This window comes from Bradyrhizobium sp. USDA 336, from assembly GCF_044908355.1.
GTDB lineage: Bacteria > Pseudomonadota > Alphaproteobacteria > Rhizobiales > Xanthobacteraceae > Bradyrhizobium > Bradyrhizobium yuanmingense.
Genome location: NZ_JBIYDC010000002.1, coordinates 3,043,088 through 3,496,802, shown reverse-complemented (window position 1 = coordinate 3,496,802; position 453,715 = coordinate 3,043,088). Strand labels below are relative to the sequence as shown.

Genomic DNA, 453,715 nt, shown 5'->3' with positions numbered 1-453,715 from the left:
GCCTCGCGTTGCATGGCGGCTTCATCCCCTATGGCGGCACGTTCTTGGCGTTCTCCGATTACAGCCGGCCGGCGATCCGCCTGGCGGCCTTGATGCGGCTGCGCGTCATCCATGTCATGACCCACGACTCCATCGGGCTCGGCGAGGACGGCCCGACGCATCAGCCGGTCGAGCATCTCGCGGCGTTGCGCGTCCTTCCCAACCTGCTCGTGTTCCGCCCCGCCGATGCGGTGGAGACGCTGGAAGCCTGGGATTGCGCGCTCGCGGCGGAGCATCGCCCCTCAGTGCTATGCCTGTCGCGGCAGGCCCTGCCGACCTTCCGCAGCGATGCGCGCGGCAGAAACCACGTAGCGAACGGAGCCTATCTCGTCATCTCGCCGGATGGTGGCCGCGACGTGACGCTCATCGCAACCGGCTCGGAAGTCTCGATGGCGCTGGAAGCCGCACGCTTGCTCGCGACCGAACACGTTCGCGCCGCAGTGGTCTCGGCGCCGTGTTTCGCACTGTTCGAGGAGCAGCCGGAGGATTACCGCGCCTCGGTGCTCGGCACCGCGCCGCGTGTCGGTGTCGAGGCCGCTGTCGCCGGCGACTGGCATCGCTGGATCGGCACCGACGGTGAGTTCGTCGGCATGCGCGGCTTCGGCGCCTCGGCCCCGGCGTCGGTGCTGTACCGCGAATTCGGCATCACGCCGCAAAGCATTGCGGAAGCGGCCCGCCGGGCGATCGCCCGCAAGAGCCAATAAGGAGGACGCCCCTTGGCCCGTATTACTCTCCGCCAATTGCTCGATCACGCTGCCAGCCACGGCTACGCCGTGCCGGCGTTCAACATCAACAACATGGAGCAGGGCATCGCCATCATGCAGGCGGCGGCTGCGGTCGATGCGCCGGTCATCATCCAGGCCTCGCGCGGCGCGCGCAGCTATGCCGGCGATCTCATGCTTTCGCACATGATCGATGCGCTGGAGCGGACTTATCCGGACATTCCGCTCTGCATGCACCAGGACCACGGCAATGACGAAGCGACCTGCGCCTCGGCCATCGCCCACGGCTTCACCTCGGTGATGATGGATGGCTCGCTGAAGGCCGACGCCAAGACGGCGGCCGATTATGATTACAACGTTGCGATCACGCGCCGCGTCGTCGATCTCGCCCATTGGGTCGGCGCTTCCGTCGAAGGCGAGCTCGGCGTGCTCGGCTCGCTCGAGCACGGCGGCGGCGAGCAAGAGGATGGTCACGGCGTCGAGGGCAAGGTCGGCCACGACCAGCTGTTGACCGATCCGGACCAGGCCGTCGACTTCGTGCGCGCCACAAAGGTCGATGCGCTCGCGATCGCAATGGGCACTTCACACGGCGCCTACAAGTTCAGTCGCAAGCCGGACGGCGATATCCTGGCGATGCGCGTGGTCGAGGAGATCCACCGCCGGCTGCCGAACACGCATCTGGTCATGCACGGCTCCTCCTCGGTGCCGCAGCCGCTGCAGGACAAGTTCAACCAGTTCGGCGGCGAGATGCCGCAGACCTGGGGCGTGCCGGTCGAGGAGATCGTTCGCGGCATCCGCAGCGGCGTGCGCAAGGTCAATATCGACACCGATTGCCGGCTGGCGATGACCGCGGTGTTCCGCAAGGTGGCGGCGGAAACGCGCTCCGAATTCGATCCGCGCAAGTTCCTCAAGCCGGCGATGGACGCAATGCGCGAATTGTGCCGCGAGCGGTTCGAGCAGTTCGGTACCGCAGGCCACGCCAGCAAGATCAAGGTCATTCCGATGAGCGAGATGGCGCGGCGCTATCGCGCCGGCGAGCTCGACCCGCGCATCGATGCCCGCGAGCCGGTTGCCGCCTAGCCAATCAGAAAGAGCAGAGAAAAGAGCAGGAGAGAGACATGAACGCACATGCAGGCACGGTCCGCGGCAAAGAGCGCTATCGCTCCGGCGTGATGGAATACAAGCGCATGGGCTATTGGGAGCCCGACTACATGCCGAAGGACACCGACGTCATCGCGCTGTTCCGCGTCACGCCGCAAGACGGCGTCGACCCGATCGAGGCCTCAGCCGCTGTGGCAGGCGAATCCTCGACCGCGACCTGGACGGTGGTGTGGACCGATCGCCTGACCGCGGCCGAGAAGTATCGCGCCAAGTGCTATCGCGTCGATCCCGTTCCGGGCTCGCCGGGCTCGTATTTCGCCTACATCGCCTATGATCTCGACCTGTTCGAGCCGGGCTCGATCGCCAACCTCTCGGCCTCGATCATCGGCAACGTGTTCGGCTTCAAGCCGCTGAAGGCGCTGCGGCTCGAGGACATGCGCTTTCCCGTCGCCTATGTGAAGACCTTCCAGGGACCGGCGACCGGCATCGTGGTGGAGCGCGAGCGGCTCGATAAGTTCGGCCGGCCGCTGCTCGGCGCGACCGTGAAGCCGAAGCTCGGTCTGTCCGGCCGCAATTACGGCCGCGTGGTCTATGAGGCGCTGAAGGGCGGGCTCGATTTCACCAAGGACGACGAGAACATCAACTCGCAGCCCTTCATGCATTGGCGCGATCGCTTCCTTTATTGCATGGAGGCGGTGAACCGCGCGCAGGCCGCTTCCGGCGAGGTGAAAGGGACCTACCTCAACGTCACCGCGGCCACCATGGAGGACATGTACGAGCGTGCGGAGTTCGCCAAGGAGCTTGGCTCGGTGATCGTGATGATCGACCTCGTGATCGGCTACACTGCGATCCAGTCGATGGCCAAGTGGGCGCGGCGCAACGACATGATCCTGCATCTGCATCGCGCCGGCCACTCCACCTATACGCGGCAGAAGAGCCATGGCGTGTCGTTCCGCGTCATCGCGAAATGGATGCGGCTTGCCGGTGTCGACCACATCCACGCCGGCACGGTGGTGGGCAAGCTCGAAGGCGATCCCAACACCACGCGCGGCTATTACGACGTCTGCCGCGAGGACTTCAATCCGACCAAGCTCGAGCATGGCCTGTTCTTCGACCAGTCCTGGGCGAGCCTCAACAAGATGATGCCGGTAGCCTCCGGCGGCATCCATGCCGGGCAGATGCACCAGCTGCTCGACCTGTTAGGCGAGGACGTCGTGCTGCAGTTCGGCGGTGGCACCATCGGCCATCCCATGGGCATTGCGGCCGGCGCGACCGCCAACCGGGTGGCGCTGGAAGCGATGATCCTCGCCCGCAACGAGGGCCGCGACTATGTCCACGAGGGCCCGGAGATCCTGGCCAAGGCGGCCCAGACCTGCACGCCGCTGAAGGCTGCGCTCGAGGTCTGGAAGGACGTCACCTTCAACTATCAATCCACCGACACGCCGGACTTCGTGCCGACGGCGCTGGAAACCGTCTGAGGAGATTTGAGATGAAGATCACCCAGGGCTGCTTCTCGTACCTGCCGGATCTGACCAACGAGCAGATCACCAGCCAGGTGCAGTATTGCCTAGCCAATGGCTGGGCGGTGAACATCGAGTTCACCGACGATCCGCATCCCCGCAACACCTATTGGGAGATGTGGGGCCTGCCGATGTTCGATCTCCAGGACGCCGCCGGCGTAATGATGGAGCTCGCCGAGTGCCGCAGGGTCTATAGCGACCGCTACATCCGCATCAGCGGCTTCGATTCCAGCCACGGCTGGGAATCGGTGCGGATCTCCTTCCTCGTCAACCGGCCGAAGCAAGAGACGGAGTTCGAGCTGGTGCGGCAGGAGGTCGGCGGCCGTGCGGTCCGCTACACCACGGTTCGAAAGTCGGCGGCGCACGCGCCAGCTTGAGTCATCCGCTTCCGCGCGGAGCTCTCCCTGCTCCGCATCCTTGGCGGACAACTGCTTCGCCGCCTTGCTCGCGGCGAAGCTCTTTTCTTCGAGGGTAGTCATGCTTGATGTCCCCCACGCAACCACGACCGAACACAGCGAGACCCATTTCGATCTCCGCAAGGAGGCTGAAGCGGCCGGGATCACCGAGACGCTGCAACAGCTCGATCAGGAGCTGATCGGGCTCAAGCCGGTCAAGAACCGCGTGCGCCAGATCGCCTCGCTGTTGCTGATCGAGCGCATCCGGCAGCGTGCGGGCCTGGCTTCCGCGCCGCCGACGCTGCACATGTCGTTCACCGGCAATCCTGGAACAGGCAAGACCACCGTCGCTCTGCGCATGGCCAGGATCCTGCACGGCCTCGGCTTCGTGCGTCGCGGGCAGGTGATCTCGGTGACGCGCGACGATCTGGTCGGCCAGTACATCGGCCACACCGCGCCGAAGACCAAGGAGATCCTGAAGAAGGCAATGGGCGGCGTGCTGTTCATCGACGAGGCCTATTACCTGCATCGTCCCGACAACGAACGCGACTATGGTCAGGAATCGATCGAGATCCTGCTCCAGGTGATGGAGAACCAGCGCGAGGACCTCGTCGTGATCCTCGCCGGCTACGGCGAGCGGATGACGAGTTTCTTTGGCTCAAACCCCGGCTTCCGCTCGCGCATCGCCCACCACATCGAATTCCCTGACTATGCAGAGGCCGAGCTGCTCGTCATCGCCGAGCTGATGCTGAAGGAGCGTGGCTATCGCTTCTCGGCTGCGGCGCGAGAGGCGTTCGAGAAGTACATCGCGCTGCGTCGGACCCAGCCGTTCTTCTCCAACGCGCGCTCGATCCGCAACGCCGTCGACCGCATCCGCCTGCGGCAGGCCGATCGGCTGGTGTCCGATCTCAATCGCATGCTCGATGTCGCCGACCTCGAAACCATCGATGCCATGGACGTGCTCGCGAGCCGGGTGTTCAGCGGCGGTGCGGATGCGCGGAGTGCAGTGCCATGACGAAGGAGATCATGATCGCTCCCTCGATCCTCGCCGCGGATTTCGCGCGTCTCGGCGAGGAGGTCGCCGCGATCGACGCCGCTGGGGCCGACTGGATCCATTGCGACGTCATGGACGGACACTTCGTGCCGAACATCAGTTTCGGTTCCGACGTCATCAAGGCGATCCGCCCCTATTCGAAGAAGCCGTTCGACGTGCATTTGATGACCGCGCCGACAGATCCCTATCTCGAGGCGTTCGCAAAGGCCGGAGCGGACATCATCACGGTGCACGCCGAAGCGGGGGCGCATCTCGACCGCTCGCTGCAGGCGATCCGTTCGCTCGGCAGCAAGGCTGGCGTCAGCCTTTGTCCGTCGACCCCGGAAGCGGAGATCGAGTATGTGCTCGATCGTATCGATCTCGTGCTGGTGATGACGGTCAATCCGGGCTTTGGCGGCCAATCCTTGATCGCATCGCAGATCGACAAGATCAGGCGGATCAGGACCATGATCGGCGGGCGGCCGATCCGGCTCGAGGTCGACGGCGGTGTCACGCGCGACAATGCCGCGGCCGTGGCTGCAGCGGGCGCCGACACGCTGGTCGCGGGCTCCGCCGTGTTTCGCGGCAAGAGCGCTGGCGAATATGCCGCCAATATCGCGGCCATTCGCATCGCCGCGGAGACCGGCCGGGTTCCGAAGCTGCAAGATAGTTCCGCGCCCGCGAAGCGGGCCGAAGAAAGTGCGCTCATCCGGTAGATTACGGAGCAGCCCGCCGCCGTGGCTCCGGTGTGTCAAGGCGCGCCACTTTCTCCGGATCTCTACGGAGCATGCCGTCCAAATCGATCGGCTCATTCAGTCCGGGGTAACCAACGCACCGGAGAAGGACAATCTATTAACGACCGCGCAATGCCAAGCGTCTCAATCTGTGGTTTAGGGACGTTATGAGAGCGCGGATGCGCGAGGCCGGTGATCGCGAGCGTCAGCGGATGATCGAAGTACGCGCGCAAACGCGCGACGAGGTCGAGCAGGATCTGCTGCGGACCCGCGAGTTCCTCGACACAATCATCGAAAACATTCCGATCGCCGTCTTCGCGAAATGTGCGGAGAGTTCGCGCTACATCCTGCTGAACCGCGCCGGAGAAGACTATTACGGCATGCCGCGCGAACAGATGCTGGGCCGAACGCCCGAGCAGATCTTCCCGGCTGACGTGGCCCGCGAGGTCAACGAGCAGGATAGACGCGTCGTGGCCAGCGGCATGCCGATGGTTCTGGAGGAGCATCTGCTCGAAGTCGGCGTCAAGGGCCGCGACCGGGTCGTCAATTCACGCAAGATGCTGATCACGGATGGCAACGGGGATCCGCAATATCTGGTCGGCGTGATCGAGGATGTCACGGAGCGTGTCACCACCCGGCAGCGGATCAGCCATCTTGCGCATCATGATGCGCTCACGGACCTGCCGAACCGCAGCGCCTTCAACGCGGCGCTCGACGAACGGCTGGAGCGGGCGCAGGAGGCATCGACCAGTTTCGCCGTGCTGAGCCTCGATCTCGACCGCTTCAAGGAGGTCAACGACGTGTTCGGTCACCCCGTCGGCGACATGCTGATGCGGGCGGCCGCCGACCGGCTTGCCGCGGAAGCCGAAGGGGCCTTCGTCGCCCGCATCGGCGGCGACGAGTTCATGATCCTGATGCCCGACAATGCCAGCCGTGAGGACGTTCTGGCGCTGGCCGAACGCCTGGTCGAGACAATCGGCAAGGAGCTCGAGGTCGACGACTATCTCTCCCACGTGGGCCTTAGCGTCGGCATCGCGTTCTATCCCGACGATGGCTTGAACGCGGCGACGCTGCTCGCCAACGCCGACTCGGCTCTCTACCGCGCCAAGCGCGAGGGCAGGAGCCGGGTCCGCTGCTTCGAATCCGAGATGGACCAGGAGCTGCGCGACCGCAGGCTGTTGCAGCACGACCTGCGGCAGGCGCTGGAGCAGAACCAGCTCCTGGTCTATTTCCAGCCGCAGGCGCGGGTGGATGGCGAGGTCATCGGCTTCGAGGCGCTGCTGCGATGGAATCACCCGACGCGCGGCTTCGTGCCGCCGGATCAGTTCATTCCGCTCGCCGAGGAGAACGGGCTGATCGTCGAGATCGGTGAATGGGTGCTGCGCGAGGCGTGCGCCGCGAGGCGGCATCCTGGCCGCGGCCGTTGCAGGTCGCGGTCGATCTGTCGCCGGTCCAGTTCCAGGCGGGCGATCTCGAGCGCTCGATCCACCAGATTCTGTTGGAGACGGGGCTGACGCCGACGCGGCTCGAGGTCGAGATCACGGAGGGCGTGCTGATCGGCGATTTCACCCGCGCGCTCAACCTGCTGCGGCGGCTGAAGGCGCTCGGCATCCGCATCGCCATGGACGATTTCGGCACCGGCTATTCCTCGCTGTCCTATCTGCAGTCGTTCCCGTTCGACAAGATCAAGATCGACCGCAGTTTCATCTCCAACCTGGAGGCGACGCCGAAATCGGCCGAGATTGTCCGCGCCGTCCTGAGCCTGGCGCACGCGCTGAAGATCCCGGTCATTGCCGAGGGAGTGGAGACGGAAGCCCAGCGTGCTTTCCTGGCGCGCGAGGCCTGCGAGGAGATGCAAGGCTATCTCGTCGGCCGGCCTGACCTGATCGAACGCTATCTCGACTTGGTCAGCGTCGCCGTGGAGCGCCGCCTCTCCGCCTAGCGTTGGGCACACAGTTCCAAACGGACGTTTGGAACTAAAATCCTTACCGGCACTTCTCGAAAATTAACTTGGTTCAGGCGCGTTGTGTGCGCAGCAAATGTTTTGCATAAACGCCATCGGCCTGACGCAAATCAGGGCAATAAGCCCGTGAACGCGAGGGAGGGTCTCATGGAGAACGTACGTCGCTACCGGGCGCTGGCGTCCCTCTGCCGTCAGCAGGCGGCCTACCGGCCGCTCCAGAACTGGGAACTCCTCGGCCAGGCCGAACATTTCGAACATCTCGCCGAAATCGAGCTCAAGGCGCATTTCGACGCGTGCAATGCGCATCGCGAGAAGGACGCCGCCGCGCCGGCGCCGTGGGAGGCTCCCGTCGCGGCGTGACGGCGCCAAGGCGGCTCATCAATGCGACATCAGCGTCGGGACCGTCATGGCTTCCAGCATGGCGCGGGTGACACCCCCGAGAACGCGTTCCTGCAACCGCGAATGGCCGTAGCCGCCCATCACCAGGAGATCGAGACTCTCGTCGGCCGCCAGCGACAGAATGATCGGCTGAATGTCGGCGCGCGTGGCGGTCAGGCTGACCGTGCGGGTGGACAATCCGCGCCGCCCGAGATGTCTGGCCAAGCCGCTCGCTGAAGCTTCGCCGGAGACGTCGTCGGTCTCGTTGACGGTGATGATCACGATCTCTTCGGCGCGCGCCAGGAACGGAGCTGCGTCGCGCATGGCGCGGGCGGCAACGCGACTGCCGTCCCAGCAGATGCCGATCCGCTTCGCCTTGAAGGCTCCCCGGAAGGTGTAGGGCAGGAACAGCACCGGGCCGCCCGCCCGGAACAGGATCTCGCTCGGCACGTCGTTGTCGAACGAGCCCTGCGCCGGATCGGGCTGGAGCACCACGTTGAGATCGTGCAGCCGTGCCATCTCGCCGAGCGAGCCGGCGGCATCTGCCGGGATCGCGCCGAGTGCGTGGCAGGTATAGGAGATGCCGGCGTTCGCCGCCTCGCTCGTGAATACCGCGAGCGCCGCCTCGGCCCGCTCCACGGCGCGCTCGCGCTCCAGCTCGAACACGGCCGCCACCGCCGCGCCGCCTTCCATGACGTAAGCCGTACTGGTGGCGACATAGCCGACCGCGACCGCGTCGAGGTGCGCGTTGAGCTTCGCCGCGAGCGAGACCGAGCCCTCGATCGCGGGACGCATGGGACGTTCGGTGGGAATGTGGACGAGAATGTCTTTGTACATGGCGCGCCTCCGCTGAGCATCATCCGATGGTCGCAGTTTCTCCCTGCGCGAAGGCGACGCGTTGAGCTGTATCAAACGTCCGGATTGCCTGCTACGCCCGCTCATCCATTCTTTGCCGAGATTTAATCGGACGGACGGGACGTCGTAAGGTGGCAGCGACCATGTTGAGGGCAAGGCGACACCTGCTCAACATGGACATTTCGACATGAACGATCGCGTCAATTCCGACATCAACACTTCTCGCAAGATCTTGCGGCCGCGGCGGCTCGCGCTGCTCGGCACCGTGGCCGCGCTGGGCGTGGCCGCCCTGGCCGTTGCGCCAGGCGCCACGCCGTACGGCATCAACTCCTTGATTGCGCCGGCTCAGGCGGCCGAAGCTGCCGCGACGCCGCCCGGCTTCGGCGATCTCGTCAGCAGGGTCAAACCCGCTGTGATCTCGGTGCGGGTCAAAATCGATCAGGACAACGACAAGAGCGCGATGCTGCAGCAGAACCGGATGGATTCGGACGAGGACACGCCGTTCGACCAGTTCTCGCGACAGTTCGGTTTCCGCTTTCCGGGCGGCGCGAACGGCATGCCACGCCAGCGCCACCAGATGATCACGGGCGAAGGCTCCGGCTTTTTCATCTCCGCCGACGGCTATGCCGTGACCAACAATCACGTCGTCGATCGCGCCGAGTCCGTGCAGGTGACGATGGACGACGGCACGACCTACACCGCGAAAGTGGTCGGCACCGATCCGAAGACCGATCTCGCGCTGATCAAGGTCGACGGCAAGAAGGACTTTCCGTTCGTCAAGTTCTCCGACCAGAAGCCGCGCATCGGCGACTGGGTGGTCGCGGTCGGCAATCCCTTCGGTCTTGGCGGCACCGTGACCGCCGGCATCGTCTCGGCCAGCGGCCGCGACATCGGCAACGGTCCCTATGACGACTTCATCCAGATCGACGCGCCGATCAACAAGGGTAATTCCGGCGGCCCGGCCTTCGACATGAACGGCAACGTGATCGGCGTGAACACTGCGATCTTCTCGCCCTCGGGCGGCTCGGTCGGCATCGGCTTCGATATCCCGGCTTCGACCGCCAAGCTCGTCGTCGCGCAATTGAAAGACAAGGGCGCGGTCACCCGGGGCTGGCTCGGCGTGCAGGTGCAGCCGGTGACGTCGGATATTGCCGACAGCCTCGGGCTCAAGGAGGCGCGCGGCGCGATCGTCGACAATCCGCAGGATGGCAGCCCGGCGGCGAAGGCCGGCATCCAGGCGGGCGATGTCATCACCGCCGTCAACGGCACCACGATCAAGGACTCCCGCGACCTCGCCCGCACCATCGCCGGCTTGGCGCCGGGCACGTCCGTGAAGCTCGATGTCTTCCGCAAGGGCGACAGCAAGACGATGACCCTGGTGCTTGGCGAACTGCCGAATGAGCGCCAGGCTAAAGGCAATGGCAATGCCGACGAGGGCAGGGGACAGTCGGGTGCCGGCACGCCGCGCCTCGGCCTCAGCCTGGCGCCCGCAGGTGACGTCCAGGGCGCAGGCCAGAACGGCGTCGTCGTCACCGAGGTTGATCCGCAAGGCCCGGCCGCGCAACGGGGCATCCGGACCGGCGACGTCATCCTCAATGTCGGCGGCAAGGCTGTCAGCAATGTCGGCGAGGTCCGCTCCGAGCTGGCGCAGGCCAAATCGTCGGGCAAGCGCAGCGTGCTGCTTCAGGTCAGAAGCGCGGAGGCCACCCGCTTCGTTGCGGTGCCACTCGCATAGCGCGAACTCGACCCTCACAAATCCAGGAAGGCGGCCTTCGGGCCGCCTTTTGCACACACGTCACGTCCGCACCAGGCCGGTCACATTCTCGTTAACGGCAGGGATGATGACCTGGTGCGTCCGAAAAAGCCGTGTTCGCTGATCACACTCGCAAGACGCCTCAGTGCTCTGCGGCAACGCCGCCGCCGACCGGGTTGCAAGCGTGGAACTTCGAGCCTCCCGGCGCTTTGTGGAACTCGCCGGTGGTTCACAAGTGATCGGTGCCATCATGGATCGACTGAAGCTCTCGCTCAGGAGTGCGCTGCTCGTGGTGCCATTGGTGCTCTCGGGTGAAAACGCGCTCGGGCGCGACGACGGCCGCTACGCGAATTCTCCTCTGAAGCCATGGTTCGACAGTTTGCGCAGCCATCTCGGTCCGTGCTGCTCGGATGCCGACGGTTTCGCCCTCGCCGATCTCGACTGGGAGTCGCACAACGGGCGCTACCGTGTCCGCATCGACGGGCAGTGGATCGACGTGCCGGACGAGGCCGTCATCACCGAGCCGAACCGCGCCGGCCGCACCATGGTGTGGCCGGTCAAGACTGCGTTCGGGATTTCGATCCGCTGCTTTATGCCGGGGAGCATGATCTGAGACCGGTCAGCGCGACCGCTTGGATGATTTGCGCTTCGATGATTTCTTGTTGGATGATTTCTTGGACGACGTCCTCGACGATTTCTTGGACGTCGTCTTGGCGCTCTTGCGCTTTGAAGCCTTCTTCGGGACCTTCTTGCCCTTCTTGCGTGCCTTCGACAGTCCGATCGCGATGGCCTGCTTGCGGTTCTTGACGCGGCCGCCGCGCCCGCCACGGCCGCTCTTCGCGGTGCCCTTCTTGTAACGCCGCATCTCGGTGGCGACATCGCTGCCCGAGCTGCGTGAGTAGCGGCGCTTTTTTGCCTTGCGTGCCATGCATATTCTCCCTCGGCGGGGAGAACCATTCTGCACAGCCATGGTTCCGGGAGCGTGGAACGGCGCAGGCCTAAAGCGCGATGCGATGCTCTAGAAGGAGTTTGCCAGCTCGATCTCCGCTTCCAGCACCTGGATGCGCCGGGCGGCCTCGCTGAAGGACAGATCCCGCGCATATTGGCCGGGCTGGTAGGCCTCTTCGCTGAGCCGCTTCAGCTTGAGGCCCTGCGCCCGCGTCATCTGCTCGCCCAGGAAAAATCTGGCGTCGTATTTACCTTGAACCTGCATCTGGCGTCTCCGTCCTGAAATCGTGACTTGACTATATGTTCTTATTTTGTTCTAACAAGGCATGGACAACAGAATTAATGAAATTCGACGTAAAATCAGAGCCTTGAGGTTTGAGATGGCCGACGTCGAGGCGTCGGTGCGCGACCTCGTCGAGCGCGATCACGACTGCACGGAAAAGGCCCTGGCGCAGATGGACCTGCGCCGGAAGATCAATCTCTTGATCGCCGAATGGAAGGCGGCCGGCGGCAGCGACGTACTGCCGAACGTCCGCGACCGAGTGCGACTTCGTGCCGTGAAGACAGGCGGCAATTCCGCGCGCGCAGTCGAGCGCCGCTGAGATCCTTGGCGCCGGATACTGAAGGCCGAGTGCCGAGCCCAAAGATAGAAGACAAAGGGCTCCGCAATGCGGAGCCCTTCATGATTCCAGGGCGCGCCTATTTGGTGGTGGTCATGCCGCCCTTGTTGGTCATGGTGCCGCCCTGATCGGAGCCGGGACCGGCGCCGCCTTGGCCGGATGGATCAGCGCCCTTGGAGGACTTGGTGTTGGCGCCGGTGGTCTGTGCCGACGATTCATGCTTGGCCTTATGCGATTTGGCCTGGGCGGCAAACGGCGCGGCGGCAAGGCCCGTTGCCAATATTGCGGCGAGAGCGAGCTTGGTCGTCTTCATGCGGGGGAACTCCCTGAGTTAAATTGACGCAGGCAGCAAACCGCGCGTCGCGGCAGGAGTCCCGGCGAAGTATCTTCCGTGCGTCACGCACGCTTCAAGTTTGCTTGTCCTCGACCAGGATGAACACGGCGCCGGTGAGCGTCGCGCCGATCGCGAAGGTCGTCACCAAGGTGAGGGCGAAGACCATCGCGGCCTGGCTTCCGCCATTGTTCAGCAGGTTGGCGACGGCTGGATTGGACAGGACGAGCGTGAGGCTGAAAATGAGGCCAAGCGCTGCGCCCATCATTGCATGTGTCATCAGCTTGATAAGGCCGCTGGCAGAGATCAGCTCAGACGACTTTTTGGTGCGCATGGGACGGCATCCCGAACTGCCACGCCAACGCGCATGTGATCGCCGGGTTTCCGCTCCGCTGAAGGAATTGTTACCGCCCGTTTCATCCGGCGTTCATGCCGGGCTTGCCAAGATGGGCGCCAGCAAAACGGGAACATCGATATGGGTAAGGTGGTCTTTCTTTACCGCTCGCTAGCCTATCGCAACGCAGCCGCGGACATCCTGCGCAAGGCGCGCAAGCTCCCGATTGGCGCGGAGCGGAGCGCAGCTCGCCGCTACGCGAGGGCGCTGCGCGATCTCGCCCGAACGGAAGCCTGGCTCGAAGGGCGCGTCGCGCGCGAACCGCGCACGGCGGAGCGCATGAGCAGCGCAGCGTCAGGTTAACCGGATGCGCGTTGCAATTCGGCGGCGCCGGCGGTGTCGAACTTGCTTGGTGCAGCCGCCGCGGTCTTGCGTGTCAACGGCACCTCAAGACGGCACAGCAGGCCCTCGGCGCGCCAATCGAACTGCGCCTGTCCGCCAAGCTGGGACTCGATGCTCGCAAGCAGGCTTCGCGTGCCGAAGCCGCGCGATTTCGGGGTCTTGACCAGGGGACCGCCAGATTCCTCCCAGCTCAGCGTGAGCAGCTCCTCGTCGACCTGCCAATCGATCGCGAGCCGCCCCGATCGGGTGGATAGCGCGCCGTACTTGGCCGAGTTGGTGAAGAGCTCGTGCAGCGCGAGCGCGAGCGTCTGGGCCGTCGCCGGCAGCAACTGAACTTCGGGCCCTGCCAATTTGATCTGGTCACCCAGCGAATAGGGCGCAAGCTCCTCGTCGATCAGCCTGGAGAGCTCGGCGCCCTGCCAGCTCGACAGCGACAGGATGGTGTGCACGCGCGCCAGCGCATTGATGCGCCCCTCGACGGCGTTGACATAGGCCTTGACCTCGTCGGCCCGGGTGAGGCGCACGATCGATTGCGCCAGCGCCAGCGCGTTCTTCGCGCGATGATCGACTTCCCGCGCCAGCAGGTTCTGCCGCTCCTCGGCGCGCTTGCGCTCGGTGATGTCGACGGTCACGCCGCTGACGCGCACCACGCGCCCGCTCTCGTCCGTGGTTGCGGCCGCCGTGCCGACGCACCAGCGCACCTCGCCGTCGGGCCGCAGGATGCGGAACTCCGTCTCGTACGCGCGCGTACCCTTGTTGAACTCGGCGATCGCCTTGCGCAACTGATCGACGTCATCGGGATGCAGCAGGCCCTGAACGCTGGCCGGAGTGACCTCGAAATCCTCGGGGCTGACGCCGAAGATGCGGTATTGCCCCTCGTCCCACATCCAATCGCCGCTGATCCAGTCCCAGTCCCATGACCCCATCTTGCCGGCCGCGATCGCCATGCTGCGCCGCTGCTCGCTCTCGCGCAGCTTCGCCGTGGACGCCTCCAGTTCCGCGGTGCGGGCGCGGACGCGATCCTCGAGCTCGTGGTTCAGCCGTTCGAGCTCGCGCGTCTTGCGGTAGAGCTCGGCAAACACCTTGATCTTGGCGCGAAGCACCTCCGGCACGACCGGCACTGGCACGTAATCGACCGCGCCCATCTCGTAGCCGCGCAGCCGGTCGATGTCGCTGACCTGGATGGCCGAAATGAAGATCATGGCGGTCTTCTGAAAGCGCGGATGCTCGCGGATCATCGCGGCGAGCTCGAAGCCGTCGAGCTCGGGCATGCAGACGTCGACCAGGATCACCGCGATCTCGGTCTTGAGCAGCACCTCCAGCGCCTCGCGGCCCGAGGAGGCGATCACGAGGTTCTCGCCGAGATCCTTCAGGATCACCTCATAGGCGAGCAGCTTGGCCGGCTGATCGTCGACGAGCAGGATGTTGACCTTTTCCTGGTCCATGCGCGGGTCCAACTCAGCGATGCAGCCACATGCGGATCGCAAGCAGCAATTGGTCGGTGTTGACCGGCTTGGCGAGGTAGTCAGACGCGCCGGCTTCGAGGCACTTCTCGCGGTCGCCCTTCATCGCCTTGGCGGTCAACGCGATGATCGGCAGACGGGCGAAGGCCGGGTTCTCGCGGATCACGCCGATGGTCTGATAGCCATCCATCTGCGGCATCATGATGTCCATCAGCACGATCGCGATCTCCGGATTGGATTCGACCAGCGTCACCGCCTCACTGCCGGTCGTGGCCGTCAGCACCTTCATGCCGCGTCGTTCCAGCACGCTTGAGAGCGCGAAGATATTGCGGGCATCGTCGTCGACGAGCAGGGCGGTCTTGCCGATCAGGTCCTCGTCGGAACTGTTCAGCTTCTCCAGCATGCGCTGCTTCTCGATCGGCAGCTCCGTGATCACGCGGTGCAGGAACAACGCGGTCTCGTCGAGCAGGCGCTCGGGCGATTCCACGCCCTTGACCACGATGCTGCGTGCCATGGTGTGAAGCTCGGCATCCTCCTCGGCGGAAAGCTCGCGGCCGGTGAACACCACGACGGGGATGTTCGACAGCGCCTCGTCGTTGCGGATCTGATCGAGCACCTCGAAGCCGCTCATGTCGGGCAGCCTAAGGTCGAGCACCACGCAATCGCAGGGTTGCTCGCGCAACGTCGTGAGCGCGCCGGCCCCGGTATCCGTGGCCAGGATCTCGATGTCGTCGTGGTGCAGCAGCTCGCGGATCGAGAGCCGCTCGGCCTCGTTGTCCTCGACGATCAAGAGCCGCTTGCGCCGCGGCCGCGCATATTCCTTGATTTGCGTCAGCGCGGCCGAGACGCCCTCGGTCGTCGTCGGCTTGTTGACGAAGGAGAAGGCGCCGCGCGCCAGCGCATGCTGGCGGTCCTCGTCGAGCGTGATGATCTGGACCGGGATGTGGCGGGTGAGCGGATTGTGCTTGAGCTGGCTCAACACGGTCCAGCCCAGCATGTCGGGCAGGAACACGTCGAGGGAGACGGCCGTCGGCTGGTATTGCTTGGCGAGCTCGAGGGCCTCGGCGCCGCGCGCGGCGACCAGGACCTTGAAGCCCTTGTCGCGGGCCAGATCGACCAGCACGCGGGCATAATGCGGGTCGTCCTCGACGATCAGGAGAATGGTGTCGCCGGGCTCGAGGTTGAGGCGGTCGTCGGGCAGCTGCTCGATAACGCGCTGCTGGTCGGGCGCAGCAGGCTGCAGCGCCGGCGGCTGGCCGTATTGGTGTGACGCCGGCGCCCGCGGCGCGAGGGTCGGGCCGGAATATTTCAAGGGCAGATAGAGCGTGAAGGTCGAGCCCTTGCCCGGCGCGCTGCGCAGGTGGATCTCGCCGCCGAGCAGGCTGGCAAGCTCGCGGCTGATCGCAAGGCCGAGGCCGGTGCCGCCATATTTGCGGCTGGTGCCGGCATCGGCCTGCTGGAACGCCTCGAAGATCAGCTTCTGCTTCTCCAGGGGAATGCCGATGCCGGTGTCGGACACTTCGAAGGCGATCACGGCCGGCGCCGAGTTCAGCACCGGATGATCCGTCCCCCAGCCGCCGATTGCGCCGGCGACCTTCAGGCGCACTTCGCCGTCGGCGGTGAACTTGAAGGCGTTGGAGAGCAGATTCTTCAGAACCTGTTGCAGCCGCTTGGAGTCGGTCACGATGCTGCGCGGCAGGTTCGGATCGACGTCGATCTTGAACGACAGGTTGCGGTTGTCCGCCTCGTGCCGGAACGGCCGGCCGACGGTCTCGAGCAGGTTCGCGGTCAGGATTTCCTCGGCGTCGACCGTCACCGTGCCGGACTCGATCTTGGAGAGATCGAGAATGTCGCTGATGAGGTTGAGCAGGTCGGTGCCGGCACCATGGATGGTGCGGGCGAACTCGACCTGCTTGGCCGAGAGGTTGCCATCGGGGTTGTCGCTGAGCTGCTGTCCGAGGATCAGGATCGAGTTCAGCGGCGTACGCAGCTCGTGGCTCATATTGGCGAGGAACTCGGACTTGTACTTCGACGTCAGCGCGAGCTCGGTCGCCTTCTCCTCGAGCGCGCGGCGGGCCTGCTCGATCTCCTGGTTCTTGCGCTCGACCTCGACGTTGCGTTCGGCGAGCTGCTGCGCCTTCTGCTCGAGCTGGTCATTGGTCTGCTGCAATTCGCGTTGCTGGGTCTGCAGCTCGCCGGCGAGCTGCTGCGACTGCTTGAGCAGGCCTTCGGTCTGCATCGTGGCCTCGATCGAATTGAGCACGATGCCGATGGAGTCGGTGAGCTGCTCCAGGAACGTCATCTGCGACGTCGTGAAGGAGATGAGCGAGGCGAGCTCGATCACGGCCTTGACTTGGCCCTCGAACAGCACCGGCAGCACGACGAGGTTTTTCGGCGCGACGCGGAACAGCGCCGAGTTGATCGGCACCACGTCCGACGGAATGTCGGAGACGACGCGCGGCCGCTTGTCGAAGGCGCATTGGCCGATCAGGCCTTCGCCGAACTGCAGCACCGGCTGATAGGGGTAGACGCCGTCGCTGGCGTAGGAGGCGAGCAGCAGGAGCTGCGGATCGTTCTCGTTTTCGACCTGGTAGATCACGCCGGTATGGGCGTTCACCAGCGGCGACAATTCGGTGAGCAGCAGGCGGCCGACGGTGGTGAGGTCGCGCTGGCCCTGGAGCATGTTGGTGAACTTGGCGAGGTTGGTCTTCAGCCAGTCCTGCTCGGTGTTCAGCTCCGTCGTGAGACGGAGGTTGGTGATCATCGTGTTGATGTTGTCCTTCAGCTCCGCCACTTCGCCGCGGGCGTCGACCTGGATCGACCGCGTCAGGTCGCCCTTGGTCACCGCAGTTGCGACTTCCGCGATCGCGCGCACCTGCGAGGTCAGGTTGGCCGCGAGCAGGTTGACGTTGCCGGTGAGATCCTTCCAGGTGCCGGCAGCGCCGGGCACGTTGGCCTGACCGCCGAGCCGGCCTTCGACGCCGACCTCGCGCGCCACCGAGGTCACCTGGTCGGCGAAGGTCGCGAGCGTCTCGGTCATGTTGTTGATGGTGTCGGCGAGCGCCGCGACTTCGCCCTTCGATTTCACCGTGAGGTTCTGCTTCAGATCGCCGTTGGCGACCGCGGTCACCACCTTGACGATGCCGCGCACCTGCTCGGTCAGGTTCGCCGCCATGAAGTTGACGGTGTCGGTGAGGTCCTTCCACGTGCCGGCGACGCCGGGCACTTGGGCCTGGCCGCCCAGCTTTCCTTCCGTGCCCACCTCGCGTGCGACGCGCGTCACTTCGCCGGCGAATGCGTTGAGCTGGTCCACCATGGTGTTGATGGTGTTCTTCAGCTCCAGGATTTCGCCCTTCACATCCACAGTGATCTTGCGCGAGAGGTCGCCGCGCGCGACCGCCGTGGTGACTTCGGCGATGTTGCGGACCTGGGTGGTGAGGTTCGCAGCCAAGAGGTTGACGTTGTCCGTGAGATCCTTCCAGGTGCCGCCGACGCCGGGCACCACGGCCTGACCGCCGAGCCGTCCCTCGGTGCCGACCTCGCGCGCCACGCGCGTGACTTCGGCGGCGAAGGAGCGGAGCTGCTCGACCATGGTGTTCAGCGTGTCCTTCAGGAGAAGGATCTCGCCGCGTACGTCCACCGTGATCTTCTTCGACAGGTCGCCGCCGGCGATGGCGGTTGCGACCTCGGCGATGTTGCGGACCTGCGCTGTCAGGTTGGAGGCCATGAAGTTGACGTTGTCGGTGAGGTCCTTCCAGGTGCCGGCGACGCCGGGCACCTCGGCCTGGCCGCCGAGCTTGCCTTCGGTGCCGACCTCGCGCGCCACGCGCGTGACTTCGCCGGCAAAGCCGTTGAGCTGGTCCACCATGGTGTTGATGGTGTTCTTCAGCTCGAGGATTTCGCCCTTCACGTCGACGGTGATCTTGCGCGAGAGGTCGCCGCGCGCCACCGCGGTCGTCACCTCGGCGATGTTGCGGACCTGGGCGGTGAGGTTACCCGCCATCGAGTTGACGGAGTCCGTCAAGTCCTTCCAGGTGCCGGCGACGCCGGGCACGTTGGCCTGACCGCCGAGGCGGCCTTCGGTGCCGACCTCGCGCGCCACGCGCGTCACCTCGCCCGCGAAGCGGTTGAGCTGGTCGACCATCGTGTTCAGCGTGTCCTTGAGCTGAAGGATCTCGCCGCGCACGTCCACGGTGATCTTGCGCGACAGGTCGCCGCCGGCGATGGCGGTGGCAACTTCCGCGATGTTGCGGACCTGGGCGGTGAGGTTGCCCGCCATCGAGTTCACGGAGTCGGTCAGGTCCTTCCAGGTGCCGGCGACGCCGGGCACGTCGGCCTGGCCGCCGAGCTTGCCGTCGGTGCCGACCTCGCGCGCCACGCGCGTGACTTCGCCGGCGAAGGCGTTGAGCTGGTCGACCATGGTGTTGAGCGTTTCCTTCAGCTGAAGGATCTCGCCCGAGACGTTCACCGTGATCTTCTTGGACAAGTCGCCCTTCGCCACCGCGGTTGCGACCTCGGCGATGTTGCGGACCTGGCCGGTGAGGTTCGAGGCCATCGAGTTGACGCTGTCGGTGAGGTCCTTCCACGTGCCGCCGACGCCGCGCACCACCGCCTGACCGCCAAGCTTGCCTTCGGTGCCGACCTCGCGCGCCACGCGCGTGACTTCGCCGGCGAAGGCGTTGAGCTGGTCCACCATCGTGTTGATGGTGTCCTTCAACTCGAGGATCTCGCCGCGCACGTCCACGGTGATCTTCTTCGAGAGGTCGCCGCCGGCGACTGCGGTGGTCACCTCGGCGATGTTGCGGACCTGCGCGGTCAGGTTCGAGGCCATCGAGTTGACGCTCTCGGTGAGGTCCTTCCAGGTGCCGGCGACGCCGAGCACGTTGGCCTGGCCGCCGAGCCGGCCCTCGGTGCCGACCTCGCGGGCGACGCGCGTGACTTCGCCGGCGAAGGCGTTGAGCTGGTCGACCATGGTGTTGAGCGTCTCCTTCAGCTGAAGGATCTCGCCCGAGACGTTCACCGTGATCTTCTTCGACAAGTCGCCGCTCGCGATGGCGGTCGCGACGTCGGCGATGTTGCGGACCTGCGCGGTCAGGTTGGAGGCCATGAAGTTGACGTTGTCGGTGAGGTCCTTCCAGGTGCCGGCGACGCCGGGCACCTGGGCCTGGCCGCCGAGCTTGCCCTCGGTGCCGACCTCGCGCGCCACGCGCGTGACTTCCGAGGCGAACGAGTTGAGCTGGTCCACCATGGTGTTGATGGTGTCCTTCAGCTCCAGGATCTCGCCGCGCACGTCCACGGTGATCTTGCGCGAGAGGTCGCCGCGCGCCACGGCGGTCGTGACGTTGGCGATGTTGCGGACCTGTGCGGTCAGGTTGCCGCACATCGCGTTGACGGAGTCGGTCAGGTCCTTCCAGGTGCCGGCGACGCCGGGCACGATGGCCTGGCCGCCCAGCTTGCCGTCGGTGCCGACCTCGCGCGCCACGCGCGTCACTTCGGAGGCGAAGGAGCGCAGCTGGTCCACCATCGTATTGATGGCTTCCTTGAGCTGGAGGATCTCGCCGCGGACGTCGACCGTGATCTTCTTGGAGAGGTCGCCGTTGGCGACCGCGATCGTCACCTCGGCGATGTTGCGAACCTGGTTGGTCAGGTTGTTCGCCATCGAGTTGACGCTCTCGGTGAGGTCCTTCCAGACGCCGGTCACCTCCGGCACCTGGGCCTGGCCGCCGAGCTTGCCTTCGGTGCCGACCTCGCGCGCCACGCGTGTCACCTCCGAGGTGAACACGCCGAGCTGCTTGATCATGGTGTTGACGATCGTCGCCGACTGCAAGAACTCGCCGCGGAGCGGACGGCCGTCGACGTCGAGCTTGACGGTCTGCAGCAGGTCGCCTTGGGCGACAGCGGCAACCGCGCGTGTCACCTCGCGCGTCGGCCACAACAAGTCGTCAATCAGCGTGTTGACCGAACCTTCCATGTCGGCCCAGGAGCCCGACGCAAGGCCGAATTTCACGCGCTGGCGGGTCTTGCCTTCGCGTCCCACCACCTGGCCCACCAGCTCGAGCTGCTGTGCCATGCGCTGGTTGGCGGCGATAATTTCGTTAAAAGTGTCGGCGATCTTGCCGTCGATACCGAGATAGTCGCCGCTCATGCGCACCGAAAAGTCACCGCTGCGCATCGCCTGGAGGGCGAGCAGCAGTTCCGCTCGGGAATCTGACTCGGACGTACCGTTGATTTTTGGCTTTGGGACGCGACGACCGGAGCGTGATGCAGTTCCGGAATCGAGGTCGCTCATACTGTTTCCCCCGCAGGCGTCGGCCGAATCTGAGGCAAGACGCGTTCGACGAAATAAGAGCGTCAGGCAAATTCGAAATCAAGCGCCAACGTACGGCGCAAGGAAATGGAACCCGCTTTGCTCAGCCCGACCGAGTTAACGACGGACCGGCCGGTTTGTTCCACACCCCCTCGAAAGGAAAAAGGCCGCAGGGGCGGGTCGTCAACGCGTCCGTCGTCCGCAGCCCTGCTTCGGAACGGAGCGCCGAGCCTGACGGTTAGCCAGCGCAGACAGGGAGAACGGACATGAAGGCAGCAATTTTCGCCATCGCCATCGCGGCGCTTGCCGCGGGGTCGGCTCTGGCGCAGGGCGGTGCGCCAAGCGGGCGCGGCTCCGTGACGGGCGACCCCGCCGCAAGCTCCGCCAACCCGCAGGCGGACACGCCGACCACCGGAGCGGCCACCCGCTCGAATCCAAGCGGAAGCGGCACGTCCTCGTCCGGCGGCAAGGACGACAACGGCGATGCGGGTCGCGATAAGATGCCGGAGAGCGACCGCACCGTGCGGCCGCAGAGCCAGCAACACCGGAACGACAAGTAGAGTTATTTGTCCGCCATGGTGCGCTCGGCGTCCCTGACCTGCGCACGCAGCAGCGGAAGCTGTTCGCGCGCGAACGCTGCGAGCGCCGCATTGTCGGGCGCCGCCAGATAGCGCTCGAGCAGGCCGATGATCGATTCATACTCGGGAATCTGCGCGGCGTAGAAACTTCTGACGTAGGCCGGACCATCCGACATTTCGGGCTCGACGAGGCTCGCGCTCGAGGATGTAGCCCTGCCAACATGCAGTTCCGCGCCGATGGCCTCCTGGACCTCTTTTAGTCGCTTGTCGCGCTTAGCCGCTTCCTCGGCGCGCAGGGCGGCGAGGTTCTTGACCTCGGCGTTGCCCTTGAGGTCGGTGTTCTCGAGCAGCCCCTGTTGAAACCGGCTGAAATTGTAGGCACCGCTGATCACCTCGATCGCGGAGGGCGCCCGTGCGCCGGGCTTTCGTTCGCCAAGGCTGTCGGCAAGCGCCGAGGTGCTGATCAATGCCAGAATGATTGCGGCGACAACTCGCATTGATCTTCAATGACGAACCGCGTGCGAAAGTTCCCCGACCATTACGATCCGGTAAGCGGGTTGCGGCGCAAGAGTTCCGTCCCCACGTCCTTTATATGAAACAGTCTGACGTCTTCAGAGACAACGCCGACAATTGTCTTCAGCTTGCCGAGCGCGCTGACGGACAGCCCGCCCATAAGCGCTATTCGCGCATGGCCGACGCCTGGACGGCACTCGCCAACGAGCAGGATTGGCTCGACGGCGAAATTTCGCCCGTTCCCGTCCATGCAGCTCCAAAGCGGAACGGGTGAGCTCGTCTTCAAAGATCTGCATGTGAGACCGCTCACGGAAGGCGCACAACCGATTTGGGATCATCCGGGAAGGTCGATCGCGGAGGTTTCCAATTGCAGAAGGAGGTTTGACGATGGCTCCACGTCTGGCTCTTCTCTCCCTCATTCTCGCCTTTGGCGTCTCCGTCGCGTTCGCGACGGTGACGACGGTGCGACAGGTGCATCTCGAGAGCGCATCTGCCGTCCATGCCGTGCGCAGCTGATTGCGGCAGCGGAACATTCGACGCCGCAATGCGTAAGCGCTCCGACACATCAGCAGAAGCAAGAGCGCATCATGGCCCATTCCGACCAAGGCATCGTCAAGGACAAGCGTGGGGAGGAGCAGCCCCGCGACAAGGAACGTGCGCAATCCGTGCACAAGGCGGATCCGAAAGGCTCGCCGTCGCGTGAAGCGACGCGCGATCCCAAGCTGAACGACAACATCAAGACGCCGGGTTCCGGCGCCATGCCGGACGGCTCGAGCGACGCCACGGGCTAAGCGCTCACCAGGAACGAATTCGCGCAGGAAGAGTCGCCGGGTTGCTTCCGGTAGTCATGCCCCCGGTGCGCCGGAAGCAATCTCCAAGGACGGCCCTGGCACTCACCGTGCCGGGGTCGTTTTCTTTTGGAGAGGCTTCGGTGTGTTATCCGCCGCCGCTCTCCGGATCCCCCTGAGTATGTCCTTCAGGCCCGCGGCCGAATACGCCGAAGCTGCTTGACTTCACGCCGGCAGCGGCATCGACGCCCACAGCGGCCAGTCCGCACTTCAGGAGTTCGCGGACTGCTGCCGCCCGCGTCGGCATGCGGTGCTTGAACCGGAAATCGTCAATGGCGGCCAACTCTTCCGGCGAGAGCATAACCTGAAGGCGCTCGGCGCGAAGGTCGTTCATGGCGATCACGCAAATTGAGTAGGTTGAGTAGCTTACTCAACGAACCAACTTGATGAGAGTTCCGCGAAAGCCGACGAAGTCTGCAAGTGAGTAGGAAATCAAATAAAATCAATAATTTATTGAGCGCGTGCAGCCGTGAGGCATTGTTCCCGGAGGGAGGAGAGACCATGACGGACGAAGTCAGGTTACCCCGCAAGCTTTCCGAGGAATCGGCAGCGCCTGAGCCGGTGCGGCCAAGCCAGCAGAAGATCATCGATGAGGTCGAGCGCTGGGCCAACAGCCCGGGCCTCCAGCCGCCGCAATCGCAGCCTTCGACGGGAGCGAAAGCGAGCTAGGGCATGATCCGGAAAAGTGCGAAGCGGTTTTCCGCAAAGATCATGCGTAAACAACAATCTAAAGCGCGATGACGATTCATCCGAATCTCATCGCGCTTTAAGGCTTTGCGAAGCGAGAGCCCGTTGCCGACGGCGAATGGCCTGATCGACGCGATTTGTGGGAGACACTGCGAAGCTTGCGTCTGAGCCACCAGGCCGACACGGACACGATGGCCCAAACCGTCAGCGCGGCTAAAAAAGCGAGCGCGACGCTTGCCCCGACAATTAAATGGAAGATAGCGGCGAACGCGGCGAGGCCGATGCTGCCGAGCGCGGCGCCGACAGCATCGAGGGCCGCGGCCTTCTGTCCGCGACGCCGCCCGCTCAGGCCGGCCTTCTCCTTGGCGTGACGCTCGTGACTTTCGATCAGCGTCGCGCTGGCGCAGAAGATGGCCGGAAGAGCAAGAAAGAGCCCGCCGACGGACAGGCCGAACTTCGAACCGATAACGCCCGCGAGCACCGTCGCACCGCCGCCGAGCACGAAGCGAATGGCGTACTCGTACCACCGCGTCTGTTTCAGCGCCGATGTCGATAGCTTCACCAGCATCAGGCGGCACCTCCCAGGCCGGCGAGCAGGCCGAAGGCGACAACGAGCCATGCGGCAAAGGCGAGGATCGTGGCTGGAAGCGCGCCGAAACGGAACCTCATCAGGAGGTGGCAGACGACGACGCTGTAGCAGGCGAGCGCGATGGCGCCATAGATCATCGTCCAGCTCTGGGCCGCAGCATATTGCGGGCCGTGCTGGACCATTGCGATGCCGAGTGTGGCCAGCGCCACCGACGGTGCGGCGCCGAGCAGCCCGGCAAAGCTCTTCGGCCGCAGCATGTCACCGAGGATCGCGAAGACGGATACGATCAGGCCGCCGGCGACGAAGCGCACGAGATATTCAGTCATGGCTGTCCCCCCGAGCCCTTGCGCTGCCGCTGCCGTGACTTCGCCATCGTGAACGGCCGGAACAGGCGCTCAATGATGATGCCGAGCGTGAAACCTGCCACGACGTCGCTGGCCCAGTGCGCGAGCAGCGCGACGCGCGTCAGGGACAGCGCTACCGCAAAGGAGCGCGCCAGGCTGCGCGGGGCCGGCGGCAACAGGCCTGCGGCCGAGGCAAGGGCGCCCATATGCACGGCGTGACCTGAGGGAAATGCATCGCGCGCTCGCCCCGAAAAGGGAACGCCGCGCCTATGGCCGCTCACCGTCAGCCGGTCCGGCCTCGTCTGATCGAACACGGATTTCAAGACATGTGGCAACACGGCCGTCACCAGCGACACGATCAGGACGTGATCGGCAACGGGACGCTGCTGCGGATGCCGAAGGCGGGTGTAGAGCCATCCCACTGCCGCGAGCGCAACCAGGACATGCTCGTCGGCGCCCCAGGTCATGGCCTGGGCGGCATGCTCGAGCCCCGAGTTGGTATTGTGCGCGATCTCGTTGGCGATCGCCGTATCGATCCGGGTGGGTTTGACTGTTACAAGGGCCATCGGTCCGTCGGCGACTGTTCCTCCATGACAGTTTTGTAAAGCCCTGGAACAAAGAAGGTTCCTGGCTCAACCGGCAGGCACCGCACAGCGGCAGCGCGATGACGTTCTCATCGCGCGCCAGGAAAGGACGCCGGAGGGCCGGCGTCCTTTCAGCAATGCGTTACTTGCTGGATTGGCCGACGCTCGGCGCCCTGCCGAGGTTCTTGGCCATGTCGAGGTGGTGCTTCAACGCCGGGAGCGTCTTGCCGGCCCAATCCTTGAGCTCGGCATTGTCGCCGCCCTTGGCGTAGCGCTCGAACAGCGACACGGCATCTTCATGCGCGCTGACCTGATAGGAATTGTAGTCCGAGCTGAAATCCTTGCCACTCGCATTCTTGAGCTTGTCGATCTTGCTCTGATGCGAGCTGTCGAGCGCCGTCGGCAGCTTGGCCTGCACCTTGCCATTGCCGACCAGTCCCTTGAGCTCGTTGCTCGTCTTGGTGTGATCGGTGATCATCTGCTGCGCGAAGGCTTTCTCTTCCGCGTTGCCCTTCTGCTGGGCGAGCTTGCTCGATTCGATCTCGAACATGTCGCTGATCGCGACCTGCGTCACGAAGTCCGCGGTCGCAGGCGCAACGCCGAGCGCCGAATTCACGCCGGTCTTTTCGCCCAGCGACTGGGCGAGGGCAGGGCCTGCGAGAACCATGCAGGCAAGAGCGATGATTGTGCGTTTCATGGTCAAATCCTTCCGAAAAGGTCGCGTGGGCGCTTGCCGGCGACGTGCGGCGACCAACACGCCGCCGCGGCCGAGGTTCCTAACGGCTAATCCGCGCGATTCCGTCCGGTGCGCGGATTGATGGGATCTGTCGGCTTGCGTCGAAGCCGTTCGGGCAGGAACGGTTCGGCCGCCGTGGCGGTCGCGTCGGCCCGTACGTCCGCGTGGTGCTGCGCCTGCTCGTGGGAGGTGCGGTTGTCATTGATCCGGCGCTTGACGTCGAGACCGTCGACCGGATCGTTGACGCCGTGCCTGATGTCGCGGAAATCACTCATGGCTCGCCTCATTGCTTTCCTGGCAGGATCGATTCCAGCACCTGCCGCGCTGCTCCCTTGATCATCCCGCTCTCGTTCGGGTCGCCCTTCATCAGGGCGAGCGAGAAGTTCTTCGCCTGCTGCAAGGTGATGTGTGGCGGCAGCGGCGGCACCTCGGGATCGGTTTTCACTTCCAGCACGACGGGCATCTCGCTTGTTAGCGCCTGCTCCCAGGCCGAGCCGAGCAGCTGTGGGCTGTCGACGAAGATGCCGCGCAGGCCTATCAGTTCGGCGAAGCGCGAATAGGAGACGTCGGGAATGCGCTGTGACGCCTCGAACTTGGGATCACCGTTGATGATGCGTTGCTCCCAGGTGACCTGGTTGAGGTCCTCGTTGTTGAAGACGCAGACGACGAAACGTGGGTCCTTCCAGTCGCGCCAATACTTCGCAGCGGTGATCAGCTCGGCCATGTTGTTCATCTGCATGGCGCCGTCCCCGACGAGTGCGATCACGGGGCGGTCCGGATGGGCGTATTTGGCCGCGAGGGCGTAAGGCACAGCAGCACCCATCGAGGCGAGCCCGCCGGAAAGCGAGGCCGTCATGCCGCGCCGCATCTTCAGGTCGCGGGCGAACCAGTTGGCGCATGAGCCGGAATCGCTGGTGATGATGGTGCGGTCCGGCAGGCGCGGTGACAATTCCCAGGCGACGAGCTGCGGATTGACGGGCGCGGCGGGCTGATGCGCGCGGCCATCCAATGTCTTCCACCATGTTGCAACGTCGTCCTGGATGCCCTGGCGCCAGGCCCCGTCGCTCTTGGGTTTCAGCCGCGGCAACAATGCCCGCAGCGTCTCGGCCGCATCTCCGACGAGGCCGACTTCCATGGGAAAGCGGATCGACATCATGCTGGCGTCGATGTCGATCTGCACGCCGCGCGCGCTGCCTTCCTTCGGCAGGAATTCTGCGTAAGGAAAGGCCGAGCCCACCATCAGCAGCGTGTCGCATTCCATCATCATGTTGTAGCTGGGCTCGGTGCCGAGCAGGCCGATCGAGCCGGTGACCCATGGCAGGTCGTCGGGCAGCGCGGCCTTGCCGAGCAGCGCCTTGGCGCAGCCGGCCGACAGGCGGTCGGCGACCGCAATGATCTCGTCGGTGGCGTGAAGCGCGCCGGCGCCGACGAGCATTGCGACCTTCTTGCCGGCATTGAGGATATCAGCGGCGCGGTCGAGATCGACGTCGTGTGGGATGATTCTAGGGGCGCTGTATCCGACGCCCGAGTGCAGCGTGCCGTGCGCGCGGGGCGGGTCCTCGTAAGCCTCCTCCTGCAGGTCGTTGGGCAAGATGATGACGGTAGGAGTCCGCCGCGCCAGTGCGATCCGCACCGACCGATCAATCAGGTGTCGCACCTGCGCGGGCGAGGAGGCCTGCATGACGTAGGCGCCCGCGACGTCCTTGAACATGGAGAGGAGGTCGAGTTCCTGCTGATATTGGCCGCCGAGGGCGTTGCGCGACTGCTGGCCGACAATCGCCAGCACCGGCTGGTGATCGAGTAGCGCGTCGTACAGCCCGGTGACGAGATGCGATGCGCCGGGACCGGAGGTCGCAATGCAAACGCCGAGCTGACCTGAGAATTTTGCGTAAGCGGTTGCCATGAAGGCCGCCATTTCCTCGTGCCGCGCCTGCACGAAGCCGATCTTGCCGCCCGCCCGGTTCATCGCACCGAACACGCCGTTGATGCCGTCGCCGGGATAGCCAAAGATGTGGCGCACGCCCCATTGGTACAGGCGCCCAATGATGAAGTCGGAGACGGTCTGGGACATCGCGGGCGGCTCTCTCTGTTGCGGCCTCGGTAGCCTCAGAGAACCGGCTCTTGGTGGTGATGTTCCCAAAGCTTTTGCGGAATACCCGCCGGAACGATCACTCACCCCTTCCGGTTGATTCATAAATGGCTGAGTGGAGAATGACGATGCTGAATCAGGGCGAACTGGACCGCAACGAGATGGGCCGGCTGATCGGAAGCGACAAGGTCGAGGGAACCGCGGTCTACGGTGCTGATCGCAACAAGATCGGTTCAATCGAACGGGTCATGATCGACAAGATCAGCGGCAAGGTCTCATATGCGGTGCTTGGTTTCGGCGGCTTTCTCGGCCTCGGCAATGATCACTATCCGTTGCCCTGGCAGTCGCTGAAGTACGACACCGAGCTCGGCGGTTACGTGACTGCGATCACCGCCAAGGATCTGGAAGGCGCGCCGAAATACGGTGAGAAGACCGACTGGAACTGGAGTGACGACGCCGCCGTGCGCGGCATCAACTCCTATTACGGTGTTCCCTTCGCTTGAGCTTTGAGGCGCGCCGCCTCGCTCACCCGGCCGCTTCTCTCCGCCCCGGGCCCGCATGCACATGCACCTGCTTGGCATGCAGCACCTCGCCGCATTCCGAGCACACCATTACGGGATCGAACAGCTTGCCGCAGCTCTTGTGCTCGTGCAGCAGCGGGCGGCCGCGCTCGTCGCCCATATGGGCGTCGCCCCAATGCACCATCGCCATGATGATCGGGTAGAGGTCGAGCCCCTTCTGAGTGAGGATGTATTCGTAGCGCTTCGGCGCCTCGGAATAGGGGACGCGGCGCAGGATGCCGAAGCGGACCAGCTTCTTCAGCCGCTCTGAGAGCAGATGGCGTGTGATCTGGAGCGAGGACTGAAACGCCTCGAACCGCCTGACTCGCAAGAAGCACTCGCGCAGGATCAGCAGCGTCCAGCGGTCGCCAATCGCGGCGACGGTGCGCGCAAGCGAGCAGGGCTCTTCCTCCAGCGTGTCCCATTTCATGATGCGGTTCCTCAAGTCGTCAGTCTGAAAAAGGAACTAAGTTGATCGATCAGAGAGATTTTCGCTAGATGCTAACATTCAGCCGCTCAGTTTGACAGTTCTATTTTTGAACTATAGCCTCCGGCACACAAACGCCGCGCGCTCAGCGCGGCCCATGGGAGGAGGCGGTCTTGTCCAAGCGAAACGCCACTGCGGCCGTCATCGGGGCCGGCGATTTCATCGGCGCCGAGATCGCCAAGAAGTTTGCCGCCGAAGGGTTCTCGATTTTCGCCGGCCGCCGCAATGGCGATAAGCTCGCGCCCCTGGTGCAAGAGATCGAAGCCGCCGGTGGTGACATCCACGCCCGCTCGCTCGACGCGCGGAAGGAGGATGAGGTCATCGCCTTCCTCAACGACGCCGACAAGCATGCACCGCTCGAAGTCTGCATCTTCAACGTCGGCGCCAACGTCAATTTCCCGATCCTCGACACCACCGAGCGCGTGTTTCGCAAGGTGTGGGAGATGGCCTGCTATTCCGGCTTCCTCGCGGGCCGTGAGGCCGCGCGGCTGATGCTGCCGCGCGGCGGCGGCAACATCTTCTTCACGGGTGCGACCGCGAGCTTGCGCGGCGGCAGCGGCTATGCCGCCTTCGCCAGCGCCAAGTTCGGCCTGCGCGCGGTCGCGCAGGCGATGGCGCGCGAGCTCGGGCCGAAGAACATCCACGTCGCCCATCTCATCATCGATTCCGGCGTCGACACCGAATGGGTGCGCCAGCGCCGGCTCGAGGTGCTCGGGCCGAATGCGCTCGATAATCCCGACCTCCTGATGCCGCCGTCCTCGGTCGCGAACGCCTATTGGCAGCTTTACCAGCAGCCGAAGAGCGCCTGGACTTTCGAGATGGAGATCCGCCCCTTCGGAGAGAAATGGTGACCGCGGCGAGAAAGTCCGGCTAGACTGAGCTCAACATCAAGCAAATTCCGGGAGGATTTTCAGTGAAGACCGCGATCACCGAACTGTTCGGCATCGAGCACCCGATCATCCAGGGCGGCATGCATTTCGTCGGCTTCGCCGAGCTGGCCGCTGCCGTCTCCAATGCCGGCGGGCTCGGCATCATCACCGGTCTCACGCAGAAGACGCCCGAGCTGCTCGCCAAGGAGATCGCGCGCTGCCGCGACATGACGGACAAGCCGTTCGGCGTCAACCTCACCTTCCTGCCGGCCTTCTCGGCGCCGCCTTATCCAGAATACATCGCGGCCATCGTCGAGGGCGGCATCAAGGCCGTGGAGACCGCGGGCCGCAGCCCGGAAGCCTACATGCCGGCGCTGAAGGCCGCCGGCATCAAGGTCATCCACAAATGCACATCGGTGCGCCACTCGCTGAAGGCCGAGCGCATCGGCTGCGACGCCGTCAGCGTCGACGGCTTCGAGTGCGGCGGCCATCCCGGCGAGGACGACATTCCCAACATGATCCTGCTGCCGCGTGCGGCGGAGGAGTTGAAAATCCCATTCGTCGCCTCCGGCGGCATGGCCGATGGTCGCAGCCTGGTCGCGGCGCTCTCGCTGGGCGCGGCGGGCATGAACATGGGCACGCGCTTCATCGCCACCAAGGAAGCGCCGGTGCACCAGAACGTGAAGGACGCGCTGGTCGCGGCCACCGAGCTCGACACCCGCCTGATCATGCGGGCGTTGCGCAATACCGAGCGCGTCCTGAAGAACGCCAATGTCGACCGCCTGCTCGAGATCGAGCGCGAAAAGGGCGCCAAGCTCACGATCGACGACATCCACGACCAGGTCGCGGGCGTCTATCCCAGGATCATGCTGGACGGCCAGATGGATGCCGGCGCCTGGAGCTGCGGCATGGTCGCGGGCCTGATCCACGACATCCCGTCCTGCAAGGAGCTGATCGATCGCATCATGGCCGAGGCTGAAACCATCATCCGCAGCCGCCTGATGGGGTTCCTGGACGGGACGGACGCTGCGCGAAAGGTCGCCTGACACCGCCAAACTTCTTAACCACGGCGGCATCTGACCGCTGGAATTACGCGCGGCGCCTCCTAGATAGGGATAAATTGCCCCTTTTATAAATCGATTTCAGGAGGCGTCCGTGGTCCTGAAAAGCGTTCCCTTCGCAATTGCCTTTGCCCTCGTGGTCGCAGGGGCCGGTGTTGCGCGCGCCGACGACTACAAGCCGGGCGAATATCTCGGCCTCGATCTATCCAAGGCGGTGCTGTCGCCGAAACGTCTCGGGCCGGAGACGCACTTCGCGCCGGTCGCGCTCGAAGCGCGCGGTGGGAACGAGGCACAGGCACGCGCTGAGCCCGTCGACGTGCCGAAGAAGGTTGCCGCCGAACGCGTTCGTGTGGCCGAGCCGAAGGGCACGCATGCGGCGAGCAGCCAGCCGCGGGGCGCGGCCCGCGCCAAGCTCGCGCACCGCCGCGGCAATCCGCTCGATGCGCAGGCACTGGACACCCGCATCCAGACCTGGCCATGCCGCTCCGGCGGCATCTGCAACTGGAAGCGGTGATCACAGGCGTCATCCCCGCGTCGCAAAACCGTAGGCGCGGAGTCAAGAATCCGTAAGCCGGGAGTCAAGGAGCGCAGGCACCTTCCGTCGAGATTCGACGAAGGTCTCCTGAATGGCAACGCTCCGCGCCTCGCGCGCATGGACCCGGCGGCAGTTTCTGGTCCGCTCCGCTTCCAGTCTCGCCATCGCCGCGCTCGCGAAGCCTCATTTGAGCCGCGCCGCCGATCGGCCGCAGATCGCAGGCGGCATCCAGTCCGGCGATGTCTCCGGCGGCTCCGCGGTGATCTGGGCGCGCGCCGATCGGCCCGCGCGGATGCAGGTGGAATGCTCCACGGTCGAGAGCTTCAAGACCATCATCGCCTCGGCCTCCGGCGATGCGCGGCCCGCCGCCGATCTCACTGCAAAACTCCTGCTGGCGGATCTGCCGCCCGGGCAGGACATCTTCTACCGCGTCCGCTTCGACGACATCGCCACCGGTCTCCTCGGTGAAAGCCGCATCGGCCATTTCCGCACCGCGCCGGCAGCGCGTCAGTCGATCTCGTTTCTGTGGTCCGGCGACACCGCCGGGCAGGGCTGGGGCATCGACGTCTCCCGCGGCGGCTATCGCAGCTATCGCACCATGCTCGACAACAATCCGGATTTCTTCATTCACTGTGGCGATCACATCTACGCGGACTGCACGATCCCTTCCGAGCAGAAGCTGCCGAACGGCGAGACCTGGCGCAACATCGTCACCGAAGAGAAATCGGAGGTGGCGCACACCCTGGCGCAGTTCCGCGGCAACTACAAATACAACCATCTCGACGAGCACTTCCGCGCCTTCCATGCGCAGGTACCGATGTTTGCGCAATGGGACGATCACGAGGTGACCAACGACTGGTCGCCGATCGGGACCTATGACGAGTCCGGACACGAGGACGACGGCACCCCGCGCCTGGTCGCGCGCGCCCGTCGGGCCTTCTTCGACTTCATGCCGATCCGCGACATCGGCGCGCGGCATGGCCGCGTCTATCGCAAGATCGCCTACGGCCCGCTGCTCGACGTCTTCATGATCGACATGCGCAGCTACCGCGACGAGAGCTGGAACAAGGGCGATGATCACCGCGGCTGGATCCTGGGCGCCGAGCAGCTCGCCTGGCTGAAGCGCGAGCTCGCCGCTTCGCGCGCGACTTGGAAGGTGATCGCGGCCGATTTGCCGATCGGCTTGATCAGCCTGGATGCCGTTGCGCTCGGCGATGGGCCGCCCGACCGGCGCGAGCACGAGATCGCGGATCTGCTCGCCTCGATTAAACGTGCCGGCATCCGCAACATCGTCTGGCTCACCGCCGACATGCACTACACCGCCGCGCACTATTACGATCCGAGCAAGGCGCAATTTAGGGATTTCGAGCCGTTCTGGGAGTTCGTCTCCGGCCCGTTGCATGCCGGCAGCTGGGGACCGGGCGAGCTCGACGACACCTTCGGCCCGGTCGCGATGTACCAGCATGGCTGCAGCGCTGCGCAAGGCGAGAATCTCGCGCCCTGCTTCGGCCTGCAATTCTTCGGCAAGGTCGATATCGATGGCCGGACCGGCGTGATGACCGTGACCCTGAAGGACGTCGACAATCGCGACCTCTGGTCGGTCGACATCGTACCGCAGCCGCAGGTGCATCCTTCGCTGGTGGCGCAGCATTGGTGAGGTTGCGGCGCGCCAGTCGTCATGCCCGGGCTTGTCCCGGGCATCCACGTTCTTCGTGCCGCGTGGCAATGCGTGGATGGCCGGGACAAGCCCGGCCATGACGATGGAGAGGCATTGCTAACCCGATCTTGATTGGCCGCCGTGCTCCTCCCGCGCTAGGGTGGGGGTCCCGCCACTTCTTCTCCATCACTCGAAAAGTCTGCTCACGCGACATCGCCGCGCGCATCCGGTGGGCTGAATTGCTCAGGAGCCTGTTAGCATGGATCATCTGAAAACACAGGGCATCAGCATGCCCAAGCTCGGCCTCGGCACCTTTCGCATGCAGGGCGATGCCTGCCGTGTCGCGGTCGAGAGCGCGCTTTCGATCGGCTATCGCCACATCGACACGGCCGAGATGTACGCCAACGAGGAGGCGATCGGTGCGGCCATCGCCGCGTCCGGCGTGCCGCGCGGCGAGCTGCACGTCACCACGAAAGTCTGGCACGAGAACCTCAGCCCCGATGCGATCCGCCGCGCTTTCGACGCCAGCCTTAGGAAGCTCCGGCTCGACCATGTCGACCTCTATCTCGTGCATTGGCCGTCGAAAGCCGCGAACTGGGGCGCGGTGTTCAAGACCCTGATGAAGCTTAAGGAGGAGGGGCGCACGCGCGCCATCGGCGTTGCCAATTTCACCACCGCGCTGCTCAAGGTCGCGGTGGAGGAGATCAAGGCGCCGATCGTCTGCAACCAGGTCGAATATCACGCCATGCTCGATCAATCGAAGTTGCTGGCCTATCTCCAAGCGAGGTCGATTCCGCTGGTTGCCTATTGTCCGCTGGCGCAAGGGCGTTTCGCGAGCGATCCGGTGCTGGCCGACATCGGCGCCCGGCACAATGCCACCGCCGCGCAGGTCGCGTTGAAATGGCTGCTCGACCAGGACGGCGTCGCCGCGATCCCGAAGGCCTCGCGTCGCGAGAGCCAGCAGGCCAATCTCGACGCGCTGAAGATCACGCTCGACGATGCCGACCGCATAAAAATCGCCGCGCTGGCGAAGGACAGACGTTGCGTCAATCCCGGCTTCGCACCGGCATGGGATTAGCTGCAATGACCAAGCAATAGAAATGGCCCCGTGAGGGGCCATTTCCATGTTGCGTTGCGCATTAGTCCCAGTGGTGGTGATGGCGATGGCTGCGCTTGATGACGACGACCTTGTCGCCGCGATGGTGGCGATGCCAGCCATGGCGATGTCCGCGGAATTCGGCGCGGGCGCCGTACGGGCCGTGGTGATGATGATGATAGCCGCCGCTGCGCTTGATCACCACCGTCTCCGCACTTGCGAGTGTCGGCGCCGCGATCACGAGCGCACCGAGAGCCGCAACCACATAACCAAGCTTTTTCATGATGTCCTCCTCCAAACGAATGCACATCTAAACCGCAGATTTGCGCGAACGTTCCGGAGGAGCGGGAAGAGAATTCTGAACGGATGTTCAGACGAAGGCGTGCTAATCGCAGCGCTGCTGCGCGGGCGTCGGCGCACCGCTGGCGACGTATTTGCCGTTCCTGATCGTGTACTCGCCGCGCTCGCTGCGATTGTAGATCGCGCGCAGGCTGCCGTCCTTCTGCAACAGCAACCCGAACTCGCGGGCCTGATGCAACGAGGGGAAGTACACCATGACATTGAGCAGGCCCTCGGCATTGACCGTGGCGGACACCACCTCGTTCTCGTCCCTGGCCTCGCCGAAATTGCGCCGGTACATCACCCGGCCGTCTTTCCGGATTTCGTAAGTCAAGCGCGCGCCCTGGTCGCGGTCGGGCCTACCCGAGCAATCGACCGCCCACGAGCCGAGCAGGCCCCATTGCTCCACGGTCACGGCCAGCGTCTCGGCACCAGCCGTGGAGGTGAACGCGACCCACAGCACCGCAGCCGCGATCCAGCGGCTCGAACAACGCATCATGTCCTGAAAAACCCCGCCTCGAACAATTCCAAAGTCTAGCATCCCGCGCGCGACCCCGCCACGGAAGCCGCCGATCGCCCGCGAATTTGATCCGCGTCAATGAGGTAGGGCGTTTGGAAGGTAAGATGGCGTTTCCCGAAGGCGAACGTGGATAGAGCAATGCTGAATCAAGTCATGGATTTTGCGGGCGAAGTGCTGCCGGGGAGCTGTGCCGTACCGCCTTATTCCGAGGCCGCATTTCTGAGCGAGTTGGGCGATCGGTTGCGGTCCTCACGCATGCGCTGCGATCTGTCGCGCCGGGAGCTCGCCCGCCGCTCGGGGATTTCCGAGCGCTACATCGCCCAGATCGAGGCCGGCAAAGGCAACGTCTCCATCGTCCTGTTGCTGCGGCTGGCTTCCGCGATTCACGGCAGTCAGCCACAGGCGGCGTGAGAAGACGTCCGGACCGGGCCTCAGGCTCGCTTCTCCACATTGGCGCTGCGGGCGGGCACGCCGAACTCCTTGCGGCAGACCTCAGCTAGCACGGCGACGCCATCGCGGATCTGCTGATGCGTGGGGCTGGCAAAGCACAGCCGCAGCCGCGAGGCGGAATGGCCCTTGCTGGTCGACCATTCCGGCCCCGGATTGATCGAGACGCCGGCGGCGAGCGCGGCCTGATACAGCTTCAGCGTATCGACCTGGTCGGGCAGCTTGACCCAGAGGAAGATGCCGCCCTTGGGCTCCTCGAACTCAGCGGCGGTCCCGAACTGCTCGTTGAGCGCTTCCATCAGCGTGTCGAGCTTGCTGCGCAACGCCTTGGTCAGGGCCGGTACGTGGGTTGAAAAATGCGGCTTGCAATAGGTGGCGAGCACCATCTGCTCCAGCGCGCCGGAGCCAGCATCCGTCTTCAGCGCGAGCATCCGTGACATCACCTCCCAGGGCGCCACGACGAAGCCGACGCGCAGCGCCGGCGCGATCGACTTGGAAAACGAGCCGATATGAATCACGCCGCCGCTCTCGCTCATCGCGTAGATCGCGGGCGGCCGCTGCCCCGACCAGATGAGGTCGGCATAGCAATCGTCCTTGAAGATGGGCACGCCATATTCGGTCGCGAGCCGCACCAGCTCGGTGCGGCGGCTCTCGGGCATGATGCTGCCGGTCGGGTTCTGCACCGTCGGAATGGTGTAGATGTATTTCGGCCGGATGCCGCGGCGCTTCAGGTCGGCCAGCGTGGAGGCCAGCAGGTCCATGCGCATGCCGTCCTGGTCGAGCGGAATGCCGACGACGTTGACGCCGAGCCGCGCCAGGCGTGTCAGGGAGCCCTGATAGCTCTCCTGCTCGAAAATCACGGTGTCGCCGCGCGACAGCAGGGTGGCGTTGACGAGGTCGAGCGCCTGGAGCGAGCCGGAGACGATCAGGAGGTCGTCGACCGTGCAGCTGATGCCGGCGTCGCGCTTGAGTTTCGTCACCAGGAATTCGCGCAACGGCAGGTAGCCCTGCGGACCATGCGCCAGACCGTAGGTGGCGAGCGAGCGGCCCTCGCGCCGCAGCACCGTGTCGGCCGCTTCGATCAGCTCATCGAGCGGCACCTGTTCGGAATCGTTGTTGCCGCCGACGAAGCTGTATTTGGCAAGGCCCGTCCAGCGCGCAGACGGGGCCGGCAGCCCTGCTGGAAACAGGGGCGCGAAATCGAAGCTGGACGTCATGGGAGCGTTCCTCGTTTTGTTCTTGTTGAGCGTCGGCTTTGCACCGGGCGCCTTACTTCTTGCCGGCCGTCCTGGTCGGACGGCCCTGACTGATGAAAGCGTAATGCGCGTTGGCGATGCCGCCAACCATTAAGGCTTCGACCACGGATTCTGCGATCTCGCCCGTGGCGGCCCAGTCGACCAGAAAATTGGCGCCGGTCCCGCTGCGCACGTCGTCGGTCGGAATGAAGATCGAGACGGTGGCGAGCGGCCTCAACGCCACCGGCGTCTTCAGATAGCTCTCGACCTGCTTGCCTGCGGTGTCGAAATAGGCGATGCGTTTGATGACCAGCGGCTGGGTCTCGGAGGCGTTGTGTACGCTCAGCGTCACCGAGAAGTCGACACGCAGCTTGCCTTGGCTCATCGCGACGCTGGAATAGGCGGGCACGTAGAAACCGCCGGAGACGGCGAGGTCCTCCTTCGGCGGCGTGGTGAGCGAATCGGCAAAGTTTTGTTCGATACTGATCTTGGATTGCGCGGCGGCGGGCACGGCAAAGGCGAAGGGAGCGAGCAGCATGGCTGCGAAGAGCCCATTCCGCATGTGACGAATTGCTCGCTTGCCGCACCGCAACCCGCCACTAGGGTGCGGCAAAACGGACCAATTTGGCATGCATGAGCTCATTCGCGATATCACACTCTCTATTCTGTTCGCCTGGATGCTGGGGCTTCTCGCCCATTTCTCCCGGCAACCGCTGATCCTGGCCTACCTTATCGCCGGCTTCTGCATAGGTCCATTCGGTGCCGGCTGGGTCCATTCGCAGGAATCGATCAGCGTCATCTCCGAGCTCGGCCTGATCTTCATGCTGTTCATGATCGGGCTCGAGATCGACCTGAAGAAGATCGTTCGGGCGGGGCGGGTGATCCTGTTCGCGGCGGGCAGCCAGCTGCTGGGCGGCTGTCTGCTCGGGCTTTTGTTCTTCGTCGGTATCGGCCTGTCGCTCGGCGGCGGGCATTTCGATGCGGTCTATCTCTGCGTCGCCTGCGCGCTGTCGAGCACGGTCATCATCGTCAAGGTGCTCTACGAGAAGCGCGAGCTCGATACGCTGCCGGGCCGCATCACCCTCGGCATCCTCGTGCTCCAGGACATCTTCGCCATCCTGTTCCTGGCGGTGCAGCCGAGTCTGGCCAATCTGCAGGTCAGCGTCATCCTGCTCTCGATCGGCCGCGTCGCGGTGCTGGTCACGGCCGCGCTGCTGGTCAGCCGCTACGTGCTGCCGCGCCTGTTCCACCAGATCGCCCGGCGGCCCGAGCTGATCCTGCTCGGCGCGCTCGCCTGGTGCTTTCTCGTCGCCGAGACCGCGTATCAACTGTCGCTGTCGCGCGAGATGGGTGCGCTGATCGCCGGCGTCTCGCTCTCGACCTTCCCCTATGCGCTCGATGTCACCGCCAAGGTCACCACGCTGCGCGACTTCTTCATCACGCTGTTCTTCGTCGCGCTCGGCATGACCATTCCCGTGCCCGGCCTCTCGGTGATCAGCCTCGCCTTGATGATCGCGGCGTTCACGGTGGTGAGCCGCCTCGTCACCACCTTCATTCCGCTCTACCTGATGAAGCAGGGCCTCCGCGCCAGCCTGTTGCCGGCGCTCAACCTCGCGCAAATCTCCGAATTCTCGCTGGTGGTGATCCAGACCGGCGTCGCGGACCGCCACATCGCTGCCGAGACGGCGAATGCGGCTTCGTTCGCCTTCGTGGTGCTGGCGGTGCTCTCGACCTTCGTGATGACCCGCAGCGACGAGATCACCCGTTGGGCGATCGGCCCCTTGAAGCGGATCGGCCTGCGCGATCTCGACCATGGCAACGGCCATGCCGAGGAGGGCCACGAGGGCGGCCATGGCGAGGCCCGCCGCATTGTCATCCTCGGCTTTTTCCGTGCGGCGAGCGCGCTGCTGGCCGAGATCGAACGGCAGGCACCGGTGCTGCTCGAGCAGATCACCGTGGTCGATTTCAACCCCAATGTGTACCAGACCCTGCTTTCACGTGGTCTGCACGTGATCTATGGCGACATCAGCAGCGCCGACACGCTGCTCCATGCCGGCGTCGGCAAGTCCGAGATGATCATCCTCAGCGTGCCGGATTCGCTGCTGAAGGGCGCCACCAACGAGAAGCTGGTCCGTCACGTCCGCGCGCTCAATCCGACCGCCCTGATCGTCGCCACGGCCGACCTGTTGGCCGACGTCGGCGCGCTCTACGAGGCCGGCGCCAGCTACGTCACCGTGACCCGACTCAGCGATGCACATGAGCTGTTTACCGTGATCGAAGCCGCCCAGGCCGGCCTGCTCGCGGACAAGCGCGCCGAGCTCGATCAGCGCCTCGGCGAGCGCCGCGAGGTGCTGCCCTGACGGCGTAGGGCCGCCTTCCTTGCAGCCTTCCTTGCGGGCAATCTGCGCCTATATCGCTGGTATGCCCGGTGCAAGCCTGAAACCCATCGGCAGGCCCGCCCTCGGGCATATGTGGTTGCGCTGGGGAGACTAGCGCCCCGACCCAAGTCCGGCTAAGCCTCCCGGCCATAACCGATAGAGATTGGGAAATGCCCGATAGCGTTCAGGAAGTCTTGCAGGCCTTTGCCCGGGGTGAGCTCGTGGTCGTCACCGACGACGAGGACCGCGAGGGCGAGGGCGATCTGATCGTCGCCGCCTCGCTCTGCACCGCCGAGAAGATGGCCTTCATCATCCGCCATACCTCCGGCATCGTCTGCGCGCCCGTGACGACCGAGGACGCGCGCCGGCTGCGGCTCGATCCGATGGTCGCCCACAACGATTCCGCGCACACCACCGCGTTCACGGTCTCGATCGACTACAAGCCCGACGGCGGCACCGGCATCTCCGCCGAGGAGCGCGCCTCGTGCTGCCGCGCGCTCGCCAATCCCAATGTCGGCGCTAACGACTTCGCCCGGCCCGGCCACATCTTCCCGCTGATCGCCAAGGACGGCGGCGTGCTGCTTCGCTCCGGCCACACCGAGGCCGCCGTCGACCTCTGCAAGCTGTCCGGCCTGCCGCCGGTCGGCGTCATCAGCGAACTCATGAACGACGACGGCAGCGTGATGAAGGGCGAGCAGGTCGCGCAATTCGCGGTCAGGCACAAGCTCAAGCACGTCACCATCGCGGACATGATCGCCTACCGCCAGGCGCGCGAGAAGCTGATCGAGCGGGTCTCGACCTTCGTCACGGACAGCCCGATCGGTCCCTTGCAGGGCTATGCCTACCGCTCGCCGTTCGATTCCATCGCTCACGTCGCCTTCGTCTATAACGGGGTCGGCGACGGCAAGAACGTGCTGACGCGCTTCCACAAGCCGAACATCGTCAAGGACACCTTCACCGGCCACAAGCGCATGGCCGCCGTGCTCGAGCATTTCAAGAAGACCGGCCGCGGCGTGCTGGTCTATCTGCGCGACGGCGCGGCCGGCGTGCCCGTTTCGCCGCTGCCGGACGAGACGTCGACGGAGGCCGACCGCAACCGCCAGTGGCGCGAGGTCGGCGTCGGCGCGCAGATCCTGCGCGACCTCGGCGTGACTTCGATCCGGCATCTCACCTCGTCGGTGCACGACTACAAGGGCCTGTCGGGCTTCGGCATCGAGATCGTCGCCAACGAGCAGCTCGAAAGCTGACACGCATTGTCTTTCCCGGTCGCGCTGAAAGCGCCACCCCGGAACGACCGAAGCCAGGATGCAATTGAACTTGTTGCCGCGGCGCTTTACTTTGTCGGGCAATTATCGACGGAACCAGACGCGAAAGGACGTTTCATGAGCGTGCGCCCTCAGGCCAAGGACAAGCCGGCTGCGGCTTCTTTCCAGTGGGACGATCCGTTCCTGCTCGACGAGCAGCTCACCGAAGACGAGCGCATGGTGCGCGACACCGCCCGCGCCTATGCGCAGGACAAGCTGCTGCCGCGCGTCTCCAAGGCCTATCTCGAGGAGAAGACCGACCGTGAGATCTTCAACGAGATGGGCGAGCTCGGCCTGATCGGCATCACGCTGCCGGAAGAATATGGCTGCGCCAATGCGAGCTACGTCGCCTATGGCCTCGTCGCGCGCGAGATCGAGCGGGTCGATTCCGGCTATCGCTCGATGAACTCGGTGCAGTCCTCGCTGGTGATGTACCCGATCTACGCCTATGGCGACGAGAACCAGCGCAAGAAGTACCTGCCCAAGCTCGCCAGCGGCGAGTGGGTCGGCTGCTTCGGCCTGACCGAGCCCGACGCCGGCTCCGATCCGGCCGGCATGAAGACCCGTGCCGAGAAGGTGTCGGACGGCTATCGCCTCACCGGCAGCAAGATGTGGATCTCGAACGCGCCGATCGCCGATGTCTTCGTGGTCTGGGCCAAGTCGGCCGCGCACGACAACCAGATCCGCGGCTTCGTGCTGGAGAAGGGCATGAAGGGCCTGTCCGCGCCGAAGATCGGCGGCAAGCTCTCGCTTCGCGCCTCCATCACCGGTGAGGTCGTGATGGACGGCGTCGTGGTCCCGGAGGACGCCCTGCTGCCCAACGTCTCCGGCCTCAAGGGCCCGTTCGGCTGCCTCAACCGCGCCCGCTACGGCATCTCCTGGGGTGCGCTTGGCGCCGCTGAGGACTGCATGCACCGCGCCCCGTCAATACACGCTCGATCGCAAGCAGTTCGGCAAGCCGCTCGCCGCGACCCAGCTGGTGCAGAAGAAGCTCGCCGACATGGAGACCGAGATCGCCCTCGGCCTGCAGGGCTCGCTTCGCGTCGGCCGCCTGATGGACGAGGGCAAGTTCGCGCCCGAGATGATTTCGATCATGAAGCGCAACAATTGCGGTAAGGCCCTCGACATCGCCCGCACCGCCCGCGACATGCACGGCGGCAACGGCATCTCGATCGAGTATCACGTGATGCGCCACGTCCATAATCTCGAGACGGTCAACACCTACGAGGGCACCCACGACGTCCACGCCCTGATCCTGGGCCGCGCGATCACGGGCATTCAGGCGTTCTTCTAGTCACTGTGTTTTTCCGCCGCGGCTAGCTTGCTCAACTGTCATCGCCCGCGCAGGCGGGCGATCCAGTATCCCAGAGACTTCGCTTTTGTCACTGGCGCTGCGGCGTACTGGATACCCCGCCTTCGCGGGGTATGACGGCGAAGAGTGTGGCACAGGAAGTCCCATGTCCGACAACGACGACGTCCCGTTCAACCGCAACTTTCCGCTGAAGCCCGGCATCGTCGAGGAGGTCCGCCCCGGCGTGCGGCGCGTGCTCTGCAACAATCCGAGCCCGTTCACCTTCACGGGCACGGTCAGCTACATCGTCGGCAAGGGCAATGTCGCGATCATCGATCCCGGTCCAGACGATGCGGCGCATGCGGCGGCGCTGCTCGATGCCGTGCGCGGCGAGACCGTGACGCACATCTTCGTCACCCACACCCATCGCGACCATTCGCCGAACACCGCGCGGATCAAGCAGGCGACGGCTGCGCCGGTCTATGCCGAAGGCCCGCATCGCGCCTCGCGGCCGCGATTCGAGAGCGAGAAGCACAATCCGGAATCCGGCGCCGACCGCGATTTTGCGCCCGACGTCAAGCTGGCGCACGGCGACGTCGTGGAAGGCAACGGCTGGCGGCTCGAGACCGTCGCGACGCCCGGCCACACGGCCAACCATCTGGCATTCGCCTGGCCGGAGCGGAAGTTCAACTTCGTCGGCGATCACGTGATGGGCTGGTCGACCTCGATCGTGGCGCCGCCCGACGGCTCGATGATCGACTACATGGACTCGCTTGACCGGCTCGCCGCCCGCGAGGAGGATCTCTATTTCTCTGGCCATGGCCCCGAGATTCCCGAGGGCCAGCGCTTCGTGCGCTTCCTGATCCGCCACCGCAAGGCACGCGAGGCCTCGATCCTGCACCGCCTCGCCAAGGGCGAGACCGACATCCCGACCATGGTCCGCGCGATCTATATCGGTATCGATCCGCGCCTGACGACAGCTGCCGGCTATTCCGTGCTGGCGCATTTGGAAGATCTGGTCGCCCGCGGCGTGGTGGCGACGGATGGCGATCCCGTGATCGGCGGCACCTATCGGATGGCCTAGGGGCGAATAGCGAATGGGGAATAGCGAATGGGCGGCTCCATTCGCTATTCGCTACTCCCCATTCGCCAAGTCACTTCTTCACCGTCTTCGCCGGCGCCTTGGGCGGCGTCACCGGCGTCTTCTTCACCGGCTTGAGTGCATCGGCGTCGGCGGCGGTGTTGAGGTCGTCGATGAATGTCTTGACGCGTGCGGCGTTGCTGCCGAGGTCGCTGTCGAAATTTCGCGACGCAGAGCGGATATCGACGCGGGAATCATCGCCATCCGGCACGACCCTGATCGAAACGTCCTCGCGGAAACCCATGATCGGCGTGCGCGCCACCGCCTCGATGCGACCGATGCGGCGCGGCGGCTGCGGTGCGCGCTCGTCGATCACGATCCATTTGCGCTTGTGGACGAGCTGAAGCGCGATCGCATAGGCGCGGTCGGCCGAGATCTCGAGCTCGACGGGCTCGATCTCGGGATAGAAATGGCGCTGCTGCTCCGCCGAATAGAGGCCGGCATAGACCGCGGTGTTGGTGCCCTCGCCGGTGCGCAGGCGCGCCAGCGCATCGAAGCGCGGCGGATCGATCGGGTCGGTGGTGATGTCGTAGATCGACGGCAGCTTGCGATATTGAAAGGCCAGATAGGCGGGATAGGCGAGGATCGCCCCGTCGATCAGGAAGGCGAGCAGGATGCGCGCCATGCCGCGCGAGCCGTTCTGCCAGATTGCGGCAAAGCCGGCGAGCCCGAACAGGATCGAGAGGCCGGCGATCGCGAGCCCGCCGATGAACGTCGCCAGCGCCGGCTTGGGCTCCAGGAAATCGAAACGGACGACGATGATCGACACCACCACCGCCAGAACCGCGAATACGGCCAGATTGCGCGCCCAGCTCGCGAGGCTGGACACGGGCTCCGACTGGTAGGGAGCGGAAAACCTGCGGGCCATCGGGTGAGCTCTGCCGGGGTTGGCGATGCCGGCCGATCTGGCGCGACAATGCGCCGTTGAGACCACGGCCGAGGGGCAAATTCAAGGGTCGATCACCCTCTTACCCTGCGCTGGAGGGGGAGGGTCGGCTCACATGGAGCGCAGCGAAGTGTGAGACGGGGTGGGGTGACGGTCTCTCCACATCCGACACTGCCCGAGCGGAGAGATCACCCCACCCCGCTCGCGCTGCGCGCGATCGACCCTCCCCCTCCAGGACCCCTCCAGGGGAGGGTGAGCACCACTGCCTACGCCGCCGCGTTCGGGAACCGGTAATCCCTAAACTGGTCGCGCAGCGCCGTCTTCAGGATCTTGCCGGTGGCGGTGTGCGGAATGCCGTCGACGAAAGCGACGTCGTCGGGCATCCACCATTTGGCGATCTTGCCCTCCATGAACTTCAGGATGTCCTCGCGCGTGGCCTGCTGGCCCTGCTTGAGCTGCACGATCAGCAGCGGCCGCTCGTCCCATTTCGGGTGGAAAACGCCGATCACGGCGGCTTCCGCCACGGCGGGGTGGCCGACCGCGAGGTTTTCGAGGTCGATCGAGGAGATCCACTCGCCGCCGGACTTGATCACGTCCTTGGAGCGGTCGGTGATCCGCATATAGCCGTCCTCGTCGATGGTCGAGACGTCGCCGGTGTCGAAGAAGCCGTCCTCGTCGAGGATGTTGCTGTCGACGCGGTAATAGGCCTTGGCGACGGCGGGACCGGAGACCTTGAGGCGGCCGAAGGTCTTGCCGTCCCAGGGCAGTTCCTTGCCGGCATCGTCGGTGATCTTCATCTGCACGGCGAACGGCGCATAACCCTGCATCTGCAGCACGTCGAGCCTGGCATCGCCGGTCGCATTCTGGAACGGCGGCTTCAGCGCCGCGACGGTGCCGATCGGGCTCATCTCGGTCATGCCCCAGGCATGGCGGACGTTCGAGCCCATGTCGAGGAAGGCCTTGATCATCGAGCGCGGCATTGCCGAGCCGCCGCAGATCACCATCTTCAGATCCGGCAGTTTGAGATTGTTGGCGGTCATGTGCTGGAGCAGCATCAGCCACACCGTCGGCACGCCGGCGGTGTGCGTCACCTTCTCGGTCGAGAGCAGTTCGTAGACCGAGGCGCCGTCGAGCTTGGCGCCCGGCATCACCAGCTTGGTGCCCTGCGAGGGCGCGGAGAAGGCGATGCCCCAGCTGTTGGCATGGAACAGCGGAACGACCGGCAGCATTGTCTCGGACGCACTGGTGCCGAGCGCGTCGACGTTGTTGGCCATCAGCGCGTGCAGCACGTTGGAGCGATGCGAATACAGCACACCCTTGGGATCGCCGGTCGTGCCGGAGGTGTAGCACATCGCCGCCGCCGTGTTCTCGTCAAAGTCCTTCCATTTGAATTTGCCGTCGGCCTGCGCAATCCAGTCCTCGTAGGCGACCGCGTTCTTCAGCGTGGTCTCCGGCATGTGAGCCTTGTCGGTGAGCACGATGTAGCGCTCCACGCTGGGCAGCTTGTCCGCGATCTTCTCCAGGATCGGAATGAACGTGAGATCGGTCATTACGACGCGATCCTGCGCATGATTGATGATCCAGGCGATCTGTTCGGGGAAAAGGCGCGGATTGACGGTATGGCAGATGGCGCCGATCCCCATGATGCCGTACCAGACCTCCAGATGGCGCCAGGTGTTCCAGGCGATCGTTGCGACACGATCGCCGAGCTTGATGCCGTCGCGCTCCAGCATCTGCGAGACCTTGAGCGCGCGCTTGTGGATCTCGGCGTAGTTGGTGCGATGGATCGGTCCCTCGACCGAGCGTGTGACCACCTCCTGCTTGCCATGAATCCTGGCGGCGTGTTCGATGATCCGGTGGCAGAGCAGGGGCCAATCTTGCATCAAACCAAGCATTCCGACGTTCCTCCGAGAAGTCGCTGGGCGCGTTATCGCTCTCAGCGTTGGGCCAAAGAATTGCCATGAGTTTTAGCCTGCCGGACTTTCGTCGCAAATGGTCTTGTCGCGGCTATATGTCCGCCGGGGCGGCAATGGTTACCGCTGCGGCGGGGCTATTGCTGCTCGCCGAAAGGGCAGAGGCGCGGAAATATCCTGCGCCGCTCGATATCTTCAACCTTGGAGCACCGAAGCCCCGCGCAACCGTTCGCGCCGCGAGGATTCCGCTGCCGAAGCCGCGTCCCGAGGAGGCCCCCAAAGCGTCGGATGAGCGGGCGGCGCAGGCAGACGGCAAGCCGTCCCCCGACAAGCCAAGCGCGGACAAGCCCGCCGAGGCCGCGCCGCCGCCCGAGAAGCAGGCCTCGGCCTGCCGGCTGGCGCTGACCGAGGAGATCGCGATCGCGCCGTCCATTCCGGATATCCGCGGCCCCGGCGCCTGCGGCGGCGAGGATCTGGTGCGGCTGGAGGCCATCGTGCTGCCGGACAAGCGCAAGGTGACGGTCAAGCCGGCGGCGATCCTCCGCTGCACCATGGCGTCCGCGCTTGCCGATTGGGTGCGCAAGGACATGGCGCCGCTGGCCACCAGCCTCGGCTCCTCCGTCAGCGAGCTAGACAATTTCGACAGCTTCGAGTGCCGCGGCCGCAACCGCGTGGCCGGCGCGATGCTGTCCGAGCACGGCAAGGCCAATGCCATCGACATCCGCGCCGTCAAGCTCGCCAATGGGCAGTCGATCGGCCTGACCGACCGCACCACCTCGCGCGAGGTGCGCGAGCGCGTGCTGCACTCGGTCTGCACTCGCTTTTCCACCGTGCTCGGCCCGGGTTCGGACTGGTACCACGAGGACCACATCCATCTCGATCTCGTGCAACGGCGCAACGATTACCGGATTTGCCAGTGGAACGTCTGGGATCCGCTGCCTCAGGTCGCACCGCTGCTGCCGGCGGAACGTCCCGAGGAGGCACCGCCGCGCGAGGTCGCGGCCAAGCCCGAGGCAAAGGAGGGCGCCGACGACGGTGGGGCGGAGACGCCTCCTGCGCCTGCCAACAAGCCGGCGGCGGATGGCAACAAAGCCAGATCACACCAGCCGGCAACAAAAAAGCGCCGGTGAAACCGGCGCCTTTGAAAAGCCTCGGGCATGGCCTGCTTAGTAGGGTGAGCTGGAACCGCCCTGGAGCGCGAGGCGCGGCTTGTAGGGCGAATCGCCGTGCTTGGGCTCGAGCACCACGACGAGGGTGCCGAGCTTGACGCGATCATAGAGATCGATCGCGTCCTCGTTGGTCAGGCGGATGCAGCCTGACGAGATCGAGGCGCCGATATATTCCGGCTGGTTGGTGCCGTGGATGCGGAACAGCGTGTCCTTGCCCCCAGAATGAAGGTACAGGGCGCGGGAGCCCATCGGATTGTCCGGTCCGGGTGCGACATAGGTCGGCACGCCCAAGCGCGAGATTTCGCCGGGGGTGGGGTGCCAGGCCGGCCACTCGGTCTTGCTGGCCACCTTGGCGATGCCCGACCAGGCCATAGCTTCTTCGCCGACGGTGATGCCGTAGCGGATCGCCTTGCCGCCCTCCAGCACGTAATAGAGGTAATGGTTGTCGGAATCGACCACGATCGAGCCCGGCGCTTCCTTGCGGTGGAATTCGACAATGGCGCGGCGGAACGGTTCTGCGACCGCGGTATTCTCGTATTTCACCTTGGCAAGGAGCTCTTTATCCTTAGGCTTGAACGCCTTGGTGTCCGTCGCCTCGTAGCGCGTGGTGGCCTGCATGCAGCCCGACAGCAGCAGGCCAGCGGCCAAAATCCCAAAAATAATTCTCAGCGACGACATGGTTTGGTTCCAATCAAAACAATACCGTGCGGAAGGGACCTGAGCGTAGCGCTCAAGTTCCTCGACTCCGTTAAGCCCATTATGGTTGAAATCTGCCACAATTCCAGCGCTGAAGCCGTTTTCCAGGGCTGTAAGACCGCAGCTGTGGCTTTTCTGCCGCAAATTTGGGGGTGTCGTGCGGGTTTTTTTGGTAAGACGCGCCAGACTGTTCCTCCGGCGCCACAGTTAAGCCTTGGGGCCGCCGCGGATCTAAACGCTCCGTTAATGTTGTTGTCATCGTGAACCTGTCAGAATCGCGCTAAGGGCTGTCGTTCTGTCGCAGGATCTCTGGAGCTTTTGATGTTTTCGGTGTTCGTTCCCTCCGAGACCTCCCTCAAGAAGGCGGTTGTCGAGGATCTCACAGCGCTGCCGGAGAACGCAGTCTGGATCGACCTCGTCAACCCCTCGGCTGCCGAGGACAAGGCGGTCGAGCGGCTGGCGGGCATCGCCATCCCGACCCGGGAAGACATGCAGGAGATCGAGATCTCCAGTCGCCTCTATATGGAGAACGGCGCGCGCTACATGACCGCGACGCTGATGTGCCACTCCGATACCGACATGCCACGAACCACGGCGGTGACCTTCATCCTCGGCGATCACCGCCTGGTGACGGTCCGCTACGACCTGCCCAAGCCCTTTGCGCTGGTCGAGGCCAAGCTCGCCCGCTTCTGCACGCCCTCGATCACCGGCGAGATGGTGCTGATGGAGCTCCTGGACGCCGTGATCGACCGCTGCGCCGACATTCTGGAGCGCTGCGGCGCCGAGATCGACCAGGTCTCGCACGAGATCTTCGAGCCGGAGAGCGAGCGCCACGGCCACGCCAAGCGATATTCCCAGATCCTGATCTCGATCGGCCGCAAGGGCGATTTGACCTCGAAGGTTCGCGAGAGCCTGGTGTCGATCGGCCGCGTCGTGACGTTCCTGTCCGCCGTGGTCGAGGGCGTGAAGTGGTCGAAGGACATGCGCGAGCAGCTCAAGACCATGCAGCGCGACGTCGCCTCGCTGACCGATCACGCCTCCTATCTCTCCAGCAAGATCACCTTCGTGCTCGACGCCATGCTCGGCGTCGTCAATCTCGAGCAGAACAACATCATCAAGCTGTTTTCGGTCATGGCCGTTGTCCTGATGCCGCCGACCCTGATCGCCTCGATCTACGGCATGAACTTCAAGGTGATGCCGGAACTCGAATGGGTGCACGGCTACCCGATGGCGCTGGTGATGATGCTGATCGCGGCCATCGTCCCGTACTGGATCTTCAAGTGGAAGAAGTGGCTGTAGGAATCGTGCGCGAGCAAAGATACCTACCGAGACCTTACGCCGCTCGCATAGACACGATGAATCGTGTCGCAGAATCGATCGGGATTGCGGCGACGCGGTGACGCGTGTGTCATGCCGCAATTCCTCCGGTAAAATTTGAGCGGTGGGCTGAACGTTTGCGCGAAACTTGTCTGCGATAAGCAGGGCGTAGCCGCGAGGAACAGCCATGGTTGAGAAACACATAACGTCGCCCCGCAACGTCATCGATCTGGCGAACTACCGTCAGGCGATGACGAGCGGCAAGGCGCCGTCGATGTCGGCACGCATGTGCCGGCACTGTGGTGCTCCGCTGCTCGATGGTGAGAACGACGACGACTGCTCGACTGCATTCAGCACGGCCGCTCCGCGGCCGCGCAAGCGGTCACGTCGGATTCGACTCGATTGAGGAACGGAAGGTAAGGGCGATCCAGGCCTTGCGGCGGCGTTGTCTGGATCGCCTTGCTTCCCTGAGCGGCCATTTCCACTTCCGTCATTGCGAGGAGCGAAGCGACGAAGCAATCCGGACTGTCTCTGCGGAGGCAGTCTGGATTGCTTCGCTTTCGCTCGCAATGACAGTGCCCGTCTACACGTGCTGGCCGCCGTTGATGTGGATCTCGGCGCCGTTGACGTAGGAGCTGGTGTCCGTGCACAGCACGTAGATGATCTTTGCCACTTCGTCGGGCGTGCCGAGGCGGTGCATCGGGATCTGCTGCTCCACGATTTTGTCGGTGCCCGGCGACAGGATCGAGGTGTCGATCTCGCCCGGCGCGATCGCGTTGACGCGCACGCCGACGCGGCCGAAGTCCGAGGCCATTTCGCGTGTCAGCGAAGCCAATGCGGCCTTCGAGGTGGCATAGGCGGCGCCGGCGAAGGGGTGCACGCGCGAGCCCGCGATCGAGGTGACGTTCACCACCGAGCCCTTTGCCGCCTTCAATTCCTCGATCAGCCCGCGCGCCATCATGATCGGCGCGAAGAAGTTGACGTGGAAGACGTGCGTCCAGGTCTCGAGGTCGGTGTCGACCGAGCCGAGCCGGGAGCCGCCCGGGCCCTTTGGCGAGATCGCGGCGTTGTTGACCAGGGCATGCAGCATGCCGCCCTCGAGCCGGTTGCGGATCTCCGAGATCGCGCGCGCGGTGTCCTGGGGATCGCCGAGGTCGACCTGGATGTGGTCCTCCGGCCCGGCGTCCCAGGGGCAGTCCTCGGGGAAAGGGTGCCGCGAGCAGGTGATGACGCGCCAGCCGGCCGAGGAGAAACGGATCACGGTGGCGTGGCCGATGCCGCGGCTGGCTCCGGTCAGGAGCAGCGTACGGCGCGGCGCATTGGACGAATGCGGCATGGACATCTTTCAGGTCGGCCCAAAGCTTACGGATACATTCGCGTCTTGGACCACGGTTGGCCCGCGGCGTCACGGCGAAATTCGATGCGGTCGTGCAGGCGGAACGGGCGGTCGTGCCAGAACTCGATCCGCAACGGCGTGATGCGCCAGCCACTCCAGCCCGGCGGCCGCGGCACTTCGCCGATGACGTATTTGGCCGCGACCTTGGCGATGGCCTGCTCGAACGCGAAGCGGCTCTCCAGCTCTTGCGATTGCTTGCTCGCCCAGGCGCCGATCTGGGCCTGCTTCGGTCGGGTCGCGAAATAAGCGTCGGCCTCGGCGTCGGTCACCGGCGTCACGTTGCCGCGGATGCGGACCTGACGGCGCAGCGACTTCCAGTGAAAAAGTAACGCTGCCTTAGGATTTGCGGCGAGTTCGCGGCCCTTCTGGCTGGCGATATGGCTGTAGAAGACGAAACCCTCGGTATCGAAGCCCTTCATCAGCACCATGCGCACATCAGGCAGCCCGTCGGGATCGACCGTTGCGAGCGCCATGGCGTTCGGATCGTTCGGCTCGCTCTTGACCGCTTCGTTCAGCCAGGCCTCGAACAACGCAAATGGCTCGTCGGCGGCGGTGAAATCACCGGATGTTAAGGGTGTCTGGTGTTTCATCGAGGTCGTGTCGGTCATGTCCGGAGTCCGAGTTGCGTCCCGCGGCCCAAAACGCGTTGTTGTCCGCTACCGCCCTATATAGGGCATGGGGACGCGTTGGCCTATCGGCGATCCGGCCGTCCGGCTTCGTCATGACGATGATTCTGATCGGGCTTGGTGCCGGCGGCTGCAGCTTTTCCCGCAACGACGGCAGCGCCTATGCCAAGGCCGAGGACAGCGACCTCACCGGCTCGATCGCGCGGCCGGCGAAGGACGCTCCCCCGACCGAGACCGATCTCGCCTTCACCCGCAATGCCGCCTCCGACGTCCTCAGCAAGGGCGACAAGGATTCCAGCCAGCATTGGGAGAATCCGGAGACCGGGGCGCGCGGCTCGGTGACGCCCATCGCCCAGTCCTACGCCGCCGAGGACGGGCGCAAATGCCGCGACTTCCTGGCGAGCTACGTCAACGGCAATACCGAAAGCTGGCTCCAGGGCGCCGGCTGCCAAAGCGGCCGTGGCCGTTGGGAGATTCATACGCTAAAGCCGTGGCGGAGCTGAGCATGATCCGGAAACGTGGGAACCGGTTTTCCGATCAGACCATGCTCCAAAGATAGAGCTTCAGCTCGCGTTCCTAGTTGCAAAAATGCCACTCTCTTCCCACATCACCCGCAGGTGGGGCGGGGAGCCCTTTGAACAATTCGATTTCTTGAAGGAGACGTGACGAATGCGCGACCCCTATGAGGTCTTGGGGGTGCCGCGGAGCGCCAGCGCTGCCGCGATCAAGAGCGCCTATCGCAAGCTGGCCAAGAAGCACCATCCTGACAGCAACAAGGGTGATCCGAAGGCTGCCGAACGCTTCGCCGAGATCAACTCGGCCAACGAGATCCTCGGCGACGAGGACAAGCGCAAGCAGTTTGACCGCGGCGAGATCGACGCCGAGGGCAAGCCGCGCTTCCAGGGTTTTCCGGGCGGCGGCGGTCCTCGCGGCCGCGCGGGCCCTGGCGGATTCGAAAGCTATACGTTCCGAAGCGGCGGTGCGGGCGGCCCGGGCGGCGGCGCGTTCGAGGACATCCTCAACAGCATGTTCGGCGGCGGGATGCGCGGCGCGCGGCCCGGAGCCGGCGCCCAGTTCGAGTTCGACACTGGCGGCATCGGGCTCGATCTCGACGTCAACGTCGCTATGAGCGTCTCGCTGGAAGAGGCGGTCAAGGGCGGCGAGAAGCGTGTCCGGCTGCCGACGGGCAAGGAGCTCAACGTCAAGATTCCGGCCGGGGTCACCGAGGGCCAGCAGATCAGGCTGCGGGGGCAGGGAGAAAGTGCGCAGGGCCATCCGCCCGGCGATCTCCTGATCACCATCAACATTGCACCGCACCCGTTCTTCAAGGTCGAAGGCGCAGACCTCAGGATCGACCTGCCGGTCACGCTCTACGAGGCGGTGCTCGGCGGCAAGGTCCGCGTGCCGACCCTCGGCAATGCCGTGGAGCTCTCGGTCCCCAAGAACACCTCCAGCGGTCGGACCTTCCGCCTCAAGGGCAAGGGCCTTCCGAAAGCCGGCGGAATCGGGGATCTCTTCGTCATCATCAGGATTATGCTACCGGACGGGAACGACGCCGAGCTTGAAGCATTGATGGAGAAGTGGCGGGACCAACACCCCTACAATCCACGTAGCGGTGTCGGTTAGGGCGAGAGCGAACTGAAGGGGTTCTCCTAAAGGACCACGGCATCGTCCTGGAGATGATGCCCATCATACGCCTGAGGCGTGGTAGCGCTTCATGGTTTCGACGTGTCGGCTGTCCGGCGGGGCAGCCGATAAAAAGGTGCGGCCTCGAGAGGGGGACCAGCGCGGTACCAAAAACCCCAATCGAGGCCGCCCGCGTCGATCGGCGGATCGAACGCCACTCATAATCGCGTGAACACCCGGTGCGATAATGAGACGCGTCGATGTCCTGATTCCAAATTTTCGATGACGGAATCTAGGCACAGCGCTTGTGCGGTTGTCTAGGTGCCATTTTTCTCTGCTTGGTCGTAGACGGCCTGCGCCACCTTGGTCAGCCGCTCGCGATCGCTGCTGCCGCTGACGACGTAGCCGACGCCGCGCTCGGACCAGAACAACGCGCCGTCCTTGTCCGTCTTGGCGTAGCGCATTTGCGTCGCACCATTCTCGGTCTTGGCGCTGTAGATCGTGTACCGCTCGCCCGAAGCGCCCTCGTACATCAGGAACGACGCCGGGCCGTTCGGTCCCGGCAGAAGCCGGCCGCCGACCAGCTTCAGCCCGCTCGCCTCCAGGTTCGGCGCGAACACGGTCCAGCCGCAGCGCCGGGTCAGCCAGGCCTGCAAGTGATCGCGCTCGTTGCCGCCGACCTCAACGGGGTGGCGGACCTCGACGACATAGAGGCGGTGGGCATCGAGTGCGTCCGCCGTAAAGCTCCGGAAGGTCGAGGGTGCGTTGGCGGCGCCATGCGCCACCCAGCCGGCGGTGCCGCCGGCGACGAAGGCGACCAGCACGGCCGCGGCGGCGCCATAAAACCATTGCCGCGGGCGGCGCTCCAGCCTCTCGAGCTCGAGCCGTGCGGGCACCCGTTCATGGGCAATCGAATCGTAACGCGCGTGCAGCATCTCGGCCATGGTCCGCCAGGACTGCACCCGCTCGGCGTCCTCGGGGTGGGCGGCAAGAAAGGCCTCGACGTCGGCGCGTCGCTCGGCCGGCAGCTCGCCGTCGACATAGGCGTGCAGTTCGTCCTCGGTCACTGGGATGTTGCGGTCGTTCATATCGGTCGTCTCTGGCTCTGCGGCCCAAAATGTCTTCTGCGAGTTAGCTTCGCGCAGCTCACTATCCGGCTGCGGGCGGAGATCGTTCGATGCATCGACCCGGCCATCATTTCACCCGCCTGAGCGCCGTACGCTCGCCCTCCAGCGAGGCTTTGACGTGGGCTCTTGCGCGCGCCAGGCGCGACATCACGGTGCCGATCGGCACGCCCTGGATGTCGGCAACCTCGCGGTAGCTCATGCCTTCCAGCATCACCAGCAGCAGCACCGAACGTTGCTCCTCGACGAGGGTGGTCAGCGCCTTCTCGATGTCGCGTCCTTCGGCCTCGGTCCCGCTTGCATCGGGGTTGTTATCCGTCAGCGGCATGAATTGCGGCCGCCTTGCCAGCGAGCGCCGTCGGTTTTTGTTGAGGTTGGTCAGGATCGTATAGAGCCAGCTCCTGACGTCGCCTCCGAGAAACAGCCGCTCCGAACGCAGCGCGCGTACCAACGTATCCTGGACCAGATCGTCGGCCGCATCGGCATCGCGTGTGAGCGCGCGGGCGTAGCGGCGCAACGCCGGGATCATGGCTTCCACACTCTGGCGAAACGCACTCATTGCGGTCCTGACATCCCTGGCGTTAGGCGCGCGCCTATAGCGATCATAACACCCAAGCGGAACGGCTATTCCGGCACTCGAAACAGCGTTAATGCGGATTAGGGCTGTACCGCGGGGGAGGGCTGGTGTACCTCCAGACCTCAACGAGAGTTCGACGGGACGTGCAAAAAATGGCGCAGAATTCGGGTCTGATGCAAGGAAAGCGCGGGGTCATCCTCGGCGTCGCCAACAACCGCTCGATCGCCTGGGGCATCGCCAAGGCATGCCACGCCGCGGGCGCCGAGCTCGCCTTCACCTATCAGGGCGATGCGCTGAAGAAGCGCGTCGAGCCGCTCGCCGCCGAGATCGGCGGCCTCGTGCTCGGCCATTGCGACGTCACCGATGCCGCGACCATCGATGCCGTCTTCGCTGTGCTGAAGGAGAAATGGGGCAAGATCGACTTCCTGGTGCATGCGATCGCCTATGGCGAGCAGCTCGACGGCCGCTACGTCGACACCACGCAGGAGAATTTTTCGAAGTCGATGCTGATCTCCTGCTATTCGTTCACGGCGGTGGCGCAGCGCGCCGAGAAGCTGATGACGGATGGCGGCTCGCTGATCACGCTCTCCTATTACGGCGCCGAGAAGTGGATGCCGCACTACAACGTCATGGGCGTGGCCAAGGCGGCGCTGGAAGCCAGCGTGCGCTATCTCGCTGCCGATCTCGGCGAGAAGAACATTCGCGTCAACGCGATCTCGGCAGGTCCCATCAAGACGCTGGCGGCGTCCGGCATCGGCGACTTCCGCTATATCCTGAAGTGGAACGAGACCAACGCGCCGATGCGGCGCAACGTCTCCACCGAAGACGTCGGCGGCAGCGCGCTGTATTTCCTCTCCGACCTCTCGCGCGGCGTCACCGGCGAGGTGCACCACGTCGATTCCGGCTATCACGTGCTCGGCATGAAGCGGCCGGATGCGCCTGATATCTCGCTTGGCGGGAAGGACTAGCCTCTAACTGAAATGCCCAAGCCTACGATCTACTATCTTCGCCACGGCGAGACCGAGTGGAATGCGCTCGGCAGGCTTCAGGGCACCAGGGACATTCCGCTGAACGCGCGCGGCCTCAGCCAGGCCGTGCAGGCTGGCGGCATTCTCGCCGACCTGTTCAAGCGCGACGGGCACGACAAGGCCGCGCTGGCTTACGTGTCGAGCCCGCTCGGCCGTGCGCGCCAGACCATGGAGCTCGCGCGCGGCAAGCTCGAATTGCCGCCTGCCGATTACGCGCTCGATGATCGTCTGCGCGAGATCGGCTACGGCACCTGGGAGGGGCTGACGCTAGCCGAGAGCGAGGCGAGGGATCCGGACATCTATGCCAGGCGTCTCGCCGACAAATGGACCGTGGGGCCTGCGGGTGGGGAGACCTACGCCGACGTGCAGGTCCGCGTGCGCGCTTGGTACGACCAACTCCTGACCGACACCGTCGCGGTGGCCCATGGCGGGACCTGCCGGGCCCTGATGGTGTCCCTGGGGCTGGAGACACCGGCAAGCGCCGCCGATCTCTATATCGAGCAGGGCGCCGTCTACGTGTTCCGCGACGGGCGGTTGGAGAAGTGTAGTTAGGGGCCGCCCCATCCCTACCGTCATGCCCGGGCTTGTCCCGGGCATCCACGGACTTTTTCGGTTTTGGTGTGCGCAAGAACGTGGATGGCCGGGACAAGCCCGGCCATGACGCTGTGGCAGGCATTTGACCGCCCCTTCAGATCGCGTTAGGTCACGGTGACATTCATCATAAACGTTGCAAGTCAACGTTACGCGGCAGTTCGGGATGTCCTTCAATACCTTCGGCCACATGTTCCGCGTCACCACCTTCGGCGAGAGCCATGGGGTGGCGATCGGCTGCGTGGTCGACGGCTGCCCGCCGATGATCCCGCTCACCGAGGCCGACATCCAGCGGGATCTCGACCGCCGCCGTCCCGGCCAGTCGCGCTTCACCACCCAGCGCCAGGAGCCGGACCAGGTGAAGATCCTGTCTGGCGTGATGGCCCATCCCGAGACTGGCGTTCAGGTGACGACGGGCACGCCGATCGGCCTTCTGATCGAGAACACCGACCAGCGCTCGAAGGACTATTCCGAGATCAAGGACAAGTTTCGTCCCGGTCACGCCGACTTCACCTATGAGGCGAAATACGGCCTGCGCGACTATCGCGGCGGCGGGCGCTCCTCGGCGCGCGAGACCGCGATGCGCGTTGCGGCCGGCGCCATCGCCCGGAAAGTGCTGCCCGACGTCAAGGTGCGGGGCGCCCTGGTGCAGATCGGCCCGCACAAGATCGACCGCGACAAGTGGGACTGGGACGAGGTCGCCAACAATTCGTTCTTCTGCCCGGACAAGGACAAGGCCGCGTTCTTCGAGACCTATCTCGACGGCATCCGCAAGAGCGGCTCCTCGATCGGTGCCGTGATCGAGGTCGTCGCCGAAGGCGTGCCGGCAGGTCTTGGTGCGCCGATCTACGCCAAGCTCGATTCCGATCTGGCGGGCGCGATGATGACCATCAACGCCGTGAAGGGCGTCGAGATCGGCGCCGGTTTTGGTGCGGCAGAACTGACTGGTGAGGAGAACGCCGACGAGATGCGTTCCGGCAATGACGGCACGCGCTTCCTCTCCAACCACGCCGGCGGCGTGCTGGGCGGCATCTCCACCGGACAGCCCGTGGTGGTGCGTTTCGCGGTGAAGCCGACCTCGTCGATCCTGCAGCCGCGTCTCACCGTCGATCGGCAAGGTACCGAGACCGAGATATTCACCAAGGGCCGCCACGACCCCTGCGTCGGCATCCGCGCCGTCCCCGTCGGCGAGGCCATGATGGCCTGCGTGCTGGCCGATCACTTCCTGCGCGATCGCGGGCAGGTGGGACGCTGAACTTGCGGTACTAGTCCACCGCGCAGCTTGACGGCTCCACAACTTCGTCCGCAAATGCGGCCATGAACAGCTCCGAGCTTCAGCGCATCTCCAACTGGCTGATTGACGGCACTTGGGCGGCTCAGGAGCCGGCCGTAGGGATTGCCGATTTCTGCGAACGTCTGGTCGCGGCCGGCCTGCCGCTGTGGCGGTTCGGCATCTTCATCCGTACGCTGCATCCCGAAGTTTTCGGCCGCAACTTCATCTGGCAGCAGGGCCAGGGAGTCGAAGTCGGCAGCGTCGATTTCGAGATCCTGGACACGCCCGAATTCGCCCGCAGCCCGCTGCGCGTCGTGTTCGAGCAGGGGATCGAGGTCAGGGGCCGCGCAAGCGATCCCGACAGCAAGCGATTTCCGTTCCTTGAGGACATGCGCGCCGAAGGCGCGACCGACTATGTCGCGGTGCCGGTGCCTTTTCTCGACGGCTCCATTCACGCGACGAGCTGGATTACGAAGCAGTCCGGCGGCTTCAGCGACGACGACATCGCGACGATTCGCTCCCTCGTGACGCCGCTCGCGCGCATCAGCGAGATCATCAGCCAGCGGCGCACCGCCGAGATGCTGCTCGACACCTATGTCGGCAACCGCGCCGGCGCGCGCGTTCTCGGCGGCCAGATCCGCCGCGGCCACCACGACACCATGCAGGCCGCGATCTGGTTGTCGGACCTGCGCGGCTTCACCGCGCTGTCGGACCGGCTGCCGCCCGAGACGGTTGTCCAGATCCTCAATCATTATTTCGACTGCCAGGTCACGGCGATCCGAAACCATGGCGGCGAGGTGCTGAAGTTCATGGGCGACGGCCTGCTCGCCGTGTTCCCGATCGACGAATATGTCGGCGATGCCGCCCATGTCTGCGCGCACGTGCTGGAGGCGGCGCGCGAATCCCGCGCCAGCGTCGAGGCGCTCGCCTTTCCGGTCGGCGACGTCGTCGAGCGCTTCCGCTTTGGCGTCGCGCTGCATGTCGGCAACATCCTTTACGGCAATATCGGCGGCGGCAACCGCCTCGACTTCACCTGCATCGGCCCGGCGGTCAATCTCGCCGCAAGGCTGGAGAAGATCACGGGGCGCCTGGGGCGGACCGTCGTCGCCTCGGAAGGTTTTGCCAATGTCTGCCGCCATGATTGGCACCAGCTCGGCGAGTTTCCGATCGCGGGATTCTCCAAGGCGCAGCGTGTGTACGGGCTGGCGGATGAGACGTCGGTGGTGATGGCGTGAAAGTCGATCCGTGCTCTCGCATGTGAGACCATGGGCATCCTTGGCGCTCTCCCTGTGCCTGACTGGCTGCGGGTTCGTTCAAGACGAAGCGGTTGATGGGCCTTATCGTCTCGTCGCCCTCGACGTCGATGAAGATATGATGCTTTGCCGATCCATCGGCACCGATGCAGATTGTGTAGGCGATGGTCTGCCGGGGCCTACGGTGTTTCAGGCCGGCGCGAATGCCCGGTACATCGTGTTCGCTCGCCACCCGCGCAAGCGGGGAGAGCAACCGAACCGTTCGGTCACGGAGTTCTACTATATCGCACGAGAGGCGAATGAGCGGGACGTTTTGGTGCAGGTATCCGTGAGTGGCCCTTTCAATGAAGCTGAATGGCAGGAGGAGAAGCGAAGGCTGCAGCTTCCGGAGTTCAGCAAGGTCTTTGCCAAATTGAAGTAGCACGCGGCCAGATCATCTTGGCGCGCCTTGACCGCACTTCTAGGCTGTATGCCTCACTCCTCCGGCTCTGTCGTGAACAGCAGCGGATAGCCCTTGGCACGGCCGGCGTCGGTGGCGCGCGTTGCCTTGGTTTCGGCGACGTCCTTGGTGAATACGGCCACCACGCAGGCGCCCAGCTTGTGCGCGGTGATCATCACCTTATAGGCCTGATCCTCGGTCATGCGGAATTCGGCTTTCAGCACCATGGTGACGAATTCACGCGGCGTGTAGTCGTCGTTGATCAGGATGACCTTGTGGAGCTTCGGCCGCTCGACCTTGGTCCTGGTCCTGGTTTTCGGTTTGGTGACGGTATCGTTCATCGTGTCCCGAAACGCTCTGGCTCGGATGAGCCACCAGCCAACGCATCATACCGCAGGAGCGGGCAGCGCTCCAAGATACGCGGCCGCTCGCCACTATGCCGTCGCGGCTGGGCAGGAATGCACGACTTGCGCCTGCTCGAGTTACGGAAGCGCGCGAACGAGCTGTAATGCGGCGATCAGAGCGCCCACCGACAGCACGACCGACGCAATCATGTAGGCGGCGGATGCCCATGTCTGGCCGCGCTCGATCAGAAACCAGGCATCCAGCGAGAACGTCGAGAACGTCGTGTATCCGCCACAAATCCCGACCGTCAGAAACATCCGCGCGGCCTGCGGCAGGTTCCATTTGGTCGCGAACAGCGCGGTGAAAATGCCGATCAGGAACGATCCGGTGACGTTGACGATCAGCGTGCCCCACGGAAAATCCGTACCGAACGCGCGGCCCGACCCGATCGCAACGAGATAGCGTATGACCGCGCCGAGCGCTCCGCCGCCGGCGACAGCGAGAATGTATTGAATGTTCAATGTCTCGGTCCCCACTTCGCCATTTGCTTCACTTGCCCTCCGTGGCCAGACCCTTGCCGACGGCGAGCAGCCCCACCAGCGAAACCAGCGCGAATCCAAGCCCGGCAAGAAACGTTCCCGCCGGTCCATAGGCGTCCCACAGCGCACCCGCGATCACGCTCGCAGCCAGCAAGGCAAGCCCGGTGAACAGGTTGAAATAGCCGAAGGCGGTGCCGCGCAGGCTTGGCGGGGCGGCATCGGCGACCATGGCCGAGAGCAGGCCCTGCGTCAGTCCCATATGGAGTCCCCACAGCACGACTCCGAGCGCGAGGCCCGCAAGGCTCGGGAGCAGCGCCAGCGCGAGGTCGGCCGCGGCGAGGAAGACCAGGCCGAACGCGAGCAGGCCGGTCCGGTTGATCCGGTCCGACAGCACGCCGGCCGGATAGGCCGACAGTGCATAGGCGACGTTCATCAGCACCAGTACAGCCGGCACCCACATCACGTCGAGCCCGATGTTCTGTGCGCGCAAGATTAGGAAAGCCTCGCTGAAGCGCGCGAGCGTGAACACGACGCCCACGGCGACGACGCGCCAATAGACCGCTCCGAGCTGGCGCATTGCGGCGAGATTGAGCGGATTTTCGGCACGTTTCCGGCTCGGATCGGGATCCGGCTCCTTCACCGCGAACGCGATCAGCCCGAAGGACAGGAAGGCCGGCAGCACCGCCACCCAGAACACGAGGGTAAAATTGTCTGCCGTCCACCACATCAGGCCGATTGCCACGAGCGGCCCGACGAAGGCGCCGATTGTGTCGAGCGATTGCCGCAGGCCAAAACTCGCGCCGCGCAGGCCGACGGGGGCGATATCGGCGATCAGCGCATCGCGCGGCGCGCCGCGAATGCCCTTGCCGACGCGATCGATGAAGCGCGCCGCCACCAGCCATCCGACGCTGGGCGCGAGCGGGAACAGCGGCTTGGTGAAGGCGGCCAGCCCATAGCCGAGCGCGGCGAGCAGCTTGCGGCGGCCGAGCCAGTCCGACAGCGCACCGGAGAAGATCTTGGTGATCGAGGCGGTCGCCTCAGCAACACCCTCGATGAAGCCGACGGTGAGGGTGGAGGCGCCGAGCACGGTGACGAGATAGACCGGCAGCAGCGCGTGGATCATCTCGGAGGAGATGTCCATGAACATCGAGACGAAGCCGAGCACCCAGATCCCTCTGGGCAGCGTGGTCCGTACGGCATTCGGTGTCGTCATCGTCACGTCTTCGTGGTCCCCTCGCATTCGCCTGCCGGCCGCCAGCAGGCAACAAAAAACCCGCCATCGGCGGGTACGTCCATGCTCCCGCCAAAGGCAGAGGCCCAAGATTGCCTCTCCTCGAGCAGGAGTCATCAGCCCATGAGGTCATCGACCGCCGGGCGGTTGTCGGGGGACTCCATCCCCATCTGTGCGACCAACCTAGCATGGAAATCGTGCCGGACAAGTGGGCGGGGGGCGCGGGCCTCCGCCGTCAGCTGTCATTCCGGAAATGCGCAGCATCGAACCCGGGAACATGGCGGCAGACTCGCACAACGTGTGAATTCCTAACTCGAATGTGAAGCACAAGCGATCTTCGGCCTTTGCGGCAAGCCGATTGCATGTCACCATCGCGTCATACGACGGGAGACTGCGATGCGTTTGCTGTTCTCGATCGGGGCTGTGCTGGTGGCCGGCATGCTTGCCGGAGGGGATGTCGCGGGCATCGCGGCACCAGGACCCAAATTCGAATCGCCCAGAGCTCAACCGCAGCGGCTTGCGGCCGACAAGGACGCGCAGAGCGTCGATGTCGAGCTGATCCTCGCGGTCGACGTGTCCTACTCGATGGACATGGACGAGCTCGCGATCCAGCGCGAGGGCTATGCGCAGGCGATCCAGTCGAAGGAGTTCCTGCAGGCGCTGAAGCTCGGCCCGAACGGCCGCATCGCAGTGACCTATTTCGAGTGGGCCGCCTCCAGCGACCAGAAGATCATCATTCCCTGGCGGCTGATCGATGGTCCGGAGACGGCGGACGCGGTTGCCGCCGAGATCATGAAGACGCCGATCCGGCGCGCTTCGCGCACCTCGATATCAGGCGCGATCAACTTCGCGATGCCGCTGTTCGACGAGGATCCCTATCGCGGCCTGCGCCGTGTCATCGACATTTCCGGCGACGGTCCGAACAACAATGGTGGCCCGGTCACGATGGCGCGTGACGCTGCGCTGGAGAAAGGCATCGTCATCAACGGCCTGCCGATCATGGTCAAGGAGCCGTCCTATTCGACCATGGATATCGACAATCTCGATCTTTATTACGAGGACTGCGTCATCGGAGGGCCGGGGTCCTTCGTCATCACGATCAAGGAGCGCGACAAGTTCAAGGAAGCGATCCGCACCAAGCTGCTGATGGAAATCGCCGGCCGCACGCCGGAGCGCCCGGTGATGCGCGTTGCCGACAAGGAGCCGCGCGTCAATTGCCTCATCGGCGAGAAGATCTGGTCCGACCGCTGGGGACGGTGAGGGGGCGGTTTTTTCCGGCGGCATCACGCCCACCAGTTCCGGCTGAGACCTTTTGCCCGCCCGAACCATGCGCGCGCTTAACGGCTCGTTAACGGCTGCGTGGCCCTAATCGCATCGTTACTGTTCGTTCCCGCCGGCATCCTGACCTGCCCAAACCAGCGAAAGCGGGTTTGTCAGGCCCGTCCGAGCAATCCAATGGCCATCGTCACATCGAGCACCAGCCAGATTTCGCCCGCCAACGAGCGGCTGTATCGCCAGAGCGCTCTGCTCGGTGACTGGAAGGGCAATTGGGTGGGCAACAACCAGCCCGTCGGCTTCAAGGTCGTCAACATCCGCGGGGCCCGGGCGCAGGTCGAGTACACCAACAACGGGCGCACCGAGCGCGGGTTTGCCGAGGTTAAGGGCACGCTCATCACCTTCGGCGGCGTCACGGTCGGCACCAAGGACGGCAAGAACATGGTGATGCTGTTCTCGTTCGGGGGCGTTGGCAAGCAGACCGCCAATCTGCAAAAGCAGGACCCGCCCGCGTCCGACAACCGCCTGATGGGAAGCTGGGGCGGCTATTCCAGCGAGAACGGCAAGAGCGCGAGCTTCAAGGTGCTGTCGGTCAATGGCAAGGAGGCCGAGGTCAGCGTCACCACCGACGGCGTCACCCGCAAGGGCACCGGCTTCGTCTACAAGAACGTCATCATGTTCGGACAGACGCAGATCGCAAGCGACGACGGGCAGAACGGCAAGATCATCTACCAGGTGGGCACCAAATCCTTCATGGTGCCGGTGACGAAATATCCGCCGGCGGATTCGTCGTCGTCGGTCGATAGGACGGCATAACACTTTACGGCGCTGTTCCGCCGGGGTGAGCCAGCGCCTTCAATTCTCGGTCGACCTGCCGCAGCATTGCGCAGGCCTGCGCGAAACCGCCATCAGCGACGAGTCGCCAGATTTCGTCGGCCTGCTCCACCAGGTGCGGAATCGTCAGCGGCAGGCCGGCTGCCTCCTGTAGCGCCCCCTTCTCGTTGATCAGATAGCGCTCGTTCACTGCGAACAGCACCTGCGCAATGCAGGCGAGCGACCTGTAGAGGCATCCCGCGACATGGGTCCGCTCGTTGCGTGCCGCCGCGAGCTCGGCATTCTCGATGCTGAACAGGACCTCCCATTGGAAGCGCCGGATCAGGGCGCTGCGCAGATCCTCCGGATAGGGAAGTGCGATCGATTTGAGCCGGGCGATCACGCCGCTCGGATCGTGCAGCGGCTGACAATATGCGATCTCGCCCATCCAGATGGTCGAGCAGAAGCCGTGCGGATGGCCGGGTTGGTAGTCCATGGTAACCACGCCGGCGCGGCAGGATTCCATGACGGCCTCGACCGCGTCGGCGTCGCGGTAGAGCAGGTCGACCTTGCGGCCTCCCACCGAAAGCCAGGCGCCGCCAACGATCCACGGGCCCCATTCTCCGACGGGCGTCACCGTCGTGGCGGCGGGATCGTCCGCGATCGCCCGCGCGGCGGCCAGCAACCGTTCGGTGCCGAGCGCTGACTTGAAATAGAGTCCGATGTCGTAGTCCGAGGCCGCGTGCGCGCGGCCTCGCGCGCGAGACCCGCCGAGCACGACAGCTTGAACGCCGGGTACATCGGCAAGAACGGATGTCAGGCGGGTGAGCAGCGGATCGTGAGGCATCAGGTGCGGTTCCCCGAAAGACCTGCGGCCGCGAGGGCCGGTGCAGTCGCTCCGCTGGCATTGATGATGGTCGCGGAGTATAGTTTTGCAGGGTTTTAGACGGTAGCTGGAATGTTCGACCTTGCACGCTCATGCTCTCTTGCAGCTCTCGCATTGCTCTGCCTCGGCGGAGCGCCGGTTCATGCCCAAGTGGCGCCGCTGCGATACTGGATTCCCGGCGGGCCTTTCGGCCTTGGGGGCGCTGCCGGCCTGAGCTCCGACACCTATGGCAACTTTGCGGGCTTCAACGCCGGAGAGGCCGATTGGCGCACGAGCTCTGCAAACGGGTTCTTCGTCGGTCGCGAACGCGGCAATCTCGGATTGAACGGCTTCAACCAGGCGGGCTCGCTCGGCAATTTCAGCGCGCTCTCTTATGACAGCACGCAGTTCGGCTATCAGATGAAGACCGCGGGCGGCATGCCCGTCACTTTCTTTGCCGGCTTCGACACGCTGAAATACGGCAACGGCATCGGCAGCTCATTGGCGCCGCTCACCCCCGGCGCCGGGCCCGGCTATGGCGGGTTTGCGGGTGTCGAATTCAAGCCGACCTCAAATCTCAGCCTGTCGTTCGGCGTCGGCTACAGCCAGCAGGATTCGGGGCGCATGGACAGCGATATCAGATCGAACATGCTGCCCGGCGAATCGCCGGCGCTGAGCGGCCTGCGGCGCTAGGATCGCATCACCAGCTCCGGCGGACGCCGCAGCGATTTCGGCAGGATCGGGCCGGTGCCGAAGCGCATCACGATGTCGGGGCGCCGTTCGCCGAGACCGAGCCGGGTCGCGAATTGCTGCCTCAGGGCTGCGACCTCGACCGGCTGGTTGACGAAGGAATATTTCAGTCCCAGCGCGGTCGCCTGCAAGCCGAAGCGCTGGCAGGCGCGGCCGACCGCGATCCAGTGCGAGGTGTCGCTGCGATCGGCAGCAAGCACCACGACACCGGCGGAGCTGCCGAGCTGCTCGCGGTATTTCTTGTTTTCTCCGCTCTCGGTGAAGAACAGCTTCAGAAGCGGCCGTGCCATCCAGGACGGCAACGCTGGATTTCCCGATGCGGGCGCGAACAATCCGTCCATCGTCGCGACCGCCTCGGCCTCGTTGAAGCGGATCCAGCTGGCGAGCTCGCGCATGAACGCCTGGTCGCGCATCTGCGCCGAATTGCCGTCGAGCACATAGTCGGCGACCTCAGCCATTCTCGCCCGCTCGGTGATCAGGATCGCCGCGACGCCAGGCTCGCGGCAGGCGTTTTCGAGCTGGCGCAGGATCTCGGGCGCGGCAGGCTTGCCGGCGAAGGTCGCGCGGGTGCATTGCCTGACGGGAATTGCTTCAGTGAGGGCCGAAGCGGCAGGAGCGGCCTCGTCGAGCGTGATCACGATGCGATCGCCGTCGACGACCGGATCGGCGCGCCAGCCCAGCGTGGCCGCGGCGAGGATGAGGTTTTCGGCGGCACAGCCGAGACTGACGAAGAGATGATGATCGTCGGGATCGACGGCCGGGCAGCGCCGCGCGACATCAGGCGCAATCGTGATGACATTGCCGCGGACGGAGAAGATCCACGGCTGAGTGTTGTGGCTGTTGGCCGCAAGCGTCGCAAAGCGAACGAGCTCGCGATCCCTCGGTGTGGCTCGCAGCGGAGCCCGTGACGAGCTGACGGCTTCGTCATAGGTCATCGCCGCCAGCGCGGCAGAAGGGCCGCCGATCGCCGCCGCAGAAAGCCCGAGCGCGGCCGTGATGAATTGTCGCCGGTTGGCCACCCCTGTCCGCTCCGCTTCGATTGCGCGAAGGCATTGTTAGCCCCGGCCGAGGGCGGAGCGATTGACCAGTATCAAGGTTGCCGGCTTTGCAGCCTACCGCGCGAACCGCGCCACCAGCTCGACATGCGGCGTGTGGCGGAACTGGTCGACCGGCACCACGGACTCCAGCCGATAGCCGCCGTCGATCAAGAGCCGCGCGTCGCGGGCAAAGGTCGCGGCGTTGCAGGACACCGCGATGACGACCGGCACCTTGCTCGCCGCAAGCTTCAGCGCCTGCGCCTGCGCGCCCTGGCGCGGCGGGTCGAACACCACGGCGTCGAAGTCCCGCAGCTCCTGCGGCACCAGCGGGCGGCGGAACAGGTCGCGCGGTTCGCACTTGATCGGCTTCAGGCTAGGTGTGCGCGCAGCTTTGGCCAGCGCCGCGATGGCGCCGGCGTCACTGTCATAGGCGGTGACGCGCGCCTTCTCCGCGAGCCTGAGCGCAAACGGACCGACGCCGCAGAAGAGGTCGAGCACCTCCTTGGCCTTGCCGATGCGGTCCGTGACGAGTGCCGCGAGCGTCTCCTCGCCTGCCACCGTCGCCTGCAGGAACGAGCCCGGCGGCAGCGTCACCTCGGCGCGGCCCATCCTCACCGTCGGCGGCAGGCGTTGCAGCACCAGCTCGCCATGCCGGGTCAGCCGCGCCAGGCGGTGCTGCTCGGCGACGCGCGACAGCGCGGTGACCAGCGCCGTCGGCAGCGGGCCGGAGCCGCGCACGTCGACATCGAGGCCATTGGCGGTCGCGGTGACCTGGATATCCAATGGCTTGGTCACCGGCATCTTGGACGTCAGCGGCTCGGCGAGCGCCCAGGCGGCATCGAGTGCGCCCTCGAGCGCGGGATCGAGGATCGGACAACGATGGATCGGGATGACGTCGTGAGAGCTCGCAGCCGAGAAGCCGACCTTGAGGATATCGTGTGTGCCGAACCGGCCGTGCAGCGTGATGCGTCGGCGCCCGGCGCCGTGGGCGTCGACCAGCGGCGCCACCTCGCAATCGATGCCGGCCTGCGCCAGCGTTTCGATCACGATATTGCGCTTCCAGGCTCGATACGGCTCGGTCGCCCAATGCTGGATGGCGCAGCCGCCACACACGCCGAAATGCGGGCAGAATGGCTCGACGCGTTCCGGGCTTGCGACCTCCACCGCCAGCAGCTTGCGCCGGTCGGGATGATGGCCTGCGACGTGATCGACCTCGACGGTCTCGCCGCCGAGCGTATAGGGCACATAGATTGCTTCGCCGGCGTCGAGGCAGACGCCGTCGCCGCGATGGCCGACATGATCGATCGTGATGCGCTCAACCACGGCGCGCGCCCAGGAAGAATTCGATATTGCCGTCGCCGCCCGTGATCGGCGAGGGAAATATGTCGATCTCGGTGCAGCCGAGCGACGCCGCAAAGGCCGCGATGTCGTCGCAGATCTCCCGGTGTATGGCGGCATCGCGGATGATGCCCTTCTTGTTGTGCTTCCTGTCAGCCTCGAATTGCGGCTTGATCAGCGCCAGCAGGCTCATCGGCGCGGCCGCCAGCGACAGCGCCACCGGCAGCACTGATTTCAGCGAGATGAAGCTGACGTCGATGACGACGACATCGGGGCGCGCCGGCAGGCGCTTGCCCTCATAGCTGCGGATGTCGGTCTCCTCCATCGATACGATCTTCGGATGATCGCGCAGCGAGGGATGCAGCTGGCTTGTGCCGACATCGATGGCGAACACCAGGCTCGCGCCGTTCGCCAGCAGCACCTCGGTGAAGCCGCCGGTGGAGGCGCCGACGTCAAGGCAGACATGGTCCTCGATCTCGATCGGGTACCGCTCCAGCGCCCCGGCGAGCTTGACGCCGCCGCGGGAGACGTAAGGGTGCGCCGGCTCGGCCTGGATCACCGCATCCTCGGCGATCGTCTCCGACGGCTTTGCGACCTGCTTGTCGTCGGCCGTGACGAGGCCGGCTTCGATGGCCGCGCGAGCTCGCGCCCGGCTCTCGAACAGGCCGCGCTCGACCAGCAATACATCCGCGCGCTTGCGGGCAGGGGGCATCGGATCTCCGACGGACGACTAAAAAGCTTATGTAGCGATCAATCGCGCGGCCGCCATCCGGACGCAAGTCTCGAACGCGGTGAGATCGTGCCAGACGTCGATCGGCATAGTGGCCGGTGTCACCAGCGGGCAGCCGTGCAGCTCCAGCGCATGGATCATCATGAGGTTGTCGACGAGGCCGAAATCTTCGACCGCCAGCCCCTGTGCATCGACCAGCCGACCATCCTCGGACACGACGTCCATGAAGCGACTGAGGCGGTCGGCATAGACGGCGCCGTCGTTGGAATAAGCCAGGCAGAATTTGCGGCGGCCGGCCATGTAGCCGAGCTCGTAGACGGTGCCGGGATCGGCGCCGGCGCCCCGGAACGGGGTGAGGTTGGCGATGATCGCGTCGGCATCGTCCATCATCGCCTCGTTGCCGCAAAAGATTTGCCGCGAGGCGTCACGCGCGGTGAGGTCGATCGCATTGTCGAGGGGATAAAGGCCGGTAAGTCCGTGCGCGGCGCAGATTTCGACCTTGCGCCGGCCGATCTCGACCGCATCCGGCAGGAACACGTCGGGGCCTGCCAGATAGATTTTCATCGCGCGACCGATTGAGAAGGCATCGGAGTTGCCGCGACGTCGGCGGTGCAAAACCTCTCCAAGGGGAGAGGTCGCGCCGAAGGCGCAGGTGAGGGGTTACGCTCTCACGTGGGACCTGAGCCCCTCAGCCGGATTGCACTGGACGACGCTTCGCATCGCCAGGAGCAATCCGACCTCTCCCTACGGGAGAGGTGGGGTTCAGCGTCTGCCGCGACAATCAAGCCAGCTTGACCGTCTCGGTTTTCACGTCCTTGCCGAGCGCCTCGAACACCTTGGCGACGATGCCCTTGGCGTCGAGGCCGGCGCGGGCGTACATCGCGGCCGGGGTGTCGTGGTCCTGGAACACGTCGGGCAGCACCATCGAGCGGAACTTGACCATGCCGCTGTCGAGCACGCCCTGGTCGGTCAGGTACTGCGCGACATGCGAGCCGAAGCCGCCGATCGAGCCTTCCTCGATCGTGATCAGGATCTCATGATCGCGCGCGAGCTTGAGCACCAGCTCGGTATCCAGAGGCTTCATGAAGCGCGCATCGGCGATCGTGGTCGACAGGCCGTGGGCGGCGAGCTCGTCGGCGGCCTTCTCGCATTCGGCGAGGCGCGTGCCGAAGGAGAGCAGGGCGATCTTGCTGCCCTGGCGGATCATGCGGCCCTTGCCGATCTCGAGCGGAATGCCGACCTCGGGCATCTCGATACCGCGGCCTTCGCCGCGCGGATAGCGCAGCGAGCTCGGACGGTCGTCGATCGCGACCTGGGTCGCCACCATGTGCACCAGCTCGGCTTCGTCCGCCGCCGCCATGATCACCATGTTGGGCAGGCAGCCGAGATAGGCGTTGTCGAACGAGCCGGCATGGGTCGCACCGTCGGCGCCGACGAGGCCGGCGCGATCGATGGCGAAGCGGACGGGCAGGCTCTGGATCGCGACGTCGTGGACGATCTGGTCGTAGCCGCGCTGCAGGAAAGTCGAGTAGATCGCGCAGAACGGCTTGTAGCCTTCGGTCGCAAGGCCCGCGGCAAAGGTCACCGCGTGCTGCTCGGCGATGCCGACGTCGAAGGTGCGGTCGGGGAAGGCCTTGTTGAAGATGTCGACGCCGGTGCCCGAGGGCATCGCCGCGGTGATGGCGACGATCTTGTCGTCCTTCTGCGCTTCCTTGACGAGGCTCTGGCCGAACACGTTCTGATAGGCCGGCGCGTTCGGCTTGGCCTTGGCTTGCGTGCCGGTCGCGACGTCGAACTTGACGACGGCGTGGTACTTGTCGGCGGAGGCTTCCGCGGGGCCGTAGCCCTTGCCCTTCTGCGTCACGACGTGGACCAGGATCGGGCCGGTCTCCATGTCGCGGACGTTCTTCAGCACGGGCAGCAGATGGTCGAGGTTGTGGCCGTCGATCGGGCCGACATAGTAGAAGCCGAGCTCCTCGAACAGCGTGCCGCCGTCCATCATGAAGCCGCGGGAATATTCCTCGACGCGATTGGCGCGGTTGGCGAGGATCTTGGGCAGGCGCTTGTTGATCTGCTTGGCTGCATCGCGCAGCGTGCGATAGGTCTTGCCGGAGTAGAGGCGCGACAGATAGGCGCTCATGGCGCCGACCGGCGGCGCGATCGACATGTCGTTGTCGTTGAGAATGACGATCAGGCGCGAGTTCATCGCACCGGCATTGTTCATGGCTTCATAGGCCATGCCGGCCGACATCGCGCCGTCACCGATCACGGCGATAACGTTGTTCTTGCCGCCGGAGAGGTCGCGCGCCACGGCCATGCCGAGGCCGGCGGAGATCGAGGTCGAGGAATGCGCCGCGCCGAACGGATCGTAGTCGCTCTCGCTGCGCTTGGTGAAGCCGGACAGGCCGCCGCCGGTGCGCAGCGTGCGGATGCGGTCGCGCCGGCCGGTGAGGATCTTGTGCGGATAGGCTTGGTGGCCGACATCCCAGATCAGCCGGTCGCGCGGCGTATCGAAGACGTAATGGATCGCGGTGGTGAGCTCGACCACGCCGAGGCCCGCGCCGAAGTGACCGCCGGTCACCGAGACGGCATCGATGGTCTCCTGCCGCAGCTCGTCGGCAACCTGGCGAATCTGCTCGACCTTGAGCTTGCGCAGATCTTCCGGCGTCCGGATGGTGTCGAGAAGCGGCGTCTTACTGTATGCGTTCACGGCGATTTCCAATTTGTCAGCACCGGAAGGTCATTCCGGTGCGCGATGGGTTTGCACAATATCGGCGCAGCGCGAGTCCTATAACCGTCGGAGCCACCTGCACGGGGCAAGGCCCCGCCTTCAAGCTTAGGTAAGCTTAAGTGTGCTCCGGTTCAGTCTCTGTGATCCCTGTCACTTAGATCGGCTTCGTCCGTCCCAAGCCAATTTCATTAGCAGTTTGAAGCGCTTGTCGTCGGTAATCGGTGCCCACGCAAGGCTTACAAAAAGCCACACTCCGCGCAGCTTTACACCAAAGCTTGGGCCAAAGCCAACCCGCTGGGCCGATTAGGGGTATGCAGGTGCAACTCGCGGACCAGAAGTGGTTAACCTCGGTGCGGGGTAAGGGGTTCCGGCCTTGCTCGGTTCTTGGCAGCTTTTTGGCCCGAGTATGGGCTTTTCTCGCTCTCAACGACCCGATTCGAAGGCGGGGACGTATCGATCCACCGCCAGGGAACCGCATGCCGGTCGGGAACTGCGCACTGCGATAAGGACGCAGCGGCCACGCTCACCGCGAAGACATTCTATGCGGACCTGCGTCGCGCTCTTGCACGGCCCTGGGGAGTCAGAAGGCTGAGCGGGAGAGCACTCTTTTTACTGGACGTCGAGCGGCGCCGTGCCGGTGGCCTGGCCGCTGGCATCGGTGGTGATCTTGTCGACGCGCGCCTCGGCTTGGCGCAGCAATTCCTCGCAACGCCGCTTCAGGGCCTCGCCGCGCTCGTAGATCGTCACGGATTCCTCGAGCGGCACCTTGCCATCCTCGAGCCGCTTCACGATCGTTTCGAGTTCCTCGATCGCGCGCTCGAAGGTGAGCCTGGAGACGTCGACTTGAGTATTTTCGGCCATATCCGTTTCCGATTGCCCGATTCGCTTCACCTTGGAGAAAGCAGAGTTTTGCGGGCGTAATGTGGCGGGTGGGTCAAGCGCCCATCAGGGCGCCGACATGCGCCGTAACAGATTCTTTCAGTCCCTGCAGGTCATAGCCGCCCTCGAGCACCGAAACAACGCGGCCGCCAGCGGTCTTGTCGGCGAGATCCATCAGCTTGCGCGTCACCCAGGCATAGTCCTCCGCGCGCAGGTTGAGCGAAGCCAGGGGATCGCGATAATGCGCATCGAAGCCGGCCGAGATGATCAAGAGCTCGGGGCTGAATTTCTCGAGCTGCGGCAGGATCAGATTCTCGAACGCGACGCGGAATTCCGGGCCGCCGTCCTCGGAGGCGAGCGGCGCATTGACGATGGTGTCGTGATCGCCGCGCTCGCTTTTAGCGCCGGTGCCCGGAAACAGCGGCATCTGGTGCGTCGAGCAGTACATCACGGTCGGGTCTGACCAGAAGATGTCCTGCGTGCCGTTGCCGTGATGCACGTCGAAGTCGACGATGGCCGCCCGCTTGATGCCGTATTTGCGCTGCGCGTGGCGCGCGGCGATCGCGACGTTGTCGAAGAAGCAGAAGCCCATCGGCTTGCCGATCTCGGCGTGATGTCCGGGCGGGCGGACCGCGACGAAGGCGTTGCGATGCTCGCCGGCCATCACCGCTTCGGTCGCCGCAACCGCGCCGCCGACGCCCCGCATCACCGCCTCCCACGTGCCGGGGGACATCGAGGTGTCGCCGTCGATGTAGACCTGACCGCTGGTCGGCGCGATGTGGCGCAGCTCGGTGACGTAATGCTCGTTGTGGCAGAGCGTGACGAGATCGAGATCGCCCTCCGGCGCTTCCTCGCGCGCCAGGAACTGGAAGCGCTCATGCGACAAGGCTTCTTCCACCGCGCGCAGGCGATCCGGCCTTTCAGGGTGTCCCGGCGGCGTGACATGGTCGAGGCAGGCCTTGTGGGAAAGGAGAAGCGTGCTCATCAGGTCGGCCTCACGGAAAACGGGCTTTTGGCGTCGTTGGCCCATTCGGCGCCAAAACGCAATGCAAAACCCAATCTAGGCGCTTGGCCGGGAATGGCAAAGGGCTGCCCGCTTGATCCGGATCAATTCACACGCAGGATGCGCCTGGGCGGCAGCGGACCGACCGGCCCGTGCGCCCGGAAGAACGCGAACAGCGCGTCCGCATCGTAACCGCCGTATTGTGGCGCGGTGCCCTGTTTGGCGACGGTAAACCCGTCTCCGCCGACGGCGAGATAATCGTTGAGCGTGACGCGGTAGCCGCTTCCCGGCTCGATCGGCCTGCCGTTGAGTGTCATCCGCTCGAGGCTGACGCGCTCGCCGAACGGCTTTGAAGCATCCCAGGTATAGGCGAAGCCGTTCGACACCTGGAGAATCCGCGGCCGCTTCGGGTCCAGCCATTGCTGCTCGAGCAAGTCCTTGAGCTGGCTGCCCGTCAGCGTCATGGTGACGAGGCGGTTGCGGAACGGCTGGCTGGCGAAGACGTCGCCGAACGTGATCGCGCCATTCTCCTTCGGAACGATGTCGGTGCGGATGCCGCCGGGATTGGTGAGCGCGATGACGGCGCTGCCATCCTTGGCATCGCGGGTTGCGAGCAATTGCGCGTCGGCGATGATATCGCCGAGCGCGCTTTCGCCGGCCTCGTTCGGCACGCGCGACAATGTCTGCGTCACCGAGCCGGCGGGCCGGTTGGCGATCGGCGCGGAGAGCTTGTCGTAGGCCTCGATCAATGCGGTCTGCTCGGGATCCCTGGCCAGCGAGGCATTGGCGACGATCACGTTCTCGGCTTTCGCGCCGACGATGTCGCGCGTTGCGGGATCGAGCTTGAGGTCGATCGCAGTGACGAGCGTGCCGTATTTGTCGCCGCTGGTGACGAGCCGCCCGTCGATATCGCAGATGTAGGCGCGGTGGGTGTGGCCGCTGACGACGACGTCGACGGCAGGATCGAACTTCCTGACGATGTCGACGATCGGTCCCGTGATGGCAGGGCATTCATTGTAGTCGCCGGCGGGCTCGCCGCCCTGGTGGATCAGCACCACGATCGCTTCGACGCCGCGCGCCTTCAGCTGCGGCACCAGCGCGTTCACCGTCTCGGCCTCGTCGCGGAATTCGAGCCCGGCGATGCCCGCTGGCGAGACGATGCCGGCGGTCTCCTTCAAGGTCAGGCCGATGAAGCCGACGGGGATGCCGTCGAACTCCCTGATCTCGTAGGGCGGCAGCACGCTCTTGCCGGTCGCGGTCTCGACGGTGGAGGCCGCGAGATAACGGAATTTGGCGCCCGTGAAGGGATGCGGCCCCTGGCAGCCGTCGACGGGATGACAGCCGCCGTTCTGCATGCGCAGAAGCTCGGTGTTGCCCTCGTCGAATTCGTGATTGCCGACCGAGCTGATCGCAAGGCCCATCATCGAGAGCGCCTCGATCGAGGGCTCGTCGTGAAACATCGCCGACAGAAACGGGCTCGCGCCTATCAGGTCGCCCGCGGCGACGAAGATGGCGTTCTTGTGCCCGTCGCGCAGCTGCTTCAGCAGCGTCGCCATGTACTCGGCGCCGCCGGCCGCCACCGTCACCTTCTTGGACTTGTCCTCGGGGTCGTTGATGCGGATGCCGCCCGGCGGCGGCCGCAGATGGCCATGGAAATCGTTGATGGCGAGAATGCGCAGCTCGACGGGGGCTGCGCTCTGGGCCGCAGCGGGGAGGGTGCCGGTGAGAGCGAGGACGAAGCAAGCCAGGCGGAGAGGATGTCGCATGGAGTTAGACTATTCGTTCGGCGCAAAGATTTCACGAAGGTTGTTGTCGTCATTTTTGGGGCACGTGCAGCGTCGTTCCCCGAGAATCCCATCATCGCACGAGCCGTGCCGCTCGATGAATGCCATGCCCGTTACGTGCCGCAACAATTAGCTACAATGTTTCATTTGAAAAACCGTTGGTTGTGGGGCACGATCCGGCCCCGTTCCCTTCAGGCAGACCGTCAGATTGATGATTGCCGCCCCCCGGATCGACGAATCCTCGCCGTATTATCGCGGCTGGCGGGTCGTGCTGGCGTGCTTCCTGATGGCCTTCTTCATGTTCGGCTTCGGCCTCTACGGCCAGGGCGTCTATCTCGCCGAGTTGCAGCGCGCTCACGGCTGGCCGGGCACGCTGATCTCCGCGGCCAGCACCTTCTCGTTTCTCCTGACCTCCGTGCTCGTCATCTTCACCGATGACCTGCTCGAGCGCATCGGGCTGCGCGCGTTGATCCTGTGCGGCCTGACGGCGCTCGGCGCTTCGACCGTGCTGCTGGCGCTGATGCAGACGCCCTGGCAGCTTTATCTCGCCTATGCGCTGATGTCGGTCGGCTGGACCGGCATGGGCACGGTGGTGATCGCGACCGTGCTGAATTCCTGGTTCGAGCAGCGGCGCGGCCTCGCGCTCAGCCTTGCCTTCAACGGCGCGACTTGCGGCGGCATCATCCTCGTCCCGCTGCTGCTGTCGCTGACCGGCAGCATCGGTTTCCGGTCTGCGATGCTGACGGCGACGCTCGCGATGATGGTGCTGGTGCTGCCGGCGGTCGTGACCTTCGTCGGCTGGCCCGCAGGGACAGCGCCTGCAGCGGGCGGACGTTCCTCCGGCTCAGCGCCGGTTCGCTCGCGCAAGGCGGTGCTCGCCAACGCGGCGTTCTGGACCATGGTGCTGCCGATCGCGCTCGCGCTGCTGGCGCAGATGGGTTTCATCGTCCACCAGGTGGCGTTTCTCGAGCCGCTGATCGGCCGCGCCGCCGCAGGGCTTGCCGTCACCATCATGGCGGCGATGGCGATCGTCGGGCGCCTCTCCCTCGGCCTGTTCGTCGACCGGCTCGATGCCCGGCTCGCCTGTTCTGTTTCGATGACGAGCCAGGCGGCTGCGCTGTTCGTGGCTCTGCAAAGCACGAGCCCGACCGTGCTGCTGGCCTGCTGCGCCGTCTACGGCTTCTCGATGGGGAACATGATCACGTTCCCGCCCTTGATCATCCAGCGCGAGATCGGTGCTTCGGCCTTTGCGACCGCGGTGGGCCTGGGCACCTCGATCAGCGGCATCGTTAGCGCCTTCGGCCCCGGTGTCGTCGGGCTCGTGCGCAGCTTGACCGGCAACTACACGACCGCATTCGCACTGTGCGTGGTGCTCAATCTCGTGGCCGCCGGAATCGTGTTGTGGCGGCCGAGGAGAAGGCTGCAAGATTCGCACACTCTATCACCGTCGCCCTGAGGCGGTCGCTTCTTCAGCGGCCCTCGAAGGATGACGGGAGCGACAGACAACTAGCTACCCAGCAACGCCGCATCCGCCGCTGCGACCGATTCCGCGCTCTCCGTCACGGTGCGCTCGAGCGCGCCGGCCTGCACCGCGATGTTCTCGGCGAAGAAGCGCGCCAGCGCGACGTAGCGCGGCGCATCGCCAAGGCCTTCGGCCTTGGCGGCGAGCGCCTCGGAGGCGAGCAGGCAGCCGCCGAGCGTCGCGCCGAATTGCTGCAGATAGGGCGTCGCCCCCGCAAGCGCGTCGTTCGGAGCGGAGGCAACGCGCTCCAGCAGCCATTTGCTGGTGCGCGTGAGCGCCTCCAGGGCCTCGCGCAGCTTGGTGCCGGTGGTGCCGAAAGCGGGATCGTTGGAGGCCTCCACCTGCTTGACCGTTGCCGAGAGCTCGTCGAGCAGCGCCCACACCGATGCGCCGCCATTGGCAGCTAACTTGCGCGTGACGAGATCGATCGCCTGAATGCCGTTGGTGCCTTCGTAGATCGCGGTGATGCGGGCATCGCGGTAGTGCTGGGCCGCGCCGGTCTCCTCGATGAAGCCCATGCCGCCATGCACCTGCACGCCAAGATAGGCGACCTCGTTGCCGATATCGGTGGAGTAGGCCTTGGCCATCGGCGTCAGCAACGCCGCGCGCGCGGCGGCTTCAGTGCGCACCTTCGGATCCTTGGCACGGGTCGAGACGTCGATCGCGACGGCCGTCGCATAGCAGATGGTGCGCGCGGCCGCGGTCTGCGCCCGCATCCGCATCAGCATGCGCTTGACGTCGGGATGCACGAAGATCGCATCCGAGCCGTCGCCTTTCTTGCCGACCGCGCGGCCTTGGCGGCGCTCCTGCGCATACGACAGGGCCTGCTGGTAGGCCCGGTCGGCAACGCCGACACCCTCCAGGCCGACGCCGAGGCGGGCCTGGTTCATCATCGTGAACATGCAGCGCATGCCCTGGTTCTCTTCACCGATCAGATAGCCGATCGCGCCGCCATGATCGCCCATGGTCATGGTGCAGGTCGGCGAAGCATGCATGCCGAGCTTGTGCTCGACGCCGCTCGCATAGATGTCGTTGCGCGGCCCCAGCGAGCCGTCCGCATTGACCATGAACTTGGGAACGAGGAACAGCGAAATTCCTTTGGTGCCGGCGGGCGCATCGGGCAGACGCGCCAGCACGAAATGCACGATGTTGTCGGTCATGTCGTGCTCGCCATAGGTGATGAAGATCTTCGTCCCCTTGATGCGATAGGTGCCGTCCGCCTGCTTTTCGGCGCGGGTGCGCAGCGCGCCGACGTCGGAGCCGGCCTGCGGCTCGGTCAGCTGCATCGTGCCGGTCCATTCGCCGGAGACGAGCTTTTCGAGATAGATCTGCTTCAGCTCGTCGCTGCCGTGGGCGTCCAGCGCCTCGATCGCCGACGCCGTCAGCAGCGGGCAGAGGCCGAAGGCGACGTTGGCCGCGCTCCAGATCTCGGTGCAGGCGGCGTTGATCGCGAGCGGCAGGCCCTGGCCGCCGAAATCTTCCGGGCCGGACACCGCGTTCCAGCCGCCCTCGGTCCAGCGCTTGTAGGCGTCAGGCCAGCCCGGCGCGGTCGTGACCTTGCCACCCTCGAGCTTGATGCCGTGTTCATCGCCGACCTTGTTGAGCGGCGCCAGCACGTCGGATGCGAACTTGCCGGCTTCCTCCAGCACGGCGGCCGCGAGGTCGGCGTCGAAATCGCCGTAATGGCCGGCCTCCAGGGCGGCCTTGAGGCCCGCGCCATGGTTGAGCGACAGCAGCATGTCAGAAATCGGCGCGCGGTAGGTCATGGCTCACTCCCCGAGAACAGATATTGGCGCCGTATTCCCATGAAACGGGAGCGGTCTCAACTGCCGGGACGCCGGATGCCTAGCCGGAACGGGCAGGGCCGTTGGGGCCCAGAATAGAGTGTCAGCCGCGGGCCCTTTTTGCCCCTCCAGGCGGTTGAAATGCTGCGCCGCTCCCTATAGACCGGGCTACGACCGACGGGAATCTGCGGTGGCCGGTTCTGCCCGTTCCGTTCGTCGTCTGTTGGGGCGTAGCCAAGCGGTAAGGCAGCGGATTTTGATTCCGCCATTCGGAGGTTCGATCCCTCCCGCCCCAGCCAGCATACAAGCTGTTGAGTTCGTTGGGTAAGCAGCTCCATTCCCGCCAAATTTTTGGCGCGTTTGGAAATTGAGCTTCTAATGCTTGGTCCAGAATCGAACTAAGCGACGTTCTGCATCACATGGACACTATTGGGTCTTTCCGTGGCTTTGATCGCAATATAAACCGCATAGGCTACTCGGGGAGACCTCTTACGCGCTGTCGTAGAACAGAGAGTTATGGCGAGCAAATCGGATAGTCAGTTGAGCTGATGCGCTTCTGCACCAGAGGGGCGTCAAGCTGTAGTTCGCCCAGCCGATGGCGCAGAGTTAGCCGCAGTGGCGCTGCGGCCGTTGTGGGGGAAACGCGGCTAGTCGCCGTTACGCCGCTTTCCTGCGGGGCTTCGGCTTTGCTTTTTTGTCAAGCAAGACCCTCTCTGGAGCCGGGCGCGCGCCTGGACCAGGGTGGACATGAACTTCCTTGGCTGAAAGCGGCTCGCCGCATTCCGAGCACACCATCACGGGGTCGAACATCTTTCCGCAGTTGCGGTGCTCATGCAGCAGGGGACGTCCGCGTTCGTCGACCATGTGCGTGTCGCCCCAATGTACGAGCGCCATCATGATCGGATAGAGGTCGAGGCCCTTTTGCGTCAGGATATACTCGTGGCGTTTAGGCGACTCCTGATAGGGAATGCGGCGCAGGACGCCCTGCCGCACCAGCTTCTTCAACCGCTCGGCGAGCAAATGCCGTGTGATTCCAAGCGCTGACTGAAAACCCTCGAAGCGGCGCGTGCGCAGGAAGCATTCGCGGAGAATCAGAAGAGTCCAGCGGTCGCCAATCACACCGATGGTGCGAGCCATCGAACACGGCTCTTCCTCAAGTTCATCCCATTTCATTCTGCTCTCCGGTCGACCGGCGCCTGTTCCGCTCGAATCAGGGGGAAGCGGCAGCACGCTTACACCATTCTAGATAGGTACTAAAGGGGATACAATCCCCCGCCGGTCGTCCGAAACCTCGTGATTTCATAGCAGATTTGACAGTTCAATTTTAGAACTATAGAAATGAGTGACAGCCTGCGTTCGGCCTAGAAGATCACTCAAATCTGACCAACATCGCGCCCTGCGGGAGGAGCTGACATGTCCCTCAAAGTTGAATTCCTGTTCGATTTCGGCAGTCCGAATGCTTACCTCGCGGAACTGGCGCTTCCGGGAATCGAACGGCGCACCGGCGTGAAATTCGAATATGTCCCGATCCTGCTCGGCGGCATCTTCAAGGCGACCGGCAACATGTCCCCGTTCGATTCCCTTCGTGGCATCAAGAACAAGCCGGAATACCAGGCTCTAGAGACCCAGCGCTTCATTCGCCGCTACGATGCAACGAAGTTCAGGTCCAATCCTTTTTTTCCGGTCAATACGCTGATGTTGATGCGCGGTGCCGTCGCGGCGCAATTCGAAGGCGTGTTCGAACCCTATTTCCGCGCGGCCTACCACCACATGTGGGAGGAGCCAAAGAAGATGGATGACCTCGAAACCTTCCGAGCGGCATTCATCTCCTCAGGCCTCGATATCGATCGGTTGCTTGCGCGTGCGCAGCAGGACGACGTCAAGAAGGGGCTGATTGATCGAACCACCGACGCCGTCAACCGCGGCGCATTCGGCTCGCCGACCTTCTTCGTTGGAAAGGAGATGTTTTTCGGCAAGGACCAGCTTCGCGATGTGGAGGAGTCGATCGTCGAGCAGATCGGCCAGCCCGTTTCGAAGACGGCCTGAGGCCAGAAGCTGGAGCTTTTGCAGAGCCGGGCAGACGTCCGCGCGCCTGCATGACGAAAGCTCAGTCGGCCTTATAACGAAACCAATTCAGGGAGAATGTCATGCCCGGTCCCCTCAACGGCGTTCGCGTCCTCGATTTGACAGGCGTCGTGTCGGGCCCGTTCGCGACCATGTTCCTGGCGGATCAGGGCGCGGACGTCCTGAAGATCGAGCCGATCGGCGGTGACATTACGCGGCGCAGCCGCGCCACCATCGACAAGGAAGGCGAGTTCTCGGCACTGTTCATTTCGTCAAATCGCGGCAAGCGCTCGCTCGCCATCGACGTCAAGAGCGAGGCCGGCCGTGAGGTTCTGGCCAAATTGGTCGCGAAGGCGGATGTGCTGGTGCAGAATTTCCGGCCCGGCACCATGGAGCGCCTCGGTCTCGGCGTCGAAGAGTTGCGCCAGCGCCATCCGCGCCTGATCTATGTCTCGATCAGCGGTGTTGGCGACTCCGGACCTTATGTGAAGAAGCGTGTTTACGACCCGATCATTCAGGGCCTGTCGGGCTTTGCCGATATCCAGTCGCAGCCGGTTACGAACCGTCCGCAGATGATCCGGACTATCGTCTGCGACAAGACAACCGCCGTGTTCACCGCCCAGGCGGTGGCGGCAGCCCTCTACGCGCGCGAGAAGACAGGGCAGGGTGATCACATCCAGGTCGCCATGCTGGACGCGATGATCTCCTATTTGTGGCCGGAAGGCATGATGCAATACACGGTGGTGGGGGCCGAGGCCACTGCTGCAGATCCCAACGATCGGCCGGATCTCGTGTTCAAGACCAGCGACGGCTACATCACCGCCGGTACCATTTCCGATTCCGAATGGCAGGGTTTTTGCCAGGCGTCCGGCGATCCGGAGCTTGCCAGGGATCCCCGTTTCTCGACGCCGGCGGCGCGCTCCGTCAACGCCACGGCACGTATCAACAAGATGGCGGAGTATATCAGCCAGCACACCACCGCCGAATGGCTGGAGCGTCTGGACGCCGCCGACGTCCCCTGTTCGCCGATCCTGCGACGGGGCGAGATCATTCACAATGAACAGGTGGTCGCCCGCGATATCATTGCCGAGTTCGACCAGCCGAAGGTGGGGCGGGTGCGGCAGCCGAAGCCAGCGGCGCGTTTTTCGGTCAACGAGGCCACGATCGGCGGGCCTGCTCCCAGGGTCGGCGAGCACTCCCGCGACGTGTTGCACGAACTTGGGTACGACGATGGCGCCATCGACAAGATGATCGCCGAGCGCAGCGTGCGCGTCGCGGTCTAACCGCGAAACCCGTTGGCGATGTCTTCTAGGCCTTCGTCGGCGCCGGCGTGATCGGCGCCATGGGAACATTCGCTGCAACGGCTCGCTGGAACGCTTCGCGTTTCCGGATGCTCTCGAGATAAGGCTGAGCGTTGTCGCAAATGCCGACGCCATAGGCGATAGCCCACTCGAGGCACGTCGTGAGCAGGATGTCTGCGCTCGTAAAACGGTCACCCATCAGGAATTTCCGGCCGTCTCCGAGCGCGACTTCAACATGGCGCAACTGCTGGCGGAAATACTCGCCGGCCTGGGCAACGACCTCGGGTGCGATGCCGTAGATCGGTCCGAGCGCGTCAGCCCGATGGCGGCGCATCACGTAAAGGCTCGTGGAATCCAGCTCCGCGACGATGAAGAAGCACCATTCCAGCCACGCGGCATACTCGCGCGGGGCGTCCGGAATCAGCGATCGATCCGGCGTGGAATACATGCGCGACAGGTAGGCAACGATCGCTGCGCTCTCGCCGATGCAGAAATCGCCATCTTGAAGCAGCGGGATCTTCTGGCGCGGATTGAGCTTCGAGTATTCTGCGGTCTTGGTTTCGCCGGTTCGTGGGCCAATGGGCCTTGTGTTGTAGGCCAAGCCCAGTTCGTGCATGGCCCAGTGCGGACGAATGGTGCGACTCGTTCCAACGCCCCACAGGGTCAGGTCTGGTGTCGCATTCATATTACCATTTCTCCACGGACGGACGGAGATCGAGTTCGTGGGTCCAGCCATCTTTGCTCTGCTGGTGGGTGAACCAATAGGCTTCGGCTATGGAAGACGTCTTGGTCAGGCTATCGGGCGGAATGTCGCTTGCTTCGATGCCCTTCGCCGCCTTCATGCGCTGGTGAATCGCCTCGCTATCCACGCCGGCGTCGATCAGGAGATGCACGACGTGGATGTTCTTCGGTCCAAGCTCGCGCGCCATCGCCTGGGCCACTGCACGAAGGCCGAACTTCGCTGATGAAAATGCTGCAAATCCCGGGCCGCCACGCACGCTTGCCGTCGCACCCGTAAAGAAGATGGTGCCGCGTCCGCGCGACAGCATCACGCGGGCCGCCTCACGTCCAACCAGGAAACCACCATAGCAGGCGAGTTCCCAGGCCTTGAAGAACAGCTTCTCCGTGGTCTCGAGCAGGGGCTTGTTGACGTTCGAGCCGGCATTGTAGAGACAAACCTCGACAGGCCCGTGCTCTTTCTCGACTCGCGCGAAAATGCCTTGGACGTCTGCTTCCTGACGCGCATCCACGCTGAATGCGTGAACATCATGCCCCGCATCCCTCAGCTCGGCCACGAGTCCCTGTGATTTGGACGCATCGCGCCTGCAGATGCAAACCGTATAGCCGCCTTGGGCAAAACGCCGGGCGACCGCCGCGCCAATGGCATCGCCTGCGCCAACAAGTATCGCTACACCGCGGCTCGCTGCCATCCTCGATCCTCCCTTTAAGTTCTTATTTGATACTATAGACTAGCTGCCGGATGATGCGTTGTAAACGGAGGTTCTTAGGAGCCGCGCAGAAAAAAAAGCTACTCGCGGATGGATCTTCCGTTCGACTCCGGGAAAGACCGACGACGATTTATCGATTGACGAGTTCTAAAAAAGAACTATAAGTCGAAGACAAGTGTGCCGCATTGCAACGTCGGCATGGTCGGTCGGGAGGTCAGTCGTGGCGGAGCTTTCAGAGACGATCAGTGTCGACGAGATCGCTGCCGGCTTGCCGAGCCGAATCGATAAAGTCACGGCAGGACCGGTTGCCAGAGCGCCCGACCGGATTGCGCTCGTCGAAGACGGGGCCTCCTGGAGCTATCGAGATCTGGAGCAGCGCGTTGGCGAGATCGCCACCGTTCTCTCCTCGCTGGGGATCAGGGCCGGCGATCGGATGATCATCGTCAGCGAGAACTGTATTGCGCTTGCTGCTTTGCTGCTGGGGGCGAGCCGGCTCGACGCCTGGGCGATCGTCGCCAACCCGCGCTTGGCGGCGCGCGAACTGGACCAGATCCGCGATCACAGCGGCGCCCGACGGATGTTGTTTACGTCGGGTATTTCGAAGGAGGCCGCTGCTCACGCCTCTCGCTATGGCGCCGAGAGCCGGCGAATTGGCCCGCTGCCGGATATTGGTGTTGGCCCGCTCAACGAAAGCGCGTCAGTCCAGCCCGTGGAGACCGATCCAGCAAGGCAAGTCGCGGTTTTGATCTACACGTCAGGGACGACCGGAACTCCCAAGGGCGTGATGCTCTCGCATGACAACCTGCTGATCAGCGCAAAGACCACCGCGTACTTCCGCAGGATGAACGAGAACGACAAGATCTATCTTGTGTTGCCGATCTCGCATATCGTCGGCATCTCGCTCCTGATCATGACGCTGATGGTTGGCGGCACGGTGCGGATGGTCAGCAAATACGATCCGGCCGCGACTGCAAAGGCCATCGCGGAGGAGGGCGTCACCATTCTCAATGGCGTGCCTGCCACCTATCAGCGCCTGCTGGAGTACAAGAGCGTATCAGGCGTGGAACAACTCCCCCGAGGCTCGTTGCGCTTGATCGCCGTCGCCGGCGCGCCGCTGGATTTGAACCTGAAGGTGCGCGTGGAAAAGGAGTTCGGGCTTCCCTTGCTCAACGGCTACGGGATCACTGAATGTTCGCCGGGAATATCAGGGGTACGTTTCGATAGGCCACGTTCCGATCAGGCGGTTGGCACGCTGCTGCCAGGCGTGGAGGCGCGGGTGCGAACCATCGAAGGATTTCCGACGGCAGTAGGCGAAGTCGGCGAGCTGCATGTTCGCGGGCGCAACGTGATGCTGGGCTACTATCGTGCCCCCGAGCTTACCGCGAAGGTGGTTGATAGCGAGGGCTGGTTCAATACCGGCGATCTCGCGCGTTTCGACGGCGACTGTCTGTACATCGTCGGCCGCACCAAGGAAATGATCATTCGTTCCGGTTTCAACGTCTATCCCGCCGAGGTCGAAGCAGTCCTCAACTCACATAAAGACGTCGTGCAATCCGCTGTGGTTGGTCGTGCCGCGGACGGCAATGAGGAGATCGTGGCCTTTGTGCAATTGCTGCCGGGATCCCGCACGACACCAGAGACGCTGATGCATTTCGTCAGATCTCAGCTTACGTCTTACAAGCGGCCGTCCGAAATCGTCATCCTCGAGGCCTTGCCGGCGACATCGACTGGCAAGATACTCAAACACAGGCTCGCGGAGTCCTTGCGCGAAGGCGCAACCCCTGCGATGCAGGCGCCCGAATTCCGCAGGCAACATATCTAACTTTACCGGGAGGACATCTTGCAAAAGAGAAACGCAACGGCGGCCGTGATAGGCGCGGGTGACTTCATCGGCGGCGAGATCGCCAAGAAATTCGCAGCAGAAGGCTTTACGGTCTTCGCCGGTCGTCGTAACGGCGACAAGCTGGCTCCGCTCGTCAGGGATATCGAGGCTGCCGGCGGAGAGATCCAGGCCCGTTCGCTCGATGCTCGCAAGGAAGACGAGATCATCTCCTTTCTCAACGATGCAGACAAGCATGCGCCGCTGGAAGTCTGCATCTTCAACATCGGGGCGAACGTGAACTTCCCGATTCTGGACACCACAGAACGCGTCTTCCGCAAGGTCTGGGAAATGGCATGCTATTCCGGTTTCTTGGCCGGTCGCGAGGCCGCCCGCCTCATGCTGCCGCGCGGGGGCGGCAACATCTTCTTTACGGGGGCGACCGCCTCGCTCCGCGGCGGCAGCGGGTACGCCGCTTTCGCAAGCGCCAAGTTTGGCCTTCGCGCGGTCGCGCAGGCCATGGCCCGCGAGCTTGGCCCGAAAAATATTCACGTCGCGCATCTCATCATCGATTCCGGCGTGGACACCGAGTGGGTTCGGCAACGCCGGCTGGAGGCTCTCGGGCCCACCGCGCTGGATGATCCGGACGCCTTGATGCCTCCGGCCTCCGTCGCGACATCCTATTGGCAGCTCTACCAGCAACCGAGAAGCGCATGGACGTTCGAGCTGGAGATCCGTCCCTTCGGCGAGAAGTGGTAGCGGAGCCTGCTGCGATGGAGCTCAAGCTTTCCCGCGAGGATGCCGCGTTTCGTGACGAGGTGCGCAGTTTCATTGCGCAGAACTATCCGCCGGAAATGCGCGTTCCCAATCCGGAGACCGACCTGACCAAGGAGCAGTCGCTGCTCTGGCACCGGATCCTGCACAAGAAGGGCTGGATCGCGCCGCTCTGGCCCAAGGAGTATGGCGGCCCAGGCTGGTCGGTCACGCAGCGCTTCCTGTTCGAGCAGGAGACGTCTCGCGCAGGCACGCTGCCGCCGCTCGCCTTCAGCGTGACCATGGTCGGGCCGGTGATCTACACCTTCGGCAACGAGGCGCAGAAGAAGAAGTTTCTGCCGCGGATCCTGTCCGGCGAGGATTGGTGGTGCCAGGGCTATTCGGAGCCGGGTTCGGGCTCGGACCTCGCGACCGTCAGGACCAAGGCCGTGCGTGACGGCGACCACTACATCGTCAACGGTCACAAGACCTGGACGACGCTGGCGCAGCATGCCGACTGGATCTTCTGCCTGGTGCGGACCGATCCGAGCGCCAAGCCGCAATCCGGCATCTCCTTCCTGCTGATCGACATGAAGTCGCCCGGCGTCACCGTGCGGCCGATCATCACGATCGATGGCAGCCACGAGGTTAACGACGTCTTCCTCGAAAATGTCCGCGTGCCCGTCGAGAACCTGGTTGGCGAGGAGAACAAGGGTTGGACCTACGCCAAGTTCCTGCTCGGCAATGAGCGCACCAGCATGGCCGGCATCGGCCGGTCCACCCGCTACATCAACAAACTGAAACAGATCGTGAGGGCCGAGATACCGGTCGACGATCCCGCGCATCTCGAATTCCTGCGCGACATTGCCCGCATCGAGCTCGACGTGCTGGCGCTGGAAGCGACGGAGTTGCGCGTTGTCGCCCAGATGGCGCGCGGCATAGATCCAGGACCTGCGGCCTCGCTGTTCAAGATCCGCGGCACCGAGATATTTCAGAATATCACCGAGCTCACCCATCGCGCGATCGGCAATTACGGCCTGGCCATCCGCGAGCATCCGGTCAGCGCCAACCGCTTCATGCCCGGCCCCGACTACGGTCACACCGCGTCGGAAAAATATCTGAACGCGCGCAAGCTCAGCATCTACGGCGGATCCAACGAGATCCAGCGAAACATCATCGCCAAGGCCGTGCTTGGGCTCTAGCCACGACGGATCGAGAGGATCGGATGGATATTCAGTTCACGGAAGAGCAGGAATTGCTGCGATCCAGCGTCCAACGCTTGCTGCGAGACCAGTATGATTTCGAGGCGCGGCGCAAGATCGTGGCGAGCGAGGAAGGCTTCAGCCGGAAGCAGTGGGAGGGTTTCGCCGAGCTCGGCCTGCTCGCCGCACCGCTCTCGGAAGGCGCGGGCGGTCTCGGCGGGGGTCCGCTGTCGACCATGATCGTCATGCATGAGTTCGGCCGTCACCTCGTGGTCGAGCCTTTCGTCGAGACGGTGGTGCTGGCCGGCGGATTGATCGAGCATGTGGGCACGCCGGAGCAGCAGCAAAGCTTCATCCCTGAAATCATCGACGGCTCGAAGATCTGGACCTTGGCCCGGACGGAGAAGGGATCGCGCTTCGATCTGGCCAATGTCACGACCAGAGCGCGGCGCGGGGGGAGCGACTACGTCCTGACCGGCGCGAAGACCATGGTGATCGCCGCGCCCTGGGCCGACCATCTGATCGTCTCGGCGCGGACCTCCGGCGACGATCGTGACCGCGGCGGCGTCAGCCTGTTCGTGGTGGATCGCCGCGCGACGGGCGTCGATCTTCAGGGTTTCAGAACCATCGACGGTCGGCGGGCAGCGGAGGTCAGCCTGCGCGGCGTCCGCGGGCAATTGCTGGGAGAGGAAGGCGAGGGCCTTGCCGCGCTGGAAGCCTGCCGCGACCGCGCCATCGGCGCGCTCTGCGCGGAAGCCGTCGGCGCCATCGGTGAGTTGAACTCGGCGACGCTGGATTATTCGAAGACGCGCAAGCAGTTCGGCACCACCATCGGCTCGTTCCAGGTGCTGCAGCATCGGATGGTCGACATGTTCATCGCCCACCAGGAGGCGCTCTCTCTGATGCAGCATCTGAGCCTCAGCCTCGGCGGCGGCGATGCCGGCCTGTCGCGGCTCGCCTCCGGTGCCAAGTCGAAGATCGGCTATGCCGGCAGGTTCGTTGCCGACCAGGCGGTGCAGCTTCATGGCGGCATGGGAATGACCGACGAGCTCAATGTCGGGCACTATTTCAAGCGTATCTCCTCCATCAACATTCAGTTCGGCGACCCTGCGTTCCACGTGCTGCGTTACGCGCAGCTGGACGCGGCCGCGTAGGCAGAGAGGCCAGCATGACGACAGAAGCAGTCATCGTTTCCACCGCCCGAACGGCCGTCGGGAAGGCCTATCGCGGTGCGCTCAACAACACGGACGGCCCGACCATGGCCGGGCACGTAATGGCCGAAGCGGTGAAGCGCGCCGGCATCGCGCCCGGAGAAGTAGAAGACGTGGTCATGGGCTGCGCGATGCAGCAAGGCACCATGGTGATGAACGTGGCGCGCAAGGGCGCCATTCGCGCCGGCCTGCCCGTCACGGTGGCGGGCACCACCATCGACCGGCAATGCGCGTCCGGCCTGCAGGCCATCGCGGTTGCCGCGCGCTCGATCATGCTCGACGGGGTCGAGGTCGCGATCGGTGGAGGCATCGAGTCGATTAGCCTCGTGCAGAACGAGCATATGAACAAATTCCACGCCGTTGACGAAGAGCTGATGGCGATGAAGCCTGAAATGTACATGTCGATGCTCGATACCGCCGAGGTCGTTGCCGAGCGCTACAAGATCGGCCGCGACAAGCAGGACGAATACAGTCTCGAGTGCCAACGCCGCGTCGGCGCTGCGTTGCAGGCCGGCCGCTTCAACGACGAGATCGTGCCGTTCACGACCAGGATGGCGCTGGTCAACAAGGACACCAAGGAGGTCACCTACCAGCAGGTGACGCTCGCCAAGGACGAAGGGCCACGGCCGGAAACCACCGCCGAGGGCCTGGCCAAGATCAAGCCGGTGTTCGAGGGCAAAACCATCAGCGCAGGAAATGCCAGCCAGCTTTCGGACGGTGCCTCGGCCTGCGTGATCATGAGCGACAGGATTGCTGCCAGGAAGGGGCTGAAGCCACTCGGCATCTTCCGCGGCTTCGTTGCCGCCGGCGTCGAGCCCGACGAGATGGGCGTCGGCCCGGTCGCCGCGATCCCGCGCCTGCTCAAGCGCCATAACCTGAAGATCGACGACATCGACCTCTGGGAGCTGAATGAGGCTTACGCGGTGCAGGTGATCTATTGCCGCGACAAGCTCGGCATCGACCCCGACAAGCTCAACGTCAATGGCGGCTCGATCGCGATCGGCCATCCCTACGGCATGACTGGTTCGCGGCTCACCGGCCACCTGCTGATCGAGGGGCGTCGGCGCAAGGCGAAATACGGCGTGGTGACCATGTGCATCGGTGGCGGCATGGGCGCAGCCGGTCTGTTCGAAATCATCCACTGAGCGGCAACGCGGGAGATCATTCGTGAAGACAGCAATTACCGAACTGTTCGGCATCGAGCACCCGATCATCCAGGGCGGAATGCACTATGTCGGCTTCGCCGAGCTCGCAGCTGCGGTGTCGAACGCCGGCGGGCTCGGCATCATCACTGGGCTGACCCAAAGGACGCCCGAGCTGCTGGCAAAGGAAATCGCGCGCTGCCGCGACATGACCGACAAGCCGTTCGGCGTGAACCTCACCTTCCTGCCGACCTTCAGCGCCCCACCTTATCCGGAATATATCGCCGCGATTAGGGAGGGCGGAGTAAAAGCGGTGGAGACCGCCGGCCGCAGCCCGGAACAGTACATGCCGGCACTGAAGGCCGCCGGCATCAAGGTGATCCACAAATGCACCTCGGTCCGTCATTCGCTGAAGGCCGAGAAGATCGGCTGCGACGCGGTCAGCGTCGACGGCTTCGAGTGCGGCGGTCATCCGGGCGAGGATGACATTCCGAACATGATCCTGCTGCCGCGCGCCGCAGACGAGCTCAGCATCCCCTTTGTCGCGTCCGGCGGCATGGCAGATGGCCGCAGCCTCGTCGCGGTGCTGTCGATGGGCGCGGCGGGCATGAACATGGGGACGCGTTTCGTCGCCACCAAGGAGGCGCCGGTCCATGACAACGTCAAGCAGGCGCTGGTCAAGGCCACGGAGCTGGACACCGTTCTCGTCATGCGCGCGCTGCGCAACACCGAGCGCGTGCTCAAGAACAAGGGCGTCAACGAACTGCTCGAGATCGAACGCGAGAAGGGGGCAAGCCTGAAGATCGAGGACATCCATGATCAAGTCGCCGGCGTATACCCGCGCGTGATGGTCAACGGTGAGATGGATGCCGGCGCCTGGAGCTGCGGCATGGTGGTCGGCCTGATCCACGACATCCCGACCGTGAAGGAACTGATCGACCGTATCATGGCCGACGCCGAACGCATCATCCGGGAGCGCCTGACTGGTTTTCTCGACGGCGCCGGGCAACGGCCGGCTGCGGTTAGGGCAATCGCCTGAACCCTTCCGGAAGGGCGTTGCGGACGTTCTGACGAGGTTATGCGCAGCGCATGGTCATGCGTGCGTCGATCGTTGTTGAGGCCGATGGGCTGATGGACGGCCTTCGGTAGCCTCGGAGGCACTTATGAGCCAAGCCGACTTCCACTACTACGAGCCTTCGAAAGGCCACGGACTCCGGCATAATCCCTTCAATGCAATCGTCGCGCCGCGTCCGATTGGCTGGATTTCATCGCGCAATGCGGCCGGTCAATTGAACCTCGCGCCGTATAGTTTTTTCAACGCGTTCCTGTACGATCCTCCGATCATCGGATTTTCCTCGATTTCGTGGAAAGACACCGTCAAGAACGTCAGCGAGACCCGCGAGTTCGTCTGGAACCTGGTCACCATGGATCTCGGCGAGCGCATGAACGTGACAGCGACGCCGCTCGATTACGGCGTGAGCGAGTTCGAAGCAGCCGGTTTGACGCCGATACCCGGACGCCACGTTGCTGTGCCGCGGGTGGGCGAGAGCAGGGCCGCCATGGAATGCAAGGTCGTCGAGGTCTCTCAGCTGGCCAATGCACGCGGAGAAAAGGTCGAAGGATGGTTCGTGCTTGGTGAGGTCGTCGCGGTCTACATCGACAAAACGTTGATCGAGGACGGCGTCTACAACACGGCACTTGCGCGTCCCATTCTGCGCGCCGGCCGGGGTGGAGATTATCTCGAGGTCAGGACCGAGAACATGTTCGAGATGAAGCGCCCAGCGGGCAGCAGCAAACCAGAATTCCACGGGAGGACCTGATTAAGCTGGAAACAGGCTCGATTGTCGGGCCAGCCAAGCTTTGCCGCGTTCTGCCCGACAGGCCTAAGCCCGACTTCGCAAAGCCGATGAGTGTCTGAACGGAAACGCGTCCGGGGTCATACGCCATCAAGAACGCGGGCCCCGCGCGTACAAGCCAAGAGCCAGCAGGGAAAACGCGCTCATCGCGACGCCCAACGCAAACATGGCTTGATGGGACACGGTGGCAGCAAGCCATACGCCGATTGCCGCGATCATCATCTGCAAGAAACCCAGCAGCGCCGAGGCCGCGCCAGCCTTCTCGCCGAATGGAGACAACGCGCGCGCCGTGGCCAACGGACTGACAACACCCATGCCGAGAAGAAAAACGCACATCGCGCCCAGAAACGGCAGGAAAGTCGGGCTGATGATCGAAATGAGCAGGATCGCAAGGCTGCTGCCGGCCGTCGCGCACAAACCCGCCCGGATCGGGCCATCGAGCCCGTAGCGTGGTGCCAATCTCGTTGCTAGCATGCCCGCAGCGAATACGATGAAGACGGTGCCGGCAAAGAAGAGTCCGAGCTGGATCGGCGTGAAGTGCAACGCTTCGATGAACAGGCGCGGCGCCGCGGAAAACATCGAGAACAAGCCGCCCATAATGAGGCTCGAAGCGGCCGCGGGGGTGGCGAAGCGACGGTCGCCAATCAGACCGGCATAGGTCCTGCCGACGACAATCGGATTGAACGGCGTGCGGATCGAGTTGTGGGTTTCGCCAAGAACGATGGCGTAGGCGACGGCGCCGACGGCGGCAAAGGCCGCGACCAGCGCGAATTCGGCGCGCCAGCCCAGGCTGTGGTCAAGGGCGCCGCCGAGCAGCGGCGAGAACCCGGGAGCTGCGGACATCACGATCATGATGAGCGCCATTGCGCGCGCCAATGCTGCGCCACTGAACATGTCGCGAGCGATAGCGCGAGACAGCACTGACGTCGCGCAAGCACCTGTTGCCTGCACGACGCGGCCGATGAGGAGATTGGGCAGGTCGGTTGCCAGACCGCACCAAGCGCTGCCGACGAAGAACACAGCAAATCCGATCAGGACCGGCCAACGTCTTCCGTAGCGATCCGAAAGCGGCCCGACCAGCAGCTGGCCCAACCCGAACACCGCAAGAAAGACGGTGATGGCGGACGTGACCGCCGCAGTCGTGACATTTAACGAGATCGCAATCTGCGGCAGAGACGGCAACAGAATGTTGGTCGCGAGCGTTCCCATCGCGGCCAGCACGGAAAGGATCGCGATCGGCAGGACGCCGGAGTTCGGAATGTCCCGCGACGCGGCGTTCGTCATATCAGCCATGGATATTCCTCGTCGCGGGGAAGAGCAGATCAGGTGGCGAGTGACGCGGTTCGCACCGCTCGCCGAGTCCGTCGTCCGTCAGCGGTGATATCAGCGGACGACGCGCTCGATCGCGATGGCGGTAGCTTCGCCGCCGCCGATGCAGAGCGACGCGACGCCGCGCTTGAGGTTTTGTGCTTCGAGCGCGTGCAGCAGCGTCACGATCAGCCGCGCGCCGGTGGCGCCAATGGGATGACCTAGCGCGCAAGCGCCGCCGTTGACGTTCAACTTTTCTCTGGGGATGCCGAGATCCTTCTGTGCCGCCATCGCGACGACGGCAAATGCCTCATTGATTTCGAACAGATCCACGTCGCCAGCGCTCCAGCCGACCTTGTCCAATAGCTTGCGAATAGCGGGGATCGGGGCCGTCGTGAACCATTGTGGCTCCTGACTGTGGGTGGCATGGCCCTTGATCTCGGCGAGCACCGGAAGGCCGTCGCGATCGGCGAGCGAGCGTTTCGCCAAGATGAGCGCCGCAGCGCCGTCAGCATTGGCGGAGGAGGCGGCGGGCGTGATGGTGCCGTTGGCGCGGAACGCTGGCTTAAGCCCTGGGATCTTGGCGGGATCGACTTTGAGCGGATGCTCGTCGTTGGAGATGATCCGGGGCCCGGCCTTCTCGGTCAACGTAATCGGAGCGATCTCCGCTTTGAAGGCGCCGCCTTCGACCGCCTTCCGTGCGCGGGTCAACGTCTCGATTGCATAGTCGTCCTGGTCCTTGCGGGTGAATTGATAGGCTTCGGCGGTGGCCTCGCCGAAATCGCCCATCGAGCGTCCTGTCTCGTAAGCGTCTTCCAGCCCGTCCATCAGCATGTGGTCGATGATGCGGTCGTGGCCGGCGCGATAGCCGCCGCGCGCCTTGGCCAGCAAATACGGCGCATTGCTCATGCTCTCCATGCCGCCGGATAGAACGATCTCGGCGGAGCCAGCATTGATGATGTCGTGAGCGATCATGGTGGCCTTCATGCCGGAGCCGCAGACCTTGTTGACGGTGGTGGCGCCGGTGGCATCCGGCAATTTGGCGCCGCGCGCGGCTTGGCGCGCCGGCGCCTGGCCTTGTCCGGCCGGCAGCACGTTGCCCATGAAGACCTCGTCGATCCGTTCGGGTGCCAGCTTGGCCCGTTCCAAAGCCGATCCGATCACATGGGAACCGAGCTTGTGGGCACTGAGTGGCGAGAGCTCGCCCATGAAGCGGCCGAGCGGCGTACGGGCCGCGGAGAGGATGACGACGGGATCGGAAGCGGCTGCCATGGTGAATTCTCCTGTTGATCACTTCGTTATATGACGATAGTCATATAACGCCGGCGACAATGCAATGAAATATTGCCGCTTCCGAAGCGGCTCGGAGGCGCTGGTGGATGGAAACGGTTGGAACAGGCGGTCACCCAGCAACCCGCAGGGAGGGGAGATGCGTTACGTAGGAGACCATAGGCGCCAGACCCACAGCCGGATCGTTGAAAATGCCTCCTACGGCTTGCGTCAAAACGGTGCCGAAGGACTTAGCGTCGTCGAGTTGATGAAGCTCGCGGGTCTTACGCATGGCGGGTTCTATAACCATTTCGAGTCACGTGCCGCACTTGTTGGCGAGGCGATCGCGTTTGCAATGGACCAAATGGTCGAGCGGTGGAAAAAGCTGGCGAACCGGAAGGCCGGCGGGGATCGCTTCGAGACGCTGATCGCCGATTATCTCAGTTCCCGTCACCGCGACAATCCCAGACAAGGTTGCGCGCTTCCAGCCCTGGCCGCTGATGTCGCTCGATCGAGCCCGAGCGAGCAACGGGCGCTTGCTTCCAAGCTGGAGGAGATGATCGACATCCTGGTCGAAGTGCTTCCCGCCGAGCGTCACCAACAGGCGCGCCAAATCGCGACGAGCGCCATTGCGACCATGGTTGGATCGATCGTGCTCTCGCGTGCTGTCGGCGCCGGGAAGCTTTCCGACGATATTCTCGACGCCGGACGGACGACTGTCTGCGGCCGGACTCACAAGCGGCAGCGCAGAACGGCAAAGGCTATGAGCTGCGACAAACCATAATTTGGGAGGTGCCCATGACGGCCGGCAAGTGGCTCAAGACAGCCTGCAACCTGTGTTATGTGAATTGCGGCATCGAGGTGTGGGTGAATGAGGGGCGCCTCGAGAAGGTACGAGGCGACCGTTCAAACCCGAAGTCGCAAGGCTATCTGTGCAACAAGGCTGCGCGCATTCCCTATTATGCGCATCACAGGGATCGGCTCACGACCCCGCTGCGTCGTCGTGCCGATGGCGGCTTTGATGAGATCGAATGGGACGTGGCGATCTCCGAGATCGCGGAGCGGCTTCGAGACATCGTCGACAAGTATGGCGGCAAGAGCATTGCCCTTTATGGCGGCGGCGGGCAGGGCAACCACGCCGGCGGCGCCTATGCCAGTGGACTGTTGCGCGCGCTGGGTTCGCGCAGCGTCTTCAACGCTCTTTCGCAGGAGAAAACCGGCGATTTCTGGGTCAATGGCCACATGTTCGGCAGCCAAACCTGCCACACCGCCGAGGATGTGCATCATTGCGATCTCTTGCTTGTCATCGGTGCAAATCCCTGGATCGCGCACGGATTCCCCAATGCGCGCGATCACCTCAATCAGATCCGCAAGGATCCCGCACGCAAGCTGATCGTGATCGACCCCCGCCGGACTGAAACCGCCGAAATGGCGGATCTGCATCTCGCAGTTCGTCCCGGTGCCGACGCGTTTCTTCTCGGCGCGCTGCTGGCCACGCTCATCCGCTCCGACCGGATCGACCACGCATTCATTCAGGAGCACACGATCGGCTTCGCGGAAGTGAGCCAAGCGCTATTGAATATCCCCGTTGCGGAATGGGCGGCCGCCGCCGATATTTCGATCTCGGATCTGGAGCGCTGCGCGGCGATGATCGCGGCGGCGAAGGCCATGGTGGTTCGGGTTGAACTCGGGATCCAGCAAGGCATCAACTCGACGCTGAACTCCTATCTCGAAAAGCTCTTAATCATGCTTTCCGGCAGCTTCGGCCGTAAAGGTACCAACCAATTGCATAGCTGGCTTCAGCCGCTATGGGGAAATTCTCCGAACCAGACCTACGCTCCGACCGGCGACGCGATCATCGGGGGCCTGTTGCCTCCCAATATCTTCCCGGAAGCCGTGCTCAAGGATCATCCAGACCGGCTGCGCTGCGCCTGGATCGACAGTTCCAATCCTGCCAACACCGCAGCAAACACCGAGGCGGTGGAAGGAGCGCTGCGCTCGCTCGAGCTATGCGTCGTCGTCGACGTTGCGATGACCGAAACCGCGCAGCTCGCGCATTACGTTCTCCCGGCGTCCACACAATACGAGAAGACCGAATTTACGCTATTCAACTTCGAATTCCCGACAAACTATTTTCACGTGCGCGCTGGCGTCTTGCCGCCGCTCGCCGGTACCTTGCCGGAGCCCGAGATCTACACGCGGCTCGCCATCGCCATGGGGCTTCTGCCGGGTGACAATGTGCTCGCGCCGCTACGCGAAATAGCGCGGCGCTCGCGATCTGAATTCGCCGCGGCCTTTCGTGCTTTCATCGGGGAAAACCCTGCGGCAGTGCCTGCCTTGGTGCTCTACCATACGCTGGGGCAGACGCTTCCGGATGGCACGGCGGCCGCGGCTCCCTTGTGGAGCGCGGCACTGGCTTGCGCGAAGCGATCGCCGCAAGCGGTGCGGCGGGCGATCGGTGCATCCGATCAGGTGACGGATCAGCAACTCGGAGATCTCCTGTTCGATACGATCGTGGCCGCCCGGCAGGGCACGGCGGTGACGCGGCACGACTATGAGGAGGTCTGGTCATTAATCGGCCATTCGGATCGCAGGGTTCGGCTGGTGGTGCCACAGATGTTGGAATGGCTCGCTCGTCTCGATCCCCAAACCGCGGGCGCGCCAAAAGAGTTCCCGTTCATGCTGGCAGCTGGTGGCCGCCGCATGTTCAACGCTAACCAGATCTTTCGCGATCCCGCGTGGCGTCGAGAGGACCCGGACGGCGCCCTGTTGATCAATTCGAGCGATCTGAGCGAGCTGGGTGCGAAGGATGGCGACTGGATCGCCGTCGAGTCGGCAGTCGGGCGGCTCGTTGTCCGCTCTAAAGTCGATAATGCCATGCGCAAGGGCCAACTGGCGCTGCCGCACGGTTACGGCCAGGCTTATCCCTCGCCGGACGGAGAACGCCTGATCAACGGACCGCGCATCAATCTGCTCACCGAGAGCGGCAACCGCGATCCCATTGCGGGCACGCCCTACCACAAGAACGTTGCGGTCCGTCTTGCCCTGGTGTCCGCGCACGAAGCTGCCACTTATCAATCGCAGTCCGAGCGAATTCATAAGAGGGCGGCCGGACAATAGCCCGAAGGAAGCGTCAAATGACCGAGAAGCCAATCGCGATCGTGACCGGGGTGGGCCCGGGCACGGGAGCTGCCATCGTCAAGCGCTTCTCCGCCGGTGGTTTCCGAATCATCGCGCTTGCTCGCTCTGCGGAGCTCATCGATCGCCTTGCGCAAGAGCTTCCCGACGTGCACGCGATGACCTGCGACGTGTCGGACGAGTGCCAGGTGCGGACCGTCGTCACTGAGGTAAAGCGTCGCTTCGGCCCCGCTGAAGTTCTCATCCACAACGCGGTAGGAGGAGGCTGGGGGAATTTTCGCGAGATCGATCCGAAGATGCTGAAGGGCAACTTCGAAGTCAACGTGATGGGCCTATTGTACCTGGCACGCGAAGTAGCTCCTGACATGATCGATCGGGGCAAGGGGGCGATCCTGGTGACCGGAAACACCTCTTCGATCCGAGGTAAAGCCAATTTCGCCGGCTTTGCGCCGACGAAGGCGGCGCAGCGTATTTTGGCCGAGTCGATCGCACGTGACTTGGGACCTCTCGGCGTGCACGTCTCCTATGTTCTCATCGACGCCGTGATCGATACGCCCCGGATGCGCGCGCGGATGAGCGACAAACCGGATGAATTCTTCATCAAGCCTGCCGCGATCGCCGACGAACTTTACCACCTCTACGGTCAGGACCGATCGGCCTGGTCATTCCTTACAGAGCTGCGGCCATTCAACGAGAATTGGTGAGACTTGCCCTCCGCAGGACTTGAAAGGTCAGAACCATGACTGATGGATCAATCTCAATTGATACGGGGACGGACGAACTGCTGTGTGTGATTCGGGATCGCGTTGCCGTGATCACCTTGAACCGACCCGAAGCCCGAAATTCATTGTCCGATCATCTTACGCCGGCGTTGCGCCGGATGATCAAACAGAATGGAGATGATCCTGAGGTCGGAGCCCTCCTGATAACAGGTGCAGGCACGGCCTTTTGTTCGGGTGGCGATGTCAAGGGCATGGGCGGCAACTCTGCCGCGCCGGCCATGTCAGTCAGCGACAAGGTTGCGCGATTGCGGGAACGTCAGCGAACCCTGACCGGCGTACTTGTTTCGGTGCGGAAGCCCACCATCGCTGCCTTGCCGGGACCGGCGGCCGGTGCCGGGCTTGCGATCGCACTCGCTTGCGACATTCGTATTGCAGCTGAATCCGTCATCATGACGACCGGCTACGCCAGGATCGCGCTCACCGGCGATTACGGCATTTCGTGGCTGTTGACCCGGCTGGCCGGGACGGCGCGTGCCCGCGAACTCATGTTTTTGTCCGAGCGGATCAGTGCACGGCGCTGCGAAGCGTTGGGCCTCGTAAATCGCGTGGTGCCTGACTCCGACCTGCAAGGCGAAGCATTCGAAATGGCGAGAGCATTGGCGAATGGCCCGGCGACCGCCTATGCCTCCATGAAGGATAATCTCGACCTCGCGCTGTCGGCCGACTTCCTGACGTCACTGGATCACGAGGCCGAGAGGATGGTCCTCGCGGCGGGCACGGCGCAGCATGCCGAAGCCGTCCGGGCTTTCATTGAGAGGCGTCCGCCGACTTACAGGTGAAACTCTTTCAGGTCATTGCTTCGAAGGCCTGGCGGGCCGCACCCGCAACCGCACAAGCTGGAGCTGCCAAGCCAATTGCTCATTCGACTGCGGCGATACGAATGGGACGCGTTCCGATCGGAGCGCCGGTCGCGCGGTCGATGGTGAGGGGATCGATTTCCGTTCCGTTCTCGGCATCGAAGAACCGGGTGACCTTGCCTCCGCTGCGATGCTTACGTCCCCACGCGCCAATCGCGAAGAGCACCGGCAAGAAGTCGCGCCCGGCTTCCGTCAGCACATATTCGTCCCGTGGCGGACGGTCTGAATAGCGGCGCTTCTCCAGCAATCCCTCGTCAACCAGTGCTGAAAGCCGACCCGTCAGCATCGTCGGCGCGATACCGAGACTCCTGCGAAAATCGTCGAAGCGGGTCAGCCCCGCATGGGCATCGCGCATGATCAGCATGCTCCATGCGTCCCCGACAATCGCCAGGCTTCGGGCGATCAGACAAGGTTGGGCCGAAGGTTTTTTCATGTCAGTTTCATTTTAGTAGTGACTTGGTACTAAATTGATAGTAACAGGTTGCTCGTCGATGTTCCAGAACAAAATTGAGAAGGCCGGAATGAGCAAGACAGAACAGGGAATTGCGCTGATTCCGGGTGCTTCCGGTGCCAGCCGAACGATGGAGCAAGTGATGTCAAACTATATCAGCCACCCGAGATCGGTCGTGCGTTATGTCGATGCACCGAATCTCTCGATCAGTGCTGCGGGAACGACCTTTGCCTATCGCGACATCGGTCCGCGCACCGGCGTGCCATTGATCCTTCTCAACCATTGGGGCGCGGTTCTCGACAATTTCGATCCGCCGATCGTCGATGGGCTCGCCACCAGGCATCGCGTGATCGCGATCGACTACCGGGGCATCGGCGCTTCAGGCGGGAAAGCGCCCGTTAGCGTTGGCGAAACGGCGCAGGATACGATTGCCCTGATCGCCGCGCTCGGCTTCGAAAAAGTCGATCTGCTGGGCTTTTCCCTCGGGGGCTTCGTGGCCCAGGACATCGCGTTGAAGGCCCCTGGTCTCGTGCGAAAGCTGATTCTGACCGGCACAGGCCCAGCAGGCGGCAAAGGCATCGAGAAGGTTGGGCCGGTGTCCTGGCCGTTAATGATCAAGGGCCTGCTGACACTGCGAGACCCGAAATTCTACCTGTTCTTCACCTCCACGGCCAATGGCCGCCGGGCCGCAAAGGCGTTCCTGGCAAGGTTGAAGGAGCGCAAGGCAGATCGGGACAAAGCAGCCACACCGGCGGCCCTGTTGCGGCAACTCAAGGCGATCAAGGGCTGGGGCCAGCAGGCACCTCAGGATCTCGGCAGCCTCCGCATCCCCGTCCTGATCGCGAATGGCGATAACGACATCATGGTGCCGACCGCAAACAGCACCGACATGGCACGGCGTATTCCGGGCGCACAACTGGTCATCTACGAAGATGCCGGGCATGGCGGGATTTTCCAGTACCACGCCGATTTCTTGCCGAAGGCGCTGTCGTTCCTCGACGCCTGACGCCGCAACCAGATTCCAGATTGGAGATGACATCATGAAGGCAGTCGTCGTCGACAAATACCAGAAGAAAGGCGCTGTTCGCCTGGCAACCATGCCGGAGCCGGGGGTGCGGGACGACGATGTCCTGGTTCGGATCCACGCAACAGCCGTGAACGTTCTCGACTCCAAGATCAGGGGTGGGGAATTCAAGCTCATCCTGCCGTATCGTCCGCCTTTCATTCTGGGTCATGACGTTGCCGGAACGGTCGTCAGGGTCGGCCGCAATGTCAGACGGTTCAAGGCGGGCGACGAGGTCTACGCACGGCCGCGCGATCATCGCATCGGAACATTCGCCGAATTCATTGCGATGAACGAAGCCGACGTGGCGCCGAAGCCTGCGAACATCAGCATGGAAGAGGCCGCCTCCATCCCGCTGGTGGGACTGACCGCCTGGCAGGCGCTGGTCGAGGTAGGCAAGCTGAAGCCTGGCCAGAAGGTCTTCATCCAGGCCGGCTCTGGCGGCGTGGGGACTTTCGCCATCCAGCTCGCCAAGCATCTCGGTGCGGTCGTGGCGACGACGACGAGCGCGAAGAATGTCGAGCTGGTCAAAAGTCTCGGCGCGGACCTGGTCATCGACTACAAGACGCAGGATTTCGAGAAGGTCTTGTCGGGCTACGATCTGGTCCTGCACAGCCAGGACGCCAAGACGCTTGAAAAATCTCTGCGCGTGCTTAAGCCGGGCGGCTTGCTCATCTCGATCTCCGGGCCGCCTGACCCGGAATTCGCCAGGGAGCAGGGCATGAACCTCTTCCTGAAACTGGTGATGCGCTTGCTGAGCCGCAGTGTGCGGAAGAAGGCCAGAAAATTCGGTGTGCGCTTCTCATTCCTGTTCATGCGTGCGCAGGGACAGCAACTGAGCGAAATCACGTCCCTGATCGAAACTGGGGTGATCCGTCCGGTCGTGGACAAGGTTTTCCCGTTCGAAAAAACCGGCGACGCGCTCGCCTATGTCGAGACCGGGCGCGCAAAGGGCAAGGTCGTGATTGCCGTGACGCACTAGGTCCCGCAATGACGCTGCTCGCGTTGTGAAGCCCTGACTTGTGACCAACAAGGTAAACACATTGGAGGAAGCAACATGACTGAGTCCCCCCGCGACACTCACACTTCCACACCTGACGTTGCACTCATTGTCGGCGGCGGCCCTGGTATCAGCTCGAGTTGCGCCAGGCTGTTCGCGGAAAACGGGATGCGTGTCGCCGTCGCAGCCAGGAATCCGGAAAAAGCCGTCCTTGAGACACTCGAAAAGATGCACGGCGTGCGTCGGTACGCCTGCGATGCAAGCGAACCGGCGGCCGTGGCGCAGCTATTCAAAGACGTCGCTCAAGAGGTCGGGACGCCAAGGCTTGTCGTGCACAACATCGACGGTCGCGTTTCCGGCATTTTCCGCAAGACGGTGGTCGAGGCCGACCCGGTCATGACGTTCGAGACGCTTCGCAACGCCGCGTTCTCTGCGTTTCTGGTGGGCCAACAGGCCGCTCGGCTGATGCTCGGAAACGAGCCTGATGCCAACGGCGCGCGAGGAACGATCATCTTCACGAACGCCAGCGCGGCGCTCAAGGGCTTTCCATCAGGTGGGCCATTTGCAATGGCATGCCATGCCAAGTCCGGACTCGCGCAAAGCATGGCGAGAGAATTGATGCCGCGTGGAATCCACGTGGCAAATGTGCCGATCGACGCCGCGATCGGCTGGACTCAGGAGGACGGCACCCGGGCGCACCGGCTGGCGGGAACGACTGTCGACGACAACATGGCCGACCCCGCTCATATTGCCGAGACCTATCTGCAACTGCACCGCCAACATCGCTCGACCTGGGCCTTTGAAGTCGTGCTGCGGCCGTGGGTCGAGAAATGGTAGGCGCGCCTAGCTGATCCCTTCGAACGATTCTGAGGAGGTGGACAATTCCAAATTGGAATTCTGTGCATCTATTGGCGACTCCATAGAATATGGCCCGACCGGCCATACAGTCGCCTTGACAGTTCTATTTTAGAACGGTTTACTCCATCTGCCGATAGCAATGAGCGTGCGGACCTCCCGGTCGAAGGGGGCTGCAACGCTGCCGAAAACAAGGCACAGGGGAGGATGGCATGAGGAGCGTGGACGAGCTCACCGCAGCCGAACTGCTGGACGGCCTGCCGTCCAGGGTGCACGAGGTCTACGCGCCGTTCGTGCGGGATATTCCAGATCATCCGGCCTTTATGGAAGGCGGTCGTGCCTGGAGCTACCGGCAGTTCTCGGACGCAGTCGACGCAGCGGCAAAGGATCTCGTCGGTTTGGGCATCAGGTCTGGTGATCGCCTGATCGTTGCCAGCGAGAACAGCGTGGCCCTGGGAGCGATGCTCTTCGCGGCAAGCAAGCTCGATGCCTGGGGCATTCCAGTCAATCCTCGCCTTTCGCCCAGGGAAATCGATCTCATCGGAACGCACAGTGGCGCCAGACGCGTGCTGTTCAACTCGGCGCTGTCGAAGGAAGCGGCCGACCATGCCAGCCGCATCGGTGCGGAAATCGGCGCCGTGGGGCCGTTCGGCGGCATCGGCATCGGTCCTCTCAATGCGGATGCCGAAGCGGAGCCCGTCGAGAAGGATGGCGCCCGCCAGGTCGCAGGCCTTTTATACACCTCGGGCACGACCGGTGCGCCGAAGGGCGTCATGCTGAGCCACCGCAACCTCCTCTTCACCGCAAGGACGTCGGGAATCCTTCGCCGAAGCAGTCCAGGCGACCGCATTTACGGCGTGCTGCCGATGTCGCACATCGTCGGGTATTCGATCCTGCTGATTTCGACGCTGATGCACGGCGGCACGTTGCATGTCGTGGCCAAGGCTGATCCCGCTGCGCTGGCTCATGCCATCGCCGAGGAGGGGATTACGAGCCTGTTCGGCGTGCCTGCCACATATCAGCGGCTGCTTGAGCACAAGGCGGTCAAGGGCATCCAACGGCTCGAACGGGGCAGGATGCGGATCATGGCGGTCGCTGGCGCTCCGCTCGACCTCGATCTCAAGAAGCGGGTCGAGGACGAGTTTGGAATCCCGCTGCTGAACAATTACGGCATAACGGAATGCTCACCAGGCCTCACCGGGGTCCGTTCGGAACAGCCTGTTCCGGACGAGTCGGTCGGCCCGTTTCTTCCCGGCATCGAGCACCGGATCGTGGACGGACAAGGAAAAGAGGTGGCGACCGGTGAGGTGGGCGAATTACACGTTCGAGGTCCGAACATCATGCTGGGCTACTATCGTGCGCCCGACCTGACGGCGGCGGCGATCGATGAGCAGGGATGGTTCAACACGGGAGATCTCGCGCGGGTGAACGGCAAGGGGCATCTCTATATCGCCGGCCGCACCAAGGAGCTTATCATCCGCTCCGGCTTCAACGTTTATCCCGCCGAGGTGGAAGCGGTCCTGAACGCGCACGACCAGGTCGTTCAGTCGGCCGTCGTCGGACGAAAGGTCGAGGGCAACGAGGAGGTCGTCGCGTTCGTTCAGCTTCTCCCCGGTGCGAGCATCAGCGCGGAAGACCTCATGGCGTACACGGCCCAATTGCTCACGTCCTACAAGCGTCCGACCGAATTGATTGTGCTTGACGCTCTGCCCTCGGCCTCCACCGGCAAGATACTGAAACACAAGCTGCGGGAGATGGCGAACGATCAGGCTGCCCCGAAGGCGTCGCGTGCGGCAGCCGCTGGCTGACGGGCGTCAGGTGTGATTTGCACGGCAATATGCCGGTTTAAGAAAGAACGTTAGCGACGGACTTGTCGCCAAAGGGAGATGACAATGTTGAGAAACGCCATGATTGTAGCCGCGCTCGCGGCATCCATAGCCGGCGCGCATGCGCAGACGCCGGGCGTCACCGAATCCGAGATAAAGATAGGAGCGACGTTCCCTTTCAGCGGCCCCGCTTCGCCGCTCAGCAATACCGGAAAGGGCATGATCGCCTACGTCAATTCGATCAATGAGCGTGGCGGCATCAACGGGCGGAAGATAAACCTCGTCACCTACGACGATGCCTACAGTCCCCCCAAGACGGTGGAGCAGACCAGGAAACTCGTGGAAAGTGACGAGGTGGCGTTCCTGTTCGGCCCGCTGGGTACGCCCGGCATCAGCGCTACTATCAAGTACGTCAACGCGAAGAAAGTCCCGCATCTGTTTGTCGTGAGCGGAGTCACAAAATTCACGAACTTCGCTGAATTCCCCATGACCACGACGGGATTGCCGAGCTACGACACCGAGGGACGAATCTACGCGAAATACATCACCCAGACCCGGCCGGACGCGAAGATTGCCATCCTCTACCAGAACGACGATCTGGGTAAGGACTTCGTCAATGCATTCAAGGGCTATTTGAAGGACGATTTCGACAAGAAAGTCGTCGCGTCGTCCTACGAAGTGACGGAGCCGACCATTGATTCCCACGTCGTTTCGCTGAAATCGTCTGGCGCATCGGCGTTTTTGGTGGCCGGCACGCCGAAATTCGCAGCGCAGGCCATCAAGAAGGCCGATGAGATAGCGTGGAAGCCGCTGTTCCTGATCAACTTTGTTTCGAGCTCGGTGTCCTCGACCATCGTCCCCGCAGGACCGGAAAAGGCCGTAGGCATAGTCGCCGCGACAATCACGAAGGATCCGAATGACAAGAAGTGGGCCGACGATCCCGGCATCAAATGGTACCGCGAGTTCTTTACCAAATACCTGCCGGGCGCAGATATCGGAGACAACAATTATCTGTTCGGGACGCAGCAGGGACAGCTCCTGGAGCAGGTACTCAAGCAATGTGGCAACGATCTCTCGCGGGAGAATATCGTCAGGCAATCGCGCAGCATCCGCGGGCTGTCGCTTCCCACTGTTATACCAGGCGTCATCATCAACACGGGCCCCGAAAACAGTATGGCGTATACGCAGCTGCAGCTGCAGCGCTGGAATGGGACCACGTGGGAGCAATTTGGTAGCGTACTCAGCGCCGACGGAAAGTGAATGCACCTTCTGAATGCAGCGCGGGTGATTTGAGCCCGTAACACGACCAGCTTACTCGTGGAGTATGGATGTCCAGCGACGTTCTTTTCCGACCTTTCAAGCTGAAAGGGCTGAACCTGCCGAACCGGGTCGTGATGGCGCCGATGACGCGCTCATTCTCTCCGGGCGGAATCCCGACCGAAGACGTCGCGCGGTATTACCGCCGGCGTGCCGAAGGAGCGGTCGGATTCATCATATCGGAGGGTACGGGCGTGGATCGTCCGGCATCCCTGAACGATCCGAACGTTCCCCGTTTTCACGGGGAGAAGGAGCTGGCGGGGTGGCGGCGTGTGGTCGACGAGGTGCATGCCGCGGGTGGTCTGATGGCACCGCAGTTATGGCACGTCGGAGCCGTTCGCACCCGCGCCCAGGATTGGTCTCCTCCTGGCGCCTACGACAGTCCGTCGGGTCTGTCGCGGCCGGAGAAGAAATTCGGCGAGCCGATGAGCGAAGCGGACATCGCAGACGCGATCCGCGCTTTCGCCGATGCGGCGCTTGCTGCGAAGCGCCTGGGGTTCGAGGCCGTCGAATTGCACGGCGCCCACGGCTATCTAATCGATCAATTCTTCTGGGAAGGCACCAATCGTCGCGAGGATGCCTACGGAGGCAAGGACCTGCCGGGCCGGGCCCGGTTTGCCGCTGATATCGTCCACGCGGTGCGCAAGTCGGTCGGACCGGACTTTCCGATATTGCTCCGCATCAGCCAGTGGAAGCAGCAGGATTACGAAGTGAAGCTGGCCGATACGCCTCGCGCGTTGGAAGCCTGGCTCAAACCTCTGGTCGAGGCGGGGGTCGATATTCTGCACTGCTCGCAACGGCGCTTCTGGGAGCCGGAGTTCGATGGCTCCGATCTGAACTTCGCCGGATGGGCCAAGAAGGTGACGGGCGTGCCGACGATTTCGGTCGGGTCGGTCGGCCTGACCGGCGAGTTCATCGCCGCATATGGCGGGGAGAGCTCCCGTCCGGCGTCCCTCGACGAGCTGATCCGCCGCCTCGATCGCGAGGAGTTCGATCTTGTCGCGGTCGGGCGGGCGCTGCTTCAGGATCCGCAATGGCTCCTGAAGATACGCGAGGGCCGGACGGAGGAATTGATGGCCTTCGAACGGACTGCATTCGCTGCGCTGAGCTAAGGCTGAAAGGGGTGCCTGCAGTCGGCTGGAAGCAATTCGGAGACGAGCAATGAGCGACGCCAAGACCCAAGTCGGCCAGATACGCACCGAAGTGCACGGGCATGTGTTCAAGATCATCATCGACAACGTGGCGAAGAAAAACTCCTTCAGCCCGCAGATGATGGCGCAGATGTCGGATGCGATGACGCTTCTCGATCGCACCGACGATTATTGGGTCGGGGTACTGTGCGCCGAGGGGCCGGATTTCACGGCCGGGCTGGATATGCCGAAATTCTTCGGACCCAAGGCCGAGAATACCGAGCTAAAGCCCGGCAACATCGATGCGTTCGCCTTGAAGAGCCGGTGCCGCAAGCCGATTGTGACGGCCGTGCAGGGGATCTGCTTCACGATCGGAATCGAAATGATGCTGGCTGGCGACATCGTCGTGGCGGCCGACGACGCCAGGTTCTGTCAGATGGAATCCAAGCGCGGGATCGCGCCTCTTGGTGGTGCCCATTTCCGGTATTTGACGCGGGCGGGCTGGGGAGACGCGATGTATCACCTTTTCCTATGTGACGAGTTCGGCGCAGCCCGAGCTCACAAGATCGGGTTCGTTCAGGAAGTCGTTGCACCCGGCCAGCAGATTGCGCGCGCGATGGAGATTGCGAATCTGATCGCCAAGAACGCGCCGATCGGCATTCAGGTGACGAAAGAGGCCGCGTTGAAATACATCGAGGCCGCCGAGAAAGCCGCGATCGATTACATTCCCAAGATCAAGGATCGCGTCTTCAGCAGCGAAGACATGAAAGAAGGCATCCAGTCCTTCGTGGAACGTCGCTCGGCCGTGTTCCGCGGGAAATAGAAATCCGGCGGACCTTGTCCAGACCATAGTTGAAGACGGCAGATGCGTCGACTGGAGCGAGCCCCAGGTCCATGCCAAGCGGTGCAATCAACGACAGGCTCAGGAAGCCGTGGGCAATGGTGCCGCCTGCAGGACTTTCTTTGCTCGCACGCTCTGCGTCGACGTGGATCCACTGGCTGTCTCCGGTGCAGGCGGCGAACTGGTCGATCATGGACTGGTCGATGGTGACCCAATCGGACTTTCCGAGATCCTGGCCCACGAAATCCCTGATCGCTCCAAGTGTGATTTTTGCCATCGCTGGCGTCCGTTGTTTCGACTTTTGGCATATTCCCTTGTACTGCAGGGAAGGCCATGTCGATTTTGTTCAACGGGGACCGTAATCTTGAATAACGACCGCGCTCTGACAGTGTTTTCGTTGCGCAAGGGACGAGAGCATGACCGAGGCAAGCTGGGATTTGTTTCGCTTGTTTTCCGTGGTGGCGCGCACCGGAAGCGTCAACCGTGCCGCGCACGAACTGGGTATGAGTCAGCCGACATTGAGCAGGCGTCTGAAGGAGCTGGAGCGCTACGTGGCCGCTCCCCTGTTCTTTCGCGCATCGTCCGGCGTGAAGCTGACGCGGGAAGGCGAGGACCTGCAACGCTCGGCCGGCGATATGATGCTTGCATTCGAGTCGTTTCATCGTGATCTGCGTTCGCGGGTCGGGCAGCGATCGTCCGTGGTCAGGATATCGGCGACCGAAGGCATGACCAAGCACTGGCTCCTCCCGCGGGTTGCGGAGCTGCGGCGGCGCGATAGCCGAATCTATCTGGAAATAATCTCCACGGTGAACCAGCAGAGCTTGGCAACGAGCGATTTGGATTACGTCATCAGGATGGGAGATCCGGGTGAGAACGATCTCATTGGAAAGCGGGTCGCCGATGTGCCGATGGGGATATTCGCCTCCGAGCAGTACCTTGCCGGACGCTCTGCGCCCCGATCATTGCCTGAGCTGAGGGATCACGACATCATCGGCCATACTGCCGATTTTGTCTCATTTCGCAGTATTCGGCCCAATCAAAGGCATCTATTGGAGTATTTCTCGGAAGCGGCGGGTACTCGCAGCGTCGTTCGGGTCAACCCGGTGGCTAACCATTTTGCCGCCGCCGGTTGCGGCCTCGGGCTTGCGCTTCTTGCCGTCCTGTTCGCGCAGGCCGAGGGGCTGGTTCAGGATTGCCGCAAGAGACAGTCACGATGAACGCATGGTTGCTCCGCAGGCGCGAGAGCGCCGCAATTGAAGTTGCGCGGCTTGAAATTCGCGACGCCATTGGGCGCCGCATGCTGACGGCACAGCGCGGCCTATCGGCAAACGCCGCGTCAGTGCTGACGCAACTTTGCGTTAGCTTGATTTCCTCGCTCGCAGTCGAGGCACGCGCGGGCGCTTCGCGTGCCTCGTTGGATAATGCAGCTGATGCATTGCCACCTTCATCGCCGGGTGCGCCGAATCGTCGACAAATCTAATTGAGAGGGCAGGGCGTTCAGTATAGCTACAGAGTTGTAGTGGGCGCATGGGACAGTCGGGTCGCAGTAATGGCAGATCACTCGCCAGGTGACACCAACGACCGTCGACGAAATCTCGGACGCGATGGAAAAGGTGTTCGGCCGGCACCGCGCCGAGATCAAGTCCATCACCGGCGTCTACAAGCGGGAGGCGTCCACCATGGGTAACCGGGTCGAGAAGGTTCAGGCGATGATCGACGCCTTCGTTCAATCCGCCCTGATGCTGCTTCTCGGCTTCGCGATGTTACGAGGCGCTGCGATCGACGGGCTTAGTCTTGTCAGCCAACAGGTCGTTAATCTCTGGTTTGTACGGCGCCGGGGCATTGCGGCGGCTGCCAGTCTCGGCCTTGCGGCCGATTCCTTCGTCTTTCCCAAGCTGATCGATGGTCTCATCACGCTCACACGAGCAGGTCGGTGCCGGTCGGATCCCTTACCGGGAAAGGCGCTTCCTCATTTGGAAACGTCTGCTAAGCAATTGATTTTTCTAGAGGCGAATGCGGCTATTTTTTCCAAACGCTCATTGGAATCATTGAATAATCAAACAGGTTTTGATTCCGCCATTCGGAGGTTCGATCCCTCCCGCCCCAGCCAGCACTCAAAGCTGCTGAGTTCACTTATATAAACAGCGCTATTTCCGCCAATTTTCTTGGGTGCGTTTGGAAATTGAGTTTCTGGTGCTCGGTCTGGACTCGAACTAAACGACCGTTGGCTTATCTCCGTGGGTCTCATCTCCCAACATATACTGCGGAAGCTGCTCGGGCAGGTCCGTTAAGCCCTCATCGTAGGATGGCGCATTGCGGCGAACAAATCGGACATGGCGGGCGCCTCTCCTGCGCGCGGGTGTGATGGGCTTTGACGGCGTGAAGTAGTTCACGAGCCGCAAGCATCGCCAGGGGTAGCGTTCCTCGGGGGTCGTGTCCCCTGTGGTGGTGTAGCTCGGTAGAGCAAAGCCGCCCGTACGCGCGCCGCAGATAGCGCCGTAGCGGGCGGGCGGCTTTGCGGTGGTCACCGGCGGTTCGCCGATAGGGTCGGGTTGCTGACACCAACCTGATTCGAGGAACCACCGATGACCGATGAGATGATGAACCTCCGCACGCTCGTGGAGAAGACCCCCGATGCGGATCTGCTGCGCGAGATGATCGGCTTTGCGGCCCAGCGATTGATGGAGCTGGAAGTTGAAGGCCAGGCCGGGGCCGCCTACGGCGAGAAGAACCCCGAGCGTCTGGCACAGCGCAACGGCTACCGCGACCGGACCTGGGAGACCCATGCCGGCACGGTCGAGCTTCGCATCCCCAAGCTGCGCAAGGGCTCCTACTTTCCAGGCTTTCTGGAGCCGCGCCGGATGGCCGAGAAGGCGCTCACCGCCGTAGTGCAGGAAGCCTATGTGCCAGGCGTCTCGACCCGCTCGGTCGACGATCTGGTGCAGGCCATGGGGATGAGCGGCATCTCCAAGAGCCAGGTCTCACGGCTGTGCGCGGAGATCGACGCACGGTGTCGGCCCGGTCCGCAAATACTCGATCGGTGCGGCGCTGCTCGACAAGCGCGACCCATCCAAGGTGCTGGCACGTTCGCGCGAGCCGCTATTGCGGCCTGAATCATCCGAGCGCGAAGGATACGTCCCTAACGTCGCTTATACTTGTGGCGGGATGCGGCACAACAACCAGATCATTCTGCCATATGCCGTGTCGGACACATTCTCGAATTTCGCAACGATCGAGATTTCCGAGCTCATGGACGCGATGAAATGCTAGGCGCGGCCTTCGTGGTCGTTGGCGTCAACCGTGTTTCTCAACAACTCGTAGGAACCTAATAGCCAGCTAATGCGAGCAAGGGCGGAAGCACCACTCTCCTGACGTGTTCGTAGCCATCGAGAGGATAATAACAGAGGAATCCAGATGCGTTACATCCAGCTGGCCTTCGATTGTGCTCACTTCCTATTCGAAACGCCACTCGTCTAGCACCCTCCGTGGACTTGACTCGATCCGCGCATCTTAAGCTGATCTCAGGAGCATACATCCAATTCAATAGCTCCTTTTTTTCCCGAGCTACTCCTGCGCCGTGACAGCGGGCCGCACGCTAATTCTTGCGAGCTCGCGACGCTCGTCGTCTGTCAGTTGCCAATTCGCGCACTGGCTGCAAAGCTGCGCGAAAACGTCGTGCAATTGGCTTCGGGCGACCCTGACGATCTCGGTATCGTCGAATTCGCAAGACTTCAGGAAAATTGGCAAGGTAAAACTGGTCTGACGGCTATCGAACTGAAACGTCAGGCGAATGTCCTCGCCACGTTCATTCGGCAGAATCATCTCGATGCGTGCGATCGTAATCTCGAACATATTGGTCGTGTCCCCGGAGGTGATGTAGCTCGGTAGAGCAAAGCCGCCCGGACGCGCGCCTCACCTAGCGCCGTAGCGGGCGGGCGGCTTTGCAGTGGTCACCGGCAGTTCTCCGGTAGGATCGGGTTGCGACACGCCAACCCAACCGAGGAAAGCCGACGACCAACGACATGATGAACCTGCGCACGCTCGTAGAGAAGACCCCAGGCGCCGATCTGCTGCGCGAGCTGATCGGCTTTGCTGCCCAGCGTCTGATGGAGATGGAATTCGAAAGCCAGACCGGGGGCGGGCTACGGCGAGAAGGCCCCGAGCGTCTGGCCCAGCGCATGGCTACCGCGACTGGATCTGGGACCCGGGCCGGCGCGATTGAGCTGCGCATTCCCAAGCTGCGCAAGCGGTCCTAATTCCCGGGCTTCCTGGAGCCGCGGCGGATGGCCAAGAAGGCGCTCACCGCCGTGGAGCAGGAAGCCCATGTGCAGGGCGTCTCGACCCGCTCGGTGGACGATCTGGTGCAGGCGATGGGTATGACCGGGATCTCCAAAAGCCAGGTGAGCCGGCTCTGCGGCGAGATCGACGACAGGGTGAATGTGAATAAGCCGAAGTTCGCCCCCCATCGGCTTACAACATTGACCCCATACGTGATGAACATTCCCGTGATCGTTCAATGAATTCGGCTGTGTTGGCGGGGGTCAACCTTCGGCGCCGATCGGGGTCAAACCGCGCGCCGAATAACAGCGGATCTCTGAAAAGGCCGTGCAACTCAAAGCAGAGAAGAGCATAAGATTGCAGAACTCACACCTTTGCATCCCGGCTCCCTAGCCGCCGCGGCCTTGGCAGTTGTGATGCTCTCGGAATATCGATTCAGCACGGTCTTGTACGTCCCCTGCGGCGGCTTATGTGCTGATTAGCACTTGCTGGCCACGACTGCTATTTCATCCAAAGCAACAACAACCAGAAAACAGGAGGACAGCATGAAGTTCCGTCCGCTTCACGACCGCGTTGTGGTCAAGCGCATCGAAGCCGAAGACAAGACCACTGGCGGCATCATCATTCCGGACACTGCCAAGGAAAAACCCTCGCAGGGCGAGATCACGGCGGTTGGTCCAGGCGGCCGCGACGAAGCCGGCAAGCTGATTCCGATAGACCTCCAGGTCGGCGACCGCGTGCTGTTCGGCAAGTGGTCCGGTACTGAGGTCAAGCTCGATGGTCAGGAACTGCTGATCATGAAGGAAAGCGACATTATGGGCGTTCTCGTCGATCTGCCTGCCGCGAAGAAGAAGGTTGCCTAAGCACCAGTCAGTTTTCCTCATCCTGAGCCGTCGGCGCAGCCGGCGTCTCGCAGGATGAGGCCCGCAAGTTCAAATCCCGCTCCTTAAGAGCTCGCCTAGGCGCGATCATTGGGATCTGACCAGTCGAAAACGGAGATCATGATGTCGGCCAAAGAAGTCAAGTTCGGCGTAGATGCCCGCGACAAGATGCTGCGCGGTGTCGAAATTCTCAACAACGCAGTCAAGGTCACGCTCGGTCCCAAAGGCCGCAACGTCGTTCTCGACAAGTCGTTCGGCGCTCCCCGCATCACCAAGGACGGCGTCACCGTCGCCAAGGAGATCGAGCTCGAGGACAAGTTCGAGAACATGGGCGCCCAGATGGTGCGCGAAGTCGCCTCCAAGTCCGCTGATGCCGCCGGCGACGGCACCACGACCGCCACCGTGCTCGCGGCTGCGATCGTCCGTGAAGGCGCCAAGGCGGTTGCCGCCGGCATGAACCCGATGGACCTGAAGCGCGGTATCGACCTCGCCGTGGAAGCCGTCGTTGCGGACCTCGTCAAGAACTCCAAGAAGGTCACCTCGAACGACGAGATCGCCCAGGTGGGCACCATCTCGGCCAACGGCGATGCCGAGATTGGTAAGTTCCTCTCCGACGCCATGAAGAAGGTGGGCAACGAGGGCGTTATCACGGTTGAAGAAGCGAAGTCGCTCGAGACTGAACTCGAGGTCGTCGAAGGTATGCAGTTCGACCGCGGCTATATCTCGCCTTACTTTGTTACCAACGCAGACAAGATGCGCGTTGAGATGGACGACGCCTACGTCCTCATCAATGAGAAGAAGCTGTCTCACCTGAATGAATTGCTTCCGCTGCTCGAAGCCGTGGTGCAGAGCGGCAAGCCGCTTGTGATTATCGCGGAAGACGTCGAAGGCGAAGCGCTCGCCACTCTCGTCGTGAACCGCCTGCGTGGTGGCCTGAAGGTCGCGGCCGTCAAGGCTCCAGGCTTCGGCGATCGCCGCAAGGCCATGCTGCAGGACATCGCGATCCTGACCGGCGGCCAGGCGATCTCGGAAGATCTCGGCATCAAGCTCGAGAACGTCACGCTCAACATGCTCGGTCGCGCCAAGAAGGTGATGATCGACAAGGAGAACACCACCATCGTCAGCGGCGCGGGCAAGAAGGCCGACATCGAGGCGCGCGTCAATCAGCTCAAGGCGCAGATCGAGGAGACCACCTCGGACTACGACCGTGAGAAGCTGCAGGAGCGTCTGGCCAAGCTCGCCGGCGGCGTCGCGGTCATCCGCGTCGGCGGCGCGACCGAGGTCGAGGTGAAGGAGCGCAAGGATCGCGTTGATGACGCGATGCATGCGACCCGCGCGGCGGTCGAGGAAGGCATCCTGCCGGGCGGCGGCGTCGCCCTGCTGCGCGCTTCCGAGCATCTCAAGGGGCTGCGCACCAAGAACGATGACCAGAAGACCGGTGTCGAGATCGTGCGCAAGGCTCTATCGTATCCGGCTCGCCAGATCGCGATCAACGCTGGCGAGGATGGCTCGGTGATCGTCGGGAAGATCCTGGAGAAGGATCAGTACGGCTACGGCTTTGACTCCCAGTCCGGCGAATACGTCAACCTGGTCACCAAAGGCATCATCGACCCGACCAAGGTGGTTCGGGTGGCGATCCAGAACGCGGCCTCAGTCGCGGCTCTCTTGATCACCACCGAAGCCATGGTCGCCGAGGTGCCGAAGAGGAATGCAGGCACCGGCGTGCCTGCGGGCGGCGGCATGGGTGGTATGGATTTCTAAGCGGGCCGGCTCATGACGAAGAATGGCAGAGAAGGAAACGGATGAGCCGAATCCTACAGAGATGCCGAGGTGCCGAGGTGAGCCTTGCTGTCCTATCGGCATCGACCGCGAAGTCCTCAAGCGAAAAGCCCGGCCACGAGAGCCGGGCTGATCGGTAATAATTCCAAGTCAGGCAATGCACGGAAGAAATCGGGGAAAGATGTCGCGTCTGTTCAAAAAGGAACACTCGAACCGATTATTGGCAAGACCGCGCAGTGTAGAGATTTCACAAGGGCGCGACATTTCGGGGAGTCCCGCTCCTGGCCCTTGGCGCAGATACTCGCTGTGAGCATAGGGCGCTGCCGCCAGGCTACGGCGACAAGGCGCATCGTGCCCTCGTAAGAGTGTCCGTATGCGATTGCGTGAGCAATTTGGTACAGACGCCGATCGCTTGACGTGTCTAGCCTCCTTAACGGGTGAGATTCGACTTACCTCTAGGTCAAGGCGAAAACGATGGAAATCTCCAGGGAGACAAAAGCTGCCGTGCGGCCGGCACTGTGGGGAGCCGTGGCCGGAGCAATCGCTCTGGCAATCGTGGGTTTCAGCTGGGGCGGCTGGGTGACGGGTGGGACCGCCGAGGCGCTCGCAAGGAATGGAGCTGCGACGGCTGTCGTCGCAGCTCTCACACCCATCTGCGTTGAGAAGTTTCGACAAGCCGCAGACGCGTCGGCAAACCTGGTCGAAATGAAGAAAGCGACCTATGCATGGGACCAGAGCAAGTTCGTTGAAAAAGGCGGTTGGGCCACCATGCCGGGAAGCACCGAGCCAAACTCGGCCGTTGCAAAAGCTTGTGCCGAATCGCTTGGTAGCAAGAATGCCGCGGAGCTGCGCGGATAGTCAGGAAACTCGTGCGGCGGAAAGACCGCTGCCATTGATGGTTCCCGGCCTCTTCTTGCAGGCACAGGCGGCTTATACCGTCGATTCGATGTGACCATCGCCACTTCCCGGGTGAGAGTCTTTTCTTTCCACGCAACCGTTCCGTGAGCCAGAACGCGAAGAGGAAAATTCCTACACACGACGGAAGTTAATTCGCGCGCAGTGTCGGTTGGGATCTTCCGGCACACGGGTGTCGGCCCAGCGCTATTGTCCAGGTGGGCAGATCAAAGAGTCGACGTTTAGCTGTTCGCCGCGCAATTTCGCTGATGGAGCCCAGCTTGCGCGAGCAGGACCGTTTCAAAAGTTTGCGGCGACCAAATCGTAAGAGCCCCTGCTGCCGCGGCTGTAGATCTTGGCAGCGGCGGCACAGATCAAGTCACGATTGCAATCAAACGCGTTCAGAAAGCCTGGTTCATCGTAGCTGGCATCTGGTTTAAGTCGCTTCAGCGCACCTTCGTTTATGAAGAACGACGCCTCAATAGCGCTGTCGTATCCCCAAAATCGCACGGCGCGCCGCGTGCGATCATAAGAGCGACTGTGATTTGGAAACTCAATCATGGTTGAGCCGATCAGTTGCCGATACACGAGACTCGCGCCTAGCACGATTTGCATCGGAGGTTGGAGCGATTCAGTTGCGCGAACTCTCAAGTGGTTATCTTGGAAGCGTATTACAATGTCGCTCGATGATAACGACAGCAAGAAAGTTGCGCTTGGCCCTCGTCATTCTGCGAATAGGCACTACATCTTAGTCATCACCGCGCGCTCCTCGGCTGTTATCGGTGACTGAGAGCATTGTGCTCCCGCCGCGGCCAAGAGGCGGTCAAATGTCGAATATCTCCAAGTTCAGTGTTCGCGAGTGGATGGTACCTCCCGTATTGCTGCCGATCTTTTTCGTGCTGCTGATCGCTGCTGCAGTGCTGATTCAGTGGTAGTTCCCTCCGGCAGGCGAGCGTCATCAGTTCCAGCCAATGATCCATTCGCCAAGGAAGGGAGCCAAATCGTTTGTTGGCTTCTGAACTGAGCATCAGGGCGGCAAACGCCTCGGATAGAGCTCGCAAGATGCCGCCGGACATCAGAGCGCGGAGGCACTGCAAAAGGTAACAATCCTGGAGAACGCTGCCGAGATGCTCAAGCATCTCGGCTGCAAGGTCGGCGTGTCATCAGAATGACAGGTGAGAGTTGATCCTGTCCGCTCCACCGTTCACGCACGCCGATGGGGTCGGATATTATGAGGAAAGAGCACCTGGGTATGGATCATAGGGGCACCGAGATGCTTGTCCCAGATCGATCGCTCGTACCAGTCTACAGCCGTTTCCCGTAGATGGCCCATCCAATGATGCTGGTCCAGCGCTGATCTTGCACGGCCGTCCGTAGCGCGATCGAAGCCTTCGACAATCCCGATGAGTCGAAATTCTCTCCTCGGGACCCGATAGCCGAATGACGTCGGCTGCCGTCATCGCTGTCGCGATGACGCTTAAGGAGCTTTGCACGAACTCCACGAAGTTTGGCGGCCGGTCGGTCCCGGAGGGCGGGTCGACCTCGTCTGGACAGTGGAAGGCATGTGATACGTCTTGCGGATCGTGGCAGCGGAAAGAATCGGACGACGAAGAATCAAGCTTGCCGCACCGGATGACCAGCTGCTGATCAATATTGCTCACGTTCCAAGAGAATGGGCGCCAGGTGCGGTCAAGGAGTTCGACCCGCATCCGGTGCATCCGGAGCCTGCAGCCTTGTTCAGTCCGCCGTATGAAGTGCTGTCTTTGTAGACTGAGCAATATTGCTCAGCAAAACATCCCGACCTGGATCAATATGCTGGTTCGCAGGGGCGAACTCGGCGGAAGGAGCCAACTATGAATCCGATCACCGCATTTCTTGCGATAGCCTGCGTCGCTATCGGCGCGGTGCTTGGCCTGATGGGTTACTTCGCGCTCGGCACCGCTTCGCTGATCGCCGCGATCGTCATCGCCTCCGCGCTGAAGATGGCAAACACCTGGCAGAAGTTCGTTATCCTCCGCGCCGGCAAATTGCGCGGCGTGAAAGGGCCCGGACTTTTCGTGATCATTCCGGTTGTCGATAGTGTCGTTGCCGTCATTGACGAGCGTATCCAGACTACCGCTTTCAGCGCCCAGGAGGCCCTGACGAAGGACACCGTCCCAGTGAACGTGGACGCCATCATTTTTTGGTTCGTCCATGACGCACAGAAGGCGGCCTTGAACATTACGAACTACCGGGAAGCCATCGATCGTGTCGCCCAGACTTCGCTGCGCGAAATGATCGGCTCCTCGATGCTAGCGGCGCTCTTGTCGGAGCGGACCGCCGCTGACCAGCTGTTGCGAAGCGAAATCGGACGCAAAACGGCCGACTGGGGCATCTCAGTGAGGTCAGTCGAGATCCGCGACGTCGCGATCCCGGTGGCTTTGCAGGATGCGATGTCTCGGCAAGCGCAGGCCGAGCGGGAAAAGCAGGCCCGTGTAATCCTCGGATCGGCCGAAGCCGCCATAGCCGGCAAATTCGTCGAGGCGGCCGTGATCTATGCGGGGCGGCCGGCGGCATTGCAGCTCCGCGCCATGAACATCATCTATGAGACAACCAAGGAGCGCGGCACCACGATCCTGATGCCGACATCGATGGTCGACAGCATGAACCCCGTCGTGGCCTTGGCTTTGGCGAGCCAGGACAAGACCGTGTCGGCCGAGAAAACCGGCTCGCTGCCGCTGAGCACCCCGTTCACACAACAGAAAAACGCTTCCAAGGTTGACGAGACTTCGCTTGCTCTCGAGCCAACTTGACACACCCAACGCGGTTTTGGAGCTGTTACTAAGGGACCGTCGGTGGATACGCTCGAACGCACATGTCCGAAAGCAGTCTAGACATGGTTCAAGGCCCCTCAGAAACCCGCGCGTTGGCGCAGTTGCTTGCCCACTATCGCCAACCCAATAACGCGCGCGGTATTTTCGAGCTTTTGATCACAGCAGTACCCTTTTTTGTCATCTGGGCTCTAATGTTGGCCGTTGTTGTCCGCGGCCATTGGATTGGTCTGCTGCTGGCAGCGCCCGCGGCGGGCCTGCTCGTTCGTCTCTTCATGATCCAGCATGACTGCGGCCATGGGTCGTTCTTCCGCGGCCGTCTTGCGAACGATTGGGTCGGCCGAGCCATCGGCGTTATTACCCTAACTCCGTACGATTACTGGCGACGCAACCATGCGCGCCATCACGCGAGTTCGGGTAATCTCGATCATAGGGGCTCCGGCGACATTGATACATTGACCGTGAGAGAGTTTGCCGCACGGCCTCGATGGCGACAGATCCTCTATCGTCTGTACCGGCATCCGATCGTAATGTTCGGCGCAGGTCCCACATATCTCTTCATTTTGCGGCATCGCTTGCCGATAGGGTCGACGCGCAGCGGCTGGCGGCCCTGGCTGAGTACAATGGGTACGAACGTCACCATCGCGGTTCTGATCGCCGGCATGATTGGGCTGGTTGGCCTTGGGCCATTCCTGCTGGTGCATCTGCCGATCGTGGTTCTGGCTGCGTCAATCGGTGTCTGGCTGTTCTATGTTCAACACCAATTCGAGGAAACATCGTGGTCCCGTGATAAGGCGTGGAGCTTTCACGAAGCTGCGCTGCATGGCAGTTCGCACTATCACTTGCCGGCTGTCTTGCGCTGGTTTACGGCGAACATCGGCGTCCATCACGTCCATCATCTATGCAGTCGAATTCCCTGCTATCGGTTGCCCGACGTACTCCAGGATCATCCGGAACTCGCTGCCGTGGGACGGAATCACGCTTTTGCAAAGCCTGCAGTGTGTGCCGAGGGCCTTGTGGGATGAGAAAGGGCGGCGGCTCGTTTCGTTTCGAGAGGCCCGTCTCCGGCAAAATTTCCAATGTGAGCAATATTGACCAGTGAGCGCGGCATTTTTGAAAGCATACTACCGCTCTGATCGCCAGAGATTGGCCGCCGTTGTCTAACATTCCGTTATTGGCTTGAGGTCTCAAACAGGTTCCCGTAAGCGGCGCATTGAAGCCGTCCTCGAAACGCGCGTTTCAGTCCCGCAGCGATGTGCGATGCGGTCAGGAAAGCGGGCGCGGTTCATTTTCTAGGAGTCGCCTAATGGTTGAAAATGCGCCGCAGAGTAGATTTTTCGTTCGCGCGGGAGGTGTCGGCTGGATGGTCTACGATCGAGAACGCAGGGGGCCGGCTCTGATTGGAACCGATGTGGCGGATCGTTTATCGAAGGAACAAGCAGGACGGGCGTCCGCGATCCTACTTGCTTCAGCACAGAAGACCTGGAGCTGAAAGCTTAAGAGCGGGGCCGCCTCACTTCGCGGACTGACAAGGCTAGCCTCGGGTTTCGCACCATTTGCCGTGCGGGCACAGGCCGCTGAAGTTGGGCCGAGTCATCGGCCCTCTCAGACAATTGTCTCGTTCACGTTAGCACACGTCAAACCACGATGTGCGATTTGATCGCCGCTCGGTCAGCATTTTCTGGCATTTTCTACGTATGAGAGTTATCTTCAGCGTTTCTATCTATGGGAGTTCGCTAGAGACCAGAGAAGATCGGTGTCTCGCAAAATTGTGTGACGCGCCGCCGCCACGATCGGAAAACCGATGCTTAAATTGCTGGCACGATGCGCGGTGGTCTCTATTGTGCTGACTTCGGCGCTCGCCGCCGAACCGGTCAAGCTCAAATTGGCGTTCTTCAGCTCCGACCGCTCGACGAGCTATCTCGCGGCGGTCAAGCCGTTCGTCGACGCGGTCAACGCCGAGGCCAGAGGCCAGATCGAAATTGAAACCTATTTCAGCGGCGCGCTTGGCAAGGACCCGGCTGAGCAGCCCCAGCTCGTGCTCGATGGTAGGGCGGACATCGCCTACGTCGTCACAGGCCTGACGCGCAATCGATTTGCCGACAATGCAATCCTCGAATTGCCCGGCTTGTTTGCGAGCATGCGGGAGTCCGTTGCGGTGCTCACCCGGCTGATGGCAGCCAACGCGCTGCAAGGTTACGATGACTACATCGTGATCGGCGCTTATGTCAGCGAACCCGAGACGATCCACAGCAATATCCCGATCACGTCGCTGAATGATCTGAAAGGCAAGCGACTTCGCGTCAACAATCCTGGCGAAGCCGCCGCGCTCGAAAAACTGGGGGCGCGGCCTGTGCTCTTGCCGGTCAACAAGATCTCCGAAGCTATCGGCAACGGCAGCATCGACGGCGCCCTCGTGAACCCTGCTTCAGTGGTCGATTACGGCGTCAAACGCGTTGCGACTTATCACTACCTTCTTGGCATCAGCGGCGCGCCGCTGATGGTCTTGATGAACCGGAAGACATTCAACCGGCTCCCGAAATCGGCGCAGTCAATCATCCTCAAATACAGTGGTGCGTGGTCTGCCGGACGCTTCGTAGATACCTACGAAGCTGTGGAAAGCAGCATTATGAGGGAGCTAAAGTCAGATCCCAACCGTCACGTGATCGTGCCCACGCCGTCGGACCTGGATGCGGCAAATGCCGTATTCGCGACCATTGCCGATGATTGGGCTTCGAAAAGTCAGCGCAATGCCGAGCTACTGAAAACGGTCCGGGCCGAGCTCACGAAAATGCGATCGAACCGGTAGCCGCGGATGCCATCATTCGCCAGCATCCGGCCTCAGCGAAACATCGTCATCATCTGCGTCGCGCTTGCCATATTGTTGCTGGGTACCGGGGCGACCCTGAAGATCACGACTGATTATCTTCTCCGTCAAGACGCGACGTCGACCGCTCGCAGCTGGGCCCGGTTCCTGGCAGCCAGTGTCGCCGATCTCGAGCAGATTGCCGGCGGCGAGCAGCCGGCCGCCGCAAGCCTAGCGTTCTTCTTGTCGGCCCGAAATTCCGGTGAGGTCTTTCAATACGAGATCTTCAACCGCAATGGTTATTCGCAGCTCGTGTCGACCCAAGCAAAGATCGCACTCCTCGATTTGTCGGTATACAGCCCCGATGCAGCGCGATCGGTCGCCGAGGCTCAACCTATCGTCGATGTCAGGGAGGGCAATTCGGTCGACCGACCGGCATTCTTCGCGCGCGCCTATGTCCCGGTCCAGGCCGACGGTCGTCACATTGCGGTCGTTGCGGCCTACGTGGATCAAACGGAGCAACGCAGGAGTTTTCACAATACATTCCTGACCGCGGCCGCATTCCTTTGCCTGCTGTCGGGCCTCGCCTTCTCCATTCCCGCAGTTGCGTGGTATCGTGAAACAAAGGTGAAGCAGGTTGACCGACGCATCCGCTTCCTCGCCCACCATGACGCGTTGACCGGGCTGGCCAATCGTCCCCAGTTGATCGAAAAGCTGGAAAGAGCCCTCGCTCACTTGCCGACGCGGGGCGGCAGCCTTGCCGTGCACTTCATCGATGTCGACCGCTTCAAGGAGGTCAACGATACGCTTGGTCATGACGGCGGCGACTTTCTACTCAAGTCCATCGCCGAGCGTCTGCGCGCTGCGGTCCGGATCGACGACGTGGTGGCCAGGCTCGGCGGCGACGAGTTCGTCGTCGTGCAGAACGACGTCGGCGGCAGGATGCAGGCCGAGACCTTTGCGCGCCATCTTGCCACCGCCGCAAATGCTGCGGTGAAGTTCAAGCAGCACGAGATACACACCACCGCTAGCATCGGCGTGGCGCTGGCGATGGAGGAGGGCACCAGCCCGGAACGATTGCTCAAGAGTGCCGACCTCGCGCTCTACGCGGCCAAGGCCGCCGGCCGCAACTGCATCCGGTTCTTCGTGCCCGAGATGGATACCGAGCTACAAGCGCGCATCGAGCTCGAAAGAGCGATTCGCGAGGCGGTGCTGAATGATCGCTTCGAACTGCATTACCAGCCGCTCTTCGAAGTATCTCAGCGCCGTCTTGCCGGCTTCGAAGCGCTGATCCGGATGCACGCAGCGGACGGGACCCTCGTTCCGCCACTGGCCTTCATCCCGGTCGCCGAGGACTTGCGACTTATCGACAAGATCGGGGCGTGGGTGTTGCGGGAGGCATGCCGCACCGCCGCAACCTGGCCGGCGCACCTGACCGTTGCAGTAAACCTGTCACCCCAGCAGTTCGTGGCGGGCACCATCAGCGACATCGTCGCTGCCGTACTGAGGGAGGCGGAACTCGCGCCGCACCGGCTCGAACTGGAGATTACCGAAGGCTTGCTGCTCGGCAACACCGAAACGATCATGGCGCAGCTCCTGACTCTCAAGGCGATGGGCGTGGCCATCGTAATGGACGATTTCGGTGCAGGCTATTCGAGCTTCAGCTATCTGTGGCGCTTTCCGTTCGACAAGATCAAGATCGATCGAACCTTCATGCAGGGCCTCGACGGCCCCCATCGCCAGGTCGGAGCGGTGGTCAAAGCGATCATCGCGCTTGGACGCGAGTTGCACATGCGCGTAACGGTCGAAGGCGTCGAGACCGCCAGCCAGGCGGCATTTCTCGATACGGCCGACGGTGATCAGGTCCAAGGGTTTTTCTTCGGCCGGCCGGTCCCGGCCTCGGAGCTCGGCGCCAGCATTCTGGCGGGCTTCGCGAGGCCAATGTCGCCGGCTTTACCCGTGCCCAAGCTGCAGGTCGTCAACGCCACCGCTGAACGGTAGCACGAACCTGCACCTCCGTGGGCGGAGCGGCTCCCCGGCCCTCCGCCATTGTAGACCATTCTCGCGTTTCGGTTAGCGCTTGTCTCACCAACATGACATTTTTCTTCCGTAGCCTGCATCTCTCGCCGAGGTTGCGAATTGGTGATCATGCCTACCATGGAAAATCAATCGCGTTGCACCTCCGCGCCGGAACGCGGCAGCCCACACACAGGTGGCCCCCTCACGACGCCGATCGACGGCGCAACAAATGGCGGGTCCGGTCCACGGCACGCGTTGGACGTGCATCTTGATCCCGGCAAGACCGAGGTCTCGGAGACTGACGCTCCGAGTGCAAATGTGGCGCCGAGCCGGACACCACTGCGATTTGTGAAGGCAGCCGTGGGCATCGCCATCGTCGCAGTATTCGGCTGGCTCCCCCTGAGAGCGGTTTTCCAGACGTCAAGCGTCGAAGCAGTCGTCAACGCGAGGCTGGTGACATTGAGGTCGCCGATTGACGGCAAGATTTCATCCGGCGCCGGTCTGTCGGGCGATCCAGGCATCGTCGCCGAGGGCACGTTCATCCTTCGTGTCGTCAACGCGCGCGGTGACCGCGTGCGGCTCGACGATCTGCGCAGCCAGATGTCTCGCCTGGAAAACGAGAGGCCAAGCCTCGTTTCGAAGATAGCATCGGCTCGCGCGGCGCAGAAGGATCTGGCGCGTCAGGCGGCCCTGTTCACGAAGGGGCGTATTCGTCAGCTCGAGGCGCGCATCGCGGAAATCCAGGCCTCAATCGAAGCGGCCGCGGCGCGTCGCGAGGAGGCGACGGCCGCGGTGGAGAGAGCCTCTTCGCTTGTAAAATCGGGCAGCGTTTCCTCCGTCGAGCTTGGGCGCTTGACGAGAGATCAAACCATCGCCCAACAGACTGAGATCGGCGCGCGACGCCGCCTGGATGCAACCCAGGTTGAGCTCACCGCCGCCCGCGAAGGCACCTTTCTCGGCGACAGTTACAACGATCGTCCGAGTTCGGTGCAACGTGAGGAGGAAATGCGGCAGCGGGCGGAGGGGCTCACCGCGGACGTCGCGCATGCGGATGCGCAGATCGCGTGGCTCGAGGGTGAGATTGAATCCGAGCGATCTCGCTACAGCAGCCGCTCCGAAGCGGAGCTCAAATTCCCCGTCGCCGGCCGAGTCTGGGAAATCCTGACTGCGCCAGGTGAGGACGTCCGGGCCGGTCAACCGCTCGTTCGCCTGCTCGATTGTTCCGGCGCGGTGGTGACGGCGAACGTCAGGGAGAGTGTGTATAACAGCCTGCAACTTGGATCGGTCGCGCAATTCCGACCGAGCGCCGAAGGGCCCGAGTTGGCCGGCACCGTGGTCAATCTTACGGGCTCCGCAGGGGCCGCGGCCAACCTCGCCATCAATCCCGATGCCCTGAGCAAGGAACCATATCGTGCCACAATTTCGGTCCCCGCCCTTAACGATGGCTCCAACGATTGTCCGGTCGGGCGAACCGGACGCGTCATCTTCTCGGCAGATAGTGCGAGAATGCCATGATCGCCGCGCTGACACCGGGCCTTCTTGCGCTCGGGTTCTGCCTTGCCATCCTGCCCTGGCTGCGGCCTGGGAACTCTGCGCCGCGTTCGCTGATGATCGCGATTCTATTGCTGCTCATGATCCGCTACTTTGGATGGCGCCTTACGTCCACGATCCCGCCCGTCGGCTGGACCGCCGATTTCGTCGTGGGAGTCGTGTTCCTCCTCGTGGAGGCTGCATCACTCGCGGCGAGTGCACTGTCGCTACTGTTTCTCAGTCGTACGATCGATCGAACGCCGCAAGTCGAAGCCAATAGGCGGTGGCTTGCCGGACGGGACACTCCCCTCATCGACGTGTTCATTTGCACCTACAACGAGGAAGTTTCGATTCTCGAGCGCACGATCGTCGGCACAACTGGAATGAACTATCCTAACTATCGAGTTTGGGTGCTGGACGACGGGCGGCGCCGCTGGCTCGAAAAGCTTTCAGGCGAGCTCGGCTGCCGCTATCTGGCTCGGCCCGACAACAAGGACGCCAAGGCCGGCAACATCAACCACGCTCTTCGTCATGTGACAGGGCTCGTCGATCCTCCCGACTTCATTTCGATCCTCGATGCCGATTTCGTTCCCATGCCCGAATTTCTCGCTCGCGCGATGTGCCTGCTCCGCGATCCTGGCGTAGGCGTGGTGCAGACGCCTCAGCATTTCATCAATGCGGATCCGATTCAAACCAACCTGGCCGCGACCAAGGTCTGGCCGGACGAGCAGCGCTTCTTCTTCGATATTCTGATGCCAGCGAAGGACGCGTGGGGCGTGGCTTTCTGTTGCGGCACGTCGTCGGTCATCAGACACTCGTCACTGGTGAAAATTGGCGGCTTTCCGACCGATTCCGTGACGGAGGATTATCTACTGACACTGCGGCTGAAGGAGATTGGCGCGCGCACGGTGTACCTGAACGAGCGGCTGACCTTGGGGTTGGCCCCCGAAGGACTGAAGGAGTACATCACTCAGCGCAGCCGATGGTGTCTTGGCTTCATGCAGATAATTCGGGGGCGCAGCGGCCCCTTTTCGCGAAGATCGCGGCTGGAACTTGTCGACAGGCTATCCCTGGTCGAAGCATTCATGAGTTGGACCTCGACCTATGTCATCAAGGTATTCGGTCTTGTCATTCCGAGCCTTTATCTTCTGTTCGGCATCAAAGCCGTTCAGGCGGATCTTTCCATACTCCTCGGATATTTCCTGCCGTTTTATATCTGGTATTCGCTCACCATCGCCTGGATTTCTCGTGGACGGTCAATGGCGGTGATGTCCGACGTCTCCCAATACATTGCTTTGCCAGCGGTTCTCAAAGCAGTCGCGAGGGGACTGCTCAAGCCGCTGGGGCACAAATTCGAGGTCACCGCAAAGGGCGGGGATCGCGATCAAGGTTTCATCGAATGGCCGCTGCTCAGGATCTACGGCTCCGCGTTGGCGATTACGCTCGCCGGAATTACCTATGCCTTCGTGCTTCATGCGCAAGGCGACATTATCGCTTATGGCGGCCTGGCGCTGGCCTGGAGTTTATACAATGCAGTCGTCCTGACGATCGTCTGCCTGGTGTCCGTCGAGCAGCCGCGGCGGCGAAAGGCCGAGCGGTTCGAGCGAACTGAGCCAGTTCTTTTCAATATCGGTGGGCGGTCCGGCATCTACCGTTTGGCCGACATGTCGATCACGGGTGCCCGCTTCGTGAGCAACAATCCTCCACCGGTTGGCACCGTCGTCCATTGCACACTTCGTGAGAGAACTCTCGCCGCTCTGGTCGTGCGGCGTACAGCGGATGGATTTGCAATCCGATTCGATGAGACCCTCAACACGCGCGTTGATCTCATTCGAGCTTTCTATTCCGGCGACTACGTCACCGCATTCACCGGCATACGCGCCGCCCCCCTCGGCAAAGCAATCATGATGCGGATTTTCGGGTGACTACGTCTACCGGCGGTATTGTTGGGTCAGGCTTCGGGCGCTTCCATCGAAGGCGTTGGGCAGCATGGCTGTCCTAGCATGATAGTCGTGCTAGTGGGCGGCAAGAGCAGCCATAACCGAGAGCGTCGCGGCAGATCGGGGCCATTTGATAACCAACGCGCTCGCCGTGGAGACTGAGCAAAATTGACCAGCGAATCGGTGTCTCTAAGAGCATGTATCCTTGGGGGGCGGGCTGTTGGGAGGAAGGAATGATCGCCGAGCGAAAGCCACCCAGCTTTTGGCCTCAGAGTCCGGACGACGAGATGCGAATGAGGGGCACCCTTCGCTCTCTCGAAAAAGAGAATATGGAGCTGAAGGAGCTGGTCGTCCGCCTTTCGGAGACTATCCTTCGATACGTCGAAGGGCGACGCTGAGTTCGCGAAACGAGGCGCTGAGCTAGATGTCCGTTGAGCGGGTCACGGCCGTAGCGAAGCTAGGCTCGCCCCACGGCTTCGTCGCCGCAAGGCCTACATCGATGGTTTCGGCGCCTGATCGCTTCGGTTGCGCGCGTGCTATGTCGGCGCCCGCAGCTCGCCCCGAAACCAAGCTAAAGTATTTGCGCATTTCATCGGGTCGACTGCTTCGTCGAGGAGCTGGTGGATGAGATCACAAGCGGGACATTCGAAGGTTTGAATGCGAAAGCCGGCGGGACCGGGCGTAATGCGCGCCAGCATCATGCTTATCTGGCATTCGGGACACATCGGTCGCTGGATGGTCATTGAGCTAGCCTTGATCAGGGCGGGAGCGCGAAACTCCCAGTCACCGGTGGATGCCGTTGGGCGCGGTGATGCACCATCGTTGAGCAATGCATGCTGCTGCCGCTGGCCAATATTGATCATCTTCCGAACTAGCGTTGGTTATCCCAAACACGCGCTTTCACGATTCGACTCCTTTTTAGAATATGCAGTTGTCCGGTCGCTCCCATGAACGGCATCTACCGGCCTGGCTGTCCTGTCTGCGCCGACGCGTCGCCGGCGGAACGCTTAGCTCACCGGTCGATGAGATATTCAAGCGTAGACACAGCGGGCTGCTGCTCGTCCTACGAACACACGCCCCGGAACGGACCAGCGATAAGTGAGGGTCCTGAAGCAACCATCGGTGGCGAGCAACGTTGATCCACCACCAAGCGAAACAAGGAGACACAAATGTCAGATCACATCCAGACAGAGCAGAATGTGCCGCACCAACCGAATGGCAATGATCAGCTCAATACAAGAGCTTCGTCCAGCGCCTTGCCCGGGGCCTTCCTTGCGATTGCCAATGCTTACGGGGACTACACGAAGAAGTCGCTCGAGCATACGAGACTGTTTGTTGAGAAGCTCTCGGGCGTAAAGTCGCTCGACAAGGCGATTGAAGTTCAGGCCGACTTCGCCAAGGCAACCTATGGCACGTTCGTTGTGGAGTCGCAGAAGATCGGCACGCTTTACGGCGATCTTGCCAAGGAGTCGTACAAGCCATTCGCTGAGGTTGTTGCAAAGATGACCCCGACAAATCGGTAACATGGCTTAGAACTCTGTCCCGCGGTGCCGGAGCAAAGCGGCTCTGGTTCATCGCGAGGCATTGCCGGGAGGAGCATTATGGCCAGTATCAATCAGATCTTCGAAAGCTTATCCATTAACCCAGAGCAGGTAACCGCCGTGAACGCAGCGTACGACCTGGCATGTCGAACGCTTCAACACATCGGCCAGCTGGAGGTAGATCGGGAAATCATTGCCAGGAGAATTGTGCAGGCAGCAGGCGACGGCGAGCGCGATGCCGACAAGCTGTGCGCGCGTGCCATCCGTGGACTGACTGCGCTCGACTACCGGCAGCATAGCACCTAACGGCCCGAACGATCCACTGACTGGCAGAGCCACAAGTCAAATACCATTTGGGTAGTCGCCTCAGCGAATTGCGCCGCTCGCCTTGCGAGATGAGAGCTTCGAGCGAAGATCCGAATGTCATCCCGTCATTGACTGCGTCTCGTTCGCAACCGAGCACTGCAGGGAACTAAAGCTTGTTAGGGCCGTTCCATCCTATGGCCGATCTTCGTCGGCTTGAATGCAGTTTGATTGGAAAATATTAGCTGACGAAGTCCTTAATAGTTTCTGCAGCTGTCGCGGCGCTATTGGCCACGACAGGGCTGGCGACAGCGCAAGGCGTCAATCAGGGAGCAGCGAAGGAGTCTCCGGCTGCCGCCTCGCCTAAAGGCGATAGCGCGGTGCCGATGAATGCACCAGCGGCAAAGGGAGCCGAGACATTACCCCCCGGCGCTACGTCAAAAGAGGGTAAGCCTCAACATGTACAGGTCAAGCCGGAGGCAACAACGACGGGCGACAAGAAAGCTGACGGCCGGTCGAAGGCTCCGGACTCAACTGCTCCGACCGCCGCTTCGAAGGACATGAAGAATCCGACAGCTGACTCGAAATCACTTCCTGACACCAAGCCGGCAAGCGAGCTGAAAGCCGACAGCAAGGCAAAGGCAGTTGATTCGACAACCACCTCAAAGGACTTGAAAACGCCGTCTGCCGACACAAAGCCATCGACCTCCGACAGTAGGACGACGGGAAATGCGGCAAACTCGGCGACGGCAGCTCCTCCCGCCGAGAAGCGCACCCAGATAACCTCGGCGATGAAGCAAGAGAAAGTCGAGGAAGTAACGAACGTGAATTTCAATCTCTCAATCGGAACGGCTGTGCCCGCCGGTATCCGCTATTACCCGATGCCGTCACGTATCGTGGAAATCTATCCGGAATGGCGTGGATACGATTTCATCCTGGTGCACGGCAAGTATTTTGTCCTTCGCCCGCGTACGCATGAGATCGTTTACATCATTGAGGGGTAGGCGAGCTCCCGAACCACATGACAAGCAGCTGAACGCAAGAGGGCGGCTCAAGAGCCGCCCTCAATATATGAACCGGGCGCCGCGCGCGTGGTGTTGTTATCTCCTCCGCAAGTTTGTTGCGGAAAGCGAGCAATATTGACCAGCGCACAGGGAACTCCAAAAGGTAGGTTGTTTGATCACCGCCCTACGATAGGCATCCATCGGTGACTGAGAGTGTCGCGCTCCCGCCTGGTTCTCAAGGGGAGTATCATGCCGTCTAGTCGATCCAATCCAAGGCTTAGTGCCGCAGACTTCAGAATTCATGGCTGCTCGAGATGCCGCACGCCGATGACGTTGGTCTGCATCGAACCGGACAAGCCCGGTTTTGATGTGCGCACCTTTAAATGCGCAAGGTGCGGACACGACGAAGTCGTCATCGTTGCAATTTAGGCTGGCTTCGTAATCCGCTACTTTGCCTGCCCGAAGAGCGGAGCAAGAACTTCACGCCTGTGCTCTTGCGAAGCCTGACGCCGAAAAGGGGGGCGATTGGCACCGAGGAGATGATCCGCTCATCTCCAGAGGGAAAACCATGGTTGCCGTCATACCGCCGTTGCATAGTCCTTCGGTCCCGCTTGATGTTGATCTGCCAGATCCACACGCTGCGGCAGTCGATGCTCGCAATGAGACGGAGATGCCGCTTCCGTCTGATCCGCGGACGTTTTTTCTCGGTGGCTTGTTCGGATTAGGTGTCCTGGCGGCGCTCTACGTCGCAAGCTCGATCATTCTTCCGGTCATGGTTGCCCTCGTGCTGAATCTCCTGCTTCAACCCGCTGTCCCCCTCTTGGGACGCTTGCATCTGCCGCGGGCTGTGGGAGCGCTCTTCACCGTTCTTCTGGTGATTGGAGCGCTTGTCGGTCTGGTGGCGGCGTTATCGGTGCCGGCCACGACCTGGGCAGAGCGGCTGCCCGAGGGCATTCCCCGCCTGGAGGCACACCTACGGCTTGTCAGCGGGCCGATTCAGGCGTTGCAAAAAGTCATTCAACAGGCCGAGCAGGCTGCAGATGCTCCGCCCGGCAAGGGATCAATTGTTTCGGTTCGCCGCGATCTGGGCATAACAGGCGTCCTTTTCGCCGGCACGCGCTCCGTACTCGATGGCCTGTTTACGACGGTCCTGGTGCTTTATTTTCTTCTAGTCGCGGGCAACATATTCCTCCGGCGGGTCGTTGAAATTCTGCCGACGTTCAGCAACAAGCGACAAGCCGTCGATATCTCTCAGCAGATCCAGGAGGACATATCGGGGTATCTGCTTACAATTACGGCCATGAATGCCGGGGTAGGCGTCACGACGGCGGCAGCGATGTATCTTTGCGGCCTGGGAGATCCGCTGTTGTGGGGTACCACGGCCTTCCTTCTGAACTACATTCCGATTCTGGGGCCGCTTTTCGGCGTCGGCATCTTTGTGCTGGTCGGAATGCTGAGCTTCGAGAGCTTGTGGTGGGCCTTGCTGCCGCCGGTGCTCTACTTTGGCATTCATCTCGTCGAGGGCGAAATCTTGACGCCCCTGCTGCTTGCGCGGCGCTTCACGCTAAACCCGGTGCTGATTATCCTGTCGCTGGTGTTCTGGTTCTGGATGTGGGGCGTGCTGGGTGCGATCTTGGCTGTGCCGATGCTGGCTATTCTGAAGATCGTTTGCGACAGGTTGCGCCCCCTTAAGGCGTTGGGACATTTCCTAGAAGGGGAATAGTGACGTCGGCCGGCATTTCACCTGCCTTTCGGTGTACCGAATCTCGACCTCGAATCCCTGCGGAACGAACGCCGGCGGCGCGACTTGGTGAGGGGCGACCGGATGCATATGCCCCCCAAAGCATCCGATGAAATGACGGCCTCAGCGCGCCCCCACGCCCTGGGGTCGTTTTTTTCCGACCGCCCTACTGATCTCGCTCTCTCAGCAGGGGCTTCTCATGCAAAACCGCGCTCAACAGTGAATTGTGGACCTCGATGTGCCCATTATAGCTGATGAAGCCCAGCCTGCGAAACTTGTTCATGAAATAGCTGACGCGGGATCGCGTGGTCCCGATCATCTCAGCCAATGTCTCCTGACTAATGTTCGCGCTGATCGGCTGCGGGCTGCCTTCCTTGCCGAAATTGGCGAGCAGCAACAGCAGTCGAGCAAGCCGCCGCTCGCTCGAATTGAAGAGCTGGTCGATCAAGTCCTCCTCAATCCGACTGTTCCGGGTCAGGAGATACGACATGAAGAGCTGTGAAAATTTCGGCTCGTCACGAATAGCCTTCATCATCGCGTCTTTGCTGATCGACGTGATAACGCAATCTTCCATCGTCGTTGTCGTCGCGATGCGTAACTGATGACCGTTCATGCATCCCTCGCCGAAGAATTGGCCGGGCTCCAGAATTGCGACAACCGCCTCCTTACCCTGCTCGGATACGACCGTTAGCTTGACTTTACCTTTCTGAATGTAAAACACCGAGTCTGCGACATCGCCTTGCTGGAACACATGCCGGTTCTTGGGAAGCTCGAGAATCGTTTTCCCCGCACCCACTTTGGCGAGGAATTTCTTGGGGTCAAAGATGCCCTTGGTTGGCTTTGTCACGGAGCCTCCTGTGCCTCACAAACCTGCCCGATCTCGGTTAACTGCCAAGCGCCCTGGCGTTTTTGAACGAGCGGCGAGAGCGTTTTTAGCCAGCTTACCTGCCGATTTTCACCAGTTCTACAAGAAAGCAGACTGTTGAGCGCGTCAGCTCGCTGCCCACCGAGGGCGACACCGCCTGCGCTTCCCCGAGCGCGTCGCGCATCGGCTACGGCTGCGGCTGTTAATCACCGGATTGCGATCGCTACGACGTGGGAATGAGCGCAGTTGACGTGTTCAGAATGCGGATGTCGACGCAGATGATCGGGCGGTGATGAGGCAGTATGCTGGCTCGGTACCCCAGCCCGCTGGTCAATATTGCTCACTCTTGTGCCATCTTATTGTACGGCCGAGGCTCGTTATTCAAACCGTTGATCCCCATATCTTTCTAAGTCTCACCATCCAGGGTGGGGAGATGGGCTGAGACTTCGAACGAAAGAGCCCAGCATGTTTAAATCTCAGCAATACCGCGCAGTGGCGGAACAGGGCCGATCGGACGGCGTAGCCCTTGCGGCTGAAGAAGAGCTTGTTCTGCGGTATCTTGGCGCAGCCATCATCATGCAATGGAACGCTCTACCGACCACGCTGCAACGCGATATCTTCGACACTGCCGGGTCGATTGGCGAGTTGCTGGAGACGGCGGCGCTCCGCGGCCAGATCGCCCGATTTCTTCATAACCACAAGGATGACGCCGGTCACGGCAAATTGCCTCTAACAGAAGACATGCCTAGCGATGCGAGATCGTGCACTTTGGCTCTCTCACGGTGGGACAACGAGGGAGGCGCAGTGCGCGACGGGCTGTCGATCTAACCGGATGCCGATAACAGGAGATTTCCATGTCACTTACACAATTTCGGGTCGATGACGGACCACATACCATGGACGGGTTGCGGCTTCTTGCTCAGGACGGAAATGAACAGATCGAGGCGTTCATGGGCCGGAAGGTGATGGACGTTTGGGCGGAGTCTGTCGAGCACCGTGGAGGACGACAAAGTCTGTTCCGCGATCAATACAATGCGCTTGGCCGGTTGAACCTTGCCGCACTTCAGCGGATTGTGAGCGCGAAGTACCAGCGAGGCGCCGCATTCAACCGCCAGCATCCCTTTGTCGAGGTTCTATTCTCTGACATTACGGAAAGCGGCGAGGCTTTAGATCTAAGTCAACTCGTTCGGGAGGTGTTGCCGCCAGCGTTTCATAGACTGGCCTGAGACCTGGACCACGAGAAATCTCGCGACTGGAGTCATGTGCGCTCAGTATCACAATCGTAGTAGAATGACCCGCGCTTGGCGATAAGCAGAGCTGCGAAACCACAGCTCGGTCGTGGCGGCAAGATCCTGGAGGATCCAATACGGTTTCGACGCGCAGTACATTCAACAACATTCGGAGAACAAGATCGATATCGACCGGACAAAAGTGCCCAATGTGATCCGGAATGCCTGCTCGGTGGCAGCTCTCTTGATCAGCAGGATGGCCATCGTCGCCGAGCCGAAGCTTCGGCCGCCGGCGGACACATGGCGCCCGAGAATGCGGATGGCGACGCCCGGCCTTTTGCTTCTTTGATATAGTTCGTTGCCCGTAGGCCTCTACCATCTTCACGAAAGAGCTGGTCCGTCATTCTCTGGGACCAGCGAGGACCAACCGCTGGCGAGTCCAGCTCAACCTGATTCGCGCTTGGCTCAATGCGCAAGAGCGACTCGGCCTGTTTAGAAGTTGGAGGAGCGAGCGTCGACCGATATGGGTAAGTTCTGCAAAGCGTAGAAAAGGAAGATTGCCGTTAAATTCTCTCTCTCGCGCGTCGTCGCCTCCTGCGCCAGCCCCGATAGGCGATCCTTCTGTGGGCCTCGTTGGTGCTCTCTCGCAAAGCGATCAAAGTGAGCAGCTGTGTATTGAGATCCTTTGAAATGGAGCGGAGGTAAAAAAGCTTATCGTCGAGTGACTGCATTGATCTGCCAACCCCCATTTTGGCGAAATATGACCTGAAACTCTGACAGCCGCTGGTCAATATTGACCACCCCCGGATCAATGGTTAGCCGCTCTGATCGAGGGAAGGTCAATTGGTTTCATCTTCCGCAACGAGGTGACCCAAGGGGGAGTTATTCATCAGGTGCAAAATCGGCGTAGTGCTTTGGCATGCTCGAGCGGATTGCTTGTCCTAGCGCTACCCCAAAACGGCGACTCATCGAAGTCATCGCTTCCATCAAATGGCAAGTCAGTGCCGCCGGTGAGCCCCCGGGGGAGGAGGGGCACGTCCTGAGTCTTTCGAATATTGCCCAAGTTAGGACGAGCAATATTCTCAAGCGGCTGGAACGATTGATCTTGGGAGTTCTTGGTCCTCAGCAATCGGAGATTTATCTCCGAGAGCCAAGCCCACTGACCGGTCGACATTTTGCCCCAATGCCCGGCGGAAGGCTTAGCGGCCTCAGATGCCCCCGCACTGAGGCCGTTGCCTTTGGTCGAGGTGAAGGTGTTCGGCGCCGCTGGGAGGCACTTGGGAATTACTCCCAGTTGCGGATCAGTCCCGGCGAAGGGCTCGCCGCCGGAAGCAAAAACGCCGCCCGCTTGAAATGAAGCGCAGACGGCGGTCGATCAGCCCCGGGAGGGTGAGAGTAAAATCCCGATACCAGTTGGTCTCTACGGAGCGGACGTAGGTTCAGCCTGTTGGAGATGAAGTCCTAAAGCGGCGCCAATAGTCCCGGCGAGGTCAACCACTTGTTGACCTCTCCGGCAACATCGATCTGCCGGGCTTTTCGCAAAAGCTCCGAGCGGCGGATACCAGCGGGCATCCCTTTGGCCTGCTGGCGAAGGTTGAGCGCTTCTTGCGTCAGGCGATATTCGAACGTCGATGATGGTTCTGGGATCGTCGAGCCAAGATTTTCATGTTCCGCTGCGGGGTAAGCGGGAGCGCAACTCGCGTTCACGCCACCGATAGCATTAGCTACTTCTGCGGAGCAGTTTCTTCTTGCTCTCCCGGAACCATTGTTTCGCGATTCTATTGGCTCACTGACACAAACTTCTTTTGGGAGATACTTCATGAGAATTCTCACAGTTTTAGCAGCCGCAGCCAGTACGCTTATCGTGACCGCGGCATCGGCAGCCCCGCTTTCCCTCAGCACATCGCCCACGCCGGAGAGCAGCCTTCAAAAGATTCGCATGGTCTGCAATGAAGACGGACGGTGCTGGCGCGAACGTAGCGAAAGGCGCGTCATCATCCGCGAAGGGCGCGATGCGTACGGATATGCACCACGTGAGCGCTACATCGAGCGACGTGGCTATGAAGACCGCGGCGGCGTTGGCTTCCGCGCTCCCGGCGTGAGCGTCGGGATCGGCACCTACTGAGAGACGAAGCAAGCCGATGCAAGAGGTCGCGGTGCAATCCGCGGCCTTTTTGTTGGATTCTCAGGCGATCGGCAAGCCAAACGGCGCCGGCCCAGCTGGGAAGCTAAGGTATCGGACCCTTTCGACAGAGCTCGCTCAGGGCTTGAACAAAAGCCAGATCACGCGACCACGGCGATCGAGCCGAGTGGCACGTCCAGCGTGTAGACTAATCCGCCCCGTTCATATGCGAGGCTCACCTGCCCGGTCAGTTGCTGGCCCAGAGACCCCATCATCCGGGTGCCGAAACTCCGGCGTGTGGGCGGCTCGACGGGGGGACCGCCCCTTTCAGTCCAGACTAGGCGAAGCCTCTGCTTCAACTCATCGATCGCCCACGAAATCTCGACGCGGCCCGTCGGGACGGACAGGGCGCCGAACTTGGTGGTGTTGGTGCACAGTTCGTTCAACGTCATCGCAAGCGCAATGACGGCGACCGACGTAATCCTGATATCCGGTCCATTGAAGTGGAAGCGTCTGTCGCCCTGACTGTCGTAGGGCTCCGTTGCGCTGCTCAGCGTGTGGGTCAGGCTCGCATCGGCCCAACTCACCTGCATCAGCAGATCATGGGCTCGCCCCAATGCGAGCAGCCTGCCCTCCATGGCCTTCTGTCCATGCTCGATACTCGGCGCTCCGCGGAAGCTCTGGGACGCGATTGCACTCACCATGGCAAGCGTATTCTTGACGCGATGATGAAGCTCACCGAGGATCAGCTTCTGCAATTTGTCGGCGGCACTTCGCTGCTCGGCATCGATGCCGGCCTGAATGATCAAAGCTTGCGCGTCGATCTTGGCCTGTTCGAGCAGCAAGCGAAGGCTGTCGTTCTCGGCGGACAGGGAAGCCTCCTGCTCCGACCGGGAGGGGGAGGCGCGCGCGGCGTCAAACGCGCCACCGAGCGTCCAGTCGCCTGCCGTCGGAACGATCTGCAAAGCACCTGCGCCCACCATCGCCTTAAGCTCGGTGATCATTTGCTCGACACCGAGCGGTTTACCGAAAAATCTGCTGTTCGCCGGCCGTTCCGCCTCGGACGGCTTTACCTGGCCGGACACCAGAATGATCTTGATCGAGGGCCAGCGCTCGTGCACCGCATGGGCGAGCTTGAGGCCATCGATAGTTCCCGGCATTTGAATATCGGTCAGCAGCAGCGAGATGTCCGATCGGGACTCCAGAACCGAGATTGCCTCGTCGGCATTAATCGCCTCGATGGGACAGAACCCGGCATCCTCCACGATGTCGACCGCACGCATCCGCAGGATCATCTCGTCCTCCACGATGAGAACTTTCGGCACCTGGATTGGCTCTATTGACATGGTGATCTCGCTCTCTCTCGGCGGGCCGAGGGAGTCTCGGCACCCGCGAATGCTCGTAAACCGATTGCCCTGGACCGACGCCGCGCCCATTGCTGCGCCTTTCGAGGGAAGAAAGGCCAGCCAATTCGCCGCGTCCGCGGTGTCTCGTCTCGGCGTGACGGTCTGATGCTGCCAGGCTGGTTTGGACGGGAAGAACTGGGGGGCTGATCCCTGAGGCTAGCTGATTGAACGAGGACCGAACTATCGCCGGGCAGTCACGAGACGAGCTTCCTGGATCTTCGTTCCAGAGCCAGCGTGTCGCAAACAGGACGTGGGAAAGTCCGGCCAGACCTGTGCCGAGCAATCTAGGAAAGCGGCTCGGATTTTGAGCCGGTCGCCTTTGGCCAGCGCCACGAGCTCATCCGCCTGCACTTTTGGAGCAAAGGTCGGCAAAGCGATCACCGCCGCTCCGAGGAGCATGAAGATCGCGAGGGATGACAGAGATCTCACCATTTTGTTCTGCTGACTTTCGGTCTTCGATCCCGCCACGTTCGAGGATCCGCCAGGGCAACAACCATAACGAGATATCGTTCCTCCTGTTCAACTCGGCTGTTTGGCCTGGTTCGTTCCTATGCCTGGTGCGGCACTGTTGCAATCGAGCGGAGCGCCGCGCGCCGGCACAATAGATTTGAACCATTGGCCCTGCCAATCGTCTTCCTCCCTGGAGGAAAGCAAATGATGGAAGACCAACTCGCCCGCCAAGAGCAGGTTGCTTTTCGTTTAGAACAATCCAAGCGCCTGCTGCGTGGAGCGAAAGATCCCACGACCGCGCAGCGCATTGGCAAGCTGATCGGCGACCTGGAGCGAGAGCAAACGGAAGAAAACGAAAAGTAAGCCGCCGCTGGCGCGAACGCGCCCCCGATCGCGCTTGCGCTTCTTATGAGCCTCGCAACCGCATCGAGTGCGACGGTCTATGATGAAGACCGTCGCACTCGAGCAGCGTGGCTCGTGCGCTCAATACGGGGTGTAGTATTGGCGGCGATAGGGATACGGGCCGCCGTAGTAGCCTGGCGCGTAGTAGCTCTGCGGATAGCCCGGCCCGTAATAGCCGCCACCGTAGGCTCCATAGGCGGCGGCTCCAGCCGCAGCGCCAAGGATGCCAAGACCAATCGCGGCCCCCGGAGCGCGGTAGTAGCGGCCACGATAGTGGCGTCGGTAGTAGACCTCGGTCACTCCGGATGAAGAAGCCGCTTGTGTCAGAAGAGTCGTACTCGCCGAGATCGGGGCTGCCGCCGAAGGGAGCACCGAGCCAAGCATCGCCGCACCGAAGAGCGCGACGGCGACCGTGCCTTTTATTGTCTGGTGGTTCATAGTCGTATCCTCTCGAATTGGAGTACGCCGCTCCTTGATGCGGTTCAGCGCGGCAAGAGAACGCCTCTTTTCGGCTGAGGCTCTCTCGCCTCCTCCTCCGCCAGCAACTTCAAGAGCACTTCCCGCTCCGCTTCACTGTGCGGCTATGCAAGATGTTCCTTGGATAGGATGAGGTCCTGCAGGTGAATGTACTTCTCCATGGCTGACCTCGCTGATTGGATCGAAAGACGACGTTCTTGCGCGGGACGCACGTTCGAGCCATCCGCGCAACGCCTCGAGAATGTCGGGCATGATGCTCCTTCTAAGATCAGACGGGAGCAACACGCTCCCACTCACCGATGGATGCCGAGAATGGACCGGTGATGAAGGATATCGTGCCGCAGTGCAGCTCGAGCTGATGGTCAAATTTGCTCGTTCACGACAATTTAATGGGCGAGATTTTGCCATCCTGAAGCTCCATTGCGTCGCACTAGGATGTGACGAGAACTTGTACGGACATCCCGGCGAAGGCACCGGTGCTGCCGACGAAACTGCCGGACACCGGGATCGTCTGCCGGATGTCGCGCGCGACCGCGACCGGGATCAGATTGAAGCCCCCGAGGCTGCGATTGGTCGGGTCGAAAGTGATCCAGCCGGCTCCCGGTACGAAGACCTCCGCCCACGCATGGGTTGATCCCGCGCAGGTCGATCCGACGCTGCCTTGTTCCGGATTGTAAAGGTAGCCGGAGACGATCCTGGCTCCGAAGCCGAGCATGCGTGCTGCTTCGGCGAACAGCACCGCGAAGTCCCGGCATGACCCCCAGCCGCGATCTAGTGTTTCCAGTGGCGTTTGGGTCCCCTCATCCTCACGGCTCTGGTACCGAGCGGCTTCAGAAACACCGACGCTCAGGTCCTTTAGCAGCGACAGCGTATCAGTCCGACTTCCTCGAACGAACCTTTGTGCCCAATTTCTCAGGAGTCCTGCCGCATCCGAGAACTGGGGGGAGGCCAGGGCGCCGAGATCGATCCAATCGTCGTCAGAATAGCGGAATGGGTAAGACATGGCCGAAACAGCGATATCGAATACCGGCCATGCAACCGCGTCGAGCTGGAGCTCCGCGACGCCGACGATCACCAGGTTCGAGGCCGCCATCTGAAACGTGGCCGTCGCGATCGTATTGCCGAACACATCGTGCGCCCAGGTCAGGTCCGCGTCCGGCGTCACCTTGATGTTGCTCGAAATCAAACGAAGCTCGCGGCTTTCGCGCGGACGAAGCATCAAGCGATGCGGCAACAGGCGCACATGTTCGTTGAATCGATAGGTCGTCGTGTGAAGAACCTTCAGCGTCGTCAACGAATGCTCCCATCGCTGCAGCCTCCGGCCAGGCCCCTTATCCGGTGGTCCCCTTCGGGAAGTGTGGCCGAGTTGACGAGGCTATGCAAATGTCGCTCCAGATGACCGAAGCCTGAGGCGAGGCCGGATCCGGCGGTCGTTCTTCCTTACGATGAAGCCTGTTATGAGCTGGCTTGATCGATGCGTAGATGGAGTCCCGTGATGCTCCAGTTCACATCACTCTTGGGACATAAGCCGTCTCCGACGACTGCCGGACGCCTTCACCAATTCTCTGAAACGACGTGCCGTTGAGCTGGGGCGGACGCCAGCACTGCGAAGATCGGCCAAGTGCCTCATGGGCACGCCACATTTGTCGCAGGGCCGCGACGGTATCTCCGATCGCTCCAACAGGAGAGTGGGCGGCATCTCCGTCACTTCTCAATGCCTGAGATTCCGTTGATCCGGCCTAGCCAGATGACTGACCGGATTGGGTCTTCCAGAGCACCAGCTTGGTCGATTTCCAACTTTGGACCTTCAGAGGAAGGGAACTCAAAGCCCTCCAAAAAAAGTCGTCGCGAACAAGTCCTTGGCTATTGGGGATGGTTGGGAAGCGACTCGTTGAGAGTGGGGAGATCTGGGATATCCTCAACAATGGACTGACCAGGGTTCCGCCGCTGTACCGTTATGCTCATTCGCCAAGAAGTCCGAAGCCAAATCTGAAATGGTGGAGAATCCTCCAAGGTGGCCGTGTCATGCATGCCGCAGTCGGTGCTCCGCACAGATCGCCCGTTGTCAGTGCCGGAACCCAGGGGACGCCGGCGTATACGTCGTTGGGCCAGTCATCCGGCTTCGTATGCTCGGCTTCTTATTCGGCTAGAAGATCTCGATGCGGGTCACCTTCGCTGATGGCGATGAGCTTCTTTTAGCGCCGGATATTGTCGTGATTGACATAATCATTCATTGCGCCCTCCCAACGGACTTAGCAGCGTGGTGCGCGAGATTCACTATTGGCCGCCTCTTGCGCAGGAAACGCAAAGCCTCATTGTAGGATATGAGAACAGCGATGTAGGCGTCGCCATTCAGATTCGACGAGATGCCTTAAGCGAAGGATAGGATGAGATGATCGCAGGTTCGGTTGGCGTTGGGAAAGGCGGTAGCCCTCCACTGACTCGAACCCGCGACGTCTTGCTCAGCCGCCGGCACGCTCTTTTGCGGTTGGATGTTTCGCTACAAGCTATGATCTGCAGTGATCGGATTTTGACTTGGTTGGAAGAATTCCCTTGTGAAACCAATGGTAGCAGCGTGTCTCTTAATCAGCTGCTCGATCAGCACGCAAAGTCCTATCACGCGTTGGTCCGCACGACTTCCGGAGCAGATCACCGGATGAGAATGGCTGAGACCTTACAAACTGTCTTGCTCGAAAAACGATAGCGCTTCAGCGAGACGACCCAGGATGCCCTCGCACGTATCGATACTGACGGTGTCCGCTTTCACGCGAGCAGCATGTGGTTGGCTAAGCTCCGAGAGGCGCTTCCTTATTTGGAAATGCCTGACAAGCAATTGATATTCCTAGAGGCGAATTGGCTCGATTTTTCCAAATGCACCTTGAAATCACTGAATAATCAAACTGATTTTGATTCCGCCATTCGGAGGTTCGATCCCTCCCGCCCCAGCCAGATCTCCCGCCCCGCCTGAAATCACCCACGAAACCGGCCCGGCTGGGGAGCTGCTGCACAGCTCTGCGCTGCACAGGGTGTTTCTCGGCAAAGATTCCGCAGACCGGGCCTTCCCCATGCGAACCATGACCCGCCGCGACAAAAGATGGGCGACGTTGAGGGGCGAACGGTCTACGACGGTGAGGTCGTCTCATGAACGCCACCCAAAAACGAGAACAACGTCATGCCGCACTTGGTGATCGAATATTCGGAAGGGACGCTCGCTCGCGACGACGTAACAGGCTTGATGGAAGCGCTCTTTGAAGCCGCTTGGCGAACGGGCATCATGAAGGCGGAGGACGTCAAGGTGCGGGCGTGCGTCTACAACGATTTCCTGGTTGCCGGGAAGCGTGACAGCTTCGTGCATCTGTCTGTCTATTTGCTCGAAGGTCGATCGCCCGACCAGAAGGTCGAGCTGAGTACGAGCCTTCGACGGACGATGACAGAGCGATGCCCGGATGTGGTCAGCATAAGCGTGGATGTCCGTGACATGGATCCGGTCGCCTACAAGAAATGGCTAAAATGACGGGTGCTCGCCAAAAGGCGGCAGCTTCTCAGACGAGCAGGGGCTGCGCGGCGAGGGACATCTCCTTGAGGAGAGGCAGGAAGCGATCGATCATCTCACCGGTCGTGATGCGATCGACATGAGCGCCGATATTTGCGGCTGCGATGACGGCGCCATCGTAGCGGCGAATTGGCACCGATATCGACCGAAAGCCCTCTTCGGCTTCCTGATCGACAAGGCTATACCCTTTGGTGCGGTCGGCAATGATCGTCGCAATCACTGCCGATTTGTCGACCAGCGTCGACTGGGTCTGAGCCGCCAGCTTCATGCCGTCGACCGTTCTTGTCAGCTCGTCGTTTGCCAATCTGCCCAGCAGAACGCGTCCCACCGACGTGCAGAAAGCCGGCAGCCGATATCCTATGTCCAGTCCGGTCGAAAATACCCGCGCCGGACTCGAGCGGGCGATAAAAACGACCTCTTCGCCATCCAGGATCGCAAGGGAGCAGACCTCCTTGGCCTTGCCGGCGACCTCGTCCATCAACGGCTGCATCACGGTGCTGATTTGGTTCGACGTCAAATAGGCCGAAGCCAAAAGCAGCACTCTGGGCGTTAGCGAAAACAACCGCTCGTTGCCCGCGACGAATCCGGATTTTACGAGGGTCATCAGAATCCGGCGCACCGTCGCCCGCGGAAGATGCGCGCTCTTGGAGAGGTCGCTGAGGGTCATTGGACGGCGATCGATACCGAACGACTGTATCACGCGAAGACCCCGATCCAGGGTCTCGATGAACTCGCTGCCCTCCCGCGCCTTTTCCTCTTCTTCCGTACGCTTCAGCCTCGGCATTCTCTTGGGCGGTCCCTCTCAGTGGCCTCTCGAAAGCGAGAACCATCACAAATCCGCGGACTAGGCGCCAGCCTTGTCTCCGGCTGTCACCAGGGATTTGAGGTCAAAGGAAGGTCTGCGGCTTGCTCCGGTGCAGGGGAGATCGACACCAGCCCGCAAACGCGTATCGAGAAGGAAGTCCTTGGATAGCGGCGGCCACTGATAGGGCAGCCACTCTTCGTCGCACACGATGGTGATGGGCTGAGAATAGCCGGCGTCACGAGCGGTGAGAGCGGCTTGAACCCCGGCATATGATGCGCCGATGATGACCAGTCCCGTCATGATTGCCTCGCCGGCACATGGACCACCAGCTCGTCGAGAGGGGCGGGCACCTTCAGCTGGCAACTCAGCCGACTATTCGGCTTTCGCTCTCCCGAGACGGCGGACAGCAACTCGAGCTCTTCTTCGCTCGGCTGAGGGACAGAGCTTGCTTGTTCTTCATCGACGTAGACGTGACAGGTCGCGCAATCGAGGCAGCCGCCGCATTCGCCGTCGAGGCCGTGTGCCGCGAGCATCACGCTCACGTCGCGTCCGACCTCGATGGATTTTCCGCTGCCGTCCTGCTGGACAAATCTCACTCGCGGCACCCGACCTCCGTGTCGTTTGTTCGATCTAAGAACATAAGTTCGATAGACGGTTAAAGCAATTCTGGCGGCCCCTCAATCCCGGCTTGTTTGCCGCCGCTGCGGTTCCATTAGGCAGATCCTGCGGAAATATTTTGCTTGCTTGCGCCTCACACTGGAGTCATTCTGAAGAATATCGAACGATTGTTCGTCTACCGAACTTGCGGGGAGGACGCAATGAAGCTGACGACAGCGATCGTGGGAGTGGTGCTGACATCAAGCGCGGCGTTTGCCCAGCAGCAGGAGGCCAATGCTCCCTCGCTTGCCTTGATCAACGGCAAGATTCTCACCATGGACAGTCAGTCAAAGGTTGCGGAAGCGCTTGCCGTTCGCGACGGACGAATCTTGGCCGTAGGAGACGCGGCGACGATCAAGGCGTTGGCCGGAAATCGCACCCGCACGATCGACTTGCAGGGCAAGACTGTCGTTCCCGGGCTGATCGACACGCACGCGCATTTCAAGGCTGCCGGTCTGTCCGACTACGTCGTCAACATGAGCGGCGCCAAGACTGTTGCGGATGCCCTCGCAAGCATCAAGCAGTTCGTGGCGAAGAAAAGGCCCGGCGAGTGGATCATCGGAAGCGCCTGGCATCCCCCGTCACAGCTCGCGGAAAAGCGTTACCTGACACGCCAGGAAATCGACGGCGTCGCGCCGAACAATCCGGTCTATCTCCGGACCGTTGGCCACTTCTCGATGGCCAATTCGATGGCGCTCGAGAAGGCCGGCGTAACCAAGGCCACGCCAAACCCAAGCGGCGGATCGTTTGAGCGCGACAGTGCCGGTGACCTGACCGGCGTTCTGGTCGAGACGGCGATCGATAAGGTCGAAAAGATCGTTCCGGAGTGGACGGCGGACGACGAGTTTCGCCAATTCAAGCTCGCGGAAGGTGTGCTGAACTCGTTCGGGATCACCAGCGCCGTAGAAGGGGCCACCTCGCCCAGGGACATCGCAGCCCTGCAGCGCGTGGCGCAGGCCGGTGAAGCAACGCTACGGGTCGGTCTCATGTGGCGCCCGGAACCCCCCGCCGAGAACGCGGCCTGGGAGGCCATCATGCGAGGCAACGGCGCCTCCTCGGGCTTTGGCGATGACTGGCTGAAGTTCGCCGGAATCAAGATCCTTTACGATGGCGGCATGACGCTCAAGACGGCGCTCATGCGCGAGGCCTATCCAGACTCGCATGATGGCTACCACGGCATTGCCCAGCAATCGCCGCAACGCCTCAAGGAGCTGGTGTCCATTTGCAATCGCCACAATTGGCGCGTGGGTGTCCATGCCGTCGGCGACAAGGGCATCGACCAAGTCCTTGATGCATTCGAGGCGGCCGACAAGGAGAAATCGATCAAGGATCGGCGTTTCGTCCTGATCCATGGAAGCTTGATAGTGCCCGAGCAAATGGAGCGCGCAAAGCGCCTCGGTGTCAGAGTCGACTTCCAGAACGTGTTCATGTGGGACAAGGCGGCCACCGTCGAGCGCTTCCTGGGTGCGGCGGTCGCCAATCGGGCCGTGCCCACGAAAACTCTCATCGAGAAGGTGGGGCTGAACAGCCTCGGCGCAGGCACCGACTTCCCGGTGAACACGATCAATCCCTTCATCAACATCTACGTCATGGTAACCCGCAAGGATCTCGCCGGACGCGTTTATGGAGCGAACGAAGCCGTCAGCCGCGAGCAGGCGCTGCGCCTCTACACCAGCGCGGCATCGCACTATATGTTCGAAGAGAACGAGAAGGGGACGATCGAGGCCGGAAAACTCGCGGACCTGACCGTGTTGTCGGCAGACCTCATGACGGTCCCCGAGGAGCAGATCAAAGACATCAAAGCCGACCTGACGATCGTCGGCGGCAAGATCGTGTTTCAGCGTTAGTCTGCGTCCGATAGCATGAGGACGCATCTCGAAGCCGAGAGAGGAGATCCAAGTCATGATGAGCCAAGAGCAGAACGACCTCATTACCCGCGTCGGACCGAAGGCGCCTGCGGGAAAGCTGATGCGGATGTATTGGCAGCCTGCTGCGCTCGTCGACGAACTCGCGGAGGGGCGCCCCATCAAGGCCGTCAAGCTTCTCGGCGAGAACTTCGTTCTGTTCAAGGACGAAACGGGGCGCTATGGCCTGCTCGATCGCGACTGCCCGCATCGGGGCGCCGACCTTGCCTTCGGCCGGCTCGAGAACGGTGGCCTGCGCTGCGCCTTCCACGGGTGGCTGTTCGACGCCACGGGACAGTGTCTCGAGACGCCCGCCGAGCCTGCAAACTCCTCGCTCTGCAAAAACATCAAGCAGCGGTCCTACCCCGTCGTGGAGAAGGGTGGAATCCTGTGGGCGTATTTGGGTGAAGGCGAGCCGCCCGCGTTTCCGGAGATCGACTGCTTCGCGGCGCCGGACGAATACACCTTCGCCTTCAAGGGCCTGATCGAATGCAATTGGCTGCAGGCCCTGGAAGTCGGCATTGACCCGGCCCACGCATCGTTCCTTCACCGGTTCTTCGAGGATGAGGATACATCGGCGGCCTATGGCAAGCAGTTTCGCGGTGCGTCGGCCGACTCGGAAATGCCCATGACGAAGGTCCTGCGCGAGTACGACCGGCCGATCATCAACGTCGAGCACACCGAATACGGCCTGCGGCTCATCGCCTTGCGAGAAATCGACGAGCAGCGCACCCACGTTCGCGTCACCAACCAGCTATTCCCGCATGCGTTCGTCATTCCGATGAGCACGGAGATGACGATTACCCAGTGGCATGTGCCCGTCGACGACGTGAATTGCTATTGGTATGCGATTTTCACCAGCTACGCCGCGCCCGTCGACAAGGCAAAAATGCGCGCGCAGCGCCTCGAGCTTTACGAGTTGCCGGAATACCGCTCGCGGAAGAACAAGTCGAACGACTACGGCTTCGACCCGCACGAGCAGGCGACCGAGACTTACACCGGCATGGGCGCGGACATCAACGTCCACGATCAGTGGGCCGTCGAGTCGATGGGCGCTATTCAGGACCGGACGCGTGAACATCTCGGCCAATCCGACAAGGCGATCATTCAGTACCGCCGGCTGCTTCGCCAGGAGATCGAGAAGGTGGCTTCCGGGGGCAAGCCGCTGTTGTTCCTCGACGCTGCCAGCGCGCGCAGCATCCAGGGGCCAGCCACAATGGATGGCATCGGTCCGACGAAGGGCTGGGAAACCTACTGGATGGAAGTGGACGTCAAGCGTCGTCGGGGCGCTCCCTGGGCCGCGCCGGTGCCCGCCGAGCTCGCCAAGAAGGTGCCTCACCTGACCGCCGCCGAATAAGCCAGGCCGCCCAGCTCAGCAAAGGAGATGTCGTTGAGTTTCGTCGAAAAGCACGGTCTCTGGTCGGCCGAACAGAAGGAGGCTGCCATCCGCATGCGGCGGATGGCGGAGGAGCAGGAGTTGCATACGATCCGGCTCTCCTTTCCGGACCAGCACGGCATCTTGCGCGGCAAGGCGCTGGTCGCTTCCGAGGCGCTCTCGTCGATCGAGAGCGGCTGCTCGATAACGACGACATTGCTCGCGAAAGATACCTCTCACCGCACGGTGTTTCCCGTATTCACCGCCGGCGGCGGGTTCGGGATGCACGAGATGCAGGGGGGAGGCGACATCTTGATGGTCGCTGATCCCACCACCTTCAAGGTTCTCCCCTGGGCATCAAAAACCGGGTGGGTGCTTTGCGACCTCTACTTCTCCGATGGACGACCCGTGCCCTTCGCCTCCAGGGGCCTGTACCAATCCGTGCTGGGGCAGCTCAAAGACCGGGGCTATGATTTCAAAGCGGGCCTCGAGGTCGAATGCCACATCTTCAGAGTCGAGAATCCCCGCCTGGCGCCTTGGGACGCCGGCAGTCCCGGCCAACCGGGCGAGCCTCCGGAGGTCAGCCTGCTTTCGCAGGGCTATCAGTACCTGACGGAGCAACGTTACGACCAGATGGAGCCTGCGCTCGAGCTGATCAGGCAAAACATCGTGGCGCTGGGCTTGCCGCTTCGGTCGATCGAGTTGGAATACGGGCCGAGCCAGTGCGAGTTCGTGTTCCAGCCCACCGTCGGCATTGAGCCGGCGGACACCATGGTGCTGTTTCGTACGGCAGTGAAGCAGATCTGCAACCGCCACGGCTATCACGCGACCTTCATGTGCCGGCCGCGGATACCGAACGTGATGTCATCGGGGTGGCACCTTCACCAATCGCTGGTCTCCCGAACAGAGGGCGTCAACGCGTTCATGACGAGCGAACCGGCCGGCCTGTCGAACCTTGGCAAGCACTATATGGCCGGGCTGCTGGAGCATGCCAGGGCATCCGCGGTCTTCTCGACGCCGACGATCAATGGCTACAAGCGCTACCGTTCCTATTCGCTGGCTCCGGATCGGGCGATCTGGGGACGCGACAACAGGGGCGTCATGATCCGCGTGCTGGGCGGTCCCGACGATAAAGCCACCCGGCTCGAAAACAGGATCGGCGAGCCGGCCGCAAACCCCTATCTTTACATGGCGTCGCAGATTCTGGCCGGCCTCAACGGCATTGATCGCCAGCTCGATCCCGGTCCGTCGGCGGACACTCCATACGAGACCAAGGCGAACCTCCTGCCGACCTCCTTGCGCGAGGCGGTGTTCGCGTTGCGCGATGACCCCTTCTTCCGCGAGGCTCTCGGAGAGAAATTCGTCGACTACTACGTTTTCATCAAGAACGCGGAAATCGAGCGCTTCCAATCGACGGTCACCGAGTGGGAGCAGCGAGAATATTTCGAAATGTTTTGAAACGGCATCACCGAAGCGGGAGAAGAGAGATATGAGCTTGAGGTTTGGACTTGTTGGTGCCGTCGCGATTGCCACTGCCTGGATGTCGCCGGCGCAGTGCGACACGATCAAGGTGGGGATCATCGGCACCATGTCCGGTCCGTATGCCTTGTTCGGCCAGAACTTCAAGTACGGCATTGACGCCTGGGTGGCCAAGCATGGATCGAAAGTCGGCGATCATCAGATCGAGTTTGTCTATCGCGACGAAGAATCGCCGAACCCCGCCAAGTCGAAATCATTGGCTCAGGAGTTGATCGTCAAGGAGAAGGTTCAGTACATCGCGGGACTGTACTTCACTCCGGACGCCCTGGCCGTCGCTCCACTTCTCGAGGAAGCGAAGGTGCCGATGATCGTCATGAACGCCGCGACGTCCGCGATCGTCGAGAAGAGCCCCTACATCGTGCGGACGTCCTTTACGATGTGGCAGAATACGGTCCCCGCGGCAAAGATCAGTTCAGCCTTCCAAGCAGCCTTCGGATGATCTTCCGCAGGTTTTCGGCGTACTCATCGACGACCTGACGCCTCTCGGCCGATGGCGGCAGCTGACTGTCGTCGTCCCCGTCCGGCGACGGAGGATCCGTCTTGGATCTCCCGCGCATGATCGAGGCGATCGGCTTTGTCACTTTCACGGGAAGTCTGACCTCTGATGCACGACGCGTGTCGTTCAGGCTAGGTGCCAGTTCCATCTGCCACCTTCACACACGTTAAGTCACCGGAGCGGGTCGTCTGCATTGGCTTCGGGGCGCGCTAGGGGCACGAGGCGGTCGGATCGCGCTTCGGGCAGCGGCCATCGGCGGCTGCGCCGAGCTGACGGCCGAGCTCGGCCCTGAGAGCCTCCTTGTCCCATTCGGCGCCGTCGCATCTGACGATTCGCTTGGCGCGCTCGAAGGCGTGACTCTCGGCGGCGTCATCGCCGATGCGGACGACCACGTCCCGATGGAACGGGCAGGCCGTCGTCGCGCGGGTCGTCTCCAGGGCGTAGCGCACGACCTCGGTGAGATCGTCGGTGTCAATGTCGGCAAGCATGTCGGTTCTCCTGATCGGCGTCCTCCCTTGTCCAGACCATGCACTGGCTTCGACGAAAACCGGCCTCGGGCTCGATGGGAGCGCCGAGGCCGATTGTTCGCGTGGCTCTTCCATCCAGGGTCTGAACTCGTCCAGCAAACCCGCGCTGCCGATCTTCGTTCCATCGAACTCTTCGGCGGAGCCGCTCTCCGGCCTGCTCCATGTTCGCGGTCTTCTGCACTCTCCGTGAAAGCGGCGCCGGGAGGGCCTCGAAATCCAAACGTCGCTCGCTCCGGCAAAGGGGACCTCGAAAAAGCGTTCCCGATGCCGACACAAGACTATCGTCGGCGTCGCAAACATGACTTGATCCAGCTCAAAGGAGGCGGCGGTATTCGACCGAACGCTTCTCGATCGGCAACCTGCTTACAAGCGCTGCGCGATGTCTTCACCGCTGCCCACGTCAATCCGTTCAGGACATCTGCGTAAGTATTGGCCCGCAATTTCCAGGTCGCCGCGCCGGGCCCTTATCTACAGCATGGAGCGCAACGTCATCTTCAAATGCCCCCGCACGGGCATGAACGTGCAGCACTGGATTCCCGGCACAGCCTCCGACGCCGCGGACACGCACGTCCCGGTCCGGTGTCCCGCTTGCGCCTCGCTGCACTTCGTGGGTGTCGCCAGCGGCAAGACCTTGAGCGAGGGCATCGGTCGGCCTCGCGCGATCACGCACCAGCCGGTCTCGGCGACCGGCTCGATCCATCGCGTCCTTGACCCCGTGAGCTCCGCCGGGCCGCGTCCGGATCGGATCTTCCAACTGGATCCTCAAGGCATCTCAGACCCAGCCGCCATCGACGATATAGTGCTGGGCGGTGCAGGCGGAAGCCTCGTCGGAGGCGAGGAAGACGGTGAACTTTGCAACCTCGTCCGGCATGAGCCGGCGCTTTAGGCATTGTCGCTGCTGCAGCTCGATCTCGCCGGCCGGCGTCATCCATTTCTCGAGCTGGCGCTCGGTCATGATCCAGCCCGGCGCGATCGCATTGACTCGGATGTTGTAGGGGCCGTAATCGCGCGCCAGCGAGCGCGTCAACCCGATCACGCCCGACTTGCTGGCGGTGTAGGCGGCCATGCCGCCTTGTCCTGCGATCCACGATACCGAGCCGAAATTGACGATGGCGCCGGCATTCGCCGCCTTCATGTCCGGCAACACGGCCTGCGATGCGAAGAACTGGTGCTTCAGGTTCACCGCGATGCGGTCGTCCCAATAGTCCGGCGTCATCTCCTCGGTGTTGTGCCGCTCGTCATGCGCGGCATTGTTGATCAGGATGTTGATCGGGCCATGAGCCTTGCGTGCCTCGGCGACGCCGGCACGCAGCGCGGGTATGTCGGTGAGATCGACGTGCTGGAAATGCGCAGCCAGTCCCTGCTCGGACAGCTCGCGCGCCAGGCGCTGTCCCTCGTCGATCTTGATGTCGAAGAACACGACCTTGGATTTCTGCTCCGCAAAGCGCCGCACGATCGCAGCGCCGATTCCGGCTGCGCCGCCGGTGACGAGCACGACCTTGCCGGCGAGGTCGGAATAGATCGCAGCCATGGGCACCTCGTTTGTTGCGGCCGGCGCGGCAGGCCGCGTCGACTCTTTCGCAAACCATAGCCATTCCATTGGTGAGGTGCATAGATCAGAAATTGTGTTGCGCACCTCAAAAATTGAGGGCAGGATTGCGTCAAAGAATAAAAGACGGTCGGGAGGATGTGATGAGATTGCTCGGGAAACTGGGACTCGCCGCTGCCGCATGCCTGCTTTGGGCCAGTTCCGCGTCAGCCGACACCACGGTCAAATGGCTGCACATCGAGGTCAACCCGGCCCAGGTGAAGATCTGGGAGGAGGTCGCACGCAGCTATGAGGCGTCGCACCCCGGTGTGAAGGTCGAGATGCAGTTCCTCGAGAACGAGGCCTACAAGGCCAAGCTGCCGACCATCCTGCAATCGAAGGATCGGCCGCACATCATCTATAGCTGGGCCGGCGGGGTGCTGAAGACCCAGATCGAGGCCGGCGTGCTGGCAGACATCACCGATTCCGTGAAGAGCGGCGGCTACAGCGACACGATCGCGCCGGCAGCGCTCGCGGCTTTCACCAGCAACGGCAAGGTCTATGGCCTGCCGACCGCGCTCTCGCAGGTCGGCTTCCTCTACAACAAGGATTTGATGGCCAAGGGGAATGTCGACGCGACCAAGATCAAGACATGGGACGATCTGCTCGGCGCAGTGAAAGCGCTGAGGGCCGCGGGCGTGACGCCGATCGTGGTTGGCGGTGCCGACAAATGGCCGCTGCATTTTTACTGGACGCATCTCGCAGTGCGCATCGGCGGCAAGCCGGCCTTCGATGCCGCACTGAAGGGTGAGAATGGCGGGTTTGCCGGCGAGACCTTTCAGAAATCCGGCGAGTTGTTCAAGCAGCTCGTCGATCTCCAGCCCTTCCAGAACGGCTTCCTCGGGTTCAAGAATCCGCAGGCCGTCGGCTATTTCGGCGACGGCAAGGCTGCGATGATCCTGGCCATCTCGTCCTTCTATCACACCCAGCGCGCGCTTGCCGCCGACAAGGTCGGTCTCAGCGACGACAAGCTTGGCTGGTTCGATTTTCCGGTCGTACCCGGCGGTAAGGGCGAGCCGTCAGACACGCTCGGCGGCATCACCGGCTGGTTGATCACCAAGGGGGCGCCCAAGGAAGCTACCGACTTCCTCAAGTTCTTCATCTCCAAGGACGTGCAGGCGCGGCTTGCAGCCGGCAACTTCATCGTTCCCGTCGTCAAGGGCGGCGAGGCCGGTCTCAACAGCGCCTTCATGAAGCAGATCGCGGCCAATCTGGCGAAGTCCAACTATCACCAGAACTTCTATGACCAGAGCCTCGGCCCGTCGGTCGGTCGCGTCGTCAACGACGTCACAGCGGAGATCGCCGGCGGCAGCATGAGCCCGCAGAACGCTGCGAAAGCCATCGAAGCGGCCTACAAACAGGGTAACTGATTGTGGCGCGTCGGATCGCGATCGCCTCGCCGATGAACGTTGCTGGCGAGGCGGCTCCTCAGACGCTGCGTGGCCCAGGCTGGGACGGACGCTTCACCGTCCTGATCCTGTTCCTGCCGCCCGCGCTGCTGCTGTTCACGCTGTTCGTGGTGCTGCCGATCGGCGAGGCCGCCTGGTACTCGGGCTTCAACTGGAACGGTTTCGGCAGGCCGACGAACTGGATCGGCTTCGACAATTACCGCTTCGTGCTGGAGACGCGGGCCTTCTGGCTCGCGCTGCGCAACAACGGGCTGATCATCGCCGTTTCGCTCGCCATCCAGCTGCCGCTTGCGCTGACGCTCGCCCTCATGCTGGCCGAACGCTTTCGCGGCGCCGTGGCGCTGCGCATGCTGTTCTTCATGCCCTATATCCTCGCCGAGATTGCGACGGGCCTGATCTTCAGCTTCGTCTATGACGGCGACTACGGCCTCGTCGCCTCGATCTGGCGCACCTTCGGCGCCGAGCCTCCGCATTTGCTGGCCTCGACCGACACGGCGATGCTGGCGGTGCTGATCGTGGTGGTCTGGAAGTATTTCGGCTTCCACATGATGCTGTTCATCGCGGCGCTCCAGAGCCTCGACAAGAACCTGGTCGAGGCCGCCCGTATCGACGGCGCGACGCGGACGCAGACGCTGCGCCACGTCGTGATCCCCTTGCTCTATCCGACCATCCGCCTGTCGGTGTTCTTCGCCATCATCGGATCCCTGCAGCTGTTCGATCTCGTCATGCCGCTGACGCGCGGCGGACCGGCCGATTCCTCGAACACGTTGGTGAGCTTTCTCTACAACAACGGCATCTCGCGCATGCGGGTCGGCTATGGCAGCGCCATCGGCGTCATCCTGTTCGCGATCTGCGTGACCTTTGCCTTCACCTACAAGCGATGGTTCATGCGCGATGAATAGTGCCGGGGCTAGAAACGCATTCGATCCCGCCGTGCTGTTCAAGGCGCTGTTCCTCGGCCTGGTCGCGATCTTCGTCCTGGTGCCGCCTGCTCGCGACCCTGCTCGGCGGCTTCAAGTCGCTCGGCGAGCTCCGTGTCAATCCATTCGGCCTGCCTGCACAATGGGAGTGGCAGAACTACGCCGACATCCTGTTCTCGGCGCGCTACTGGGAGCTCCTGCGCAACTCGTTGATCATCTCGACGCTGGCGGTGACGCTGACCCTGATCACGGCTTCGATGGCCGCGTTCACCTTCGCCCATGTCAGGTTCTTCGGCTCATCGATGCTGCTCAGCTATTTAACGCTGGGCCTGCTGTTTCCCGCCGCGACCGCCGTGCTGCCTCTGTTCATCAAGGTACGCGATCTCGGCCTGCTCGATACCTATTTCGGCGTCGCGCTGCCGCAGGTGGCGTTCAGCCTCGCCATGAGCGTGCTGCTGCTACGCCGCTTCTTCAAGGACATTCCATACGAGCTGCTCGAGGCCGCTCTCGTCGACGGCTGCAGCTACATCAAGTTCTTCCGCTATGTGACGCTGCCCTTATCGCGGCCGATCCTGGCGACCGTCGGCACCATCACCTTCGTCAACAGCTGGAATGCCTATCTGCTGCCGCTGGTGATGCTGAATACGGATGCGCTGTATCCCTGGCCACTCGGCATCATGGTCTACCAGGGCGAATACTCGTCCGAATGGCACCTGATCCTGGCCTTCATCACACTCACCATCCTGCCCACGATCATTCTGTTCCTGCTGGCCCAGAAGCACATCGTGGCCGGCCTCACCGCAGGCGCGGTCAAGGGATGAGCCGTATTCTGAGGAGATAACATGAGAAAAGTCGGCATCGGAATCATCGGTTGCGGGGTGATCAGCACCGCCTATCTCAAGGCGGCCCAGCGCTTTCCGGTCATGGAGGTCAGGGCGCTCGCCGACATGCGCAGCGAGATTGCGGAGCGCCAGGGCGCGGCATTTGGCTTGCCGGGAATGCGGGTCGACCAATTGTTGAAGCGCGACGATGTCGAAATCATCGTCAATCTCACGGTGCCGCTCGCCCACACCGATGTCAGCCTGGCGGTGCTGAACGCCGGCAAGCACGTCCATTCGGAGAAGCCGCTCGGCATCAATGTCGCCGAGGCGCGCAAGGTCATGGAGCTTGCCGCGCAGAAGAACCTGCGCGTCGGCTGCGCGCCCGACACGTTCCTTGGCGGCGGCCATCAGACCGCGCGCAAGCTTATCGACGACGGCGCGATCGGCACGCCCGTCGCGGGCAGCGTTTTCTTCGGCTGCCCCGGTCACGAGCGCTGGCATCCGGCGCCCGGCTTCTACTATCTGCGCGGCGGCGGGCCGATGCTCGACATGGGGCCGTATTACATCACCGATCTCGTGCAATTGCTCGGTCCGGTCGCCAGCGTGATGGGCTCGACCGCGCGCCCCAAAACCGAGCGCCTCGTCACCAGCCAGCCGATGAACGGCGCGCTGATTCCGGTCGAGGTCCCGACCCATGTCGCGGGGACGCTGGAGTTCGAGAGCGGGGCAGTCGTGTCGATCACGATGAGCTTCGACGTGCCGAAACATCGGCATGCGCCGATCGAGATCTACGGCGACAAGGGCAGCATGCTGGTGCCCGACCCGAATCGCTTTGGCGGCGAGGTGCAGGTGGCCAAAGCCGGCGGCGAATGGGAAGCGATGCCGCTGACGCACGGTCACGTCGAGGGCGAGTTCCGCTCGATCGGCGTCGCCGACATGGCTGGCGCGATCCTGAACGACCGGCCGCATCGCGCCAGCGGCGCGCTCGCCCTCCACGTGCTGGAGGTGATGGAGGCGTTCCAGACCTCCGCCGACGAGGGCCGCCGCGTCAGGATCGAGAGCCGCGTCGAGCGGCCGGCGATGCTGCCGGCGGGACGCGAAACCGGACAGATCGATTGAGGGAATGACCATGCGCAAGGCAATGATTGTATGGGGTGGCTGGCCGGGACACGATCCCGATCTCTGCGCGTCGATGATCCGTGGCTGGCTGAAGGCCGAAGGCTTCGAGGTGCGGATCGAAACCTCGACGGCCGCCTTTGCCGATCCCGCGATCCACGATCTCTCGCTGATCATACCGATCTACACGATGTCGAAGATCGAGAAGGCGGAAGCGCTCAACCTCTGCGACGCGGTGCGCAGCGGCGTCGGGCTTGCCGGCCATCATGGCGGCATGTGCGATGCTTTCCGCGAATCGGTCGATTACCAATTCCTGTGCGGCGGGCAGTGGGTCGCCCATCCCGGCAACATCATCGACTACAAGGTCGACTTGACGAAGCCGGACGATCCGATCATGACGGGTCTGAAGAGCTTCGAGCATCGGTCCGAGCAATATTACATGCATGTCGATCCCGCCATCGAGGTCCTGGCAACGACGACCTTCACCGGGGAGCACGCGCCCTGGATCGAGGGCGTGGTGATGCCGGTGGTGTGGAAGAAGCGCTATGGCGCGGGGAGGGTGTTCTATTCCTCGCTGGGCCACCGCGCCTACGAGCTCGACGTGCCGGAGATCCGGACGTTGATGACCCGCGGCATGCTGTGGGCCGCGCGCGAATGACTGAAGGCGCGACCCAGCCGGTGCTTCGGGCCACGCTCGAGGACGTCGCGCGCGCGGCGGGCGTTTCGCTCGCCACCGTCGATCGCGTCGTCAACCGGCGCGAGGGTGTCCGCGCCAAGACCGTCGCGCGCGTCGAGGCCGCCGTGGCAAAGCTCGGCTATCGCGCCGATCTTGCCGCGGCGCGGCTCGCCCGCGGGCAGACCTTCCGCTTCGCCTTCGTGCTGCCGATCGGCAGCAACAGCTTCATGACCAATCTCAGCGAGCAGGTCGCGCGCACCGCGGACTGGCTCGCCGGCCATCGCGGCTTCATCGACATCCACCATGTCGACGTGTTCGACCCCGATGTCCTTGCCGGTGCGCTGGAGAACCTCTCGCCGGCCTATCAGGGCGTCGCCGTCATCGCGCTCGATCATCCCCGGGTTCGCGCCGCGATCGACGAGCTCGTCGCGCGCGGGGTTGCCGTGGTCACCCTGGTGTCGGACGCGCCGAGCTCGTCCCGGGTGCATTATGTCGGGATCGACAATCCGGCCGCGGGCCGCACAGCCGCCACGCTGATGGGACGCTTCCTCGCCGGGCGCGAGGGCACCGTGGCCGTGATTGCGGGATCGTTGTCGCTGCGCGACCACACCGAACGGCAGTTCGGCTTCCACCAGATCCTGTCCAGCGAGTATGCGAACCTGTCCGCACTACCTGTCATCGAGGGGCGCGACGACAGCGACCGCACGCGGGACCTTACGGCCGCGCTGCTCGCGCGCCACGCCGACCTCCGCGGCATCTATTGCTGCGGCGCCGGAAACCGCGGCATCGCCGATGCGCTCGAGGCCTCGGGCCGCGCGCGCGAGGTGGTCTGGATCACCCATGAGCTGACCGAGCACACCAGACGGTTCCTGGTGCGCGGCACGCTCGATGCCGTCATCAACCAGGATGCCGGCCATGAGGCGCGGTCTGCGGCGCGAGTCCTGCTCGCGCATTGTTCGGGCGAGCCGATCAGCCCCGACCAGGAGCGCATCCGCATCGACATCTTTTTGCGGGACAATCTGCCGTAGAATTATCCCTCGTACTGATCCGGCCCCATCGCCCAGGACGACTCGTCGTGGCCGAAGGCATAATTGCGATTGTTGAGCGCCGGATTGCGGTTGACCATCGGCCGCATGAACATCGGATGGGTCGCCGAGCGCACCTCGTGCTCGACCGTGAACAGCTTCTTGCCGCTGTCGAGATCGACGATGTCGCAGAACCGGTACTGGTATTGATTGTCCTCGCGCGAGATCAGCTTGCGTGCAAGCAGCTTGCGGTAGGGGCCGGAGAAGTCCGTGATGTACATCTGCACGTGGTGGCCGTCATAATCGGCTTGCGGCCGGTCGGTCTCGCGAAACAACAGATGCTGGTTGCGGCCCGTCTTCACGGCGGCCACAGTGCCATCGCCGTTCCGCAAGCTCGCGGGCATGCCCATGACTTCAGGGTAGAAGGCGCAGATGCCGGCCGCCGTTCCCTTGGGCACGTCGAACTCGACATAGGGAATGCCGAGCGCGATCCGGCCGAACCGCGCGGCGTCGGGCTCAAAGCAGCGCACGCGGTTGCCCCAGGGGCAAACCGCCTCGACATGGTCGTTGTGCTCCCTGAATGCGAATGCGGTGCCCTCGAGCTTCTTCGCAACCGACGCAAGCCGCGCCAGCAGGGCCTCGCGGCCTTCGATGACGAGGCCGACGTGTCCGCGCAGCACCTGCGGCCGGCCGCTCGGCAGATGAAACTGGCTCCGCCCGGCGTTGATCCACATGTTGGTGTCGGAGACCATCAGGTAGGGATCGCGGGTGAGCCCGAGCCCGGCGACGTAGAACAGCGTGGCGAGGCGCTGGTCCGGGACCTGGATGTTGACGTGCTCGAAATGGATGGCGTTGCCGAGATCTTCTGCGGACCGGTCGAATTGCTGCGGCATGGGTGTGCACTTCTCGCTGGGGACGAACCGGTGCATCTTAAAGCATAGTTTCCGGCCGTCGAATTTTTCCGCCGGGCACGTCCTGCCGGCGCGGACGACATGCCGATTGCCGTCTCGCCAGCCGCCGCTGCTTCCGCGGAGGCGCCCTGCGACAATTTTTTCTCTGCTGTGACCCTTGAACGGAATTCGACCCGTTCCTAGGTCGTTTGCCGCCCGGGGGCCGGTTCCGGACCCGGATTTTGGACATCGCTGAACCTACCCAAGGAGGATGTGCATGCATTTCCGCCCGTTGCACGACCGTGTGCTCGTGCGCCGCATCGATGCCGAGGAGAAGACCGCCGGCGGCATCATCATTCCCGACACCGCCAAGGAGAAGCCGCAGCAGGGCGAGGTCATCGCCGTGGGACCGGGCGGGCGAAACGAGCAGGGCCAGCTCGTGCCGCTCGACGTCAAGGTCGGCGACCGGGTGCTGTTCGGCAAGTGGTCGGGCACCGAGGTCAAGATCGACGGCGAGGAGCTGTTGATCATGAAGGAAAGCGATCTTCTCGGCGTGGCCGAGCAGGCCGGCACGCTGAAGAAGGCGGCGTAACGCTGACAGTCATCGAACGGAAAGGAGTTTAACAACATGGCTGCCAAGGACGTGAAGTTCGCGACCGAGGCCCGCGAGCGCATGCTGCGGGGCGTCGACACACTGGCTAATGCGGTGAAGGTCACGCTCGGTCCAAAGGGACGCAACGTGGTTATCGAGAAATCGTTCGGCGCTCCCCGCATCACCAAGGACGGCGTCACCGTCGCCAAGGAGATCGAGCTGGAGGACAAGTTCGAGAACATGGGCGCCCAGATGGTGCGCGAGGTCGCCTCCAAGACCAGTGATCTCGCCGGAGACGGCACCACCACGGCGACCGTGCTGGCGCAGGCCATCGTCAAGGAGGGCGCCAAGGCGGTCGCTGCCGGCATGAATCCGATGGACCTCAAGCGCGGCGTCGACCTTGGCGTGGACGCGATCGTCGCCGACCTCAAGTCGCACGCCAAGAAGATCACCTCTAACGACGAGATCGCCCAGGTCGGCACCATCTCGGCCAACGGCGACACCGAGATCGGCCGTTTCCTTGCGGATGCGATGCAGAAGGTCGGCAACGAGGGCGTGATCACGGTCGAGGAAGCGAAGAGCCTGCACACCGAGCTCGAAGTGGTCGAGGGCATGCAGTTCGACCGCGGCTACATCTCGCCCTATTTCGTCACCAACGCCGAGAAGATGAAGGCCGAGCTCGAAGATCCCTATGTGCTGATCCACGAGAAGAAGCTGTCGGGCCTGCAGACCGTGCTGCCGCTGCTGGAGCAGGTCGTGCAATCCGGCAAGCCGCTCCTGATCATCGCGGAGGAGGTCGAGGGTGAGGCGCTGGCGACGCTGGTCGTCAACCGCCTGCGCGGCGGCCTGAAGGTGGCAGCCGTCAAGGCGCCGGGCTTCGGCGACCGCCGCAAGGCGATGCTGGAGGATATCGCGATCCTCACCGGCGGCACCGTGATCTCCGAAGATCTCGGCATCAAGCTCGAGAACGTCACCGTGAAGATGCTAGGCCGCGCCAAGAAGGTCGTGATCGAGAAGGAGAACACCACGATCGTCGACGGCGCCGGAGCCAGGAAGGATATCGAGGCGCGCAGCCAGCAGATCAGGGCGCAGATCGAGGAAACCACCTCGGATTACGACCGCGAGAAGCTGCAGGAGCGCCTCGCCAAGCTCGCCGGCGGCGTCGCGGTGATCCGGGTTGGCGGCGCGACCGAGGTCGAGGTCAAGGAGCGCAAGGATCGCGTCGACGACGCTCTGCATGCGACCCGGGCCGCGGTCGAGGAAGGCATCCTGCCGGGCGGCGGCGTGGCACTGCTGCGCGCGCTCAAGGCGCTCGACGGCGTCAAGACCGCCAATGCCGACCAGAAGGCGGGCGTGGACATCGTGCGCCGCGCCATCCAGGTCCCGGCGCGGCAGATCGTGCAGAATGCGGGTGAGGACGGCTCCGTCGTGGTCGGCAAGCTGCTCGAGAACCAGACCTACACCTGGGGCTTCAATGCCGCGACTGGCGAGTACCAGGATCTGGTGCAGGCCGGCGTGATCGATCCTGCCAAGGTCGTCCGCACCGCCTTGCAGGATGCGGCCTCGGTGGCCTCGCTGCTCATCACGACCGAAGCGCTGGTGGCCGAGAAGCCGAAGAAGACGGAAGCGCCGAGCGCTCCCGCGATGGACTTCTAAGGACGGGCGAGCCCTGCCGAACGGCCGGGCTCGTTTGCCATGGATCTGTGACTGTGTTCTCGAACGAAAGGAGGATGAAATGATCAAGGATCGTGCTTTCTCCGCTCGCGGGGAAACCACTCGGAAAACGTTGCGGCGGCTCGCCGCCTTGGCCGTTGGGGCTGGCCTCTCGCTGGTGCCCTTTGCGGCCTTTGGCGCCGAAAGCGCCGGCCCTGCCGCCAAGACGGCGGACAGTTTCGAGCGGCTCGCCTTGCCGCCGATCCCGTACCTGGACACGATGCCGTGGTCGAGCTGGGACCGGGGCGGCCCGACCATGAAGGTGGACACATTGCTGCCGGTCCTCGGGCCATCCGGGATCCGGCTCGACCTCACGCCGCCTGATCGGGACAGGCCGGAGCCTGCCACCAGCTGATACGGGGGGGCGGCCGGCGAGGCCGCTCCTCGTCCTTGTCAACCGCTCACCGCGCGCGAAAGGAGAATCATCAGATGAGAGGCATTGTCCTCGCCGTCGCTTTGTTGGGCATGGCCAATGTGCTCCAGGCCAAAGAGGCCGACACTCCCCGCGGAGAGGCGCGGATTTAGGCCGGGCCCGCCCGGCAGCTCGCGACCAGTTCCGCTGGGGCGTCTCGGAGCAATCCTGAGCAGTCCGGCCAGACTGAGCGCAGGAGCCGGGAGTTTTCGCCCGAACGCCTCATCCCGGATATCTGCAGAGGATGCTGATCGGCCTTGGCCGATCAGCATCCTCTTTCCGCTCACCTAATGTCACGTCACGAGGCGCGCCTCATCGAGACGCGCGAACATCTTCGCCTTGAGCCGCTGCAGCGCGCGCTGCTCGATCTGCCGGACGCGCTCGCGCGAGATGGCGAACTTGCCGGCGAGCGCATCCAGCGTCTGCTGCGGCTCGCCGAGATATCGCGCCTCGACGATGCTGCGCTCCCGCGGTGTCAGCGCAGCGAGTGCATCGGCGAGGGCAGTCTTGGTGCGTTCACGGTCGGCCGCGTCCAGCAGCAGGCTCTCCGGATCGGGAGAGGGATCCACCAGCCGGTCCTGCCATTGGTCGCCTTCCGCCTCGACGCTGATCGGCGCGTTGAGTGAGATGTCGCCGCGCAGCCGGCCGTTCATCTCGGCGACGTCGGCTTCCCTCACGTCGAGATGTTTGGCGATAGTTGTCAGCTGATCCGTCCGGAGATCGCCATCCTCCGCGACCCCAAGTCTGCTCTTCAGCTTGCGCAGGTTGAAGAACAGCTTCTTCTGCGCAGCAGTGGTGCCCAGCTTGACGAGCGACCATGATCGCAGGATGTATTCCTGAACCGAGGCCTTGATCCACCAGGAGGCGTAGGTCGCAAGCCGGAAGCCTTTCTCGGGATCGAACCGCTTGACGGCCAGCATCAGCCCGACATTGGCCTCCGAGATGAGGTCGGCGATGGCGAGGCCATAGCGGCGATATTGCAGCGCGATCTTCGCCGCGAGCCGCAAATGGCTCGTCACCAGCCGATAGGCGGCGTCACGATCGCCGCAATCGCGCAATCGCCTCGCATAGTCGGCTTCCTCCGATGCCTCGAGCAGCGGAAAACGATGGATCTCCTTAAGATAGCGGGATAGCCCGCTTTCCCCGTGAAGGGCAGGAAGTGAGGCAACCAACATCGCGCCCTCCCTCACGAGCACCGTTCGCCCCGATCAGGGGCGCCTTGCCGATCCAAGCGATAATCTGAGTGAAGCGCCGAGAGCGGCGCGGTCCGAGCGCAGTCAGGTTTCATGGCCAAATCCTCGTTAGAGCAAGATGGTTGGACCACCGCGAACCTGATCCGCTGAGCCCGATCATGGCACCCAGACGCCTCAGGCCGGTGGGCGCCACTAGAATTTGGAAATGGCCGGAATGTTCCAGCGTGAACGGTCGTGACGGAAATTGCGATTGCCGTATGCCTTTGCCGCTGCAGACAGGCTCTTGAAACGCGGAGCCTTCATTCCAATCTGGTCCACGCAGGCGCCGATGAGGCTGCACGCATGCTTGGTTCGTGGGATGGATGACTATCGTGATCTCGTGAGCGCAGCTCTTGCGCTGTTCTGCGCCGGCTTGATGTTGGTGGCCGGCCATCTCCTGATCGAATGGCACGCCAGAAGCACCGATCCCGGCATCGGGATCGAGGCGCCGAAGCGCGAGGGCGCGCCCGCGCCGCTCATCTCGAACGGTTCGCCGCCGGACAGGCGGATGATCGAGCTTCCCGCCGAGATCAGGCGCAAGCGCGCCGCGTGAGTGGCCCTAGATCGCCCGCAGCCCTTCCTTGGGCATCTCCCGGATCAGCACATCGATGTCGCTCTGCTCCAGCGTTTCCTTCTCGAGCAGCTTCTTTGCGGCGCGGTCCAGGATCGGCCGCCGCGTGGTCAGGATGCCCTGGGTGCGCTGGAACACCTGGTCGACGATGGTTTTCACCTCGTGGTCGACCGCGGCGGCGGTCTCCTCGGCATAGTCGCGCTCGCGCGTCGGATAGGGGCGGTCAGGGCCGGCCAGGAAGTTGCCGAGATCACGCTCATAGGCGACGCTGCCCAGACGCTCCGACATGCCGTAACGCGTCACCATGCTGCGGGCGATGTCGGTGACGCGGCGCAGATCGTCCGCCGCACCGGTCGACAAGTGCCCGAACACGATCAGCTCCGCGGCGCGGCCGCCGAGCAGCACCGCCATCTTGTTCTCCAGCTCCTCCTTGGTCATCAGGAAGCGGTCCTCGATCGGCCGTTGGATGGTGTAGCCGAGCGCGCCGACGCCGCGCGGGATGATCGAGACCTTGTGCACGGGATCGGTCCCCGGCAGTGAGAGCGCGACGAGGGCGTGCCCCATCTCGTGATAGGCGACGATCTCGCGTTCCCTGGCATTGAGCAGGCGGTTGCGCTTTTCCAGCCCGGCGACCATGCGCTCGACCGCATTGTTGAAATCGCTCATGGTCACCGCTTCGGCGGCGCGGCGCGTCGCCAGCAGCGCGGCTTCGTTGACGAGATTGGCGAGATCCGCGCCCGTGAAGCCCGGCGTCAGCGCGGCAACGGCGTCTGCGTCGACATTGTCGGCGAGGCGCACCTTCTTCATGTGCACCTTGAGGATCTCGATGCGGCCCTTCTTGTCGGGGCGGTCGACCAGCACCTGGCGGTCAAAGCGGCCGGCGCGGAGCAGGGCGGGGTCGAGGATTTCGGGCCGGTTGGTGGCGGCGAGGATGACGAGGCCAGAGCGCGAATCGAAGCCGTCGAGCTCGACCAGCAGCTGGTTGAGCGTCTGCTCCTTCTCGTCATGGCCGCCGGCGAACGGGCCGATGCCGCGGGCGCGGCCCAGTGCATCGAGCTCATCGATGAAGATGATCGCCGGCGCCTTGTCGTGCGCCTGCTGGAAGAGGTCCCGCACCCGCGCGGCGCCCACGCCGACGAACATCTCGACGAACTCCGAGCCGGAGATCGAGAAGAACGGCACTCTCGCCTCGCCGGCCACGGCCTTGGCGAGCAAGGTCTTGCCCGTGCCTGGCGGGCCCACCAGCAGCACGCCTTTCGGCATGCGGCCGCCGAGGCGACCATAGTCGGTCGGGTTCTTCAGGAAATCGACAACCTCGCGCAGCTCGTCCTTGGCCTCGTCCACGCCGGCGACGTCGGCAAACGTGACGCCGGTGTTGGATTCAACGTAGACCTTGGCCTTGCTCTTGCCGATCGCCATCAGCCCGCCGCCGATCCCGCCGCCCTCGGCCATGCGGCGGCCGATGTACCACCAGACGCCGAAGAACAGCAGAACCGGCATGACCCAGGACAACAGGTCGCGCAGAAACGTGCTCTCGATCTGCCCGGTGAAACGAACGTTGTGCTTCTCGAGCTCCTGGGCGACGTCCTGGTCGACGCGCGTGGTGACGAATTGCTTCTGGCCGCCGGACAGCGGCTCCTTCAGCGTGCCCTGCAAGGTGCGGTCGGAGATGCCGACCGTCTCGACTTTCCCCTGGCGCAGCAATTGCTGATATTCGCTGTAGGGGATCACCGCGATCTGGTTCGCCGCCGAGATCAGATACTGAATCAGGAAGACCGCGAAAATTGCGGCGATGGCGTATCCGATATTGAAACGGGCATTCTTGTTCATGGGGAGGCCAGATCCGATCGTGTTACGCGGGCCGGGCTAACGTCGAGGCGCATTTTGGCGCGCTCGCTCGGGCCCGGTGCGCCTCCGGACCTGCATCTTAGCGACAGAACTTCTCCTGCTGCCATCGGTTCCAGTCATCCCAAACGCGGGCTCGGCAGCGCCGTACGCAGGCGATCGAGATGCCGGGCAGCGATAAGGCCCGGTTGCAGGCCGGGCCTTTGCATCAGCTCACCAGGGATACCAGTAAGGATATGCCGCCGGATAATACCGGACGGTCCGGTAATAGCGGGGGCCATAATAGTATCGCGGCGGACCATAGACCGGCGCATAATAGACCGGAGGTGCGGCCGCGGCGGCCAGCGCTCCGGTGAACAGGCCGAGCGCGATGGCCGGACCGATGCCTGGACCGCCCCAATGATGATGATGGCCCCGCCAATGGGCCGAGGCCGGCGCAACGGTTCCGATGAGGAGCGTTGCTGCCGCGGCGATTGCAAGAGCAAGCTTTCTCATGTGACTTCCCTCGACTTATGCCCGCGCAAGCGGGCTTCTCAATCCTTTGCATGAGTTTCGTCTCGCCGAACACGGGGCCCGGCTGCATTCGAACTTAGGATCGGCCGTGACGACTTCAAGTCTCGTGCTGCGGCTCCGACGTTTGGTCGCGGCGCGCAGGGGCGTCACTCGCGGAGGAGAGAGGCGTTGGCCGCCATCGTCACCGCCGGGTGTGCCGTCCAATTCCGCCGGTCGAAATGTCCGCGGCTCATTCCTGGGCCAGCATGGATGTCGTGCCTTGCGGTGACAGCCGGCCGCTGTAATTTGAGCAAAACATCAAAGGAAGGAATCCATGGGAGGAGTCTTGGAGGGCGTGCGCGTGCTCGATTTCGGGCGCTATATCGCCGGGCCCTATTGCGCCACCTTGCTGGCCGAGTTCGGGGCCGAGGTCATCCGCGTCGAGAAGCGCGACGGCAGCGAGGACCGGTTCGTCGCGCCGGTGGGTGAAGGCGGCGAGGGCGCGCTGTTCCTCCAGATCAATCGCAACAAGAAGGGCATCACGCTCGATCCGATGAAGGCGGAAGGCCAGGAGGTGATGCGCCGCCTGATCGCGACCGCGGACGTCGTGGTCGCCAACCTGCCGCCGCAGACCCTGCGCGCGATGAAGCTCGATTACGACTCGCTGAAGGCGATCAAGCCGGACATCATCCTGACCACGGCGACCGCGTTCGGCGGGCCGGGCCCGTGGTCCGACCGCGTCGGTTTCGACGGCGTCGGCCAGGTGATGTCGGGCTCGGTGTACATGACGGGCGCGGGCGATCCGCCGTACCGCGCCGCGGTGAACTGGGTCGATTTCGGCACCGCGCTGCACTGCGCCTTCGGCACGCTCGCCGCGCTGATCGAGCGCGGCAAGTCCGGGCGCGGGCAGATCGTCGAAGGCGCGCTGCTCGCAACCGCTCTGTCCTTCACCAATGCCACGCTGATCGAGCAGGCTGTCATTAACGTCAACCGCGTGCCGACGGGCAATCTCGGCCAGACCGCCGCGCCCGCCGACATCTACCGCACCAAGGACGGCTGGGTGCTGTGCCAGGTCACCGGCCATCCGCTGTTCAAGCGCTGGGCGCGGCTGATGGGTGAGGAAGATGTGTGGCTGAACGATCCGCGCTTTGCCGACGACATCAGCCGCGGCAACAACGGCCCGCTCATCAGCGAGCGGATGGCGCGCTGGTGCGCCGAGCGGACCACGCAGGAGGCCGTCGATACGCTCGGCCAGGCGATGATCCCGACCGGCCCTGTGCTCTCGCCGCAGCAGGCACTGGATCATCCGCACATCCGCGCCGCCGGCTTCATGCAGGATGTCGACTATCCCGGCCTGCCGAAGCAGGCACCGGTTGCCCGCGCCGCGGTGCGGCTGTCGGAAACGCCGGGCGAGATCGCGCACCGCCCGCCGACCCTCGGCGAGCACACCGACCGCGTCCTCGCCGACCTCGGCTATGGTGCGGACGAGATCGCGGCGCTCCGGCAGAGCGGCGTCATCTAGCGGCATATCATTCGGTTCCGCAGACTGCCGTGCTTCACCTCTCCCCGACGGGGAGAGGTCGGATTGCTAGGACGCGCAATTGCGCGGCGTAGCAATCCGGGTGAGGGGCCCGCGGCATTCAGAGAGACCTTGACCCCTCACCCGGACCGCATCTTCGATGCGCTCCGACCTCTCCCTTCGGGAGAGGTGAAAGCCCTGCGCGTCACAGCAATTGCTTCAACGCCTTGGCATCGGCGGGCGCTGCGCTCTTCTGGTCGTTGTCGAAATAGACGTAGACGTCGCAGCCCTGCCGCTTCCACGACTTGATGCGCTTGGCCCATTGCGCCAGCGTGGCCTTCGTATAATGCCCGTGATAGCGCCCGCTTGGGCCGTGTCCGCGCACATAGACAAAATCCGCCGTACGCTTCCACGGCGCCGGCGCATCGTGGTGGTCGGACAGGCACAGCGAGATGTTCTCCTCCGCCAGCATGCGCAGGATGCGCGGCTGATACCAGCTCGGATGGCGGAATTCGAAACTGTAACGCCGCTTGCGCGACAGCAGCTTGAAGAACGAGGCGAGCCGGTCCGCATTCGCCTCGAATTGCGGCGGCAGCTGGAACAGGATCGGGCCGGCCTTGCCGCCGAGCCTGGAGATGCGATCCTCCAGCAGCTCGAGGCTGTTGACGGAGCGCTCCGACAGGCGCTTCCAGTGCGTGATGAACTTGGACGCTTTCCACGCGAACACGAAATCGCGGCCGGTCTGCTCCCGCCATCCCTTCACCGCCTCCGGCGTCGGCGTGCGGTAGAACACCCCGTTCAGCTCCGTGGTGTCGAACTGTCCGGCATAGTAGCTGAGCTGCTGCTTCAGCGTCACGCCCTCGGGGAAGAACGGGCCGCGCCAGGAGGCGTAGTGCCAGCCCGAAGTTCCGATCAGAACGCGCGCCATGTTTCACGTATCATCCGTTGCCATTTGCCGGAGGGAACGTCCGTACGGCCGATACGTTTCTCGTGAGCATCAACGGTGAGGACCGGAACCGATGTACGCGCTGTTCGAAGGCAACAAGCAGATCGGCAATCCCTTTCCGACCGAGAAGGAAGTGTGGGAAGCCGCCTTGATCGAAGGCCTCGTCACCGACGTCCCCGTTGCCGACGAGGAGGGTGGCCACCTTCTGCCCGCCGGCTATCACGTCGAGCGCGTGGACGAGACATTCGCGCCGCGGCCGGACTGGAAGCTGCCGCGCGAGATAAGTTAATTCGTCGCCAGCGCCGCCTTGGCGACTTCGGCCATCCAGCGTGAGGCCACGGGCAGGATCGCGTCGTTGAAGTCGTAGCGCGGGCCGTGCAGCTCGGCGCCCTCGCGCAACTCGCCATTGCCGATCCAGACGAAGGCGCCGGGCCGCTGCTGCAGATAATGGGCAAAATCCTCGCCGGCCATGCTGGGCGCGAGATCGCGCCGCACCGGCGCCTGCACGTTCTCCGCGGCGATGCGGGCGAGGTCGGCCTCGTCAGGCGTGTTGATCACAACGCCGACACCCCAGACGATCTCGGGCGTGACCTTGACGCCGAAGCTGGTCGCAATTCCGGCGCAGGTGCGCGTGATGCCGTCGAGGATGACGTCCTTGACCGCCTCGCGGTGGTAGCGCAGCGTGCCGCGGATGGTGACGCGTCCGGCGATCTGGTTCGGCGCGGTGCCGCCTTCGATCGTGCACAGCGACAGCACGGCGGTGTCGAGCGGGTCGACGCCGCGCGAGGTGACCGATTGCAGCGCGACGATGAAGTGCCCGGCCGCCACCACGGGATCGCGCGTCAGATGCGGCATGCCGGCGTGCCCGGCGTGGCCCTCGATCGTGATGGTGATGCGCCCGCCGGAGGCCATGACGACGCCGTCATGCACGGCGATGGTGCCGGCGGCAAGGCCCGGCCAGTTGTGGAAGCCGAATATCCGCTCCATCGGAAAGCGATCGAACAAGCCGGCCGCGACCATCGCCCGCGAGCCGCCAAAGCCTTCCTCGGCGGGCTGGAAGATGAAATCGACCGTGCCGCTCCAATCGGTATCAGTGGCGAGCAGCGCTGCGGCGCCCAGCAGCGAGGCGGTGTGGCCGTCATGGCCGCACGCATGCATCACGCCGGACGTCGTCGAAGCGTAGGGCAGGCCGGTGTCCTCGGTGATCGGCAGCGCATCCATGTCGGCGCGCAGGCCAACCCGCCTCTGCGCGTGGCCGCGCGTCAAGGTCGCGACGACGCCGTGCCCGCCGATATTGGCCTCGAAGGGAATGCCGAGCTCGGTGAGCTTGTCCTGCACGAAGGCAGAGGTCTCTTTCTCCTGGAGCGACAATTCAGGATGCGCATGCAGGTGCCGGCGCCAATCGGTCAGTTTCTGGTGGAGTTCGGGGGACAAGGCAGGGATCTTTCGCGAGGAGGATCGACTTGTCAGCATAGCCGATTATTGGACCGCTGCATCAAGCGCCAGCAAATGGCTCGCGTGCAAAGCACGCCGCTCTTTCCCCGTCATTCCGGGGCGCGCCCTCTTGGCGCGAACCCGGAATGACGAGCATGGGTGTTATGCCAGCTTCGCCAGCCCCTTCCAGTCGAACCCGATCCCATGCCCCGGCCTGTCCGGCGCCAGCGCAAGCCCGTCCTTCAGCACCAGGGGATGCTCGATATACTTGTCGAGCCCGAAACCGTGCGCCTCCAGATAGGATCGGTTCGGGCAGGCCGCGAGCAGATGCACGGTGATGTCGTGCGCGCCATGGCTGGTGACGGGCAGGTTGAACGCTTCCGCCAGCCGCGCGATCTTCATGAACGCGCTGACGCCGCCGCAATTGGTGACGTCGGGCTCCGGATAGGACACCGCTCCACTGGCGATGTAGTTCTTGAACTCCCACAGCGAGCGCAGATTCTCGCCCGCCGCGATCGGCACGCCGCCGGCCTGCATGATGCGCACATGGCCGGCGACGTCGTCGGGGATGATCGGCTCCTCCAGCCAGGTGAGGTCGAAAGGAACGAAAGCACGCGCGGCGCGGATCGCCTCCTCGACCGTCCATTTCATGTTGGCGTCCGCCATCAACGGAAAGCCGTCGCCGAGATGTTGCCGCATCGCGGAGATGCGCGCGACATCGGACTTGAGGTCGGGCCGGCCGACCTTCATCTTGATGGCGCGAAAGCCCTTGGCGAGATTGCCGTCGGTCTGCTTGAGCAGCGCATCGACGGAGAGATCGAGGTCGATGCCGCCGGCATAGCACGGCACGTGCGCATCGAAGCCGCCGAGCAGGCGGTACAGCGGCAGCTTGGCGCGACGCGCCTTCAGATCCCACAGCGCGATGTCGAGCGCCGAGAGCGCCAGCACCGCGGGCCCGCCGCGCCCGCCATAATGCAGCCCCCACCAGACATGATGCCAGATCGCCTCGGTATCGTCGGCCTCGCGTCCTTCGACCAGCGGCGGGATCTCGCGCTTGAGAATGTCGGCCACAGCTCCGCCGTTGCGCCCGACCGTATAGGTGTAGCCGACCCCTTCGGCACCGTCGGCATCGCGGATGCGGCAGGTGATCAGCTCGAACGCCGTCATGTCGCCATGCGTGGAGTCCGACAGCGTGATGGGGAGGGGAATCCGGTAGAGCCCGGTCTCGATGTGTGCGATGCGCGGCATGTGGCCTCCCTGTTTTTTTGTTCTTCGTAGGGTGGGTTAGCTAGCGGCTGCGCGAAGCGCAAACGCTGGCGTAACCCACCTCTTCTGTCACCGCGGATACGAACAGTGGTGGGTTACGCCCCGCGGTTTGCACTGCGCGCAATCCGCGGAGCTAACCCACCCTACGATCTACCGCATCGTCGCGAGTTGCACCGCCAGCGCGCAGGCGCGGTCGTATTCGTCGAGATTAATCCATTCGTCGACCGTGTGCGCCTCGTTCTGTCCCGCGCCGAAGGTCACCGTCGGAACGCCGTGGCGGACCATCCAGTTGGCGTCTAAGCCGCCATTGGCGGCGCGCACGTTCGCCGTTCCGCCCACGGCAGACACCGCCTCGATCGCGCGCTTGATCACGGGCAGGTTCTCCTTCATGCGGAACGGATAATAATCGGTCTCCGCCTTGAACTTGACCTTGCCGGACTTGCCTTGCGCGTTCGTCACCTTCTTTGCCGCCTTCTCGAACGCGGCCTTGTAGGCCTTGGTGATCTCCTTGAAGAACTTTCCGTCGTGGCTGCGGCTCTCGCCGCGCACATGGACGTAATCGGTGACGACGTTGGTGGCATCGCCCGCGGGGCGGCCTTCGCCGCCGGTGACGGGGCCGACATTGCTGGTGCCTTGCTTCTTGCCCTTCACCACCTTGCCGAACCAGCCGCCGGCCTTCACGTCGGCAAGCGCCAGCGCCATGATCATGGTCGAGGAGATACCGCGCTCGGGGGCGACGCCGGCATGCGAGGCGCGGCCGAAGATCTCGACGGTCCAGCGATCGGCGCCGACGGCTCCGATCACGACGTTGGAGGCCGAGCCGCCGTCATAGTTGAACGCCATCACCGGCTTGCCGAGCTCGTCCAGCTTGACGTGCCGCGCGCCGTAGAGCCCGCTCTCCTCGCGCACGCAGAACAAGAGCGTAATCGGCGGATGATCGAGCTTCTGCTTTGCGAGCTCGGCGGCCAGCGTCACCAGCACGCCGCAGCCGCAGCGATTGTCGCCGCCGAGCGCGGTCCTGGCCTCGTTGACGATCTTGCGCCCCGACAGCTTCGGCTTGGCACCGGCGCACAGCGGCACCGTGTCCATGTGGGTCATGAACATGATCCGCGGCTGGTTGTGCAGCGCGCCGCGGCCGGGCAGGTCGACGATGAGGTTGCCGGTCTCGGTCGGCACCGGAATGCGGGTGTTAGCGTCGTCGAGCCGGATCGCCTCCGCCGGCACGCCGCTCTCTTTCAGCGCAGCCGTGAGCTCCCGCCCGATCGCCGCCTCCTGTCCGGTGACGCCTTCCACGGCGAGGAAGCGCATGAGACGATCGGTGGCGGCTTTGGTGTCGACAGGCATGGACTCGAATTCCCTTGATGCGGATGGCGGCGCAGCATCTCCTGCGCTTCCGCATTTCGCAAGGGGCTCAGACGCGCTGCGTGTAGATCAAGAAAATCAGCACGCCGAGCGCCAGTGCCGCCGCCATGAACAGCAGCACTGCCGGCAGCCCCGCGAGCGCGGCCACAGCGCCGGTGACGGATTGCATCAGCGCGGTGCCGAGAAAGAACGCGAGATTGACGGCCGCAAGCGCCTTGCCTGCCACCTGCGCATCGACCAGTTGCCTGGACATGCCGAACAGCAGCGGCTGCGCGGAGGTGAAGAGCCCGATGAGCACGAACAATGCCAGATCGTAGGACGGCGGCATGACGTTCACGCCGAACAGCCATGCAACGGCAAAGTGCGGCGCTCCCAGCGCCATCAGCGCGAGCAGCAGCGCCGCGATCGCATGCGTTCCGGCGACCAGCTCGCGGCGGCGGCCAAGCCTGCGGTCGATCATGCCGACCAGCAGCGGGCCTGCGATCATCGCCAGCGTGAACGCGCCGAGCTGGTTGCCGGCCTCGATCCGCGTCAGGCCCTTGATCTCCATCAGCCAGGGCCCGCCCCACAGGCCGCGCAGCACCAGCGTGCTCGCCAGCGACACCATCGCCAGCGCGATCACGCCGCGCAGCGGCCGCGACAGGCCGAGCCTGACCACATCGATCATCTGCGACAGCGGCGAGGAATCGTCCTTGTGCTCGGCCGGCTGGTGCGGCACCAGCGCGAACACCGCGAGCGCCACCACGACGCCGCCGATCGCGGAGATCCAGAACCCCGCGCGCCAGCCGTAAGTGTCGATCACGAAGGCGAGCGGGCTCGCCGACAGCAGCATGCCGATATTGCCGATCGAGAGGATGGCACCCGACCACAATCCGAACCGCTCCGCCGACAATTGCTTGGCTGCGAGCGTCATCGGGCACATCAGCATGCCCGAAGTCGCGACGCCGAGCAGCAGCTGCCCGACGGCGAAGCTCTCGGGTCCCGTCGCAAACCCCGAGGCCATCGCGCCGAACACGGTTCCCGCCAGCAGGGCGAGCGACACCGGCCGCACGCCGAACCGGTCCATCGCCGCCCCGACCGGGATCTGCGAGGCGGCAAAGGCGAAGTGATAGACCGAGGTGAGGCTCGCCAGCGCCTGCGGCTCGATGTGGAAATCCGCCGCCATCAGGTCGAGGCTCACCGCCGGAATGGTGCGCAGCAAGGTCGACAGCATGTGGCCGCAGGCGAGCGCGACCAGCGCGAAGATCAGCGCGCGGGTGGCGGTGCCCGCGTCGTCGGCGGCGGTGGTCATGAGCGTCCCGTCCCGAGAAGGTTTTGGGGTGGGTTACATGATCGACGGGGTGGGTGCCAATGGCGGCAGCGCGCCCCCCTCATGCCGGAATGTGACCTCGGACTGGTACTCGAGCTCTCGAGCAATGCCATTGCCGAGAGCTAGCTGCATTGCAACGCACCACTTTCGAGACGGCGCTCACCCCGGTACGGAGTCATGGCGTTGCGCCCGGGGATGAAGTGTTGTGGGCGTCTCCGCGGTGCGCGCGACGGTTGCATCATCTTCGCTCTTGGGAGCTTCCGTTGGCGGACGCAGGAACAAAGGAGACATCGTCTCTCTTACCTAGGCTAAGGAGACTTGATCATGCTGTCCTCGAGACCACCACGGCCCATTCGCACAACGCTCGATCTTGCGAACGCTGAGCAGGTCAAGTCGGTACGCAGGCGGCTTCGCATCTCCAATGCCGATCTGGTCAGGATCGTCGACAAGATCGGCAACTCTCTGGCGGCCATCGAGAAGGAAGTGGAGCTCGAAAAACTGGCCGTTCAGCAGGGTAGTGCCAGGGACGCGGCGACGACCCTCGAATGAATCCAACCCATCACGTGGGAAAGGAGAATTGCGATGAACGGTCTGATCTACCTCATAGGGCTAATCGTTGTGATCGCCGTCATTCTTTCGTTCTTCGGCTTGCGATGACCCGCCACGGCCCGGCAGGTGACCGCCGCGCCGGTGGAGTCATTCTTAATGTCGCGTGCAGCAAATGATTGATCCGCACCAGGTCAATACCATCATAGCGACGACGGTTTGCGCGTTCTTCAAGGGCCTTCCGGACGCTGAAATCGGACCTGAAGAAGCCAAGCTGCTGGCCAAGCAGATCACTGAAGCGCTGAACGCTGCCGGACTGCAGATTGTCCCTGTGGAACCGGCGATCACAAGGCCCTAGCTCTATGGTTGCGGCACCGGGCTTTCTGGCTCAAAGGTCCGTCAGGTGGGGGGACGGCGCTAGACCCGTTCGAAAGTATCGACGTTGGTTGTGACGGCGCGCCACCAGTTCGATGGCCTGAGCTTTGCGGGGTCGCCCTCGCTGGCGGCACTCAGCGCCTGGTCGGCAACCACGAACCAAGCGGTCTCCATTTTCCCGTGACGCAACAATCCCGTGTACGAAACGACGCTGTCGCCCGTGGCGGACGAGCCCACGGCGACGAAGCCGATGCAATTGCCCCGATGAAATCCGGTGACCTGCACCGTTTGTCCATAGAAGCCGCTGTCTTCAAGCGCGGTCTCGAACGTGCCTTCGACGCGCTCCTCCGTCTCGCTGATGATGCGCAGGATGGAGCCGAACTGATTTCGCCAACTGCCGACCCATGACATCCCGGTTCTCCCATGGTCATTTGCCCGGTGTGATGTGCAGCCGGTGCAATCGATGCAGCTCCCCGGCGGCGGTCTTCATCAGGCCGCGCGCCGCCTCACGGTCCCGGCCGACGATGAACCCCGATGCAAAAGCCACGGCGCGCCGGTTCGCCGGCGGCGCCGCCAACGCTGTCTCCGTCGCCAGCTCTCGATGCGTCATGAAGTCGTTGAGCGATCCTAGCGCGGATTGGATCTGCTTCAGCTGATCGGAGAGATTTGCGAGCTGTTTCTGGTCGCGATCGCTATACAGGCTCTTGAAGAAGTCGACGGCGTAACGGATCTTCTTGATCTTGATCCGCAGCCTGTGACGCTGCATCGGGTCGAGATCGTCCAGATGCTTGCCCTGCTTGCGCGCCTTCCTGATCCGGCGGTCCAGCACCGCCGCGGCGTAACCGGCAATCGACCGGTCGTCATCGGGGCGGGGCTGTCCGGTTTCGATCCACTCGATCACGTCGATCAGCAGGCGGCGGTAGCGGGGCGATTCGACGGCCTCGCGGGCGCGCGCGAAGGCTGCGCCTCGCTCCGTGGAAAATTTCTCGGCGATCGCGCGTGCGCCGCGATTCGGCACGCCTTGGTCCGCGATCGGCAGAATGCTTTCCGTGAGAAAGACGTCGATCTCGCGCGCCGGCGCCAGCTCGCCCGTGAGCCATTTGAGCTCGGCCTTGATCCGCTCCGTGCTGGCGCGCGGGAGGATGTCGGAGAACAGCGAGATCGCCGCCCGCAGGCGCCGCAGGCCGACGCGCATCTGGTGGACACCTTCCGAATCCATGTCCCGCACGGGATCGGCATTCGCCGTGATCTGGCGAAGCGTCGAATGTGCGATCACGCCGAAGGCATTGCGCGGCGAGAGCTCTCGTTTCAGCTCGACCCGTTCGGCGTATTGCGCGCCTGCGCCGTTTCCCGTCACGAGTTGAAAGCCTCGCTCGGCTTTCGAGCGCAGATCGAGCTCGGCGCCCGTTTTGCGTTCGACATTGCGTGCCAGTCGAAACAGATCGGCGATTTGCCCGGATTTCAATTCCAGCTCGAGCTCGGCGACCAGCCGCGAGCGCCGCCCGGCGCCGATGCGGCCACGGTCGACGGCGAGCTCGATCTGGCTCCGTCGCACCCGCCTTGCTTCAGTCGTGCGATGAACCTCGGTCCGAAACACCGGCCGCAGCTTGCGCGGAAGTTTTTTAGACGCGAGATCCGCAAGAGGCGTGTTCTTGACCTTCGTCAAGTCGGGCCTTGCGCCTGCGACCTCATGCTCCCATTCGCCGCGCGTCGCGGCTCCGGAGCCGTCGGCCTTTACGGTCTGCACATAGCGATCGCCAACCTTGCGGACGCGGAGCGTGAGGCCATGGCGCCTGAGCTTCTGCTTGCTGGTGTCGTAGTAGGTCGACACGAGTGCCTGCTCCGACCGGTCGCTGTGTCGTCCGTTCAAAGCGCCGTCGCGCAAGATGGATGACAGCTTTCGCGGCGCAAGGCGGAATTTGAGTTCCGTTTCGGCATTCATCGGACTGTGCTTCCGTTGCCGATTCAAGTCGGCGCCGGTGCGGGAAGTTCCGTGTGCACGGGGTTTTCGAATCTCCATTCGTCCGTCCGTCATCCGCGTCCGGCCGGACGCCATCACGTCAAGTTCCGTAGCACCTTCAGTGCATCATCCAGCAAACAATCGATCTGTCTCCGCTCGCTGATTGTTTCCCTCGTGAACCATCCATGCTTCCGCGCATTCCGGTTTCGGAACGGCGCGTCGGCAAGACGCTTCTTGTTGTAGGCAACCTGCGTGGTGAGCCCACTGACATTCGCCGTTGCCAGTTCGCAATTCGATTTCAGGATCTCGACCGGCTGCTTTGCGCCGGCAAGCGAAGCCTGCAACTGCGTGACCTTGTACTGGGTCGATTTGAAACACGTCGTTGGCCTTTACCGGCACGTTCGGCTTGATCGGGATCGCCACAATTTGTCCTGCACATTCGATAATTAAAAAGAGCGAGAAATGTCGCGAGGATAGGTCCGCCTGTTAACAGCGAGATAGACCCAAACAACCCGCCCCCATCGCACCAGTTTGAATTTCGAGACACAAGCGACAGCGGAACGACCATATAGGCCAGAATAGTGATCATGGCTGGCCCTCACTGTTAGGTTGTGCTATCGTGATGCGGTGGAGGTAGCCGAAGCCGCACGTCGAAGTGCCCTTCAACGACAAGCTTTATCGCCCAGCAATCCTGTTTCGATTATGCAGACGCCATGCGGCGTCGACGTCGCACGTTCATTTGCACGCTCCCTCGCTCACCAGCGATTCAAGTGGCTCCGTCGTTTTCTGTACAAGGAATGATGTATGCGTATCACAGCACTGAATCAGATTTCGGAACGCTCGGCGTGACCGCGACGTTGTGCGGGACCGAAATAGCGCCTGCCCAGCACACGGCAGCCCTGCCATCCATGAAAAACAATCGGCACCGCCCGCGGCACCCGCCGAGCGCGCGACGCCGAATTCCGAACGAACCGACGATGGAGACCGTATTACATCACTGAAGAGGAGGACCCGATATGTTTCGAGGATTTCTGCCCCTGACGTTGTCTCTCTGCCTCGGCGCGGCAGCCGCGCCCGCGGCGCTCGCCCAGGCGGCCATCACCGAACAGGAGGCGCACGCCATCGCGGTTGACGCCTACGTCTACTTCTACCCGCTGCTGTCGATGGACGTATCCCGCAAGCAGTTCACCAACGGCACCACCGATTTCAAGGGCCCGATGAATACGTTCGTCAACGTGGCCGAATACCCGCCGGCGGATTTCAAGGGCGTGGTGCGTTCCAACTTCGACACGCTGTATTCCGTATCGTGGCTGGACATGACCAAGGAGCCTGTCGTCATCTCGGCGCCGGATACCGATGGACGCTATTATCTGCTGCCGATGCTCGACATGTGGACCGATGTTTTTGCGTCGCCAGGCTGGCGCACGACGGGCACCAAGGCCGGGACGTTTCTGGTGACACCCCCAGGCTGGCGGCCGGATCTGCGCGACAAGTTTGCCGAGGAGTTCAAGCTTCCGAAAGACACCCAGCGCATCAACGCGCCGACGCCTTACGTCTGGCTGATCGGCCGGACCAAGACCGACGGCCCGCCGGACTATGACGCGGTTCGCAAAATCCAGGCCGGCTACAAGGTCACGCTTCTTTCCGAATATGGCAAGGCGCCCAGACCGCTTGATTTCAAGCCCGACCCAAGCGTCGATATGAAGACACCGCCAAAAACCCAGGTCGATACCATGTCGGCGGGCGTCTATTTCGCCAACGCCGCCGAGTTGCTCAAGCTGCATCCGCCACATATCACCGACGAGCCGATCCTCGCGCAGATGAAGAAAATCGGCATCGAAGTTGGCAAGAGCTTTGACATCGGCAAGCTCGATCCCACCGTGCAGCGGGCGGTGGAAGCCGCACCGAAGGATGCGCAAAAGCTGATGGCCTGGAAGCTGCCGACGCTGGCGCGGGTTGCCAACGGCTGGTCGATGAATACCGACACCGTGGGCGTTTATGGCAACTATTACCTGAAGCGGGCCATTCTCTCGCAGCAGGGGCTGGGCGCGAACGTGGTCGAGGACGCCATCTATCCGCTCAATCTCGCCGATGAATCCGGCAAGCCGCTCGATGGCGCGAACAAGTACACCATCACCTTCGAGAAGGGCGCCACCCCTCCGGTCAATGCGTTCTGGTCGATCACGCTCTACGATCAGGACGGATTCCAGGTCGGCAACACACTGAACCGCTTCGCGGTGAGTAGCTGGATGCCGTTCAAGTACAATGCGGATGGTTCGCTCGATCTCTATTTCCAGAACGCGAGCCCCGGCAAGGAGCTCGAAGCCAACTGGCTTCCAGCGCCGAAGGCGCCATTCAACCTGACGATGCGCCTGTACGCGCCGAAGTCTGAGGCGCTGACCGGAAAATGGAATCCGCCGCCGGTCGTGAGGTCGCAAACAACGGTGGGGATCTCGGCCCAATGAAAGTTGACGGCACGCCGGCGCTTCGGCGCCGGCGTTTGACCGCGCGAAAACAATCATCCCTGAAGAGGAGCCGGCACCATGTTGACGAAACGCGACCTTCTCCGTTCCGCGGCGCTTGCTGCAATCACTGTCACGACGACCAAGGCTATCCCGGCCAACGCGCAGGCCAAGACGGAATGGCCGGACATCCGCGAGGCCAAGGCCATCGCCGAGGAAGGCTTCATCTACGGGCTCCCGATCGTGATGAACTACGCTGTGATGTACGAGTATTCTGTCGACAAGAATTCGGGACAATACAAGGCGCCGTTCAATCAGATCAAGAATGAGCCACGGGTCTTCACCTACAAGGACACCGCGGTTATCACCCCCAACAGCGACACACCGTATTCGTTTGCCTGGATGGACCTGCGAGCGGAGCCGGTTGTCCTCTCGGTGCCGGCGGTGGATCCCAAGCGCTACTACTCGATCATGCTGTGCGACGGCAACACGTTCAATTATGGATATATCGGTAGCCGCGCGACCGGCAGCGATGCCGGGGACTATATGGTTGCTGGACCAGACTGGCAGGGCGCAACGCCTGCCGGTATCAAGAAGGTGTTCCGGTCCACGACGCAGTTTTCCATCGCTGGCTATCGGACGCAGCTTTTCAATCCGGCGGACATGCCTAATGTCGAGAAGATACAGGCCGGATTTAAGGTGCAGCCGCTCTCAGCCTATTTAAAGCAACCAGTCACAGTCGGTACGGCCGCCGTGGACTTTCCCAAGATCGACAAGGAGTTGGTGAAGAAGAACTTCTTCGAGTATCTCGACTTCTCCTTGCAGTTCGCACCTGCGGGGCCGGAGGAAAAGGAAATCCGCGCAAGGCTCGCGCGCATTGGCGTCGGCCCCGGCAAGACCTTCGATTTCAAGGAACTTCCGATTGCTCACAAGCTCGAAATCGGCTTTGGCATGAAGGACGGCGAGGAGAAGGTTGAGAAGTATCTTGCTGGCGGGCAAAAGGAGGTCAATGGATGGAAAATCGGGTCGCTGTTCGGAGACCGGGCATTCTTCAGCGGCGACTGGCTGAAGCGAGCCGCCGCAGCCAAGGGCGGCATCTATGGCAACGATGCGGAAGAGGCAACGTACCCCTTTACCAAAGCTCTCGCCAATGGTGAGGCGCTCGACGGCAGCAAGCACAATTACACGCTGACCTTCCCGGCAGGACAAGCTCCACCCGTAAATGCATTCTGGTCGGTGACGATGTATGATGGCAAGACGCAGTTGCTGATCGAAAATCCGATCAACCGATACCTGATCAACTCGCCGATGCTGCCCGACATGAAGAAGAATGCCGACGGCTCAGTGACGTTGTACATCCAGCACAAATCGCCAGGCGCTGACAAGGAATCCAACTGGCTGCCAGCGCCTAACGGGGACATTTACCTCGTCATGCGGCTGTACTGGCCGAAGACCGAGGCCCCGTCGATCCTGCCGCCCGGCAACGGCACCTGGAAGCCGCCGGCGATCGTCGTGGCGAGCTAGCATTCGGGTCGGTCCGCCATCGCCGGAAGGTGATGGCGGCCGCAGCCTGGTTGTCGACGTGTGCCCGATCCGAAGCAGGGACAATGGAAAACAAGAGAGGATCCGAACATGGCTTCGGCCAACGGGTTTCCGTTATGAACCGCCGCGCGGTGCTGTCTGCGTTTGCAGCGTTCACCGCGTTTCCTGTCGTGTCCGCCCTGGCGCAAACGCCCGCGGCCGATCCGCTGCCGTCGTGGAATGATACGGCGACCAAAAATTCTATCGTCACCTTCGTCGAGCGCGTGACGAAGCCAGGCTCGCCCGACCTGGTGCCGCCTGCCGAGCGGATTGCCACCTTCGACAATGACGGCACCTTGTGGGCGGAGCAGCCGATCTATTTCCAGGCTGCCTTCGCATTCGACCGCGTGAAGGCGCTCGCCCCGCTGCATCCGGAGTGGAAGGACAAGGAGCCGTTTGCCTCGCTGCTCAAGGGCGACATCAAAGGCGCGCTCGCCGGCGGCGAGGCCGCCATCTTCCAGATCGTGACGGCCACCCATTCCGGCATGACCACGGTGGAATTCGACCAGATCGTGCGCGACTGGATCGCCACAGCCAAACACCCGGTGACCGGGCGCCTCTATACCGAGATGGTCTATCAGCCGATGCTGGAGTTGCTCGCCTATCTGCGCGGCAACGGCTTCAAGACGTTCATCGTCTCCGGCGGCGGCATCGACTTCATGCGCGTCTTTGCCGAGCGGGTCTATGGCGTCCCGCCCGAGCAGGTGGTGGGCAGCAGCGGCAAGCTGAACTTCGAGCTGCGCGACGGCAAACCCGTTCTCATGAAACTGCCCGAACTCGATTTCATTGACGACAAGGCCGGCAAGCCCGTCGGCATCCAGATGCACATCGGCCGCCATCCGATCGCGGCTTTCGGCAACTCCGACGGTGACCTGCAAATGCTCGAATGGGCCAAGGGAGGCGGCGGTGTCCGCTTCGCCCTTATCGTGCACCATACCGACGCCGAACGGGAATGGGCCTACGATCGCCATTCCTCCATTGGCCGCCTCGACAAAGCGCTCGACGCGGCCCAGGCGATGGGCTGGACCGTTGTCGACATGAAGAACGACTGGAGGAAGATATTTCCATTTGGAAGCAAATGAACATCAAGTGGACGGGGCCGTTTTCGCAATGCCCGATGGAGGAATAGCAGGCGATGTTCTCGCGACTTTAGCGCAACAGTTGCGAAGGATTTTTGATCTGGACCGTTTTCAGAGCGATAGCCTACGACGAGCTATTATATCTATGGCAATCTCGGGTAGAGCACTGTGGTCTCCAGCCATTGGGAGTAGGTATATGGCGCACCACCTTCCCAAGCGAAGTTCCAACCGTCAGCGCACGTGCCGCGGCCTCGGCGCGGCTCTGCTAATGTTGGGATCGATGTCCGGGGCGGCCTACGCCGACGAAAGCGGCGTTTCCTACTGGCTTCCCGGACGCTTCGGCAGCCTTGCAGCGACACCTCAGGTGCCGGGCTGGTCCATGGCCGCGGTGTACTATCACACCTCGGTCGAAGCATCGGGCGCCGTCGCCGCGGCAAGGCAGATCCAGATCGGCAGATTCCCGGCAACGGTGAACGTCAATCTTAATGCCAGTCTGAACGCGCAGGCCGATCTGATTCTTTTGAATCCCACTTACACTTTCGGCACACCGGTGCTTGGCGGACAACTGGCCATCGGCATCACTGGCCTGTTCGGCCGAGCAAGTACCGGCATTGACGGAACGCTCACCGCGGCACTCGGACCGCTGGTGATAACCCGCGAGGGAAGCATCTCGGATTCCCTCACCTCCGTCGGCGACCTCTATCCGCAGGCCACATTGAAGTGGAACGCCGGCGTGCACAATTTCATGACCTATGTGACGGGCGACATTCCGGTGGGCGCCTACGATCCCGCGCGCCTCAGCAACCTCGGCATCGGCCACGCCGCGATCGACGCCGGCGGCGGCTACACCTACTTCAACCCGGCCGCGGGACACGAATTCTCCGCCGTCGCGGGCTTCACCTACAACTTCAAGAATCCCGACACGCAATACCAGAACGGGATCGACTTCCATGTCGATTGGGGTATCTCGCAGTTCCTCTCCAAGCAGTTTTTCGTCGGCTTCGTCGGCTACGGATATCAGCAGATCACCGACGACTTCGGCCAGCATCCGCAGCTCGGCGGTTTCCGGTCCCGCGTCTTCGGCATCGGCCCGCAGTTCGGATATCTCTTTCCGATCGGCGACATGCAGGGATATCTCAATCTGAAAGGCTATGGCGAATTTGCCGCCGAGAACCGGCCGTCGGGATGGAATGTCTGGCTGACGTTCGCGATCTCGCCGACGGCCCCCACCAGCACGCTGACACCGGCGCGCCGGGTGGTGACGAAGTAAGGCACATCGCGCGGAAAGCGGCAACCGATGCTACCCGATACGCTGACTGTCAGTCAGCTATCCCACGTTATCTCGCAGGCTGCGGCGCCCGCGTTTCTTCTGGGCGCGCTGGCAGCCCTCATTGCGGTCCTGATCTCCCGTCAAAATCGTATCGTTGACAGAACGATTGTCCTGAACGGGATACCCGAGGACGATGTGAGATGCCGGCTGAAGGCTGATCTGCCACGTTTGATGCGACGTGCGGCCATGCTGAACCGGGCAATCTTCTGGGCCGTGATCGGCAGTATTTCGGTAGCGGTTCTTGTCGTCGTCGCGTTTGCAAGCGCGTTTCTTCAGATTCAGCATGAGCGCGGGGTGGCCATCCTGTTCATGGTTGCCCTTGGTGCGTTCACTGCATCGCTTGTTGATTTTGCCCGCGAGGTGCGAATCGCACTGAGCGAGTTCGATCATTACGCCTGACGCAGTGTTCAACCCACCCATCAGCCGGAAGGGACCAGCACCAATCGCCTGAGTGAATAACCAGCCCAGAGCAGCTCTTTATCGACTGATCAACAGAGAGGCCGGCGGTGACGGCGACGTCGAGCTTGCAACTCCGGGCAATGTCGAATTTCGGCACTCCGTCTGCCACCGGCACAACCAACTGACGTCCCCATCATAGAAACGGTGATAGGCATTTCGGCCTCCCGATCGGTCCGACGCCGTCCCGCACGGCTCAGGCTCTCACTCAATTGCTAATCGAGCTTCGTAGCTTCGTACATATGGCCCCCTAGATCCATCAGAGTCTTCGTCTTCTAGGTCAGGTCTCGCGCCGGAAATGACGCGCTCCAATTCGCCCGTGCCACGACCGGCGCCGGAGGTCGCGCCGCAATCTACTTCAGCTCATTCAGAAGCTTCCGAGCGTCCTCCAGCAAAGTCTTCATCCTGTGTCGCTCGGCGCGGCCATCCGGTGTGCACATTCCATGTCGATATGCATTCCGGTTGCCCTTCGGGGCGCCCGATCTCGGCGCGCCGCCATGCATGCGGCAGCGGCACTTGCCGTGTACCGCGGGCGCGCGGCAGGCGGTGCCGTCGCGCGTCCGCGCCCCGCAGCGCGGGCTCGTCACCATCGCGCGCGTGCTGCGGACGTGACCGCCGCTCATGCGCTGGCGCCTTGCCTTGCGTCCGCCCATTCGGCTTCGCCGGCCGCGCCCGACGCAATGCCCGGATCGGCACTGATCAGATGCGCATGCTGCGTGACATTGCCCACGATCGCCCGTCCGCCGTCCTGCACCGACAGGTTTTGCACCGTGATCGCGCGCTCGTCGCTGTTGCGATGACGGTTCAGCGCTTCGACCTGGGCGGCGAAGGTGCGGGAGAGCCGGGTCAACGCGCGGGCGATGCCCTCCTGCTGCGCGAGATCGTCGGTGCAGGCGAGCCGGCATGCACAGCGCATCGCCGCCATGTGCACCGACACCATCTGCGACACCAGCATCGCCTCGACGGAATCCTTGGGCGCGATGCTCCTGATCGTCGAGATCATGAAGGCGAGATTGGCTTCATCCGGCTTCTGCCCGACCACACTGGCCTTGACCAATTGCCTCAATATTCCGTGCATCGCGTCACGGTCGGCGGCGCCGAGCGCCTCGACCAGCAGCTGCTCGCCGGCATGCGGGTCGGGATGGCGGATCGCAATGCGCCGCTTGTAGAGTTTTACGCGCGGGTTCGTTGTGGAGGCGCTGCGATCGGATGCCGCGAGCGGCGAAGTGATGGGACGTGAGAGAGCTGTCGTCATGTGCTGTGTCCTACTGACCGCGCAGGCGCGAACGGCCGTTCGCTGCTGCGCGCGAATGCGAATTTCGAGATGTCGATGAAGGGTTTAGGCGCAACCGGGTCGGCGCGGCTACGGCTTGGCAGGCCGTGACGCTCGCGACTGTTGCGATGATGCCAGTATGCCACTGTTTTGCCCGACGCGCCAGAATTTATTTCGCAAATCCGAAAAGATCTGTCCGCCGCCCGCAAAGTCCTTGTTCTGGCAGGGGCGGTCTACTGTGCATGGGGTTGTTTTCGCACTTTTGTTTTGGAAGCGGCGCGCACGTGCCGTGCCGCGGAATGCCGGCAGCCAAACCCGATTGCGAAATCCGACACGGCCGCTATTCATGACTCAAAGGCGCCGCACCAACAAACATGCACAAGCGGCGCCAAGAGGTCCGGGAGAGAACGAATGCAACGAACCGCCCGCCTGCTGGCAGTCATCGCAGGACTATGCGCCTCGGCGCTGGCGACAGAGGCTCTCGCGCAGAAATATCCGTCGCGGCCGGTCAAGATCATGGTCGGCTTCAGTGCGGGCGGCCCGGTCGACGTCGTCGCGCGCATCATCGGCGATCGCTTGAGCAACAAGCTCGGCCAGCCCTTCGTGGTCGAGAACCGCGCCGGCGCCAACGGCATGATCGCCGCCGAAGCCGTCGCGCGTGCGGACGCGGACGGCTACACCATGCTCGCCTGCAACTCGTCGACGATCACGCTGAACAAGACACTGTTTAGGGATATCCGCTACGACCCCGAGAAGGATTTCGCGCCGCTCACCACCGTGGTGTCCGCGCCGCTCGTCCTCGTCGTCAACCCCGAGAATCCCAAGACGGCGAACGTCAAATCGGTGGCCGATCTCGTCGCTGCGGCGAAGGCCGCGCCCGGCGCGCTCGCCTACGGCTCGGGCGGCAACGGCAATCTCGCCCATCTCGCCATGGAGCTGCTCAGCCAGAAGGCCGGCATCAAGCTGATCCACGTGCCCTATCGCGGCGGCTCGGCCGCCGAGGTCGGTATTCTCGCGCAGGAGGTGCTGGCGGTGTTCGATCCGCTCTCCGCCGTGCCGCTGGTCAAGGCCGGCAAGCTGCGCGCGCTGGCAGTGTCCTCGGCCGAGCGGCTGCCGGCGCTGCCCGACGTGCCGACCGTGGCGGAAGCCGGCTATCCCGGATTCGACATCTCGTTCTGGGTCGGCTTCTTCATGCCCAAGGCAACACCCGCGCCGATCCTGGAAACCCTGCACCGGGAGATCGTCGCCGCCGCCAAGGATCCCTCGGCCGAGGAGAAGCTTGGCGCGCAGGGCGTCGTCAGCGTGCTCAGCCCGGCCGATTACGCCGCGAAAATCGCCAAGGAGACCAAGGAGCTCGCAGAGGTGGTCGCGGCGGCGAACATCAAGGCGGAATAGGGCGCGACGCGCTATCTGCCGATCAGCAGCGTAAGCCGGTCGAGCAGCGGACGCTGTCCTGCATTGATCTTGTCCTGCGCCGCGTCGAGCGTGAACCATTCGGCGCGGTCGACTTCCGGAAAGGCCTGCCGCTTGCCGCTGCGCGGCGGCCATTCCATCTCGAACGTGTTGCTGCGAATGCTGCGCACGTCGAAATCGAGCTCGGCCGCGAAGGCGGTGACGAGTTTGCCCCCGCGCTGCCTGACCTGACCTAGCGGGGTCAGCGGCATGGAAAGCTCCTGTCCCAGCTCCTCGGCGAACTCACGTCGCGCAGCGGTCTCTGCGTCATCTCCGTCCGCGTACTCGCCTTTCGGGATCGACCAGGCGCCGAGATCCTTGTTGCGCCAGAACGGCCCTCCGGGATGGACCAGGAGCACCTCGATGTTCCCACGCTTGCGATAAGCGATGATCCCGGCACTCTTCGATGGCATTGCAGGTTCCGGCACGGGAAAAAGTGGAACTGAGCGTCTTAGCGCAGGTTAGTAGCGCAGTTTCATTTGTTGAAAGGGAGTGAACCATGATCCGCCTGTTGGCAACCACCGCATTGGGGGTGGTGCTGGCGAGCGCCGCGTATGCGCAATCGCCCAGCACGAATCCGCCGTCTCAGCAGACGACGCAGTCCCAGTCGAACTCCACCGCGCCATCCACGACCTCGCCGTCGAGCGCGACCGACACGCAGCAGACCACATCGCAACCGCAGCAATCCCCGCCGTCGGGAACGTCGACCCAGACCACGCAGACCAATCCACCATCGTCCGGCTCCGGCACCGCCAATACGGGCTCGACTGCGCAGTCGCAAAGCGGGACGGCAAATTCCAATGCAGCCGGCAACCAGCCTGCAACGCAGCAGAGCGCCAACCCGCCACCTGCGAACACCAACCAGGCGCAGGACCGGTCCAATCCGCCGCCGGCCAGCAATCAAGCCCAGCAGGCACCGGCCGCATCTGGAACCAACCAGGCCCAGCAGGCACCGACTGCGCCGACGAGCAACCAGGCGGCCGCCCAGACCGACGTCAACCTCAACAAGCAGCAGGAGACCAAGATCAGCGCGTCGATCTCGCACCTCAACGTGCGGCCGCTGACCAACGTCAATTTCTCGCTGAACGTCGGCACGGTGGTGCCGCGCGACGTGCACCTCTCGACGCTGCCGCCCGACGTCGTTGAGATCGTGCCGCAATATCGCGGCTACAGCTTTGCGCTGGTGAAAGATCAGATCGTCGTGGTCGATCCGGCGACCTACAAGATCGTGACGGTGCTGCCGTATTCAGGCCAGTCCACGGCGACAACGACGACCACGCGCGAGCGTAGCGCCAGCAAGTTCTCGGATCGCGATCGCGAGGTGATCCGCAAGCATGCGAAAACCCGTACCGAGGGGCGCAAGGAAGTACGGACCACCGGCAGCACAGCGCGCAGTGAGATCCGCGTCGGTGACCGTCTTCCCGAGAGCGTCGAGGTCGAGGAGTTCCCGACCACGGTCTACCGCGATGCGCCGGGCTTGCGTGAATATCGCTACATCCACCGCGACACCCGGACCTATGTCATCGAGCCGCGCGAGCGGAGGGTGATCGAGGAGATCGACTAGGTCGATGGCGATTGGAGCCGCGCAAGGGAGCGGCTCCGATCGTTAGCCTGATGTCCGTTCGCGCGATGCGAGACGAACGGCGCGCGCCTTCGCGCTCTTTCCGGCCGCGCGTGCCGCGATCATGCTGCGGGCCTTGCCGGGAGCCGTGACATTCTTCCGCAACAGTGTGGCGAGCCGCTTGCGGGCGAGATTCGTCGTCACGCGCGCCGCGAGTTGCTCACCCTTGCGAATGATGTTCGCAACCGAAGGCGTCAGGTTCACCGGAACCCAGGCGACGTCCTTGGCCGTCGAAAGACTGCCGATGCCTTCGCATGGCGCTTCGCGCGGCAGGTCGATGCGGATCGCGAGCGCCTCCGACCGTTCGGTCCAGTCTTCGGCCTTGGTGCCGGTGATGATCCGGACATAGTCACGCGTTTCGCGCGGCAGCTCGCTCTGCCTGGCAAGCCATTTCTGGATGCGGCCGGGACCGGCATTGTAGGCGGCGGCAGCAAGGCCGAGATTGCCGAAATCGTCGCGCAGCTTGCGCAGGAATTTTGCCGACGCCGGCAGCGCCTTCATCGGATCGAAGGGATCGTCGAGCCCGACCTCGGCGGCCGTCCCCGGCATGAACTGCGCGACGCCCTGCGCGCCAGCATGGCTGACCTCGTCGGACTTGAAGCGGCTCTCCTGCCAGATCAGGCGCGCGAAGAACGGCACCGGAATGCCGCTGGACTCTGCGGCCTCGCGCAGCGCGTGACAAAATCGTTCGGTTGGCGAGGGCTCCGCCTGCACGACCGGCTCAACCGCGCGCGGTGGCTCGATCACCTGCTCGTACGCCGCGTGCGCATTGGCAAGCTCGATCGCCTGCACGCTGGCGACGAAGAGCTCGACCACCGGAACAAGTGGCGAGGCATGATTGTTCTTGAGAACAGTGGTGTCGAAACGTGATGCTTGGCGGGATGCCGACGGATCGAGATCGCACATCAGAAGCAGAAACGCGGCGCAAGCCGCGACGACAAATCGCATTTGCTGGGAGAACCTCGAACTGTGGGATGAACGGGCCAGCGATGCGCCGGCAATAGGAAGTTCTTAACCGTCCGATTGCGGCAAAGCTGCGATCTCGTCGGTTCCTTCGGTGTTACTACGGTGTTCCCGAAGCGAAACCATCCGCGGTTTTGCGGGCCGTTTGCGAGTGGGATGCGCGATGACGATGCGATGGATGCTTGGCGCGGTGATTGTGCTGTGGCTCGCCGGCCCGGCGCTCGCAGGCAATCTCGATCCGGCCGCGGTGAACGAGGCTGCGCGTCCTGCGAAGCCGCCGGCCACCGACAAGCTGAATGCAGCCGTGGTGAAGCTTCAGGTGCTGCTCGATCGCGCGCAGTTTTCGCCCGGCGAGATCGACGGCAAGCTCGGCGTGAACGCGCAGAAGGCGCTCAAGGCGTTCGCGGAGCAGAACGGCATCGCATCCGACAAGGTTGTGGCGCCGGAGCTCTGGGACAGGCTGACCGCAGCGAGCGAGGGCCCGATTCTCGTCGACTACAAGATCACCGACGCCGACGTGAAGGGACCGTTCTTAAAGAAGCTGCCGGCCAGGCTCGATGACATGAAGTCGCTGGACGCGCTGAGCTACACCAGCCCGCTCGAAGGACTTGCCGAGAAATTCCATATGAGCGCGGATCTGCTCAAGGCGCTCAATCCGGGCAAGGCGTTCGACAAGGCCGGAGAGACGATCGTGGTTGCCAATGTTCCGGCGCGGCGCGAGCTGCCGCGCATTGCCCGGCTCGAAGTCGATAAGACCAACGGGACCTTGAAAGCGTTCGACGCAAGCGGCGCTCTGCTGGCGTTCTATCCGGCGTCAGTCGGCAGTCCGGATCGCCCGACGCCAACGGGAACGCTGAAGGTCACCGCCAGCCACGAGCTGCCGACCTACCGCTACAATCCCGAGTACAAGTTCAAGAGCGTCAAGTCCAAGAGACCGTTCGACATCAAGCCGGGACCGAACAATCCGGTGGGCGCATATTGGATCGGCCTGTCGGCGCAGGGCTACGGCATCCACGGAACGGCAGAGCCCGACAAGGTCAGCAAGTCGGCGTCGCACGGCTGCGTTCGGCTCACCAATTGGGACGCGCGGGTGCTTGGCGAGAACGTGAAGCGCGGCATGCCCGTCGTCTTCCTCGATGCGCCGACGGAATCTTCATCGAAGCGGCAGGGCACGCCCGCTGCGAAGCGTGCCGCGAACTAGTCCTTGGGAAAATCCTTGCGCATCGCGATCTCCGCGGCGTCGCCGGGCGACAGCACGTTTTGATCGAAGGCGGCCTGCGGCGTCGTCATGATGTCGTAGAGCGAGATGCCCTTGATCGGCTTGCCCGCGGACGCATTCGGCGAGCGTGCCGTTGTAGACGAGATAGGGCGAACCGCGATCCTTCAGCCGCTCGCCCTTCAGCGACGGCCATTTCTTCAACTCGGCCGGCGCGTCATAGGCGATCGGCGATCCCTCTTTGAACATGCGTTTGGCCCCGGTGGCTTGATGGCCGGGAAGTCTACAGCCGCCGGGTAAACGCCCGTTAAAGAATTGGTTCAAATCAGCCGGCAATGAAGGCGAGCAGGGTGCCGTTGGCCTTGGCCGGCGGCACGCAGATCGCAGCTCCGCTCCGCACGGCGGCCGGCCCCAGCGCCTTCTCGGTCGCGGCGAGATCGCCGCTGACCAGCACCAGCGCGGCGCCACCGCGTTCGGAGAGGCCGGTCAGCGACACGCCGGGATAGCGCTTGGCGAGCTGGTCCAGCGTCAGATAGACGAAGTCGGCGCGATCGCCGCCGGAGGGCACGATGACGGCGCCGTCCGCGTCGGTCTTCGCCTCGCGGTCGATCAGGCGGGCGAGATGCGCGGCCTCCTTGGCGGGCTCTGGCGTTGCGATCAGCGTCTGCTTGATCCGCTTGGCCGCATTGGCGTGGGTCATCAGCTCGGGGATCCACACGGTCTCGCGGGTCTTGTGCTGGCAGGCGAAGATGCGCACGCCGCCCGGCGCTTCAGCCGTCGGCCACATGAAGGTGCGGAATTTCGCCGCCGAGATCGTGCCGTCTGGCAGCGTGACGGGGCGTTCGAAATCGGTCGGGCCGATCGGCTCCAGGCCCCGTGCACGGATCTCCTCGGCGCCGGCGGCGCTATCGACTGCAGTGAAAGCGATGCGCTCGATGCCCTCGCCATGGCGCTCGACGAAGGCGCGGGCCGGCGCATTGTGCTCGGTTGCCACGAGCACGCCGAGCAGCTCCATGTAATCGGGGTCGAACATGATGGTGTAATTGCCGGTGCCCATATGCGCGCTGTGGGTGCCGCGCGGCGAGACCGTGAAGCCGAGTTGCCGATAATTCTCGGCAGCCTTGTCGAGATCCTTCACCATGACGACTGCGTGGTCGATACCGATGACGTTCTTGAGGGCCACTGTTGTTATTCCCCGATTGCAAGCTGATTTTGCGCCGCGCCGGCGGCTGCCGGCCATGTCTACGCCGGATGGGCCGTCAAGTCATTTTCAATTCGGCGAGAGATGCGGAATTTCATTCCGCGCGATGCATCCTCGTCCGGCGTGCGTCAGCGCGCCTGTTCGATATAGGCCGCGAGGACGGCGCGCTCCTCGCCGGTCATCTCGGTGATGTTGCCGGGCGGCATAGAATTGGACCAGGCCGCGACCCGTCCGATCAGGCGGATGTTGCGATGGATGTGCTCGGGCGTGTCTAGCACAATGCCCTTCGGCGCGGTGACGATGCCGGCCCAGACCGGCTCGGCCGCGTGACACATGCTGCAGCGGGACATCACGATCTCCTCGACATTGGCGGCCGTGACGGGCGCCGACAATGCGCCCGTCTTCACCTCGCGCGGTCCGGCGGCGGAGAGGAGGAGGATCGCAATCACGCCGGCCGCGGCCACGCCCCACACCCACCAGGGCGATTTGCGCCCGGCATGACGCTCGTTGAAGAAGTGGCGGATCACCGGCCCGAGCGCCAGGACGATCGCGACGATGATCCAGTTGAAGCGCGTGGCGTAGAGCAGGGGATAGTGGTTGCTGATCATCAGCACGACGACGGGAAGCGTCAGGTAATTGTTGTGGACCGAGCGTTCCTTGCTGGCCTTGCCGAGGTTGGGATCAGGCGCCTGTCCGGCGATCAGGCTGGCCACGATCTTCTTCTGGTTCGGGATGATTAGCGTGAAGACGTTGGCCACCATGATGGTGCCGATGATCGCGCCGATCTGGTTGAAGGCGCCGCGTCCGCTCAGCACATGGGTGAAGGCGTAAGTGAGTGCGACCAGGAACAGATAGCCGCCGATGGCGAAAGGCAGTTCGCGCTGGCCGAGCCCGGTGCGGCAGGCGGCCTCATAGAGCAGCCACGCCAGCGCCAGGCTGCAGAAGCTGAACAGTCCAGCCTGGAATGATGTGAGGTCGAGGATCGACTTGTCGACCAGGAACAAGTCGGCCTCGAGATAATACACCACCACCATCAGCGCGAAGCCGGACAGCCAGGTGGTGTAGGCCTCCCATTTGAACCAGGTCAGCTCGTCCGGCATCTGGCTGGGCGCGACCAGGTATTTCATGATCCGGTAGAAGCCGCCGCCATGGACCTGCCAAGCCTCGCCCTGCACGCCGCCCGGCAGGTCGGCCTTCGGCTTCAGGCTGAGGTCGAGGGCGATGAAATAGAAGGAACTGCCGATCCAGGCGATTGCGGCCACCACGTGCAGCCAGCGCAGCAGCAGGCTCGCCCATTCCGATATAACGGATCCCCACATGAACTCCTCATCCGGCGCGACCTGGATGCCGCAGCCTCCATGACCGTAACCGGCGATCGCCGCCCTCACAATGTGTCGCACCGTTCAACCGCATTTTCCAGTATGATGGACTGCGGCTGATGCACATCGTGCGGGCATGAACTGACGTGGGATTCGGCAGGCGCCAAACCCGCCGAGACCTTTTGCGGGTGATCGGCGTTGACGCACGACACGAGCAAGGCGGAGGACGACGAATTGAGCGACAGGATAACGTTCGTGGCGATGCTCGCAGCGCTGCTGGCTGCTGCGGCGGCCGGTGCACACGCCGAGCCCGTGTTGCAGGGCAAGGACGCCTATGGCGATTGGCGCGCCGACAAGCCCGGCACGGTCAGGCTGATCCGGCCGCAGGATCTGGTCAGGCCCGGCGCCACGCGATCGGTTGCGAGCTCGTCGCGCGTGGTGCCGCGTCCGCCGGAAGCCCAGCTCCAGGTGCCTTCCGGCTTCAAGATCGAGCTGTTCGCCGAAGGCCTGCGCGCGCCGCGCATCATCCGCGTGGCGCCGAATGGCGACGTGTTCGTTGCGGAAACACGCGCCGGCACCGTTCGGGTGCTGCGCGCGGGCGAGGGCGGCAAGGTCGCCACCAACGAGATCTTCGCCAGCGGCCTGCGGCAGCCGTTCGGCATCGCTTTCTTTCCGAACGGCGACAATCCGCAATGGGTCTATGTCGCCAACACCGACAGCGTCGTTCGCTTTCCGTACAAGGCCGGCGATGTGAAGGCGCGCGGCAAGGCGGAGACGGTTGTTGCAAGCCTGCCGGATGGGGGCCATTCCACCCGCGATATCGTCTTCACGCCCGACAACACGCGTATGCTGGTGTCGGTGGGTTCGCTCAGCAACGTCGCCGAAGGCATGGGCACGCCGCCCGGCGGGATGGAGGCGTGGGCGAAGACGCAGCCGCTCGGCGCCACATGGGCCAGCGAGCTCGAGCGCGGCGCGGTGCTGGCCTTCAACCCTGACGGCAAGGAGCGAAAGATCCATGCCACCGGTATCCGCAACTGCGTCGGCCTCGCAATCCAGCCGCAGACCGGTCTGCCCTGGTGCTCGACCAATGAGCGCGACGGCCTCGGCGACGACCTCGTGCCCGACTACGTCACGAGCGTGAAGGAAGGCGCGTTCTACGGCTGGCCGTGGTTCTATATCGGTGGCAATGAAGACCCGCGCCATGCCGGCGCGCGGCCGGATCTCAAGGACAAGGTGACGGTGCCCGATGTGCTGATCCAGCCGCACTCGGCCTCACTCGGCATGACCTTCTACCAGGGCGCGCAGTTTCCGCCCGAATACCAGGGCGACGCCTTCGCCGCCCAGCACGGCTCCTGGAACAGGTCGAAACGCACCGGCTACAAGGTGATCCGCATCCGCATGAAGGACGGCAAGCCGACCGGCGAGTACGAGGATTTCGTCACGGGGTTCGTCGTGAACGACACGGAGGTGTGGGGACGTCCGGTGGGCGTAGCGGTCGCGAAGGATGGATCGCTGCTGGTGTCGGAAGATGGCAACGGCACGATCTGGCGGGTGACGCACTGATCTTACCCTCCAGGGGAGGGTAAGAGCAGCATGCTTGCCTCGACCTAGCCCCGTCTCACGCTCGCACCACCATCCACCGGCAGCGTCACTCCGGTGATGAAATTCGCCTCATCGCTCGCCAGGAACAGCGCGGCGTTGGCGACGTCCCAGCCCGTGCCCATCTTTCTGCGCAGCGGCACCTTGCTGTCGCGTTCGGCTTCGACCTCGGCGCGGGTCTTGTGCCATTCGCGGGCGCGGGTGTCGACGGCCATCGGCGTGTTCATCAGGCCGGGCAGGATGACGTTGGCGCGGATGCCGTATTCGGCGTTCTGGTAGGCGAGCTGTTCGGTGAAGGCGATCATCGCCGACTTCGTCGCTTTGTAGGCGACGTAAGGATAGGTGGTGATCGCGGCCATCGACGAGATGTTGATGATGGCGCCGCTTCTCTGCGCGCGCATGATCGGGATCACTTCCTTCGCCGCGAGAATGCAGCTCTTCAGATTGATGGCGACGACGCGATCGAAGGCCTCCTCGGTCAATTGCAGCAGCTCGGCATCGCCACCGGCGAGGCTGACGCCGACATTGTTGTGCAGCACGTCGATACGTTCCCAGCGCGATTGCGCGTCCGCAACCATCGCCTTGATGTCCGCAGCCTTGGTCACGTCCGCCTTGAAGGCCGCCGCCGTGCCACCTTTCGCGGTGATCATCGTGACCGTCTCCTGCGCCGATTCCAGATGGTGGTCGACACACAAGACCTTGGCGCCCTCGCGCGCGAAGGTAAGCGCGGTCGCGCGGCCGTTGCCCATGCCTTCGCCGGGGCTTTGCCCGGCCCCGACGACGATCGCGACCTTGTCCTTCAAGCGCATCTCGGTTCACTCCCATCCTTGTCATTATTTTCGTGCAGACTAGCAATCGCGCTCCTGGGAGAGAAGAGCGCGCTTTCCGCGTTCATGTCATTGACATCACACGGAATTGCATGTGGCGGCCGGTCCATCGCGCATGGCTGGCCGTTGCGCTCCAGGAACCGTTCCGGCCTCGCTGCGTTTGTCGCGGAGCCTTTCCCGCGCTAGGCTCAGTCCCGGGGCTTCCCAACCACCAGTGGCTTGCCGATGAATCTGCTCGATCCGCAAGGGCCCGTGGCTGCTGGCAACAGCACCATCCTGGTCGATTCCGTCTTCATCATGCTGGTGATCGTGGTGCCGACCATTGTCGCGATTCTAGCTTTTGCGTTCTGGTTTCGCGCCTCGAATCCGAGGGCGCGCTACCAGCCGGAGTTCGTCTATTCCGGCCGTGTCGAGATGGTGGTGTGGTCGATTCCGGCGCTCACCGTGATCCTGCTCGGCGGCGTCGCCTGGATCGGCTCGCACCAGCTCGATCCCGCCGCGCCCGTGCCGGGCACCGGCAGCCCGGTGCGGATCCAGGCGGTCTCGCTCGACTGGAAATGGCTGTTCATCTATCCGGACCAGCGCATCGCCACCGTCAACACGCTGACGGTGCCGGCCGGCGCCGAGCTGAATTTCCAGCTGACGTCATCGAGCGTGATGAACACGTTCTTCATCCCGCAGCTCGGCAGCATGATCTACACCATGAACGGCATGGTGACGAAGCTGAACCTGCGCGCCGACAACGAAGGCAAGCTTCAGGGCCTGTCCGCGCATTTCTCCGGCGACGGTTTCCCGGACATGATGTTCGACGTCAACGTGATCTCGCCGCTCGCCTTCCCGGACTGGGTGGCGAATACGGCGAAGACGGACGCGGTGCTGAACGAGGACAGCTACAAGAAGCTAATGCAGCAGGGCATTGAGAAGGGCAGGCCGGTCTACCGCCTCGACGATCCGCGCCTGTTCGATTTGATCGCGACCCAGCACATTCCGCCGGGACCCGGGCCGGCCCTCGCGTCCGAAGCAGGCCGGTCGCACAGTGGAGGCCATGATGCTCGGTAAGCTCGATTGGTCGGCCATCCCGCTGGACCAGCCGATTCCGCTCGTCGCCGGCGCGATGGTGCTTGTCGCGATCCTCGGCGTGCTGGGCTGGGTCGTGGTGAAGGGACATCTGCCCTATCTCTGGCACGAATGGATCACCAGCGTCGACCACAAGCGCATCGGCGTCATGTACATCCTGCTCGCTTCAGTGATGCTGCTGCGCGGCGGCAGCGACGCCATCATGATGCGGATCCAGCAGGCTGTGGCGTATCAGTCGCAGGGATATCTGCCGCCGGAACACTACAACCAGATCTTCTCCGCGCACGGCACGATCATGATCTTCTTCGTGGCGATGCCGTTCGTGATCGGGCTGATGAACCTCATCGTACCGCTCCAGCTCGGCGTGCGCGACGTCGCCTTCCCGACGCTCAATTCGGTCGGCTTCTGGCTGACGGCGACGGGTGCGCTCTTGGTCAATATCTCACTCGTGGTCGGCGAATTCGCGCGCACCGGCTGGCTCGCCTTTCCGCCGCTGTCGGAACTGTCCTATTCGCCCGGCGTCGGCGTCGACTATTACGCCTGGTCGCTGCAGATTTCCGGCGTCGGCACGCTGGTGGCCGGCATCAACCTCGTCACCACCGTGCTGAAGCTGCGCACCAAGGGCATGAATTACCTGCGCATGCCGATGTTCTGCTGGACCACGCTGGCCTCGAACCTCCTCATCGTCGCGGCGTTCCCGATCCTTACCGCGACGCTGGCGATGCTGCTGCTCGACCGCTATCTCGGCTTCCACTTCTTCACCAACGAGGCCGGCGGCAACGTCATGATGTTCATGAACCTGATCTGGGCCTGGGGTCATCCCGAGGTCTACATCCTGGTGCTGCCCGCCTTCGGCATCTTCTCTGAGGTGGTCTCGACCTTCTCCGGCAAGGCGCTGTTCGGCTATCGCTCCATGGTGCTCGCGACCATGGCGATCTGTGTCGTCTCCTTCATGGTCTGGCTGCACCACTTCTTCACGATGGGCGCAGGTCCCAACGTCAATGCCATCTTCGGCATCGCCAGCATGATCATTGCGATACCGACCGGCGTGAAGATTTACAATTGGCTGTTCACGATGTATGGCGGCCGCATCCGTTTTGCGACCCCGATGTTGTGGTCGGTCGGCTTCATGGTGACGTTCCTCATCGGCGGACTGACCGGCGTGCTGCTCGCGGTGCCGCCGGCCGACTTCATGCTCCACAACAGCATGTTCCTGGTGGCGCACTTCCACAACGTGATCATCGGCGGCGTGCTGTTCGGCGTTTTTGCCGGCTTCGAGTACTGGTTCCCGAAGGCGTTCGGCTTCCGTCTCGACGAACGCTGGGGCAAGGCCGCGTTCTGGTTCACCTTCATCGGTTTCTTCATAACATTCATGCCGCTCTACATTGCCGGCATGCTCGGCATGACCCGGCGCATGCAGCACTACGACGTGGCGGCCTGGCGGCCCTGGATGATCGTTGCGGCGGTCGGCGTGGCGGTGCTGACGATCGGGGTGATCTGCCAGATCGTGCAGCTCGTCGTCAGCATCCGCAATCGCGAGGCGTTGCGCGACCGCACCGGCGATCCCTGGGACGGGCGCTCGCTGGAATGGGCAACCTCGTCGCCGCCGCCGGCGTTCAACTTCGCCTTCAACCCCGATGTGCGCGGCGAGGACGCCTATTGGGATATGAAGGCGCGCGCGAAGCAGCAATCGCTCGCGCATGAGACGCCGGATTATCAGGATATCGAGATGCCCCGGAATTCCCCGACCGGATTCGTCTGTGCCTTCTTCGCCACCATCATGGGATTCGCGCTAATCTGGCACATCTGGTGGATGGTGATCCTGGGCGGCTTGGGCGCTTGGGCGACCTTCGTCGTGTTCGCCTGGCGCGACCATGACGAATACGTCATTCCGGCCGAGGAGGTCGCCCGCATCGACCGCAGCAACATCCAGGAACGGCGCAATCTCGTCAGCATGGCGGGAGCAGTCTGATGGCGATGACCGCGACCGCAGGCCACGCGCACGCCGATCCCCATCATATCGGCCTCGTCATCGAGCATCCTGGCCCCGCTCCGAAGCGGATCGTGACCGCCTACGGCTTCTGGATCTTCCTGCTCTCTGACATCGTGATGTTCTCCTGCTTCTTTGCTGCCTATGCGGTGCTGTCAGGCCAGACCGCCGGCGGCCCCAAGGGCGCGGAGATCTTCGAGCAGAGGAACGTGGCGATCGAGACGGTCTGCCTGCTGCTGTCGAGCTTCACCTGCGGCATGGCCAGCATCGCCGCCGACGTGCGCAACCGGTTCTGGTTTTATCTTAGCATGACCGTGACCTGCGTGCTCGGGCTGATATTCCTCGTGCTGGAGTTTCGCGAATTTGCCGACCTCATCGCGCGTGGCTATGGCCCGTCACGAAGTGCGTTCCTGACCGCGTTCTTCTCGCTGGTCGGCTGCCATGGTCTGCACGTCTCGGCCGGCGTGCTGTGGCTGCTCACCATGATGGCCCAGGTGTTCGCAAAGGGCTTTCGCGCCGACATCTTGCGCCGGATGACGTGCTTTGCGCTGTTCTGGCACGCGCTCGACATCGTCTGGGTCGCAGTGTTCTCCGTCGTTTACCTGCTCGGGAGCGCGCCATGAGTGAGCAGACGCTTGGGATGGTCAAACGCGACCTCGCGCCGGGCGAGGAAGAAGAGCATAGCGTCGGCGCAAGGATCCTCGGTTACGTCGTCGGGCTCGTGCTCGCGCTGCTGCTCACGGCGACGTCGTTCTTCATCGCCGGCACGGACCTGGTCTGGCAGCCCTCGATTCCCGTCGCGCTGATCGTGCTCGCGATCGCACAGATGGGCGTGCATCTGGTGTTCTTCCTGCACATCACCACCGGCCCCGACAACACCAACAACGTGCTGGCGCTCGCCTTCGGGCTGCTGGTGGTGTTCCTGGTGGTCGGCGGCACGGTCTGGATCATGGCAAATCTCAACGCCAACATGCCGCCGATGGACCAGATCATGCGGATGCAGTGATGGCGCTCTTTCGTGCAATGAGATTGGAATCGGTCGCTGTTCGGGTTCACCTCTCCCCAGCGGGGAGAGGTCGGATTGCGAAGCAATCCGGGTGAGGGGCCGCAATACGCGGTGGGACCGTAACCCCTCACCCGGATCGCATCTGTCGATGCGATCCGACCTCTCCCTTCGGGAGAGGTGAACCCCGGAGCTCGCATCGATTCAAAGGGTCGCCTTGCTTTAGCGACGCACAAAAAGAAAGAGCCGCTTGTGACAAGCGGCCCAAGTCTAGGGAGGAAACGCCCAAGCAAAGACAATCGGCCGAAGCCGGATTGCTGCCAAGGAACGCTCGCGCAAGGCGCTTGCGTAGGCTTACAAATGCAGCAACCGCCGATGAAGTTCAATTCCGGATCAATACGGCCTCGGATTACCACTCACGGGTGCGTGAGGGAGCTTGCTCACCTTGGCCGGCGGCAATTGTAGGCCTTGCGGAAGCCGGCCGCCTGGGCGTCCTCCTCCGAGCAGAACCAGCGATCCGGTGTCGTGGTCGCGGGATAGCTCGGGCATCCCCGCAGATGGTAGATGCCGATATTGCCGGTGACGCGGGCGCGCACCGCGAGCTTGCCCTTGATGCTGCAGTTGGGGGGCATCGTCAGCTCCTCCGGAAACAGCACGGCGCGGATTTCCTTGTCGCGGTCCGGGCGGCAGGCGGTGCCCAGCAGCGCGCCGTCCTTCTTGCCGCTGCGGAAATCTTGCGGTGCAACAAAACAGCCCTTCCAGATCCCCGCCGCCGTCGTCTTGGCCTCGGTGGCTGCCGGCTTGACGTTGGCCTTCATCGGCTCGCGTGCGAGGGCAAAGCCGAGCTTGATCAGCTGCTCGTTCAAGCTGGCCTTGTCGCCTTCGGCCGTGCAGATGGCGCGGTGCCGCTTGCCAAAGCTCTTCTCGGGTCCGACATCGTCGCAGCGCACCGTTCGTTTGTTGATGAGCTTCGTGAGCTGGTCGCGGGCCTCGATGCCGCAGGTCCAGGCATCGGCTTTATTGTCGATGCAGACCTGGTCGAGCTCCGGCGCGTCGACGCCGTCGAGCCGGTAGGTGACGTCGCCGAGCTGGACCGAGTTGCCGTCACGGGCCGTCGCGGCGCCGGTGAGCGCGGAAACTGGTCCGGACGAGGCCAGAAATCCGGACCAGGCGAGAAACGAAACGAGCGCAAAAGCGCGGGCGGCGGCAAAGAATTTCTGGAAGGACATACGGTCTCGCTATCGATGGCTCGTGCGCCCCGTTCCTAGCATCCGGATGGGGCGAGACCAATGGTCTGCGCCTCGCGAAGTGCAACATTCCGGCCCCGCGGCTTTACTCCGCCGTCGCTCTGCCCGTATCGTTTGCCGGCCTTGCGAGGCGCGAAAGGCCGAATCGCCCGGTAAGCGGCGAGGGGGGAGGACAAGGTTGCGATGAAAGACCCTGTGGATGTCCTGATCATCGGCGCCGGCGCTTCGGGCGCGGCGGTGGCGTGGTCGCTGGCCGAGACCAAGATGCACATCCTCTGCCTGGAGCAAGGCGGCTGGATGAACCCGGCGGAATATCCCAGCACGGGCCGCGACTGGGAGGCTAAGTTCTACGGCGAATGGTCGTCGAGCCCGAACGTGCGCGCCCGGCCCGAGGACTACCCGATCAACGACGACAACTCTCCGATCAAGGTCGTGAACTACAACGCGGTCGGCGGCTCGACGGTGATGTACACCGCGCACTGGCCGCGGCTGCATCCCTCCGATTTCAAGGTGAAGACGCTCGACGGCGTCGCCGACGACTGGCCGATCGACTACGAGGCATTGACTCCGTTCTTCGAAGAGAACGACCGCATGATGGGCACGTCGGGGCTGTCAGGCGATCCGCTGTCGCCGCTGACGCATCCGCCGATGCCGCAGCAGCCGATGGGCCTGTCCGGCGCCATCATCGGCAAGGCCATGAACAAGCTCGGCTGGCACTGGTGGCCGTCGGACACCACGGTCGCGACGATGGACTACGAGGGCCGGGCGCGCTGCATCAATCTCGGCCATTGCACGCCGGCCTGCGCGCAAGGCGCAAAATCCTCCACCGACATCACCTATTGGCCGCATGCGATCCGCGCCGGCGTCGAGCTGCGCACGCATTGCCGGGTGCGCGAGATCACCACCGACGAGAACGGCATGGCCTCGGGCGTGGTCTATTACGACAAGGACGGCATCGAGCAGTTTCAGCCCGCGCATGTCGTCGTCATCGCCTGCAACGGCGTCGGCACGCCGCGGCTGCTGCTCAACTCGGCATCGGGCCGCTTCCCCAACGGTCTCGCCAATTCGTCGGGCCTCGTCGGCAAGAACCTGATGTTCCATCCCTATGCGCAGATCTACGGCTATGTGAAGGAGCCGACCGACTCCAACCGCGCGCCGCCGACCTGCCTGTGGAGCAAGCAATGGTACGACACCGACCTGTCGCGCGGTTTCGTGCGCGGCTATGGCGTTCAGTTCGTGCGCGGGGCCGGGCCGGTGTTCGAAGCGGTCGTGAGCGAGCAGAAGGGCATCTTGCCGTGGGGCGAGGATCACCACCGCGTGTTCCGCAGGCTCAACGGCCATCGCTTAGGTTTCTCCGCGATTTGCGAGGACCTGCCCGAGGAGCACAATCGCGTCACGCTCGATCCGGTGCTGAAGGACAGCCACGGCATTCCCGCGCCGAAGGTCGACTACACCATCAGCGAGAACAGCCGAAAGATGATGGAGCACGCGCTGGCGCGCGGCCGCGAGTTTCTCGAGACGGCCGGCGCGACCGACATCTGCGTCAACTCGCCGATCCCCTGGGGCGGCTGGCACCTGCTCGGCACCGCGCGCATGGGCACCGACCCCGAGCGCTCCGTCGTCAACGAATGGGGCCGCTCGCACGACGTGAAGAACCTCTTCATCGTCGACGGCAGCATCTTCGTCACCTCGGGCGGCGTGAACCCGACTTCCACCATCCAGGCCCTCGCGCTCTACATTGCCGACCAGATGAAGCAGCGCCTCGCCAATTTGTTCGATTGAGGCTGTAATGTCCGCAGACAACCAACTGACACGCAGGCAGCGCGACGATCTCCGCGCCATCGCCGCGATGATCATCCCGGCCAGTGACGAGTACAAGGTGCCGGGCGCCGATGATCCCGCGATCCAGGCGGACATGCTAGCAACGCTCGGTCGCGATACCAAATTGGTCGCGGCGGCGCTGGATCATTTGGCGCGGCTCGCCGGCGCCCCGCTCGCCGAGCTCGATGCCGCCAGACGCGATGCGGTGGTGCACGAGTTTCGGAAGAGCGGCGGCGTTGCCGCCGCAACCCTCGTCCGTGTCGTGCTGCAATGCTATTACCGCGACGACCGCGTGCTGGGCTCGTTGGGGCTCGAGCTGCGCGCGCCATTCCCCAAGGGCCATGTGCTCCCAGAGGGGGACTGGTCGCTGCTCGATCCGGTCAAGGCGAGAGGTGGTTCGCTGCGGCGCCCGCCCTAGCCATCTGGGCAGTCCGGCCCAGCGCTCCAGGCGGGCCACTTGCATCGGCGGGAGCAGGCCACCATCTGTGTGAGCCTCAAGGACTCTTGCCATGTTGGACTTCACCTCAGATATCGCCGATGACGCACCGTCATCGCGGACGAATGCGGCCGCCCCGGTCGATGACCGGGCGCTGCTGGACGCCTATTCCCATGCCGTGATCGACGTCACCGATCGCGTCGGCCCTGCGGTCGTGCGCGTCGAGACCGGCCCCAAGGTGCCGAACGGCCGGAAGCGCGGCGGGCTCGGCTCCGGCATCGTGATCTCGCCGGACGGACTCGTGCTCACCAACAGCCATGTCGTCGGCACGTCGAAGGAGATCCGGCTGCGCGACGTCGAAGGCCATGTCGGCGACGCCCAGGTGCTCGGCGTCGATCCCGACACGGATCTGGCGCTGTTGCGCGCCAATGGCGTGCGGCACTTGCCCTATGCCGCGCTCGGCAATTCCAAGAATCTGCGGCGCGGCCAGCTTGTGATCGCGATCGGCAATCCGCTCGGCTTCGAATCGACGGTGACGGCCGGCGTGGTCTCCGCGCTCGGCCGCTCGATCCGCTCGGTGAGCGGGCGCACCATCGAGGACGTGATCCAGACCGACGCCGCGCTCAATCCCGGCAATTCCGGCGGGCCGCTGGTGTCGTCGCATGCCGAGGTGATCGGCATCAACACCGCGATCATCAATGGCGCGCAAGGAATCTGTTTTGCGGTGGCCAGCAACACCGCGCAATTCGTGCTGTCGGAGATCATCCGCCACGGCTATGTCCGCCGCGCCTATATCGGTGTCGCCGGGCAGACCGCGCCGGTCCCACGGCGGCACGCGGTGCTGGCCGGCGTCGAGAACAAGATGGGCGCGCTTCTGATGCAGATCGAGCCGGATGGACCGGCGGCGAAGGCAGGCCTGTTGCCCGGCGACGTCGTGATCAGGCTCGACGGCGTCGAGATCAACGGCGTCGACGATCTGATCCGCGTGCTGGACCGCGACCGGATCGGCCGCCGGCTACCCATGGACGTGCTGCGCCTCGGCCGCCTCCGGGCGATCGACATCGATCCCGTAGAGCGCAAGCCGGTGCGCTAGCGCAGAGCGGTAGCGAGCACGTCTCCACGATCTCGTCATTGCGAGCGAAGCGAAGCAATCCAGACTGTCTCGGCGGAAAGACTCTGGATTGCTTCGTCGCAAGGGCTCCTCGCAATGACGCGGAGAGAGCATGGGCCTTCCCCCGCTACTCCGCAGCCGCGGCGAAGCGGCTGTTCTCGAGCTCCGCTTCCAGCCGCGCCGTCTCGGTCGCCGCCAGCTTGACGTTGGCCTCCTTGACGTGGCCGAAGCCGCGGATGGTCTCCGGCACGCGCGCAAGCCGCGTCAGCAGCGAGATCTGCTCCGGCTTCAGCCCTGTGATCCGCTGATCGATCATCGCCAGATAATCCGCGATCAACTTCCGCTCGGTCCGGCGCTCCTCGGTGCGGCCGAACGGATCGAACACGCTGCCGCGCAGGACCTTGAGCCTGGCGAGCAGGCGGAAGCCGTGGATCATCCAGCTGCCGAATTCCTGTTTCTGCAGGTGCCCGGTCGTCTTGTCGCGCTTGGCGAAGATCGGCGGTGCCAGATGGTACTTCAGCGTAAAGTCACCATCGAATTTTTCGGACACCTTTTTTGCAAAACTGCCGTCGGTATAAAGTCGGGCGACCTCATATTCGTCCTTGTAGGACATCAGCTTGAACAGGTTCTTTGCGACCGCTTCTGTGAGCTCGGTTGACCCGGGCGAAGCCGCGCTCTCCGCCTTGCGCACCTTCGCGACGGCTGCGATGTAGCGGTCGGCATAGGCCTTGTCCTGATAGGAGTTCAGGAATTCCGCGCGCGTCGCGATGGTGTCGTCGAGCGATTTCGCCGGCGCGGACGCTCTCGCCTTGAACTGAAGCACGCTGCGCACGCGCGACATGTCGTGGGCTGCGAGACGGCCCCAGGTGAAGGCGAGCTTGTTCATCTCGATCGCAGCGCCGTTGATCTCGATGGCACGGAGCAGGGCCTCCAGCGACAGCGGGATCGCGCCCTTCTGGAACGCAAAGCCCAGCATGAACGGGTTGGTTGCGATGGAATCGCCCATCAGGGCCGCGGCAATGCCTGTCGCGTCGATGATGTCGAGGTTGTTGTCGCCGATAGCGTCGCGGAGCACGGTCTGCATCGCGCCCATCTCGAAATCGAGATCGGGGTTTTGCACGAAGCTCGCGGTCGGCTGCAGATCGGCGTTGATGTAGGCCTTGGTCAAGCCGCGCTCGGCGCGGCTCAGCGCCGTCGGGCCCGCGGAGACGATCATGTCGCAGCCGAGGATGACATCGGCGCCGCCGGTGGTGATGCGGACGGCGGAGATGTCTTCCGGCCTCCGTGCGATGCGGACATGGCTCATCACCGCGCCGTTCTTCTGCGACAGGCCGGTGAAGTCGAGCGCCGAGCAGCCGCGGCCGTCGACATGGGCGGCCATGCCGAGCAGGGCTCCGATGGTGATGACGCCGGTGCCGCCGATGCCGGTGACGAGGATGTTGTAGGGCCCGTCCAGCTCACGCGCCGGCGGCAGCGGCAGATCCGCGAACAGCTGGCCGGAATCCACAGCCGAGGTCTTCAGCCGCTTCAGCGAGCCGCCATGGACGGTGACGAAGCTCGGGCAAAAGCCCTCGACGCAGGAAAAGTCCTTGTTGCAGTTCGACTGGTCGATCTGGCGCTTGCGGCCGAATTCGGTCTCCAGCGGCTGCACCGAGACGCAGTTCGAGGCCTGCGAGCAATCGCCGCAACCTTCGCAAACGAGCTCGTTGATGAAGGCGCGCTTGGCGGGATCGGGATAGAGCCCGCGCTTACGGCGGCGGCGCTTCTCGGCGGCGCAGGTCTGGTCGTAGATGATGACCGTGAGGCCCTTGATATCGCGCAGCTCGCGCTGCACGGCGTCGAGCTCGCGGCGGTGGTGGATGGTCGCGCCTTGCGGGAAGTAATTGCCTTGCGGGTACTTGCTCGGATCGTCGGAGACGATCGCAAGCCGCTTGACGCCTTCGGCCCAGACTTGATGGGCGATCTGCGCGACGTTGAAGGCGCCTTCGGCGGGCTGGCCGCCGGTCATTGCGACGGCGTCGTTGTAGAGGATCTTGTAGGTGATGTTGATGCCGGCGGCCGAAGCCGCACGAAGGGCGAGCAGGCCGGAATGGGTGTATGTGCCGTCGCCGAGATTCTGGAAGATGTGCTGCTCGCTTGTGAAGGGCGACTGGCCGATCCAGTTCACGCCCTCAGCGCCCATATGCGAGATCAAGTCCGTGCGGCGGGTCGGCATGCTCAGGGCCATGCCGTGGCAGCCGATGCCGGCCATGGCGCGGCTGCCATCGGGCACCCGCGTCGACGTGTTGTGCGGGCAGCCCGAGCAGAAGAACGGCGTGCGCGCGAGCTTGATCGGCGTGCTGGTCGTCACCGGGTTGTCGAAGGCCTCGAGCCTGGCGAGGCGCTGCTCCAGCACGGGACTGTGATGGCCGAGCTTGCGCAAGCGCGCCACCAGCGCGCCAGCGACAATGGTCGGCGTCAGCTCACCCTCGCTCGGCAACAGCGGTGCGCCGCGCTCATCGCGCTTGCCGGTGACGGTCGGGCGCTTTGAGGCATCGACGTTGTAGAGGATCCGCATCAGCTGGTCTTCGATGAAGCCGCGCTTCTCCTCGACCACCAGCACGTCCTGAAGGCTTTCGGCGAAACGCCTGGCGCCGCTTTCCTCAAGAGGCCAGGTCATCGCGACCTTGTAGATGCGAAGGCCGAGATCCTGCGCGTCCTTGTCGGTGATGCCGAGGTCGGCCAGCGCCTGCCGCAGATCGAGATAGGCCTTGCCGGTGGCGACGATGCCGAGCCGCGCGGGCTTGGAATCCAGCACGATACGGTCGAGCTGATTGGCGCAGGCGAAGGCCTGCACGGCGGCCATCTTGGGGCCGAACAGGCGCTTCTCAGCCTCGAGCGGCGGGTCGGGCCAGCGGATGTTGAGGCCGCCGGGCGGCATCTCGAAATCGTCGGGGAGCTTGATCTGGATACGTTCAGGATCGCTGTAGATGGACGCCGAGCTCTCCACGGTTTCGCTGATCGCCTTGAAGCCGACCCAGCAGCCGGAGAAGCGCGACAGCGCAAAGCCGTAGAGACCGAGATCGAGATAGTCCTGCAGCGTTGCCGGGTTGATCACGGGAACCAGCGCCGCCGCGAAAACCTGCTCGCTCTGATGCGCCAGCGTGGAGGACTGGCAGCCATGGTCGTCGCCGGCGAGCGCCAGCACACCGCCGTTGCGCGAGGTGCCGGCGGCATTGGCGTGCTTGAGCGCATCGACCGAGCGGTCGACGCCCGGTCCCTTGCCGTACCAGATGCCGAACACGCCATCGACCTTGGCGCCGGGAAACAGGCCGACCTGCTGGCTGCCCCAGACCGCGGTTGCGGCGAGGTCCTCGTTCAAGCCAGGGACGAAAGCGATGTCGTGCTGCTGGAGGTGTGACTTCGCCCGCCACAACGCGTGGTCGTACATGCCGAGCGGGGAGCCGCGATAGCCCGAGATGAAGCCGCCGGTCTTGAGGCCCTGAAGCCGGTCGCGTTCGCGCTGCAACATGGGCAGACGGACGAGGGCCTGCGTCCCGGACAGGAAGATCCGCTTCGATTCGAGCCGGTATTTGTCGTCCAGCTCGACCTGCAACAGCGTCATTCGGGAGTCCTCGTCTTTCGTTCGGCGGGAGGTTTGCGCTGCGGGAGGGATCGCGGCTGCGCGACGCGAATTGTGACAGTGAAAAGGACGGGCCAGCGAAGTCAATATCGCTGGCCGCATCCGTGGCGCTCCTGCTAGTCATGGCTTGCACGCGGAGGAAAATATGATGGCGTTCGAGACCGAGATCACTCAGACCGGAGGCGCCTTGGTCGGGCCGTGGCGCCGGCCACGCCAGATGCTGCAGGCGCAGACCTACGACGCGCACGCCTCGATCCATGACGACGCCACCGCGCAGAAGCTCGGCTTCAAGGGCGGCACCATCGAAGGCCCGACGCATTTCAGCCAGTTCGCACCGCTTTGCGAGCGGCAATGGGGGCAGGTCTGGTTCGAAAGAGGTTGCCTTTCTGCCCACTATCGCAGCGTCTGCTACGAGGGCGAAGAGGTGCAGGCGATCCTAATGGCCTCTGAGGCTGAGCAACCGGAGTGTCAAATTCTAATGGTCAAGCGGGACGGCACCGAGGTGCTGCGCGGCACGGCCTCCATCATCGACAGCCCAACAGCCCTTGGTCTGCGTCTGCGTGAGCTTAAGCCGCTCGCCGACCCGGTGATCCTTCGCGACGTGCAAGTCGGCGTGACCGGCAAGCGCCAATCGGTGCGCATGGCGTTCGACCAGAACATGGGCGATCTCTATCCGTTCTCGCTGAGGCAGAAGCTCGCCGTCATCACCGAAAGCTCGCCGTACTATTCGGGCGCGGATAACCCGTGGGGCAAGCCCATCATCCCGATGGAGATGCTGAGCGTGCTGTTCCAGTACCGCTCCAAGGACGATCCGCTGCCGGCCAAGGGCCCGGCAGTCGGCCTGTTCGCCGACCAGGAGATCCGCCTGCTGAAGGGGCCGCTCTTCGAGGGCGAGGAATACGAGGTCGAGCGCGAAGTCGTCGCGCTCTCGGGCAGCCGCCGCACCGAAAGCGCCTGGGTCAAGACGCGCGTGTTCGACAAGGCGGGCACGATGGTCGCAACCATGTTGCTCAACGCGGCAACGCTGAAGGAGTCTTACGCCCCGTATGAGGAAGAGCATCGGCGGTTGTATGGGGCGGGGCGGTAGCCTCTGCTCGTCATTCCGGGGCGCGCGTAGCGCGAACTATGATGCGCAATTGCGCATCAGAGAATCCATCTCACCTCGCGCACTGCCGCCCGATGGATTCCGGGCTCGACGCTTCGCGTCGCCCCGGAATGACGAGCGGAGGCCGCTCATCCTTTAAGCAGATGCACGGTGCGAAGCCGTCGCACAGGGAATAAGCAGGCGCCGATCGCCGGCGTAACCTTCTGACTGCGCAACTAATTCCCTCGCGGCTCTCGTCCCATCGCAATTGTACACAATGGCACGGCGCTTGCAGAACTCCCGCTCAGGAGAGTTCTCGCGGGGCCGTCATGTTGAACTCAGCCAAGCCGACAAGGGGCGTCGTCAGCGCCGAGCCCGAGCCGATCACGCTCGACTGGCCCGCCACCGCGCTCCTCATCATCGACATGCAGCGCGACTTCATGGAGCCCGGCGGTTTCGGCGAAACGCTAGGCAACGACGTCAGCCAGCTCGCGCGCGCGGTGAAGCCGATCGGCGCGGTGCTGACGGCGGCGCGCGACACCGGCATGCTGGTCATTCACACGCGCGAGGGGCATCTGCCCGATCTCTCCGACGCGCCGCCGGCCAAGGTCGAGCGCGGCGCGCCGAGCCTTCGCATCGGCGATCCCGGTCCGATGGGGCGCATCCTCATTCGCGGCGAGGCCGGCCACGACATCATTCCCGAGCTCTATCCGCTCGACAGCGAAATCGTGATCGACAAGCCCGGCAAGGGGGCGTTCTACGCGACCGAGCTCGGCGAGGTCCTGGAGAAATACGGCATCGAGAATTTGCTGGTGTGCGGCGTCACCACCGAAGTGTGCGTCAACACCACCGTGCGCGAGGCCAACGACCGCGGCTATCGCTGCGTCGTCATCGCCGACGGCTGCGCGTCCTACTTCCCCGAGTTTCACGAGATGGGCCTGAAGATGATCAAGGCCCAGGGCGGGATCTTCGGCTGGGTCGCGGATTCAGCCGCAGTTCTGGAGGCAATGAAGGTTTCGACCACATAGGGGGTATTGTCATGAGCACATTGACGGGGGCGGCCGGCAGTTCTGATCTGAACAACTCCGACTTCAAGCCGGCGCTCTGGACGTCGGGCGACTGGAACGCGTTGTTCGGCTTCGGCACCAACATCCTCGTCAACATGTTGGTGCTCACGGGCCTGTTGCGCTTCGTGCTGAAGATGCCCGACAGCCTCGTGTTCGGCCGCATCCTGCCCGCGCTGGGGCTGATGATGTGTCTCTCCACTTTCTACTACGCCTATCTCGCCTACCGCCTCGCCCAGAAGACCGGCCGCAACGATGTCTGCGCGCTGCCGTCGGGCGTCAGCGTGCCGCACATGTTCATCGTGACCTTCGTGATCATGCTGCCGATCACGCTCAAGACCGGCGATCCGCTCAAGGGCTGGTCGGCGGGTCTCGTCTGGGTATTCTTCCAGAGTTTTATTTTAATGATCGGCGGCTTCATCGCGCCGTTCATCCGCAAGATCACGCCGCGCGCGGCGCTGCTCGGCACGCTCGCGGGCGTCTCCGTCACCTTCATCTCGATGCGGCCGGCGCTCGAGATGTACATGACGCCGCAGATCGGTCTCGTCTGCTTCGCCATCATCCTGGTGAGCTGGTTCGGCGGCGTGAAATATTGGCGCGGCATTCCCGCGGGCCTCGTCGCGATCGCGGCCGGCATGATCATCGCCTGGGGCTCGAACCTGTTCGGGCTCGGCCTCGGCGGCCTGAGCATCGCGGGTGTTGGCGCGGCCTTTGCCAATTTCGGGTTCTCGGTGCCGATCCCGGCGCTGGGCTATGTCTTCTCCGGCTTCGAATTCCTCGGCATCATCCTGGTCACGGCCATTCCGTTCGGCGTCTACGACCTCGTCGAGGCCATGGACAATGTCGAGAGCGCGGAAGCGGCCGGAGACGACTATCCGACCAGGCGCGTGCTCACCGCCGACGGCGTCGTCAGCCTGATCGGCTGCCTGATGGGCAATCCCTTCATCAACGCCGTCTATATCGGTCATCCCGGCTGGAAGGCGATGGGCGGCCGGATCGGCTATTCGGCTGCGACCGGCGTCATGGTGGTGGTGCTGTCCTGGTTCGGCATCATTTCGGTGCTGCTGGCGCTGGTGCCCGTCGTCGCAATCTCGCCGATCCTGCTCTACATCGGCATGCTGATCGGCGCGCAGGCGTTCCAGACCACGCCGGTCAAGCACGCGCCTGCGATCGTGCTGGCACTGACCCCGCACCTTGCCGCCTGGGCCAAGCTGCAGATCGATACGATGCTGGCCTCGACCATGACTGCGGCGGCAACCGTCGGCGGCATGGCCGCGGAAAAGGCCGACGCGGTCAAAACGGCTGCGATTGCCGCGCTGCCGCAGCAAGGCGTGTTCTATCACGGCCTCGAGGTGATGGGCGGCGGCTCCATCCTCGGCGGCCTCATCCTCGGCGCTATTGGTGTCTTCATCATCGAGCGCGATTTCGAGAAGGCCTCCGCCTTTGCGCTGGTCGGGGCAATCCTGACCTATTTCGGCTTCATGCATGGCGAGGCCGTCGGCATCGGCGGCGGCTTTGGCGTGACCCCCGCGGTCGCGCTGGCCTACGCCGTGATGGCCGCCGGCCTGTTCGCCGCCAGCAAGCTCGGCGCTAGCGAGCACTATGCCGCGCATCCGGAGATGTCGGCCGCGCCGGCGGAGTAGGCCTGGCTTTCACTTGAGGAAGCGGCCGGGCGATCGCCCGGCCGCTTCTGTTTCAGGGGCGTACCGCCGGCGTTTCCATCGGCAGGCCGCGCGCCCGCGACATCAGGTACAGTTCGAGCGCAACCAGCTCGGGTGAGCCGTAATCATAGGCCTGGGCGCGGACGCCGCTCATGCAGCTGCGCAGCCGCCGCTCCAGCGACCCCAGCGTCTGCCATTCCAGTCGATACAGCGGATAGCCGGTCGGCTGTCCTTGCGTGATCGGGGCGCCGGCGAGGCGCTTGTCGAAATTGTCGTCATGGCAGTTGGTGCAGGCAAGGTTGAGCTGGCCTTCGCGCTGCATGAAGAGGTCGCGGCCCTGGTCGACAAACGGCTTGAGCTGCGGATCGTCGCCGGCGGTGATCGGAATGCTGCGTGACTGGTGGCCGACGAGGGCGGACAATGCGAGCAGGTCGCGGCTCTCGTAAGGTAGCGGCGTTGCCTGCTGATGATTGGCCCGGCAGAGATTGATGCGCTGGTCGAGCGTGACGGGGCGCGCAAGTGCTTTGTCGAAGGCGGGATAACGCGCCGCGACGCCCTTCATGCTGGTGCGCGCATCGCCATGACAATCGGCGCATGCCCTGTCGGCGCTGCCGGTCTTCTTCTTCCACAGCTGCTCGCCGTCGAGCACGAACAGCATGCCGGGATTGGCGGTGTCGTCATCCTGCATCGCGCGGGTGTCCGGACCCATGAAGGCATAGCCGGAGCGGCGCGCATCGGACGGGATCTCTCCGGCGAGCAGGGCGGGGGCCGTGACGAGCAATATCGCCGCCGCTATCGCGCGCCAAGAGATCATCCGACCGTGATCGATGCCGATGCGGTGGACGAATAGCCGTTGTCGCCAATCCACTCGAACTCGAACTTGCCGCTCTCCTTGGCCACCGTGAAGAACGACAGATATGGGTTCGCCGCAATCGCCGGAAACAGGTCGGCACGAAAGATCTCGGCGCCGTTGTAGCGGCAGATGAAGCTCGTGATGATGTCGCGCGGCACGAGCTTGCCGTCCGCGGTGTGGCGGAATCCCGTTTCCATGATGTGCGAGGTCAGCGTGCGGATCTCGATGATCTCGCCGCGTCTGGCTTTCGAGGGAACGTTGATGAGGGCGGCCATCAGTTCATCTCCTCGGTGCAGGCCGCCAGCGTCACGACGACATCGGCGGCAACCTGCCAGAACGTGTCGTCGGACAGGCGCGCGATCGCGACCACCTTCTGGGTGTCGGCGAGCCGGATCCGGGTCGAGACCTGGGCTCGGCCGGCGGAAGGACCAAGATAGAAATTGCCGATGTTCGGCTGCGGGTTCTTCTCGTTGAAGACGTGGATGCTCTTGACGTGGTCATCCGCCGTCATCGGGCTCGCAACGCTGACTGTCACCGGCACCGTGTTGCCGTTCTCGACCAGCGGCGGAATGTCGAGCCTGATCCTGCCGTTGCGAAGCTGGGCTTCGCCGACGAGGTTACGGATCGCAGCGTTGAGCATCGCCGGCGTCGCTTGAAGCGGCCGCAGCGTCACGATCGGGACCGTGCCGGCGACTGTCACGCCTCCGGCAAGGTTCAAGAATTGTCGTCGCGTCGTTGGCATGAACCTAGTCCCGAAGCGTTGCAAGAAAGGCCACGATGTCCTCGATCTCCGCAGCCGACAGGATCGGCTTGCCGGCGAAGTTGCGTCCGACGCGGACGAGGCCATCGTTGCGATAATAGAACGGCATGATGGTGTCCGGATTGAAGCGCGAGGCATCGACCAGTCGAAGCCGCAACTGGCTCGCGGACCACCGGTTCCCGGCACCGGCAAGATCAGGCGCGAGGTCGCCCTGGAACCGCGTTTCCGGAAATGGGCCCGAATGGCAGAGGATGCACGTCGTCGTGCGAGTGAGCACCAGCGCGCGCCCGCGCGCGGCATCGCCGGGTGAGCCGGTGAGCGAGGCGGGAATGCCGTCGCCGACGATCTTGTAGGGTACGAGCTCTTCGGCTCTCGCCCCAGCGGCAAGTGCAAGGCTTAGCGTAATCACCGCAGCGACGACCGATGGAATGTGAGACGAGAGATCCAGCCGCAAGCTCCTCTTACCTCTCCCGCTTGCGGGAGAGGTCGGCGCGCAGCGCCGGGTGAGGGCTCTTTCCTCTTGGGGGGTCTCGCGAGCGGAGACACCCTCTCCCCAACCCTCCCCCGCAGACGGGGGAGGGGGCGCACTGTGGTCGTGGCGGCGGGCTCGTTCCATCATTGCCCTAGCCAAAGGTGTCCGCCGTGATGGCTTCAAACCAGCGCTCCGCCTCTGCCGCTTCGCGCGCCCGCAGTTCGGGCGGCGCGTCGACCGGGCTGGTGGTGCCGCCCTCGATCTCGGCGAAGATGTCGCCCCTGGGCTCGTAATTGCCGGCCAGCGAGAAGCCGTAACCGGGCGCGACGACGTTGTAGCAGACGCCTGTCAGGCGCGGCGTCTCCGGCCCGCGGCCTGCAAAGAGATTCACGATCGCGCCAGCACAGGCCATGCCTTGCGCACTCGCAGCGGATGCCGATTTTGGAATGCCGCCGCCGAGGCAGGCATCGCCAACGACGTGGACGTTCGGAACGAGTTTCGACTCGAACGTGACGGGATCGATCGGGCACCAGCCCGTCGCGTCCGCAGCGCCCGCGATGGCGGCGATGCGCCCCGCGCGCTGCGGCGGGATGACGTTGGCGACATCAGGGGTGTAGTTGCCGAACTCCGTGACGATGGTTCGCGTCGTCGGATCGATCGAGGTGACGCGGCCGCCTTGCGACAGTGCGACGCGCTCGATCATGTCGCCATAGAGCTCCTTCCACGCCTTCTCGAACAGCCGCTGTTGCGAGAAGGCGTCCTTGGCATCGAGGATCAGAACTTTCGACCGCGGCTTTCTCGACTTCAGGTAATGCGCGATCAGGCTCGCGCGCTCGTAGGGCGCTGGCGGGCACCGGGAAGGATTGGCCGGGATTGCAATGGCGACCGTGCCGCCGTCCGCCATCGCCTCCAATTGCCGGCGCAGCAAAAGCGTTTGCGCGCCAGCCTTCCAGCCATGCGGCATCGTCTCCGACGCGGCACCGTCGTAGCCGGGCAGGGCCTCGAGATGGAAGTCGATGCCGGGCGAAAGCACGAGGCGGTCATAGCCAAACGTGGTGCCATCGCCCGTCGTCACACGACGCGTCTGCGTGTCGATGCCCGTCGCAGCTTGTGTGACGATGCCGATGCCCCCGGCGGCAAGCTTGTCATAGCCGAACTGCTGCGCCTCTATCTCGCGCAGGCCCGCGATCACCTCGTTGCTGAAGGGACAGGAGATGTAGGTCTGGTTCGGCTCGATCAGGGTGACCTGTAATTTAGCATCGGCGCGCGCGAGCGCGCGGGCGCAAGCCGCGCCGCCAAAGCCGCCGCCGACCACGACGACGCGGCCCGCCGATTGCGCGCGCAGGATCGAAGGTGCGGCGAGCGATGTAGCCGCGACGGCGATGCCGAGGACGGCATTCCGCCGCGTCACCGGCGCATTCATGAGACTTGTCCGGAAAATGCTGCGGCGGCCGATACGGCCGCCGCGATTTGACGTTTGAGCATGATCTTTTCGGACAACCGCTCCACACTTCTCCGGATCATGCTTTACGCGAAGGTGATGTTCTGGTCGCGCAGCGGCACATGGCGGATGCGCTTGCCGGTCGCGGCGAAATACGCGTTCAGCACCGCCGGCGCCGCGATGCCGATGGTCGGCTCGCCGACGCCGCCCCAGAACCCGCCGCTCGGCACCATCACCGTCTCCACCTTCGGCATCTCGTTGATGCGCATCGAATTGTAGGTGTCGAAGTTGGTCTGCTCGATCTTGCCGCCCTTCACCGTGCAGCCGCCGTAGAACAGCGCGGAGAGGCCATAGACGAAGGAGCCGGCGACCTGCCGTTCCACCTGCGCCGGATTGACGACGTAGCCGGGGTCGGTGGAGGCGACGATGCGATGCACCTTGATCTTGCTGCCCTCTGTCACCGAGATCTCGGCGGCGCCGGCGACATAGCTGCCATAGCCCATCACCTGCGCGATGCCGCGATAGACGCCTTGCGGCGCCGGCGTGTTCCAGCCGATCTTCTCGGCCACCGCATCGAGTACCGCGAGGTGCTTGGGGTGGTTGCCCATCAGCTTGCGGCGGAATTCGAGCGGGTCCTGGCCTGCGGCATGGGCGAGCTCGTCCATGAAGCATTCCATGTAGATCGCGTTGTGATTGACGTTGACGCCGCGCCAGAAGCCGGGTGGGACGTGCGGGTTGCGCATCGCATGCTCGACCAGAAGGTTCGGCACCGAATAGCCGAATGCGGCTTCGCCGGATTGGGCGACGCCCTGGAATGCCGCGGGATCCATGCCGTTCTGCAACGCTTCGGGGCGGAGCGAGAACAGGATCGATTGCCCGGACAGGCGGTAGTGCAGCGCGATCAGGTTGTTGTTGGCATCGAACGCGCCGGTCATCTTGCACTGGGTGATCGGGTGATACCTGCCGTGCGCCATGTCCTCTTCGCGCGACCACAGCAGCTTGACCGGCGTGCCCGGCATCTGCTTGGCGATCATGACGGCCTGGCGGACATAGTCGGTCTGGCCGCGCCGGCCGAAGCCGCCGCCTAACATCACCTTGTGCACGTCGCACTTCTCGGCCGGCAGGCCGGACGCTTCCAGCACCGCTGCAAACGCCGCCTCGCCGTTCTGCGTGCCGCACCAGACCTCGCATCGGTCCGCCGTGTAGAGCGCGGTGGCATTCATCGGCTCCATCGTGGCGTGGTTCTGGTAGGGATAGGAGTAGACGGCCTCGACCTTCTTGGCGGCGCCGGCAATCGCGGCCTTCGCGTCGCCGTTCTTGTTGCCGACATAGGCCGGCTGCGCATTGTCGAGGCCCTCGGCCAGCCATTTCGCAATCGACTCGCTGGAGACTTTTGCGTTGTCGCCTTCGTCCCAGACGATCGGCAGTGCTTCCAGCGCGGTCTTGGCGTGCCACCAGGTGTCGGCGACGACGGCGACGGCGGTGTCGCCGACCTTGACCACCTTCTTGACACCTTTCATGTTGGCGATCTTGGCTTCGTCAAAGCTCTTCAGCTTGCCGCCGAACACCGGGCAGTCCTTGATCGCGGCGTTCAGCATGCCCGGCAGCCTGACGTCGGCGCCGTAGATCATGGCGCCGGTGGTCTTGTCGACCGTGTCGAGCCGATTGACGCCCTTGCCGATCAGCTTCCAGTCCTTCGGATCCTTCAGCTTGACGTCAGCCGGCGGCGTCAGTTTCGCCGCGGCCTCGGCGACCTTGCCGTAGGTCGTGGTCCGGCCCGAGGGCGTATGGGTGATGACGCTGTTCGCGGCCCTGCATTCGGACGCCGGCACTTTCCATGCGTCGGCTGCGGCCTGGATCAGCATCACGCGCGCGGTGGCGCCGCCCTTGCGGACATAGTCCTGCGAGGAGCGGATGCCGCGGCTGCCGCCGGTCGAGAAATCACCCCAGACGCGCTTGCGGGCGACGCTCTGGCCGGGGGTCGGATATTCGGTCGTGACCTTGGTCCAGTCGCATTCGAGCTCCTCGGCAACGAGCTGGGCGAGGCCGGTCAGCGAGCCCTGGCCCATCTCCGAGCGGGCGATGCGGATCACCACGGTGTCGTCGGGCCTGACCACGACCCAGGCGCCGATCTCCGGCGAGCCGTCGGCGGCGCGGACCACGGCGGGGCCGCCGAAGGGCAGGTCGAGGCCGATGGCAAGGCCGGCACCGACCGCAGCGGTGCCGATGACGAAGGCGCGGCGGTTGAGCCGCGGCGATATATGCTTGTTCATGTGGGGATTTCCTTACGCGCTCGCGATCGTGTGGATCGCCTCGCGCACCTGCTGGAAGGTGCCGCAGCGGCAGATATTGGTGATGGCCTCGTCGATGTCGGCGTCGGTCGGCTTCGGCTTCTCGTTCAAGAGCGCGGCCACCGCCATGATCATGCCGCTCTGGCAATAGCCGCATTGCGGCACGTCCTGGGCGATCCAGGCCTCCTGCACCTTGTGCAGCGTATTGCCCGAGGCGAGCCCCTCGATGGTGGTGATCTGCTTGCCCTCGGCCTCGCTGACCGAGATGCCGCAGGAGCGCATCGCAACGCCGTCGAGGTGAACTGTGCAGGCACCGCATTGTGCAATGCCGCAACCGTATTTGGTGCCGGTCAGGCCGGCATTCTCGCGGATCGCCCAGAGCAGCGGCGTATCCGGCTCGACGTCGAGCGTGAAGGTTTTTCCGTTGATTGTTAGGTTTGCCATCGCAAGTCCCCTGATTGGCCCAATCCACCGATTGAACTCAGGCGCGCAATGTGTCCGGCAAACTGGAACGGTTCAAATCAACAGTCCGAGGTTCAAATCAACAAACCGAGCGCGGCCAGGGCGCATGGGCCCCGCTCTGGGGTATGGACCGGGAGGGCGTTTTGGCTCATCCCTTCGCAATCGATTCGGGTTGAGGCCTTGTTCCGAGGGCGCCAATCCCCGGCTTGAGGCGACGTCCGGCTGTGAATGCCGGTTCCAGGTCCCCGCGCCGCTTGCCCAGCGGCGACAGTTTGTCCCTATTGCCGGGGTGCAAGTCGCGGGCGCTTTGGTACACTGCGCCGACGCAAAAGGAGTTCCATGAACGTGCCGAGTCCCTGCAACGTACTGATGCTCTACCCGCTGTTCTCGGCAGAGTCCTTCTGGACCTTCGGCGAATCCTGCAAAGTGATGGGCGTCAAGCGCCCGGCCGCCCCCCTGGGCCTGATCACCGTCGCCGCGATGCTGCCCGAGAGCTGGACCGTCCGGCTGATCGATTGCAACACGGCACCCTTCGGCGAGGAGGATCTCGCCTGGGCCGACGTCGTCTTCACCGGCGGAATGTTGCCCCAGCAGGCCGACACCTTGCGTCTGATCGAGCTCTGCCGCGCCGCCGGCAAGCCGGTCGTGGTCGGCGGTCCCGACCCCACCTCGAGCCCCCACATCTACGAGCGGGCCGACTTCCGGGTGCTCGGCGAGGCCGAGAGCGTCATGAACGAATTCATCGCGGCCTGGGAGAGCGGCGCGCGTTCCGGCCTCTTCACCGCACCGAAGTTCCAGGCCGACGTCACCAAGACGCCGGTGCCGCGTTTCGACCTGCTCAAGTTCGAGGACTATCTCTATCTCGGTGTGCAATATTCGCGCGGCTGTCCCTTCACCTGCGAATTCTGCGACATTATCGAGCTCTACGGGCGCGTGCCGCGGACCAAGACGATCGAGCAGATGTTCGTCGAGCTCGAGACGCTCTACAAGATGGGCTATCGCGGCCATCTCGACTTCGTCGACGACAATTTCATCGGCAACAAGAAGTCGCTGCGGCAGTTCCTGCCGAAGCTCGCCGAATGGCAGCGCACGCACGGCTATCCCTTCGAATTCTCCACGGAAGCCTCGGTCAATCTCGCCGACGACCCGGAGCTGTTGGAGCTGATGGGTGCGGCCAATTTCTTCGGCATCTTCGTCGGCATCGAAAGTCCGGACCCGGCGACGCTGGTCGCGATGCGCAAGAAGCAGAATACGCGGCGCAACATCGCCGAGAGCATCCACAAGATCTACGCCGCCGGCATGCTCGTCACCGCGGGCTTCATCGTTGGCTTCGACAACGAAAAGGTCTCGATGGCGGAGGCGATGATCGACTTCATCGAGGAGGCGGCAATCCCCGTCGCCATGGTCGGCCTGCTCTATGCCTTGCCCAACACGCAGCTCACGCGCCGGCTGGAGCGCGAAGGCCGGCTGCATTCCGGGCACGACGTGGCGCCGACGATTGGCGCCGATCAGTGCACGGCGGGCATCAATTTCGATCCGGTCCGCCCGTTGCGTGACATCCTGACGGACTACAAGCGGGTGCTGGAACACATCTACAGCCCGGCGGCCTATGCAGCACGTGTCGACCGCCTGATGACGCTGCTCGACCGCTCCCGGCAGCGCTCCGAACTTGCCGAAGGTGACATCCGCTCCAAGCTCGGGGCCATGGAGACCGTGCACAAGGTGGTGTCCGCGCTTCCCGAGGCGCGGGGGCCGCTCTGGCAGACCTTCATGAACTGCGCCAAGCGCGACACGTCGTCCGCACGCATCGCCGTGCAGATGATCGCGGCCTATGCGCATCTCGGACCGTACTCGCGCAAGGTCATCGCGGCGATCGACCAGCGCCTGGCCGCGCTGGACAGCGAGGCCGTCGCTCCTGTGGCTGTCGGCGTGACGGCGGCCTGAGGCCTTACTTCACCGCGAGCCGCAGGAAGCTCATCACGCTGCCGAGCGCGGCAAAGCCCGCGCCGAGCGCCAGCGCCAGCGTCGCGCCCTCGTGGCCAGCGAGTGCGAAGCAGGCGGCGGCGAGCGCCGCGCCGGTGGTCTGCCCGGTCAGGCGCGCGGTGGCGACGATGCCGGAGGCGCTGCCGCTGCGGTGCGGCGGCGCGCTTGCCATCACCGCCTTCATGTTCGGCGCCTGGAAGAAGCCGAACCCCATGCCGCAGATCACCATCCGCCAGATGATGTCGGCAATGGCGGGATTGGCCGGCAGCGTCGCCAGCAGCGCCATGCCGAGACCGAGCAGCACGAGCCCGATGCCGCCGAGCAGGCCGACGGCATGGCGGTCGGAGAGGCGGCCTGCGATCGGCGCCATGATGCCGACCACCAGCGGCCAGGGCGTCATGAAGAAGCCGGTCTCGACCTGCGAGCGGCCGAGCACATCCTCGAAATAGAACGGCAGCGAGACGAAGGCGAGGCCCTGGACGGCGAAGGAGCACACCGCCGTTGCCGCCGACAGCGCGAACATCGGCCTGGCGAACAGGTCGATCGGCAGCATTGGCGCGGGATGATCGGCGTGGCGGCGGGTCAGGATCACGCCAAGCACGAGGGCGGTGACCAGCTCGATGCCGACCACGAATGGCGACAGATTGTGCGCGGCGCTGCCGATGCCGGTGATGAACAGGCCGAGGCAGGCGGTGGCCAGGATCGCGCCGAGCAAGTCGAAGCCGTGATCGGCGCGCGGAGTCTTCGGCAGCATGGCAAAGCCAATGCCGATCGCGATGAGGCCGAACGGGATGTTGACGGCGAACAGCCACGGCCACGGTCCGAGCGCGAGGATGGCAGAGGCGATCGAGGGCCCGATGGTGAAGGCGGTCGCGACCACCAGCGCGTTGTGGCCGAAACCGCGGCCGAGCATGCGGCCGGGATAGACGAAGCGCACCAGCGCGGTGTTGACGCTCATGATGCCGCTCGCTCCCAACCCTTGGAGGGACCGCGCCAGCAACAGGCTGTCGAGCGACCATGCCACCGCGCAGAACAGCGAGGCAATGGTGAACAGGATCAGGCCGCCGAGATAGATGCGCTGGTGCCCGACGATTTCGCCGAGCGCCCCGAGCGGCAAGAGCGTCGCCACCAGCGCGATCTGGTAGACGTTGACGACCCAGACCGATTGCTCCGGCGTGACGTGCAGGTCGGCTGCGATGGCGGGCAGGGCTATGTTGGCGATCGCCGTGTCGAGCGAGGCCATCGCGAGCGCAGTGAAGATCGCCGCGACCGCCCAACGCCGCTGCGCGGCCGGCAGGCCGTCGGCGGTGGGAGGAGCGGGCTCGCGCGCGGCGGCAGGTAGCGTGATTGTCATTTTCCTTGGCGCGCTGCTCCGGCGGCGGGACGTTCGGCATGTACTACGGAGGCGCCGGCTTCCACAGGCGCAAGCTTGCATGCTGTGTATGCGCGAAGGTCAGGCAATGCGGCTGCGCTGCGAGCGCAGGGCCAAAACAAAAGTCGAAAAACAACCCCATGCACAGTAGGAGGCCCTTTGATCGAAAAGGCATTTTCTCGCCGTGTCGAAAACGGCGGTCGCAGCCGCCATCAAGTTGACCCGTCGGGCAAAACACTGGCAGGATGCCAGCGTGCCAGCGATCAGGCCGGGAGCAGGCCGCATGCGCGTCCTGCGCGCCGTCTCCGCCACGCCGACGTTGAGGCAGATCAACACTCCGCCCGCGCGGCCGCTCGACCTTTCCATCAGCGCATCGATGGAAGGGCGGCCACATGCAGACTTTGCTCAGGGAAATCCGGAATACCCCTTTGCTCTGGATGCTGGCCTTCGTGCCCATCGTGCTGGTGGCAGAGGCGGTGGCGCCGCATTCCCATACGCTGCTGTTCGTGCTCGCGGTGCTGGCCATCGTTCCGCTGGCGGCGCTGCTCAGCCACGCCACCGAGGCGGTTGCCGCGAAGACCGGCGATGCCGTGGGCGGATTGCTCAATGCAACGCTCGGTAATCTGACCGAGTTGATCATCGCCATCACGGCACTGCGGGCCGGCCAGTACATGCTGGTGAAGGCCTCGATCGCGGGCGCGATCGTCACCAACGCGGTGTTCATGCTGGGCGCCTGCCTGCTGCTCGGCGGCCTGCGCTATCACGTGCAGGAATACAACCGCGCCGGTGCGCGGCTTTCGTCCGGCCTGCTGCTGATGGCGACCGTCGCCCTGCTTGCGCCTTCGGCGGTCGCCGATCTCGACCACCTGCCGCAGGGCGGGGGCATCCTCAACAAGCTCAGCCTCGGCATTTCGGTCCTGCTCATCATCGCTTACGGGCTCGGCCTGTTGTTCTCGCTTCGAACGCACAAGGAATTGTTCGCAAGCGCCGGTCACGGCCACGACGACAAGGAGGCGCACTGGCCGATCGGAACGGCCGTCGGCACGCTGCTGGTCGTCACCGTGCTGGTCGCGTTGGTCAGCGAGATCTTCGTCGAATCGGTGCAGAAGGCGGCGGAAACCTTCGGAATGAGCCCGGCCTTCGTCGGCTTCATCGTCGTCTCGCTGGTCGGCGCCGCCGCGGAATTCGCGGTGGCCTTCGCCGCGGCGCGCAAGGACCGGCTCGACATGGCCGTCAGCATCGCGCTCGGCAGCGCCTCGCAGATTGCGCTGTTCGTCGCACCCGCTTTGGTGCTGCTCAGCTATGTCGTGGGGCCGAAGCCGATGGACCTGCAGTTCTGGCCGGGCGCCGTCACCATGATGATGATCGCGACGGTGACGTCGGCCTTCATCACGTCCAGCGGGCGCTCGGCCTGGTTCGTCGGCGCCCTGCTGATCTTCATCTATGCGGTGTTCGCGCTGACGCTGTACGTGGTGCCGCCGGCGGGACAGGGGTGAGATTCGGTGCCCTTCGATCTCGCGCCGGCAGGCTATTGGTCGCGCGAGATCATGCCAGCCCCAGGCCGCCATCGACGGCGATGACCTGACCGGTTACCCACGCCGAGGCCGGACCGGCGAGTTGGACGACCCATTCAGCAACATCCTCGGGCACGCCGCGGCGGCCGAGCGGTATGCTGCCGCGCTCCTGTTCCTCGACCGCTGCGGCCTGCTCCGCCGACAATCCCATCATGCCCGTCAGCGCGCCCGTCTCCGTTGGGCCCGGTGCAACGGCGTTCACCCTGATCCCGAACGGGGCCAGTTCCAAGGCCCAGCATCGCGTCAAATGCTCCACGGCGGCTTTGCTGGCTGCGTAGTGAGATAGTCCCGGCGCCGCTTTGTGTCCGAAGGTGCTGGAGACGTTGACGATCGCGCCGCGCCTGGCCTTGAGATGGGGAAGCGCTGCCGACGCGAGCAGACTTGGGCCGAGCACGTTGACAGCGAAGATGTCTGTGATGCGATCGGCAGTGACATCGGCGAGCGACAGGATTGCGCCCGCGCCGGCATTGTTGACCAGCGCGTCGAGGCGGCCCCATTTGTCGAGCGCCTTCGCAATGGTTCGCTTGGCGTCCTCGGCGGACGCTGCATCCGCCGTCATTCCCGCGATGTTCTCGTGTTGCAGCGTGGTCTCCTGGATCAGGCTCGCCCGGCGGCCGGTGATCAGCACCTGATAACCTTGTTTCGCGAAGCGGAGCGCCGCTGCGCGGCCGATGCCTGACGTGCCGCCGGTGACGACAACGACCTTTTGATCTTGCATGTTCTCATCTCTCGTGCGGTCAGCCGCACCAATTGGTCGGAGTTTGCACGCCGCGGCGGCCGATTCCCGGTGTACCGGCCGCCGTGACGGGTGTGATCTGAAGAGCGCGCGCTCGATCATCCGTGGACGCGCGCTCCCGTTCAGCCGGTTCTTGCCGGTCAGTAGTCCCAGAACACCGGGACCCAGCGGAAGGCATCGCCGGCGGCCGCGACATGGCCGACCGATGGGAACGGCATGTGCGTGGCCACCAGCAGCTCGCCGCTCTGCGCAAGCTCCCGCAACAGCTGGATACGAACGCGCGCCGCCTCCTCAGGGTCGTGCTCGAAGCCGTTGTGCCATTCGGGTTGGTCGAACCCGACCGCAAACACGGCATCGCCGGCAAAGGTCAGCGCTTCGCCGCCGGACGCCACGCGGACCACGCTATGTCCGGGCGTGTGACCGCCGGTGCGGCGGACGACGACACCGGGTGCAACCTCGTGCTGCTCCTCGAACGGCCGGATCTGGCTGCCGTACATCTTCACGAACTGCTTGGCGGCGGCCCGAAGTGCATCGGGAAATCCCTGCGGCATGTTGGTATGCGTGAAATCGGGCGACTCCCAGAACTTGACCTCGGCGGCGGCCACGTGAATCCGCAGGTCCTTGCGCAGCCGCTCCTTCACGCCGTCGACCAGCAAGCCACCGACGTGATCCATGTGCATGTGGGTCAACACGAGATCGGTCACGGACGAGAGGTCGATTCCGGCGGCCTCCAGGCGCTTGATCAACTGTCCGGCGCGCGGCAGATGCAGATCGGGATCGGACCCAAGTCCGGCGTCGATGAGAATGGTCTTGTCGCCACTTCGCACCATCACCGCATTCAGTGCCCAGTCGAACGCATCCTGAGGCAGGAACATCTCGCTCAACCAGTTGGCCCGTACGGCGGGGTCTGCGTTGTGCGCCAGCATGGTGGTCGGGAGCGGCAGCACGCCGTCGCTGACCACCAGCACGTCAATGTCGCCAATGCGCACCGCGTAGCGCGACGGCACGAGCTCTTCGGGTTTCGCGGCGATGGAGGCGTTGTGCAGATTCATGTTGGTCTCCTTTTCAAGGTTGGGGGCAGTTGCTAGAGCGCCGTGACGCGCTCGGGATCGGCGGAGGCGAGCGCTGCGGCGCGTTCGGCTTTGGGCGGATAGATCCAGACCGTGTTGATCTCCTGCTTGGTCTTCTTGGCGACGTCGCCGACCATCTCGACCGTGCGCTCCCAGCCGCGGGTGAACAGCGCGCCGGCTTCGCCGAGGTCGAGGCAGGTGACGTAGGCTTTCTGGTGATAGGGTCTGGTCGGAACGCCCAGCAGCTCGGCGGCGGCGTTGTTGCCGGCGAACGCGCCCATCCGGGTCGCGTGTTGACATGACATCAACGCGTAATTGCCGACATCGTCACACGCCGCCCGTGCGGCATCGCCAGTGGCGAAGACGCCGCTGACCGATGGGACGCGTAATTCGCGGTCGACGAGCAGCCGGCCAAACTGGTCGCGTTCGGCCGGGATCTGCGCCGTCAACGGCGCTGCACGGATGCCGGCGGCCCAGATCACCGTCTCGCACTCGATCTGCTGGCCATTGGAAAGCGTGACGCCGGACTTGTCGAGCGAGGCCACGCCGACACCGAGCCTGGTTTCGATGCCGAGCTTCTGCAGCGCCTCCTCGATGATAGGGCGGGGGCCTGCGCCCATATCCGGGGCGATCGCCTCGTTGCGGTCGACTATGACCACGCGCAGCCGGGCGTCCTTGCCGAGAATCTTGCGCAGGCGCGACGGCACCTCGGTTGCCGCCTCGATGCCGGTGAATCCGCCGCCGGCGACGAGGACGGTATTGCGTGCCTTCGAGGCCGGGCGACTCGACAGCCCGTGCAGGTGACGATCGAGCGCAATGGCATCATCGAGCTGGTCGACGCTGAAACCGTATTCGGCAAGGCCAGGAACGTTCGGCCGGAACAGCCGGCTGCCGGTGGCGACCACCAGCCGGTCGTAGGACAGCTTTCTCCGCGTGCCTTGCGCAGCAGCGATCTCGACCACCTTGGACTTGGTATCGATTGCCTCGGCATGGCCACGGACATAAACGACGTCGATCGCCTTGAAGACGTCCTGCAGCGGTGCGGTAAGGGTCTCGGGCTTTGGTTCGTAGAGTCGCGGGCGAACCACGAGCGTCGGTTCGGGCGCGACGAGCGCGATCTCGAGCTTGTCGGGCGAAGCGCCCTGAATGTCGCGCAGGCGGGCGGCTGAAAGGGCGGCATACATGCCGGCGAAGCCGGCGCCGATGATGGCGATGCGCATGTTGATTTTTCCTCGAGTGATGTGATTGGGATGAAGGCCGGGCTATGCCGTCACGAACCTGAGCAAGTCGGCATTGACGATGTCCGGATGGGTCGTGCAGACGCCGTGTGGCAGCAGATCGTAGATTTTGAGGGTGCTGTGCTTCAAAAGCCGGGCGGACAGCGGCGCGGAGTCGGCGACGGGGACGATCTGGTCGTCGCTGCCGTGCAGGACGAGCGTCGGCACGGCGATGCTCTTCAGGTCTTCGCTGAAATCGGTCTCCGAGAAGGCCTTGATGCCGTCGTAATGGGCCTTGGCGCTGCCCATCATGCCTTGACGCCACCAGTTCCAGATGGCCGCCTGCGAGGGCTCGGCGCCCGGACGGTTGTAGCCGTAGAAGGGGCCGCTCGCGAATTCGAAATAGAACTGCGACCTGTTGGCCGCGAGCTGCCGGCGCAGGCCGTCGAAGACCTCCAGGCGCAATCCACCGGGATTCGACTCGGTCTTCAGCATCAGGGGTGGCACGGCACCGATGAGCACAAGCTTGGCCACGCGGTCACGGCCGTGACGCGCAACGTATCGCGTCGCCTCGCCGCCGCCGGTGGAGTGGCCGACGTGAATGGCATTGCGAAGATCGAGGTGCTGGGCGAGGGCGGCGACATCGGCGGCATAATGATCCATGTCGTGGCCGTCGCTGACCTGGCTGGAGCGGCCGTGGCCGCGGCGGTCATGGGCGATCACGCGAAAACCCTTGCCGAGGAAGAACAGCATCTGGGCGTCCCAGTCGTCGGCGCTGAGCGGCCAGCCGTGATGGAAAACGATCGGCTGCGCGGACTTCGGTCCCCAGTCCTTGTAGAAGATTTGGACACCGTCGCTGGTGGTGACGAAGGCTGCACCGTCGTTCTTGCCGACCGAAAGCGCGGCGCTCTCGGCATCGCGGCCTACCGCCGAGGTGGAGCGGACGGTCAATGACGCCGCGTACAGAAGTGTGGTTGCCAGGATATTTCGCCGCGAGGTGCTCGCGAGCCGACTGACGGATGTGATCAAGGGCATTTGCTGCTTCCATTGCAGGTGGGGGGCACCATGAATGTCTAGCGAACCGGGCTTGCCCGTGCCCCAGCGCGATTGCCGCGATTGCATCGCGATTGCTGCTATCGACCGCGCCGCCGCCAATCGCTCGGCGATTCCCCCGTCAGCTTTCGAAACGCGGCGGCAAAGGCGGTCTGGGAGGAGTAGCCGAGCGCGACGGCGATCGAGACGACGGAGGCGTCGGTGTCGCGCAGCATGTTCATGGCTTGCTCGAGCCGGTGCTGGCGCAGCCAGGCATGCGGAGAAAGCCCGGTACTGTCCTTGAATGCGCGGCAGAAGTGAAAGCGCGATAAGCCGGCCTCGGCGGCAAGCGCTGCGAGCGAGACGTCGGCATCACTGTCGGAGCGCAACCGCTCGATCGCCCGCAGCAACGTCTTCGGCGCCAACCCGCCCCTCGCCGGCGCGATCGTACTTGGCGAGCCGGTGTGCGCAGCCAGAAGGCGCGTCGCAAGCAAATCCATGAGTTGCTGTCTGAACAGCGTGTCGAGAGCCTCGTTTCCATCGAGCACGTCCGCCGCGCTCAGGAGCAGGCGGGACGTGACGGGATCGGGGTGCGCGGTTCGCTCCAGGAGCTCGGACGGTGCGCCGGCTTCGGCTTCATCCGCAACGCGCTTCAGCGTTGTCTGCGGAAGGTAGAGCTGTACGACGTCGACCGGTTTTGGAATGTCCCACCGGGAGCTCGACCCCTCCGGAATAATAATGACGACGCCCGGGCGAAACGTCCCGATTGCGACGGATTGCCCGGACCGCCGCTCCATGCGTTGCACCGCGCCGTTGTAAGCCATGATGACGTGATGGCTCATGGGCGCAACGACGTCGTGCAACGGCTCGTGCTTCCAGTGGGCAATCCCGGCGCCGGAGGAGTCCAGCGCCATGCGGAAAGGCATCGTGCCCAGCACCCGTGCCATCTCCACATCGGCGGCGGGTCGATCGCCCGCTTGATCGCGCCGCATTTGAGACGCGGCGGGGATGTCGTTCGGAGATTCGTGCAATACGACTTTGCTCATGGCTTTGCCCGGGTGGCGGCGCGTCGCTGGGGCGCGACAAATCGACCATCGTTTCAGCCGCGCAGAGCGGGGCCGAACAGCCGGTCTTGGCGATCTGCTCAAAGGATGGATCAGGTCCGAAGGCGATCCATCGAGATTCCGATGCCGTTGATTTACAGGTTCTAGGCAGCGCGAAGATCTGTGTCTTTCCTGATACTGCCGCGCATTGCCTGATCCTGCTGCGCGCGTCGGGCGCCCGCTAGTCGCGCGCGCTTGTGAAAAGTCGTGATGTCGACGCTGCGGTTCGGCGGCCCCTCACGTCGCCAAAAGCAAGCACCGAACAATTTGAAATGTTTGACAAATTTGGATGGGATTAGATCGGGGAGGGGTGCGACTTCGTCAATCGTGGACAGCGGTGGGGGATACCGATAAAGGTTCCTGCAAATGGCAGGTTGCTGTGGCCTGCTCTACGACGGCACAGACGAGACACAGGATGATCAGGACAGGCGCGTACGGTGAGCGGATCGGAGCATTCCTCCGCCTCGATGATGTGCCGCCCACGCTGATGACGCGGTCGCTGCGCAACGCCGAGATCGCAGTCACGGAAACGCGAAACGACAATCCGGTGCCGGGTCTGTCCGGTTCGTTTGCTGCGGAAGACGCCTATCTCGTCAGCTTGAAATTGCGCGACTATCCGGAGTGCGAGCTCTGGGAGCAGGGTCGTCACCTCACAAAGGCAGACGTCCATGCCGGGACGACTTATCTATACGATCTCAAGGCCGACCCCCGCTACGTGATCGACAAGCCGTTTCACTCTCTGCATTTCTACGTGCCGCGCTCGGCGCTCGATGGTCTCGCCGATCAGTCGGGGGCGCGGCGCATCGATGCGCTCGACTGCGGCCCCGTCGGGCACGATGATGCCATCATCCGTCATATCGGCGCTTCCTTGCGCGACGGACTGCGCCGGCCGGGCGAGGCCAACCAACTCTTCGTCGACCACATGATGCTGGCGCTCACGGCTCATGTCGCCGAGACCTATGGAGGCTTTCGGCACAAGGCCGAGACCACCCGCGGCGCGCTTGCGCCATGGCAGCTCGCGCGCGCATGCGACAAACTTGAAGCGGATCTCGGCGGCAAGCTGCCGTTGCAGGCGATCGCTGCGGAGCTCGACCTCTCCGTCAGCCACTTCTCTCGTGCGTTTCGCACTGCGACCGGCCTGCCTCCTCATCGCTGGCTTCTGCATCATCGCGTGAGAACCGCCAAGCGCCTGATGCGTGAGCACGGTCTCTCACTGTCCGAGGTTGCTATTTCGGCCGGTTTTGCCAACCAGAGCCACTTCACGAGGGTGTTCTCCGCGATCGTCGGCGTCAGCCCGGGTGCATGGCGGCGCGATGCGCAGGGAGCAGCAAACCACGAAGGTTAGGCGTGCTTCGGCGAACCCACCTTACGGCACAAGCGTGATGAGCTCGTAGACGACGACCGCAGCGCCGAGACAGCGCCGCCAGGGGTTCACGCCGCGGATGATCTCGTCGGCGCCCCAAATCATCAGTCCGCCTTTGAAGACGATTGTCAGGACGACGCTGGCTCTTCCCGCGGAAGGCCAGATCCAAAGCAGAAGGCCGGCGACGATCACGATCCATAGGATGAGGTTGGGCCATTGCGCGATGGTGATGGCGCCGGTTTCGCGGCTCCTGAAGAACCAATCGAGGAATCGGCGCACGATCACCGCGTCGGTCAGATCACGACCTCGCCCTCTTCGCGGCCCTTCCAATACGTGATGCGGTTGGCTTTGACCTTGATCAGGACAATTCCCGGCGTATCGATGCCGTTGTCGAACCACTTGTCGAGGTCGCTGGTCCAATGCTGCTGGAAGGCGGCCTTGTCGCGGATCAGCTCGGCAGTCCCTTCGACCGCGACGTAGATTCCCTTCGAGAATAGGCCCGCCTCCGATGAGAATCCGAGCGCTACCTTGGGATTTCGTTGGATGTCCGACACCGTCCGCGCCTGTTCGTAGGTGAAGTAGTACGAGGTGCCGTCGTAGGCGACGTCGCCATTGTTGCTCATCGGACGGTTGGCAATTTCGCCGTTCTCGGTGTGCGTCGAGAGAATGGCGATGTCGATGCCGGCCATTTGCTTTGAGATTTCGGCGAGCGACTTCTTGGGCATGAACTTTCCTCCAGTGGAGCGGAGGCAACGACTGGATTGGGCCCCATGTTCCCTGAAGCCGGGGACGAAGTACGCGCCCGCGGTTGAGCAATGACTCGCTTATTACCGGCGGCGGTCTGACGGTTGGGCGGTCATGCTCGCCGAGAATGGCCGCAGGTGCGGCCTTGCGCTAGTTGTCGCGCTGGCCGGCTCGTCACGATCCGATGTTACGACCATCTTGACCTCGTCCTCACCGCACGATCATCGACTCCGGCCAATTCGGTGCTTGCCACACCGTCGACCACGGCTGGTCACCCCCACAGCCGCGCGCAGTGACATCCACGCGGACGAGCACGAAGCTGCTGGCGCTGGTGGTAAAGCCTTCGGTCGTTCCGAGGCGGTAGACGTGACGAAGGCGAGAACTCGGACACATGTCTGTTCCGGTTACGGCCTCGAACACGCCGGCTTCCTTTCGCCAGGTGATGAGGCCCGGGCGCGGCGTGGTGCCGAACCCGGTGTTCTGTGCGAGGAACGGAAACGCGACGAGCTTCGGATGGCGCACGTCCTTAAGGTCGAAGACGAGATGACTTCCCGTGATCCACTGACAATATACGAGGACGAGACGGCGCTTACTCTCGACCAAGAAGCGAAGCGGAATCTCTTTTATGCCTCTTTCGACGTCGCAGCTTTCGCGCTGTGCCGCGCGCGCCACCTGCCGCGGGACTTCGGCGAGGGCTGAGACCTGGAAATCCGTTCTGCCTCCAAACGGGATGGGATCGAAGGCGGCGGTCTCATCTCGACTGCCGGCGCTCTGCTTGTCCTCGCCAAACGCGGCGGAGGTCAAGTGAACTGCGGCGAGGAGCATCAAGAGACCAATCGCAACACTCACGCTCTTCAATGCCGAACGCATCGCATGACTTCCTAGAACTGATACCGCCGCAGTCCCCATCCACGGGGATCACCGTGCCCATGATTGTACTGCGCCCGCGAGGCGAAAAACACCACGAGCGCACGCACCCATGCGGTCAAGCCAGGCCGTTTTCGGCGATTTCGAGCCAGCTGTGGTGGCACGAGAAGAACCGAAGGACACGCCTGAGTGTGTATCGGGCATGGGCCCGATGAGGCAAGTGAAGGACCCGCATCTGGGAGTTACGATCCCAAAATTTGAGGCGCTCCCGACGCGGGCTTGGGCTGTCGACTCGCCTACTGCCAAGATCGGCGCCGCATCGCCAAGGTACCAGTGACTTTTGAACGCTTGCGCATTCGTCGTTCCTCAGCCTTTTCCAGGCGGGTACGAAGGTTCTGAAGCTCCGTCAGTTGAGAGCTGAGCGACAAAACACGTTGACGCAGAATCGCAATACGGTCGCACTGACCACGAGTACTCATGACGCGCCCTAAACTATGACCGTCAGGAAATGAACAGCTGGGCCAAGAAACAGAATGGACTTAAACCTATGAGTGTTGATGACCATAGCAAAGGTTCATGAAATTTGGTTGACACGCGCGGTAGGGACGCCGCCGACCGCGATCGGGACACGCCAAGGGTCAAAGCGCCGTTGGATCGGTGATTTTGCGCGACCGCCCCACGGGTCGATTCCGAGTTCCTTTACGGAAAACCGCTGCTAGAGCACAAGCCCGAGCACCAACCAGCTGGCAACAGACAAACAGACGCCAATTCCCAAATACGGCAATGCAATGCGCATGGTCATTCCTCCATGCCTAGACGCGACGAGAACATGGTCAGATACGCAGATTCGGGGCGCCAGCCCTATATTCCATGCGATGTATGAGCTGTTTAACGGCATCCGAGGAGTATATTTAATTTGACTTTTGAATATGGTCAAAATTATATGTATTTGAGTTAATTGTTATATTTAATTTGGGCGTGTCGCCGCGCCGCAACACATTATCTACGCGTGTTCTGATCGGGTGCCGAAACCATGCGAACAGGCTGGGCGATCGCTCCATTGGAGTTGCTCTTGAGAGAGGCGTGATGCATGCGCCAATCAATCGATACTGCACCCAAGGGTCGAGACAACACCCGAATAGATGATGCGGCGGGGGCCGTTGAGCTCGGTCACGGGTTGCCCGAGACGGGCAGATGGGGCGCAAAGGACGGCTCAGCGCTCTGCTCTTCACGGACCCATTGGTTCGGTGAGACCGAGGATATCGATCCCGAGGAGACGGGTAGTTCGCTCATTGCAGCTGTCGTTCTGGTCCCCCTTATCTTCGCTGGGGTAGCCCTGCTCGGTGCTTTCGACCCGTTCAAGGCACAACCGACTGCCGAAATGACTCGAATCGACGGCGCCGCCGGCCTAGACCAGCGGCGTGACTTCGCGACCGGCTCGCCAGCACTCCTTCAGAGCGAAACGTCCGAGGCCCCGATTCAGGCAGTCTCTGCAAGCGCGGCGGGCCCGCCACAACGGCTCGACGCCGACGGGCGCAGTGACGCGCTCTCCGGTGAACTGGCCGGCGCGCGCAGGGAGCTTGACGAGGCGGTCCAGCGCATGCACACGGCGGAAATTGCCGCGGAGGAGCTGCGGCAGTCTCTTCAAAACGAGCGAGCCCGCAGCGCCGCGTTCGCGGACGAACTTGCCGGAACCCGCCGCGAAGTAGAGGCTGGTATTGCGCAGGCGCGCGAGGCGGACGAGGTGGCCGCACAGCAGAGGGATGCGGCGGCGTGGGAGATCGCTGAACTGCGGCAGTCCCTGCAGCAGGAGCGGGAAAAGAGCGCCGTCCTGGCGACGCGAGTGAGCGCCGCGCAGGCGATAGCGGCAAGCGCTGAGCAAGAACGCTACGAGGCGCAGTCACGCGCCGCCGCCCTCGCGAGCGAGCTTGCCGGCATGACTCGCGGATCGGCTACGGCCGACGGTGCGACGGCGGAGCAAAGCGAGGCGGCGGGCGGGGAGATCGCGGAATTGCGGCAGTCCTTGCAGCAGGAGCGCGAAAGGAACGCAGCCCTCGCGCAACAGGAGGACGCCGCGCGGTCGGCAACGGCGAACGCCGAGCAACAACGCCGTGCCCTCGAAGAGGCACAGGCTCATGCTGCCGCGCTGGAGAGCAAGCTTGCGCAAACGCGCGGCGTCATCGAATCGCTGAACGGGCATCTGCGCGAGGCGAACGATGCAGCCTCGCAGCAGAGACAGGCAGCGAACCGGGAAATCGCCGAACTGCGACAGTCGCTGGAGCAGGAGCGGAGCAGGACTGAAGCCAGGGAGAGAGAGATCGCCTCGGTATCGCGCCTTACCGATCAGCATGCCCCGGCGGCGCAAAGAAACGACGGCCCGATCTTGTCGACGGCGCAGAACGTGACCGCAACGGAGCCGCCGACGAATCCAGGCCAGGACGAGGTGGAGGCCCGATTGATCCCGCGTGCCAGAGCGTTGCTCGATCAGGGCAATATCGGTGCAGCGCGGATCGTGCTCGAGCTCGCTGCCGAGAAGAACATTGCGCAGGCGACCTTCATGCTCGCGGAGACATATGATCCAGCGGTTCTGGCCGCTTGGGGCGCCTATGGAACGCGCGGCGAGGCGGCCAAGGCGCGCGAGCTCTACGCGAAGGCGCAGAGGAGCGGCATTCGCGGAGCCAAGGAACGACTGGATGCATTGCATCACTGAGAGTGGGCTTTGCATTCATGCTGGGACGAGTGGTTGCAGTGGGCATCCGGAAAGGAACGACATGAACAAGCTGCCAAGGTCGCTCTCGTCGCTCCTGCTCGCCGCGCTGGTGCCGATGGCCGTGCTGCTTCAACCGACTTGCCTGGAAGCACAAACCGCAAGATCCGCCAAGGCGGATGCACAAATCGTCCGACGGCCGCTTCCTCAGGAGAGAGAAAAGGACCGGATGAACGCCTGGACCGTCGGGCTCGCCGGCGGCCTGCTCGAGGGCGCGCCGATCCGCCTCGCGGCCGAAATGGCCCGTGTCGTCGACGACGGAGCACAGCTGCATCTTTTGCCGATCGTCACCCGGGGCGCCACCGACAATCTGAATGCGCTACTCTATCTGCGTGGTGTCGACACCGCGATCATCAATTCCGACGCGCTCGACGAGTACAAGCTTCAGGTTCCGCAGATCCAAAGCCGCATCACCTACCTGCTCAATCTGTTTCCGTCCGAATTGCACATCTTCGTGCGGCCGGAGATCACGAGCCTGCAGGACCTTGCCGGCAAGAAAGTGAACTTCAATACCCAGGGCACCGCAGCCGCCTATTCCGGACCGCTGATCTTCAGCCGCCTCGGCATCGACGTCGACAAGACGTTCATTCCGCATCAGCTTGCCCTGGAACAGATGCGCAAGGGTGAGATGTCGGCCGTGGTGTTCATCACATCGAAGCCCGTCGACGCCTTCGTACGCGGTCGTTGGGAAGCGGGATTCAAGTTTCTCCCGGTCCACTACGACAGGAGATTCGAGGACTATTATCTGCCCGCGACGTTGGACGCGATCGAGTATCCCAATCTGATCAAGCAGGGCGATCGGGTCTCGACCATCGCGGTGCCGACAGCGCTCGTTGCGTTCAACTGGCGGCCAGGCTCGAATCGCTATCAACGCGTGGCGCGCCTCGTCGATTACCTGTTCTCGCGGATCGACCGCCTGCAGGCACCAGGCTTTGATCCGAAATGGCGGTCGATCAATCTCGCCGCAACCATCCCGGGACTCACCCGCTTCCAGGCAGCGCAGGAATGGCTGGATCGCCAGGCACGCAGCGCCCAGGCGAAGCCATGAACGCTGCCGTTGCTCCGCTCGCCGTCGCCTTCAACGTTGCCTGCGGAATCGCTTACGCGCAAAGCACCGGCGATTCCACGGAAGCACTTCGGGCTTGTTCGGGCATGGACGGATCGGCCCGGCAGGAATGTCTTCAAGATTCATCACGTAAGTTGTCACGGCCTGCCCGGCGGGTGTCGGACGATAATTGGCTAGTCAGCGAGACCACCTCGCCGGTCGACTATTCGCCGATCGTCACCGCCACCACATACTCTGTCAGCGGCTCCGATGGAGCCGCGATGCAGCTCGCAATCCACTGCCGCAAAGGCCGCACCGAAGTCACGGTCGCCGGATCGGCGCTGTCACGGAGCGCCAACGAATACGTCATCTCCTTTCGGCTGAATGCGGACACGCCGATGCAACTCGCGGCAGCATCGCCGTCATTCGGCTCCGGCGTCGCTTTCGGGGGCGACGTCGTAAAGTTGCTGAACGCGCTACCCGACGAGGGTCACATCGTCGTGCGCCTTTTCGCCCGCACGGGTCAGGTGCAAGACGGACAATTCCTGCTCAGCGGATTCGAGAAGGTGCGTAGGAGAATGGCGGCTGCATGCAAATGGCCACATAGCGTCGCCAGACCAGGAAGGTGATGGTCAGGGAACGGGAGACACGAGATGATCAATCTGAAGTTGGCGATGGCAGCGATGGCGATGCTGCTCCTGGTCGGATCAGACGCGCAGGCGGAGCTGGACAACCAGTTCAACCCGCACTCGAGCGCGACGAATCAAGTAAGCAATCCGAAGCAACCGGGTAGACAGGCGCAGGCGAGCAAGCCGGGACAGACTCGCACGAGCAAGCAATCCCCTGCGACCAGGGCGGCGATGGCCCAGGCGACAAAGCCCGAGATCGCCAAAAAGCCGCATCAGCTGATATTGCAGGTCAATTCCAATGACCCCGCGATGATGAACCTCACGCTCAACAATGCGAGCAATGTCGCGCAATATTACCGCGATCTCGGTGAACCAGTGTCAATCGAGATCGTCACCTTCGGTCCGGGTCTTCATATGCTGCGCGATGATACCTCGCCGGTAAAGCCACGCATCGAGGTGCTCGCGATGAGCAATCCCGAAATCTCCTTCAAAGCCTGCGGCAACACCCAGGAAAATATGCGGAAGGCGGAGAGCAAGGACGTCAATCTGATTCCGCAGGCGACGGTGGTCAAATCGGGTGTCGTCCGCGTTATGGAGTTGCAGGAACAAGGCTGGAGCTACGTCAAACCGTGAGGTCCGGCGACAATGAGGCCGTCGGATGCGCAGTTGGAACGGAATGGCTTTAGGTTGAATCGATTGCCACGGGCTCGGTGCAACCTCTCCCGCTCTTGTCCGCCGAAGCCTTGGCGAAGACGGATGCCGGAGAGGTCACGCCACCTGGCCGCGCCGACGGCGCGCCCGACGACAGGCTCCGGCGCGGGTCAGGGCTTTCTCCTGTCGGGGCTATCCCATAGCGGAAACATCTCCCCAGTCCTCTCCCGCAAGCGGGAGAGGGAGTGCACTTACCTTGTAGCAATCAAACTGTCGGCGGCGTGCCACAAGGCGGCTACGAAGTCCCGCCTTAGAACTGATGCCGCCGCAGTCCTCCATCCACCGGGATCACAGTGCCCGTGATGTACCGGGCCACGGGTGAGGCCAGGAACACCGCGAGTGCAGCGAGATCTTCCGGTTCACCCCAATAGCTGACCGGGATCTCCTCGGCAAAACGCTCGCGATAGTCCGGCGGGTATGGTCGCACGCTCCCTTGGTCTTCTGCTTTTTGTTGTTCGTTTTCTGCCCTATCCCGTGGGCTTTGCGAATTGCCCGACCGAGACGAGCAGTGGTAACCAAGAGCCTTGCCGAAGGACAAGAGCCTTGGCGAGGGAAATACGAAGAACAAAGGCGTCGAAGGATGGTCTGGGATCCGCAGCAATATCTGAAGTTCTCCGGCCATCGGCTCCGGCCGGCCGTCGACCTGTTGATGCGGATTCCGGATGTTGCCCCCCGTGCGATCGCCGATCTCGGCGCCGGCGCCGGCAACGTCACCAAATTGATCAGGGAGCGCTGGCCGGAGGCACGCGTGACCGGTGTCGAGGGCTCGGCGGAGATGGTCGCGGCAGGACGCAAGGCCGCCCCTGACGTGGAATGGTCACATGAGGATCTCGGCCATTGGAGTCCCGTCGGGCAGTACGACCTGATCTATTCCAATGCCGCACTGCATTGGCTGCCCAATCATGCGGCGCTGTTTCCGTCGCTGATGGAGAAGGTGACGCCTGGGGGCATGTTCGCGGTGCAGATGCCGCGCAATTTCCTCGCGCCGTCGCATGTGCTGATCGGCGAGACTGCGCTCGATGGCCCATGGCGGTCCAAGGTGGAGCATCTCGTCACCCCGCCGCCGGTGGAAGGGCCGGCCTTCTATCACGATCTGCTCGCGCCGATGTCGGCCAACATCGACATCTGGGAGACCGAATATCTGCAGGTGCTCGAAGGCGACAATCCCGTGAAGGAATGGACCAAGGGCACCTGGCTGACGCGCTATCTCGACGTTCTCCAAGGCGAAGAGAAGGCCGCGTTCGAAGCCGCCTACGGGATGCGCGTCGCAAGGGCCTATCCGAAGAATGCGGCGGGGCAGACGCTGTTCCCATTCCGGCGCCTCTTCATGGTCGCGCAACGCAAAGGCTGATGGCGCTGCCGCAATGCGGCATAGCATGCGTTGCCTTGGACTCGCGCGGATGCCGGCTTGCGCATCCGGCGGTCATCACGTTAGCTTGGCAGCGCTTAGCTCTCGTTGTTACCGACGGCTGCGGCCCAATAGCAACAATACCAACGGTCGGGGGCAATTGCGCTCCCGGCCGTTGCGCTTGAACGATCCAATGGGGGGACCAAGTTGCTGCGTGTGCTGAATCGTTCTCTCGATCATCTCGAGGAATGGCTGATCGCGACGATGATCGCGGCTGCGACGTCGCTCATCTTCGTCGCGGTGCTGCACCGTTACGGCGCCGGGCTGTCGATCGACATCGCCAAGTGGGCGGAAGCCCGCAACCTCGCCTTCCTCGCCGTGCCCGCGCGCGCGACGTTCGCCTGGCTCGCTGCGCTCGATTTGTCGTGGGCGCAGGAGCTCTGCATCTACATGTTCATCTGGATGGCGAAGTTCGGCGCCGCCTATGGCGTGCGGACCGGCATCCATGTCGGCGTCGACGTGCTGGTCAACATCCTGCCCGGCGGCTCGCGCCGCCGCATCATCACCTTCGGCCTGCTGTGCGGCGCGCTGTTCACCGCCATCGTCGGCTATTTCGGAGCCGCCTTCGTCACCCACATGTGGCACAGCGGCCAACAGTCCAACGACCTCGAAGCGCCGATGTGGTTCGTGTATCTCACCATCCCGCTCGGCTCCGCCCTGATGTGCTTCCGCTTCCTGCAGGTCGCCTGGTCGTTCTACCGCACCGGCGAGCTGCCGCATCACGATATGGCGGGCGTCGAGGGTGTCGAGGCGGATCCGGTGCATCCGGCGCCGGTCACGCCGACCCAGGTGGTCCGGGACGAGCGCAGCCCGCTCGGCTGGATCCTGATGCTGCTGCCGGTCCTGATCGTCGCGCTGTGCTTCGCGCATGCCGGCCACGTCATCACGCTGCCGCAGGGCCTGCGCGTCTTCATCGTGTTCGCGCTGCTGATCTCGCTGATGCTGACGGGCATGCCGATCTCGATCGCGCTGGGTCTGACCGTGCTCAGCTTCATGTTCACGCTGACTGACGTGCGAACCGAATCGGTGGCGCTGAAGCTGTTCACCGGCATCGAGAATTTCGAGATCATGGCGATCCCGTTCTTCATCCTGGCCGGCAACTTCCTGACCCATGGCGGCGTGGCGCGGCGGATGATCACCTTCGCGACCTCGCTGGTCGGCCATTGGTACGGCGGCCTTGCGCTGTCGGGCGTGGTCGCCTGCGCGCTGTTCGCCGCGATCTCAGGCTCCTCGCCGGCGACCGTGGTGGCGATCGGCTCGGTGATCCTGCCCGCGATGGTCGCGCAAGGCTTTCCCAAGCGGTTCGGCGCCGGCGTGATCACGACGTCGGGCTCGCTCGGCATTCTGATTCCGCCATCGATCCCGATGGTGCTCTACGCCGTCTCCACCAACAGCTCGGTGGGCAAGCTCTTCATCGCCGGCATCGTGCCGGGGCTTGCGCTCGCCACGCTGCTCGGCATGACGACGTTCTATCGCGCCTGGCGCAACGACTATCCGCGGATGCCGAAGGCGACCTTCATGGAGCGTCTCGATGCGTTCCGCAAGTCGATCTGGGGCATCCTCCTGATCGTGATCGTGATCGGCGGCATCTACAGCGGCCTGTTCACGCCGACTGAAGCGGCCGCCGTCAGCGCGGTCTACGCCTTCATCGTCGCGGTGTTCATCTACAAGGACCTGAAGCTGCGCGATGTGCCGCGCGTGCTGCTGTCGTCGGCCAACCTTTCGGCGATGCTGCTCTACATCATTACCAATGCCGTGCTGTTCTCGTTCCTGATGACCTACGAGAACGTGCCGCAGGCGCTGGCGCAATGGATGATCGACCAGGGCCTGGGCTGGATCGGCTTCCTGCTGCTTGTCAATCTGCTGCTGCTGCTCGCGGGCAACGTGATGGAGCCGTCATCGATCATCCTGATCATGGCGCCGATCCTGTTTCCGGTCGCGGTCAAGCTCGGCATCGACCCGATTCATTTCGGCATCCTGATGACGGTCAACATGGAGGTCGGCCTGTGCCATCCGCCCGTCGGCCTCAATCTCTACGTCGCCTCGGGCATCGCCAAGATGGGGATCACCGAGCTCACGGTCGCAGTGTGGCCGTGGCTGCTGACGATGCTGGGCTTCCTCGTGGTGGTGACCTATTGGCCCGGCCTGTCGCTGTGGCTGCCGCGGCTATTGGGGATGTAGCGGTGCGACAGGCACGAGCGGTGGGCGCAACTCTTTCCCCTGGAGGGGGAGGGTCGATCGCGCGGAGCGCGAGCGGGGTGGGGTGATCTCTCCACTCGGGCACTGTTGGATGTGGAGAGACCGTCACCCCACCCCGTCTCACATATCGCTGCGCTCCATGTGAGCCGACCCTCCCCCTCCAGGGCAGGGGAATCGCATGTAATCCTAAGGCATTGCGATTTGGAGAGAAATCGATTCTGAAGGTGACTCCCGGAGTTGGAAGGAGCGACCGATGGATCGATTTTCGGAGTGCTTCGAAGAGCTGCCCGACCCGCGTGCGGACAATGCGCTGCACGACCTGACGGAGCTTTTGTTCATCGCCCTGATGGCTACGTTGTCCGGAGCGACAAGTTGCACCGACATGGCGCTGTTTGCGCGGCTGAAGGCTTACCTTTGGCAGGACGTGCTGGTGCTTAAGCATGGATTGCCGAGCCATGATACGTTCAGCCGTGTGTTCCGCATGCTCGATCCAAAAGCGTTCGAAGCGGCATTCCGACGCTTTATGGAGGCTTTCGCTCAAGGTGCGAAGATTGCACAGCCACAAGGCGTGATCGCGTTAGACGGCAAGGCGCTGCGGCGTGGCTACGAGAGCGGCAAAAGCCACATGCCGCCGGTCATGGTGACGGCCTGGGCGGCGCAGACGCGTATGGCGTTGGCCAATGTTCTGGCGCCAAACAACAACGAAGCTCTCGGCGCTTTGCAACTCCTCGAACTCTTGCAACTCAAAGGCTGCGTAGTGACGGCGGATGCACTGCATTGCCACCGCGGCATGGCCGAAAAGATCGTGACGCGGGGCGGCGATTACGTGCTGGCTGTGAAGGAGAATCAGCCCGCGCTGTTGGCTGACGCCAAGGCAGCGATTGCCGCAGCCACGCGCAAGGGTCAGAAGCCGGTCGCCACCACGGATGCAGACCATGGGCGAAAAGAAAAGCGCAGCGCGCTTGTCGTGCCCGTCAAAGACATGGCCCAAAAGCATAACTTTCCTGGCCTCAAGGCAGTCGCGCGGATCAGGAGCAAGCGGGGGAACGACAAAACCGTCGAACGCTACTTCCTGATGAGCCATAACTACAGTCGAACGCAGGTTTTGCGCATTGTTCGCACCCATTGGACCATCGAAAACGGCCTGCACTGGCCGCTCGATGTCATCCTCGACGAGGATCTGGCCCGCAATCGCAAGGACAACGGTCCGGCCAACCTTGCCGTGCTCAGACGACTCGCCCTCAACGTCGCCAGAGCTCACCCCGATACAAAAATCTCCTTGCGCCTCAAGCTCAAGCGCGCCGGCTGGAACGATACCTTCTTCTTCGAACTCCTAGGCCACATGCGATAGCCCTGCCCTCCAGGGGAGAGGGTAAGAGCCGCCGCATCGTCTCGTACTTTCTGTCATCGCTCTCCGCACGCTCGCTGTCATCGCCCGGCTTGACCGGGCGATCCTCTATTCCAGAGGCCGCCGTGCTTGAGCCGAGACGCCGCGGCGTACTGGATGCCCCGGTCGAGCCGGGGCATGACAGTGTGCCTTGAGGTGAGAGAGTTGCCTTCCTACTCCGCGCTGCTCACCAGCTTGATCCGCGGTGCCTGCGCCTCGGTCAGGCTGCGATAGGCGGCGAGGTAGTCCAGGGCCATGCGCCGCGCGGTGAAGCGCGTCTCGAACTGCTTGCGGATCGCGGTGCGGTCGAGTTGCGGAAGCCGGTTCACCACGCCCGCGGCGCTGATGACGTCCTCGACGATGAAGCCGGTGAGGCCCTCGTCGATGATCTCCGGCACCGAGCCGCGGTTGAAGGCGACGACCGGCGTTCCGCACGCCATGGCCTCGATCATGACGAGGCCGAACGGCTCCGGCCAGTCGATCGGCAGCAAGAGGCCGAGCGCGCTGCTGAGGAAATCCGATTTCTCGTGATCGCTGATCTCGCCGATGAAATCGACCAACGGATTGTTCTCGATCATCGGCCGGATCAGCTCGTCGTAATAATCCTGGTCGGCACGGTCGACCTTGGCCGCGATCTTGAGCGGAATGCCGCAATGGGTCGCGATCTTGATGGCGCGATCGACGCCCTTCTCGGGCGCGATGCGGCCGAGCACGGCGAGGTATTCCTGTTTCGCCGGCTTCGGCGTCAGCAGATTCTCCGGCAGGCCGTGGTGGATCGTCGTCACCCAGTTCGCCTGCGGCACCGGCCGCCGCTGTGCATTGGAGATCGAGATGACCGGCATCTTGGTGAAGGTATTGAAGACCGGCTGATGCTCGGGAAGATCGAGCCGGCCGTGCAAGGTCGTCACGAACGGGGTCGGCTGGCGGTGGAACAACGACCAGGGATAATAGTCGAGATGGAAGTGGAGGAAATCGAACTCCTCGTCGTCACATTTTTGCCGCACCCGCTCCAGCAGCACCATGTGCAGCGCGTTGGGATCGCGCACGGAACCGTCGAGCCGAAGCGCCCGCGGCCATAATGCATCGAGCTTGGCCGATGTCCGCGAGTCGCCGCTGGCGAAAAGCGTCACGTCATGGCCCAGGGCCACCAGCTCTTCCGTCAACCAATGCACCACCCGCTCGGTGCCGCCATACAGCTTGGGTGGAACAGCCTCCGTCAACGGAGCTACCTGCGCGATGCGCATCTCACCATCTCCTCTGCGATCATGAATGTTGAAACCCCCGCCTTTACGGCACCGGCAATGCCAGACGAGGGAACGTTCCCGCACCTGCGAAGTTCCTTCCCGCGAACGTTACATATTCGACACGTCGGGGAAGCGTCGCGATGCTGCCACTACATCTTCGCAGATCGTCCGCATCCGCATGTCGTGATGGGATTGCCCGGGAACCGAGGCGAAGCGGTCGATGTTCACTCGACCAGTAACGAAACGAAAAACCAGCATAACGGGGCGACAGCCATATGGATCAGCTTTCTGGGTACGCGCGTAGGCCATTTGCCTTTGTCCTGCGCTATCTCCGGCGTCGTCTCGCGTCGCATTTGGTGATCCTGGCCGCGGTCGTGGGCGCCGTTGCCTGCTCCGTAGGCACCCAGTATGGCGTGAAAGCCCTGGTCGACGCCTTATCCGCCGGTCCCTCGTATGGCGGTGGCGTATGGCTGGCATTCATTCTGCTCATGTCACTGATTGCCGCCGACAACTTCCTGTGGCGGATCGCGAGCTGGACAGCGAGCTTCACCTTCGTCCGGGTCACGGGCGATTTACGGCGTGACATATTTCGTCATCTGACCGGTCACGCGCCGAGCTACTTCTCGGACCGGATGCCCGGCATGCTGACGAGCCGCATCACCGCGACCTCGAACGCGGTGTTCACCGTCGAGAACATGTTCGTCTGGAATGTGTTGCCGCCGTGCATTGCCACAATTGCGGCAATCATCCTGATTGGAACCGTCAGTCCCTATATGGCGCTCGGCCTGATCGCGATCGCGGGCGGCATGGTGGTTGCGATGTTTCGTCTCGCCGCGGCAGGCAAGCCGCTGCATGACGATTTCGCCGACAAGGCCGCGCTGGTCGACGGCGAGATGATCGACGTCATCAGCAACATGCCGCTGGTGCGCGCCTTTTGCGGCATCACCCACGAGCATGAGCGGTTCGACGCGACGGTGAACCAGGAGCTGACCGCGCGCAGCCGCAGCCTGCGTTATCTGGAGAAGCTGCGGCTGTTGCATGCCGTGATCACCGTGCTTCTGACCATTGCGCTGATGGCCTGGGCGATCTCGCTCTGGCAAAAGGGCCAGGCGACGACCGGCGACGTCGTGCTGGTCTGTACGCTCGGCATCTCGATCCTGAGCGCGACGCGCGATCTCGCGGTGGCGCTGGTCGACGTCACCCAGCACGTCGCGCGTTTGACCGAGGCGATCGCCACGCTGCTGGTGCCGCACGAGCTCCGCGATCACCCCGAGGCCGAGCCCCTGGTGAAGAGCGGCGCGGCCATCGCGTACAACAACGTCACTTTCGGCTATCCCGGCAGCGACAAGATCTTCGAGCGCTTCAGCCTGCGCCTTCAGCCCGGCCAGCGCGTCGGACTGGTCGGCCAGTCCGGCGGCGGCAAGTCGACGCTGTTCACGTTGCTGCAGCGCTTCTACGACGTCGACGAGGGCAACATCACCATCGACGGCCAGGACATCTCTAAGGTGACGCAGCTGAGCCTGCGCGAGGCGATTTCCGTCGTGCCGCAGGACATTTCCTTGTTCCATCGCTCCATTCGCGAGAACATCCGCTACGGCCGGCCGAACGCGACCGACGACGAGGTGCTGCGCGCGGCGATCGCGGCGCGCTGCGACTTCGTCGAGAGCCTGCCCGAGGGCCTCGACACCATGGTCGGCGACCGCGGCGTCAAGATGTCGGGCGGCCAGCGCCAGCGCATCGCCATCGCGCGCGCCTTCCTGAAGGACGCGCCGATCCTGCTGCTGGACGAGGCGACCGCCGCGCTCGACAGCGAATCCGAGGAGGCGATCCGCGAGGCGCTGTCGCGCCTGATGCGTGGCCGCACCGTGATCGCGATCGCCCATCGCCTCGCGACGCTGCGCAATTTCGATCGCGTCGTGGTGTTGAGGAATGGTAAGATCATCGAGGACGGCTCGCCCGAGCGCCTGATGCAGGGCCACGGGCCGTATCGTGAGCTGGTCACGCAGGAAATGAGCCGGCTCGCGCAAGCCGCCGCGTAGACCAACAGTCGCGTTCTCGAGTCGGTCGCGTTTCGAATCAAGCGCAGGGGAGCAGCTCATGTCGGCAGAAGCCGTAACCCAGTTCGTCTCCGTGACGCGGACCTCGGAACAGGTCGCGGAACAGCCTTTCTACATTCCGATGACCGGGCCCTCGGCCCGGCCGCGGCGTTCGCTCAAGCACGACGACACCTTCATCGTGCTCGACAGCCACGGCGACATCGGCGCCTCGGCCGGCGGGCCAGACGGGCTGTTCCATCATGACACGCGCTATCTGGCGCGGCTGGAGCTCGTGCTCGACGATCTCCAGCCGCTGCTGCTCGGCTCGAATCTGCGCGACGACAATTCGGCGTTGACCGTCGATCTCACCAATCCCGACATCTACCGGCAGGGCAGCCTCGTGCTGCAGAAGGACCTGCTGCACATCGTGCGTACGATCTTCCTGTGGCGCGGCACGGCCTATCAGCGTATCGGCGTGCAGAACCATGGCGACCGGCGCACCAGCTTCGAGCTGACGCTGCTGTTCGGCAACGACTTCGCCGATCTGTTCGAGGTCCGCGGCGAGCGGCGGCCGCGCCGCGGCGTCGGAACCGGCCGGCTGCTCGGGCCGACCGACGTCCTGTTCGAGTATCGCGGCCTTGACGACGCCGAGCGGACCACCGGCCTGCATTTCGATCCGCGTCCGACGCGGCTCTCGGTCAACGCTGCGACCTGGGAGCTCGACCTGGAGCCGCACCAGGCCAAATCGCTGTTCGTCGCCGTGTCCTGCAACCGGCCGGTCACGGAGAAGCCGGCGCGGTTCTTCCCGGGTCTGCTGGCGCACCGCCGCGAGATGCGGCAGTCGACCATGGGCGCGGCCAGCATCGAGACCTCCAACAACATCTTCAACGAGGTGCTGTGCCAGGCCATGGCCGACCTCAACATGCTGATGACCGAGACGCCGCAGGGGCGCTATCCCTATGCCGGCATTCCCTGGTACTCGACCACGTTCGGCCGCGACGGCCTCATCACCGCGCTGCAGATGCTCTGGGTTGATCCGCGCATTGCCAAGGGCGTCCTGCGCCGGCTCGCGCATTTCCAGGCCGCGGCGGTCGATCCGCTCGCGGACGCCGCGCCCGGCAAGATCCTGCACGAGATGCGCGGCGGCGAGATGGCCGCGCTCGGGGAGGTGCCGTTCGCGCATTACTACGGCAGCGTCGATTCCACCGCGCTGTTCGTGCTGCTGGCGGGAAGCTATTTCGAGCGCACCGGCGACGAGGCCACGCTGATCGAGCTGTGGCCGGCGATCGAGGCGGGGCTGGCCTGGATCGACGGCCCTGGTGATCCCGACCAGGACGGTTTCGTCGAATACCAGCGCGCGACCGAGAAGGGTCTGGCCAACCAGGGCTGGAAGGATTCCTATGACGCGATCTTCCATGCCGACGGCCGGCTTGCCGAGGGCAATATCGCGCTCGCGGAGGTCCAGGGCTACGTCTTCGCCGCCAAGCAGCTCGCGGCGCGTTGCGCGCTGCGGCTCGGCAAGCCGGACCGCGTGCGCAAGCTCGAGGCCGAAGCCAGGGCGCTCGCCGAGCGCTTCGAGCAGGCGTTCTGGTGCGAGGAGCTCGGCACCTATGCGCTCGCGCTCGACGGCAAGAAGCGGCCCTGCAAGGTGAGGACCTCGAATGCCGGGCAGATCCTGTTCAGCGGCATGGTCCGCGAGGACCGCGCGCGTCTCGTCGCCGCCGATCTGATGCGGCCGCATTTCTTCTCGGGCTGGGGCATCCGCACCGTCGCGCAAGGCGAGGTGCGCTACAACCCGATGTCCTACCATGACGGATCGATCTGGCCGCACGACAACGCGCTGATCGCGCTGGGCCTGGCGCGCTACGGCCTCAAGCATTCGGTGGCGCATGTCTTCAAGGGTCTGTTTGATGCCGCGACCTACATGGATCTGCGCCGGTTGCCCGAATTGTTCTGCGGCTTCCGGCGCGAGAAGCGGCGCGGGCCGACGTTGTACCCGGTCGCCTGCGCACCGCAGGCCTGGGCCAGCGCCACGCCGTTCACGCTCCTGGAAGCGGCGCTCGGCCTCGAGTTCGACGTGGCGCGGGGCGAAATTCGCCTGCGCAACCCGCATCTGCCGGCGTTCCTCAACGAGGTGATCCTGCACGATCTGCGCCTCGGCGAATCCAGCGTCGATCTTCGCGTCAGCCGTCACGGCGACGACGTGGCGCTGGAAGTGTTGCGCACGCGCGGTCAGATCCAGGTCTCGATCGTGCTGGCGCGCTAGAGGCGCGAGGAGGAGTTCATGCGTGCGACCGGATGGTTGATCCTGAGCGTGGCGATCGTCGCGGGCTTGACGGTCGCCGGATCGCGCGCGGCCGAGGAGCCGCCTGCATCCCCGAGCGAAGCAAAGGCACCGGCAAATGTGCAACCGCCAGCTTCCACGGTGCCCGTCACGCCCAAGGACGCCGCGCCGCCGCCATCGGTGACCATCATCGGCGCGAGCGAGGCCCACGGTGTTCTCGGCCGCGACGTTCGCAGCGCCGCCGGCGAGGACATGGGGCGCATCGTCGACGTCATCGTCGATCGCACCGGTCATGTCCGCGCTGCGGCGATCGATTTCGGCGGCTTCCTCGGCGTCGGCAGCCGCAAGATCGTCGTCGACTGGAACGCGCTGCGCTTCGGCAAGATCGCCAACAAGAAGGACAGCATCACGCTGGAATTGACCAAGGCGCAGGTCGCGGCCGCACCGGAATACAAGGAGGACACGCCGATCGTCGTGCTCGGCGCGTCCGGCAGCCTTCAGCCGCTGCAAGCGATCCAGTGAGGTGCAGGGAGGGCTGACCGCCCGTGCTGTTATCGAGGAAGCCGAACCATGCAGATCGCGGCGGCGTCGTCGAGCAGGACAACGTCGTGGAGCCGGCGGCTGCGGGCATTCCGGCCCCGTCGCGGCAGAGCCTCCGCGGCCTCGACTGGTTCATCTTCTTCCTCGCCGACGTGCAGACCGGATTCGGTCCCTTCATCGCGGTCTATCTGACGACGCAGAAATGGACCCAGGTCGAGATCGGGTTCGTGCTGTCGATCGGCGGCATCGTCGCCCTGATCGGCCAGATGCCGGGCGGCGCGATCATCGATGCCGCGAAATCGGAGCGCCTCGTCGCCGCCCTCGCGATCGCGACCATCGGCGCCTGCGCGCTGGCCTATGCGGCGATGCCGATCTTCGCCGTCGTGGTGACCGCCGCCACGCTGCATGCGATGGCGAGCTGCGTGCTCGGGCCGGCGATCGCCGCGATCAGCCTCGGCCTCGTCGGCCCGCTCGCGATCGGCGAGCGGCTCGGGCGCAACGCGCGCTTCGCCTCGCTCGGCAACGGCGTCGCGGCGGCGGTGATGGGCACCGCGGGCTACCTGTTATCGAGCCGCTCGGTCTTCCTGGTCACTTTCCTGCTCGTGATTCCAACCCTGATCGCTCTGTCGCGCATCCGCGAGAACGAGGTCGACATCAGGCGCTGTCACGGCGAGCTGCCGCCTGAAGCCGCCGAGCGCGGCGACCCCAATATCTGGCACCTGATCCGGCAGCGCCCTCTCATCGTGTTCGCGCTCAGCGTGCTGCTGCTGCAGCTGGCGAATGCCGCGATGATGCCGCTGATGGCGAGCGCGGTGACGGCGCGATCGAGCCAATGGGCGACCGTGCTCGTCGCCTTTTGCATCGTCGTTCCGCAAGCGATCGTGGCGCTGCTGTCGCCGACGGTCGGGCGCAAGGCGCAAGCCTGGGGCCGGCGGCCCTTGCTGCTGATCGGATTCGGCGCTCTGGCGATTCGCGGCCTGTTGTTTGCGACCGTGCGCGATCCGTATCTCTTGGTGCTGGTCCAGGTGTTCGACGGCATCACCGCGGCGGTCTTCGCGGTGATGATCCCGCTGATCGTCGCCGACGTGGCCTTCGGCAGCGGGCATTTCAATCTGGCGCAGGGGATCGTCGGCACCGCGACGGGTATCGGCGCGTCGCTGAGCACGGTGCTTGGCGGCTATGTCAGCGACAAGTTCGGCAATGCCACCGCATTCATCGGGCTGTCCGGCGTTGCGGCAGCGGGACTCCTGCTGATCCTGTTTGTGATGCCGGAGACGCGGCGCACGGGTCTGACCGCCACCAAAGAAATGGCCGGCTGAACGAATTCAGCCGGCCAAAGTGGGTGGGGAGGAAGATTGAGGATCAGGCGTCGAGATTGTGCAGGCGCTGGCGGTTGCGCAGCACGATCTGGCGGGCACCGGAGAAACCGAGGATGCCCTGAGCGTGAAGCTGCGACAGCGCGCGCGACACGGTCTCCAAGGTGAGGCCGAGATAGTCGCCGATGTCGCGGCGGCACATCGGCAGCGCCATCATGCCGGCGACGGCGAGGCGGCGGTCCATTTCGAGCAGGAAGGTCGCGACGCGCTCCATCGCAGTCTTGCGGCCCAGCAGCAGCATGTGGTCCTCGGCATGGCGCAGCTCGCCGGCGGTCATGGCCCAGAGCTTGCGGGCGACCTGCACGTCGGTGCCGGCGGCCTTTTCCAGGCTTGCGCGCTTCACGAGGCGAACGGTGGTGTCGATGATGGCTTCAGCGGCGAGGCGGTGAGTGGGACCGGATTCGAGGCCGAACACGTCGCCGGGAAGATGGAAGGCGCCGATCTGGCGGCGGCCGTCGGAGAGAAGCTTGTAGCTGCGCACCGCGCCGGTGACGACCTGATAGACATATTCGGCCGCCTCGTCCTCGCCATAGATCTCCTCGTCCTTGCTGTAGGAGAACTCGGTGGCGACCAGGCCGACATGGCCCGCGATGGCGCCGAACTGGTCGGTAACGGGGTGGGCAGGAGCAATCTTGCCACCGACTTGGGTGTTGATCGCCTGGGTGTTGAGCGTCTGGGTCAGCATCTGCGCCATCTCCGTTGTGATGGAGCACTGCTACGATGAAACACGCAATCCGGAAATTTCGCGCGTTATCTTAGGGATGTTTACTTACGTAGAGTCCCGTAGGTCACGCCCCGGGGCGGTCCTGGATGGCGTGGCGGATGCATTTGACCAGGTTTTCGTCGAGAAGCGGCTTCAAAACCACGTCCTTGATGCCCGCTGTCGCGGCCCGGGCCGAGATGTTCTCGTCGGGGTAGCCGGTGATCAGGATCACCGGCGCGTCGCGGTGCGATTTCCGCAGCCGGCCGGTCAGATCGATGCCGTTGATGTCGGGCATCTTGTAGTCGATGACGTAGCAGTCCGGCCCGGGCGCGGCGCCGAGATTGAGCAGCGCCGTGCCACTCCTGAAGGTCCGCACGGCGAAGCCGTCGATCTCCAGCAGGAACCGCAGGGATCCGAGGACTGCGGCATCATCGTCGACCACAAAGACGGTGGGTTGTGGGGAGGACGACGGCCGCGCACGATATGGGCTGACCTCAACCATGCTGTCTGGTTAGCACGGCGCCGTGAAGCCGCCTTGACCTGCCTCAATCCTCGAGCATGCCGGCGCGCATCGCGAGGCGAACCAGTTCCGAAAGGCTGCTCGCCTGCATCTTGGTCATGACGTTGGCCCGGTAGACCTCGATGGTCCGCGGGCTGATGTCGTATTCGCGGGCGATCAGCTTGTTGGAGAGGCCCGCGACCAGCCCCTCCATGACCTGGCGCTCCCGCGGGCTCAAGGATGCGACGCGGGCGGCGATGTCTTGTGCGAGGGCCTCGTTCCTGGCGGCGGGCTCGGCCTGGCGGAGCGCCGACTCGATCATGGCGGTGAGCCGGTCATCGTCGAACGGCTTCTCCAGGAAGTCGACGGCCCCGAGCTTCATCGCCTCGACCGCCAGCGGCACGTCGCCATGACCGGTCATGATCAGGATCGGGAACGGGCTTTGCTGCGCCTTCATCCGCTTCAAGAGCTCGATGCCGTCGAGGCCGGGCATGCGCACGTCGGAGATGACGCAGCCGAAACCGAGGCCGGGCAGGGCTTCGAGAAAGGCGAGCGCGTCGTCGAACAAAGTGACGGCGAAGCCGGCGGAATCCAGCAGGAAGTTCAGCGAGTCCCGCATCGCCGCGTCGTCGTCGATGACGTAAACATGTCCCTTGGTCGTCATGGATCAGCTCTCGTCGGTTGCCGGCAGAGTGAAGCGGAACGTCGCTCCGCCCGCTGCGTTGCTCTCGGCCCACATGCGGCCGCCATGGGCCTCGATGATCGAGCGGCTGATGGAGAGTCCCACGCCCATGCCGGTGTCCTTGGTGGTGAAGAAGGTCTGGAACAGGTTTGGAATGATGTCTTCCCGGAAGCCGATGCCGGTGTCGGAGACCTCCACCTCGATCATGCCGTCGGCGACACGGGTGTTGGCGACAACGAGCTCGCGCCGCTGCGACTGCGCCATCGCCTCGAGCGCGTTGCGGAACAGGTTGACCAGCACCTGCTGTATCTGCACCCGGTCGGCGAGAACGAGGTCGGCGTCGGGATCGAGGCTGAAGCGGAGCTGCACGTTCTGCTCGCGCGCGCCGGCGAGCCCGAGCGCGCCGGCTTCCTCGATCAGCTTGGACAGGCTCTCGACCCGCTTCTCGGACTCGCCGCGGGAGACGAAGTCGCGCAGGCGGCGGATGATCTGGCCGGCGCGCTGTGCCTGCTCCGCCGCCCGGTCCAGCGCGCTTTCGACCTTCGGCATGTTGGGATCGGTGCTGCCGGCGAGGAGGCGCCGCGATCCCTTCATGTAATTGCTGATCGCCGCCAGCGGCGTGGTTGAGCTCGTGGGCGAGCGCGGAAGCCATCTCGCCCATCGCGGTCAGCCGCGACACGTGCACGAGCTCGGATTGCAGCTCCTGGAGCCGCGCCTGGGTCTGCTGGTGCTCGGTGAGGTCGCGCACGAAGCCGGTGAAATAGGGCTCGCCCGCGCGTTGCGTCTTCCCGACGGACAAGTGCATCGGGAACGTCGTGCCGTCGCGGCGTTTGCCGGTCACGATGCGGCCGATGCCGATGATGTGCGCATCATTGGTCCTGAGATAGCGCGCGAGATAGCTGTCGTGACGCGACTGATCGGGTTCCGGCATGAGAATGCTCACGTTTCGGCCGATCGCTTCCTGCCTGCTGTAGCCGAACAGCCGCTCCGCGGCGCTGCTGAAGAGCTGCATGATGCCGCGTGAATCGATGACGATCATGGCATCGGGCACGGTTTCGAGAATCGAGCGAAGATGATTCTCTTGGGATCGCAGAGCTTCCTCGAGCTGTTTCTCCTCGTTGATGTCGAGGAATATCCCGCTGAGGTGACGCGGCGTGCCCGTATCGTCGCGGATCACGCCGGCCCTGGCCCGGATCCATTGACCCTTCCCGGATGCGCCCCCGATCTTGAAGGACAGGTCGAGACCCCCGCCGCCTTCCGACGTGCGCTCGATCGCCTTCAGGAGGTGGTCCCGATCGCCCGGCTGCAAGACCGACAGAAAGAGATCGTAGCTCACCTCCTGGTCCGGCTGCAGGCCAAACAGCCGCCTGGCCATGTCCGACCATTCGAGTTCGCGGGTCTGCAGGTCGAGGTCCCAGGTGCCGACGCCGAATCCCTCGATGCGGACTCGGAAATGCTCGCCCCGACCATCGTCTGCCTGATGGGTTACGCGGGTCGGCGCCAAGCTCTGCTCCTCTTCTCGGCGGGTCGGCAGGACGCCTTTACCGCTCCGGGAATGTCGCCCAAGGCCTGCCCGGAGGCAAGCGCGGACGTTGAATCCGCTGGCGAATTCCCCATTGCCGGGAGAGCGGGCCACCAGAGGCGTCGGATTTGATCTATCTCAGCCTGTTGCGTGGCAACAGGTCTAGGATTCGAAAGAAATTCTGTAATGCTGGAGATCCCCGATGACATACGCGACCGTCATGGTCAGCCTGGCGCTCGATCAGCCCAACGAAGCACGTCTCCAGGTCGCAGGCGAACTCGCCGAACGATTCGAAGCGGCCATCGTCGGGGTGGCTGCGGCGCAGTTCACCCCGCCGCTCTATTTCACCGACGGCGCAGAAGCGCAAGCGCTGATCGACGAGGGCGAAGCTTCGATCAAACGGCGGCTCGCCGGCCTCGAAGCGCAATTCCGCGCGGCCATGAAAAATCGCGGTGGGCATGCGGAGTGGCGCAGCGCGATGGATTATCCGGCCCGCTTCGTCACGGCGCAGGCGCGTTGCGCCGACATCGTCGTTAGTGGTGGGCAGAGCCCGGCCTTCTCCGATGCTTTCTCGCTGGCGAGCCCCAAGGACCTGGTGATGCAGGCCGGCCGCCCGCTGCTCGTCGTTCCCCACCGGGCCAACTGGCTCGACCTGCGCAGCGTGCTGGTGGCGTGGAAGGACACGCCAGAAGCGCGGCGGGCGGTGGCGGGCGCGCTGCCGATGCTGCACAAGGCGAAGGACGTCACCATCGTGGAAATCCCGGAGCGGGGCGACGACCGTTCGGCCGTGATGGCCGGTGTCAGCGACGTTGCCGCCTGGCTCGGCCGCCACGGCATCACCGCGACTGCGCGGGTCCTCGAGGCCGCAGGAAGCGAAACCGCTGCCGCGCGGTTGGAGAAAGTCGCCGGCGACACCGGCGCGGGCCTGATCGTCGCGGGCGCCTATGGTCATTCGAGATTTCGCGAACTGATCCTCGGAGGCGTCACCCAATATCTGGTGACGCAAACCGTCCGCAGCGTGCTGCTGTCGCACTGACCATCGGCCGGCCAGTTTGAGGAAATCGAGGAGGACGCGCCGTGTACCAATTTCTTGAACAGACCGTCGACGGCTACATGACGCGCAACGTCAAGACGGTGCAGCGCGGCCTCGACTTGTTCCAGCTCAGTGAGATGTTCGAGACCGACGATTTCAATTCCTATCCGGTCGAAGACGACGGGCAGGTGGTCGGCATCGTCACCAAGTTCGACATCCTGAAGTGCTTCGCCTTCACGCCGAGCCAGATGTTGCCGCGCTACGACGACCTGATGAGCCGCAAGATCGGCGACGTGATGACGCCCGAGTTCATCTACGTCAGCCCCGACACGCGGCTGACACGCGTGCTCCAGATCATGGTGGAGCATCGCATCAGGAGCATCATCGTGCTCGACGGCACACAGAAGCTGGTCGGCATCATCGCGCGCGAGGACGTCATCGCGGCGCTCAAGGCGACGGCGCGGGAGTGAGGACGGATCCTTTGGTTCCAATCCGTGATTTCACGGAGGTGTCTGCGTGCGATGGCCCTGCGCGCGGGGAGGGAAGGCACCTCAGCTGGCGGCACATCGGCTCACATTAACAGAAATCCATCCAGCTTGATTTCAATCAATTCGCCGCGAGGGTGGATGTGGTTTCTGGCAGCGTGTTCTTTCAGAGAGAATCCGCATGAGCCAGCCCTCCATCTCAAAATCCATGACCATCGGTGAAAGCGGCTTGGCTGTCGTATTCGCAGTCACCGCTTTCCTCTGCGTGATCGCCTCGGCCAAGGCGCTCGATGCGCCCTTCGCGTTCCACGCTGCGCTCAGCGCGGCGGCCAGCCTCGCTGCGGTGTTCTTCATCGTTAACCGCTACTTCGAGCGGCCGGCGGCGCTGCCGGCCCAGGAGATCAACGGCCGCCCGAACTACAGCATGGGACCGATCAAGTTCTCGGCCTTCATGGCGATGTTCTGGGGCATTGCCGGATTCCTCGTCGGCCTCATCATCGCCTCGCAGCTGGCCTGGCCCGCGCTGAACTTCGATCTGCCCTGGATCAGCTTCGGCCGCCTGCGTCCGCTGCACACCTCCGCGGTGATCTTCGCCTTCGGCGGCAACGTGTTGATCGCGACCTCTTTCTACGTGGTGCAGAAGTCCTGCCGCGCGCGCCTTGCCGGCGACCTCGCGCCGTGGTTCGTCGTGCTCGGCTACAACTTCTTCATCCTGATCGCCGGCACCGGCTATCTGCTCGGCGTCACCCAGTCAAAGGAATATGCCGAGCCGGAATGGTACGCCGATCTGTGGCTGACCATCGTCTGGGTCGTCTATCTGCTTGTCTTCCTTGCCACCATCTTCAAGCGCAAGGAGCCGCACATCTTCGTTGCGAACTGGTTCTATCTCGCCTTCATCGTGACGATCGCGGTGCTGCATCTCGGCAACAACCCGGCGCTGCCCGTTTCGGTGTTCGGCTCGAAGTCCTACGTCGCCTGGGGCGGCATCCAGGACGCCATGTTCCAATGGTGGTACGGCCACAATGCGGTCGGCTTCTTCCTGACCGCCGGCTTCCTCGCCATCATGTACTACTTCATTCCGAAGCGCGCCGAGCGGCCGATCTATTCCTACCGGTTGTCGATCATCCACTTCTGGGCGCTGATCTTCCTCTACATCTGGGCCGGTCCCCACCATCTGCACTACACGGCGCTGCCGGACTGGACGCAGACGCTCGGCATGACCTTCTCGATCATGCTGTGGATGCCCTCCTGGGGCGGCATGATCAACGGCCTGATGACGCTGTCGGGGGCCTGGGACAAGCTGCGTACCGATCCCGTGCTGCGCATGCTCGTCGTCTCCGTCGCCTTCTACGGCATGTCGACCTTCGAAGGCCCGATGATGTCGATCAAGGTGGTCAACTCGCTCAGCCACTACACCGACTGGACCATCGGCCACGTGCATTCCGGCGCGCTCGGCTGGGTCGGCTTCGTCTCCTTCGGCGCGCTGTACTGCTTGGTGCCGTGGGCCTGGAATCGCAAGGGCCTCTACAGCCTCAAGCTCGTCAACTGGCACTTCTGGGTCGCCACGCTCGGCATCGTTCTCTACATCTCGGCGATGTGGGTCTCCGGCATCCTGCAAGGCCTGATGTGGCGCGCCTACACCTCGCTCGGCTTCCTCGAATATTCCTTCATCGAGACCGTCGAGGCCATGCATCCCTTCTACATCATCCGCGCCGCAGGCGGCGGCCTGTTCCTGATCGGCTCGCTGATCATGGCCTACAATCTCTGGATGACGGTTCGCGTCGGCGAGCAGGAAGTCCAGATGCCCGTCGCCCTTCAGCCGGCGGAGTGAGGAGCTCAAGCAATGTCGTTCTGGACACGTCACCAAATCTTCGAAAAGAACTCGATCATCCTGATTGTCGGCATCCTGCTGGTGGTCGCGGTCGGTGGTCTCGTCGAGATCACCCCGCTGTTCTACCTCAAGAGTACGATCGAGAAGGTCGATGGGGTCAGGCCCTACACGCCGCTCGAGCTGGCGGGGCGCAACGTCTATGTCCGCGAGGGCTGCTATCTCTGCCACTCGCAGATGGTTCGCCCCCTGCGCGACGAGGTCGAGCGCTACGGCCACTTCTCGCTCGCGGCCGAGAGCATGTACGATCACCCGTTCCAGTGGGGCTCCAAGCGCACCGGCCCGGACCTCGCCCGCGTCGGCGCCAAATATTCCGACGAATGGCACGTCACCCATCTGGCCAACCCGCGCGCGATCGTGCCGCAGTCCGTGATGCCCGGCTATCCGTTCCTCGGCAAGGCCGAGATCGACCCGGATGCGATCGCCGGCGACATGCGCGCGCTCAGGACCGTAGGGGTGCCCTATAGCGACGAGCAACTCGCCAATGCCGCCGCCGACCTGAAGGCCCAGGCCGATCCGGACAATGCCGGCACCGACGCATTCACCAAGCGCTACGCCAAGGCCGTCGTGCGCAATTTCGACGGCAAGACCGGCACGCCGACCGAGATGGACGCGCTGGTTGCGTACCTGCAGATGCTGGGCACGCTGGTCGACTTCAAGATCTACAACGAGAAAGCCAATCTTCGCTGAGAAGGCATGAACGATGAAAGCCATCCTGACCGTCCATAATCTTGCGTCCGACCTCGTGACCACGATCTGGACACCGGTGTTCGTCGCGATCTTTCTCGCGATCATCGCCTACGCATTTTGGCCCCGTAACAAGGCTGCGTTCGACAAGGCAGCGCACCTGCCCTTGCGGGAGGAGTGAGAAACCATGACCGATCATTCTAGCGACATCGATTCCGTCTCCGGCAAGTCCACGACCGGACACGAGTGGGACGGCATCAAGGAGCTCAACACGCCGCTGCCGCGGTGGTGGGTGATCAGCTTTTATCTCACCATCCTCTGGTCGATCGGCTACTGGATCGTCTATCCGGCCTGGCCGCTGATCCAAAGCAACACCACCGGCCTGTTCGGCTATTCCTCGCGCGCCGACGTCGCGGTCGAGCTCGCCAACCTCGAGAAGATCCGGGGTGACAAGATGGCGGCGCTGGGCACGGCCTCGCTCACCGACATCCAGAAGGATCCGGCTCTGCTCGCGCTTGCGCGCGCCAAGGGCAAGACGGTGTTCGGCGACAATTGCGCGCCGTGCCACGGCACGGGTGCGACGGGGTCCAAGGGCTATCCCAACCTGAACGACGACGAATGGCTGTGGGGCGGCTCGCTCGACCAGATCATGCAGACTATCCAGTTCGGCGTGCGGTCGGGCCATGCCAAGACCCATGAGGGGCAGATGCTCGCCTTCGGCAAGGATGGCGTGTTGAAGTCGGACGAGATCGTCACCGCCGCCAATTACGTGCGGTCGCTGTCGGGCCTTTCGACCCGCAACGGCTATGACGCCGCCAAGGGCCAGAAGATCTTCGCGGAGAATTGCGCCGCCTGCCATGGCGACGCCGGCAAGGGCAACCAGGAGATGGGCGCACCTGATCTGACCGACAAGATCTGGCTCTACGGTTCCGAGGAGGCGAGCTTGGTCGAGACCATCGCCCAAGGCCGCGCCGGCGTGATGCCGGCCTGGGAAGGCCGGCTCGATCCCGCCACCATCAAGGCGATGGCGGTCTACGTCCACTCGCTGGGCGGCGGAAAATAGCAGAATAGGCACCAAACGGGGGGCAACAAAAGCGCCCCCGTTTGCGCTGGATCAACTGACGCGGCGATGTCGGGTCTAGGTTTAATCGCACCTCTTGAAAAGATTTGGCGATGAACAAGACCGTGAACCCGAAAGACCTCACATCGGACGATGATTACGGGCCACTCTACGCGGCCCGCAAGAAGGTCTATCCCCAGAGCGTCTCCGGTACTTTCCGCCGCATCAAATGGGGCCTGATGGCATTCTGCCTCGGCGTCTATTATCTCCTGCCCTTCGTACGTTGGAATCGCGGTCTCGGCGCGCCGAGCCAGGCGGTGCTGATCGATCTTCCCAACAGCCGCTTCTATTTCTTCTTCATCGAGCTGTGGCCGCAGGAGGTCTATTACTTCACCGGTCTGTTGATCGTCGCCGCGGTGGCGCTGTTCCTGATGAACTCCATCGGCGGCCGGATCTGGTGCGGCTATCTCTGTCCGCAGACGGTGTGGACCGACCTGTTCTACGCCGTCGAGCGTCTGATCGAGGGCGACCGGCGCGAACGGATGAAGAAGGACAAATCGTCCGATCCGATGAAGCTGGAGCGCATCTCCGAGATCGTGCTCAAGCACTCGATCTGGCTCATGATCGCCTGGTGGACCGGCGGCGCCTGGGTGCTCTACTTCAACGACGCGCCGACCCTGGTGAAGGAACTCATCACCTTCCAGGCGCCGATGATCGCCTATATCTGGATCGGGATCCTCACCGCGACGACCTATCTGCTCGCCGGCTTCATGCGCGAGCAGGTCTGCACCTATATGTGCCCGTGGCCACGCATCCAGGCCGCGCTCACTGACGAATGGGCGCTCAACGTCACCTATCGCTACGACCGCGGCGAGAAGCGCACCTCGGTGAAGAAGGCCGCCGAGCTGCGCGCGCTCGGCCAGCAGGTCGGCGATTGCGTCGACTGCTACCAGTGCGTCGCGGTCTGCCCGACCGGCATCGACATCCGCAACGGACCGCAGATGGAATGCATCCAGTGCGGGCTCTGCATCGACGCGTGCGACAACGTGATGACGAAGATCGGTCGGCCGAAGCGGCTGATCGGCTACGACAACGACATCAACATCCACCGCCGCCAGGAAGGCAAGGCGCCGATCTATCGGATCGTGCGGCCTCGCACCGTCGTCTATAGTGCGATCATCGCGGCCATCGGCGGCTTCATGGTCTACACGCTGGCGACCCGCAGCCTGCTCGACGTCAACGTGCTGCACGACCGCAATCCGGTCGCGGTCAAGCTCAGCGACGGCTCGATCCGCAACGCCTATACGGTCCGGCTCCTGAACAAGAGCGGCTACGACCGCGCCATCGCCATCGACGTCGAGGGGCCCGTGAACCCAACGATGCACGTCGTCGGCGTCGATTCGGTCACGCCGGACCGTCCGATCATTGTGATCCCGCGCGATGCGACCAGCGAGCTGCGGCTGCTGGTCACCGCGCCGGCCGAAAACAATCCGGAGAAGTCGATTCCGGTCCGCTTCCACGTCATGGACATCGGGCTCGGCGTCGCCGCGAGCGCCACCGACAATTTCGTCGCGCCGTAAATCCAGGAGACCGTCATGTCATCCAAGCCGCTGACCGGAACCAAAGTCTTCCTGATGCTGGTCGCCTTTTTCGGTCTCGTGATCGGCGTCAACGCGACCATGATGAAGCTCGCGATCGCGACGCTGCCCGGCACCGACGTCGACAGCCCCTATGCCGCGGGCCTCGTCTACGATCGCGAGATCTCGGCGGCGCAGGACCAGGCGGCGCGGAAGTGGAAGGTCAACGCCCATGTCGAGCGCCGCAACGACGGCGGCGCTTCGGTCCAGGTCGAAGCCCGCGATGCTGGCGGCCAGCCGATCTCCGGGCTGAAGTTCGGTGGCCGGCTGGAGCGGCCGACCGACAAGCGCTCCGACCTCGCCGTCGAGCTCAGCGAATCCGGCATCGGCCTCTATCGCGGCAATGCGGCGTCCGTCGCGCCGGGCCAATGGGATCTGGTGATCGAGGGCGAGGCGCGGGGGACGCGCGTGTTCATGTCGCGCAACCGCGTGATCCTGAACTGAAGGATTCCGTCATGCAGGTCACGCGCGATTTCTCTCACTATGTCCGCGATGCGGGCGAGGGCCTCCGGCACATCGATCTCGCCGTCGAGGGCGTCCACTGCGCCGGCTGCATGGCCAAGATCGAGCGCGGGCTCTCGGCCATCCCCGACGTCACGCTGGCCCGCGTCAACCTCACCGACCGCCGCGTTGCGCTGGAATGGAAGGCGGGCACGCTCGACCCCGGCCGCTTCATCGACCGCCTCGAGGAACTCGGCTACAAGGCCTATCCGTTCGAGACCGAGAGCGCGGAGGTGGCCGAGGTCGCCGAATCCCGCTTCCTGCTGCGCTGCCTCGGCGTTGCGGCCTTCGCCACCATGAACGTGATGATGCTGTCGATCCCGGTATGGTCGGGCAACGCCTCGGACATGCTGCCGGAGCAGCGCGATTTCTTCCACTGGCTGTCGGCGCTGATCGCGCTGCCGGCGGCAGCCTATGCCGGCCAGCCGTTCTTCCACTCGGCCTGGCGCGCGCTGTCGGCCAAGACCACCAACATGGACGTGCCGATCTCGATCGGCGTGATCCTGGCGCTCGGCATGTCCGTGGTCGAGACCATCCACCACGCCGAGCATGCCTATTTCGACGCGGCGATCATGCTGCTGACCTTCCTCCTGGTTGGCCGCTTCCTCGATCAGAACATGCGGCGGCGGACCCGCGCGGTCGCCGGCAATCTCGCCGCGCTGAAGGCTGAGACGGCGGCGAAGTTCATCGGCCCCGACGAGATTTCGCAGGTGCCGGTTGCGGCGATCCATCCCGGCGACATCGTGCTGCTCCGGCCGGGCGAGCGCTGCGCGGTCGACGGCACCGTGATCGAAGGGCGTTCCGAGATCGACCAGAGCCTGATCACCGGCGAGACGCTCTATGTCACGGCCGAGCAGGGCACGCCGGTTTATGCGGGATCGATGAACATCTCCGGCAGCTTGCGGGTGCGGGTCTCGGCCGCCTCTGAGGCGACGCTGCTCGCCGAGATCACGCAGCTGCTCGACAACGCGCTCCAGGCGCGCTCGCGCTACATGCGCCTCGCCGATAGGGCCTCGCGGCTCTATGCGCCGGTGGTGCATGCGACCGCACTCCTGACAATTCTCGGCTGGGTCATCGCCGGTGCGAGCTGGCACGATGCGATCGTGACCGGCGTCGCCGTGCTGATCATCACCTGTCCCTGTGCGCTCGGGCTTGCGATCCCGACGGTGCAGACGGTAGCCTCGGGCGCGATGTTCAAGGCCGGTGTTCTGCTCAATGCGGGCGATGCGATCGAGCGGCTGGCTGAAGCCGATCATGTGATCTTCGACAAGACCGGCACGCTGACGCTGCCCGAGCTCGAAGTCATGAATGCCGCCGACATCCCCGCCGATGTCTTCGAGCTCGCCGGCCGGCTCGCGCTGTCGAGCCATCACCCCGTGGCTGCCGCCGTCGCTCAAGCTGCCGTTGCGAAGTCTCCGATCCTCAGTGCGGTGGAGGAAGCCGGGCAGGGTGTCCGCGCGACCGTCGATGGCGTCGAGCTTCGCCTCGGCCGTCCCTCCTTCTGCGGCGCCGAGGGGCTGGTGGGCAGCGTCATGGTCGATCCCGAGGCCTCCATCGTCGCGTTCAGCAAGGGCAGCGACGGGTTCATCCTCTCGGTTCGCCAGGGCCTGCGGCCCGATGCCAAGGCGGTGATCGCGCCGCTGAAGGCGCGCAACATCGGCATCGAGATCCTATCAGGCGATCGCGAGCCTGCAGTGACGGCGGCGGCGCATGCGCTCGGCATTCCCGAATGGCGCGCCGGCGTCACCCCGGCCGACAAGATTGCGCGGATTGAGGAGCTGAAACGGCGCGGCGCGAAAGTGCTGATGGTCGGCGACGGCATGAACGATGCGCCCTCGCTCGCGGCGGCCCATGTCTCGATGTCGCCGATTTCGGCCGCGCATCTCAGCCAGGCCACCGCCGATCTCGTCTTCCTCGGCCGGCCATTGGCTCCGGTCGTCGCCGCCATCGACGGTTCGCGCAAGGCGCTGCATTTGATGCGGCAGAACCTCTGGCTTGCGATCGGGTACAATGTGCTCGCGGTGCCGGTTGCGATCAGCGGCGTCGTGACGCCCCTGATCGCCGCTGCCGCCATGAGCGGATCGTCGATCCTGGTGATGCTGAACTCGCTGCGCGCCCGCAGCGCCTCGCGGGAGATCGTGTAATGGAGATCCTGGTCATCCTGGTCCCGCTGGCCTTGATGCTCGGAGGTGCCGGTCTCGTCGCTTTCCTGTGGTCGCTCAGGAGCTGCCAGTACGACGATCTCGACGGCGCCGCCTGGCGCGCGATCGCCGATGACGAGCCGCCGCAGGAAGCGCCGGCCAAGCGCTAGCGTTTCAGGGCGAATGTAAGCAGGGCTGCGGCCGCGAGCGCCGCGCCCACGCCGAATATGCACGCCTGCCATCCGAAAGCGTCGAACAGGCGCCCGAGCACGGCGGTGCCGACCAGTCCGCCGCAGAAGTAACACGCAAGATAGCTCCCGCTGGCGATGCCGCGATTGTCGGCTGCGGCCTGTCCGACGAAACTCGTCGCGGCGGCCTGTGCGAAGAATGTGCCGACCCCGACCAGGACCATGCCGGCGAGCACTTCGCCCAGACGCGGCGACAGCATCAAGGGCAGGCCGAGTCCGGCGACAGCGAGCGCGCTCCAGATCGTGGGCCTTGTTCCCAGCCGTACAGTCACCTTGCCGGCGAGAAGCGTCGTGACGATAGAGGGCAGGAACACGAAATAGACGAGGCCGAGATCCATCATGCCGAGCGACAGCGGCGGCCGCACCAGCACGAAATTGACGTAGGTGAAGGTGCCGATGAAGGCGAACAGGATGCAGAAGCCGATGCCGAACGCGGCGCGCAGCTGCGGATTGCGCCAGTGCGCGATGGTGGCGGCAAGCGGCGACGCCGCCGGCATCGTCGCATGCATCGGCCGCACGCGTCGAATCGTGAAATAGACCAGCGCCGCGCCGGCCAGATTGAGCGCTGCGAACAGATAGAAATTCCAGGCGAGGCCGAACCCGTCGGCAATTGCGGCCGAGATCAGCCGGCCGACGAGGTTGCTCGCGACATTGCCGGTGATATAGGCGGCAAACGCGCCGCCGGCGTCCATGGCGCTGCATTGCTCGCCGAGATAGGCGAGGGTGAGCGCGAAGGCGGACGCCATGCACAGGCCCTGCGCGACCCGTAGGGCGGTAAAGACGGCAAGATTGGGCGCGACGGCAAGCAGGCTGGTGGGGACCGCAAGCAGGACGAGGCTCAGCAGGATGCCGGTTCGCCGTTCGATACGCGGACTCAAGAAACCGACCACGAGGCTGGCTGCGGCCATGCCGAAGGTGCTGGCATTGACGGCAAAACCCATTGCCGCGGGTGTGACGCCGTAGTGCCGTGTCAGCGAGGGCAGGATCGCCTGCGTGGCGAACAGATCGACGACGGTCAGGAAGGCGGTGAGGCCAATCACGAGCGAGCGAAGCGCGAGGCCAGGGGATTGCGCATCCATCGTGATCGCGGTCGGTTTGATCGACGCGGAAAGATCGGTCATGGCGTGCATTCCCTTCTGTCATTCCGGGCTGGTGCGCGATCACCAGACCCGGACTCTCGAGATTCCGGGTTCGCTTCGCGCCCCGGAATGACGGACATCAAAGGCCGTCACATATGATTATCGTTAGGATCCCTACGGACGTCGCCGACATAGAGAATGACGGTCTCCTTGCCGAGGTTCTTCCACCAGTGCGAGGTGCCGTGGACTTCGGGGCGGATGTCGCCGGCCTTGTGCACGATCGGGTCGACGCAGTTGGAGGCGTATTCGACGATCTCGCCCTGCTGCACGAAGATCAGGGCAGGACGGTCGTCATGGCTGTGCCAGGGCACGATGCCGCCGGGTGCGATGGTCAGCTTGCGGAAGCGCAGCTCGCGGCCCTCGATACGGGCGGGCTGCTTGCCGAGATCGATCGTGCCGAGCGTCACGTCGGTGACGCCGACCGGCTTGTAGTCGACCATCGGCTGCGCATTCGGCTTGGTCTTGCCGGCCGGACATTCGCCGGCGAGGACCGGCGTCGCAAACGTCAGGGCGCCGAGAACGGCGACGCCTGTCCACACCGCCCGCGGAAATGTGAGATGCCTGGACATGGAAGGTCTCCTCTGCTGGCCGCGACCCCTGATGGTCGCGGGTGTGGCAGGAGCTTCGTCGAGACGCTCTTCATCTTGAAATGCCGGCTTGCTTTCGATGCGATAGCCCGACGCTATGCCGATAGGCGGCAGCTATCGAACCGATTGGGCATCGGCATTTCCGCTTTCGCAGCATCCGGCGTCCGATGCCAGCACGCCCGATTGCGGTCGCCCCTTGCGGGCGGGCAAACCGGGAAACTAATATTCGCCCGCAAGGAAGCCGGAGCAGGAAGATGACGTCTCTCTCGCCAGCCGATGCCGAACAGCTCAGGCTCGCGTTCCAGCGCTGCCGCGACATGGACAGCACGCTGAACGAACAGCTTCGCGCCTATGCCGATGCCAGCCGCGAGGTCTTTCCGGCCTATGGCGAGGCGGTCGATCGCCTGGTCGCGCGATTGAGCGACAACGGCGGCGGCGAGACCGCGCCGCGGCCGGGCGATCCGATGCCGCCGTTCATGCTGCCCGACGAGGGTGTGCGTCTCGTGTCGCTGCCCTCGCTGCTGGAGGGCGGCCCCGTCGCGGTGATGTTCTTCCGCGGCCATTGGTGTCCCTATTGCCGGCTCAATGTCCGCGCCGTGGTCCAGGCGCTGGACCGCATCAAGGCGATGGGGGCGCAGGTCGTCGCGATCGTGCCGGAGACGCAGGAATATACCGGACAGCTCAAGGCTGAATCCGGTGCGCCGTTTCCGATCCTGACGGATCTCGACAACGGCTATGCGCTGTCGCTCAACCTCGCGATCTGGCTCGGCGCCGAGATTCAGCAATTGCTGTCCTATCAGGACATGGCGAAATTCCACGGCAATGACGGCTGGATGCTGCCGATCCCGGCCGTGTTCGTGGTCGGACGCGACGGCATTGTGAAAGCCCGCTTCGTCGATCCGGATTTCCGCAAGCGCATGGAGATCGACGATCTGATCGAAGCGCTGGAGCGTGCCAGTCGCGAGAATTGAGCGTCGGCGCTACCCCGCGATCTCGCGCCAGTCCGCGCCGCGCAGCATGCGCATCACGGCGTTGCCCACGGCGGTGCGTTGCCGGCCGGCGACCCCATAGAGATTGACGGTGCGGCGGGCGTCGAGCCCAGTGACAGAGGCGCGGGTCAGCCGCTCCGGCACGGGCGAGGTGTGCGGCACCATGGCGATGCCCATCTCGGCCTCGACCAGCTCTATCAAGTCGCGCTCGTTCGAGACCTCATGACCCTGTTCGATCTCGATGCCGTGCTCGCGCAGGCTCGCGGAGATGCGGCGCGCGTGCTCGCAGAAGGTTCGGCTCAGCAGCAGCTCCGATCGCAGATCGTCCATCTCGACCGAGCTGCGTCCGGCCAGCCGGTGCCCATCGCCGACGACGAGCTCAAAGCTCTCGGTGAACAGCGGCCAGACATCCAGCCGGTCCCAGGCCTCGTCGATCTCGGCCGCAATGCCGAGCTCGGCTTCGCCCTTCTTCAAGAAGTCGCCGACCTCCCGGCCCGAGCCGCGCAGGAAGCGGAATTCGAGCCGGTTGAACTGCCGCTTGATCTCGTTGAGATGCGGAATCAGCAAAGCGAGATCGATCGAATGCGTCAGCGCAATGCGGAGCGCACCGATCTCTCCGCTCCTGAACGAGGAGGCGAGCGAGCGCGCGCCGATGGCCGCGTCATAGCACTGCTTCAGCAGCGGATGCATGCGCTGGCCGAGCTCGGTCAATTGCGCGGCGGGCCGCTCGCGGCGGAACAGGTCGCCGCCAAGCTCGGCCTCGAGCTGCTTGATCGCGCGCGTCAGCGAGGGCTGCGTCACGTTGCATTCCTCGGCCGCGCGCGTGAAGTTCAAGAGCTGCGCCACCGCGAGGAAATAGCGGACCTGGTGCATTTCCATGGATCGGCTCCCAGCAAAAAATCGACCGGAATCTAGCCGATCAGGACGGGAAATGACATCCCGCCTGCGATAGCGCGGATGTATGGACTCGGAAGCCAACCGGCATTTCCCCAAGTCCAGGAGATCCCGCAGATTTCGCTCCAGCCTGGCGCGGTGTTGCGCCGAGAAGAGGTCTGGACCATGAATATCCCCATCAAGACGCAGACGTCCGCTTCGTCACGCGTGCTGGCCGGCAAGGTGGCGCTCGTCACCGGGTCGACCAGCGGCATCGGTCTCGGCATCGCACGGGCACTCGCTGCCTCTGGCGCCGACATCGCGCTCAACGGCCTTGGCGTCGCCAGCGAGATCGGCCGGACGCGCGAACAGATCGCCGCCGAGTTCGGCGTCAAGGCCAGCTATTCGCCGGCGGACATGACGAGGCCGAAATCGATCGCCGAGATGATCGCGGCGACGGTGGCCCAATCCGGCCGGCTGGACATCCTGGTCAACAACGCTGGCATCCAGCATGTCGCGCCGCTCGACCAGTTTCCGGTCGAGAAGTGGGACCAGATCCTCGCGATCAACCTGTCCTCGGCCTTCCACACCACGCGGCTCGCGTTGCCCGCAATGCGGCAGAACGGTTTCGGCCGGATCATCAACATTGCCTCCACGCACGGCCTGGTCGGTTCGCCGTTCAAGGCAGCCTATGTCACCGCCAAGCATGGCATCGTCGGCCTCACCAAGGTGACGGCGCTGGAGACGGCGGAGCAGGGCATCACCTGCAACGCGATCTGCCCTGGTTATGTCCATACGCCGCTGGTCGAGGCGCAGATCGACGGCCAGGCCAAGGCCCATGGCATCTCCCGCGATCAGGTGATCCGCGACGTGCTGCTGGCGCAACAGCCGAACAAGCGCTTTGTTACGGTCGAGGAGCTCGGCGCACTCGCGGTGTTCCTGTCGACGGATGTGGCGGCCTCGATCACCGGCGTTGCGCTGCCGGTCGACGGCGGTTGGACCGCGCATTGACATGGGCCGGCGCAGCAAGTCGAATGTTCCAACGGTGCAAGCTCACCAGGAGCGAGACATGGGCACGCAGGACAATTCTCAGCATAAGCAGCACGACCTGCCGGGTCAGGTCGTGCTCGTGCTTCAGGGCGGCGGCGCGCTCGGCTCGTACCAGGCCGGGGTCTACCAGGCCTTGCACGAAGCCGGCATCGAGCCGGACTGGATCATCGGCACGTCGATCGGCGCCATCAATGCGAGCCTCATCGCCGGCAACGCGCCCGAGCACCGCCTCGCGCGCTTGCGTGAGTTCTGGAAGCGGATGGAGCAGCAGCCGGTCTGGAACTGGCGCACCGCGTTTCCCGGCTTCAACGAGAAGCTGACCTATTGGTCGACCGTGACCCACGGCATTGCCGGTTTCTTCCGGCCCAATCCGCTGGCCCATGCCGGCGATTCCTATCCGCTGGGCGCCGATCACGCCGGCTATTATTCGACCGCGCCGCTGGAGAAGACGCTGAGCGAGCTCGTCGATTTTGATCTCGCCAACCGTTGCGCGCCGCGTCTGACGGTCGGTGCGGCTCATGTCGGCACCAGCGAAATGCGCTATTTCGACAGCCGCGACGGCGAGCTGACGGTGAAGCATGTGATGGCCTCGGGCGCGCTGCCGCCGGCTTTCCCCGCCGTGCGCATCGACGGCGAGCTCTATTGGGACGGCGGCATCCTGTCGAACACGCCGACCGAAGCCGTGTTCGACGACAATCCGCGCAGGAACTCGCTGATCTTCTCCGTGCATCTGTGGAATCCGGTCGGGCCGGAGCCGACCACGATGGCGGAGGTGCTGAACCGGCACAAGGACGTGCAATATTCCAGCCGCATCGCCAGCCAGATCGTGCGACAGCAGCAGGCCCATCGTCTGCGCCATGTCATCAATCAGCTCGCGGCGCGGCTGCCCGAGAGCGAGCGCAACGATCCCGCGGTGAGGGAACTGACGAGCTACGGCTGTCCAACCCGCATGCATGTGGTGCGGCTGCTGGCGCCGCAGCTCGAGCACGAGACCCATACCAAGGATATCGACTTCAGTCCGTCCGGGATCACGCGGCGCTGGCACGCCGGCTATGCGCACACGAAATCGGTGCTGGCGCGCAAGCCCTGGATCGGCGAATTCGATCCGCTCGCTGGCGTCGTGCTGCACGAGCATATGGACGAGATGCCGATGGCTGCGGAATGAGGGTCCTGTTCGTCATTGCTTTGCACGACGACGATTTCGCAGGCGCGCGGTCCGGAGTATGGTCGCCGTATCTTCGTCGCGAGGCTTGCAATTGGTCGCTGAGAAAGATCTGGAGGAGTCGCTCGTTACGCTGCGTGTCAACGCGGCGGGATCGGTCGCGGGCGTGTTCGGTCCGGCCTCACTGACCTGGCAGATCGACCGGGAGGCCGTGCTCTTTCTCGGCGCCGGCCGTGCGCTGCTGCTGCAACTGGCCCATCCCTGGGTGGCGGCGGCGATCGCCGAGCATTCGCGCACCCTTGCCGATCCGATCGGCCGCTTCCATCGCACCTTCGACATCGTCTTTACGATGGTGTTCGGCTCGCTGGACCGGGCGCTGCTGTCATCCCGGCAGCTGCATCGGCGTCACAGCATGATCGTCGGCGAGATGCCCGAGACCGTGGGGCCGTTCGCGGCCGGTTCGCGCTACTGCGCCAACGACATCCCCGCGCTACGCTGGGTCCACGCCACGCTGGTCGAGACCGCGCTCATGGCACATGATCTGGTGCTGCCGCCACTCTCGGCGGAGGAGCGCGATCGCTATTGGAGCGAGGCCAGGCTGTACGGCGCCCTCTTCGGATTGAAGGGGGATGATTTGCCGGCGGACTGGTCCGGCTTCGTCGCCTACACCAAGGCAATGGCGCAGTCGGAGACGCTAACCGTTGGCCCTGCGGCGCGCGAGATCGCCGCGCAGATATTCAGCGGCGCGCGCCCGTGGCTGCGGCCGCCGCGCTGGTATTGCGCGCTCACCGCGAGCATGCTGCCCGAGCGCTTGCGCGCGGGCTTCGGCTTTGAGCTCGACGAGCGCGGGATCCGATCTGCCGACAACGCGCTGCGATGGATCAGGCTCGTCTATCCGAAATTGCCTGGCCGGCTGCGCTATGTCGGTCCCTACCAGGAAGCGCAGGCGCGGCTGCGGGGCGAAGCGCAGCCTGATTGGATGACGCGGTGTCTTAATCGCGCCTGGATCGGCCGTCCGCAGATGGATGTGCGCGGGAAGGGGTGACGGCCGATCGCTCGTGTCCCGGACAAGCCGCAACGCATGAGCGTTGCGGCGCAGAGCCGGGACCCAGAGGCCACGAACTCCTGTGCAGCGTGGGCCCCGGCTCAGCAGCGCACCACGTCGCAAGGGCGACGCGCTGCGCTGCGTCCGGGGCACGAGAGCGGAGTGGGGCGCGCGAGTTTCTCCGCATCGTCATTGCGAGCGCAGCGAAGCAATCCAGACTGTCACCGCTGAGGGATTCTGGATTGCTTCGTCGCTTCGCTCCTCGCAATGACGGAGAATGAGTACGCTCCTCGGGGCGCCTCATCCTCACACCGATGCCAGCTTGCGGTACAGCGCGCTGTAGCTGCCGGCCGAGACGCTCCAGGAGAACGAGCGCCCCATGGCGCTGCGGCGCATGGTGTCGAGCTGGTCGTGGGCCATGAAGGCCGAGAAGGCGCGCCGCACGCCGCCGAGGAAGGACTCGCGCGAGGGCTTCGAGAACAGGAATCCGGTCTCGCCGTCGCTGATGGTCTCGGCGAGGCCGCCGGTCTGGTGACCGATCGGCAGCGAGCCGAAGCGCTGCGCGTACATCTGGCTGAGCCCGCACGGCTCGAACCGCGACGGCATCAGGGTGAAGTCGCTGCCGGCAAAGATGCGCCGCGCCTGGGCGTCGTTGAAGCCGATCGCAACCCCGATCGCGTCGGGGCGGCGGCGGTGCGCGTCGATCAAGGCCTGCTCGAGCGCCGGCTCGCCGGAGCCGGTGACCACGATCTGCCCGCCGGCGTCGACGATCTCGTCCGCCGCTGACAGAACGAGGTCGATGCCCTTCTGGTGCACGAGGCGCGCGACGATGCCGAACATCGGTCCGCGCGAGACCGCCAGCCCGAACTGCTTGCGGACGTAATCCGCATTGGCCTTCTTGCCGACCCAGTCGCCGGCACCGAATTGCTGGGCGAGCTGGGCGCAGGAGCGCGGGTCCCAGCTCTCGTCGATGCCGTTGAGGATGCCGGTGAGCTCGGCGGCGTCCGAGCGCAGGCGGAGCAGGCCCTCCAGGCCACAGCCGAATTCGGCCGTGGTGATCTCCCGCGCATAGGTGCCGCTCACCGTGGTGAGGTGGGAGGCGTAGACGAGGCCCGCCTTGAGGAAGGAGACCTGGTCGTAGAACTCGACGCCGTCGATGTGGAAGGAGCTCTCCGGTGCGCCGATCCGCCGCAGCGAGTCCTTCGGGAAGAGGCCCTGATAGGCGAGGTTATGGATGGTCAGGATGGATGGGAGCTTGGCGCCCTGCCAGGCCAGGTAGGCCGGCACGAGCGAGGCCTGCCAGTCGTTGGCATGGATCAGGTCTGCTGCCCAATTCTTGTCCAGCTTGCCCATGGCGAGCTCAGCCGCGGCCGAGGCGAAGCGCGCGAAGCGGATGTCGTTGTCGGGCCAATCGCGCCCGAGCTCGTCGCCATAGGGGTTGCCGGGCCGGTCGTAGAGCTGCGAGCACAACAGCACATAGACCGGCAGCCCGTCCTTGGTCGCGGCACGGCCAAGCGAGCAGGCCGGCATCTCCGCGAATGCCGGACAGCGGCCAACGATCTGGATATGGGTGAGTTGCTCGATGATGTCGCGATAGCCGGGCAGCATGATCCGGATATCGGCGAAGGAGCGAAGTGCGCGGGGAAGGGCGGCGGAAACGGCGCCCAGTCCGCCGACGCGAACGAAGTCGTCCATCTCAGTGGTGACGAACAAGACCCTCAAGAACAGCCGCCCTTTTCCGATCCCGCTCGCTGCTATGCAAGAACGGGTCCAGTTGTGCTGGAATTCCAAAGCCCGCCCACGCGGCACGTCTGTTCGGTAAACACTTTCCTACTCAGCCGCCGCCCTCTAGGGTCGCCGCATCAACAACAAAGAACTTCGATGGTTCCCACGAGATCCGAGGGCGCAGGCAGGCATGCAGCTAGCAGATAAGCATGAGGGGACGACGACAAAGGCCTTCGCGGGCCTGCGGGTGCTGGATTTTTCGACCACGATCGCCGGGCCCCATTGCACACGGATGCTCGCCGACATGGGCGCCGAGGTCATCAAGATCGAGACCGACGGCGGCGAGACGATGCGGACCCGGCCGCCGCTGCGCAACGGCTGCAGCACCGCGTTCGGCCAGCTCAATGTCGGCAAGAAGAGCGTGGTCCTCGACCTCAAGTCCGAGGACGGCAAGGAGGCGGTGCGCCGGCTGGCCGCGACGTCAGACATCCTGGTCGAGAACTTTCGTCCCGGCGTGATGCGCCGCCTTCGGCTCGACTACGACAGCCTGCGCCAGGTCAACCCGAGGCTGATCTACTGCTCGATCTCGGGCTATGGCCAGACCGGCCCTTCGGCCGAGCTGCCGGCCTACGCCCCGGTGATCCACGCGGCCTCGGGCTATGACATGGCCCATCTCGCCTACCAGCCGGGCCGCAACCGTCCCGACTATTGCGGTATCTACCACGCCGACGTCGTCACCGGGACCTATGGTTTTGGCGCGATCGCGTCGGCGCTCTATCAACGCAGCGTGACGGGCGCCGGCCAGCACATCGACGTCTCCATGCTGGAAACCATGCTGTCGCTGACGCTGACCGAGCTGCAGAGCTCGCAATTCGCGGTGCCGCCGCCGCCGCGCCCCATGTTCGGGCCGACCGAGACGGCAAGCGGCTACGTCATGATCACGATCGCCAGCGAGAAGACGTTCCAGGCCCTGATGGGGGTGATCGGCCGCCCGGACTGGGTTTCCGATCCACGCTTCGCCACCTATGCCGCGCGCCGCGAGAACTGGGCCGAGCTGATGGACGGCGTCGAAATCTGGTCGCGGCAGCTTTCGACCGAGGCGTGCCTGCGCGCACTCGGGGCTGCCGGCGTGCCGGCCTCGGCCTATCGCAGCGTGTCCGAGGCCTTGGCTGATCCGCAGCTTGCGCATCGCCGTGCGCTCTCAGAGGTGCGGGACGAGGGCGGCTCATTCCAGGTGCTCAACCTGCCGTTCCGGATGTCGGGCGCTGACACGGCGCCGGCCAAGACCGTGTCCGTGCTCGGCGAGCACACCGCCGCCTTGCGCCAGGAGATCGGGCTTGCCGACGGCTCGGCAATTCCGCCAGGCAAAACGGCCGCGACATCCTGAGTCTTATCGCCGCCACATGCGGCGTTTGAACTCTCGTTCGTTCCCCTTGCCGAGGCGAGCATTTGTCGCCAAGCTCGCCTCCGAGTCATTCAACGATCCGAAACATCGGACGACGGATCCCGGGAGGAACCATGACGAACGCGGCGGCCTTGGCACGCAGGCGCGTGCCTATTTTCCTCGTTGCGGCATTTGCACTGGCAACGCCGGTACAGGCGCAGAAATCGGGCGGCAGCATCACCGTCGGCCAGGAGCTGGATATTCCGGGCTTCGATCCACTCAAGGTCGGTGTCTACGACACGTCGACCAATACGGCTGCGGCCGCGATCTTCGACACGCTCACAACGCTGAATGACAAGGGCGAGCCCGCGCCGAAGCTCGCGGTGTCCTGGACCCATTCCGAGGATTACAAGACCTGGACCTTCAAGCTCCGCGAAGGCGTGACATTTCATGACGGCACGCCATTCAACGCGCAGGCCATGAAGGAGAACTTCGACCGGCAGAAGAATCCCGCCAACAAGTGTCGCTGCGCCTTTTACATCACCAACGTGAAAGAGGTGCTGGCCCCCGACGACTACACCCTCATCTACAATCTTACCGACCCTTCGATCAACTGGCCGGCGGTTATTACCATTCAGAGTTCCAACAACGTCATCCACTCTCCAACCGCCTGGAAGACCAAGGGTGACGATTACAATCGCAACCCCGTCGGCACCGGCCCCTACATCCTGAAATCATGGACCGCTGGCGACCGCATGGTGCTGGAGAAGAACCCGAACTATTGGGACAAAGGCCGTCCCTATCTCGACCGCATCGTCCTGAAGCCGCTACCCGACGCGCAGTCGCGCTTCGCCTCCCTGCAATCGGGCGAGGCCGACATCATCTGGGACGACGAGAACGACGCCGACAACATCACGAAGGCGCAGAAGGACCCCAAGCTCACCGTTCACACCTACAAGGGCTCGGGCGCTGCGGTCTATGCCTTCAACACCAAGGTGGCGCCGTTCGACGACGTGCGGGTGCGCCAGGCGCTGGTGATGGCGATCGACCGTCCCAAGATGTCGCAGGCGATCAGCAACGGCCTGAGCCGGCCGGCGAGCAATCCTTACGGCGACGGCTCCTGGGTCAAGTGCAAGGACGACGGGGCGCTGCCGTTCGACGTCGAGAAGGCCAAGGCGCTGATCAAGGATTATGGCAAGCCGGTCGAGTTCAAGATGCTGGTGACGGCAACGCCGCGCGGCCGCATCATCGGCCAGGTGCTGCAGCAGTTCTGGAAGCGCGTCGGCGCCAACATGGAGATCGAGCAGGTCGACCAGGCCACGATTCCGACGCGAGCCTTCACGCGGCAATTCCAGCTTACGCCGTGGCGCATCGTCGATCTCGCCGATCCCGATCCGCAGATGTACGCGAATTTCCGCAGCGGCAGTCCGCTGTCGCTCTCCGGATATTCGAACCCCGAGCTCGACAGGCTGCTGGATCATGCACGCGTGACCGCAGATATGGGCCAACGCAGCGAGGATTACTGCGCCATCAGCCGCCTGATCAACAAGGAGGCGATCTGGTTCTGGACCTTCCAGAACACCTATTACGCGCTGTCGAGTGCCAAGCTGAAAGGCTTTCCGAAGATGTACAACGGCGTGATGGACGTCTCCAGAACCTGGCTGGAATGATGGCGCGATGCTGAACTTCATCGTTCGGCGGCTGCTTGCCATGCTGCCGGTGCTGCTCGCCGTCTCGTTGCTGACGTTCCTGATCGCCTCGCTGCTGCCGGGCGATCTCGCGCTCGTCATCCTCGGCGACCAGGCAACGCCGGAGAACGTCGCGGCGTTGCGCCGCGACATGGGGCTCGACCAGCCGCTGTGGTGGCGCTACCTGAGCTGGCTCGGCCACGTGGTGCAGGGCGATCTCGGCCGCTCGTTTCGCACCGGGCAGACGGTGCTGCAGGCGGTGGCCGAGCGCATTCCGGTCTCGCTGCAGTTGATGCTGATGGCAGAGTTCATCGGGCTCCTGATCGGTGTTCCCGTCGCGATCGCCTGTGCCGCGCGCGCCGGCGGTGCGTTCGACCGCTTCATGACCGGCAGCGCTTTCGCGATGCTGTCGATGCCGTCGTTCCTGACTGCGATCCTGCTGATCTATCTGTTCGCGGTCGAGCTGCGCTGGCTGCCGGCGACCGGCTATGTGCCGTTCACCGAGGCGCCGCTGGCCAATTTGCGCTTCTTCGTGCTGCCGGCGCTGACGTTGGCGCTGGCGGAATGGCCGGGCATCATGCGCGTGCTGCGCTCCGACATGATCGCGACGTTGCAGGAGGACTATATCGCGCTGGCGAAAGCAAAGGGTCTCAAGCCATCGCGTATCCTGTTCGTGCATGCGCTGAAGCCGTCGTCGCTGACCCTGGTGACGGTAACCGGCATCAATATCGGCCGCCTGCTCGGCGGCACGCTGATCGTGGAATCGATCTTCGCGCTGCCCGGCATCGGCCGGCTGCTGGTCGGGGCGATCTACACCCGCGACCTCGTCATTCTCCAGGGCGTCGTGCTGCTGGTCGCCTGCGGCTTCGTCATCGTGAACTTCATCGTCGACATGCTCTACGCCGTGCTCGACCCCAGGATCCGCCATGGCCACGCTTGAGCTGTCGATCCAGGACGAGGACGTGGCTGCGCCGGTCGGCCGCAAGCCCAAGCTCGGCCTGTTGTTCTGGATCGCAAGCGCCTGGGTTGCGATCATCCTTTCGCTTGCGATCCTGGCGCCGGTGCTGCCGCTGCAGAACCCGATCGACATGGACATGCTGGAACGGCGCGCCGCCTTCTCCAGCGAACATTGGCTCGGCACCGACGGGCTCGGCCGCGACGAGCTCGCCCGGCTGATCTTTGGCGCGCGGGTGTCGCTGACGGTCGGGCTGATCGCGCCCATGATCGGCCTCGTCATCGGCGGCGCGCTCGGCCTGCTGGCCGGCTACTTCCGCGGCCGGTTCGAGACGCTGGTGGTCGGCAGCATGGATGTGCTGCTCGCGTTTCCGCCGCTGATCTTCGCGCTCGCGGTGGTCGCCTATCTCGGGCAGTCGGTCCCCAACCTCACTGTCGTCCTCGGCGTGCTCGGCATTCCCGCCTTCATGCGCGTGGCGCGCGCGGCGACGCTGACGCTGGCGCGGCGAGAATTCGTGATCGCGGCCGAGGCGCTAGGGGCGAGCCATGCGCGCATCCTGCTGCGCGAGCTGCTGCCGAACGTCATCCTGCCGCTGCTCGCCTTCTTCCTGCTCGGCGTCGCCGTCACCATCGTGGTCGAGGGCGCGCTGTCCTTCCTCGGCCTCGGCGTGCCGCCGCCGATGCCGAGCTGGGGCAGCATGATCGGGGAGGGACGTGACAGTCTGGACGTCGCGCCGCGCCTCGCCTTCCTGCCGGCGGCGGCACTGTTCGCGACCGTGCTGGCGTTCAACCTCGTCGGCGACACATTGCGGGCCCTCACCGACCCACGTCAGGGGGCGCTGTGAGCGCGCCGCTCTTGGCCATCGAGGATGTCGCGGTCGAGCTGCCGACCCCGCGCGGAAATTTGCGTGCGGTCGATCACGTCGACCTTTTGCTGGAGGCCGGCCGCACGCTCGGGATCGTCGGTGAATCCGGCTGCGGCAAGACCATGCTCTCGCGCGCCGTGCTGCAGCTGCTGCCGAAGAAGGCGAAGCTGACGGGCCGGGTGATGTTCGACGGCGAGGATCTGGTGCGGCTCGAGCCTGAAAGCCTGCGGCGCCTGCGCGGACGCGATCTCGCGGTCGTATTCCAGGACCCGATGACCTCGCTCAACCCGGTGCTCACCATCGGCACGCAGCTGATGGAAACGATCCAGGAGCACCTCGAGCTTGACGCTCCCGCCGCGAAGGCCCGCAGCATCGAGCTGCTCGCCGCCGTCGGCATTCCGGCGCCGGAGCAGCGGCTCACACAATATCCCCATCAATGCTCCGGCGGCATGCGCCAGCGCATCGCGATTGCGATCGCACTGTCCTGCGAGCCGAAGCTGTTGATCGCGGACGAGCCGACCACCGCGCTCGACGTCACCATCCAGGCACAGATCCTCGATCTGCTCGCGCGCGAGCAGCGCCGCCGCCACATGGCGATGATCATCATCACCCACGATCTCGGCGTCGTCGCCGGCCGCGCCGACGAGGTCGCGGTAATGTATGCCGGCCGGGTGGTGGAGCGCGCGCCGACGCAAGCCTTGTTCAAGCGCATGCACATGCCCTACACCGAGGCGTTGCTGGCGGCGATCCCGAAGCTCGAGACCGCGCCGCATACGCCGCTGCCGGCGATCTCGGGCCGTCCACCCGATCCGACGCGGCCTCTGAAAGGCTGCTCCTTCGCGCCGCGCTGCAATTATGCCACGGCGCGCTGTCATGAGGCCAAGCCGGTCCTGACGAGTGCCGAGATGCCGGGACATCTCTATGCCTGCTTCCATCCGATCCGGATGGCGGAGGGGATCGAGGCATGATGCAGCTTGCCGTGCGCCCCGCGCCGCTTCTGAGCGTCGACAATCTCGTCGTCGAATATGGTCTGGGTAACAAGATTGTTCATGCCGTCTCCGGTGTCAGCCTCGAGGTCGCGCGCGGCGAGACGCTGGGACTGGTCGGCGAATCCGGCTGCGGCAAGTCGACGCTCGGCCGCGCGGTGCTGCAACTGCGCCGCGCTAAGTCCGGCCGCGTGATGTTCGACGGCGAGGACCTCACCGCCATGGAGGGCGAGGCGCTGCGCAGGATGCGCCGGCGCGTGCAGCTGATCTTCCAGGATCCGATTGCTTCCCTCAATCCGCGCCGGCGCATCGGCGACATCGTCGCCGAGCCGCTGATCATCGCCGGGATCAAGGATGCCGCCGAGCGCAAACGGCGCGTTCACGAGGTGCTCTCCGCGGTCGGGCTCGACCCCGATCTCGTGGCGAACCGCCTGCCGCACGAATTCTCCGGCGGCCAGTGCCAGCGCATCTGCATCGCGCGCTCGCTGGTGCTCAAACCCGAATTCATCGTCTGCGACGAGCCGGTGTCGGCCCTCGACGTCTCCATTCGCGCGCAGATCCTCAACCTTCTGGAGGAGATGAAGGCGCGCTTCGGTCTGACGCTGCTGTTCATCGCGCACGACCTCGCCGTGGTCAAAGCAGTCAGCGATCGCGTCGCGGTGATGTATCTCGGCCGGCTCTGCGAGGTCGCTCCCTCCCAGCAATTGTTCGCGCGGCCTGCGCATCCCTACACCGCGCTGCTGTTGCAGGCGATCCCGGTGCCGGATCCGGACGTGCGTCCCGTCGAAAGTGTGGCGGCCGGCGAGCCGCCATCGCCGATTGCGCCGCCATCCGGCTGCCGCTTCCGCACCCGCTGCCCGCGCGCAGATCAGCGTTGCAGCGCGGAGATACCGGAGTTGCGCCAGATCGCACCCGGCCAGTTCGCGGCTTGCCACCATCCGCTGGCCTGAACTAAGACCGGTTTGTCTGGTCGCGCCGACCATGGCATGGTGGCGCGACAACAAGAAGCATGCGGGAGGACGCCGATGAAGAGTTTCAAGGTTGCCGATTTCAAGGCACCGCTGTTGGAGGTCGACGAGGCGACGCCGCAGCCCTCGGGCACACAGGTGCTGATCAAGGTGAAGGCCGCCGGCGTCTGCCACAGCGACCTCCACATCTGGGAAGGCGGCTATGATCTCGGCCATGGCCGCAAGCCGCTCTCGTTGAAGGACCGCGGCATCAATCTGCCGCTGACCATGGGCCACGAGACGGTCGGCGAAGTCCTCGCCTTCGGACCCGACGTGAAGCCGACCGATCAGGGCGACCTGAAGGTCGGCGATGTCGGGCTGGTCTATCCCTGGATCGGCTGCGGCAAATGTGCCACGTGCCTCGCCGGTGACGAGAACATGTGCCTGACGCCGCGCTCGCTCGGGGTCTATTGCGACGGCGGCTATTCCGATCACATGCTGGTGCCGCATCCGCGCTACCTGCTCAATCTGAAAGGCCTCGATCCTGCGACGACCGCGCCCTATGCCTGCTCGGGCGTCACCACCTACAGTGCGCTGAAGAAGGTCGAGCAGCATTTCGACACGCCGATCGTGATGTTCGGCGCCGGCGGCCTCGGGCTGATGGCGCTGTCGCTGCTCAAGGCGATGGGCGGCAAGGGCGCGATCATGGTCGATATCGACGCGAGGAAGCGCGAGGCGGCAGAGAAGGCCGGTGCGCTCGCGACCGTCGATCCCAAGGCGCCGGACGCGCTGGAGCAACTTGCCAAGAAGGCCGGCGGGCCGATCCGCGCCGTGATCGATCTCGTCGGCAATGCCGCCACGACGCAGCTCGGCTTCGACTGCCTGACCAAGGGCGGCAAGCTCGTCATCGTTGGCCTGTTCGGCGGCGGCGCGACCTGGGCGCTGCCGCTGATTCCGATTAAGGCGGTGACGATCCAGGGCAGCTATGTCGGCAATTTGCGCGAGACGCAGGAGCTGCTCGACCTCGTGCGGTCGAAGAAGGTGCCGCCGATCCCGGTGACGCAACAACCGCTCGCCAAGGCCAACGACGCCCTGCTGCAATTGCAGCAGGGCGCGGTGGTCGGCCGTACGGTGCTGACGCCGTAACGAACGCTCTCTCCGTCGTCATTGCGAGGAGCGAAGCGACGAAGCAATCCAGAATGTCTCCGTGGATGCAGTTCTGGATTGCTTCGCTTCGCTCGCAATGACGACCTGGTTGACACCTTCCTTGAGGCCTTAAATGTCCGCAAACAACGCCTTCCACATTGCCGTGCTCGCTGGTGACGGCATCGGCCCTGAAGTCATGGCGCCGGCGCTGGAGGTGCTGCGCAAGGTCGGCGAGAAGTCCGGCCTCGGCTTCCGCTTCACCGAGGCGCCGGCCGGCGCCAACCATTATCTCGCGACCGGCAAGTCGATGCCGGATAGCACCATCAAGCTATGCGAGGAGGCGGACGCGATCCTGCTCGGGGCCTGCGGCCTGCCGTCGGTGCGCTACCCCGACAACACCGAGATCGCGCCGCAGATCGAGCTGCGCTTCATCTTCGATCTCTATGCCGGCGTGCGTCCGGCGCGCCTCATTCCGGGCGTGCCGAGCCCGATCGTCGGCGCGGACCAGCGCGGCATCGATCTCGTCGTGATCCGGGAGTCCACCGAGGGCCTGTTCGCCTCGATGGGGAAGGGCATCGTTACCCATGAGGACGCGCGCGAGACCCTGGTGATCACGCGCAAAACCTCGGAGCGTCTGTTCGAGTTCTCGTTTCGCCTCGCCGAGCGGCGCAAGGCGCGCGGCAAGCCGGGGTCGCTTGCCTGTGTCGACAAGGCAAATGTGTTCAAGGCGTTCGCCTTCTTCCGCCGGATCTTTGACGAGGCCGCTAAACGTCATCCGGACGTGAAGACGGATCATCTCTATGTCGATGCCTGTTCGGCGATGCTGGTCAAGCGTCCCTGGGATTTCGACGTGATGGTGATGGAGAACATGTTCGGCGACATCGTCTCCGACATCACCGCGAGCCTGATCGGCGGCCTCGGCATGGCGCCGTCCGCCGACATCGGCGACAAATACGCGGTGTTCCAGCCATGCCACGGCACGGCGCCTGATATCATGGGGCAGGGCAAGGCCAACCCCACCGGCATGATCCTGTCCGCCGCGATGATGCTGGATTGGCTCGCCGACAAGCACGGCATCGAGAGCGCTGCGGAGGCCGGCGAGACAATCGAGCGTGCGGTGGACCAGGTCTATGCCGGCGGCGTCAAGCCGATGGAGTTCGGCGGCGGCAATGGCACGGCTGACATCACGAAAGCGGTGCTGGGAGCGCTGTAGGGGCTGTGCTCCTCGCCTCTCTCCACGACGAAATTACTTTCCCCTAAACTGCGGCTTGCGCTTTTCCATGAAGGCCTGCCGGCCCTCGCGGAAATCCGCGCTGTCCATGCAGGCATTGCCGATCACCTTGATCGCCTCCATGTCGCGCCGGCTCTCGTCCTTCAGCACCTGCGCGATGGTGATTTTGGCCGCCTTGATCGCGAGCGGGGCGTTCTGCGCGATCGTCTCGGCCATCGCCATGGTCTCGCCCCAGAGCTCGCCTTGCGGAAACACGCGCTCGACGAGGCCGATGCGCAGCGCTTCGGCGGAATCGATGCGCATGCCCGTATACATCAGCAGCCGCGCCCAGGACGGCCCGACCAGCGACACCAGATGCCGCAGGCCGTCATAGCCATAGGCGATGCCGAGCTTGGCGGCGGGAATGCCGAACTGGCTTTCATGCGAGGCGAGGCGGATGTCGGCGAGCATCGCGACCTGCATGCCGCCGCCGAGGCAATAGCCGTCGATGCAGGCGATGGTCGGCTTGGGATAATCGGCGAGCAGCGCGCGCTGGGCGGCGCTGCGCTTGGCGTATTGCTCGGACGCCGCCGCATTGTGCCTCACCTTCTCGAACTGGCTGATGTCGGCACCCGAGACGAACGCCTTGCCGCCGGCGCCGCGCAGGATCACGACGCGCACCGTGTCGTCGTCGCGCAAGGCCGTCAGCGCCTCGCCGAATCCCTCCCACATCTCCAGCGACATCGCGTTGCGCTTGTCGGGATTGTTGAAGGTGATCACGCCGACGCCATCGGCCGTGTGCGTCAGAATCTTGCCGTCGGCGTAAGGTGTTCCGGTCGTGCTGATAACGTCTGGCATCGCGCGCTCGCTGCTCGGTGGCGAGGCGCAATGTGCGGCGCAGGCACCGCCGCGGTCAACCGGCGCGGGAGAGCAGAGTCTGCATCCGCCTGTGCTGCGATTGCATGGCGCGCGGCCGGAAACTTCGAAGGAAGACCGGCAAGAAAAAGGGGCGGCCAGGCCGCCCCGAGACAGGCCGCGCGCAGTTGCGCGCAGACATCTTTCGGCCGATCTCGTGCAATCCGGCCGCGCCCCCGTGACGCGGCGGATTGAACGTCGGCCGTGAAGGCCGGGCCGTCGACCGGCCTCAGCTCTCGTTCGCCGCGATCGATTCCATCAGCGAGACGAGCTGACGCTGCACCGTCTGGTCCTTGATCTTGCTGTAGGCGCGCAGCAGGCGGAGGCTGAAGGCCGAGTCGAGGAAGAGCAGGCTCTCGACTTCGCGGGCCTTGTTGTCGCCGTCGTAGAAGAAGGTCACGGGCACATCGAGGGCGGAGGCGATCTGCTGAAGCCGAGCCGCGCCGACGCGATTGACGCCCTTCTCGTATTTCTGCACCTGCTGGAAGCTGACGCCGAGCTTCTCGCCGAGCTCGGCCTGCGAGATCTTCATCTCGACGCGCCGCAGACGGATCCGCTTGCCAAGCTCGATGTCCGGCTTGCCCGCGCTGCGCTGCTTCATTCTTTTCGCCGCTGCTTTCATCTCTGTTTTCACCTTTGTTCTTCGGTTGAAAATCCCCCGAAGAGCTGGGTCAGGGGTTCGCCCATATACGAGTCCTTGAATTCATGCGGGTGCACGAACTCTTCCTTAAACCACGGGAAGCGGGCCGGATTGAAAGCCTCGATCAGCCAGTCAATCATGTGCCGCACGCGGGGGATACGGCCGCTACCGGGGTGGTAGGACAACCAGATATCCAGCGGCCGGTCCAGCTCGACCTCCAGTGGAATTAGTTTCCCGCCGAGCGCAATGGCGTAGCTCGGGAAGACACCGATGCCGGCGCCGTTCGCGACCGCCCAATAATTGGCGCTCGAGACGTTCGTCTTCATGACCAGAAGGTCACGTTCGGACACGCCCGGGAAGAAGCTCTCGAAGGATTCCTTGGCGGCGAGCTGGTCGGCGAATTGCAGCACCAGACGATGCTTGATCAATTCCGCCGCCGAGCGCGGCGCGCCATGCTTTGCGATGTATTTCTCGGAGGCCCAGAACATCAGATGCATGCGGCCGAGCCGCACCAGCTTGATGTCCAGCGCCGAGGGACGGGACAGATGAATGGCGACGTCGGCCTCGTGGCGCGAGACGTCGGCCGAGCGCATCGCGCAATGCAGGTCCACCAGGATTTTCGGATAGGCCTGCTGGAATTCGACCAGGCGGGGGGCAAGCCAGAATGTGCCGAGCCCTTCGGTGACGGCCACGCGGACCTCGCCCGACAGCGCGTTGGCCATCGAATCGCTGGCGCGCAGCACGTCGAAGGTGGCCGCCTCCATGCGTTCGACAGCGGAGACTACCAAGGCGCCCTCATCGGTCAGATGGGTGCCGTGGACGTCGCGCGTGAATAACGTGGTGCCGGTCTGGCGTTCGAAGTCGTCGATCCGACGCCGCACGGCGTTGATCGACAGAGACAGGCGCTCGGCCGCCGAGCGAAAACTTCCGCATCGGACGACTTCCAAGAATATGCGGGCGGCGTCCCAATCGGAGAGGCCGCTGATATTTGTCTTTGGGCGTTCCGCCAGAGGAACGCCCCTTTCCGCCAAGGAGTGCATACAATTCCCTTTGGAACGCTAAACTGGCAGAATCTGGCGCAAACCACAACCACGACGGGTTGGGGAACGACGAGTTTTGAACGTCATCCTTACTACCTTAGGGCGGTATTTGGATGCTCCCATGGGCTGGGAATTCGGGCGAGGCTAATCGGCTCGAGTGAGGGGTATGACGTGAGTTCCGTTGCGAGCCGCGAGATGGCTGCGGGAGTGCCGGCGCTGACTGCAATGAACGGTCTTGCGCAGGAGTCGGTGCTCTTCGCCGTTGCTGGATCAATCGCACCGCGTCAGGCGTTCGCTCCCGGAGCATTGCTGCGGTCGCCAAAGGCGTCGCATGGCGATCGAGCGGGAACCCGGTTCCGCAGCAGAAACACACTGAAATCAGGTTCGAAGGCGCAGTCGCCTCGTGCTATCTATCGTCTTCCATGGGGGCCGAAGGGGGCGTGACAGATACGTCTCGCAGGCCGAATTAACGGAAAGAACGCCGGTGTCGCATTCAGACGAACAGTTGCAGTCGGTGCTGGAAACGCTCGAGGAGTGCCGCAGGGTTCTCAATGCCTGCAACAGCCGCGAGTCGGCCGAGATGCTGTCCATCGTCATCCTCGACGTCAGGATGAAACTGAAAGGAATCGACAGTGCCGATCTCAAGGCGCTGTGCGACGAAATGCTGCGGAGCGCTGCCAGCGAGCCGCCGGCCCCTTCCAAGCAGACGCAGGACCAGCCCCGGCGTCCGCTGCTCCGCGTGGTGAAGTAGCCGCGCCGCCCAATCTCGCTTTCCGGCGAGGTTTGTGCGCGTCCCGATGCCGCATCTGTGATCACGGAGGGCATCGGGCGGAGCCCTGGCTTTGTGCGCCTCTGTTGCGCATTCTCCGGCATGGGCTACACCAGAGCCGGTTCGGCTCCGGGTCGGGCGCGATCCCTGCGCGCCTTGACGGGGCCTGAGATGGCTCCGATTGCATCATGCAAAATGTTTCGATTCCGGCCGCACTGATTGCCGGCCTCGTCAGCTTCCTCTCGCCTTGCGTCCTGCCTCTGGTTCCGCCCTATCTGGTCTACCTCACGGGCGCCACGATCGAGCATGTCGAGAGCGACGAGCCGGTCGCGGCCTCCAAGCGCGCGATCATGATGTCGGCGCTCCTGTTCGTGCTCGGCTTCTCCACCATCTTCGTGGCGCTCGGCGCCAGCGCTTCGCTGATCGGCGGGCTGATCCGTGCCTGGTCGGCGGAGCTGTCGATCCTCGCCGGCATCGTCATCATCATCATGGGCCTGCACTTCCTCGGCCTGACGCGGATCGGCTTTCTGATGCGGGAAGGACGCCTGCCGATCCCCAAACCGGTCGGCCTGTGGGGCGCCTATATCATGGGCCTCGCATTTGCGTTCGGCTGGACGCCCTGCATCGGCCCGATCCTCGCCGCGATCCTCTCGGTCGCCGCGGCGGAAGCCACGGTGACGAGGGGCGCCGGCCTGCTCGCGGTCTATTCCGCGGGCCTCGGCATCCCATTCCTGATCGCCGCGCTGATGATCGAACAGTTCTCCGCGCTGTTCGCGCGCATGAAGGGCCAACTCGTCAACGTCGAGCGCGCCATGGGCGTCCTGATGGTGCTCACCGGCATCGGCTTTCTCACCGGCGCGGTCTCGAATGTGAGCATCTGGCTGTTGGAGACGTTTCCGGTGCTGCAGACGATCGGTTAGGGCGCGCGGGGACCGGGTTCTCACGGACGAAAAAGTAGAGGAACCGTTGAAATCGGTCAGGCATGCTGCCACGGAACGACGATTCCAAACCTTTCCGGTCCCGAGGCGTTGCATCGGGGGACAACTCGCATGGTGGAGATCACGTGACCAAGACACTGCGCTTAGAACCGCTGTCGGACAACGCGGCGTTGGTTGCCTGGCAATTTTTGGGGCAGCCGTTGCAGGAGTGGCCGAGCTGGGTTCAGTCGAATTGCTCGCTGCAGAAGGATGCCGACGGAAAATTCGAGCTTCGGCACGAGCGGCGCAGCGGCACACAGATCGTCTATCTCGGCGAGTGGCTGGTGAGAGATCTCGATGGCGGCGTGGACTTCTACACGGACGCTGAGATCTGGTCGCGGTTCGCTGCCAAGCGCTGACGCGCTGAGAGATTCAGCCGACGCGTCGATCGCGCCTTAGTCTTTCCTGCCCGAGCTTCGGACGATCAAAAGCCTGTGTGGCTGGTGGGGCAAAAGGCCTCGCGGTAGGACACATCCACAGAATGCAATCTGTGGTAATATTCCTTCGTACTGCACCCTGAGGGGCAATTCTTCTGAACGTATACTGAAACGAGAATTTCAGACAATCGACATCTTCGGCGCCCCTCTCCCTTACAGCATATTGAGCAGGAGCAAGCGATGGGAACCGACGTGAATGTTCATCCCGGTCATGGCAAGGCCGGACGTCAACCGACGCGACAATTTCTGGATACGCTTTCCGGACACGACGATCCGGGCATGTTTGGCCGGATGTTTCCGACCCTGGAGCCGCTCGCTGTCGACGACGGTCCGCTGCGCGAACTCGCCGACGCGATGAAGGATCCCGCCCCCGGCGATGCCGCGGGAAACAACGCCAACGTCCCGGCGGGTTTCACCTATCTCGGCCAATTCGTCGATCATGACATCACGCTCGATCTGACCTCCTTCGGCGAGAAGGAAGCCGATCCGATGGCGGTCACGAATTTTCGCACGCCCGCACTCGATCTCGACAGCATCTATGGTCTCGGTCCCGACGGGAGCCGTCATCTGTACGCGCGCAATTCGGCGGGCGACAACGGCAAGACTCCGGGTCCCAAGCTCCTGATCGGCAAGACCGTCAACGTCGACACCATCACCGGAGATCATCGCAACGACCTCCCGCGCAATCCCGAGGGGTTCGCCCTGATCGGCGATCATCGTAACGACGAGAACCTGGTCGTCGCGCAAACTCACCTTGCGATGCTGAAGTTTCACAACAAGGTCTGCGATCAGCTCGCGGCGTCAGGCAAGCCGGCGGGCGAGATCTTCGAGGAGGCGCGCCGGATCGTGACCTGGCACTATCAATGGATGGTCCTGCACGATTTCGTGGAGCGGATCACCGAGAAGGGTATCGTTGCGAAGATCCTCGAGCAGGGTCGGCGCTTCTACCGCTTCAAGAAGATCCCCTACATGCCCGTCGAGTTTTCGGGGGCGGTCTATCGTCTCGGCCACAGCATGGTGCGCCAGGCCTATAGCCACAACCGGATCTTCACGTTCGGCCCCGGCGGTATTCCTGCAACTCTCGATTTGCTGTTCAGGTTCACCGGCCTTTCGGGAGGAATCATCGGAGACCTCGCACCCAATCCGATTCAGCCGCCGCTCCCGCTTCCGTTGCTTTCGAGCAACTGGATCATCGACTGGCGGCGCTACTTTCAGGTGCTGCCGAACAACCCTGCGGGCGTGACGCTCAATCCCTCCCGCAAGATCGACCCCTTCATCGTGCCGCAACTCCATACCCTGCCTGGCGACGGCGGCAGCCTGCCGTTCCGCAACCTCAAGCGCGGCGTGTTGCTGGGATTGCCGTCCGGGCAGGACGTCGCCAAGGCCATGAAGATCAAGAATCCGCTGACGCCGGAAGAAATCTCGAAGGGGAGCGACGGCGCCGTGGCGAAAAAGCATGGCCTGCACCAAAACACCCCGCTCTGGTACTACATCCTCAAGGAGGCGGAGCAGCGGGGCAGCGGCGAAAGGCTCGGCCCGGTCGGCGCGACCCTGCTTGCCGAGGTCTTCGTCGGCCTCGTCCATGGCGACCACCAGTCGTATCTCTGGCTCAAGGGCAAGAGCTGGAAGCCGACGCTGCCGTCGCAAGTGCCGGGCGAATTCACGATGGCCGACCTGCTGCGTTTCGTCGGGGATATCAGCCCGATCGACGGCATCTCGACGGTCTAGACCAGACGCCCGCCAGCGTTGCAGACGATGGGCCGGACCGGCGTGCATGGCGCGCCGGTCTGGACGTTTGCAACAATGCTCAGGGCTTGAACACGTAGCCCGGCGTGATCGCCGCCGTCTCCGGGATCGGCGGCAGGTCGGCGAACAGCTCAGGACGGTCTTTCATGACCTTGAGAATGTGCTTCGGCTCAATATGCGCATTGACATCGAAGGTCGATTTGAGGATGCCGAGCCGGGTGAGCCGGTCCTGGGCGCTCCACAGCGCGCGGTAGTTGTTCGCCGACAGCCGGCGGTCCGCCTGCTGGATGTTGAACTGCATCGCGGCCTCCGCGACCTCCTGCTTCAGGCCTGGAATCCAGCGCGTCGCGACTTGTGCCGCCAGCTTCGGGTTCTTGCGCATCCATTGGTCGGCCTCGGAGACGGCGGCGAGGAATTTCTCGATGGTCTCGCCGTTGGCCTGCACCCATGGGCGCAGCGCGACGTTGAAGCCGATATAGGAGATCACGTCGCCGCCCCGAATGATCTCGACGGCGCCCGGCACGTCCTTGCCCGCGACGATCGGCCAGGGGTCCCAGCCCGAGAACGCGTCGATGCCCTTGGCGAGCAGGGCGACGGTCATGTCCGGGGGCGGGGTGTTGACCAATGTTACGTCGTCGGGTTTCAGTCCGGCCTTCTCCAGCGTCGCCAGGATGTAGAGATGGTTGATCGTGCCGAACGACGCCGCGATCTTCTTGCCCTTCAACGTCGAAAGGTCGCCCTTGACGATGCCCGAGCCTTCGCGCGCGATGATCGCCATCGTGGCATCGGAGCCGGCCTTGGTGGCGTTGCCGCTGTAATTGCCCAGCGCGACGAGGTCCATGCCGCGCAGCACCGCGCCGATCATGGGTACGCCGACCTGCACGATCTCGCTCTCGCCGGCCTGCAACGCGTTCAGCGCGTCGACGCCGGTGGCGTAGGGGCGTGCGATCGTGACGTCGAGCCCGTACTTCTCGAAGAAGCCGCGCTCGAGCGCGATGGGCAGGCCAATCTGGTCGATGCCAGTGACCATGCCGGCCTTGAGTTTCGTCAGGGTTTGGGCGCTTGCCGGCACCATGCCGGCCAGAAGCGCCAATCCAAGCAGCAAGAGTCGTTTCATAGTCTCAGCCTCCCTCTTTTATCGGCCCCACCGACGTCACCCAATAGGGCCGGGCCACGGCATTGAGGTCCGTTCTTTTGACACCGCGCAGCTCGATCGAATGCTCGTCCGTGCCCGAGACGCGTCCGTATTGCTGGAAGGCGAGCACGTGGAAACGCTCCGGCCTGAACGGCAGCTCGATCTGCACGTTCACCTTGTCCGATGTGCCCGCGAGCTGCGGCGAGATCTTTCCAGGCGCTGCCACCGTCAGCCAGACCTGAAACAGTGCCCATGCGGCCACCGCGCCGAGAACGATACGGCTCTTGGGCGAGCGAAGAACGTCGGCGGCGATGCTCATGCTGCGCGCACCATCTGCAGCACGCGCGCCGAAAGCTGCTTGAACTGGTCGTCCCGGACGAGATCGTCCCAGATGCGGGGACGCGGCAGGTCGACCGCGACCTGGTCGAGCACGCGTCCCTTCGACAGCACGACGACGCGGTTGGCGAGAAACACCGCTTCCGACACGTCATGGGTGATGAAGATCACCGTCGGCTTGCGCTCCTGCCAGATGCGGGTCAGTTCCTCCTGGAGCGTCATGCGCGTCTGCGCGTCGACGCTGGCGAACGGCTCGTCCATCAAGAGGACGTCGGGGTTGTTGGCGAGTGCGCGCACCACGCCGACGCGCTGCTGCATGCCCCCGGAGAGCTCGTTGGGATAGCGGTGCGCCGCATGCGAGAGCCCGGCAAGCGCGAGATATTCATGCGCGATGCGGTCGCGCTCGGCCTTCGGCACGCCGCGCATCTTCGGCCCGAAGCCGACATTGTCGAGCACGGTCTTCCAGGGAAACAGCGCGAACGACTGGAACACGACGCCGCGCTCGGGGCCGGGCCCGTGCACCGGCTTGCCGTCGAGCAGGATGTCCCCCTTCGAATAGGGAATGAAGCCGGCGATCATGTTCAGGATCGTCGTCTTGCCGCAGCCGGAGGGGCCGACTACCGAGATGAACTCGCCGGGCTCGACGTCGAGTGAGACGTCGTGGACGGCGGTGACATGCGCGCCTGCATAAGGGTCGAAATAGGTCTTGCCGAGATTGCGCAGCGAGAGCGTCTTCATGATGTCACCAATCCCCAACGCTGGCCGGTCGCACGCTCGAGCGGGGCGAGAATCCAGGCGTCCACGATGTACCAGAGCAGTCCGAGAATGATCATGCCGAGGATGATCTCGACGGTCGAGCCGGCGCGGCGCGCATCGAACATCATGAAGCCGATCCCTGAGGTGCCGACGATCATCTCGACGGCAATCAGCGCGCGCCAGCCGTAGCCGAGTCCGTTGCGCAGGCCGGTGATGATGTTGGGCAGCGCGCCCGGCAGCGTCACCTCCCAGAGCACGCGCGCCCGCGAAGCCCCGAGGCTCAAGGCGGCGCGTGACAGATCGCGCGGTACCGATTCGACGCCGAGCACGGTGTTGAGCACGACGGGGAACAGCACGGTGTAGACGATGACGAAGGTCATCGTCGTCAGACCGAAGCCGAACCAGATCAGAAGGATCGGCAGCCAGGCGATGTCGCCGATGGCCTGGAAGAACAGCAGCACCGGCCAGCAGATGCGATGCGCCCAGCGGCTGGTGCCGATCAGGATGCCCAAGGGTATGCCGAGCGCCATGCCGACCGCGGCGCCGGTCGCGAGCCGGATCAGGCTGTCCTGGAGATAGTCGGGCAGGATACCCTTGTAGGTCAGCGTGAAGAATGCGCGGATGACGTCGGCCGGGCCGGGGAAGAACGCGCGTGGAAACAGCCCGGCCTCGCTGACCGCGGTCCAGAGCGCCAGCACCGGGATGAAGGGAATGATCGCGGCGATGCCCGGCCAGCGCCGGGTCAGGCGGGCATAGCCGGCCCAGATTTGCAGCAGGACGTTCATGCGCGCCTCACCATGCCCCAGCGCTCGATGGTCGCGCGTTCCAGCGGGACCAGCAACAGACGGTCGATCAGAAGCCAGAGCACGCCGATCACGATCATGCCGAACACGATCACCTCGGTGCGGTAGAAATCGCGCGCGACGAACAGCATGTAGCCGAGTCCGACATTGGTCGCGATCATCTCCGCGGCGATCAGGCCGCGCCAGGCAAAGCCCAGGCCGGTGCGAATGCCCGTGACGATATTGGGCAGCGCGCCCGGCAGCAGCACTTCGGTCAGCAGCGCCCAGCGGCCGGCGCCGAGCGAGGCGGCAGCGTTGCGCAGCGTGTGCGGGATGGTCCTGACGCCGAGAAGCGTGTTGTAGGCGACGACGAAGAATACGGCGTTGAAGATCACGAAGACGATCGCGCCGAAACCGTAACCGAACCACAGTGTCGCGATCGGGATCCAGGCGATGCCGGCGAGCACCGAGAAGAACCGGAACAGCGGCGTGAGAAAGGCCGCGACTGTCGGGCTGACGCCCATGGCGATGCCGAGCGGCACCGCGGTGGCGATGCCGATCAGTGTCCCCAGGCCGACCCGCAAAAGACTGGCGCCGACATGCGCGAACAACGTGCCGTCCCGGATCGAGTCAAGCGCGGCGGTGCCGACCGCGCCGACCGAGGGAAATACGCGCGGATTGACGTTGAACAGCGGGATCACGGCGGCCCAGACCGCGACCAGCGCAAGCAGCGGCGCGACGAACATTGCAGCGCCGGCCAGCGAGTTGACGCTGCGCATCAGCCGCGACGATCGGCCTTTCAGACTGCCCGTCAGCTGCATTCGACCTCCCTGACGCTCAGCTATGCCTGTACCGGCATTTCCCACTGATCATTGCTGGTATCGTAGCCGCGTCTTGCGCAATCGCATATCTGTATCGGTTGCGACCCTCCTCGCGATCCGCGCCGAGCGGGGATCCGGGCCGAGCCCCCTTATGTCACGGTGCATGGCGCTTTCTCTTGCGGTTGAGGCTCGGCTTCCTGACGGCGCGCAGGGTCGATCCGTCCGCCTTGCGAGCCGCCGCGGCGATAATGGTCTTTCGGTTCGACAGCTTCGATCGGGTGTAGCCCAGCAGCCGTTCCATCGCGGCGCGCGCCTTCTCCGGGTTGCCGCTCTCGATGGCCCGCGCCGCCATGACGTGGTTCGGCAGATTGTCCTTGAACCAGCCGCCGGGGCCGCCGACGGCAACGGTGAAGACGGTGCCCAGAATGGTATCGATCGCGCCGCGAAAACCCTGGAGGACCGGATTGTGGGTCGCGTCCAGGATGGCGAGATGGAAAGCCTTGTCGGCAGCGAGGGCGCTGGCCTGGTCCTTTGCAGTCTGCATCGCCGCCAGGGCCGTGCCGATCCGCCAGCGGTCGTTCCTTGTTGCACGCTCGGCCGCAAGCGCTGCGGCAGCGGGCTCGATGATCGAGCGCACCTCCTGGATTGCCAGCAGAAGGTCCCGATCCGGCTCGTCCTGGCCGACCAGCCAGCTCAGCACGTCGCGGTCGAGCAGGCTCCATTCGTGGCGCGGCAACACGTGCGTGCCGTGGCGGGGCCGCACGCTGACCAGACCTTTGGCGGCGAGCGTCTTGATGGCTTCGCGCACCACGCCACGCCCGACTCCGAAGCGGGCTTCGAGCTCAGGCTCCGGCGGCAGGGCTGTCCCGACCGGAATGAGATCCTGCGCGATCTCCCGGCCGAGCGTCGTCAGCACGGCGCGAATGCGGCCGGGCTTGATCGGCTTGTCGACGGGGCTCGGGCGCGTTCTTGCCACTCGTACGTTTCTCCCGTCCGGCCTGTCGCGGCTGGTTCGTTTGTATTTGGCTGCCACGCCCGGCAGCCGCAATCATCGGATGTTTAACATCGGATGATTGGATGAGGGCAAGCGCAATTGTCGCAGCACCCCGTGTTGCGCTGCGATATGCGCGTGGACCGCGGATCAAAGCGTCTCCTCCAGCGCGCAGGTCACAGTGCAGACGACGCCGCGCGGCAGGGGCAAGCCCCCGTGATCCGCTGCACCTCGGCATCGAGCACCATGCGCATGCTACGCACCGTTTCCAGCACACGGCGCGCAGCCTCGCTGCGATCCTGACGGTAGTTGTAATTGGCAAGGCCCACCGCGAAAACGATCAGCGGCAGCGTCGTTCCGGCCCCCGTCCAGCGCGCTCCTGATCGCCGGAGACCTCGCGCCTCCGCCGTACACCGAAGTGGCGAGTTGCAGTGCAGCAGGCGTTTACGTGCAGTCCTGCGACGAAGGGGTAGCTCCAGCGCACGCGAAATGACTTCCGTCCCGCCGAGGTTTTTCATACGCTTGCCTCTCGCAAGCCGCATAACGGCTGCGCTCACGGCCGGGCGACAGGGCCGGAGCATCAAAGGGAGGGGAGACGATGAAGCGAAGATCATTTCTCGCAGGTATCGGTGCAACCACTGCGGCAGCTGCCATCGGCATGCCGTCGATCCTGAGGGCGCAAGCCCCGATCACGCTGAACGGTGCCGTGCAGTTCAATGACGACCATGCCTTCAATCGGGCCCTGCTGCGGTTCGAGGAGCTGGTGAAGAAGTATTACGGCAAGCCCGTCAACTTCACCCTGCACAGGAACTCCTCGCTCGGCCTCGAGAAGCAGTATTTCGAGTACATGTCGCAAGGCAAGGCAGTCGATTACGGCATCGTCTCGCCGGCTCACATGTCGACCTTCGCCAAGGCCGCCCCGTTCATCGATGCGCCCTTCGTGTTCAAGGGCATCGAGCACATGAACAAGGTGGTCGAAGCCAATATCCTGGCGCCGGTCGCCGACGAGGTCGCGGCCAAGGCGGACGTGGTTCTGATCGGTTATGCCGGCGGCGGCATCCGCAACATCTTCGCCAACAAGCCGCTCAAGAACCTCGCCGATCTCAAAGGCCTCAAGGTGCGCGTGCAGGGCGCGCCGATCTGGTCGAAGACCTTTGCGGCCGTCGGCATGAGCCCCACCGTGATCGCCTATAACGAAGTCTACAATGCGATCCAGAACGGTGTCATCTCGGCCGGCGAGAACGAGGCGGCCGGTGTCGAGGCGATGAAGTTCTATGAAGTGGCGCCGCATCTCAACCTGACCCAGCACGCCGTGTCGATCCGGCCGATCTGCTTCTCGGTGAAGACGCTGAAGACCCTGCCGAAGGATCTGCAGGACGCGATCATGAAGGCGGGCAAGGAGGCCGGCGATTACGGCCGCCAGCTCGAGTCGAGCGAGGAGGTCGTCAAGCTCGACACGCTGGAGAAGGCCGGCAAGCTCAAGCGCGTTCCGTTCGAGGAGCGGGACGCCATGAAGAAGCTCGCCGACCCCGTGATGGCCACCTACGCCAAGGAGATCGGCGCGGAGGGCATCTTCGAGAAGATCAACGTCGTCTGAGGCCGCCCTGTCCGCCGATAGCATTCCGGGCAGGCCTCGCTTCCTGTCCGGACATGGCGGATGAGCGCCGTACGGAGCTCCAATGTCCGAAATGCACGTCCCGTCCACACCGTCGCTGTGGCGCCGCGTCACCGCGGCCTATGCGAAATTGCTGGAATTCCTGCTCGCCGCATGCGTCGGCATCCTGGTCATCCCCGTCACGTTGCAGATCGTCTCGCGCTACACGCCATTCATTCCCTCCTACATCTGGACCGAGGAGATGGCGCGATTCCTGTTCATCTGGACGATCATGATCGGCGCCATGGTCGGTATCCGCGAGGCTCAGCATTTCGAGGTCGACGTGTGGCCCGATTTGTCGCGGCGGTCGGAGGCTGCGGTGCGGATCCTCGCGCGGCTCGGCGTGCTGGCACTGGCCATCGTGTTCGTGTCCGCCGGAATCGAATTCACACGCTTCGCCTGGAACAGAACGTCGGAGCTGGCCGATCTGCCGCTCTGGCTGATCCACGTTGCCTGGCCGGTGGCCGGCGTGACCTGGATCGTGTTTGCGGGCGAACAGATGCTCGATGAACTGCGCGTTCTGGTCGGGGCACAGCAATGAACGGCACTGTACTTTCTGCCGGACAGGCCGCCATGGTGCTGTTCGGGGTCTTCATCGGGCTGCTGATCGTGCGCGTGCCGGTCGCCTTCGCGCTCGGCCTTGCCTGCGTGCCGATCCTTCTGATCGAGCCGCGCCTGTCGTTGATGACGCTCGCGCAGGAGACCTTCAACGCCTACAATTCGTTCATTCTGCTCGCGGTGCCGTTCTTCCTCTTGACGGCGAACCTGATGAGCATCGGTGGCATCACCGACCGCCTCGTGGCGCTGTCGCGCTCGATGGTCGGGCACTGGCCGGGATCGCTGGCGCAGATCAACGTGGTGCTGTCGGTGTTCTTTGCCGGCATCTCGGGCTCCTCGACCGCAGATGCCGCCAGCCAGTCCAAGATCTTCATCGATGCGCAGAACAAGGAGGGCTACGACCTTTCGTTCTCCATTGCCATCACCGCGGTGTCGGCGGTGCTTGCCGTCATCATCCCGCCGTCGATCCTGATGATCGTCTGGGGCGGGCTGATCTCGACCTCGATCGCGGCGATGTATCTGGCCGGCATCGTGCCGGGCCTTTTGATCGCGGGCGCGCAGATGGTGACGGTGCACATCTATGCCGTGCGCCGCGGCTACCCCACCTATCCGAAATCGACCTGGGTCGAGATGGGATCCGCTATCTGGCGATCGATCCCGGCGCTGATGACGCCGTTCATCATCGTCGGCGGCATTCTGCTCGGCTGGTTCACGGCGACCGAGTCCGCCTGCGTCGCCGTGCTTTATTCCGTGGTGCTCTCCGCGTTCTTCTACCGCGAGACGGGCTTGCGGGAATTGTACAAGGCGCTGCTCGACACCGGGCGCCTTGCCGGCGTGGCGCTGTTTTGCGTCGGCACCGCAAGTGCATTCGGGTGGCTGCTGGCCTACTACAAGATCCCGCAGGAGCTTTTGGCGAATGTCTCGACCTGGGGCATGGGCACGGTCACGGCGGGCTTCTTCATCGCCTTCTGCTTTCTGGTTGTGGGCTGCTTCCTCGACGCGATCCCGGCGATCGTCATTGTCGGCACCGTGCTGGAGCCGCTCGCCAGGTCGGTCGATCTCCATCCAGTCCAGTTCGCGATCATCTCCATCGTGTCGCTGGCCTTCGGACTGGTGACGCCACCCTACGGCCTCTGTCTAATGATCGCCTGTTCGATCGCGGGCGTGCGGCTGCGCTATGCCCTGAAGGACACGGTGATCATGCTGATCCCGATGCTGCTCGTGCTGGCGGCGGTGATCATTTGGCCCAGCGTGTCGTTGTTCCTGCCGCGCCTGCTTGTGCCGGAAATGCTGAAATGAGCGTTTGATCGTGCGATCCCGCGGTCGTGGACCGCGGGACCGTTCCGGTGGGCTACAGATTGCTTTCAGTGATCGCGGCGTAGACCATGCTGCGCAGCTCGCGGCGGATCGGATAGGCGCTCGACGGCAGCACCTGGGTCATGAAGATCGCGATCAGGTCCTCTGCCGGATCGATCCAGAACGAGGTCGTGGCGGCGCCGCCCCAATTGTATTCGCCGGGGCTGCCGGCGATCAACGTTTCGGCCGGGCGCATGGTGACGGCGAAGCCGAGACCGAAGCCGATGCCGTTATAGGTCGCTTCCGAGAACAGCGAGCGCGAGACTTCCGGCAGCGCACGGCCGCCCGGAATGTGGTTGGTCGTCATCAGGGCCAGCGTCTTCGGGCCGATCAGCCTGACGCCGCCGAGCTCGCCGCCATTGAGCAGCGTGCGGCAGAAGGTGAGATAGTCGGCGACCGTCGAGCACAGGCCTCCGCCGCCGGAGATGAACGAGGGGGGCGACAGGAACGAGCTCGTTGCCGGGTCGTCCTGCAGCGTCAGGCCTTCGCGTCGCTGGCCGGCATGGAAGGTCATGCCGCCGCCGGGATCGGCGGAATAGCAGGCTGCGAAGCGATGTGCCTTCGAGGCCGGCACGTGGAAGTCGGTGTCGATCATGCCGAAGGGATCGAGGATGCGCTGTTTCAAGAACTGCTCGAACGGCACGCCGGAGATCTTGCCGACGAGATAGCCGATCACGTCGGTCGCAACGGAGTAATTCCAGGACTCGCCCGGCGAAAACTCCAGCGGGATCTTGGCCAGGCCTTCGATCATGGTTTGGAGTGTGCCTGACTTCTCGACCTCGCCGATCTTTTCAGTTCGATAGGCGGCATCGACGTTGGAGCGTTGCTGGAAGCCATAGGTGAGCCCAGACGTGTGGCGCAAGAGGTCGACGATCAGCATCGGCCGGGACGGCCGCCGGGTCAGGAACGCCGGGTAGGTGCCGGCGACGAACACGCCGAGGTCCTTCCACTCCGGAATGTATTTGGCGACGGGCTCGTCGATGGCGACGAGGCCTTCCTCGACCAGCATCATGAAGGCGACGCTGGTGAGCGGCTTGGTCATGGAATAGATGCGATAGATCGTATCGTCCTTCACCGGCACCTTGCGCTCGACATCGGCAAAGCCCTGCACTGAGCTGTGTGCGACCTTGCCGCGGCGGTAGACCAGAAGATGCGTGCCCGGAAAACGGCCGGCATCGATGTACCGGCGCTTGAGATGTGCATCGACGCGGTCGAGCGCGGCCTTGGACATGCCGACGGATTCGGGCGAGGCGGGGGTGGGGGCGAGCATCGGTTCCTCCGGGCGTTTTGTCGTTGATACCGAAATGGCGGCCGCATTCCAAGTCGGTTGCGCTTAACGGGGCCGGGCCGGCTGGTGTAGACTCGGCCTCGGAACGCAAGGAGCCCGCCAGGGCCAACGAGAAGAACGCGAGGGCAAACGCACCATGACTCAGTTCACCGAGACCGAACTCACCGAAGCCGTCGTCAGGAGCTTCGACCACACGCCCGATACGCGCGCGAAATTCCTGCTGCAGGAATTGGTGAAGTCGCTGCACGATTACGTGAGCAAGACCGGTCTCACCTTCGAGGAATGGGAATACGCGATCGATTTCCTGACCCGGACCGGGCAGAAATGCACCGACACCCGCCAGGAATTCATCCTTCTGTCCGATGTGCTCGGCGTCTCCATGCTGGTCGACGCCGTCAATCACAGGGATCGCGACGGTGCCACGGAGACCACGGTGCTCGGCCCGTTCTATGTCGGCGAGCACAAGGTGACTGCGCACGGCACTGACATCTCGCCGAACAACCAGACGGGCGAGCGGATGTTCGTGGAGAGCCGCGTCACCGATCTCGAGGGCAAGCCGCTCGCCGGCGTTCCCGTCGACGTCTGGCACGCCGATGACGACGGCTTCTACGATTCCCAGAAGCCGAACTACGACGAGGTCGGCGCCTCGGCGCGGGCGCGCTTCATCACCGACGACGATGGCCGCTTCTTCTTCCGCACCATCTTGCCGTGCAGCTATCCGATCCCGACCGATGGTCCGGTCGGCGAGATGATCGTGCAGACCGGCCGCCACCCGATGCGCCCGGCGCACGTGCACTTCCTGGTCAATGCCAAGGGCCATGAGCCGCTGATCACCCACGTCTTCATGGACGGTGACAAATATCTCGATTCCGACGTGGTGTTCGGCGTGAAGGACGATCTCGTCGCCAAGGTCGAGCCGCGCAATGATCCCACAATGCCCGACGGCACCAAGGCGAACGGGCAGTGGCATTTGATGACTTACGAATTCCACCTCAAGCCCGGCGGCGGCATGGCGCCGAAGCCGCTCGGGGTGAAGGCGACCGAGCCGGCGTGAGGATGCGAAATCTCAGTCATCCCCCGAGATAGGCTGCCAACTCGTCGGGCGTACCCTTTGGAAAGGCGTCTTTCAGATAATCGAGGAAAGCGGAGACGCGCGCACTGAGCAATCGCCGCGAGGGATAGAGCGTCCACAGGGCGATGTCGGCTCCCTCGACGTCGCCCCAGCGAACGAGCGTGCCGGCGGCAAGATCGTGGCTGACGAGCGACAGCGGCAGCCTTGCAGCGCCGATACCGGCTCTCACGGCATCGCGAACCATCATCAGGGATGACAGTCGAAGCACAGGATCGATCGCGATGCGCGATGGGCCGCTTGGCCGTCTGATGTCCCAAACCGCAGCTTTGTCATCGCCGCGCACGATGGCCGGAACGGCGAGGTTTCCTCTCGGGTGCTTCAGAGCGGGGCTGGCGACGACCAGCATTCGGTCGCGCAAGAAGATGCGGCCGACCAGGCTTTCATCCGGATCGGGATTGACCCGGATCACGAGATCAAAGCCTTCCTCGATCATGTCGACGTAACGGTCATCGGTCGTAACTTCGAGCCGGACTTGCGGATGCCGAACGGCGAAGCCGGCCGCGAGACGGCCCATCGCGGTTTGCGAGAAGAGCAGGGGTGCGCTGATCCGCAACCTGCCCTTTGGCTTGTCCCCACCCGAGGCGATCGCGGCCGCGGTCTCGTCGAGCTCGGTGAGGAGTGCGCCCGTCCGCTCATAGAGCGTGCGCCCTTCCTGGGTGAGCTTGAGCGTGCGCCCGCCGCGCTCGAACAGACGCAGATCAAGACTGCTCTCCAGTTCAGACACACGTCGAGACAAGGTCGCTTTCGGACGTCCCGCTGCCCGCGCGGCCTTTCCGAACCCTCCGTGACGGGCGACGAGATTGAAATCGGCAAGCGCAAGCAAATCCATCTGTTCCACCAATGAGACGGTCTGTCCAAATATAACGTCTATCGGCTCGCATGTGGATCATTAGTTTCCGGGTGTCTTCCAAAACCCAACCGGAGTGATCCCATGACCATCCTCGTTACCGGCGCCACCGGCACCATCGGCCGCAACGTCGTTGAGCAACTCGTCAAGCGCGGCGCCGATGTGCGCGCACTCGTCCGAAATCCCGAGAAGGCCAACCTTCCGGCAGGTGTCGCGGTCGCCCAAGCCGACTTGCTGGACGTCGATTCCGTGCGCGCTGCGTTTTCGGGCGTCTCGACGCTGTTCCTGCTCAACGCCGTGGTGCCCGACGAATTCACTCAGGCGCTGACTGCGCTCAACCTTGCCCGCGAAGCCGGCATCGAGCGGTTCGTCTATCTGTCGGTCATTCACAGCGACCTCTACGTGAATGTGCCGCACTTCGCCGGCAAGTTCGGGGTCGAGCGCATGATCGAGCAGATGGGCTTCAAGGCGACCATCCTGCGGCCCGCCTATTTCATGAACAACGAGCTCATGATCAAGGATGCCGTGACCGGATATGGCGTCTACCCGATGCCGATCGGCAGCAAGGGCCTTGCGATGATCGACGCGCGCGACATCGGCGAGATCGCTGCGATCGAACTGATCCGCCGCGAGACATCCGCAGCGCCGCTTCCGCTCGAACGCATCAATCTTGTTGGCCCTGAGACACTCACTGGCGCGAGGGCCGCCGCGATCTGGTCGGAGGTGCTCGGCCGCGCGATCGCCTACGGCGGAGACGATACCGCGGGGTTCGAGAAGAACCTCAGGCAGTTCATGCCGCCCTGGATGGCTTTCGACATGCGGGTGATGGGCGAGCGCTTCCTCACCGAGGGGATGATCCCTGAGCCCGGCGACGTCGAGCGTCTGACCGGCATGCTGGGCCGTCCCTTGCGCTCCTATCGCGACTTCGTCGCCGAGATCGCGGCCTCCGTTTGAGGCTTGCCAGAGCAGAAGCGCAGGCGGGCTGGCTGCGCCGCTCGCTATTGATCATGTGGCGAGCGGCAATCTCGATCAGCGCGCATGCAGCAAGGCCAGCAGCACGACGACGGCGCAGGCGAGCGCCGCCGTTGTCAGCTTCCAGAACATCAGCGGGCTGCGCTCCAGGAGCGGTGTGATGCGCGTGTCGAGATAGGCCGGGTTGGGCGTGCGAAGCTCGAAGATGAATTCCGAGAGATCCTCGTGCCGCTTGTAGGGATCGGGATGGAGCGCGCGCCGGAGCGCGCCGTCGACCCAGGCGGGAACGTTGCGGTCATCGTCGGCGGCGCGATATTTAAGCTTTCGCACATCCGCCTTGCGCCGGATTTTGGCGATTTGGGTGCCGTAGGGCAGCTTTCCCGTCAGCATCTGGTAGCAGATCACGGCCAGCGAAAACATGTCGGAGCGCGGCGAGCCGCCTTGCCCCAGGAAATATTCCGGCGCCGTGTATTGGACGGTGCCCAGGATTTCGTCGGCCTCCCCCGGCGGCGCCGCCTCGGCCACGCCGGCGACCCTGACCGATCCGAAGTCGATGATCTTGGCGGTGCCGGTCTTGTCGATCAGGATGTTGTCGGGCCTGAGGTCTTGATGCAGCATCTCCATGCGATGGAAGGCGCGCAGGCCCGCGGCGATCTGCTCGATGAGGCCGCGCACGGTTTCGAGATCGGGCCGCGGATTGTCGGTCATCCACTGCTTCAAGGTCTGCCCCTCGACGAACTCGGTCGCGACGTAGAGATAGCCGCGTCGCCGCGACTGCGACAGCGGTTTGAGCACATGCGGGCTGTCGATCCGGCGCGCGATCCACTCCTCCATCAGGAAGCGCTTGAGATAGGCGGCGTTGTCGCGTAGGTCGACCGACGGCAGCTTGAGCGCGACCGGCTGCTCGGTCTCGGTGTCGACGGCGAGGTAGATATGGCTGCGGCTGCTGCCGTGGATCTCGCGGACGATCCGGTAGCCGTCGAAGATCGCCCGCGGCTCCGGCAGCGCCGGCAGCGGCAATTCCGAGCTCTGATTGAAGATGCCGGCCGGATCGCGCTGCGGCACCGCATCGATCCGCAGGATCTGCACGGTGATGTTGTCGTCGCTGCCGCGGCGATAGGCTTCCTCCACGATCGCCTTCGCCGCCCCGTCCAGCTCGGCTGCATGCTCGCTTAGCGCGCTCGTGATGAAACGGGAGTCGACGAATTCATAGGCGCCATCGGTCGCCAGCAGGAAGGTGTCGCCGGCCTCGATTTCGATCGCCTGATAGTCGATCTCGAGCTGCGGATTAATGCCGAGCGCGCGGCCGAGATATGTCTGCTCGGACGAGACGATGATGCGGTGATCGTCGGTCAGTTGCTCCAGCGCCTTGCCGGCGACGCGATAGACGCGGCAATCGCCGACATGGAAGATGTGCGCGGTGGTTGCCTTGATGACCATGGCGCTGAGGGTGCAGACATAACCCTTGTCGCGGTCATAGGCATATTGGCTCTTGCGCGTCTGCGCATGCAGCCAGGAATTGGTCGCCTCCAGCACGCGGCGGGCGGAGGTCTTCACCGTCCACGATTCCGACGTGCAGTAATAATCCATCAGGAAGCTCTTGACCGCCGACTCGCTGGCGATCTGGCTTACCGTGCTCGAGGAAATTCCGTCGGCGAGAACCGCCGCGATGCCCTTCAGGCTGAGCAGCGGCTCTTCCGGAATCAGGACGCCGTGAAAGTCCTGGTTGATGGGCTTGCGGCCCTTGTCGGAATGCTGGCCGACTGAAATCAGGAGTCCGCGGGTCATCGCCATCCCCGGCAAGGAGGAGCCTCACCCTGATCGGGCGAGGCTCCCCTGTCGAGACGTTTTCGATCAGGCCGCAACGCGGGGCTTCACGGCCTTCTCCGCCTGACGCTTCGGCAGGGTCATGACGTGCGTGGCATAGAGGGTCATGCCGGTGAAGGCGAGGCCGCCGACGAGGTTGCCGAGCACGGTCGGGATCTCGTTCCAGATCAGATAGTCCATGATCGAGAACTTGGCGCCGAGCAGCAGGCCCGACGGGAACAGGAACATGTTCACGACGGAATGCTCGAACACCATGTAGAAGAACACCAGGATCGGCATCCACATCGCGATCACCTTGCCGGGCACGGAGGTCGAGATCATGGCGCCGACGACGCCGGTCGAGACCATCCAGTTGCAGAGCATGCCGCGTAGGAACAGCGTCGCCATGCCGGCCGCGCCGTGCGCGGCATAGCCAAGGGTTCGGCCCTCGCCAATATTGCCGATGGCGGCGCCGACCTTGTCGGGCGCCTGCGTGAAGCCGAAGGTCGTGACGAAGGCCATCATGAAGGCGACGGTGAAGGCGCCGGCGAAATTGCCGACGAAGACGAGACCCCAATTGCGCAGCACGCCGTTGAGCGTGACGCCCGGGCGCTTGTCGATCAGCGCGAGCGGCGAGAGCACGAACACGCCGGTCAGGAGGTCGAAGCCCAGGAGATAGAGCATGACGAAGCCGACCGGGAACAAGAGCGCGCCGACCAGCGGCTGGCCGGTGTTCACGGTGATCGTGACGGCAAACCAGGCTGCGAGGGCCAGGATCGCGCCGGCCATATAGGCGCGGATGATGGTATCCCGGGTGGACATGAAGATCTTGGACTCGCCCGCATCCACCATCTTGGTGACGAATTCCGAAGGCGCGAGATACGACATCAATGGTTCCTTTTGCTCGTAAGTGAGATCGACACGCCCCCCGACGAGGGCGCGGCTGAACGTCATCGGCCGTGCGGGCAGCCTGCCGCGCACGAGGGCTATGGAAAGTCTGGAAGCCTTGGGAATCGCGTCACGAGGACTCTGAAGCCGGAGACCGCGAAGCAGGTGAGCTTCCGGGATGCAGCCGCCAGAGGCTGCATCAATGCGGCCAAGCCGCAGTCGTCGTTGACGCAACCTCAGAAGCAATTTGTGTGCCGTGGTGCGTCGATCGAAAAAGCGAGCAAATTCAGCTGGATGTCAGCTGCAGGGGGATGATTGGCAAAACTGCGCCGCCTCTTGCTTGAGCGGCTGCACAACTTTTGTGCGGCGCACAAGGATTGAGCAGATCGCAAACTTCGCGTGCGGAACAGGGCTGCGTTGGTCAGACGCGAAATTACCAAGCATCTGATTATCCATCATTTTTGACGGTGGCAGGCTTGGCATGAAGCTTGAATAGTTCCAGGCCGACGCCATTGAAGCCGTCCCGCGAGACTTCTCATCCGAATTGCTGACGCACCCAAACGGGGTCTCCCCGTCGCGCGTTCGCATGCGCCTTTTTCTGGCGTCACGGACGGACGGGCTGCTCGTGCGCACTGACGCAATCATTCCGCAACGACGCAAAAGGACGACACGACCTATGACCAAGCGCATTCGCCGGCCCTCCGAGACTGGCCTCAGCCGCCGTCAATTGTTGAAAGCCACCGGCTCGACCGCCGCACTGCTCGCCGCCGCCAAGCTGAATTTCCCCGCCGGCGCCTTCGCGCAGGACGGAGGCCCCGAGGTCAAGGGCGCCAAGCTCGGCTTCATTGCGCTCTCCGACGCCGGCCCGCTGTTCGTCGCCAAGGACAAGGGCCTCTTCGCAAAGCACGGGGTGCCCGACACCGACGTGCAGAAGCAGGCATCCTGGGGCACCACGCGCGACAACCTCGTGCTCGGCTCCGAAGGCAACGGCATCGACGGCGCGCACATCCTCACCCCGATGCCGTACCTGATCTCGGCCGGCAAGGTGACGCAGAACAACCAGCCGACGCCGATGTACATCCTGGCGCGGCTCAATCTCGATGCGCAGTGCATCTCGGTCGCCAAGGAATATGCCGACCTCAAGGTTGGCGCGGACGCCTCGGTGCTCAAGGCCGCATTCGAGAAGAAGAAGGCCGAAGGCAAGTCGGCCAAGGTCGCGATGACCTTCCCGGGCGGCACGCATGACCTCTGGATCCGCTACTGGCTCGCCGCCGGCGGCATCGACCCCGACAAGGACGTCGAGACCATCACCGTGCCGCCGCCCCAGATGGTGGCGAACATGAAGGTCGGCACCATGGACGCCTTCTGCGTCGGCGAGCCCTGGCCCGGGCAGTTGGTCCACCAGAAGATCGGCTATACCGCCGTCAACACCGGCGAGATCTGGAGCAAGCATCCCGAAAAGTCGTTCGGCATGCGAGCGGCCTGGGTCGACAAGAACCCCAAGGCTGCAAAGGCGATCCTGATGGCCGTGATGGAGGCCCAGCAATGGGCCGACAAGATGGAGAACAAGGAAGAGCTCGCCACCATCATGGCGAAGCGCCAGTGGATCAACTGCCCGGTCGAGGACATCGCCGATCGTGCCAAGGGCAAGTTCGACTACGGCATTCCCGGCAAGGTGGTCGAGAACTCGCCGCACATCATGAAGTACTGGCGCGATCATGCCTCCTATCCGTTCCGGAGCCACGATCTCTGGTTCATGACCGAGGACATCCGCTGGGGCAAATACGAGGCCGGCTTCGACAGCAAGGCGCTTATCGCCAAGGTCAACCGCGAGGACCTCTGGAAGGATGCGGCCAAGACCCTGGGCGTTGCCGCCGCCGACATTCCGGCCTCCACCTCGCGCGGCAAGGAGACCTTCTTCGACGGCAAGGTGTTCGATCCGGAAAATCCGGCCGCCTATCTGAAGTCGCTCGCGATCAAGCGCGTCGAAGTCTGATGGAGCCCTGCGGCCGCCTTTAGGGGGCGGCCGCATCGTCCTTGCCACGCCGGAGAGAGATAGCGATGAACATGACCGCCACCAAGATCGAGGTTGAGACTGCGACGCCTGCCGCAACGATTGCGCCGGTCGTCGCGCTGACGCCCAAGCGTCCCCCGCGCGCTGAAACTTACGCACGCATGGCGCGCGAGACAGCCGTGCGCGTGATCCCGCCGCTGGTCGTGATCGCGCTGCTGACGCTGGTGTGGGAGCTGGTCTGCAGGAGAGCCGGTTCGGCGCTGCCGCCGCCCTCAAAAGTATTTGCGGATACCAAGGAGCTGATCTTCGATCCGTTCTTCGATCATGGCGGCATCGACAAAGGCCTGTTCTGGCACCTGTCCGCCAGTCTCCAGCGCGTCGCCTTCGGCTACTCGCTCTCGGCCATCGCCGGCATCGCGCTCGGCGTGCTGGTCGGACAGTCGGTCTGGGCGATGCGCGGGCTCGATCCGCTGTTCCAGGTGCTGCGCACCATTCCGCCGCTGGCCTGGCTGCCGCTCTCGCTCGCGGCCTTCCGCGACGGCCAGCCTAGCGCGATCTTCGTCATCTTCATCACGTCGATCTGGCCGATCATCATCAACACCGCGGTCGGCATCCGCAACATCCCGCAGGACTATCGCAACGTCGCCGCGGTGGTGCAGCTCAATCCGCTGGAATTCTTCGCAAAGATCATGATCCCGGCGGCGGCGCCCTACATCTTCACGGGCCTGCGCATCGGCATCGGCCTGTCCTGGCTCGCGATCGTCGCCGCCGAAATGCTGATCGGCGGCGTCGGCATCGGCTTCTTCATCTGGGACGCCTGGAACTCCTCGCATATCAGCGAGATCGTCCTGGCGCTGTTCTATGTCGGCATCGTCGGCTTCGTGCTGGACCGCCTGATCGCGGGGCTCGGCAAGATCGTCACCCGCGGCACCGCGCAGAACTGAGAGGGGAGGGCACATGACCGCCTATCTGAAGCTCGACCACATCGACAAGGTCTTCACCCGCGGCGCCGCCAGCACGGAGGTGCTGAAGGACATCAACCTGACCATCGAGAAGGGCGAATACGTCTCGATCATCGGCCATTCCGGCTGCGGCAAGTCGACCCTGCTCAACATCATCGCAGGGCTGACCGGCGCCACCACGGGCGGCGTGCTGCTGGAAAACCGCGAGGTGAACTCGCCGGGGCCCGATCGCGCCGTGGTGTTCCAGAACCACAGCCTGCTGCCATGGCTGACCGTCTACGAAAACGTCAGGCTCGGCGTCGACAAGGTCTTTGCCAAGACCAAGTCCCGTGCCGAGCGCGACGCCTGGGTGATGCACAATCTCAACCTCGTGCAGATGGCCCATGCCAGGGACAAGCGTCCTTCGGAGATCTCCGGCGGCATGAAGCAGCGCGTCGGCATCGCCCGGGCGCTGGCGATGGAGCCGAAGGTGCTGCTGCTCGACGAGCCGTTCGGCGCGCTCGACGCGCTGACCCGCGCCCACTTGCAGGACTCGGTGATGGCGCTGCATCAGAAGCTCGGCAATACCATCCTGATGATCACCCACGACGTCGACGAAGCCGTGCTCCTATCTGATCGCATCGTGATGATGACCAACGGACCGAGCGCGCGCATCGGCGAGGTGCTGGAGGTGCCGCTGGCGCGGCCGCGCAAGCGGCTCGACCTCGCCACCAACGCCACTTATCTGAAGTGCCGCCAGCGCGTGCTCGAATTCCTCTACGAGCGTCATCGCTTCGTCGAAGCCGCGTAAGTCACGCGTTCACGCGAGATCTGCCCGCGCCCAATTAATCGACATCAAGCTCAATCCTTGTGCGTCGCACAGGGATTGAGCGAAACGCAAATTTAGCGTGCGGAAAAGCCCTGCAAACAATTCGGGCAATACGAATAACATCCTGAAATCCCTGTGTTTCCTGCGTGCGCGCAACTGGCACGGAAATTGAAACGTCTTTGCGCGACGCCAACGACGACGTCCCTCAACATCATCAATCAGCATCGTGATCTCGCCACCGGGGGTGAAGCCTCGGAGCGCGCCTCCGTGACCGGAGGCAGAGCCTGCAACGACGCAGCGGTGAGCCTGGAAGGGATACGCAATGACGAAGAATCCGACCCTGAACTCCAGCTGGATTTCAGACTGGCGCCCCGAGGATGAGGCGTTCTGGAACACGACCGGCAAGTCGATCGCGCGGCGCAATCTGATCTGGTCGATCGTCGCCGAACATATCGGCTTCTCCGTCTGGCTGATCTGGAGCATCGTCACCACCAAGCTGCCGCAGGCCGGCTTCCACTACACCACCGACCAGCTGTTCCAGCTCGTCGCCGTGCCGGGCCTGATCGGCGCCTTCATGCGCTTTCCCTACACCTTCGCGGTGACGACGTTCGGCGGCCGCAACTGGACCATCTTCAGCGCGGCGATCCTGTTCATCCCGACCTTGTCGCTTGCCTATTTCGTCAGCCAGCCCGACACGCCGTTCTGGCTCATGCTGCTGGTCGCCTCGACCGCAGGTCTCGGCGGCGGCAATTTCGCCTCCAGCATGACCAACATCTCCTTCTTCTTTCCCGACCGGATGAAGGGATGGGCGCTGGGCCTCAACGCGGCCGGCGGCAATATCGGTGTCTCCAGCGTGCAGCTCCTGACCCCGATCCTGATGACGCTCGCCGTCTTCAACCTGTATCAGGCGACGCCTGTTGACGGCATCTTCCTGCAGAATGCCGGCCTGATGTGGGTGCTGCCGATCGCAATCGCGGTGTTCGGCGCGGTGTTCTTCATGAACAACCTCACCACGGCGAAATCGTCGGTGAAGAACCAGCTCGCGATCGTCAAGCGCAAGCACACCTGGATCATGGCTTATCTCTATATCGGCACGTTCGGGTCCTTCATCGGCTATTCGGCGGCGTTTCCGCTGCTGCTCAAGACGCAGTTCCCCACCGTGACAATCTCGATCGCCTTCCTCGGCCCGCTGGTCGGCTCGCTGTCGCGTCCGCTCGGCGGCTGGCTCGCAGACCGGGTCGGCGGCTCCATCATCACGTTCTGGAATTTCATCGTGATGGCGGGCGCCACGGTCGGCGCGCTCTATTTCGTCGGACACAAGGATTTCATCGGCTTCCTGTCGATGTTCCTGATTCTGTTCGTGACGACGGGCATCGGCAACGGCTCGACCTACCGCATGATCCCCTCGATCTTCCGCGAGGAGAACCTTTTCAAGGTGCGCGGCAAGGGCGATGCGGCACGCAGCGCTGCCCTGAAGACCGCGAGCATCGAGAGCGGCGCGGCCGTCGGCTTCATCGGCGCAGTCGGTGCCGTCGGCGGCTATCTGATCCCGAGCGGCTTCGGCAAGTCGATCGCCATGACCGGCGGGCCGCAGCTCGCGCTCGTGGTCTATCTCGGCTTCTACGCCTCCTGCCTCGCTCTGACCTGGTGGTTCTACCTGCGTCGCAGCCCGCAGGGTGAGGGCGCGCCAAGCCTCGCCGAGGCGCGTGTGTGAGCACGACAAATTGGCACGAATGTCGCTTCTCCCCGTACGCGGGGAGAAATCTCTCTGATGACGTTTGACCCATGAACTTTGTCCGCAATGGCGCGGACGAAGGCAGACCGAAACAGACAGGAGAACATCATGACGCCCGAGCAGATCACCCTCGTTCAGCAGAGCTTCGCCAAGGTCGCCCCGATTTCGGAAGCCGCTGCGGTGCTGTTCTACGACCGCTTGTTCGAGGTGGCGCCGTCCGTGCGGGGGATGTTTCCCGAGGACATGACCGAGCAGCGCAAGAAGCTGATGGGCATGCTCGCCGCCGTGATCAGCGGCCTGTCGAATCTGGAGTCGATTCTTCCCGCGGCCTCCGCGCTCGCCAAGCGTCACGTCGACTATGGCGCCAAGGCCGAGCACTACCCCGTGGTCGGCGCGAGCTTGCTTTGGACCCTCGAGAAGGGCCTTGGCGAAGCCTGGACGCCCGAACTCGCCGCAGCGTGGACCGACGCCTATGGCGTGCTGTCCGGCTACATGATTTCCGAGGCCTACGGCGCGCAAGCGCAGGCCGCCGAATAGGAGATGCGTTGTGAGTGAACCGCTGGTCATCGTCGGCAACGGTATGGCGGCCGCGCGTCTGGTCGACGAGCTCGCCAAGACCGCGCTCGGCCGCTACGCGGTCGCCGTGATCGGCGAAGAGCCGCGGCTCGCTTACAATCGCGTGCTCCTCTCCTCCGTGCTGGCGGGCGAGACCGGCTCGCACGAGATCGAGCTGCGGCCGGCCGGTTGGTGGCGAGACCGCGGCGTCACGGTGCGCTACGGCTATCGCGTCAGCGAGATCGATGTCGGCCGCCGTGAGCTCAAGATCGCGGGCGAGGAGAGCATGGAATATTCCAAGCTCGTGCTCGCCACGGGATCGACGCCGCTGCGGCTCAACGTGCCGGGCGCCGATCTTGCCGGCGTGCACACGTTTCGCGACACCCGCGACGTCGACCTGCTGCTGACGCTGGCCGCGGCCAGGAAGCGCGTCGTCGTGGTCGGCGGCGGCCTGCTCGGGTTAGAGGCGGCCTACGGTCTCGCCAAGGCCGGCGCACCGGTGACGCTGCTGCATCTGATGGACCGGCTGATGGAGCGTCAGCTCGACGCGCCCGCGGCCGACCTGCTCAAGACGCTGGTCGAGCGCAAGGGTATCCGCATCCTGCTCAATGCCGCGACGGCCCGCATCCACGGCGACGGCCACGTCCAGGCGGTCGAGCTCGCCGATGGCAGTCGCATCGCGGCCGATGCGGTGATCTTCGCCGCGGGCATCAAGCCGAACGTCGCGCTGGCGAAAGAGGCGGGGATCGCGGTCAACCGCGGCGTCGTCGTCAACGACGTGATGCAGACCTCCGCGTCCGACATCTTTGCGCTCGGCGAATGCGCCGAGCATCGCGGCACCTGCTATGGCCTGGTCGAGCCCGCCTACGAGCAGGCGCGCGTGCTGGCGCGGCATCTGGCCGGCCGGCCCGCCGCCTATCAGGGCAGCGTGGTCTCGACCAATCTGAAGGTCTCCGGCGTCAGCGTGTTCTCCGCCGGCGACTTCATGGGCGGGGAGGGCAGCGAGAGCCTCGTGCTGTCGGATCGCAGGCGCGGCACTTATAAGAAGCTCGTCATCGCCGACGGTCGGCTCACCGGCGCGGTGCTGATCGGCGATACGATCGATGCGCTCTGGTATCTCGAGCTGATCCGCAATCGCGACAAGGTCGCTTCGATCCGCACCGACATGATGTTCGGCCGCGCGCTGGCGCAGCCTTCGAAAGCGGCGTGATATGACGGCGATCGATCCAAATCTCCGCACCACCAAGACCACCTGTCCCTATTGCGGCGTCGGCTGCGGCGTCCTGGCGACGCCCGACGGCAAGGGCGGCGCGGCGATCGCGGGCGACCCCGATCATCCCGCCAATTTCGGCCGGCTGTGCTCAAAGGGCTCCGCGCTCGGCGAGACCGTCGGCCTGGAAGGGCGGCTGCTCTATCCGATGATCCGCTGCAAGGGCGTGCTGGAGCGGGTCGCCTGGAGCGATGCGCTGGACCACGTCGCCCACCGCATGCAGCACATCGTGGCGCGCGATGGGGCCAACGCGGTCGCGTTCTATCTCTCCGGCCAGCTCCTCACCGAAGACTATTACGTCGCCAACAAGCTGATGAAGGGGTTTGTCGGCACCGCCAATGTCGACACCAATTCCCGCCTCTGCATGTCGTCCTCGGTTGCGGGCCATCGCCGCGCTTTCGGCGCCGACACGGTGCCTGGCTGCTATGAGGATCTCGACCAGGCCGATCTGCTCGTCTTCGTCGGCTCGAACGCGGCTTGGTGCCATCCGGTGCTGTTCCAGCGCATGCTGAAGAACAGGCAGGAGCGCGGCGCCCGCATGATCGTGATCGATCCGCGCCGCACCGATACCGCCAGCGATGTCGACCTGTTCCTCGGCCTCAAGCCCGGCACCGACACCGCGCTGTTCTCCGGCCTGTTCGTGCATCTCGCCGACAATGGCGTGCTGGACCAGGATTACATCGCGCAGAACACGTCGGGCTTCGATGATGCGCTGGCGCGCGCGCGCAACATCGCCGGCAGCGTCACTGCGACCGCGCTCGCCACGGGCCTCTCCGAGCAGGACGTCGCCGCCTTCTTCAGGATGTTCCGTGACACCGAGAAGGTCGTCACGCTCTATTCGCAAGGGGTCAACCAGTCGGCGCAAGGCACCGACAAGGTCAACGCCATCCTAAACTGCCATCTCGCCACGGGGCGGATCGGCAAGCCGGGCGCCTCGCCGTTCTCGCTGACCGGCCAGCCCAACGCGATGGGCGGCCGCGAGGTCGGCGGCCTCGCCAACATGCTCGCCGCCCATATGGGCTTCACGCCGCCCGACATCGACCGCGTCAGGCGGTTCTGGAAGGCGCCGCGCATCGCCACCCATGAGGGGCTGAAAGCGGTGCAGCTGTTCGAGGCGATCAACCGCGGCGAGGTCAAGGCGCTCTGGGTGATGGGCACCAACCCCGCGGTGTCGCTGCCCGATGCCGACATGGTGCGCGACGCTCTGAAGAAGCTCGAGCTGTTCGTGGTGTCCGAGAACGTGCTCTCCAACGACACCGTCGCGGCCGGCCCGCACGTGCTGCTGCCGGCGCTGGCCTGGGGCGAGAAGTCGGGCACGGTGACCAATTCGGAGCGGCGCATCTCGCGCCAGCGCGCGTTCCTGCCGGCGCCGGGGGAAGCGCGTCCTGACTGGTGGATCCTGAGCGAGACTGCAAAACGTCTCGGCTTCGGCGACAGCTTCAATTACAAATCGGCCGCCGATATCTTCCGTGAGCATGCCGCGCTCTCGGCGTTCGAGAACAATGGCAGCCGCGATTTCGACATCGGCGCGCTGACCTCGCTGTCGGACGAAGCCTTCGATGGTTTGAAGCCGGTGCAATGGCCGGTGCGCGAGGGCGGGACGCCCGGCGAGCGCTTCTTCGCGCAAGGCGGCTTCTTCACCAATGACGGCAAGGGCCGCTTCATAGCACCGGAGGTGCCGGCGCTGCGCGGCGAGACCGGTCCGTCGCGCCCCTTAAGGCTCAACACCGGGCGCATCCGCGACCAGTGGCACACCATGACGCGCACCGGCCTGAGCCAGCGCCTGGGCGCGCATCTGCCCGAGCCTTTCGTCGAGATCCATCCCGACGACGCCGGCAAATACGGCATCGCCCATGACGGCTATGCCCGTATCACCACCGATTACGGCCAGTGCATCCTCAAGGTCGTCGTCAGTGAGCGGCAGCAGCGCGGCACGCTGTTCGTGCCGATCCACTGGAGCGCGACGAACGCCTCGCACGGCCGCATCGGCGCGCTTGTGCAGTCCTTCACCGATCCATTCTCGGGGCAGCCGGAAGCCAAGGCGACGCCGGCCGCGATCGCGCCTTACGAATTCGTCTTCCGCGGCTTTGCATTGTCGCGCAAGCCGCTCGATCTGCCGCAGAACCTGTTGTGGACGCGCGTGACCGTCAGCGGCGGCTTCGGCTATCTGTTCGCCGACAATGCCGATCTCGCCCGCTGGCCCGCCTGGCTCGAGAGCGTCGCCGGAGAGGACGTTGCCGAATATCGCGATTTCGGCGGCGGGGTTTTTCGCGCGGCTTCGTTTGTTGGGGATCGAATCGAGACCTGCCTGTTCGTCGGCCCCGCGCACGATGCCGGCGACTGGGAGGTGGTGAAGAGCCTGTTCGCGGCCGATCAGGTCACGGATGAGCAGCGCCGCATGCTGCTGTCGGGCAGGTCCAGCGAAGGCGCGGCCTCGACCGGCCCGATCGTCTGCGCCTGCTTCGGCGTCGGCCGCGGTACCATCTGCGACAGCATCGCTGGCGGCGCGCGCACGGCCGCCGACATCGGCGCCAAGCTCAAGGCCGGCACCAATTGCGGCTCCTGCATCCCCGAGCTGAAACGCCTGATCGCCACGACGGAAGTGCCTGCACAGCAGGCGAAGGTCGCAAGCGCGGCGGGGTAGGGCTGGCTCTCTCAACCGTCATTGCGAGCGAAGCAATCCAGAGTCTTTCAGCAGAGGGATTCTGGATTGCGTCGCTGCGCTCGCAATGACGGTGTTGATGCAGGTGCGCACCAAATCGATCATCTCGTGCCCCGGACGCAGCGCAGCGCATAGCGATGCGCTGCAGAGCCGGGGCCCATGTTGCACCGAGTTGCGTGGCTTCCTGGGTCCCGGCTCTGCGCAGCAGCGTTTCACGCTGCAGCGCGTCCGGGACACGAGAGCGGCGTGGACGCGGCCATGCCCTCGCCCCAATCGACGCGCCCTCGATTGTGCCCTATGCTGCCGCGCTCCTTTCAACATCCACAACAACCATGATGTACCTGGAAACGCCGCCGCGCCTGATCGAGACCAGGCTGTTCACCGCCATGCCCGACAAGTTTCGCCGCAAGGGCGTGCGAACCGATTGGGCCGATGCCAACCGGCCGAACATGCCAACCGAGAGCTTCATCGAGGGGCCGTCATTCGACAAGGACGGCAATCTCTACATCGTCGACATTCCGTTCGGCCGCATCTTCCGGATTGCGCCCGACGGCGAATGGTCGCTCGTGGTCGAATATGAGGGCTGGCCGAACGGGCTGAAGATCGCATCCGACGGACGCATCCTGGTCGCCGACTACAGGCATGGCATCATGGAGCTCGATGCCGAAGCCGGCCGCGTCAAGCCGGTCGTGACCGGGCGCAATTCGGAATCGTTCCGCGGCTGCAACGATCTGCATCTTGCCTCCAACGGCGATATCTATTTCACCGATCAGGGCCAGACCGGCCTGCACGATCCAAGTGGCCGGGTCTATCGGCTGGGTTCGAACGGCCGGCTCGATTGCCTGCTCGACACCGGCATCAGTCCGAACGGCCTGGTGCTCGACCCAGCCGAAACCGTGCTGTTCGTCGCGATGACGCGCGACAACGCGGTGTGGCGGCTGCCGTTCATGAAGGACGGCAGCGTGTCCAAGGTCGGCCGCTTCTGCTCGCTGTTCGGCACCAGCGGCCCTGACGGCTTGACCATGGATGCCAAGGGCCGCCTGTTCGTCGGCCACCCCTCGCTCGGCCACGTCTTCGTGTTCGCGCCGAACGGGGAACTGATCGCGCGCATCAAATCGTGCGCGGGGCCGAACTGCACCAATGTCGCGATCGGTGGCGAGAACAAGGATCGGCTCTATATCACGGAGTCCGCGACCGGCAGCGTGCTGGTGGCGGATATCGGGGGATTGTAGCGCTGACTCTTCGCCTCTCCCCGCTTGCGGGGAGAGGCCGACGCGCAAAGCGCGGCGGGTGAGGGGGGCCTCCGCGAGTCCAACTGTCAGCGAATCTGCGGAAGCAGCCCCTCACCCCGACCCTCTCCCCGTAAGAACGGGGAGAGGGAGAAATAACAGCGGAGATCGGAGCGACCATGAACACAAAACCCTTCGGTAAGACCGGCGCAAACGTCTCTGTCATCGGGCAGGGCACCTGGTATCTCGACCACGGCGACCGCAAGCGCGCGATTGCGGCGCTGCAGCGCGGACTCGATCTCGGCATGACCCACATCGACACCGCCGAGATGTACGGCGATGCCGAGCTCGTCATTGCGGATGCGATCGCAGGCCGGCGCGACGAGGTGTTCCTCGTTTCGAAAGTGCTGCCCAGCAACGCCTCGCGCCGCGGCACCATCACCGCCTGCGAGCGCTCGCTGAAGCGACTGAAGACCGACCGGCTCGACTGTTATCTGTTGCACTGGCGCGGCTCCTATCCGCTGGAGGACACCGTTGCTGCGTTCGAGGAGCTGGTGCAATCAGGCAAGATCAAATCCTGGGGCGTCTCCAATTTCGATGCCGACGATCTCGACGAGATTCTCGAAGTCTCCGGCGAGGGCCGGATCGCCTGCAATCAGGTGCTCTATCATCTGAAGGAGCGCGCGATCGAGCATGCGGTGGTCCCGTGGTGCGAACGGCACAATGTTGCCGTCGTCGCCTACTCGCCGTTCGGCCACGACGATTTCCCCGCAAGCAGCAGCAAGGGCGGTGCCGTGCTGGCGCGCATCGCGGAAGCGCATCGTGCGACGCCGCGTCAGGTCGCGCTGAGCTTCCTCACCCGTGCGACTACGGTGTTCGCGATTCCGAAGGCCTCGTCTGCGGAACATGCCGGCGAGAATGCGGCGGCAGGCGATATCGTGCTGACGAAAGACGAGGTTGCCGCGCTCGATGCGGTGTTTCCGCGCGGGCCGAAGCCGCTCGGACTGCCCATGCTGTAGTGCACAACGGGCAAGATTAACGGAGCATTGACGCGCGCGGCGGCTCGCGCATATCGGCATCCTGTTTTCGGAAGTTGTGAACGCGGAGCATTTGTCGTTTTTTACGGCTGTTCTCGATTCGCATTTTGCCCGGGTTCCAGCCGTGACACCGCCGCCCGCCGTAGCCGCAAGGCTCGACAGTATACCCATGCCTGTGCCGGAGAAGAAGCAGCAGGCTCGCCGCGCGCCTGCGCGCGTCGATCATCCCTTCAAGGGCATCGCGCTGATCCTGCTCTCGACGGTGTTTCTCGGCTGCTCCGACGTCACCGCGAAATATCTATCGACCAGCCTGCCCTCGATCGAGATCACCTGGATCCGCTTCCTCACCTTCACGCTGCTGTTCACGCCCGTGATGCTGCCCGCCTCGCCGTTCTATGCGATGCGGACCAAGCGTCCCGGCCTGCACGTGATGCGCGGGGCGGCCCTGCTCGGCTCCTCGCTGTTCTTCATCACGGGCCTCGGCTTCCTGCCGATCGCGGAAGCGTCCGCCACCGGTTTCGTCGCGCCGCTATTCGTCACGGCGCTCTCGATCGTGTTCCTCGGCGAGAAGGTCGGCATGCGCCGCTGGCTCGCCACCGCGCTCGGCCTCATCGGCGTGCTGATCATCCTGCGCCCGGGCACCAGTGCGTTTCACCCCGCCGCCTTCTTTCCGTTGGTCTCGGCGGCGTGCTGGGCCGGCACGCTGATCCTGACGCGCATGATGAGCGGACGCGAAGCCGTCGTCACCACCATGGCCTATTCCTCGCTCACCGGCCTTGTCATCCTCACCGCGATCGTGCCGTTTGTCTGGGTGACGCCGTCCTGGACCGCAATCGCGCTCGGCATCTTCATCGGCGTCGCTTCGACCGCGGGCCAGTGGATCGTCGTGCTCGCCTATCGCTACGGCGATGCCTCGGTGCTGGCGCCGTTCTCCTACTCCCAATTGTTGTGGGTCAGCATTCTCGGCTTCTTCATCTTCGGCGAGATCCCGAGCATCTGGACCGTCGTCGGTGCAGCCTTCATCGTCGCCAGCGGTCTCTACATCGCCCATCGCGAGCGCGTCCGCCGCGCTCAGCTGCTGGTGCTGGAAGAGCGTTCGCCGAACGCCTGACGCAAGTTCGCAGCTTTCGCGTCGTGCTATCAACGGCTCCAACGATCAGGGAGGAGCCGGATGCGCGCCGCGATTTTCAGGAACGGTGAAATTGTCGTAGGCCGGATGGCCGAACCGACGCCGGGCCCAGGTCAGGTTCTGGTCAAGACGCTCGCCTGCGGCATCTGCGGCTCCGATCTGCACGCGCGCCAGCACGCCCATCGCATGGTGGAGATGGCGCGGAAGACCGGGCGCAAGCCGATGGACCTCAGCCGCGACGTCGTGTTCGGCCACGAATTCTGCTGTGAGATCGTCGACTACGGCCCCGGCACATCGCGCAAGCTGAAGCCGGGAACCCAGGTCTGCTCGCTCCCAGCGCTGGTGACGCCGCAGGGCATCGAAGGGATCGGCTATTCCAACGATAATATCGGCGGCTATGCCGAGGCGATGCTGCTGAGCGAAGCGCTGCTGCTCGAAGTACCCAACGGCCTCGCGCCGGAGCATGCCGCGCTGACCGAGCCGCTCGCCGTCGGCGTTCATGCCGTCGCCAAAGCCAATATCCGTGGCGGCGAGGTGCCGCTCGTGATCGGCTGCGGCCCGGTCGGACTTGCGGTGATCGCCGCGCTGAAGCTCAAACGGCTGCATCCGATCGTCGCGGCCGACTATTCGCCGGCGCGGCGTGCGCTCGCCGCAAAACTCGGTGCCGACATCGTCGTCGATCCCCGAGAGTCGCAGCCTTACGCGACTTGGGCCGAGCACGCGCAGATGTCGGAGGCCGAGAAGGCGGCGCGGCCGCCGTTCCAGGCCATGCTGCCCGCGCTGAAGCCCGCCATCATCTTCGAGTGCGTCGGCGTGCCCGGCCTGTTGCAGCAGGTATTCGAGGGTGCCCCGCGCGATGCGCGTATCGTCGTGGTCGGCGTCTGCATGGAGAGCGACAGAAGCGAGCCCATGCTCGGCATCATGAAGGAGCTCAACGTCCAATACGTGCTCGGCTACACCCCGGAGGAGTTTGCTGCGTCGCTGCGCCTGATCGCCGAAGGGCAGGTGGACGCGGCCGCGATGGTCACCGCCGAAGTCGGCCTCGACGGCGTCGCCAAGGCCTTCGCCGATCTCGCCAACCCCGAAGCCCACACCAAGATCATCGTGCAGCCGTGGCGGTAGGAGTGTCAATATTTCGCCGGCACGTACATCTCCGGCGGGACCGGGCCTCGCTGATAGTCGGGATGTCGCACGCGCGGCGGCAGCGTCACCGGAGCCCGCACGACCTCCTGGTACGGTATCTGAGTCAATAGATGTGCGATGCAGTTGAGCCGGGCGCGCTTCTTGTCCACGGCATCGACGATCCACCACGGGCTATCCGGCAGATGCGTGTGCTCCAGCATCGTCTCCTTGGCCTTGGTGTACGCCTCCCAGCGACTGCGGGACTCGACGTCCATCGGGCTCAGCTTCCACTGCTTGAGCGGATCCTTGATCCGCATGGTGAAGCGGAACTGCTGCTCGTCGTCGGTGATCGAGAACCAGTATTTGACCAGGATGATGCCGGAGCGGATCAGCATGCGCTCGAACTCCGGCACGGTCTTGAAGAACTCCTGATATTCGTTCTCCGAGCAGAAGCCCATGACGCGCTCGACGCCGGCGCGGTTGTACCAGCTGCGGTCGAACAGCACGATCTCGCCGCCGGCCGGCAGGTGCGCGACGTAGCGCTGGAAATACCATTGCGTGCGCTCGCGCTCGTTCGGCGCGGGGAGCGCCGCGACGCGGCAGATACGCGGATTGAGCCGTTGCGTGATGCGCTTGATCACGCCGCCCTTGCCGGCGGCGTCGCGGCCCTCGAACAGCACCACGACCTTCTTCCTCTCGCTCTGCACCCAGTCCTGGAGCTTGATCAACTCGCCCTGGAGGCGAAGCAGTTCCCGGAAATAGAGCCTGCGATCGACCGTCGGTTTCAGGGTTCCGGGTCTCGTCGAGGAGCTCGTCGAGACGGGCATCATCCAGCTCCATCTCAAGTTCCTCGTCGAGATCATCGGCCATTTCCTGGATGATGCGCGCGCGCTTGGAGATCTCGGATTTGCGATCGGCTGCGGTCATGGGTCCTTCTCTCCGCTAGGATGCCAGTTACCAACGACCATCGGCGGGCTTTGTTGCGCCCAATGTGACAACCCGCCAATCCCCCTGAGCCAGGTCACACCGGCAGCGCGATCGAATATTTTACCTGGCTCAGCGCAAAGCTGGACTCGATTGAGGCAATGCCGTCGAGGCGGGTCAGCTTGGTCTTGAGGAACGTCTCGTAGGAGGCGAGGTCGGCGGCGACGACACGCAAGAGATAGTCGCGGTTGCCGGTCATCAGATAGCACTCCAGCACCTCGTCCCATTTCGAGATGGCGCGGGCGAAGCGGTTGAGATCCTCCTCCTTCTGCCGTGCCAGCTTGATCGAAATGAAGACGCTGACGTGCAGTCCCAGCGCCTTCTGGTCGACGGTCGCGACATAGCGCGAGATGACGCCGCGCTCCTCCAGGAGCTTGACGCGCCGATGGCAGGGCGAGACCGAGAGCCCGACCTTGTCGGCGAGCTCCTGCATGGTTAGGCGGCTGTCGTTCTGAAGGTGGCTGAGGATCTTGCGGTCGATGGCATCGAGCTCGGGCATTGGGATGAAACCTGCAATCTATCCGCTACGTTGGTAAAGTATCCCAATATCGGCGGGTATGGCGCGAAAAATTGAGAAGTTTGATGCCGCGCGCAGGCGTATGATCGGTGCATATTTTCCGGAGCATCGCCATGCCCGTTGACCCCGCCCGTCTCGACATCCTGACCGCCCTCAGCCGCAAGGCGCTGTGGCTGTCGTCCTGGACCATCCACCACGCCAACCACATCCGCTCCAATGCGGATGGCCTCAAGGTCGGCGGCCACCAGGCCTCGTCCGCCTCGCTCGCCACCATCATGTCGGCGCTGTACTTCCACGTGCTGCGCCCTGAGGACCGCGTCGCGGTGAAGCCGCATGCGAGCCCGGTGTTCCACGCCATCCAGTATCTGTTCGGCCGGCAGAGCCGCGAGAAGCTGGAGAATTTTCGCGGCTTCAAGGGCGCACAGTCCTATCCCTCGCGCACCAAGGACGTCGATGACGTCGATTTCTCCACCGGCTCGGTCGGCCTCGGCGTCGCGCAGACGCTGTTCTCCTCGCTGGTGCAGGACTACGTCAAGGCGCACGGCTGGATGAAGGACCGCCGCGAGGGGCGGATGATCGCCCTCGTCGGCGATGCCGAGATGGACGAAGGCAACATCTTCGAAGCGCTCGCGGAGGGCTGGAAGCACGGCCTGCGCAACACCTGGTGGGTGGTCGACTACAACAGGCAGTCGCTCGATGCCGTCGTGCGCGAAGGTCTCTGGGAAAAGTTCGAGACCATGTTCCGCAATTTCGGCTGGGACGTCGTCATCGTGAAATACGGCCGACTGATGCGCGAGGCCTTCGCCGAGCCCGGCGGCGAGGCGCTGAAGCGCTGGATCGACAATTGCCCGAACGCGCTCTATGCGGCGCTGTGCTTCCAGGGCGGCGCAGCCTTCCGCAAGCACCTCCATGATGAGATCGGCGACCAGGGCCCGATCACAAGACTGATCGACAAGCGCAGCGACGAGGAGCTCTTGGCGCTGATGTCGAATCTCGGCGGCCACGACATGGCGAGCATGCTGGAGGCGTTCGACGCGATCGATCACGACCGCCCGGTCTGCTTCATCGCCTACACCATCAAGGGCGTCGGCCTGCCGTTCCAGGGCCACAAGGACAACCACGCCGGTCTGATGACTGTTGCGCAGATGGAGAAGTATCGCGAGAGCCAGAACATCCGGCCCGGCCAAGAATGGGACAAGTTCGAAGGTCTGCCGCAGGATGCAGCCGAGCTCGAGGCCTTCCTCGCGCGGGTGCCGTTCAATCAGGATGGTCGCCGGCTCACGGCGCCCGTCATCGAGGTGCCGCAGCAGCTCGCGTTCAAGCCGTCGCCGCAGATGTCGACCCAGCAGGGCTTTGGCCTCGTGCTGAACGAGATCGCGCGCAGCGACAGCGAGCTCGCCAGGCGCATCGTCACGACCTCGCCGGACGTCACCGTCTCCACCAATCTCGGCCCCTGGGTCAATCGCCGCGGCCTGTTCGCGCGGGCCGAGAAGGCGGACTTATTCCGCAGCGAGAAAATTCCTTCGACCTACAATTGGGACGCTTCGCCAAAGGGCCAGCATCTGGAGCTCGGCATCGCCGAGATGAACCTGTTCATCATGCTCTCGGCGCTCGGCCTGTCGCACCAGATCAACGGCGAGCGGCTCTTGCCGGTCGGCACGCTCTACGATCCCTTCATCGAGCGCGGCCTCGATGCGCTGAACTACGCCTGCTACCAGGACGCCCGCTTCATGGTGGCGGCGACGCCGTCGGGTATCACGCTCGCGCCCGAAGGCGGCGCGCATCAGTCGATCGCAACGCCCTTGATCGGCATGGCGCAAGACGGCCTCGCCTCGTTCGAGCCGGCCTTCGTCGACGAGCTCGCCGTGATCATGGCTTTCGGCTTCGAGCACATGCAGCGCGATCCAGGCGAGGGCGGCTCGGTCTATTTGCGGCTCTCGACGCGCTCAATCGAGCAGGCGCAGCGGATCATGACACCGGAGCTGCGACAGGGCATCACCGACGGCGCCTATTGGCTGCGCAAGCCGGGGCCGAATGCCGAGGTCGTGATCGCCTATACCGGCGCGGTCGCGCCTGAGGCGATCGAGGCGACCGGCTTCATCGGCGAGAGCCGCCGCGACGTCGGGCTGCTCGCGATCACCTCGGCCGATCGTCTCCATGCGGGGTGGACCGCCGCGCGGAAATTGCGGCGCGACCGCCGCGGCGTGCAGCATCTCAGCCACATCGAAAAGCTCCTGGCGCCGCTGCCGCGCGACTGCGGCATCGTGACCGTGATCGACGGCCATCCGTCTGCGCTCGGTTGGCTCGGCAGCGTCCGCGGCCACCGTGCCGAGGCGCTCGGCGTCGAGCAGTTCGGCCAGACCGGCAGCATCGCGGACCTTTATCGGCACTACGGCATCGATGCGAACGCGATCATCGATGCGGCCGAAAGCCTCACCACCGGCGCGCCGGTGCTGCACCGGAAGATGGCGGTGTAGTGGAGGTAACTCCCTCGTCATTCCGGGGCGACGCGCAGCGTCGAGCCCGGAATCCATAACCACGATCGGGAGTATGGATTCCGGGCTCGCGCTCCGCGCGCCCCGGAATGACGGCTGAGAGTGCCTTGCCACGTTCCCGCCACCGGCTCATATAACCTCCGTCCGCCGCAACGCTGGCCCCGCATATGGCGGGTTCAATTGCCGGCGCTTTCGTGCAAGGATGCCTGCCGAAACGCCCCCTCCAAGCCCCCAAGAAGAGGTTAACGATGGTCAATCGCATGCAATTCTACATCGACGGCGCCTGGGTCGATCCCGCCGTCAAGAAGTCCACCGCCGTGATCAATCCGGCGACGGAAGAGGCGATGTACGAGGTTGCGCTCGGCTCCAAGGCCGATGTCGACAAGGCGGTCGCCGCCGCCAAGCGCGCTTTCGAGACCTTCTCCCAGACCAGCCGCGAGGAGCGCGTCGCGCTGCTCGGCAAGATCATCGAGATCTACAAGGGCCGCCTCAAGGAGATCGGCGCCGCCGTCTCCGACGAGATGGGCGCGCCGCTGCCGATGGCGGAGAAGCTGCAGGCCGGCGCCGGCCTCGGCCATCTCATGACCACGCTCGACGTGCTCAAGAACTACCATTTCGAGGAGCCGGTCGGCACCGCCATGGTGCTGCGCGAGCCGATCGGCGTGGTCGGCATGATCACGCCCTGGAACTGGCCGCTGAACCAGATCGCCTGCAAGGTCGCGCCCGCGCTCGCCGCCGGCTGCACCATGATCCTGAAGCCCAGCGAGTTCACGCCGACCTCTGCGCTGATCTTCGCGGAGATCCTGCATGAAGCTGGCGTGCCCAAGGGCGTGTTCAACCTCGTCAACGGCCTCGGCCCCGAGGTCGGCGCCGCCATGAGCGAGCACCCCGACATCGACATGATCTCATTCACCGGCTCGACCCGCGCCGGCATCGACGTTGCGAAGCGCGCAGCGCCGACCGTCAAGCGCGTCAGCCAGGAGCTTGGCGGCAAGTCGCCGAACGTCATCCTCGAAGGCGCCGACCTCACGAAGGCGGTGACCGGCGGCGTGATGCACATGTTCAACAATTCCGGTCAGTCCTGCAACGCGCCCTCGCGCATGATCGTGCCGCTGTCGAAGATGAAGGAAGTCGCCGCGATCGCGAAGGCCGTCGCCGACAAGACCAAGGCCGGTGATCCCCGCGCCGAAGGCACCACCATCGGCCCGGTGGTCAATCGCGGTCAGTGGGACAAGATCCAGGGGCTGATCAAGAAGGGCATCGACGAGGGCGCAACGCTCGTCGCCGGCGGCCCGGGCCTGCCCGAAGGCGTCAACAAGGGCTTCTATGTCCGCCCGACCATCTTCGCCGACGTCACCCCTGACATGACGATCGCGCGCGAGGAGATCTTCGGGCCGGTGCTGACCATCATCGGCGCCAAGGACGAAGCCGACGCGGTCAAGATCGCCAACGATACGCCGTATGGCCTCGCCGGTTACGTCACCGGCCCGACGGTCGAGGACGCCAAGCGCGTCGGCCGCCAGATCCGCGCCGGCAATGTCAACCTGCAGGGCGTACCCAACGACCGCACCGCGCCGTTCGGCGGCTACAAGCAGTCCGGTAACGGCCGCGAGTGGGGCAAGTTCGGCCTCGAGGACTTCCTCGAAGTGAAGGCGGTCGCCGGCTTCAACGCGGCGTAGTTCATACGGCGCTTGCGCCGCGAGGGGATGCCGGCTTCCAGGGAAGCCGGCATCTTTGCTGTGAGACCAGCCGCTTCACGGCGACAACAGCCCGTCAAATCAATAAAAGCAAAGGGACGGAACGTGAGAAAACTGATCATCGCATTCGTTGCGCTGCTGACGCTGTCAGGCGCTGCGCAGGCCCAGACGGTGAAGGATCTGCTCAACACGCTCAGGGCGAAATGGAACGAACCGACCGAGCCGTTCAAGATCGTCGACAACGTCTACTATGTCGGCACTAACGGCCTCGCGTCCTACCTGATCACGTCGCCACAGGGGCATATTCTGGTCGATACCGTGATGCCGGAATCGACGTCGCAGATCAGGACGAGCATCGAGAAGCTCGGCTTCAAGATCAGCGACATCAAATATCTCCTCAACACCCACGCCCATATCGACCACACCGGCGGCTTCGCCGAGTTGAAGCAGGCGAGCGGCGCGCAGATGGTCGCGGGCGAGGCCGACAAGCCGTTGCTCGAAGGCGGCTATTATCCGGGTGCGCAGGAGGAGAAGGCGCTCGACTTTCCGCCGGTGAAAGTCGACCGCACGGTGCGTGAGGGCGACACCGTCGCGGTCGGCAGCGTCACGCTAACGGCGCGCGAGACGCCCGGCCATTCGCCGGGCTGCACCAGCTGGGCCTTCTCGGTGAAGGATGGCGATGCAACACGCTCGGTGTTGATCTTCTGCAGCGGCACCGTCGCGCTGAACCGGCTTGTCGGCAGCCCGACCTATGCCGGCATCGTCGACGACTATCGCAAGACCTTTGCGCGTGCCAAGGACATGAAGGTCGACATCCTGCTGGCTCCCCATCCCGAGATGTACAAGATGGCCGAGAAGCGCGCCAAGCTCGCCGGCGGCGGGCCCAGTCCGTTTGTCGACCCGGGCGAGTTCAAGGTCTATGCGGCATCGCTGGAAAAGGCGTTCGAAGAGGCGCTCGTCAAGCAGACCGCGGCGGCACAGGAGAAGAAGGGGTAGAGACGGTCGGTGGTTGGGCGCGCTGTGGAGCCTATCCCCCTACCGCACCCTGCGTGTTCACATACAGCGCGTAGATCGACTGGCTCGCGGCCATGAACAGGCGGTTGCGCTTGACGCCGCCGAAGCAGACATTGGCGCAGCGCTCGGGCAGGGCGATGCGGCCGATCATGACGCCGTCGGGTGCGAACACCACCACGCCGTCGAGCTCGGGATCGCCCATGCCCCAGCCGCACCAGAGATTGCCGTCGATGTCGCAGCGCATGCCGTCGGGCGTGCCCGGGCCGGCATCGATATGGACGCGCTTGTTCGAGATCGTGGTGCCCTCGGGCGAAACGTCATAGGCGAGGATTTTTCGGTTCGGCACGCCCCGCGATTCCACGACATACAGAATTTTCTCGTCCGGCGAGAAGCACAACCCGTTCGGTCCGAGCACGCCTTCGGCGACGATGGTCGCCTTGCCGGTCTCGGGATCGAGTCGATAGACGTTGGGCTCGATCTCGGGCTCGGCCTTGTAGCCCTCGTAATTGCCGAGCAGGCCGAAGGTCGGATCGGTGAACCAGATCGAGCCGTCCGATTTAACAACGACATCGTTCGGCGAGTTCAACCGCTTGCCGTTGAATTGATCCATCAGCACGGTGATGCTGCCGTCATACTCGGTGCGCACCACGCGCCGGCCGCCGTGCTCGCAGGTGATCAGCCGGCCCTGCCGGTCACGCGTGTTGCCGTTGGCGAAATTTGAGGGCTTGCGGAACACGCTGACCGCACCGGTCTCTTCCTCCCATTTGAGGATGCGCTGGTTCGGGATGTCGCTGCACAGGAGATAACGCCCATCGCCGAACCACACCGGCCCCTCGGCCCAGCGCAGGCCGGTCGCCAGCCGCTCCACCGCCGAAAGCTTCAGCCAGTATTTTTCGAAGCGAGGATCGAGTGCCCTAATCGCGGGATCGGGGTAATAGGTCGCCGGCTGCCAGCCTGGCCGTTCCTCCGTGTGGGACGATGCCTCATTCATGCCGGTTCTCTCGTTTCGTTCCCTCTGGACAATCCTGCTATCATTAGAGACACGTGATCGCAAATTCGGTCACCAACGGCGAGGGACGACATGCCGCGTATTCTGATGACGGGAGCTTCGGGCGGGATCGGCACCAGCCTGCGGAAGCTGTTGCCGCCGATCTACTCGGATCTCCTACTGTCCGATATCAAGCCGCCGGCTGATCTCGGCTCCGATGAAAAATTCAAGGCCGCAGACCTCGCCGATCTCGCGCAATGCGAGGCGATCTGCGAGGGCGTCGACGGCATCCTGCATTTCGGCGGCTATTCGGTCGAAGGCACCTGGGATCAGATCCTCCAGGCCAACATCATCGGCGGTTACAATCTGTTCGAGGCGGCCTACCGCAAGGGCGTCAAGCGCGTGGTGTTCGCCTCGTCGAACCACGCCGTCGGCTTCTATCCGCGCCATCACAAGATCGGCACCGACGTCACCCCGCGCCCCGACGGCCGCTATGGCGTCAGCAAGGTGTTCGGCGAGGCCGTCGGCGCGCTCTACGCCGACAAGCATGGGATGAAGGTGACGTGCCTGCGCATCGGCAATTTCGGCGACATGCCGCTCGACAAGCGCCGGCTCTCGATCTGGCTCAAGCCCGATGACCTCGTGCAGCTCTGCCGCATCGGGCTCGAGCATCCCGACATCCATTTCGAGATCTTCTACGGCGCCTCCTTCAACGAGCGCGCCTGGTGGGACAACCACCGCGCCTACGAATTCGGCTATCGCCCGACGGGCCGCGCCGAAGATTTCCGCGAGCACGCCATGGCCGAGCAGGCCAAGCTGAAGCCGGATCCGGTTGGCGATTATTTCCAGGGCGGCACGTTCTGCAGCATGGAGTTCGATGCTGATCCGAGCCGGATCATCGACTGGAATAAGCGGTAGTGATCGTTCACCGGCCGAGCGTCAACAGCGGCTTGCCCGTCTCGACGATGTAGGTCGCAAGCTCCGCGGCGTTGCCGCTGCCGACATTCTTCACTGCATGATGCACTCCGTGAGGAATGAGCAGCACGTCGCCGGCCTTCAGGATCAGCGGCGGCCTGCCGTCGAGCCGATATTCCAGCTCGCCTTCGATCAGATAGACGAGCTCTTCGCCCGGGTGACTGTGCCTGGCGGCAACGACGCCCGGAGGAAAGTCGACGCGAACCTGGACGACCTCGCGCCCGGGCGCGCTCAGTGCTTCCTTCATGAGATGTGTGCGCTTGATGTCTCCCAGTCGTGGCTCTTCGGATCGTGCCGAGAGCGAAGCTAGGCTGGTTGCGACGATCAGCGCCGCCGCAACCACGATCCAACGTTTAGTCATGTGAATGTCCTTTCGAGTTATGCAGGATGTTGTGGGGGAGCATCAGCCGGCGGCAGCCGCCGGGGTTGCGCGAAAGCTGATGGCCATGCGGTTGTAGGCGTTCATCAGGCTGATCGCGATCGTGAGGTCGACGAGCTCGCGCTCCTCGAACACGACCCTTGCGGCCTGGTATGCCTCGTCCGGCACGCCCGTCTCGGCAACCCGCGTCACCGTCTCTGCCCAGGCCAGCGCAGCCCGTTCGCGTTCGTCGAAGAGATTGCCGGCCTCGCGCCATGCCTGCAGCAGCGCGATCTTCTCGACCTTCTCTCCCTTCTTGAGCAGGTCGCGGGTGTGCATGTCCAGGCAGTAGGCGCAATTGTTGATCTGGGAGATCCGCAGATAGACCAGCTCGATCAGCGTGGCAGAAAGCCGGCTTTGCAGGACGTAGCCGTAGACGCCGCCGAGCGCCTTGATGCCGGCCGGCGCGATCTGGTTGTAGTCGAGACGCTTACTCATGTTTCTCTCCTTGATGGTGTTTCTGCTGGACGGCAGTGGTCAGTTCCTTCTCGCCGCTGTCGACGACGAATACTGCGAGCAGGCTTGCGGGCTCGGACCGGCTCGCATTGCGGCTGACAGGATGCTTGGAGCCCGGCGGCTCGTAAAAGCTCTCGCCGGCGCGATAGACCCGCCTAGGTCCATCGTTCACCTGTGACTCGATTGCGCCTGACAGCACGTAACCAAAGATGAAGGCCGACTTTGCGTGGATGTGCGAAGGCGATCTTCCGCCGGGTTCATAGTTCACAACCAGGGCCACAAGTGACTTGCCCGGGATGTTGGGGATCGATTGCTCGAAATGGGGCGTGACCGTTTCGCCGATGCCGTGGGCGGCGCTGGGCGCCGCACTCGCAATGGAAATGGCAACGCAAGCCGCAGCGAGAATGGATGGCACTTTCATGGAGGGTCTCCTGTCTAGAGTTCGTGTCTGTTGTGCTGTGGTGCCTTTGTTCACCTGCGGATGGCGGCCTTCAGCGAGTCCGTGAACACCCAGAAGGAAGCGGCGAGCAGGCCGACGTCCTTCAGCAGGAACTGTCCCGGAGCGACCGTGATCGCGGGGGCCCCGAGCTCCGGCACGACGACGCCGGGCGTCGAGATCATGAAGCTCAGCGTGGTGACGAACAGCCCGGCCGACAACAGGCCGCCGGCCGCGGAGTAGATCGGGCTGGACAGGCGGAGCGCGATCAGAACCCCGATGCTGAGTTCGACGAAACCGAGAAAGGTCGAGAAGCCGCGGACCGAGAACAGCGTGTAGAACCATCGCAGCAGCGGGCTGTTCTCGACCAGGGGCACCAGCCCCTGTGCTTCGTAATCGGTGAATTTCATGCCGCCGAACCAGGCGTAGATGATTGCGAGCGACGCGTAGAGACCGATTCGGCTGATCGGTTCGGCGTAAGCGAGCAGGCGTTCAGACTGTTCGCGCCAACTGATCGTGCGGCGCAGGGCGATGGTTGAAGTGGACGCATGGCTGATGATGCGTGACATGGTGATCTCCGTTTGATGCCGGTCGTTCGCTCACGCACTCACGTGCGTGTGCAGGTTGTAGCGAGGGGCGGGAATGGTGCTCGAGAGCTTGTTCGTCATGGCAAGCCGCGCGCTCTCGTGGCGATCCCACTCCGACTTGTCGGCCAGCGCCGGGATCGTCACGACTTCGCCGAGGTCGAGACCGGCGAGGGCGGCGTCGACCAGGTCGTCGGCCGACATGACGATCTCTGCCGGCAGCTGGTGAACCGGCGTGCCCGCGATGTCCCAAAACTCCGTCGCAGTGGCGCCCGGCAGCACGGCCTGAATGCGGATGCCCTTCCCGGCGAGCTCGTGAACGAGTGACTGGGTGAATGCGAGCACGAAAGCTTTCGAGCCGCCGTAGACGCCGTTGAGCAGCTCCGGCGCGATCGCGACGATGGAAGCGATGTTGATGATCGTGCCGTGGCCGCGGGCGATGAATCCGGGCACCGCTGCGTAAGTCAGGCGCGTCAGTGCACCGACGTTGAGACGGATCATGTCCTCCATCTTGTCGATGTCGGAATCGATCAGCGGGGCCGAGGCGCCGACGCCGGCGTTGTTGACCAGCACCGAAATGTCGCCGTTGGTTCTGATGAGTTGCTCGACGCGGCGGAGGTCGGCAGGGGATGTGAGATCGGCTTCCACCGTTTCCACCTTGCGGCCAGTTTCGTTGCCGAGCCTGCGCGCGAGCGATGCGAGCCGCTGCCTGTTGCGCGCAACGAGGATGAGGTCGTGGCCGCGCTTCGCCAGGCGATCGGCGTAGATCGCGCCGATTCCGGTCGAAGCTCCGGTGATGAGGGCAGTGCCTTTTCTGGTCTGGGTCATTTTCGTCTCTCCTTCGGTTTGGGTGCGGAGAGGAATAGGCACTTCCGGAAATGGTGGGTATCTGGCAAAATCGGGATCTTTCCTTCCAGAATATGGAAGTGTCCCATGGATCGTCTCGAAAGCATGTCGGTGGTCTTGGCGGTGGCGGAGGCGGGCAGCCTGTCTGCTGCCGCGCGCCGTCAGAAAATGCCGTTGGCAACGGTGAGCCGGAAGGTTTCGGAGCTCGAGGAGCACCTCCAGACCAAGCTGTTTCATCGCTCGAGCCGCGCGCTCGTCCCAACGGACGCCGGTCGCTCTTACATCGCCGCGGCCAAGCGAATTCTCGCCGATCTCACCGAAGCCGAGCGCGTTGCCTCCGGCGAATACACCACGCCGCGTGGCGATCTCAGCATCACGACGCTGGTCGCGCTCGGTCGGCTATGCTTGCAGCCGATCCTTGCCGAGTTCCTTGCGGCATTTCCGGAAGTGGATGTTCAGCTCATCTTGCAGGACCGGACGCTCAACCTTCTGGACGAGAACATTGACGTCGCGCTTCGTGTCGGCGATCTCGCCGACAGCGGCCTGATCGCCGTGCGCGTGGGGGAAATTCACCGCGTCGCCTGCGCCAGCCCGTCCTATCTGAAGCTGCGGGGAACGCCGAAGGCTCCCGATGATGTCTCCGCCCACGACTGCATCAGCTATCCTCCGCTTCAATCGCCGGGCACGTGGAGATTCAAACGAGGGCAGACCGAGTATGCAGTGCCGGTTCGGTCGCGCTTCATTGCGAGCAATCTGGAATCGGCCATCGATGCCGCGCGCGCAGGCATCGGGATCACCGTCGTGTTCTCCTATCTGGCGTCGGATGCGCTGAGGTCTGGAGAGCTCGTTGCGCTCCTGCAGGACTTTCAACCGCCGCCGCAGCCGGTCAGCTTCGTCTACTCGCCCAACCGCTTCATGCCGGCGAAGCTGCGCGCGTTTCTCGACTTCGCAGGGCCGCGCCTGAGGGCGCGCTTGGCCGACAGTCCCGGAAACGTTGCGCCGCGGAGGCCGCGGGCGTAGCTGCGGGCGCGCACATCAGAAATGCAGGTTGAGCCGCAACAGCGCCTGGTGCCGCTCGAACTGATCGAGGTTGAGGCTGCGAACGTCGCCGATCGCCTGGCCGGCAACCTGCATCTGCCAGGTGCCGGAGATGCCGACCTCCTTCGAGATGTTGTAGGAGAAGGTTGGGCCAGCAAAGACTGCGTCTCCCAAAAAGCGGTCGAGGCCGCCGCCGTCATAGGCCCGCGCGTAGCGTACGCCGAGGCCAAACACGAGGTCGGGCTGCACTGCGTACGAGATCGCGGCCTGTAGCTGCATCTCGGAATCGTGTCGCCAAAGATTGGTCGAGATCTCGCGGGTTCCGCCGGTCCCGTACCAGACGTTGAAGGCGGCGAACAGCCTGTCCTTGACGAGCTCGCTGTCGAACAGCGCGGCAAACTCTGCGCCATATTGCGCGATATGCATGCCGCTGGCGTCGTCGATCCGGCTCCAGCCGGGCTGGGCATGGAGTGTCAACCCGAAGGGCGCGACGGCACGATCGACCAGCTTGTAGCGCAGTTCGAGCGCGACACCGCCGAAAGCGACGTCGCGATGATCGGCAAGACCCGGAACGCCACTGATGTGCTGTCCGGTCAGTGCAAATCCGGGTGCTATCCGGAAGTTGTCCGAGACCGTGTATTTGACCTGATTGAGATTGGCCCAGGCTGCGTAAGTGCCGGAGCGCTTGCCGAACGCGCCGACATTCTCGAACTCGATCTCCATTTCGCCGGGCTTGCCGATGTCGGAGCCCATGCTGAAACCGAAGATGTGCTCGGTGTCGATCTCCGAATGAGCCGACGGCAAACCTCCCGTCAGCTTGCTGACGCCGGGGGCCGGTGCGGAGCCAGCCCAGGCATAGGCGAGGCCGCGTGGACCGTCGTCGGCAGAGGCGGAGACGCAACTCGCCAGATGACCGGCGACGACAATTGCGGCCGCTATTGCGCCCCGGAAGCTCGACTTTCTCAGCACGACATCCCACCAACCCGCGCGAACCAGGGAGATACTGATCGACGCAAGGAGCTTGGTTCACGCGCAGCCCCTGCGATTGCAAGTCATTCGCAAGAACAATTCCACAGAATGGCCGGGCGTGCAACTACTTGCTAATCATTCTTAGTTGCGTTCAATGGAGCTACGGCGGGCTGGCGGGCCGGAGACGTCCGCGCCGCAGAGCTGGAAGCGGGAGATTCCGTGCGCGTCGGGCGCCGTCGCGTGCGGCAAGGCCGTGCGATTCTCGGGACCGCCCCGAAAACCAAGCGTCAGGCCTGCAAGTCGAGTTATTGACAATCAGGGGGCTGGCCTTACCACCACGACAAAAGCTGAAGGGAGCGCCCTGATGACGAGTGGCTTGCGCAAGGGTCTGACGAGCTATGGCGATGCCGGCTTCTCGCTGTTCCTGCGCAAGGCGTTCATCAAGGCCATGGGCTATTCCGACGACGCGCTGGAGCGCCCGATCGTCGGCATCACCAACACCTATAGCGATTACAATCCCTGCCACGGCAACGTCCCGCAGATCATCGAAGCCGCCAAGCGCGGTGTGATGCTGTCGGGCGCGATGCCGTTCGTGTTCCCGACCATCTCGATCGCCGAGAGCTTTGCGCATCCGACCTCGATGTACCTGCGCAATCTGATGGCGATGGACACCGAGGAGATGATCCGCGCCCAGCCGATGGATGCGGTGATCGTGATCGGCGGCTGCGACAAGACGCTGCCGGCGCAGGTGATGGCCGCGATCAGCGCCGACCTGCCGACTGTGGTCATCCCCGTCGGGCCGATGGTGGTCGGTCATCACAAGGGCGAGGTGCTGGGGGCCTGCACCGATTGCCGCCGTCTCTGGGCGAAATATCGCGCCGGCGACATGGATGATGCCGAGATCGAAGCGGTGAATGGCCGCCTCGCGCCATCGGTCGGCACCTGCATGGTGATGGGCACGGCCTCGACCATGGCCTGCATGATCGAGGCGATGGGCCTGTCGCTCCCGATGAGCGCGACGATTCCGGCGCCTCATGCCGAGCGCTTCCGTCTCGCCGAGGCCAGCGGCAAGGTTGCCGCGGAGATGGCCAAGGCCAAGGGCCCGAAGCCGAGCGACGTGTTGACGCCGGCCTCGTTTAGGAACGCGCAAGTCGTGCTGCAGGCGATCGGCGGTTCGACCAACGGCTTGATCCATCTGACCGCGATGGCGCATCGCTCGCCGCACCGGCTCGACCTCGCAGCGTTCGACCAGATCGGCCGCGAGGTGCCGGTGCTGGTCGATCTCAAGCCGTCCGGCGAGCACTATATGGAGCACTTCCACCACGCCGGCGGGGTGCCGAAATTGCTGGCGCAGCTCGGCGATCTCGTCGATCTCGATGCCAGGACCATCAGCGGCCAGACGCTGCGTGAGATCGCGGCGAATGCGGAGGACGTGCCCGGCCAGGATGCCATCCGCCCGCGCGACAATCCGATCAAGAAGGAGGGCGGCCTCGCCATCCTGCACGGCAATCTCGCCCCGCGCGGCGCGGTCATCAAGCAATCGGCCGCGAGCCCGAAGCTGCTGCAGCACACCGGGCGCGCCGTCGTGTTCGAATCCGTCGAGGACATGACCTTGCGGGTCGACGATCCCGATCTCGACGTCAACGCCGACGACGTGCTGGTGCTGCGCAATGCCGGCCCGAAAGGCGCGCCGGGCATGCCGGAAGCGGGTTATCTGCCGATCCCGAAGAAGCTCGCGCGCGGTGGCATCAAGGACATGGTGCGTATCTCGGATGCGCGCATGAGCGGCACCGCGTTCGGCACCATCGTGCTGCACATCACCCCGGAATCCGCCGTCGGCGGGCCGCTGGCGCTGGTTGAGAATGGCGACATGATCCGCCTCGACGTGGCCAAGCGCAGCATCGAGCTCTTGGTTGACGCCGCCGAGCTGGAGCGGCGCCGCGCTGCGTTGAAGCCGGTGGCCGCGCCGGAGGAGGCACGGCGGGGCTACGCCTGGCTGTTCAACGAGACGATCCTGCAGGCCGACGAGGGCTGCGATTTTGACTTCATGCAGAGGACGGGCCCGGCGAAGGGCTGAGCCGCCGACCGCAGGGGTATCGCATTTGAGAGCTTTCCCTGCGGCCATCCTTCGAGACGCCCGCTTTAGGCGGGCACCTCAGGATGAGGACGGAGCGCGCGGCTACAGTTTCAACGGGCACTGACGCTGATGAGCCTCATCCTGAGGAGGCGCGTCAGCGCCGTCTCGAAGGACGAGGCGTGCGCACCGGCGCCGCCCTGCCACTGATCGTGGGGCCGCTACTTGCTCTTGCTCGTGAACTTCTTCACGGCGGTGCGGAACGCTTCCGTGTTCATCGCCATGATGATCTTGTGCTCCTCGGCATCGAGCTGCTGCTTCACCGGCGTGGTCGCCGCCTGATAGACCAGCTGCTTGGTGCCGGCGATCGAAGCCGGCGGGTTCTGCGCGAGACGCTCGGCAAGTTTTCGCGTCGCGGTCTTCAGCTCGGCGGCAGGAGCGACCTTCGCGACCAGGCCCCATTCATAGGCCTGCTGCGCGGTAAAATTGTCCTCGGACAGAAAGATCTGCAGCGCCCGGCGCGAGCCGACCGTGCCGACGATGCCAACCGTCGAGCCACCGTCCGGCGACACCCCGATCTTGGCATAGGCCGGCGTGAACTTGGCGTCGTCAGCGGCGATGCAGAGGTCGGTGACGAAGGCGAGGCCCATGCCGGCGCCGGCGGCCGAGCCGTGCACGCTCGACAGCGAGATCTTCGGCATGCGCCTGATGATCTCGATGAAGGCGTGATAGTGCTTCAATAGCTCGCCGACGACGGGCGTCACTGTGGCAGCTTCGGCGGCGGCCCCGATCGTCTGCAGATCACCGCCGGCGCAGAACGCGCGGCCTTCACCCTCGAGCACGACGACGCGGATGTCGTCGGCGCCTTCGAGATAGGCCGCGAGCTGCTCGAGCTTCTGCGCAATCGCAAGGTCGATTGCGTTGAACGCGGCAGGGCGGTTCAGCGTGATGGTCGCGATCGGGCCGTCGATCCGCAGCAGGGCGGGATCGTCGGGCTTTGAGACGGGAGCGGTCATCTGGATTTCTCCGGCAGGAGGTCGAGGCTCGAACTAAATCGCAGAAGGGCAGGGGTGACAATCCCCGAACCACCGCTCTTGCGCCGGGCGGAATGATAGGCTCAAATGGAGCCGCTTTCGCCAAGGGACGGACACGAGCGCCGGCTCCTCGCAAGGCCAGCAAGCAAAATCAGCGAGAGAGGAGGCGGCATGGGTCACGCTCGTGTCTTCCGGAAATGGGCTGTCCGATGACTGGCCCGGTGATCATCGTCGGTGCCGGCCATGGCGGCTACCAGATCGCGGCATCGCTGCGCCAGGCCGGCTTTGCCGAGCGCATCTGCCTGATCAATGACGAGCCGCATCTGCCCTATCAGCGGCCGCCGCTGTCCAAGGCCTACATCAAGGGCTCCGCGGGTCCGGAGAGCCTGATGTTCCGGCCTGAGAAGTTTTACCAGGACCAGACCATCGAGCTGATCGCGGGCCGCGCCGCCTCGATCGACCGCTCCGCGCGTAAGGTGCATCTCGCATCCGGCGAGACGCTGGACTATTGGCACCTCGTGCTGGCGACCGGCGCGCGCAATCGCCTGCTCGATCTGCCCAATGCCAATCTGCCCGACGTGAAATATTTGCGTATCCTCGACGACAGCGAGGCGCTGCGCGCGATCATGCCGTCGAAGACGCGCGCCGTGATCATCGGCGCCGGCTTCATCGGCCTCGAATTCGCCGCGACCGCCCGCATCAAGGGCCTCGAGGTCGACGTGCTCGAACTCGCCCCGCGCGTGATGGCGCGCGCGGTGACGGCGGAGGTCTCGGAGTATTTCCAGGACCGCCACCGCGAGGCCGGCATCCGTATCCATCTCGGTGTGCAGGCCACCGCGATCGAGGCGGAGGGCGGCAAGGTCACGGGCGTGTCCTTGAGCGACGGGCGGCATCTGCCGGCCGACCTCGTCGTGGTCGGCGTCGGCGTGCTGCCGAACATCGAACTCGCGGCCGAGGCAGGGCTGCCGGTCGCGGCCGGCATCATCGTCGATGAATATCTGTCGACGGCTGATCCCAACATTTCGGCCATCGGCGATTGCGCGCTGTTCGCAAGCCCGCGCTTCGGCGGATCGCTGCGGCTGGAATCGGTGCAGAACGCCACCGATCAGGCCCGCTGCCTCGCGGCAAAGCTGACCGGGGATAAGAAATCGTACGACAGTCATCCCTGGTTCTGGAGCGACCAGGGCGACGACAAGCTCCAGATCGCGGGGCTGACGACCGGCTACGACCGCGTCGTGCTGCGCGGCGATCCCGCCAAGAAGGCGTTTTCGGCGTTCTGCTATCACGGCGACAAGCTGCTCGGCATCGAATCGATCAACCGCGCCGGCGATCACATGTTCGGCCGCCGCTTGCAGAGCATGGACCGCACGATCACGCCGGAGCAGGCCGCGGACGAGAGCTTCGACCTCAAGAGCGCGCTGGCGTGAAGTTCTTCTCCCTCTCCCCGTTCTTACGGGGAGAGGGTCGGGGTGAGGGGCTTTCTCCGCGCATACGATGGCAGTCGGACTCGCGGAGAGTCCCCCTCACCCGGAATTTGCTCTCGCAAAATTCCGACCTCTCCCCGCAAGCGGGGAGAGGCGAAGAGGCCTCTACAGCACCGCCGTCACTTCGGCCGCCGTCGGCATCGACGGTCCGGCGCCCATCCGCTGCACGCTGATCGAGGCGGCGGCGTTGGCGAATCTCAGCGCGTCGCGCAAGGCTGCGCCGTCCGCGAGTTGCGCGGCGAGCGCGCCGACGAAGCAGTCGCCGGCGCCGGTGGTGTCGAGTGCCTTCACCACACGGCCGGCAACCGAGATCTCCTCGCGCCCGGCGAGCGCGAGCACGCCGCGCTTGCCGAGCGTGACGCAGATGGTTTGGTCCTGCCGCGCCTGAAGTTTTCGCGCGACGTCGATGATCTTCGCGGCCTCATCGTAGTCCGACAGCTCACTGCCTGCGAGAAAGCCGAGCTCGGTCTCGTTCAGGACGAGGATGTCAACCAGCGCCAGCAGCTCGCCCGGCATCTTCTGCGCGGGCGCCGGGTTCAGCACCGTCACCGCCCCCGCCGCGCGGGCGCGGTGGAAGAAGGCAGCGATCGTCGGCAGCGGAATCTCGAACTGGCTGACGGCGACGTCTCCCTTCAGCAGCGGCACGACGCTAACGTCGTCAGCGCCGACCAGCCCGTTCGCCCCGGGAACGACGACAATGGTGTTGTCGGCCTCGGCCACCGTGATAATGGCCGTCCCGGTGTGGGTCTCGGCCGTCTCCACGACGTAGCCGAGATCGATGCACTGCTCGCCGAGAAAGGCCTTCAGTTCAGTGCCGAACGAATCCCGGCCCAGCCGTCCGATCAGCGTGGTGCGCGCCCCTAACCGCGAGGCCGCGACAGCCTGGTTCGCGCCTTTGCCGCCCGGGAAATACAGCACCTGGCGGCCGGCGACGGTCTCGCCGACGCGCGGATGGCGATCGGCCGTGGCCACCACATCCATGTTGATGCTGCCGGCAACGAAGACCCGCCCCATCTTTTTCTAGACCCTGACCTCGAACTCGTGCCTGACCTTGGCGATATCGACCAGCGTCGGCAATCCGGCCTCGTTGCCGAGGCGCTGGATCTTGAAGGTCGAGGCGGCGCGGGCGAAATCAAAATGCTCGCGCCAGCTTTTGCCGGGATGGGCGAGGTAGGAATAGACATAGGCGCCATGGAAGACGTCGCCGGCGCCGTTGGTGTCGATGACGCGCTCGCGCGGGATCGGCATCGCCGGCATCACCTGCACCGTGCCGGTTTCGTCGTACCAGAACAGGCCCTTCTCGCCCATGGTGACGCCGCCGATCTTGCAGCCGCGGCTCTTGAGATAGTCGAGCATCTTCTCCGGCGTCAGATCCATCTGCTCGCACAGGCGCTCGGCGACGATGGCGACGTCGATGAATTCCAGCAGCTCATGGGTGTTGGTGCGCAGGCCGCCGCCGTCGAGCGAGGTCAGGATGCCGGCCTCGCGGCACACCTTGGCGTAGTGGATGGCGGCATCCGGCTGGTGGCCGTCGACATGCAGCGCGCGGCAGCCGCCGAGATTGAGCATCGGAAAGGGGTGGATGTGCTCGTCGTCGCGGCAGCGGACGATGGCGCGCTTGCCGTCCTTGGGCATGATGAAGGAGAGCGAGGACTGGTTGACCTTGCGCCCATGCAGCGAGATGCCGTACTTCGCGCACATGTCCTGGAACATGCGCCCCAGCCAGTCATTGGCTGCGGTCGCGATCAGGTCCGGCACGATGCCGAGCTTGGCGCAGCAGAACGCCGCCGTCACCGCATTGCCGCCGAAGGAGACCGCGTAGTCACGCGCCACGTGCTTCTCGTCGCCGGTCGGCATGTGGTCGGTGATGAAGACGACGTCGATATAGGTCTGTCCGATGAAGAGAGCCTGCATTGCTTGTCCGTGATGCGCTTGTGGTCCCGGCCGGCGAGATTACTCTAGCACCGGTTCCGCTCCGGAGGGACGCTGAAATTATTCGCAAAACTGCCGCCCGAAGCGCTTGAGGTCAGCATGGTCCGAGAATACGACCATCACTGGCCCATGCCAAGCCCGGACAAACGCCGTCTTCCGCTCCCGGGGTTCCCGGTCCACAAAAAGGGTGCAGAATGATCACCGGCCTCGATCACATCGTCGTTCTCGTAGGCGATATCGGCGCGGCCAAGGCGGCCTATCAGACGCTGCTCGCCCGCGCGCCGGCCTGGCAGAACTCGGGCGAGGGCGCCGACCGGGTGCTGTTCACCCTCGACAATATGACCATCGAGCTGATGGCCCCTCACGGCTTCAGCGTCACCGCCGACCGCATGCGCGCACTGCTCGGCGACCAGGAGGGCGTGCTTGCCAGCCTGTGCTTTCGCGTCGCCGACATCGGCAAGATGCACCGCCGGCTGGAGCGGGTGGCCCTGAGGCCGGACCCGGTCGCGGAGGTCGAGAGCAGCGACGCCGGCACGGACGCCGTGCTGCACTGGAAGCGCACGCGGGCCACCACCGAGCTGACGCGCGGCGTGCGCATGTTCTTCCTGGAGCTGGCCGACGAGCGTCCGAAGTCCGCCGTGACCGACATCGCGCCGATCGAGGGGCTCGACCACGTCGTCGTCACCACCGAGGATTCCGAGCGCGCCGCCGCGCTCTACGGCGCCCGGCTCGGCCTTGATCTCGCGCTCGACCGCTCGCACCAGGACTGGGGCCAGCTGATGTTCTTCCGCTGCGGCGACCTCATCGTCGAGGTGGTGCGCCGCCCGGTCGCGGGCGGCGATGCCGCGCATGACCGGCTCTGGGGTCTGAGCTGGCGGGTCAGCGACATCGACGCCACCCGCGCCCGCCTGATCGCGAGCGGACTCGACGTCTCAGAGGTGCGCACCGGCCGCAAGCCGGGCACGCGCATCATGACCGTGCGGAGCGGCACCTGCGGAATCCAGACCGTGCTGCTGGAGCGCTCGCCGAGGCCGGTGGATTGATTCTGTCATTCCGGGGCGATGCGTAGCATCGAACCCGGAATCCATTTCGCGACTGACTCTGCCGCCAAATGGATTCCGGGCTCGCGCCAAGAGGCGCACCCCGGAATGACGAGACGTTCTCAAACGCACGCTCGCGTGCTACACGCGTCTTGTCGGCACCCAGCGAGCACCCGGTTTGGCGAAGGCAAAGCGAACTCTGAAATGGCAGCGCGACCCCGAGGGGATGCGGCTGCGCATTCTCGAAGCCGCCAAGCAGGAGTTTTCCGCCCATGGTCTTGCCGGCGCACGCGTCGACCGCATCGCGGCCAAGGCCGGCGCCAACAAGCGCATGCTCTACTATCACGTCGGCAACAAGGACGAGCTCTATCTCGCCGTCCTCGAAGGCGCCTATGACAAGATTCGCAGCGAGGAGCGGGGGCTCGATCTCGAACATCTCGATCCCCCCGAGGCGATCCGCCGCCTGATCGAGTTCACCTGGAACTACTTCCTGCGCAATCCCGAATTCCTCTCGCTGCTGCAGACCGAGAACCTCGCGCGCGCAAAGCACCTGAAGAAATCGACCAAGGTCAAGTCGATGCACTCGCCCTTCGTCGAGATGATCCGCACCGTGGTGCGCCGCGGTGTCGAGAGCGGCGATTTCCAGGTCGCGGTCGATCCGGTGCAGCTCTACATCTCCATCGCGGCGCTCAGCTTCTTCTATCTCTCCAATTCGGCAACGCTCAGCGTGATCTTCGGCCGCGACTTGCTGGACAAGAAAGCCAAGGACGAGCGGCTGGCGCATATGGTGGGCCTTGTGCTGGCCGCGCTGACGGGGCAATCCGCGGCGCTGTTCGAGATCGCGAAGACGCCGAAGTCGCGCGCCGCGATCGTGCAGGCGGTGTAGCTCGTAGCCATGATGGGGCGCCTTGCTCCGTCATTGCGAGCGCAGCGAAGCAATCCAGACTGTCTCCGCGGAAAGTTTCTGGATTGCTTCGCTGCGCTCGCAATGACCACGTGGAAGCGGCGTGCACCTCACTCCGCCCCCGTGCCCCGGACGCAGCGCAGCAACGCTTACATTGCAGCGCGTCCGGGACACGGAAGGCGATAGTCCGGTCCCCAAAAGCTCCCGGAACCTCGAGCACAAAACGTCACAGGGAAGCTCTGGACAGTATTTATCCAACGGGTTAATTTCTCCCCATAACGAAGAAGACTGCCGGGAGTGAAAATTGGCCGAGCCGAAGCCGCAAAACGCTGTTTCCAAGCTGCTGAATGCAGCCTGGGTTCGGCCGTTCTTGTTCCTGGTCTTCATCGTCGTCGCCTGGGATCTCGCGATCCGGCTGTTCAGAATCCCCGCGTACCAGATCCCGGCGCCGCTCGACGTCGTCGCCGTGCTGCGCACCGAATGGCCGGAGCTGCTGCGCCAGTCCTGGCCGACCACCTATGCGACCGTCTGCGGCTTCCTGCTGTCGGCGCTGTTCGGCATTCCCGTCGCGATGCTGATCGCGGGCTCGAAGACGGTGGAGAGCTATATCTATCCACTGCTGGTGTTCTCGCAATCGGTGCCGAAGATCGCGATCGCACCGCTGTTCGTGGTCTGGTTCGGTTTCGGCATCATTCCGAAGGTGATCTCGGCGTTCCTGCTCGGCTTCTTCCCGGTGGTGGTCTCCGCGGTGCAGGGCTTCAAGTCGGTGGACCCCGATATGGTCGATCTCGCCCGCGCCATGCAGGGCAGCCGCTTGCAGGTGTTCCGCGCGGTGAACCTGCCGCATGCGCTGCCGGCGATCTTCTCCGGCCTCAAAGTGTCGGTGACGCTGGCCGTGGTCGGCGCGGTGGTCGGCGAGTTCGTCGGCTCCAATTCCGGCATCGGCTACGTGATGCAGCGCTCGATCGGCACCTTCGACCTGCCGACGATGTTCGCGGCGCTGGTGATCCTGGCGCTGCTCGGCGTGGTCCTGTTCTGGATCGTCGACCGCATCGAGAAGCTGGTCATTCCCTGGCATGTCAGCCAGCGCGAGGACGTGATCTTTGCATCCTGACTAAAGCAACGAGCGGCCGCCAACGGCCGACGCAACAACGGCAAGGGAGAGAAACGATGAAGCGGTTGATTGGAGCTGCATCCGTAGCACTGATGGCGTTCGCAGCCATGCCGGCGCAGGCAGCCGACAAGGTCGTGCTGATGCTGAACTGGTACGTCTATGGCGAGCACGCGCCGTTCTATTACGGCAAGGCCAAGGGCATCTACGCCGCCGAAGGCATCGAGCTCGAGATCCAGGAAGGCCGCGGCTCGGCTGCGACCACGCAGGCGGTTGCCGCCAAGACCGCCGACTTCGGCTATGTCGACGTCCCCACCATGATGCGCGCCGCGATCAAGGGCGCGCCCGTGGTTGCAACCGGCGTGCTGCTGCAGACCTCCCCGATGTCCGCGATGGGCTTCGCCGACAAGAACATCAGGAAGCCCGAGGACATCAAGGGCAAGACGGTGGCGATCACGCCCGCGGACTCCATGACCCAGATCTGGCCGCTGTTCCTGAAGAAGACGGGCCTGAAGGAGAGCGACTTCAAGACCGTCGCCGGCGACGGTCAGACCAAGCTCAACGCCGTCATCAACGGCCAGGCCGATCTGTTGCTCGGCTACGTCATGGACCAGTCGATGAAGATCAAGGACGCGACGGGCAAGGAGGTCTACCCGATCAAGTTCGCCGACTACGGCATCAACATGGTCTCCTCGGGCGTCATCGCCAATACCGACTATGTGAAGGGCAATGCCGATTTGGTCCGCCGCTTCATGTCGGCGACGACCAAGGCGGTCGAGGCTGCCGAGAAGGAGCCGAAGGCGGCCGCGGCGCAATCGATCCTCGATGCCAACCCCAAGGGCGGCAAGATCGACACGCTGACGCAGGGTTTTGAGCTGACCATCCCGCTGTACCGGACCGCGGAGACCAAGGGCAAGCGGCCGTTCCAGGTCACCGACCAGAACATGACCGAGACCGTCAATCTGCTGGTCGAATATGGCGGCCTTGACGCCAAGGCCAAGGAGAACCCGAAGGCTTTCTACACCAGCGATTACCTGCCGAAGAGCGGCTCGTGAAACCTGCGACTGTCATGAGTGAAACCGCGCAGTCGGCCGCTCATCTGAGACTGGTGAGCGACCGAGCTGCCGGCGATGCGTCGGGCATCAAGCTGTCGGGCGTGTCGAAGACCTACCGGACGCGCGACGGCGATGTGCCGTCGCTGCGGCCGCTCGACTTCCACATCAATGACGGCGAGTTCTTCGTCGTGGTCGGACCAAGCGGCTGCGGCAAGTCCACGCTGCTCAAATTGATCTCGGGCCTGCTGGCGCCGACCACGGGCGAGATCCTGGTTGAGGGCCAGAAGGTGACGACGCCGCACGGCAATGTCGGCATCGTGTTCCAGAACGCGCTGCTGCTGCCCTGGCGCAACATCCTGGGCAACGTGATGCTGCCGATCGACATGAAGCGGCTGCCGCGGCAGGACTATCTCGACCGCGCCAAGTCGCTGCTGAAGCTGGTCGGCCTCGAAGGTTTCGAGAAGAAGCTGCCTTGGCAGCTCTCCGGCGGCATGCAGCAGCGCGCCTCGATCTGCCGCGCGCTGGTGCACGACCCGAAAATCATGCTGATGGACGAGCCGTTCGGCGCGCTCGACGCGCTGACACGCGAGCGCATGAATGTCGAATTGATGCGGATCCAGCGTGAGACGAAGAAGACCGTGCTCCTGATCACGCATTCGATTCCGGAAGCCGTGTTCCTCGCCGACCGCGTGCTGGTCATGACCGAGCGCCCCGGCGCGATCGCCGCGATCTACGACGTGCCGCTGCCGCGTCCGCGCTCGCTCGACGCGATGGCAGATCCGGTTTTCACCGAGCTCGTGCAGCGCATCCGCAAGCATTTCTTCTCGCAAGGTACGTTGGACTAGGGCATGCGATCGGTTTGGGCTGCAACCGCGACGACGGTGCGCTCCCTCCCCCGCTTGCGGGGGAGGGTTGGGGAGAGGGTGTCTCCGCTGGCAAGACTCCCCAAGAGGAGAAAACCCTCACCCGGCACTTCGTGCCGACCTCTCCCGCAAGCGGGAGAGGTGTACCGCCGACTTGGCCAAATGTTCGGGACCAACTAACACCATGTCCCCCCGCCTGAAGCTGCGAGACATCGCCTTCTTCGAACGTCCCGTGCAGTTCGCGCGGCCGTTCCGCTTCGGCGCTGTTACCATCAGCGCAGCGCCGCAGCTGTTCGTGCGGGCCGAGATCGAGGTCGAGGGCAGGGGAACCGCGGTCGGTGCCAGCGCCGAACTGCTGGTGCCAAAATGGTTCGACAAGCGGCCGGAGCTGTCGCCGGCGCAGACGGTGGACGGTCTGCGACGCTCGCTGGAGATCGCGCGCGGGCTCTATCTGGCGCAGACCGGATTCCAGACGGCGTTCGGTCTGCATGCAGCTTGTATTGGCGACCAAGTTGCTGCTTGTGCAAAAGAGAACATTCCGCCGCTTGCCGCGGCTTACGGTCCGGCGGAGATCGACAAGGCGGTCCTCGACGCGCTGCTGCGCGGCGTGGCGACCAACTTTTTTGACGGCATGGCCGGCAATGCCGCCGGCATCGACGCACGGCTGTCGCCCGACTTGAGTGACGGCGATATCACGCGATTCCTCGTTCTCGCCAATCAGCACCGATCGGAACGCGTTGCGATCCGCCACACCGTCGGCCTCGATGATAAGATCGAAGGCGATGGCGGAGTTGCCGATCCACGTGAAAACTTCGGTGCGCGTTATTTCAAGCTCAAGCTTGGTGGCGATCCGGAAGCGGACACTGCGCGACTGGTCCAGATCGGTGGCCAGCTTGCGACGCTGCCTTACGGTTACAGCGTCACACTCGACGGCAATGAGCAATATGGTGACTTGAGCGCACTTGAAGTGCTGGTCGACCGACTGGAGCGCGACAGCGCGCTCCGACCTATCACGGGCAGGTTGCAATATATCGAGCAGCCGCTGCCGCGTGATATCACCCAACGGACGCCGCTCGGCGCTCTCTGTCGCCGCGATTTCATCATCGACGAAGCGGACGATTCCTATGATGCTTGGCCGACCGCATACAAGCTGGGCTACAGCGGCGTGTCCTCGAAATCCTGCAAGGGGCTCTACAAGTCGATCGTGAATGCGGCCCGGATGATCGCGCGGGATATGGACGGAGCCGAGTGCTTTGTGACCGGTGAAGATCTGACCTGTCAGCCGGGGCTCGCCTTGCAGCAGGATCTGGCACTCGGAGCGCTGCTTTGCCTCGATCATGCCGAGCGCAACGGTCATCATTATGTCGACGGTTTTGGCGAGACGCCGGCCTCCGAAGCACGCGCCTTCGCGGTCGCGCATACCGATATCTATGCCGATGCCGGGCAGGGCATCCGCCTCAACATCCACAACGGCGATCTCCTGACGGGATCGCTCAACACTCTGGGCTTTGCGACCGCGGTCCATCCGGATTGGTCGGCATTGCACCCGCTCGCCCAGCCAAGATCTCAGGAGCAATTGGCATGACCACCCAACGCCTCGGCCTCATCATGAACGGCGTCACCGGCCGCATGGGGCTCAACCAGCATCTGATCCGGTCGATCGTCGCGATCCGCGACCAGGGCGGCGTGCGCCTGAAGAACGGCGACCGCGTCATGCCCGACCCGATCCTGGTCGGCCGCAATGCCGAGAAGGTCGAGGCGCTCGCCAAGCGCTACAACATCACGCGCTGGACCACCGATCTCGATGCCGCGCTCGCCGACAAGAACGACACCATGTTCTTCGACGCCGCGACCACGCAGGCGCGGCCCGGCCTGTTGACCCAGGCCATCAACGCCGGCAAGCATGTCTATTGCGAGAAGCCGATCGCGACCAATTTCGAGGAAGCCGTCGAGGTCGTGAAGCTCGCCAATGCCAAGGGCGTCAAGCACGGCACGGTGCAGGACAAGCTGTTTCTGCCGGGGTTGAAGAAGATCGCTTTCCTGCGCGATTCCGGCTTCTTCGGCCGCATCCTCTCGGTGCGCGGCGAGTTCGGCTATTGGGTATTCGAGGGCGGCTGGCAGGAGGCGCAGCGGCCGTCCTGGAATTACCGCAGCGAGGACGGCGGCGGCATCATCCTCGACATGGTCTGCCATTGGCGCTACGTGCTGGACAACCTCTTCGGCAACGTCCAGAGCGTGAGCTGCATCGGCAACACCGATATCCCCGAGCGCTATGACGAGCAGGGCCAGAAGTACAAGGCGACCGCGGACGATTCCGCCTACGCCACGTTCCAGCTTGAAGGCGGCATCATCGCCCACATCAACATGTCCTGGGTCACGCGCGTCTATCGCGACGATCTCGTCACCTTCCAGGTCGACGGCACGCTCGGCTCGGCGGTCGCGGGCCTCACCGACTGCATGATCCAGGCGCGGCAGGCGACACCGCGCCCGGTGTGGAATCCCGACGAGAAGCGGCTGCACGATTTCTACGGCGACTGGCAGAAGCTGCCCGATAACGTCACCTACGACAACGGCTTCAAAGAGCAGTGGGAAATGTTCATCCGCCACGTCTACGAGGACGCTCCTTACAAGTTCACGCTGCTCGAAGGCGCCAAGGGCGTGCAGCTCGCCGAATGCGCGCTGAAGAGCTGGAAGGAGCGGCGCTGGATCGACGTCGCCCCCATCAAGGTTTGAGGTCAGTCGGATAATCCCGATGTCTACTGAGCCGTCATTGCGAGCGAAGCGAAGCAATCCAGAATCTTTCCGCAGAGGCAGTCTGGATTGCTTCGCTTCGCTCGCAATGACGGGGAGAGGTTCGAAATCATGAACAAGCCAGTCCAACCGATGTCGTCTTTGTCGCTGAAGCTCCCCAAGCCCGATCGCTCGATCGAGACCTATCGGCTCGCGGCCTCGCGCACCTTTCCCGCAAAGCTCGAAGGGCCGCTGAACCGCATCGCCTTCTCGGCCGTGCACACCGTTGCCGATCCCTTCGCCGACAACGATCCCTGGCTGTCGGCCGCGGTCGACTGGGACAGGACCATCGCCTTCCGCGAGCACGTCTGGGACCTCGGTCTCGGCGTTGCCGAAGCCATGGACACCGCGCAGCGCGGCATGGGGCTGGACTGGCCGACCTCGCTGGAGCTGATCACGCGCTCCGTCGCCGCCGCCAAGCGCCGCAACGCGCTGGTGTTCTCCGGTGCAGGCACGGATCATCTCGCAGTGGAGGACGCGAGAAACCTCGACGACGTCATCCGCGCCTATGAAGAGCAGATCTCGGCGGTGGAGAAAGTCGGCGGCCGCATCATCCTGATGGCCTCGCGGGCCCTCGCAAAACTCGGTCGCAATGCCGACGACTACGCCAAAGTCTATGATCGCGTGCTTTCGCAGGTCCGTGAGCCCGTCATCATCCACTGGCTCGGCGACATGTTCGATCCGGCGCTGGCGGGATATTGGGGCACGAGGGATCTCGACAAGGCCATGGACATTGCCGTCGCCATCATCAACGGCAACGCCGCCAAGGTCGACGGCGTCAAGGTTTCGCTGCTCGACAAGCAGCGCGAGATTGACATGCGTCGCCGGCTCGACAAGCGCATCAAGATGTACACCGGCGACGATTTCAACTACGCGGAGCTGATCGCCGGCGACAGCGAAGGCTTTTCGCACGCGCTGCTCGGCATCTTCGATGCCATCGCGCCGGCGGCGTCCTACGCGCTGTCGCGGCTGGCGGCCGGCGACGAGGCTGGCTTCCATGACGTGCTGGGCCCGACGGTGCCGCTGTCGCGTCATATCTTCAAGGCGCCGACGCGGTTCTACAAGACCGGCGTCGTCTTCATGGCCTACCTCAACGGCCACCAGGATCATTTCACCATGGTCGGCGGACAGGAGAGCACCCGCTCCACGCTGCATCTGGCCGAGCTGTTCCGTCTCGCCGACAAGGCCGGCCTGCTCGCCAATCGTGAACTCGCGACGCAACGGATGAAGACCGTGCTCGCCACCCACGGTATCGAATCCTGATGCGCGCTTTTTCGTCCGATCACCGCTGGCTGTCGCTGAACACGGCGACGGTCCGCAAGCAGGGTGACCTCATCGAGATTATCGATGCCTGCGCACGTCACGGCATCCGAGCCATCGATCCCTGGCGTGACCAGGTCGCGAACGTCGGTCTCGACCGCGCCGCGCGCGCGGTGCGCGAGACTGGCCTTGATCTCTCAGGCTATTGCCGCGGCGGCATGTTCACCTCGGATGTCTCGCGCCGGGGCGAAGTGCGCGACGATAACAGGCGCTGTGTCGATGAAGCCAAGACACTAGGCGCGCCCTGCATCGTCCTCGTCGTCGGCGGCCTGCCGCAATATTCGCGGCCGGGCAGTGAGGCTTCGAAGGATCTGGTGGCAGCGCGCGGGCAGGTCGAGGAAGCGCTCGCTGACATGCTCGACTACGCGAGGCAAGCCAAGCTGCCGCTGGCGATCGAGCCGTTGCATCCGGCCTATGCGGCCGACCGCGCCTGCGTGAACACAACCAAGCAGGCGCTCGATATCTGCGACCGGCTCGATCCCGGCCGCACCGGCATGCTCGGCGTCGCGCTCGATGTCTATCACATCTGGTGGGATCCGGAGCTGATGGACCAGATCGCACGCGCCGGCCGGGACCGCCTGCTGGCGTTCCATGTCTGCGACTGGCTGGTGCCGACAAAGGACATCCTCAACGACCGCGGCATGATGGGCGACGGCGTCATCGACATCAAATCGGTGCGTGCGGCGGTCGAAGCGCAGGGCTTTGCCGGCTATTCCGAGATCGAGATTTTCTCCAACGACTGGTGGGGCAAGCCGATGGACGAGGTGCTTCGCACCTGCATCACGCGGCACAGGACGGTGGTGTAGTTGCCTCGAGTGTCTCGTGAAAAGTCAGACGATTGCGCTATCATCGATTTTTCCGTTGAATCCCGGACTATCACTCGTCAATTCGATCTGCGAAGCTCTGACGACACAAATGCGCTTGCAACCAAGCAGGCGCGGAGGGAGGTTCGCAGTGGAGAAAGTGCGACGCTTGCGTGCGATGAGCTCACTGTGCCGTCAACAGGCCGCATACAACAGCATGAACAAATGGAAGCTGCTCGCAGAGGCAGAATACTGGGATCATCTGGCTGACCTCGAGCTATCTTCCCATTTCCAACAATGCAACGCCATCGTCTTGGTAGAGCAGCCTCAAGCGATCACAGATGCGAAGTGCTGAGCGGAAGACGATTTCCGCCGCGTGAGGAAAGGCCGTGTACTCATAAAATCACGCAAGTAGAGGGTTGCCGTATCACCCGTGTGCTCGCTGTACGGCAACGTCTGAAGCTTGAAAAGGCGCGCGATCATAATTGGGAAAGCTCCTCCATGAGCGCCTTGGCGGAACGAAGGTCCGGCGTTTCGAAGCCTTCCGTAAACCAGCCGTAAACCGAGCCAAGAAGGCACCGTGCGTCGGCTATCCTACCCTGGTCGCGCCAAAGCCGAGCCAAATGCATTGCGGCACGTAATTCAAAGGACTTTGCGCTCTGGCTTTGGGCGACCTTGAGTGCAGTTTGCAAATACCCCTCGACCTCGTCAGCTGGAGCACCACGAATCCGATGCAGTTCGCCATCGATGCATGCAAGTTCTGCCTCCCACATACGCTCGTCGCTGCGCGCGGCAAGGACCTTTGCTTCGGCAAGGGCAGCGACGCCGTTGTCGTGGTCACCTAAGTGGAGGTAGGTGGCCGCGAGCATCCATAAGTACCGAACCTGGTACCAACTGGCTCCGAGCCTGTTCCGCTCGTTGAGACTGAGGCGCATGAGCGCCAGGCCGCCCTCCACGTTGCCCTCTTGGGCCATGGCCCAGCCCCGCAGGATGAGGCCGCTCTCGCGCCAATAGTTCAAGCTGTTCTGATCGGCGAGATCGATGATGGCCTCGGCGTGCGCTTTGACGGCCGCCACGTCACCCATTAGCTCCGCAGTGGCCGCCCCGCCATAGACCTGCACATGCGCGGTAAGGTTCGTCTGATTCAACTCAATAGCGTATTGAGATGCGGCACGGCTAGTCCGCTGAGCCTGTTCGGGGTAACCCAGAACCCAAAGCACAATCGCCAAGTAGGGTAGCGCCGAGGCCTTTGGGTCATGTACGTAGTGCACAGGTGGCGGCCGATGCGCCTCCGGCTGATAGCGACTCAAGATCGTTTCGAACTCCGAGCGTGCGGTCAGAAAATCACCGGCATGCATGGCGGTGAGCGCGGCCAGACGATGCACAGCTAGTTCCAGCGCTGTGTCACTGGTGCGCTCGGCGGCGCGCTGCGCCTCGGCAACGAGGCTCTGCATGGCAGCAAAGTCGCCGCGCACGAAGTGGAAGATGAATTTGCCGCTAAGGGTGGAAAACAAGGCGCCCGTGTCGTCGAGTTCATAGCAGAGCGCATGAGCCCTGCTGAAGGCTGTGCCAAGCTGCGGAGCCGTGTATCCGTGAATGGCAATCAGTGGACCTCCGATTGCTGTTTGCAGAGCGAGCTCCTGGCGATCGCGCTCCGGCCCTTGTGGATTGGACCTGAGTGCCTCCAGCCCCCTTGTGAGATGAGTGATCGCTTCGAGATTTGCGGAACGCCCGGCCGCAATGCGGCCGGCCCGCAGCCAATAGTCCACCGCCTTTCCTGCCAGTCCACCCTCGGTGAGATGCAGAGCGATCGTCTCCGGCTCTGCCTCAGCACGGGCAGGGTAATGTTGTTCGAGAGCTGCAGCTATGCGGGCATGGATCTGCTGCCGCTTGCTCTTTAGAAGACTCTCGTGCGCGATGTCCTGCACCAGCGCATGTTTGAAGCTGTAGCCAACATTCGGAGGTACGCCACGACGGAATATCAGTTCCGCGGCCAATAGGTCATTGAGAGCATGCTGGAGCGCGTGCTCGTCGAGCGCCGTTACAAGGCGCAGAAGATCGTGTCCGAATTCGCGTCCGATGCAAGCTGCAATCTGGGCAACTTCCTTGACCGGCGCCAATCGATCAAGCCGGGCCATCAAGGAGTCCTGCAGCGTCGTCGGGATCGCCAGCGGCGGTAATGGGCCGATCAGCTCATAACGGCTGCCGTGGTCTTTGAGCAGACCGGATTCGACGACGGCTTTGGTGAGCTCCTCGACGAACAACGGCACGCCGTCGGTCTTGGCCAGAATCTGCTCAAGCACCTCCTGAGGGAGTGTTTTGCCGCCCGTGATCCGGTCAACGACTGCCGCCCCTTGCCGACGTCCCAGCCGGCTTAGAAAGAGCGCTGTCACATGTCCATGACCCGTCCAGCGCGGAATGAACTCGGGCCGGAAGGTAACGATCATCAAAATCGGAAGTCGCTGCACCTCGTCGACAAGCCGATCGAGGAATTCGAGCATAGTAGGGTCCGCCCAATGGACGTCCTCGTAGACGGCAAGCACTGGCTGTTTTGTCGCTAAGCCTTGTATCTGTTCCAGAAGGGCCTGGAAGGTTCGCTCCTTCTTCTGGTGCGGACTGAGTGCGAGGGGCGGGTATCTCTCCCCGGTCGGGATTGCCAAGAGATCCGCGAGAACCGGCGCGCTCTCATGCACATCGTCCGCACCAAGCGCGAGCATGGCCTCGAGTTTATCGAGCTGTTCGTCGGAAGCGTCCTCCCGCCGTATTGCCGCTGCCCGTTCAAGGAGGCCAACGACGGGATACAGAGCGGTGTTGGTATGAAATGGTGAACAGAAATGGCTCAGCGGCGTGTGCGGCACACGGGCGACCTGGTCGCGTAAGGCTCGCACGAGCCGCGACTTGCCAATGCCGGCTTCGCCGCCGAGCAGGACGATCTGTCCTTCCCGCTCTTTCGCCCGCTCCCAGCGATCCAGGAGCAATGCAAGTTCTTCATTCCGTCCGACCAGTGCGGTCGTTGCCAAGCCATGCCGGGCCTCGAACCTGCTCTCTGCCGCGCCTTCACCAATGACAAGCCACGCCTGCACCAGTTCCGGGAAACCTTTGAGAGGCACCGTGCCGAGGTCGTGGTACGTGAAAGCTTCGCCGAGTAGGCGGCGGGTCGATTCCGCAATCACCACATCACTTGGGTTGGCCAGATCTTGCAGTCGGGCGGCTAGGTTTGGTGTTTCGCCGATGACTGCGCGCTCGCGAGCCTCTCCCTCGCCAATCAGCTCGCCGACCACGACCAGACCGGTTGCGATGCCGACGCGAGCGGCGAGCGCTGCACCACCCGGTTCGGTAAGGGAGGCGACCGCCTTGGTCACTCGAAGCCCGGCGCGAACGGCGCGCTCCGCCTCATCTTCGTGCGCCCGCGGCCAGCCGAAATAAGCGAGAACGCCATCGCCCAGGAATTTGGCTATGTGGCCTTCGAATCGGTCGATCTCGCCCACCACGGTGTTATGGTAGGCCTGCAAGAGGTCACGCAACTCCTCGGGATCCCGCCCTGAAGCAAGTGCCGTCGAGCCGACCAGGTCGACGAACATGACTGTGAGCTGTCGACGCTCCGCGTCCGAAGGGATCGATGGCTTCGCGTAGTCGGCAGGTCCATTGGCGTTGACAGCCACCGGGGTGATCGGCGGAGCGAGTGCATGGATTGCCTTTAGCACAGCCTTGCGTGGGCCGAGTGGCAAGCCAAGCTCCCGCAGGTCGGCTTCGGTCAGTTCTGGCAAAATTTCGGACGTGATTTCAGCGTCACAAAAGGTCTTTATGTAGCGCTCCAGCCCGAGACCGCAAAGCCATTGCGCGATATCCACGACAAGCCTCCTCGTGCCGCATCAGGCAACGGTCAGCTCAATTGAACGTATGCAACTTCAGCTTCAGCGAACCATCTGCCTGACGCTCAAACACGTGGGTTGCGATCCCGCCTGCAGGTTGGCTGGCGCCATCCTCTGTCTTACCGTTGGCGCTCCAATGGGCCGTGCCGTAGACGATCTTCTCATCTCCGCCGGCGTCGATGAGGACCAACCTGTGATCGGTGAATCCGCTTGAAAACAGCCCAGCAAAGAAGCTCTCGATCTCTGTCGGACCGGATATCACTTGATGCGTTGGCGGCAACAATTTGGCGTCTGGCACGTAAGTCGCCGCGATAGCCCTGGCATCTGCTTTGTTGAATGCTGAATCCCACGCGGCGTACGCCGCAGCAATGTCGTGTTTTATGGAGGAAGCTAAGGCTGTCATGATCCCTCCCTCAATCGCGGGCTTGCTTTCGTTGGAGAACGATTGCGTCACCCCGCTTGGTCGACCGCTGCGTAAATTGCAACGAGAGAAAGCGACGCCCTCATTGGCCTGCGACCTGTTGCAGCCTGTTGAAGCGCGCCTTCTGCTCGCTGCTCAGCGTGGCATAGAACTCGTCCAGGGCGGGTTCGACCAGCTTGGCGGCGGTCAACATGGCCTCGAGCCGATGCTGCATCGTCTCCAGCCGTCCGACAGGTGTCAGCGGCGCATCGTTCGGACAGGCTGCCTGTAGGCTTTCAACGCCCTTCGCCGTCGCTTCACTGAGGCGGTCGAGCGCCTCCTTCTGCTTGCCGGCCGGGTGGAGCACAGCCTCGATCCTCTGGATCGGCAACTGCGTGAGCCCGGACTTCGGATCGCCACAGCCCTCGCTACTCGCCTCCTGCTGCTGCGGCGAGCGCTCGCCGACATTGGGGCCAAGCGCGTTGAAGCGGGCCTGCTGCTCGTCACTGAGCGAGTTGTAGAAATTCTCCAGTGCCGGACGAACGATCTTGACGGCTTCAAGCGTCGCGCTGATGCGGTTCATCATCGCGCGCAAGCGGCCAGGGGGAGTCAGTGCATAAGTCTCCGCGCAGGAATCCTTGAACACACCGGCAGCGTTGGCCGCCGCCGTCTTCAGCTCATCCAACAATGCGCGTTGCTCCGGCGTCGGCCGCACCGCCTGTGCGATATCCGCAAGCGGCCAGGCGGTCACGCCCTTGTCCGGCGTGGCACACAATTGCTGAAGCGTCTGCGGGCTCACGCTGGCACGCTGGCGCGCGCGGTAGCCGCCGGCTTGCGGAGTGTCATACGGGTTGGTGCTAGCATAAGCGGAGTAAGGGCCGTCACCGCCCCAGAACACGGTGTCGACGAAGTCGTCATAGGCGTACGCCCAATATCCGGGCTCGTAGCCATAGGACCAGAACGTGTAGTTGAAGATGTCGGAATAGGCGTAAGGCCAGAACACGGGCCCAAGCCAAGCCACGAACACCGCGGGATGACGGTGACGCCAGGCCTGCCGGGGTGCCCAGCCGCTTTGGCGCGTGACGAGAGCCGCTTGGGTCAGGGCAGTGGACTGCTCGCGGAAGCGTTCCGCAAACCGTCCGCGCTCGGCGGCCTGCGCAGCGGCTGCAAGTGCCGGAGCGCGCTCCGCCGGAGCCTGCAGCCCAAGCCGCTGCTGGCGCGCCAGGTCAATTTGCTGCGCGCGCTGCTCTCGGCCAAGCAAGCGGTTTTGCGCCTGGAGCATTCGCTGCTGCGCCCGTTGCGCTTGCACGCCTTCCGGCTTTTGCGACTGCAATTGCTGCACCCGCTGCTGCAGGCGTTCGATGCGGGCCTGGCGCTCCGTTGTTTGGCGCGACAGCATGTCGCGCTGCCGTTGCTCCACCTGCTGCGAACGCTGTTGCACGCGTTGCTCGCGCTCCAGAAGACGGCTCTGCGACTGCAGCAACCGTTGCTGCTGTTGCTGCGCCCTTGCGCCTTCCGGCTTCTGCGATTGCAATTGCTGCACGCGCTGCTGCAAGCGGTCGATGCGGTCTTGGCGTTCCGCGGATTGGCGCGAAAGCATCTCACGCGGCGGTCCCGATCGCTCGCTCACGGCCGGGGGGGCACTTGGGCGCGAAGGGGCGGCGATATGCGGCGCCGGCCGCGGCGCCATCGCCGGACGTTGCGGCGCTGCCGGCGGGCGCTGGAATTCGCGCCGGGGCGCTGCCACCTGCGGGGCGGCTCGGGGGGCACTGATTTGTGGGGTCGGACGCGGTGGCGGTGAGGCGATGTGCGGCGCCGGACGTGGCGCCATCGCCGGTCGCTGCGGCATGGCTGGCGGCGCGGCGGGACGCGCCATGGCTGGCGGAGCGGCCGGACGTGCCATCGCTGGCGGTGCTGCTGGCGGTGCGGCTGGACGAGCCATAGCCGGTGGTGCTGCCGGGCGTGCCATGGCCGGTGGTGCTGATGGCGGCGCTGCGGCTGGTCCTGGTGGTCCTCCACCCCGTCCGTGTCCGTGAGGTCCCTGAGCCGACGCGCTCGTCGTCAGCATCGAGACGCCAACCAAAACAGCCGTCAGGCAAACGCCACGCGGAAGCATGATCCTAGCTCCCAACTCGTAATGGCCCACGACTTTCAACGCACAGACCGTGGAATCGTTCGTCCTTGGCCACGGCTGGCATTGCGATCTTCCGACGCAGCCAGTCTCAAGAGAAATCCTGCGTCAGGATCGCGGCGAACCGCTCCAGCGCCCAGTCGACCTGGTCGCCGGTGATCACCAGCGGCGGGGCGATGCGGATGGTATGCTCATGGGTATCCTTGGCGAGGATGCCCTTGGCCTGGAGCGCCTCGCAATAGCGGCGTGCCCGTCCGGCCTCGGGATGCAGCTCGACCGCCAGCATCAGGCCGCGCCCGCGCACGTCGCGGATCGTATTGGCGCGAATGTCCTTCAAGCCCTCCAGAAAGCGCGCGCCTTGCCTCGCCGCGTTCTCGATCATGCCTTCCTCGACCAGCACGCGCATCGCCGCGCGGGCCACGGCGCAGGCAAGCGGGTTGCCGCCGAAGGTCGAGCCGTGCTGCCCGGGCCTCAATGTCCCGAGCACGTCGTTGTTCGAGAGCACGGCCGACACCGGATAGAAGCCGCCGGACAGGGCCTTGCCGAGCAGCGTCACGTCCGCCTCAATTCCCTCGTGCTGTTCGGCGAGCAGCTTGCCGGTGCGGCCGAGCCCTGTCTGGATCTCGTCGAGCACCAGCATCACATTGTTGGCGGTGCAGAGCTCCCGGACCTCAGTGAAATAGCCGGCCGGAGGAATCACGACACCGGCTTCGCCCTGGATCGGCTCGACCAGAAAGGCGACCGTGTTTGGGTTGATTGCTTCCGCAAGCGCCGCGGCGTCGCCGAACGGGATGACTTTGAAGCCCGGCGCGAACGGCCCAAAGTGTCCGCGTGTCTCGGGGTCCGTTGAAAAGCCGACGACGCCCAGCGTGCGTCCGTGGAAATTGTTGGCACAGACGATGATCTCGGCCTGGCCGTCCGGCACGCCTTTCACCTCGTAGCCCCATTTGCGGACCGACTTGATCGCGCTTTCCACCGCCTCGGCGCCGCTGTTCATCGGCAGCACTTTGTGGGAACCGGTGAGCGCGGCGATCTCCTCGTAGAACAAGGCGAGTTGGTCGTTGTGGAAAGCCCTCGAGGTGAGCGTCAACCTGTGCGCCTGTTCGACCATCGCCGCCAGGATCTTGGGGTGGCAGTGGCCCTGGCTGACCGCCGAATAGGCGGACAGACAATCGAGGTACCGGTTGCCTTCAGTATCCCAGACCCAGACACCTTCGCCACGCGACAGGACGACCCCGATCGGCTCGTAATTACGGGCCCCGAAGCGTGCTTCTGTCGCGATGAAATCAACGACCGGCGAGCTCATCTGCCGTCACTCCGTTGCTGCGCGCGGGGGCGTCAATCGACTGCACCGGCGGGTCGCGCCCAAATGAATGTGGGTATCAGTTTGTCAGCTCGGAAGCCTTGATGCGCCGATGGCGCGGCGCGGCCTGATAGTCCCGAAATGTCAGGTGGTTCTGCCGGGCCACAGGGCACCGTTCCGCGACCCAGGCTCTACTGTGCATGGGGTTGTTTTCGCAGTTTGGTTGCCGGCCCTCAGCCAAGCGCGCAGGGCACGCTCAAGAAGCCGCGGAACCGGACCCGTCCGCCGCGCACTGGCGGGCCGCTCACGGCATAGTTCGGAAAGCGCGCCAGGAAGCGCGAGATCGCAATCGCCCCTTCCAGCCGCGCCAGGGCCATGCCTGCGCATTGGTGCGCGCCGGTGGCGAAGGCGAGGTGCCGGTTCGGCGTGCGCGCGATATCGAAACGCTCAGGGTCGGGAAACTGCGCGGGGTCGCGGTTGGCTGCGCCAATGCACAGCGTCACCGACGTGCCGGCCTCGAGCATGACGCCGCCGAGCTCGACCTTCTCGGTGGTCATGCGGTTGCCGAGCTGGTTCGAGCTCTCGTAGCGCAGCACCTCCTCGATCGTGGTCTTGATCATGTCCGGGTTCTCGATCAGGCGCTGTTTCTGATCGGGATGCCGGTCGAGCGCCACGAGGCCGTTGCCGATCAAATTGGTGGTGGTCTCGTGGCCGGCATTGAGCAGGAAGATGCAATTGTGCAGCAGCTCCTTCTCGGTCAGCCGCTCGCCGTTCTCTTCCCCCTGGATCAAACGCGTCAGCACGTCGCGCTCGGGATTGCCCGGCTTTGCGCGCCGCCGCGACACCAGCGTCTGCAGATAAGCGAGAAAGTCCGCCACCGCCTTGTTGCCGCGCGCAGCCACTTCGGGCGACACCACGGGTTCGAGAGCACCCAGGATCGCCAGCGACCAGTCGCGCAGCGGCCCGCGCTCCCCGTGAGGCACGTCGAGCAGATTGCCGATCACCTCGATGGGAATCGAAGCGGCAAAATCCTCGATCAGTTCGCAAGCGCCCTTGGTTTCGATGGCATCGAGCAGGCCGTCGACCAGCTTGATGAGGTCCCCCTCCATGCTGGCGATCGCGCGCGGCGACAGCGCGCCCATGATGAGGCGGCGCACGCGAGTGTGCGACGGCGGGTCGTTGAAGACGAGGCTGGTGGTGTGGTGCTCGTAGAGCGGGGTGTCGCCGTATTTCGGCGCGAACTCGCGCTTCTTGTCCGAGCTGAACGACTTCGTGTTCTTGTAGGTGGTGACGAGATCGTCGTAGCGGGTCAGGAACACGGTGCCGCTGCGCAGGCGCTTGACCGGCTCGTTCTCCCGCAGTGCACGATAGGTCGGATAGGGGTCGTCGTAGAACTCCGGCGTCAGCTTCTCGAGGTCGAAGCTTGACGCCAGCGCCTTCGCATCTGCGTTCATCCCGTTATACTCGCCGGTTAAAGCCGATATGCCGTTTTTGTTGTTCTGGTTGGCGCATGCCTGCGTCTACAGTCTTTGCAGCTTTAGTCTTGGCACCTTGCTAGCCGACCGGACAGGAAAATGCACGCACGCGCTGACGCTGCCGACACGGCGCCGAACTGGCCCGACGATATTTTCGCGACCTTGCAGCGCTTCGACGTTCGGCAGGTGCCTTATGTGCCGGACGCCGGTCATTCCACGCTGATCCAGCGCGTGCTGGGCTCCTCCACCATGCGTGGCATCGCGCTGACGACGGAGGAGGAGGGCGTGGCGCTGCTCGCCGGCGCCTGGGCCGGCGGACAGCGCGGCGTGCTGCTGATGCAGTCGAGCGGCGTCGGCAATTGCATCAACATGCTGTCGCTGATCCCGATCCTGCGCTTTCCGTTCCTCACGCTGGTGACGATGCGTGGCGAGTGGGGCGAGTTCAATCCATGGCAGGTGCCGATGGGCTCGACCACGCAAGGCGTGTTCGAGCTCTCCGGCGTCAAGGTGCTGCGCGCATCGCACGCAGCCGAGGTGCCGGCCGTGCTGGAGGCCGCCGCAGCCCAGGCCTACAACGCGCTGACGCCCACCGCCGTCCTTCTGTCGCAGCGCCTGATCGGCGCCAAGGTTTTCACCAAATGAGCAAGGCCAATCTCCTCGACCGCCGGAAGGTGGTGTCCACGCTGCTGGCGAACCGCAAGGACGTCGTCGCGATCGGCGGCCTCGGTGCGTCCACCAACGACATGTGCGCCGCCGGCGACCACGCCCGGAACTTCTACCTCTGGGGCGGCATGGGCGGTGCCGCGATGATCGGGCTGGGTCTGGCGCTGGCGCAGCCGAAGCTGCCGGTATTGGTCATTACCGGCGACGGTGAGATGCTGATGGGCATGGGCAGCCTTGCCACCATCGGCCTGCAGAAGCCGGCCAACCTCTCGATCGCAGTGCTCGACAACGAGGCCTATGGCGAGACCGGCGGCCAGACCAGCCACACCTCCGCCGCCGCCGACCTCGTCGGCATCGCCAAGGCTTGCGGCATTAACGACAGCCGGGCCGTCACGACCATGGCCGAGGTCGAGGCCTTCGCCAAAGTCGTCCATGACGTCTCCGCGGGTCCGCGCTTTGCCAATGTGAAGATCGACAGCGCCGGCCTGGAGCGGATTCTGCCGACGCGGGACGGGACCTACATCGTCAACCGGATCCGTGCTGACCTCGGCTTCCAGCCGATCTAGTCGGTCCGTCCATCCCCGAACGCCTGCACGCGGGCCGTGCAGGCTCGACCAATTTCCATTGATTCTAGGTCGCATGCAGGTTGCGATGCAACATAGTGCTTGACTCCTGCGTGGGTGAGTGCTTACTCACCCAGCATGAGCTCATTGCGTATGACGAGCGACCTGAGGCGTCAATTGATCCTCGGCGCCGCAAAGCGCTGCTTTGCCCGACACGGCTATAACGGCACCACGACCAAGAGCGTGGCGGCCGCCGCTGCCATTTCTGAAGCGCTGCTGTTCAAGCATTTCCCGTCCAAGGCGGCGCTCTACGCCGAGATCCTCAGCGACGAATGCGAGGCGGATCCCGCTCTGATGGAGCTGCTCGAGCGCGAGCCGTCGACGGCTACGCTGGTCGAGGTGATCCGCGGCATGGTCGAACACTTCCTCCAGATCGCCGACGGTCCCGATCAGGAAGAGGCCCAGCGCCTGCGGCTAATGGCCACGAGCCATTTGGATGACGGCGAATTCGCCCGATTGCTGTATGCCAAGATCGAGACGCTGATCGGCGCTGTCTTCGTCGCCTCGCTCGAGCGTGCGGTTGCGAGCGGTGACGCGCGGCCCTGCTCTGGCGATCCGCTCAACCTGTTCTGGTTCGCGCATCATGCGGTGATGACCGCGGCGCTGACCAGGCTGCCGGCCACGCCCTGTCTTGCTTATGGCAGGGCGACCGACCTGGAGCGGCAGCTCTGTGAGTTTCTCCTGAGGGGTATCGGACTTAACGACGCCGCAATTGCTTCGCATCTGGGCCGCAATCAGGCCGCGGATGCGAACCGGGCGGCGATTGCAGAAAGTGCATGACATGAACATCGTGGCCGAAAACAAGATTTCGGGGCAACCGATCGACAACAAGGCTCCCAAGCGTCCGGTCCGGCCAGTGCGCTGGTTCATCATCGTTGGCACGCTTCTGGCCGTGCTCGTCGGAGGGCTCGTCTGGTTCAATTACTTCCGCGGCCAGATGATCAAGCAATTCTTCGCCAACAACAAGCCGCCGCCGACCGCCGTCAGCGCGGCCGAGGCGAAGTCCGAGGTGGTGCCGAACCTGCTCACCGCGGTCGGCAGCCTCGTCGCCGTGCATCAGGTCGACGTCAGCGCCGACGTCAACGGCCGTGTCACCGCGATCAAGTTCGAGCCGGGCACGCGCGTCGAGGCCGGCACGCCGCTGGTGCAACTGTTCGACGCGCCCGAGCAGGGCGATCTCGCCAATTACAAGGCGCAAGCGACCGTCGCGCAGCTGTCGCTTGAACGCGCCAAGCAGCTGGCCTCGCGCCAGTTCGGTCCGCAGGCGACCGTCGATACCGCGCAGGCTGCCTATGACCAGGCGCAGGCGGGCATCGCCAAGACCGAGGCGTTGATCTCGCAGAAGCTGGTGCGCGCGCCGTTCGCCGGCGATCTCGGCATGCGCAAGGTCGAGGTCGGCCAGTATCTGACCGCCGGCACGGCGATCGTGTCGCTGACCGATCTGTCCGAGCTGTGGGCCAACTTCACGGTGACGGAAAAGGATTCCGGCAGCCTCAAGGTCGGCCAGGTCGTGCGGTTGAAGGTCGACGCCTATCCGGGCCGCACCTTCGAGGGCAAGATCACCACGATCGAGCCCCAGATCTCGACCGATACTCGCAACATCCGCGTGCAGGCCACGATTGCCAATCCGGAGAAGATCCTGAAGCCCGGCATGTTTGTCACCACGACCGTGGTGCTGCCGGAGAAGCCGGCCGTGATCACGGTGCCTGAAACGGCAGTCGATTACACGCTGTACGGCGACTCGGTGTTCGTGATCACCGAGAAGAAGGAAGAAGACGGCAAGACCAGCCTGTCGGCGGTGCGCACCTTCGTGCAGACCGGCAACCGGGTCGAGGGTCGCGTCGAAATCGTCAAGGGCCTGAAGGTAGGCGACAAGGTCGTCGCTCTCGGCCAGCTCAAGCTGCAATCAGGCGCGCCGGTATCGATCTCGACCGATCCGGCCCCGCAGATCCCGGCGCAGCCGCCGCGCTACTGACAATATCCTCGCGTGATCCGGCCGGGCCGGATCACGCGTCTTGAAAAAAGAAATCGAGATCGCCCGCGATGGCCTTTACCGACATTTTCATCAAACGACCGGTCTTGTCCGTCGTCGTCAGCCTGCTGATCCTGCTGATCGGCCTGCGCGCGGCAATGGTGCTGCCGATCCGGCAATATCCGAAGCTGTCGAATACGGTCATCAACATCACGACCGTCTATCCCGGCGCGTCCGCAGACCTGATCCAGGGCTTCATCACCACGCCGATCGAGCAGGCGGTCGCGTCCGCCGAAGGCGTCGACTACATCACCTCGTCCTCGGTGCTCGGCACCTCGACGATCCAGGTCTACATCAAGCTGAATTTCGATCCGAACCAGGCGCTCACCGAGGTGCTGGCGAAGACGAATTCGGTGAAGTACCTGATTCCGAAGGAATCCAACGACCCGATCGTCACCAAGACCACCGGCCAGACCACGGCCGTGATGTATCTCGGCTTCTCCTCGGACGAGCTGTCGGGCTCGGCCATCTCCGACTATCTGACGCGCGTGGTGCAGCCGGTGCTGTCGACCGTCGACGGCGTCGCCTCGGCCGACATTCTGGGCGGCCAGACCTTTGCCATGCGGCTGTGGCTCGATCCGGTGAAGATGGCGGGCCGCAACGTATCGCCGGCTGACGTTGCGGCGGCGATCCAGGCCAACAACTTCCAGTCCGCGGCGGGTCAGACCAAGGGCTATCTGATCGTCTCGAACGTCTCGACCAACACGGGCCTGACCAACGTCGATCAGTTCAAGAAGATGATCGTCAAGGCCAAGGACGGCGGCTTCGTGCGGATGGAGGACATCGCCACCGTCGAGCTTGCAGCCCAGAGCACGGATGCCAGCGTCGCCTTTAACGGCGAGCGCGCGATCTTCATTGGCGTGCAGGCGACGCCACAGGGTAATCCGCTGACGCTGGTCAAGGGTGTGCGCGCGCTGTTCCCCGAGCTCGAACGCAACCTCCCGCCCTCGATGAAGATGAAGGTCGCCTACGACTCGACCAAGTTCATCCAATCTTCGATCGACGAGGTGCGGAATACATTGGGCGAAGCCGTCATCATCGTGATCGTGGTCATTTTCCTGTTCCTGGCCTCGCTGCGCTCCGTCATCATTCCCGTCGTCACCATTCCGTTGTCGATGATCGGCGTCTGCACGATGATGTTGGCGCTGGGCTTCAGCTTCAACCTGCTGACCCTGCTCGCGATGGTCCTGGCGATCGGCCTCGTCGTCGATGATGCCATCGTCGTGGTGGAGAACATCCATCGCCATCTGGAGGAGGGCAAGACGCCGGTCCAGGCCTCGCTACAAGGCGCGCGCGAAATCGTCGGGCCGGTCATCTCCATGACCATCACGCTCGCCGCCGTGTACGCGCCGATCGGGTTCCTCGGTGGCCTCACCGGGTCGCTGTTCCGCGAATTTGCCTTTACCCTCGCAGGCTCGGTCATCGTATCAGGCGTGATCGCGCTGACGCTGTCGCCCATGATGTGCTCGGTGCTGCTGAAGAACACCGAAGAGGGCCGCTTCGCCAAGTTGGTGAACCGGGTGTTCGGCGCCATGACGCGGTGGTATGGCCGCAAGCTCGACCGCTCGCTCGACTACAAGGCCATCACCGGCCTGTTCGCAGTGACGATCCTGGGACTCGTCGGCTTCCTCTACATGAACACTTCGAAGGAGCTGGCGCCCGAGGAAGATCAGGGCATCGTGTTCGCGGTGACCAAGGCGCCGAAATACGCCAACATCGACTATGTCGATTTCTACGGCGAGAAGCTCGACAAGGAATTCCAGAAATTCCCCGAGACCGATCTGCGTTTCGTGCTGAACGGCATCAACGGCCCGCAAGGCGGCATTGCCGGCATGCTCTTGAAGCCCTGGGACGAGCGCACACGCTCGTCGATCGCCTTGAAGCCGCTGGTGCAGGCCGAGCTCTCCAAGATCGAGGGCGTGCAGGCGTTCGCGTTCAACCTGCCGCCATTGCCGGGCGGACCCGGCGGTCTGCCGATCCAGATGGTGATCAATTCCACGGCCAGCTTCCAGACCGTCTATGAGCAGATGGAGAAGCTGAAGGAGGCTGCACGCAAGAGCGGCATGTTCATCGTCTCCGATAGCGACCTCGCCTACAACCAGCCGAACGTCGAGGTGACGATCGACCGCACCAAGGCTCAGGACCTCGGCGTCAACATGCAGAACCTCGGCTCGACGCTCGCGGTGCTGCTCGGCGGCAATTACATCAACCGGTTCAACCTCGAGGGCCGCTCCTATCAGGTGATTCCGCAGGTGCCGCGCGGCAAGCGGCTGTCCCCGGAATCGCTCGGTGGCTACTATGTGACGACCAACACCGGGCAGCAGCTTCCGTTGTCGACCGTGGTCTCGATCAGGACCAAGACCGATCCGAATTCGCTGACGCACTACAACCAGCTCAATTCGGCGACGTTCTCCGCCGTGCCGATGCCCGGCGTGACCGTCGGCGCTGCGGTCGACTTCCTCGAAGGCGAGGCCAAGAAGCTGCCGCAAGGCTTCAGCCACGACTATCTGGCTGACTCCCGGCAATACGTGCAGGAAGGCAATCAGCTTGCCATCACCTTCGGCTTCGCGCTGATCATCATCTTCCTGGTGCTGGCGGCCCAGTTCGAGAGCTTGCGCGACCCGCTGGTCATCATGATCTCGGTGCCGATGGCGATCGTCGGTGCGCTGATCCCGCTGTTCTTCGGCATGGCGACCATAAACATCTACACCCAGGTCGGTCTGCTCACCCTGGTCGGCCTGATCACCAAGCACGGCATCCTGATGGTGGAGTTCGCCAACGAGCTCCAGGTTAACGAGCGGCTCGACCGCCGCTCGGCCATCGAGATGTCGGCCCGCATCCGTCTGCGGCCGATCCTGATGACCACGGCCGCGATGGTGACCGGCCTGATCCCGCTCCTGACCGCGACCGGCGCGGGCGCGGCCAGCCGCTTCTCGATCGGTCTCGTTGTCGTCGCCGGCATGTCGATCGGCACGCTGTTCACGCTGTTCGTGCTGCCGGCAGTCTATGTGGTGCTGGCGACCGACCATCGCGCGGCGGCCGATTCGGAGCGGAACAAGCAGATCGGCGAGCTGGACCTCGATTCAAAGGCGCTACGGCCGACCTGAGGCCGTTGGCAGGCTAGTCCCGAAAGGGCGGCAGCGGTGATCCGCTGCCGCCCTTTTCGTTGGGTCTCGGGCGAGCTCCTTGCCGCGCTTGCGAGAGACAAGGTCCGGTCTTCTTGCTAGGTTCCGTGGAATGAGCCTGTCCCTCCACCCCGATACACCTCGAGCCGGGACATTGCCGAGCGCGGCCCCAGGCGAGGTCGCCTCCGGCGACACGGCGGGGCGCGGAATCCGGACCCGGCTCTTCGCCAAATACGTCGCGCTTTTCGTGGCGGTCGTCGCCATTGCGCTGCTCGCCAATGGCCTGTTCGAGGTCTACTTCTATTATCGCGAGCACAAGGCCTCTCTGATCCGGGTCCAGCACGAGCAGGCCGAGGCGGCCGCTGCCAAGATCGGCCGGTTCGTCAAGGAGATCGAGAGCCAGCTCGGCTGGACCACGCAGCTGCCCTGGTCGGGCGGCTCGATCGAGCAGCGCCGGTTCGACGCGCTGCGCCTGTTGCGCCAGGTCCCTGCGATCACCGAGCTGGCCCAGGTGGATTCGACCGGCAAGGAGCGGCTGCGGGTCTCGCGGCTGGCGATGGACGTGCTCGACAGCGGGATCGACCTGTCGAGCGATCCGAAGTTCACCGAAGCGGTCGCGCGCAAGGTCTATTACGGGCCGGTCTATTTTCGCCGGGAGTCCGAGCCCTACATGACGCTGGGGCTGGCGGGCGCACGCAAGGATGCCGGCGTCAGCATCGCCGAGGTCAATCTCAAGCTGATCTGGGACGTCGTGTCCCAGATCAAGGTCGGCGAGCGCGGTAACGCCTACGTGGTCGGCCCGGAGGGCCGCTTGATCGCGCATCCCGACATCAGTCTCGTGCTGCGCAACACCGACATGTCCGGCCTTGCGCAGGTACGCGCCGTGCAGGCCGGCGGCGCCATGCCTGACGTGCTTTCCGAGGCCCACAACGTCCAGGGGCAGAAGGTGCTGACCGCATCGGCCCCGATCGAGCCGCTGCGCTGGACCATGTTCGTCGAGCTGCCGGTCGAGGAAGCCTATGCCGCGCTCTATGCTTCGCTGCAGCGCCTTGCAATCGTGCTGCTCGCGGCATCCATCTTCGCGGTGCTGGCCGGGATCTTCCTGGCGCGTCGCATGGTCGGGCCGATTCAGGCGCTGCGGAGCGGCGCGGAACGAATGGGCGGTGGTGATTTCTCCCAGCGCATCTCGATCAAGACCGGCGACGAGCTCGAAGGTCTCGCCGACCAGTTCAACGACATGAGCGCGCGCCTGCAGGAATCCTATGCGGACCTCGAGAACAAGGTCGAGCAGCGGACAGCCGAATTGCGGGAGTCGCTCGAGCAACAAACGGCGACGTCGGAGGTGCTCGAAGTCATTAGCTCCTCTCCGGGAGAGTTAGAGCCGGTGTTTCAGAAGATGTTGGAGAATGCTACCCGCGTCTGCGGTGCGAATTTCGGCACGATGAATCTGTGGGACGGCCAGAAATTCAACATCGTCACCGACTACAACATTCCGCCCGATTTCTCCGCCTTCCGTAAGCGGACTCCGATCTTCCCACATCCAGGAACGACGCTGGCTGCAATCATCGCGACGCATCAGCCCGCGCAGATCAATGACTTGAGGGAAAGTCCCGGGTACAAGGCCGGTGTTCCCTTTGTCGTCGGAATGGCCGACGTTGCCGGCGCCCGAACCCTTCTCTCCGTACCCATGCTGAAAGAGGATGATCTGATCGGCGCGATGACGATTTTTCGACAAGAGATTCGCGGCTTCACGGACAAACAAGTCGCACTGGTGGAGAACTTTACCAAGCAAGCCGTCATCGCGATCGAGAATACGCGCCTGCTGAAGCAATTGCGCGAGCGTACGACCGAGCTATCGCAATCGCTCGACAATCTGCGCACCGCGCAGGACCGCCTGATTCAGACCGAGAAGCTCGCTTCCCTCGGCCAGCTCACCGCCGGCATCGCCCACGAGATCAAGAACCCGCTCAACTTCGTCAACAACTTCTCCGCGGTCTCGACCGAGCTGATCGACGAGCTCAACGAGATCCTGCAATCGGCCGCGCTCGACGGCAAGACGAAGGAGGAGGTCGACGAGCTGACCGGCATGCTCAGGGCCAATCTCGAGAAGGTGGTGCAGCACGGCAAGCGCGCCGATTCCATCGTCAGGAACATGCTGCTGCATTCGCGTCAGGGTTCCGGCGAGCATCGCGCCGTCGACATCAATGCGGTGGTCGAGGAGAGCCTCAATCTCGCCTATCATGGCGCGCGCGCCGAAAGGCCTGCCTTCAACGTCACGCTCCAGCGCGATTTCGACCCGGCTGCCGGCATGATCGACGTCTATCCGCAGGAGATTACGCGCGTCTTGCTGAACCTGATCTCGAACGGCTTCTATGCCGCGGCCAAGCGCAAGGAGAGCGAGGGCGATGCGTTCGAGCCCACCTTGCGCGCGGCAACGAAGAATCTCGGAGACAGGGTCCAGATCCGGATTCGCGACAACGGCACCGGGATTCCAGCCGAGGTGAAGGAAAAGATGTTCAATCCCTTCTTCACCACCAAGCCGGCCGGCGAGGGCACAGGACTCGGCCTTTCCATGAGCCACGACATCGTGGTGAAACAACACGGCGGCACGATCGACGTGAATACCACACAAGGTGTATTCACCGAGTTCATCATCACGCTGCCGCGGACGATGGCAGCGGGCGACACTTCCGGAGGAAAGTCTTGAACGTTTACATCCTGGTCGTCGATGACGAGCCCGACGTCGAGGCACTGTTTCGGCAGCAGTTCCGGCGCGACCTGCGCGCCGGCCGGTTTCAGATGGAGTTTGCGCTCTCGGCCCCCGAGGCGCTCGAGCGCGCTGCCGAGGTTCGTGATCCCTCGCTGATCCTGATCCTGTCCGACATCAACATGCCCGGCATGAGCGGGCTCGACATGCTGCCGAAGGTGCGTGCCGCGCATCCCGATGTTCCCGTCATCATGATCACGGCCTATGGCGATGCCGAGACGCGCCGCAAGGCGATCGAACGCGGCGCCGTCGGGCTCCTCACCAAGCCGATCGACTTTGCGCTGCTGCGCCAGGAGATCGATACGAGGCTCGAGCAAGCCGCATGACTGCGACCATCCTCTTCGTCGACGACGAGCCGGACCTCGAGGCGCTGATCCTGCAGAAATTCCGCAGGCAGATCCGCGATGGACGGCTCGCGCTTATCTTCGCGCGCGACGGCCTGGAGGCGCTGGAAGCGCTGGAGCAGAATCCGCATGTCGACATGGTGGTCTCCGACATCAACATGCCGCGGATGGACGGCCTGTCGCTGCTCGCGAAGCTCCAGGAGGCCGAGGAGAAGAAGTCGACCATCATCGTCTCGGCGTACGGCGACATGAGCAACATCCGCACCGCCATGAACCGCGGTGCGTTCGACTTCCTGACCAAGCCGATCGACTTCGCCGACCTCGAAGCCACGATCGAGAAGACCGTCCGCCACGTGGAGATGCTGCGCGAGGTGCGGCGGCGCCAGATGGAAGCCGAGCGCGCCCATGCCTCGCTATCGCGCTTCTTCTCGCCGGAGATCGCAAGGCGGCTGGCCGCGAACGTCGATGGCGACGGCATCGAGGTGCAGTGGCGCGATGTCGCCACCCTGTTCACCGACATTACCGGATTCACCTCGCTGGTCGAGACCGCGCCTCCGCAGACGCTGGGCGAGCTCCTCAACGAATATGTCGGCGGCATGACCGAGATCGTCTTCGCCCATGAGGGGACGGTGGCCAAGATCATCGGCGATGCGATCCAGGTGCTGTTCAACGCCCCCGGCGACCAGCCGGACTATGCAACGCGTGCGGTCGCCTGTGCCCATGCCCTCGACGCCTGGGCAGAGGATTTTTCGGCGCGCTGGAAGGCAAGAGGCGTGAACTTCGGAGCCACCCGCATCGGTGCCCATGCCGGTCCGGCACTGGTCGGCAATTTCGGCGGCAACCGCTTCTTCGATTACACCGCCTATGGCGACACCATCAATATTGCGGCCCGGCTTGAGGCGGCGAACAAGCATCTGGGGACGCGCATTTGCGTCAGTGTCAGCGTGGCAGAAGCCGCTGCAAACTTCCACGGCCGCCCCGTAGGCGACCTGATGCTGCGCGGACGCAGCGAGCCGCTGCGTGCGTTCGAACCGCTACCGCAGGCGAGGTTCGAAGCGCCGGCGACCGCGCAATATGCCGAGGCCTTTGCCAAGATGGAGGCCGGCGACGCCGCCGCCATGCCGTCGTTCGCCGCGCTGGTCGGCATGCACGCCGACGATCCGCTGGCCGGTTTTCACCTGAAGCGCCTGCTCAACGGCGCCAAGGGCACTCGCATGCAACTGGAATAGGAGTCCGTCATGACGCGCGAATTCTCGGCCGGCAATTATCGTTTCATTCCGTCCGTGTTCCAATATTCCGCCGGTGCTGCCGCGGATGAGGGCTACGAGATCGAGCGGGTCCGGTTCGACCGCCTGGTGCCGCTCGCGGAAGGGTTTGCGCTGGCGGCAAAGTTCATCCAGGAGGCGGGCCGCCCGCTGACGGCGTTCTGCGCCTGCGAGCTGCGCTCGCCCGCGGCCTTCAGCGAGGAAGGCTTTCGCGCGTTCAATCTGCACTATGTGAAGACGCTGTCCGAATGGGGCATCTTCGACGGCACCACCAATCCGGTGGCGCGCAGCAATGTCTGTCCGGAGATCGATCCGCCGTCGGAGCCGTCGTTCTATGCGTTCTCCTTCACGCGTCCGACGCGGTCAAATTTGCCGAGCTTCGTCATCGCCGGCGGCGCCGAGGCGCGCGAGGGCAGCGGCACCTATGTCGAGCGCACGGTGCGCTACCGCGACCTCAGCCCGGAGGGGCTGCGCGAGAAGGTGCGCTTCACCACCACGTCGCAGATGGAAAACCGGATGGCGGCCTTCGGCTTCGGCTGGAAGGATACGACCGGCGTGCAGGCCTATTCCGTGCACGACTTTCACCACGCGCTGGTGGACGAGCTGGTCCGCCACGGCGCGCTCCGTTCCGGGCTGACCTGGCATTTCGCCCGCCCGCCGGTGGTCGATCTGGAATTCGAGATGGATTGCCGCCGCGTGCTGCGGGAAGTGGTGATCTGAGGCTCGACGCTCGTCCTTCGGCTATTGTTATCGCCTCAGCGCTGCCTAGGGTCGAGCGCGTCGCGCAGGCCGTCACCGAGCAGGTTCAGCGACAGCACGACGAGGAAGATCGCAAGGCCCGGCCAGATTGCCATCCAGGGCGCCTGGGTCAGGAAGCGTTGTGCCGCGTTGAGCATGCTGCCCCACGACGGCGCCGGCGGCTGCTGGCCGAGGCCGAGGAAGGAGAGGGCGGCTTCGGCGATGATGGCCGCAGCGATCGAGAGCGTCGCCTGCACCAGAAGTGCCGGCAGGATGTTCGGCAGGATGTGCGAGAGCGCGATCCGCCACGGCGGATTGCCGAGTGCGCGCGCGGCCTCGACATAGTCTTCGGCTTTGACGACGAGCACCTGGCCGCGGGTCAGGCGGATGAAGATCGGCGTCGCCGAGATGCCGATCGCGATCATGGCATTGCCGAGGCTCGGGCCGAGGAACGCGGCGAGTGCGATCGCCAGGATCAGGAACGGGCAGGCCAGCATCGCATCTGTAATGCGGCTGATCAGCGCGTCGGTGAAGCCGCCGCGGTAGCCGGCAAGGAGACCGAGCGGCACACCGATGCCGAGCGCGATCGCGACCGAGATCAGGCCTGCGAGCAGCGAGGCGCGCGCGCCGTAGACGACGCGGCTGAGGATGTCGCGGCCGAGCTCGTCGGTGCCGAACCAGTGGGCCGAGGTCGGCGGTTTGCGCACCAGGCTCCAGCTCGTCGCGATGGGATCATAGGGCACGATGAGCGGAGCGAGCACGGCAAGGACGATGAATATCGTGAGCACGACGAGCCCGAACACCGCCGCCTTGCGCTTGAACAGCCGCCGACGCGCGCGGCGGGCCGGGCTATCCAGCTCGTCGGCTCGCGTGAGAGGGCTCGGCAGCGCGGCGTCGGTCATGGATCAGCCCCGGAGCCGCGGATTGACGAGGATGTATGCGATGTCGGCCACCAGATTCAGCGTGATGTAGACCGTGGCCGTGACCAGGACGACGCCCTGAACCACGGCATAATCGCGGTTGAATACGGCATCCACGATCAGCTTGCCGAAGCCGGGAATGGAGAAGATCTGCTCGGTCAGGACCGCGCCGGAGAGAAGCGTACCGAGCTCGAGCGCGCCGAGCGTGATGACGGGGGTCAGCGCATTGCGCATGGCATGCTTGAGGATCACCGTGCGCTCCAACAGCCCTTTGGCGCGCGCGGTGCGCACGTAGTCGCTTTCCAGCACCTGAAGCATGGCGCTTCGCGTATGCCGCATCAGGATCGCGGCGATCGCATTGCCGAGCACGAAAGCCGGCATGATGGTGACGGCCAGGCTTGCGCGCCAGTTCTCGGTGAGCGGCACGTAGCCGGAAGCCGGCAGCCATCCAAGCTCGATCGAGAACAGGAAGATCAGCATGATCCCGAGCCAGAAGTTCGGCGTCGAGATGCCCCACAGCGCAAAGAGATTGGCGCCATAGTCCCAGGCGGAACCCTTCTTCACGGCCGCGACGATGCCCGCGGGAATGCCGATCAGCAGCGCGATCAGGATCGCCATCGAGCCGAGCTGCAGCGTCACCGGCAGCTTCTGCGCGATCAGCTCGCGCACCGGCATCTTGTTGCGCAGCGACTCGCCGAAATCGCCCGAGAGCACGCCCTTGATCCAGTAGGCGTACTGCACCGGGACGGGCTGATCGAGCCGGTACTGGCGGCGGATCTGCTCGATCACGGCGGGATCGCGCTCCTCGCCCGCCATCACCAGCGCGGGGTCACCCGGCAGCAATTGCTGCAGCGAGAAGATCAGCACCGAGACGAAGAACAGCGTCGGCACGATCTGCACAAGGCGGCGGGCGAGGAAGTTCAGCATGGTCCCACTCGTGTCCCGGGCGAAGCGCAACATGCAATGTTGCGCTGCTGAACCGGGACCCAGTCACGGTTCGTTGTTGCCATGGGTCCCGGCTCTGCGGAGCAGCGCTTGCGCGCTGCACCGCGTCCGGGACACGGACTGAATGTCGGGCCGATCACTTCAGCTTGAGGCCGACAACGCGGACGAGGCCGTCCGGCATTTGCCTATAGCCTTCGAGCTTGGTCGTGTGCGCGATGATGATGCGGCGGTGGTAGAGGTAGAGGATGGCGTGATCTTCCAGCTCCAGCTTCGCAAGTCTCTCGTAGGCGGCCTTGCGCTGAGCCATGTCCGACGTACGGCGGGCATCGTCGAGCGCCTTGTCCGCGTCGGCATTGGCCCAGGCGCTGTAGTTCTGCGGCGCATCCTTGCGCAGGAACACGTAGGAATTCCCATCGGGATCGATGCGTCCGCTCCATGCGAGCATGAAGGCCTGGTATTCGCCGGACTCGGCCTGCTTCAGCGACGTCGCAAACTCGGTGACGCGGATCTTCATATCGAAGCCCGCCTCGCTCGCCATGGATTGCACCACCTGAGCCACCGCTTCGGTCTCGGCACCCTTTGGTACCAGGAAGTCAACGCTGACTGGCCCAGTGACGCCGGCTTCCTTCAGGAGCGCCTTGGCTTTGGCGATGTCGCGGCCGTGGATCGGAAATGCGCCCTGATAATAGGGGTGATCGGGATTGACCCATTGGTTGCCCGGCTTGAATTCGCCGTTGAACACCACCTGGTTGATCGCCTCGCGATCGATCGACCAGTCGAGTGCCTGCCGCACCTTGGCGGATTGGCTGAGCGGGCCCTTGGCCTTGTCCTTGCCGATGTTGAGCGTGATGCCCTGATAGCCCAGCTCGATGGCGGTCGCGACCTTCAACCGCGAGTCGGCGCGCACCTCCTTGAGGTCGGTGGCGAGCACGCGCTCGATCAGATCGAGGCCGCCGGATTTCAGGTTTGCGAGCCGCACGGTGGCGTCGACAATCGGCTGGAACACGATCTTGTCGATGAAGACGTTGTCCTTGTTCCAGTAGTCGGCGAATTTCTCGAACACGATGCGGTCCTGCTGCACGCGCTCGACGAACTTGTAGGGGCCGGCGCAGATCGGGCGGAGGCCGAACTTGTCGCCGGCCTCCTTGGCCGCCTTCGGCGACATCATCATGCCGGCGCGGTCGGTGAGTTGAGCGAGCAGCGGCGAGAACGGCGACTTCAACACAAGCTTGATCGTGAGGGGATCGACGATTTCGACGTGATCGACCGAGGCGAGCTCCGGCTTGCGGAACGAGCCGGGGAACGTCAGATGCCGCTCCAGCGAGAATTTTGCGGCCTCGGCATCGAACGGCTCACCGTCGTGGAATTTCACGCCGGGCCGCAGCTTGATGACCAGCGCCTTGCCGTCGTCGGCGGTTTCGCTCGAGAGCGCCAGCTGCGGCACGATGTTGAGCTTCTCGTCGATGTCGAACAGCTTGTCGCAGAAGGAGGAGAACACGATGCGGCCGACATAGGTGCGCGCCATCGTGGGGTCGAGGATATCGGGGTCTTCGGCGAGGCCGATGCGCAACGTGGTCTGGGCCTGCGCGGCCCCGATCGACACCAGCACAGCGGCGGCTGTTGCGGCCAGGCGAAACATCTTCATCGGTCAATCCCCATTGCTTCGGCTAGTTCGTTGCGGACGCGGCGTACTGTATACCAGCCCCGGCGGGGCTGCTGCCCTCCGCCTTTCGGCTGAAGGCCGCGACCAGTTTTGTAAGCGCCGGCGAAAACCCGCCGGCGGTGGGTAGAATGGCGTCTCCAGACGGCAGCTCCGCGGTGCGGTGACAGGCGGTGGCGTGGCCCGTGCGGTCGGCTAGAAGCGCAGGCGCCTCGCTGCGGCAGCGCTCGATCACGAACGGGCAGCGGGTGTGAAAGCGGCAGCCGGCGGGCGGATTGAGGGCGCTCGGGATTTCGCCCTCCAGCAGCACCGTCGTTCGTTTCGCCTTCGGCTGTGGCAGCGGGATCGCCGACAGCAGTGCGCGGCTGTAGGGGTGGCGCGGCGCGGCGAACAGCGCGTCGGCTTCCGCGGTCTCGACGATCTGGCCAAGATTCATCACCGCGACGTGGTCGGCGATGTGCTTGACCACCGCGAGGTCGTGCGAGACGAAAATGTAGGCGAGCCCGAGCCGGTCCTGCAGCTCGCGCAGCAGGTTCAGGATCTGGGAGCGGATCGAGACGTCGAGCGCCGAGACCGGCTCGTCGCAGATGATGAGCTTCGGCTCGACCGCGAGTGCGCGGGCGATGGCGATGCGTTGGCGCTGGCCGCCGGAGAATTCATGCGGATAGCGGCGGGCGAGGCGCGGCTCCAGCCCGACCAGCCGCAGCAGTTCGGCAACGCGCTCGGCCCGCCGCGCCGGCGGCACCAGATCGTGCAACGCCAGCGGCTCGGTCAGGATCTGGCCGACCGTCATGCGCGGATTGAGCGAGGCGTAGGGGTCTTGGAAGATGATCTGCGCCTCGCGGCGGAAGGCGCGCAAGGTCCCGGCGTCGAGCGCGAGCAGGTCGCGGCCGTCGAAGCGGATCGTGCCGGCATCCGGCTCGATCAGCCGCAGCACCAGGCGGCTGACGGTGGACTTGCCGCAGCCGGATTCGCCGACGAGCGCCAGCGTCTTGCCGGCCTCCAGCGAGAAGGACACGCCATCGACGGCCTTGACGTGCGCCAGCGCGCGGCCGAGCAGCGACCGCTGAGCGACGAAATGCTTGACCAGGCCTTCAACCTCGAGCAGCGCCATCACGACACCAGCAATTCGAGCGGCGCGCGGATGCAGCGCGAGAGATGGCCGACGCTGACTTCGACCAGCGGCGGCGGCGCCCTGGTGCAGGCGTCGAGCACGAAGGGACAACGCGGGGCGAAGCGGCAACCGGCGGGCGGCTGTGCCATGTTCGGCACCATGCCTTCGATCGTCGCAAGCTGCTCGGCGCGGTGGTCGAGCCGCGGGATCGAGCCGAGCAGGCCGACCGTGTAGGGATGCTGCGGCGCGGAGAACAATTCATCGACCGGCGCACGCTCGACGATCTCGCCGGCATACATCACCGCGACCTCGTCGCAGACCTCGGCGACGACGCCGAGATCGTGGGTGATCAGGATGATCGCGGCGCCGCTCGCGGCCTTCAGCTCGCGCATCAGCTCAAGGATCTGGGCCTGCAGGGTGACGTCGAGTGCGGTGGTCGGCTCGTCCGCGATCAGCAGCCGCGGGTCGCAGGCGAGTGCCATCGCGATCATGACGCGCTGGCGCATGCCGCCGGAGAGCTTGTGCGGGTAATCGTCGATGCGACGCTCGGGCGAAGGGATATGGACGCGGCGCAACAGCCCGATCGCGCGCTCGCGCGCGCTCTTGCGCGAGCCGCCCCGGTGACGCAGGATTGTCTCGATGATCTGGTCGCCGATCGTGAAGCTCGGATTGAGCGAGGTCATCGGCTCCTGGAAGATCATCGCCAGCCGGTTGCCGCGCAGATCGCGCAGCGTCTGGTCCGGCGTGGTCAGCAGGTCGAAACCGTCGAAGCGGATCGCGCCGGATATTTCCGCGCTCTGCTTCGGCAGCAGGCCCATGATCGCCAGCGACGTCACGCTCTTGCCACAGCCGGATTCGCCGACCAGGCCCAGCGTCGCGCCATTGGCGACACTGAGATCGACGCTGTCGACCGCGTGGGTGATGCGGCCGTCGTCGCCATGGAAGCGGATACGCAGGTCCTTGATCTCGATGAGGGGGCTGGCGCTCATGATCGTCTCGCGCGCGCCGCTTCGATGCTGGCGTCGATGACGCTACGATCGGTGGTGCCGGCCGGGTTCTGCCGCGTCGGCATGGAGGCGCGGAAATGCACCCAGAGCTCGTGGCTGACGCGCTCGAGCCGTTCGAGCTCACCGATCGGATCGGGATGGTCGTCGGCGCGAATGTCGAGGGCCGGCCATTCCTCCTCGCCGTGGATCACGAGCGCGGCCGACTGCTTGCCGCGCTTGTCGCCGCCGGCGGCTTCGCCGGCGCGCATCGCCGCGAGCAGGCGGCGCGGGAACGGCAGGCTGTCGCTGGCGATATATGTCTTCGCGGTCTCGTCGAGCACGTCTGGGCCGGCGAGCATATTGCCGGCGATCGAGAAGCCGCTGCCCGCGACGTGGCCGCACCAATCAACGCAGTCGCGCCCGGTATGCGCGGCGATTGCGCCGCTGGCATCCATGATATGGACCTGGCGGCTCTCGCGGCCGTCATCGGCCGCCAGCAGGGTGGCGAGCACGTCGTGGGCGTTGAGGCCCTCACGCAACAGCTTGACGCCGTCGATGCCGTAATAGGGATTGACGAAGGCCTGCGTCGCGATGGCGCCGAGGCCGGCGGTGACGTAGGGCACACGCGCGCCGACGGCGAAGAAGCGGGTCGCAACCGCGATGCCGAACTGGCCGGTGGCAGGATCGCGCGCGATGATCGACCAGGTCATGTGCTGCTTTCAGCGTCCCGCCGCGTAGCCCTGCATGCCGCGTGGATTGGCGGCTGCGCGCCGGCGCGGACCCACGCGTGAGGCCGCGGTGAGGCGGCCTTCGGACCAGTCGGGGCCGACCTCGACGATATGTCCGCGCTCGCGCAGGTTCTCGATGGTTGCCTTCGGCACGCGGTTCTCGACCACGAGCACCCCGGGACGCGCGGTGCGAGGCCAGAACGAGATCGGGAAATGCTCGGAATGCCAGGCCGGCGCGTCGATCGCTTCCTGGAGATTGAGGTTGCAATGGACGTGGCGCAGGAAGAATTGCGTGATCCACTGGTCCTGCTGATCGCCGCCGGGCGAGCCCCAGGCGAGGTAGGGCTCGCCGTCACGCAAGGCCATAGTTGGCGACAGCGTCGTGCGCGGTCGCTTCCCCGGCGCGAGCGCGGCGGGATGACCTTCCTCCAGCCAGAACATCTGGGCGCGGCTGCCGAGGCAAAAGCCGAGCTCGGGAATAATCGGTGAGGATTGCAGCCAGCCGCCCGACGGCGTCGACGACACCATGTTGCCGTCCCTGTCAATGATGTCGAAATGCACGGTGTCGCCGCGGACCTCGCCGAAGCGGCCCACGGTCGGCTCGCCGGCGCCGAGCGCGCCGACCGCCTCGCGCTGGCCCTCGGCGCGACGCAGCTTGACGACACCGCCGAAGCCCTCGACCGAGCCCGGAATGAAATCGAGCGAAGCCTTGTCGGTGACGAGCTTGCGGCGCTCGTCGTTGTAGGTATCCGACAGCAGCGTTTCGATCGGGATCTCGTTGAACTTGGGATCGCCGTAAAATTTTTCACGGTCGGCGAAGGCGAGCTTGGCGCATTCGATCTGGAGATGGATGAACTCCGGCCCGGTCGGATCGAGGCCGTCGAGTGCAAAGCCCTTCAGCAGCGCGAGCTGCTGCAAGGTGACCGGACCCTGGCTCCAGACGCCGGCCTTGCAGACGGTGTAGCGGCCATAGTCGTAGGTGAGTGGCGCTTCGACCGTCGGCTGCCAGCGCGCCATGTCCTCGGCGGAGAGCACGCCGCGATGCGGCGAGCCGCTGACGTCCATCACCTCCTGGGTGCGGCAGAACTTGTCGATGGCTTCCGCGACGAAGCCTTGCGACCACGCTTTGCGCGCGCGCTCGATCTCGGCATCGCGGCCGCCGGCGCCGCTTTCCGCTTCGCTCAGGATCCGGGCGTAGGTCGCAGCCAGCGTCTTGTTGGTGAACAGCGTGCCGGGCTTCGGCACTTCGCCGTTCGGCAGGTAGACGGCGGCCGAGGTCGGCCAATGCTTGCGGAACAATTGTTCGACCGTCTGGATCGTGGCGCAGGCGCGCTCGACCAGCGGATAACCGTCGCGGGCATAGGAGATCGCGGGCTCCAGCACGTCGCGCACGCGCATCGTGCCGTAGTCCCGCAGCAGCATCATCCAGGATTCGAAGGTGCCGGGAACGCAGGCGGCGAGGAGGCCCGTGCCCGGCACCATGTCGAGGCCTTCGCTTCTGTAATGCGCGATGGTGGCCCGCGCCGGCGCCGGGCCCTGGCCGCAGATTACCTCGGTGCGGCCGCGCTTGACGTCATGCACGATGATGGGCACGTCGCCGCCGGGACCGTTCAGATGCGGCTCGACCACCTGGAGCGTGAAGGCGGTGGCGACGCCGGCATCGAAGGCATTGCCGCCCTTTTCCAGGATGGCCATGCCCACGGCCGTCGCAATCCAGTGCGTCGAGGCGACGACCCCGAACGTGCCCTCGATCTCGGGCCTCGTCGTGAATGGATCGGGATTGATATTACTGCCCATGGGAGTTCACCACCTTATTTCCGGCGCGCGCAATTGATCACAGGGCCACGCCGCCGCCAAATGCACAGGCTGCATGGCACGCGCGCGTCACGCCGGGACCGGCGCGGTGTTGACCGCATGGCAGGCGACGCCGCCGATCAATTCCGGCGTCTCCTTGCGGCAGAGATCGAACGCCAGCGGGCAGCGCGGATTGAAGGCGCAACCGGAGGGCGGGTTGATCGGGTTCGGGATCTCGCCCTTGACCGGAACGCGCTGGCGGCCGCTCATGGCAAGATCAGGCACGGCGCCCAGCAGCATCTTGGTGTAAGGCATGCGCGGATTGGCGAACAGCTCGCGTCCGTCCGCGATCTCGACGATACGGCCGAGATACATCACGCCGACGCGGCTCGCCATGTGGCGCACCACGGCGAGGTTGTGGCTGATGAACATGTAGGTCAGGCCGAACTTGTCCTGGAGGTCGCGCATCAGGTTCAGGATCTGCGCCTGCACAGAGACGTCGAGCGCCGAGGTCGGCTCGTCGCAGACGATGAATTCGGCGTCGGAGGCGAGCGCTCGCGCGATCGCGATGCGCTGGCGCTGGCCGCCGGAGAATTCGTGCGGATATTTCAGCCGGTCGTCCGGATGCAGGCCGACGAGGCTGAGCAGCTCGCCGACGCGAGCCTGGATGTCGCGCTCGCCCTGGATCAGGTCGAAGGCGCGGATCGGCTCGGAGATGATGGCATCGACCCGGAAGCGCGGGTTCAGGCTCGCATAGGGATCCTGGAAGATCATCTGGATACGGCGGCGCAGCTTCCGCCGTGCCAGGGCCTGCCGCGGGTCGGTCATCGAGATGCCGTCGATCAGCACGTCGCCGGCGCTTGGCGGCAGCAGGCCGACGACCATGCGCGCCACCGTGGTCTTGCCGGAGCCGGACTCGCCAACCAGGGCAAACGTCTCACCCTTCCTGATGTCGAAGGTGACGTGATCGACCGCCTTGAGATATTCGAGATGTCCGCCCTCGAGCACGCGGTTGAGCCAGGGTTTCGAGACGTCGAAGACGCGGCGCAGGTTTGTGGCATGGACGAAGGAAAAACTCATGCCACGCTCTCCGCCGGCACGTCGTCATAGAGGTGGCAGGCCACCGATTGCGTGCCGCGCGGCAGCGGCTCCGGCCGCTCGACACGGCAACGATCGAAGGCGAAGGCGCAGCGCGGATTGAACGAGCAGCCGCGCGGAATCGCCGACAGGCGCGGCATCGAGCCCGGGATCTGCACCAGGCGCTTGTCCTCGCCCGCAAGTGTCGGGATCGCGCCCATCAGGCCCTTGGCATAAGGATGCAGCGGATTCTTCACGACGTCCTGCACCGGGCCGATCTCGGCGACACGGCCGGCATACATCACGGCGACGCGGTCCGAGGTCTCGGCGATCACGCCCATGTCGTGCGTCACCAGCATCACCGCGGTGCCGTGGTCGCGCCCAAGGCGCTTGATCAACGAGATGATCTGCGCCTGCACGGAGACGTCGAGCGCGGTGGTCGGCTCGTCGGCGATGATCAGCTCCGGCTCGGCGCAGATCGCGAGCGCAATCACGACGCGCTGGCGCATGCCACCGGAAAACTCGTGGGGATAGCCGTCGATACGCTTTTCAGGCGCGGGAATGCCGACTTCGGCCAGGAGGTCGATGGCGCGGCGGCGGGCGGCCGACTCGGACAGATTGAGGTGGGTGCGGATCGTCTCCACGATCTGGTCGCCGACCTTGTAGAGCGGATTGAGCGACGTCAGCGGATCCTGGAAGATCATGCCGATGCGCTTGCCCCTGATGCGGCGAATCTCCTCCGGCGGCAGATTGTCGATGCGCAGGCCCGCGAGACGAATCTCGCCGCCGGCGATGCGGCCGGGTGGATCGATCAGGCCGATCACCGCGAGGCCGGTGACGGACTTTCCGGCTCCGGACTCGCCGACGACGCCGAGCACCTCGCCCTTGGCGATGTCGAAGGAGACGCCGTCGATGGCGCGCAGCGTGCCGCGGCGGGAGGCAAACTCCACGTGAAGATCGCGCACGGAAAGGACGGGTTCGGTCATGGACGAGGCGTATTCATCGAAGCTTCGGATTGAGCGCGTCGCGCAGCCAGTCGCCGAGCAGATTGATCGACAGGATCAGCGCCGCGAGCGCGAGCCCCGGGAAGGCGACGATCCACCATTCGCCGGCGAACAGATAATTGTTGCCGATGCGGATCAGCGTGCCGAGCGAGGGCATGGTGTCGGGCAGGCCGACGCCGAGGAAGGACAGCGTCGCCTCGGTGATGATGGCGAGCGCAAGGTTGATGGTGGCGATGACCAGGATCGGGCCCATCGTGTTCGGCAGCACGTGCCGCAGCATGATCTTCGGCGCCGGCAGGCCGATCAGCTGCGCGGCGGCGACGTAGTCCTTGTTCTTCTCGACCATCACGGAGCTGCGCACCGTCCGGGCATAGCCGACCCAAAAGCTCAGGCCTATCGAGATCACCAGCACCACCAGCATGCTGGTGGCGTCCAGCCGGTTGCCGAGGATTGATTTCGCGATGCCGTTGACCAGCAGCGCGATCAGGATCGCAGGGAATGTCAGCTGCACGTCGGCGATCCGCATGATCACGCCGTCCACTGCGCCGCCGAAATAGCCGGCGATCAGGCCGAGGGCGATGCCGAGCGCGCCGGCGAAGATCACGCCGGCGACGCCCACGGCGAGCGAGATGCGCATGCCATAGAGAATCGCGGAGAACACATCGCGGCCTTGCTCGTCGGTGCCGAGCAGGAACGGGCTCTGACCGTCCGCGGTCCACAGCGGTGAAATCCGCGAATTCATCAATTGCAGCTGTGCCGGATCGAACGGGTTCTGCACCGCGAGCACGGATGCAAAGATCGCAAGCAGGAAGAACAGGACCGTGATGGCCGCAGCCACCATGGTGAGCTTGGAGCGGCGGAACGAATAGAACAAGTCGCTGTCGAGCGTGCGGCTGAACCAGCCCTGGGCGGCCTGCACCGGCTGCGCGCTCTGCTTGTCGGAATTGGAGACGATTGCGTCGGACATGCAGGCTGCCCTATGCGGCGCGACCGACGGTCGAGCGCAGGCGCGGATCGACCACCGTGTAGAGGATGTCGACCACCAGATTGATGTTGACGAAGATCAGTGAAACCATCAGCAGGTAGGCGGCCATGATCGGAATGTCGACGTTTTGCACGGCCTGGACGAACAGAAGCCCCATGCCCGGCCATTGGAACACGGTTTCGGTGATGATCGAAAATGCAATAACCGAGCCAAACTGAAGCCCTGCCACGGTGATCACCGGAATCAGCGTGTTCTTCAGCGCGTGGCCGAAATGGATCGCACGCGTGGTCAGCCCCCTCGCGCGGGCGAAGCGGATATAGTCGGTCCGCAACACTTCCAGCATCTCCGCGCGCACCAGCCGCATGATCAGGGTCATCTGGAACAGGCCGAGCGTGATCGAAGGCATGATCAGTGCCTTCAGTCCCGACACCGTGAGCAGGCCGGTCGTCCACCAGCCGAGCTTGACCACCTCGCCGCGGCCGAACGAGGGCAACCAGCCCAATGTCACGGCGAACAGGTAGATCAGGAGAATGCCGATCAGGAAGGTCGGCAGCGAGATGCCGATCAGCGAGACCGCCTGGAATAGTTTGGCCAGCACGGTATCGCGCTTGAGCGCCGAATAGACGCCCATCAGGATGCCGAACACCATTGCAAACACGGTCGCACAGATCGCAAGTTCCAGCGTCGCGGGCATGCGCTCCATCAACAGCGTCGCGACCGGCTGGCGGAACTGGTAGGAGACGCCGAACTTGAACTGCGCCGCATCGGCGAAATAGCGCACGAACTGCACCGGCACGGGGTCATCGAGGCCGAGCGACTTGCGCACGATCGCGCGTTCGGCGGCCGAGGTGTCGATCGAGACGATCTGGTTGACGGGGTCGCCGGCGAAGCGGAACATCGAGAACGCGATGATGCCGACGGCGAACATGACGCCGATGGCCTGAACGGCGCGGCGAAGCGTGAAAGCGAGCATGCCTTCCACTGTCCTTGGGTGAGCGTACGGCCGACGTCCTTGGCGGCCGGAAAAGAAAGGTCCCGGAAGGCGGATGCCGCCGGGACCTCGTGTTCAACCGATCCTATTCCTTCTTGGTTGCCCAGTGGAACATGACGAGATTGTCGGCGCGCTGCGGCAGGTTCACCTTCTTCGATACGCCCCAGGCCAGCGCCTGCTGGTGCAGCGGGATGTAGGACCAGTCCTTCATGCCGATTTCGTAGGCCTGCTTGATCAGCTGGTTGCGCTTGGCGGTGTCGGTTTCGACCAGCACCTTGTCGGTGATGGCATCGAAATCCTTATTGCAATAACCGCCGAGATTGGCCTCGCCGCGCGAGGATTTCGCATCGTCGCGGCAGCCCATGATGTCGTAGAGCACGTTGTGGGAGTCCATCGTGCTCGGGGTCCAGCCCAGCAGGTAGAACGAGGTCTGGTAGCCGCCCTGCTTCAGCACCTTGGCGAAGTACTGCGCCTTCGGCTGCGCCAGGAGATTGATCTTGACGCCGATGCGGGCGAGCATGCCGACCACGGCCTGGCAGATCGCGGCGTCGTTGACGTAGCGATCGTTCGGGCAGTCCATGGTGACCTCGAAGCCGTCGGGGTAACCGGCTTCGGTCAGGAGCTTCTTGGCGCCGTCAGGATCGAATTTCGGCCGCGTGAACTCCTTGGACAGCACGAACAGTTCCGGTGCGATCATCAGCGCCGACGGCGTCGACAGCCCGCGCATCACGCGCGTCTTGATCAGCTCGATGTCGATCGCCTTGTAGAAGGCCTCGCGGACGCGGACGTCCTTGAACGGGTTCTTGCCCTTGATGTTGGAGTAGAGCAGCTCGTCACGCATCTGGTCAAAGCCGAGGAAGATGGTGCGCAGCTCCGGTCCCTTCAGCACCTGGGCGTTCGGGCTGGAATCGACGCGAGAGATGTCCTGGATCGGAACCGGCTCGATGACGTCGACTTCGCCCGAGAGCAGGGCGGCGACGCGGGTGGCGTCGGAAGCGATCGGGGTGAAGATGATCTCCTTGAGATTGCCCTCGACCTTGCCCCAGTAATTGGGATTGGCCTTGAACACCGTCTTCACGCCGGGCTGATGGCTTTCAATGATGAAGGGACCGGTGCCGTTCTCGTTCAGTGAGGCATAGCTCGGCGTGGTCGCCGCCACCGGCGTCGGATCGACGACGTTGTTCTCCTCGGCCCATTTCTTGTTCATGATGTACCAGACATCCCACGCGTTATGCAGAATGGGATTCGGCGAGGGCAGGACGAAGTCGACGGTGTAGTCGTCGACCTTGACCACCTTGACGTCCGGCGCAAGGCGGGTCTGCATGTTCGACCCCTTCTTGCGGACGCGATCGGCCGAGAACACCACGTCGTCGGCGGTGAAGGGGTTGCCGTTGTGGAATTTCACGCCCTTGCGCAAATGGAAGCGCCAGCGCGTCGGCTCCGGGGTTTCCCAGCTTTCCGCCAGCGCCGGAATGATCTTGAGATCCTTGTCGCGCGCGGTGAGGCCCTGATAGACGTGGCCGAGATGAGCGTGGGTGGTGCTCTCGTTCAGGGTATAGGGATCGAGCGACTTCAGGTCACCCTGGTTGGCATAACGTAGCGTCTGGCTGGACGCTGGCGAGACCGCCAACGCAAGCGTGCCGGCGAGCGTCGCCGCAAACAGACTTTGACCGATCGACATTCTTGACCCTCTCCACACTGCTACGCCGGTGATTTTTGATTGTTCGGCGGGCTGACTGATCCATGTTGCCCAGAGTTCTCGACCCGTGCAAGCGTCATTCCAGCAAGGAACGCGCCAAGTTGCACCGCTGTGCAGCAATGCTGCCCGGCGATCCCAGGGCCGGCAGGCGTCCTTCTGCGCGGGTTGCGGGCCGGTCGATTTGATTGACCATACCCGTCGATTGGGAAAGCCGGTCTTTGCAGCTTCCTTTCAGGTCGCTTGCGTTGCAGACCTTCTCGCGGTGATACTCCGACAGGCCGCTCGAATCTCATCCGGAGGGGACATGAAGGTTAACATCGAAATCGACTGCACCCCCCTCGAAGCCCGCCAGTTCTTTGGTCTGCCCGACGTGGCGCCGATGCAGACGGCGGTGATGGACAAGCTGCAGCAGCAGGTGCTCAGCAATATCGAGAAGGTCTCGCCGGAATCGCTGATCCAGAGCTGGTTCACCTTCGATCCCAAGATCGCCGAGCGGTTTCAGGACATGTTCGTCGCGATGGCCGGTCTCGGCGGCACGCGCAGCGGCGACAAGAAGAAATAGTGTCGCCCGGGCCGGACGGGGCGCTGCAAGAAGGCCGGCTTCGTCCGCCGGGTCTCGGCCTGCTGCTCGCCGAGGCCCGTGGGCTGTTCGAGTTGAATGCGAGCCTGATGCTGTCGCCGCTCCTGATGCGGGCGCCGCGGGGCGACGGCCATCCGGTGCTGGCGCTGCCGGGCTTTCTCGCCAGCGACCTCTCGATGGTGCCGATACGGCGCTATCTCAGCGAGCTCGGTTATGCGGCGCATGCCTGGCGGATGGGCCGCAATCTCGGCGGGCTCGGGCGAATGCGGGATTCGCTGCGCAGCCGCTTGGCCGAGATCCATGCCGCCACGGGACGCAAGGTCAGCCTGGTCGGTTGGAGTCTCGGCGGCGTCTATGCCCGCGATCTCGCGCTTTGGGCGCCGGACAAGGTCCGCTACGTCGTCACGCTCGGCAGCCCTTTCGCCAACGATGTGCGGGCGACCCACGCGACGCGGCTCTATGAGACGCTATCCGGCGAGAAGGTGGAGGACTATGCGGAAGCGCGCGAGGCGATTGCCGGCGATCTGCCGGTGCCGGCAACGTCGATCTATTCGCGCGCCGACGGCGTCGTGAACTGGCGGACCTGTCTGCTGCGCCCCTCCGACCGTGCCGAGAACATCGAGGTGCACCTGGCGAGCCATATTGGGCTCGGCGTGAACCCGGCGGTGCTGTGGGCCGTGGCGGATCGCCTGGCGCAACCGGAGGGAGACTTCCGGCCATTTGACCGGGCGGGGCCGTTTGCCATTGCATATGCCCCGCCGGACCGGGCAGTATCGGCCTGACTAGAGCGCCGCCAAGGCGCCCGTCGAATACTCGGGAGGGAACCATGGCTGACGGTAAGAAGCTGTCGTCGCTTGACGCGTCGTTTCTCTATCTGGAAACACCGGAGATGCCGATGCATGTCGGCAGCATGGCGATCTTCCGCCTGCCTGACGACTACAAGGGCGATTTCTTCGAAGACTTCAAGGCGATGATCGTCTCGCGCCTGCACATCGCGCCGATTCTCAAGGCGCGGCTGGAGAAGGCGCCGCTCGACATCGATCATCCATCCTGGGTCGAGGACGATCAGTTCGACATCGACCGCCACATCTTCCGGGCAAGCCTGCCGCAGCCGCGCGACCGCGCCACGCTCGAGCGCATCGTCGGCTGGATGCATGCCAAGCTGCTCAACCGCGCCCGCCCGCTCTGGGAGTTCTACGTGTTCGAGGGCATGAAGGACAACGAGGTCGGGCTCTATTCCAAGATGCACCATGCCGCGATCGATGGCGGCGCCGGTGCGGCGCTGACCAACATGATCTACGACATCTCGCCGATCCCGCGGAAGGTCGATCCGCCGACCGCGGGCAGCAAGCCCGGGCAGGAGCCGCGCGACATCGCCGCCAACCTGCTCGACTCCTATCAGCAGCTGTTCAGCCAGCCGCTGGAGGCTTCGCAAGCGGCGAAGAACCTGCAGCTGCCCCGCACCGGCAAGAGCGATATCGGCTCGATCCTGTTCGACAACGCGATGTACCAGATCGAGAGCGCGGTGCGCTTCGCCGGCAACATCCCGACCGTGCTCAAGAGCGTCTCCGACGTGCTCGGCAAGATCGCCGATCCCAAGTCGCGCGAGAGCCTTGCCAGCATGGTGTCGCCGCCGACCATGCTCAACAAGACGATCTCCTCGGAGCGGAGCTTTGCCGGCGTGTCGATCCCGCTGTCGCGGGCCAAGGCGCTGGCCAAGCAGGCCGGCGGCAAGCTCAACGACGTGGTGCTGGCGCTCGCCTCCGGCGTCGTCCGCCGCTATCTCCTGCGATATGGCACGCTGCCGGCGAAATCCCTGACCGCCGCGGTGCCGATCTCGCTGCGGGAGGAGGGCAACACCGAGGCCAACAACCAGGTGTTCGGCATGATCTGCTCGATCGCCACCAACATCGCGGATCCCAAGGCGCGGCTGGAAGCGATCATTGCGCAATCAACCAAGTCCAAGGAGATGTCGCATCCTTTGCGGGCCTTGATGCCGCAGGTCTCCAACATCTCGATGCTGGGCGCGCCGATCATGGTGCAGATTCTGGCGCTGCTCTATAGCCGCTCGAACCTCTCCGACGTGCTGCCGCCCGCGGCCAACATCACCGTGTCCAACGTGCCCGGGCCGCGGCAGACGCTCTATGCCGCCGGTGCCGAGCTCTTGCACATCTTCCCGGTGTCTATCTCGACCCACGGGCAGGCACTCAACATCACCGTGCAGAGCTATCGCGACCAGCTCGATTTCGGCTTTATCGTCGGTGCCAACATCATCCCGCATGTGCAGGTGATGTGCGACATGCTGCCCGAGGAGTTCGCTGCGCTGGAGGCGGCCTACGCGCCGCCCGCCACCGATATCAAGGGCGCTGCGGAGTAAGGAATTTGCTATGATTGAAATGCCGCAGCTCAAGTTCGCGACGACGAACGGAATCCGCATGGGCTTCTACGAGGCGGGACCGGCCGATGACAAGCCGCCGGTCGTGCTGTGCCACGGCTGGCCCGAGCTCGCCTTCTCCTGGCGCCACCAGATCAAGGCCCTGAGCGCGGCCGGCATCCGGGTGATCGCGCCCGACCAGCGCGGCTACGGCGCGACCGACCGGCCCGAGCCGGTCGAAGCCTATGACATGGAGCACTTGACCGGCGATCTCGTCGGTCTGCTCGATCATCTCGGGATCGACAAGGCGATTTTCGTCGGTCACGACTGGGGCGGCTTCGTCGTCTGGCAGATGCCGCTACGGCATCCCACGCGCGTCGCCGGTGTGGTTGGCGTCAACACGCCGCACTGGGACCGCATGCCGATCGATCCGATCGCGCTGTTCCGCCAGCGTTTTGGCGACCAGATGTATATCGTCCAGTTCCAGGACCCCGCGCGCGGACCGGACAAGATATTCAGCAGCCGTGTCGAGCAGACCTTTGACGCCTTCATGCGCAAGCCGGCCGCGCGCCCTCCGGGTGCGCCTCAGGAACAGCCGATTGCTGGCATTGGTGCTTCGCCGCGCATCAACCTGGCGTTCCCGCAGATGATCGCGAATTACGACGCCAGACATGATCCGCGCACGCCGATCCTGTCGGCTGACGAGAAGAAGGTGTTCGTCGACACGTTCACGAAGACCGGCTTCACCGGCGGCATCAACTGGTACCGCAACTTCACCCGCAACTGGGAGCGCGCGAAAGGGCTGGACCACCACATCCACGTGCCCTCGTTGATGATCATGGCCGAGAACGATGCCGTGCTGCCGCCCTCGGCGGCCGACGGCATGGAGAAGCTGGTCGATGACCTCGAGAAGTATCTGGTGAAGGACAGCGGCCATTGGACGCAGCAGGAGAAGCCGGAAGAGGTCAGCGCCAAGCTGATCGAATGGCGCAGAAGGCGGTTTGGCTAGCGCTCGTCATTGTGAACTCGTCATTGCGAGGAGCGAAGCGACGAAGCAATCCAGACTGCCTCCGCGGATATATTTCCGGATTTCTTCGCTTCGCTCGCAATGACGACATTGAGGCAGGGGGACTACATTTCGATGTCATCCAAGAACCGTCTGGACCCGATCCCGCAGCCGGCGACCAAGCCGGTAGTCGGCAACATGCTGTCGCTGGACGCGGCCGCTCCCGTGCAGCACCTGACGCGGCTTGCCAAGGAGCTCGGTCCGATCTTCTGGCTCGACATGATGGGCTCGCCGATCGTCGTCGTCTCCGGCCACGATCTCGTCGACGAGCTCTCGGACGAGAAGCGGTTTGACAAGACGGTGCGCGGCGCGCTGCGGCGCGTGCGTGCGGTCGGCGGCGACGGCCTCTTCACCGCCGACACCCGTGAGCCGAACTGGAGCAAGGCGCACAACATTCTGCTGCAACCGTTCGGCAACCGCGCCATGCAGTCCTATCACCCGAGCATGGTCGATATCGCCGAGCAGCTCGTCCAGAAATGGGAGCGGCTCAACGCCGACGACGAGATTGACGTCGTTCACGACATGACCGCGCTGACGTTGGATACGATCGGCCTGTGCGGCTTTGACTACCGCTTCAACTCGTTCTACCGGCGCGACTACCATCCCTTCGTCGAGTCGTTGGTGCGCTCGCTCGAAACCATCATGATGACGCGCGGCCTGCCGTTCGAGCAGCTCTGGATGCAGAAGCGGCGCAAGACGTTGGCCGAAGACGTCGCCTTCATGAACAAGATGGTCGACGAGATCATCGCCGAGCGGCGCAAGAGCGCGGAAGGCATCGACGACAAGAAGGACATGCTCGCCGCAATGATGACCGGCGTCGACCGCTCCACCGGCGAGCAGCTCGACGACGTCAATATCCGCTATCAGATCAACACCTTCCTGATCGCAGGGCACGAGACCACCAGCGGCCTGTTGTCCTACACGCTCTACGCGCTGCTCAAGCACCCGGAGATTCTCAAGAAGGCCTATGACGAGGTCGATCGCGTCTTCGGCCCCGACGTCAACGCCAAGCCGACCTATCAGCAGGTGACGCAGCTCACCTACATCACGCAGATCCTCAAGGAGTCGTTGCGGTTGTGGCCGCCGGCGCCGGCCTACGGCATCTCGCCGCTGAACGACGAGACGATCGGCGGCGGCAAGTACAAGCTCAGGAAAGGAACGTTCGTCACCATTCTGGTGACGGCGTTGCACCGTGATCCCAGCGTGTGGGGTCCCAACCCTGATGCCTTCGATCCCGAGAATTTCAGCCGCGAGGCGGAGGCAAAACGGCCGATCAATGCCTGGAAGCCGTTCGGCAACGGCCAGCGGGCTTGCATCGGCCGCGGCTTCGCCATGCACGAGGCAGCGCTCGCGCTCGGCATGATCCTGCAGCGCTTCAAGCTGATCGACCACCAGCGCTACCAGATGCACCTGAAGGAGACGCTGACCATCAAGCCGGAAGGCTTCAAGATCAAGGTGCGGCCGCGTGCCGATCGCGAGCGCGGCGCCTATGGCGGGCCCGTTGCGGCTGCGTCCTCGGCACCAAAGGCGCAGCGTCAGCCCACCACGCGGCCCGGCCACAACACGCCGATGCTGGTGCTCTACGGCTCCAATCTCGGCACCGCCGAGGAGCTCGCAACGCGCATGGCCGATCTTGCCGAGATCAACGGTTTTGCCGTGCATCTCGGCCCGCTCGACGACTATGTCGGCAAGCTGCCGCAGGAGGGCGGGGTGCTGATCATCTGCGCCTCCTATAACGGCGCGCCGCCGGACAATGCGACGCAGTTCGTCAAATGGCTCGGGGAGAATCTGCCGAGGGATGCCTTCGCCGGTGTGCGCTACGCCGTGTTCGGCTGCGGCAACAGCGACTGGGCCGCGACCTATCAATCGGTGCCGCGCTTCATCGACGAGCAATTGTCGAAGCATGGTGCGCGCGCGGTCTATCCGCGCGGCGAGGGCGATGCGCGCAGCGATCTCGACGGCCAGTTCCAGAAATGGTTCCCCGCCGCCGCGCAAGTCGCGACCAAGGAGTTCGGCATCGACTGGAATTTCACCCGCACCGCCGAGGACGATCCGCTCTATGCGATCGAGCCTGTCGCGGTGACCGCCGTCAACACCATCGTCGCCCAAGGCGGTGCAGTGGCGATGAAGGTGCTGGTCAATGACGAGCTCCAGAACAAGTCCGGCGCGAATCCTTCCGAGCGCTCGACGCGCCACATCGAGGTGCAGCTGCCGGCCAACCTCAGCTATCGCGTCGGCGATCACCTCAGCGTCGTTCCGCGCAACGATCCTACGCTGGTAGACTCGGTCGCGCGCCGCTTCGGCTTTTTGCCGGCCGATCAGATCAGGCTCCAGGTGGCCGAAGGCCGGCGCGCGCAATTGCCGGTCGGCGCGGCCGTGTCGGTCGGCCGCCTGCTCAGCGAGTTCGTCGAGCTGCAGCAGCTCGCGACGCGCAAGCAGATCCAGATCATGGCCGAGCACACCCGCTGCCCCGTCACCAAGCCGAAGCTGCTGGCCTTCGTCGGGGAGGAGGCGGAACCGCTCGAGCGCTATCGCTCCGAGATCCTCGCCAAGCGCAAATCGGTGTTCGACCTGCTGCTCGAATATCCGGCTTGCGAACTACCGTTCCACGTCTATCTCGAGATGCTCTCGCTGCTGGCGCCGCGCTATTACTCGATCTCGTCCTCGCCGTCGGTCGACCCGGCGCGTTGCAGCGTCACGGTCGGCGTGGTCGAAGGTCCGGCCGCCTCCGGCCGCGGCACCTACAAGGGTATCTGCTCGAACTATCTCGCCAATCGGCGGGCGGGCGATACGATCTACGCAACCGTGCGCGAGACCAAGGCGGGCTTCTGCCTGCCGGATGATCCATCCGTGCCGCTCATCATGATCGGTCCGGGCACGGGACTTGCGCCGTTCCGCGGCTTCCTCCAGGAGCGCGCCGCGCGCAAGGCGAAAGGGGCCGCGCTCGGCCCGGCCATGCTGTTCTTCGGCTGCCGCCATCCCGACCAGGATTTTCTTTACGCGGAAGAGCTGAAGGCGCTGGCGGCGAGCGGCATCACCGAGCTGTTCACGGCGTTCTCGCGCGCGGACGGGCCGAAGACCTATGTGCAGCACGTGATCGCGGCGCAGAAGGACAAGGTCTGGCCGCTGATCGAGCGGGGCGCGATCGTCTATGTTTGCGGCGATGGCGCGAAGATGGAGCCGGACGTGAAGGCTGCGCTGGTCGCCATCCACCGCGAGAAGAGCGGCAGCGATGCTGCGGCAAGCGCGCGCTGGATCGAGGAGATGGGCGCGAACAACCGCTATGTGCTGGACGTCTGGGCGGGCGGGTAGCGCGAGACGTGGTCTGTAGCCCGAATGGAGCGCAGCGAAATCCGGGGCGATCTTTCTCACGAGAGTGTTTCCCGGATTGCGCTTCGCTCCATCCGGGCTACGAGCCAAATCGTGCTAAACGTCGCCCATGATTCCCTGGGAAAAGATCGACACCGCCAAAATCCCCGGTTCCGACGAGGAGCTCCGCCTGATGCGGCGGGGCAAGGAGTTCTCCATCAAGCTCGGCACCAACGAGCTGATGAACAGCCGCCTGTCGGGGTCGGAAGCGGCGCTCGCAACCCTTGCCGCGAAGCAGATCGAGAAAGTCGCAAAGCCCGTCGTTCTCATCGGCGGTCTCGGCATGGGTTTTACGCTACGCGCCGCGCTGGCCGTGCTCGGAGCCCAGGCGAAGATCGTCGTCTCCGAGTTGGTTCCGTCGGTTGTCGCCTGGGCGCGAGGCCCAATGGCGGAGGTCTTCGGCGATAGTCTCGATGATGCCAGGGTGAGCATTCGCGAGATCGACGTTGGCGAAATCATCCGGGCGAAGCGTTCGGCCTTCGACGCCATCCTGCTCGACGTGGACAACGGGCCCGAGGGGTTGACCCGGAAGGGCAATGACGCGCTCTACGATGCGAGCGGGCTCTCGTCGGCGAGGACGGCGCTGCGGCCGGGAGGCGTGCTGGCCGTCTGGTCGTCGGGACCCAATCCGCCGTTCACAGGGCGTCTCAAGCGTGCAGGTTTCGACGTCAACGAGGTCAACGTTCGCGCCACCGGCAGAGGCGGCGGCGCGCGCCACGTGATCTGGATCGGGCGGAAGGGCTAGGCTGCGCCTCGAGGTTAGAACATCGTGTTGCCGTTCGCCGGGTTTTCAGGAATCTCCTGAATGACGTCCCAATGCTCGACGATCTTGCCGTTCTCCAGCTTGAAGATGTCCACGATCGCGCGGCCCCTGGTGCCGGGCTCGCGAACCGAATGAACGTGCAGGATGACGAAGTCGCCCTCCGCGAAGCTGCGCTTGATCTCGCTGCGCGAGTTCGGAAACTTCTCGCGCAGGAAGCCGACGAATTTCCGGAAGCCGTCGGGGCCATCGGGAGCGGTTGGATTGTGCTGGACGTAACGGTTGCCGACATAGGCGAGGGCGGCGTCGGCGTCCTTCTGGTTGAGGCCCTTCTCATAGAAGGCCAGTACGGTTTGGCGGTTGGCTTCTTCCTGCGCGCTGGCGGCCATCGCGGCGTCGCCAGCGAGAAACAACATGAGAATGGAAGCGGCCATTGCCGCGGATCGGATGATGAAATGCATGTGAGCTCCGAGAGGCCGCAGCCTCTGTTTGGCGTCTGAGACGGCCTGTATAGCCTTCATAGGAACTCCCGTTAAGACAGGCACCGGCAGCTCACATGGTCACCGAGAGGAGACCGGCCGGCCTAAGCCGCCTGCGCCGCCGCGCCATGCGCGTGCTTGTCGATCGCGTCGATGATTTCCGGCCAGAAGCGCATCGGCAGCGCGTGGCCCATGCCCTCGATCATCAGCAGCTTTGCGTTCGGGATCGACGCGGCCGTGTCCTTGCCGCCTTCGGGGCGGACCAACGGATCGACGGTGCCGTGGATCACGAGCGTCGGAGCCTTCACGGCGTGCAGCCGCTCCTTGCGGCTGCCGGAGGCAAGCACGGCGCGGAGCTGGCGGCCGACGCCGGCCGGATTGAGCCCGCGCGCGAATACGCGCTCGGCGCGGCCGGGATCAAGCGCTTCCTCTTCCGGGAAATGTCCGGCGCGCAGCACCTTCCAGGTTTGGCCGTAGCGGACGATGAACTCCTCCTTGCTGCGCGGCGGCGGCGCCATCAGCACCGCGGCGGCCTCGCGGGTCGGGGGCGGCACGCGCGGATTGCCCGTCGTCGACATGATCGAGGTCAGCGAGCGCACGCGGTGCGGAAACGACAGCGTCACCTCCTGCGCGATCATGCCGCCCATGGACGCTCCGACGAGATGCGCCGACTTGATGCCGAGCGCATCCATCAGCCCGACCGTGTCCTTTGCCATGTCGATCAGCTTGTAGGTCGCGGCCACCGGGATCCGCAACAAGCGCAACTTCAGCAGCTCGAACGGCGTCAGCCGCTTGCCGCCAGTGAGATGGCTCGACTTGCCGATGTCACGGTTGTCGAAACGGATCACGCGGAAGCCGCGCGCGGCGAGCTGCTCGCAGAACGCATCGTCCCAATGGATCATCTGCGCCCCGAGGCCCATGATCAGCAGCAGCGGCTCGGCATTGTCGTTGCCGAAGATCTCGTAGCAGATGTCGATGCCGTTGGCTCGGACGGTCTGGGGCGATTGATGGGCGGTCACGGGTTCCTCCTGCTGACCGACGCTGTATCGCACGGTTTCATTCCACGAAGAAGCCGCGTCTCCGACGTTGCGTCGGTTGCTTGCCGGTTGACCGGCACCGCGCAACGGTGTGGTATGGCGGGACAAGAAGGGTGCAAAGCCCTCCGCATTGGGAGGACGCCGATGACCGACAAGATCACCGATCCGGTCGCCTTGTGGCAAAAGATGGTTGGCGAAATGGAGAAGGGTTTCAACTCCTTCGCGACCAAGGCGATGGAGACGCCCGAATTCTCGCAGGCCATGAACCGCGCCGGCGGCGTTGCTGCAGGTGCTCAGAAGCAATTCGGCGATCTCATGGAAAGGTACCTGATCTCGATGAACCTGCCGAGCCGCGAGCAGATGACCGGCATCGCGGAACGGCTCCAGTCGATCGAAGGCCAGCTCGCCGAGATCAAGTCGATGCTGAGCCAGATGTCGGCCACTTCGGGCGCGCCGCAACCCGGCGCCGCGCCGCGGCCACCGCGAACCAAGCGTCCGCCGTCCGAAGGCGGAGACCAAAAATGAACGCGCCGGCGGGACTTGATCTTGCCTCGATCCCGGAGCGCATCCAGTCCGAGGTACAGCGCGCGATTCAGCGCAGCATCAAGGGCGTCGAATACTTCTCGAGCTCAGGCCCCTCGCTCGGCTCGACGCCAAAGGACGTGCTGCACTCGCGCGGGACCATGAGCCTCTATCACTACCGGCCGATGTCGGACGAGATCTACCGCGTGCCGGTGCTGATCGTAATGGCAACCACCAATCGCGGCTACATCCTCGACCTCGTGCCCGGCCAGAGCTTCATCGAGTTCCTGCTGAAACGCGGCTACGACGTCTACATGCTGGACTGGAGCGCGCCGAGGCCGGAGGAGAAGAGCCTGCGCATGGAGGACTATGTCCTCGACTTCATTCCGGACTGCGTCCGCCGCGTGCAAGCCGATTCCGGCGAGCAGGACGTCTCCGTCATCGGCTATTGCTTTGGCGGCGTGCTGTCGCTGCTCTACGGCTCGATCCACAAGGACGGGCCGATGAAGAACCTGATCTGCTTCACCACGCCGATCGACTTCCGGGAGATGAAGCTGTTCTCGAACTTCTCCGACCGCCGCTATTTCGACGTCGACCACCTCGTCGACAGCGTCGGCAACGTGCCGCCGGAGATGATCCTGTCCTCGTTCGAGATGCTGCGCCCGGCCTCGCGTACGGTGAGTCAGATCCAGCTCTGGGAGAACATCTGGAACGACGAGTTCGTGAAGTCGTACCGCATGTTCGACCGCTGGGCGACCGACACGCTGCCGCTCGCCGGGGAATATTTCCGCGCCATCACCAAGGACCTGATGTGGGACAACAAGCTGTTCGACGGCACCATGTCGGTCGGCGGCCGGCCGGCGAAGCTCGAGAACATCACGGTGCCGATCCTGCACGCGGTCGCCGAGCACGATCACATCGTGCCCTATGAGGCCGCCAAGCACCTGATCGCCAAGATCGGCTCGACCGACAAGGAAGAGGTGATCCTGAAGGGCGGTCACGTCTCGCTCGTCGCCGGCGCCAACGCGGTGAAGCGGCTGTGGCCGAAACTGGATTCCTGGCTGGGAAAGAGATCGACATGAGCGAGCAGCGTTCCTATCCGCGCCACGTCACAACCGACGCCGGCGCTATCGAGATCCGCCTGATGTCGCCCGCCGACGAGGCCGCGGTGCTGGCTTTTGGCAAGGGCCTGCCGACCCATGACCTGTTGTTCCTGCCACGCAACATCAGCGAGCCGAAGGTGCTGTCGGCCTGGGTCAAGGAAATCGAGCGCGGAGCTATTCAGAGCCTGCTCGCGGTGAGAGAGGGCAGGGTCGTTGGTTGCGGCACGCTGGTGCGCGATCCCCATTCCTGGTCGCCTCATGTCGGTGAGATCCGGATGGTGGTTTCGCCCGAGGTCCGCGGCAAGGGCGTGGGCAAGGCGCTGTCGCAGGAGACCTTTGCGCTCGCGCTCGGAGCGGGCCTGGAAAAGCTCTCGGTCCAGATGACGGTGGATCAGCAGGCAGCGATCGCCCTCTTCGAGAGCCTCGGCTTCAAGGCTGAGGCCCTGCTGCGGGACCATGTCCGGGACGTCGACGGCAAAACCCACGACATCGTCGTGCTCGGCCATAACATCGCGCAGGTCCAGGCTCAGATGGAGGCCTACGGCCTGCCTGGCGCCGTCCAACACTAGAAGGCGCCGTCCCAACACTAAGGGAGCGCCACCCTGCAATCAAAAACTCGAAAAACAACCCCATGCACAGTAGGCGGCTGGCTAGGAAGGCAGCCATCTGCCTTCAGATGAGGCTGATCACGATTTCGTGATATCGCAGTGCAATACGAATATTGCATCGCACAATTAACCGTGGCATATAAGCCGTGCCCCGGGCCATCGAGGACGGGGTGAGCCCATAGCTCAAACCATTGAGGATGGAGAGAACCCCATGACCACTGAAACCAATACCGCTTTCGAGGGCTTCAAGGACGCTTTCAAGAACATCCAGAACCTGGAAGTTCCCGAGGCCGCCCGCGAATTCGTCAAGAAGACTGCCAACACCGCCAAGGACCGTGCTGCCGAGGTGTTCGCTGGCTCCGAGCGAGTGACCGCCGCCGTCGAGAACGCGGTGACCGAGTCCATCACCGAGGCCGGCAAGATCAGCCGCAACATCCAGCAGGCGATCTACGAGGACGCCGAGGCGTTCTTCTCGGGCATCGACAAGCTCGCGTCGGCCAAGTCGGTCAGCGAAGCCGTCGAGATCCAGTCGAGCCTGCTCCGCTCCCGCGGCGAAGTGTTCGTCTCGCGCGCCAAGGCGACCGCCGACTATCTCGGGAAGCTCGCCGCCAACGGTGCGAAGTCCGCTCAGGACAATTTCGCCAAGGTCTACAGCAAGACCGCCTGATCTGGCGCCTGAGCACAACTGAATTTCAGGCCCGCTTCGGCGGGCCTTTTGTTTTCGCGCCACCGTCATTGCGAGGCGCTCTTGCGACGAAGCAATCCAGAGTCTTTCCTCTGAAAGATTCTGGATTGCTTCGCTTCGCTCGCAATGACGAGTACTGTGATGCCGTCATGGACTCGTCTGTTACCTTCTCCTTCGATGCCCCCGGCGATGCCGCACGCGCGGCCGAGCTCCGCCGCGTCAAGGCGCTGGCGACTTTGGTGCTGGCCTCGACGCTGGCACTGTTCATCGTCGCAAAGTGGCTGCTGCCCGTGCATCCCGTGTTCGGCTTCATTGCCGCCTTTGCGGAAGCTGCCACGATCGGCGGGCTCGCCGACTGGTATGCCGTGGTGGCCCTGTTCAAGCGCCCGCTCGGCCTGCCGATCCCGCACACCGCGATCATCCAGAGCAACCAAGCCCGCATCGCCGACAAGCTCGGCGAATTCATCCAGGTGCATTTCCTCGAGGCGGCTCCGGTCGAGGCCAAGCTGAAGGAAATCGATTTCGGCTCCTTCGTCGCCGACTGGCTGCGTGACCGCAAGCGCAGCGACGACCTCGCGCGCTTTACGCTGCGTCTGTTGCCGGAAGCCGTGTCCGCGACCGAAAGCTCCGGATTGATGACCTTCATCGTCCGCCGCATGTCCTCGCAGCTCCAGGCGATCGACCTCGCACCGCTCGCGGCCGGCACGCTGCGCGGCTTCGTCGCGGAGGGACGGCACCAGATCCTGTTCGACGATCTGCTGCGCGTGATGCACGAGACCTTGAATCAGACAGAGACGATGGCGATGATCCGCGAGAAGGTGCGCGCGGAATTGCCGACCCTGCTCAAGCTCTATCGCGCTGACAAGTTTCTGGTGAACAAGATCGTGGCGTCCGCCACCGCCTTCTTCAACGAAGTGCGCAGCGATCCCAAACATCCGTTCCGCGGCGAGTTCGACCGCATGGTGCTGAACTTCGTCGACAGGCTCGGCACCGATCAAGCGTATATCGACCGCATCGACGGCCTGAAACGCGATCTCCTGGCGCGGCCGGAGCTTGCCGATCTCGCCCGCACCGTCTGGGCCAACACGCGCTCCTTCATCGAGCGCAGCGCGAGCGGCGAGACGCAGGTGCTGCAACATCATCTCGCCGGGATGTTCGTCTCGGCCGGCGAGGCGCTCGCCGGCGATGCCGAGCTGCGCGGCGAGATCAACAAGGGTCTCGTCACCGTGCTACGCAGCTTCGTCGCGGACCAGAAGAGCGGCGTCTCGACCTTCATCTCCGATCAGGTCAAGGCGTGGAATATGACGCAGCTGATTTCGCTGATCGAAATCAACATCGGCCGCGACCTGCAATACATCCGCTTCAACGGCTCATTGATCGGTGGGCTCGCCGGGCTCGCGCTCTACACCGTAGAATCCCTGCTTCGATGGTTGTGACTTTTGCGTCACGGCCGTTAGCATTAACGCGCGGACCTATTGTCGCCCCGCGTCTCTCCCGCTTGAATGTCGGGAACCGGCCGCCTAGCTGATTCATGTTGCGCTGCGGAACGATCAAGAAGCCGGTGCATTGGAATTCATGCCGATTTGCCGGTCTCGCTGCCGGCGGCCTTTCCAGGAATTCTTCCCAGGGGAAACATTGATGACCGCAACTGCCCAGACGCTGCGCCCGCCGTCCCGCACCTTGATGTTTCTGGAGGGGCGCGCGATCCACGAGTTCGGCGCATTCCTCGGCGCGCTGCCGCTGCTCAGCCTTGCGCCGCGCGGCGATGGGCATCCGGTGCTGGTGCTGCCGGGCCTTGTGGCTTCCGATGTCTCCACACGTGCGCTGCGCGCGTTTCTGACGAGCAAGGGCTATGCGGTGAGCGGCTGGCGCCAAGGGCGCAATTATGGCCTGCGCGATGGCGTTCAGGACGCCATGGTCGATCTGGTCCATGAGCTCAGTGACACGCACGGCCGCAAGATCAGCCTGGTCGGCTGGAGCCTTGGCGGCCTCTACGCGCGCCAGCTCGCCAAGATGATGCCGGAGCGCGTGCGCCAGGTGATCACGCTCGGCAGCCCCTTCGCCGGCGATCCGCGCTCGACCAACGCCTGGCGCGTCTATGAATGGGCGAGCGGGCGCAAGGCCGACGAGGTCGATCCGCGTTTTGGCGGCGAGCTCGCCGTGCCGCCGCCGGTGCCGACCACCGCCATCTTCAGCCGCAGCGACGGCGTCTGCGCCTGGCAGGGCTGCATGGAAAAGTCGGGCGCACAGACCGAGAGCATCGAGGTCGAAAGCAGCCATTGCGGCATGGGGCACCATCCCGCCGCGGTCTATGCCGTGGCCGATCGCCTCGCGCAGAAGGAAGGCCAATGGCGCCCGTTCGATCGCAGCGGCTGGCGCAGCCTGGCCTATCCCGATCCGCATCGGTGATGTCTTGCCTCTCCCCGCCTGCGGGGAGAGGCCGCCACGCGCCGAGCGATGCGGAGCATCGTCCGAAGCGTGGCGGGTGAGGGGGGCTCTCCGCGAGTCTGTCTGTCACTGATTTTGAGGATGCAGCCCCTCACCCCTTCCTTCTCCCTGTAAGAACGGGGAGAGGGAAGATCAAGAGCTCTCCGCGAAAGCGTCGACCCCTCCATTGTCGCGCCTGCACCAAACGCGCTAAGCCTGCCGCATGGCGCATCCGCTTTCCCGTATCATCGACCAGCTCAAGCGCGAGCCCTCGCGCACCGGCTCCATCGTCATCACCGTGTTCGGCGATGCCATCGTGCCGCGTGGTGGCTCGGTGTGGCTCGGCACGCTTCTGGAATTCTTCGAAAGCCTCGACATCGACAGCGGCGTGGTGCGCACCGCGATGTCGCGGCTTGCCGCCGATGGCTGGCTGACGCGCGAGAAGGTCGGCCGCAACAGTTTCTATCGCCTGGCCGACAAGGGCCGCCAGACCTTCGAGGCCGCGACGCGCCACATCTACGATCCGCCGCCGTCCGACTGGACCGGACGCTTCGAACTGCTGCTGATCGGCAATGGCGAGGATCGCGACGCTTCGCGCGAAGCGCTCCGCAATGCCGGCTTCGGCAGCCCGCTGCCGGGCGTATGGGTCGCACCATCGGGCGTTCCGGTGCCGGATGAGGCCGCGAGCGCGATCCGCCTCGAAGTCTCGGCGGAAGACGACAGCGGCCGCCGTCTGCTCAGCGCGAGCTGGCCGCTCGATCGCACCGCCGATGCCTATCTGAAATTCATGAAGACGTTCGAGCCGCTGCGCGCTGCGATCGCGCGCGGCACGGATCTGTCCGAGGCCGACGCCTTCACCGCGCGGATCCTCTTGATCCACCATTACCGCCGCGTCGTGCTGCGCGACCCGCTGCTGCCCGAGAGCCTGCTGCCGCCGGATTGGCCGGGCAGGGCGGCCCGCGAACTCTGCGGCGAGATCTATCGCGCGCTGCTCGCTCCGTCCGAACAATGGCTCGACAGCCATGGAACCAATGAAAAAGGGCCGTTGCCGGCCGCGCGAAAGCTGCTGGAACGAAGGTTCGGCGGTTGACCATTATGTTACAGTAATATCTTGCATGATGTAAATCTTGTTATATATTCCCTCCCAATAAACGGGAGGATGCGCATGTACACCCAGGCGCTGAACACGGCCGAGACCGCTGATCGCGATCTCGAGGACGCAGGCAAAGCCGCGCAATTCCAGGCCCGCGTCGATGCCGAGGAGCGCATCGAGCCGAACGACTGGATGCCGGCGGCCTATCGCAAGACGCTCACCCGCGCCAGATCTCCCAGCACGCGCATTCCGAAATCGTCGGCATGCTGCCCGAAGGCAACTGGATCACGCGCGCGCCGACCTTGCGCCGCAAGGCCGCGCTGCTCGCCAAGGTGCAGGATGAATGCGGCCACGGCCTCTATCTCTACGCCGCCGCCGAGACGCTCGGGTCCTCGCGCGAGGAGCTGGTCGACGCCATGCTCGCCGGCAAGGCCAAATATTCCTCGATCTTCAACTATCCGACGCTGACCTGGGCCGACATCGGCACGATCGGCTGGCTGGTCGACGGTGCTGCGATCATGAACCAGATCCCGCTGTGCCGCTGCTCCTACGGGCCCTATGCGCGCGCGATGATCCGCGTCTGCAAGGAGGAGTCCTTCCACCAGCGCCAGGGTTACGAGATCATGGTGACGCTGTGCCGCGGCTCGGAGGAGCAGAAGGCGATGGCGCAGGACGCGCTGAACCGCTGGTGGTGGCCGGTGCTGATGATGTTCGGCCCGCCGGATGCGAAGAGCCAGCACAGCGACACCTCGACGAAGTGGAAGATCAAGCGCTTCTCCAATGACGAGCTGCGCCAGAAGTTCGTCGATGCCACCGTGCCGCAGGCGCAGTATCTCGGCCTCACCATTCCCGATCCCGGCATGACGCAGGACGCCGACGGCCACTGGCGCTACAGCGAGATCGACTGGACCGAATTCAAGCAGGTGTTGGCCGGCAACGGCCCCTGCAATCGCGACCGCATGGCCGCGCGCCGCAAGGCGCACGAGGAGGGCGCCTGGGTGCGCGAGGCGGCAGCTAGCTATGCCGCCAAGCGCGCCCAGCGTCAGACCGCCCAGGCTGCCGAATAGGAGACCGATATGGCCACGCCGAACACGCCGCTGTGGGAAGTCTTCATTCGCAGCCGCAACGGGCTCGCACACAAGCATGTGGGATCGCTGCATGCGAGCGATGCGACCATGGCGCTGCAGGCCGCCCGCGACATCTACACCCGGCGCGGCGAGGGCCTGTCGATCTGGGTCGTGCCCTCGAGCGCGATCACCGCGAGCGATCCCGCCGAGAAGGGCATGATGTTCGAGCCGGCGGAATCCAAGATCTACCGGCACCCGACGTTCTACGAGGTGCCGGATGAAGTGGGGCACATGTGATGGTGGTCGCCAACATCCAGGTCTCCGAAACCCCGCTGGTGCTCTACGCGCTGCGCCGCGCCGACGATGCGCTGATCCTCGGTCACAGGCTGTCGGAATGGTGCGGGCACGCGCCGATGCTGGAAGAGGACATGGCGCTCTCCAACATCGCGCTCGACCTGATCGGCCAGGCGCGGGAGCTCTACACCTTTGCCGCCAAGGTCGAAGGCAGGGACAACGACGAGGACAAGCTCGCTTACCTGCGCGACGTGCGGCAGTACCTTAATCTTCTCCTAGTCGAGCAGCCCAACGGCGATTTTGCCCAGACCTTGGTGCGGCAATTCTTCTATTCCGCCTTCGCCGATCTCTATTGGCGTGCGATGATGAATTCGCGCGATGGGACGCTGGCTGCGATTGCTGCGAAATCGGAGAAGGAGAGCGCCTACCATCTGCGCCATGCCTCGGAATGGATCATCCGGCTCGGCGACGGCACTGAGGAGAGCCACACGCGCACGCAAGCAGCGATCGATCATCTCTGGGCCTTTACCGGCGAGATGTTTGCCGTCGACGACGGCGAACGCGCGCTGATCCATGCTGGCATTGCTGTGGATCCCGCAAGCTTGCGCGGGCGCTGGCTGGCGACGCTCTCGGACGTCACGCGTGAAGCAACGCTCGCGCTGCCGCAGAACGACTGGATGCAGCAGGGCGGCCGCGCCGGTCGCCACAGCGAGCATCTCGGCCACCTCCTGTCGGAGCTGCAATCGCTGCAGCGGACTTTTCCGGGGCTGACATGGTGACGGTGACCGATGACGCTGCGCTGCGCCAGCGCGCCTGGGACGCCGCCGCAAGCGTGGTCGATCCGGAAATTCCGGTGCTGAGCATTGCCGATCTCGGCGTGCTGCGCGACGTCGTTCTCGACGGTGATCATGTCGAGGTCGCGATCACACCGACCTATTCGGGTTGCCCGGCCATGAACATGATCGCGCTCGAAATCGAGGTCGCGCTGGAGCGCGCCGGTTTCCATCGTCCGAAGGTGCGGACCGTGCTGTCGCCGGCCTGGACCACGGACTGGATGACCGAGGACGGACGCAAGAAGCTGCGCGCCTACGGCATCGCGCCGCCGCAAGCTTCAAACTCGCGCCGCGCGCTGTTCGGCGAACAGACTGTCGCATGCCCGCAATGCGGCTCGGACAAGACTGAGCTGCTGTCCGAATTCGGCTCGACCTCCTGCAAGGCGCTCTGGCGCTGCAAGGCCTGCCGCGAACCCTTCGACTACTTCAAGTGCCATTGACCATGTCCGCAGCCGCACCGCGCTTCCATCGTCTCGCCGTCAGGGACCTCCGTCGCGAGGCTACGGACGCCGTGTCGATGACCTTCGCCATCCGCCCCAATGAACTCGCCGGCGATTACGCCTTTACGCCCGGCCAGTATCTGACGTTGCGCGCCACGCTCGACGGCGAAGAGGTGCGCCGCTCCTATTCGATCTGCTCCGGCCCCGACGACGGCGAGATCCGTATCGCGGTGAAGAAGGTCGATGGCGGGGCGTTTTCGAGCTGGGCCGCCGAAGATCTCAAATGCGGCGACGAGCTCGACGTGATGACGCCGACGGGCCGTTTCGGCGTCGTCCCCCCGGCAGATCGTGCGCGTGTTCATGTCGGCTTCGCCGCCGGCTCCGGCATCACGCCGATCCTGTCGATCGTCAAGGGCGTGCTCGCGCGCGAGCCGGGCAGCCGCTTCTTTCTGTTCTACGGCAACCGCACCACCGACAACATCATGTTCCTCGAAGCGCTCGAGGAGCTGAAGGACCGCTTCATCGATCGCCTTTCGATCTTTTACGTGCTCTCCGGCGAGGAGCAGGACATCCCGATCCTGCATGGCCGGCTCGACGGCGACAAGGTGAGGGTGCTGCTCCGCGCGCTGGTGCCGGCGTCAAGCGTCGATCACGTCTTCATCTGCGGTCCTCTTGGCATGAGCGAGGAGATCGAGGCGACCTGCCGCGATCTCGGCATCGCGGACGAGCGCATCCATGTCGAGCGCTTCGTCTCCGAGTTCGGCGGCAAGCCGCGGCCGAAGCGGGCGGTTGCGCCCGACGCGCCGCCGAAGGCGGTCGCCTCGCTGATCATCGACGGCAAGCGCCGCGACGTGCCGGTCGCCGAGGACGAGGCCATCCTCGATGCCGCCCTGCGCGCCGGTGTCGATCTGCCCTTTGCCTGCAAGGGCGGCATGTGCTCGACCTGCCGCGCAAAACTGGTCGAGGGCGAGGCGCCGATGGACATCAACTATTCGCTGGAACCGTGGGAGCTCGAGGCCGGCTTTGTTCTCACCTGCCAGGCCAAGCCGTCCACAGAGCGGGTCGTGGTCGACTATGATCATGTCTGATCGGGCGTTCCGCGGCTCCGCAATGCAAACGCGTCGCATTATTTGACAGTTTTGGCCAAGCAGCAGAACATCATGAGCAACCGTCTGGCCGGGAGAAGCGCGTGAACGTCAAAGCCGCCCTGTCGCCTGAGGATATTGCCCGTGCCTGCGCCGATGCGATGTGGGCCGAGGACGATGCCTCCAAAGGTCTCGGTATGGAGATCGTCGAGATCGGCCCGGGCTTTGCGACGCTCGCCATGACGGTGCGGCCTGATATGGTCAATGGCCAGCGCATCGCCCATGGCGGCTTTATCTTCACGCTGGCCGATTCCGCTTTTGCGTTCGCCTGCAACTCGCACAATGAGCGCGTCGTCGCGGCACAGGGCCAGATCACGTTCATCAAGCCGGGCAAGCTTGGCGATCGTCTCATTGCCAAGGCGCGGGAGATCACGCGCGGCGGCCGCTCCGGCATCTACGATGTGCGTGTCACGGCGGGCGAGGTCGTCATCGCGGAATTCCGCGGACATTCGCGGGTCATTCCCGGCAATTGGCTGCCGGCGCAAGATCAATAAGAACAAACACAAAAGAACAGACAATGTGGGGAAACGAGGATGGCTCTGACGAGGCTCAAGGAAGGTGGCAACGCCTATAGCGCCGAGATGGATGCGCATGAGCGCGCCTCGCGCGGCGAGATCATGGCGCTGCAGAAGCAGCGGTTGGCGTGGTCGCTGAAGCACGCCTACGACAACGTCGCGCATTACCGCAAGGCTTTCGACAAAGCGGGCGTGCATCCGTCCGACTTTCGCGAGCTCTCTGATCTCGCCAAATTCCCGTTCACGGTCAAGACGGACCTGCGCGACAATTATCCCTTCAACATGTTCGCCGTGCCGCGCGAGAAGCTCGTGCGGGTGCATGCTTCATCCGGAACGACCGGAAAGCCGATCGTGGTCGGCTATACGCAGCGCGATATCGACACCTGGTCCGAGGTGATGGCGCGCTCGATCCGCGCCGCCGGCGGCCGCACCGGCATGATCATCCACAATGCGTATGGCTATGGACTCTTCACCGGCGGTCTCGGCGTGCACTACGGCGCCGAGAAGCTTGGCTGCACCGTAGTGCCGATCTCCGGGGGCATGACCGAGCGGCAGGTGCAGCTCATCAACGATTTCCGGCCCGACATCATCACGGTGACGCCGAGCTACATGTTGGCGATCCTCGACGAGTTCAAGCGCCAGAAGCTTGATCCGCGCCAGTGTTCGCTCAAGATCGGCATCTTCGGCGCGGAACCCTGGACCAACGCGATGCGCGCCGAGATCGAGGACGCCTTCGACATGGATGCGACCGACATCTATGGCCTGTCCGAGGTGATCGGCCCGGGCGTCGCGCAGGAATGCATCGAGACCAAGGATGGCCTGCACATCTGGGAGGATCATTTCTACCCGGAAGTGATCGACCCCGAGACCGGCGCGGTGCTGCCCGACGGCGAGAAGGGCGAGCTGGTCTTCACCTCGCTCACCAAGGAAGCCTTTCCGGTGATCCGCTATCGCACCCGCGACCTGACGCGGCTGCTGCCGGGCACGGCGCGGCCGGGCATGCGGCGGATGGAGAAGGTGACCGGGCGCTCGGACGACATGATCATCCTGCGCGGCGTCAATCTGTTCCCGACCCAGATCGAGGAGGTGCTGCTCGCGACCGACTGGTGCGGCGGCCATTTCATCCTCGAGCTCACCCGGGAAGGCCGCATGGACGAGCTCACCATCATCGCCGAGGCGCGGCCCGAGAGCTGGGACGGCCGCGGCCTCGTCGACCATGCGGATCGGATTTCGACTCACATCAAGAATACGATCGGCGTCAGCTCCAGGGTGCAGGTGGTTGCGCCGGCCACGCTGGAGCGCTCGCTCGGCAAGGCCAAGCGGCTCTACGACAAGCGGCCCAAGGACTGACTGGACGGATTGACTCGACCGGCCCCAGGGGCGACAAGGCCCGCGGGAAATCGCGGGTCTTTTTCATGTCAGCCGATGCCAAAACCGTCGAAGCGCGCTGTGTGCGCCTCAACGCCAAAGCTGAAAATGCCGTTGCGCTTGCACCGATCGTTGAGCGCCAGATGCTTGCGCGCGCACCGAACGAGCTCTTGATCGAGGTGAAGGCTGCCGCCGTCAATCCCTCCGACGTCAAGGCTGCGACCGGGCTGATGCCCTATGCGGTGTTCCCCCGCACCCCCGGCCGCGACTATGCCGGCGTGGTGATCGACGGCCCCGCGGGCACAATGGGGCGCGAAGTGTTCGGCTCGTCCGGCGACCTCGGCATCCGTCGTGACGGCACCCATGCGAGCCATCTCGTGGTCGAAGCCGATGCGGTCGTGGAGAAGCCGAAGTCTGTGTCCTGGGAGGAGGCCGCCGGCATCGGCGTGCCCTTCGTCACCGCGATGGAAGGCTTTCGCCGCGCCGGCTTGCCGAAGAGCGGCGAGACCGTTCTGGTGTTCGGCGTCAACGGCAAAGTCGGCCAAGCCGCGGTGCAAATCGCCACCTGGCAGGGCGCGCGCGTGGTCGGCGTGGTGCGCAGGGCGGAAACCTATGAAGGCCACACCAACGCGCCCATCGAGGTGATCGACGCCTCCGTCATCGACGTTGCCGCGCGCGTGCGCGAATTGACCGGCGGCAAGGGCGCCGACATCGTCTTCAATACGGTCGGCGATCCCTATTTCCAGGCCGCGCACAAATCGCTCGCGCTTCGCGGCCGCCAGATCCTGATCGCCGCGATCGACCGCATCGTGCAGTTCAACATCCTCGAATTCTATCGGGGTCAGCACACTTATGTCGGCATCGACACGCTGGGTCTATCGTCGGCTGCGACGGGCGCGGTGCTGCGCGATCTCGGGCCGGGTTTTGCCAGCGGCCATCTGAAGCCGTTTCCGATCAAGGCGAATGCGATCTATCCGCTGGAGCGCGCGAAGGAAGCGTATGTTGCGGTCGCCGGCTCGTCACGTGACCGGGTGATCCTGAAGCCGTAACCATGGAATCCACGCAACTCGTTATCCTCGCCGGCCTTGCCATCGGTCTCGTCTACGGCGCAGTTGGCCTGCTCAGCGATTTCTGCCTGATGAGCAGCATGCGCGGGTTTCTGGCGGAGGGCGACGGGCGGCTGGTGCGGACCTACGCGCTCGCAATCGCTGTTGCGATCGCTGCGAGCCAGTTCCTCGCCAGCAGCGGCACGGTCGATCTCGGCAAGTCGATCTATTTGCAGCAATCGTTTTCGCCGGCGGTGCTGTTCCTCGGCGGCCTGCTGTTCGGCTACGGCATGGTGCTTTCGAACGGCTGCGGCTCGCGGGCGCTGGTGCTACTCGGCCGCGGCAATCTCCGCTCCTTCGTCGTCGTGATCGTGCTCGCGATTGCCGCGCAGATGACGCTGAAGGGCCTCATCGCACCGGCGCGCATTGCGCTGGTGCAGGCAACGCAAGTCACGGCTCCTGCCAACTCGCTGCCGTCGTTGCTGGCGACGCTCGGCTTCACGGAATCGCTTTCGCGCGCGCTCGCCGCGGCCGCGACAACCGTCGCGTTGAGCCTGTTCGCTTTCGCGCATCCTGCGTTCCGTCGCTCGCCCGGCCAGGTCGTAGCGGGCATCATCGTGGGCCTCCTCGTCGCCGGCGGCTGGCTGGCCACCGGCTATCTCGGTGCCGACGACTTCAATCCGGTCCCCGTGACCTCCCTTACGTTCGTCGCGCCGATCGCCGATAGCCTGCAATACGCCATGCTCTCGACCGGGCTGACGCTCAACTTCGGCATCGCGACGGTGGCCGGCGTCTTCGCCGGCAGTCTGGTTACGGCACTCGCAACAGGCCGCTTCAAGCTCGAAGGCTATTCCTCGCCGCGCCACATGCTCCGCTCAGGGACCGGTGCCGCGCTGATGGGGATCGGCGGCGTGATGGCGTTCGGCTGCTCGATCGGGCAGGGGCTCACGGGCGTGTCTACGCTCGCGCTGGGCTCGTTTGTCGCGGTCGCCGGCATCCTGCTCGGCACCGCGGCGGGCCTGCGCGGGTTTCTGCGGGTTCAGCCTCTCGCGGTGGCCTGACTGCGCAATAACCGATCGCCTAGCGTCGCAAGGCCGATGCCGGAGACGATCAGCGCGGCCGCGACGGCAAGGCTCGCGTCGATGGGTTCACCCAGAAGGATCGCAGCGCTGGCGATGCCGACCAGCGGTGTCCCGGTGGTGCCGAGCGACGTCGTCAGGGCTGAGATGCTCTTGTTGACCATCGACATCGCCCAATAAGCCAGGACCGTTCCGACCAGGCCCGAATAGAGAAACAACAGTACGAGCCTCCACGACCACTCCACATGCGGGAGGCCATCCACAGCTGTCGCGCCGACCGACAGCACGATCGTTGCCACGAGCACCTGCCAAAGCAAAAGCTGAAGCGGAGATCCGATCCAGCGATGCGCGCGGATATAGATGATGTTCGCAGCCCAAGAGATCGCGGCCAGGATGACCATGCCGGCGCCGAGCAGCACGTTTGGGTTGGTCCAGTCGATCGAGGATGGATTCAGGATGACGGCAAGGCCGATCAGCCCGAGCAGAGCGCCGGCGAGCTTCGGCGCCGTCAGCGTGTCCTTGCCGAAAAGGGGCGCGGCGAGTGCGACCCAGAGCGGCGTGGTGTAGCCGAGCACGATCCCCTTGCTTGCGGGCAGGAAGCGAAGGCCGCTGGCAACCAGGATCGAGAACAGCGTCATATGCAGCAGCGCCACGCTCAGAATCACGGGAAAGTCGCGTCGCTCCGGGATCACGAGATTGTTGCTCAGTCCGAGCAGCACGAACAATCCAGCCAGCGCGATCCAACTCCGGATTGCCGCGCTCCACAACGGCGGGACGAACTGCACGAGCTGCTTGGTCACCGACCAATTCACGCCCCAGGCCAGCACCACGATGAGGAACAGGCCGATGGCCGCACGGGGTGAGAGGGTGTTCATGTCGCAGGTCCTTGAAGCAGTCCGAGCCGCTGGATAGCATCCCGACTGGCATTTGAAAAAGCGCCAGATTGGAGAAGAAGAGAGTGCCAGTATCCGACACGACGATCTCCGCGTTGATCGAGCTGAAACGGACCGATGGCGAGGGGCTGGTGGCGCAACTGACGAGCCAGCTGCGAGGCCTGATCGCGACCGGCCGCCTCGGCAAAGGCCGCGTGCTGCCGTCGAGCCGACAGCTTGCGAGCGATCTCGGCGTCTCGCGCAACACCGTCACATACGCGTTCGAGCAGCTCGCGGCCGAGGGATATGTCTCAGCGTCTCATGGCCGCCGTCCCGTGGTCATGATCGACGGCCACGAACGCATCGAACGGGGCGCCGTCGCAGCGGGCGAATGCGTCGGCAAACTGCAGCTCTCGCCTTGGGCTACGAAGCTCCAGCAGGCCGACTGGCCGATGTCTTATCGGGGGGAGCTCAAACCGCTGCGCCCGGGGCTGGGCGATTTCAGGGAGTTTCCGAACGAGGTCTGGGCACGCTGCCTGCGCCGCAGTGCCGTGCATGCAGGCAGGCGCGAGCTGGGACCGGTCAACCGGCTGCGCCTGCGGGAGGCGCTGACGCATTATCTGGCGACGAACCGGGACGTCCGCGCCACGGCGGAGCAGATCATGATCCTGCCGAGCGCGCAGGCCGCGCTGACCTTGATTGCTGCCACACTCATTTCGCCGGGCGATCATGTATGGGTTGAAGACCCAGGCTATCCCGGGGCGGCGGCTGCCTTTCACGCATCCGGCGCGCGCCTGACCGGCATCAGGCTGGACGAACAGGGCATGCAGCGAATGCCAGGCCTTGGAGCTCCCAGGCTGATCTTCATGACGCCCTCGCATCAGCACCCAACCGGCCGATTGATGTCGCTGGCCCGCCGAACCGAGTTTCTCGCGGCAAGCCGGCCCGGCAGGACCTGGATCGTCGAGGACGATTACGACGGCGAATTCCACTACGACAGCCGGCCGGTGCCGGCCTTGCAGGGACTAGATGCCCATGGCCGTGTGTTCTATGTCGGCACATTCTCGAAGGCGATGAGGTCGGACATCCGGCTCGGCTACCTGGTCGCGCCGGCGGCGCTGGTCAGCACCTTGGAGATCGCGCAGCAGCACATGGGACTGATCGCCGCCAGCCACATCCAGGAGGCGCTGGCCGAATTCATCGCCGATGGGCACTTCCTCGCGCATCTGCGCCGCATGCGCCGGCTCTATCACGCGCGCCGCGATCACCTCGTCGAGGAGCTGCAGCGGCATCTCGGTGGCATGCTCTCGGTCGAGGTGCCCCCCGGCGGTATCCAACTCGTCGCCCGCCTCAAGCGCGGTCGGGCCGATCAGGCTGCAGTCAAGCGACTGGTCGCTGCGGGCGTCGAAACGCGAGCTCTGTCCAGCCTTGCGCTCGGCCGCCCGCGCGATCACGGCCTGCTGCTCGGCTTTGCGGCGTGGCGCGAAAACGAGATCAGCGCGGCCGTGCGCACGATGGCGTCGTGCTTTTAGAGCATGGAGATAAGGCTCGATGCGGCAACGAAGGAGGTGCGCTCCCTCTCCCGCTTGCGGGAGAGGGGTGGGGAGAGGGTGTCTCCGCAAGCGAGAATCCCCATGTGGAGAGAACCCTCACCCGGCGCTTCGCGCCGACCTCTCCCGCAAGCGGGAGAGGTTCGAACGAGCCCGCGGGCGGTCTATTCAACTTAAAGCCAATCCGCTTAGGCGCTACCCGACGGCCTTCGTCACGATCCGGATCTCCGACGTCAGCGTCCGGTGCACCGGGCATTTGTCGGCGATCTCCATCAGCTTCTTGCGCTGCTCGGCATCGAGCGCGCCGTCGATCGCGATGTCGCGCTCGATCTGGTCGAGCATGCCCTCGCGTGTCTCGCACTCCGCACAATCCTTGGCGTAGATCTTGGAATGCTTCAGCGTGACCGTGACGCGGTCGAGCGGCAGCGACTTGCGGTCGGCATAGAGACGCATAGTCATCGAGGTGCAGGCACCTAAGCCGGCGAGCAGGAAATCGTACGGGCCGGGCCCGGCATCCGCGCCGCCGGCCGCAATGGGCTCGTCCGCCACCAGATGATGCGGGCCGACAATGATGGTCTGGTTGAACGTGCTCTTGCGGGTCTCCTGCACGACGACCTTGCGCGGCTCCTCCGGCAGATCCATCGCCTTCGCGGGCGTCGCTGCATCGACGTAACGGCTGGCCCAGGCCACGATCATGTCGGCCGTGTAGAGCGCGTCGGCAGGCTTGGTCAGAAGATGATCGGCGTGGTCGAGCGAGACGAAGCTCTTGGGATGTCTTGCCGCGACGAAGAGCTTCGTTGCGTTGTCGATGCCGACGGTGTCGTCAACGGGCGAATGCATCACCAGCAGCGCCTTGTGCAGGCCGGTGACGTCCTTCATCAGCTCGTGCTCGGCGATGTCGTCGAGGAATTCGCGCTTGATCCGGAACGGGCGTCCCGCGAGCGACACTTCGACCTCGCCCTGCGCGCGGATGTTGTCGAGATGCTCCCGGAACAGGCCGGTGACGTGAGCGGGATCCGAGGGCGCCGCGATGGTGGCCACCGCTCTCGCCTCGGGAATCCGTCCGGCAGCGGCGAGGATCGCGGCGCCACCCAGGCTATGGCCGATCAGGATCGAGGGTGCCTTGCGGGTCTCGCGCAAATGATCGGCGGCGCGGACGAGATCGGCGACGTTGGAGGAGAACGTCGAATTGGCGAAATCGCCGCCACTGGAACCAAGCCCGGTGAAGTCGAAGCGCAGCACCGCGATGCCCTTGGCAGCGAGCGCGACCGAGATGCGCTTGGCGGCCAGCGTGTCCTTGCCGCAGGTGAAGCAGTGCGCGAACAGCGCGAACGCCGCGGGCTCGCCGTCAGGCACCTCCAGCGCGGCCGCGAGCTGGTGGCCGCCTTCGCCGGTGAATTGAAAGCGTTCCGTCGGCATGGGCTTCCCCCCGTCTTGCTCGAACCTAATCGCCCGAATAGCGCTGCTCGGCCCAGGGATCACCGCGGTTATGATAGCCGCGGACTTCCCAGAAGCCCGGCGCGTCCTCGGTCAGGAATTCGATGGCCTGGAGCCATTTCGCGCTCTTCCAGAAATAGAGGTGCGGTACGACCAGTCGCACCGGGCCGCCATGCTCGTCCGTCAGCGGCTGGCCGGACCAGGTGTGGGCGAGCAGCGCGTCCTCGGCGGCAAAATCCTCCAGCGCGAGATTGGTGGTGTAACCGTCATAGGAATGCAGCACGACGAAGCGGGCATCCTCGCGCGGCTGGCAGGCCGCCAGCAGCTCACGCGTGGCGAGCCCTTCCCATTCGTTGTCATAGCGCGACCAGGTCGTGACGCAATGGATGTCCGAGGTGAACTGGGACTGCTTCTGCGCGGCGAATTCGGCAAAGGTCCAGAAAACGGGGGTCTCGACCGCACCATAGACGTCGAGCCGCCAGCGCTCGCGCGAGACCGGCGGCGTGACCCCGAGATCGAGCACCGGCCAGTCCTTGGTGAGATGCTGCCCGGGTGGAAGCCTTTGATCCTCCGGGCGTGTAATCTTGCCGGTGAGAAAGCGGCCCTCGCGCGCCCACTTCTCCTTGGTGCGCGTCAGCTTGCTGTCGGATGGCGTCTCGTCGGTCATGGCCTGTGCTGGTGGCGATGCATGGCTGAGGCCTGCTTGGTGTTGCGCACGCCATGAAAGGCCTGTCCGCTTGCTTTGGGAAGGCCTTACATCGCCTTTCCGAGCAAAAATGGCAACTGGCGGGGGCCGCGCACCGTTCCTTGCGACCAAGTCACCGTACCTGCCGGATCGAGCCGGAAGTCGGGAATCCGCTTCAGCCATTCCTCCAGCGCCACCTGCATTTCCATGCGCGCGAGGTTGGAACCGACGCAGCGGTGGATGCCGAGGCCGAAGGCCGCATGGCGGTTCTCGCGCCGGTCGATCACGACTTTGTCAGCGTCCGGAAACATCTTGGGGTCGCGGTTGGCTGCCGGGAACGACAGCAGCACCATGTTGCCCGGCTTGACCGGACAGCCGGATACCGTGGTCTCCTTGACCACTTCACGCGCCATCGTCACCGGCGAATAGGCGCGCAGCAGCTCCTCCACGGGATCAGTCCGGGCTCGGCGATCAGCCGCTCGCGGTCGGCCGGCGTCTTCGCAAGATGCCAGAGCGAGGAGCCGATCGCGCTCCAGGTGGTGTCGATGCCGGCGATCAGCAGCAGGCGCAGCGAGCCCATCACATGGGTGTCCTCGAGCGGATTGCCGTTCTTGTCCCTGGCGTTCATCAGGTAGGAGATCAGATCGTCGGTGGGCTTGCTCTTGCGCGCTTCGATATGGCCGCCGAAATAGGCCGTCATCTCCTGCACGGCCTGGAGCAGCTTGCTCTCGTCCCTGATGCCGAGCTCGAGGATCATGTGGATCCAATTGATGAAAAGGTCGCTGTCGCTCTCGGGGATGCCGAGCATGTGCGCGATCGCCCGGACCGGGATGTGCTTGGTGTAGCGCGCCGCAGCGTCCACCCTCTGCTCGGCGATGAAGTCGTCGATCAGCTCGTTGCAGATGGCGCGGACGCGCGGCTCGAGCTTCTTCATCGCGTCCGGGGTGAACGGCGGCAGCAGCAATTGCTTGGCCGGTTTGTGCTCGGGCGGATCGGAGGTGATCGGCGGGGCTGCGTTCCGGCTGGTGATTTCCGGCCGTACATCGCGGACGATGATGCGGCGGGAGGAGAAGTGCTCGGTGTCGTTGGCGATCTCGCGCACGGCCTCATAGGTCGTCGGCAAATAGCAGCCGAGGAAGCGTTCGGTGTGCACCACGGGACTTACGGCCCGCAGCTCGTCCCAGATCGGGAACGGGTCCTCGGTCCATTGCGGATCGGTGTGGTCGAAATCATGGACCCAGTCGGTGACGGGCGGATGGGCGACAGGCTGGTCGACGTCGGACATGCTGGGAATCCCTTGGCTCGTATTCGCTGAACGCATGCGGGGCGGCAACGGCCGCACTATTCCTCGATCACATCGATTGCGATTTCCGGGCAGTTGGATTTCGCAAGCCAGGCCTTGTCCTCGAGTCCTGGCGGGACGGTGCCGTCACCAGCTTCGTGCGCGTTGCCGTATTCGTCGAGCTCGAAAAGCTCCGGCGCGAGCGCCTTGCAGCGGGCATGACCCTGGCATTTGTCGGGATCGACGTGAACCTTCAGTCGCTCTGCCATTCTCGGCTTCCTTGGTCGTGTACGCGCGAGGGCCCGAAGGCGGCGCGTTTCCTCATCCCAGCTTTATTTAAGTTATATGCTATTACATTCGCGGCGGGCTTCCCCTGTCAAGCGCAAACTTATAGGCTTCGCCCCGACATGCGCTCACGACCAGCCCGCAAGCCCGAGAAGACCTACCACCATGGCGATCTCCGCGATGCGTTGATCGAGGCCGCGCTGCAAGAGGCAGAGCGGGGCGGCGCGGAGGCCATCAGCATCAAGGCGCTTGCCAAGAAGCTCGGGGTCTCGCAGCCGGCGCCATACCGGCATTTTGCCGACCGCGAGGCGCTGCTCGCCGCCGTCACCGCGCAAGCATTCCGGCAGCTCTCGGCGCTCTTGCGCGAAGCGATGGCAAAGCCGTCGCAGCAATCGAAGCTCTCGCGGCTCGCACAGGCGACGCTCAATTTCGGCTTGCGCCGGAATGGCATCTACCGCCTGATGTTCGCCTCGCGCACGGTGTCCTGCGCGGTCAAGGGCAGCGAGCTGCACGAGGCGACGCGGGAGACCTTTGCGCTCGTCATCGAAGCTCTGGAAGCGCCCGCCGTGGGTTATTTGCGCGAACGGCAGGCGCTCAAGATCTGGGCGGCGCTGCATGGGGTGGTGATGCTGGCCGAGCAGGGCCTCTTCACCGGCGAGGCGGCGCATGCCACGCGCGAGGAACTGGTCGAGGATTTCGTCAACGAGACGAAGGCTGCGCTTGCGGTCGCGATCAAGGATGCGCGGCGTCGGACCAAGGCCGGCGCTTAGGGCTTCGCCTTCAGCAGCTTCATCAGCTTTTCGACCGCGCTGTCCGGCGTGGTCACGACGGGGCGGCCGGTGGCCTCCGCGACCAGCGGCGCCGTCGCGGCGATGCTGAATTGCGCCAGCGCGATGACGTCGCAATCGCGCAAGCTCCGTGAGGCCTCCGCGATCAGCTGGTCATGCGTGGCGCGGTCGCCGCGGTCGAGCGCGGCCAGCGCGCCGTCGGCGAGCTTCGGCACCACCTCGACGGAGGCGGGAAACTCGGGCGGCATCGACGCCAGCGTCGGCGGAAAGCTCGAGAGCAGGCCGATGCGTCGGCCCATGGTCACCGCCCTCTCAATCATGGCCTCGTTCGGCTTCAGCACGGGCATCGGCGCATGCGCGCGCGCGACGGCCTCGATGCACGGGCCGAAGGCGGAGCAGGTGAACAGGATTCCATCCGCTCCCGTCGCCGCCGCGTAGTCGCCGAGCGCGAGGAACCGTTCCGTCATGGCATTGTTGAGTTGCCCGTCGCGGGCGAGATCCGCCGAGAGACTGTCGTCAAGCAGGTTCATCAGTCGCGCCTCGGGCCACGCCTGCGCAAACGCTGCCTCGATCGGGGCGATGGAATGCTTGAGGGCGTGGATAAGGGCGATGCGAGGGGGCGTCGTCATGGAACGTCATTGCGCATGGAAGGTCTCGCACTTTTGAGACGCTGTGCATCGCGAAGTGCTACGTTCCGGTCGACGAAACGGTGCGCGCCGCCCCTCATTCGTCGACACTGCGTAATACGTTATCGACGGCGGTTCCCAGCTTGTCGACGATCAGGTCGATCTCGCGAGCCGAGGTGATGTAGGGCGGCGCCAGCAGCACGTGATCGCCGCGGACACCGTCCACGGTGCCACCCCCGGGATAGCAGCCGAGCCCATGCGCAAACGCCTCGGCCTTGATCTTCTGGTTCAGCTTGAGCGCCGGATCGAACGAGGTTCGGTCGGCGCGGTCGGCGACGAGCTCGATTGCCCAGAACAGGCCGCGTCCCCTGATGTCGCCGACATGGCGATGATTGCCGAAGCGCTCGATCAGGCGCTGCTCGAGCTGCTTGCCGCGCTCCTTCACGCGGGCGAGCAGGCCGTCCTCCCGGATGACGTCCTGCACCGCGAGCGCGGCCGCGCAGGCGAGGGGGTGTGCGAGATAGGTGTGACCGTGCAGGAACGCGCCCGAGCCCGCGCGGAGGGTGTCGATGATCCTGCCGCTGACGAGCATGGCACCGATCGGCTGATAGCCGCCGCCAAGCCCCTTGGCGATCGCCTGAATATCGGGCGCGACGCGCTCCTGCTCCCAGGCATGCGTCGTGCCGGTGCGGCCCATGCCGCACATGACCTCGTCGAGAATGAGCAGTGCACCGTGGCGGTCGCAGACCTCGCGCACCGCTTTGAAGTAGCCGTCCGGTGCGGTCACGGCGCCGGCGGTGGCGCCGACGACGGGCTCGGCGAGGAAGGCCGCGACGGTGTCGGGGCCGAGCCGCTGGAACTCGGCTTCGAGCTCGGTGGCGAGGCGCGCCACAAACTGCGCATCCGACTCGCCCTCGCGCTTCTCGTGATAGGCGAAGGCCGGCGTGACGTGGCTGAAAGCGGTCGACAGCAGCGGCGCATAGGGCGCGCGGCGCCAGGCGTTGCCGCCGGCGGCAAGCGCGCCGAGCGTGTTGCCGTGATAGCTCTGTCGCCGCGCGATGAAATGCTGCCGCTGCGGCTCGCCGCGCTCGATGAAATATTGCCGCGCCAGCTTGATGCTGGCTTCGATTGCCTCCGATCCGTCGCTGACGAAATAGGCGTAGGCGAGCCCGCCGGGCTCGTGTCCGACCAGCTTTTCGGCCAGTGCTTCAGCCGGCTCGGAGGAGAAGAAAGCCGTGTGCGCGTAGGCGAGGGTGGACGCCTGATTTGCCATCGCCGCGATGACGCGCGGGTGCTGGTGGCCGAGGCAGGAGACCGCCGCGCCACCGGAGGCATCGATGATGCGGCGTCCGTCCTCGGCGAAGAGATAAATGCCCTCGCCGCCGATCGCCTTGGGTGGCGTTTCGCGCAGTGAGCGATGTAGCACACGGCTGGTGCGAGTGCTCATGGATCAACCTTTCTCCGAGACGCAGGTCGGCCGCGGCAAGCCGCGCCTCGGTATGTTGCCGCCGCCGAGCGAGAACGCCCCTCCGGCGAACGACTGCGCAGGCGCGGAGCTCAGTCCTTCACCTTCGGATAGATCGGCGTCGTGCCGCGCAGGCCCAGAATGTCTTCCAGCACCTTCGCTCCGGCGATCACCTGCGCGTCGGCGCGCGGCGCGCCGACTACCTGCACGCCGACCGGCAGGCCCGAAGCCGTGAAGCCGCAGGGCAGGGAGAGAGACGGGCAGCAGGCCAGCGTGATGGCGTAGACGATGCCGAGCCACTCGACGTAGTTTTCGAACCTCTTGCCGGCGCATTCGGCGACATAGCGATGCTCGATCGGGAAGGGCGGAACGATCGTGGTCGGCGTCAGCAACAGATCGTAGCTCTTGAAGAACTCGATCGCCCGCGCCGTCATGCCGACGCGCTGCGCCTCGGCGCGCGCGAGCTGCTCGACCGTGAGCTTGAGGCCTTCCTCGATGTTCCAGATCACCTCGGGCTTGAGCAGGTCGCGCTTGGTGCGCAGCAGATTGGCCTTGGTGATCGCAAAATCGAAGGCGCGCAGCACGTGGAAGCATTCATGCGCCTCGCGCCAGTCCGGATGCGCCTCCTCGACGATGGCGCCGGCCTCGGCGAAACGTTCGGCGGCCTTTCGTGTGATCGCCTTCACTTCGGGATCGACCGGGGTGATGCCTAGATCGGGCGAATAGGCGATGCGCCTCGGCCGCTTGCCCGCCTGGGCCGCCGACAGGAACGAGGTTGCGGGAGCCGGCAGCGACAGCGGATCGTCGGCATAGTCGCCGCTCATGGCATCCAGCAGCAGCGCGAGATCCTCGACGTTGCGCGCCATCGGGCCGACCACGCCGAGATTGCGATCGATGCCGGACTTTGGGGTATGCGCGACGCGGCCGATGCTCGGCCGCATGCCGACGACGCCGCAGAAGGCCGCGGGGCTGCGCAAGGATCCGCCCATGTCGGAGCCTTGGGCGAGCCAGGCCATGCCGGTCGCCAGCGCCACCGCCGCGCCGCCGGAGGAGCCCGCGGCCGATTTCGTCGTGTCCCAGGGATTGAGCGTCGCGCCGAACACCTCGTTGAACGTGTTGGCACCGGCCCCGAACTCCGGCGTGTTCGACTTGGCGTAGACGACCGCGCCATTGGCCTCGAGGTTCTCGACCATGAGGTCGGACTTCGCGGGGATGTTGTCCTTGAAGATCGGCGAGCCCTGCGTGTTCAACACGCCCGCGACGTCGGTCAGATCCTTGATCGGCACCGGCAGCCCGGCGAGCAGCCCGCGCGCGCCGGCCGGCTTCTGCATCAGTGTCTTCGCACTCTCCCGCGCGCGATCGAAGCACAGCGTCGGCAGCGCGTTGACCTTGCCGTCGACCTCCTTGATGCGCTTCTCCAGCACGTCCAAGAGCTCGAGCGGCGAGACGTCGCCGGAGCGCAGCTTGTCGACGACGGTGCAGGCGGTTTCGCGGATCAGGTCTTGAGACAAATATCTTACTCCAGTGCTTGTTGTGTCGTCATTGCGAGCGCAGCGAAGCAATCCAGACTGTCACTGCGGCAAGATTCCTGGATTGCTTCGCTGCGCTCGCAATGACGAGAATAGAGTTAACCCCACCCGGCGCTGATGCCGCCGTCAACGGTATAGATCACCCCCGACGTATAGCCGGCGCGATCCGAGGCCAGGAACACCATGAGGTCGCCGATCTCGCGCGCATGCGCGGGACGGCCGAGCGGCAGGCTCTTCTGGAATTCCTTGTAGCGGCTCTCGTCGCCGAACTGGTGCTTGGCCCGCGTCTTCAGCAGGGTGACGTGGCGGTCGGTGCCGACGGGGCCGGGATTGATGCCGACCACGCGGATGTTGTCGGCCAGGCTCTTGCCGCCGAGCGCCCGTGTGAACGCCATCAGCGCGGCATTGCCGGCGCTGCCGCAGATGTAGTTGGCGTCGAACTTCTCGCCGGCCGCGCCGATGTCGTTGACGATGACGCCGCCACCCCTGGCTTTCATCTGGGCGTAGATGTAGCGCGTCAGGTTGATATAGCCGAACACCTTCAATTCCCAGGCGTGCCGCCAAGTCGCCTCGTCGATCTTGTCGATCGAGCCGCCGGGGATGTCGCCGGCGTTGTTGACGAGCACGTCGATGTCGGCGGCTTCCTTCGCCAGCCGGGCCACGTCCTCCTCCTTGCGCAGATCGACGATGCTCGTTGTGGCGTCGATCTGGTGCGCGGCGCGCAAACGGTCGGCCAGCGCCTTGAGTTGATCGCCGCTACGCGCCGCGAGGAGGAGATGCGCGCCTTCCTCGGCGAAGGCCTCGGCGGCGGCTGCGCCAATACCCTTGGACGCGCCGGTGATCAGGACGCGCTTGCCGCGCAGATGCAGATCCATGGGGGTACTCGTTCGTGGGAATAGGATCAAATCAGTAGGCGCTTGGCCGCGCCATGGTCAACATTGCAGTGCAGCGTTGCACTGCCGCCGCGTTTGGTCCATTGCAGTGCAGTCAGAAGGCGGCGACTGCCGGACCAACCAAGGACGTTCTCGATGAGCAAGAAACAATACCGGATCGCGGTCATTCCCGGCGACGGCATCGGCAAGGAGGTGATGCCCGAGGGCCTGCGCGTTTTGGAGGCGGCGGCGAAGAAGCACAACGTCTCGCTGCATTTCGACCATTTCGACTTCTCCTCTTACGACTATTACGAGAAGCACGGCCAAATGATGCCCGACGACTGGAAGGAGAGGATCGGCAAGCACGATGCGATCTATTTCGGTGCGGTCGGCTGGCCGGCCAAGATCCCGGACCACGTCTCGCTGTGGGGCTCGCTGATCAAGTTCCGCCGCGAGTTCGACCAGTACGTGAACCTGCGCCCGGTGCGGCTGATGCCCGGCGTGCCGTCGCCGCTGGCGGGGCGCAAGCCCGGCGATATCGATTTCTGGGTGGTGCGCGAGAACACCGAAGGCGAGTATTCCTCGGTCGGCGGCCGCATGTTCCCGGACACCGACCGCGAGTTCGTGACGCAGCAGACGGTGATGACCCGCACCGGCGTCGACCGCATCCTGAAATTCGCCTTCGAGCTCGCGCAGTCGCGGCCCAAGAAGCACCTGACCTCGGCGACCAAGTCCAACGGAATCTCGATCACCATGCCCTATTGGGACGAGCGCGTGGAGGCGATGGCCAAGAAGTTTCCAGGCGTGAAGTGGGACAAGTACCACATCGACATTCTCACCGCGAACTTCGTGCTGCATCCGGACTGGTTCGACGTCGTGGTCGGCTCCAACCTGTTCGGCGACATCCTCTCCGACCTCGGCCCGGCCTGCACCGGCACCATCGGCATCGCTCCGTCCGGCAACATCAACCCCGAGGGCGATTTCCCATCCGTGTTCGAACCGGTGCACGGCTCGGCGCCCGACATCGCAGGCCAGGGCATCGCCAACCCGATCGGCATGATCTGGTCCGGCGCGATGATGTTCGAGCATCTCGGTGAGAAGGAAGCCGGCAAGTCGATCGTCGAGGCGATCGAGCGCACGCTCGCCGAACGCACGCTGCGCACCAAGGATCTCGGCGGCAATGCCGACACGACGGCGTGCGGCAAGGCGGTTGCGGATATGGTGGATTGAGGCGGGGCACCCTGCGTAGGGTGGGTTTAGCCCTGCGCCGCGCGAAGCGTGGTCCGCTGGGCGTAACCCGCCACTGTTCGTATCCGCAGAGACAGAAGTGGTGGGTTACGCCAAGCAGATGCGCTTCGCGCATCCGCTCGGCTAACCCACCCTACGACTACACATACGACTTCCGCGCCGGATCGAAGATCGGCGGATAGTCGTTCTCGTCGAGCAGATCGAGAAACGGATCGAGCCCCCTGGACTTGATCAGCCCGAGCTCCTGATGCGAGATCAGGTTCACGGTCAGGATCTCCACCGGATCGCCCGCAATCTCCAGCGCCTCGGCGATCTCCTTGTCGGGGCCGATGATCGGTGTGAGCAACAGGAACGTCTGGAAGTCCGTTCCTGCAACCGGCGGCCACGGAAGCGCGACGCGATGGCCGAAGCCGAACCAGGTCGTGTCGATGAACGGCAGATTGGCCAGCCAGCGCAGATTGGCGCAAACGTCCTGCGTCGGCTCGCGGACGTACCACATCAGCTCGGCCCGGGGCTTTGCGTCCCCGGGGACGCCGTGCATCCGTTGCTCGCTCATGCCGTTGGTGAGAAGGACATAGCCTTCGTCGGAGTCCTCCTGGCAAACCGGGACGAAATCGCGGCCGAAGGCGTGGATGTCGATGCGGCGCTCCGCGTAGTCCGTGAATGTGCGCTCGGGCTCGCCAAGCTCGCTCTCGTAGATGGCGAGCCGTTGCCGGTAGAGATCGGATCCGGGCGACGGAAGGTTTGAGCCGGACACGAATTTTGCGAGACGGGAGAGCATGCGAACCTCGGGCGGATGCAATCGGATATCCGCATTGTCGCAAGGTCATGCGGGGCGGTTCAAACCTGTGCCGCGAGCACGTCGATATCTTCGCCGCCGTCCAGTCTCTCTTGCGCGATTGGTCATGAGGCGCGAGGCGACGCCGAGGAACGCGCCTCGCTCCGATCAGCTCGCGATCTTCTCGATCGCCGTCTGTTCCAGCCCGAGCTTCTTCCCGGCATCCAGGATCTCCTGCCAGGAGGTTGGGTCGACCGGGATTCCCTCGGCGAGGCGTTTCTTCTTGATCTCGCGCTCCGGCTCGCCCGCGATTCTGACCTTGTCGACGCCGGGGGCAGGCGGCGAGCCGGTGTGCCAGCTCACGAAGCTCTCGACTTCGCGTGCAAGGTTCTCGCCGGTGCCGAGCTTGCCGGGGTCGATGACGATCGAGAGCATGCCGTTGAGGACGTTGTACTTGCCATCGGACGGGCCCTTGACCACCTGCCCGCCGGAGAGCGCGCCGCCGAGGATCTCGCACACCAGCGCGAGCCCCGAACCCTTGTGCTCCCCGAACGGCAGGATCGCGCCGTACGGCGGAATCACGGTGTAGCGCGGGTTTGTCGTCTGCTTGCCTTCATTGTCGATGACCGTGCCGGGCTCGAGCGCGACGCCTTTGTTGTGCGCGACGCGGGTCTTGCCCTGCGCGATCCTGCTGGTGGCGAAGTCGAGCACAATGGGATCCTTGCCGGCGCGCGGGATGCCGACGCAGAACGGGTTGGTGCCGTGGCGTGCGTCGCTGCCGCCCCAGGGCGCCACGATCGGCCGCGAGATCACGTTGACGAAGTGGATCGAAACCAGGCCGTGGTCGATGCACTGCTCGGCCCAGTGGCCGATGCGGCCGATGTGATGCGAGTTTGAGAGGCCGACAAGGCAAACACCGTTCTTCTTTGCGCGCTCGGCCGCGAGCTCCATCGCTTCATGGCCGATCACCTGGCCGTAGCCGGTGAGGCCGTCGAGGGTGAGAAGCGGGCCGGTGTCGAGCACGATCTTGACGTGCGAGTTCACGGCGAGGCCGCCATTGGTGACGCTCTGGACGTAGCGCGGAATCATGCCGACGCCGTGCGAGTCGTGTCCCTTCAAATTGGCTTCGACGAGATTGGTGGCCACGAGCTCGGCCTCGCGGTCCGAGGAGCCGCCGGCCCTGACGATGGCATGGATGGCCTTGGTGAGCGGCTCAGCCTTGATGATGCGATAGTCGGCCATTGTTGTTGCTCTTATCCCTTCACGATCCGGCGGCAATGGACCAACGCCGCTTCAATCAGGTTCTCGCTCGCCTCCGGTGTGCGGAAGGCCGAATGCGCCGACAACGTCACGTTCGGCAGCTTCGTCAGCGGATGATCGCCGGGCAGCGGCTCGATGTTGAAGACATCGAGGCCGGCGTGGCGGATATGGCCGGACTTCAGCGCCTCGATCATGGCGGCCTCGTCGACAACAGCGGCGCGGGCGGTGTTGATGAGGATGACGCCGCGCTTCATTGCGAAAATTTTCTCGCGCGTGATCATGCCGCGCGTCTCGTCGTTGAGCAGCAGGTGCAGCGACACCACATCGCTTCTCGCCAGCACGCTGTCGAGGTCGGTGAACTCGACGCTCGCGTGGCTCTTCGGCGAGCGATTCCAGGCGATCACCTTCATGCCGCTGCCGGACGCGATGCGCGCGACCTCCGCGGCGATGCCGCCGAAGCCGATCAGGCCGAGCGTCTTGCCGGTGAGCTGCATGCCGTCCTCGCGCAGCCAGTTGCCGGCCCGCATCTCGCGATCCATCATCGCGATGACGCGGGCCGACGCCCACATCAGCGCGATCGCGGATTCCGCAACCGCCGTGTCGCCGTAGCCCTTGATCAGATGCACGGAAATGCCGAGCTCGGCGAGCTCTTCCGGATTCATGTAACTGCGCGCGCCTGTGCCGAGGAACACGACGTGCTTCAGCCCCGTGCATTTCTTCGCGACCTCGGTCGGCAGCGCCGTGTGGTCGACGATCGCGATCTCTGCGCCGTCGAGCACTTCCGGATATTGCTCGGGCGTGATGTCGGGATTCCTGTTGATCCGCACCTTGGGATCACCGGGCTTCTCCAGCCGCTCCATGATCACGGCAAGCGATTCATTGGCGTCGACGAAAACTCCGCGCATGGTTCTCTCCGCTCAGGATGCGACGCCGGCGATCGCCAGCACGGTATGCATGAGGACGTTGGTGCCCGCGGCGCAGTCGCCCTGCGTCGCATCCTCCAGCTCGTTGTGGCTGATGCCGTCCTTGCAGGGCACGAACACCATCGCCGCCGGCATGATCGTGTTGAGGTTGCAGGCGTCGTGGCCGGCGCCGGAGGTGATGCGGCGCGAGGAATAGCCGAGCGTCTTGGCGGCGTTCTCGACGGCAGCAATCAGCTTCGGATCGAAATGCGTCGGCGGCTTGCGCCAGACCAGATCGATCTTGACCTCGACCTTGCGGCGCGCCGCGATCTCGGCAATCGCGGCTCGCAGATCGCGGTCGAGCGCGTCCATGATGGCGCCATCGGCACTGCGGCAGTCCATGGTGAAGGCGATCTCGCCGGGAATAACGTTGCGCGAGGGATTGGCGATGACGGCCTCGCCGATGGTGCCGACGGCGTTCGGTCCGTGCTTCTTCGCAATCGACTCCATCGCCAGCACGATTTCGGACAAGGTCGCCAGCGCATCGCGCCGCAGCGGCATCGGCGTGGAGCCCGCATGGCTCTCGAAGCCGGAGATCTTGCCGTCGTACCAGAGCACGCCCTGGCCGGAATCGACCACGCCGATGGTCTTGCCTTCGGCTTCCAGGATCGGCCCCTGCTCGATGTGCAGCTCGACGAAGCAGCCGAGCTTCTGGAAGCCGACCGGCTTGTCGCCGCGATAGCCGATGCCGTCGAGCGCCTGGCCGACGGTGGTGCCCTCGGCGTCCTTGCGCGACAAAATGTCGTCGGTGGTGAAGTCGCCGACATAGGCGGCAGAGGCCATCATCGCAGGTGCGAAGCGCGAGCCTTCCTCGTTGGTCCAGTTCACGATGCAGATCGGCGCCTCGGTCTCGATGCCGGCATCATTCAGCGTGCGGATCACCTCCAGCGCGCCGAGCGTCCCCAGGATGCCGTCATACTTGCCGCCGGTCGGCTGGGTGTCGAGATGCGAGCCGATGCCGACGGGCAGCTTCGACATGTCGCGGCCTTTGCGCAGGCCGAACTGTGATCCGAGCGCGTCGACGTGGACTTCCAGTCCGGCATCCTCGCAGGCCTTGCGGAACCAATCGCGCACCTGCTTGTCTTCACGGCTCAACGTCAGCCGCCGCACGCCGCCCTTGGCCGTCGCGCCGAATTGCGCGGTCTCGTGGATGGAGCCCCACAGGCGGGCAGAATCGATTTGCAGGTTGGTCGCGGCTCGGCTCATGCGGTCGTTCTCTCTTTTGTCCGGCGCCTTTTTCAATGACGCGCCTGTGCGGGCGCGTCAACCGCGAGGCTGCTCTGCGCAATTTGCCGTGCAAGCTCGGCGACGCGCTGCACGGCGACGACATCGGGCGAGGCCAGCCAGCTTGCGGTGAAGGTCAGCGGCGCGATGGAAAGGTCGGTGTCGAGCAGCTGCAGCCGCCCGTCGGCAAGCTCGTTCTCGACGATGGCGTCGGGGATCACGGCGATGCCGAGTCCCTCGACCGCCATGTGGATGACGGTGGCCAGCGAAGCGGATGCGTGCAGCCGGATCGGCGGCAGCTCCGGCCGGTCGAACACCTCGCGCACGACCTCGTAGGGCTTGGTCTTGCGCGGGAAGGTGATGATCGGAAACCGTGCGAGCTCTGCTGGCGTCACCGGGCCCTTGCCGAGCCCGAGCGACGGACTTGCGAGGAAGCCGATCGGATAATCGGCGAGCACGCGGTTGTGCACGCCGGAGGCGGACAGCGGTCCGACCACGAAGGCGAGCTCGATCTCCTGCGCGAGCAGGCGCGCGGTGAGGTTCGGCGTGATGTCGACCTCGATCTCCAGCGACAGGTTCGGATAGACCTCGTTGACGCTCTTGACGAGCCGCGGCAGCCAGGTGTGCACGATGGTCTCGGCGACGCCGAGCCGCATCACGCCGCGCATCGCGGAAGCATCTCCGATCTCCGCCATCATCGCCGCGCGCAGGCCGATCAGCTTCTCCGCATAGACCATCATCTGCCGGCCGCTCGGGGTCGGGGAGGCGATGCGATGATCGCGGTTCAAGAGCTTCACGCCCATCTCGCGCTCGAGCTGGGCGATGCGCTGGGAGATCGCCGGCTGGGTGGTATTGAGCCGTTGCGCGGCGCCACGGAAGCTGCCGAGCTTCACAACCCAAAGGAACGTCTCGATCGACCTGAAGTCCAGCATTGAAAGGATTTTCCCGATCGATAAATCAGATTTATCGAGATTGATTAGAAACGAAGATTAGACTTTATAGCACGCTTGGTGTTGGCTTGTCTTTGTCGAGTTTATAGGCAGGTCGATCACATGACTGTTTTGGTGGCAGCGCAGCAAACTGAAACACCCGACGCCCTCCCGAGCCGCAAGGCCCGGCTCGCCTACCGCGAGGGGCTGGTCGCCTCCACCGCCGGCGCCGCCCCCGGATATGTCCAGGGCAATCTGGCGATCCTGCCGGCGGAATATGCCGGAGCCTTCCACCGCTTCTGCCAGCTCAATCCCAAGCCGTGCCCGATCATCGGCATGTCCGATGTCGGCAGCCCTTACATCCCCTCGCTCGGCGCCGATCTCGACATCCGCACCGACGTGCCGCGCTACCGCGTCTGGCGCGATGGCGACGTCGTGGACGAGCCGACCGACGTGACGAGCTATTGGCGCGACGACCTCGTCACCTTCGTGCTCGGCTGCTCGTTCTCGTTCGAGGAGGCGCTGCTCGAAGAGGGCATGCCGATCCGGCACATCGAGAAGAACGTGCGCGTGCCGATGTACCGCACCAACATCGCCTGCGGTGTATCAGGTCCGTTCGCCGGCCCGATGGTGGTGTCGATGCGTCCGTTCAAGCCGGCCGATGCGATCCGCGCGGTGCAGATCACCTCGCGCTATCCCGCCGTGCACGGCGCCCCCGTGCATCTCGGCCATCCGCATCTGATCGGCATCAAGGATATCGCCAAGCCCGATTACGGAGATCCGGTGCCGGTCGCCGACGACGAGATTCCGGTGTTCTGGGCCTGCGGGGTGACGCCGCAATCGGTGATCAACGCCGCGAAGCTTCCGTTCGCGATCACGCATTCGCCCGGCCTGATGCTGGTGACCGATCTCAAGAACAGAAATATGGCCGTGATTTAGTGGGCAGCGTCTGCTGCTTCTTCGGGCTTTACCGCATCCACCAATCGCTTCATTCGATCAGCCGAAATTCAGTAACAGGGGACTTTGCCATGACGATCACTCGCCGCGACGTGTTGTTGGGGGCCACCGCCACTGCCGCCCTCGTGCCGCTGGCAGCGCGCGCACAGAGCTCGGAAGTCGTGATCGGCGTGATCTATCCGTTCTCCGGCGGCAGCGCGCAGCAGGGCGTCGACGCGCAGAAGGCCTATGAGACCGCACTCGAAGTCATCAACAAGGACAGCGATTTCGACCTGCCGCTGGCGAAGGGCGAAGGCCTGCCGGGCCTCGGTGGCGCCAAGATCCGTCTCGTGTTCGCTGACCATCAGGCCGATCCGCAGAAGGGCCGCGCCGAGGCCGAGCGCCTGATCACGCAGGAGAAGGTCTGCGCCGTCATCGGCACTTACCAGAGCGCGGTGGCCGTCACCGTCAGCCAGATCTGCGAGCGCTATCAGGTCCCGTTCCTGTCCGCCGACAATTCCTCGCCGAGCCTGCACCGCCGCGGCCTGAAATATTACTTCCGCGCCTCGCCGCACGACGAGATGTACTCGGCCGCGATGTTCGACTTCTTCGACGCCATGAAGAAGAAGGGCACCAAGATCGAGACGCTGTCGCTGTTCCACGAGGACACCATCTTCGGCACCGATTCCGGCAATGCTCAGACCAAGATCGCCGGCGAGCGGGGCTACAAAATCGTCACCGACATCAAGTATCGCGCCAACTCGCCGTCGCTCTCGGCCGAGGTGCAGCAGCTCAAGACCGCCAATGCCGACGTGCTGATGCCGTCGAGCTACACCACCGACGGCATCCTTCTGGTCAAGACCATGGCCGAGCTCGGCTACAAACCGAATGCGATCGTGGCGCAGGACGCCGGCTTCTCCGAGAAGGCGCTCTACGATGCCGTCGGGGACAAGCTCGAAGGCGTGATCTCGCGCGGCACCTTCTCGCTCGACCTGGCGCAGAAGCGGCCGATGGTCGGCAAGATCAACGAGATGTTCAAGGCCAAGTCCGGCAAGGATTTCAACGACCTCACCTCGCGCCAGTTCATGGGCCTGATCATCCTCGCCGACGCCGTCAGCCGCGCCAAGTCGACCGACGGCGAGAAGATCCGCGATGCGCTGGCCGCGACCGACATCCCGGGCGAGAAGACCATCATGCCCTGGAAGCGCGTCAAGTTCGACGAGATGGGCCAGAATAACGATGCCGATCCGGTGCTGCTGCAATATGTCGGCGGCAAGTTCGTCACCATCTTCCCGCCGCAGGCTGCGATCGCCGAGGCGATCTGGCCGATGAAGTAAGCGCTGCCGGGGACAGCGGAGCAGGCGGTCTGGGAGCCATCTGCTCCCACACTGTCATTGCGAGGAGCCCGCGACAAAATTGCATAGCAATTTTGCGCTGGCGACGAAGCAATCCAGACTGCTTCCCTGGAAACATTTCTGGATTGCTTCGCTTCGCTCGCAATGACGAAGCCTGTCGTGACGTTTCGAACGGGGGACCAGAGTTGACAGCCCAAGCCATTATCCAGAGTCTCGCGAGCGGCCTTCTGATGGGCCTGCTCTACGGATTGATCGCGGTCGGCCTCGCGCTGATCTTCGGCCTGATGGACGTCACGAACTTCGCCCATGGCGAATTCCTGATGATCGCGATGTATCTGTCCTTCTTCCTGTTCGCGTTTTTCGCCATCGATCCGTTGCTGTCGGCGCCGCTCGTCGCCGCGGCGCTCTTCATATTCGGTGCGGTCGTCTATCTGCTCCTTGTACGCTTCGCCATGCGGGCCAAGGCCAATGCCGGCATGGTGCAGATCTTCACCACCTTCGGCCTTGCCATCGTCATGCGCGGCCTCGCCCAGTACTTCTTCACGCCGGACTATCGCAGCATCCCGCAGTCCTGGCTCGGCGGCAAAACCATCTCGGTCGGCGGCATCTTCCTGCCGGAGCCGCAGCTGGTCGGCGCGCTGGTCTCGATCGCGGCCTTTGCCGCTCTCTATTTCTTCATCCACAAAACTGATTTCGGCCGCGCAATCGAAGCGACCCGCGAGGATCCCGGTGCAGTCGCGCTCGTCGGCATCGACAAGAACCGCGTCTTCGCGTTCGGCTGGGGCCTCGGCGCCGCGCTGGTCGGCCTCGCCGGCGCGATCATGGCGGTGTTCTTCTACATCTATCCCGACGTTGGCGCCTCCTTTGCGCTGATTGCCTATGTCACGGTGGCGCTCGGCGGCTTCGGCAGCGTGTTCGGCGCCTTTGCCGGTGGCATCATCGTCGGTCTCGTCGAAGCGGTCACCGCGCTGGTGCTGCCGCCGTCGCTGAAATCGGTCGGCATCTACTCTGTCTATCTGCTGGTCGTCTTCATCCGGCCGCGCGGCCTGTTCGGATCGATGTGATGGACAAGGATTTTGCAGCGCGGCGCCGCCGCGACCTGATCATCGCCGCAGCGCTCGCTACCATTGCCGCGCTGACGCCGTTGTTCGTGAAGGACGTCGTCGTTCAGAACATCCTGATCCTGACACTGATGTATGCGGGATTGTCGCAGAGCTGGAATATCCTGTCCGGCTATTGCGGGCAGATCTCGCTCGGCCACGCGCTGTATTTCGGCCTCGGGGCCTATACCACCGAGCTACTGTTCACGAAGTTCGGCGTGCTGCCCTGGTTCGGCATGCTGGCGGGCGGGGTGGTGTCGGCGCTGATCGCGATGGGGCTCGGCTATCCCTTCTTCCGCCTGCGCGGCCATTACTTCGTGATCGCCACGATCGTCATCGCCGAAATCGGCTTGCTTCTGTTCCACAACTGGGAATGGGCAGGCGCCGCGATGGGTATCACCATTCCGATCCGCGGCGACAGCTGGCTGAAATTCCAGTTTCTGCGCACCAAGCTGCCCTACTTCTATTTCGCGCTAGCGCTGTGCTGCCTCGCCTGGTTCGTGACATGGTGGCTGGAAAACTCCAAGTGGGGATTTTGGTGGCGCGCCGTCAAGGACAACCCGGAGGCGGCCGAGAGCCTCGGTGTCGACGTGTTCAATTCCAAGATGGGTGCGGCCGCGGTTTCCGCCTTCCTTGTCGCCGTGGGCGGCAGCTTCTACGCCCAGTTCGTCTCCTATATCGATCCGGAAAGCGTCATGGGCTTTCAGTTCTCGCTGCTGATGGCGCTGCCGGCCGTGCTCGGCGGCATCGGCACCCTGTGGGGGCCGGTGTTAGGGGCGGCCATCCTGATCCCGCTGACTGAGCTGACGCGCTTCAAGTTCGGCGGCTCGGGGCGGGGTGTCGACCTCATTGTCTACGGCACGCTGATCGTTCTGATCTCGCTGGCCCTGCCGCGCGGCCTGCTGAGCCTGTTTTCACGCCCGAAGAAGACGGGAGCTGCCCGATGAGCGCGCTGCTCGAAACCCGCGGCGTCTGGCAGCGCTTCGGCGGCCTCGTCGCCAACAGCGACGTCTCGATCTCGGTCGGCCGCGGCGAGATCGTCGGCCTGATCGGCCCGAACGGTGCCGGCAAGTCGACGCTGTTCAATCTCATCGCCGGTGTTCTGCCGCCGACGCAAGGCTCGATTCTATTCGACGGCGAGGACGTCACCAAACTGCCGGCGGCCGAACGCTGCCGGCGGGGCATCGGCCGCACCTTTCAGGTCGTGAAGAGCTTCGAGACCATGACTGTCATCGACAACGTCATCGTCGGCGCCCTCGTGCGTACCACCGTGATGCGCGAGGCGCGCCGCAAGGCGCATGAAGTGCTGGAGTTCACCGGCCTTGCCGCGCGCGCCGACGTGCTCGCCAGCGACCTCGTGCCGGCCGAGAAGCGCCGCCTCGAAGTCGCGCGGGCGCTTGCGACCGAGCCGAAGCTGCTGCTGCTCGACGAGGTCCTCACTGGCCTCACGCCGACCGAGGCGCAGACCGGCGTCGCGCTGGTGCGCAAGGTGCGCGATGCCGGCATCACGGTCTTGATGGTCGAGCATGTCATGGAGATCGTGATGCCGCTGGTGGACCGCGCCATCGTGCTCGACCTCGGCAAGGTCCTGGTCGAGGGCAAGCCCGCCGACGTCGTGCGCGATCCCAAGGTGATCAAGGCATATCTGGGAGATCGTCATGCTGTCGGTGCGTGAAGTCACCACCGCCTATCAAGGCCTGGTCGCGATCTCCGCGGTCTCGATCCAGGTCGAGAAGGGCGAGATCGTTTGCGTCGCCGGCGCCAACGGCGCGGGCAAGTCGACGCTGCTCAAATCCATCGCCGGCGCCGAGCGTCCGCGGTCCGGCACGGTGACGTTCGACGGCAAGCGCCTCGACGGCATGGCGCAGCATCACATCACGGCGACCGGCATCGCCTATGTGCCGGAAAACCGCCGTTTGTTTCCGCGTCTATCGGTGCGCGACAACCTTCGCCTCGGCAGCTATCTCTACCGGGGCGAAGCGAACCGCGAAGAGCCGCTCGATCTCGTCTTCAAGCTGTTCCCGCGCCTCCAGGAACGTCTGGAGCAGCGCGCCGAGACGCTCTCCGGCGGCGAGCAGCAGATGCTCGCGATCGGCCGCGCGCTGATGACGCGTCCGCGCCTGTTGATGCTGGACGAGCCCTCGCAGGGCATCATGCCGAAACTGGTCGACGAGATCTTCCAGGCCGTGAAGCTCATCCGCGACTCCGGCATGACCGTCCTCATCGTCGAGCAGCGCATGGCCGAATGCCTCGAGATCGCCGACCGCGCCTACATCCTGCAAACGGGCCGCGTGCTGATGCAGGGCTCGTCCGCGGAGATCAAGGGCAATCCGGACGTGAGGAAGGCGTATCTGGGGCTGTAGCCGAATAGTATCGGGCACGCCCGCGCAACATACCCGGTGTCATCGCCCGACTTGATCGGGCGATCCAGTACTCCGAGACGTCAGAGATATGCAGAGAAGCCGCGGCGTACTGGATTCCCCGCTTTCGCGGGGAATGACAGCGGTGGTGAGGCGACGCTCGTCCACCCCTTACCGCAAGTCGCTAATGCTCGTACCCGTGCTCCGGCAACGTCACCCCGAACACCTTCACCAGATCCGTCACCTGCTCCGGAGACAAATACCGCGGGTTCATCCCGCGCAGCAGCAGATACAGCTTCGCCGTCTCCTCCAGCTCTTCCGTCGCGAACACCGCCGCCTCCAGCGTATCGCCGGCGACGACAGGGCCGTGATTGGCGAGCAGCACGGATGAATATTTCCCCGCCAGCCCCTTGATCGCATCTGCGACCGCGGGGTCGCCGGGGCGGTAATAGGGCACGAGCGCGGTGGCGCCGCATTTCATCAAATAATAGGCCGTCATCGGCGGCAGCGCGGCGCGCGGATCGATCTCGGGCAGCATCGAGAGCGCCACCGAATGCGTGGAGTGGAGATGCACGATGGCACGAGCACTGCCGCGCGTGTCGTAAAGCGCCGTGTGCAGCGGAACTTCTTTCGTCGGGGCATCGCCCGAAACCAGCCGGCCCCGGCTATCCAGCCGCGACAGCTTCGCCGGGTCGAGGAAGCCGAGCGAGGCATTGGTCGGGGTCACCAGCCAGCCGCCATCGTCCAGCTTGACGCTGATATTGCCGGAGGAGCCCGGCGTCAGCCCGCGCTCGAACAGGGATCGTCCGAAGCGGCAGATGTCCTCGCGCAGCCGTGTCTCGTTGCTCGTTTCGGTTCTCATGGCCGTCATGCCTGCTTGTCTCACGCTTTGGCAGCGCGGCCAAGCCGTGTTATTCGGTTGCCAAGCTGCCGCAAAGGGCGGCTATTTGGGAAACGTTCGCAAGGGTCAGTTGCATATGTCCGCCTCCACGTCACAAAGTCAGCGTATCGCCGTTGTCGGGCTCGGCTCGATGGGCTTTGGCATGGCGACCTCGCTCAGGCGCGCCGGCCATGCCGTGACCGGCTGCGACGTCTCGGCGGATGCCGTCGCACGTTTCGTGAAGGACGGCGGCACCGGCGCCAAAACGCCGGCCGAGGCGGCCACGAATGCCGACATCGTCGTCAGCGTCGTCGTCAACGCCGGCCAGACCGAGGCGATCCTGTTCGGCAAGGACGGCACCGCCGAGACCATGCCGAAGGACAGCGTGTTCGTCTCCTCGGCGACCATGGACCCGGACGTGGCGCGGCGCCTGGCCAAGCAGCTGGAGGCGACCGGCCGGCACTATCTGGATGCGCCGATCTCCGGCGGGGCGCAGCGCGCCGCGCAAGGTGAATTGACGATCCTTGCTTCCGGCAGCTCCGCGGCTTTTGCGAGGGCGCGGCCGGCGCTCGATGCCATGGCTGCAAAGCTCTACGAGCTCGGCGATGCCGCCGGGCAGGGCGCTGCGTTCAAGATGATCAATCAGCTGCTAGCCGGCGTCCACATCGCCGCCGCCAGCGAAGCCATGGCGTTCGCGGCCAAGCAGGGCCTCGACATCCGCAAGGTCTACGAGGTGATCACGGCCTCCGCCGGCAATTCATGGATGTTCGAGAACCGCATGCCGCATGTGCTCGACGGCGACTACACGCCGCGAAGCGCGGTGGAGATCTTCGTCAAGGACCTCGGCATCATCCAGGACATGGCGCGCAGCGCCCGATTCCCCGTGCCGGTCTCCGCCGCCGCGCTCCAGATGTTCCTGATGACATCGGCCGCCGGCATGGGCCGCGACGACGACGCATCGGTCGCGCGCATGTATGCGCAGGTCACCGGCGTCAAGCTGCCCGGCGACAAGTAACAGAGGATTTCCAATGCCCCGTTTCGCCGCCAATCTCTCGATGATGTTCACCGAGGTGCCGTTCCTCGACCGCTTCGATGCCGCCGCGCAAGCGGGCTTCACCGCGGTGGAATTTCTGTTTCCGTACGAGCATCCCGCCGAGGCGGTCGGCGAGCGGCTCAAGCGCAACGGCCTGACCCAGGCGCTGTTCAACCTGCCGCCGGGCGACTGGAACGCCGGCGAGAAGGGCTTTGCCGCGCTGCCATCGCGCTTTTCCGATCTCAAGGCGAGCCTGGAGACGGCGCTGCCTTATGCCAAGGCGACCGGCGTCAAGCGCCTGCACCTGATGGCCGGCATCGCCAACCGCGGCGAGCGCGCCGCGATCGAGGCCTTCTACAAATCTGTGGCCTGGGCTGCCGAGTTCTTTGCGCCGCACGGCATCGATATCGTGATCGAACCGATCAACGCGCGCAACGTGCCCGGCTACTTCCTCAATGATTTCGGCTTCGCGCGGGATCTGATCCAGGAGCTGAGGCTTGCGAACCTGAAGCTCCAGTTCGACATCTATCACTGCCAGATCATCCATGGCGACGTCACCATGCGGCTGCGCGAGATGATGCCGATCATCGGCCACATCCAGATCGCCAGCATTCCCTCGCGCAACGAGCCCGATGGCGAGGAGCTGAACTATCCGTTCCTGTTCGAAGAGCTCGATCGGCTCGGCTATGCCGGCTTCGTCGGCTGCGAATACAATCCCCGCGGCAAGACCACCGATGGGCTTGCCTGGTTCAAGCCCTATGCGGGAGTGAAGCCGTGACCCCAGCGTTAGGCTGCATCGCCGACGACTACACCGGCGCCTCCGATCTCGCCAACACGCTGACGCGCGCCGGCCTGCGCACCGTCCAGACCATCGGCATCCCTGCCGACGATCTGGCGCTGCCCGAGGTCGATGCCGTCGTGGTGTCGTTGAAGAGCCGCTCGATCGAGGCCGGCCTTGCCGTGTCGCGCTCGCGCGCGGCGGACAAATGGCTGCGCGGCCGCGGCGCGGGCCACGTGCTGTTCAAGATCTGCTCGACCTTCGATTCCACCGACGCCGGCAATATCGGCCCGGTCATGGATGCGCTGCGCGCCGATTGCGGCGAGGGAGCCGTGCTGGTGACGCCAGCCTTTCCGGAGACCGGGCGCACCGTCTTTCAGGGCAATCTGTTCGTCGGCGCCGTGCCGCTCAGCGAGAGCCCGCTGAAGGACCATCCACTCAACCCGATGCATGATTCCAACTTGGTGCGCGTGCTGGCGCGCCAGAGCAGCACGCAGATCGGCCTCGTCGATCTCGCCACCGTCGCGCGCGGCGCGGAGGCCGTGCGGGCACGGCTGGCCGAGCTCGCCGCCAGGGGCATCGGTGCTGCGATCATCGACGCCGTGTTCGACCGCGACCTCGAGACCATCGGGCTCGTGGCCGCCGAACATCTTCTGTCGGTCGGCGCGTCCGGCATGGGCCTGGGACTTGCGCGCGCGCTGGTGTCGACGGGCAAGGTGAAGCCGGCACTGAGCAGCGAAACCGGCGCGGCCGTCGGCGGCCTGGCGGCATGCCTTGCCGGCAGCTGCTCGCAGGCGACGCTTCAGCAGATCGCGTATGCCGCGGGTGTCATGCCGGTGTTACATCTCGATCCGGAGCGTATCATTACGGGGGCGGGCGAAGCCGAGCGTGCGCTGGACTGGGCAAGGCCGCGACTGGCCGAAGGTCCGGTGCTGATCGCATCGAGCTCGACGCCCGATCAGGTCGCCGCGCTGCAGGCGCGCCACGGTCGCGACGCCGCCGGTCATGCGATCGAGCAGGCCATGGCCGATATTGCAGAAAACCTTGTAAAATCAGGCGTGCGGCGACTGATCGTTGCCGGTGGCGAGACATCCGGCGCCGTTGTCGATCGGTTGAAGATTCCCGGATTTCTCGTAGGAGTAGAGATCGCGGCTGGCGTTCCGGTGCTGCGCGCGGTCGGCGCCGAAAGCGACATGCTGCTCGCTCTGAAGTCGGGAAATTTCGGCGGCGCAGAGTTTTTCTCGGATGCGCTTAGGCTCATGCGCTGAGCGCAGAACATCTTTAGCTACCTGTTCATTTCTTTCGGGCTCCGTACTCGCACGGATTCGCAGCTGACATCCGCACGGGTTGCTCTTGTGTTGGATGTCGGCGCTGCTCCTTTTGTTTGATTCGTAATTCCCGGACGCGCGCTCGCGCCTGCACGAAGAGACCTCAATCATGTTTGCCAACATTTCCATCCGCGCCAAGATCATCAGTGTCGTGGCGTTCCTGCTCGTCGCGATGGCCGGCATGGGCCTGCTCGCCATCATGAAAATGCGGTCGATGAACGCCAACACCGCCGACATCACGATGAATTGGATGCCCAGCGTGCGGGTGCTCGGCGAGCTTCGGGCGAGCGTCATCACCTATCGCAACGTGGTCCGCCAGCACATGCTTTCCGACACGCTGGACGAGAAGCTCGCCAACGAAAAGACGGCCGTGACGGTGCTCGAGGCGCTTGCCAAACACCGCAGCCGCTACGAGCCGATGATCACCTCGCCGGAGGAGCGGGCGCTCTACACCCAATGGGCAAAGCTCTGGGACGATTATAAGAAGGGCACGGAAGAGGTGATGGCGCTCTCGCGCAAGGAAGCCGGCAAGATCCCACACGAGGCCCGGGAGCTGAATACGAAGACCGTCAACAAGCTCGGTCTTCAGGCAGACGAGGTCCTGACCAAGGACATCGAGCTCAACACCAAAGGCGGAGAACAGGCCGCCCAGGACGCCGCCGACAGCTACGCCTATACCTTCATGCTGGTCTCGGCCATTCTCGGCGCCGCCATCGTCATCGGCATCGCCGTCAGCTTCTATCTCGTCCGTGACGTCTCTAGCGGCATCAACTCGATCACCCTGCCGATGCAGGCGCTGGGGCGGGGCGACCTCTCCGCTGAAGTCCCGCACCGCGGTGCGAAGACCGAGATCGGCGCCATGGCCGACGTGCTCCAGATCTTCAAGGAGGCGTTGATCGCCAAGAAGGTCGCCGACGAAGCCGCCGCCGCCGACGCCGAAGCCAAGATCGAGCGCGGCCGCCGCGTCGACAACATCACCCGCGAATTCGAAACGATGATCGGCGAGATCGTCCAGACCGTGTCGTCGGCCTCGACCCAGTTGGAGGCCTCCGCATCGACCCTGACTGCGACCGCCGACCGCTCGCAGCGGCTGGCGACCACGGTGGCCGGCGCTTCGGAGGAAGCCTCCACCAACGTGCAATCGGTGGCCTCGGCGACCGAGGAGATGGCCTCGTCGGTCGGCGAGATCAGCCGTCAGGTGCAGGAATCGGCGCGGATGGCGGGCGATGCCGTCGGCCAGGCGCGCGCCACCACCGATCGCGTCAGCGAGCTTTCCAAGGCCGCCTCCCGCATCGGTGATGTCGTCGAGCTGATCAACACCATCGCCGGCCAGACCAACCTGCTGGCGCTGAACGCCACCATCGAGGCGGCGCGCGCAGGCGAAGCGGGCCGCGGTTTTGCCGTCGTCGCCTCCGAGGTGAAGGCGCTCGCCGAGCAGACCGCGAAGGCGACCGGCGAGATCGGCCAGCAGATCTCCGGCATCCAGGCGGCGACCAACGACTCCGTCGGCGCCATCAAGGAGATCTCCTCGACCATCGAGCGCCTGTCGGAGATCTCGTCGGCCATCGCCGCTGCGGTGGAAGAGCAGGGCGCCGCGACGCAAGAGATCGCCCGCAACGTGCAGCAGGCGGCGCAGGGCACCCAGCAGGTGTCGTCCAACATCACCGACGTGCAGCGCGGCGCGACCGAGACTGGCACGGCCTCCTCGCAGGTGCTGTCGGCGGCGCAGATGCTGTCGAACGATTCCGGCCGGCTGAAGAGTGAGGTCAGCAAGTTCCTGACCAACGTCCGCGCCGCGTGAGGTGCGCGATCGCTAGGCCACCCGCCACTCCGGCACGTCATCCGCTGCCATAGCGATTTCGCCGAGCGAGCCGACCGGGGTGCGATCCATGGCGAGCAGATGCGCCAGCGTCGCGCCATCGCTGGCCGGGATCCGCGCCAGCGTGCGGCGATCGTCCTCTGTCCGCAGCATCACGACGCCATGCTCGATATTGCCGCCGCGGCCGTAAAGCACGGTGAAGCTCTCGACCTTGCCCTTGCCAGTGGCCTCCGCGACGAACTCCGGCACCGCGCGCTTGTTGCGGTCCGCATCGGCCTGCGCGCTCGTTTCCTGCACCAGCGCCTCGCGCGGCGCCGTCTTCGACACCACCAGCGCGTGGTGCTTGGTGACGAAGCCGCCCTGGCCGTAGAGCAGGCCGAGCCTGGCGCCGTCGCGCATACGGGACACCATCGCACAGGCCGCATGCGTCATGTAGGTGTTGAGCGGCGCGCCGAAGAAGGTGAGGCCGCCGGTCACGGTCGGCTGCACGTCGGCACCTAAGCCCAGCGTCCGCCGCGCCATTTTGGGCACGCAGGGGAAGCAACTGTAGAGCTCGATCGCGTCGAAGGACTTGCCGTCGCCGCCGGCGAGATCCATCGCCGCTTTCAGCACGGCGTTCTGCGGGTGGCTCTCGTAAAACTGGTCGCGCAGCAGATAGTCGCGCGGCTCTTCCGCCGAGGCGCCGCCGAGCGGGTAGACCAGTTTGTCTTCGGCGATCCCGGCCGCGCGTGCCTTGGCGAGACTGGTGAGCAGCAGCGCACCGCCCATGTTGACGCTGGGGTTGGCCACCATCAGCTTGTTGTAGGGCCAGGCGATCAGCCGGTTGTCCGCGGTCGGCGTCGTGATCTCCTCCGGCGCATAACGCCGCTTCAGCCAGGCGTTTGGATTCTGCGCGGCGGCTTCCGAATAGCGGGACCACAGCGTGCCTGATTCCGCCATGGCCTCGCGCGGTGTCTGCCCCCAATGCGCGGAGGAGGCCGCTTCATAGAACGGATAAACGGTCACAGGTCGAAACACGCCGAGCTTCACCGCCAGCGGCTTCTGGAACGCCGCGCCGCGCTTCGGCTCCTCGACGTCATGAGCGAACGGCGTCCACGGGAGCTTGACGCCGGTGCGCTCCGCCTTGGTCGCGGTCGATTGCGCCTCGGCGCCGCAGATCGCCGCCACGCTGCACTCGCCGCGCGCGATGCGCTTGGCCGCCTCGTGGATGTAGCGGATCGGGCTCTCGCCGCCGACTGGGCCGTAATAGCAATGCGCGGGCGAGATGCCGAGGCGTTGCGCCAGGAGCTGCTCCGGATCGCGATAGCGCCAGCTCAGGAAATTGACGACGTCGAGCGATTGCACCTCGCCGAGCAGTTTTGCACCGGCGTCTTGTTCGGCGCGCCGCAGCGCCTGTTCGAGCAGGTCGAGCGGTTCGAGACCCGCCGCGATCTCCTTCGGGCGATCGATGATCTCGCCGATGCCGACGATGACGGGGATGCGGTCTTCGGGGATATTGGTCATTTCTTCTTGCTTCAATTCACGATGTCAGTTGTTCGTCATTGCGAGCGCAGCGAAGCAATCCAGAATCTTTCCGCGGCGGCAGTCTGGATTGCTTCGCTGCGCTCGCAATGACGAATGGACTACTCTGCCACCAGCGCATTCATGTGCTCGACGGCTTCGGCAAAATCCTGCTTGAACTCCTGTACCACGGCGCCCGCTGATTTCACGCTGTCGATCAGGCCGACGCCCTGGCCGACGAAATAGCTGACGAGATCGCGCGCCCTCGCGTTGCCGCTTGCGGCGGCTCGATCGATCGAATGGAACGCGTCGCGGCTGATGATGCTTTGCAGCGGCATTGGCAGCGCGCCCGGGCTATCAGGCGCACGGTCCCAGGCATCGGTCCAGACCGAGCGCAGCTGCCGCGCCGGCTTGCCGGTGCGGCCCTTGGAGCGGACGGCATCACGCGAGGACGCCGCGATCATCTTCTCGCGAAAGATCTCGCTCGTCTCGGACTCGACGGTCGCAAGCCACACCGAGCCGGTCCAGGCGCCCGCCGCGCCCATCGCCATGCAGGCCGCCATCTGCCGTCCCGTCATGATGCCGCCGGCCGCTAGCACCGGCACGTCGCGGATCGGCTTGATCGCCTTGATCACCTCCGGCACCAGCACCATGGTCGAGACCTCGCCGCAATGCCCGCCGGCCTCGGTGCCCTGCACCACGAGGATGTCGACGCCGGCCGCGACCTGGCGCAGCGCGTGCTCCTTGGCGCCGACCAGCGCTGCGACCGGCACGCCATGCTTCTTGCCCATCTCGATCATCGCCTTCGGCGGCACGCCCAGCGCATTGGCGATCAGGCGGATCGGATGATTGAAGGAGATTTCGAGCAGCTGAAGCGCGGTCTTGCCGTCGAACGGCTGCGGCTGGTTGTCCGCGACCTCGGTGGTGGTCAGCTCGATGTCGTACTTCTTCAGGAGATCGCGCGTGTAGTTGCGGTGCTCCTGCGGCACGCGCGCTTCCAGGCTCTTCCAGGTGACGTCCTTCTCGCCGGCTGTCGAGATGTTTTCCGGGATCAGCACGTCGATGCCGTAAGGCTTGCCGTCGACGTGATCGTCGATCCACTTCAGCTCACGCTCGAGCGTATCCGGCGTATGCACCGTCGCGCCCAGCACGCCGAAGCCGCCGGCGCGGCTGACGGCGGCGACGACGTCGCGGCAATGGCTGAAGGCGAGCAGCGGGAATTCGATCCCCAGCATGTCGCAGATCGGCGATTTCATGGCTCTCTCCCGGCGGCAGGCTTCGCATTCTCGTTGCTTTCGCTGGCAAAGCAAAGTGACGCGAGCGGATCGATGACATGCCGGATCCGGCGGTGCATCTTGTGTATAGACGTTGCGCTCTATCCGTTGGCCGCGCAGGCCCTGCAGGCGCCCGGGAATGACGGAGGGGAGAGCTGCCATGACAAAACGCAGAGTTGTCCCATCCGGCAATGCATTGCGGCGCCCTTGTCATCGGCCGTTTGCGGGCTAATTAATGCAGACGCATCCTTTTTTCCCGGAGCCCCGTATGACCGACGCCCCCGCCTACGTGCCGCCCAAAGTCTGGACCTGGAACAAGGAGAACGGCGGGCAATTCGCCAACATCAACCGACCCATTGCCGGCTCCACCCACGACAAGGAGCTGCCGGTCGGCAAGCACCCGCTTCAGCTCTACTCGCTGGCGACGCCGAACGGGGTCAAGGTCACCGTGATGCTGGAGGAGCTCCTGGCGCTCGGCCACAAGGGCGCCGAATATGACGCCTGGCTGATCAAGATCGGTAATGGCGATCAGTTCGGCAGCGGCTTCGTCGACATCAATCCGAATTCCAAGATCCCGGCGCTGATGGACCGCTCCGGCCCAGAGCCGATCCGGGTGTTCGAGTCAGGCTCGATCCTGTTCTACCTCGCCGAGAAGTTCGGCGCCTTCCTGCCGAAGGATGTCAAGGCCCGCACCGAGGCGATGTCCTGGCTGTTCTGGCAAATGGGCAGCGCGCCCTATCTCGGCGGCGGCTTCGGCCATTTCTACGCCTATGCGCCGACCAAGATCGAATACGCCATCGACCGTTTCGCAATGGAGACCAAGCGCCAGCTCGACGTGCTTGACCGGCGTCTCGCCGACAACGAGTATCTCGCGGGCAAGGACTACACCATCGCCGACATGGCGGTGTGGCCCTGGTATGGCGCGCTCGCCAAGGGACTGGTCTATGGCGCCGGCGAATTTCTGTCGGTGCAGGACTACAAGAACGTGCAGCGCTGGACCGACCAGATTGCGCAGCGCCCCGCCGTGAAGCGCGGCCGCATGGTTAACCGCGTCTCCGGCGATCCCGCCAGCCAGCTCCACGAGCGCCACGACGCGAGCGACTTCGAGACCAAGACCCAGGACAAGCTCGTGCCCGCGACGTAGCTGACGGGTTCATCACCTCTCCCCGCAAGCGGGGAGAGGTCGAATTCGATCGCAGATCGAATTCGGGTGAGGGGGTACAGGTCCCTCGACAGTCTCGCGCGTGGAGAAACGCCCCTCACCCCAACCCTCTCAGCGCGAGCCAAGCTCGTCGCGGCTCCGTAAGAATGGGCGAGGGAGCGCACCGTTGCTGCGGCCTATTTCTTCATGCCCTCCGCCGCCGGAAACACCACGCGGTCATCGGTGCGGCAGTAACGGTCGGCGAACATGCGGCCGATCGGGTGATAGCGGTCCATGTGCACCCGCATCGCCTTGTCGTCCCAGAGCTCGTCGCGGATGTGGAAGTGGAGGCCTTCGCCCATGATCAGCCGGCGATCGTCGTTGACGTCGATCAGCTTCCAGAGCTTGCACTCCATCGCCCAGGGCGTGTCAGCTAGCCGTGGCACCGCGATCTTCGTCGAGGGCGCAAGCTTCAGCCCGAGATAATCGGGCTCGCTGATCTCAGGCGGAAAATCGCCGCTGCTCTCGTGCATCGCCCGCGCCAGCGGCTCGTCCGTGAGGTTGACCACGAATTCACCGGTGCGCTGGATGTTGAGAAACGTGTCCTTGTCCTCGCCGTTCGGCTTGCGGTTCGCCGCGAACATGCAGAGCGGCGGATCCTCGCAGAAGGCGTTGAAGAAGCTGAACGGGGCGGCGTTGACCACGCCGGTCGGCCCGAGCGTGGTCACCCACGCGATCGGCCGCGGCAGAATGAAGGACGTCAGCACCTTGTAGCGCTCGCGTGGCGTCAGCTCGCTGGCGGCGTAGTCCATTGGGGCTCCTCGGCTTTCTTCGCCTCTCCCCGCCTGCGGGAAGAGGCCGATGCGCGGAATGCGCGGCGGGTGAGGGGGCTCTCCGCGAGTCCGACTGTCACCGTCCTCGTGGAGAATCCCCCTCACCCTCTCCCCGCAAGCGGGGAGAGGGAAAAGAGATAAGGCGCCTTACGCCATGCTCAGCTCGTGGCGGCCCACCACCATCCAGTGCACCTCGTCCGGACCGTCGGCGAAGCGCAGGTGCCGCACGTCCTGGTACATCTCGGCGAGCGGGGTCCAGTGCGAGATGCCGGTGGCGCCGTGCATCTGGATGGCTTGATCGATGATCCTGCAGGCGCGCTCGGGCACCATGGCCTTGACCATGGAGACCCAGACGCGGGCCTCCTTGTTGCCGAGCACGTCCATTGCCTTGGCGGCCTTTAATACCATCAGCCGCATCGCCTCGATCTCGCAGCGCGCCTGCGCGATGATCTGCATGTTGCCGCCGAGATGGGCGATCTTCTTGCCGAAGGCTTCGCGGGTGAGGCCACGCTGCACCATCAGGTCGAGTGCCTTCTCGGCCTTGCCGATGGTGCGCATGCAATGATGGATGCGGCCCGGGCCGAGGCGGAGCTGCGAGATCTCGAAGCCACGGCCTTCGCCGAGCAGGATGTTCTCCTTCGGCACGCGCACATTGTTGAAGCGCATGTGCATGTGGCCGCGCGGGGCGTGGTCCTGGCCGAACACGTACATGGGACCGAGCACCTCGACGCCGGGCGTGTCGCGCGGCACCAGGATCTGCGACTGCTGCTTGCTCGGCGGCGCGTCCGGGTTGGTCTTCACCATCACGATGAGGATCTTGCAGCGGGGATCGCCGAGACCCGAGATGTAGTACTTCTCGCCATTGATCACCCATTCGTCGCCGACCAGCTTTGCGGTGGTCGAGATGTTCTTGGCGTCGGAGGAGGCGACGTTCGGCTCGGTCATGACATAGGCCGAACGTATCTCGCCGTTGAGCAGCGGCTTCAGCCATTTCTCCTTCTGCTCCTTGGTGCCGACCCGTTCCAGCACTTCCATGTTGCCGGTGTCGGGCGCCGAGCAGTTCATGGTCTCCGAGGCCAGCGGGCTCTTGCCGAGCTCGGCGGCGATATAGGCGTAGTCGAGATTCTTCAGGCCCTGGCCGGTCTCGTCATCGGGCAGGAAGAAGTTCCAGAGGCCTTCCTGCTTAGCCTTGTTCTTGGCCTTCTCCAGCACCTCGAGCTGCTTCGGCGTAAAACTCCAGCGATCTTCTTTGCCTTCGCCGGCCTTGGCGAACTCGACCGACATCGGCTCGACGGTATCGCGGATGAACTTCTTGACGTGATCGTAAAGCGGCCGGACTTGGTCCGACATTCGCAAGTCGTTGAGCTCGTCGCCGGGATTGAGCGTGTAGTTGGTGGTGCGGGGAATGTAGGTGTGTTTTGTCATTGGTCCTCCCGGGGGTCACTGAGATCGCATTGGGGGCGAGAATAGTCGCAGCGACGCCAAAGCGCGAGCGCGCATTTACCGCGCGGAGCCATGCCACCTGATGGAATATCGCGAGGGCGTTTGAAATGTTGTTTGAATGGGGCGACGCGCAAGTGGGCTCTAAGCGCCGTCCGATCCCCAGGAGTCCGTCATTGCGAGCGCAGCGAAGCAATCCAGAATCTTAACCGCCGCGGCAGCCTGGATTGCTTCGTCGCAAGAGCTCCTCGCAATGACGGGAGAGACCGGTCGACCTCAGGCAGGCATCCGGTGCATCGCGCAGATCTTGTTGCCGTCGAGATCGCGCAGGTAAGCCAGATACAGCTTGCCGCCTGGGCCCTGACGCACCCCGGGCGGATCCTCGATCGATTTTGCGCCGGCTGCAACGCCCGCTGCGTGCCACGCATCGACCTGTTCCGGCGAATTGGCGGCAAAGCCGATCGTGCCGCCGTTGGCGCAAGTCGCCGGTTCGCCGTTGATAGGCTTCGATACCGAAAACACGCCGGTCTTGGTGATGTAGAAGATGCGGTGGCCGTCGACCCTGGCCGGCCGCACCTCGAGCGTGCCGAGCAGTTGGTCGTAGAACGCCTTGGCCTTGTCCAGGTCGTTGGTACCGATCATGACGTGTGAAAACATTTGCCCGTTCCCTCAGTGTTGTAGCCCGGATGGAGCGATGCGAAATCCGGGTCTTGCTTGCTTTTGGCCGTCCCGGACTCGCTGCGCTCCATCCGGGCTACGAGAATCAAAACGCGGTATAGCCGCCGTCGATCACGAACGTATCCGCGGTGTGATACGACGACGCCTTGCTCATCAGATACACCGCGATGCCGCCGAAATCGGAGGCTTCGCCGAAGCGCCGCATCGGAATCCGCGGCATCACGTTGGCTACGAACTTGTCGTTCGCCATGAGCCCTGCGGTCATGTCGCTCTTGATCCAGCCCGGCAAGATCGCATTCGCGGTGACGCCGTGACGCGCCAGCTCGACGCCGAGGGCGCGCACCAGCGCGTTGATGGCGGCCTTGGTCGCGGCATAATGCTCGTTGCGCGCCGTGCCGAAGATCGAGGCGAGGCTCGAGGTCGCGACCAGCCGGCCAAAGGGATCGCCGGCATTGGCGCGATCCGTCATGTGCTTGGCGGCGGCCTGGAACGCGTGGAACACGCCGTCGAGATTGGTCGCGAACATCGTGCGCCATTCCTCCTCGGTGCGCTCGATGAAGGCGCGCCGGCCACCGCCGCCGATGCCCGCATTGGCGAAGCAGCCATCGACCCGGCCGAAGGTGTCGAGCGTCGCCTTCATCGCTGAATCGACCGAGGCCGGATCGGTGACGTCGCAGACGCGGCTGTCGACCTTGCCGGACAGGCCCGCCATGCTCGCGGCGGCGGCCTTGTTCTTGTCAGCATTGCGGCCCCAGATCGAGACGTTGCAGCCCTGGCCCGCGAGCGCCTGCGCGATGCCGAGCCCGATGCCGCCATTGCCACCGGTGATCACGGCGACGCGGCCGGAAAGGTCGAAGAGGTTCATGGCGCGTTTCCTGTTTTTAGACTGCGGCGCATCAGCCGCTGCGCACAAGATTGCTTGCTATGCTCCGATCACCATGGACAAGACCGCGCCAAAAATCAAATATGCGCCCCGGCAAAACGAATTCCGGCCTGCGAAACTGACGCGGGCCGCAACCGATGAGGAAACCATGCAGTTCAAACACGTCACGCTCGATTTCGATGGCTCGGTCGCGATCCTCAAGCTCGACCATCAGGAGGTGATGAACGCGGTCTCCGTCGACATGCTGGGCGGTCTTTCCGAGGCGCTCGATGCGATCGAGGAGAAGAAGGACGCGGTGCGCTGCGTGGTGCTGACCGGTGCGGGGCGGGCGTTCTGCACGGGCGCCAATCTGCAAGGCCGCAACAACCAGGCGAAGAAGACCAAGGCCGGCCTGACGCTGGAGACCGGCTTTCATCCCTTCCTGCGCCGCATCCGCAACCTGCATTGCCCCATCGTCACCGCGGTCAATGGCCCGGCCGCCGGCGCCGGCATGAGCTTCGCGCTGCTCGGCGACATGATCCTATGCGCGCGCTCGTCCTATTTCCTGCAGGCCTTCCGCCGTATCGGCCTCGTGCCGGATTGCGGCTCGACCTGGCTGTTGCCGCGCCTCGTCGGCCGCGCGCGCTCGATCGAATTGTCGTTGATGGGTGAGCGCTTGCCGGCCGAGAAGGCACTGGAATGGGGCCTTGTCAACCGCGTCTATGATGACGGCGTCTTGATGGAGGAAGCGATGAAGCTGGCGCGCGATCTCGCCAGTGGGCCGACGGTGGCGCTGTCGCTGATCCGCAAGCTCTATTGGGACAGCCCGGAAAATTCCTTCGAGGATCAGCTCAATCTCGAATTCCAGTGCCAGCTCCGCGCCGGCGACACCGAGGATTTCCGCGAGGGCGTCGGAGCGTTCCTCGAGAAGCGGCCCGCGCAGTTCAAGGGCAAATGATCGAGGCGGCGCTTTCACGCAGCGTCCGGCGCTGGTGCAAAGGGGCGACCGGCGCGACCTCTGCGGCAAAGCTCTCCGGCGGCGCCAGCCAGGAAACCTGGCGCTTCGACATCACCCATCCCGACGGGCCGATCGGCGCGATCTTGCGCCGCTCGCCGAAGGGCTATGGCGCCGCGCCGACCCGCGCGGCCGGTCTTGCCGCGGAAGCGCAGCTGATGCAGCTCGCCTATGAGGCCGGCGTGCCGTCGCCGCGCGTCCTGCATGTGCTGGTGCCGGAGGACGATCTCGGCACCGGCTTCATCATGCAGCGGATCGAGGGCGAGACCATCGCGCGCAAGATTCTTCGCGATGAAGAGTATGCGGCGGCGCGGCCGCGTCTGGCGCGGCAGATCGGCGGCATTCTCGCAGGTCTCCATCGGCTACCGCAGGACAAATTGCCTGCGCTGCGCAACAGGGGCGCGACCCAGGAGATCGCCGAGTTCGAGCGCGACTATCGCAGCCTGAACTGGCCCAAGCCCGTGTTCGAGCTGGCGCTGCGCTGGCTGCGCGATCACGATCCCGGTCCCTCGGCCGAGACCACGCTGGTGCACGGCGATTTCCGCAACGGCAATCTCATCATCGGCGCCGATGGCGTTCGCGCCGTGCTCGACTGGGAGCTCGCCCATCTCGGCGATCCCATGGAGGACCTTGGCTGGGTCTGCGTCAATTCCTGGCGTTTCGGCGAGATCGACAAGCCCGTCGGCGGTTTTGGCACGCGCGAGGAGCTGTTCGCCGGCTATGAGGCGGCAGGCCGCAAGGTCGATCCGGACCGCGTCAAGTTCTGGGAGGTGATGGGCACGCTGCGCTGGGGCATCATGTGCGGCGGCATGATGCAGCGCTTTCGCGAGGGGCCCGACCATTCCATGGAGCGCGCCATGATCGGCCGCCGCGCCAGCGAGACCGAGATCGATCTGTTGCGGCTTTTGGCGCCGCGCGGGAGCTGACACATGCAGGACGAGCCGACCCCGATCGAGCTGACCAAGGCAGTCGCCGATTTCCTCCGCAGCGACATCACGCCGCTGATCTCCGGCCACCAGGCCTTCAAGCTGCGCGTCGCCATCAACATCCTCGACCTCGTCACGCGGCAGTTGACGCGGGAGGAGGGGAGTGATGCGAAGGAGGTGGAGCGCCTGCGCGCGCTGCTCGGCATCGACGGCTCGGTCATGGAGCTGAACCGCGTGCTCGCCGAGCGCATCGCCAGGGGAGAAGTCGATCTCGCGACCCCCGGTCTCGCCGAGCATCTCTGGGCGACCACGATGGACAAGCTCGCGGTGGATCAGCCGAACTACGCGTCCTACAGGCGCGAGCTGGGGCGGGGCGGATAGCTCTTTCCCCGTCATTGCGAGGAGCCCTTGCGACGAAGTAATCCAGACTGTCTCTGCTGGGCAACCTGGATTGCTTCACTACGCTCGCAATGACAGTGTTGAAAGAGGGGGCGCTCCTCTCTCCTCCGTCATTCCGGGGCGTCGCGAAGCGACGAACCCGGAATCCATTCATCCGCACGTTCTGTCGCTCGATGGATTCCGGGCTCGCGCCTGTCGGCGCGCCCCGGAATGACGAGTTGGGGAGACTCGTTTCCTACTTCCCCACCCATTTCGGCGGGCGCTTCTCGGAAAACGCCTTCGGGCCCTCGATGTAATCCTGCGAGGCGACCATCGCCTGCACGGCCGGATAATCCCGCTGCTCCGCGATCGCCTGCTCCAGCGACGCGCCAAGCCCCTTCTGGATCGCCTGCTTCGAGGCCCGGATCGACATCGGCGAATTCTTGGCGATCATCTCGGCCCAGCGCAGCGCGGCCGCGAGCGCCTCGCCCTGCGGCACCACCTCGTTGACGAAGCCGAGCTCGAGCCCCTCCTTGGCGCTGACATGGCGCGCGGTGAGGATCATGCCCATGGCGCGCTTCAGCCCGATCTGCCGCGGCAGCCGATGCAGGCCGCCGGCGAGCGCGGCAAGGCCGACGCGCGGCTCGGGCAGGGCGAAGGTCGCGTTCTCCGCGGCGATGATGAGGTCGCAGGCGAGCGCGATCTCGAAGCCGCCGCCCATGGCGACGCCGTTCACGGCGGCAATGATCGGCTTGTCGCAGTCGAAGCGCGAGGTGAGGCCGGCGAAGCCGCCCTTGTCCCAGCCGCGTTTTCCCCCCGCTGCCTGCCACTTCAGATCGTTGCCGGCGCAAAACGCCTTATCGCCGCTGCCCGTGACGATCGCGATCCACTGCTCGGGATCTCCAGAGAAATCGTCAAACACCTTCTGAAGCTCGAAGTGCGCATCGGTGTGCAGCGCGTTGTAGACCTCGGGCCGCGACAGCGTCACGATCGTGATCGGCCCCTTGCGTTCCACCTTTGAGAATTTCAGCTCCATCGCGCGCTCCCGGATTTCTTTCGAAGGAATATTGGCGCCATACTACCGTGCGGGTGCGCCAGAGCACCATCGAATTGCGCGGGCGCGCCTTGCGCTCCTCACATCTCGGCTTGCTTGACTTGCACGCGCTCTTCTCACCTTAATCGCACCAAGCAAGAATGCGCCCAGCGCCTTAACGCAAAACGATAAAATCAATCCGGGAGAGAACCTGTGGATTTCTCATTGCCTGCCGATCTCGTTGCCTATCTCGGAGAGCTCGACCGCTTCATCGAACGCGAGATTAAGCCGCTGGAACAGGCCGACGACAACGTCCGCTTCTTCGACCATCGCCGCGAATGGGCGCGCACCGATTTCGAGAATGGCGGCCTGCCGCGCCACGAATGGGAGGCGCTGCTGCGCAAGGCCAAGGATCTCGCGGATGCCGCCGGGCATCTGCGCTTTCCGGTGCCGAAGCAATATGGCGGCAAGGAAGGCTCCAATCTCTGGATGGCCGTGATCCGCGAGCATTTTGCCGCCAAAGGCCTCGGTCTGCATAACGACCTCCAGAACGAGCACTCCATCGTCGGCAACTTCCCCGTCGTCACCATGCTCGACCGCTACGGCCGCGACGACCAGAAGGCGATGATCGACGGCTCGATCAGAGGCAAGTACCGCATCACCTTTGGCCTGACCGAGCCGCATCACGGCTCGGACGCGACCCACATGGAGACGCGCGCGGTGCCCGCCACCCGCGACAACGTGAAGGGCTGGATCATCAACGGCGAGAAGATGTGGACGACTGGCATGCATGTCGCCACGCACTGCGCGCTGTTCGCGCGCACCAGCGGCAACGATGGCGATGCCCGCGGCATCACCTGCTTCCTGGTGCCGGCCAAGAGTCCCGGCGTCAAGGTCGAGGAGTACATGTGGACCTTCAACATGCCGACCGACCATCCGCGCGTCAGCTTCACCGACGTCTTCGTGCCGGAGGATGCGCTGTTCGGCGAGGTCGGCCGCGGCCTGTCGCTGGCGCAATGCTTCGTGCACCAGAACCGCATTCGCCAGGCGGCAAGCTCGCTCGGCGCCGCGGTCTACTGCATCAACGAGAGTGTGAAATACGCGCGTGAGCGCAAGCCGTTCGGCAAGGCGCTGGCGGAAAACCAGGCGATCCAGTTCCCGCTGGTCGAGCTTGCGACGCAAGCCGAGATGCTGCGCCTCTTGATCCGCAAGACCGCCTGGGAAATGGACCAGCTCAACGAGGAGCAAATCGAGCGCACGCTCTCCGACCGGGTCTCGATGTGCAACTACTGGGCAAACCGCCTCTGCTGCGAGGCCGCCGACCGCGCCATGCAGGTCCATGGCGGCATGGGCTATTCACGCCACAAGCCGTTCGAGCACATCTATCGCCACCACCGGCGCTACCGCATCACCGAAGGCAGCGAGGAGATCCAGATGCGGAAGGTGGCGGGGTTCTTATTCGGCTATATGGGGCCGGGGAAGCATTAGAGGCTCGCAATGCTCTGGTAGGGTGGGCAAAGCGAAGCGTGCCCACCACCTCTATCCGCAAGCATCAAGCGTAGAGAGATGGTGGGCACGGCGCTTTGCGCCTTTGCCCACCCTACGGCACCGCGGATCAATTCACCCGACGATCCTTCCCCGCCCAATACGGCTCGCGCAATTGCCTGCGCAAAATCTTGCCGCTCGGATTCCGCGGCAGCGCCGGCAAAAACTCCACGCTCTTCGGCGTCTTGTAGCCGGCGATGCGGGTCCGGGTGAAGTTGATGATGTCGGTCGCGGTCGCCTGCTTGCCCGGCTTCATCACCACCATCGCCTTCACTGCTTCGCCCCATTTCTCGTCGGGCACGCCGATCACGGCGGCTTCGGCGACGTCAGGATGATCGCACAGCGCGCTCTCGACCTCGGCGGGGTAGATGTTCTCGCCGCCGGAGATGATCATGTCCTTGATGCGGTCGTGGATGTAGAGATAGCCGTCCTCGTCCATGTAGCCGGCATCGCCGGTGCGCAGCCAGCCGTCGCTGCGCAGCGTGGATGCGGTCGCCTCCGGCAGGTTCCAGTAGCCCGCCATGTTGGAGCCCGAGCGCGTTGCGATTTCGCCGACCTGCCGCGGCGGCAGCGGCTTGCCGTCCACGTCCAGAATCGCGATCTCCACGCCCGGCAGCGCCTTGCCGGCCGAGCGCATCCGCTCCAGCCCCTCGACGTGATCCTCCGGCGGCAGCGCGACGATGGTGCCGGTGGTCTCGGTCATGCCGTACAATTGCACGAAGCCGCATTTGAAGACGTCGATGCATTCCTTCAGCAGCGCTGCGGGGATCGGCGAGGCGCCGTACAGCATGTATTTTAGCCGCGAGAAGTCGACCGTCCTGGCGCGCGGCTGCCGCACCACGAATTGCATCGCCGCCGGCACCATGAACAGTTTTGTGATGCCCGACTGCTCGAAGAAGTCCAAAACCTTGGTCGGGTCGAACTCGCGTGCGATCACCCCGCGGGCGCCGTGATAGAGTCCCATCACACCCCAGCCGGAGCCACCGATATGGAACACCGGCATGGCCACCAACGACACGTCGTCGGTCGACCACCGGTTCCACTCCGGCTTGTCCTCGGCGTTGCCTGATTGCACCAGGTTGAGGAAGTTGGCATGCGACAACATCGCGCCCTTCGGCTTGCCCGTCGTGCCCGACGTGTAGAGCTGGATCGCGATGTCGCGGGTGTCGATCGGCACCTTCGGATCATCGCCGCTCTGCGCATCGCGCCATGCCGTAAAATCCGGCCATTCCGGCGCGCCGCCCTCGGTGGTGATGATGGTGCGGACGCTTGGTATCTGATCCCTGATCTGGCGGACGAGCGTGATGAACTCCGGTCCCACGAAAAGCACCGGCGCGTTGCAATCTGAAACGATGAAGGCGACCTCGGGCCCTGCTAGCCGCCAGTTCACCGGCGCCATCACGACGCCACCCTTCATCGCGCCCATCAGGAGCTCGAAATAGATGTCGCTGTTCTTGCCGAGATAGGCGATGCGGTCGCCCTTCTTCACGCCCATTGCGAGGAGCGCGTTCGCGACCTTGTTGGTCTTGGCGTCGAACTCGGCGAAGCTGGTGGTGCGGCCCTCGAATTCATAGGCAATAGCGCTGCCGCGGCTCTTCGCACGCTCGCGCACCATGTCGGCGAGGTTCGCCAATGGCTGTGTGGACATGTTTCTCCCGCAGGCGTTTGTTTTTATGCCGGGGAGTGTGGCGTCATCCGCGGGTGAAGACAAGATGGGACAAGATCGGCTGCGGTTTCATGTCCCGGACGCTGCGCAGCACGAAGTGATGCGCTGCAGAGCCGGGACCCAGCATGCTGCAATGTGCGTTGAGAGAGTTGGGCCCCGGCTCAGCAGCGCACCACGTCGCACCGGACGATGCTTCGCATCGCCGGGGAAGCGCTGCGCTTCGTCCGGGGCACGGAAAAGCGTCACCCCCGCTTCGCGCGGTCCTTCTCGTTCTGCGCCATGATGCTCTCGCGCGCGGTCTTCCAGTCGTCGTCGCTCCAGTCGCGGAGCTGGTAGAAGTTGCCGCCCATGGCGAGCGCCTGGGCGCCGTCCATGGCGATGGTCTCGCCGTTGATCCAGTCGCAGCCGCCGGAGATCAGGAACACGGCCACGTTCTGCAGTTCCTCCATGGTGCCGACCCGGCCCATCGGGTTCATCGCCTTGGTGCGCGCGCCGGCTTCGTCACCGGGCTTGATGCGCTTGCTCATGCCCTCGGTCGGGATCTCGCCCGGGGCGATGGTGTTGAGGCGGATGCCGTGTCGTCCCCATTCGGTGGCAAGCGACATCGTCATGGCGTGGATCGCCGACTTGCTCATCGCCGAGGGCACCACGTAAGGCGAGCCGTTGCGCACCCAGGTCGTGGTGATCGAGACGACGTTGCCGGGCTGCTTCAACGCGATCCAGCGCTTGCCGACCGCATGGGTCACGTAGAACGTGCCGTGCATGACGATGTTGGCGACCGCATCGAAGCCGCGCGGCGAGAGCTCCTCGGTTCGCGAGATGAAATTGCCGGCCGCATTGTTGATGAGATCGGTGAGGGGGCCATCGCGGAAGATGGTCTCGATCATCTCCTCGACCGCGAGCGCGTTGCGGATGTCGACGCCGTGGCTGGTGACGCGGCCGCCGTAGAGATCCATCAGCTCGGTTGCGGTCTCGTCGCACACGATCTTGCGCCGACCGCAAATGTGCACCTCGGCGCCGAGCTGGAGAAACCGCGCCGCCATCGACTTGCCGAGACCGGTGCCGCCGCCGGTCACGAGGATGCGCCGGCTGGCCAGAAGATTTTCCTTGAACATGGCTGTTTCCTCTGTCGCGATTGTCAGTTAATTGGTCGATTGACTAAATCCGGCCGCCGGCGTCCTGTAAAGCGGCACTGAACAAGAACAGGCAAGAACTAGGGGAGAATTCGTCCATGGACGACCGCGTCTCGATCTCGATCTCGGAAGGCGTCGCCGATGTGCGCCTGGTGCGCGCCGACAAGATGAACGCGCTGGATCAGCCCATGTTCGAGGCCCTCGTCGCCGCAACCGACCGGCTGTCGAAGGAGAAGAGCGTGCGCGCCGTCGTGCTGTCGGGCGAAGGCCGCGCCTTCTGCGCCGGGCTGGACATGGGGCGTTTTGCCGCTATGAAGGAGAAGGGCGGCAACGGAATTCCGGGTGGCGAAAATCGCGATCTCACGGTGCGCACCTATGGCAAGGCCAACTTCGCGCAACAGGCGGTGTGGGGCTGGCGCCAGCTACCGATGCCTGTGATCGCGGCCGTGCACGGCGTCGCCTTCGGTGGCGGCTTCCAGCTCTCGCTCGGTGCCGACATGCGCTTTCTCAGCTCGGATGCGCGCATGTCGATCATGGAGATCAAATGGGGCCTCGTGCCCGACATGGCTGGCACGCCGATCCTGGCCTCGCTGGTGCGCGACGACATCCTGCGCGATCTCACCTACACCGGGCGGATCTTCTCGGCGCAGGAGGCGCTGGCTTACGGCCTCGCCACGCGCATCTGCGACGATCCGCGCGCTGCGGCGCTTGAGGTCGCGCGCGAGATCGCAGGGAAAAGCCCCGATGCGATCCGCGCGGCCAAGCGGATGCTGAACAATCTCTCGGTCGATCCGGGCCCGGCGCTGCTCGCCGAATCCGTCGAGCAGCAGAAGCTGATCGGCAGCCCCAACCAGACCGAGGCGGTGCGCGCCAACCTGGAGAAGCGCGCGCCGAATTTTGCGGATTAGCTTTGGGTCATTCCGGGATCCGCCGTAGGCGCAGGCCCGGCATCCATCGAGCCGCATCGTTCGCTGTGAAATGGATTCCGGGTTCGATGCTGCGCATCGACCCGGAATGACGGCACAAACAACAACAAAGAAAAACAACAATGAGCCAAACCTCCCCCTTCCTCGGCATCGTCTCCGGCGAGCGCCGCCGCTCTCACGTCGAGGTCACTGAGCGCGCCGACCGCATCGCGGCCGGCCTCGCCAAGATCGGCGTCCGCCAGGGCGATAGCGTCTGCATGCTGATGCGCAACGACATCGCCTTCCTCGAAGCCGCCTATGCCGCGATGCGGCTGGGCGCCTATGGCGTGCCGATCAACTGGCACTTCAAGCCGGAGGAGATCAATTACATCCTGAAGGATTCCGGCACCGCGGTCCTGATCGCCCATGCCGACATGCTGCATGGCTTGCGCGATGCGATCCCGCATGGCGTCACCGTGCTCAGCGTGCCGACGCCGCCGGAAATCCGCTCCAACTACAAGATCGATCCGGGTCATCTGAAGACGCCGGACTTCGCGATCGATTTCGAAGCCTGGTTCGCGCAACACCCGCCCTATGACGGCCCGATCGTGCCGCAGCCCATGAACATGATCTACACGTCGGGCACGACAGGCCATCCCAAGGGCGTCCGCCGCAACGCGCCGACGCCGGAGCAGCAGGCTGCCGGTGAGCGCATGCGTGCGATGATCTATGGACTCAAGCCCGGCGCCCGCGCATTGCTGCCGGGGCCGCTCTATCATTCCGCGCCGAACTCGTTCGGCATCCGCGCCGGCAAGCTCGGCGGGGTGCTGGTGCTGATGCCGCGCTTCGAGGCGGAGGAATTTCTGCAGGCGATCGAGCGCTACAAGATCGATACCATCTTCATGGTGCCGACCATGTTCATCCGCCTGATGAAGCTGCCCGAGGAAGTGCGCAGGACGTACGACGTCTCCTCGCTGCGCCACGTCATCCATGCCGCCGCGCCGTGTCCGGCCGACGTCAAGCGTGCCATGATCGAATGGTGGGGGCCGGTGATCTACGAGTTCTACGGCTCGACCGAATCCAGCGCCGTGACCTTCGCGACCTCCGAGGATGCGCTGAAGAAGCCCGGCACCGTCGGCAAGATTTCGCCGGGCGCCGAGCTGCGCTTCATCGGCGACGACGGACGCGTACTCGGCGTCGGCGAGATCGGCGAGATCTATTCGCGCATGGCCGAGATGGCCGATTTCACCTATCACAACAAGCCGGAGAAGCGCGCCGAGATCGACCGCGACGGCTTCATCACCTCCGGCGACGTCGGCTATATCGATGAAGACGGCTACGTCTTCATCTGCGACCGCAAGCGTGACATGGTGATATCAGGGGGCGTCAACATCTACCCGGCCGAGATCGAATCCGTGCTGCATGCGGTGCCCGGCGTGCATGATTGCGCCGTGTTCGGCATCCCCGACGCCGAGTTCGGCGAGGCGCTGATGGCCGTGGTCGAGCCGCAACCCGGCGTCACGCTCGAGGCCACCGACGTTCGCGCGAGCCTGAAGACGCATCTGGCCGACTACAAGGTACCCAAGCACATCGAGATCCGCACTGGCCTGCCGCGCGAAGATTCCGGAAAAATCTTCAAACGCCGCCTGCGCGATCCCTATTGGGAGCAGGCGGGCCGGAAGATCTAGCCCTGCTTCGTAGCCGTAGGGTGGGCAAAGCGTCCGCCGTCGCTCGAAGAGCGAAGGCGGAGGCGTGCCCACCAAGTTCGCTTCCGAAGGCAGATCGTGGGCACGGCGCAAGGGCGCCTTTGCCCACCCTACGAGACTGCGGAGAGATCATCCCGGGTTATGCGGCGCTCCGGGCTTCACCTTGCGTGCCCTGAAGCGTCCTGGCGCGGACAAATTCCGAGCCTATATGAATGGGATCACCACCTCCGGATCGTCCCATGGCCCCCGTTTCCATCCTTCTCAACATCCTCTGGATCCTCATCGGCGGCGCCTGGATGGCGTTCGGCTGGTTGATCGCCGCGATCGTCATGGCGATTACCATCATCGGCCTGCCCTGGGCGCGGGCGGCGTTCAACATCGCCGTCTACACGCTGCTGCCGTTCGGCTCCCGGGCGGTGAACCGCTACGATGTCACCGGCGTCGAGGATATCGGCACCGGCCCGCTCGGGGTGATCGGCAACATCATCTGGTTCGTGCTCGCCGGCTGGTGGCTCGCACTCGGTCACCTCCTGACCGCGCTCGTTCTCGCCGTCACCATCATCGGCATCCCGTTCGCCTGGGCCCATCTGAAGCTCGCCGGCATCGCGCTCTGGCCAATCGGCAAGGTGATCGTGCCGGCTTAGGACGTTGCCTGAACGTCGGCGTTCGGCGGCAGAGCGGAGCCGTGCGGCGCCGTCGCGGATTCAATCGCGCGGGCTACTTCTTTTTTGGTGTCAACCAGTCCTCGTCTTCCAGGGACGGTGCTTGTTTCTGCTGTTCCAGGATTTTTCTGTACTCCTCCGGGATCACCTGGCTGCGAGATGCTTCATGCAGCGTGTGCGGGAACCAGGTCGCAATGCCGGGGAAGGCAATCATCAGGCCAACGCAGATCACCTGCAGCACCATGAACTGGAACATGCCAGCGTAGATCGTTCCGAGACTCCAGCCCTTGACCACCTGCTTGAGATAGTACGCTGACATGGCGACGGGCGGTGACAGGAAGGCGGTCTGCAGCACCACCGCAACCAACGCTCCGAACCATATGAGGTCGATGCCCATGCCTTTCACGACAGGATAGAAGATCGGTAGAAACACCAGGATGATGGCCGGCCACTCAAACGGCCACCCCAGCAGGAAAATGAGAAGGAGCACGACAATCAGCATGAGGCTCGGCGGCAACTGCAGGCCGAGCATCGTCTCGGTGATCCAGTTCGCCGAGCCAAGGCGGGCGAACACCGCACCGAAAATGTTCGACGTGACCGCCAGCAGGAGGACCATGCTCGACGTCGCCATCGTCGAGATCAGCGCGCGTTGCAGTCCGCTGAGCGAGAACCTGCGATATGCGATGGCCAGGATCAGCGCGCCGACGCTGCCGATGCCGGCGGCCTCCGTCGGCGTCGCAAGCCCCCCGATGATCGAGCCGAGCGTCGCCGTGATGAGCCCGAGCAGCGGCAGCGTGCCGACGGCCACCTCGCGTGCAATGTATCCAGCGGAGTAGATCCGCTCATCCTTTGGCACCGGCGGCCCGAGCTTGGGATTGATGAAGGAGCGGCCCATCAGATAGATGATGTAGATGCCGGCCAGCAGAAAGCCCGGTCCGAAGGCTGCAGCGTAGAGATCGGCGACCGAAACCCCGAGCACCGGCCCCATCACGATCAGCATGACCGATGGGGGAATGAGAATACCGAGCGTGCCGCCCGCCGTGATGGTGCCCGCTGAAAGCTTGGCATCATAGCCCGCCTTCGTCATGATCGGCGATGCCATGATGCCAAGAACGGTAACGGCTGCGCCGACGATGCCTGTCGCCATCGCGAACACGGTCGAGGTCAGGATGACGACGAGGAAGAGTGCGCCGCGCACCGGCGCAAGCAGCATGCGGAACGCCGTAAAAAGGCGCTCCATCAGTCCCGCCTGCTCGGTGATGAAGCCCATGAAGATGAACAGCGGTACGGCGGCGAGAAGTTCTTCCTTCATCATGCCGATGGTCTGGAAGTAACCAAGCTCGAAGACCGTCCCGCCCATGCCCCAGTAGCCGAACGAGAAGGCGAGAAACAGCAACGTGAACGAGATCGGCACACCGATGAAGATCGCGCCCAGCAGCACCAGCAGCATGATGAGGCCGATGAGCGCTTCTGCGGTCATATCTCGACTTTCTCCTTATGCTCCAGCTCGACGCCGGTGCGCGCCATGTAGATGCTCTTGATCAACTCGGACACGCCCTGGACCAGCAGCAGGAGGCAGGCGAGCGGCACGACGAATTTGAACGGCCACAGCACGGGCCGCCAGGGAGTCTGGTCCGAAGTCTCGTTGATCAGCCAGGCGTAGTGAAATTCGTTCCAGCTGATCAGGAACAGCATGATCAGGCTCGGGAAGAAGAAGACGACGTAGGAGATCGTATCGATCCAGCCCTTCCTACGGATCGAGAACTTCTCCCAGAAGAAGTCGGTACGGATATGAGCACCCTTGTGCAGCGCGTAAGCGGCGCCAAGCATGAAGAGCGAGCCGTACAGCATGTAGGTTGCGTCGTAGGCCCATATGGTCGGCGCGTTGAACAGGTAACGCGCTCCAACCTCGTAGGCGACGGCGAAAACCAGCGGCACCGAGAGCCACGAGATGATCGTGCCGGTCCGGTCGGTGAAGCCGTCGATCATCCTGATGATAGCCAGAAGCGCCGGTGGCTGCCCGCCTGTTATCTCAGCCATGCCTCGCTCCTGTCGCCGATCACTCGTGCGGCGCAAGCAGGCCGCCTGCGTGCGAATTGAGGGCGGTCAAATCGGCCGCCCTCGGAGGAAGTCCTATTTCTCGGTTGGGAAGTAGTAGTTCGCCATGAAGGAGTATGGCGGGAAGTAAGACCTCTTGTACGGCACCACAGCGCTGGCATACGCCTTCTGCGAGTCGTGCACCTTCTTGAAGAACGGGTTCTTGGCGCCCTCGGCCGCCGCGATCTCGTCCCACTTCTTGATGAAGGCCAGCAGGATCTCCGTCGGCGTGCGGAGGATCTGTACGCCGTGCTTCTGCTGCATCTCAATCAGCGCATCGGCGTTCTGGCGCTGCCACTTGGTCCACCAGACGAGGAATGTCTCGTTGGCCGCCGACTTGATGATCTCCTGATGTTGCGGGCTGAGCTCCTTCCACACATCGCCGTTGATCACGAGCTCGCCGACCGTCACGTTCTCATGCAAGCCGGGTGAATAGTGATACTTCCAGACATTGTGGAAGCCGAGCTGCATGTCCTCGATGCCACCGACCCATTCGGCGCAATCGATCACGCCGCGTTGCGCGGAGGGAATGATTTCTCCGCCCGGCATGTTGACCACCGTGAAGCCGAGCGCCTGCCACACTTCGCCGGCCATGCCGGTCTGGCGGCATTTCATGCCCTTCATGTCCTCGACCGTCTGGATCGGCTTCTTGAACCAGCCGAACGCCTGCGGCCCTGCAGGCAGGATTGGAAACACGACGAGGTTGAGCTTGAGCTCCTTCTGATAAAACTCGTTGTAAAGCTCGAGGCCGCCGCCGTGATAGAGCCAACCCATCACGTCCATGAAGTCCATGCCGAAGGTGCCGCCGGGACCGCCGGTGAACAGGATCGCGGTCTTGTTCTTGCCGGTCCAGTAGCCGGCCCACGCATGCGCTCCGTCGAGCACCTTCTTGTTGGTTGCGTCCAGCACCTCGAACGCCGGCACGACCTGGCCGGCGGGCATCGCCTCGATCTTCAGCGCGCCGGCTGACAGCTTGTTCACTCGGTCGACGAAATAGGTGAAGTTGTCATAGAGCGTGAGCGACGCCGGCCATGTGGCCTGCATCTTCAACACCTTCGTCTGCGCCATGACTGTTGTGGTGGATACGACAAACGCCGAAGCGATCAGGGCAACGGCGACCAACCCCAGAAACATGCGTTTCATGAGCTATCTCCTCCCTTGGACAACGTGACCGCGGCGAACTATTTTCTTCGTTGTTCTTGATCGCCAAGTCTTCAAACCACGTCTGTCATCATTCTGCCACCATCGCCGCAAGTTGTCATCTTGCTTTCTGGCCGCAGCAAGCGCTGGATTTGGACATGGGCGAGACGTCAGCTCTTTGACCCTTCGGCGACGAACCTCCATTCGTTTGTTGCGCTGGCTGTCGGTGGCAAACCAGACGCCGGGGGGCGCCTTTGGCTGCGGCCGGACGCGTCCAGGCGATGCGGCGCACACCATGCCTCGCGTTGCCCGACGGGCAAAACACGCCAATGCAGGTCAAGTGGCGGGAGTGCAAATATTCTGATTGACCGAATTCGCTGTTTCGGGTAAACCGCAGCACATCCCGGCTCGTCAAAGGGACGTTTCGCGATCGTCACGATACGTAGGCCGGGATGCGATGGACGCGGCAGCGCCGGCGCGTGACGGGATGGCAGGGCGGGCAAACCCGTGAGCCATCGCGATCCGCGGCACGACACGGTGTGGTCACAGCGTTGCTTTTCGGCATTGGGGGCGAGCACGCGCGAGCTTCCGACTGTCCGGGAGGGACGTTCGCGGACGGCAAAAGCGTGTGGTCCTGACGCCCGGGTTCTGTGCGTCAAGGCTTGCGGTGGTGAAGCGGCCCGACCGGGTGCGCGCATCAGTGATCCTCAAGGCAACGGGGGCAATAGTGCATCGCTCCCCGGGGAGAGCGCGCCATAAGCCGTAAAACCATTGCGCAGGGAAGGCCGGGATGTTCCGGCATCACCTGTGGTCACCCCGCGTGCGTCTTGTCGCGTGCGGACCTTGGGTGCCGGCTGGCGCCCGGCCTTCCCTGCGCCCTTGCTTCTCGATGAGGGCGAAACGGACAGCAAAACTTCGGGCGCCTGCGCCGTGAGACCGCGAAGGCATGTTTGTTTGACCAGGCTGGCCATTCTCGTGCCCCGGACGCAGCGCAGCGCTCCTTCAGCGATGCTCTGCAGAGCCGGGGCCCATGTCGCGGCTGTCGCTCCTGGGGCCCGGCTCTGCGCAGCAACGCTAAGGGGCGTTGCTGCTTGTCCGGGACACGAGCGCCGCCAGCAGTTTGCGTCGCCCCAACTTCATCTTGCACTGCGGTAGAAAAATATCGCACACTCCGTCGGACCGGGCCGCCAAGGGCGCGAGCAGGGGAGCGAGCCATGTCCCTCCAGACCGTACCATCCGACAGCACTGAGCAGCGCCCCAACCGCCCTGAGGATGTCCAGGCGATGGAGGCCGATGCCCGGCTGCGGGACGACATCCGCCTGCTCGGGCGCATCCTCGGCGACACCGTGCGCGACCAGGAGGGGGCCGACGTGTTCGACCTGGTCGAGCGCATCCGCCAGACCTCGATCCGATTCCACCGCGATGAGGACCGGCTCGCCCGCCGCGAGCTCGAGCAGATCCTCGACAGCATGTCGACCTCCGAGACCGTGCGGATCGTCCGCGCCTTCAGCTATTTCTCGCACCTCGCCAACATCGCCGAGGACCAGAACAACATTCGACAGATGCGCGCGCGCGCGGCGGCCAAGAATGGCGGCTCCGGCGTGCTGGCGGAGACACTGGCGCACGCCAAGGCGGCGGGCATTGGTCCCGACCAGCTTCGCACCTTCTTCAAGACCGCGCTGGTCAGCCCGGTGCTGACCGCGCATCCGACCGAGGTCCGCCGCAAGAGCACCATGGACCGCGAGATGGAGATTGCAGCCCTGCTCGATCGCCGCGAGCGGGTTGCACTGACCGCGGAGGAGGCGGCTGCCAGCGACGAGCAACTCCGCCGCGAGGTGCTGACGCTGTGGCAGACTAACCTGTTGCGCCGGACCAAGCTCACCGTGCTGGATGAGGTCGCCAACGGCCTGTCGTTCTACGACTACACCTTCCTGCGCGAGGTGCCGCGGCTCATCAACGCGCTGGAGGATCGGCTGGAGGAGGGCGGCGAGCAGGCGGCCGGCGAGCTCGCCTCGTTCCTGCGCATGGGCAGCTGGATCGGCGGCGACCGCGACGGCAACCCGT

At 64.0% G+C, this 453,715-nt stretch carries 419 protein-coding genes, 1 tRNA gene, 14 pseudogenes and 1 riboswitch (2 of these 435 cut by a window edge); of the genes and pseudogenes, 254 read left to right on the top strand and 180 right to left on the bottom strand.

The genetic code is table 11. The annotated features are described in order from the left end of the window. From tkt to ABIA45_RS17270, 9 genes are all read left to right on the top strand, one after another. Window positions 1-743, top strand: the 3' end of a protein-coding gene (gene tkt / locus ABIA45_RS17310; RefSeq protein ID WP_404652941.1) for a transketolase. Its footprint begins 1,276 nt before the window's first position; the window shows 743 of its 2,019 coding nt (coding positions 1,277-2,019); its start codon lies beyond the left edge, outside the window; its stop codon occupies window positions 741-743. 12 nt (window positions 744-755) lie between these two features. After that, a complete protein-coding gene (fba, locus tag ABIA45_RS17305; protein ID WP_404652939.1) occupies window positions 756-1,841 on the top strand; it encodes a class II fructose-bisphosphate aldolase in 1,086 nt (361 codons plus the stop codon). Between the two features lie 38 nt (window positions 1,842-1,879). Next, window positions 1,880-3,340 carry a form I ribulose bisphosphate carboxylase large subunit gene (locus ABIA45_RS17300; protein ID WP_404652937.1) on the top strand — a complete coding sequence of 487 codons (1,461 nt, stop codon included), beginning with the start codon at window positions 1,880-1,882 and terminating at the stop codon, window positions 3,338-3,340. An 11-nt stretch (window positions 3,341-3,351) separates the two neighbouring features. Further along, window positions 3,352-3,759 (top strand): ribulose bisphosphate carboxylase small subunit, encoded by a 408-nt coding sequence (locus tag ABIA45_RS17295; protein ID WP_157286981.1) that lies wholly within the window; start codon window positions 3,352-3,354, stop codon window positions 3,757-3,759. Between the two features lie 100 nt (window positions 3,760-3,859). Next, the gene (gene cbbX, locus ABIA45_RS17290) at window positions 3,860-4,792 is read left to right on the top strand and encodes a CbbX protein (protein WP_404652935.1); all 933 of its coding nucleotides are present in this window, start codon (window positions 3,860-3,862) and stop codon (window positions 4,790-4,792) included. Then, a complete protein-coding gene (rpe, locus tag ABIA45_RS17285) occupies window positions 4,789-5,526 on the top strand; it encodes a ribulose-phosphate 3-epimerase (RefSeq protein WP_404652934.1) in 738 nt (245 codons plus the stop codon). Before cbbX ends, rpe begins: the two co-directional genes overlap by 4 nt. Window positions 5,527-5,723: 197 nt before the next feature. After that, window positions 5,724-7,058, top strand: coding sequence for a putative bifunctional diguanylate cyclase/phosphodiesterase (locus ABIA45_RS17280; RefSeq protein WP_404652932.1), 1,335 nt, complete (start codon window positions 5,724-5,726; stop codon window positions 7,056-7,058). Next, on the top strand, window positions 6,968-7,486 hold the full coding sequence (locus ABIA45_RS17275) for an EAL domain-containing protein (RefSeq protein ID WP_404652931.1): 519 nt from the start codon (window positions 6,968-6,970) through the stop codon (window positions 7,484-7,486). Before ABIA45_RS17280 ends, ABIA45_RS17275 begins: the two co-directional genes overlap by 91 nt. 168 nt (window positions 7,487-7,654) lie before the next feature. Beyond that, window positions 7,655-7,867: a hypothetical protein gene (locus ABIA45_RS17270; protein WP_404652929.1), complete on the top strand. Its 213-nt coding sequence runs from the start codon at window positions 7,655-7,657 to the stop codon at window positions 7,865-7,867. An 18-nt stretch (window positions 7,868-7,885) separates the two neighbouring features. Here ABIA45_RS17270 and ABIA45_RS17265 read toward each other — a convergent pair whose 3' ends face one another. After that, window positions 7,886-8,722, bottom strand: a complete 837-nt coding sequence (locus ABIA45_RS17265) for a universal stress protein (protein WP_404652927.1) — start codon at window positions 8,720-8,722, stop codon at window positions 7,886-7,888. Between the two features lie 205 nt (window positions 8,723-8,927). Here ABIA45_RS17265 and ABIA45_RS17260 point away from each other — a divergent pair, with 205 nt between their 5' ends. Further along, window positions 8,928-10,475: a Do family serine endopeptidase gene (locus tag ABIA45_RS17260; RefSeq protein WP_404652926.1), complete on the top strand. Its 1,548-nt coding sequence runs from the start codon at window positions 8,928-8,930 to the stop codon at window positions 10,473-10,475. 268 nt (window positions 10,476-10,743) lie between these two features. Further along, a complete protein-coding gene (locus ABIA45_RS17255) occupies window positions 10,744-11,106 on the top strand; it encodes a hypothetical protein (RefSeq protein ID WP_404543056.1) in 363 nt (120 codons plus the stop codon). 6 nt (window positions 11,107-11,112) lie between these two features. On the opposite strand, the gene ABIA45_RS17250 is transcribed toward ABIA45_RS17255, so the two are convergent. Together ABIA45_RS17250 and ABIA45_RS17245 are read right to left on the bottom strand one after the other, a co-directional pair. Beyond that, on the bottom strand, window positions 11,113-11,421 hold the full coding sequence (locus ABIA45_RS17250; RefSeq protein ID WP_271542570.1) for a DUF6496 domain-containing protein: 309 nt from the start codon (window positions 11,419-11,421) through the stop codon (window positions 11,113-11,115). 90 nt (window positions 11,422-11,511) lie between these two features. Continuing rightward, the gene (locus ABIA45_RS17245; RefSeq protein ID WP_057026883.1) at window positions 11,512-11,706 is read right to left on the bottom strand and encodes a DUF3072 domain-containing protein; all 195 of its coding nucleotides are present in this window, start codon (window positions 11,704-11,706) and stop codon (window positions 11,512-11,514) included. A gap of 115 nt (window positions 11,707-11,821) precedes the next feature. On the opposite strand from ABIA45_RS17245, the gene ABIA45_RS17240 reads away from it, so the two are divergent. After that, window positions 11,822-12,043: a hypothetical protein gene (locus tag ABIA45_RS17240; RefSeq protein ID WP_404543054.1), complete on the top strand. Its 222-nt coding sequence runs from the start codon at window positions 11,822-11,824 to the stop codon at window positions 12,041-12,043. A 97-nt stretch (window positions 12,044-12,140) separates the two neighbouring features. Here the strand turns inward: ABIA45_RS17240 and ABIA45_RS17235 are convergent, their stop codons facing one another. Continuing rightward, on the bottom strand, window positions 12,141-12,374 hold the full coding sequence (locus ABIA45_RS17235; RefSeq protein ID WP_275508731.1) for a hypothetical protein: 234 nt from the start codon (window positions 12,372-12,374) through the stop codon (window positions 12,141-12,143). 94 nt (window positions 12,375-12,468) lie between these two features. Beyond that, a complete protein-coding gene (locus ABIA45_RS17230) occupies window positions 12,469-12,726 on the bottom strand; it encodes a hypothetical protein (protein WP_404652925.1) in 258 nt (85 codons plus the stop codon). A gap of 141 nt (window positions 12,727-12,867) precedes the next feature. Between ABIA45_RS17230 and ABIA45_RS17225 the strand changes: the two genes are divergently transcribed. Beyond that, entirely contained in the window at window positions 12,868-13,089 is a 222-nt protein-coding gene (locus ABIA45_RS17225) for a hypothetical protein (RefSeq protein WP_404543052.1), read from the top strand. Here ABIA45_RS17225 and ABIA45_RS17220 read toward each other — a convergent pair. Both ABIA45_RS17220 and ABIA45_RS17215 read right to left on the bottom strand, forming a co-directional pair. After that, a complete protein-coding gene (locus tag ABIA45_RS17220) occupies window positions 13,086-14,573 on the bottom strand; it encodes an HWE histidine kinase domain-containing protein (RefSeq protein ID WP_404543050.1) in 1,488 nt (495 codons plus the stop codon). The two genes, ABIA45_RS17225 and ABIA45_RS17220, sit on opposite strands and share 4 nt — an antisense overlap. A gap of 13 nt (window positions 14,574-14,586) precedes the next feature. After that, entirely contained in the window at window positions 14,587-20,880 is a 6,294-nt protein-coding gene (locus tag ABIA45_RS17215; RefSeq protein ID WP_404652922.1) for a HAMP domain-containing protein, read from the bottom strand. A 284-nt stretch (window positions 20,881-21,164) separates the two neighbouring features. Between ABIA45_RS17215 and ABIA45_RS17210 the strand changes: the two genes are divergently transcribed. After that, window positions 21,165-21,458 (top strand): hypothetical protein, encoded by a 294-nt coding sequence (locus ABIA45_RS17210; protein WP_404652921.1) that lies wholly within the window; start codon window positions 21,165-21,167, stop codon window positions 21,456-21,458. A gap of 2 nt (window positions 21,459-21,460) precedes the next feature. Here ABIA45_RS17210 and ABIA45_RS17205 read toward each other — a convergent pair whose 3' ends face one another. Then, window positions 21,461-21,973 carry a DUF4142 domain-containing protein gene (locus ABIA45_RS17205; RefSeq protein ID WP_275496909.1) on the bottom strand — a complete coding sequence of 171 codons (513 nt, stop codon included), beginning with the start codon at window positions 21,971-21,973 and terminating at the stop codon, window positions 21,461-21,463. A gap of 95 nt (window positions 21,974-22,068) precedes the next feature. Between ABIA45_RS17205 and ABIA45_RS17200 the strand changes: the two genes are divergently transcribed. The 3 genes from ABIA45_RS17200 to ABIA45_RS17190 all read left to right on the top strand — a co-directional run bounded on the left by ABIA45_RS17200 (window position 22,069) and on the right by ABIA45_RS17190 (window position 22,780). After that, window positions 22,069-22,263 carry a hypothetical protein gene (locus ABIA45_RS17200; RefSeq protein WP_074447527.1) on the top strand — a complete coding sequence of 65 codons (195 nt, stop codon included), beginning with the start codon at window positions 22,069-22,071 and terminating at the stop codon, window positions 22,261-22,263. Window positions 22,264-22,376: 113 nt separating this feature from the next. Then, entirely contained in the window at window positions 22,377-22,505 is a 129-nt protein-coding gene (locus ABIA45_RS17195; protein ID WP_271542554.1) for a hypothetical protein, read from the top strand. Between the two features lie 71 nt (window positions 22,506-22,576). Continuing rightward, window positions 22,577-22,780, top strand: coding sequence for a hypothetical protein (locus ABIA45_RS17190; RefSeq protein WP_036038118.1), 204 nt, complete (start codon window positions 22,577-22,579; stop codon window positions 22,778-22,780). A 145-nt stretch (window positions 22,781-22,925) separates the two neighbouring features. Here the strand turns inward: ABIA45_RS17190 and ABIA45_RS17185 are convergent, their stop codons facing one another. Next, on the bottom strand, window positions 22,926-23,171 hold the full coding sequence (locus ABIA45_RS17185; RefSeq protein WP_153227270.1) for a hypothetical protein: 246 nt from the start codon (window positions 23,169-23,171) through the stop codon (window positions 22,926-22,928). Between the two features lie 167 nt (window positions 23,172-23,338). Between ABIA45_RS17185 and ABIA45_RS17180 the strand changes: the two genes are divergently transcribed. Then, window positions 23,339-23,506, top strand: a complete 168-nt coding sequence (locus tag ABIA45_RS17180; RefSeq protein WP_404652919.1) for a hypothetical protein — start codon at window positions 23,339-23,341, stop codon at window positions 23,504-23,506. Between the two features lie 97 nt (window positions 23,507-23,603). Here ABIA45_RS17180 and ABIA45_RS17175 read toward each other — a convergent pair whose 3' ends face one another. The 6 genes from ABIA45_RS17175 to ABIA45_RS17150 all read right to left on the bottom strand — a co-directional run bounded on the left by ABIA45_RS17175 (window position 23,604) and on the right by ABIA45_RS17150 (window position 27,848). Continuing rightward, a complete protein-coding gene (locus ABIA45_RS17175) occupies window positions 23,604-24,092 on the bottom strand; it encodes a DUF3147 family protein (RefSeq protein WP_157286965.1) in 489 nt (162 codons plus the stop codon). Continuing rightward, a complete protein-coding gene (locus tag ABIA45_RS17170; RefSeq protein WP_404652918.1) occupies window positions 24,092-24,439 on the bottom strand; it encodes a DUF3147 family protein in 348 nt (115 codons plus the stop codon). The genes ABIA45_RS17175 and ABIA45_RS17170 overlap by 1 nt, the downstream gene beginning before the upstream one ends. Continuing rightward, window positions 24,436-25,023 (bottom strand): phosphatase PAP2 family protein, encoded by a 588-nt coding sequence (locus ABIA45_RS17165; RefSeq protein WP_271542544.1) that lies wholly within the window; start codon window positions 25,021-25,023, stop codon window positions 24,436-24,438. The genes ABIA45_RS17170 and ABIA45_RS17165 overlap by 4 nt, the downstream gene beginning before the upstream one ends. A gap of 160 nt (window positions 25,024-25,183) precedes the next feature. Beyond that, the gene (locus tag ABIA45_RS17160) at window positions 25,184-25,738 is read right to left on the bottom strand and encodes a DUF4142 domain-containing protein (RefSeq protein ID WP_271542542.1); all 555 of its coding nucleotides are present in this window, start codon (window positions 25,736-25,738) and stop codon (window positions 25,184-25,186) included. An 86-nt stretch (window positions 25,739-25,824) separates the two neighbouring features. Beyond that, window positions 25,825-26,052 carry a hypothetical protein gene (locus tag ABIA45_RS17155; protein WP_157286961.1) on the bottom strand — a complete coding sequence of 76 codons (228 nt, stop codon included), beginning with the start codon at window positions 26,050-26,052 and terminating at the stop codon, window positions 25,825-25,827. 8 nt (window positions 26,053-26,060) lie between these two features. Then, a complete protein-coding gene (locus ABIA45_RS17150) occupies window positions 26,061-27,848 on the bottom strand; it encodes a thiamine pyrophosphate-requiring protein (protein WP_404652916.1) in 1,788 nt (595 codons plus the stop codon). Between the two features lie 146 nt (window positions 27,849-27,994). Between ABIA45_RS17150 and ABIA45_RS17145 the strand changes: the two genes are divergently transcribed. After that, window positions 27,995-28,369, top strand: coding sequence for a PRC-barrel domain-containing protein (locus ABIA45_RS17145; RefSeq protein WP_157287000.1), 375 nt, complete (start codon window positions 27,995-27,997; stop codon window positions 28,367-28,369). A 22-nt stretch (window positions 28,370-28,391) separates the two neighbouring features. Here the strand turns inward: ABIA45_RS17145 and ABIA45_RS17140 are convergent, their stop codons facing one another. Beyond that, entirely contained in the window at window positions 28,392-28,856 is a 465-nt protein-coding gene (locus ABIA45_RS17140; protein ID WP_275496906.1) for a helix-turn-helix domain-containing protein, read from the bottom strand. A gap of 170 nt (window positions 28,857-29,026) precedes the next feature. On the opposite strand from ABIA45_RS17140, the gene ABIA45_RS17135 reads away from it, so the two are divergent. The 5 genes from ABIA45_RS17135 (at window position 29,027) to ABIA45_RS17115 (ending at window position 34,113) form a co-directional block, all read left to right on the top strand. Next, window positions 29,027-29,764, top strand: coding sequence for an SDR family oxidoreductase (locus tag ABIA45_RS17135; RefSeq protein WP_404652915.1), 738 nt, complete (start codon window positions 29,027-29,029; stop codon window positions 29,762-29,764). 62 nt (window positions 29,765-29,826) lie between these two features. Then, window positions 29,827-30,828, top strand: a complete 1,002-nt coding sequence (locus ABIA45_RS17130; protein WP_275508739.1) for a nitronate monooxygenase family protein — start codon at window positions 29,827-29,829, stop codon at window positions 30,826-30,828. Between the two features lie 109 nt (window positions 30,829-30,937). Further along, window positions 30,938-31,357 (top strand): hypothetical protein, encoded by a 420-nt coding sequence (locus tag ABIA45_RS17125; RefSeq protein WP_271542532.1) that lies wholly within the window; start codon window positions 30,938-30,940, stop codon window positions 31,355-31,357. A gap of 112 nt (window positions 31,358-31,469) precedes the next feature. After that, window positions 31,470-33,035: an alkaline phosphatase D family protein gene (locus ABIA45_RS17120; protein ID WP_404652914.1), complete on the top strand. Its 1,566-nt coding sequence runs from the start codon at window positions 31,470-31,472 to the stop codon at window positions 33,033-33,035. Window positions 33,036-33,294: 259 nt separating this feature from the next. Further along, window positions 33,295-34,113: an aldo/keto reductase gene (locus ABIA45_RS17115; protein ID WP_404652912.1), complete on the top strand. Its 819-nt coding sequence runs from the start codon at window positions 33,295-33,297 to the stop codon at window positions 34,111-34,113. A 61-nt stretch (window positions 34,114-34,174) separates the two neighbouring features. On the opposite strand, the gene ABIA45_RS17110 is transcribed toward ABIA45_RS17115, so the two are convergent. Continuing rightward, window positions 34,175-34,414: a hypothetical protein gene (locus ABIA45_RS17110; protein WP_157286955.1), complete on the bottom strand. Its 240-nt coding sequence runs from the start codon at window positions 34,412-34,414 to the stop codon at window positions 34,175-34,177. A gap of 102 nt (window positions 34,415-34,516) precedes the next feature. Beyond that, window positions 34,517-34,969, bottom strand: a complete 453-nt coding sequence (locus ABIA45_RS17105) for a hypothetical protein (RefSeq protein WP_404652911.1) — start codon at window positions 34,967-34,969, stop codon at window positions 34,517-34,519. Between the two features lie 159 nt (window positions 34,970-35,128). On the opposite strand from ABIA45_RS17105, the gene ABIA45_RS17100 reads away from it, so the two are divergent. Next, entirely contained in the window at window positions 35,129-35,401 is a 273-nt protein-coding gene (locus ABIA45_RS17100; RefSeq protein WP_036031024.1) for a helix-turn-helix domain-containing protein, read from the top strand. 20 nt (window positions 35,402-35,421) lie between these two features. Here ABIA45_RS17100 and ABIA45_RS17095 read toward each other — a convergent pair whose 3' ends face one another. Together ABIA45_RS17095 and ABIA45_RS17090 are read right to left on the bottom strand one after the other, a co-directional pair. Continuing rightward, window positions 35,422-36,654 carry a PLP-dependent aminotransferase family protein gene (locus ABIA45_RS17095; protein ID WP_404652909.1) on the bottom strand — a complete coding sequence of 411 codons (1,233 nt, stop codon included), beginning with the start codon at window positions 36,652-36,654 and terminating at the stop codon, window positions 35,422-35,424. A gap of 52 nt (window positions 36,655-36,706) precedes the next feature. Further along, complete coding sequence (locus ABIA45_RS17090; protein ID WP_275508743.1) at window positions 36,707-37,234, bottom strand: DUF3124 domain-containing protein; 528 nt, start codon at window positions 37,232-37,234, stop codon at window positions 36,707-36,709. A gap of 67 nt (window positions 37,235-37,301) precedes the next feature. Between ABIA45_RS17090 and ABIA45_RS17085 the strand changes: the two genes are divergently transcribed. The 4 genes and pseudogenes from ABIA45_RS17085 to ABIA45_RS17070 all read left to right on the top strand — a co-directional run bounded on the left by ABIA45_RS17085 (window position 37,302) and on the right by ABIA45_RS17070 (window position 42,729). Beyond that, entirely contained in the window at window positions 37,302-39,032 is a 1,731-nt protein-coding gene (locus ABIA45_RS17085; protein WP_157286950.1) for a cation:proton antiporter, read from the top strand. A 188-nt stretch (window positions 39,033-39,220) separates the two neighbouring features. Further along, window positions 39,221-40,297 (top strand): 3,4-dihydroxy-2-butanone-4-phosphate synthase, encoded by a 1,077-nt coding sequence (gene ribB / locus ABIA45_RS17080; protein WP_036004011.1) that lies wholly within the window; start codon window positions 39,221-39,223, stop codon window positions 40,295-40,297. Window positions 40,298-40,432: 135 nt separating this feature from the next. Then, window positions 40,433-41,648, top strand: a pseudogene (locus ABIA45_RS17075) (acyl-CoA dehydrogenase). A gap of 163 nt (window positions 41,649-41,811) precedes the next feature. Further along, a complete protein-coding gene (locus tag ABIA45_RS17070; RefSeq protein ID WP_404543037.1) occupies window positions 41,812-42,729 on the top strand; it encodes an MBL fold metallo-hydrolase in 918 nt (305 codons plus the stop codon). A 70-nt stretch (window positions 42,730-42,799) separates the two neighbouring features. Here ABIA45_RS17070 and ABIA45_RS17065 read toward each other — a convergent pair whose 3' ends face one another. Further along, on the bottom strand, window positions 42,800-43,654 hold the full coding sequence (locus ABIA45_RS17065) for a DUF1499 domain-containing protein (RefSeq protein WP_404543036.1): 855 nt from the start codon (window positions 43,652-43,654) through the stop codon (window positions 42,800-42,802). A gap of 284 nt (window positions 43,655-43,938) precedes the next feature. Beyond that, window positions 43,939-45,567 (bottom strand): fatty-acid--CoA ligase, encoded by a 1,629-nt coding sequence (locus ABIA45_RS17060; protein WP_271542512.1) that lies wholly within the window; start codon window positions 45,565-45,567, stop codon window positions 43,939-43,941. Window positions 45,568-45,632: 65 nt separating this feature from the next. On the opposite strand from ABIA45_RS17060, the gene ABIA45_RS17055 reads away from it, so the two are divergent. Continuing rightward, complete coding sequence (locus ABIA45_RS17055; RefSeq protein ID WP_404652906.1) at window positions 45,633-46,715, top strand: extensin family protein; 1,083 nt, start codon at window positions 45,633-45,635, stop codon at window positions 46,713-46,715. 36 nt (window positions 46,716-46,751) lie between these two features. On the opposite strand, the gene ABIA45_RS17050 is transcribed toward ABIA45_RS17055, so the two are convergent. Continuing rightward, window positions 46,752-47,432 carry a L,D-transpeptidase gene (locus ABIA45_RS17050; protein WP_157284789.1) on the bottom strand — a complete coding sequence of 227 codons (681 nt, stop codon included), beginning with the start codon at window positions 47,430-47,432 and terminating at the stop codon, window positions 46,752-46,754. 339 nt (window positions 47,433-47,771) lie between these two features. On the opposite strand from ABIA45_RS17050, the gene ABIA45_RS17045 reads away from it, so the two are divergent. Both ABIA45_RS17045 and ABIA45_RS17040 read left to right on the top strand, forming a co-directional pair. Then, a complete protein-coding gene (locus ABIA45_RS17045) occupies window positions 47,772-48,749 on the top strand; it encodes a magnesium transporter CorA family protein (protein ID WP_404652904.1) in 978 nt (325 codons plus the stop codon). A gap of 205 nt (window positions 48,750-48,954) precedes the next feature. After that, complete coding sequence (locus tag ABIA45_RS17040) at window positions 48,955-49,173, top strand: hypothetical protein (protein WP_271542507.1); 219 nt, start codon at window positions 48,955-48,957, stop codon at window positions 49,171-49,173. Window positions 49,174-49,350: 177 nt separating this feature from the next. Here ABIA45_RS17040 and ABIA45_RS17035 read toward each other — a convergent pair whose 3' ends face one another. Both ABIA45_RS17035 and pdxH read right to left on the bottom strand, forming a co-directional pair. Then, a complete protein-coding gene (locus ABIA45_RS17035; protein WP_271542505.1) occupies window positions 49,351-50,103 on the bottom strand; it encodes an SDR family NAD(P)-dependent oxidoreductase in 753 nt (250 codons plus the stop codon). 26 nt (window positions 50,104-50,129) lie between these two features. Then, window positions 50,130-50,771: a pyridoxamine 5'-phosphate oxidase gene (gene pdxH / locus ABIA45_RS17030; protein ID WP_271542503.1), complete on the bottom strand. Its 642-nt coding sequence runs from the start codon at window positions 50,769-50,771 to the stop codon at window positions 50,130-50,132. Window positions 50,772-50,884: 113 nt separating this feature from the next. On the opposite strand from pdxH, the gene ABIA45_RS17025 reads away from it, so the two are divergent. After that, window positions 50,885-51,292, top strand: coding sequence for an RT0821/Lpp0805 family surface protein (locus tag ABIA45_RS17025; RefSeq protein ID WP_036004044.1), 408 nt, complete (start codon window positions 50,885-50,887; stop codon window positions 51,290-51,292). A gap of 166 nt (window positions 51,293-51,458) precedes the next feature. Continuing rightward, window positions 51,459-52,415, top strand: a complete 957-nt coding sequence (locus ABIA45_RS17020; RefSeq protein ID WP_271542501.1) for a J domain-containing protein — start codon at window positions 51,459-51,461, stop codon at window positions 52,413-52,415. 317 nt (window positions 52,416-52,732) lie between these two features. Here the strand turns inward: ABIA45_RS17020 and ABIA45_RS17015 are convergent, their stop codons facing one another. Both ABIA45_RS17015 and ABIA45_RS17010 read right to left on the bottom strand, forming a co-directional pair. After that, complete coding sequence (locus ABIA45_RS17015) at window positions 52,733-53,503, bottom strand: anti-sigma factor (protein WP_157284796.1); 771 nt, start codon at window positions 53,501-53,503, stop codon at window positions 52,733-52,735. Between the two features lie 106 nt (window positions 53,504-53,609). Continuing rightward, entirely contained in the window at window positions 53,610-54,098 is a 489-nt protein-coding gene (locus ABIA45_RS17010) for an RNA polymerase sigma factor (protein ID WP_157284797.1), read from the bottom strand. 170 nt (window positions 54,099-54,268) lie between these two features. Between ABIA45_RS17010 and fabI the strand changes: the two genes are divergently transcribed. The 5 genes from fabI (at window position 54,269) to ABIA45_RS16985 (ending at window position 58,682) form a co-directional block, all read left to right on the top strand. Beyond that, on the top strand, window positions 54,269-55,084 hold the full coding sequence (gene fabI / locus ABIA45_RS17005) for an enoyl-ACP reductase FabI (protein WP_018648668.1): 816 nt from the start codon (window positions 54,269-54,271) through the stop codon (window positions 55,082-55,084). A 12-nt stretch (window positions 55,085-55,096) separates the two neighbouring features. After that, window positions 55,097-55,696 (top strand): histidine phosphatase family protein, encoded by a 600-nt coding sequence (locus tag ABIA45_RS17000; protein WP_271542494.1) that lies wholly within the window; start codon window positions 55,097-55,099, stop codon window positions 55,694-55,696. Window positions 55,697-55,901: 205 nt separating this feature from the next. After that, window positions 55,902-56,990 (top strand): chorismate synthase, encoded by a 1,089-nt coding sequence (gene aroC, locus ABIA45_RS16995; RefSeq protein ID WP_404652900.1) that lies wholly within the window; start codon window positions 55,902-55,904, stop codon window positions 56,988-56,990. Window positions 56,991-57,052: 62 nt separating this feature from the next. After that, window positions 57,053-58,243, top strand: a complete 1,191-nt coding sequence (locus ABIA45_RS16990; RefSeq protein WP_404652898.1) for an adenylate/guanylate cyclase domain-containing protein — start codon at window positions 57,053-57,055, stop codon at window positions 58,241-58,243. Window positions 58,244-58,283: 40 nt separating this feature from the next. Continuing rightward, entirely contained in the window at window positions 58,284-58,682 is a 399-nt protein-coding gene (locus ABIA45_RS16985; protein WP_271542488.1) for a hypothetical protein, read from the top strand. Window positions 58,683-58,735: 53 nt separating this feature from the next. Here the strand turns inward: ABIA45_RS16985 and clpS are convergent, their stop codons facing one another. The 3 genes from clpS to ABIA45_RS16970 all read right to left on the bottom strand — a co-directional run bounded on the left by clpS (window position 58,736) and on the right by ABIA45_RS16970 (window position 60,797). After that, window positions 58,736-59,041 (bottom strand): ATP-dependent Clp protease adapter ClpS, encoded by a 306-nt coding sequence (gene clpS / locus ABIA45_RS16980; protein ID WP_036004073.1) that lies wholly within the window; start codon window positions 59,039-59,041, stop codon window positions 58,736-58,738. 141 nt (window positions 59,042-59,182) lie between these two features. Further along, the gene (gene crcB / locus ABIA45_RS16975; RefSeq protein ID WP_271542485.1) at window positions 59,183-59,566 is read right to left on the bottom strand and encodes a fluoride efflux transporter CrcB; all 384 of its coding nucleotides are present in this window, start codon (window positions 59,564-59,566) and stop codon (window positions 59,183-59,185) included. A gap of 28 nt (window positions 59,567-59,594) precedes the next feature. Continuing rightward, the gene (locus ABIA45_RS16970) at window positions 59,595-60,797 is read right to left on the bottom strand and encodes an MFS transporter (protein WP_271542483.1); all 1,203 of its coding nucleotides are present in this window, start codon (window positions 60,795-60,797) and stop codon (window positions 59,595-59,597) included. Window positions 60,798-60,915: 118 nt separating this feature from the next. Next, window positions 60,916-60,992: riboswitch (Fluoride riboswitch) on the bottom strand. A 219-nt stretch (window positions 60,993-61,211) separates the two neighbouring features. Here ABIA45_RS16970 and ABIA45_RS16965 point away from each other — a divergent pair. Next, window positions 61,212-62,075, top strand: coding sequence for a DUF1194 domain-containing protein (locus ABIA45_RS16965; protein WP_404652895.1), 864 nt, complete (start codon window positions 61,212-61,214; stop codon window positions 62,073-62,075). Between the two features lie 195 nt (window positions 62,076-62,270). Beyond that, a complete protein-coding gene (locus ABIA45_RS16960) occupies window positions 62,271-62,906 on the top strand; it encodes a hypothetical protein (protein ID WP_193760406.1) in 636 nt (211 codons plus the stop codon). A 4-nt stretch (window positions 62,907-62,910) separates the two neighbouring features. On the opposite strand, the gene ABIA45_RS16955 is transcribed toward ABIA45_RS16960, so the two are convergent. Continuing rightward, on the bottom strand, window positions 62,911-63,750 hold the full coding sequence (locus tag ABIA45_RS16955; RefSeq protein ID WP_404652892.1) for a nucleotidyltransferase domain-containing protein: 840 nt from the start codon (window positions 63,748-63,750) through the stop codon (window positions 62,911-62,913). A gap of 111 nt (window positions 63,751-63,861) precedes the next feature. Here ABIA45_RS16955 and ABIA45_RS16950 point away from each other — a divergent pair, with 111 nt between their 5' ends. Then, a complete protein-coding gene (locus ABIA45_RS16950) occupies window positions 63,862-64,461 on the top strand; it encodes a hypothetical protein (protein WP_404652891.1) in 600 nt (199 codons plus the stop codon). Here ABIA45_RS16950 and ABIA45_RS16945 read toward each other — a convergent pair. The 8 genes from ABIA45_RS16945 to ABIA45_RS16910 all read right to left on the bottom strand — a co-directional run bounded on the left by ABIA45_RS16945 (window position 64,458) and on the right by ABIA45_RS16910 (window position 74,002). Then, the gene (locus ABIA45_RS16945; RefSeq protein WP_404652890.1) at window positions 64,458-65,537 is read right to left on the bottom strand and encodes an Acg family FMN-binding oxidoreductase; all 1,080 of its coding nucleotides are present in this window, start codon (window positions 65,535-65,537) and stop codon (window positions 64,458-64,460) included. The two genes, ABIA45_RS16950 and ABIA45_RS16945, sit on opposite strands and share 4 nt — an antisense overlap. A 93-nt stretch (window positions 65,538-65,630) precedes the next feature. Further along, window positions 65,631-66,878, bottom strand: coding sequence for a class I SAM-dependent RNA methyltransferase (locus tag ABIA45_RS16940; protein ID WP_404652888.1), 1,248 nt, complete (start codon window positions 66,876-66,878; stop codon window positions 65,631-65,633). Beyond that, window positions 66,871-67,605 (bottom strand): TlyA family RNA methyltransferase, encoded by a 735-nt coding sequence (locus tag ABIA45_RS16935; protein ID WP_271542473.1) that lies wholly within the window; start codon window positions 67,603-67,605, stop codon window positions 66,871-66,873. The genes ABIA45_RS16940 and ABIA45_RS16935 overlap by 8 nt, the downstream gene beginning before the upstream one ends. 27 nt (window positions 67,606-67,632) lie before the next feature. Beyond that, entirely contained in the window at window positions 67,633-68,187 is a 555-nt protein-coding gene (locus ABIA45_RS16930; protein WP_404652887.1) for a nucleoside 2-deoxyribosyltransferase, read from the bottom strand. A gap of 217 nt (window positions 68,188-68,404) precedes the next feature. After that, window positions 68,405-70,333, bottom strand: coding sequence for a 1-deoxy-D-xylulose-5-phosphate synthase (dxs, locus tag ABIA45_RS16925; protein ID WP_271542469.1), 1,929 nt, complete (start codon window positions 70,331-70,333; stop codon window positions 68,405-68,407). Window positions 70,334-70,963: 630 nt separating this feature from the next. Then, window positions 70,964-71,215 (bottom strand): exodeoxyribonuclease VII small subunit, encoded by a 252-nt coding sequence (locus ABIA45_RS16920; RefSeq protein WP_008132970.1) that lies wholly within the window; start codon window positions 71,213-71,215, stop codon window positions 70,964-70,966. 73 nt (window positions 71,216-71,288) lie between these two features. Then, window positions 71,289-72,218, bottom strand: a complete 930-nt coding sequence (locus ABIA45_RS16915) for a histone deacetylase family protein (RefSeq protein WP_036004131.1) — start codon at window positions 72,216-72,218, stop codon at window positions 71,289-71,291. A 122-nt stretch (window positions 72,219-72,340) separates the two neighbouring features. After that, window positions 72,341-74,002 (bottom strand): bifunctional UDP-sugar hydrolase/5'-nucleotidase, encoded by a 1,662-nt coding sequence (locus tag ABIA45_RS16910; RefSeq protein ID WP_271542466.1) that lies wholly within the window; start codon window positions 74,000-74,002, stop codon window positions 72,341-72,343. Window positions 74,003-74,231: 229 nt separating this feature from the next. Between ABIA45_RS16910 and ABIA45_RS16905 the strand changes: the two genes are divergently transcribed. Next, window positions 74,232-75,476 carry an MFS transporter gene (locus tag ABIA45_RS16905; protein WP_271542464.1) on the top strand — a complete coding sequence of 415 codons (1,245 nt, stop codon included), beginning with the start codon at window positions 74,232-74,234 and terminating at the stop codon, window positions 75,474-75,476. Between the two features lie 50 nt (window positions 75,477-75,526). On the opposite strand, the gene ABIA45_RS16900 is transcribed toward ABIA45_RS16905, so the two are convergent. Further along, window positions 75,527-77,308, bottom strand: a complete 1,782-nt coding sequence (locus ABIA45_RS16900; protein WP_271542462.1) for an acyl-CoA dehydrogenase — start codon at window positions 77,306-77,308, stop codon at window positions 75,527-75,529. 242 nt (window positions 77,309-77,550) lie between these two features. Between ABIA45_RS16900 and ABIA45_RS16895 the strand changes: the two genes are divergently transcribed. After that, window positions 77,551-77,625 (top strand) — tRNA-Gln (locus tag ABIA45_RS16895). 358 nt (window positions 77,626-77,983) lie between these two features. Here ABIA45_RS16895 and ABIA45_RS16890 read toward each other — a convergent pair. Then, window positions 77,984-78,499, bottom strand: a complete 516-nt coding sequence (locus ABIA45_RS16890; RefSeq protein ID WP_271542460.1) for a helix-turn-helix domain-containing protein — start codon at window positions 78,497-78,499, stop codon at window positions 77,984-77,986. Window positions 78,500-78,739: 240 nt separating this feature from the next. Here ABIA45_RS16890 and ABIA45_RS16885 point away from each other — a divergent pair, with 240 nt between their 5' ends. Both ABIA45_RS16885 and ABIA45_RS16880 read left to right on the top strand, forming a co-directional pair. After that, the gene (locus ABIA45_RS16885) at window positions 78,740-79,372 is read left to right on the top strand and encodes a 2-hydroxychromene-2-carboxylate isomerase (RefSeq protein ID WP_271542458.1); all 633 of its coding nucleotides are present in this window, start codon (window positions 78,740-78,742) and stop codon (window positions 79,370-79,372) included. 101 nt (window positions 79,373-79,473) lie between these two features. Beyond that, window positions 79,474-80,673: a CaiB/BaiF CoA-transferase family protein gene (locus ABIA45_RS16880; protein WP_271542456.1), complete on the top strand. Its 1,200-nt coding sequence runs from the start codon at window positions 79,474-79,476 to the stop codon at window positions 80,671-80,673. 25 nt (window positions 80,674-80,698) lie between these two features. On the opposite strand, the gene ABIA45_RS16875 is transcribed toward ABIA45_RS16880, so the two are convergent. Beyond that, on the bottom strand, window positions 80,699-81,376 hold the full coding sequence (locus tag ABIA45_RS16875) for a glutathione S-transferase family protein (RefSeq protein ID WP_404652885.1): 678 nt from the start codon (window positions 81,374-81,376) through the stop codon (window positions 80,699-80,701). A gap of 1 nt (window position 81,377) precedes the next feature. Then, window positions 81,378-82,121: an SDR family NAD(P)-dependent oxidoreductase gene (locus ABIA45_RS16870; protein ID WP_271542452.1), complete on the bottom strand. Its 744-nt coding sequence runs from the start codon at window positions 82,119-82,121 to the stop codon at window positions 81,378-81,380. 238 nt (window positions 82,122-82,359) lie between these two features. Between ABIA45_RS16870 and ABIA45_RS16865 the strand changes: the two genes are divergently transcribed. From ABIA45_RS16865 to ABIA45_RS16835, 7 genes are all read left to right on the top strand, one after another. Beyond that, the gene (locus ABIA45_RS16865; protein ID WP_271542450.1) at window positions 82,360-83,961 is read left to right on the top strand and encodes a class I adenylate-forming enzyme family protein; all 1,602 of its coding nucleotides are present in this window, start codon (window positions 82,360-82,362) and stop codon (window positions 83,959-83,961) included. Between the two features lie 18 nt (window positions 83,962-83,979). Beyond that, a complete protein-coding gene (locus ABIA45_RS16860; RefSeq protein WP_271542448.1) occupies window positions 83,980-84,717 on the top strand; it encodes an SDR family oxidoreductase in 738 nt (245 codons plus the stop codon). Window positions 84,718-84,731: 14 nt separating this feature from the next. After that, entirely contained in the window at window positions 84,732-85,913 is a 1,182-nt protein-coding gene (locus ABIA45_RS16855) for an acyl-CoA dehydrogenase family protein (RefSeq protein WP_271542446.1), read from the top strand. Between the two features lie 23 nt (window positions 85,914-85,936). Further along, complete coding sequence (locus tag ABIA45_RS16850; RefSeq protein WP_404652883.1) at window positions 85,937-87,067, top strand: acyl-CoA dehydrogenase family protein; 1,131 nt, start codon at window positions 85,937-85,939, stop codon at window positions 87,065-87,067. A gap of 14 nt (window positions 87,068-87,081) precedes the next feature. Beyond that, entirely contained in the window at window positions 87,082-88,269 is a 1,188-nt protein-coding gene (locus tag ABIA45_RS16845) for an acetyl-CoA C-acyltransferase (protein WP_271542442.1), read from the top strand. Window positions 88,270-88,291: 22 nt separating this feature from the next. Continuing rightward, on the top strand, window positions 88,292-89,305 hold the full coding sequence (locus tag ABIA45_RS16840) for an NAD(P)H-dependent flavin oxidoreductase (RefSeq protein ID WP_404652882.1): 1,014 nt from the start codon (window positions 88,292-88,294) through the stop codon (window positions 89,303-89,305). 124 nt (window positions 89,306-89,429) lie between these two features. Next, the gene (locus tag ABIA45_RS16835; RefSeq protein ID WP_404652881.1) at window positions 89,430-90,086 is read left to right on the top strand and encodes a flavin reductase family protein; all 657 of its coding nucleotides are present in this window, start codon (window positions 89,430-89,432) and stop codon (window positions 90,084-90,086) included. A 126-nt stretch (window positions 90,087-90,212) separates the two neighbouring features. On the opposite strand, the gene ABIA45_RS16830 is transcribed toward ABIA45_RS16835, so the two are convergent. Both ABIA45_RS16830 and ABIA45_RS16825 read right to left on the bottom strand, forming a co-directional pair. Continuing rightward, complete coding sequence (locus ABIA45_RS16830; protein ID WP_404652879.1) at window positions 90,213-91,415, bottom strand: multidrug effflux MFS transporter; 1,203 nt, start codon at window positions 91,413-91,415, stop codon at window positions 90,213-90,215. A 90-nt stretch (window positions 91,416-91,505) separates the two neighbouring features. Beyond that, entirely contained in the window at window positions 91,506-92,702 is a 1,197-nt protein-coding gene (locus tag ABIA45_RS16825) for an acetyl-CoA C-acyltransferase (RefSeq protein WP_404652877.1), read from the bottom strand. A gap of 157 nt (window positions 92,703-92,859) precedes the next feature. On the opposite strand from ABIA45_RS16825, the gene ABIA45_RS16820 reads away from it, so the two are divergent. The 4 genes from ABIA45_RS16820 to ABIA45_RS16805 are packed head-to-tail and all read left to right on the top strand — an operon-like array spanning window position 92,860 to window position 97,398. Further along, window positions 92,860-93,483 carry a TetR/AcrR family transcriptional regulator gene (locus ABIA45_RS16820; RefSeq protein WP_404652876.1) on the top strand — a complete coding sequence of 208 codons (624 nt, stop codon included), beginning with the start codon at window positions 92,860-92,862 and terminating at the stop codon, window positions 93,481-93,483. Between the two features lie 14 nt (window positions 93,484-93,497). After that, a complete protein-coding gene (locus ABIA45_RS16815) occupies window positions 93,498-95,819 on the top strand; it encodes a molybdopterin-dependent oxidoreductase (protein WP_404652874.1) in 2,322 nt (773 codons plus the stop codon). A gap of 17 nt (window positions 95,820-95,836) precedes the next feature. After that, window positions 95,837-96,541 (top strand): SDR family NAD(P)-dependent oxidoreductase, encoded by a 705-nt coding sequence (locus ABIA45_RS16810; protein WP_404652873.1) that lies wholly within the window; start codon window positions 95,837-95,839, stop codon window positions 96,539-96,541. A 35-nt stretch (window positions 96,542-96,576) separates the two neighbouring features. Continuing rightward, on the top strand, window positions 96,577-97,398 hold the full coding sequence (locus tag ABIA45_RS16805) for an enoyl-CoA hydratase-related protein (RefSeq protein WP_404652871.1): 822 nt from the start codon (window positions 96,577-96,579) through the stop codon (window positions 97,396-97,398). A gap of 79 nt (window positions 97,399-97,477) precedes the next feature. On the opposite strand, the gene ABIA45_RS16800 is transcribed toward ABIA45_RS16805, so the two are convergent. After that, window positions 97,478-97,909, bottom strand: a complete 432-nt coding sequence (locus tag ABIA45_RS16800; protein ID WP_404652870.1) for a winged helix-turn-helix transcriptional regulator — start codon at window positions 97,907-97,909, stop codon at window positions 97,478-97,480. A 160-nt stretch (window positions 97,910-98,069) separates the two neighbouring features. On the opposite strand from ABIA45_RS16800, the gene ABIA45_RS16795 reads away from it, so the two are divergent. The 7 genes from ABIA45_RS16795 (at window position 98,070) to ABIA45_RS16765 (ending at window position 105,941) form a co-directional block, all read left to right on the top strand. Continuing rightward, entirely contained in the window at window positions 98,070-98,933 is an 864-nt protein-coding gene (locus tag ABIA45_RS16795) for an alpha/beta fold hydrolase (protein ID WP_404655691.1), read from the top strand. A 34-nt stretch (window positions 98,934-98,967) separates the two neighbouring features. Then, complete coding sequence (locus tag ABIA45_RS16790) at window positions 98,968-99,972, top strand: NADP-dependent oxidoreductase (RefSeq protein WP_404652869.1); 1,005 nt, start codon at window positions 98,968-98,970, stop codon at window positions 99,970-99,972. A 75-nt stretch (window positions 99,973-100,047) separates the two neighbouring features. Then, window positions 100,048-100,827, top strand: a complete 780-nt coding sequence (locus ABIA45_RS16785) for an SDR family oxidoreductase (RefSeq protein ID WP_271542423.1) — start codon at window positions 100,048-100,050, stop codon at window positions 100,825-100,827. 230 nt (window positions 100,828-101,057) lie between these two features. Beyond that, window positions 101,058-102,653, top strand: coding sequence for a class I adenylate-forming enzyme family protein (locus tag ABIA45_RS16780; RefSeq protein WP_271542421.1), 1,596 nt, complete (start codon window positions 101,058-101,060; stop codon window positions 102,651-102,653). A 78-nt stretch (window positions 102,654-102,731) separates the two neighbouring features. After that, entirely contained in the window at window positions 102,732-103,931 is a 1,200-nt protein-coding gene (locus ABIA45_RS16775) for an ABC transporter substrate-binding protein (RefSeq protein ID WP_404543015.1), read from the top strand. A 68-nt stretch (window positions 103,932-103,999) separates the two neighbouring features. Continuing rightward, window positions 104,000-105,100 carry an NADH:flavin oxidoreductase gene (locus ABIA45_RS16770; protein WP_271542417.1) on the top strand — a complete coding sequence of 367 codons (1,101 nt, stop codon included), beginning with the start codon at window positions 104,000-104,002 and terminating at the stop codon, window positions 105,098-105,100. A gap of 49 nt (window positions 105,101-105,149) precedes the next feature. Next, window positions 105,150-105,941, top strand: coding sequence for a crotonase/enoyl-CoA hydratase family protein (locus ABIA45_RS16765; protein WP_271542415.1), 792 nt, complete (start codon window positions 105,150-105,152; stop codon window positions 105,939-105,941). On the opposite strand, the gene ABIA45_RS16760 is transcribed toward ABIA45_RS16765, so the two are convergent. Further along, complete coding sequence (locus ABIA45_RS16760; protein WP_271542413.1) at window positions 105,868-106,236, bottom strand: MaoC/PaaZ C-terminal domain-containing protein; 369 nt, start codon at window positions 106,234-106,236, stop codon at window positions 105,868-105,870. The two genes, ABIA45_RS16765 and ABIA45_RS16760, sit on opposite strands and share 74 nt — an antisense overlap. Before the next feature lie 139 nt (window positions 106,237-106,375). On the opposite strand from ABIA45_RS16760, the gene ABIA45_RS16755 reads away from it, so the two are divergent. From ABIA45_RS16755 to ABIA45_RS16740, 4 genes and pseudogenes are all read left to right on the top strand, one after another. Continuing rightward, window positions 106,376-107,176 carry a LysR family transcriptional regulator gene (locus ABIA45_RS16755; protein ID WP_404652868.1) on the top strand — a complete coding sequence of 267 codons (801 nt, stop codon included), beginning with the start codon at window positions 106,376-106,378 and terminating at the stop codon, window positions 107,174-107,176. A 387-nt stretch (window positions 107,177-107,563) separates the two neighbouring features. Further along, window positions 107,564-108,100: a hypothetical protein gene (locus ABIA45_RS16750; protein WP_271542789.1), complete on the top strand. Its 537-nt coding sequence runs from the start codon at window positions 107,564-107,566 to the stop codon at window positions 108,098-108,100. Window positions 108,101-108,544: 444 nt separating this feature from the next. Then, window positions 108,545-108,970, top strand: a pseudogene (locus ABIA45_RS16745) (transposase); the annotation flags it as partial. Beyond that, window positions 108,963-109,229, top strand: a pseudogene (locus tag ABIA45_RS16740) (glycosidase); the annotation flags it as partial. The pseudogenes ABIA45_RS16745 and ABIA45_RS16740, both read left to right, overlap by 8 nt. A gap of 294 nt (window positions 109,230-109,523) precedes the next feature. Here ABIA45_RS16740 and ABIA45_RS16735 read toward each other — a convergent pair. Continuing rightward, the gene (locus tag ABIA45_RS16735; protein WP_404542908.1) at window positions 109,524-109,811 is read right to left on the bottom strand and encodes a hypothetical protein; all 288 of its coding nucleotides are present in this window, start codon (window positions 109,809-109,811) and stop codon (window positions 109,524-109,526) included. A gap of 170 nt (window positions 109,812-109,981) precedes the next feature. Here ABIA45_RS16735 and ABIA45_RS16730 point away from each other — a divergent pair. The 4 genes and pseudogenes from ABIA45_RS16730 to ABIA45_RS16715 all read left to right on the top strand — a co-directional run. Then, a pseudogene (locus ABIA45_RS16730) lies at window positions 109,982-110,395 on the top strand (transposase); the annotation flags it as partial. A 387-nt stretch (window positions 110,396-110,782) separates the two neighbouring features. Next, window positions 110,783-111,100, top strand: a complete 318-nt coding sequence (locus ABIA45_RS16725) for a co-chaperone GroES (RefSeq protein WP_247419046.1) — start codon at window positions 110,783-110,785, stop codon at window positions 111,098-111,100. Window positions 111,101-111,241: 141 nt separating this feature from the next. After that, on the top strand, window positions 111,242-112,879 hold the full coding sequence (gene groL, locus ABIA45_RS16720) for a chaperonin GroEL (RefSeq protein ID WP_271542409.1): 1,638 nt from the start codon (window positions 111,242-111,244) through the stop codon (window positions 112,877-112,879). A gap of 492 nt (window positions 112,880-113,371) precedes the next feature. Further along, window positions 113,372-113,755 (top strand): hypothetical protein, encoded by a 384-nt coding sequence (locus ABIA45_RS16715; RefSeq protein ID WP_271542407.1) that lies wholly within the window; start codon window positions 113,372-113,374, stop codon window positions 113,753-113,755. A 336-nt stretch (window positions 113,756-114,091) separates the two neighbouring features. Here ABIA45_RS16715 and ABIA45_RS16710 read toward each other — a convergent pair whose 3' ends face one another. Beyond that, window positions 114,092-114,379, bottom strand: coding sequence for a DUF1488 domain-containing protein (locus ABIA45_RS16710; protein ID WP_333919549.1), 288 nt, complete (start codon window positions 114,377-114,379; stop codon window positions 114,092-114,094). A gap of 755 nt (window positions 114,380-115,134) precedes the next feature. On the opposite strand from ABIA45_RS16710, the pseudogene ABIA45_RS16705 reads away from it, so the two are divergent. The 8 genes and pseudogenes from ABIA45_RS16705 to ABIA45_RS16670 form a co-directional block, all read left to right on the top strand. Next, window positions 115,135-115,350 (top strand): annotated as a pseudogene (locus ABIA45_RS16705) (sensor histidine kinase); the annotation flags it as partial. Between the two features lie 15 nt (window positions 115,351-115,365). After that, window positions 115,366-115,560 (top strand): hypothetical protein, encoded by a 195-nt coding sequence (locus ABIA45_RS16700; RefSeq protein WP_271542405.1) that lies wholly within the window; start codon window positions 115,366-115,368, stop codon window positions 115,558-115,560. Window positions 115,561-115,644: 84 nt separating this feature from the next. Further along, complete coding sequence (locus ABIA45_RS16695) at window positions 115,645-116,583, top strand: slipin family protein (RefSeq protein WP_271542403.1); 939 nt, start codon at window positions 115,645-115,647, stop codon at window positions 116,581-116,583. A gap of 83 nt (window positions 116,584-116,666) precedes the next feature. Continuing rightward, window positions 116,667-117,696 (top strand): annotated as a pseudogene (locus tag ABIA45_RS16690) (fatty acid desaturase). A gap of 709 nt (window positions 117,697-118,405) precedes the next feature. Beyond that, window positions 118,406-119,410: a TRAP transporter substrate-binding protein gene (locus ABIA45_RS16685; protein ID WP_271542401.1), complete on the top strand. Its 1,005-nt coding sequence runs from the start codon at window positions 118,406-118,408 to the stop codon at window positions 119,408-119,410. Window positions 119,411-119,416: 6 nt separating this feature from the next. After that, entirely contained in the window at window positions 119,417-121,408 is a 1,992-nt protein-coding gene (locus ABIA45_RS16680) for a bifunctional diguanylate cyclase/phosphodiesterase (RefSeq protein ID WP_271542398.1), read from the top strand. A gap of 378 nt (window positions 121,409-121,786) precedes the next feature. Next, complete coding sequence (locus tag ABIA45_RS16675; protein ID WP_333919546.1) at window positions 121,787-122,941, top strand: HlyD family efflux transporter periplasmic adaptor subunit; 1,155 nt, start codon at window positions 121,787-121,789, stop codon at window positions 122,939-122,941. Next, entirely contained in the window at window positions 122,938-124,881 is a 1,944-nt protein-coding gene (locus ABIA45_RS16670; protein ID WP_404652865.1) for a glycosyltransferase, read from the top strand. The genes ABIA45_RS16675 and ABIA45_RS16670 overlap by 4 nt, the downstream gene beginning before the upstream one ends. 551 nt (window positions 124,882-125,432) lie before the next feature. Here ABIA45_RS16670 and ABIA45_RS16665 read toward each other — a convergent pair. Continuing rightward, entirely contained in the window at window positions 125,433-125,759 is a 327-nt protein-coding gene (locus ABIA45_RS16665; protein ID WP_271542393.1) for a hypothetical protein, read from the bottom strand. A gap of 306 nt (window positions 125,760-126,065) precedes the next feature. Between ABIA45_RS16665 and ABIA45_RS16660 the strand changes: the two genes are divergently transcribed. The 4 genes from ABIA45_RS16660 (at window position 126,066) to ABIA45_RS16645 (ending at window position 129,467) form a co-directional block, all read left to right on the top strand. After that, on the top strand, window positions 126,066-126,419 hold the full coding sequence (locus tag ABIA45_RS16660) for a phasin family protein (RefSeq protein ID WP_271542391.1): 354 nt from the start codon (window positions 126,066-126,068) through the stop codon (window positions 126,417-126,419). A gap of 78 nt (window positions 126,420-126,497) precedes the next feature. Beyond that, window positions 126,498-126,743, top strand: a complete 246-nt coding sequence (locus ABIA45_RS16655) for a hypothetical protein (protein ID WP_271542389.1) — start codon at window positions 126,498-126,500, stop codon at window positions 126,741-126,743. 284 nt (window positions 126,744-127,027) lie between these two features. Then, a complete protein-coding gene (locus ABIA45_RS16650; RefSeq protein ID WP_404652863.1) occupies window positions 127,028-127,744 on the top strand; it encodes a DUF1236 domain-containing protein in 717 nt (238 codons plus the stop codon). A gap of 568 nt (window positions 127,745-128,312) precedes the next feature. Then, window positions 128,313-129,467 (top strand): AI-2E family transporter, encoded by a 1,155-nt coding sequence (locus ABIA45_RS16645; RefSeq protein ID WP_404652861.1) that lies wholly within the window; start codon window positions 128,313-128,315, stop codon window positions 129,465-129,467. A gap of 184 nt (window positions 129,468-129,651) precedes the next feature. Here the strand turns inward: ABIA45_RS16645 and ABIA45_RS16640 are convergent, their stop codons facing one another. Beyond that, entirely contained in the window at window positions 129,652-130,332 is a 681-nt protein-coding gene (locus tag ABIA45_RS16640; RefSeq protein WP_271542385.1) for a Crp/Fnr family transcriptional regulator, read from the bottom strand. A 483-nt stretch (window positions 130,333-130,815) separates the two neighbouring features. Here ABIA45_RS16640 and ABIA45_RS16635 point away from each other — a divergent pair, with 483 nt between their 5' ends. Beyond that, a complete protein-coding gene (locus ABIA45_RS16635; RefSeq protein WP_404542900.1) occupies window positions 130,816-131,178 on the top strand; it encodes a hypothetical protein in 363 nt (120 codons plus the stop codon). 26 nt (window positions 131,179-131,204) lie between these two features. Next, on the top strand, window positions 131,205-131,576 hold the full coding sequence (locus ABIA45_RS16630; protein WP_404542899.1) for a signal transduction histidine kinase: 372 nt from the start codon (window positions 131,205-131,207) through the stop codon (window positions 131,574-131,576). 1,464 nt (window positions 131,577-133,040) lie between these two features. On the opposite strand, the gene ABIA45_RS16625 is transcribed toward ABIA45_RS16630, so the two are convergent. Then, window positions 133,041-133,400 carry a hypothetical protein gene (locus ABIA45_RS16625; protein WP_271542379.1) on the bottom strand — a complete coding sequence of 120 codons (360 nt, stop codon included), beginning with the start codon at window positions 133,398-133,400 and terminating at the stop codon, window positions 133,041-133,043. Here ABIA45_RS16625 and ABIA45_RS16620 point away from each other — a divergent pair. Then, a complete protein-coding gene (locus ABIA45_RS16620; RefSeq protein ID WP_247421723.1) occupies window positions 133,399-133,704 on the top strand; it encodes a hypothetical protein in 306 nt (101 codons plus the stop codon). The two genes, ABIA45_RS16625 and ABIA45_RS16620, sit on opposite strands and share 2 nt — an antisense overlap. Window positions 133,705-133,862: 158 nt before the next feature. Here ABIA45_RS16620 and ABIA45_RS16615 read toward each other — a convergent pair whose 3' ends face one another. After that, window positions 133,863-135,047: an HWE histidine kinase domain-containing protein gene (locus ABIA45_RS16615; RefSeq protein WP_271542374.1), complete on the bottom strand. Its 1,185-nt coding sequence runs from the start codon at window positions 135,045-135,047 to the stop codon at window positions 133,863-133,865. A gap of 714 nt (window positions 135,048-135,761) precedes the next feature. On the opposite strand from ABIA45_RS16615, the gene ABIA45_RS16610 reads away from it, so the two are divergent. Next, a complete protein-coding gene (locus ABIA45_RS16610; RefSeq protein WP_271542372.1) occupies window positions 135,762-135,920 on the top strand; it encodes a hypothetical protein in 159 nt (52 codons plus the stop codon). Window positions 135,921-136,040: 120 nt separating this feature from the next. On the opposite strand, the gene ABIA45_RS16605 is transcribed toward ABIA45_RS16610, so the two are convergent. Together ABIA45_RS16605 and ABIA45_RS16600 are read right to left on the bottom strand one after the other, a co-directional pair. Continuing rightward, window positions 136,041-136,397 (bottom strand): hypothetical protein, encoded by a 357-nt coding sequence (locus ABIA45_RS16605; protein WP_271542371.1) that lies wholly within the window; start codon window positions 136,395-136,397, stop codon window positions 136,041-136,043. A gap of 469 nt (window positions 136,398-136,866) precedes the next feature. Beyond that, window positions 136,867-137,730 carry a transglutaminase family protein gene (locus tag ABIA45_RS16600; protein WP_271542369.1) on the bottom strand — a complete coding sequence of 288 codons (864 nt, stop codon included), beginning with the start codon at window positions 137,728-137,730 and terminating at the stop codon, window positions 136,867-136,869. Window positions 137,731-139,608: 1,878 nt separating this feature from the next. Between ABIA45_RS16600 and ABIA45_RS16595 the strand changes: the two genes are divergently transcribed. After that, on the top strand, window positions 139,609-139,950 hold the full coding sequence (locus ABIA45_RS16595; protein WP_404652858.1) for a 5-carboxymethyl-2-hydroxymuconate Delta-isomerase: 342 nt from the start codon (window positions 139,609-139,611) through the stop codon (window positions 139,948-139,950). Between the two features lie 28 nt (window positions 139,951-139,978). Here ABIA45_RS16595 and ABIA45_RS16590 read toward each other — a convergent pair whose 3' ends face one another. Genes ABIA45_RS16590 through ABIA45_RS16580 form a run of 3 tightly spaced genes read right to left on the bottom strand, consistent with a single transcriptional unit; the run spans window position 139,979 to window position 141,327 of the window. Next, complete coding sequence (locus ABIA45_RS16590; protein WP_404652857.1) at window positions 139,979-140,773, bottom strand: IclR family transcriptional regulator C-terminal domain-containing protein; 795 nt, start codon at window positions 140,771-140,773, stop codon at window positions 139,979-139,981. A 60-nt stretch (window positions 140,774-140,833) separates the two neighbouring features. Next, on the bottom strand, window positions 140,834-141,094 hold the full coding sequence (locus ABIA45_RS16585) for a hypothetical protein (RefSeq protein WP_404652855.1): 261 nt from the start codon (window positions 141,092-141,094) through the stop codon (window positions 140,834-140,836). After that, window positions 141,091-141,327 carry a 2Fe-2S iron-sulfur cluster-binding protein gene (locus ABIA45_RS16580; RefSeq protein WP_404655690.1) on the bottom strand — a complete coding sequence of 79 codons (237 nt, stop codon included), beginning with the start codon at window positions 141,325-141,327 and terminating at the stop codon, window positions 141,091-141,093. Before ABIA45_RS16580 ends, ABIA45_RS16585 begins: the two co-directional genes overlap by 4 nt. Before the next feature lie 285 nt (window positions 141,328-141,612). On the opposite strand from ABIA45_RS16580, the gene ABIA45_RS16575 reads away from it, so the two are divergent. The 4 genes and pseudogenes from ABIA45_RS16575 to ABIA45_RS16560 all read left to right on the top strand — a co-directional run. Then, window positions 141,613-143,298, top strand: a complete 1,686-nt coding sequence (locus ABIA45_RS16575; protein ID WP_404652854.1) for an amidohydrolase — start codon at window positions 141,613-141,615, stop codon at window positions 143,296-143,298. 55 nt (window positions 143,299-143,353) lie between these two features. After that, window positions 143,354-144,712, top strand: coding sequence for an aromatic ring-hydroxylating dioxygenase subunit alpha (locus ABIA45_RS16570; protein ID WP_157287082.1), 1,359 nt, complete (start codon window positions 143,354-143,356; stop codon window positions 144,710-144,712). 33 nt (window positions 144,713-144,745) lie between these two features. Further along, the gene (locus tag ABIA45_RS16565; RefSeq protein WP_271542363.1) at window positions 144,746-146,188 is read left to right on the top strand and encodes a glutamine synthetase family protein; all 1,443 of its coding nucleotides are present in this window, start codon (window positions 144,746-144,748) and stop codon (window positions 146,186-146,188) included. Window positions 146,189-146,270: 82 nt separating this feature from the next. Beyond that, a pseudogene (locus tag ABIA45_RS16560) lies at window positions 146,271-146,681 on the top strand (ABC transporter substrate-binding protein); the annotation flags it as partial. 293 nt (window positions 146,682-146,974) lie between these two features. Here the strand turns inward: ABIA45_RS16560 and ABIA45_RS16555 are convergent. After that, window positions 146,975-147,253 carry a hypothetical protein gene (locus ABIA45_RS16555; protein WP_404652852.1) on the bottom strand — a complete coding sequence of 93 codons (279 nt, stop codon included), beginning with the start codon at window positions 147,251-147,253 and terminating at the stop codon, window positions 146,975-146,977. Window positions 147,254-148,064: 811 nt separating this feature from the next. Next, a complete protein-coding gene (locus tag ABIA45_RS16550) occupies window positions 148,065-148,823 on the bottom strand; it encodes an SDR family NAD(P)-dependent oxidoreductase (protein WP_157287074.1) in 759 nt (252 codons plus the stop codon). Between the two features lie 161 nt (window positions 148,824-148,984). Here ABIA45_RS16550 and ABIA45_RS16545 point away from each other — a divergent pair, with 161 nt between their 5' ends. From ABIA45_RS16545 to ABIA45_RS16520, 6 genes and pseudogenes are all read left to right on the top strand, one after another. After that, complete coding sequence (locus tag ABIA45_RS16545) at window positions 148,985-150,250, top strand: extracellular solute-binding protein (protein WP_404652851.1); 1,266 nt, start codon at window positions 148,985-148,987, stop codon at window positions 150,248-150,250. 2 nt (window positions 150,251-150,252) lie between these two features. Then, on the top strand, window positions 150,253-151,191 hold the full coding sequence (locus ABIA45_RS16540) for a carbohydrate ABC transporter permease (protein WP_404652850.1): 939 nt from the start codon (window positions 150,253-150,255) through the stop codon (window positions 151,189-151,191). Further along, window positions 151,184-152,030: pseudogene (locus ABIA45_RS16535) on the top strand (carbohydrate ABC transporter permease). The gene ABIA45_RS16540 and the pseudogene ABIA45_RS16535 overlap by 8 nt, the downstream one beginning before the upstream one ends. Window positions 152,031-152,051: 21 nt before the next feature. Beyond that, window positions 152,052-153,149: a Gfo/Idh/MocA family protein gene (locus ABIA45_RS16530; protein ID WP_404652849.1), complete on the top strand. Its 1,098-nt coding sequence runs from the start codon at window positions 152,052-152,054 to the stop codon at window positions 153,147-153,149. Between the two features lie 10 nt (window positions 153,150-153,159). Next, window positions 153,160-153,804: a ThuA domain-containing protein gene (locus tag ABIA45_RS16525; RefSeq protein ID WP_157287089.1), complete on the top strand. Its 645-nt coding sequence runs from the start codon at window positions 153,160-153,162 to the stop codon at window positions 153,802-153,804. After that, window positions 153,801-154,850 carry a LacI family DNA-binding transcriptional regulator gene (locus ABIA45_RS16520; protein WP_404652848.1) on the top strand — a complete coding sequence of 350 codons (1,050 nt, stop codon included), beginning with the start codon at window positions 153,801-153,803 and terminating at the stop codon, window positions 154,848-154,850. Before ABIA45_RS16525 ends, ABIA45_RS16520 begins: the two co-directional genes overlap by 4 nt. A gap of 2 nt (window positions 154,851-154,852) precedes the next feature. Here the strand turns inward: ABIA45_RS16520 and ABIA45_RS16515 are convergent, their stop codons facing one another. Continuing rightward, window positions 154,853-155,740 carry a VOC family protein gene (locus ABIA45_RS16515; RefSeq protein WP_404652846.1) on the bottom strand — a complete coding sequence of 296 codons (888 nt, stop codon included), beginning with the start codon at window positions 155,738-155,740 and terminating at the stop codon, window positions 154,853-154,855. Window positions 155,741-156,014: 274 nt separating this feature from the next. Here ABIA45_RS16515 and groES point away from each other — a divergent pair, with 274 nt between their 5' ends. The 3 genes from groES (at window position 156,015) to ABIA45_RS16500 (ending at window position 158,397) form a co-directional block, all read left to right on the top strand. Further along, window positions 156,015-156,329 carry a co-chaperone GroES gene (gene groES / locus ABIA45_RS16510; protein WP_036020204.1) on the top strand — a complete coding sequence of 105 codons (315 nt, stop codon included), beginning with the start codon at window positions 156,015-156,017 and terminating at the stop codon, window positions 156,327-156,329. 36 nt (window positions 156,330-156,365) lie between these two features. Further along, window positions 156,366-157,985 (top strand): chaperonin GroEL, encoded by a 1,620-nt coding sequence (gene groL, locus ABIA45_RS16505; RefSeq protein ID WP_404652844.1) that lies wholly within the window; start codon window positions 156,366-156,368, stop codon window positions 157,983-157,985. Window positions 157,986-158,064: 79 nt separating this feature from the next. After that, window positions 158,065-158,397, top strand: a complete 333-nt coding sequence (locus ABIA45_RS16500; RefSeq protein WP_128262510.1) for a hypothetical protein — start codon at window positions 158,065-158,067, stop codon at window positions 158,395-158,397. Between the two features lie 350 nt (window positions 158,398-158,747). Here ABIA45_RS16500 and rpoH read toward each other — a convergent pair whose 3' ends face one another. Next, window positions 158,748-159,629 (bottom strand): RNA polymerase sigma factor RpoH, encoded by an 882-nt coding sequence (gene rpoH, locus ABIA45_RS16495; protein WP_404652842.1) that lies wholly within the window; start codon window positions 159,627-159,629, stop codon window positions 158,748-158,750. Window positions 159,630-160,005: 376 nt separating this feature from the next. On the opposite strand from rpoH, the gene ABIA45_RS16490 reads away from it, so the two are divergent. Further along, window positions 160,006-160,239, top strand: a complete 234-nt coding sequence (locus ABIA45_RS16490) for a hypothetical protein (protein WP_128262508.1) — start codon at window positions 160,006-160,008, stop codon at window positions 160,237-160,239. Window positions 160,240-160,245: 6 nt separating this feature from the next. Here ABIA45_RS16490 and ftsH read toward each other — a convergent pair whose 3' ends face one another. After that, window positions 160,246-162,087, bottom strand: a complete 1,842-nt coding sequence (gene ftsH / locus ABIA45_RS16485) for an ATP-dependent zinc metalloprotease FtsH (protein WP_404652841.1) — start codon at window positions 162,085-162,087, stop codon at window positions 160,246-160,248. A gap of 228 nt (window positions 162,088-162,315) precedes the next feature. Next, window positions 162,316-162,597, bottom strand: coding sequence for a hypothetical protein (locus tag ABIA45_RS16480; protein WP_036002069.1), 282 nt, complete (start codon window positions 162,595-162,597; stop codon window positions 162,316-162,318). 331 nt (window positions 162,598-162,928) lie between these two features. Between ABIA45_RS16480 and ABIA45_RS16475 the strand changes: the two genes are divergently transcribed. Next, window positions 162,929-164,116 carry a CaiB/BaiF CoA transferase family protein gene (locus tag ABIA45_RS16475; RefSeq protein ID WP_404542869.1) on the top strand — a complete coding sequence of 396 codons (1,188 nt, stop codon included), beginning with the start codon at window positions 162,929-162,931 and terminating at the stop codon, window positions 164,114-164,116. A 202-nt stretch (window positions 164,117-164,318) separates the two neighbouring features. Here the strand turns inward: ABIA45_RS16475 and ABIA45_RS16470 are convergent, their stop codons facing one another. Then, window positions 164,319-165,041: a DUF72 domain-containing protein gene (locus tag ABIA45_RS16470; protein WP_404652839.1), complete on the bottom strand. Its 723-nt coding sequence runs from the start codon at window positions 165,039-165,041 to the stop codon at window positions 164,319-164,321. A gap of 91 nt (window positions 165,042-165,132) precedes the next feature. Here ABIA45_RS16470 and ABIA45_RS16465 point away from each other — a divergent pair, with 91 nt between their 5' ends. After that, on the top strand, window positions 165,133-165,348 hold the full coding sequence (locus ABIA45_RS16465; protein ID WP_271542328.1) for a hypothetical protein: 216 nt from the start codon (window positions 165,133-165,135) through the stop codon (window positions 165,346-165,348). On the opposite strand, the gene ABIA45_RS16460 is transcribed toward ABIA45_RS16465, so the two are convergent. The 4 genes from ABIA45_RS16460 to ABIA45_RS16445 form a co-directional block, all read right to left on the bottom strand. Further along, window positions 165,345-166,493, bottom strand: a complete 1,149-nt coding sequence (locus ABIA45_RS16460) for an amidohydrolase (RefSeq protein WP_404652837.1) — start codon at window positions 166,491-166,493, stop codon at window positions 165,345-165,347. The two genes, ABIA45_RS16465 and ABIA45_RS16460, sit on opposite strands and share 4 nt — an antisense overlap. Window positions 166,494-166,655: 162 nt before the next feature. Then, complete coding sequence (locus ABIA45_RS16455; protein WP_404652835.1) at window positions 166,656-167,741, bottom strand: mandelate racemase/muconate lactonizing enzyme family protein; 1,086 nt, start codon at window positions 167,739-167,741, stop codon at window positions 166,656-166,658. A 168-nt stretch (window positions 167,742-167,909) separates the two neighbouring features. Next, window positions 167,910-169,103 carry a M20/M25/M40 family metallo-hydrolase gene (locus tag ABIA45_RS16450; protein ID WP_404652834.1) on the bottom strand — a complete coding sequence of 398 codons (1,194 nt, stop codon included), beginning with the start codon at window positions 169,101-169,103 and terminating at the stop codon, window positions 167,910-167,912. A 67-nt stretch (window positions 169,104-169,170) separates the two neighbouring features. Continuing rightward, window positions 169,171-170,412 carry an MFS transporter gene (locus ABIA45_RS16445; protein ID WP_404652832.1) on the bottom strand — a complete coding sequence of 414 codons (1,242 nt, stop codon included), beginning with the start codon at window positions 170,410-170,412 and terminating at the stop codon, window positions 169,171-169,173. Between the two features lie 342 nt (window positions 170,413-170,754). Here ABIA45_RS16445 and ABIA45_RS16440 point away from each other — a divergent pair, with 342 nt between their 5' ends. Then, a complete protein-coding gene (locus ABIA45_RS16440; protein ID WP_036026050.1) occupies window positions 170,755-170,979 on the top strand; it encodes a DUF3606 domain-containing protein in 225 nt (74 codons plus the stop codon). A gap of 172 nt (window positions 170,980-171,151) precedes the next feature. After that, the gene (locus ABIA45_RS16435; protein WP_271542317.1) at window positions 171,152-171,334 is read left to right on the top strand and encodes a hypothetical protein; all 183 of its coding nucleotides are present in this window, start codon (window positions 171,152-171,154) and stop codon (window positions 171,332-171,334) included. Between the two features lie 59 nt (window positions 171,335-171,393). On the opposite strand, the gene ABIA45_RS16430 is transcribed toward ABIA45_RS16435, so the two are convergent. The 3 genes from ABIA45_RS16430 to ABIA45_RS16420 all read right to left on the bottom strand — a co-directional run bounded on the left by ABIA45_RS16430 (window position 171,394) and on the right by ABIA45_RS16420 (window position 173,655). Continuing rightward, a complete protein-coding gene (locus ABIA45_RS16430) occupies window positions 171,394-171,762 on the bottom strand; it encodes an avidin/streptavidin family protein (protein ID WP_271542316.1) in 369 nt (122 codons plus the stop codon). Between the two features lie 16 nt (window positions 171,763-171,778). Then, window positions 171,779-173,293: a CYTH and CHAD domain-containing protein gene (locus ABIA45_RS16425; protein ID WP_271542314.1), complete on the bottom strand. Its 1,515-nt coding sequence runs from the start codon at window positions 173,291-173,293 to the stop codon at window positions 171,779-171,781. 113 nt (window positions 173,294-173,406) lie between these two features. Then, window positions 173,407-173,655 carry a hypothetical protein gene (locus tag ABIA45_RS16420; protein WP_404652829.1) on the bottom strand — a complete coding sequence of 83 codons (249 nt, stop codon included), beginning with the start codon at window positions 173,653-173,655 and terminating at the stop codon, window positions 173,407-173,409. A gap of 672 nt (window positions 173,656-174,327) precedes the next feature. On the opposite strand from ABIA45_RS16420, the gene ABIA45_RS16415 reads away from it, so the two are divergent. From ABIA45_RS16415 to ABIA45_RS16395, 5 genes are all read left to right on the top strand, one after another. Then, window positions 174,328-175,776 carry a DUF1254 domain-containing protein gene (locus ABIA45_RS16415; protein ID WP_271542306.1) on the top strand — a complete coding sequence of 483 codons (1,449 nt, stop codon included), beginning with the start codon at window positions 174,328-174,330 and terminating at the stop codon, window positions 175,774-175,776. Between the two features lie 78 nt (window positions 175,777-175,854). Next, window positions 175,855-177,297: a DUF1254 domain-containing protein gene (locus tag ABIA45_RS16410; RefSeq protein WP_404652828.1), complete on the top strand. Its 1,443-nt coding sequence runs from the start codon at window positions 175,855-175,857 to the stop codon at window positions 177,295-177,297. A 134-nt stretch (window positions 177,298-177,431) separates the two neighbouring features. Beyond that, on the top strand, window positions 177,432-178,436 hold the full coding sequence (locus ABIA45_RS16405; RefSeq protein WP_404546280.1) for an HAD family hydrolase: 1,005 nt from the start codon (window positions 177,432-177,434) through the stop codon (window positions 178,434-178,436). A 277-nt stretch (window positions 178,437-178,713) separates the two neighbouring features. Then, window positions 178,714-179,703, top strand: coding sequence for a transporter (locus tag ABIA45_RS16400; RefSeq protein ID WP_404542851.1), 990 nt, complete (start codon window positions 178,714-178,716; stop codon window positions 179,701-179,703). 27 nt (window positions 179,704-179,730) lie between these two features. Then, window positions 179,731-180,162 (top strand): DUF2721 domain-containing protein, encoded by a 432-nt coding sequence (locus ABIA45_RS16395; protein WP_404652827.1) that lies wholly within the window; start codon window positions 179,731-179,733, stop codon window positions 180,160-180,162. A 410-nt stretch (window positions 180,163-180,572) separates the two neighbouring features. Here ABIA45_RS16395 and ABIA45_RS16390 read toward each other — a convergent pair whose 3' ends face one another. Together ABIA45_RS16390 and ABIA45_RS16385 are read right to left on the bottom strand one after the other, a co-directional pair. Next, complete coding sequence (locus ABIA45_RS16390; RefSeq protein WP_404655688.1) at window positions 180,573-180,809, bottom strand: HGGxSTG domain-containing protein; 237 nt, start codon at window positions 180,807-180,809, stop codon at window positions 180,573-180,575. A gap of 29 nt (window positions 180,810-180,838) precedes the next feature. After that, a complete protein-coding gene (locus ABIA45_RS16385; RefSeq protein WP_404652826.1) occupies window positions 180,839-181,474 on the bottom strand; it encodes a hypothetical protein in 636 nt (211 codons plus the stop codon). Window positions 181,475-181,903: 429 nt separating this feature from the next. Here ABIA45_RS16385 and ABIA45_RS16380 point away from each other — a divergent pair, with 429 nt between their 5' ends. Further along, window positions 181,904-182,887 carry a Bug family tripartite tricarboxylate transporter substrate binding protein gene (locus tag ABIA45_RS16380; RefSeq protein ID WP_404652824.1) on the top strand — a complete coding sequence of 328 codons (984 nt, stop codon included), beginning with the start codon at window positions 181,904-181,906 and terminating at the stop codon, window positions 182,885-182,887. 11 nt (window positions 182,888-182,898) lie between these two features. Here ABIA45_RS16380 and ABIA45_RS16375 read toward each other — a convergent pair whose 3' ends face one another. Then, window positions 182,899-183,357: an NUDIX domain-containing protein gene (locus ABIA45_RS16375; protein ID WP_404652823.1), complete on the bottom strand. Its 459-nt coding sequence runs from the start codon at window positions 183,355-183,357 to the stop codon at window positions 182,899-182,901. Window positions 183,358-183,443: 86 nt separating this feature from the next. Between ABIA45_RS16375 and ABIA45_RS16370 the strand changes: the two genes are divergently transcribed. Continuing rightward, window positions 183,444-184,508, top strand: coding sequence for a DUF1236 domain-containing protein (locus ABIA45_RS16370; RefSeq protein WP_404652822.1), 1,065 nt, complete (start codon window positions 183,444-183,446; stop codon window positions 184,506-184,508). Between the two features lie 42 nt (window positions 184,509-184,550). Here the strand turns inward: ABIA45_RS16370 and ABIA45_RS16365 are convergent, their stop codons facing one another. Continuing rightward, a complete protein-coding gene (locus ABIA45_RS16365) occupies window positions 184,551-185,513 on the bottom strand; it encodes a lytic transglycosylase domain-containing protein (protein ID WP_404652821.1) in 963 nt (320 codons plus the stop codon). 178 nt (window positions 185,514-185,691) lie between these two features. On the opposite strand from ABIA45_RS16365, the gene ABIA45_RS16360 reads away from it, so the two are divergent. Then, window positions 185,692-186,729, top strand: coding sequence for a L,D-transpeptidase family protein (locus ABIA45_RS16360; protein WP_404652820.1), 1,038 nt, complete (start codon window positions 185,692-185,694; stop codon window positions 186,727-186,729). Between the two features lie 340 nt (window positions 186,730-187,069). Here ABIA45_RS16360 and ABIA45_RS16355 read toward each other — a convergent pair whose 3' ends face one another. Both ABIA45_RS16355 and ABIA45_RS16350 read right to left on the bottom strand, forming a co-directional pair. After that, entirely contained in the window at window positions 187,070-187,927 is an 858-nt protein-coding gene (locus ABIA45_RS16355) for a VOC family protein (RefSeq protein WP_271545633.1), read from the bottom strand. Between the two features lie 146 nt (window positions 187,928-188,073). After that, window positions 188,074-189,264, bottom strand: coding sequence for a urate hydroxylase PuuD (locus ABIA45_RS16350; RefSeq protein ID WP_404655687.1), 1,191 nt, complete (start codon window positions 189,262-189,264; stop codon window positions 188,074-188,076). 261 nt (window positions 189,265-189,525) lie between these two features. Between ABIA45_RS16350 and ABIA45_RS16345 the strand changes: the two genes are divergently transcribed. After that, window positions 189,526-190,827, top strand: a complete 1,302-nt coding sequence (locus ABIA45_RS16345; protein WP_404655685.1) for a PQQ-dependent sugar dehydrogenase — start codon at window positions 189,526-189,528, stop codon at window positions 190,825-190,827. Between the two features lie 44 nt (window positions 190,828-190,871). Here ABIA45_RS16345 and ABIA45_RS16340 read toward each other — a convergent pair whose 3' ends face one another. After that, window positions 190,872-191,672 carry an SDR family NAD(P)-dependent oxidoreductase gene (locus tag ABIA45_RS16340; RefSeq protein WP_157280918.1) on the bottom strand — a complete coding sequence of 267 codons (801 nt, stop codon included), beginning with the start codon at window positions 191,670-191,672 and terminating at the stop codon, window positions 190,872-190,874. Window positions 191,673-191,915: 243 nt separating this feature from the next. Here ABIA45_RS16340 and ABIA45_RS16335 point away from each other — a divergent pair, with 243 nt between their 5' ends. The 4 genes from ABIA45_RS16335 to cyoD are packed head-to-tail and all read left to right on the top strand — an operon-like array spanning window position 191,916 to window position 195,763. Continuing rightward, window positions 191,916-192,749 (top strand): cytochrome ubiquinol oxidase subunit II, encoded by an 834-nt coding sequence (locus ABIA45_RS16335; RefSeq protein WP_275496754.1) that lies wholly within the window; start codon window positions 191,916-191,918, stop codon window positions 192,747-192,749. Then, entirely contained in the window at window positions 192,739-194,739 is a 2,001-nt protein-coding gene (gene cyoB, locus ABIA45_RS16330; protein WP_275509234.1) for a cytochrome o ubiquinol oxidase subunit I, read from the top strand. Before ABIA45_RS16335 ends, cyoB begins: the two co-directional genes overlap by 11 nt. Next, window positions 194,739-195,380, top strand: a complete 642-nt coding sequence (locus tag ABIA45_RS16325; RefSeq protein ID WP_036026017.1) for a cytochrome (ubi)quinol oxidase subunit III — start codon at window positions 194,739-194,741, stop codon at window positions 195,378-195,380. Before cyoB ends, ABIA45_RS16325 begins: the two co-directional genes overlap by 1 nt. Next, window positions 195,377-195,763: a cytochrome o ubiquinol oxidase subunit IV gene (cyoD, locus tag ABIA45_RS16320; protein ID WP_271545625.1), complete on the top strand. Its 387-nt coding sequence runs from the start codon at window positions 195,377-195,379 to the stop codon at window positions 195,761-195,763. The genes ABIA45_RS16325 and cyoD overlap by 4 nt, the downstream gene beginning before the upstream one ends. 437 nt (window positions 195,764-196,200) lie before the next feature. Here the strand turns inward: cyoD and ABIA45_RS16315 are convergent, their stop codons facing one another. Continuing rightward, window positions 196,201-196,989 carry a thermonuclease family protein gene (locus ABIA45_RS16315; protein ID WP_404652818.1) on the bottom strand — a complete coding sequence of 263 codons (789 nt, stop codon included), beginning with the start codon at window positions 196,987-196,989 and terminating at the stop codon, window positions 196,201-196,203. A 201-nt stretch (window positions 196,990-197,190) separates the two neighbouring features. Between ABIA45_RS16315 and ABIA45_RS16310 the strand changes: the two genes are divergently transcribed. From ABIA45_RS16310 to ABIA45_RS16300, 3 genes are all read left to right on the top strand, one after another. Then, window positions 197,191-198,789, top strand: a complete 1,599-nt coding sequence (locus tag ABIA45_RS16310; protein ID WP_404652817.1) for a GMC family oxidoreductase — start codon at window positions 197,191-197,193, stop codon at window positions 198,787-198,789. Between the two features lie 7 nt (window positions 198,790-198,796). Beyond that, window positions 198,797-199,246 (top strand): hypothetical protein, encoded by a 450-nt coding sequence (locus ABIA45_RS16305; RefSeq protein WP_404652815.1) that lies wholly within the window; start codon window positions 198,797-198,799, stop codon window positions 199,244-199,246. A gap of 91 nt (window positions 199,247-199,337) precedes the next feature. Beyond that, window positions 199,338-200,357, top strand: coding sequence for a S1C family serine protease (locus ABIA45_RS16300; protein WP_404652814.1), 1,020 nt, complete (start codon window positions 199,338-199,340; stop codon window positions 200,355-200,357). A 145-nt stretch (window positions 200,358-200,502) separates the two neighbouring features. Here ABIA45_RS16300 and ABIA45_RS16295 read toward each other — a convergent pair whose 3' ends face one another. After that, window positions 200,503-203,979 carry an indolepyruvate ferredoxin oxidoreductase family protein gene (locus ABIA45_RS16295; RefSeq protein WP_404652812.1) on the bottom strand — a complete coding sequence of 1,159 codons (3,477 nt, stop codon included), beginning with the start codon at window positions 203,977-203,979 and terminating at the stop codon, window positions 200,503-200,505. A gap of 163 nt (window positions 203,980-204,142) precedes the next feature. On the opposite strand from ABIA45_RS16295, the gene ABIA45_RS16290 reads away from it, so the two are divergent. From ABIA45_RS16290 to ABIA45_RS16280, 3 genes are all read left to right on the top strand, one after another. Beyond that, window positions 204,143-205,084: a hypothetical protein gene (locus tag ABIA45_RS16290; RefSeq protein ID WP_404652811.1), complete on the top strand. Its 942-nt coding sequence runs from the start codon at window positions 204,143-204,145 to the stop codon at window positions 205,082-205,084. Between the two features lie 326 nt (window positions 205,085-205,410). Next, window positions 205,411-206,109, top strand: coding sequence for a cysteine hydrolase family protein (locus ABIA45_RS16285; RefSeq protein WP_225139651.1), 699 nt, complete (start codon window positions 205,411-205,413; stop codon window positions 206,107-206,109). Between the two features lie 11 nt (window positions 206,110-206,120). Next, complete coding sequence (locus ABIA45_RS16280; RefSeq protein WP_404652809.1) at window positions 206,121-207,788, top strand: regulator; 1,668 nt, start codon at window positions 206,121-206,123, stop codon at window positions 207,786-207,788. Between the two features lie 52 nt (window positions 207,789-207,840). On the opposite strand, the gene soxA is transcribed toward ABIA45_RS16280, so the two are convergent. The 7 genes from soxA to ABIA45_RS16245 form a co-directional block, all read right to left on the bottom strand. After that, window positions 207,841-208,620 carry a sulfur oxidation c-type cytochrome SoxA gene (soxA, locus tag ABIA45_RS16275; RefSeq protein WP_404542822.1) on the bottom strand — a complete coding sequence of 260 codons (780 nt, stop codon included), beginning with the start codon at window positions 208,618-208,620 and terminating at the stop codon, window positions 207,841-207,843. Then, window positions 208,617-208,934 (bottom strand): thiosulfate oxidation carrier complex protein SoxZ, encoded by a 318-nt coding sequence (soxZ, locus tag ABIA45_RS16270; protein WP_404542820.1) that lies wholly within the window; start codon window positions 208,932-208,934, stop codon window positions 208,617-208,619. Before soxZ ends, soxA begins: the two co-directional genes overlap by 4 nt. Then, entirely contained in the window at window positions 208,934-209,401 is a 468-nt protein-coding gene (locus tag ABIA45_RS16265; protein ID WP_157280931.1) for a SoxY-related AACIE arm protein, read from the bottom strand. Before ABIA45_RS16265 ends, soxZ begins: the two co-directional genes overlap by 1 nt. 4 nt (window positions 209,402-209,405) lie before the next feature. Then, on the bottom strand, window positions 209,406-209,849 hold the full coding sequence (soxX, locus tag ABIA45_RS16260; protein WP_271545676.1) for a sulfur oxidation c-type cytochrome SoxX: 444 nt from the start codon (window positions 209,847-209,849) through the stop codon (window positions 209,406-209,408). A gap of 193 nt (window positions 209,850-210,042) precedes the next feature. Then, window positions 210,043-211,314 carry an FCSD flavin-binding domain-containing protein gene (locus tag ABIA45_RS16255; protein WP_404652806.1) on the bottom strand — a complete coding sequence of 424 codons (1,272 nt, stop codon included), beginning with the start codon at window positions 211,312-211,314 and terminating at the stop codon, window positions 210,043-210,045. Window positions 211,315-211,418: 104 nt separating this feature from the next. Beyond that, the gene (locus tag ABIA45_RS16250; protein ID WP_404652804.1) at window positions 211,419-213,605 is read right to left on the bottom strand and encodes a molybdopterin cofactor-binding domain-containing protein; all 2,187 of its coding nucleotides are present in this window, start codon (window positions 213,603-213,605) and stop codon (window positions 211,419-211,421) included. Between the two features lie 12 nt (window positions 213,606-213,617). After that, window positions 213,618-214,067 (bottom strand): (2Fe-2S)-binding protein, encoded by a 450-nt coding sequence (locus ABIA45_RS16245; protein WP_271545607.1) that lies wholly within the window; start codon window positions 214,065-214,067, stop codon window positions 213,618-213,620. Between the two features lie 357 nt (window positions 214,068-214,424). Between ABIA45_RS16245 and ABIA45_RS16240 the strand changes: the two genes are divergently transcribed. Continuing rightward, complete coding sequence (locus ABIA45_RS16240) at window positions 214,425-216,029, top strand: B12-binding domain-containing radical SAM protein (protein WP_271545606.1); 1,605 nt, start codon at window positions 214,425-214,427, stop codon at window positions 216,027-216,029. 4 nt (window positions 216,030-216,033) lie between these two features. On the opposite strand, the gene ABIA45_RS16235 is transcribed toward ABIA45_RS16240, so the two are convergent. Then, window positions 216,034-217,422, bottom strand: a complete 1,389-nt coding sequence (locus ABIA45_RS16235) for an MFS transporter (protein ID WP_404542811.1) — start codon at window positions 217,420-217,422, stop codon at window positions 216,034-216,036. Window positions 217,423-217,832: 410 nt separating this feature from the next. Between ABIA45_RS16235 and cax the strand changes: the two genes are divergently transcribed. Beyond that, the gene (gene cax, locus ABIA45_RS16230; protein ID WP_271545604.1) at window positions 217,833-218,936 is read left to right on the top strand and encodes a calcium/proton exchanger; all 1,104 of its coding nucleotides are present in this window, start codon (window positions 217,833-217,835) and stop codon (window positions 218,934-218,936) included. Window positions 218,937-218,985: 49 nt separating this feature from the next. Here the strand turns inward: cax and ABIA45_RS16225 are convergent, their stop codons facing one another. The 5 genes from ABIA45_RS16225 to ABIA45_RS16205 form a co-directional block, all read right to left on the bottom strand. Beyond that, window positions 218,986-219,852 carry an SDR family NAD(P)-dependent oxidoreductase gene (locus tag ABIA45_RS16225; RefSeq protein ID WP_404542807.1) on the bottom strand — a complete coding sequence of 289 codons (867 nt, stop codon included), beginning with the start codon at window positions 219,850-219,852 and terminating at the stop codon, window positions 218,986-218,988. A 38-nt stretch (window positions 219,853-219,890) separates the two neighbouring features. Then, entirely contained in the window at window positions 219,891-220,802 is a 912-nt protein-coding gene (locus tag ABIA45_RS16220) for an MBL fold metallo-hydrolase (RefSeq protein ID WP_271545599.1), read from the bottom strand. Between the two features lie 32 nt (window positions 220,803-220,834). Continuing rightward, window positions 220,835-222,040, bottom strand: coding sequence for an NAD(P)/FAD-dependent oxidoreductase (locus tag ABIA45_RS16215; protein WP_271545597.1), 1,206 nt, complete (start codon window positions 222,038-222,040; stop codon window positions 220,835-220,837). Window positions 222,041-222,082: 42 nt separating this feature from the next. Then, window positions 222,083-223,072 carry an alpha/beta fold hydrolase gene (locus ABIA45_RS16210; protein WP_404652800.1) on the bottom strand — a complete coding sequence of 330 codons (990 nt, stop codon included), beginning with the start codon at window positions 223,070-223,072 and terminating at the stop codon, window positions 222,083-222,085. A 98-nt stretch (window positions 223,073-223,170) separates the two neighbouring features. Continuing rightward, window positions 223,171-224,115 (bottom strand): helix-turn-helix transcriptional regulator, encoded by a 945-nt coding sequence (locus ABIA45_RS16205; protein WP_404652799.1) that lies wholly within the window; start codon window positions 224,113-224,115, stop codon window positions 223,171-223,173. A gap of 472 nt (window positions 224,116-224,587) precedes the next feature. Between ABIA45_RS16205 and ABIA45_RS16200 the strand changes: the two genes are divergently transcribed. Then, window positions 224,588-225,517, top strand: coding sequence for a helix-turn-helix domain-containing protein (locus ABIA45_RS16200; RefSeq protein WP_275508883.1), 930 nt, complete (start codon window positions 224,588-224,590; stop codon window positions 225,515-225,517). Between the two features lie 21 nt (window positions 225,518-225,538). Here ABIA45_RS16200 and ABIA45_RS16195 read toward each other — a convergent pair whose 3' ends face one another. The 3 genes from ABIA45_RS16195 to ABIA45_RS16185 all read right to left on the bottom strand — a co-directional run bounded on the left by ABIA45_RS16195 (window position 225,539) and on the right by ABIA45_RS16185 (window position 227,107). Then, on the bottom strand, window positions 225,539-225,814 hold the full coding sequence (locus ABIA45_RS16195; RefSeq protein WP_404652796.1) for a hypothetical protein: 276 nt from the start codon (window positions 225,812-225,814) through the stop codon (window positions 225,539-225,541). A 14-nt stretch (window positions 225,815-225,828) separates the two neighbouring features. Then, window positions 225,829-226,260, bottom strand: a complete 432-nt coding sequence (locus tag ABIA45_RS16190; protein ID WP_157280943.1) for a pyridoxamine 5'-phosphate oxidase family protein — start codon at window positions 226,258-226,260, stop codon at window positions 225,829-225,831. A 229-nt stretch (window positions 226,261-226,489) separates the two neighbouring features. After that, a complete protein-coding gene (locus tag ABIA45_RS16185) occupies window positions 226,490-227,107 on the bottom strand; it encodes a hypothetical protein (protein ID WP_404652795.1) in 618 nt (205 codons plus the stop codon). A gap of 1,129 nt (window positions 227,108-228,236) precedes the next feature. On the opposite strand from ABIA45_RS16185, the gene ABIA45_RS16180 reads away from it, so the two are divergent. The 4 genes from ABIA45_RS16180 (at window position 228,237) to ABIA45_RS16165 (ending at window position 232,220) form a co-directional block, all read left to right on the top strand. Continuing rightward, on the top strand, window positions 228,237-229,856 hold the full coding sequence (locus ABIA45_RS16180; protein WP_404652793.1) for a hypothetical protein: 1,620 nt from the start codon (window positions 228,237-228,239) through the stop codon (window positions 229,854-229,856). Window positions 229,857-229,917: 61 nt separating this feature from the next. Beyond that, window positions 229,918-230,961, top strand: coding sequence for a TAXI family TRAP transporter solute-binding subunit (locus tag ABIA45_RS16175; RefSeq protein WP_275496731.1), 1,044 nt, complete (start codon window positions 229,918-229,920; stop codon window positions 230,959-230,961). After that, window positions 230,958-231,587: a hypothetical protein gene (locus ABIA45_RS16170; protein ID WP_271545584.1), complete on the top strand. Its 630-nt coding sequence runs from the start codon at window positions 230,958-230,960 to the stop codon at window positions 231,585-231,587. The genes ABIA45_RS16175 and ABIA45_RS16170 overlap by 4 nt, the downstream gene beginning before the upstream one ends. A gap of 24 nt (window positions 231,588-231,611) precedes the next feature. Beyond that, on the top strand, window positions 231,612-232,220 hold the full coding sequence (locus ABIA45_RS16165) for a hypothetical protein (protein WP_404652790.1): 609 nt from the start codon (window positions 231,612-231,614) through the stop codon (window positions 232,218-232,220). A gap of 328 nt (window positions 232,221-232,548) precedes the next feature. On the opposite strand, the pseudogene ABIA45_RS16160 reads toward ABIA45_RS16165, so the two are convergent. After that, a pseudogene (locus ABIA45_RS16160) lies at window positions 232,549-232,722 on the bottom strand (SDR family oxidoreductase); the annotation flags it as partial. Between the two features lie 156 nt (window positions 232,723-232,878). Between ABIA45_RS16160 and ABIA45_RS16155 the strand changes: the two are divergent. From ABIA45_RS16155 to ABIA45_RS16140, 4 genes and pseudogenes are all read left to right on the top strand, one after another. Next, entirely contained in the window at window positions 232,879-233,649 is a 771-nt protein-coding gene (locus ABIA45_RS16155; RefSeq protein ID WP_404652788.1) for a methyltransferase domain-containing protein, read from the top strand. 261 nt (window positions 233,650-233,910) lie between these two features. Continuing rightward, window positions 233,911-234,387, top strand: a pseudogene (locus ABIA45_RS16150) (TRAP transporter small permease); the annotation flags it as partial. Between the two features lie 219 nt (window positions 234,388-234,606). Further along, window positions 234,607-235,887, top strand: coding sequence for a TRAP transporter large permease (locus tag ABIA45_RS16145; protein WP_246732131.1), 1,281 nt, complete (start codon window positions 234,607-234,609; stop codon window positions 235,885-235,887). A 271-nt stretch (window positions 235,888-236,158) separates the two neighbouring features. Continuing rightward, complete coding sequence (locus ABIA45_RS16140; protein ID WP_404652786.1) at window positions 236,159-237,256, top strand: ISAs1 family transposase; 1,098 nt, start codon at window positions 236,159-236,161, stop codon at window positions 237,254-237,256. A gap of 209 nt (window positions 237,257-237,465) precedes the next feature. Here the strand turns inward: ABIA45_RS16140 and ABIA45_RS16135 are convergent, their stop codons facing one another. Continuing rightward, window positions 237,466-238,536 (bottom strand): glycosyltransferase family 4 protein, encoded by a 1,071-nt coding sequence (locus ABIA45_RS16135; protein ID WP_271545576.1) that lies wholly within the window; start codon window positions 238,534-238,536, stop codon window positions 237,466-237,468. A 275-nt stretch (window positions 238,537-238,811) separates the two neighbouring features. Between ABIA45_RS16135 and ABIA45_RS16130 the strand changes: the two genes are divergently transcribed. From ABIA45_RS16130 to ABIA45_RS16115, 4 genes are read left to right on the top strand one after another with little or no spacing between them, the layout of a single operon-like run. Next, window positions 238,812-240,575, top strand: coding sequence for an ABC transporter ATP-binding protein (locus ABIA45_RS16130; RefSeq protein ID WP_157280949.1), 1,764 nt, complete (start codon window positions 238,812-238,814; stop codon window positions 240,573-240,575). 58 nt (window positions 240,576-240,633) lie between these two features. After that, on the top strand, window positions 240,634-242,838 hold the full coding sequence (locus ABIA45_RS16125) for an amylo-alpha-1,6-glucosidase (protein ID WP_157280950.1): 2,205 nt from the start codon (window positions 240,634-240,636) through the stop codon (window positions 242,836-242,838). Window positions 242,839-242,856: 18 nt separating this feature from the next. Further along, entirely contained in the window at window positions 242,857-243,378 is a 522-nt protein-coding gene (locus ABIA45_RS16120; protein WP_275496726.1) for a PRC-barrel domain-containing protein, read from the top strand. Between the two features lie 23 nt (window positions 243,379-243,401). Continuing rightward, window positions 243,402-244,715 carry an MFS transporter gene (locus ABIA45_RS16115; protein ID WP_275496725.1) on the top strand — a complete coding sequence of 438 codons (1,314 nt, stop codon included), beginning with the start codon at window positions 243,402-243,404 and terminating at the stop codon, window positions 244,713-244,715. Between the two features lie 43 nt (window positions 244,716-244,758). Here the strand turns inward: ABIA45_RS16115 and ABIA45_RS16110 are convergent, their stop codons facing one another. The 4 genes and pseudogenes from ABIA45_RS16110 to fixL form a co-directional block, all read right to left on the bottom strand. Then, window positions 244,759-245,457, bottom strand: coding sequence for a helix-turn-helix domain-containing protein (locus ABIA45_RS16110; protein ID WP_198399623.1), 699 nt, complete (start codon window positions 245,455-245,457; stop codon window positions 244,759-244,761). A 103-nt stretch (window positions 245,458-245,560) separates the two neighbouring features. After that, window positions 245,561-245,977 (bottom strand): response regulator transcription factor, encoded by a 417-nt coding sequence (locus ABIA45_RS16105; RefSeq protein ID WP_404652782.1) that lies wholly within the window; start codon window positions 245,975-245,977, stop codon window positions 245,561-245,563. Window positions 245,978-246,020: 43 nt separating this feature from the next. Beyond that, window positions 246,021-246,638: a response regulator FixJ gene (gene fixJ, locus ABIA45_RS16100; RefSeq protein ID WP_157280953.1), complete on the bottom strand. Its 618-nt coding sequence runs from the start codon at window positions 246,636-246,638 to the stop codon at window positions 246,021-246,023. 3 nt (window positions 246,639-246,641) lie between these two features. Next, window positions 246,642-248,160: pseudogene (gene fixL, locus ABIA45_RS16095) on the bottom strand (sensor protein FixL). 220 nt (window positions 248,161-248,380) lie between these two features. On the opposite strand from fixL, the gene ABIA45_RS16090 reads away from it, so the two are divergent. From ABIA45_RS16090 to ccoS, 10 genes are all read left to right on the top strand, one after another. Further along, on the top strand, window positions 248,381-249,214 hold the full coding sequence (locus ABIA45_RS16090) for a universal stress protein (protein ID WP_404652780.1): 834 nt from the start codon (window positions 248,381-248,383) through the stop codon (window positions 249,212-249,214). 41 nt (window positions 249,215-249,255) lie between these two features. Next, a complete protein-coding gene (locus ABIA45_RS16085) occupies window positions 249,256-249,681 on the top strand; it encodes an HPP family protein (RefSeq protein WP_271545560.1) in 426 nt (141 codons plus the stop codon). Window positions 249,682-249,877: 196 nt separating this feature from the next. Beyond that, window positions 249,878-251,527 carry a cytochrome-c oxidase, cbb3-type subunit I gene (ccoN, locus tag ABIA45_RS16080; protein WP_036004408.1) on the top strand — a complete coding sequence of 550 codons (1,650 nt, stop codon included), beginning with the start codon at window positions 249,878-249,880 and terminating at the stop codon, window positions 251,525-251,527. A 12-nt stretch (window positions 251,528-251,539) separates the two neighbouring features. After that, complete coding sequence (gene ccoO, locus ABIA45_RS16075; RefSeq protein ID WP_271545556.1) at window positions 251,540-252,274, top strand: cytochrome-c oxidase, cbb3-type subunit II; 735 nt, start codon at window positions 251,540-251,542, stop codon at window positions 252,272-252,274. A 13-nt stretch (window positions 252,275-252,287) separates the two neighbouring features. Then, a complete protein-coding gene (locus tag ABIA45_RS16070; protein WP_025034779.1) occupies window positions 252,288-252,452 on the top strand; it encodes a cbb3-type cytochrome c oxidase subunit 3 in 165 nt (54 codons plus the stop codon). 6 nt (window positions 252,453-252,458) lie between these two features. Beyond that, window positions 252,459-253,334 (top strand): cytochrome-c oxidase, cbb3-type subunit III, encoded by an 876-nt coding sequence (gene ccoP / locus ABIA45_RS16065; RefSeq protein ID WP_271545553.1) that lies wholly within the window; start codon window positions 252,459-252,461, stop codon window positions 253,332-253,334. A gap of 110 nt (window positions 253,335-253,444) precedes the next feature. Beyond that, window positions 253,445-254,911: a cytochrome c oxidase accessory protein CcoG gene (gene ccoG / locus ABIA45_RS16060; protein ID WP_404652778.1), complete on the top strand. Its 1,467-nt coding sequence runs from the start codon at window positions 253,445-253,447 to the stop codon at window positions 254,909-254,911. A 15-nt stretch (window positions 254,912-254,926) separates the two neighbouring features. Beyond that, a complete protein-coding gene (locus ABIA45_RS16055; RefSeq protein WP_271545549.1) occupies window positions 254,927-255,412 on the top strand; it encodes a FixH family protein in 486 nt (161 codons plus the stop codon). Window positions 255,413-255,423: 11 nt separating this feature from the next. Continuing rightward, entirely contained in the window at window positions 255,424-257,613 is a 2,190-nt protein-coding gene (locus ABIA45_RS16050) for a cation-translocating P-type ATPase (protein ID WP_404652776.1), read from the top strand. Further along, window positions 257,613-257,780, top strand: a complete 168-nt coding sequence (gene ccoS, locus ABIA45_RS16045) for a cbb3-type cytochrome oxidase assembly protein CcoS (RefSeq protein WP_404652774.1) — start codon at window positions 257,613-257,615, stop codon at window positions 257,778-257,780. The genes ABIA45_RS16050 and ccoS overlap by 1 nt, the downstream gene beginning before the upstream one ends. Here the strand turns inward: ccoS and ABIA45_RS16040 are convergent. Further along, window positions 257,777-258,979 carry an MFS transporter gene (locus ABIA45_RS16040; RefSeq protein ID WP_404652772.1) on the bottom strand — a complete coding sequence of 401 codons (1,203 nt, stop codon included), beginning with the start codon at window positions 258,977-258,979 and terminating at the stop codon, window positions 257,777-257,779. The two genes, ccoS and ABIA45_RS16040, sit on opposite strands and share 4 nt — an antisense overlap. Window positions 258,980-259,086: 107 nt before the next feature. Then, window positions 259,087-259,566, bottom strand: a complete 480-nt coding sequence (locus ABIA45_RS16035; RefSeq protein ID WP_404652770.1) for a cupin domain-containing protein — start codon at window positions 259,564-259,566, stop codon at window positions 259,087-259,089. A 272-nt stretch (window positions 259,567-259,838) separates the two neighbouring features. Between ABIA45_RS16035 and ABIA45_RS16030 the strand changes: the two genes are divergently transcribed. Further along, entirely contained in the window at window positions 259,839-260,555 is a 717-nt protein-coding gene (locus ABIA45_RS16030; RefSeq protein ID WP_404652768.1) for a peroxiredoxin-like family protein, read from the top strand. Window positions 260,556-260,564: 9 nt separating this feature from the next. Here the strand turns inward: ABIA45_RS16030 and ABIA45_RS16025 are convergent, their stop codons facing one another. Continuing rightward, window positions 260,565-261,452 (bottom strand): LysR family transcriptional regulator, encoded by an 888-nt coding sequence (locus tag ABIA45_RS16025; protein ID WP_404652766.1) that lies wholly within the window; start codon window positions 261,450-261,452, stop codon window positions 260,565-260,567. A gap of 180 nt (window positions 261,453-261,632) precedes the next feature. Between ABIA45_RS16025 and ABIA45_RS16020 the strand changes: the two genes are divergently transcribed. From ABIA45_RS16020 to ABIA45_RS16010, 3 genes are all read left to right on the top strand, one after another. Next, a complete protein-coding gene (locus ABIA45_RS16020) occupies window positions 261,633-262,457 on the top strand; it encodes a 3-hydroxybutyrate dehydrogenase (RefSeq protein ID WP_404652764.1) in 825 nt (274 codons plus the stop codon). Between the two features lie 58 nt (window positions 262,458-262,515). Continuing rightward, window positions 262,516-263,661, top strand: coding sequence for a DUF3734 domain-containing protein (locus tag ABIA45_RS16015; protein WP_404652763.1), 1,146 nt, complete (start codon window positions 262,516-262,518; stop codon window positions 263,659-263,661). Between the two features lie 91 nt (window positions 263,662-263,752). Then, the gene (locus ABIA45_RS16010; RefSeq protein WP_404652762.1) at window positions 263,753-264,703 is read left to right on the top strand and encodes an oxygenase MpaB family protein; all 951 of its coding nucleotides are present in this window, start codon (window positions 263,753-263,755) and stop codon (window positions 264,701-264,703) included. Between the two features lie 306 nt (window positions 264,704-265,009). On the opposite strand, the gene glgA is transcribed toward ABIA45_RS16010, so the two are convergent. Beyond that, complete coding sequence (gene glgA / locus ABIA45_RS16005) at window positions 265,010-266,425, bottom strand: glycogen synthase GlgA (protein WP_271545533.1); 1,416 nt, start codon at window positions 266,423-266,425, stop codon at window positions 265,010-265,012. Between the two features lie 193 nt (window positions 266,426-266,618). Here glgA and ABIA45_RS16000 point away from each other — a divergent pair, with 193 nt between their 5' ends. The 8 genes from ABIA45_RS16000 to ABIA45_RS15965 all read left to right on the top strand — a co-directional run bounded on the left by ABIA45_RS16000 (window position 266,619) and on the right by ABIA45_RS15965 (window position 275,612). Next, complete coding sequence (locus tag ABIA45_RS16000; RefSeq protein ID WP_271545531.1) at window positions 266,619-267,815, top strand: CaiB/BaiF CoA-transferase family protein; 1,197 nt, start codon at window positions 266,619-266,621, stop codon at window positions 267,813-267,815. A gap of 131 nt (window positions 267,816-267,946) precedes the next feature. Next, the gene (locus ABIA45_RS15995) at window positions 267,947-269,482 is read left to right on the top strand and encodes an ABC transporter substrate-binding protein (protein WP_271545529.1); all 1,536 of its coding nucleotides are present in this window, start codon (window positions 267,947-267,949) and stop codon (window positions 269,480-269,482) included. 7 nt (window positions 269,483-269,489) lie between these two features. Continuing rightward, window positions 269,490-270,440, top strand: a complete 951-nt coding sequence (locus ABIA45_RS15990; RefSeq protein WP_271545527.1) for an ABC transporter permease — start codon at window positions 269,490-269,492, stop codon at window positions 270,438-270,440. Further along, window positions 270,427-271,299: an ABC transporter permease gene (locus ABIA45_RS15985; RefSeq protein ID WP_404652758.1), complete on the top strand. Its 873-nt coding sequence runs from the start codon at window positions 270,427-270,429 to the stop codon at window positions 271,297-271,299. Before ABIA45_RS15990 ends, ABIA45_RS15985 begins: the two co-directional genes overlap by 14 nt. Beyond that, window positions 271,296-272,288: an ABC transporter ATP-binding protein gene (locus ABIA45_RS15980; protein WP_404652756.1), complete on the top strand. Its 993-nt coding sequence runs from the start codon at window positions 271,296-271,298 to the stop codon at window positions 272,286-272,288. Before ABIA45_RS15985 ends, ABIA45_RS15980 begins: the two co-directional genes overlap by 4 nt. After that, on the top strand, window positions 272,285-273,256 hold the full coding sequence (locus ABIA45_RS15975) for an ABC transporter ATP-binding protein (RefSeq protein WP_404652754.1): 972 nt from the start codon (window positions 272,285-272,287) through the stop codon (window positions 273,254-273,256). Before ABIA45_RS15980 ends, ABIA45_RS15975 begins: the two co-directional genes overlap by 4 nt. Before the next feature lie 75 nt (window positions 273,257-273,331). Continuing rightward, complete coding sequence (locus ABIA45_RS15970; protein ID WP_036037755.1) at window positions 273,332-274,399, top strand: alcohol dehydrogenase; 1,068 nt, start codon at window positions 273,332-273,334, stop codon at window positions 274,397-274,399. Window positions 274,400-274,532: 133 nt separating this feature from the next. After that, the gene (locus tag ABIA45_RS15965) at window positions 274,533-275,612 is read left to right on the top strand and encodes an isocitrate/isopropylmalate dehydrogenase family protein (RefSeq protein WP_404652752.1); all 1,080 of its coding nucleotides are present in this window, start codon (window positions 274,533-274,535) and stop codon (window positions 275,610-275,612) included. Window positions 275,613-275,645: 33 nt separating this feature from the next. On the opposite strand, the gene ABIA45_RS15960 is transcribed toward ABIA45_RS15965, so the two are convergent. The 3 genes from ABIA45_RS15960 to ABIA45_RS15950 form a co-directional block, all read right to left on the bottom strand. Beyond that, window positions 275,646-276,467 carry an enoyl-CoA hydratase gene (locus tag ABIA45_RS15960; protein ID WP_225112665.1) on the bottom strand — a complete coding sequence of 274 codons (822 nt, stop codon included), beginning with the start codon at window positions 276,465-276,467 and terminating at the stop codon, window positions 275,646-275,648. Between the two features lie 286 nt (window positions 276,468-276,753). Continuing rightward, on the bottom strand, window positions 276,754-277,125 hold the full coding sequence (locus ABIA45_RS15955; RefSeq protein WP_020608151.1) for a helix-turn-helix domain-containing protein: 372 nt from the start codon (window positions 277,123-277,125) through the stop codon (window positions 276,754-276,756). A 29-nt stretch (window positions 277,126-277,154) separates the two neighbouring features. After that, the gene (locus ABIA45_RS15950; RefSeq protein WP_404652750.1) at window positions 277,155-278,204 is read right to left on the bottom strand and encodes a LysR family transcriptional regulator; all 1,050 of its coding nucleotides are present in this window, start codon (window positions 278,202-278,204) and stop codon (window positions 277,155-277,157) included. Between the two features lie 484 nt (window positions 278,205-278,688). Between ABIA45_RS15950 and ABIA45_RS15945 the strand changes: the two genes are divergently transcribed. The 4 genes from ABIA45_RS15945 (at window position 278,689) to ABIA45_RS15930 (ending at window position 282,115) form a co-directional block, all read left to right on the top strand. Further along, window positions 278,689-278,955 carry a hypothetical protein gene (locus tag ABIA45_RS15945; protein ID WP_275508917.1) on the top strand — a complete coding sequence of 89 codons (267 nt, stop codon included), beginning with the start codon at window positions 278,689-278,691 and terminating at the stop codon, window positions 278,953-278,955. A 206-nt stretch (window positions 278,956-279,161) separates the two neighbouring features. Next, window positions 279,162-279,893 carry a cytochrome c biogenesis CcdA family protein gene (locus ABIA45_RS15940; RefSeq protein WP_157280996.1) on the top strand — a complete coding sequence of 244 codons (732 nt, stop codon included), beginning with the start codon at window positions 279,162-279,164 and terminating at the stop codon, window positions 279,891-279,893. 143 nt (window positions 279,894-280,036) lie between these two features. Further along, window positions 280,037-280,309: a hypothetical protein gene (locus tag ABIA45_RS15935; protein WP_036025895.1), complete on the top strand. Its 273-nt coding sequence runs from the start codon at window positions 280,037-280,039 to the stop codon at window positions 280,307-280,309. 258 nt (window positions 280,310-280,567) lie between these two features. Beyond that, a complete protein-coding gene (locus tag ABIA45_RS15930) occupies window positions 280,568-282,115 on the top strand; it encodes a heme peroxidase family protein (protein ID WP_404652748.1) in 1,548 nt (515 codons plus the stop codon). A 79-nt stretch (window positions 282,116-282,194) separates the two neighbouring features. Here ABIA45_RS15930 and ABIA45_RS15925 read toward each other — a convergent pair whose 3' ends face one another. The 7 genes from ABIA45_RS15925 to ABIA45_RS15895 form a co-directional block, all read right to left on the bottom strand. Beyond that, on the bottom strand, window positions 282,195-283,250 hold the full coding sequence (locus tag ABIA45_RS15925) for an ABC transporter substrate-binding protein (protein WP_036037747.1): 1,056 nt from the start codon (window positions 283,248-283,250) through the stop codon (window positions 282,195-282,197). A gap of 4 nt (window positions 283,251-283,254) precedes the next feature. Then, complete coding sequence (locus ABIA45_RS15920; protein WP_404652746.1) at window positions 283,255-283,587, bottom strand: hypothetical protein; 333 nt, start codon at window positions 283,585-283,587, stop codon at window positions 283,255-283,257. Further along, the gene (locus ABIA45_RS15915; RefSeq protein WP_157281004.1) at window positions 283,584-284,342 is read right to left on the bottom strand and encodes an ABC transporter ATP-binding protein; all 759 of its coding nucleotides are present in this window, start codon (window positions 284,340-284,342) and stop codon (window positions 283,584-283,586) included. Before ABIA45_RS15915 ends, ABIA45_RS15920 begins: the two co-directional genes overlap by 4 nt. Then, entirely contained in the window at window positions 284,339-285,145 is an 807-nt protein-coding gene (locus tag ABIA45_RS15910; RefSeq protein WP_036004520.1) for an ABC transporter permease, read from the bottom strand. Before ABIA45_RS15910 ends, ABIA45_RS15915 begins: the two co-directional genes overlap by 4 nt. After that, window positions 285,142-285,963, bottom strand: coding sequence for an ABC transporter permease (locus tag ABIA45_RS15905; RefSeq protein ID WP_225127429.1), 822 nt, complete (start codon window positions 285,961-285,963; stop codon window positions 285,142-285,144). Before ABIA45_RS15905 ends, ABIA45_RS15910 begins: the two co-directional genes overlap by 4 nt. 154 nt (window positions 285,964-286,117) lie before the next feature. Continuing rightward, on the bottom strand, window positions 286,118-286,939 hold the full coding sequence (locus ABIA45_RS15900; RefSeq protein WP_404652744.1) for a FadR/GntR family transcriptional regulator: 822 nt from the start codon (window positions 286,937-286,939) through the stop codon (window positions 286,118-286,120). A gap of 191 nt (window positions 286,940-287,130) precedes the next feature. Then, a complete protein-coding gene (locus ABIA45_RS15895) occupies window positions 287,131-287,472 on the bottom strand; it encodes a hypothetical protein (protein WP_404652743.1) in 342 nt (113 codons plus the stop codon). An 80-nt stretch (window positions 287,473-287,552) separates the two neighbouring features. Here ABIA45_RS15895 and ABIA45_RS15890 point away from each other — a divergent pair, with 80 nt between their 5' ends. The 3 genes from ABIA45_RS15890 (at window position 287,553) to ABIA45_RS15880 (ending at window position 290,465) form a co-directional block, all read left to right on the top strand. Next, window positions 287,553-288,551, top strand: a complete 999-nt coding sequence (locus tag ABIA45_RS15890; protein WP_036004529.1) for a TRAP transporter substrate-binding protein — start codon at window positions 287,553-287,555, stop codon at window positions 288,549-288,551. 82 nt (window positions 288,552-288,633) lie between these two features. After that, window positions 288,634-289,149, top strand: coding sequence for a TRAP transporter small permease (locus ABIA45_RS15885; RefSeq protein ID WP_157281010.1), 516 nt, complete (start codon window positions 288,634-288,636; stop codon window positions 289,147-289,149). Then, a complete protein-coding gene (locus ABIA45_RS15880; RefSeq protein WP_404652740.1) occupies window positions 289,146-290,465 on the top strand; it encodes a TRAP transporter large permease in 1,320 nt (439 codons plus the stop codon). The genes ABIA45_RS15885 and ABIA45_RS15880 overlap by 4 nt, the downstream gene beginning before the upstream one ends. A 52-nt stretch (window positions 290,466-290,517) precedes the next feature. On the opposite strand, the gene ABIA45_RS15875 is transcribed toward ABIA45_RS15880, so the two are convergent. Further along, window positions 290,518-291,792, bottom strand: coding sequence for a serine hydrolase domain-containing protein (locus ABIA45_RS15875; protein WP_404652739.1), 1,275 nt, complete (start codon window positions 291,790-291,792; stop codon window positions 290,518-290,520). 154 nt (window positions 291,793-291,946) lie between these two features. On the opposite strand from ABIA45_RS15875, the gene ABIA45_RS15870 reads away from it, so the two are divergent. Continuing rightward, on the top strand, window positions 291,947-292,864 hold the full coding sequence (locus ABIA45_RS15870; RefSeq protein WP_404652738.1) for an intradiol ring-cleavage dioxygenase: 918 nt from the start codon (window positions 291,947-291,949) through the stop codon (window positions 292,862-292,864). A gap of 16 nt (window positions 292,865-292,880) precedes the next feature. On the opposite strand, the gene ABIA45_RS15865 is transcribed toward ABIA45_RS15870, so the two are convergent. Then, the gene (locus ABIA45_RS15865; protein WP_404652737.1) at window positions 292,881-293,771 is read right to left on the bottom strand and encodes a LysR family transcriptional regulator; all 891 of its coding nucleotides are present in this window, start codon (window positions 293,769-293,771) and stop codon (window positions 292,881-292,883) included. Between the two features lie 102 nt (window positions 293,772-293,873). Between ABIA45_RS15865 and ABIA45_RS15860 the strand changes: the two genes are divergently transcribed. Next, window positions 293,874-294,743 carry an SDR family oxidoreductase gene (locus ABIA45_RS15860; RefSeq protein WP_271545471.1) on the top strand — a complete coding sequence of 290 codons (870 nt, stop codon included), beginning with the start codon at window positions 293,874-293,876 and terminating at the stop codon, window positions 294,741-294,743. Window positions 294,744-294,818: 75 nt separating this feature from the next. On the opposite strand, the gene ABIA45_RS15855 is transcribed toward ABIA45_RS15860, so the two are convergent. From ABIA45_RS15855 to ABIA45_RS15845, 3 genes are all read right to left on the bottom strand, one after another. Beyond that, window positions 294,819-296,555, bottom strand: a complete 1,737-nt coding sequence (locus ABIA45_RS15855; protein ID WP_271545470.1) for a bifunctional protein-serine/threonine kinase/phosphatase — start codon at window positions 296,553-296,555, stop codon at window positions 294,819-294,821. A 60-nt stretch (window positions 296,556-296,615) separates the two neighbouring features. Beyond that, window positions 296,616-297,455, bottom strand: a complete 840-nt coding sequence (locus tag ABIA45_RS15850; protein WP_271545468.1) for a formate/nitrite transporter family protein — start codon at window positions 297,453-297,455, stop codon at window positions 296,616-296,618. Window positions 297,456-297,752: 297 nt separating this feature from the next. Beyond that, window positions 297,753-297,968, bottom strand: a complete 216-nt coding sequence (locus ABIA45_RS15845) for a hypothetical protein (RefSeq protein WP_404652734.1) — start codon at window positions 297,966-297,968, stop codon at window positions 297,753-297,755. Between the two features lie 163 nt (window positions 297,969-298,131). Between ABIA45_RS15845 and ABIA45_RS15840 the strand changes: the two genes are divergently transcribed. The 11 genes from ABIA45_RS15840 to ABIA45_RS15790 all read left to right on the top strand — a co-directional run bounded on the left by ABIA45_RS15840 (window position 298,132) and on the right by ABIA45_RS15790 (window position 311,978). Next, window positions 298,132-299,451, top strand: coding sequence for a CmpA/NrtA family ABC transporter substrate-binding protein (locus tag ABIA45_RS15840; protein ID WP_404652732.1), 1,320 nt, complete (start codon window positions 298,132-298,134; stop codon window positions 299,449-299,451). A gap of 65 nt (window positions 299,452-299,516) precedes the next feature. Then, a complete protein-coding gene (gene ntrB / locus ABIA45_RS15835; RefSeq protein ID WP_157281026.1) occupies window positions 299,517-300,413 on the top strand; it encodes a nitrate ABC transporter permease in 897 nt (298 codons plus the stop codon). Between the two features lie 13 nt (window positions 300,414-300,426). Next, window positions 300,427-301,221 (top strand): ABC transporter ATP-binding protein, encoded by a 795-nt coding sequence (locus tag ABIA45_RS15830; protein ID WP_157281028.1) that lies wholly within the window; start codon window positions 300,427-300,429, stop codon window positions 301,219-301,221. A 340-nt stretch (window positions 301,222-301,561) separates the two neighbouring features. Continuing rightward, window positions 301,562-302,953 carry an MFS transporter gene (locus ABIA45_RS15825; RefSeq protein WP_404652730.1) on the top strand — a complete coding sequence of 464 codons (1,392 nt, stop codon included), beginning with the start codon at window positions 301,562-301,564 and terminating at the stop codon, window positions 302,951-302,953. A 129-nt stretch (window positions 302,954-303,082) separates the two neighbouring features. Further along, on the top strand, window positions 303,083-303,511 hold the full coding sequence (locus tag ABIA45_RS15820; protein WP_404542713.1) for a globin family protein: 429 nt from the start codon (window positions 303,083-303,085) through the stop codon (window positions 303,509-303,511). A gap of 10 nt (window positions 303,512-303,521) precedes the next feature. Next, window positions 303,522-304,739: an NAD(P)/FAD-dependent oxidoreductase gene (locus ABIA45_RS15815; protein WP_404542711.1), complete on the top strand. Its 1,218-nt coding sequence runs from the start codon at window positions 303,522-303,524 to the stop codon at window positions 304,737-304,739. Between the two features lies 1 nt (window position 304,740). Beyond that, on the top strand, window positions 304,741-307,443 hold the full coding sequence (locus ABIA45_RS15810; RefSeq protein WP_404652729.1) for a molybdopterin-dependent oxidoreductase: 2,703 nt from the start codon (window positions 304,741-304,743) through the stop codon (window positions 307,441-307,443). A gap of 353 nt (window positions 307,444-307,796) precedes the next feature. Next, entirely contained in the window at window positions 307,797-308,693 is an 897-nt protein-coding gene (locus ABIA45_RS15805; protein WP_404655683.1) for an SMP-30/gluconolactonase/LRE family protein, read from the top strand. Window positions 308,694-308,869: 176 nt separating this feature from the next. Beyond that, window positions 308,870-309,709 (top strand): aldo/keto reductase, encoded by an 840-nt coding sequence (locus ABIA45_RS15800; protein ID WP_404652727.1) that lies wholly within the window; start codon window positions 308,870-308,872, stop codon window positions 309,707-309,709. Between the two features lie 187 nt (window positions 309,710-309,896). Continuing rightward, window positions 309,897-310,838 carry a DMT family transporter gene (locus tag ABIA45_RS15795; protein WP_157281040.1) on the top strand — a complete coding sequence of 314 codons (942 nt, stop codon included), beginning with the start codon at window positions 309,897-309,899 and terminating at the stop codon, window positions 310,836-310,838. Between the two features lie 60 nt (window positions 310,839-310,898). Then, complete coding sequence (locus ABIA45_RS15790; RefSeq protein WP_271545450.1) at window positions 310,899-311,978, top strand: zinc-binding dehydrogenase; 1,080 nt, start codon at window positions 310,899-310,901, stop codon at window positions 311,976-311,978. Window positions 311,979-311,983: 5 nt separating this feature from the next. On the opposite strand, the pseudogene ppk2 reads toward ABIA45_RS15790, so the two are convergent. Together ppk2 and ABIA45_RS15780 are read right to left on the bottom strand one after the other, a co-directional pair. Continuing rightward, a pseudogene (ppk2, locus tag ABIA45_RS15785) lies at window positions 311,984-312,905 on the bottom strand (polyphosphate kinase 2). A 94-nt stretch (window positions 312,906-312,999) separates the two neighbouring features. Next, window positions 313,000-313,461: an Lrp/AsnC family transcriptional regulator gene (locus tag ABIA45_RS15780; RefSeq protein WP_027571162.1), complete on the bottom strand. Its 462-nt coding sequence runs from the start codon at window positions 313,459-313,461 to the stop codon at window positions 313,000-313,002. A gap of 131 nt (window positions 313,462-313,592) precedes the next feature. On the opposite strand from ABIA45_RS15780, the gene ABIA45_RS15775 reads away from it, so the two are divergent. The 3 genes from ABIA45_RS15775 (at window position 313,593) to bla (ending at window position 318,667) form a co-directional block, all read left to right on the top strand. Continuing rightward, the gene (locus ABIA45_RS15775; protein ID WP_404652725.1) at window positions 313,593-315,956 is read left to right on the top strand and encodes a transketolase; all 2,364 of its coding nucleotides are present in this window, start codon (window positions 313,593-313,595) and stop codon (window positions 315,954-315,956) included. A 266-nt stretch (window positions 315,957-316,222) separates the two neighbouring features. Beyond that, a complete protein-coding gene (locus tag ABIA45_RS15770; protein ID WP_157281048.1) occupies window positions 316,223-317,653 on the top strand; it encodes an aldehyde dehydrogenase family protein in 1,431 nt (476 codons plus the stop codon). Window positions 317,654-317,776: 123 nt separating this feature from the next. Next, window positions 317,777-318,667: a subclass B3 metallo-beta-lactamase gene (bla, locus tag ABIA45_RS15765; protein ID WP_338122555.1), complete on the top strand. Its 891-nt coding sequence runs from the start codon at window positions 317,777-317,779 to the stop codon at window positions 318,665-318,667. 31 nt (window positions 318,668-318,698) lie between these two features. On the opposite strand, the gene ABIA45_RS15760 is transcribed toward bla, so the two are convergent. Beyond that, entirely contained in the window at window positions 318,699-319,676 is a 978-nt protein-coding gene (locus ABIA45_RS15760; RefSeq protein ID WP_404542686.1) for an SMP-30/gluconolactonase/LRE family protein, read from the bottom strand. Between the two features lie 90 nt (window positions 319,677-319,766). Between ABIA45_RS15760 and ABIA45_RS15755 the strand changes: the two genes are divergently transcribed. Continuing rightward, window positions 319,767-320,591: an NAD(P)-dependent oxidoreductase gene (locus tag ABIA45_RS15755; RefSeq protein WP_271545436.1), complete on the top strand. Its 825-nt coding sequence runs from the start codon at window positions 319,767-319,769 to the stop codon at window positions 320,589-320,591. A gap of 7 nt (window positions 320,592-320,598) precedes the next feature. On the opposite strand, the gene ABIA45_RS15750 is transcribed toward ABIA45_RS15755, so the two are convergent. Genes ABIA45_RS15750 through ABIA45_RS15730 form a run of 5 tightly spaced genes read right to left on the bottom strand, consistent with a single transcriptional unit; the run spans window position 320,599 to window position 323,370 of the window. After that, on the bottom strand, window positions 320,599-321,009 hold the full coding sequence (locus ABIA45_RS15750) for a cupin domain-containing protein (RefSeq protein ID WP_404652722.1): 411 nt from the start codon (window positions 321,007-321,009) through the stop codon (window positions 320,599-320,601). Window positions 321,010-321,051: 42 nt separating this feature from the next. Continuing rightward, a complete protein-coding gene (locus ABIA45_RS15745) occupies window positions 321,052-321,504 on the bottom strand; it encodes a carboxymuconolactone decarboxylase family protein (RefSeq protein WP_157281058.1) in 453 nt (150 codons plus the stop codon). After that, on the bottom strand, window positions 321,497-321,943 hold the full coding sequence (locus ABIA45_RS15740; protein WP_271545432.1) for a cupin domain-containing protein: 447 nt from the start codon (window positions 321,941-321,943) through the stop codon (window positions 321,497-321,499). Before ABIA45_RS15740 ends, ABIA45_RS15745 begins: the two co-directional genes overlap by 8 nt. 50 nt (window positions 321,944-321,993) lie before the next feature. Continuing rightward, window positions 321,994-322,527, bottom strand: coding sequence for a YkgB family protein (locus ABIA45_RS15735; RefSeq protein ID WP_404652720.1), 534 nt, complete (start codon window positions 322,525-322,527; stop codon window positions 321,994-321,996). A 30-nt stretch (window positions 322,528-322,557) separates the two neighbouring features. Continuing rightward, window positions 322,558-323,370, bottom strand: a complete 813-nt coding sequence (locus ABIA45_RS15730) for an SDR family oxidoreductase (protein WP_275496679.1) — start codon at window positions 323,368-323,370, stop codon at window positions 322,558-322,560. 105 nt (window positions 323,371-323,475) lie between these two features. On the opposite strand from ABIA45_RS15730, the gene ABIA45_RS15725 reads away from it, so the two are divergent. Next, window positions 323,476-324,408 carry a LysR family transcriptional regulator gene (locus tag ABIA45_RS15725; RefSeq protein WP_036004631.1) on the top strand — a complete coding sequence of 311 codons (933 nt, stop codon included), beginning with the start codon at window positions 323,476-323,478 and terminating at the stop codon, window positions 324,406-324,408. Window positions 324,409-324,423: 15 nt separating this feature from the next. Here the strand turns inward: ABIA45_RS15725 and ABIA45_RS15720 are convergent, their stop codons facing one another. Beyond that, on the bottom strand, window positions 324,424-325,395 hold the full coding sequence (locus tag ABIA45_RS15720) for a hypothetical protein (RefSeq protein WP_404652717.1): 972 nt from the start codon (window positions 325,393-325,395) through the stop codon (window positions 324,424-324,426). Window positions 325,396-325,759: 364 nt separating this feature from the next. Here ABIA45_RS15720 and ABIA45_RS15715 point away from each other — a divergent pair, with 364 nt between their 5' ends. Then, window positions 325,760-327,472: an IlvD/Edd family dehydratase gene (locus tag ABIA45_RS15715; protein ID WP_404652716.1), complete on the top strand. Its 1,713-nt coding sequence runs from the start codon at window positions 325,760-325,762 to the stop codon at window positions 327,470-327,472. 218 nt (window positions 327,473-327,690) lie between these two features. On the opposite strand, the gene ABIA45_RS15710 is transcribed toward ABIA45_RS15715, so the two are convergent. Then, on the bottom strand, window positions 327,691-328,485 hold the full coding sequence (locus ABIA45_RS15710) for an enoyl-CoA hydratase/isomerase family protein (protein WP_404652715.1): 795 nt from the start codon (window positions 328,483-328,485) through the stop codon (window positions 327,691-327,693). A gap of 227 nt (window positions 328,486-328,712) precedes the next feature. Between ABIA45_RS15710 and ABIA45_RS15705 the strand changes: the two genes are divergently transcribed. Further along, entirely contained in the window at window positions 328,713-329,930 is a 1,218-nt protein-coding gene (locus ABIA45_RS15705; protein ID WP_404652714.1) for an NAD(P)/FAD-dependent oxidoreductase, read from the top strand. 162 nt (window positions 329,931-330,092) lie between these two features. Here the strand turns inward: ABIA45_RS15705 and ABIA45_RS15700 are convergent, their stop codons facing one another. Together ABIA45_RS15700 and ABIA45_RS15695 are read right to left on the bottom strand one after the other, a co-directional pair. Continuing rightward, the gene (locus ABIA45_RS15700; RefSeq protein ID WP_404652713.1) at window positions 330,093-331,001 is read right to left on the bottom strand and encodes a ribokinase; all 909 of its coding nucleotides are present in this window, start codon (window positions 330,999-331,001) and stop codon (window positions 330,093-330,095) included. 6 nt (window positions 331,002-331,007) lie between these two features. After that, window positions 331,008-331,901 (bottom strand): sugar kinase, encoded by an 894-nt coding sequence (locus tag ABIA45_RS15695; RefSeq protein ID WP_157281072.1) that lies wholly within the window; start codon window positions 331,899-331,901, stop codon window positions 331,008-331,010. A gap of 212 nt (window positions 331,902-332,113) precedes the next feature. Between ABIA45_RS15695 and ABIA45_RS15690 the strand changes: the two genes are divergently transcribed. The 10 genes from ABIA45_RS15690 (at window position 332,114) to ABIA45_RS15645 (ending at window position 342,160) form a co-directional block, all read left to right on the top strand. Continuing rightward, a complete protein-coding gene (locus tag ABIA45_RS15690) occupies window positions 332,114-332,962 on the top strand; it encodes a VOC family protein (protein ID WP_404652712.1) in 849 nt (282 codons plus the stop codon). 175 nt (window positions 332,963-333,137) lie between these two features. Continuing rightward, complete coding sequence (locus tag ABIA45_RS15685; protein ID WP_271545416.1) at window positions 333,138-333,845, top strand: TetR/AcrR family transcriptional regulator; 708 nt, start codon at window positions 333,138-333,140, stop codon at window positions 333,843-333,845. A gap of 322 nt (window positions 333,846-334,167) precedes the next feature. Then, a complete protein-coding gene (locus tag ABIA45_RS15680; RefSeq protein ID WP_128263494.1) occupies window positions 334,168-334,977 on the top strand; it encodes an ABC transporter permease in 810 nt (269 codons plus the stop codon). A 56-nt stretch (window positions 334,978-335,033) separates the two neighbouring features. Beyond that, on the top strand, window positions 335,034-336,029 hold the full coding sequence (locus tag ABIA45_RS15675; RefSeq protein WP_404652711.1) for an ABC transporter substrate-binding protein: 996 nt from the start codon (window positions 335,034-335,036) through the stop codon (window positions 336,027-336,029). Window positions 336,030-336,043: 14 nt separating this feature from the next. Continuing rightward, the gene (locus ABIA45_RS15670) at window positions 336,044-336,874 is read left to right on the top strand and encodes an ABC transporter ATP-binding protein (protein ID WP_404655681.1); all 831 of its coding nucleotides are present in this window, start codon (window positions 336,044-336,046) and stop codon (window positions 336,872-336,874) included. A gap of 202 nt (window positions 336,875-337,076) precedes the next feature. Then, window positions 337,077-338,477 carry a hypothetical protein gene (locus ABIA45_RS15665; RefSeq protein ID WP_404652710.1) on the top strand — a complete coding sequence of 467 codons (1,401 nt, stop codon included), beginning with the start codon at window positions 337,077-337,079 and terminating at the stop codon, window positions 338,475-338,477. Next, window positions 338,474-339,625, top strand: a complete 1,152-nt coding sequence (locus ABIA45_RS15660; RefSeq protein ID WP_404652708.1) for a Gfo/Idh/MocA family protein — start codon at window positions 338,474-338,476, stop codon at window positions 339,623-339,625. Before ABIA45_RS15665 ends, ABIA45_RS15660 begins: the two co-directional genes overlap by 4 nt. A 129-nt stretch (window positions 339,626-339,754) precedes the next feature. Beyond that, window positions 339,755-340,945 carry a dihydrodipicolinate synthase family protein gene (locus tag ABIA45_RS15655; RefSeq protein WP_404652706.1) on the top strand — a complete coding sequence of 397 codons (1,191 nt, stop codon included), beginning with the start codon at window positions 339,755-339,757 and terminating at the stop codon, window positions 340,943-340,945. Further along, window positions 340,945-341,808, top strand: coding sequence for a sugar phosphate isomerase/epimerase family protein (locus ABIA45_RS15650; RefSeq protein ID WP_404652704.1), 864 nt, complete (start codon window positions 340,945-340,947; stop codon window positions 341,806-341,808). The genes ABIA45_RS15655 and ABIA45_RS15650 overlap by 1 nt, the downstream gene beginning before the upstream one ends. Before the next feature lie 16 nt (window positions 341,809-341,824). After that, a complete protein-coding gene (locus ABIA45_RS15645; RefSeq protein WP_404652703.1) occupies window positions 341,825-342,160 on the top strand; it encodes a hypothetical protein in 336 nt (111 codons plus the stop codon). A 124-nt stretch (window positions 342,161-342,284) separates the two neighbouring features. Here ABIA45_RS15645 and ABIA45_RS15640 read toward each other — a convergent pair whose 3' ends face one another. From ABIA45_RS15640 to ABIA45_RS15630, 3 genes are all read right to left on the bottom strand, one after another. After that, on the bottom strand, window positions 342,285-345,656 hold the full coding sequence (locus ABIA45_RS15640) for an AAA family ATPase (RefSeq protein ID WP_404652701.1): 3,372 nt from the start codon (window positions 345,654-345,656) through the stop codon (window positions 342,285-342,287). A gap of 37 nt (window positions 345,657-345,693) precedes the next feature. Further along, a complete protein-coding gene (locus ABIA45_RS15635) occupies window positions 345,694-346,080 on the bottom strand; it encodes a YybH family protein (RefSeq protein WP_404542656.1) in 387 nt (128 codons plus the stop codon). Window positions 346,081-346,180: 100 nt separating this feature from the next. Further along, window positions 346,181-347,632 (bottom strand): Spy/CpxP family protein refolding chaperone, encoded by a 1,452-nt coding sequence (locus tag ABIA45_RS15630; protein ID WP_404652699.1) that lies wholly within the window; start codon window positions 347,630-347,632, stop codon window positions 346,181-346,183. A 242-nt stretch (window positions 347,633-347,874) separates the two neighbouring features. On the opposite strand from ABIA45_RS15630, the gene ABIA45_RS15625 reads away from it, so the two are divergent. Continuing rightward, window positions 347,875-348,021, top strand: a complete 147-nt coding sequence (locus tag ABIA45_RS15625) for a hypothetical protein (RefSeq protein WP_404652698.1) — start codon at window positions 347,875-347,877, stop codon at window positions 348,019-348,021. 278 nt (window positions 348,022-348,299) lie between these two features. Here ABIA45_RS15625 and rocD read toward each other — a convergent pair whose 3' ends face one another. Continuing rightward, on the bottom strand, window positions 348,300-349,514 hold the full coding sequence (gene rocD, locus ABIA45_RS15620; protein WP_404652696.1) for an ornithine--oxo-acid transaminase: 1,215 nt from the start codon (window positions 349,512-349,514) through the stop codon (window positions 348,300-348,302). Window positions 349,515-349,744: 230 nt separating this feature from the next. Next, window positions 349,745-350,965 (bottom strand): cytochrome P450, encoded by a 1,221-nt coding sequence (locus ABIA45_RS15615; protein ID WP_404652694.1) that lies wholly within the window; start codon window positions 350,963-350,965, stop codon window positions 349,745-349,747. 120 nt (window positions 350,966-351,085) lie between these two features. Between ABIA45_RS15615 and ABIA45_RS15610 the strand changes: the two genes are divergently transcribed. From ABIA45_RS15610 to ABIA45_RS15570, 9 genes are all read left to right on the top strand, one after another. Beyond that, entirely contained in the window at window positions 351,086-351,628 is a 543-nt protein-coding gene (locus ABIA45_RS15610; protein WP_157281094.1) for a phosphonopyruvate decarboxylase, read from the top strand. Beyond that, complete coding sequence (locus tag ABIA45_RS15605; RefSeq protein WP_157281096.1) at window positions 351,625-352,215, top strand: thiamine pyrophosphate-dependent enzyme; 591 nt, start codon at window positions 351,625-351,627, stop codon at window positions 352,213-352,215. Before ABIA45_RS15610 ends, ABIA45_RS15605 begins: the two co-directional genes overlap by 4 nt. Before the next feature lie 135 nt (window positions 352,216-352,350). Beyond that, window positions 352,351-353,052, top strand: coding sequence for a TetR/AcrR family transcriptional regulator (locus tag ABIA45_RS15600; protein WP_157281098.1), 702 nt, complete (start codon window positions 352,351-352,353; stop codon window positions 353,050-353,052). Between the two features lies 1 nt (window position 353,053). Further along, window positions 353,054-354,247, top strand: a complete 1,194-nt coding sequence (locus ABIA45_RS15595) for an efflux RND transporter periplasmic adaptor subunit (protein ID WP_036004727.1) — start codon at window positions 353,054-353,056, stop codon at window positions 354,245-354,247. A 68-nt stretch (window positions 354,248-354,315) separates the two neighbouring features. Then, window positions 354,316-357,411 carry a MexW/MexI family multidrug efflux RND transporter permease subunit gene (locus tag ABIA45_RS15590; RefSeq protein WP_036025801.1) on the top strand — a complete coding sequence of 1,032 codons (3,096 nt, stop codon included), beginning with the start codon at window positions 354,316-354,318 and terminating at the stop codon, window positions 357,409-357,411. A gap of 130 nt (window positions 357,412-357,541) precedes the next feature. After that, window positions 357,542-360,136 (top strand): ATP-binding protein, encoded by a 2,595-nt coding sequence (locus ABIA45_RS15585; RefSeq protein ID WP_404652691.1) that lies wholly within the window; start codon window positions 357,542-357,544, stop codon window positions 360,134-360,136. After that, on the top strand, window positions 360,133-360,522 hold the full coding sequence (locus ABIA45_RS15580; protein ID WP_025034870.1) for a response regulator: 390 nt from the start codon (window positions 360,133-360,135) through the stop codon (window positions 360,520-360,522). The genes ABIA45_RS15585 and ABIA45_RS15580 overlap by 4 nt, the downstream gene beginning before the upstream one ends. Next, entirely contained in the window at window positions 360,519-361,769 is a 1,251-nt protein-coding gene (locus tag ABIA45_RS15575; protein WP_275496658.1) for an adenylate/guanylate cyclase domain-containing protein, read from the top strand. The genes ABIA45_RS15580 and ABIA45_RS15575 overlap by 4 nt, the downstream gene beginning before the upstream one ends. A gap of 9 nt (window positions 361,770-361,778) precedes the next feature. Beyond that, a complete protein-coding gene (locus ABIA45_RS15570) occupies window positions 361,779-362,525 on the top strand; it encodes a hypothetical protein (RefSeq protein ID WP_404652688.1) in 747 nt (248 codons plus the stop codon). A gap of 35 nt (window positions 362,526-362,560) precedes the next feature. Here ABIA45_RS15570 and ABIA45_RS15565 read toward each other — a convergent pair whose 3' ends face one another. The 12 genes from ABIA45_RS15565 to ABIA45_RS15510 form a co-directional block, all read right to left on the bottom strand. After that, window positions 362,561-363,445: an ABC transporter permease gene (locus ABIA45_RS15565; protein WP_271545385.1), complete on the bottom strand. Its 885-nt coding sequence runs from the start codon at window positions 363,443-363,445 to the stop codon at window positions 362,561-362,563. Window positions 363,446-363,448: 3 nt separating this feature from the next. Next, the gene (locus tag ABIA45_RS15560; protein ID WP_025034874.1) at window positions 363,449-364,390 is read right to left on the bottom strand and encodes an ABC transporter permease; all 942 of its coding nucleotides are present in this window, start codon (window positions 364,388-364,390) and stop codon (window positions 363,449-363,451) included. A gap of 154 nt (window positions 364,391-364,544) precedes the next feature. Next, window positions 364,545-366,053, bottom strand: a complete 1,509-nt coding sequence (locus tag ABIA45_RS15555) for an ABC transporter substrate-binding protein (RefSeq protein WP_271545382.1) — start codon at window positions 366,051-366,053, stop codon at window positions 364,545-364,547. Window positions 366,054-366,075: 22 nt separating this feature from the next. Beyond that, a complete protein-coding gene (locus ABIA45_RS15550) occupies window positions 366,076-367,182 on the bottom strand; it encodes an ABC transporter ATP-binding protein (protein WP_404652685.1) in 1,107 nt (368 codons plus the stop codon). Next, window positions 367,182-368,171, bottom strand: a complete 990-nt coding sequence (locus ABIA45_RS15545; RefSeq protein ID WP_271545379.1) for an ABC transporter ATP-binding protein — start codon at window positions 368,169-368,171, stop codon at window positions 367,182-367,184. The genes ABIA45_RS15550 and ABIA45_RS15545 overlap by 1 nt, the downstream gene beginning before the upstream one ends. Next, window positions 368,168-368,878 (bottom strand): DUF1028 domain-containing protein, encoded by a 711-nt coding sequence (locus ABIA45_RS15540; RefSeq protein ID WP_404652683.1) that lies wholly within the window; start codon window positions 368,876-368,878, stop codon window positions 368,168-368,170. Before ABIA45_RS15540 ends, ABIA45_RS15545 begins: the two co-directional genes overlap by 4 nt. 9 nt (window positions 368,879-368,887) lie before the next feature. After that, window positions 368,888-370,693, bottom strand: coding sequence for a gamma-glutamyltransferase family protein (locus ABIA45_RS15535; protein ID WP_404542631.1), 1,806 nt, complete (start codon window positions 370,691-370,693; stop codon window positions 368,888-368,890). Between the two features lie 87 nt (window positions 370,694-370,780). Further along, window positions 370,781-371,770, bottom strand: coding sequence for an ABC transporter ATP-binding protein (locus ABIA45_RS15530; protein ID WP_404652681.1), 990 nt, complete (start codon window positions 371,768-371,770; stop codon window positions 370,781-370,783). Beyond that, a complete protein-coding gene (locus ABIA45_RS15525; RefSeq protein WP_404542627.1) occupies window positions 371,767-372,753 on the bottom strand; it encodes an ABC transporter ATP-binding protein in 987 nt (328 codons plus the stop codon). Before ABIA45_RS15525 ends, ABIA45_RS15530 begins: the two co-directional genes overlap by 4 nt. A gap of 13 nt (window positions 372,754-372,766) precedes the next feature. Next, window positions 372,767-373,738: an ABC transporter permease gene (locus tag ABIA45_RS15520; RefSeq protein WP_157281122.1), complete on the bottom strand. Its 972-nt coding sequence runs from the start codon at window positions 373,736-373,738 to the stop codon at window positions 372,767-372,769. 10 nt (window positions 373,739-373,748) lie between these two features. After that, complete coding sequence (locus ABIA45_RS15515) at window positions 373,749-374,729, bottom strand: ABC transporter permease (RefSeq protein ID WP_404652678.1); 981 nt, start codon at window positions 374,727-374,729, stop codon at window positions 373,749-373,751. A gap of 103 nt (window positions 374,730-374,832) precedes the next feature. Beyond that, window positions 374,833-376,428, bottom strand: coding sequence for an ABC transporter substrate-binding protein (locus ABIA45_RS15510; protein ID WP_404542621.1), 1,596 nt, complete (start codon window positions 376,426-376,428; stop codon window positions 374,833-374,835). A 322-nt stretch (window positions 376,429-376,750) separates the two neighbouring features. Between ABIA45_RS15510 and ABIA45_RS15505 the strand changes: the two genes are divergently transcribed. The 6 genes from ABIA45_RS15505 to ABIA45_RS15480 all read left to right on the top strand — a co-directional run bounded on the left by ABIA45_RS15505 (window position 376,751) and on the right by ABIA45_RS15480 (window position 384,580). Then, window positions 376,751-377,008 (top strand): DUF6489 family protein, encoded by a 258-nt coding sequence (locus tag ABIA45_RS15505; RefSeq protein WP_035710680.1) that lies wholly within the window; start codon window positions 376,751-376,753, stop codon window positions 377,006-377,008. Next, window positions 377,008-377,808: a triacylglycerol lipase gene (locus ABIA45_RS15500; RefSeq protein WP_271545374.1), complete on the top strand. Its 801-nt coding sequence runs from the start codon at window positions 377,008-377,010 to the stop codon at window positions 377,806-377,808. Before ABIA45_RS15505 ends, ABIA45_RS15500 begins: the two co-directional genes overlap by 1 nt. A 44-nt stretch (window positions 377,809-377,852) precedes the next feature. Further along, window positions 377,853-379,403 (top strand): wax ester/triacylglycerol synthase family O-acyltransferase, encoded by a 1,551-nt coding sequence (locus ABIA45_RS15495; RefSeq protein ID WP_157281126.1) that lies wholly within the window; start codon window positions 377,853-377,855, stop codon window positions 379,401-379,403. A 10-nt stretch (window positions 379,404-379,413) separates the two neighbouring features. After that, window positions 379,414-380,409 carry an alpha/beta fold hydrolase gene (locus tag ABIA45_RS15490; protein WP_404542613.1) on the top strand — a complete coding sequence of 332 codons (996 nt, stop codon included), beginning with the start codon at window positions 379,414-379,416 and terminating at the stop codon, window positions 380,407-380,409. Between the two features lie 132 nt (window positions 380,410-380,541). Beyond that, window positions 380,542-383,778 carry a bifunctional cytochrome P450/NADPH--P450 reductase gene (locus ABIA45_RS15485; protein WP_404542611.1) on the top strand — a complete coding sequence of 1,079 codons (3,237 nt, stop codon included), beginning with the start codon at window positions 380,542-380,544 and terminating at the stop codon, window positions 383,776-383,778. 127 nt (window positions 383,779-383,905) lie between these two features. Next, window positions 383,906-384,580: a spermidine synthase gene (locus ABIA45_RS15480; RefSeq protein ID WP_404652675.1), complete on the top strand. Its 675-nt coding sequence runs from the start codon at window positions 383,906-383,908 to the stop codon at window positions 384,578-384,580. A 14-nt stretch (window positions 384,581-384,594) separates the two neighbouring features. Here the strand turns inward: ABIA45_RS15480 and ABIA45_RS15475 are convergent, their stop codons facing one another. Then, window positions 384,595-385,056: an ester cyclase gene (locus tag ABIA45_RS15475; RefSeq protein WP_404652673.1), complete on the bottom strand. Its 462-nt coding sequence runs from the start codon at window positions 385,054-385,056 to the stop codon at window positions 384,595-384,597. A 122-nt stretch (window positions 385,057-385,178) separates the two neighbouring features. Then, window positions 385,179-386,093 (bottom strand): alpha/beta fold hydrolase, encoded by a 915-nt coding sequence (locus tag ABIA45_RS15470; protein WP_275496642.1) that lies wholly within the window; start codon window positions 386,091-386,093, stop codon window positions 385,179-385,181. A 162-nt stretch (window positions 386,094-386,255) separates the two neighbouring features. Between ABIA45_RS15470 and ABIA45_RS15465 the strand changes: the two genes are divergently transcribed. The 16 genes and pseudogenes from ABIA45_RS15465 (at window position 386,256) to ABIA45_RS15390 (ending at window position 400,318) form a co-directional block, all read left to right on the top strand. After that, a complete protein-coding gene (locus ABIA45_RS15465) occupies window positions 386,256-386,636 on the top strand; it encodes a hypothetical protein (RefSeq protein WP_275496641.1) in 381 nt (126 codons plus the stop codon). Further along, complete coding sequence (locus ABIA45_RS15460; protein WP_271545367.1) at window positions 386,633-387,715, top strand: alpha/beta hydrolase; 1,083 nt, start codon at window positions 386,633-386,635, stop codon at window positions 387,713-387,715. Before ABIA45_RS15465 ends, ABIA45_RS15460 begins: the two co-directional genes overlap by 4 nt. Beyond that, window positions 387,712-388,305, top strand: a complete 594-nt coding sequence (locus tag ABIA45_RS15455) for a GNAT family N-acetyltransferase (RefSeq protein ID WP_157281140.1) — start codon at window positions 387,712-387,714, stop codon at window positions 388,303-388,305. The genes ABIA45_RS15460 and ABIA45_RS15455 overlap by 4 nt, the downstream gene beginning before the upstream one ends. A gap of 250 nt (window positions 388,306-388,555) precedes the next feature. Continuing rightward, window positions 388,556-389,011: a phasin gene (locus tag ABIA45_RS15450; RefSeq protein ID WP_036004804.1), complete on the top strand. Its 456-nt coding sequence runs from the start codon at window positions 388,556-388,558 to the stop codon at window positions 389,009-389,011. A 167-nt stretch (window positions 389,012-389,178) separates the two neighbouring features. Continuing rightward, complete coding sequence (locus tag ABIA45_RS15445) at window positions 389,179-390,465, top strand: DUF445 domain-containing protein (protein WP_271545366.1); 1,287 nt, start codon at window positions 389,179-389,181, stop codon at window positions 390,463-390,465. 202 nt (window positions 390,466-390,667) lie between these two features. After that, window positions 390,668-391,438 (top strand): triacylglycerol lipase, encoded by a 771-nt coding sequence (locus ABIA45_RS15440; RefSeq protein ID WP_271545365.1) that lies wholly within the window; start codon window positions 390,668-390,670, stop codon window positions 391,436-391,438. A gap of 241 nt (window positions 391,439-391,679) precedes the next feature. Beyond that, a complete protein-coding gene (paaX, locus tag ABIA45_RS15435) occupies window positions 391,680-392,546 on the top strand; it encodes a phenylacetic acid degradation operon negative regulatory protein PaaX (RefSeq protein ID WP_271545364.1) in 867 nt (288 codons plus the stop codon). Between the two features lie 75 nt (window positions 392,547-392,621). Further along, a pseudogene (paaA, locus tag ABIA45_RS15430) lies at window positions 392,622-393,616 on the top strand (1,2-phenylacetyl-CoA epoxidase subunit PaaA). Window positions 393,617-393,625: 9 nt separating this feature from the next. Further along, window positions 393,626-393,913, top strand: a complete 288-nt coding sequence (gene paaB, locus ABIA45_RS15425; RefSeq protein ID WP_109144501.1) for a 1,2-phenylacetyl-CoA epoxidase subunit PaaB — start codon at window positions 393,626-393,628, stop codon at window positions 393,911-393,913. Beyond that, window positions 393,913-394,689, top strand: coding sequence for a 1,2-phenylacetyl-CoA epoxidase subunit PaaC (paaC, locus tag ABIA45_RS15420; RefSeq protein ID WP_271545362.1), 777 nt, complete (start codon window positions 393,913-393,915; stop codon window positions 394,687-394,689). The genes paaB and paaC overlap by 1 nt, the downstream gene beginning before the upstream one ends. Then, window positions 394,683-395,183: a 1,2-phenylacetyl-CoA epoxidase subunit PaaD gene (gene paaD, locus ABIA45_RS15415; protein WP_404652669.1), complete on the top strand. Its 501-nt coding sequence runs from the start codon at window positions 394,683-394,685 to the stop codon at window positions 395,181-395,183. Before paaC ends, paaD begins: the two co-directional genes overlap by 7 nt. Before the next feature lie 2 nt (window positions 395,184-395,185). Next, on the top strand, window positions 395,186-396,271 hold the full coding sequence (gene paaE, locus ABIA45_RS15410; RefSeq protein WP_404652667.1) for a 1,2-phenylacetyl-CoA epoxidase subunit PaaE: 1,086 nt from the start codon (window positions 395,186-395,188) through the stop codon (window positions 396,269-396,271). A 101-nt stretch (window positions 396,272-396,372) separates the two neighbouring features. Beyond that, complete coding sequence (paaI, locus tag ABIA45_RS15405; RefSeq protein WP_271545359.1) at window positions 396,373-396,822, top strand: hydroxyphenylacetyl-CoA thioesterase PaaI; 450 nt, start codon at window positions 396,373-396,375, stop codon at window positions 396,820-396,822. Window positions 396,823-396,861: 39 nt separating this feature from the next. Then, window positions 396,862-398,193, top strand: coding sequence for a phenylacetate--CoA ligase PaaK (paaK, locus tag ABIA45_RS15400; protein WP_157281158.1), 1,332 nt, complete (start codon window positions 396,862-396,864; stop codon window positions 398,191-398,193). A gap of 65 nt (window positions 398,194-398,258) precedes the next feature. Beyond that, complete coding sequence (locus ABIA45_RS15395; RefSeq protein ID WP_404542582.1) at window positions 398,259-399,260, top strand: zinc-binding alcohol dehydrogenase family protein; 1,002 nt, start codon at window positions 398,259-398,261, stop codon at window positions 399,258-399,260. Between the two features lie 2 nt (window positions 399,261-399,262). Further along, complete coding sequence (locus ABIA45_RS15390; protein ID WP_404652664.1) at window positions 399,263-400,318, top strand: YeeE/YedE family protein; 1,056 nt, start codon at window positions 399,263-399,265, stop codon at window positions 400,316-400,318. On the opposite strand, the gene ABIA45_RS15385 is transcribed toward ABIA45_RS15390, so the two are convergent. Further along, a complete protein-coding gene (locus tag ABIA45_RS15385; RefSeq protein ID WP_109144494.1) occupies window positions 400,297-401,211 on the bottom strand; it encodes a DMT family transporter in 915 nt (304 codons plus the stop codon). The two genes, ABIA45_RS15390 and ABIA45_RS15385, sit on opposite strands and share 22 nt — an antisense overlap. Window positions 401,212-401,294: 83 nt before the next feature. On the opposite strand from ABIA45_RS15385, the gene ABIA45_RS15380 reads away from it, so the two are divergent. Further along, entirely contained in the window at window positions 401,295-402,740 is a 1,446-nt protein-coding gene (locus ABIA45_RS15380) for a PLP-dependent aminotransferase family protein (protein WP_404652662.1), read from the top strand. Window positions 402,741-402,953: 213 nt separating this feature from the next. Here the strand turns inward: ABIA45_RS15380 and ABIA45_RS15375 are convergent, their stop codons facing one another. From ABIA45_RS15375 to ABIA45_RS15360, 4 genes and pseudogenes are all read right to left on the bottom strand, one after another. Continuing rightward, the gene (locus ABIA45_RS15375) at window positions 402,954-404,177 is read right to left on the bottom strand and encodes an alpha/beta fold hydrolase (protein ID WP_404652660.1); all 1,224 of its coding nucleotides are present in this window, start codon (window positions 404,175-404,177) and stop codon (window positions 402,954-402,956) included. A 25-nt stretch (window positions 404,178-404,202) separates the two neighbouring features. Continuing rightward, the gene (locus tag ABIA45_RS15370; protein ID WP_271545352.1) at window positions 404,203-404,862 is read right to left on the bottom strand and encodes a sulfite oxidase-like oxidoreductase; all 660 of its coding nucleotides are present in this window, start codon (window positions 404,860-404,862) and stop codon (window positions 404,203-404,205) included. A gap of 86 nt (window positions 404,863-404,948) precedes the next feature. After that, window positions 404,949-406,165: pseudogene (locus ABIA45_RS15365) on the bottom strand (cytochrome P450). Between the two features lie 56 nt (window positions 406,166-406,221). Next, window positions 406,222-406,431, bottom strand: a complete 210-nt coding sequence (locus tag ABIA45_RS15360; RefSeq protein ID WP_018648108.1) for a ferredoxin — start codon at window positions 406,429-406,431, stop codon at window positions 406,222-406,224. A gap of 138 nt (window positions 406,432-406,569) precedes the next feature. Here ABIA45_RS15360 and ABIA45_RS15355 point away from each other — a divergent pair, with 138 nt between their 5' ends. After that, window positions 406,570-407,217: a TetR/AcrR family transcriptional regulator gene (locus ABIA45_RS15355; protein ID WP_404652658.1), complete on the top strand. Its 648-nt coding sequence runs from the start codon at window positions 406,570-406,572 to the stop codon at window positions 407,215-407,217. Here the strand turns inward: ABIA45_RS15355 and ABIA45_RS15350 are convergent. The 4 genes from ABIA45_RS15350 to ABIA45_RS15335 form a co-directional block, all read right to left on the bottom strand. Then, a complete protein-coding gene (locus ABIA45_RS15350; protein ID WP_271545349.1) occupies window positions 407,214-407,864 on the bottom strand; it encodes an aspartate/glutamate racemase family protein in 651 nt (216 codons plus the stop codon). The genes ABIA45_RS15355 and ABIA45_RS15350 overlap by 4 nt on opposite strands. A 94-nt stretch (window positions 407,865-407,958) precedes the next feature. After that, a complete protein-coding gene (locus ABIA45_RS15345) occupies window positions 407,959-409,308 on the bottom strand; it encodes an aspartate aminotransferase family protein (protein ID WP_404652655.1) in 1,350 nt (449 codons plus the stop codon). Between the two features lie 110 nt (window positions 409,309-409,418). After that, a complete protein-coding gene (locus tag ABIA45_RS15340) occupies window positions 409,419-410,837 on the bottom strand; it encodes an amidase (RefSeq protein ID WP_271545347.1) in 1,419 nt (472 codons plus the stop codon). A gap of 116 nt (window positions 410,838-410,953) precedes the next feature. Further along, window positions 410,954-411,730, bottom strand: a complete 777-nt coding sequence (locus ABIA45_RS15335) for an SDR family oxidoreductase (RefSeq protein WP_404652653.1) — start codon at window positions 411,728-411,730, stop codon at window positions 410,954-410,956. Between the two features lie 153 nt (window positions 411,731-411,883). Between ABIA45_RS15335 and ABIA45_RS15330 the strand changes: the two genes are divergently transcribed. Beyond that, the gene (locus tag ABIA45_RS15330) at window positions 411,884-412,957 is read left to right on the top strand and encodes a tartrate dehydrogenase (RefSeq protein ID WP_157281186.1); all 1,074 of its coding nucleotides are present in this window, start codon (window positions 411,884-411,886) and stop codon (window positions 412,955-412,957) included. 157 nt (window positions 412,958-413,114) lie between these two features. On the opposite strand, the gene ABIA45_RS15325 is transcribed toward ABIA45_RS15330, so the two are convergent. From ABIA45_RS15325 to ABIA45_RS15305, 5 genes are all read right to left on the bottom strand, one after another. Next, window positions 413,115-413,756 (bottom strand): suppressor of fused domain protein, encoded by a 642-nt coding sequence (locus tag ABIA45_RS15325; RefSeq protein ID WP_404652651.1) that lies wholly within the window; start codon window positions 413,754-413,756, stop codon window positions 413,115-413,117. A gap of 165 nt (window positions 413,757-413,921) precedes the next feature. Further along, entirely contained in the window at window positions 413,922-414,995 is a 1,074-nt protein-coding gene (locus ABIA45_RS15320) for a malate/lactate/ureidoglycolate dehydrogenase (protein ID WP_404652649.1), read from the bottom strand. Window positions 414,996-415,006: 11 nt separating this feature from the next. Then, a complete protein-coding gene (locus ABIA45_RS15315; RefSeq protein WP_271545345.1) occupies window positions 415,007-415,918 on the bottom strand; it encodes an NAD(P)-dependent oxidoreductase in 912 nt (303 codons plus the stop codon). Between the two features lie 12 nt (window positions 415,919-415,930). After that, window positions 415,931-417,181, bottom strand: coding sequence for a Zn-dependent hydrolase (locus ABIA45_RS15310; protein WP_404652647.1), 1,251 nt, complete (start codon window positions 417,179-417,181; stop codon window positions 415,931-415,933). 32 nt (window positions 417,182-417,213) lie between these two features. After that, window positions 417,214-418,131: a LysR family transcriptional regulator gene (locus ABIA45_RS15305; protein ID WP_275496617.1), complete on the bottom strand. Its 918-nt coding sequence runs from the start codon at window positions 418,129-418,131 to the stop codon at window positions 417,214-417,216. 120 nt (window positions 418,132-418,251) lie between these two features. Between ABIA45_RS15305 and ABIA45_RS15300 the strand changes: the two genes are divergently transcribed. The 6 genes from ABIA45_RS15300 to ABIA45_RS15275 all read left to right on the top strand — a co-directional run bounded on the left by ABIA45_RS15300 (window position 418,252) and on the right by ABIA45_RS15275 (window position 423,882). Beyond that, entirely contained in the window at window positions 418,252-419,067 is an 816-nt protein-coding gene (locus ABIA45_RS15300) for a putative hydro-lyase (protein WP_157281198.1), read from the top strand. 89 nt (window positions 419,068-419,156) lie between these two features. Continuing rightward, window positions 419,157-420,401 (top strand): ABC transporter substrate-binding protein, encoded by a 1,245-nt coding sequence (locus ABIA45_RS15295; protein ID WP_404652644.1) that lies wholly within the window; start codon window positions 419,157-419,159, stop codon window positions 420,399-420,401. Window positions 420,402-420,604: 203 nt separating this feature from the next. Continuing rightward, a complete protein-coding gene (locus ABIA45_RS15290; protein WP_404652642.1) occupies window positions 420,605-421,483 on the top strand; it encodes a branched-chain amino acid ABC transporter permease in 879 nt (292 codons plus the stop codon). Beyond that, on the top strand, window positions 421,483-422,466 hold the full coding sequence (locus ABIA45_RS15285) for a branched-chain amino acid ABC transporter permease (RefSeq protein ID WP_036004933.1): 984 nt from the start codon (window positions 421,483-421,485) through the stop codon (window positions 422,464-422,466). Before ABIA45_RS15290 ends, ABIA45_RS15285 begins: the two co-directional genes overlap by 1 nt. Then, complete coding sequence (locus ABIA45_RS15280; protein ID WP_057027088.1) at window positions 422,463-423,194, top strand: ABC transporter ATP-binding protein; 732 nt, start codon at window positions 422,463-422,465, stop codon at window positions 423,192-423,194. The genes ABIA45_RS15285 and ABIA45_RS15280 overlap by 4 nt, the downstream gene beginning before the upstream one ends. After that, window positions 423,178-423,882, top strand: a complete 705-nt coding sequence (locus ABIA45_RS15275; protein WP_404652640.1) for an ABC transporter ATP-binding protein — start codon at window positions 423,178-423,180, stop codon at window positions 423,880-423,882. The genes ABIA45_RS15280 and ABIA45_RS15275 overlap by 17 nt, the downstream gene beginning before the upstream one ends. Window positions 423,883-424,063: 181 nt before the next feature. On the opposite strand, the gene ABIA45_RS15270 is transcribed toward ABIA45_RS15275, so the two are convergent. Next, on the bottom strand, window positions 424,064-424,750 hold the full coding sequence (locus ABIA45_RS15270; protein WP_271545336.1) for an aldolase: 687 nt from the start codon (window positions 424,748-424,750) through the stop codon (window positions 424,064-424,066). Between ABIA45_RS15270 and ltnD the strand changes: the two genes are divergently transcribed. The 4 genes from ltnD (at window position 424,698) to ABIA45_RS15250 (ending at window position 429,699) form a co-directional block, all read left to right on the top strand. Further along, complete coding sequence (gene ltnD, locus ABIA45_RS15265) at window positions 424,698-425,774, top strand: L-threonate dehydrogenase (RefSeq protein ID WP_333919949.1); 1,077 nt, start codon at window positions 424,698-424,700, stop codon at window positions 425,772-425,774. The genes ABIA45_RS15270 and ltnD overlap by 53 nt on opposite strands. A 13-nt stretch (window positions 425,775-425,787) precedes the next feature. After that, window positions 425,788-426,570: a 2-oxo-tetronate isomerase gene (gene otnI / locus ABIA45_RS15260; RefSeq protein ID WP_157281212.1), complete on the top strand. Its 783-nt coding sequence runs from the start codon at window positions 425,788-425,790 to the stop codon at window positions 426,568-426,570. Continuing rightward, a complete protein-coding gene (gene otnK / locus ABIA45_RS15255) occupies window positions 426,567-427,838 on the top strand; it encodes a 3-oxo-tetronate kinase (protein WP_404652638.1) in 1,272 nt (423 codons plus the stop codon). The genes otnI and otnK overlap by 4 nt, the downstream gene beginning before the upstream one ends. Before the next feature lie 169 nt (window positions 427,839-428,007). Further along, the gene (locus ABIA45_RS15250) at window positions 428,008-429,699 is read left to right on the top strand and encodes a methyl-accepting chemotaxis protein (RefSeq protein ID WP_404652636.1); all 1,692 of its coding nucleotides are present in this window, start codon (window positions 428,008-428,010) and stop codon (window positions 429,697-429,699) included. A 12-nt stretch (window positions 429,700-429,711) separates the two neighbouring features. Here ABIA45_RS15250 and ABIA45_RS15245 read toward each other — a convergent pair whose 3' ends face one another. Together ABIA45_RS15245 and ABIA45_RS15240 are read right to left on the bottom strand one after the other, a co-directional pair. After that, window positions 429,712-431,220: an acetyl-CoA acetyltransferase gene (locus ABIA45_RS15245; protein WP_404652635.1), complete on the bottom strand. Its 1,509-nt coding sequence runs from the start codon at window positions 431,218-431,220 to the stop codon at window positions 429,712-429,714. Between the two features lie 119 nt (window positions 431,221-431,339). Beyond that, window positions 431,340-432,473 (bottom strand): nitronate monooxygenase, encoded by a 1,134-nt coding sequence (locus ABIA45_RS15240; protein WP_275509007.1) that lies wholly within the window; start codon window positions 432,471-432,473, stop codon window positions 431,340-431,342. 286 nt (window positions 432,474-432,759) lie between these two features. Between ABIA45_RS15240 and yghU the strand changes: the two genes are divergently transcribed. Beyond that, complete coding sequence (gene yghU / locus ABIA45_RS15235; RefSeq protein ID WP_404652632.1) at window positions 432,760-433,635, top strand: glutathione-dependent disulfide-bond oxidoreductase; 876 nt, start codon at window positions 432,760-432,762, stop codon at window positions 433,633-433,635. 194 nt (window positions 433,636-433,829) lie between these two features. Here yghU and ABIA45_RS15230 read toward each other — a convergent pair whose 3' ends face one another. The 4 genes from ABIA45_RS15230 to ABIA45_RS15215 form a co-directional block, all read right to left on the bottom strand. Beyond that, window positions 433,830-434,444 carry a flavin reductase family protein gene (locus tag ABIA45_RS15230; RefSeq protein ID WP_275496603.1) on the bottom strand — a complete coding sequence of 205 codons (615 nt, stop codon included), beginning with the start codon at window positions 434,442-434,444 and terminating at the stop codon, window positions 433,830-433,832. Between the two features lie 168 nt (window positions 434,445-434,612). Next, complete coding sequence (locus tag ABIA45_RS15225) at window positions 434,613-435,890, bottom strand: acyl-CoA dehydrogenase family protein (RefSeq protein WP_404652629.1); 1,278 nt, start codon at window positions 435,888-435,890, stop codon at window positions 434,613-434,615. A gap of 291 nt (window positions 435,891-436,181) precedes the next feature. Continuing rightward, window positions 436,182-436,562 (bottom strand): VOC family protein, encoded by a 381-nt coding sequence (locus ABIA45_RS15220; RefSeq protein WP_404542544.1) that lies wholly within the window; start codon window positions 436,560-436,562, stop codon window positions 436,182-436,184. A gap of 106 nt (window positions 436,563-436,668) precedes the next feature. Beyond that, window positions 436,669-437,448, bottom strand: coding sequence for an SDR family NAD(P)-dependent oxidoreductase (locus ABIA45_RS15215; RefSeq protein ID WP_404542542.1), 780 nt, complete (start codon window positions 437,446-437,448; stop codon window positions 436,669-436,671). Window positions 437,449-437,614: 166 nt separating this feature from the next. On the opposite strand from ABIA45_RS15215, the gene ABIA45_RS15210 reads away from it, so the two are divergent. Genes ABIA45_RS15210 through ABIA45_RS15200 form a run of 3 tightly spaced genes read left to right on the top strand, consistent with a single transcriptional unit; the run spans window position 437,615 to window position 439,767 of the window. Then, window positions 437,615-438,403: an enoyl-CoA hydratase/isomerase gene (locus ABIA45_RS15210; protein ID WP_157281228.1), complete on the top strand. Its 789-nt coding sequence runs from the start codon at window positions 437,615-437,617 to the stop codon at window positions 438,401-438,403. Beyond that, entirely contained in the window at window positions 438,400-439,386 is a 987-nt protein-coding gene (locus tag ABIA45_RS15205) for a phosphotransferase family protein (protein ID WP_157281231.1), read from the top strand. The genes ABIA45_RS15210 and ABIA45_RS15205 overlap by 4 nt, the downstream gene beginning before the upstream one ends. Window positions 439,387-439,389: 3 nt before the next feature. After that, the gene (locus ABIA45_RS15200) at window positions 439,390-439,767 is read left to right on the top strand and encodes a DUF6285 domain-containing protein (protein ID WP_275509010.1); all 378 of its coding nucleotides are present in this window, start codon (window positions 439,390-439,392) and stop codon (window positions 439,765-439,767) included. Window positions 439,768-440,020: 253 nt separating this feature from the next. On the opposite strand, the gene ABIA45_RS15195 is transcribed toward ABIA45_RS15200, so the two are convergent. Further along, entirely contained in the window at window positions 440,021-440,800 is a 780-nt protein-coding gene (locus ABIA45_RS15195; RefSeq protein ID WP_271545327.1) for an enoyl-CoA hydratase-related protein, read from the bottom strand. Between the two features lie 210 nt (window positions 440,801-441,010). On the opposite strand from ABIA45_RS15195, the gene ABIA45_RS15190 reads away from it, so the two are divergent. After that, a complete protein-coding gene (locus ABIA45_RS15190) occupies window positions 441,011-442,285 on the top strand; it encodes an acyl-CoA dehydrogenase family protein (RefSeq protein WP_404652626.1) in 1,275 nt (424 codons plus the stop codon). A 127-nt stretch (window positions 442,286-442,412) separates the two neighbouring features. On the opposite strand, the gene ABIA45_RS15185 is transcribed toward ABIA45_RS15190, so the two are convergent. Next, window positions 442,413-443,990: a fatty acid--CoA ligase gene (locus tag ABIA45_RS15185; protein ID WP_404542533.1), complete on the bottom strand. Its 1,578-nt coding sequence runs from the start codon at window positions 443,988-443,990 to the stop codon at window positions 442,413-442,415. Between the two features lie 260 nt (window positions 443,991-444,250). Next, a complete protein-coding gene (locus ABIA45_RS15180; RefSeq protein ID WP_157281243.1) occupies window positions 444,251-445,123 on the bottom strand; it encodes an SDR family oxidoreductase in 873 nt (290 codons plus the stop codon). 116 nt (window positions 445,124-445,239) lie between these two features. On the opposite strand from ABIA45_RS15180, the gene ABIA45_RS15175 reads away from it, so the two are divergent. The 3 genes from ABIA45_RS15175 (at window position 445,240) to ABIA45_RS15165 (ending at window position 448,396) form a co-directional block, all read left to right on the top strand. Then, the gene (locus ABIA45_RS15175) at window positions 445,240-446,049 is read left to right on the top strand and encodes a crotonase/enoyl-CoA hydratase family protein (RefSeq protein ID WP_404652623.1); all 810 of its coding nucleotides are present in this window, start codon (window positions 445,240-445,242) and stop codon (window positions 446,047-446,049) included. A gap of 140 nt (window positions 446,050-446,189) precedes the next feature. Next, complete coding sequence (locus tag ABIA45_RS15170; protein ID WP_404652622.1) at window positions 446,190-447,734, top strand: acyl-CoA synthetase; 1,545 nt, start codon at window positions 446,190-446,192, stop codon at window positions 447,732-447,734. Window positions 447,735-447,991: 257 nt separating this feature from the next. After that, window positions 447,992-448,396 carry a YccF domain-containing protein gene (locus ABIA45_RS15165; protein ID WP_036006208.1) on the top strand — a complete coding sequence of 135 codons (405 nt, stop codon included), beginning with the start codon at window positions 447,992-447,994 and terminating at the stop codon, window positions 448,394-448,396. A 73-nt stretch (window positions 448,397-448,469) separates the two neighbouring features. Here the strand turns inward: ABIA45_RS15165 and ABIA45_RS15160 are convergent, their stop codons facing one another. The 3 genes from ABIA45_RS15160 to ABIA45_RS15150 all read right to left on the bottom strand — a co-directional run bounded on the left by ABIA45_RS15160 (window position 448,470) and on the right by ABIA45_RS15150 (window position 451,654). Continuing rightward, complete coding sequence (locus ABIA45_RS15160) at window positions 448,470-449,894, bottom strand: TRAP transporter large permease subunit (RefSeq protein ID WP_145627859.1); 1,425 nt, start codon at window positions 449,892-449,894, stop codon at window positions 448,470-448,472. After that, complete coding sequence (locus ABIA45_RS15155) at window positions 449,891-450,454, bottom strand: TRAP transporter small permease subunit (protein WP_271545321.1); 564 nt, start codon at window positions 450,452-450,454, stop codon at window positions 449,891-449,893. Before ABIA45_RS15155 ends, ABIA45_RS15160 begins: the two co-directional genes overlap by 4 nt. 93 nt (window positions 450,455-450,547) lie before the next feature. Next, complete coding sequence (locus ABIA45_RS15150; RefSeq protein ID WP_271545320.1) at window positions 450,548-451,654, bottom strand: TRAP transporter substrate-binding protein; 1,107 nt, start codon at window positions 451,652-451,654, stop codon at window positions 450,548-450,550. A gap of 1,211 nt (window positions 451,655-452,865) precedes the next feature. Between ABIA45_RS15150 and ppc the strand changes: the two genes are divergently transcribed. Continuing rightward, a protein-coding gene (ppc, locus tag ABIA45_RS15145; RefSeq protein ID WP_404652619.1) for a phosphoenolpyruvate carboxylase crosses the window boundary here: on the top strand, window positions 452,866-453,715 show its start. Its footprint extends 1,949 nt past the window's final position; 850 of the gene's 2,799 nt are visible here — the first part of the coding sequence; it begins with the start codon at window positions 452,866-452,868; its stop codon lies beyond the right edge, outside the window.

Bases quoted from the DNA above. Each gene is read 5' to 3' on its own strand.
- ABIA45_RS17300 (WP_404652937.1), top strand. From the start codon at position 1,880: ATGAACGCACATGCAGGCACGGTCCGCGGCAAAGAGCGCTATCGCTCC.
- ABIA45_RS17295 (WP_157286981.1), top strand. From the start codon at position 3,352: ATGAAGATCACCCAGGGCTGCTTCTCGTACCTGCCGGATCTGACCAAC.
- cbbX (WP_404652935.1), top strand. From the start codon at position 3,860: ATGCTTGATGTCCCCCACGCAACCACGACCGAACACAGCGAGACCCAT.
- rpe (WP_404652934.1), top strand. From the start codon at position 4,789: ATGACGAAGGAGATCATGATCGCTCCCTCGATCCTCGCCGCGGATTTC.
- ABIA45_RS17280 (WP_404652932.1), top strand. From the start codon at position 5,724: ATGCGCGAGGCCGGTGATCGCGAGCGTCAGCGGATGATCGAAGTACGC.
- ABIA45_RS17270 (WP_404652929.1), top strand. From the start codon at position 7,655: ATGGAGAACGTACGTCGCTACCGGGCGCTGGCGTCCCTCTGCCGTCAG.
- ABIA45_RS17265 (WP_404652927.1), bottom strand. From the start codon at position 8,722: ATGTACAAAGACATTCTCGTCCACATTCCCACCGAACGTCCCATGCGT.
- ABIA45_RS17260 (WP_404652926.1), top strand. From the start codon at position 8,928: ATGAACGATCGCGTCAATTCCGACATCAACACTTCTCGCAAGATCTTG.
- ABIA45_RS17255 (WP_404543056.1), top strand. From the start codon at position 10,744: ATGGATCGACTGAAGCTCTCGCTCAGGAGTGCGCTGCTCGTGGTGCCA.
- ABIA45_RS17250 (WP_271542570.1), bottom strand. From the start codon at position 11,421: ATGGCACGCAAGGCAAAAAAGCGCCGCTACTCACGCAGCTCGGGCAGC.
- ABIA45_RS17245 (WP_057026883.1), bottom strand. From the start codon at position 11,706: ATGCAGGTTCAAGGTAAATACGACGCCAGATTTTTCCTGGGCGAGCAG.
- ABIA45_RS17240 (WP_404543054.1), top strand. From the start codon at position 11,822: ATGGCCGACGTCGAGGCGTCGGTGCGCGACCTCGTCGAGCGCGATCAC.
- ABIA45_RS17235 (WP_275508731.1), bottom strand. From the start codon at position 12,374: ATGAAGACGACCAAGCTCGCTCTCGCCGCAATATTGGCAACGGGCCTT.
- ABIA45_RS17230 (WP_404652925.1), bottom strand. From the start codon at position 12,726: ATGCGCACCAAAAAGTCGTCTGAGCTGATCTCTGCCAGCGGCCTTATC.
- ABIA45_RS17225 (WP_404543052.1), top strand. From the start codon at position 12,868: ATGGGTAAGGTGGTCTTTCTTTACCGCTCGCTAGCCTATCGCAACGCA.
- ABIA45_RS17220 (WP_404543050.1), bottom strand. From the start codon at position 14,573: ATGGACCAGGAAAAGGTCAACATCCTGCTCGTCGACGATCAGCCGGCC.
- ABIA45_RS17215 (WP_404652922.1), bottom strand. From the start codon at position 20,880: ATGAGCGACCTCGATTCCGGAACTGCATCACGCTCCGGTCGTCGCGTC.
- ABIA45_RS17210 (WP_404652921.1), top strand. From the start codon at position 21,165: ATGAAGGCAGCAATTTTCGCCATCGCCATCGCGGCGCTTGCCGCGGGG.
- ABIA45_RS17205 (WP_275496909.1), bottom strand. From the start codon at position 21,973: ATGCGAGTTGTCGCCGCAATCATTCTGGCATTGATCAGCACCTCGGCG.
- ABIA45_RS17200 (WP_074447527.1), top strand. From the start codon at position 22,069: ATGAAACAGTCTGACGTCTTCAGAGACAACGCCGACAATTGTCTTCAG.
- ABIA45_RS17195 (WP_271542554.1), top strand. From the start codon at position 22,377: ATGGCTCCACGTCTGGCTCTTCTCTCCCTCATTCTCGCCTTTGGCGTC.
- ABIA45_RS17190 (WP_036038118.1), top strand. From the start codon at position 22,577: ATGGCCCATTCCGACCAAGGCATCGTCAAGGACAAGCGTGGGGAGGAG.
- ABIA45_RS17185 (WP_153227270.1), bottom strand. From the start codon at position 23,171: ATGAACGACCTTCGCGCCGAGCGCCTTCAGGTTATGCTCTCGCCGGAA.
- ABIA45_RS17180 (WP_404652919.1), top strand. From the start codon at position 23,339: ATGACGGACGAAGTCAGGTTACCCCGCAAGCTTTCCGAGGAATCGGCA.
- ABIA45_RS17175 (WP_157286965.1), bottom strand. From the start codon at position 24,092: ATGCTGGTGAAGCTATCGACATCGGCGCTGAAACAGACGCGGTGGTAC.
- ABIA45_RS17170 (WP_404652918.1), bottom strand. From the start codon at position 24,439: ATGACTGAATATCTCGTGCGCTTCGTCGCCGGCGGCCTGATCGTATCC.
- ABIA45_RS17165 (WP_271542544.1), bottom strand. From the start codon at position 25,023: ATGGCCCTTGTAACAGTCAAACCCACCCGGATCGATACGGCGATCGCC.
- ABIA45_RS17160 (WP_271542542.1), bottom strand. From the start codon at position 25,738: ATGAAACGCACAATCATCGCTCTTGCCTGCATGGTTCTCGCAGGCCCT.
- ABIA45_RS17155 (WP_157286961.1), bottom strand. From the start codon at position 26,052: ATGAGTGATTTCCGCGACATCAGGCACGGCGTCAACGATCCGGTCGAC.
- ABIA45_RS17150 (WP_404652916.1), bottom strand. From the start codon at position 27,848: ATGTCCCAGACCGTCTCCGACTTCATCATTGGGCGCCTGTACCAATGG.
- ABIA45_RS17145 (WP_157287000.1), top strand. From the start codon at position 27,995: ATGCTGAATCAGGGCGAACTGGACCGCAACGAGATGGGCCGGCTGATC.
- ABIA45_RS17140 (WP_275496906.1), bottom strand. From the start codon at position 28,856: ATGAAATGGGACACGCTGGAGGAAGAGCCCTGCTCGCTTGCGCGCACC.
- ABIA45_RS17120 (WP_404652914.1), top strand. From the start codon at position 31,470: ATGGCAACGCTCCGCGCCTCGCGCGCATGGACCCGGCGGCAGTTTCTG.
- ABIA45_RS17115 (WP_404652912.1), top strand. From the start codon at position 33,295: ATGGATCATCTGAAAACACAGGGCATCAGCATGCCCAAGCTCGGCCTC.
- ABIA45_RS17110 (WP_157286955.1), bottom strand. From the start codon at position 34,414: ATGAAAAAGCTTGGTTATGTGGTTGCGGCTCTCGGTGCGCTCGTGATC.
- ABIA45_RS17105 (WP_404652911.1), bottom strand. From the start codon at position 34,969: ATGATGCGTTGTTCGAGCCGCTGGATCGCGGCTGCGGTGCTGTGGGTC.
- ABIA45_RS17100 (WP_036031024.1), top strand. From the start codon at position 35,129: ATGCTGAATCAAGTCATGGATTTTGCGGGCGAAGTGCTGCCGGGGAGC.
- ABIA45_RS17095 (WP_404652909.1), bottom strand. From the start codon at position 36,654: ATGACGTCCAGCTTCGATTTCGCGCCCCTGTTTCCAGCAGGGCTGCCG.
- ABIA45_RS17090 (WP_275508743.1), bottom strand. From the start codon at position 37,234: ATGCGGAATGGGCTCTTCGCAGCCATGCTGCTCGCTCCCTTCGCCTTT.
- ABIA45_RS17085 (WP_157286950.1), top strand. From the start codon at position 37,302: ATGCATGAGCTCATTCGCGATATCACACTCTCTATTCTGTTCGCCTGG.
- ribB (WP_036004011.1), top strand. From the start codon at position 39,221: ATGCCCGATAGCGTTCAGGAAGTCTTGCAGGCCTTTGCCCGGGGTGAG.
- ABIA45_RS17070 (WP_404543037.1), top strand. From the start codon at position 41,812: ATGTCCGACAACGACGACGTCCCGTTCAACCGCAACTTTCCGCTGAAG.
- ABIA45_RS17065 (WP_404543036.1), bottom strand. From the start codon at position 43,654: ATGGCCCGCAGGTTTTCCGCTCCCTACCAGTCGGAGCCCGTGTCCAGC.
- ABIA45_RS17060 (WP_271542512.1), bottom strand. From the start codon at position 45,567: ATGCTTGGTTTGATGCAAGATTGGCCCCTGCTCTGCCACCGGATCATC.
- ABIA45_RS17055 (WP_404652906.1), top strand. From the start codon at position 45,633: ATGAGTTTTAGCCTGCCGGACTTTCGTCGCAAATGGTCTTGTCGCGGC.
- ABIA45_RS17050 (WP_157284789.1), bottom strand. From the start codon at position 47,432: ATGTCGTCGCTGAGAATTATTTTTGGGATTTTGGCCGCTGGCCTGCTG.
- ABIA45_RS17045 (WP_404652904.1), top strand. From the start codon at position 47,772: ATGTTTTCGGTGTTCGTTCCCTCCGAGACCTCCCTCAAGAAGGCGGTT.
- ABIA45_RS17040 (WP_271542507.1), top strand. From the start codon at position 48,955: ATGGTTGAGAAACACATAACGTCGCCCCGCAACGTCATCGATCTGGCG.
- ABIA45_RS17035 (WP_271542505.1), bottom strand. From the start codon at position 50,103: ATGCCGCATTCGTCCAATGCGCCGCGCCGTACGCTGCTCCTGACCGGA.
- pdxH (WP_271542503.1), bottom strand. From the start codon at position 50,771: ATGACCGACACGACCTCGATGAAACACCAGACACCCTTAACATCCGGT.
- ABIA45_RS17025 (WP_036004044.1), top strand. From the start codon at position 50,885: ATGACGATGATTCTGATCGGGCTTGGTGCCGGCGGCTGCAGCTTTTCC.
- ABIA45_RS17020 (WP_271542501.1), top strand. From the start codon at position 51,459: ATGCGCGACCCCTATGAGGTCTTGGGGGTGCCGCGGAGCGCCAGCGCT.
- ABIA45_RS17015 (WP_157284796.1), bottom strand. From the start codon at position 53,503: ATGAACGACCGCAACATCCCAGTGACCGAGGACGAACTGCACGCCTAT.
- ABIA45_RS17010 (WP_157284797.1), bottom strand. From the start codon at position 54,098: ATGAGTGCGTTTCGCCAGAGTGTGGAAGCCATGATCCCGGCGTTGCGC.
- fabI (WP_018648668.1), top strand. From the start codon at position 54,269: ATGGCGCAGAATTCGGGTCTGATGCAAGGAAAGCGCGGGGTCATCCTC.
- ABIA45_RS17000 (WP_271542494.1), top strand. From the start codon at position 55,097: ATGCCCAAGCCTACGATCTACTATCTTCGCCACGGCGAGACCGAGTGG.
- aroC (WP_404652900.1), top strand. From the start codon at position 55,902: ATGTCCTTCAATACCTTCGGCCACATGTTCCGCGTCACCACCTTCGGC.
- ABIA45_RS16990 (WP_404652898.1), top strand. From the start codon at position 57,053: ATGAACAGCTCCGAGCTTCAGCGCATCTCCAACTGGCTGATTGACGGC.
- clpS (WP_036004073.1), bottom strand. From the start codon at position 59,041: ATGAACGATACCGTCACCAAACCGAAAACCAGGACCAGGACCAAGGTC.
- ABIA45_RS16970 (WP_271542483.1), bottom strand. From the start codon at position 60,797: ATGACGACACCGAATGCCGTACGGACCACGCTGCCCAGAGGGATCTGG.
- ABIA45_RS16965 (WP_404652895.1), top strand. From the start codon at position 61,212: ATGCGTTTGCTGTTCTCGATCGGGGCTGTGCTGGTGGCCGGCATGCTT.
- ABIA45_RS16960 (WP_193760406.1), top strand. From the start codon at position 62,271: ATGGCCATCGTCACATCGAGCACCAGCCAGATTTCGCCCGCCAACGAG.
- ABIA45_RS16955 (WP_404652892.1), bottom strand. From the start codon at position 63,750: ATGCCTCACGATCCGCTGCTCACCCGCCTGACATCCGTTCTTGCCGAT.
- ABIA45_RS16950 (WP_404652891.1), top strand. From the start codon at position 63,862: ATGTTCGACCTTGCACGCTCATGCTCTCTTGCAGCTCTCGCATTGCTC.
- ABIA45_RS16935 (WP_271542473.1), bottom strand. From the start codon at position 67,605: ATGCCCCCTGCCCGCAAGCGCGCGGATGTATTGCTGGTCGAGCGCGGC.
- ABIA45_RS16930 (WP_404652887.1), bottom strand. From the start codon at position 68,187: ATGAAAATCTATCTGGCAGGCCCCGACGTGTTCCTGCCGGATGCGGTC.
- ABIA45_RS16920 (WP_008132970.1), bottom strand. From the start codon at position 71,215: ATGGCCGAAAATACTCAAGTCGACGTCTCCAGGCTCACCTTCGAGCGC.
- ABIA45_RS16915 (WP_036004131.1), bottom strand. From the start codon at position 72,218: ATGAGCACGCTTCTCCTTTCCCACAAGGCCTGCCTCGACCATGTCACG.
- ABIA45_RS16910 (WP_271542466.1), bottom strand. From the start codon at position 74,002: ATGCGACATCCTCTCCGCCTGGCTTGCTTCGTCCTCGCTCTCACCGGC.
- ABIA45_RS16905 (WP_271542464.1), top strand. From the start codon at position 74,232: ATGATTGCCGCCCCCCGGATCGACGAATCCTCGCCGTATTATCGCGGC.
- ABIA45_RS16900 (WP_271542462.1), bottom strand. From the start codon at position 77,308: ATGACCTACCGCGCGCCGATTTCTGACATGCTGCTGTCGCTCAACCAT.
- ABIA45_RS16890 (WP_271542460.1), bottom strand. From the start codon at position 78,499: ATGAAATGGGATGAACTTGAGGAAGAGCCGTGTTCGATGGCTCGCACC.
- ABIA45_RS16885 (WP_271542458.1), top strand. From the start codon at position 78,740: ATGTCCCTCAAAGTTGAATTCCTGTTCGATTTCGGCAGTCCGAATGCT.
- ABIA45_RS16880 (WP_271542456.1), top strand. From the start codon at position 79,474: ATGCCCGGTCCCCTCAACGGCGTTCGCGTCCTCGATTTGACAGGCGTC.
- ABIA45_RS16875 (WP_404652885.1), bottom strand. From the start codon at position 81,376: ATGAATGCGACACCAGACCTGACCCTGTGGGGCGTTGGAACGAGTCGC.
- ABIA45_RS16870 (WP_271542452.1), bottom strand. From the start codon at position 82,121: ATGGCAGCGAGCCGCGGTGTAGCGATACTTGTTGGCGCAGGCGATGCC.
- ABIA45_RS16855 (WP_271542446.1), top strand. From the start codon at position 84,732: ATGGAGCTCAAGCTTTCCCGCGAGGATGCCGCGTTTCGTGACGAGGTG.
- ABIA45_RS16850 (WP_404652883.1), top strand. From the start codon at position 85,937: ATGGATATTCAGTTCACGGAAGAGCAGGAATTGCTGCGATCCAGCGTC.
- ABIA45_RS16845 (WP_271542442.1), top strand. From the start codon at position 87,082: ATGACGACAGAAGCAGTCATCGTTTCCACCGCCCGAACGGCCGTCGGG.
- ABIA45_RS16835 (WP_404652881.1), top strand. From the start codon at position 89,430: ATGAGCCAAGCCGACTTCCACTACTACGAGCCTTCGAAAGGCCACGGA.
- ABIA45_RS16830 (WP_404652879.1), bottom strand. From the start codon at position 91,415: ATGGCTGATATGACGAACGCCGCGTCGCGGGACATTCCGAACTCCGGC.
- ABIA45_RS16825 (WP_404652877.1), bottom strand. From the start codon at position 92,702: ATGGCAGCCGCTTCCGATCCCGTCGTCATCCTCTCCGCGGCCCGTACG.
- ABIA45_RS16820 (WP_404652876.1), top strand. From the start codon at position 92,860: ATGCGTTACGTAGGAGACCATAGGCGCCAGACCCACAGCCGGATCGTT.
- ABIA45_RS16815 (WP_404652874.1), top strand. From the start codon at position 93,498: ATGACGGCCGGCAAGTGGCTCAAGACAGCCTGCAACCTGTGTTATGTG.
- ABIA45_RS16810 (WP_404652873.1), top strand. From the start codon at position 95,837: ATGACCGAGAAGCCAATCGCGATCGTGACCGGGGTGGGCCCGGGCACG.
- ABIA45_RS16805 (WP_404652871.1), top strand. From the start codon at position 96,577: ATGACTGATGGATCAATCTCAATTGATACGGGGACGGACGAACTGCTG.
- ABIA45_RS16800 (WP_404652870.1), bottom strand. From the start codon at position 97,909: ATGAAAAAACCTTCGGCCCAACCTTGTCTGATCGCCCGAAGCCTGGCG.
- ABIA45_RS16795 (WP_404655691.1), top strand. From the start codon at position 98,070: ATGTCAAACTATATCAGCCACCCGAGATCGGTCGTGCGTTATGTCGAT.
- ABIA45_RS16790 (WP_404652869.1), top strand. From the start codon at position 98,968: ATGAAGGCAGTCGTCGTCGACAAATACCAGAAGAAAGGCGCTGTTCGC.
- ABIA45_RS16785 (WP_271542423.1), top strand. From the start codon at position 100,048: ATGACTGAGTCCCCCCGCGACACTCACACTTCCACACCTGACGTTGCA.
- ABIA45_RS16780 (WP_271542421.1), top strand. From the start codon at position 101,058: ATGAGGAGCGTGGACGAGCTCACCGCAGCCGAACTGCTGGACGGCCTG.
- ABIA45_RS16775 (WP_404543015.1), top strand. From the start codon at position 102,732: ATGACAATGTTGAGAAACGCCATGATTGTAGCCGCGCTCGCGGCATCC.
- ABIA45_RS16770 (WP_271542417.1), top strand. From the start codon at position 104,000: ATGTCCAGCGACGTTCTTTTCCGACCTTTCAAGCTGAAAGGGCTGAAC.
- ABIA45_RS16765 (WP_271542415.1), top strand. From the start codon at position 105,150: ATGAGCGACGCCAAGACCCAAGTCGGCCAGATACGCACCGAAGTGCAC.
- ABIA45_RS16760 (WP_271542413.1), bottom strand. From the start codon at position 106,236: ATGGCAAAAATCACACTTGGAGCGATCAGGGATTTCGTGGGCCAGGAT.
- ABIA45_RS16755 (WP_404652868.1), top strand. From the start codon at position 106,376: ATGACCGAGGCAAGCTGGGATTTGTTTCGCTTGTTTTCCGTGGTGGCG.
- ABIA45_RS16750 (WP_271542789.1), top strand. From the start codon at position 107,564: ATGGAAAAGGTGTTCGGCCGGCACCGCGCCGAGATCAAGTCCATCACC.
- ABIA45_RS16735 (WP_404542908.1), bottom strand. From the start codon at position 109,811: ATGTTCGAGATTACGATCGCACGCATCGAGATGATTCTGCCGAATGAA.
- ABIA45_RS16725 (WP_247419046.1), top strand. From the start codon at position 110,783: ATGAAGTTCCGTCCGCTTCACGACCGCGTTGTGGTCAAGCGCATCGAA.
- groL (WP_271542409.1), top strand. From the start codon at position 111,242: ATGTCGGCCAAAGAAGTCAAGTTCGGCGTAGATGCCCGCGACAAGATG.
- ABIA45_RS16715 (WP_271542407.1), top strand. From the start codon at position 113,372: ATGGAAATCTCCAGGGAGACAAAAGCTGCCGTGCGGCCGGCACTGTGG.
- ABIA45_RS16695 (WP_271542403.1), top strand. From the start codon at position 115,645: ATGAATCCGATCACCGCATTTCTTGCGATAGCCTGCGTCGCTATCGGC.
- ABIA45_RS16685 (WP_271542401.1), top strand. From the start codon at position 118,406: ATGCTTAAATTGCTGGCACGATGCGCGGTGGTCTCTATTGTGCTGACT.
- ABIA45_RS16680 (WP_271542398.1), top strand. From the start codon at position 119,417: ATGCCATCATTCGCCAGCATCCGGCCTCAGCGAAACATCGTCATCATC.
- ABIA45_RS16670 (WP_404652865.1), top strand. From the start codon at position 122,938: ATGATCGCCGCGCTGACACCGGGCCTTCTTGCGCTCGGGTTCTGCCTT.
- ABIA45_RS16665 (WP_271542393.1), bottom strand. From the start codon at position 125,759: ATGATCAATATTGGCCAGCGGCAGCAGCATGCATTGCTCAACGATGGT.
- ABIA45_RS16660 (WP_271542391.1), top strand. From the start codon at position 126,066: ATGTCAGATCACATCCAGACAGAGCAGAATGTGCCGCACCAACCGAAT.
- ABIA45_RS16655 (WP_271542389.1), top strand. From the start codon at position 126,498: ATGGCCAGTATCAATCAGATCTTCGAAAGCTTATCCATTAACCCAGAG.
- ABIA45_RS16645 (WP_404652861.1), top strand. From the start codon at position 128,313: ATGGTTGCCGTCATACCGCCGTTGCATAGTCCTTCGGTCCCGCTTGAT.
- ABIA45_RS16635 (WP_404542900.1), top strand. From the start codon at position 130,816: ATGTTTAAATCTCAGCAATACCGCGCAGTGGCGGAACAGGGCCGATCG.
- ABIA45_RS16630 (WP_404542899.1), top strand. From the start codon at position 131,205: ATGTCACTTACACAATTTCGGGTCGATGACGGACCACATACCATGGAC.
- ABIA45_RS16620 (WP_247421723.1), top strand. From the start codon at position 133,399: ATGAGAATTCTCACAGTTTTAGCAGCCGCAGCCAGTACGCTTATCGTG.
- ABIA45_RS16625 (WP_271542379.1), bottom strand. From the start codon at position 133,400: ATGAAGTATCTCCCAAAAGAAGTTTGTGTCAGTGAGCCAATAGAATCG.
- ABIA45_RS16615 (WP_271542374.1), bottom strand. From the start codon at position 135,047: ATGTCAATAGAGCCAATCCAGGTGCCGAAAGTTCTCATCGTGGAGGAC.
- ABIA45_RS16610 (WP_271542372.1), top strand. From the start codon at position 135,762: ATGATGGAAGACCAACTCGCCCGCCAAGAGCAGGTTGCTTTTCGTTTA.
- ABIA45_RS16605 (WP_271542371.1), bottom strand. From the start codon at position 136,397: ATGAACCACCAGACAATAAAAGGCACGGTCGCCGTCGCGCTCTTCGGT.
- ABIA45_RS16595 (WP_404652858.1), top strand. From the start codon at position 139,609: ATGCCGCACTTGGTGATCGAATATTCGGAAGGGACGCTCGCTCGCGAC.
- ABIA45_RS16590 (WP_404652857.1), bottom strand. From the start codon at position 140,773: ATGCCGAGGCTGAAGCGTACGGAAGAAGAGGAAAAGGCGCGGGAGGGC.
- ABIA45_RS16585 (WP_404652855.1), bottom strand. From the start codon at position 141,094: ATGACGGGACTGGTCATCATCGGCGCATCATATGCCGGGGTTCAAGCC.
- ABIA45_RS16580 (WP_404655690.1), bottom strand. From the start codon at position 141,327: ATGCTCGCGGCACACGGCCTCGACGGCGAATGCGGCGGCTGCCTCGAT.
- ABIA45_RS16575 (WP_404652854.1), top strand. From the start codon at position 141,613: ATGAAGCTGACGACAGCGATCGTGGGAGTGGTGCTGACATCAAGCGCG.
- ABIA45_RS16570 (WP_157287082.1), top strand. From the start codon at position 143,354: ATGATGAGCCAAGAGCAGAACGACCTCATTACCCGCGTCGGACCGAAG.
- ABIA45_RS16555 (WP_404652852.1), bottom strand. From the start codon at position 147,253: ATGCTTGCCGACATTGACACCGACGATCTCACCGAGGTCGTGCGCTAC.
- ABIA45_RS16550 (WP_157287074.1), bottom strand. From the start codon at position 148,823: ATGGCTGCGATCTATTCCGACCTCGCCGGCAAGGTCGTGCTCGTCACC.
- ABIA45_RS16545 (WP_404652851.1), top strand. From the start codon at position 148,985: ATGAGATTGCTCGGGAAACTGGGACTCGCCGCTGCCGCATGCCTGCTT.
- ABIA45_RS16530 (WP_404652849.1), top strand. From the start codon at position 152,052: ATGAGAAAAGTCGGCATCGGAATCATCGGTTGCGGGGTGATCAGCACC.
- ABIA45_RS16525 (WP_157287089.1), top strand. From the start codon at position 153,160: ATGCGCAAGGCAATGATTGTATGGGGTGGCTGGCCGGGACACGATCCC.
- ABIA45_RS16520 (WP_404652848.1), top strand. From the start codon at position 153,801: ATGACTGAAGGCGCGACCCAGCCGGTGCTTCGGGCCACGCTCGAGGAC.
- ABIA45_RS16515 (WP_404652846.1), bottom strand. From the start codon at position 155,740: ATGCCGCAGCAATTCGACCGGTCCGCAGAAGATCTCGGCAACGCCATC.
- groES (WP_036020204.1), top strand. From the start codon at position 156,015: ATGCATTTCCGCCCGTTGCACGACCGTGTGCTCGTGCGCCGCATCGAT.
- groL (WP_404652844.1), top strand. From the start codon at position 156,366: ATGGCTGCCAAGGACGTGAAGTTCGCGACCGAGGCCCGCGAGCGCATG.
- ABIA45_RS16500 (WP_128262510.1), top strand. From the start codon at position 158,065: ATGATCAAGGATCGTGCTTTCTCCGCTCGCGGGGAAACCACTCGGAAA.
- rpoH (WP_404652842.1), bottom strand. From the start codon at position 159,629: ATGTTGGTTGCCTCACTTCCTGCCCTTCACGGGGAAAGCGGGCTATCC.
- ABIA45_RS16490 (WP_128262508.1), top strand. From the start codon at position 160,006: ATGGATGACTATCGTGATCTCGTGAGCGCAGCTCTTGCGCTGTTCTGC.
- ftsH (WP_404652841.1), bottom strand. From the start codon at position 162,087: ATGAACAAGAATGCCCGTTTCAATATCGGATACGCCATCGCCGCAATT.
- ABIA45_RS16480 (WP_036002069.1), bottom strand. From the start codon at position 162,597: ATGAGAAAGCTTGCTCTTGCAATCGCCGCGGCAGCAACGCTCCTCATC.
- ABIA45_RS16475 (WP_404542869.1), top strand. From the start codon at position 162,929: ATGGGAGGAGTCTTGGAGGGCGTGCGCGTGCTCGATTTCGGGCGCTAT.
- ABIA45_RS16470 (WP_404652839.1), bottom strand. From the start codon at position 165,041: ATGGCGCGCGTTCTGATCGGAACTTCGGGCTGGCACTACGCCTCCTGG.
- ABIA45_RS16465 (WP_271542328.1), top strand. From the start codon at position 165,133: ATGTACGCGCTGTTCGAAGGCAACAAGCAGATCGGCAATCCCTTTCCG.
- ABIA45_RS16455 (WP_404652835.1), bottom strand. From the start codon at position 167,741: ATGCCGCGCATCGCACACATCGAGACCGGGCTCTACCGGATTCCCCTC.
- ABIA45_RS16450 (WP_404652834.1), bottom strand. From the start codon at position 169,103: ATGCCTGTCGACACCAAAGCCGCCACCGATCGTCTCATGCGCTTCCTC.
- ABIA45_RS16445 (WP_404652832.1), bottom strand. From the start codon at position 170,412: ATGACCACCGCCGCCGACGACGCGGGCACCGCCACCCGCGCGCTGATC.
- ABIA45_RS16440 (WP_036026050.1), top strand. From the start codon at position 170,755: ATGCTGTCCTCGAGACCACCACGGCCCATTCGCACAACGCTCGATCTT.
- ABIA45_RS16435 (WP_271542317.1), top strand. From the start codon at position 171,152: ATGATTGATCCGCACCAGGTCAATACCATCATAGCGACGACGGTTTGC.
- ABIA45_RS16430 (WP_271542316.1), bottom strand. From the start codon at position 171,762: ATGTCATGGGTCGGCAGTTGGCGAAATCAGTTCGGCTCCATCCTGCGC.
- ABIA45_RS16425 (WP_271542314.1), bottom strand. From the start codon at position 173,293: ATGAATGCCGAAACGGAACTCAAATTCCGCCTTGCGCCGCGAAAGCTG.
- ABIA45_RS16415 (WP_271542306.1), top strand. From the start codon at position 174,328: ATGTTTCGAGGATTTCTGCCCCTGACGTTGTCTCTCTGCCTCGGCGCG.
- ABIA45_RS16410 (WP_404652828.1), top strand. From the start codon at position 175,855: ATGTTGACGAAACGCGACCTTCTCCGTTCCGCGGCGCTTGCTGCAATC.
- ABIA45_RS16405 (WP_404546280.1), top strand. From the start codon at position 177,432: ATGAACCGCCGCGCGGTGCTGTCTGCGTTTGCAGCGTTCACCGCGTTT.
- ABIA45_RS16400 (WP_404542851.1), top strand. From the start codon at position 178,714: ATGTCCGGGGCGGCCTACGCCGACGAAAGCGGCGTTTCCTACTGGCTT.
- ABIA45_RS16395 (WP_404652827.1), top strand. From the start codon at position 179,731: ATGCTACCCGATACGCTGACTGTCAGTCAGCTATCCCACGTTATCTCG.
- ABIA45_RS16390 (WP_404655688.1), bottom strand. From the start codon at position 180,809: ATGGTGACGAGCCCGCGCTGCGGGGCGCGGACGCGCGACGGCACCGCC.
- ABIA45_RS16385 (WP_404652826.1), bottom strand. From the start codon at position 181,474: ATGACGACAGCTCTCTCACGTCCCATCACTTCGCCGCTCGCGGCATCC.
- ABIA45_RS16380 (WP_404652824.1), top strand. From the start codon at position 181,904: ATGCAACGAACCGCCCGCCTGCTGGCAGTCATCGCAGGACTATGCGCC.
- ABIA45_RS16375 (WP_404652823.1), bottom strand. From the start codon at position 183,357: ATGCCATCGAAGAGTGCCGGGATCATCGCTTATCGCAAGCGTGGGAAC.
- ABIA45_RS16370 (WP_404652822.1), top strand. From the start codon at position 183,444: ATGATCCGCCTGTTGGCAACCACCGCATTGGGGGTGGTGCTGGCGAGC.
- ABIA45_RS16365 (WP_404652821.1), bottom strand. From the start codon at position 185,513: ATGCGATTTGTCGTCGCGGCTTGCGCCGCGTTTCTGCTTCTGATGTGC.
- ABIA45_RS16360 (WP_404652820.1), top strand. From the start codon at position 185,692: ATGACGATGCGATGGATGCTTGGCGCGGTGATTGTGCTGTGGCTCGCC.
- ABIA45_RS16350 (WP_404655687.1), bottom strand. From the start codon at position 189,264: ATGTGGGGATCCGTTATATCGGAATGGGCGAGCCTGCTGCTGCGCTGG.
- ABIA45_RS16345 (WP_404655685.1), top strand. From the start codon at position 189,526: ATGCTCGCAGCGCTGCTGGCTGCTGCGGCGGCCGGTGCACACGCCGAG.
- ABIA45_RS16340 (WP_157280918.1), bottom strand. From the start codon at position 191,672: ATGCGCTTGAAGGACAAGGTCGCGATCGTCGTCGGGGCCGGGCAAAGC.
- ABIA45_RS16335 (WP_275496754.1), top strand. From the start codon at position 191,916: ATGAATCTGCTCGATCCGCAAGGGCCCGTGGCTGCTGGCAACAGCACC.
- cyoB (WP_275509234.1), top strand. From the start codon at position 192,739: ATGCTCGGTAAGCTCGATTGGTCGGCCATCCCGCTGGACCAGCCGATT.
- ABIA45_RS16325 (WP_036026017.1), top strand. From the start codon at position 194,739: ATGGCGATGACCGCGACCGCAGGCCACGCGCACGCCGATCCCCATCAT.
- cyoD (WP_271545625.1), top strand. From the start codon at position 195,377: ATGAGTGAGCAGACGCTTGGGATGGTCAAACGCGACCTCGCGCCGGGC.
- ABIA45_RS16315 (WP_404652818.1), bottom strand. From the start codon at position 196,989: ATGTCCTTCCAGAAATTCTTTGCCGCCGCCCGCGCTTTTGCGCTCGTT.
- ABIA45_RS16310 (WP_404652817.1), top strand. From the start codon at position 197,191: ATGAAAGACCCTGTGGATGTCCTGATCATCGGCGCCGGCGCTTCGGGC.
- ABIA45_RS16305 (WP_404652815.1), top strand. From the start codon at position 198,797: ATGTCCGCAGACAACCAACTGACACGCAGGCAGCGCGACGATCTCCGC.
- ABIA45_RS16300 (WP_404652814.1), top strand. From the start codon at position 199,338: ATGTTGGACTTCACCTCAGATATCGCCGATGACGCACCGTCATCGCGG.
- ABIA45_RS16295 (WP_404652812.1), bottom strand. From the start codon at position 203,979: ATGACGCTGTTGCAGGTCGAGCTGGACGACAAATACCGGCTCGAATCG.
- ABIA45_RS16290 (WP_404652811.1), top strand. From the start codon at position 204,143: ATGATGGCGTTCGAGACCGAGATCACTCAGACCGGAGGCGCCTTGGTC.
- ABIA45_RS16285 (WP_225139651.1), top strand. From the start codon at position 205,411: ATGTTGAACTCAGCCAAGCCGACAAGGGGCGTCGTCAGCGCCGAGCCC.
- ABIA45_RS16280 (WP_404652809.1), top strand. From the start codon at position 206,121: ATGAGCACATTGACGGGGGCGGCCGGCAGTTCTGATCTGAACAACTCC.
- soxA (WP_404542822.1), bottom strand. From the start codon at position 208,620: ATGATCTCTTGGCGCGCGATAGCGGCGGCGATATTGCTCGTCACGGCC.
- soxZ (WP_404542820.1), bottom strand. From the start codon at position 208,934: ATGGCCGCCCTCATCAACGTTCCCTCGAAAGCCAGACGCGGCGAGATC.
- ABIA45_RS16265 (WP_157280931.1), bottom strand. From the start codon at position 209,401: ATGCCAACGACGCGACGACAATTCTTGAACCTTGCCGGAGGCGTGACA.
- ABIA45_RS16255 (WP_404652806.1), bottom strand. From the start codon at position 211,314: ATGAATGCGCCGGTGACGCGGCGGAATGCCGTCCTCGGCATCGCCGTC.
- ABIA45_RS16250 (WP_404652804.1), bottom strand. From the start codon at position 213,605: ATGAACAAGCATATATCGCCGCGGCTCAACCGCCGCGCCTTCGTCATC.
- ABIA45_RS16245 (WP_271545607.1), bottom strand. From the start codon at position 214,067: ATGGCAAACCTAACAATCAACGGAAAAACCTTCACGCTCGACGTCGAG.
- ABIA45_RS16240 (WP_271545606.1), top strand. From the start codon at position 214,425: ATGAACGTGCCGAGTCCCTGCAACGTACTGATGCTCTACCCGCTGTTC.
- ABIA45_RS16235 (WP_404542811.1), bottom strand. From the start codon at position 217,422: ATGACAATCACGCTACCTGCCGCCGCGCGCGAGCCCGCTCCTCCCACC.
- cax (WP_271545604.1), top strand. From the start codon at position 217,833: ATGCAGACTTTGCTCAGGGAAATCCGGAATACCCCTTTGCTCTGGATG.
- ABIA45_RS16225 (WP_404542807.1), bottom strand. From the start codon at position 219,852: ATGATCGAGCGCGCGCTCTTCAGATCACACCCGTCACGGCGGCCGGTA.
- ABIA45_RS16220 (WP_271545599.1), bottom strand. From the start codon at position 220,802: ATGAATCTGCACAACGCCTCCATCGCCGCGAAACCCGAAGAGCTCGTG.
- ABIA45_RS16215 (WP_271545597.1), bottom strand. From the start codon at position 222,040: ATGCGCATCGCCATCATCGGCGCCGGCTTCGCCGGCATGTATGCCGCC.
- ABIA45_RS16210 (WP_404652800.1), bottom strand. From the start codon at position 223,072: ATGCCCTTGATCACATCCGTCAGTCGGCTCGCGAGCACCTCGCGGCGA.
- ABIA45_RS16205 (WP_404652799.1), bottom strand. From the start codon at position 224,115: ATGAGCAAAGTCGTATTGCACGAATCTCCGAACGACATCCCCGCCGCG.
- ABIA45_RS16200 (WP_275508883.1), top strand. From the start codon at position 224,588: ATGATCAGGACAGGCGCGTACGGTGAGCGGATCGGAGCATTCCTCCGC.
- ABIA45_RS16190 (WP_157280943.1), bottom strand. From the start codon at position 226,260: ATGCCCAAGAAGTCGCTCGCCGAAATCTCAAAGCAAATGGCCGGCATC.
- ABIA45_RS16180 (WP_404652793.1), top strand. From the start codon at position 228,237: ATGCGCCAATCAATCGATACTGCACCCAAGGGTCGAGACAACACCCGA.
- ABIA45_RS16175 (WP_275496731.1), top strand. From the start codon at position 229,918: ATGAACAAGCTGCCAAGGTCGCTCTCGTCGCTCCTGCTCGCCGCGCTG.
- ABIA45_RS16170 (WP_271545584.1), top strand. From the start codon at position 230,958: ATGAACGCTGCCGTTGCTCCGCTCGCCGTCGCCTTCAACGTTGCCTGC.
- ABIA45_RS16165 (WP_404652790.1), top strand. From the start codon at position 231,612: ATGATCAATCTGAAGTTGGCGATGGCAGCGATGGCGATGCTGCTCCTG.
- ABIA45_RS16155 (WP_404652788.1), top strand. From the start codon at position 232,879: ATGGTCTGGGATCCGCAGCAATATCTGAAGTTCTCCGGCCATCGGCTC.
- ABIA45_RS16140 (WP_404652786.1), top strand. From the start codon at position 236,159: ATGGATCGATTTTCGGAGTGCTTCGAAGAGCTGCCCGACCCGCGTGCG.
- ABIA45_RS16135 (WP_271545576.1), bottom strand. From the start codon at position 238,536: ATGCGCATCGCGCAGGTAGCTCCGTTGACGGAGGCTGTTCCACCCAAG.
- ABIA45_RS16130 (WP_157280949.1), top strand. From the start codon at position 238,812: ATGGATCAGCTTTCTGGGTACGCGCGTAGGCCATTTGCCTTTGTCCTG.
- ABIA45_RS16125 (WP_157280950.1), top strand. From the start codon at position 240,634: ATGTCGGCAGAAGCCGTAACCCAGTTCGTCTCCGTGACGCGGACCTCG.
- ABIA45_RS16120 (WP_275496726.1), top strand. From the start codon at position 242,857: ATGCGTGCGACCGGATGGTTGATCCTGAGCGTGGCGATCGTCGCGGGC.
- ABIA45_RS16110 (WP_198399623.1), bottom strand. From the start codon at position 245,457: ATGCTGACCCAGACGCTCAACACCCAGGCGATCAACACCCAAGTCGGT.
- ABIA45_RS16105 (WP_404652782.1), bottom strand. From the start codon at position 245,977: ATGGTTGAGGTCAGCCCATATCGTGCGCGGCCGTCGTCCTCCCCACAA.
- fixJ (WP_157280953.1), bottom strand. From the start codon at position 246,638: ATGACGACCAAGGGACATGTTTACGTCATCGACGACGACGCGGCGATG.
- ABIA45_RS16090 (WP_404652780.1), top strand. From the start codon at position 248,381: ATGACATACGCGACCGTCATGGTCAGCCTGGCGCTCGATCAGCCCAAC.
- ccoN (WP_036004408.1), top strand. From the start codon at position 249,878: ATGAGCCAGCCCTCCATCTCAAAATCCATGACCATCGGTGAAAGCGGC.
- ccoO (WP_271545556.1), top strand. From the start codon at position 251,540: ATGTCGTTCTGGACACGTCACCAAATCTTCGAAAAGAACTCGATCATC.
- ABIA45_RS16070 (WP_025034779.1), top strand. From the start codon at position 252,288: ATGAAAGCCATCCTGACCGTCCATAATCTTGCGTCCGACCTCGTGACC.
- ccoP (WP_271545553.1), top strand. From the start codon at position 252,459: ATGACCGATCATTCTAGCGACATCGATTCCGTCTCCGGCAAGTCCACG.
- ccoG (WP_404652778.1), top strand. From the start codon at position 253,445: ATGAACAAGACCGTGAACCCGAAAGACCTCACATCGGACGATGATTAC.
- ABIA45_RS16055 (WP_271545549.1), top strand. From the start codon at position 254,927: ATGTCATCCAAGCCGCTGACCGGAACCAAAGTCTTCCTGATGCTGGTC.
- ABIA45_RS16050 (WP_404652776.1), top strand. From the start codon at position 255,424: ATGCAGGTCACGCGCGATTTCTCTCACTATGTCCGCGATGCGGGCGAG.
- ccoS (WP_404652774.1), top strand. From the start codon at position 257,613: ATGGAGATCCTGGTCATCCTGGTCCCGCTGGCCTTGATGCTCGGAGGT.
- ABIA45_RS16040 (WP_404652772.1), bottom strand. From the start codon at position 258,979: ATGACCGATCTTTCCGCGTCGATCAAACCGACCGCGATCACGATGGAT.
- ABIA45_RS16035 (WP_404652770.1), bottom strand. From the start codon at position 259,566: ATGTCCAGGCATCTCACATTTCCGCGGGCGGTGTGGACAGGCGTCGCC.
- ABIA45_RS16030 (WP_404652768.1), top strand. From the start codon at position 259,839: ATGACGTCTCTCTCGCCAGCCGATGCCGAACAGCTCAGGCTCGCGTTC.
- ABIA45_RS16025 (WP_404652766.1), bottom strand. From the start codon at position 261,452: ATGGAAATGCACCAGGTCCGCTATTTCCTCGCGGTGGCGCAGCTCTTG.
- ABIA45_RS16020 (WP_404652764.1), top strand. From the start codon at position 261,633: ATGAATATCCCCATCAAGACGCAGACGTCCGCTTCGTCACGCGTGCTG.
- ABIA45_RS16015 (WP_404652763.1), top strand. From the start codon at position 262,516: ATGGGCACGCAGGACAATTCTCAGCATAAGCAGCACGACCTGCCGGGT.
- ABIA45_RS16000 (WP_271545531.1), top strand. From the start codon at position 266,619: ATGCAGCTAGCAGATAAGCATGAGGGGACGACGACAAAGGCCTTCGCG.
- ABIA45_RS15995 (WP_271545529.1), top strand. From the start codon at position 267,947: ATGACGAACGCGGCGGCCTTGGCACGCAGGCGCGTGCCTATTTTCCTC.
- ABIA45_RS15990 (WP_271545527.1), top strand. From the start codon at position 269,490: ATGCTGAACTTCATCGTTCGGCGGCTGCTTGCCATGCTGCCGGTGCTG.
- ABIA45_RS15985 (WP_404652758.1), top strand. From the start codon at position 270,427: ATGGCCACGCTTGAGCTGTCGATCCAGGACGAGGACGTGGCTGCGCCG.
- ABIA45_RS15975 (WP_404652754.1), top strand. From the start codon at position 272,285: ATGATGCAGCTTGCCGTGCGCCCCGCGCCGCTTCTGAGCGTCGACAAT.
- ABIA45_RS15970 (WP_036037755.1), top strand. From the start codon at position 273,332: ATGAAGAGTTTCAAGGTTGCCGATTTCAAGGCACCGCTGTTGGAGGTC.
- ABIA45_RS15965 (WP_404652752.1), top strand. From the start codon at position 274,533: ATGTCCGCAAACAACGCCTTCCACATTGCCGTGCTCGCTGGTGACGGC.
- ABIA45_RS15960 (WP_225112665.1), bottom strand. From the start codon at position 276,467: ATGCCAGACGTTATCAGCACGACCGGAACACCTTACGCCGACGGCAAG.
- ABIA45_RS15955 (WP_020608151.1), bottom strand. From the start codon at position 277,125: ATGAAGCAGCGCAGCGCGGGCAAGCCGGACATCGAGCTTGGCAAGCGG.
- ABIA45_RS15950 (WP_404652750.1), bottom strand. From the start codon at position 278,204: ATGCACTCCTTGGCGGAAAGGGGCGTTCCTCTGGCGGAACGCCCAAAG.
- ABIA45_RS15940 (WP_157280996.1), top strand. From the start codon at position 279,162: ATGCAAAATGTTTCGATTCCGGCCGCACTGATTGCCGGCCTCGTCAGC.
- ABIA45_RS15930 (WP_404652748.1), top strand. From the start codon at position 280,568: ATGGGAACCGACGTGAATGTTCATCCCGGTCATGGCAAGGCCGGACGT.
- ABIA45_RS15925 (WP_036037747.1), bottom strand. From the start codon at position 283,250: ATGAAACGACTCTTGCTGCTTGGATTGGCGCTTCTGGCCGGCATGGTG.
- ABIA45_RS15920 (WP_404652746.1), bottom strand. From the start codon at position 283,587: ATGAGCATCGCCGCCGACGTTCTTCGCTCGCCCAAGAGCCGTATCGTT.
- ABIA45_RS15915 (WP_157281004.1), bottom strand. From the start codon at position 284,342: ATGAAGACGCTCTCGCTGCGCAATCTCGGCAAGACCTATTTCGACCCT.
- ABIA45_RS15910 (WP_036004520.1), bottom strand. From the start codon at position 285,145: ATGAACGTCCTGCTGCAAATCTGGGCCGGCTATGCCCGCCTGACCCGG.
- ABIA45_RS15905 (WP_225127429.1), bottom strand. From the start codon at position 285,963: ATGCAGCTGACGGGCAGTCTGAAAGGCCGATCGTCGCGGCTGATGCGC.
- ABIA45_RS15895 (WP_404652743.1), bottom strand. From the start codon at position 287,472: ATGAAAAACCTCGGCGGGACGGAAGTCATTTCGCGTGCGCTGGAGCTA.
- ABIA45_RS15890 (WP_036004529.1), top strand. From the start codon at position 287,553: ATGAAGCGAAGATCATTTCTCGCAGGTATCGGTGCAACCACTGCGGCA.
- ABIA45_RS15885 (WP_157281010.1), top strand. From the start codon at position 288,634: ATGTCCGAAATGCACGTCCCGTCCACACCGTCGCTGTGGCGCCGCGTC.
- ABIA45_RS15880 (WP_404652740.1), top strand. From the start codon at position 289,146: ATGAACGGCACTGTACTTTCTGCCGGACAGGCCGCCATGGTGCTGTTC.
- ABIA45_RS15875 (WP_404652739.1), bottom strand. From the start codon at position 291,792: ATGCTCGCCCCCACCCCCGCCTCGCCCGAATCCGTCGGCATGTCCAAG.
- ABIA45_RS15870 (WP_404652738.1), top strand. From the start codon at position 291,947: ATGACTCAGTTCACCGAGACCGAACTCACCGAAGCCGTCGTCAGGAGC.
- ABIA45_RS15865 (WP_404652737.1), bottom strand. From the start codon at position 293,771: ATGGATTTGCTTGCGCTTGCCGATTTCAATCTCGTCGCCCGTCACGGA.
- ABIA45_RS15860 (WP_271545471.1), top strand. From the start codon at position 293,874: ATGACCATCCTCGTTACCGGCGCCACCGGCACCATCGGCCGCAACGTC.
- ABIA45_RS15855 (WP_271545470.1), bottom strand. From the start codon at position 296,555: ATGGCGATGACCCGCGGACTCCTGATTTCAGTCGGCCAGCATTCCGAC.
- ABIA45_RS15850 (WP_271545468.1), bottom strand. From the start codon at position 297,455: ATGTCGTATCTCGCGCCTTCGGAATTCGTCACCAAGATGGTGGATGCG.
- ABIA45_RS15845 (WP_404652734.1), bottom strand. From the start codon at position 297,968: ATGGCGTCGGCCTGGAACTATTCAAGCTTCATGCCAAGCCTGCCACCG.
- ABIA45_RS15840 (WP_404652732.1), top strand. From the start codon at position 298,132: ATGACCAAGCGCATTCGCCGGCCCTCCGAGACTGGCCTCAGCCGCCGT.
- ntrB (WP_157281026.1), top strand. From the start codon at position 299,517: ATGAACATGACCGCCACCAAGATCGAGGTTGAGACTGCGACGCCTGCC.
- ABIA45_RS15830 (WP_157281028.1), top strand. From the start codon at position 300,427: ATGACCGCCTATCTGAAGCTCGACCACATCGACAAGGTCTTCACCCGC.
- ABIA45_RS15825 (WP_404652730.1), top strand. From the start codon at position 301,562: ATGACGAAGAATCCGACCCTGAACTCCAGCTGGATTTCAGACTGGCGC.
- ABIA45_RS15820 (WP_404542713.1), top strand. From the start codon at position 303,083: ATGACGCCCGAGCAGATCACCCTCGTTCAGCAGAGCTTCGCCAAGGTC.
- ABIA45_RS15810 (WP_404652729.1), top strand. From the start codon at position 304,741: ATGACGGCGATCGATCCAAATCTCCGCACCACCAAGACCACCTGTCCC.
- ABIA45_RS15805 (WP_404655683.1), top strand. From the start codon at position 307,797: ATGTACCTGGAAACGCCGCCGCGCCTGATCGAGACCAGGCTGTTCACC.
- ABIA45_RS15800 (WP_404652727.1), top strand. From the start codon at position 308,870: ATGAACACAAAACCCTTCGGTAAGACCGGCGCAAACGTCTCTGTCATC.
- ABIA45_RS15795 (WP_157281040.1), top strand. From the start codon at position 309,897: ATGCCTGTGCCGGAGAAGAAGCAGCAGGCTCGCCGCGCGCCTGCGCGC.
- ABIA45_RS15790 (WP_271545450.1), top strand. From the start codon at position 310,899: ATGCGCGCCGCGATTTTCAGGAACGGTGAAATTGTCGTAGGCCGGATG.
- ABIA45_RS15780 (WP_027571162.1), bottom strand. From the start codon at position 313,461: ATGCCCGAGCTCGATGCCATCGACCGCAAGATCCTCAGCCACCTTCAG.
- ABIA45_RS15775 (WP_404652725.1), top strand. From the start codon at position 313,593: ATGCCCGTTGACCCCGCCCGTCTCGACATCCTGACCGCCCTCAGCCGC.
- ABIA45_RS15770 (WP_157281048.1), top strand. From the start codon at position 316,223: ATGGTCAATCGCATGCAATTCTACATCGACGGCGCCTGGGTCGATCCC.
- ABIA45_RS15760 (WP_404542686.1), bottom strand. From the start codon at position 319,676: ATGAATGAGGCATCGTCCCACACGGAGGAACGGCCAGGCTGGCAGCCG.
- ABIA45_RS15755 (WP_271545436.1), top strand. From the start codon at position 319,767: ATGCCGCGTATTCTGATGACGGGAGCTTCGGGCGGGATCGGCACCAGC.
- ABIA45_RS15750 (WP_404652722.1), bottom strand. From the start codon at position 321,009: ATGACTAAACGTTGGATCGTGGTTGCGGCGGCGCTGATCGTCGCAACC.
- ABIA45_RS15745 (WP_157281058.1), bottom strand. From the start codon at position 321,504: ATGAGTAAGCGTCTCGACTACAACCAGATCGCGCCGGCCGGCATCAAG.
- ABIA45_RS15740 (WP_271545432.1), bottom strand. From the start codon at position 321,943: ATGAAAGTGCCATCCATTCTCGCTGCGGCTTGCGTTGCCATTTCCATT.
- ABIA45_RS15735 (WP_404652720.1), bottom strand. From the start codon at position 322,527: ATGTCACGCATCATCAGCCATGCGTCCACTTCAACCATCGCCCTGCGC.
- ABIA45_RS15730 (WP_275496679.1), bottom strand. From the start codon at position 323,370: ATGACCCAGACCAGAAAAGGCACTGCCCTCATCACCGGAGCTTCGACC.
- ABIA45_RS15725 (WP_036004631.1), top strand. From the start codon at position 323,476: ATGGATCGTCTCGAAAGCATGTCGGTGGTCTTGGCGGTGGCGGAGGCG.
- ABIA45_RS15715 (WP_404652716.1), top strand. From the start codon at position 325,760: ATGACGAGTGGCTTGCGCAAGGGTCTGACGAGCTATGGCGATGCCGGC.
- ABIA45_RS15710 (WP_404652715.1), bottom strand. From the start codon at position 328,485: ATGACCGCTCCCGTCTCAAAGCCCGACGATCCCGCCCTGCTGCGGATC.
- ABIA45_RS15705 (WP_404652714.1), top strand. From the start codon at position 328,713: ATGACTGGCCCGGTGATCATCGTCGGTGCCGGCCATGGCGGCTACCAG.
- ABIA45_RS15700 (WP_404652713.1), bottom strand. From the start codon at position 331,001: ATGGGGCGGGTCTTCGTTGCCGGCAGCATCAACATGGATGTGGTGGCC.
- ABIA45_RS15695 (WP_157281072.1), bottom strand. From the start codon at position 331,901: ATGCAGGCTCTCTTCATCGGACAGACCTATATCGACGTCGTCTTCATC.
- ABIA45_RS15690 (WP_404652712.1), top strand. From the start codon at position 332,114: ATGATCACCGGCCTCGATCACATCGTCGTTCTCGTAGGCGATATCGGC.
- ABIA45_RS15675 (WP_404652711.1), top strand. From the start codon at position 335,034: ATGAAGCGGTTGATTGGAGCTGCATCCGTAGCACTGATGGCGTTCGCA.
- ABIA45_RS15670 (WP_404655681.1), top strand. From the start codon at position 336,044: ATGAGTGAAACCGCGCAGTCGGCCGCTCATCTGAGACTGGTGAGCGAC.
- ABIA45_RS15665 (WP_404652710.1), top strand. From the start codon at position 337,077: ATGTCCCCCCGCCTGAAGCTGCGAGACATCGCCTTCTTCGAACGTCCC.
- ABIA45_RS15660 (WP_404652708.1), top strand. From the start codon at position 338,474: ATGACCACCCAACGCCTCGGCCTCATCATGAACGGCGTCACCGGCCGC.
- ABIA45_RS15655 (WP_404652706.1), top strand. From the start codon at position 339,755: ATGAACAAGCCAGTCCAACCGATGTCGTCTTTGTCGCTGAAGCTCCCC.
- ABIA45_RS15650 (WP_404652704.1), top strand. From the start codon at position 340,945: ATGCGCGCTTTTTCGTCCGATCACCGCTGGCTGTCGCTGAACACGGCG.
- ABIA45_RS15635 (WP_404542656.1), bottom strand. From the start codon at position 346,080: ATGACAGCCTTAGCTTCCTCCATAAAACACGACATTGCTGCGGCGTAC.
- rocD (WP_404652696.1), bottom strand. From the start codon at position 349,514: ATGAGCTCGCCGGTCGTTGATTTCATCGCGACAGAAGCACGCTTCGGG.
- ABIA45_RS15615 (WP_404652694.1), bottom strand. From the start codon at position 350,965: ATGAACGCAGATGCGAAGGCGCTGGCGTCAAGCTTCGACCTCGAGAAG.
- ABIA45_RS15610 (WP_157281094.1), top strand. From the start codon at position 351,086: ATGCACGCACGCGCTGACGCTGCCGACACGGCGCCGAACTGGCCCGAC.
- ABIA45_RS15605 (WP_157281096.1), top strand. From the start codon at position 351,625: ATGAGCAAGGCCAATCTCCTCGACCGCCGGAAGGTGGTGTCCACGCTG.
- ABIA45_RS15600 (WP_157281098.1), top strand. From the start codon at position 352,351: ATGAGCTCATTGCGTATGACGAGCGACCTGAGGCGTCAATTGATCCTC.
- ABIA45_RS15595 (WP_036004727.1), top strand. From the start codon at position 353,054: ATGAACATCGTGGCCGAAAACAAGATTTCGGGGCAACCGATCGACAAC.
- ABIA45_RS15590 (WP_036025801.1), top strand. From the start codon at position 354,316: ATGGCCTTTACCGACATTTTCATCAAACGACCGGTCTTGTCCGTCGTC.
- ABIA45_RS15585 (WP_404652691.1), top strand. From the start codon at position 357,542: ATGAGCCTGTCCCTCCACCCCGATACACCTCGAGCCGGGACATTGCCG.
- ABIA45_RS15575 (WP_275496658.1), top strand. From the start codon at position 360,519: ATGACTGCGACCATCCTCTTCGTCGACGACGAGCCGGACCTCGAGGCG.
- ABIA45_RS15570 (WP_404652688.1), top strand. From the start codon at position 361,779: ATGACGCGCGAATTCTCGGCCGGCAATTATCGTTTCATTCCGTCCGTG.
- ABIA45_RS15565 (WP_271545385.1), bottom strand. From the start codon at position 363,445: ATGACCGACGCCGCGCTGCCGAGCCCTCTCACGCGAGCCGACGAGCTG.
- ABIA45_RS15560 (WP_025034874.1), bottom strand. From the start codon at position 364,390: ATGCTGAACTTCCTCGCCCGCCGCCTTGTGCAGATCGTGCCGACGCTG.
- ABIA45_RS15555 (WP_271545382.1), bottom strand. From the start codon at position 366,053: ATGAAGATGTTTCGCCTGGCCGCAACAGCCGCCGCTGTGCTGGTGTCG.
- ABIA45_RS15550 (WP_404652685.1), bottom strand. From the start codon at position 367,182: ATGGCGCTGCTCGAGGTTGAAGGCCTGGTCAAGCATTTCGTCGCTCAG.
- ABIA45_RS15545 (WP_271545379.1), bottom strand. From the start codon at position 368,171: ATGAGCGCCAGCCCCCTCATCGAGATCAAGGACCTGCGTATCCGCTTC.
- ABIA45_RS15540 (WP_404652683.1), bottom strand. From the start codon at position 368,878: ATGACCTGGTCGATCATCGCGCGCGATCCTGCCACCGGCCAGTTCGGC.
- ABIA45_RS15535 (WP_404542631.1), bottom strand. From the start codon at position 370,693: ATGGGCAGTAATATCAATCCCGATCCATTCACGACGAGGCCCGAGATC.
- ABIA45_RS15530 (WP_404652681.1), bottom strand. From the start codon at position 371,770: ATGAGTTTTTCCTTCGTCCATGCCACAAACCTGCGCCGCGTCTTCGAC.
- ABIA45_RS15525 (WP_404542627.1), bottom strand. From the start codon at position 372,753: ATGACCGAACCCGTCCTTTCCGTGCGCGATCTTCACGTGGAGTTTGCC.
- ABIA45_RS15520 (WP_157281122.1), bottom strand. From the start codon at position 373,738: ATGTCCGACGCAATCGTCTCCAATTCCGACAAGCAGAGCGCGCAGCCG.
- ABIA45_RS15515 (WP_404652678.1), bottom strand. From the start codon at position 374,729: ATGCTCGCTTTCACGCTTCGCCGCGCCGTTCAGGCCATCGGCGTCATG.
- ABIA45_RS15510 (WP_404542621.1), bottom strand. From the start codon at position 376,428: ATGTCGATCGGTCAAAGTCTGTTTGCGGCGACGCTCGCCGGCACGCTT.
- ABIA45_RS15505 (WP_035710680.1), top strand. From the start codon at position 376,751: ATGAAGGTTAACATCGAAATCGACTGCACCCCCCTCGAAGCCCGCCAG.
- ABIA45_RS15495 (WP_157281126.1), top strand. From the start codon at position 377,853: ATGGCTGACGGTAAGAAGCTGTCGTCGCTTGACGCGTCGTTTCTCTAT.
- ABIA45_RS15490 (WP_404542613.1), top strand. From the start codon at position 379,414: ATGATTGAAATGCCGCAGCTCAAGTTCGCGACGACGAACGGAATCCGC.
- ABIA45_RS15485 (WP_404542611.1), top strand. From the start codon at position 380,542: ATGTCATCCAAGAACCGTCTGGACCCGATCCCGCAGCCGGCGACCAAG.
- ABIA45_RS15480 (WP_404652675.1), top strand. From the start codon at position 383,906: ATGATTCCCTGGGAAAAGATCGACACCGCCAAAATCCCCGGTTCCGAC.
- ABIA45_RS15475 (WP_404652673.1), bottom strand. From the start codon at position 385,056: ATGCATTTCATCATCCGATCCGCGGCAATGGCCGCTTCCATTCTCATG.
- ABIA45_RS15465 (WP_275496641.1), top strand. From the start codon at position 386,256: ATGACCGACAAGATCACCGATCCGGTCGCCTTGTGGCAAAAGATGGTT.
- ABIA45_RS15460 (WP_271545367.1), top strand. From the start codon at position 386,633: ATGAACGCGCCGGCGGGACTTGATCTTGCCTCGATCCCGGAGCGCATC.
- ABIA45_RS15455 (WP_157281140.1), top strand. From the start codon at position 387,712: ATGAGCGAGCAGCGTTCCTATCCGCGCCACGTCACAACCGACGCCGGC.
- ABIA45_RS15450 (WP_036004804.1), top strand. From the start codon at position 388,556: ATGACCACTGAAACCAATACCGCTTTCGAGGGCTTCAAGGACGCTTTC.
- ABIA45_RS15445 (WP_271545366.1), top strand. From the start codon at position 389,179: ATGGACTCGTCTGTTACCTTCTCCTTCGATGCCCCCGGCGATGCCGCA.
- ABIA45_RS15440 (WP_271545365.1), top strand. From the start codon at position 390,668: ATGACCGCAACTGCCCAGACGCTGCGCCCGCCGTCCCGCACCTTGATG.
- paaX (WP_271545364.1), top strand. From the start codon at position 391,680: ATGGCGCATCCGCTTTCCCGTATCATCGACCAGCTCAAGCGCGAGCCC.
- paaB (WP_109144501.1), top strand. From the start codon at position 393,626: ATGGCCACGCCGAACACGCCGCTGTGGGAAGTCTTCATTCGCAGCCGC.
- paaC (WP_271545362.1), top strand. From the start codon at position 393,913: ATGGTGGTCGCCAACATCCAGGTCTCCGAAACCCCGCTGGTGCTCTAC.
- paaD (WP_404652669.1), top strand. From the start codon at position 394,683: ATGGTGACGGTGACCGATGACGCTGCGCTGCGCCAGCGCGCCTGGGAC.
- paaE (WP_404652667.1), top strand. From the start codon at position 395,186: ATGTCCGCAGCCGCACCGCGCTTCCATCGTCTCGCCGTCAGGGACCTC.
- paaK (WP_157281158.1), top strand. From the start codon at position 396,862: ATGGCTCTGACGAGGCTCAAGGAAGGTGGCAACGCCTATAGCGCCGAG.
- ABIA45_RS15395 (WP_404542582.1), top strand. From the start codon at position 398,259: ATGTCAGCCGATGCCAAAACCGTCGAAGCGCGCTGTGTGCGCCTCAAC.
- ABIA45_RS15390 (WP_404652664.1), top strand. From the start codon at position 399,263: ATGGAATCCACGCAACTCGTTATCCTCGCCGGCCTTGCCATCGGTCTC.
- ABIA45_RS15385 (WP_109144494.1), bottom strand. From the start codon at position 401,211: ATGAACACCCTCTCACCCCGTGCGGCCATCGGCCTGTTCCTCATCGTG.
- ABIA45_RS15375 (WP_404652660.1), bottom strand. From the start codon at position 404,177: ATGCCGACGGAACGCTTTCAATTCACCGGCGAAGGCGGCCACCAGCTC.
- ABIA45_RS15370 (WP_271545352.1), bottom strand. From the start codon at position 404,862: ATGACCGACGAGACGCCATCCGACAGCAAGCTGACGCGCACCAAGGAG.
- ABIA45_RS15360 (WP_018648108.1), bottom strand. From the start codon at position 406,431: ATGGCAGAGCGACTGAAGGTTCACGTCGATCCCGACAAATGCCAGGGT.
- ABIA45_RS15355 (WP_404652658.1), top strand. From the start codon at position 406,570: ATGCGCTCACGACCAGCCCGCAAGCCCGAGAAGACCTACCACCATGGC.
- ABIA45_RS15350 (WP_271545349.1), bottom strand. From the start codon at position 407,864: ATGACGACGCCCCCTCGCATCGCCCTTATCCACGCCCTCAAGCATTCC.
- ABIA45_RS15345 (WP_404652655.1), bottom strand. From the start codon at position 409,308: ATGAGCACTCGCACCAGCCGTGTGCTACATCGCTCACTGCGCGAAACG.
- ABIA45_RS15335 (WP_404652653.1), bottom strand. From the start codon at position 411,730: ATGGATCTGCATCTGCGCGGCAAGCGCGTCCTGATCACCGGCGCGTCC.
- ABIA45_RS15330 (WP_157281186.1), top strand. From the start codon at position 411,884: ATGAGCAAGAAACAATACCGGATCGCGGTCATTCCCGGCGACGGCATC.
- ABIA45_RS15325 (WP_404652651.1), bottom strand. From the start codon at position 413,756: ATGCTCTCCCGTCTCGCAAAATTCGTGTCCGGCTCAAACCTTCCGTCG.
- ABIA45_RS15320 (WP_404652649.1), bottom strand. From the start codon at position 414,995: ATGGCCGACTATCGCATCATCAAGGCTGAGCCGCTCACCAAGGCCATC.
- ABIA45_RS15315 (WP_271545345.1), bottom strand. From the start codon at position 415,918: ATGCGCGGAGTTTTCGTCGACGCCAATGAATCGCTTGCCGTGATCATG.
- ABIA45_RS15310 (WP_404652647.1), bottom strand. From the start codon at position 417,181: ATGAGCCGAGCCGCGACCAACCTGCAAATCGATTCTGCCCGCCTGTGG.
- ABIA45_RS15305 (WP_275496617.1), bottom strand. From the start codon at position 418,131: ATGCTGGACTTCAGGTCGATCGAGACGTTCCTTTGGGTTGTGAAGCTC.
- ABIA45_RS15300 (WP_157281198.1), top strand. From the start codon at position 418,252: ATGACTGTTTTGGTGGCAGCGCAGCAAACTGAAACACCCGACGCCCTC.
- ABIA45_RS15295 (WP_404652644.1), top strand. From the start codon at position 419,157: ATGACGATCACTCGCCGCGACGTGTTGTTGGGGGCCACCGCCACTGCC.
- ABIA45_RS15285 (WP_036004933.1), top strand. From the start codon at position 421,483: ATGGACAAGGATTTTGCAGCGCGGCGCCGCCGCGACCTGATCATCGCC.
- ABIA45_RS15280 (WP_057027088.1), top strand. From the start codon at position 422,463: ATGAGCGCGCTGCTCGAAACCCGCGGCGTCTGGCAGCGCTTCGGCGGC.
- ABIA45_RS15275 (WP_404652640.1), top strand. From the start codon at position 423,178: ATGCTGTCGGTGCGTGAAGTCACCACCGCCTATCAAGGCCTGGTCGCG.
- ltnD (WP_333919949.1), top strand. From the start codon at position 424,698: ATGTCCTCGCGCAGCCGTGTCTCGTTGCTCGTTTCGGTTCTCATGGCC.
- ABIA45_RS15270 (WP_271545336.1), bottom strand. From the start codon at position 424,750: ATGACGGCCATGAGAACCGAAACGAGCAACGAGACACGGCTGCGCGAG.
- otnI (WP_157281212.1), top strand. From the start codon at position 425,788: ATGCCCCGTTTCGCCGCCAATCTCTCGATGATGTTCACCGAGGTGCCG.
- ABIA45_RS15250 (WP_404652636.1), top strand. From the start codon at position 428,008: ATGTTTGCCAACATTTCCATCCGCGCCAAGATCATCAGTGTCGTGGCG.
- ABIA45_RS15245 (WP_404652635.1), bottom strand. From the start codon at position 431,220: ATGACCAATATCCCCGAAGACCGCATCCCCGTCATCGTCGGCATCGGC.
- ABIA45_RS15240 (WP_275509007.1), bottom strand. From the start codon at position 432,473: ATGAAATCGCCGATCTGCGACATGCTGGGGATCGAATTCCCGCTGCTC.
- yghU (WP_404652632.1), top strand. From the start codon at position 432,760: ATGACCGACGCCCCCGCCTACGTGCCGCCCAAAGTCTGGACCTGGAAC.
- ABIA45_RS15230 (WP_275496603.1), bottom strand. From the start codon at position 434,444: ATGGACTACGCCGCCAGCGAGCTGACGCCACGCGAGCGCTACAAGGTG.
- ABIA45_RS15225 (WP_404652629.1), bottom strand. From the start codon at position 435,890: ATGACAAAACACACCTACATTCCCCGCACCACCAACTACACGCTCAAT.
- ABIA45_RS15220 (WP_404542544.1), bottom strand. From the start codon at position 436,562: ATGTTTTCACACGTCATGATCGGTACCAACGACCTGGACAAGGCCAAG.
- ABIA45_RS15215 (WP_404542542.1), bottom strand. From the start codon at position 437,448: ATGAACCTCTTCGACCTTTCCGGCCGCGTCGCCGTGATCACCGGTGGC.
- ABIA45_RS15210 (WP_157281228.1), top strand. From the start codon at position 437,615: ATGCAGTTCAAACACGTCACGCTCGATTTCGATGGCTCGGTCGCGATC.
- ABIA45_RS15205 (WP_157281231.1), top strand. From the start codon at position 438,400: ATGATCGAGGCGGCGCTTTCACGCAGCGTCCGGCGCTGGTGCAAAGGG.
- ABIA45_RS15200 (WP_275509010.1), top strand. From the start codon at position 439,390: ATGCAGGACGAGCCGACCCCGATCGAGCTGACCAAGGCAGTCGCCGAT.
- ABIA45_RS15195 (WP_271545327.1), bottom strand. From the start codon at position 440,800: ATGGAGCTGAAATTCTCAAAGGTGGAACGCAAGGGGCCGATCACGATC.
- ABIA45_RS15185 (WP_404542533.1), bottom strand. From the start codon at position 443,990: ATGTCCACACAGCCATTGGCGAACCTCGCCGACATGGTGCGCGAGCGT.
- ABIA45_RS15180 (WP_157281243.1), bottom strand. From the start codon at position 445,123: ATGTTCAAGGAAAATCTTCTGGCCAGCCGGCGCATCCTCGTGACCGGC.
- ABIA45_RS15175 (WP_404652623.1), top strand. From the start codon at position 445,240: ATGGACGACCGCGTCTCGATCTCGATCTCGGAAGGCGTCGCCGATGTG.
- ABIA45_RS15170 (WP_404652622.1), top strand. From the start codon at position 446,190: ATGAGCCAAACCTCCCCCTTCCTCGGCATCGTCTCCGGCGAGCGCCGC.
- ABIA45_RS15165 (WP_036006208.1), top strand. From the start codon at position 447,992: ATGGCCCCCGTTTCCATCCTTCTCAACATCCTCTGGATCCTCATCGGC.
- ABIA45_RS15160 (WP_145627859.1), bottom strand. From the start codon at position 449,894: ATGACCGCAGAAGCGCTCATCGGCCTCATCATGCTGCTGGTGCTGCTG.
- ABIA45_RS15155 (WP_271545321.1), bottom strand. From the start codon at position 450,454: ATGGCTGAGATAACAGGCGGGCAGCCACCGGCGCTTCTGGCTATCATC.
- ABIA45_RS15150 (WP_271545320.1), bottom strand. From the start codon at position 451,654: ATGAAACGCATGTTTCTGGGGTTGGTCGCCGTTGCCCTGATCGCTTCG.